Origin of the sequence: Xanthomonas sp. JAI131, from assembly GCF_013410075.1 — a bacterium.
GTDB classification, from domain to species: Bacteria; Pseudomonadota; Gammaproteobacteria; order Xanthomonadales; family Xanthomonadaceae; genus Xanthomonas_A; species Xanthomonas_A bonasiae.
In genome coordinates this window covers 74,444-535,816 of the sequence record NZ_JACCCN010000004.1, presented here as the reverse complement: position 1 = coordinate 535,816, position 461,373 = coordinate 74,444, and the positions used below count along the sequence as shown (strand labels likewise).

General features: G+C 68.8%; 365 protein-coding genes, 3 pseudogenes and 2 riboswitches (2 of these 370 only partly in view). Of the genes and pseudogenes, 234 read left to right on the top strand and 134 right to left on the bottom strand.

Annotation, left to right across the window (positions count from 1 at the left end; genetic code table 11):
* Nucleotides 1-1,313, top strand: partial view of a sigma-54-dependent Fis family transcriptional regulator gene (locus HDC36_RS18750; protein ID WP_179570298.1) — the 3' portion only. The gene continues 628 nt to the left of window position 1, outside the view; only the last 1,313 of its 1,941 coding nucleotides appear in the window; the start codon falls outside the window, past its left edge; the stop codon is at nucleotides 1,311-1,313.
* A 270-nt stretch (nucleotides 1,314-1,583) separates the two neighbouring features.
* Here the strand turns inward: HDC36_RS18750 and HDC36_RS18745 are convergent, their stop codons facing one another.
* From HDC36_RS18745 to HDC36_RS18730, 4 genes are all read right to left on the bottom strand, one after another.
* Nucleotides 1,584-1,973 (bottom strand): hypothetical protein, encoded by a 390-nt coding sequence (locus HDC36_RS18745; RefSeq protein WP_225210138.1) that lies wholly within the window; start codon nucleotides 1,971-1,973, stop codon nucleotides 1,584-1,586.
* 338 nt (nucleotides 1,974-2,311) lie between these two features.
* Nucleotides 2,312-2,836, bottom strand: coding sequence for a hypothetical protein (locus HDC36_RS18740; protein ID WP_179570294.1), 525 nt, complete (start codon nucleotides 2,834-2,836; stop codon nucleotides 2,312-2,314).
* A 277-nt stretch (nucleotides 2,837-3,113) separates the two neighbouring features.
* Nucleotides 3,114-3,437, bottom strand: a complete 324-nt coding sequence (locus tag HDC36_RS18735) for a hypothetical protein (RefSeq protein ID WP_179570292.1) — start codon at nucleotides 3,435-3,437, stop codon at nucleotides 3,114-3,116.
* A 172-nt stretch (nucleotides 3,438-3,609) separates the two neighbouring features.
* A complete protein-coding gene (locus tag HDC36_RS18730) occupies nucleotides 3,610-5,736 on the bottom strand; it encodes a TonB-dependent receptor (RefSeq protein WP_179570290.1) in 2,127 nt (708 codons plus the stop codon).
* A 336-nt stretch (nucleotides 5,737-6,072) separates the two neighbouring features.
* Here HDC36_RS18730 and HDC36_RS18725 point away from each other — a divergent pair, with 336 nt between their 5' ends.
* Nucleotides 6,073-7,275, top strand: a complete 1,203-nt coding sequence (locus tag HDC36_RS18725) for an amino acid aminotransferase (RefSeq protein ID WP_179570288.1) — start codon at nucleotides 6,073-6,075, stop codon at nucleotides 7,273-7,275.
* 129 nt (nucleotides 7,276-7,404) lie between these two features.
* Here the strand turns inward: HDC36_RS18725 and HDC36_RS18720 are convergent, their stop codons facing one another.
* Nucleotides 7,405-8,640, bottom strand: coding sequence for a DUF4010 domain-containing protein (locus HDC36_RS18720; protein WP_179570286.1), 1,236 nt, complete (start codon nucleotides 8,638-8,640; stop codon nucleotides 7,405-7,407).
* A gap of 97 nt (nucleotides 8,641-8,737) precedes the next feature.
* Between HDC36_RS18720 and HDC36_RS18715 the strand changes: the two genes are divergently transcribed.
* From HDC36_RS18715 to HDC36_RS18695, 5 genes are all read left to right on the top strand, one after another.
* A complete protein-coding gene (locus HDC36_RS18715) occupies nucleotides 8,738-9,754 on the top strand; it encodes a class 1 fructose-bisphosphatase (RefSeq protein ID WP_179570283.1) in 1,017 nt (338 codons plus the stop codon).
* 185 nt (nucleotides 9,755-9,939) lie between these two features.
* On the top strand, nucleotides 9,940-10,263 hold the full coding sequence (locus tag HDC36_RS18710; protein ID WP_179570281.1) for a hypothetical protein: 324 nt from the start codon (nucleotides 9,940-9,942) through the stop codon (nucleotides 10,261-10,263).
* Nucleotides 10,264-10,622: 359 nt separating this feature from the next.
* A complete protein-coding gene (locus HDC36_RS18705) occupies nucleotides 10,623-11,255 on the top strand; it encodes a LysE family translocator (RefSeq protein WP_179570279.1) in 633 nt (210 codons plus the stop codon).
* A 142-nt stretch (nucleotides 11,256-11,397) separates the two neighbouring features.
* Nucleotides 11,398-11,838, top strand: coding sequence for a DUF2267 domain-containing protein (locus HDC36_RS18700; RefSeq protein WP_179570277.1), 441 nt, complete (start codon nucleotides 11,398-11,400; stop codon nucleotides 11,836-11,838).
* 70 nt (nucleotides 11,839-11,908) lie between these two features.
* Nucleotides 11,909-12,175, top strand: a complete 267-nt coding sequence (locus tag HDC36_RS18695) for a hypothetical protein (RefSeq protein ID WP_179570275.1) — start codon at nucleotides 11,909-11,911, stop codon at nucleotides 12,173-12,175.
* Nucleotides 12,176-12,330: 155 nt separating this feature from the next.
* Here the strand turns inward: HDC36_RS18695 and HDC36_RS18690 are convergent, their stop codons facing one another.
* Complete coding sequence (locus HDC36_RS18690; RefSeq protein ID WP_255432809.1) at nucleotides 12,331-12,885, bottom strand: nucleoside 2-deoxyribosyltransferase; 555 nt, start codon at nucleotides 12,883-12,885, stop codon at nucleotides 12,331-12,333.
* 71 nt (nucleotides 12,886-12,956) lie between these two features.
* Between HDC36_RS18690 and HDC36_RS18685 the strand changes: the two genes are divergently transcribed.
* Entirely contained in the window at nucleotides 12,957-13,664 is a 708-nt protein-coding gene (locus tag HDC36_RS18685; protein WP_179570273.1) for a 2OG-Fe(II) oxygenase, read from the top strand.
* A 216-nt stretch (nucleotides 13,665-13,880) separates the two neighbouring features.
* Here the strand turns inward: HDC36_RS18685 and HDC36_RS18680 are convergent, their stop codons facing one another.
* Nucleotides 13,881-14,966 carry a PA0069 family radical SAM protein gene (locus HDC36_RS18680; protein ID WP_179570271.1) on the bottom strand — a complete coding sequence of 362 codons (1,086 nt, stop codon included), beginning with the start codon at nucleotides 14,964-14,966 and terminating at the stop codon, nucleotides 13,881-13,883.
* Nucleotides 14,967-15,074: 108 nt separating this feature from the next.
* Here HDC36_RS18680 and cls (HDC36_RS18675) point away from each other — a divergent pair, with 108 nt between their 5' ends.
* The 3 genes from cls (HDC36_RS18675) to HDC36_RS18665 all read left to right on the top strand — a co-directional run bounded on the left by cls (HDC36_RS18675) (nucleotide 15,075) and on the right by HDC36_RS18665 (nucleotide 17,792).
* A complete protein-coding gene (gene cls, locus HDC36_RS18675; RefSeq protein WP_179570269.1) occupies nucleotides 15,075-16,547 on the top strand; it encodes a cardiolipin synthase in 1,473 nt (490 codons plus the stop codon).
* A 209-nt stretch (nucleotides 16,548-16,756) separates the two neighbouring features.
* Complete coding sequence (locus HDC36_RS18670; protein ID WP_179570267.1) at nucleotides 16,757-17,026, top strand: hypothetical protein; 270 nt, start codon at nucleotides 16,757-16,759, stop codon at nucleotides 17,024-17,026.
* A 13-nt stretch (nucleotides 17,027-17,039) separates the two neighbouring features.
* On the top strand, nucleotides 17,040-17,792 hold the full coding sequence (locus tag HDC36_RS18665) for a pyridoxine 5'-phosphate synthase (protein ID WP_179570265.1): 753 nt from the start codon (nucleotides 17,040-17,042) through the stop codon (nucleotides 17,790-17,792).
* 488 nt (nucleotides 17,793-18,280) lie between these two features.
* On the opposite strand, the gene HDC36_RS18660 is transcribed toward HDC36_RS18665, so the two are convergent.
* From HDC36_RS18660 to dnaA, 12 genes are all read right to left on the bottom strand, one after another.
* Nucleotides 18,281-18,688, bottom strand: a complete 408-nt coding sequence (locus HDC36_RS18660; RefSeq protein ID WP_179570263.1) for a biopolymer transporter ExbD — start codon at nucleotides 18,686-18,688, stop codon at nucleotides 18,281-18,283.
* 420 nt (nucleotides 18,689-19,108) lie between these two features.
* On the bottom strand, nucleotides 19,109-19,522 hold the full coding sequence (locus HDC36_RS18655) for a biopolymer transporter ExbD (protein WP_039004766.1): 414 nt from the start codon (nucleotides 19,520-19,522) through the stop codon (nucleotides 19,109-19,111).
* 3 nt (nucleotides 19,523-19,525) lie between these two features.
* Entirely contained in the window at nucleotides 19,526-19,951 is a 426-nt protein-coding gene (locus HDC36_RS18650; protein ID WP_179570261.1) for a biopolymer transporter ExbD, read from the bottom strand.
* Nucleotides 19,952-19,993: 42 nt separating this feature from the next.
* Nucleotides 19,994-20,758 carry a TonB-system energizer ExbB gene (gene exbB / locus HDC36_RS18645; RefSeq protein WP_179570259.1) on the bottom strand — a complete coding sequence of 255 codons (765 nt, stop codon included), beginning with the start codon at nucleotides 20,756-20,758 and terminating at the stop codon, nucleotides 19,994-19,996.
* A gap of 93 nt (nucleotides 20,759-20,851) precedes the next feature.
* Nucleotides 20,852-21,526 carry an energy transducer TonB gene (locus tag HDC36_RS18640; protein WP_179570257.1) on the bottom strand — a complete coding sequence of 225 codons (675 nt, stop codon included), beginning with the start codon at nucleotides 21,524-21,526 and terminating at the stop codon, nucleotides 20,852-20,854.
* Between the two features lie 151 nt (nucleotides 21,527-21,677).
* Nucleotides 21,678-22,871, bottom strand: coding sequence for a tetratricopeptide repeat protein (locus tag HDC36_RS18635; RefSeq protein WP_179570255.1), 1,194 nt, complete (start codon nucleotides 22,869-22,871; stop codon nucleotides 21,678-21,680).
* A gap of 157 nt (nucleotides 22,872-23,028) precedes the next feature.
* Nucleotides 23,029-23,835, bottom strand: a complete 807-nt coding sequence (locus tag HDC36_RS18630) for a M48 family metallopeptidase (RefSeq protein ID WP_179570253.1) — start codon at nucleotides 23,833-23,835, stop codon at nucleotides 23,029-23,031.
* A gap of 67 nt (nucleotides 23,836-23,902) precedes the next feature.
* Nucleotides 23,903-24,754 carry a CPBP family intramembrane glutamic endopeptidase gene (locus tag HDC36_RS18625; protein WP_179570251.1) on the bottom strand — a complete coding sequence of 284 codons (852 nt, stop codon included), beginning with the start codon at nucleotides 24,752-24,754 and terminating at the stop codon, nucleotides 23,903-23,905.
* Between the two features lie 79 nt (nucleotides 24,755-24,833).
* A complete protein-coding gene (gene gyrB / locus HDC36_RS18620; RefSeq protein WP_179570249.1) occupies nucleotides 24,834-27,296 on the bottom strand; it encodes a DNA topoisomerase (ATP-hydrolyzing) subunit B in 2,463 nt (820 codons plus the stop codon).
* A 113-nt stretch (nucleotides 27,297-27,409) separates the two neighbouring features.
* Nucleotides 27,410-28,510, bottom strand: a complete 1,101-nt coding sequence (gene recF / locus HDC36_RS18615; protein WP_179570247.1) for a DNA replication/repair protein RecF — start codon at nucleotides 28,508-28,510, stop codon at nucleotides 27,410-27,412.
* Nucleotides 28,511-28,871: 361 nt separating this feature from the next.
* A complete protein-coding gene (gene dnaN / locus HDC36_RS18610) occupies nucleotides 28,872-29,972 on the bottom strand; it encodes a DNA polymerase III subunit beta (protein ID WP_179570245.1) in 1,101 nt (366 codons plus the stop codon).
* Between the two features lie 325 nt (nucleotides 29,973-30,297).
* Nucleotides 30,298-31,638: a chromosomal replication initiator protein DnaA gene (gene dnaA / locus HDC36_RS18605; RefSeq protein WP_179570243.1), complete on the bottom strand. Its 1,341-nt coding sequence runs from the start codon at nucleotides 31,636-31,638 to the stop codon at nucleotides 30,298-30,300.
* A gap of 258 nt (nucleotides 31,639-31,896) precedes the next feature.
* On the opposite strand from dnaA, the gene rpmH reads away from it, so the two are divergent.
* The 5 genes from rpmH (at nucleotide 31,897) to mnmE (ending at nucleotide 38,480) form a co-directional block, all read left to right on the top strand.
* Nucleotides 31,897-32,037, top strand: coding sequence for a 50S ribosomal protein L34 (gene rpmH / locus HDC36_RS18600; protein ID WP_003469983.1), 141 nt, complete (start codon nucleotides 31,897-31,899; stop codon nucleotides 32,035-32,037).
* A gap of 38 nt (nucleotides 32,038-32,075) precedes the next feature.
* Nucleotides 32,076-32,513 (top strand): ribonuclease P protein component, encoded by a 438-nt coding sequence (gene rnpA / locus HDC36_RS18595; RefSeq protein WP_179570241.1) that lies wholly within the window; start codon nucleotides 32,076-32,078, stop codon nucleotides 32,511-32,513.
* An 18-nt stretch (nucleotides 32,514-32,531) separates the two neighbouring features.
* The gene (gene yidC / locus HDC36_RS18590) at nucleotides 32,532-34,271 is read left to right on the top strand and encodes a membrane protein insertase YidC (protein WP_179570239.1); all 1,740 of its coding nucleotides are present in this window, start codon (nucleotides 32,532-32,534) and stop codon (nucleotides 34,269-34,271) included.
* 94 nt (nucleotides 34,272-34,365) lie between these two features.
* The gene (locus tag HDC36_RS18585) at nucleotides 34,366-37,110 is read left to right on the top strand and encodes a polysaccharide deacetylase family protein (RefSeq protein ID WP_179570237.1); all 2,745 of its coding nucleotides are present in this window, start codon (nucleotides 34,366-34,368) and stop codon (nucleotides 37,108-37,110) included.
* A 29-nt stretch (nucleotides 37,111-37,139) separates the two neighbouring features.
* Nucleotides 37,140-38,480 (top strand): tRNA uridine-5-carboxymethylaminomethyl(34) synthesis GTPase MnmE, encoded by a 1,341-nt coding sequence (gene mnmE, locus HDC36_RS18580; protein ID WP_179570235.1) that lies wholly within the window; start codon nucleotides 37,140-37,142, stop codon nucleotides 38,478-38,480.
* A gap of 26 nt (nucleotides 38,481-38,506) precedes the next feature.
* On the opposite strand, the gene HDC36_RS18575 is transcribed toward mnmE, so the two are convergent.
* Nucleotides 38,507-39,415 carry an SDR family oxidoreductase gene (locus HDC36_RS18575; protein WP_179570233.1) on the bottom strand — a complete coding sequence of 303 codons (909 nt, stop codon included), beginning with the start codon at nucleotides 39,413-39,415 and terminating at the stop codon, nucleotides 38,507-38,509.
* A gap of 171 nt (nucleotides 39,416-39,586) precedes the next feature.
* On the opposite strand from HDC36_RS18575, the gene HDC36_RS18570 reads away from it, so the two are divergent.
* From HDC36_RS18570 to HDC36_RS18535, 8 genes are all read left to right on the top strand, one after another.
* Nucleotides 39,587-40,042 (top strand): helix-turn-helix domain-containing protein, encoded by a 456-nt coding sequence (locus HDC36_RS18570; protein ID WP_179570231.1) that lies wholly within the window; start codon nucleotides 39,587-39,589, stop codon nucleotides 40,040-40,042.
* Between the two features lie 223 nt (nucleotides 40,043-40,265).
* Nucleotides 40,266-41,123 (top strand): glyoxalase, encoded by an 858-nt coding sequence (locus HDC36_RS18565; RefSeq protein ID WP_206230226.1) that lies wholly within the window; start codon nucleotides 40,266-40,268, stop codon nucleotides 41,121-41,123.
* A gap of 26 nt (nucleotides 41,124-41,149) precedes the next feature.
* Complete coding sequence (locus HDC36_RS18560) at nucleotides 41,150-42,556, top strand: alginate export family protein (protein ID WP_179570227.1); 1,407 nt, start codon at nucleotides 41,150-41,152, stop codon at nucleotides 42,554-42,556.
* 115 nt (nucleotides 42,557-42,671) lie between these two features.
* On the top strand, nucleotides 42,672-43,325 hold the full coding sequence (locus HDC36_RS18555) for an isochorismatase family protein (RefSeq protein WP_179570225.1): 654 nt from the start codon (nucleotides 42,672-42,674) through the stop codon (nucleotides 43,323-43,325).
* A gap of 13 nt (nucleotides 43,326-43,338) precedes the next feature.
* Nucleotides 43,339-43,620, top strand: coding sequence for a DUF1427 family protein (locus tag HDC36_RS18550; protein ID WP_179570223.1), 282 nt, complete (start codon nucleotides 43,339-43,341; stop codon nucleotides 43,618-43,620).
* Nucleotides 43,613-45,505 carry an amidohydrolase gene (locus tag HDC36_RS18545; protein WP_179570221.1) on the top strand — a complete coding sequence of 631 codons (1,893 nt, stop codon included), beginning with the start codon at nucleotides 43,613-43,615 and terminating at the stop codon, nucleotides 45,503-45,505. The genes HDC36_RS18550 and HDC36_RS18545 overlap by 8 nt, the downstream gene beginning before the upstream one ends.
* 93 nt (nucleotides 45,506-45,598) lie before the next feature.
* A complete protein-coding gene (locus HDC36_RS18540) occupies nucleotides 45,599-46,018 on the top strand; it encodes a DoxX family protein (protein ID WP_179570219.1) in 420 nt (139 codons plus the stop codon).
* Entirely contained in the window at nucleotides 46,011-47,645 is a 1,635-nt protein-coding gene (locus tag HDC36_RS18535; RefSeq protein WP_179570217.1) for an MFS transporter, read from the top strand. The genes HDC36_RS18540 and HDC36_RS18535 overlap by 8 nt, the downstream gene beginning before the upstream one ends.
* Nucleotides 47,646-48,030: 385 nt before the next feature.
* Here HDC36_RS18535 and HDC36_RS18530 read toward each other — a convergent pair whose 3' ends face one another.
* Entirely contained in the window at nucleotides 48,031-48,873 is an 843-nt protein-coding gene (locus HDC36_RS18530) for an ATP-binding cassette domain-containing protein (protein WP_179570215.1), read from the bottom strand.
* A 141-nt stretch (nucleotides 48,874-49,014) separates the two neighbouring features.
* Here HDC36_RS18530 and HDC36_RS18525 point away from each other — a divergent pair, with 141 nt between their 5' ends.
* On the top strand, nucleotides 49,015-50,211 hold the full coding sequence (locus tag HDC36_RS18525; protein WP_179570213.1) for a fatty acid desaturase: 1,197 nt from the start codon (nucleotides 49,015-49,017) through the stop codon (nucleotides 50,209-50,211).
* A gap of 56 nt (nucleotides 50,212-50,267) precedes the next feature.
* Nucleotides 50,268-50,603, top strand: a complete 336-nt coding sequence (locus tag HDC36_RS18520) for an EF-hand domain-containing protein (RefSeq protein WP_179570211.1) — start codon at nucleotides 50,268-50,270, stop codon at nucleotides 50,601-50,603.
* A 304-nt stretch (nucleotides 50,604-50,907) separates the two neighbouring features.
* Here HDC36_RS18520 and HDC36_RS18515 read toward each other — a convergent pair whose 3' ends face one another.
* Nucleotides 50,908-51,426 carry a hypothetical protein gene (locus HDC36_RS18515; protein WP_179570209.1) on the bottom strand — a complete coding sequence of 173 codons (519 nt, stop codon included), beginning with the start codon at nucleotides 51,424-51,426 and terminating at the stop codon, nucleotides 50,908-50,910.
* A complete protein-coding gene (locus HDC36_RS18510; protein ID WP_179570206.1) occupies nucleotides 51,410-55,969 on the bottom strand; it encodes an RHS repeat-associated core domain-containing protein in 4,560 nt (1,519 codons plus the stop codon). The genes HDC36_RS18515 and HDC36_RS18510 overlap by 17 nt, the downstream gene beginning before the upstream one ends.
* Nucleotides 55,970-56,447: 478 nt before the next feature.
* Here HDC36_RS18510 and mutM point away from each other — a divergent pair, with 478 nt between their 5' ends.
* The 6 genes from mutM to HDC36_RS18480 all read left to right on the top strand — a co-directional run bounded on the left by mutM (nucleotide 56,448) and on the right by HDC36_RS18480 (nucleotide 64,681).
* Nucleotides 56,448-57,260 carry a bifunctional DNA-formamidopyrimidine glycosylase/DNA-(apurinic or apyrimidinic site) lyase gene (gene mutM, locus HDC36_RS18505; protein ID WP_179570205.1) on the top strand — a complete coding sequence of 271 codons (813 nt, stop codon included), beginning with the start codon at nucleotides 56,448-56,450 and terminating at the stop codon, nucleotides 57,258-57,260.
* Between the two features lie 69 nt (nucleotides 57,261-57,329).
* Entirely contained in the window at nucleotides 57,330-57,896 is a 567-nt protein-coding gene (locus HDC36_RS18500; protein ID WP_179570204.1) for an ECF-type sigma factor, read from the top strand.
* Nucleotides 57,897-57,914: 18 nt separating this feature from the next.
* On the top strand, nucleotides 57,915-60,761 hold the full coding sequence (locus tag HDC36_RS18495) for a serine/threonine-protein kinase (protein ID WP_179570203.1): 2,847 nt from the start codon (nucleotides 57,915-57,917) through the stop codon (nucleotides 60,759-60,761).
* Nucleotides 60,762-60,904: 143 nt separating this feature from the next.
* Complete coding sequence (locus tag HDC36_RS18490) at nucleotides 60,905-61,252, top strand: low molecular weight protein tyrosine phosphatase family protein (protein WP_338123898.1); 348 nt, start codon at nucleotides 60,905-60,907, stop codon at nucleotides 61,250-61,252.
* 540 nt (nucleotides 61,253-61,792) lie between these two features.
* Nucleotides 61,793-62,755 carry a DUF4380 domain-containing protein gene (locus HDC36_RS18485; protein WP_179570558.1) on the top strand — a complete coding sequence of 321 codons (963 nt, stop codon included), beginning with the start codon at nucleotides 61,793-61,795 and terminating at the stop codon, nucleotides 62,753-62,755.
* A gap of 321 nt (nucleotides 62,756-63,076) precedes the next feature.
* A complete protein-coding gene (locus HDC36_RS18480) occupies nucleotides 63,077-64,681 on the top strand; it encodes a glucan biosynthesis protein D (protein ID WP_179570201.1) in 1,605 nt (534 codons plus the stop codon).
* A gap of 292 nt (nucleotides 64,682-64,973) precedes the next feature.
* Here HDC36_RS18480 and HDC36_RS18475 read toward each other — a convergent pair whose 3' ends face one another.
* Both HDC36_RS18475 and HDC36_RS18470 read right to left on the bottom strand, forming a co-directional pair.
* A complete protein-coding gene (locus HDC36_RS18475; RefSeq protein WP_179570200.1) occupies nucleotides 64,974-65,729 on the bottom strand; it encodes a sel1 repeat family protein in 756 nt (251 codons plus the stop codon).
* A gap of 310 nt (nucleotides 65,730-66,039) precedes the next feature.
* A complete protein-coding gene (locus tag HDC36_RS18470) occupies nucleotides 66,040-66,660 on the bottom strand; it encodes a thymidine kinase (protein ID WP_179570199.1) in 621 nt (206 codons plus the stop codon).
* A 135-nt stretch (nucleotides 66,661-66,795) separates the two neighbouring features.
* Between HDC36_RS18470 and rep the strand changes: the two genes are divergently transcribed.
* Complete coding sequence (gene rep / locus HDC36_RS18465) at nucleotides 66,796-68,772, top strand: DNA helicase Rep (protein ID WP_179570198.1); 1,977 nt, start codon at nucleotides 66,796-66,798, stop codon at nucleotides 68,770-68,772.
* A 554-nt stretch (nucleotides 68,773-69,326) separates the two neighbouring features.
* Here rep and glyS read toward each other — a convergent pair.
* Together glyS and glyQ are read right to left on the bottom strand one after the other, a co-directional pair.
* Nucleotides 69,327-71,558 (bottom strand): glycine--tRNA ligase subunit beta, encoded by a 2,232-nt coding sequence (gene glyS, locus HDC36_RS18460; protein WP_179570197.1) that lies wholly within the window; start codon nucleotides 71,556-71,558, stop codon nucleotides 69,327-69,329.
* Between the two features lie 159 nt (nucleotides 71,559-71,717).
* Entirely contained in the window at nucleotides 71,718-72,626 is a 909-nt protein-coding gene (gene glyQ, locus HDC36_RS18455; RefSeq protein WP_003469925.1) for a glycine--tRNA ligase subunit alpha, read from the bottom strand.
* 75 nt (nucleotides 72,627-72,701) lie between these two features.
* Between glyQ and HDC36_RS18450 the strand changes: the two genes are divergently transcribed.
* The 4 genes from HDC36_RS18450 to HDC36_RS18435 all read left to right on the top strand — a co-directional run bounded on the left by HDC36_RS18450 (nucleotide 72,702) and on the right by HDC36_RS18435 (nucleotide 76,548).
* Nucleotides 72,702-74,522, top strand: coding sequence for a GspE/PulE family protein (locus HDC36_RS18450; RefSeq protein WP_179570196.1), 1,821 nt, complete (start codon nucleotides 72,702-72,704; stop codon nucleotides 74,520-74,522).
* Nucleotides 74,523-74,550: 28 nt separating this feature from the next.
* Nucleotides 74,551-74,751, top strand: a complete 201-nt coding sequence (locus tag HDC36_RS18445) for a hypothetical protein (protein ID WP_179570195.1) — start codon at nucleotides 74,551-74,553, stop codon at nucleotides 74,749-74,751.
* Nucleotides 74,752-74,851: 100 nt separating this feature from the next.
* Nucleotides 74,852-75,601 (top strand): glutamine amidotransferase, encoded by a 750-nt coding sequence (locus HDC36_RS18440; protein WP_179570194.1) that lies wholly within the window; start codon nucleotides 74,852-74,854, stop codon nucleotides 75,599-75,601.
* 47 nt (nucleotides 75,602-75,648) lie between these two features.
* Entirely contained in the window at nucleotides 75,649-76,548 is a 900-nt protein-coding gene (locus HDC36_RS18435) for a BPSS1780 family membrane protein (protein ID WP_179570193.1), read from the top strand.
* Nucleotides 76,549-76,785: 237 nt separating this feature from the next.
* Here the strand turns inward: HDC36_RS18435 and tatC are convergent, their stop codons facing one another.
* From tatC to HDC36_RS18415, 4 genes are all read right to left on the bottom strand, one after another.
* On the bottom strand, nucleotides 76,786-77,529 hold the full coding sequence (gene tatC, locus HDC36_RS18430) for a twin-arginine translocase subunit TatC (protein ID WP_179570192.1): 744 nt from the start codon (nucleotides 77,527-77,529) through the stop codon (nucleotides 76,786-76,788).
* Complete coding sequence (tatB, locus tag HDC36_RS18425; protein ID WP_179570191.1) at nucleotides 77,526-78,068, bottom strand: Sec-independent protein translocase protein TatB; 543 nt, start codon at nucleotides 78,066-78,068, stop codon at nucleotides 77,526-77,528. The genes tatC and tatB overlap by 4 nt, the downstream gene beginning before the upstream one ends.
* A 16-nt stretch (nucleotides 78,069-78,084) precedes the next feature.
* Nucleotides 78,085-78,312: a Sec-independent protein translocase subunit TatA gene (gene tatA, locus HDC36_RS18420; RefSeq protein ID WP_179570189.1), complete on the bottom strand. Its 228-nt coding sequence runs from the start codon at nucleotides 78,310-78,312 to the stop codon at nucleotides 78,085-78,087.
* 87 nt (nucleotides 78,313-78,399) lie between these two features.
* The gene (locus HDC36_RS18415) at nucleotides 78,400-79,305 is read right to left on the bottom strand and encodes a YSC84-related protein (RefSeq protein ID WP_179570187.1); all 906 of its coding nucleotides are present in this window, start codon (nucleotides 79,303-79,305) and stop codon (nucleotides 78,400-78,402) included.
* A gap of 164 nt (nucleotides 79,306-79,469) precedes the next feature.
* Between HDC36_RS18415 and hemH the strand changes: the two genes are divergently transcribed.
* From hemH to HDC36_RS18400, 3 genes are all read left to right on the top strand, one after another.
* Complete coding sequence (gene hemH, locus HDC36_RS18410; protein WP_179570185.1) at nucleotides 79,470-80,429, top strand: ferrochelatase; 960 nt, start codon at nucleotides 79,470-79,472, stop codon at nucleotides 80,427-80,429.
* Complete coding sequence (locus HDC36_RS18405) at nucleotides 80,426-81,268, top strand: alpha/beta hydrolase (protein ID WP_179570183.1); 843 nt, start codon at nucleotides 80,426-80,428, stop codon at nucleotides 81,266-81,268. The genes hemH and HDC36_RS18405 overlap by 4 nt, the downstream gene beginning before the upstream one ends.
* A 321-nt stretch (nucleotides 81,269-81,589) precedes the next feature.
* Nucleotides 81,590-83,770 (top strand): methyl-accepting chemotaxis protein, encoded by a 2,181-nt coding sequence (locus HDC36_RS18400; RefSeq protein ID WP_179570181.1) that lies wholly within the window; start codon nucleotides 81,590-81,592, stop codon nucleotides 83,768-83,770.
* 770 nt (nucleotides 83,771-84,540) lie between these two features.
* Here HDC36_RS18400 and HDC36_RS18395 read toward each other — a convergent pair.
* From HDC36_RS18395 to ttcA, 3 genes are all read right to left on the bottom strand, one after another.
* On the bottom strand, nucleotides 84,541-85,320 hold the full coding sequence (locus tag HDC36_RS18395) for a SprT family zinc-dependent metalloprotease (RefSeq protein ID WP_179570179.1): 780 nt from the start codon (nucleotides 85,318-85,320) through the stop codon (nucleotides 84,541-84,543).
* A 665-nt stretch (nucleotides 85,321-85,985) separates the two neighbouring features.
* Nucleotides 85,986-86,894, bottom strand: a complete 909-nt coding sequence (locus tag HDC36_RS18390) for a recombination-associated protein RdgC (protein WP_179570177.1) — start codon at nucleotides 86,892-86,894, stop codon at nucleotides 85,986-85,988.
* 132 nt (nucleotides 86,895-87,026) lie between these two features.
* The gene (gene ttcA, locus HDC36_RS18385) at nucleotides 87,027-87,902 is read right to left on the bottom strand and encodes a tRNA 2-thiocytidine(32) synthetase TtcA (protein ID WP_179570175.1); all 876 of its coding nucleotides are present in this window, start codon (nucleotides 87,900-87,902) and stop codon (nucleotides 87,027-87,029) included.
* A gap of 521 nt (nucleotides 87,903-88,423) precedes the next feature.
* Here ttcA and xylA point away from each other — a divergent pair.
* Entirely contained in the window at nucleotides 88,424-89,764 is a 1,341-nt protein-coding gene (gene xylA / locus HDC36_RS18380) for a xylose isomerase (RefSeq protein WP_179570173.1), read from the top strand.
* 26 nt (nucleotides 89,765-89,790) lie between these two features.
* On the opposite strand, the gene HDC36_RS18375 is transcribed toward xylA, so the two are convergent.
* The gene (locus HDC36_RS18375) at nucleotides 89,791-90,867 is read right to left on the bottom strand and encodes a LacI family DNA-binding transcriptional regulator (protein ID WP_179570171.1); all 1,077 of its coding nucleotides are present in this window, start codon (nucleotides 90,865-90,867) and stop codon (nucleotides 89,791-89,793) included.
* 182 nt (nucleotides 90,868-91,049) lie between these two features.
* On the opposite strand from HDC36_RS18375, the gene HDC36_RS18370 reads away from it, so the two are divergent.
* The 6 genes from HDC36_RS18370 to HDC36_RS18345 all read left to right on the top strand — a co-directional run bounded on the left by HDC36_RS18370 (nucleotide 91,050) and on the right by HDC36_RS18345 (nucleotide 102,823).
* Entirely contained in the window at nucleotides 91,050-93,251 is a 2,202-nt protein-coding gene (locus tag HDC36_RS18370) for an alpha-glucuronidase family glycosyl hydrolase (protein ID WP_255432807.1), read from the top strand.
* Nucleotides 93,248-95,239, top strand: coding sequence for a sialate O-acetylesterase (locus HDC36_RS18365; protein WP_179570169.1), 1,992 nt, complete (start codon nucleotides 93,248-93,250; stop codon nucleotides 95,237-95,239). Before HDC36_RS18370 ends, HDC36_RS18365 begins: the two co-directional genes overlap by 4 nt.
* Nucleotides 95,240-95,249: 10 nt before the next feature.
* Nucleotides 95,250-96,509, top strand: a complete 1,260-nt coding sequence (gene manD, locus HDC36_RS18360) for a D-mannonate dehydratase ManD (RefSeq protein ID WP_179570167.1) — start codon at nucleotides 95,250-95,252, stop codon at nucleotides 96,507-96,509.
* Between the two features lie 29 nt (nucleotides 96,510-96,538).
* The gene (locus HDC36_RS18355) at nucleotides 96,539-98,215 is read left to right on the top strand and encodes a glycoside hydrolase family 43 protein (protein WP_179570556.1); all 1,677 of its coding nucleotides are present in this window, start codon (nucleotides 96,539-96,541) and stop codon (nucleotides 98,213-98,215) included.
* Between the two features lie 3 nt (nucleotides 98,216-98,218).
* Nucleotides 98,219-100,963, top strand: a complete 2,745-nt coding sequence (locus HDC36_RS18350) for a glycoside hydrolase family 3 protein (protein WP_255432806.1) — start codon at nucleotides 98,219-98,221, stop codon at nucleotides 100,961-100,963.
* Nucleotides 100,964-101,353: 390 nt separating this feature from the next.
* Entirely contained in the window at nucleotides 101,354-102,823 is a 1,470-nt protein-coding gene (locus HDC36_RS18345) for a mannitol dehydrogenase family protein (RefSeq protein WP_179570165.1), read from the top strand.
* A gap of 78 nt (nucleotides 102,824-102,901) precedes the next feature.
* On the opposite strand, the gene HDC36_RS18340 is transcribed toward HDC36_RS18345, so the two are convergent.
* Entirely contained in the window at nucleotides 102,902-103,306 is a 405-nt protein-coding gene (locus HDC36_RS18340; RefSeq protein WP_179570163.1) for a hypothetical protein, read from the bottom strand.
* 105 nt (nucleotides 103,307-103,411) lie between these two features.
* Between HDC36_RS18340 and HDC36_RS18335 the strand changes: the two genes are divergently transcribed.
* The 4 genes from HDC36_RS18335 (at nucleotide 103,412) to HDC36_RS18320 (ending at nucleotide 105,432) form a co-directional block, all read left to right on the top strand.
* Nucleotides 103,412-103,810 carry a hypothetical protein gene (locus tag HDC36_RS18335; RefSeq protein ID WP_179570161.1) on the top strand — a complete coding sequence of 133 codons (399 nt, stop codon included), beginning with the start codon at nucleotides 103,412-103,414 and terminating at the stop codon, nucleotides 103,808-103,810.
* Between the two features lie 70 nt (nucleotides 103,811-103,880).
* Nucleotides 103,881-104,243: a hypothetical protein gene (locus HDC36_RS18330; RefSeq protein WP_179570159.1), complete on the top strand. Its 363-nt coding sequence runs from the start codon at nucleotides 103,881-103,883 to the stop codon at nucleotides 104,241-104,243.
* Nucleotides 104,244-104,803: 560 nt separating this feature from the next.
* Nucleotides 104,804-105,127 carry a hypothetical protein gene (locus HDC36_RS18325; protein WP_179570157.1) on the top strand — a complete coding sequence of 108 codons (324 nt, stop codon included), beginning with the start codon at nucleotides 104,804-104,806 and terminating at the stop codon, nucleotides 105,125-105,127.
* Between the two features lie 56 nt (nucleotides 105,128-105,183).
* Nucleotides 105,184-105,432 (top strand): hypothetical protein, encoded by a 249-nt coding sequence (locus tag HDC36_RS18320; RefSeq protein ID WP_179570155.1) that lies wholly within the window; start codon nucleotides 105,184-105,186, stop codon nucleotides 105,430-105,432.
* A 270-nt stretch (nucleotides 105,433-105,702) separates the two neighbouring features.
* Here the strand turns inward: HDC36_RS18320 and HDC36_RS18315 are convergent, their stop codons facing one another.
* Entirely contained in the window at nucleotides 105,703-106,101 is a 399-nt protein-coding gene (locus tag HDC36_RS18315; protein WP_179570153.1) for a RidA family protein, read from the bottom strand.
* Between the two features lie 139 nt (nucleotides 106,102-106,240).
* On the opposite strand from HDC36_RS18315, the gene HDC36_RS18310 reads away from it, so the two are divergent.
* Nucleotides 106,241-107,170: a LysR family transcriptional regulator gene (locus tag HDC36_RS18310; protein ID WP_179570151.1), complete on the top strand. Its 930-nt coding sequence runs from the start codon at nucleotides 106,241-106,243 to the stop codon at nucleotides 107,168-107,170.
* Between the two features lie 113 nt (nucleotides 107,171-107,283).
* Here the strand turns inward: HDC36_RS18310 and HDC36_RS18305 are convergent, their stop codons facing one another.
* The 6 genes from HDC36_RS18305 to HDC36_RS18280 all read right to left on the bottom strand — a co-directional run bounded on the left by HDC36_RS18305 (nucleotide 107,284) and on the right by HDC36_RS18280 (nucleotide 111,137).
* The gene (locus tag HDC36_RS18305) at nucleotides 107,284-107,769 is read right to left on the bottom strand and encodes a metal-dependent hydrolase (RefSeq protein WP_343204362.1); all 486 of its coding nucleotides are present in this window, start codon (nucleotides 107,767-107,769) and stop codon (nucleotides 107,284-107,286) included.
* Between the two features lie 246 nt (nucleotides 107,770-108,015).
* Nucleotides 108,016-108,393: a hypothetical protein gene (locus HDC36_RS18300; RefSeq protein ID WP_179570147.1), complete on the bottom strand. Its 378-nt coding sequence runs from the start codon at nucleotides 108,391-108,393 to the stop codon at nucleotides 108,016-108,018.
* Between the two features lie 69 nt (nucleotides 108,394-108,462).
* On the bottom strand, nucleotides 108,463-109,020 hold the full coding sequence (locus tag HDC36_RS18295; RefSeq protein WP_179570145.1) for a hypothetical protein: 558 nt from the start codon (nucleotides 109,018-109,020) through the stop codon (nucleotides 108,463-108,465).
* Between the two features lie 76 nt (nucleotides 109,021-109,096).
* Nucleotides 109,097-109,459, bottom strand: coding sequence for a DUF2513 domain-containing protein (locus HDC36_RS18290; protein ID WP_179570143.1), 363 nt, complete (start codon nucleotides 109,457-109,459; stop codon nucleotides 109,097-109,099).
* Nucleotides 109,460-110,124: 665 nt separating this feature from the next.
* Nucleotides 110,125-110,400 (bottom strand): hypothetical protein, encoded by a 276-nt coding sequence (locus HDC36_RS18285; protein WP_179570141.1) that lies wholly within the window; start codon nucleotides 110,398-110,400, stop codon nucleotides 110,125-110,127.
* A 65-nt stretch (nucleotides 110,401-110,465) separates the two neighbouring features.
* On the bottom strand, nucleotides 110,466-111,137 hold the full coding sequence (locus HDC36_RS18280; RefSeq protein ID WP_179570139.1) for a hypothetical protein: 672 nt from the start codon (nucleotides 111,135-111,137) through the stop codon (nucleotides 110,466-110,468).
* A 692-nt stretch (nucleotides 111,138-111,829) separates the two neighbouring features.
* On the opposite strand from HDC36_RS18280, the gene HDC36_RS23575 reads away from it, so the two are divergent.
* A complete protein-coding gene (locus HDC36_RS23575) occupies nucleotides 111,830-112,267 on the top strand; it encodes a SymE family type I addiction module toxin (protein WP_255432805.1) in 438 nt (145 codons plus the stop codon).
* Nucleotides 112,268-112,477: 210 nt separating this feature from the next.
* The gene (locus HDC36_RS18270) at nucleotides 112,478-113,041 is read left to right on the top strand and encodes a hypothetical protein (RefSeq protein WP_179570137.1); all 564 of its coding nucleotides are present in this window, start codon (nucleotides 112,478-112,480) and stop codon (nucleotides 113,039-113,041) included.
* A 185-nt stretch (nucleotides 113,042-113,226) separates the two neighbouring features.
* Here HDC36_RS18270 and HDC36_RS18265 read toward each other — a convergent pair whose 3' ends face one another.
* The gene (locus tag HDC36_RS18265) at nucleotides 113,227-114,123 is read right to left on the bottom strand and encodes a LysR family transcriptional regulator (RefSeq protein ID WP_179570135.1); all 897 of its coding nucleotides are present in this window, start codon (nucleotides 114,121-114,123) and stop codon (nucleotides 113,227-113,229) included.
* Nucleotides 114,124-114,235: 112 nt separating this feature from the next.
* On the opposite strand from HDC36_RS18265, the gene HDC36_RS18260 reads away from it, so the two are divergent.
* A complete protein-coding gene (locus tag HDC36_RS18260) occupies nucleotides 114,236-115,105 on the top strand; it encodes an aldo/keto reductase family oxidoreductase (protein ID WP_179570133.1) in 870 nt (289 codons plus the stop codon).
* Between the two features lie 7 nt (nucleotides 115,106-115,112).
* Here the strand turns inward: HDC36_RS18260 and HDC36_RS18255 are convergent, their stop codons facing one another.
* Nucleotides 115,113-115,721 (bottom strand): hypothetical protein, encoded by a 609-nt coding sequence (locus HDC36_RS18255; RefSeq protein ID WP_179570131.1) that lies wholly within the window; start codon nucleotides 115,719-115,721, stop codon nucleotides 115,113-115,115.
* A gap of 146 nt (nucleotides 115,722-115,867) precedes the next feature.
* Complete coding sequence (locus HDC36_RS18250; RefSeq protein ID WP_179570129.1) at nucleotides 115,868-116,905, bottom strand: SMP-30/gluconolactonase/LRE family protein; 1,038 nt, start codon at nucleotides 116,903-116,905, stop codon at nucleotides 115,868-115,870.
* A 204-nt stretch (nucleotides 116,906-117,109) separates the two neighbouring features.
* On the opposite strand from HDC36_RS18250, the gene HDC36_RS18245 reads away from it, so the two are divergent.
* From HDC36_RS18245 to HDC36_RS18235, 3 genes are all read left to right on the top strand, one after another.
* Nucleotides 117,110-117,739: a hypothetical protein gene (locus HDC36_RS18245; RefSeq protein WP_179570127.1), complete on the top strand. Its 630-nt coding sequence runs from the start codon at nucleotides 117,110-117,112 to the stop codon at nucleotides 117,737-117,739.
* An 11-nt stretch (nucleotides 117,740-117,750) separates the two neighbouring features.
* Entirely contained in the window at nucleotides 117,751-119,094 is a 1,344-nt protein-coding gene (locus tag HDC36_RS18240) for an XVIPCD domain-containing protein (RefSeq protein ID WP_179570125.1), read from the top strand.
* A 280-nt stretch (nucleotides 119,095-119,374) separates the two neighbouring features.
* Nucleotides 119,375-120,544 carry a serine hydrolase domain-containing protein gene (locus tag HDC36_RS18235; protein WP_179570123.1) on the top strand — a complete coding sequence of 390 codons (1,170 nt, stop codon included), beginning with the start codon at nucleotides 119,375-119,377 and terminating at the stop codon, nucleotides 120,542-120,544.
* 48 nt (nucleotides 120,545-120,592) lie between these two features.
* Here the strand turns inward: HDC36_RS18235 and HDC36_RS18230 are convergent, their stop codons facing one another.
* The 5 genes from HDC36_RS18230 to HDC36_RS18210 all read right to left on the bottom strand — a co-directional run bounded on the left by HDC36_RS18230 (nucleotide 120,593) and on the right by HDC36_RS18210 (nucleotide 128,562).
* The gene (locus tag HDC36_RS18230; RefSeq protein ID WP_179570121.1) at nucleotides 120,593-121,792 is read right to left on the bottom strand and encodes an endo-1,4-beta-xylanase; all 1,200 of its coding nucleotides are present in this window, start codon (nucleotides 121,790-121,792) and stop codon (nucleotides 120,593-120,595) included.
* A 95-nt stretch (nucleotides 121,793-121,887) separates the two neighbouring features.
* Nucleotides 121,888-124,578: a beta-galactosidase GalB gene (gene galB / locus HDC36_RS18225; RefSeq protein WP_179570119.1), complete on the bottom strand. Its 2,691-nt coding sequence runs from the start codon at nucleotides 124,576-124,578 to the stop codon at nucleotides 121,888-121,890.
* A gap of 113 nt (nucleotides 124,579-124,691) precedes the next feature.
* Entirely contained in the window at nucleotides 124,692-126,110 is a 1,419-nt protein-coding gene (uxaC, locus tag HDC36_RS18220) for a glucuronate isomerase (RefSeq protein WP_179570553.1), read from the bottom strand.
* Between the two features lie 58 nt (nucleotides 126,111-126,168).
* Nucleotides 126,169-127,152 (bottom strand): endo-1,4-beta-xylanase, encoded by a 984-nt coding sequence (locus tag HDC36_RS18215; protein ID WP_206258697.1) that lies wholly within the window; start codon nucleotides 127,150-127,152, stop codon nucleotides 126,169-126,171.
* A gap of 99 nt (nucleotides 127,153-127,251) precedes the next feature.
* The gene (locus HDC36_RS18210) at nucleotides 127,252-128,562 is read right to left on the bottom strand and encodes an MFS transporter (RefSeq protein WP_179570552.1); all 1,311 of its coding nucleotides are present in this window, start codon (nucleotides 128,560-128,562) and stop codon (nucleotides 127,252-127,254) included.
* A 492-nt stretch (nucleotides 128,563-129,054) separates the two neighbouring features.
* Here HDC36_RS18210 and HDC36_RS18205 point away from each other — a divergent pair, with 492 nt between their 5' ends.
* The 3 genes from HDC36_RS18205 (at nucleotide 129,055) to HDC36_RS18195 (ending at nucleotide 134,703) form a co-directional block, all read left to right on the top strand.
* On the top strand, nucleotides 129,055-131,994 hold the full coding sequence (locus HDC36_RS18205) for a TonB-dependent receptor (protein ID WP_179570115.1): 2,940 nt from the start codon (nucleotides 129,055-129,057) through the stop codon (nucleotides 131,992-131,994).
* 177 nt (nucleotides 131,995-132,171) lie between these two features.
* Complete coding sequence (locus tag HDC36_RS18200) at nucleotides 132,172-133,656, top strand: MFS transporter (protein WP_179570113.1); 1,485 nt, start codon at nucleotides 132,172-132,174, stop codon at nucleotides 133,654-133,656.
* A 30-nt stretch (nucleotides 133,657-133,686) separates the two neighbouring features.
* On the top strand, nucleotides 133,687-134,703 hold the full coding sequence (locus HDC36_RS18195) for a glycoside hydrolase family 43 protein (RefSeq protein WP_179570111.1): 1,017 nt from the start codon (nucleotides 133,687-133,689) through the stop codon (nucleotides 134,701-134,703).
* A gap of 81 nt (nucleotides 134,704-134,784) precedes the next feature.
* Here the strand turns inward: HDC36_RS18195 and HDC36_RS18190 are convergent, their stop codons facing one another.
* Nucleotides 134,785-135,357 (bottom strand): hypothetical protein, encoded by a 573-nt coding sequence (locus tag HDC36_RS18190; RefSeq protein WP_179570109.1) that lies wholly within the window; start codon nucleotides 135,355-135,357, stop codon nucleotides 134,785-134,787.
* A 164-nt stretch (nucleotides 135,358-135,521) separates the two neighbouring features.
* Between HDC36_RS18190 and HDC36_RS18185 the strand changes: the two genes are divergently transcribed.
* Together HDC36_RS18185 and HDC36_RS18180 are read left to right on the top strand one after the other, a co-directional pair.
* Entirely contained in the window at nucleotides 135,522-135,725 is a 204-nt protein-coding gene (locus HDC36_RS18185; protein WP_179570107.1) for a DUF465 domain-containing protein, read from the top strand.
* Nucleotides 135,722-136,300 (top strand): DUF488 domain-containing protein, encoded by a 579-nt coding sequence (locus HDC36_RS18180; protein ID WP_179570105.1) that lies wholly within the window; start codon nucleotides 135,722-135,724, stop codon nucleotides 136,298-136,300. The genes HDC36_RS18185 and HDC36_RS18180 overlap by 4 nt, the downstream gene beginning before the upstream one ends.
* A 295-nt stretch (nucleotides 136,301-136,595) precedes the next feature.
* Here HDC36_RS18180 and plsB read toward each other — a convergent pair whose 3' ends face one another.
* Nucleotides 136,596-139,265, bottom strand: a complete 2,670-nt coding sequence (gene plsB, locus HDC36_RS18175; protein WP_179570103.1) for a glycerol-3-phosphate 1-O-acyltransferase PlsB — start codon at nucleotides 139,263-139,265, stop codon at nucleotides 136,596-136,598.
* Nucleotides 139,265-140,209: a hypothetical protein gene (locus tag HDC36_RS18170; protein WP_179570095.1), complete on the bottom strand. Its 945-nt coding sequence runs from the start codon at nucleotides 140,207-140,209 to the stop codon at nucleotides 139,265-139,267. The genes plsB and HDC36_RS18170 overlap by 1 nt, the downstream gene beginning before the upstream one ends.
* Nucleotides 140,210-140,598: 389 nt before the next feature.
* On the opposite strand from HDC36_RS18170, the gene HDC36_RS18165 reads away from it, so the two are divergent.
* The 4 genes from HDC36_RS18165 (at nucleotide 140,599) to HDC36_RS18150 (ending at nucleotide 149,476) form a co-directional block, all read left to right on the top strand.
* Nucleotides 140,599-143,664 (top strand): discoidin domain-containing protein, encoded by a 3,066-nt coding sequence (locus tag HDC36_RS18165; protein WP_179570093.1) that lies wholly within the window; start codon nucleotides 140,599-140,601, stop codon nucleotides 143,662-143,664.
* Complete coding sequence (locus HDC36_RS18160) at nucleotides 143,661-144,719, top strand: LacI family DNA-binding transcriptional regulator (protein ID WP_179570091.1); 1,059 nt, start codon at nucleotides 143,661-143,663, stop codon at nucleotides 144,717-144,719. The genes HDC36_RS18165 and HDC36_RS18160 overlap by 4 nt, the downstream gene beginning before the upstream one ends.
* A 91-nt stretch (nucleotides 144,720-144,810) precedes the next feature.
* On the top strand, nucleotides 144,811-147,840 hold the full coding sequence (locus HDC36_RS18155; protein ID WP_179570089.1) for a TonB-dependent receptor: 3,030 nt from the start codon (nucleotides 144,811-144,813) through the stop codon (nucleotides 147,838-147,840).
* Between the two features lie 118 nt (nucleotides 147,841-147,958).
* The gene (locus HDC36_RS18150; RefSeq protein WP_179570087.1) at nucleotides 147,959-149,476 is read left to right on the top strand and encodes a tryptophan halogenase family protein; all 1,518 of its coding nucleotides are present in this window, start codon (nucleotides 147,959-147,961) and stop codon (nucleotides 149,474-149,476) included.
* A gap of 204 nt (nucleotides 149,477-149,680) precedes the next feature.
* On the opposite strand, the gene pyrF is transcribed toward HDC36_RS18150, so the two are convergent.
* Nucleotides 149,681-150,415, bottom strand: coding sequence for an orotidine-5'-phosphate decarboxylase (gene pyrF, locus HDC36_RS18145; protein ID WP_179570085.1), 735 nt, complete (start codon nucleotides 150,413-150,415; stop codon nucleotides 149,681-149,683).
* The gene (locus HDC36_RS18140; protein ID WP_179570083.1) at nucleotides 150,412-151,305 is read right to left on the bottom strand and encodes a 5'-nucleotidase, lipoprotein e(P4) family; all 894 of its coding nucleotides are present in this window, start codon (nucleotides 151,303-151,305) and stop codon (nucleotides 150,412-150,414) included. Before HDC36_RS18140 ends, pyrF begins: the two co-directional genes overlap by 4 nt.
* Nucleotides 151,306-151,648: 343 nt before the next feature.
* Here HDC36_RS18140 and HDC36_RS18135 point away from each other — a divergent pair, with 343 nt between their 5' ends.
* The 4 genes from HDC36_RS18135 to HDC36_RS18115 all read left to right on the top strand — a co-directional run bounded on the left by HDC36_RS18135 (nucleotide 151,649) and on the right by HDC36_RS18115 (nucleotide 168,906).
* Nucleotides 151,649-153,379, top strand: a complete 1,731-nt coding sequence (locus tag HDC36_RS18135) for a ShlB/FhaC/HecB family hemolysin secretion/activation protein (RefSeq protein WP_255432803.1) — start codon at nucleotides 151,649-151,651, stop codon at nucleotides 153,377-153,379.
* 73 nt (nucleotides 153,380-153,452) lie between these two features.
* The gene (locus tag HDC36_RS18130) at nucleotides 153,453-167,660 is read left to right on the top strand and encodes a hemagglutinin repeat-containing protein (RefSeq protein ID WP_255432802.1); all 14,208 of its coding nucleotides are present in this window, start codon (nucleotides 153,453-153,455) and stop codon (nucleotides 167,658-167,660) included.
* A complete protein-coding gene (locus tag HDC36_RS18125; protein ID WP_179570081.1) occupies nucleotides 167,647-168,249 on the top strand; it encodes a hypothetical protein in 603 nt (200 codons plus the stop codon). The genes HDC36_RS18130 and HDC36_RS18125 overlap by 14 nt, the downstream gene beginning before the upstream one ends.
* 282 nt (nucleotides 168,250-168,531) lie before the next feature.
* Nucleotides 168,532-168,906 (top strand): barstar family protein, encoded by a 375-nt coding sequence (locus HDC36_RS18115; protein ID WP_179570079.1) that lies wholly within the window; start codon nucleotides 168,532-168,534, stop codon nucleotides 168,904-168,906.
* Nucleotides 168,907-169,876: 970 nt separating this feature from the next.
* Here the strand turns inward: HDC36_RS18115 and HDC36_RS18110 are convergent.
* Nucleotides 169,877-170,965 carry an alginate lyase family protein gene (locus HDC36_RS18110; protein WP_255432801.1) on the bottom strand — a complete coding sequence of 363 codons (1,089 nt, stop codon included), beginning with the start codon at nucleotides 170,963-170,965 and terminating at the stop codon, nucleotides 169,877-169,879.
* Nucleotides 170,966-171,394: 429 nt separating this feature from the next.
* On the opposite strand from HDC36_RS18110, the gene HDC36_RS18105 reads away from it, so the two are divergent.
* The 4 genes from HDC36_RS18105 (at nucleotide 171,395) to HDC36_RS18090 (ending at nucleotide 173,509) form a co-directional block, all read left to right on the top strand.
* Nucleotides 171,395-171,997, top strand: coding sequence for a hypothetical protein (locus HDC36_RS18105; protein WP_179570077.1), 603 nt, complete (start codon nucleotides 171,395-171,397; stop codon nucleotides 171,995-171,997).
* A gap of 10 nt (nucleotides 171,998-172,007) precedes the next feature.
* On the top strand, nucleotides 172,008-172,313 hold the full coding sequence (locus HDC36_RS18100; RefSeq protein WP_179570075.1) for a hypothetical protein: 306 nt from the start codon (nucleotides 172,008-172,010) through the stop codon (nucleotides 172,311-172,313).
* Nucleotides 172,314-172,387: 74 nt separating this feature from the next.
* Nucleotides 172,388-172,702: a hypothetical protein gene (locus HDC36_RS18095; RefSeq protein WP_179570073.1), complete on the top strand. Its 315-nt coding sequence runs from the start codon at nucleotides 172,388-172,390 to the stop codon at nucleotides 172,700-172,702.
* A gap of 156 nt (nucleotides 172,703-172,858) precedes the next feature.
* Nucleotides 172,859-173,509 carry a DUF480 domain-containing protein gene (locus tag HDC36_RS18090; protein WP_179570071.1) on the top strand — a complete coding sequence of 217 codons (651 nt, stop codon included), beginning with the start codon at nucleotides 172,859-172,861 and terminating at the stop codon, nucleotides 173,507-173,509.
* Nucleotides 173,510-173,715: 206 nt separating this feature from the next.
* Here HDC36_RS18090 and HDC36_RS18085 read toward each other — a convergent pair whose 3' ends face one another.
* Together HDC36_RS18085 and HDC36_RS18080 are read right to left on the bottom strand one after the other, a co-directional pair.
* Nucleotides 173,716-174,258: a DinB family protein gene (locus tag HDC36_RS18085; RefSeq protein ID WP_179570069.1), complete on the bottom strand. Its 543-nt coding sequence runs from the start codon at nucleotides 174,256-174,258 to the stop codon at nucleotides 173,716-173,718.
* Between the two features lie 18 nt (nucleotides 174,259-174,276).
* Nucleotides 174,277-174,804: a GNAT family N-acetyltransferase gene (locus HDC36_RS18080; protein WP_179570067.1), complete on the bottom strand. Its 528-nt coding sequence runs from the start codon at nucleotides 174,802-174,804 to the stop codon at nucleotides 174,277-174,279.
* Nucleotides 174,805-175,223: 419 nt separating this feature from the next.
* On the opposite strand from HDC36_RS18080, the gene HDC36_RS18075 reads away from it, so the two are divergent.
* The 5 genes from HDC36_RS18075 (at nucleotide 175,224) to HDC36_RS18055 (ending at nucleotide 184,576) form a co-directional block, all read left to right on the top strand.
* Nucleotides 175,224-177,005: an autotransporter assembly complex family protein gene (locus HDC36_RS18075; RefSeq protein ID WP_179570065.1), complete on the top strand. Its 1,782-nt coding sequence runs from the start codon at nucleotides 175,224-175,226 to the stop codon at nucleotides 177,003-177,005.
* Entirely contained in the window at nucleotides 177,002-180,841 is a 3,840-nt protein-coding gene (locus HDC36_RS18070; protein WP_179570063.1) for a translocation/assembly module TamB domain-containing protein, read from the top strand. Before HDC36_RS18075 ends, HDC36_RS18070 begins: the two co-directional genes overlap by 4 nt.
* A gap of 353 nt (nucleotides 180,842-181,194) precedes the next feature.
* Entirely contained in the window at nucleotides 181,195-181,356 is a 162-nt protein-coding gene (locus HDC36_RS18065) for a hypothetical protein (protein WP_179570061.1), read from the top strand.
* Between the two features lie 218 nt (nucleotides 181,357-181,574).
* Nucleotides 181,575-183,722: a S46 family peptidase gene (locus HDC36_RS18060; RefSeq protein WP_179570059.1), complete on the top strand. Its 2,148-nt coding sequence runs from the start codon at nucleotides 181,575-181,577 to the stop codon at nucleotides 183,720-183,722.
* Between the two features lie 236 nt (nucleotides 183,723-183,958).
* Complete coding sequence (locus HDC36_RS18055; protein WP_179570058.1) at nucleotides 183,959-184,576, top strand: DNA-3-methyladenine glycosylase; 618 nt, start codon at nucleotides 183,959-183,961, stop codon at nucleotides 184,574-184,576.
* A gap of 536 nt (nucleotides 184,577-185,112) precedes the next feature.
* Here the strand turns inward: HDC36_RS18055 and HDC36_RS18050 are convergent.
* On the bottom strand, nucleotides 185,113-185,676 hold the full coding sequence (locus HDC36_RS18050; protein ID WP_179570056.1) for a gluconokinase: 564 nt from the start codon (nucleotides 185,674-185,676) through the stop codon (nucleotides 185,113-185,115).
* Nucleotides 185,677-185,826: 150 nt separating this feature from the next.
* Between HDC36_RS18050 and HDC36_RS18045 the strand changes: the two genes are divergently transcribed.
* Nucleotides 185,827-187,206, top strand: coding sequence for an MFS transporter (locus HDC36_RS18045; RefSeq protein WP_179570054.1), 1,380 nt, complete (start codon nucleotides 185,827-185,829; stop codon nucleotides 187,204-187,206).
* Nucleotides 187,203-189,602, top strand: coding sequence for an NdvB protein (locus tag HDC36_RS18040; RefSeq protein ID WP_179570052.1), 2,400 nt, complete (start codon nucleotides 187,203-187,205; stop codon nucleotides 189,600-189,602). Before HDC36_RS18045 ends, HDC36_RS18040 begins: the two co-directional genes overlap by 4 nt.
* 120 nt (nucleotides 189,603-189,722) lie before the next feature.
* Here the strand turns inward: HDC36_RS18040 and HDC36_RS18035 are convergent, their stop codons facing one another.
* Complete coding sequence (locus HDC36_RS18035) at nucleotides 189,723-192,149, bottom strand: AAA family ATPase (RefSeq protein WP_179570049.1); 2,427 nt, start codon at nucleotides 192,147-192,149, stop codon at nucleotides 189,723-189,725.
* 192 nt (nucleotides 192,150-192,341) lie between these two features.
* Nucleotides 192,342-194,246 carry a diguanylate cyclase gene (locus tag HDC36_RS18030; protein WP_179570047.1) on the bottom strand — a complete coding sequence of 635 codons (1,905 nt, stop codon included), beginning with the start codon at nucleotides 194,244-194,246 and terminating at the stop codon, nucleotides 192,342-192,344.
* A 163-nt stretch (nucleotides 194,247-194,409) separates the two neighbouring features.
* Between HDC36_RS18030 and HDC36_RS18025 the strand changes: the two genes are divergently transcribed.
* The 6 genes from HDC36_RS18025 to HDC36_RS18000 all read left to right on the top strand — a co-directional run bounded on the left by HDC36_RS18025 (nucleotide 194,410) and on the right by HDC36_RS18000 (nucleotide 206,423).
* On the top strand, nucleotides 194,410-195,813 hold the full coding sequence (locus HDC36_RS18025) for an ATP-binding protein (protein ID WP_179570042.1): 1,404 nt from the start codon (nucleotides 194,410-194,412) through the stop codon (nucleotides 195,811-195,813).
* A gap of 45 nt (nucleotides 195,814-195,858) precedes the next feature.
* Nucleotides 195,859-199,299: a PAS domain-containing hybrid sensor histidine kinase/response regulator gene (locus HDC36_RS18020; RefSeq protein ID WP_179570039.1), complete on the top strand. Its 3,441-nt coding sequence runs from the start codon at nucleotides 195,859-195,861 to the stop codon at nucleotides 199,297-199,299.
* Nucleotides 199,300-199,485: 186 nt separating this feature from the next.
* On the top strand, nucleotides 199,486-201,342 hold the full coding sequence (locus tag HDC36_RS18015; protein ID WP_179570037.1) for a sulfotransferase family protein: 1,857 nt from the start codon (nucleotides 199,486-199,488) through the stop codon (nucleotides 201,340-201,342).
* Between the two features lie 285 nt (nucleotides 201,343-201,627).
* Nucleotides 201,628-204,384, top strand: a complete 2,757-nt coding sequence (locus HDC36_RS18010; protein ID WP_255432800.1) for a TonB-dependent receptor — start codon at nucleotides 201,628-201,630, stop codon at nucleotides 204,382-204,384.
* A 97-nt stretch (nucleotides 204,385-204,481) separates the two neighbouring features.
* A complete protein-coding gene (locus HDC36_RS18005; RefSeq protein WP_179570035.1) occupies nucleotides 204,482-205,786 on the top strand; it encodes an aspartyl/asparaginyl beta-hydroxylase domain-containing protein in 1,305 nt (434 codons plus the stop codon).
* Between the two features lie 43 nt (nucleotides 205,787-205,829).
* Complete coding sequence (locus tag HDC36_RS18000) at nucleotides 205,830-206,423, top strand: 2OG-Fe(II) oxygenase (RefSeq protein WP_179570033.1); 594 nt, start codon at nucleotides 205,830-205,832, stop codon at nucleotides 206,421-206,423.
* A gap of 25 nt (nucleotides 206,424-206,448) precedes the next feature.
* Here HDC36_RS18000 and HDC36_RS17995 read toward each other — a convergent pair whose 3' ends face one another.
* From HDC36_RS17995 to acs, 3 genes are all read right to left on the bottom strand, one after another.
* Nucleotides 206,449-207,024: a manganese efflux pump MntP family protein gene (locus tag HDC36_RS17995; protein ID WP_179570031.1), complete on the bottom strand. Its 576-nt coding sequence runs from the start codon at nucleotides 207,022-207,024 to the stop codon at nucleotides 206,449-206,451.
* A 618-nt stretch (nucleotides 207,025-207,642) separates the two neighbouring features.
* A complete protein-coding gene (locus HDC36_RS17990; protein WP_179570029.1) occupies nucleotides 207,643-208,308 on the bottom strand; it encodes a response regulator transcription factor in 666 nt (221 codons plus the stop codon).
* Nucleotides 208,309-208,447: 139 nt separating this feature from the next.
* The gene (gene acs / locus HDC36_RS17985; RefSeq protein ID WP_179570027.1) at nucleotides 208,448-210,391 is read right to left on the bottom strand and encodes an acetate--CoA ligase; all 1,944 of its coding nucleotides are present in this window, start codon (nucleotides 210,389-210,391) and stop codon (nucleotides 208,448-208,450) included.
* A 216-nt stretch (nucleotides 210,392-210,607) separates the two neighbouring features.
* Between acs and HDC36_RS17980 the strand changes: the two genes are divergently transcribed.
* From HDC36_RS17980 to HDC36_RS17940, 9 genes are all read left to right on the top strand, one after another.
* Complete coding sequence (locus HDC36_RS17980; RefSeq protein ID WP_179570025.1) at nucleotides 210,608-212,014, top strand: DcaP family trimeric outer membrane transporter; 1,407 nt, start codon at nucleotides 210,608-210,610, stop codon at nucleotides 212,012-212,014.
* A 132-nt stretch (nucleotides 212,015-212,146) separates the two neighbouring features.
* A complete protein-coding gene (locus HDC36_RS17975) occupies nucleotides 212,147-213,805 on the top strand; it encodes an MFS transporter (RefSeq protein WP_179570023.1) in 1,659 nt (552 codons plus the stop codon).
* Between the two features lie 148 nt (nucleotides 213,806-213,953).
* On the top strand, nucleotides 213,954-214,634 hold the full coding sequence (gene yjjG / locus HDC36_RS17970) for a pyrimidine 5'-nucleotidase (protein ID WP_179570021.1): 681 nt from the start codon (nucleotides 213,954-213,956) through the stop codon (nucleotides 214,632-214,634).
* A gap of 343 nt (nucleotides 214,635-214,977) precedes the next feature.
* A complete protein-coding gene (locus HDC36_RS17965) occupies nucleotides 214,978-216,414 on the top strand; it encodes a coniferyl aldehyde dehydrogenase (protein WP_179570019.1) in 1,437 nt (478 codons plus the stop codon).
* A gap of 444 nt (nucleotides 216,415-216,858) precedes the next feature.
* On the top strand, nucleotides 216,859-217,872 hold the full coding sequence (locus HDC36_RS17960) for a glycerophosphodiester phosphodiesterase family protein (RefSeq protein ID WP_179570547.1): 1,014 nt from the start codon (nucleotides 216,859-216,861) through the stop codon (nucleotides 217,870-217,872).
* A 92-nt stretch (nucleotides 217,873-217,964) separates the two neighbouring features.
* Nucleotides 217,965-218,849 carry a peptidylprolyl isomerase gene (locus tag HDC36_RS17955; protein WP_179570017.1) on the top strand — a complete coding sequence of 295 codons (885 nt, stop codon included), beginning with the start codon at nucleotides 217,965-217,967 and terminating at the stop codon, nucleotides 218,847-218,849.
* A 168-nt stretch (nucleotides 218,850-219,017) separates the two neighbouring features.
* Nucleotides 219,018-219,728 (top strand): hypothetical protein, encoded by a 711-nt coding sequence (locus tag HDC36_RS17950; protein WP_179570015.1) that lies wholly within the window; start codon nucleotides 219,018-219,020, stop codon nucleotides 219,726-219,728.
* 88 nt (nucleotides 219,729-219,816) lie between these two features.
* The gene (gene xth, locus HDC36_RS17945; RefSeq protein ID WP_179570013.1) at nucleotides 219,817-220,596 is read left to right on the top strand and encodes an exodeoxyribonuclease III; all 780 of its coding nucleotides are present in this window, start codon (nucleotides 219,817-219,819) and stop codon (nucleotides 220,594-220,596) included.
* Complete coding sequence (locus HDC36_RS17940) at nucleotides 220,593-221,024, top strand: GFA family protein (protein WP_179570011.1); 432 nt, start codon at nucleotides 220,593-220,595, stop codon at nucleotides 221,022-221,024. Before xth ends, HDC36_RS17940 begins: the two co-directional genes overlap by 4 nt.
* A gap of 66 nt (nucleotides 221,025-221,090) precedes the next feature.
* Here the strand turns inward: HDC36_RS17940 and HDC36_RS17935 are convergent, their stop codons facing one another.
* Nucleotides 221,091-221,342, bottom strand: coding sequence for a GlsB/YeaQ/YmgE family stress response membrane protein (locus tag HDC36_RS17935; RefSeq protein WP_003466992.1), 252 nt, complete (start codon nucleotides 221,340-221,342; stop codon nucleotides 221,091-221,093).
* Nucleotides 221,343-221,471: 129 nt separating this feature from the next.
* Here HDC36_RS17935 and HDC36_RS17930 point away from each other — a divergent pair, with 129 nt between their 5' ends.
* Nucleotides 221,472-222,095, top strand: a complete 624-nt coding sequence (locus HDC36_RS17930) for a 4'-phosphopantetheinyl transferase superfamily protein (RefSeq protein ID WP_179570009.1) — start codon at nucleotides 221,472-221,474, stop codon at nucleotides 222,093-222,095.
* Nucleotides 222,096-222,220: 125 nt separating this feature from the next.
* Here the strand turns inward: HDC36_RS17930 and HDC36_RS17925 are convergent, their stop codons facing one another.
* Entirely contained in the window at nucleotides 222,221-223,831 is a 1,611-nt protein-coding gene (locus HDC36_RS17925; protein ID WP_179570007.1) for an alkaline phosphatase D family protein, read from the bottom strand.
* A 99-nt stretch (nucleotides 223,832-223,930) separates the two neighbouring features.
* On the opposite strand from HDC36_RS17925, the gene rsmG reads away from it, so the two are divergent.
* The 16 genes from rsmG (at nucleotide 223,931) to rpmG (ending at nucleotide 240,464) form a co-directional block, all read left to right on the top strand.
* A complete protein-coding gene (gene rsmG / locus HDC36_RS17920) occupies nucleotides 223,931-224,572 on the top strand; it encodes a 16S rRNA (guanine(527)-N(7))-methyltransferase RsmG (RefSeq protein WP_179570005.1) in 642 nt (213 codons plus the stop codon).
* Nucleotides 224,573-224,669: 97 nt separating this feature from the next.
* Nucleotides 224,670-225,467, top strand: coding sequence for an AAA family ATPase (locus tag HDC36_RS17915; protein WP_179570003.1), 798 nt, complete (start codon nucleotides 224,670-224,672; stop codon nucleotides 225,465-225,467).
* Nucleotides 225,467-226,390 carry a ParB/RepB/Spo0J family partition protein gene (locus tag HDC36_RS17910; protein WP_179570001.1) on the top strand — a complete coding sequence of 308 codons (924 nt, stop codon included), beginning with the start codon at nucleotides 225,467-225,469 and terminating at the stop codon, nucleotides 226,388-226,390. The genes HDC36_RS17915 and HDC36_RS17910 overlap by 1 nt, the downstream gene beginning before the upstream one ends.
* Before the next feature lie 39 nt (nucleotides 226,391-226,429).
* On the top strand, nucleotides 226,430-227,164 hold the full coding sequence (locus HDC36_RS17905; protein ID WP_179569999.1) for a suppressor of fused domain protein: 735 nt from the start codon (nucleotides 226,430-226,432) through the stop codon (nucleotides 227,162-227,164).
* A complete protein-coding gene (locus HDC36_RS17900) occupies nucleotides 227,161-228,126 on the top strand; it encodes an NAD-dependent epimerase/dehydratase family protein (RefSeq protein WP_179569997.1) in 966 nt (321 codons plus the stop codon). The genes HDC36_RS17905 and HDC36_RS17900 overlap by 4 nt, the downstream gene beginning before the upstream one ends.
* Nucleotides 228,127-228,234: 108 nt before the next feature.
* Entirely contained in the window at nucleotides 228,235-228,957 is a 723-nt protein-coding gene (locus HDC36_RS17895) for a glycosyltransferase family 2 protein (RefSeq protein WP_179569995.1), read from the top strand.
* Between the two features lies 1 nt (nucleotide 228,958).
* A complete protein-coding gene (locus HDC36_RS17890) occupies nucleotides 228,959-229,300 on the top strand; it encodes a lipid-A-disaccharide synthase N-terminal domain-containing protein (RefSeq protein ID WP_064542378.1) in 342 nt (113 codons plus the stop codon).
* Between the two features lie 198 nt (nucleotides 229,301-229,498).
* The gene (locus tag HDC36_RS17885) at nucleotides 229,499-230,026 is read left to right on the top strand and encodes a transposase (protein WP_255432799.1); all 528 of its coding nucleotides are present in this window, start codon (nucleotides 229,499-229,501) and stop codon (nucleotides 230,024-230,026) included.
* Between the two features lie 267 nt (nucleotides 230,027-230,293).
* The gene (locus tag HDC36_RS17880; RefSeq protein WP_179569993.1) at nucleotides 230,294-232,123 is read left to right on the top strand and encodes a DUF885 family protein; all 1,830 of its coding nucleotides are present in this window, start codon (nucleotides 230,294-230,296) and stop codon (nucleotides 232,121-232,123) included.
* A gap of 342 nt (nucleotides 232,124-232,465) precedes the next feature.
* Complete coding sequence (locus tag HDC36_RS17875) at nucleotides 232,466-232,840, top strand: hypothetical protein (protein ID WP_179569991.1); 375 nt, start codon at nucleotides 232,466-232,468, stop codon at nucleotides 232,838-232,840.
* Between the two features lie 55 nt (nucleotides 232,841-232,895).
* Nucleotides 232,896-234,167 carry a TolC family protein gene (locus tag HDC36_RS17870; RefSeq protein ID WP_179569989.1) on the top strand — a complete coding sequence of 424 codons (1,272 nt, stop codon included), beginning with the start codon at nucleotides 232,896-232,898 and terminating at the stop codon, nucleotides 234,165-234,167.
* Nucleotides 234,168-234,568: 401 nt separating this feature from the next.
* On the top strand, nucleotides 234,569-235,840 hold the full coding sequence (locus tag HDC36_RS17865) for an efflux RND transporter periplasmic adaptor subunit (RefSeq protein WP_255432798.1): 1,272 nt from the start codon (nucleotides 234,569-234,571) through the stop codon (nucleotides 235,838-235,840).
* Between the two features lie 155 nt (nucleotides 235,841-235,995).
* Nucleotides 235,996-239,208, top strand: coding sequence for a CusA/CzcA family heavy metal efflux RND transporter (locus HDC36_RS17860; protein WP_179569985.1), 3,213 nt, complete (start codon nucleotides 235,996-235,998; stop codon nucleotides 239,206-239,208).
* A 3-nt stretch (nucleotides 239,209-239,211) separates the two neighbouring features.
* Nucleotides 239,212-239,877 (top strand): cation transporter, encoded by a 666-nt coding sequence (locus tag HDC36_RS17855; protein ID WP_179569983.1) that lies wholly within the window; start codon nucleotides 239,212-239,214, stop codon nucleotides 239,875-239,877.
* 172 nt (nucleotides 239,878-240,049) lie between these two features.
* The gene (gene rpmB / locus HDC36_RS17850; RefSeq protein WP_003467012.1) at nucleotides 240,050-240,286 is read left to right on the top strand and encodes a 50S ribosomal protein L28; all 237 of its coding nucleotides are present in this window, start codon (nucleotides 240,050-240,052) and stop codon (nucleotides 240,284-240,286) included.
* Nucleotides 240,287-240,296: 10 nt separating this feature from the next.
* Nucleotides 240,297-240,464: a 50S ribosomal protein L33 gene (gene rpmG / locus HDC36_RS17845; RefSeq protein ID WP_170867542.1), complete on the top strand. Its 168-nt coding sequence runs from the start codon at nucleotides 240,297-240,299 to the stop codon at nucleotides 240,462-240,464.
* A 230-nt stretch (nucleotides 240,465-240,694) separates the two neighbouring features.
* Here rpmG and HDC36_RS17840 read toward each other — a convergent pair whose 3' ends face one another.
* The 6 genes from HDC36_RS17840 to HDC36_RS17815 all read right to left on the bottom strand — a co-directional run bounded on the left by HDC36_RS17840 (nucleotide 240,695) and on the right by HDC36_RS17815 (nucleotide 247,178).
* Nucleotides 240,695-241,582 carry an amidohydrolase family protein gene (locus tag HDC36_RS17840; RefSeq protein WP_179569981.1) on the bottom strand — a complete coding sequence of 296 codons (888 nt, stop codon included), beginning with the start codon at nucleotides 241,580-241,582 and terminating at the stop codon, nucleotides 240,695-240,697.
* An 11-nt stretch (nucleotides 241,583-241,593) separates the two neighbouring features.
* Complete coding sequence (locus HDC36_RS17835; RefSeq protein WP_179569979.1) at nucleotides 241,594-242,616, bottom strand: amidohydrolase family protein; 1,023 nt, start codon at nucleotides 242,614-242,616, stop codon at nucleotides 241,594-241,596.
* Nucleotides 242,617-242,644: 28 nt separating this feature from the next.
* Entirely contained in the window at nucleotides 242,645-243,946 is a 1,302-nt protein-coding gene (locus HDC36_RS17830; protein ID WP_179569977.1) for a carbohydrate porin, read from the bottom strand.
* 93 nt (nucleotides 243,947-244,039) lie between these two features.
* Nucleotides 244,040-245,356: a C4-dicarboxylate transporter DctA gene (gene dctA, locus HDC36_RS17825; RefSeq protein ID WP_179569975.1), complete on the bottom strand. Its 1,317-nt coding sequence runs from the start codon at nucleotides 245,354-245,356 to the stop codon at nucleotides 244,040-244,042.
* Between the two features lie 42 nt (nucleotides 245,357-245,398).
* Nucleotides 245,399-246,433, bottom strand: coding sequence for a 4-oxalomesaconate tautomerase (locus tag HDC36_RS17820; protein ID WP_179570546.1), 1,035 nt, complete (start codon nucleotides 246,431-246,433; stop codon nucleotides 245,399-245,401).
* Nucleotides 246,434-246,503: 70 nt separating this feature from the next.
* Nucleotides 246,504-247,178: a 4-carboxy-4-hydroxy-2-oxoadipate aldolase/oxaloacetate decarboxylase gene (locus tag HDC36_RS17815; RefSeq protein ID WP_179569973.1), complete on the bottom strand. Its 675-nt coding sequence runs from the start codon at nucleotides 247,176-247,178 to the stop codon at nucleotides 246,504-246,506.
* A gap of 101 nt (nucleotides 247,179-247,279) precedes the next feature.
* Here HDC36_RS17815 and HDC36_RS17810 point away from each other — a divergent pair, with 101 nt between their 5' ends.
* From HDC36_RS17810 to HDC36_RS17785, 6 genes are all read left to right on the top strand, one after another.
* Nucleotides 247,280-248,539, top strand: coding sequence for a LysR substrate-binding domain-containing protein (locus HDC36_RS17810; protein ID WP_179569971.1), 1,260 nt, complete (start codon nucleotides 247,280-247,282; stop codon nucleotides 248,537-248,539).
* A gap of 63 nt (nucleotides 248,540-248,602) precedes the next feature.
* Complete coding sequence (gene cls, locus HDC36_RS17805; RefSeq protein ID WP_179569969.1) at nucleotides 248,603-250,021, top strand: cardiolipin synthase; 1,419 nt, start codon at nucleotides 248,603-248,605, stop codon at nucleotides 250,019-250,021.
* A 115-nt stretch (nucleotides 250,022-250,136) separates the two neighbouring features.
* Nucleotides 250,137-251,567 carry an FAD/NAD(P)-binding protein gene (locus tag HDC36_RS17800; RefSeq protein ID WP_179569967.1) on the top strand — a complete coding sequence of 477 codons (1,431 nt, stop codon included), beginning with the start codon at nucleotides 250,137-250,139 and terminating at the stop codon, nucleotides 251,565-251,567.
* A gap of 105 nt (nucleotides 251,568-251,672) precedes the next feature.
* Nucleotides 251,673-253,664, top strand: a complete 1,992-nt coding sequence (locus HDC36_RS17795; protein WP_179569965.1) for a PEP/pyruvate-binding domain-containing protein — start codon at nucleotides 251,673-251,675, stop codon at nucleotides 253,662-253,664.
* 101 nt (nucleotides 253,665-253,765) lie between these two features.
* Nucleotides 253,766-255,967 (top strand): DNA helicase II, encoded by a 2,202-nt coding sequence (gene uvrD / locus HDC36_RS17790; protein WP_179569963.1) that lies wholly within the window; start codon nucleotides 253,766-253,768, stop codon nucleotides 255,965-255,967.
* A gap of 395 nt (nucleotides 255,968-256,362) precedes the next feature.
* The gene (locus HDC36_RS17785; protein ID WP_179569961.1) at nucleotides 256,363-257,748 is read left to right on the top strand and encodes a serine hydrolase domain-containing protein; all 1,386 of its coding nucleotides are present in this window, start codon (nucleotides 256,363-256,365) and stop codon (nucleotides 257,746-257,748) included.
* On the opposite strand, the gene HDC36_RS23670 is transcribed toward HDC36_RS17785, so the two are convergent.
* The 7 genes from HDC36_RS23670 to HDC36_RS17750 all read right to left on the bottom strand — a co-directional run bounded on the left by HDC36_RS23670 (nucleotide 257,726) and on the right by HDC36_RS17750 (nucleotide 263,921).
* Nucleotides 257,726-258,430, bottom strand: coding sequence for a LytTR family DNA-binding domain-containing protein (locus tag HDC36_RS23670; RefSeq protein ID WP_179569959.1), 705 nt, complete (start codon nucleotides 258,428-258,430; stop codon nucleotides 257,726-257,728). The genes HDC36_RS17785 and HDC36_RS23670 overlap by 23 nt on opposite strands.
* Complete coding sequence (locus tag HDC36_RS17775) at nucleotides 258,427-259,467, bottom strand: histidine kinase (protein WP_179569957.1); 1,041 nt, start codon at nucleotides 259,465-259,467, stop codon at nucleotides 258,427-258,429. Before HDC36_RS17775 ends, HDC36_RS23670 begins: the two co-directional genes overlap by 4 nt.
* Before the next feature lie 158 nt (nucleotides 259,468-259,625).
* The gene (locus HDC36_RS17770) at nucleotides 259,626-260,012 is read right to left on the bottom strand and encodes a VOC family protein (RefSeq protein WP_179569955.1); all 387 of its coding nucleotides are present in this window, start codon (nucleotides 260,010-260,012) and stop codon (nucleotides 259,626-259,628) included.
* A gap of 109 nt (nucleotides 260,013-260,121) precedes the next feature.
* Nucleotides 260,122-260,619: a hypothetical protein gene (locus HDC36_RS17765; protein ID WP_241094105.1), complete on the bottom strand. Its 498-nt coding sequence runs from the start codon at nucleotides 260,617-260,619 to the stop codon at nucleotides 260,122-260,124.
* Between the two features lie 189 nt (nucleotides 260,620-260,808).
* Nucleotides 260,809-261,243 (bottom strand): hypothetical protein, encoded by a 435-nt coding sequence (locus HDC36_RS17760; RefSeq protein ID WP_179569953.1) that lies wholly within the window; start codon nucleotides 261,241-261,243, stop codon nucleotides 260,809-260,811.
* A gap of 373 nt (nucleotides 261,244-261,616) precedes the next feature.
* On the bottom strand, nucleotides 261,617-263,554 hold the full coding sequence (locus HDC36_RS17755) for a M61 family metallopeptidase (RefSeq protein ID WP_179569951.1): 1,938 nt from the start codon (nucleotides 263,552-263,554) through the stop codon (nucleotides 261,617-261,619).
* 142 nt (nucleotides 263,555-263,696) lie between these two features.
* A complete protein-coding gene (locus HDC36_RS17750) occupies nucleotides 263,697-263,921 on the bottom strand; it encodes a hypothetical protein (RefSeq protein ID WP_179570544.1) in 225 nt (74 codons plus the stop codon).
* Nucleotides 263,922-264,189: 268 nt separating this feature from the next.
* Here HDC36_RS17750 and HDC36_RS17745 point away from each other — a divergent pair, with 268 nt between their 5' ends.
* Nucleotides 264,190-264,756 (top strand): maltose acetyltransferase domain-containing protein, encoded by a 567-nt coding sequence (locus HDC36_RS17745; protein WP_179569949.1) that lies wholly within the window; start codon nucleotides 264,190-264,192, stop codon nucleotides 264,754-264,756.
* 79 nt (nucleotides 264,757-264,835) lie between these two features.
* The gene (locus HDC36_RS17740; protein WP_179569947.1) at nucleotides 264,836-265,282 is read left to right on the top strand and encodes a universal stress protein; all 447 of its coding nucleotides are present in this window, start codon (nucleotides 264,836-264,838) and stop codon (nucleotides 265,280-265,282) included.
* 183 nt (nucleotides 265,283-265,465) lie between these two features.
* Here HDC36_RS17740 and HDC36_RS17735 read toward each other — a convergent pair.
* Nucleotides 265,466-265,927 (bottom strand): annotated as a pseudogene (locus HDC36_RS17735) (AraC family transcriptional regulator); the annotation flags it as partial.
* Between the two features lie 421 nt (nucleotides 265,928-266,348).
* On the opposite strand from HDC36_RS17735, the gene tssB reads away from it, so the two are divergent.
* From tssB to tssA, 31 genes are all read left to right on the top strand, one after another.
* Complete coding sequence (gene tssB, locus HDC36_RS17730) at nucleotides 266,349-266,855, top strand: type VI secretion system contractile sheath small subunit (RefSeq protein WP_179569943.1); 507 nt, start codon at nucleotides 266,349-266,351, stop codon at nucleotides 266,853-266,855.
* Nucleotides 266,856-266,858: 3 nt separating this feature from the next.
* Nucleotides 266,859-268,352: a type VI secretion system contractile sheath large subunit gene (gene tssC / locus HDC36_RS17725; RefSeq protein ID WP_179569935.1), complete on the top strand. Its 1,494-nt coding sequence runs from the start codon at nucleotides 266,859-266,861 to the stop codon at nucleotides 268,350-268,352.
* A 92-nt stretch (nucleotides 268,353-268,444) separates the two neighbouring features.
* The gene (locus HDC36_RS17720) at nucleotides 268,445-268,948 is read left to right on the top strand and encodes a type VI secretion system tube protein Hcp (protein ID WP_179569926.1); all 504 of its coding nucleotides are present in this window, start codon (nucleotides 268,445-268,447) and stop codon (nucleotides 268,946-268,948) included.
* A gap of 80 nt (nucleotides 268,949-269,028) precedes the next feature.
* Complete coding sequence (locus HDC36_RS17715) at nucleotides 269,029-269,820, top strand: type VI secretion system accessory protein TagJ (RefSeq protein ID WP_179569924.1); 792 nt, start codon at nucleotides 269,029-269,031, stop codon at nucleotides 269,818-269,820.
* A 13-nt stretch (nucleotides 269,821-269,833) separates the two neighbouring features.
* Nucleotides 269,834-270,337: a type VI secretion system baseplate subunit TssE gene (gene tssE, locus HDC36_RS17710; RefSeq protein WP_145703999.1), complete on the top strand. Its 504-nt coding sequence runs from the start codon at nucleotides 269,834-269,836 to the stop codon at nucleotides 270,335-270,337.
* Nucleotides 270,337-272,232 (top strand): type VI secretion system baseplate subunit TssF, encoded by a 1,896-nt coding sequence (gene tssF / locus HDC36_RS23560; RefSeq protein ID WP_255432797.1) that lies wholly within the window; start codon nucleotides 270,337-270,339, stop codon nucleotides 272,230-272,232. Before tssE ends, tssF begins: the two co-directional genes overlap by 1 nt.
* Complete coding sequence (gene tssG / locus HDC36_RS23555; RefSeq protein WP_255432824.1) at nucleotides 272,196-273,239, top strand: type VI secretion system baseplate subunit TssG; 1,044 nt, start codon at nucleotides 272,196-272,198, stop codon at nucleotides 273,237-273,239. The genes tssF and tssG overlap by 37 nt, the downstream gene beginning before the upstream one ends.
* Nucleotides 273,240-273,291: 52 nt before the next feature.
* On the top strand, nucleotides 273,292-276,045 hold the full coding sequence (gene tssH, locus HDC36_RS17700) for a type VI secretion system ATPase TssH (RefSeq protein WP_179569922.1): 2,754 nt from the start codon (nucleotides 273,292-273,294) through the stop codon (nucleotides 276,043-276,045).
* Nucleotides 276,046-276,112: 67 nt separating this feature from the next.
* Nucleotides 276,113-277,231: a hypothetical protein gene (locus HDC36_RS17695; RefSeq protein ID WP_179569920.1), complete on the top strand. Its 1,119-nt coding sequence runs from the start codon at nucleotides 276,113-276,115 to the stop codon at nucleotides 277,229-277,231.
* A 291-nt stretch (nucleotides 277,232-277,522) separates the two neighbouring features.
* Complete coding sequence (locus HDC36_RS17690; RefSeq protein WP_179569918.1) at nucleotides 277,523-278,326, top strand: hypothetical protein; 804 nt, start codon at nucleotides 277,523-277,525, stop codon at nucleotides 278,324-278,326.
* Between the two features lie 84 nt (nucleotides 278,327-278,410).
* Nucleotides 278,411-279,304: a hypothetical protein gene (locus tag HDC36_RS17685; RefSeq protein WP_179569916.1), complete on the top strand. Its 894-nt coding sequence runs from the start codon at nucleotides 278,411-278,413 to the stop codon at nucleotides 279,302-279,304.
* A gap of 168 nt (nucleotides 279,305-279,472) precedes the next feature.
* Entirely contained in the window at nucleotides 279,473-280,453 is a 981-nt protein-coding gene (locus tag HDC36_RS17680; protein WP_179569914.1) for a hypothetical protein, read from the top strand.
* Nucleotides 280,454-281,108: 655 nt separating this feature from the next.
* Entirely contained in the window at nucleotides 281,109-281,666 is a 558-nt protein-coding gene (locus HDC36_RS17675; protein ID WP_179569912.1) for a hypothetical protein, read from the top strand.
* A 126-nt stretch (nucleotides 281,667-281,792) separates the two neighbouring features.
* A complete protein-coding gene (locus HDC36_RS17670) occupies nucleotides 281,793-282,473 on the top strand; it encodes a hypothetical protein (RefSeq protein ID WP_179569910.1) in 681 nt (226 codons plus the stop codon).
* Nucleotides 282,474-282,562: 89 nt separating this feature from the next.
* Complete coding sequence (locus HDC36_RS17665; RefSeq protein WP_179569908.1) at nucleotides 282,563-283,021, top strand: hypothetical protein; 459 nt, start codon at nucleotides 282,563-282,565, stop codon at nucleotides 283,019-283,021.
* Nucleotides 283,022-283,304: 283 nt separating this feature from the next.
* Complete coding sequence (locus tag HDC36_RS17660) at nucleotides 283,305-285,800, top strand: serine/threonine-protein kinase (protein ID WP_179569906.1); 2,496 nt, start codon at nucleotides 283,305-283,307, stop codon at nucleotides 285,798-285,800.
* A gap of 61 nt (nucleotides 285,801-285,861) precedes the next feature.
* Entirely contained in the window at nucleotides 285,862-286,149 is a 288-nt protein-coding gene (locus tag HDC36_RS17655) for a PAAR domain-containing protein (RefSeq protein ID WP_179569904.1), read from the top strand.
* A gap of 73 nt (nucleotides 286,150-286,222) precedes the next feature.
* The gene (locus HDC36_RS17650; RefSeq protein ID WP_255432823.1) at nucleotides 286,223-287,533 is read left to right on the top strand and encodes a tetratricopeptide repeat protein; all 1,311 of its coding nucleotides are present in this window, start codon (nucleotides 286,223-286,225) and stop codon (nucleotides 287,531-287,533) included.
* Between the two features lie 314 nt (nucleotides 287,534-287,847).
* The gene (gene tssI / locus HDC36_RS17645; protein WP_255432796.1) at nucleotides 287,848-289,839 is read left to right on the top strand and encodes a type VI secretion system tip protein TssI/VgrG; all 1,992 of its coding nucleotides are present in this window, start codon (nucleotides 287,848-287,850) and stop codon (nucleotides 289,837-289,839) included.
* Nucleotides 289,840-289,849: 10 nt separating this feature from the next.
* Nucleotides 289,850-290,386, top strand: a complete 537-nt coding sequence (locus tag HDC36_RS17640; protein ID WP_179569900.1) for a hypothetical protein — start codon at nucleotides 289,850-289,852, stop codon at nucleotides 290,384-290,386.
* A gap of 103 nt (nucleotides 290,387-290,489) precedes the next feature.
* Nucleotides 290,490-291,842, top strand: a complete 1,353-nt coding sequence (gene tagH, locus HDC36_RS17635) for a type VI secretion system-associated FHA domain protein TagH (RefSeq protein ID WP_343204358.1) — start codon at nucleotides 290,490-290,492, stop codon at nucleotides 291,840-291,842.
* Between the two features lie 501 nt (nucleotides 291,843-292,343).
* Complete coding sequence (tssK, locus tag HDC36_RS17630) at nucleotides 292,344-293,678, top strand: type VI secretion system baseplate subunit TssK (RefSeq protein ID WP_179569898.1); 1,335 nt, start codon at nucleotides 292,344-292,346, stop codon at nucleotides 293,676-293,678.
* 4 nt (nucleotides 293,679-293,682) lie between these two features.
* Nucleotides 293,683-294,975 (top strand): type IVB secretion system protein IcmH/DotU, encoded by a 1,293-nt coding sequence (gene icmH, locus HDC36_RS17625; protein ID WP_318241383.1) that lies wholly within the window; start codon nucleotides 293,683-293,685, stop codon nucleotides 294,973-294,975.
* A gap of 23 nt (nucleotides 294,976-294,998) precedes the next feature.
* Nucleotides 294,999-298,517, top strand: coding sequence for a type VI secretion system membrane subunit TssM (gene tssM / locus HDC36_RS17620; RefSeq protein WP_179569890.1), 3,519 nt, complete (start codon nucleotides 294,999-295,001; stop codon nucleotides 298,515-298,517).
* A gap of 14 nt (nucleotides 298,518-298,531) precedes the next feature.
* A complete protein-coding gene (gene tagF, locus HDC36_RS17615) occupies nucleotides 298,532-299,101 on the top strand; it encodes a type VI secretion system-associated protein TagF (RefSeq protein ID WP_255432795.1) in 570 nt (189 codons plus the stop codon).
* Entirely contained in the window at nucleotides 299,101-299,829 is a 729-nt protein-coding gene (locus tag HDC36_RS17610; protein ID WP_179569886.1) for a PP2C family serine/threonine-protein phosphatase, read from the top strand. The genes tagF and HDC36_RS17610 overlap by 1 nt, the downstream gene beginning before the upstream one ends.
* Nucleotides 299,830-299,834: 5 nt before the next feature.
* Nucleotides 299,835-303,473: a protein kinase gene (locus HDC36_RS17605; RefSeq protein WP_179569883.1), complete on the top strand. Its 3,639-nt coding sequence runs from the start codon at nucleotides 299,835-299,837 to the stop codon at nucleotides 303,471-303,473.
* Complete coding sequence (locus tag HDC36_RS17600) at nucleotides 303,470-303,937, top strand: hypothetical protein (RefSeq protein ID WP_179569881.1); 468 nt, start codon at nucleotides 303,470-303,472, stop codon at nucleotides 303,935-303,937. Before HDC36_RS17605 ends, HDC36_RS17600 begins: the two co-directional genes overlap by 4 nt.
* The gene (locus HDC36_RS17595; protein WP_179570539.1) at nucleotides 303,934-305,631 is read left to right on the top strand and encodes a ShlB/FhaC/HecB family hemolysin secretion/activation protein; all 1,698 of its coding nucleotides are present in this window, start codon (nucleotides 303,934-303,936) and stop codon (nucleotides 305,629-305,631) included. Before HDC36_RS17600 ends, HDC36_RS17595 begins: the two co-directional genes overlap by 4 nt.
* A gap of 11 nt (nucleotides 305,632-305,642) precedes the next feature.
* Entirely contained in the window at nucleotides 305,643-312,866 is a 7,224-nt protein-coding gene (locus tag HDC36_RS17590) for a filamentous hemagglutinin N-terminal domain-containing protein (RefSeq protein ID WP_255432794.1), read from the top strand.
* Between the two features lie 80 nt (nucleotides 312,867-312,946).
* Entirely contained in the window at nucleotides 312,947-313,996 is a 1,050-nt protein-coding gene (tssA, locus tag HDC36_RS17585) for a type VI secretion system protein TssA (protein WP_179569877.1), read from the top strand.
* Between the two features lie 478 nt (nucleotides 313,997-314,474).
* On the opposite strand, the gene HDC36_RS17580 is transcribed toward tssA, so the two are convergent.
* The gene (locus HDC36_RS17580; protein ID WP_145703958.1) at nucleotides 314,475-314,762 is read right to left on the bottom strand and encodes a DUF2782 domain-containing protein; all 288 of its coding nucleotides are present in this window, start codon (nucleotides 314,760-314,762) and stop codon (nucleotides 314,475-314,477) included.
* A 477-nt stretch (nucleotides 314,763-315,239) separates the two neighbouring features.
* On the opposite strand from HDC36_RS17580, the gene polA reads away from it, so the two are divergent.
* Together polA and HDC36_RS17570 are read left to right on the top strand one after the other, a co-directional pair.
* A complete protein-coding gene (gene polA, locus HDC36_RS17575) occupies nucleotides 315,240-318,008 on the top strand; it encodes a DNA polymerase I (RefSeq protein WP_179569870.1) in 2,769 nt (922 codons plus the stop codon).
* A gap of 724 nt (nucleotides 318,009-318,732) precedes the next feature.
* Nucleotides 318,733-319,212: a YetF domain-containing protein gene (locus tag HDC36_RS17570; protein ID WP_179569868.1), complete on the top strand. Its 480-nt coding sequence runs from the start codon at nucleotides 318,733-318,735 to the stop codon at nucleotides 319,210-319,212.
* A 127-nt stretch (nucleotides 319,213-319,339) separates the two neighbouring features.
* On the opposite strand, the gene HDC36_RS17565 is transcribed toward HDC36_RS17570, so the two are convergent.
* From HDC36_RS17565 to HDC36_RS17545, 5 genes are all read right to left on the bottom strand, one after another.
* On the bottom strand, nucleotides 319,340-319,618 hold the full coding sequence (locus HDC36_RS17565) for a DUF2164 domain-containing protein (protein ID WP_179569866.1): 279 nt from the start codon (nucleotides 319,616-319,618) through the stop codon (nucleotides 319,340-319,342).
* Nucleotides 319,615-320,514: an oxygen-dependent coproporphyrinogen oxidase gene (gene hemF / locus HDC36_RS17560; RefSeq protein ID WP_179569864.1), complete on the bottom strand. Its 900-nt coding sequence runs from the start codon at nucleotides 320,512-320,514 to the stop codon at nucleotides 319,615-319,617. Before hemF ends, HDC36_RS17565 begins: the two co-directional genes overlap by 4 nt.
* Before the next feature lie 350 nt (nucleotides 320,515-320,864).
* Complete coding sequence (locus HDC36_RS17555; protein ID WP_179569862.1) at nucleotides 320,865-321,872, bottom strand: hypothetical protein; 1,008 nt, start codon at nucleotides 321,870-321,872, stop codon at nucleotides 320,865-320,867.
* Nucleotides 321,873-321,912: 40 nt separating this feature from the next.
* A complete protein-coding gene (locus tag HDC36_RS17550) occupies nucleotides 321,913-322,476 on the bottom strand; it encodes a hypothetical protein (protein WP_179569860.1) in 564 nt (187 codons plus the stop codon).
* A 225-nt stretch (nucleotides 322,477-322,701) separates the two neighbouring features.
* Nucleotides 322,702-325,083 (bottom strand): S9 family peptidase, encoded by a 2,382-nt coding sequence (locus HDC36_RS17545; protein ID WP_179569859.1) that lies wholly within the window; start codon nucleotides 325,081-325,083, stop codon nucleotides 322,702-322,704.
* A gap of 233 nt (nucleotides 325,084-325,316) precedes the next feature.
* Here HDC36_RS17545 and HDC36_RS17540 point away from each other — a divergent pair, with 233 nt between their 5' ends.
* The 3 genes from HDC36_RS17540 to HDC36_RS17530 all read left to right on the top strand — a co-directional run bounded on the left by HDC36_RS17540 (nucleotide 325,317) and on the right by HDC36_RS17530 (nucleotide 329,240).
* Nucleotides 325,317-326,717, top strand: coding sequence for a cytochrome ubiquinol oxidase subunit I (locus tag HDC36_RS17540; RefSeq protein ID WP_179569857.1), 1,401 nt, complete (start codon nucleotides 325,317-325,319; stop codon nucleotides 326,715-326,717).
* Nucleotides 326,717-327,733 carry a cytochrome d ubiquinol oxidase subunit II gene (gene cydB, locus HDC36_RS17535; protein WP_179569855.1) on the top strand — a complete coding sequence of 339 codons (1,017 nt, stop codon included), beginning with the start codon at nucleotides 326,717-326,719 and terminating at the stop codon, nucleotides 327,731-327,733. Before HDC36_RS17540 ends, cydB begins: the two co-directional genes overlap by 1 nt.
* A 145-nt stretch (nucleotides 327,734-327,878) precedes the next feature.
* Nucleotides 327,879-329,240, top strand: coding sequence for an AMP-binding protein (locus HDC36_RS17530; protein ID WP_179569853.1), 1,362 nt, complete (start codon nucleotides 327,879-327,881; stop codon nucleotides 329,238-329,240).
* Nucleotides 329,241-329,437: 197 nt separating this feature from the next.
* Here HDC36_RS17530 and HDC36_RS17525 read toward each other — a convergent pair whose 3' ends face one another.
* The 3 genes from HDC36_RS17525 to HDC36_RS17515 form a co-directional block, all read right to left on the bottom strand.
* Nucleotides 329,438-329,971, bottom strand: a complete 534-nt coding sequence (locus HDC36_RS17525; protein WP_179569851.1) for an AAA family ATPase — start codon at nucleotides 329,969-329,971, stop codon at nucleotides 329,438-329,440.
* 199 nt (nucleotides 329,972-330,170) lie between these two features.
* A complete protein-coding gene (locus HDC36_RS17520; protein ID WP_179569849.1) occupies nucleotides 330,171-331,181 on the bottom strand; it encodes a pteridine-dependent deoxygenase in 1,011 nt (336 codons plus the stop codon).
* Nucleotides 331,178-332,545, bottom strand: a complete 1,368-nt coding sequence (locus tag HDC36_RS17515; protein WP_179569847.1) for an NAD(P)/FAD-dependent oxidoreductase — start codon at nucleotides 332,543-332,545, stop codon at nucleotides 331,178-331,180. The genes HDC36_RS17520 and HDC36_RS17515 overlap by 4 nt, the downstream gene beginning before the upstream one ends.
* A gap of 129 nt (nucleotides 332,546-332,674) precedes the next feature.
* Between HDC36_RS17515 and xanC the strand changes: the two genes are divergently transcribed.
* The 12 genes from xanC (at nucleotide 332,675) to HDC36_RS17455 (ending at nucleotide 341,878) form a co-directional block, all read left to right on the top strand.
* A complete protein-coding gene (gene xanC / locus HDC36_RS17510; RefSeq protein ID WP_003470209.1) occupies nucleotides 332,675-332,944 on the top strand; it encodes a xanthomonadin biosynthesis acyl carrier protein XanC in 270 nt (89 codons plus the stop codon).
* Nucleotides 332,919-333,650 carry a ketosynthase gene (locus HDC36_RS17505; protein ID WP_179569845.1) on the top strand — a complete coding sequence of 244 codons (732 nt, stop codon included), beginning with the start codon at nucleotides 332,919-332,921 and terminating at the stop codon, nucleotides 333,648-333,650. Before xanC ends, HDC36_RS17505 begins: the two co-directional genes overlap by 26 nt.
* Nucleotides 333,651-333,704: 54 nt before the next feature.
* Nucleotides 333,705-334,454: a lysophospholipid acyltransferase family protein gene (locus HDC36_RS17500; protein WP_179570538.1), complete on the top strand. Its 750-nt coding sequence runs from the start codon at nucleotides 333,705-333,707 to the stop codon at nucleotides 334,452-334,454.
* Nucleotides 334,455-334,466: 12 nt separating this feature from the next.
* Nucleotides 334,467-334,754, top strand: a complete 288-nt coding sequence (locus HDC36_RS17495) for a hypothetical protein (protein ID WP_179569844.1) — start codon at nucleotides 334,467-334,469, stop codon at nucleotides 334,752-334,754.
* The gene (locus HDC36_RS17490) at nucleotides 334,751-335,725 is read left to right on the top strand and encodes an acyltransferase (RefSeq protein ID WP_179569842.1); all 975 of its coding nucleotides are present in this window, start codon (nucleotides 334,751-334,753) and stop codon (nucleotides 335,723-335,725) included. Before HDC36_RS17495 ends, HDC36_RS17490 begins: the two co-directional genes overlap by 4 nt.
* Nucleotides 335,649-336,296 (top strand): LolA-related protein, encoded by a 648-nt coding sequence (locus HDC36_RS17485; RefSeq protein WP_304951835.1) that lies wholly within the window; start codon nucleotides 335,649-335,651, stop codon nucleotides 336,294-336,296. Before HDC36_RS17490 ends, HDC36_RS17485 begins: the two co-directional genes overlap by 77 nt.
* Nucleotides 336,297-336,378: 82 nt before the next feature.
* Nucleotides 336,379-338,733, top strand: a complete 2,355-nt coding sequence (locus tag HDC36_RS17480) for an MMPL family transporter (protein WP_179569838.1) — start codon at nucleotides 336,379-336,381, stop codon at nucleotides 338,731-338,733.
* Nucleotides 338,734-338,743: 10 nt separating this feature from the next.
* Entirely contained in the window at nucleotides 338,744-339,187 is a 444-nt protein-coding gene (locus HDC36_RS17475; RefSeq protein ID WP_179569836.1) for a phosphotransferase, read from the top strand.
* A 38-nt stretch (nucleotides 339,188-339,225) separates the two neighbouring features.
* Nucleotides 339,226-339,795, top strand: a complete 570-nt coding sequence (locus tag HDC36_RS17470; RefSeq protein ID WP_179569834.1) for a hypothetical protein — start codon at nucleotides 339,226-339,228, stop codon at nucleotides 339,793-339,795.
* A 141-nt stretch (nucleotides 339,796-339,936) separates the two neighbouring features.
* On the top strand, nucleotides 339,937-340,674 hold the full coding sequence (gene fabG, locus HDC36_RS17465; RefSeq protein WP_179569832.1) for a 3-oxoacyl-ACP reductase FabG: 738 nt from the start codon (nucleotides 339,937-339,939) through the stop codon (nucleotides 340,672-340,674).
* 115 nt (nucleotides 340,675-340,789) lie between these two features.
* The gene (locus HDC36_RS17460; RefSeq protein ID WP_179569830.1) at nucleotides 340,790-340,945 is read left to right on the top strand and encodes a hypothetical protein; all 156 of its coding nucleotides are present in this window, start codon (nucleotides 340,790-340,792) and stop codon (nucleotides 340,943-340,945) included.
* Between the two features lie 15 nt (nucleotides 340,946-340,960).
* Entirely contained in the window at nucleotides 340,961-341,878 is a 918-nt protein-coding gene (locus HDC36_RS17455) for a hypothetical protein (protein ID WP_179569828.1), read from the top strand.
* 64 nt (nucleotides 341,879-341,942) lie between these two features.
* Here the strand turns inward: HDC36_RS17455 and HDC36_RS17450 are convergent, their stop codons facing one another.
* From HDC36_RS17450 to HDC36_RS17430, 5 genes are read right to left on the bottom strand one after another with little or no spacing between them, the layout of a single operon-like run.
* A complete protein-coding gene (locus tag HDC36_RS17450; protein ID WP_179569826.1) occupies nucleotides 341,943-342,266 on the bottom strand; it encodes a hypothetical protein in 324 nt (107 codons plus the stop codon).
* 55 nt (nucleotides 342,267-342,321) lie between these two features.
* Nucleotides 342,322-343,947, bottom strand: a complete 1,626-nt coding sequence (locus tag HDC36_RS17445) for an NAD(P)/FAD-dependent oxidoreductase (protein WP_179569824.1) — start codon at nucleotides 343,945-343,947, stop codon at nucleotides 342,322-342,324.
* The gene (locus HDC36_RS17440) at nucleotides 343,944-344,765 is read right to left on the bottom strand and encodes a glycosyltransferase family 2 protein (RefSeq protein WP_179569822.1); all 822 of its coding nucleotides are present in this window, start codon (nucleotides 344,763-344,765) and stop codon (nucleotides 343,944-343,946) included. The genes HDC36_RS17445 and HDC36_RS17440 overlap by 4 nt, the downstream gene beginning before the upstream one ends.
* Nucleotides 344,762-345,544 (bottom strand): beta-ketoacyl synthase chain length factor, encoded by a 783-nt coding sequence (locus tag HDC36_RS17435; protein WP_179569820.1) that lies wholly within the window; start codon nucleotides 345,542-345,544, stop codon nucleotides 344,762-344,764. The genes HDC36_RS17440 and HDC36_RS17435 overlap by 4 nt, the downstream gene beginning before the upstream one ends.
* Nucleotides 345,545-345,552: 8 nt before the next feature.
* Complete coding sequence (locus tag HDC36_RS17430) at nucleotides 345,553-346,752, bottom strand: beta-ketoacyl-[acyl-carrier-protein] synthase family protein (RefSeq protein ID WP_179569818.1); 1,200 nt, start codon at nucleotides 346,750-346,752, stop codon at nucleotides 345,553-345,555.
* A 221-nt stretch (nucleotides 346,753-346,973) separates the two neighbouring features.
* Here HDC36_RS17430 and HDC36_RS17425 point away from each other — a divergent pair, with 221 nt between their 5' ends.
* Both HDC36_RS17425 and HDC36_RS17420 read left to right on the top strand, forming a co-directional pair.
* Nucleotides 346,974-347,234, top strand: coding sequence for a YcgL domain-containing protein (locus tag HDC36_RS17425; RefSeq protein WP_179569816.1), 261 nt, complete (start codon nucleotides 346,974-346,976; stop codon nucleotides 347,232-347,234).
* Nucleotides 347,227-350,541 (top strand): ankyrin repeat domain-containing protein, encoded by a 3,315-nt coding sequence (locus HDC36_RS17420; RefSeq protein WP_179569814.1) that lies wholly within the window; start codon nucleotides 347,227-347,229, stop codon nucleotides 350,539-350,541. Before HDC36_RS17425 ends, HDC36_RS17420 begins: the two co-directional genes overlap by 8 nt.
* Here the strand turns inward: HDC36_RS17420 and HDC36_RS17415 are convergent.
* A complete protein-coding gene (locus HDC36_RS17415; protein ID WP_179569812.1) occupies nucleotides 350,538-351,449 on the bottom strand; it encodes a LysR family transcriptional regulator in 912 nt (303 codons plus the stop codon). The two genes, HDC36_RS17420 and HDC36_RS17415, sit on opposite strands and share 4 nt — an antisense overlap.
* Before the next feature lie 102 nt (nucleotides 351,450-351,551).
* Here HDC36_RS17415 and HDC36_RS17410 point away from each other — a divergent pair, with 102 nt between their 5' ends.
* The 3 genes and pseudogenes from HDC36_RS17410 to HDC36_RS17400 form a co-directional block, all read left to right on the top strand.
* Entirely contained in the window at nucleotides 351,552-351,878 is a 327-nt protein-coding gene (locus HDC36_RS17410; RefSeq protein ID WP_179569810.1) for a nuclear transport factor 2 family protein, read from the top strand.
* Nucleotides 351,875-352,657: an SDR family oxidoreductase gene (locus HDC36_RS17405; RefSeq protein WP_179569808.1), complete on the top strand. Its 783-nt coding sequence runs from the start codon at nucleotides 351,875-351,877 to the stop codon at nucleotides 352,655-352,657. Before HDC36_RS17410 ends, HDC36_RS17405 begins: the two co-directional genes overlap by 4 nt.
* Before the next feature lie 391 nt (nucleotides 352,658-353,048).
* Nucleotides 353,049-353,342, top strand: a pseudogene (locus HDC36_RS17400) (transposase); the annotation flags it as partial.
* Nucleotides 353,343-353,344: 2 nt separating this feature from the next.
* Here the strand turns inward: HDC36_RS17400 and HDC36_RS17395 are convergent.
* The 3 genes and pseudogenes from HDC36_RS17395 to HDC36_RS17385 all read right to left on the bottom strand — a co-directional run.
* Nucleotides 353,345-353,434, bottom strand: a pseudogene (locus HDC36_RS17395) (transposase); the annotation flags it as partial.
* 201 nt (nucleotides 353,435-353,635) lie between these two features.
* The gene (locus HDC36_RS17390; protein ID WP_179569806.1) at nucleotides 353,636-355,528 is read right to left on the bottom strand and encodes a S8 family peptidase; all 1,893 of its coding nucleotides are present in this window, start codon (nucleotides 355,526-355,528) and stop codon (nucleotides 353,636-353,638) included.
* Between the two features lie 61 nt (nucleotides 355,529-355,589).
* Entirely contained in the window at nucleotides 355,590-357,908 is a 2,319-nt protein-coding gene (locus tag HDC36_RS17385) for a YadA-like family protein (RefSeq protein ID WP_255432793.1), read from the bottom strand.
* Nucleotides 357,909-358,139: 231 nt separating this feature from the next.
* Between HDC36_RS17385 and HDC36_RS17380 the strand changes: the two genes are divergently transcribed.
* Nucleotides 358,140-359,540, top strand: a complete 1,401-nt coding sequence (locus tag HDC36_RS17380) for an ATP-binding protein (protein ID WP_179569802.1) — start codon at nucleotides 358,140-358,142, stop codon at nucleotides 359,538-359,540.
* Here the strand turns inward: HDC36_RS17380 and HDC36_RS17375 are convergent.
* A complete protein-coding gene (locus tag HDC36_RS17375; RefSeq protein ID WP_179569800.1) occupies nucleotides 359,516-360,223 on the bottom strand; it encodes a response regulator transcription factor in 708 nt (235 codons plus the stop codon). The two genes, HDC36_RS17380 and HDC36_RS17375, sit on opposite strands and share 25 nt — an antisense overlap.
* 175 nt (nucleotides 360,224-360,398) lie before the next feature.
* Between HDC36_RS17375 and HDC36_RS17370 the strand changes: the two genes are divergently transcribed.
* Nucleotides 360,399-362,189: a glycoside hydrolase family 15 protein gene (locus HDC36_RS17370; protein WP_179569798.1), complete on the top strand. Its 1,791-nt coding sequence runs from the start codon at nucleotides 360,399-360,401 to the stop codon at nucleotides 362,187-362,189.
* Nucleotides 362,186-364,039, top strand: a complete 1,854-nt coding sequence (gene zwf, locus HDC36_RS17365; RefSeq protein WP_179569796.1) for a glucose-6-phosphate dehydrogenase — start codon at nucleotides 362,186-362,188, stop codon at nucleotides 364,037-364,039. The genes HDC36_RS17370 and zwf overlap by 4 nt, the downstream gene beginning before the upstream one ends.
* A gap of 633 nt (nucleotides 364,040-364,672) precedes the next feature.
* Here zwf and HDC36_RS17360 read toward each other — a convergent pair.
* On the bottom strand, nucleotides 364,673-366,502 hold the full coding sequence (locus HDC36_RS17360) for a monovalent cation:proton antiporter-2 (CPA2) family protein (protein ID WP_179569794.1): 1,830 nt from the start codon (nucleotides 366,500-366,502) through the stop codon (nucleotides 364,673-364,675).
* Between the two features lie 517 nt (nucleotides 366,503-367,019).
* Here HDC36_RS17360 and HDC36_RS17355 point away from each other — a divergent pair.
* The 4 genes from HDC36_RS17355 (at nucleotide 367,020) to HDC36_RS17340 (ending at nucleotide 374,315) form a co-directional block, all read left to right on the top strand.
* Entirely contained in the window at nucleotides 367,020-369,716 is a 2,697-nt protein-coding gene (locus HDC36_RS17355) for a bifunctional acetate--CoA ligase family protein/GNAT family N-acetyltransferase (protein WP_179569792.1), read from the top strand.
* A gap of 161 nt (nucleotides 369,717-369,877) precedes the next feature.
* A complete protein-coding gene (locus tag HDC36_RS17350) occupies nucleotides 369,878-370,336 on the top strand; it encodes a DUF4279 domain-containing protein (protein ID WP_255432792.1) in 459 nt (152 codons plus the stop codon).
* A 64-nt stretch (nucleotides 370,337-370,400) separates the two neighbouring features.
* Nucleotides 370,401-370,742, top strand: coding sequence for a hypothetical protein (locus HDC36_RS17345; protein WP_179569790.1), 342 nt, complete (start codon nucleotides 370,401-370,403; stop codon nucleotides 370,740-370,742).
* 639 nt (nucleotides 370,743-371,381) lie between these two features.
* Nucleotides 371,382-374,315, top strand: a complete 2,934-nt coding sequence (locus HDC36_RS17340; protein WP_179569788.1) for a glycosyl hydrolase 115 family protein — start codon at nucleotides 371,382-371,384, stop codon at nucleotides 374,313-374,315.
* A gap of 120 nt (nucleotides 374,316-374,435) precedes the next feature.
* Here the strand turns inward: HDC36_RS17340 and HDC36_RS17335 are convergent, their stop codons facing one another.
* The gene (locus tag HDC36_RS17335) at nucleotides 374,436-375,779 is read right to left on the bottom strand and encodes a hypothetical protein (protein WP_179569786.1); all 1,344 of its coding nucleotides are present in this window, start codon (nucleotides 375,777-375,779) and stop codon (nucleotides 374,436-374,438) included.
* Nucleotides 375,780-375,958: 179 nt separating this feature from the next.
* Here HDC36_RS17335 and HDC36_RS17330 point away from each other — a divergent pair, with 179 nt between their 5' ends.
* From HDC36_RS17330 to HDC36_RS17315, 4 genes are all read left to right on the top strand, one after another.
* Nucleotides 375,959-376,117 carry a hypothetical protein gene (locus HDC36_RS17330; protein WP_179569784.1) on the top strand — a complete coding sequence of 53 codons (159 nt, stop codon included), beginning with the start codon at nucleotides 375,959-375,961 and terminating at the stop codon, nucleotides 376,115-376,117.
* A 570-nt stretch (nucleotides 376,118-376,687) separates the two neighbouring features.
* The gene (gene chrA, locus HDC36_RS17325; RefSeq protein WP_179569782.1) at nucleotides 376,688-377,917 is read left to right on the top strand and encodes a chromate efflux transporter; all 1,230 of its coding nucleotides are present in this window, start codon (nucleotides 376,688-376,690) and stop codon (nucleotides 377,915-377,917) included.
* A 41-nt stretch (nucleotides 377,918-377,958) separates the two neighbouring features.
* A complete protein-coding gene (locus HDC36_RS17320) occupies nucleotides 377,959-378,567 on the top strand; it encodes an excalibur calcium-binding domain-containing protein (RefSeq protein WP_343204357.1) in 609 nt (202 codons plus the stop codon).
* Between the two features lie 124 nt (nucleotides 378,568-378,691).
* Nucleotides 378,692-379,108: a hypothetical protein gene (locus HDC36_RS17315; protein WP_179569780.1), complete on the top strand. Its 417-nt coding sequence runs from the start codon at nucleotides 378,692-378,694 to the stop codon at nucleotides 379,106-379,108.
* 174 nt (nucleotides 379,109-379,282) lie between these two features.
* Here HDC36_RS17315 and HDC36_RS17310 read toward each other — a convergent pair whose 3' ends face one another.
* The 4 genes from HDC36_RS17310 to HDC36_RS17295 all read right to left on the bottom strand — a co-directional run bounded on the left by HDC36_RS17310 (nucleotide 379,283) and on the right by HDC36_RS17295 (nucleotide 385,930).
* Nucleotides 379,283-380,050 carry a DUF6065 family protein gene (locus HDC36_RS17310; protein ID WP_179569778.1) on the bottom strand — a complete coding sequence of 256 codons (768 nt, stop codon included), beginning with the start codon at nucleotides 380,048-380,050 and terminating at the stop codon, nucleotides 379,283-379,285.
* A 200-nt stretch (nucleotides 380,051-380,250) separates the two neighbouring features.
* Complete coding sequence (locus tag HDC36_RS17305) at nucleotides 380,251-382,260, bottom strand: acetyl/propionyl/methylcrotonyl-CoA carboxylase subunit alpha (RefSeq protein ID WP_179569776.1); 2,010 nt, start codon at nucleotides 382,258-382,260, stop codon at nucleotides 380,251-380,253.
* A 764-nt stretch (nucleotides 382,261-383,024) separates the two neighbouring features.
* Complete coding sequence (locus HDC36_RS17300; RefSeq protein WP_179569774.1) at nucleotides 383,025-384,635, bottom strand: carboxyl transferase domain-containing protein; 1,611 nt, start codon at nucleotides 384,633-384,635, stop codon at nucleotides 383,025-383,027.
* Between the two features lie 131 nt (nucleotides 384,636-384,766).
* Nucleotides 384,767-385,930, bottom strand: coding sequence for an isovaleryl-CoA dehydrogenase (locus tag HDC36_RS17295; protein ID WP_179569772.1), 1,164 nt, complete (start codon nucleotides 385,928-385,930; stop codon nucleotides 384,767-384,769).
* Between the two features lie 136 nt (nucleotides 385,931-386,066).
* On the opposite strand from HDC36_RS17295, the gene HDC36_RS17290 reads away from it, so the two are divergent.
* The 3 genes from HDC36_RS17290 to HDC36_RS17280 all read left to right on the top strand — a co-directional run bounded on the left by HDC36_RS17290 (nucleotide 386,067) and on the right by HDC36_RS17280 (nucleotide 389,321).
* Nucleotides 386,067-386,681, top strand: a complete 615-nt coding sequence (locus tag HDC36_RS17290) for a TetR/AcrR family transcriptional regulator (RefSeq protein ID WP_179569770.1) — start codon at nucleotides 386,067-386,069, stop codon at nucleotides 386,679-386,681.
* 298 nt (nucleotides 386,682-386,979) lie between these two features.
* Nucleotides 386,980-387,498 (top strand): c-type cytochrome, encoded by a 519-nt coding sequence (locus HDC36_RS17285; RefSeq protein ID WP_179569768.1) that lies wholly within the window; start codon nucleotides 386,980-386,982, stop codon nucleotides 387,496-387,498.
* Nucleotides 387,499-387,593: 95 nt separating this feature from the next.
* Nucleotides 387,594-389,321 carry an ExeM/NucH family extracellular endonuclease gene (locus tag HDC36_RS17280; RefSeq protein ID WP_179569766.1) on the top strand — a complete coding sequence of 576 codons (1,728 nt, stop codon included), beginning with the start codon at nucleotides 387,594-387,596 and terminating at the stop codon, nucleotides 389,319-389,321.
* Between the two features lie 213 nt (nucleotides 389,322-389,534).
* Here HDC36_RS17280 and HDC36_RS17275 read toward each other — a convergent pair whose 3' ends face one another.
* Nucleotides 389,535-389,909 carry a MerC domain-containing protein gene (locus tag HDC36_RS17275; RefSeq protein WP_179569764.1) on the bottom strand — a complete coding sequence of 125 codons (375 nt, stop codon included), beginning with the start codon at nucleotides 389,907-389,909 and terminating at the stop codon, nucleotides 389,535-389,537.
* A 63-nt stretch (nucleotides 389,910-389,972) separates the two neighbouring features.
* Here HDC36_RS17275 and HDC36_RS17270 point away from each other — a divergent pair, with 63 nt between their 5' ends.
* Complete coding sequence (locus HDC36_RS17270) at nucleotides 389,973-391,298, top strand: GTP-binding protein (protein WP_179569762.1); 1,326 nt, start codon at nucleotides 389,973-389,975, stop codon at nucleotides 391,296-391,298.
* A 187-nt stretch (nucleotides 391,299-391,485) separates the two neighbouring features.
* On the opposite strand, the gene HDC36_RS17265 is transcribed toward HDC36_RS17270, so the two are convergent.
* Nucleotides 391,486-392,349 (bottom strand): EamA/RhaT family transporter, encoded by an 864-nt coding sequence (locus HDC36_RS17265; protein ID WP_179569760.1) that lies wholly within the window; start codon nucleotides 392,347-392,349, stop codon nucleotides 391,486-391,488.
* Nucleotides 392,350-392,432: 83 nt separating this feature from the next.
* Between HDC36_RS17265 and HDC36_RS17260 the strand changes: the two genes are divergently transcribed.
* The 4 genes from HDC36_RS17260 (at nucleotide 392,433) to HDC36_RS17245 (ending at nucleotide 395,616) form a co-directional block, all read left to right on the top strand.
* Nucleotides 392,433-393,098, top strand: coding sequence for an alpha/beta family hydrolase (locus tag HDC36_RS17260; RefSeq protein ID WP_179569758.1), 666 nt, complete (start codon nucleotides 392,433-392,435; stop codon nucleotides 393,096-393,098).
* 61 nt (nucleotides 393,099-393,159) lie between these two features.
* Nucleotides 393,160-394,257, top strand: coding sequence for a cell division protein ZapE (gene zapE / locus HDC36_RS17255; RefSeq protein WP_179569756.1), 1,098 nt, complete (start codon nucleotides 393,160-393,162; stop codon nucleotides 394,255-394,257).
* Nucleotides 394,258-394,605: 348 nt separating this feature from the next.
* A complete protein-coding gene (locus HDC36_RS17250) occupies nucleotides 394,606-395,073 on the top strand; it encodes a MarR family transcriptional regulator (RefSeq protein ID WP_179569754.1) in 468 nt (155 codons plus the stop codon).
* A 111-nt stretch (nucleotides 395,074-395,184) separates the two neighbouring features.
* On the top strand, nucleotides 395,185-395,616 hold the full coding sequence (locus tag HDC36_RS17245; protein WP_145703847.1) for an organic hydroperoxide resistance protein: 432 nt from the start codon (nucleotides 395,185-395,187) through the stop codon (nucleotides 395,614-395,616).
* Between the two features lie 717 nt (nucleotides 395,617-396,333).
* Here HDC36_RS17245 and HDC36_RS17240 read toward each other — a convergent pair.
* Nucleotides 396,334-396,645, bottom strand: a complete 312-nt coding sequence (locus tag HDC36_RS17240; protein WP_179569488.1) for a hypothetical protein — start codon at nucleotides 396,643-396,645, stop codon at nucleotides 396,334-396,336.
* A gap of 180 nt (nucleotides 396,646-396,825) precedes the next feature.
* Here HDC36_RS17240 and HDC36_RS17235 point away from each other — a divergent pair, with 180 nt between their 5' ends.
* Nucleotides 396,826-397,596, top strand: coding sequence for an NAD-dependent deacylase (locus HDC36_RS17235; protein ID WP_179569752.1), 771 nt, complete (start codon nucleotides 396,826-396,828; stop codon nucleotides 397,594-397,596).
* A 33-nt stretch (nucleotides 397,597-397,629) separates the two neighbouring features.
* Here HDC36_RS17235 and HDC36_RS17230 read toward each other — a convergent pair whose 3' ends face one another.
* The 3 genes from HDC36_RS17230 to ompR all read right to left on the bottom strand — a co-directional run bounded on the left by HDC36_RS17230 (nucleotide 397,630) and on the right by ompR (nucleotide 400,686).
* Nucleotides 397,630-398,538, bottom strand: coding sequence for an alpha/beta hydrolase (locus HDC36_RS17230; protein ID WP_179569750.1), 909 nt, complete (start codon nucleotides 398,536-398,538; stop codon nucleotides 397,630-397,632).
* A gap of 154 nt (nucleotides 398,539-398,692) precedes the next feature.
* Nucleotides 398,693-399,967: an ATP-binding protein gene (locus HDC36_RS17225; RefSeq protein ID WP_179569748.1), complete on the bottom strand. Its 1,275-nt coding sequence runs from the start codon at nucleotides 399,965-399,967 to the stop codon at nucleotides 398,693-398,695.
* A complete protein-coding gene (ompR, locus tag HDC36_RS17220; RefSeq protein WP_179569746.1) occupies nucleotides 399,964-400,686 on the bottom strand; it encodes a two-component system response regulator OmpR in 723 nt (240 codons plus the stop codon). The genes HDC36_RS17225 and ompR overlap by 4 nt, the downstream gene beginning before the upstream one ends.
* 192 nt (nucleotides 400,687-400,878) lie before the next feature.
* Between ompR and HDC36_RS17215 the strand changes: the two genes are divergently transcribed.
* The 8 genes from HDC36_RS17215 to HDC36_RS17180 all read left to right on the top strand — a co-directional run bounded on the left by HDC36_RS17215 (nucleotide 400,879) and on the right by HDC36_RS17180 (nucleotide 408,808).
* Nucleotides 400,879-401,406 carry a hypothetical protein gene (locus HDC36_RS17215; RefSeq protein WP_179569738.1) on the top strand — a complete coding sequence of 176 codons (528 nt, stop codon included), beginning with the start codon at nucleotides 400,879-400,881 and terminating at the stop codon, nucleotides 401,404-401,406.
* Nucleotides 401,407-401,522: 116 nt separating this feature from the next.
* Nucleotides 401,523-401,819 (top strand): EF-hand domain-containing protein, encoded by a 297-nt coding sequence (locus HDC36_RS17210; protein ID WP_179569736.1) that lies wholly within the window; start codon nucleotides 401,523-401,525, stop codon nucleotides 401,817-401,819.
* 7 nt (nucleotides 401,820-401,826) lie between these two features.
* Nucleotides 401,827-402,684 (top strand): sterol desaturase family protein, encoded by an 858-nt coding sequence (locus HDC36_RS17205; RefSeq protein WP_179569734.1) that lies wholly within the window; start codon nucleotides 401,827-401,829, stop codon nucleotides 402,682-402,684.
* A gap of 200 nt (nucleotides 402,685-402,884) precedes the next feature.
* Nucleotides 402,885-403,107, top strand: a riboswitch (cobalamin riboswitch).
* Nucleotides 403,108-403,286: 179 nt separating this feature from the next.
* Nucleotides 403,287-405,704: a ribonucleoside-diphosphate reductase subunit alpha gene (locus HDC36_RS17200; RefSeq protein ID WP_179569732.1), complete on the top strand. Its 2,418-nt coding sequence runs from the start codon at nucleotides 403,287-403,289 to the stop codon at nucleotides 405,702-405,704.
* Between the two features lie 126 nt (nucleotides 405,705-405,830).
* Nucleotides 405,831-406,871, top strand: a complete 1,041-nt coding sequence (locus HDC36_RS17195) for a ribonucleotide-diphosphate reductase subunit beta (RefSeq protein WP_179569730.1) — start codon at nucleotides 405,831-405,833, stop codon at nucleotides 406,869-406,871.
* A gap of 94 nt (nucleotides 406,872-406,965) precedes the next feature.
* Nucleotides 406,966-407,529: a flavodoxin gene (locus HDC36_RS17190; RefSeq protein ID WP_179569728.1), complete on the top strand. Its 564-nt coding sequence runs from the start codon at nucleotides 406,966-406,968 to the stop codon at nucleotides 407,527-407,529.
* Between the two features lie 90 nt (nucleotides 407,530-407,619).
* Nucleotides 407,620-407,952, top strand: coding sequence for a thioredoxin family protein (locus tag HDC36_RS17185; protein WP_003469256.1), 333 nt, complete (start codon nucleotides 407,620-407,622; stop codon nucleotides 407,950-407,952).
* 187 nt (nucleotides 407,953-408,139) lie between these two features.
* Nucleotides 408,140-408,808, top strand: coding sequence for a hypothetical protein (locus HDC36_RS17180; protein WP_179569726.1), 669 nt, complete (start codon nucleotides 408,140-408,142; stop codon nucleotides 408,806-408,808).
* A 114-nt stretch (nucleotides 408,809-408,922) separates the two neighbouring features.
* Here HDC36_RS17180 and HDC36_RS17175 read toward each other — a convergent pair whose 3' ends face one another.
* Nucleotides 408,923-409,828 (bottom strand): LysR family transcriptional regulator, encoded by a 906-nt coding sequence (locus tag HDC36_RS17175; protein WP_179569724.1) that lies wholly within the window; start codon nucleotides 409,826-409,828, stop codon nucleotides 408,923-408,925.
* 97 nt (nucleotides 409,829-409,925) lie between these two features.
* Here HDC36_RS17175 and HDC36_RS17170 point away from each other — a divergent pair, with 97 nt between their 5' ends.
* A complete protein-coding gene (locus HDC36_RS17170; protein WP_179569722.1) occupies nucleotides 409,926-411,179 on the top strand; it encodes an MFS transporter in 1,254 nt (417 codons plus the stop codon).
* 113 nt (nucleotides 411,180-411,292) lie between these two features.
* Here the strand turns inward: HDC36_RS17170 and HDC36_RS17165 are convergent, their stop codons facing one another.
* Nucleotides 411,293-413,251: a S8 family peptidase gene (locus HDC36_RS17165; protein WP_179569720.1), complete on the bottom strand. Its 1,959-nt coding sequence runs from the start codon at nucleotides 413,249-413,251 to the stop codon at nucleotides 411,293-411,295.
* Between the two features lie 113 nt (nucleotides 413,252-413,364).
* Nucleotides 413,365-415,701 (bottom strand): YadA-like family protein, encoded by a 2,337-nt coding sequence (locus HDC36_RS17160; RefSeq protein ID WP_179569718.1) that lies wholly within the window; start codon nucleotides 415,699-415,701, stop codon nucleotides 413,365-413,367.
* Between the two features lie 146 nt (nucleotides 415,702-415,847).
* Between HDC36_RS17160 and HDC36_RS17155 the strand changes: the two genes are divergently transcribed.
* Nucleotides 415,848-417,227, top strand: coding sequence for an ATP-binding protein (locus tag HDC36_RS17155; protein ID WP_179569716.1), 1,380 nt, complete (start codon nucleotides 415,848-415,850; stop codon nucleotides 417,225-417,227).
* On the opposite strand, the gene HDC36_RS17150 is transcribed toward HDC36_RS17155, so the two are convergent.
* Nucleotides 417,208-417,957: a response regulator transcription factor gene (locus HDC36_RS17150; RefSeq protein ID WP_179569714.1), complete on the bottom strand. Its 750-nt coding sequence runs from the start codon at nucleotides 417,955-417,957 to the stop codon at nucleotides 417,208-417,210. The genes HDC36_RS17155 and HDC36_RS17150 overlap by 20 nt on opposite strands.
* A gap of 358 nt (nucleotides 417,958-418,315) precedes the next feature.
* Here HDC36_RS17150 and HDC36_RS17145 point away from each other — a divergent pair, with 358 nt between their 5' ends.
* The 5 genes from HDC36_RS17145 (at nucleotide 418,316) to purU (ending at nucleotide 423,435) form a co-directional block, all read left to right on the top strand.
* Nucleotides 418,316-419,152: an NAD-dependent protein deacetylase gene (locus HDC36_RS17145; RefSeq protein ID WP_179570535.1), complete on the top strand. Its 837-nt coding sequence runs from the start codon at nucleotides 418,316-418,318 to the stop codon at nucleotides 419,150-419,152.
* Between the two features lie 363 nt (nucleotides 419,153-419,515).
* Nucleotides 419,516-420,613 (top strand): NADH:flavin oxidoreductase/NADH oxidase, encoded by a 1,098-nt coding sequence (locus tag HDC36_RS17140; RefSeq protein WP_179569712.1) that lies wholly within the window; start codon nucleotides 419,516-419,518, stop codon nucleotides 420,611-420,613.
* A 61-nt stretch (nucleotides 420,614-420,674) separates the two neighbouring features.
* A complete protein-coding gene (locus HDC36_RS17135; RefSeq protein ID WP_179569710.1) occupies nucleotides 420,675-421,550 on the top strand; it encodes an NAD(P)-dependent oxidoreductase in 876 nt (291 codons plus the stop codon).
* A 171-nt stretch (nucleotides 421,551-421,721) separates the two neighbouring features.
* A complete protein-coding gene (locus HDC36_RS17130; protein ID WP_179570534.1) occupies nucleotides 421,722-422,132 on the top strand; it encodes an XVIPCD domain-containing protein in 411 nt (136 codons plus the stop codon).
* Nucleotides 422,133-422,583: 451 nt separating this feature from the next.
* Entirely contained in the window at nucleotides 422,584-423,435 is an 852-nt protein-coding gene (purU, locus tag HDC36_RS17125) for a formyltetrahydrofolate deformylase (protein ID WP_179569708.1), read from the top strand.
* 109 nt (nucleotides 423,436-423,544) lie between these two features.
* On the opposite strand, the gene HDC36_RS17120 is transcribed toward purU, so the two are convergent.
* Together HDC36_RS17120 and baeS are read right to left on the bottom strand one after the other, a co-directional pair.
* Nucleotides 423,545-424,228, bottom strand: a complete 684-nt coding sequence (locus HDC36_RS17120) for a response regulator (protein WP_179569706.1) — start codon at nucleotides 424,226-424,228, stop codon at nucleotides 423,545-423,547.
* On the bottom strand, nucleotides 424,225-425,604 hold the full coding sequence (gene baeS / locus HDC36_RS17115) for a sensor histidine kinase efflux regulator BaeS (protein ID WP_179569704.1): 1,380 nt from the start codon (nucleotides 425,602-425,604) through the stop codon (nucleotides 424,225-424,227). Before baeS ends, HDC36_RS17120 begins: the two co-directional genes overlap by 4 nt.
* 160 nt (nucleotides 425,605-425,764) lie before the next feature.
* Here baeS and HDC36_RS17110 point away from each other — a divergent pair, with 160 nt between their 5' ends.
* Genes HDC36_RS17110 through HDC36_RS17100 form a run of 3 tightly spaced genes read left to right on the top strand, consistent with a single transcriptional unit; the run spans nucleotide 425,765 to nucleotide 431,580 of the window.
* Nucleotides 425,765-426,976 (top strand): efflux RND transporter periplasmic adaptor subunit, encoded by a 1,212-nt coding sequence (locus HDC36_RS17110; RefSeq protein WP_179569702.1) that lies wholly within the window; start codon nucleotides 425,765-425,767, stop codon nucleotides 426,974-426,976.
* A 9-nt stretch (nucleotides 426,977-426,985) separates the two neighbouring features.
* Nucleotides 426,986-430,132: an efflux RND transporter permease subunit gene (locus HDC36_RS17105; RefSeq protein ID WP_179569700.1), complete on the top strand. Its 3,147-nt coding sequence runs from the start codon at nucleotides 426,986-426,988 to the stop codon at nucleotides 430,130-430,132.
* A gap of 5 nt (nucleotides 430,133-430,137) precedes the next feature.
* Nucleotides 430,138-431,580 carry an efflux transporter outer membrane subunit gene (locus HDC36_RS17100; protein WP_343204361.1) on the top strand — a complete coding sequence of 481 codons (1,443 nt, stop codon included), beginning with the start codon at nucleotides 430,138-430,140 and terminating at the stop codon, nucleotides 431,578-431,580.
* Between the two features lie 176 nt (nucleotides 431,581-431,756).
* Here HDC36_RS17100 and HDC36_RS17095 read toward each other — a convergent pair whose 3' ends face one another.
* Entirely contained in the window at nucleotides 431,757-433,721 is a 1,965-nt protein-coding gene (locus HDC36_RS17095) for a choice-of-anchor X domain-containing protein (protein ID WP_179569698.1), read from the bottom strand.
* Between HDC36_RS17095 and HDC36_RS17090 the strand changes: the two genes are divergently transcribed.
* On the top strand, nucleotides 433,669-435,132 hold the full coding sequence (locus HDC36_RS17090) for a PDZ domain-containing protein (protein WP_179569696.1): 1,464 nt from the start codon (nucleotides 433,669-433,671) through the stop codon (nucleotides 435,130-435,132). The two genes, HDC36_RS17095 and HDC36_RS17090, sit on opposite strands and share 53 nt — an antisense overlap.
* Nucleotides 435,133-435,369: 237 nt before the next feature.
* On the opposite strand, the gene metE is transcribed toward HDC36_RS17090, so the two are convergent.
* Nucleotides 435,370-437,661, bottom strand: coding sequence for a 5-methyltetrahydropteroyltriglutamate--homocysteine S-methyltransferase (gene metE / locus HDC36_RS17085; RefSeq protein WP_179569694.1), 2,292 nt, complete (start codon nucleotides 437,659-437,661; stop codon nucleotides 435,370-435,372).
* Between the two features lie 212 nt (nucleotides 437,662-437,873).
* Nucleotides 437,874-438,127, bottom strand: a riboswitch (cobalamin riboswitch).
* Between the two features lie 391 nt (nucleotides 438,128-438,518).
* Here metE and HDC36_RS17080 point away from each other — a divergent pair.
* From HDC36_RS17080 to HDC36_RS17070, 3 genes are all read left to right on the top strand, one after another.
* Nucleotides 438,519-439,373, top strand: a complete 855-nt coding sequence (locus HDC36_RS17080) for a TIGR04255 family protein (protein WP_179569692.1) — start codon at nucleotides 438,519-438,521, stop codon at nucleotides 439,371-439,373.
* Nucleotides 439,374-439,526: 153 nt separating this feature from the next.
* On the top strand, nucleotides 439,527-440,039 hold the full coding sequence (locus HDC36_RS17075; protein WP_179569690.1) for a hypothetical protein: 513 nt from the start codon (nucleotides 439,527-439,529) through the stop codon (nucleotides 440,037-440,039).
* A gap of 295 nt (nucleotides 440,040-440,334) precedes the next feature.
* Nucleotides 440,335-440,985 (top strand): hypothetical protein, encoded by a 651-nt coding sequence (locus HDC36_RS17070; RefSeq protein WP_179569688.1) that lies wholly within the window; start codon nucleotides 440,335-440,337, stop codon nucleotides 440,983-440,985.
* A gap of 4 nt (nucleotides 440,986-440,989) precedes the next feature.
* Here the strand turns inward: HDC36_RS17070 and HDC36_RS17065 are convergent, their stop codons facing one another.
* The 14 genes from HDC36_RS17065 to HDC36_RS17000 all read right to left on the bottom strand — a co-directional run bounded on the left by HDC36_RS17065 (nucleotide 440,990) and on the right by HDC36_RS17000 (nucleotide 449,663).
* Nucleotides 440,990-441,211 (bottom strand): hypothetical protein, encoded by a 222-nt coding sequence (locus HDC36_RS17065; protein ID WP_179569686.1) that lies wholly within the window; start codon nucleotides 441,209-441,211, stop codon nucleotides 440,990-440,992.
* Entirely contained in the window at nucleotides 441,201-441,767 is a 567-nt protein-coding gene (locus HDC36_RS17060) for a hypothetical protein (protein WP_179569684.1), read from the bottom strand. Before HDC36_RS17060 ends, HDC36_RS17065 begins: the two co-directional genes overlap by 11 nt.
* Nucleotides 441,764-442,165, bottom strand: a complete 402-nt coding sequence (locus tag HDC36_RS17055) for a hypothetical protein (RefSeq protein WP_179569682.1) — start codon at nucleotides 442,163-442,165, stop codon at nucleotides 441,764-441,766. Before HDC36_RS17055 ends, HDC36_RS17060 begins: the two co-directional genes overlap by 4 nt.
* The gene (locus HDC36_RS17050; protein ID WP_179569680.1) at nucleotides 442,162-444,018 is read right to left on the bottom strand and encodes a toprim domain-containing protein; all 1,857 of its coding nucleotides are present in this window, start codon (nucleotides 444,016-444,018) and stop codon (nucleotides 442,162-442,164) included. Before HDC36_RS17050 ends, HDC36_RS17055 begins: the two co-directional genes overlap by 4 nt.
* Entirely contained in the window at nucleotides 444,018-444,818 is an 801-nt protein-coding gene (locus tag HDC36_RS17045) for a hypothetical protein (RefSeq protein WP_179569678.1), read from the bottom strand. Before HDC36_RS17045 ends, HDC36_RS17050 begins: the two co-directional genes overlap by 1 nt.
* The gene (locus HDC36_RS17040; RefSeq protein ID WP_179569676.1) at nucleotides 444,815-445,297 is read right to left on the bottom strand and encodes a hypothetical protein; all 483 of its coding nucleotides are present in this window, start codon (nucleotides 445,295-445,297) and stop codon (nucleotides 444,815-444,817) included. Before HDC36_RS17040 ends, HDC36_RS17045 begins: the two co-directional genes overlap by 4 nt.
* Entirely contained in the window at nucleotides 445,294-445,515 is a 222-nt protein-coding gene (locus tag HDC36_RS17035; protein WP_179569674.1) for a helix-turn-helix domain-containing protein, read from the bottom strand. Before HDC36_RS17035 ends, HDC36_RS17040 begins: the two co-directional genes overlap by 4 nt.
* Nucleotides 445,516-446,075: 560 nt before the next feature.
* Nucleotides 446,076-446,678: a hypothetical protein gene (locus tag HDC36_RS17030; RefSeq protein ID WP_218848566.1), complete on the bottom strand. Its 603-nt coding sequence runs from the start codon at nucleotides 446,676-446,678 to the stop codon at nucleotides 446,076-446,078.
* A 161-nt stretch (nucleotides 446,679-446,839) separates the two neighbouring features.
* Nucleotides 446,840-447,139 (bottom strand): hypothetical protein, encoded by a 300-nt coding sequence (locus HDC36_RS17025; protein ID WP_179569670.1) that lies wholly within the window; start codon nucleotides 447,137-447,139, stop codon nucleotides 446,840-446,842.
* Nucleotides 447,139-447,855 (bottom strand): hypothetical protein, encoded by a 717-nt coding sequence (locus tag HDC36_RS17020; protein WP_179569668.1) that lies wholly within the window; start codon nucleotides 447,853-447,855, stop codon nucleotides 447,139-447,141. The genes HDC36_RS17025 and HDC36_RS17020 overlap by 1 nt, the downstream gene beginning before the upstream one ends.
* Nucleotides 447,852-448,130, bottom strand: a complete 279-nt coding sequence (locus tag HDC36_RS17015) for a hypothetical protein (RefSeq protein WP_179569666.1) — start codon at nucleotides 448,128-448,130, stop codon at nucleotides 447,852-447,854. Before HDC36_RS17015 ends, HDC36_RS17020 begins: the two co-directional genes overlap by 4 nt.
* The gene (locus HDC36_RS17010; RefSeq protein ID WP_179569664.1) at nucleotides 448,120-448,386 is read right to left on the bottom strand and encodes a hypothetical protein; all 267 of its coding nucleotides are present in this window, start codon (nucleotides 448,384-448,386) and stop codon (nucleotides 448,120-448,122) included. The genes HDC36_RS17015 and HDC36_RS17010 overlap by 11 nt, the downstream gene beginning before the upstream one ends.
* 288 nt (nucleotides 448,387-448,674) lie before the next feature.
* Nucleotides 448,675-449,496, bottom strand: a complete 822-nt coding sequence (locus tag HDC36_RS17005) for an ORF6N domain-containing protein (protein ID WP_179569662.1) — start codon at nucleotides 449,494-449,496, stop codon at nucleotides 448,675-448,677.
* Complete coding sequence (locus tag HDC36_RS17000) at nucleotides 449,493-449,663, bottom strand: Arc domain-containing protein (RefSeq protein ID WP_179569660.1); 171 nt, start codon at nucleotides 449,661-449,663, stop codon at nucleotides 449,493-449,495. The genes HDC36_RS17005 and HDC36_RS17000 overlap by 4 nt, the downstream gene beginning before the upstream one ends.
* Nucleotides 449,664-449,760: 97 nt before the next feature.
* Here HDC36_RS17000 and HDC36_RS16995 point away from each other — a divergent pair, with 97 nt between their 5' ends.
* From HDC36_RS16995 to HDC36_RS16915, 17 genes are all read left to right on the top strand, one after another.
* The gene (locus HDC36_RS16995) at nucleotides 449,761-450,303 is read left to right on the top strand and encodes an Arc family DNA-binding protein (RefSeq protein WP_179569658.1); all 543 of its coding nucleotides are present in this window, start codon (nucleotides 449,761-449,763) and stop codon (nucleotides 450,301-450,303) included.
* Nucleotides 450,304-450,413: 110 nt separating this feature from the next.
* Entirely contained in the window at nucleotides 450,414-450,779 is a 366-nt protein-coding gene (locus HDC36_RS16990) for a hypothetical protein (protein ID WP_179569656.1), read from the top strand.
* 135 nt (nucleotides 450,780-450,914) lie between these two features.
* Nucleotides 450,915-451,091: a hypothetical protein gene (locus tag HDC36_RS16985; RefSeq protein ID WP_179569654.1), complete on the top strand. Its 177-nt coding sequence runs from the start codon at nucleotides 450,915-450,917 to the stop codon at nucleotides 451,089-451,091.
* Between the two features lie 127 nt (nucleotides 451,092-451,218).
* Nucleotides 451,219-451,932 carry a hypothetical protein gene (locus tag HDC36_RS16980; protein ID WP_179569652.1) on the top strand — a complete coding sequence of 238 codons (714 nt, stop codon included), beginning with the start codon at nucleotides 451,219-451,221 and terminating at the stop codon, nucleotides 451,930-451,932.
* Between the two features lie 110 nt (nucleotides 451,933-452,042).
* A complete protein-coding gene (locus HDC36_RS16975) occupies nucleotides 452,043-452,555 on the top strand; it encodes a hypothetical protein (protein WP_179569650.1) in 513 nt (170 codons plus the stop codon).
* Nucleotides 452,555-452,863, top strand: coding sequence for a hypothetical protein (locus HDC36_RS16970; RefSeq protein WP_179569648.1), 309 nt, complete (start codon nucleotides 452,555-452,557; stop codon nucleotides 452,861-452,863). The genes HDC36_RS16975 and HDC36_RS16970 overlap by 1 nt, the downstream gene beginning before the upstream one ends.
* The gene (locus tag HDC36_RS16965; RefSeq protein ID WP_179569646.1) at nucleotides 452,860-453,129 is read left to right on the top strand and encodes a hypothetical protein; all 270 of its coding nucleotides are present in this window, start codon (nucleotides 452,860-452,862) and stop codon (nucleotides 453,127-453,129) included. Before HDC36_RS16970 ends, HDC36_RS16965 begins: the two co-directional genes overlap by 4 nt.
* A complete protein-coding gene (locus HDC36_RS16960) occupies nucleotides 453,126-453,623 on the top strand; it encodes a hypothetical protein (protein ID WP_179569644.1) in 498 nt (165 codons plus the stop codon). The genes HDC36_RS16965 and HDC36_RS16960 overlap by 4 nt, the downstream gene beginning before the upstream one ends.
* A complete protein-coding gene (locus tag HDC36_RS16955; protein ID WP_179569642.1) occupies nucleotides 453,623-454,153 on the top strand; it encodes a glycosyltransferase in 531 nt (176 codons plus the stop codon). The genes HDC36_RS16960 and HDC36_RS16955 overlap by 1 nt, the downstream gene beginning before the upstream one ends.
* A complete protein-coding gene (locus tag HDC36_RS16950; RefSeq protein WP_179569640.1) occupies nucleotides 454,146-454,895 on the top strand; it encodes a hypothetical protein in 750 nt (249 codons plus the stop codon). Before HDC36_RS16955 ends, HDC36_RS16950 begins: the two co-directional genes overlap by 8 nt.
* Nucleotides 454,895-455,281, top strand: coding sequence for a hypothetical protein (locus HDC36_RS16945; RefSeq protein WP_179569638.1), 387 nt, complete (start codon nucleotides 454,895-454,897; stop codon nucleotides 455,279-455,281). Before HDC36_RS16950 ends, HDC36_RS16945 begins: the two co-directional genes overlap by 1 nt.
* A complete protein-coding gene (locus HDC36_RS16940; RefSeq protein WP_179569636.1) occupies nucleotides 455,278-456,570 on the top strand; it encodes a PBSX family phage terminase large subunit in 1,293 nt (430 codons plus the stop codon). Before HDC36_RS16945 ends, HDC36_RS16940 begins: the two co-directional genes overlap by 4 nt.
* The gene (locus tag HDC36_RS16935) at nucleotides 456,555-458,426 is read left to right on the top strand and encodes a hypothetical protein (RefSeq protein WP_179569634.1); all 1,872 of its coding nucleotides are present in this window, start codon (nucleotides 456,555-456,557) and stop codon (nucleotides 458,424-458,426) included. Before HDC36_RS16940 ends, HDC36_RS16935 begins: the two co-directional genes overlap by 16 nt.
* A 65-nt stretch (nucleotides 458,427-458,491) precedes the next feature.
* Nucleotides 458,492-459,226: a hypothetical protein gene (locus tag HDC36_RS16930; protein WP_179569632.1), complete on the top strand. Its 735-nt coding sequence runs from the start codon at nucleotides 458,492-458,494 to the stop codon at nucleotides 459,224-459,226.
* Between the two features lie 9 nt (nucleotides 459,227-459,235).
* Entirely contained in the window at nucleotides 459,236-460,321 is a 1,086-nt protein-coding gene (locus tag HDC36_RS16925; protein WP_179569630.1) for a DUF4043 family protein, read from the top strand.
* Nucleotides 460,322-460,382: 61 nt separating this feature from the next.
* Nucleotides 460,383-460,736, top strand: coding sequence for a hypothetical protein (locus HDC36_RS16920; protein ID WP_179569628.1), 354 nt, complete (start codon nucleotides 460,383-460,385; stop codon nucleotides 460,734-460,736).
* Nucleotides 460,736-461,373, top strand: the beginning of a protein-coding gene (locus tag HDC36_RS16915) for a packaged DNA stabilization protein (protein ID WP_179569626.1). 1,003 nt of this gene lie beyond the right edge of the window; 638 of the gene's 1,641 nt are visible here — the first part of the coding sequence; its start codon is at nucleotides 460,736-460,738; its stop codon lies beyond the right edge, outside the window. The genes HDC36_RS16920 and HDC36_RS16915 overlap by 1 nt, the downstream gene beginning before the upstream one ends.

Genomic DNA, 461,373 nt, shown 5'->3' with positions numbered 1-461,373 from the left:
GCATCGCCGATTGCGAACTGCTGCGCGTGCACCACGATGCGGCGCTGCTCGGCACGGCGCGCGAAGGCCTGCTCGCGTTCCGCAACGGCAAGCTGGTCGCGGCCAACCAGGCCGGCTTGCGCCTGTTCGGGCTGGAGCGGCACGACCTGGGCCGCGCGCCCTACGCGACCTTGTTCGAAGAGCCGCTGTCGCGGCTGCGCCAGCAGGGCAGCGTGTTCGACCTGCAGGGCCGCGCCCTGCACGGGCGCGTCGACAGCATCGGCGACGCGCGGCCGCGGCGGCGTTCGCAGCAGCCGCCGATCACCGTGTCCGCGGCCACGCGCGCGCAGCACGGCGCCGATGCGCCGCTGTTCGATGCCGCGCAGGAACTGGCGCTGGAACGCGCGCGGCGCGTGCTCGATGCGCAGTTGCCGGTGCTGGTGCAGGGCGAGACCGGCACCGGCAAGGAAGTGTTCGCGCGCGAACTGCATCGGCGCAGCGCGCGCGCCGGCAAGCCGTTCGTCGCAGTCAATTGCGCGGCGCTGCCGGAAGGCCTGATCGAAGCCGAACTGTTCGGCTACGAGGACGGCGCCTTCACCGGCGCGCGCAAGCACGGCAGTCCCGGCCTGCTGCGCCAGGCCGACGGCGGCGTGCTGTTCCTGGACGAGATCGGCGACATGCCGCCGGCGCTGCAGCCGCGCCTGCTGCGCGTGCTGCAGGAACGCGAACTGCTGCCGCTGGGCGGCGGCAAGCCGGTGAAGCTGGATTTCGCGCTGATCTGCGCTACCCACCGCGACCTGGACGAGGCGATGGCCGAGCGGCGTTTCCGCCCCGACCTGTACTACCGCATCGCCCATCACAGCGTGCAGATTCCAGCGCTGAGCGTGCATCCGGATCGGCGCGGCTTGGTGCAGGAACTGTGGGCGCGGGTGGGGCAGGGCCGGCGCCTGACCGATGCAGCACTGGCCACGCTGAGCGCCTATCCGTGGCCCGGCAACCTGCGCCAGCTGGTGGCCTGCCTGCGGACCTTGGTGGCACTGAGCGACGCCGGTGCCGTGGTGGACGTCGACGCGTTGCCGGCCTACCTGCCCGGCGCGGCGCGCGGCATGCGCGCGGCCGGCGGCGATGCGGTGCCAGGGCAGGGCGGATCGCCCGGCGACTCGCACGCGGTACGCGCGGACGCGCCACTTCCCCGGACCGACCTGGACAGCCTGGCCCTGGCGGCGATGCGCCAGGCCCTGGATGCGTGCGGCGGCAACGTCGCCCGCGCCGCGCGCCAGCTCGGCGTCAGCCGCAGCACGCTGTACCGCCGGCTCGGACTCGGCGCGGGTTGAGCGATCGCGTGTGCAGGCACTGCCGTTGTCCCTGCATCGCTGCGGCACTGGCGCATTCCGATGCGTAGAAATGCCCCGTGTAGAAGCGACTTCCGTGGCGACGGGGATTCCCGGTAGAGCCTGTCGCGACTGACGTCGCTCCTACATGAAGATCTCCTGCGCGTCGCATGCGCCACGCCGTGCCAGCGACGTGCCGACGTCCGCGCTTGCCGGACGCAACGCGGCATCGGCAGCGCGTCGCCTGAGAGGGCGACGCGCTGCCGGCTGCGCTCAGTCGTAGGCGTTGTTGAGGCACGGCGAGCTCTTCGGCGTGATCACGCTGAAGCTGTCGTCGTACAAGGCGATGACGCAGGTGTTCGGCGCATCTTCGGTCTCGTAATTGCATTGCTTGCTGCTGCGGCTGCGCGAGACGTTGCCCATCTGGAACGACAGGCTCCAGTAGTCGTTGGAACCGGTCTGCGCTTCCAGTTTCACCGGCGGGGCCGACTCGCCCGGCGCCAGCGACACGGCAACCGATGTGTTGACGAAATTTCCGCAGGTGTGTTTGACGCTGACGTTGGTGATGGTCTGCCCGGTGCCGTTGTTGACGACGAACGTGCCCTGATAGAGCGTCGCGCTGACGCCCTCGGCCAGGACGGCCTTGTCGGCTTTCTCTGCCATGTGCTCTCTCCGGCGATGCATCGATTGAGGTGCGGATGGGTCCTTCGAAACGCGGCTTTAAACTAATCCCGCCAGCGCCGCAGCCGCCAGCGAACCAGCCGTGGCCGGTAGACACCTCAACCGTGTTTTGTAGACGGAACGAGGGGGATTTTCTGATTTTCGTCACGGCACTTCGCCTATCGCGCCTGCGTCGTGTCTCCCGGCTCGCGCATCGGATCGTGGCACCTGTCTGACGCGATTCGCTGGCGGCGGCCACGGCATTCCGATTCGATCGCGGCGCTCGCGCACGATGGCCATCGCTCCGCATCGGATGCACGGGCGCAATGCACCCTCGTGCATCAACGCGGCCGCGCAGGCGGGAGCGACGGCGACGCGGCGGCCGGCGAGGGCAGCATTGGCGCGTTCGCTGCCGGTGTCCCGTTCCCGTTGTCGCGCTGGATCTGCTGCCGGGTGGCCTCGGCCTGGGTCTTGATCGACGGCGACGCGGCGGGGTTGGCCGCCACGAACGTGGCCAGCTGCAGTGCCAGGCCCGGATCCATCAGCCGCAGCAGGCCCAGCGCATTGCCCTGCCGCTCGGGATCGCCCGAGGTGATGTCGGCATAGAACAGTTCGACGTACTTGCTCTGCAGCGTGCGTGCGAATTCGTTCTGCTTGTCCTGCACGCCGAGCCTGGCCAGCGCCAGCTGGCCAGCGGAGATCTTGTCGGCGGCCGTGTTGCCGTAGAACGCCAGCACCGCGATCGCCAGCGGCGCCAGCGTCTTCTCCATGACCCAGAAAATGCGCTCGGCCACGGTCTTGTCCGCCTCCAGCTTCTGCTTGAGGTGCGCGATGTCGGCCAGCAAGCGATCGAGTTTTTCTTCCACGGCAACGTCTCGCGAGGTCGGCGCCTGCACGGACCATCCATGCGGCGGCACCTGTCGCGCGGCATGCGGAGTGGCACGCGAGCTGACGCATGCCTCGGTGCGCAGGTCGGACCGCCGTTCGATCGGTGCTCCCACCTAAGCGTCGCTAGCGGCCGTTTGTGAAAAGCGCATATGTCATGCGCTGCGTGCGGCATGGCTTGCGCTTACGCGCAGACGCACCACGGCTGCACTTCGCGCCACCGACGTCCGCGAGGAGCCGCGTCGTGCGAACGCGGCCTCACGGAACGATGCGCACGCTTTTCACGAACAGCAGCCGGTCGTCCGGACCCGGGCCGGCGATCCGGTCGCCGTTGGCTTCGGTCGCGTAGTCCAGCGCGACCCGCTTGCCCTTGAATGCCTTGTTGAGCGCGAACACGTCGCTCTCCGGCTCGGCGACGAACCAGTCGCCGCAGCGGGTCGCGCAATACGCTTCGACTTCCCGGCCATCGGCCGCGCGCACGACGATGGTCATGTCGTCGACACCGCCTCCGCCGACCAGTGTGCCGGTGACGGAAGCGGCCAGCGCGGTGGCCGGTGCGAGGACGGCGAACGCCAGCAGCAATGCAGCTTTCATCAGCGTCTCCAAAGCGTGGCGGGGGTGGCCGTGAGGGCAGGGGACAGGTACGCGCCGAACGTTTGCGACGTTCGGTTGCATGGGCTTCGCCCGTCCCTGCCGGGCACCTTCCGAAACAGGATCATGGTGCCGAAGGGAGGGCGTTACTTCGAAAGCCGCCTCAATGCGCGAAATCCCAATGCAGCCCGACCGTGTAGCCGCGATCCGGTCCCGGCTCGTAGTAGCGGCCATTGCTGTCGTTGACGATGACCGAGCCGATGTAGGCGTGGTCGAGCACGTTGTCGATGCGCGCGAAGGTGCGCAGCGCGCCATGCGCGGTGCTCCAGCGGCGCGAGGCCTCCAGGTTCAGCAGCGCGTAGCCGGGGGCGGTCTCGGTGGCCAGGTCGTTGGCCACGGTGTCGCCGGCGGCCACGGCTTCGACCGCGAACTGCCAGGCGCGCGGCTGCCACTGCCAGCGCGCGAAGAACTGCTGGCGCGGCACCCCGGGCAGGCGCGAACCGGCCGCGACCCGCGCGGTGGGCGTGGCGCAGCCGCTGCTGGCGCAGGTCAGGTAGGCCTGGCGCACGGTCGCCTGCAGCCAGGTGTAGGACAGCTGCAGCTGCGCGGTGTCGCCCAGCGGCAGCAGGTAGCTGGCCTCGGCGCCCTGGCGGCGGGTGCGGCCGATGTTGCGGTAGGTGCTGCGGCCGTTGGTGTTGCTGGCCACCGCCAGTTCGTCGTCGGTATTGGCGCGGAACAGCGCCGCTTCCCAGGCCGCGCCGGCCTGGTCGCGCCATTTCGCGCCCAGTTCCAGGTTCTCGCTCCTGGCCGCGGACAGGTCCAGCGCCAGGCCGGCGCCGCCGTCGTTGCGATAGCCCAGCTCGTTGAAGGTCGGCGTCTCGAAGCCGCGGCCGGCCGAGGCGTAGAAGCGCAGGTCGTCAGTGGCGCGGAACACCACCCCGGCCACCGGCGTGGTCGCCGAATAATCGGTGCTGCCGCTGTCGTCCGGATTGCGGCCAACGATGTAGGCGTCGTCGGACCGGAACCGCACCTGGCTGTGGCGCAGCCCGGCCAGCAGCGACCAGCGCTCGCTGAACTGCCACCAGGCCTGGGCGAACTGGTCCACGTTCTGCACCTGGTCCTCCTGGTCGCGGCGCAGCCGGCCCTTCACCCCCAGCGTGCTGCCGACGAAATTCTCGTAGCCGGTGCGGTGCTGCTTCTGGCGGTCGGCATTGGCGCCGACGGTGAGCTGGAACGGTCGCCCGCCGAGTTCGCCCTGCCAGGCCCAGCGCGCGTCCACGCCGCCGTAGTCGCCGTCCAGGTCGATCAGCCCGCCGGCATGCAGCGGATTGGCCTGCACCGCCACCGGCACCGCCAGGTACTGCTGCACGTCGCGGCGCCCGGCGTAGCCCATCAGCCGCCAGGTCTGCTGGTCCACCTGCTGGGTGAAGATCGCCCCGGCCTGCGCCTGGCGGGTGGACTTGCGCGTATCGAACTGGGTCGCCACGGCGGTGGCCTGCTGCGGATCGGCATGGAACTGGGCGCGGGTCAGGCCCAGCGGATCCTGCGCCCACGGCGCGTCCAGGTAGTTCAGCACCAGGTCCAGGCGCCGGCCGGGGGCCAGGTCGAAGCCGAACTTGGCGTTGACCGATTCGCGCCGCGCCTGGCTGTGGTCGCGGTAGCCGTCGGTGCGGAAGTGGGTGGCGGCCACGTTGTAGTGCACGTCGCCTTGCTGGCCCTGCAGCTGCGCGCCGGCGCTATACGTGCCGTTGCTGCCGACGGTACTGCGCAGCCGCCACGGGTCGTCGGGCGCGCCGTCGGCGCTCCACAGTTGCACCACACCACCGGAGGAGTTGCCGTACAGCGCCGAGAACGGGCCGCGCAGCACTTCGATGCGCTCGGCGCCCAGCATGTTGAAGTGCGACAGCTGGCCCTGGCCGTCCGGCATCGTCGCCGGGATGCCGTCCAGCAGCAGGCGCACGCCGCGCACACCGAACGCCGAACGCGCGCCGAAGCCGCGGATCGACAGCTGCGTGTCCTGCGCATAGTTCTGGCGGTCGCGGGCCAGCAGCCCGGGCACGCCGGCCAAGGCCTCGGCGACCTGCACGCCGGTACGGTTGCTGTCGCCGACGGTGATCGCGGTCAGCGAGGCCGGCAGGTCGAAATCGTCCACCCCGCTGACCCGTGCGGCCTGCACCTGCACGACCGGCAGGGTGGCGGGATCGGCATCGGCCGCGGCGGCGCAGACGACGGGCGACAGCCCCGCGGCGCAGAGGCCGCAGAGCAGGGCAAGGGGATGGCGATTGGGCATGCGTGCATCATCGCCCAAGCGCCGCCCGGCCGCACGCCGCCCAGGGCGTGTCATCGATTCCCAAGTAGGCCGCGTTGGGTCTGTCAGGCCCAACCCGCAGGGCCGCGCGTGTGCGTCCTTGGCGCTACGTCATTGCCCGGGTGGAACCATCCTCCACGCCTTTTAGTGCTTGCCTCGTGCACGCACACGAGTGGCGCGATCTGCTTGGGGATTGAGGACGCGCCCTAGCGCAAAGCCCCGCCACGCAAGGACCTGCGTTTGCTAGGATGGGGCGTTTGACCGCGCCGGCTCCGGTCCCTCCCGGCCCCCACCTTTCGCCACCAAACGAGTACCGCCGTGTCCTTCTTTGCAAACGTGGAACAGGTCCCAGGCGACCCGATCCTGGGCCTGACCGAGGCCTACAACGCCGATTCCCGCCCGACCAAGGTCAACCTGGGCGTGGGCATCTATTACGACGAGAGCGGCCGCATTCCGCTGCTGCGCGCCGTCCAGCAGATCGAACGGCAGCTGGCGCAGGACGCCAAGCCGCGCGGCTACCTGCCGATCGACGGCCTGCCCGCGTACGACCTGGCCACGCAGAAGCTGCTGTTCGGCGCCGAGTCGCCGCTGCTGGCCGCCGGCCGCGTCGCCACCTCGCAGACCATCGGCGGCAGCGGCGCGCTGCGCGTGGGCGCGGACCTGCTGAAAAAGCTGCTGTCCACCTCGACCATCGCCATCAGCAACCCCAGCTGGGAGAACCACCGCGCGGTGTTCTCGGCCGCCGGCTTCGACGTGGTCGACTACACCTATTTCGATGCGGCCACGCACGGCCTGAACTTCGACGGCATGCTCGCCGATCTGAACAAGCTCGCGCCGGGCACCGTGGTGCTGCTGCACGCCTGCTGCCACAACCCGACCGGCGCCGACCTGACCCAGGAGCAGTGGCGCACGGTCGCCGCGCTGCTGAAGGAACGCAACCTGTTCCCGTTCGTCGACATCGCCTACCAGGGCTTCGACAAGGGCATCGACGAAGACGCCTACGCGGTGCGCCTGCTGGCCGAAGCCGGCGTGGACAGCTACGTGGTCGCCAGCTCGTACTCCAAGTCGTTCTCGCTGTACGGCGAGCGCGTCGGCGCGCTGTCGGTGGTCTCGGCCACCGCGGCCGAGAGCAAGGCGGTGCAGTCGCAGGTCAAGCGCATCATCCGCACCATCTACTCCAGCCCGTCCACGCACGGCGCCGCGCTGGTGGCCGGCGTGCTCACCAGCCCCGAACTGCGCGCGATGTGGGAGCAGGAGCTGACCGAAATGCGCGAGCGCATCCACGCGCTGCGTGCCGGCATGGTGCAGAAGCTGGCCGCCCTCGGCGCGCCGGAGTTCGGCTTCATCCAGCAGCAGGCCGGCATGTTCTCGTACTCGGGCCTGAGCAAGGCGCAGGTGGACCGGCTGCGCGAAGAGTTCGGCATCTATGCCGTCGGCACCGGCCGCATCTGCGTGGCCGCGCTGAGCCAGGCCAACCTGGACTACGTGACCCAGGCCGTGGCCACCGTGCACAAGGGCTGATCCGCACGGCGGCGCTGCACTCGCCAGGACCTGCATCTGCCGGTCCTGGCGTTCCGCGGCGTTTCACCGCCAGGCGTCGCGGAGAGTGGATAGTTGAAGCGGCAGCATGGGCATCTGTCGCGCGCACCGTCAGCGCAGCAGCAGCGGGCCCGCTGCTGCCAGCAGCGCCGCTAGCAGACCGGCGGTCACGCGCAGGCCATACGCCTGCCCACCGCTGACCCACGCAATCACCGATTTGGTTCCCAGGCTGGCCGCCAGCAGCCCCAGCAGCCACGGCCGCGCACTGTCCGCGGCGATCTCGCCGGTTCCGGCCAACGTGGCCATCGTGGCCACCGCCGCGTGCAGTTCGGCGCACGCCGAGACGACCGAAGCGGCGATCGCGCCAGCGGGCCCGATCCAGCCTGCCAGCAGCGCCGATCCCCAGGTCAACCCCGCCAGCACCGCTGCAAAACCCAACGCCTGGCCGAAGCGGAACATGCGCCCCTGTGCGGTCGCCAGTGGCGGTTCGTTGCCGTCGCCGGCGCGCAACCCCAGCACCCCACCGACCAGCAGCGTGGCCCCGGCCGCGGCCAGTTCCGGCCACAACAGCTGCAGCAGCGACGGCGAGATCGTCAGCAGGATCGGCACACACAGGCTCAGCGAGGCCAGGTTGGCGAACAACGCCGCCGCCACACCCGGCCGCAGCAGCGTCGGATCCGCGCGCACCTTGCGGCCGAAATCCAGCACCGCCGCGGTGGACGACACGAAGCCTGCCAACAGGCCGGCGATCGCCAGCCCCCAGCGATTGCCGACCACGCGTAGCGCGACGTGGCCGAGCGCACCGACCACCATCACCAACACCACCAGCCGCCACACCTTGGCCGGATTGATCGCACCCAGCGGGCCGTAGCCGCGATCGGGCAGCAGCGGCAGCACCACCAGCGCGGCGGCGAGCAACAGCAAGCCATCGGCCACCTCGCGTTGGCTGAGCACCGTGCGACTGAAGCGGTGCAACGGCGCCTTGGCGTACAGCAACAGCGCCACCACGATTCCCAGGGCCGTGGCCACCGCCGGCATCCGCGTCGCCAGGCCACCGAGCAGCCCGGTCAGCAGCAGCGTCACCTCGCCGGTGAGACCCGCATCGCGCGCGCGCGTGTTGCGATACGCCAGCGCGGAGAACACGCCGATGGTCGCGATCACCACCACGAAGCTCGCCTCGCCCAGGCCAAGCGCCACCGCCCCCGCCACCGCGGCCAGCGCATGCGTGCGCAATCCCGCGACACGGTGCGCGGCACCGCCGCGCTCGCGCACCAGCCCGATCAGCAAACCCAGTCCGAGCGCCGCTGCCAGCGTGCGCACCAGTGCAGGTTCCAACTCCAGCGCCATGATCGCTCCCCGTTGCGCCCAGCATAGCCGCGCTTGGCAGTGTGGGCCGCAATCCCGACAATGGCGGTCAATCCCCCACGAAAGGCTGCCTGCGCCCATGTCGCGAACCTCGCTGACCCGCTTCCTGATCGAAGAACAGCATGCCGGCCGCATCGGCCCGGAACTGCGCCAGCTCATCACCATCGTGACCCGCGCCTGCAAGCGCATCTCCATCGCAGTCAGCAAGGGCGCCCTGGGCGGCGTGCTCGGCGACGCCGGCACCGGCAACGTGCAGGGCGAGGCGCAGAAGAAACTGGACGTGCTCAGCAACGACATCCTGCTCGAAGCCAACGCCTGGGGCGGCCACCTGGCCGCCTGCGCGTCGGAGGAGATGGACCACAGCCAGCCGGTGCCCGACAAATATCCCAGCGGCGACTTCCTGCTGCTGTTCGATCCGCTGGACGGCAGCTCCAACATCGACGTCAACGTCTCCGTCGGCACCATCTTCTCGGTGCTGCGCGCGCCGCCCGGCACCGACAAGCCCGGCGACGAACACTTCCTGCAACCGGGCACCGCCCAGGTCGCCGCCGGCTACTGCATCTACGGCCCCAGCACGATGCTGGTGCTGACCCTGGGCCACGGCACCCATGCCTTCACCCTGGAACGCGAGGAAGGCAGCTTCCTGCTGACCCAGGCCGACATGCGCATCCCCGAGGACACCGCCGAGTTCGCGATCAACATGTCCAACCAGCGCCACTGGGAAGCGCCGATGCAGCATTACGTGGCCGATCTGCTCGCCGGCAGCGAAGGCGCGCGCGGCAAGAACTTCAACATGCGCTGGATCGCCAGCATGGTGGCCGACGTGCACCGCATCCTGACCCGCGGCGGCATCTTCATCTACCCGTGGGACAAGAAGGACCCGGGCAAGGCCGGCAAGCTGCGCCTGATGTACGAAGCCAACCCGATGGGCCTGCTGGTCGAACAGGCCGGCGGCGCCGCCAGCACCGGCCGCGAGCGCATCCTCGGCCTGCAACCGGAGCAGCTGCACCAGCGCGTGCCGGTGTTCCTGGGTTCGAAGAACGAAGTGGCCGAGGCGGTGCGGTACCATACGGAATACGACGACAAGCGGGGCTAGGTCGTCATTTACCAGTCATGCGGCGCAGGCGGCTTCTGCCTGTGTCGCATGTGGGTAGTTGTCTTCGGGGGAAGACACCACATGGCGGATGCATGTGCACGAATCGGGTGCCTCGGGATTTCTTCTGGCTTTAGATGCCAGAAATTCAGTCGGTACATTATTTTTTGATCGAACAGGGGGATTGAATGAAGTTTGCACTTGGCCTGCTATTACTTCTTGTCTCCGGCTTTGCTTTTGCGGACACCACTCAGCGAGGAAAGATATCGCGCGTGGTCGTCGAAGGCAGTTACGCATCGGTGTGGATCGAGGACCAGCCAACGAACAACGAATGCGCATCCGATGGCAGATGGGTCATAGATTTTTCAAGCGACCAGCTGGCCAAAGAAAAATATTCGGCGATCCTCTCGGCGGCGAGTTCCAGGACAACCGTGGTGCTTCAGTACACCTCGACCCAGGGATGCGGCGCTTTCGGAGCGAAGAGAATCTATTACGTCGATCTGTTGTATTAGCCATATCCTGATTTTCATAAATCGGCGATAGAATTTCCGATTCTTCATGCGTGCGTGGTTCCTCATGCGCCATGCGCTGTTGCAGTGCATAGCAGCAAGCTCATACCAGGGGCTCATCGCGGCATGGCTTGACTCGATCATTCGACGGCAACAGCGATGTCTGTGATCCTCACTGCCTGCACGCCGTTCGACCGCCGCCGGTTCCCGCTTCGCCGTCGCCGTGCGCAGGCCTGACAGCGGCATTCGCCGCCTGGAAGTCGTGCGGCACTCCGTGAGTGGCGGGCGACGGCGCTCCCTGCATGGCGTACGTTCCGCGCCGTTGCTACGATGCGATATCACTTCCCGCGAGCCGCTGCGCCATGAGCCTGCATGTCTGGTGGATGTTCTTGCTGACGGTGTTCGTGTTGTCGGGCACGCCGGGGCCGAACATGCTGCACGTGATGACGCGCAGCGTGCGTTTCGGCGTACGCCGCAGCCTGCTGGCGATGGCCGGCTGCCTGCTGGCGGTAGTGCTGGTGCTGCTGGCGTCGGCGGCGGGCCTGGGCGCGGTGCTGGACGCGTCGCCGCGCGTGTTCGAGGTGCTGCGCTACGCCGGCGTCGGCTATCTGCTGTGGCTGGGAATCGCCGCCTGGCGTAGCGGAGAGGCGCCGTTGGACCCGCAAGGCGCACCGCCCCTGACTGCGTCGCTGTCGCCGCTGCAGTTGTTCCGTGGCGGGCTGGCGATCGGATTGAGCAATCCCAAACTGCTGTTGTTCGCCGCCGCGTTCCTGCCGCAGTTCGTCGACAAGACCCAGCCGCAGTGGCCGCAATTCGCGATCCTGGTGGCGACCTTCGCCGCGTGCGAGCTGTTCTGGTACGCGGTCTACGGCATCGGCGGGCACGGCATCCGCCGCTACCTGTCCCGGCCCGGCCTGCGTCGGCTGTTCGACCGCGTCGTCGGCACCATCTTCATCGGGTTCGGCGTCGTGCTGTTGCGCTTCCGGCCGCAGTAGCGGCAGGGCCGCGGCGGCGGACAGGGATGCCGTAGCCCGCCGTCGATTGCCGTCCGCGCGATGATTGCGCTGCGGAGCATCCCTTCACTCCGGCCAGGCCGCTTCGGCGCACGGTTTGGCCACAGCATCAGGCGATCCACGCATGACATGGCCCTTCGCATACCAAAACGCATCGCTGGAGTTCGAACGCTTCATGGTCGATGCGCGTGACGCTTCGGATCTGGCGACGACCAACATGGCCTGGAACATGGTGGTCGGCGTGCTGCACACCTTCCGGCGTCGCCTCACTGTCCAGGAAGGCCTCCGTTTTGCCGACATCCTGCCGCCAGTGCTGCGTGCGCTGTTCGTCGAAGGCTGGGACAGCGAAGCGCCGATCCTGGCGTTCGGCCCGGATGAGGACTTGTTGGCGGAAGTCCGCTCGGTTCGCGCCGCGCACAATTTCGCCCCGCCCAACGCGGTGCAGGCGGTCGCCCAGGCATTGCGCAGGAACGTCGACAACGCCGAGCTGGACCGGGTATTGGCGACGCTGCCTGCCGGCGCCGCCGCGTTCTGGTCCGTCGCGCCGTCCGTTCACGTCGCCTGAGCCTGCCCAAGAAGGTACCTTTCAAGTTGAAACGCCCCATCTTGGGAGGGCGGCAGGGAACAGGATTGCGATGAACCAGACGGTCTTCCTCATGTTCTTCTTCGCCACAGCGCCGGTCGCGCTGATGCCGAGCGTCATTTCCTGGCTCACCCGGCACCGTTCGCGCCGGCCGATCGTGATCGCCAACGTGGCGCTGTGGGTGCTCATCTTCTTTGCGGCGAGGAGCTTCACCCTCGGCACGTCGAGCAAGTTCCAGTTGCCGACGCTGCTGGCCCTGATCGCGTGGCTGGTGTTGCTCGGCTATTCGATTCGTGGCAGTTCTTCGAAAGGAAGCTGAGCTCCCAGGAGATCAACGTTCCTTCGTAGCGGTACCGGTAGTGGTTGCGCCTGGTCCAACCGGTCGAGTCTACGGTCACGATTTCTATGGTTGTTGGTTGACACGAACGGCGCGCGCGACCGGTCCTCATGCCGCTTCGCTCAGCGCGCCTGTACCTATCCCTCCACGCCCAGATCCTCCCGCAACCGCGCCAACGCGCGCCGCGCGTCGCCGACCACCAGCGGCGCCGGGACCGCCAGCATCAGGTTGAGCGGCAGGCCGAATTCCTCGAAGTGCCAGCCGTGGGTGTCGACGCGGCCGTCGGCGCCGATCGCGCCGGGATGGCGGGCGCGGATGCGCTGGGCGAAGCTGCCGTCGTCGGGGATGTAGCCGTACACCGGCTTGCCCAGGGCGACGGCGTAGCCGACCTCGAAGCAGGTGCCGCTGTCCGGCTCCGGGCCGCGGAAGAAGTCCAGGTTGGCCAGTACCGCATCGGCCTGCGCGATCAGGCCGATGTTGGCCTCATAGATCCAGCGCGCCTGCGCGGCGGGGTCGGCGATGTGCGCCGGCACCGCCTGGTCCAGCGGGAACAGGCCATCGAATCCGAATTCGCGGCACAGCGCCTTCAAGGCCTCGCCGCGGGCGGCGGCATCGGGGCGGAACACGTCGGGGCCGGCGAGGTACAGCGTGCGGATCATCGGCGAGGGCAGGGTGGGCAGTGGGGCGCTCATTGTCGGCGCGCACATGGAGGGATGCCAACGACACAGCTGCGATGCCGCGGGATCGCTGGTAAGGTCGCGCGATGTCCGATGCCACTCCCGATTTCATCGAGGTCTTCGATGGCGCCATGTCCCGCGAGGACTGCGCCGCGATCATGCGCCGCCTGCGCGGCAGTACGCAGTTGCAGCCGGGCGAGGTCGGCAGCGGCGTATTCCCCGAGCTCAAGCATAGCCGCGACCTGCGCATCAGCGGCCTGGAGCCGTGGCGAGACGTGGAACAGCGGCTGCAGCAGGCGGTATTCGCCGGCCTGCTCGGCTATCTGCGCAAGTACCCGCAGGCGCTGATCTCGCCGCTGATGCTGCAGGTGCCCGGCGCCGACGGCCAGCCGCACCGGCTCGGCGCCGACGATTTCGCGCTGCTCGACGACGCGGCGCTGTCCAACCTGGCCCGCACCTGCCTGCGTCCGGGCGCGATCAACCTGCAGTGGTACGCCGCGGGCGAAGGCGGCTATCCGTACTGGCATTGCGAGCTGTACCCGCGCGATCCCGGCGCTGAGACCCTGCACCGGCATCTGCTGTGGACGCTGTACCTCAACGACGACTTTCAGGACGGCGAAACCGAGTTCCTGTTCCAGCAGCGCAAGATCGCGCCGCGCGCCGGCAGCCTGCTGATCGCGCCGACCGCGTTCACCCACACCCACCGTGGCAACCGCCCGCAGGGCGGCGACAAGTTCATCGCCACCAGCTGGATCCTGTTCCAGTCGGCGCAGGCGCTTTACGGCCGGGAGTAGGGAGTCGGGATTGGGGATTCGCAACAGCGGGATGCGGCGGCTGTTGGCCTGCCGGCTTTTGTTTGGCCACTGACGGGCGCACGTTCTCTTCGCCAGCCGGATCTATCCCGGTCACCGCGGCCGCCTTCCGGCGAAGCTAGGGACGAAGCAGCGGCTACCGCAGCACGCCTTTGCGCACTCTTACGAATCCCCAATCCCGACTCCCGAATCCCCGCCTCAAAACAGCACGCCCTGCGGCGAGGGCGCACGCGGCGGCAGCGGCCTGACGAAGCGGCTGCAGTCCAGCGCCGGGCGCGTGCGTTCCGCGTAGCCCAGCCGCTTGTGCGCCAGCGCGAAGCGCCGCGCCAGCAGGTCGGCATAGACGCCTTCGCCGCGCATGCGCTTGCCGAAGGTGGCGTCGTAGTCCTTGCCGCCGCGCAGCTGCTGCACCGTGCTCATCACGTGCGCGGCGCGGTCGGGATGGTGCGCCTGCAACCAGTCGCGGAACAGCGGCGCGACCTCGTGCGGCAGCCGCAGCAGCACGTAGCCAGCCGAGTCGGCGCCGGCGGCATGGGCTGCCTCCAGCACCGCTTCCAGCTCGTGGTCGTTGATCCACGGGATCACCGGCGCCACCATCACCCCCACCGGCACCCCGGCCTCGTGCAGGGTGCGCATCGCGCGCAGCCGCGCGTGCGGCGCCGAGGCGCGCGGCTCCAGCCGCGCCGACAGGCGCGGGTCCAGCGAGGTCACCGAGAAGTGCACGCTGACCAGGTTCTCGCGCGCCAACGGCACCAGCAGGTCCAGGTCGCGCTCGACCAGCGCGTTCTTGGTGATCAGCGAGAACGGATGGCGGGTTTCCCACAGCACCTCGATCAGGCGCCGGGTCAGCTGCAGCTTGCGCTCGATCGGCTGGTAGGCGTCGGTGTTGATGCCCAGCGCGATCGGGCTGGGCACGTAGCCGGGCTTGGCCAGTTCGCGGCGCAGCAATTCCGGCGCATTGGTCTTGGCGAACAGGCGGGTCTCGAAGTCCAGCCCCGGCGACAGGTTCAGGTAGGCGTGGCTGGGACGCGCGAAGCAGTAGCTGCAGCCGTGTTCGCAGCCGCGATACGGGTTGACCGACTGCGAAAAACCCACGTCCGGCGACTGGTTGCGGCTGATGATGCTGCGCGCGGTCTCCTCGCGCACCTCGGTGCGCAGCCGCGGCGCAGCGAATTCCTCGCTGTCGTCGGGATGCCAGCCGTCGTCCTCGGCCTGGCTGATGGTGCGTTCGAAGCGGCCGGGCAGGTGGCTGCCGGCGCCGCGTCCCTTGATGGCCGTGCTCATCGGCACAGGCTACGCCGCCACGGTCTCAGCCACTGCGACGGCACGCGGGCAACGCTGAATCTTTCAGCGCCACGCGCAGGAGCCGCGCCGGCCCCGTAGAATCCGCCGATGTTCGTATTCGCGACCCTGCAGAACACCTGGGACTGGCTGACCGGCATTCCCCATTTCGGCGCCTACCTCACCGCCGCCTATCTGCTGTACATCCTGTGGCTGAGCGGCTGGATCGTGCTGCAGAAGCGCGAGCCGGCGGCGACGCTGAGCTGGGTGCTGTCGCTGGCGGCGCTGCCGTACCTGGGCTTCGTCATCTACTACCTGCTCGGGCCGCAGAAGGTGAAGCGGCAGCGCCTGCGCCGCGGCCGCTCGCGCTCGGGCATGGAGCACTACAGCAGCGTCTGCCCGCCCGACGCCGATTGTACCGAGCTGGCCAAGATCGCCCAGGCCACCACCGGCCTGGCGCCGAGTTCGGCGACCACCGCGCAATGGCTGGTCGACGGCGCCGCCACCTACGACGCGATCGTGCGCGACATCGCCGCCGCGCAGCACCACGTGCACCTGGAGTACTACATCTTCAATCCCGACCGCAGCGGCACGCGCATCCGCGACGCGCTGGTCGAGCGCGCCCGCGCCGGGGTCAAGGTGCGCCTGCTGCTGGATGCGGTGGGTTCCTCGCAGGTGCGCAAGCGCTTCCTGCAGCCGCTGCTGGACGCCGGCGGCGAGGCGGCCTGGTTCCATCCCACCCAGCTGCTGCGCCCGTTCAAGTTCAAGCGGCCGTGGGTCAACCTGCGCACCCACCGCAAGATCGTGGTGATCGACGGGCGCATCGGCTTCACCGGCGGCATCAACGTCACCGACGAGGAGAACGAGGCGCTGCGCCCCGACGCCTACCGCGACCTGCACGTGCGCTGCGAGGGCCACGTGGTGCGCAGCCTGCAGCTGGTGTTCGTCGAGGACTGGCTGTACGCCACCCGCCAGGGCCGCGACGCCTTCGACATGGCGAAGATCTGGCCGCACGACATGCCCGGCCGCGACGACGGCGCGATCCAGGCGCAGGTGCTGGTGTCCGGTCCGGATTCGTCGTGGGAGAGCATCCACCGCATGCAGGTGGCGGCGATCTACGAGGCGCAGCGCAGGGTGTGGCTGGTGACGCCGTATTTCGTGCCGGGCGAGGCCGCGCGCATGGCGCTGACCTCGGCCGCGCTGGGCGGGCTCGACGTGCGCCTGCTGGTGCCCAAGCGCAGCGATTCGCGGCTGGTGACGCTGGCGGCGCGCTCGTATTTCGACGAATTGCTGCAGGCCGGGGTCAAGATCTACGAGTACGGCCCGCGCATGCTGCACAGCAAGGCGCTGATCGTCGACGAGGAACTGTGCATCGTCGGCAGCGCCAATTTCGACAACCGTAGTTTCCGCCTCAATTTCGAAGTCTCGGCGATGTTCCGCGACCGGCAGATGACCCAGGAGCTGGCCACGCTGATCGGCCGCGAGATCGCCGATGCGGTGCAGGTGCGCGACGACCGCAAGCGTTCGCTGTGGCGCTACCGGTTGCCCGAGGCGATGGCGCGGCTGACCTCGCCGCTGCTGTAGGCGCGTCGTCGACCCCCGGACAGGTCGCGCCTTGCTTGCGCGTGCCAGGGAGCGGGGACGTCCACGCCCGGACGAAGCGGCCGCGGACGTATGCGAGCGAGACCCTGCGGGCTCGGCTCGAATGGCGGCATGCCGCCGGTTCCGACGGTTCGCCGTGGAACCGGTCGCCCGGGCGGCGCTACACTGCGCCCATCCTTGGGGAGATCGTCATGTACTGGCTTTTTCTGCTGCTCGCGCTCGCTGCCTTCGTCCTGGCGTTCTCCACGCCGCACATGTCGTTGCTGGTGCTGGCCTTGTTGGCGGCGCTGGGATTCCTGCTGGCCTGGGCGCGCGGCTGGTACGTGGCCAAGATCGGCGACGCCAGCCAACGCGATGCGGCGCCGATGATCGATCCGGCCGAGCTGCGCCGGCTGCGCGAACAGGCCGAGGCCCGCCGCGCGGCGGCCGCCGCGGCCAGCGACGACGCGATCTCCTCGTAGGCGCTGCCCGCCGATGACCCGACTCAGCGTCAACGTCAACAAGATCGCGGTGCTGCGCAATTCGCGCGGCGGCGAACTGCCGAGCGTGCTCGAGGCGGCGCGCGCCTGCCTGGACGCCGGCGCGCACGGCATCACCGTGCACCCGCGCCCGGACCGGCGCCACATCCACGCCGAGGACGTGCTGGCGCTGGCCGAGCTGACCCGCGCGCGCGGCGTGGAATTCAACATCGAAGGCAATCCGTTCGCGCCACCGCGGCCGGGCTATCCGGGGCTGATTCCGCTGTGCGCGCAGGTGCGTCCGGCGCAGGCCACCCTGGTGCCGGACGGCGACGGCCAACTGACCTCCGACCATGGCTTCGACTTCGCTCGCGACAGCGAACGGCTGCGCCCGCTGATCGCCGAGCTGAAGGCCCTGGGCTGCCGTGTCAGCCTGTTCGTGGATGCCGACAACCCGGACCTGGCACGCGCCGCCGAACTCGGCGCCGACCGCGTCGAGCTGTACACCGGGCCGTATGCGGAAGCGTTCGACCGCGGCGACGCCGCAGCGCCGGCCGCCTTCGCCGCGGCCGCACGCCGTGCCCAGGCCGCCGGTCTCGGCGTCAATGCCGGCCACGATCTGGCCCAAGCCAACCTTGGCGCGTTCCTGGCCGCGGTGCCGCAGGTGCTGGAGGTGTCGATCGGGCACGCGCTGATCGGCGAGGCGCTGTACGCCGGACTCGATGCCACGGTGAAGGCGTATCTCGAGATCCTGGCTGCTGCGCGGTAGCCCATCTGCGTTTCGAGCAGAGACGGGAGCTTGTGCGGGAGTCTCTGGGGGAGAGCAGGCCATCGGCAACGGCCGAGCCTGCCGACCTGAGGCCGTCGGAACCAATGGCCTGGGCCGCCCCGTTGCGAATCGCTATGCCAATTGCGACCTGTGGGAGCGACTTCAGTCGCGACGGGCCTTATCGATAGAGCTCGTCGCGATTGAAGTCGCTCCCACGATGGGCATTGTCAGCCGGCGCTAGTGCCGCACTGGACGGTAAAAGCGGAGCGCGCGCATTCGGGAGCCAATCCATTTCATATGGATCGGGCGTGCGCTGCACCGTGGCGATCGGAAGCTCGCTCTTCTCGAGAAGTTATATCGGCCCAACCGACGCCACAGCAAAACCGACACTGGCACTTTTGTTTTCGCTCCATCGCCAAACAAAAGAACGCCACCGTTGCCGGTGGCGTTTGCAATCCGTCACGGCGGAGTTGTTGCGCTAGAACGTATCACTGCACGAAGCCGATGCGGTCCACCTGCGCGTTCTTGGCCGCGGCCAGCACCTTGGCCATCACCTCGTATTCGGCATCGGGGTTGGCCTCGATGCGCAGCTCCGGGGTGTTGCCGGCGGCCTGCGCCATCGCCTCCTGCAGCCGCGGCTGCAGCTCGGCCAGGGGCAGGGGACTGGCGTTCCAGAACAGCTGGCCGCTGGCGTCCAGGCGCAACTGGATCGGCGGCGGCGGCTCGAGCGGCCGCTGCGGCGTGTCGACCCGCTGCGGCAGGTTCATGGTGATCGGCCGCGTCACCAGCGGCACGGTCACGATGAAGATGATCAACAGCACCAACATGACATCGACCAGCGGCGTGACATTGATTTCCGACAACGGTCCCCGGTTCCCTGCGGTACTGAAAGCCATGGCCTGCCTCCTGTCCTGTGGTTGTGGTGTCGCGTCTCCAGCCTACACCTGGGACCGGGCGTCGCGCGAGGGGCCAGGCGCAGGACGCTGGGGATGCCGTGGGGCGTGATTGGCGGTGCGGCACCGCGGCGCATCGCGCAGCCGTCTGCCAACGCGGTTTTCCGCTTATGGGCCAGGAGGAGGAAAGCATCGGCTTTCGGCGCAAACGGTCGTCGGTTGCCGACAGGCGTTGCATCGAGAGTGCAGCCGGTCGGGACTGAAGTCGCCTCCCACAATGGGTCCGACGGCGCGTTGCCGAACCTGCGAGCAGTCGTATGCCGGCGTCGATCTCCTGCCGGTTTGCACGACGCCGCCCAAAAAAAACGCCACCGTTGCCGGTGGCGTTGCAGTCGCGTCATGACTGAGGTGTTGCGGTAGAGCTTATTGCTGCACGAAGCCGATCTTTTTCATGTCCGAATTCTTGGCGGCGGCCAGCACCTTGGCCATCACTTCGTATTCGGAATCCGGATTGGCATCGATGCGCAGTTCCGGCTGGTTGGTCGGATCGCGCTGTACTTCGTTTTCCATCATCTGCGGAAGCGCCGTCACAGCCACCGGGCTGTTGTTCCAGAAGAGCTGGTTCGACGCATCGATACGCAGATCGATCGGCGGCGGCGGATCGCGCAACTGCGGCGGCGGGTTGATCACTCGCTGCGGCAGGTCCACGTCGATCGGGTAGGTCATGATCGGCGCGGTCACGATGAAGATGATCAACAGCACCAGCATCACGTCGACCAGCGGCGTGACGTTGATGTCGGCCATGGGACCACGGCCGCTTCCTGAGCTGAACGCCATGGCTCAGTTCCCCTTCTCTTTGGTCGCAACGAAGCCGACGTCCAGCATGCCCTGACCCTGCGCGATCTTGGTGATCTCGTTGATCGTACGCATCTTGGTCGTGCGGTCGCCACGCAGGTTGAGCGGCGGCTGCGGGGTCTGCTGGGCAGCGGTGGAGAAGCGCGATTCCAGGGCTTCCTTGGAAATCGGCTCGTCGTTCCAGTACAGCGACCCGTCTTCCTTGACCGCCAGCGTGATCGGATTTGGGCGTTTTTCCGCTTCGTCCGGGTTCTGCTTGAGGTTGGCTTCGGGCAACTCCACCTTGACCTTGTGGGACATCAGCGGTGCCGTGATGATGAAGATGATCAGCAGCACCAGCATCACGTCCACGAGGGGCGTGACGTTGATGTCGGCCATGGGGCCGCCGCTGTTACCACTACTGAAAGCCATAACGGGCTCCGTTAATCGTTGCGTGGACTACTCGACCGCGGATCAGCGAACGCGCGAACCAGTGGCGAAGAAGTCATGCAGGTCGTGGGCGAACGTATCGAACTTGGCGATCGTCGAGCTGTTGACCTTGCTGAAGAAGTTGAACGCGAACACGGCCGGGATCGCGACGAACAGACCGATCGCGGTCATGATCAGCGCTTCACCAACCGGGCCGGCAACGGCGTCGATCGAGGCGGAGCCGGTGGCACCGATCTTGATCAGCGCGCCGTAGATGCCCCACACCGTACCCAGCAGACCGACGAACGGCGCGGTCGCACCGACGGTGGCCAGCAGGGTCATGCCCGACTGCAGCTTGGTGCTTTCGCGGGTCACGGCCTGACGCAGGGCGCGGTCGACGAACTCCGAACGGCTCAGGGTCTCGCCCAGGCCGGTACCGGCACCGGCTTCGGCGCGCTGGTGGTGCGCAGCGGCCTGAGCGGCGTCGAGCGCGATCTTCGAGAACGGCTCGCTGGCCGGCTGCTCTTCCATCGCACGGATGGCGTCCTGCGCGTTCGGGGTGTCCCAGAACAGGCTGGTGACGCGATCGGCCTGGCCCTTCAGACGGGTGGCGCGGAAGATGTTGATGACGGTCCAGTACCAGGACGACGCCGACATGATGATAAGGGTGATGAGCACCACCCAGGAGACGGCGAAGTCACCCGGCTTGGAGGTCATCTCGGTGATCAGGTGCTCGAAGCCCATCTGCGACAGGGCGTTCGATGCGTTGTTGCCCCCCGCAGCAGCGGCGATGAAAATTTCCTGCAGCATGACGCTTACCTTTGTTGTGTGTGGTGATGAGGGTGGTGCAAAGAGTAGACAGGGCCTGCAGACCGGCGGGTGCGCCGGCCTGCTGCCTTTGTATCAGTTCAGCGCGAAGTTGACCGGTACGCGGACGCGGCCGGCGGTCTTCTGTCCATTGACGACAGCGGAATTGAACCGCCACTTGCGCGCTGCTTCCATGGCGGCGCGGTCCAGATCGCGATTGCGGCTGGATTTCTCGACGGAAACGTTGGTGACGTTACCGTTTGCATCGACATCGATGATCAGGATCACCTCGCCTTCCGCGCCCGACCGGAATGCGGACGGCGGGTACTTCGGCGGGTTCATGTTCTTCGACGAAATATCGACGCTGGCGCCGATGTCGGTCGCGGCAGCAGGCGGCGACGGCGGCGACGGCGGCGTGGCGATGTCGCTCGGGCGCGGCTCCGGCACATCGATCACCGGGGCTTCCGGCGGCGGCGGCAACGGGGTCGGCTTCGGCGGGGCCAGGTTCTTGACCGGCGGCGGCGGGGTCTCCGGCGGCTTCGGCGGCGGCGGCGGCGGGGGTGGCGGCGGCGGCGGGGCGTCGACCAGGGTGACGACGATGTTGCGTTCCTTCTCCGCTGCCGCCTTCGGCGCAACGGCTGGAATCAGCAACAACATCAGCGCTGCCAGATGCAGTGCGATTACGAAGGCAATACCGATGATGCGCGGCCAGCTGAGGCCGGAAGCTTCATCTCTGTCGTAATGCCGATTGATGACCAATTGTTCCGTCATGCGCCAATGACTCGATTTAGGGGGGCCGGGATTCGCGACGAATCTGAATCCCAGTTCAGGCGGCTTGACACCGCAGGAACCTCCAAGCTTATACCAATCCCTGCGACCTGCACTACTTTAAGCACTGGTTTTCGGGGGCTTTTTTTGCTTTTTACTTCAGATTGATGATCTTCTTGGCGTCTTCCGGCTTCTTGACGCCCTTGGCGAGCGCCTGCTGCGCGGCCTGCTTGGCTTCCGGGATGCGGCCTTCCTGGTGCAGCACCTTGGCCAGGTTCAGATAGGTTTCGCCGTCCTTGGACAACGGCGCGGCCTTCTGCCAGTTCTCGATCGCCTGCGGCACCTGGTCGGTGTAGTAGTACGACTGCGCCAGCGCCAGATAGGTCTGGTAGTCAGGCTTGAGGATGCCCTTCTGCAGGCCTTCGTTGATGACCGAGATGACGTCCTTTTCCTTCTTGTCGGTGTTGGCGTAGATCGAGTACAGCTGCTTGTACTCCTTCTCGTCGGTCAACTGCCCTGCGGCACGCAGCTTGTCCATCACCGCGGCGGCCTTGTCCATCTGGTCGGCCTGCATGTACATGCTGGCCAGGTTGAGCTGGGCCTTCTTGTCGTTCGGCGTCTTCGCCGCCAGCGCTTCGGCGGCCTTGACCGCTTCACCGGTCTGCCCGGCGGCGGCGTAGGACGCCATCAGCAGCTGGTTCCAGCTGTCCTTGGGCTGGGGCGAGGCGGCGATGGCCTGCTGCAGCACCGGGATCGCCTCCTGGTAGCGCTCGGTCTGGTACAGCGCCTGGCCCTTGAGGATCAGGTCTTCCGGGCGGGTCGACTTGGATTCGGCCAGGAACTTGTCCAGCGAGGCCAGGCCGGCGGCGGTCTCGTCGTCCTGCAGCTGCAGCTGCGCCAGCATCAGCATCGACTGGAAGTGGCCGTTGTTGTCCAGGCCGTTGAACTGGATCGCCTGCTGCAGGTACTGCTTGGCGGCCTTGCTGTCGTCCAGGTTGTAGGCGGCCTGCGCGGCCAGCTGCGCGGCGATCGACTTGTCGTATTCGTTGGCCGCGCTATTGGCCAGGATCTCGTCGGCCTGGGTGCGCACGCCGGCGTAGTCCTCGCCCTTGTTATAGGTGTCGATCAGCTTCTGCAGCTTGCTGCCGAGCTTGGCCGACGGCTTGCCGGTCGGCTCCTGGCGGGTGGCGTTGGGGAACATCACCGCGGCCTTTTCGTTCTTGGACTTGCGCGAGGAGCGCTGCTCGGAACGATCGGACTGCGCGACAGCGTCGGTCACCACCGCGCCGCCGAGGGCAGCAGTGATCACCAGGGACAACAGCGCTTGCTTGCGAATACTGAATTTCATGGATCACCTCGGTGGAACCGCCCTGAGCGGCACGGAAGACGGAGCGGCCATCCAGGGCCGAGCCAGCAAAACTAACAGAAACCTGTACGTGGTGAAAACGTTTTTAGGACGCATTGCCATGCACGGCGCGCGCCCACGCGCGGCGGCGCCGATGCGCTCAACCGCACTTCGGCGTCCGTCCGGCACTGCGCGCCTGCGCATACACGGGCTCAAGCGTAGCGACATCGCGTTGCAGTTCGCCGATGCGGGCACTGGGATCGGGGTGGGTGGACAACCATTGCGGCGGGCGCTGGCCGCCGGCGGCCATCATGTTCTTCCATAGATCCACCGCCTGCGCCGGGTCGAACCCGGCCTGCGCCATCAGCCGCTGGCCGACCACGTCGGCCTCGCTTTCCTGGGTGCGCGAACCCGGCAGCAGGAACGCGGCCTGCGCGGTCATGCCGCCGACCTGGCCCACCGTGTCGGCCGCGGCGCTGCCGTAGCGCGCGCCGGCCAGCGCGCCGAGCAGGCTGAGACCGGTCTGGGTGCCCATCTGGCGGGTGATGCGTTCTTCGTGGTGACGCGAGATCACGTGGCCGATCTCGTGGCCGAGCACCGCCGCCAGCTGATCCTGATTCTTGGCCACGGTAAAGATGCCGCTGTTGACGCCGACCTTGCCGCCGGGCAGCGCGAACGCGTTGGGTTCCTTGTCGTCGAACAGGGCGGTTTCCCATGCGGTGCCGCGCCACTGCGGCGGCAACTGCGCGACCAGGGCGTTGACCACGCAGCGCACGTAGGCATTGCGCTTCGGATCGGAGTCGATCGGCTCCTTGGCCTTGGTCTCGGCAAAGGCCTTCAGGCCGAGCTGATCGAGTTCCTGCTGCGATACGCCACCCACGACCTGGGTACGCCCGGTCGGCGAAGTGGTAGTCGCGCACGCTGCCAGCAGCACCGCGATCGATGCCCCCAGTACAACCTTCTTCATACGGGTCCCCCTATGACACGCATCGCAGTGTGGTGGCACACGTCTTAACTTTTCGTCAAACAAATCTTCAAGTTGTGCCAAACCAGTACAACGCCGCGACAGCGACGGCATTGTTCAGCCCGTGCGCGGCGATCGGCGCCCACAAGGTGCCGGTGCGCTTGTACAGCCATGCGAACGCGGCGCCCATGCTGCCGTAGACCAGCCACAGCTGCAGGGTTTCGGCCACGCCATTACCGGTGGTGCCGGGCAATTCGTGCACCAGCGCGAATGCGGCGCCGCTGAGCACCATGCCCAACCGCGGCCGGCCGGCATCCCACAGGCGCCCGAACAGCACGCGGCGGAACAGCAGTTCCTCGTAGGCCGGGGCGATGAGCACCGCGAACACGACCAGGAACAGCGGCATCTGCGTCATCGCTTCGCGCATCAGCGGCAGGTTGGTCGGCACCGGCTTGATCCCCAGCTGCGCGCCGAGGTTGGACAGCACGCTGCTGCCCACGAACACCGCCACCGCGACCAGCAGCACCCAACCCCAGGTCGCCGGCACGCGCGCGGCCTGCCAGGAGGCGCGGCGTTCGGCCGCGCTGGCCGGGCGGCGCAGGAAGTACAGCAGCAAGGCCGCGGACAGGGTGCTGACCAGGGCGATCAGCAGCTGCGCCAGCGCCCCAGGCTGGCCGAGCTGGGAGGCCACGGCCGAGGCCAGCCGATCGGCGGCAATGCCCTGCGCCCGCAGTTCCATGGTGACCTGGAAGCCGCGCACCACGCCCCAGACCAGGCCGGACAGCACGCTGACGGCCAACAGCACGACCGCGGCAAGCAGCACGTCGAGGACGAAACCGAGCACCGGCTTGCCCCAGCCGGACGGCGGCGCGGCCTGGGTGAGCGGGGGCGTGGCGGGCGTAGGCGACGGCAGCGAGGTCATCGCGATCCTGGGCGAGAGCAGGCTAGGGGAGCGGAACGATGCCGGCCCCCGGCACGAGCCGGGGGGCGGCGATGCCGCGTCAGATGTCGAGGTTGGCGACCTTCAGCGCGTTTTCCTCGATGAAATCGCGGCGCGGCTCGACCACGTCGCCCATCAAGGTGCTGAAGATCTGGTCGGCGGCCACCGCGTCCTCGATGCGTACCTGCAGCAGGCGACGCGTATCCGGGTTCACCGTGGTTTCCCACAGCTGCTCGGCGTTCATTTCGCCCAGGCCCTTGAAGCGCTGGATCTGCCGGCCCTTCTTGGCCTCGTCGAACAACCAGGCATGCGCCTGGGCGAAGCTGCTGATCGACTGGGTCTTGTTGCCGCGCACGATCTGCGCGCCTTCGCGGACCAGCCCGTTCAACGCCAGCGCGACCTCGCGCAGCGGACGCAGTTCGCCGCCTTCGAAAGCCGCCATGGGCACCCAACTGATCAGTTCTTCGCCCATGTGGCGACGAACAACAGTCAACGTCGCCGATTTCTGCTCATTTGCCGATTCGAAGCGCAGCTCGTAGCGGGCGGTGCCCAGGCTGCCGCGGTTGAGCACGGCCTGCAGGGCCTCCAGGCTCGGGTGGCGGTCGCCCTCGGCTTCCAGCTGCGCCACGTCCAGCGGCGGCAGGTCGATCAGCGCGGTCAACAGCGCCGGATCGTAACGGTGCGCATTGCGCGCCACCGCCTCGTTGGCGCTGGCAAACAGCAGCAGCAGCTTCTCCAGCGCCGCACCGGTGATCGGCGGCTCGTTGCTGGCGGGAATCAGCGCGGCCCCCTCGACCGCGCTGTTGGCCAGGTAGGCGTTGAGCGCGTTGTCGTCCTTCAGGTATAGCTCCTGCTTGCCCTGTTTGAGCCGGTACAGCGGCGGCAGGCCGATGTAGATGTAGCCGCGCTCGATCAGCTCCGGCATCTGCCGGTAGAAGAACGTCAGCAGCAGGGTGCGGATGTGCGCGCCGTCGACGTCGGCGTCGGTCATGATGATGATGCGGTGGTAGCGCAGCTTGTCCGGGTTGTACTCGTCGCGGCCGATGCCGGTGCCCAGCGCGGTGATCAGCGTGCCGACCTGGTCGGAGGCCAGCATGCGGTCGAAGCGCGCGCGTTCCACGTTGAGGATCTTGCCGCGCAGCGGCAGCACCGCCTGGTTCTTGCGGTTGCGGCCCTGCTTGGCCGAGCCGCCTGCCGAGTCGCCCTCGACGATGAACAGCTCCGACAGCGCCGGATCCTTCTCCTGGCAGTCGGCCAGCTTGCCTGGCAGGCCGGCGATGTCCAGCGCGCCCTTGCGGCGGGTCAGGTCGCGCGCCTTGCGCGCGGCCTCGCGGGCGCGTGCGGCATCGACGATCTTGCCGGCGATGGCCTTGGCCTCGTTGGGGTTTTCCTGCAGGAATTCCTCCAGGCGCGCGCCGAACGCGGTCTCCACCGCAGGCCGCACGTCGGAACTGACCAGCTTTTCCTTGGTCTGGCTGGAGAAGCTCGGATCCGGCACCTTCACCGACAGCACAGCGATCATGCCTTCGCGCATGTCGTCGCCGGTCAGGTTGATCTTGGCCTGCTTGGCGATGCCGTTCTGCTCGATGTAGGTATTGAGCACGCGCGTCAGCGCGCCGCGGAAGCCGGCCAGGTGGGTGCCGCCGTCCTTCTGCGGGATATTGTTGGTGAAGCAGTACATCGTCTCCTGGTAGGAGTCGGTCCACTGCAGCGCCACTTCCACGGTGATGCCGTTGTGCTCGCCGCTGACCGAGATCACGTGCGGGTGCAGCGGGGTCTTCAGCTGCGCCAGGTGCTCGACGAAGCTGCGGATGCCGCCTTCGTAGTGGAAGTCGTCGCGGCGGCCTTCGCCGCGCTCGTCGGCGAGCACGATCTTGACCCCGGAATTGAGGAAGGACAGCTCGCGCAGGCGACGCGCCAGGATGTCGTAGTGGTATTCCACGTTGTTGTGGAACGCCAGGACCGATGGCCAGAAACGAACGGTCGTCCCGCGCTTGCCGGTCTCGCCCAGCTTCTTGAGCGGGGCGACGGCCGCGCCGTTGCTGAATTCCTGCTGGTAATGGGCGCCGCCCTGGAACACGTCCAGCAGCAGCTTCTCCGACAGCGCGTTGACCACGCTGACGCCGACGCCGTGCAGACCGCCGGAGACCTTGTAGCTGTTGTCGTCGAACTTGCCGCCGGCGTGCAGCACGGTCATCACGACCTCGGCCGCCGACACCTCGCGGCCGAGCTTCTTGCTCATCTGCTCGTGCTTGCCGACCGGGATACCGCGCCCGTTGTCCGACACCGATACCGAACCGTCGGCGTGGATCGTCACCGAGACGTGGTCGGCGTGTCCGGCCAGGGCCTCGTCGATGGAGTTGTCGACGACCTCGAACACCATGTGATGCAGGCCGGTGCCGTCATGGACGTCGCCGATGTACATCCCAGGCCGCTTGCGAACCGCCTCGAGGCCTTCCAGGGCGGTGATGCTGTTCGCGTCGTAGTTGCCGGTGCTTGGTGGGGTGTTCTGTTCGTCGGTCATTGCGCGTGCCGTAGGCTCCACAAGGCGGCGAAGACAGGCCGGGGCCGGTTCGCGCCGCTCGATAAGGGAATGACAGGAATTATAGCAGCCACGGGCACCCAGCCCCCGCGAGCCTAAGGCTGGACCAGCAGGCGCCCATGTTCCACGTGGAACCGCGCGATCGGCAACGCCATGTCGGCCAGGGCCTGCGGGGTTTCGGTCGCGGTGACGAACACCTGCGCCGGCCCGGCCTGCAGCCGCTGCAGCACGCGCCGCTGGTGGTGCTGGTCCAGTTCCGAGGCCAGGTCGTCCAGGGCGATCACCGGCCACTCGCCGCGTTGCTCGGCATAGTCCTCGGCCTGGGCCAGCAGGCAGGCCAGGGCGGTGAGCTTGGCCTGGCCGCGCGACAACGCGTCCCGACCGGGGATGGCCGCGAACTCCAGGCTCCAGTCGGCACGGTGCGGCCCGACCGAGGTATAGCCGTACTGGCGGTCGCGCTCGCGGTTGAGCAACAGCGCATCGGCCAGCGGCACCTCGTGGCGGCGCCAGCCCGGCGCGAACTGCAGGTGATGGATGCCCAGCGCTGGCGCCAACTCCGGGCCCAGCGCCAACAGGCGCTGCAGCAGGCGTTCCAGGTAGTGCTCGCGGCAGGAGGTGAGCGGTTCGCCAGCCTCGGCCAGCTCGTGGTCCCAGGCATCCAGGGCCGCGCCGCCGCCGCCGCTTTTCAGCAGGGCATTGCGCTGCTTGAGCGCCCGCGCATAGCGACGCCACAGCGCCAGGAAGTCAGGTTCCACGTGGAACAAGCCCCAATCGACGAAACGCCGGCGCGGTTCGCCGCCGCCGCTGACCAGCACATGGCTCCCCGGTTCGAAGGTGACCACCGCCAACGCCGCGCAGAGCGTGCCGAGGTAGGCGACGTCTTCACCATCGAGCCGGCCACGCCAGTCCTGCCCGCTATGGCGCAGCCCGGCGCGACGGCGGCGCGGTTGCTGCGGCTCCGGGCCGCGTTCCTGCCATTCGACGAACACGTCCAGTGCGTCCTGGCCCTGGCTGACCAGGCCATCGCGCACCCGCCCGCGGAAGCTGCGGCCGTAAGCCATCAGGTGCATGGCCTCGAGGATGGTGGTCTTGCCGGCGCCGTTGTCGCCGGTGATCAGGTTCAAGCCCGGCGCAGGCGCCAGTTCCAGCGCGGCGAAGCGGCGCAGGTGATGAAGATCGAGGCGGGAGACGTGCATACGCGGAATCGGGGCGAGGCGCTCGCACCGGGCGCACGCGGGTCGGCTCATCAGGGGAGGGCGGCAGCATACCCAAAGCTGTCGCGAACGTCCTGTCGCGGGCGGCGCCTGGCGATCGGGGGTTTGGGTCGATGCGGTCGGCGAGCCTGGGCAATGGCTGGTCCTGCGAGGCCATTCGCGCCCCAAGGCGTGTTCCTGGAGACATCAATCGGCAGCGGTAGGGCCCCGTCGAGACTGAAGTCGCTCCGACAGGGAGCAGGTCAGGGCGTAAAGAACGCCGGCTCACCCGGGCAAAATAAAACCCGGCGCGAGGCCGGGTTTCTTGTTGTGTTCCACGTGGAACACGAGTTCTCTGCGCAGGTCAGAGGCGCAGCGGCATCACCACGTGGCGCGAGCGGGCGCTGCTAGCCTCGCGGACCAGGGCCGAGGAGTTGGCGTCGCGCAGCTGGATCACGATGAACTCCTCGCGCAGCGCCGACAGCGCGTCGAGCAGGTAGTTCACGTTGAAGCCGATCGCCAGGTCGCTGACCTTGGTGTCGGCCTCGATCTCTTCCTGCGCTTCTTCCTGCTCGGGGTTGTGCGCGCTGATCTTCAGCTGGCCCGGCGAGACTTCCACGCGCACGCCGCGGTACTTCTCGTTGGACAGGATCGCCGCACGCTGCAGCGCGGCGCGCAGCGCCTCGCGATCCAGCTTGACCTCGCGGTCGGCGCCGATCGGGATCACCGCTTCGTAATCCGGGAAACGGCCGTCGATCAGCTTCGAGGTGAAAGTGACATCGTCGCGCTTGACCCGCACGTGGCTGCGGCCCACTTCCAGCTCGACCTCGCGATCGCCGCCTTCCAGCAGGCGTTGCAGCTCGGTCACGCCCTTGCGTGGCACGATGATCTGGCGCTTGGCGCCGCCGGCGTTCTCCAGTTCGGTCTCGCACAGCGCCAGGCGATGGCCATCGGTGGCCACGCAGCGCAGAGTCTGGTCGCGCAGGTCGAACAGCAGGCCGTTGAGGTAGTAGCGCACGTCCTGCTGCGCCATCGCGAACGCGGTGCGCTCGATCAGTTCCTTCAGCGCCGCTTCCGGGACCAGCACCCGCTCGGTGGCTTCCACTTCGTCGACCGAGGGGAAATCGTTGGCCGGCAGCGTGGCCAGGGTGAAGCGGCTACGCCCGGCCTGCACGGTGATCTTGTCGCCGGTCTGCGAGACGGTGATCTTGCTGCCGTCGGGCAGCGCCCGAATGATCTCGAACAGCTTGCGTGCCGGAATCGTGGTTTCGCCGTCCTGGGCGTCGTCGACCGCGATACGCGACACCATTTCCACTTCCAGGTCGGTACCGGTCAGCGACAGTTGCCCGTCGTGCACCTGCACCAGGAAGTTGGCCAGAACCGGCAAGGTCTGGCGGCGTTCGACCACATTGACGACTTGCGCCAATGGCTTGAGGAAGGCTTCGCGCTGCAGTGTGAAACGCATGTGGTTCCGTGCCCCTATGCTTTAAAAAGATATGGAATAAATCAAAAGCTTGGTGGTGATGGTAGAGCGATTTTCGGTGCAAAGGTAGCTTAACTATCTGGAATGCAAGGGTTTTTCGCCCTCTCAATCCCGGGTATTACTGCCCCTGAAGGGGTGGGGAAACCTGTGGATAGTTTTGCCGGCGCCGCCGCGCTGCACTTTATCCACAGTTTCTACCGGATTTGTCGCGAAGTCATGCACCGATTTATCCGTCGCTTCCGACCATGCCGCACCGGCGCGTTCGCAAGGGTGCGGATCCGCGCCTCTCCAGCGCAGTGCCGGCCCGCTACTCGCTCAGCTTGCGGATCAGCTTGTCCCAGTCCTCGCGCAGCTTGCCGTCGGTCTCCATCAGGTGCTTGATCTGCCGGCAGGCGTGCAGCACGGTGGTGTGGTCGCGGCCGGCGAACGCATCGCCGATCTCCGGCAGGCTGTGTTCGGTCAGTTCCTTGGTCAACGCCATCGCCACCTGCCGCGGCCGCGCCAGCGAGCGGGTGCGGCGCTTGGACAGCAGGTCCTTGATCTGCAGGCCGTAGTAGTCGGCCACGGTCTTCTGGATGTTGGGGATGCCGATCGCCTGCTGCTGCGCGCGCAGCAGATCGCGCAGCGTCTCCTGGGCGAACTCGGTGGTGATCGCGCGGCCGGTGAAGTTGGCGCGGGCGGCCAGCGTGTTGAGCGCGCCTTCCAGGTCGCGCACGTTGGAGCGCATCTTCTTGGCGATCAGGAACGCCACGTCGTCGGGGATCTCGGCGCCGCGTTCGCGCGCCTTGGCCAGCACGATCGCCGCGCGGGTCTCGAAGTCGGGCGGATCGATCGCCACCGACAGGCCCCAGGCCAGGCGCGACTTCAGCCGCGGCTCCAGGCCTTCGACCTCGCGCGGGTAGCGGTCGCAGGTCAGGATGATTTGCTGGCGGCCGTCGAACAGTGCGTTGAAGGTGTGGAAGAACTCTTCCTGGGTGCGGTCCTTGCCGGCGAAGAACTGGATGTCGTCGATCAGCAGCGCGTCCACCTGCTGGAACTGGCGCTTGAACTGGTCCATGGTCTTGTCCTGCAGCGCGCGGATCATCGCGCTGAAGAACTGTTCCGAGCGCAGGTACATGACCCGCGCGTTGGGGTTCTGCTCGCGCATCGCGTTGCCGGCGGCGAACATCAGGTGGGTCTTGCCCAGGCCGGTGCTGCCGTACAGCAGCAGCGGGTTGTGCGCGCGGTCGCCGGGCTTCTGCGCCGCCTGCGTGGCCGCGGCCAGGCCGAGCTGGTTGCTGCGGCCTTCGACGAAGTTGGCGAAGGTGTAGTGCGAGTCGAGGTTGCCGGCGAACGGTTCCAGCAACGGCGCCGGCGGCGTGCGCGCGGCGGCCGCATCGCTGGCGACCGGGGCCACCGGCTCCGGCGCGCGCGGACGCGAGCCGACCTGCAACGCCACTTCGCCGCTGCCGGCGAAATAGGTCATCAGTTCGCGGATCCGCGCCAGGTAGCGCTCGCGCACCTGTTCGACGATGAAGGCGTTCGGGGCGTACAGGACCATGCTGTTGTCATGGCGCTGTTCGGCTTGCAGCGGTTTCAACCAGGTGTGAACGTCCTCGGCTGGAAATTCAGCTTCCAGACGTTCCAGGCAACGGGGCCAAGCATCCATCAGATGTAATTCATTGAGAGACCAGGCGTGAGGCGCGAACGATCGCGGCGCACTCGGCCGGTGAGAAGAGGAAAGCGGATGGGTCAGACTACCATCGGCACGCAGGGTCTGGAATGGTTTTCCCGTATCTATTCACAGATCCATCCACAGGCAGCACGCGGGCCCCGCTCTGGCGCCGGATAGACAGCAGTTGACCGCACCCCGGTTGGTTCTATAGAATTTCCGGTTCTTTCCGCCTCATTCAGACAGAGCGCCCCGATGGCCACCAAGCGCACATTCCAGCCCAGCAACCTCAAGCGCAAGCGCGACCATGGCTTCCGTGCCCGTATGGCGACCGCCGACGGCCGCAAGATCCTGGCCCGTCGCCGCGCCAAGGGCCGCAAGCGCCTTAGCGCTTGATTGCTTCGCCGCCCCAGGCGGCGCCTGCAATCCGGACCGTGAAACATCCCGACCCGCGTAGGCGATTTCCTCGCTCTGCGCGGGTTCGCACGTCTGCGGAATACCGCGTCGTGTTCGATGCCGCGCGCCGCTGCTCCGAACCGCTGATGAGCCTGCACTGGCGCAGCGCCGATCACCCGGCGCGGCTGGGCCTTGCCGTGTCGCGCAAGGTCGACAAGCGCGCCGTGGTCCGCAATCGCATCAAACGCGTCCTGCGCGACGCCACGCGGCATCTGCTGCCGTGGCTGGCGCCGGGCGACTATGTGGTGGTGGCGCGCAGCGCCGCCGCCCAGGCCAGCGGCGAACAGCTGCGTCAGGCCTATCTGCGCCTGCTGCGTCGCGCTGGCGCATTGCCGGCCCCGGCTGCGGACGGCACAATGCCGCCGCCCCTCTCTCCTTCTTCCCCCACTTCCAAGTCAGAACCCGTTTCTGGCTGAGCCGAGCTTGCCTGTCCGATGAACCAGACCCGCCTTTTCCTGATCTTTGCCTGGCTGATGGTCGCGGCCCTGTTGTGGATGGAGTGGAACAAGGAGCACGCCGCGCCTGCGGCCGATGCGACCGCCATTGCGGCCGCGACCACGGTACCGCCCGCGCAGGACGCCGATGCCGGCGCCAGCGGCGCCCCGGCCGTGCCGCGCGCCACCCAATCCGGCGCCCCTGCCGTGCCCGGTGCCAGCAGCGCGACTGCCGCGCCGGTCGCCGCCGGCGCCGCGCCGCGCGTCACCATCACCACCGACGTGCTGCACCTGACCCTGGACGGCCGCAGCGTGTTCGATGCGGACCTGCTGCTGTTCCCGCAGACCAAGCAGCCCGGCAGCCCGCCGGTGGCGCTGCTGACCGAGGACCCGGTGCATCCGTACACCGCTACCAGCGGCTGGGTCGGTGAGAACAACGCGCCGTCGCCGGGTCCGGGCGGCTTCCGCCCCGAGCAGCCGGGCAAGGACTACGTGCTGGCCAAGGGCCAGGACGCGTTGCAGGTGCCGTTCGTGTGGAACGGCCCGGACGGCATCAGCATCCGCCGCGTCTACACCGTGCAGCGCGGCCACTACGCGGTGCAGATCAAGGACGAGATCATCAACCAGGGCAGCAAGCCCTGGCAGGGTTACGTGTTCCGCAAGCTGAGCCGGGTGCCGACCATCGTCAGCCGCGGCATGACCAACCCGGATTCCTTCAGCTTCAACGGCGCCACCTGGTTCAGCGCGCAGGACGGCTACCAGCGCCGCGCGTTCAAGGATTTCCTGGAAGACGGCCCGGTCAACCAGACCATCAAGGGCGGCTGGATCGCGCTGCTGCAGCACCACTTCTTCACCGGCTGGATCCCGCAGGCCGACCAGGAGGCGGTGTACGTGCTGTCCAACGACGGCCCGCGCCACGTGATCGAGGCGCGCGGCCCGGCCTTCACCGTCGCCCCCGGCGCGCGCGCCAGCAGCGAGGCGCGGCTGTGGGTCGGCCCGAAGCTGGTCAACCAGATCGCCAAGGAAAACGTGCGCGGCCTGGACCGCGTGGTCGACTACAGCCGGTTCTCGCTGATGGCGATCCTGGGCCAGGGCCTGTTCTGGGTGCTCAGCCACCTGCACACCCTGCTCGGCAACTGGGGCTGGTCGATCGTCGGCCTGGTGATCCTGCTCAAGCTGGTGCTGTATCCGCTGTCGGCCGCGCAGTACAAGAGCATGGCCAAGATGCGCAAGTTCCAGCCGCGCATCCAGCAGCTCAAGGAGCGCTACGGCGACGACAAGCAGAAGTTCCAGACGGCGATGATGGAGCTGTACAAGAAGGAGAAGATCAATCCGATGGGCGGCTGCCTGCCGGTGCTGGTGCAGATGCCGATCTTCTTCGCGCTGTACTGGGTGCTGGTGGAATCGGTGGAGCTGCGCCAGGCGCCGTGGTTCGCCTGGATCCAGGACCTGACCGCACGCGATCCGTACTTCATCCTGCCGGTGATCAACGTGGCGGTGATGTGGCTGACGCAGAAGCTGACGCCGTCGCCGGGCATGGACCCGATGCAGGCGCGGATGATGCAGTTCATGCCGCTGGTGTTCGGCGTGATGATGGCCTTCGTGCCGTCGGGCCTGGTGCTGTACTGGGTCACCAACGGTTCGCTGGGCCTGCTGCAGCAATGGTGGATGACCAAGCGCCACGGCGAGCCGGCCACCGCCGGTGCCGGCGCCAAACCACCGGCCAAGACGAAGAAGTAAATCCGACAACGCCCGCCGCCAGGCGGGCGTTGCGTATGCGGCCGCGGCACTGCGCGGTCGCGTGTCCTGCCACCGTCCTTGCGAGCCCCGGGCCATGCTCGACCGCCGTTCCGTCTCCCTGCTGTCCACCGCGCTGTGCCTGCTCGCGCTTGCGCTGTCGGGCTGCCAGCGCAGCACGTCGTCCACGACCACCGCCGCGGGCGCCGCGCCGTCCGCGCACGCGGCGGACACCGACGCCACGCCGTTGCCGGGTTCGCCCGCCCTGCAGGCGCAGGCCGCGGCGATCCGCACGCAGCTGCAGGAACAGCTGGCGGCGCAGCGCAAGATCATCGTGCTGCTGGCCGACGAGGCCAAGCAGTCGCCGGCCGAGCGGCAGACCTCCAGCGGCGTCGGCCAGCAGCTGTTCCACGAAGGCCTGGAGCGGCGCGACGCGTTGGCCAGGCAATTCGATGCGTTGCTGGCGCAGCCGGACGCGCAGCGTTTCGCCGCGGTCGGCGCGCTGCTGGACTACGTCGAATCGGCGCCGGACCTGTACGACGCCGACCGCCTGGCGTTCCGCGAGATCCTGGCCGACTGGCAGGCGCGCATCGGCAAGGATTCCTCGCTGCCGGCGATCAAGCTGCACCAGCGCATCGGCGAGGATCTGGAAGCGCTGGACGAGATCGAGCGCAGCTACAACCGCGAGATCACCGCGATCTTCAGCCGCTTCGACCGCACCCGCGCGATCGTGCAGAAGCGCGAGAAGTGGGAGGACTACGTCGCGCACCTGGGCACGCTGTACACGCGCGAGCGGATCCTGCGCGATTACGGGGTGATCACCCCGTATCCGATGTCGATGCAGGACAGCGACCGCGAAGTGTTCGGCCGCGACCTGCCGCCGAAGACGGTGGTGCTGAGCTTCGACGACGGCCCGCACCGCGAGTACACCGACGAGATCGTCGCCATCCTCAAGCGCTACGACGTGCCGGCCACGTTCTTCGAGGTCGGCCGCAACCTGGGCAAGCTCGATGCCGACGGCAAGGTCGAACTGGCGCCGCTGGCCAGCGTCAGCCGCGAGCTGATGGAGCAGGGCTATACGGTCGGCAACCACAGCCTGACCCACGCGCAGCTGTCCAAGGAAACCGGCGCCGCGCTGCGCAGCCAGATCCTGGACACCGACCGCATGCTGCGCGCGGTCGATGCCAAGCGCGCGCCGCTGTTCCGCTTCCCGTACGGCGCGCGCAACGCCGAAGGCATGCAGATCCTCGGCGAAGCCGGGCTGAAGTCGGTGATGTGGAACGTGGACTCGCTGGACTGGGCCGATCCGGTGCCCGAATCGATCGTGCAGCGCGTGCTCGAGCAGGTCGGCCGCGAGCAGCGCGGCATCCTGCTGTTCCACGACATCCACGCGCGCACGGTCAAGGCGCTGCCGCAGATCCTGGACCGGCTCAGCGCCGACGGCTACCAGTTCGCCGCCTGGAACGGGCGCGACTTCAGCGTGGCGCGCGCGGCGGCCAACGCCGCGGCGCCGGCGGTGACCAGCGGCTACGACAAGTCGTGGGCGATCGTGATCGGCATCGACGACTACGCGCACTGGCCCAAGCTGCAGTACGCGGCCAACGACGCGCAGGCGATCGCGCAGACGCTGACCGGCAGCTTCGGCTTCCCGTCGTCGCAGGTGATCGTGCTGAAGAACCAGGAGGCCACCCGCAACAACATCCTGGCTGCGTTCCACGACCGCCTGGCGCACGGCGGGGTGGGCAAGAACGACCGCGTGTTCGTGTTCTTCGCCGGGCATGGCGCCACCCGCAAGCTCGCCTCCGGGCGAGACCTGGGCTACATCGTGCCGGCCGACTCGGACCCGGCGCAGTTCGCCACCGACGCGATCCCGATGACCGAGATCCAGGACATCGCCGAGAGCCTGGAAGCCAAGCACGTGCTGTTCGTGATGGACGCCTGCTACAGCGGCCTGGGCCTGACCCGCGGCGGCGGCGGCACCGGCGCCTACCTGCGCGAGAACGCGCGGCGCGTGGCGCGGCAGATGCTCACCGCCGGCGGCGCCGACCAGCAGGTCGCCGACAGCGGCCCCAACGGCCATTCGGTGTTTACCTGGGTATTGCTGCAGGCGCTGTCGGGCAAGGGCGATCTCAACGGCGACGGCCTGATCACCGGCACCGAACTGGCCGCGTACGTCGCGCCGGCGGTGTCGAGCATCTCGCCGCAGACGCCGGCGTTCGGCAGCCTGCCCGGCTCGCAGGGCGGCGAGTTCGTGCTGCAGGTGCCGGACGGCGACGAGTTCCTGACCGCCAACACCCAGCAGCTATCCTCGGCGGCGATCGCGATGAACGACCGGGTCGCGGCGGCGGTGCCGGCGGTGGCCACGCCCGCCACGGCGACGGCTGCATCGGCCACGGCGCCGGCGGCCAAGCCGACCGTGGTCAAGGACCTGCAGGGCGGCGAGCGGCCGCTGGCGGTGCCGGCCGCCGCCGGGCCGCTGTCCGATCGCCAGCAGGCGCAGCGCGCCAACGACCGCGGCCTGCAGCTGTACAAGGAAAAGCGCTACGACGAGGCCGAGGCGCAGTTCACCGAAGCGCTGAAGCTGCGACCGGACTTCGCGCTGGCGGCCAACAATCTCGGCTTCATCTACTACCGCCAGGGCAAGTACGCGCAGGCCGCGCGCTGGCTGGAGAACACGCTGAAGATCGATCCGTCGCGCGCGGTGGCCTACATCAATCTCGGCGATGCGTACCGGCAGATGGGCGACGCGGCCAAGGCCAAACACGCGTTCCAGACCTATCTGGAACTGCAGCCGAGCGGCGCCTCGGCGGCCTACGCGCGCACCCAGCTGCAGACGTTGTAGCCTGCAGCGCCGCCGGAACGTTCTTCGCCATGCCGCACGCCGCCGACACCATCGCCGCCATCGCCACCGCCCCGGGTGCGGGCGGGGTCGGCGTGGTGCGCGTGTCCGGGCGCCTGGCCGCGGCGATCGGCGCCGGTCTCGGCCTGGGCACCTTGCCCGCACGCACCGCGCGCTATGCGCGCTTTCGCGATGCGCAGGGAGAGACGCTCGACGACGGCATCGCGCTGTGGTTCCCGGCGCCGCGCAGCTTCACCGGCGAGGACGTGCTGGAACTGCAGGCGCACGGCAGCCCGGTGCTGTTGCGGCAACTGGTGGCGCGCTGCTGCGAACTCGGCGCGCGGCCGGCGCGGCCGGGCGAGTTCAGCGAGCGCGCCTTCCTCAACCGCAAGCTGGACCTGGCCCAGGCCGAGGCGATCGCCGACCTGATCGCCGCCGGCGACCTGCGCGCGGCGCGCGCGGCGCGCAGGTCGCTCGACGGCGTGTTCTCGCGCCGTGTCGAAGCCCTGGCAGAGCATCTGGTCCGGCTGCGCATCCACACCGAGGCGGCGATCGATTTCGCCGACGAATCGCTGGACACGCTGGGCGGCGAACAGGTCCGCGCCGGCCTGGAACAGGCACGTGCGGACCTCGCGCAACTGCTGCTGGACGCCGAGCGCGGCCGGCGTCTGCGCGACGGCCTGCACGCGGTGCTGGTGGGGCCGCCGAACGCCGGCAAGAGTTCGCTGCTCAACGCGCTGGCCGGCAGCGAGCGCGCGATCGTCACCGACATCGCCGGCACCACCCGCGACACCTTGCGCGAGACGGTGCGCCTGGATGGCGTGGAACTGACCCTGGTGGACACCGCCGGCCTGCGCGACGGCGGCGATGCGATCGAGCGCGAAGGCATGCGCCGCGCGCGGCTGGAGCTGCAGCGCGCCGACCTGGCGCTGATCGTGCTCGATGCGCGCGACGCGGACGCCGGCCGCGCCGCCATCGCCGAAGCCATCGCCGACGTGCCGCAACGGCTGTGGATCCACAACAAGAGCGACCTGCTCGAGGCGATACCCCAGGCGACAGCCGACAGCGTGTACGTTTCCGCCGCCACGGGCAGCGGCCTGGCGCAACTGCATGCACACCTGCGTGCGATCGCCGGGCATGCCGCCGGCGACGGCAGCGACGGCGAATTCTCCGCGCGTGCGCGCCACGTGGAGGCGCTGCAGCGCGCCGCGGAACACGCCGCCGCGGCCGCCGCCGAACTGGGCTACGAGCGGCTGGAACTGGCCGCCGAGGAACTGCGCCTGGCGCACGCCGCGCTCGGCGAGATCGTCGGCCATCTCAGTGCCGACGATTTGCTGGGACGGATCTTCTCCAGCTTCTGCATCGGCAAGTAGGGCACGCTCCCCCTTGCCCGCGGCGCTCAGGGCGCCAGTGCGGCGAGCTGCGCGCGGTTGGCCTGCAGCCACTGTTCGAACGGCTGCGGCGCCTGCCCGGTCAGCGCCTGGTAGTCGCCGGTGACGGTGGCCACGCGGCCGGCGGCGGTGTTGCTGTCGAACGAGGCCAGCACGCGCGCCAGCGGCTCCGGCAGCCCGGCGCCGACCATGCCCTGGACCAGGCCTTCGACCGGGACCGGCACGACCTGGATCGGCCTGCCGAGCGTCTGCGCGACCAACGCGGCGATCTCGGCGGTGCTGTAGGCGCGCGCGCCGCTGAGGGTCAGCGTGCGCCTGGCCTCGCCGCCGCCGGCCAGCGCGACCGCGGCAGCGCTCGCCAGGTCGTCGCGGGCGATATGCGCGATGCGGCCGTCGCCGGCGGCGCTGTACCAATGGCCCGAGGCCAGCACCGACGGCAGGCTCATGAACAGGTTCTCGAAGTACCAGTGGTTGCGCAGCACGGTCCAGCCGGGCAGGGCGCTGGCGGCGATCGCATCCTCGGTGCCGGCGTGGTCCTGCGCGATCAGCAGCGGCGAATCGTGCGGCTCCACGCAGGAGGTGTAGACCAGATGGCGCACGCCGGCGCGTGCGGCCGCGGCGATCGCCGCCTGGTGTTGGGCGAGGCGATGGCCGGGGCGGTCGATCGCGTCGGTGCTGATCAGCAGCAGGCGCGCCACGCCGTGAAACGCAGCGTCCAGCGAGGAGGGGGCATCGAAGTCGCCCTGGCGCACCTCGATGCCGCGCTCCGCCCAGGCGCTCAGGATCTCGGGGCGGCGGGTCACCGCCACGATCCGCGTCGGCGGCAGCTGCAGCGTGTCGAGCAGATGGGCCAGCACGCGCTGGCCGAACTGGCCGCCGGCGCCGGTGACGAGCAGGGAGTCGGAATGAACGGACATGCGTGGATTTCCTTGTGGATGCGGTGGCGAGGCGCCAGCAACGGCGGCGCGGATGTGGAGCGGAGGGCGGGAAGCCGTGGTCTACAAAAGGAACCTGGTGCATAGTAAAGATCGCCGCCGGGCTGTAAATACGGCAGTTTTTGCGCCCCTGATTACTTTGAGGTAACCACCATGCAGGTCACCGCCACGCGCGCCGACGTGCCCGCCGAGCCGCCGCTGAGCCAGAAGTTGCGCGACTATTGGGGTATCGAGCAGTGCCCGGTGCGCGACGTGCTGGCGCAGATCGGCGACAAGTGGAGCACCCTGTTCCTGTTGCTGCTGGCCGAGCGCCCGCACCGCTTCGGCGAATTGCGCCGCGCGGTGCCCGACATTTCCCAGCGCATGCTGACCCAGACCCTGCGCGACCTGCAGCGCGAAGGCCTGGTCGCGCGCGCGGTGCTGCCGCTGGTGCCGCCGGGCGTGGAATACCGGCTGACCACGCTGGGGCAGTCGCTGGCCGCGCCGCTGGCGCAACTGGTGCAGTGGGCCGAGGCCAACCACGCCGCGGTGCGCGCGGCGCGTGCCGCGTTCGAAAGCGCACTGCCGGATGCCACGGCCACGGCCAGCGACAGCCGCCGCCGCGCGTAGCCGGCGCCGCGCCGCGGCGCGCACGGCGGCGCAAGACCGCGCCAATTTCCAATACCTCCGCCGCGCGCTCGCGCAGCATGCCGTTGCCGGCGCATCGCGTGCCGGTTGCCAGCGCCGTTGCCGCGGTGCCGGCCTTCGTGCAGCCGAGGAAGTCCGTATGCGTTCGAAAATCGCCGCCGCCCTGCTGTCGTCGAGCCTGCTGTCGCTCGGCGCGTTCGCCGCGATGGCCGCGCACTCGCCGTCGGCGGCCGTGCGCTCCGCCGCCACGCCGCCGGTCGCGGTCGCCCCGCAGTACGACACCACCCACGTCTACGTCGCGCCGGCCGATGTGGACCGCTTCGTCGCCAGCTTCCTGGCCACCTTCGGCGGCACCAGCACGCGTCAGGTGGTGGCGACGGTGACGCCGACGCCGAGCAGCACCACCTCGCAGCTGCTGCAGACCCCGGTCGGCACGGTCTCGCTGTTCGGCTTCACCACGCCGGTCCCGCATCCGTTCGGGGCCGAGCGCAACGGCTTGCTGGTGCGCGACCTGGACCAGGCGGTGGCCGCGGCGCGCGCCGCCGGTGCCGACGTGCTGGTCGCGCCGTTCCCCGACCCGATCGGCCGCGATGCGGTGGTGCAATGGCCGGGTGGGGTCAACACACAGCTGTACTGGCATACCACCGCGCCGTCGTACGCGGCGTTCCGCACGCTGCCGGAGAACCGCGTGTATCTGTCGCCGGACCGCGCCGACGCCTTCGTGCGCAGCTTCCTCGCCTTCTCCCACGGCAAGCTCGTGGACGATGCGCGGCAGGCGCCGGGACAGGAGATCGGCCGCCCCGGCGAACACTACCGGCGCATCCGCCTGCTCTCGGATTTCGGCAAGACCACGGTGGCGGTCAGCGACGGCCACCTGCCGTATCCGTACGGCCGCGACACCACCGGTTACGAAGTCGAGGACCTGCAGCAGACCCTGGACAAGGCCAAGGCGGCCGGCGTGCGGGTGCTGGTGGCGCCGTTCGCCGCGCAGGACCGGCGCAGCGCGGTGGTGGAATTCCCGGGCGGCTACGTCGCCGAGATCCATAGCCCGCTGGCGCATTGAGCGGGGACGTGCACGGCGCCCGGCGCATGCGGCACGGTGCGTTGCTGGCGCTGGCCGGCACGATCGCGATCGCGGCGCCGGTGCGCGCCGAGGAACAAGCGCCGCAGCCGGACGCGCCGGCGACGCGGCCGCGGCCGAGTACCAACCGCTGGCAGGAAGACTGGTCGGCGCTGGCCGATCCGGCCCTGCGGCAAACGCCGCTGGACCGCTTGAAGTACCTGCCGTTGGCTGCCGACGACACGCAACGCTACCTGTCGCTGGGCGCCAACCTGCGCGAGCGTTTCGAGTCGAACGATGCGCCCGGCCTGGGTACCGGCGACGCGGCCGACGCCTACCTGCTGCAGCGGCTGCAGCTGCACGCCGATCTGCGCCTGGGCAGCGACTGGCAGGCGTTCGCGCAACTCGAGGACGTACGCGCCTATGCCAAGCGCGTGCATTCCGGCGCGGACCAGAACCGGCTCGACCTGCGCCTGGCCTTCGTCGCCTACCAGCATGCCTTCGCCGCCGGCACCTTCAAGGCGCGCGTGGGGCGGCAGGACTTCGCCTTCGACCTGCAACGCTTCGTGTCTTCGCGCGATGGCCCCAACGTGCGCCAGTCGTTCGATGCGGTGTGGGCCGACTGGGAAACCGCGCGCTGGCGCGTGCTCGGGTTCGTCAGCCAGCCGGTGCAGTACGCCGATGCGCGCGCCTTCGACGACAGCTCCAGCCGCCGCGTGCGCTTCGGCACGCTGCGCGCCGAGCGCAAGGTGCTCGGCGACAACGAACTGTCCGTCTACTACGCGCTGTACTCGCGCGATCAGGCGCACTACCTGGATGGCAGCGGCCGCGAGCGCCGCCATGTGCTCGACCTGCGTTTCGCCGGCGCCGCCAGCGGCGCGGACTGGGACCTGGAAACGATGGCGCAGCGCGGCAGCGTCGGCCAGCAAGCGATCCGTGCCTGGGCGGTCGGCGCGCGTGCCGGCTACACGTGGCAGCGGCCCGCCACGCAGCCACGCCTGGGTCTGCAACTGGATGCCGCCTCCGGCGACGCGCACGCCGGCGACGGCCGCGTGGGCACGTTCAATCCGCTGTTCCCGAACGGCTACTACTTCGCGCTCGCCGGCTACACCGGCTACAGCAATCTGCTGCACGTCAAGCCGTCGCTGCAGTGGCAGGCCGCGCCGGCGCTGACCGCGACCCTGGGCGTGGGCCTGCTGTGGCGGCAGAGCACCGCCGATGCCGTGTACCTGCAGCCCACTGTGCCGGTGGCCGGCAGCGCCGGCCATGGCGGACGCTGGACCGGCCGCTACACCCAGCTGCGGCTGCAGCGCGCGTTGTCGCCGCAACTCACCGCAGCGCTGGAAGCGGTGCGCTATGACGTGGGCCGCGCGCTGCGCCAGGCCGGCGCGCGCGACAGCGACTATGTCGGCGTGGAACTGCGCTGGGCCTGGTAGGCGTTCGCTGGACGCCGCCGCCCCGCACTTGGCGCACAACGCGACACGAATCTCCAAGACGCCGCCGCCATCGCGCGCCAGCATCGCGCTTTCCCCCGCATACCAGGATGTCGCCATGCCGCTCGCCGCTCTGCCCGTTCCGGGCGCCACGTTGCTCACGCCGGGCGACCATACCCTGATCATGATCGACTTCCAGTCGCAGATGGCCTTCGCCACGCACTCGATCGATGCAGGCGCACTGCGCACCAACGCCGCCTTGGTGGCCAATGCCGCGGCCAGCTTCGGTGTGCCGACGATCCTGACCACCGTGGCGGAAAAGAGCTTCTCCGGGCCGATGTTCGACGAAGTGGTCGCGCCGTTCCCGGGCCAGGCGCTGCTCGACCGCACGTCGATGAACACCTGGGAAGACGCGGCGGTGATCCAGCGGGTCAACGAGATCGGCAAGCCGCGGATCGTGCTGGCGGGGTTGTGGACCAGCGTGTGTATCGTCGGCCCGGCGCTGTCGGCGCTGGATCAGGGCCTCGAGGTCTACGTGATCGCCGATGCCTGCGGCGACGTCTCGGCCGAGGCGCACAACCGCGCCATCGAGCGCATCGTGCAGGCCGGCGGCCGGCCGATGACCGCGCTGCAATACCTGCTGGAACTGCAGCGCGACTGGGCGCGTACCGACACCTACGCCACCACCACCGAGGTGGCGCGCAAGTATGGCGGCGCCTACGGCCTGGGCATCGTCTATGCCCGGACCATGTTCGGTGCCCACGAAGGCTGAGCGGAGCGCGCCGATGAAGACCTATCTGGTATCGCTGGGCCTGGGCCTGCTGGTCGGCGTGATCTACGCGCTGTTCAAGGTGCGTTCGCCGGCGCCGCCGGTGATCGCGCTGGTCGGCCTGCTCGGCATCCTGCTGGGCGAGCAGTTGCCGCCGCTGGTGCAGCGGCTGCTGCGCAGCGACGCCCACCCGACCTCGTGGTTCCACCACCAGGTCAAGCCGCACGTGTTCGGCGAACTGCCGCAGCGCACGCAAGCGCCGGCGCAACCGGAACGGGGAGAGCACGACAATGGCTGAGCCGCATGCGACCGATGCCGCGCCGGACCTGATCCTGTACCGCGGCCGCTTCACCACCCTGGACCGCGCGCGTCCCAGTGCCACGGCGGTGGCGATCCAGGACGGCCGCTTCCTGCAGGTCGGCAGCGACGAGGAGATCCTGCAGTTGGCCGGCACGCACACCCGGCGCATCGACCTGCAGGGCCGCTGCGTGCTGCCGGGCCTGATCGACAACCACCTGCACCTGATCCGCGGCGGCCTCAACTACAACCTGGAACTGCGCTGGGACGGCGTGCGCAGCCTCGCCGACGCGATGGACATGCTGCGCCGGCAGGTGGCGATCACCCCGGCGCCGCAGTGGGTGCGCGTGGTCGGCGGCTTCAGCGAGCACCAGTTCGCCGAGAAGCGCTTGCCGACCATCGCCGAACTCAATGCGGTGGCGCCGGACACGCCGGTGTTCCTGCTGCACCTGTACGACCGCGCGCTGCTCAACGGTGCCGCGCTGCGCGCGGTGGGCTACGGCAAGGACACGCCGGCGCCGCCGGGCGGGGAGATCGTGCGCGACGCCGAGGGCAACCCGAGCGGACTGCTGCTGGCCAAGCCGAACGCATCGATCCTGTACGCGACGCTGGCCAAGGGCCCGAAGCTGCCCTACGACTACCAGGTCAATTCGACCCGGCAATTCATGCGCGAACTGAACCGGCTCGGCGTCACCGGCGCGATCGATGCCGGCGGCGGTTTCCAGAACTACCCGGACGACTACAAGGTGATCCAGGAACTGGCCGACGCCGGCCAGCTCACCATCCGCCTGGCCTACAACCTGTTCACCCAGAAGCCGCAGCAGGAGAAGGAAGACTTCCTCCACTGGACCGCCAGCTCGCGCTACCAGCAGGGCGACGACTACTTCCGCCACAACGGCGCCGGCGAGATGCTGGTGTTCTCCGCCGCCGACTTCGAGGACTTCCGCCAGCCGCGGCCGGACATGCCGCCGCAGATGGAGACCGAGCTGGAAGACGTGGTGCGGATCCTGGCGCAGAACCGCTGGCCGTGGCGCCTGCATGCGACCTACGACGAGACCATCAGCCGCGCGCTGGACGTGTTCGAACGCGTGGACCGCGAGATCCCGCTGCAGGGCCTGCACTGGTTCTTCGACCACGCCGAAACCATTTCCGAAAAATCCATCGACCGCATCGCCGCGCTCGGCGGCGGCATCGCCGTGCAGCACCGCATGGCCTACCAGGGCGAGTATTTCGTCGAGCGCTACGGCATCGGCGCGGCGCAGGCCACGCCGCCGGTCAAGCGCATGCTGGAGAAGGGGGTCAAGGTCTCGGCCGGCACCGACGCCACCCGCGTGGCCTCCTACAACCCGTGGGTGTCGCTGGCGTGGCTGGTGACCGGGCGCACCGTCGGCGGCCTGCGCCTGTATCCGCAGCGCAATTGCGTGGACCGCGAGACCGCGTTGCGGATGTGGACCGAACACGTCACCTGGTTCAGCAACGAGGAAGGCAAGAAGGGCCGCATCCAGGCCGGCCAGTTCGCCGATCTGGTGGTGCCGGACCGCGACTTCTTCGGCTGCGCGGAAAGCGACATCGCCGACACCACCGCGCTACTGACCATGGTCGGCGGCAAGGTGGTGTGGGTCAGCGGCGCGTTCGCCGAACACGACGAAGCGCCGCCGCCGCCGGCGCTGCCGGACTGGTCGCCGGCGCGCAGCTTCCGCGGCTACGGCGCCTGGGGCGAGGCGCCGCCGGCGGCACTGTCGCAACGGATCGCGGCCAGTTGCGGCTGCGCCCACGACTGCACGATCCATGGGCACGAGCACGCCACCGCGTGGAGCAGCCAGTTGCCGATCGCCGACCTGAAGAGCTTCTGGGGCGCGCTGGGCTGCGCGTGCTGGGCGGTATGAGCCGGATGCGCACGACGCGCGCGATCTGCACGCAGGCCGGCGGCGGTGCGCTTGGCGTGCCGCGCGCCGCCAGCATCGCGCGGAGCGTGCGCCATGCGTGAGGCGACCCGCTCGGTCGGCACGCGCTTCACCCCGGCATGGCTGCGCTGGCTGGCGCTGCTCGGCCTGTGCGCGGCCTATCTGCAGGGCGGGCTGGTCAAGGCCTTCGCCTTCGACGGCGCGGTCGCGGAAATGGTGCACTTCGGCATGGCGCCGGCCGCGCCGCTGGCGGCGGCGGTGATCGTGCTGGAACTGGGCGCGTCGCTGCTGATCCTGAGCGGCGCGTATCGTTGGCTGGGCGCCCTGGCGCTGGCCGGCTTCACCCTGGTGGCCGCGTGCGTGGCCAACCGCTATTGGGAGATGAGCGGCATGCAACGCTTTGCGGCGATGAACGCGTTCTACGAACACCTGGGCCTGGTCGGCGGCTTCGTGCTGGTGGCCTGGCACGACCTGCGCGAGCGCGCGCATGGCTGAGTCCACCGCACCCGCGCCGGCGACCGGCAGCTTCGCCCCGCTGCGGCATCGCGTGTTCGCGGTGCTGTGGGCGGCCACCGTGCTCGGCAACGTCGGCAGTTTCATGCGCGACGTCGCCAGTTCCTGGCTGGTCACCGACCTGTCCGACAATCCCGCCGCGGTGGCGCTGATGCAGACCGCGGCGACGCTGCCGGTGTTCCTGCTGGCGATCCCGGCCGGCGTGTTGTCGGACATCCTCGACCGGCGCCGCTTCCTGATCTGCGTGCAGCTGCTGCTGGCCAGCGTCAGCGCCAGCCTGCTGCTGCTGTCCAAGACCGGCGCGCTCACGGTCGAATACCTGGTCGCGCTGACCTTCGTCGGCGGCATCGGCAGCGCGCTGATGGGGCCGACCTGGCAGGCGATCGTGCCGGAGCTGGTGCCGCGCGCCGACCTGAAGAACGCGGTGGCGCTGAACTCGCTGGGCATCAACATCGCGCGCGCGCTGGGCCCGGCCGGCGGCGGCCTGCTGCTGGCCAGCCTGGGCGCGGCCGCCGCCTACGCCAGCGACGTGCTCAGCTACGTGTTCGTGGTCGCCGCGCTGCTGTGGTGGCCGCGCGCCAAGGTCGCCGACAGCGGCCTGTCCGAGCAGTTCTTCGGCGCCTTTCGTGCCGGCCTGCGCTATGCCCGCGCCAGCCGCGAGCTGCACGTGGTGCTGCTGCGTGCGGCGGTGTTCTTCGTGTTCGCCAGTTCGGTGTGGGCGCTGCTGCCGCTGGTGGCGCGGCGCATGCTCGGCGGCAGCGCCGGGTTCTACGGCGTGCTGCTCGGTGCGGTCGGGGTCGGCGCGATCCTCGGCGCGATCGTGCTGCCGCAGTTGCGCAAGCGCCTGGACGCCGATGGCCTGGTGCTGCTGGCCGCGGTGCTGACCGCCGCGGTGATGGCGGCGCTGGCGGCCACGCCGTCGCAGACGGTCGCCGTGCTGTTGTTGCTGGTGCTCGGCGTCGGCTGGATCGTGGCGCTGACCACGCTCAACGGCGTGGCGCAGGCGGTGCTGCCGAACTGGGTGCGCGGCCGCGGCCTGGCGGTGTACCTGACCGTGTTCAACGGTGCGATGGCCGGCGGCAGCCTGGGCTGGGGGTTGATCGCCGCGCAGCTCGGCATCGCCGCCACGCTGCTGCTCGGCGCCGGCGCGCTGCTGCTGGTCGCGCTGGTGTTCCATCGCCTGCGCCTGCCCAAGGGCGAGGCCGACTTGCAGCCATCCAACCACTGGCCCGAGCCCTTGCTCAACGCACCGGTGGCGCACGACCGCGGCCCGGTGATGGTGCAGATCGAATACCGCGTGCGTGCTTCCGGCCGGCCGCCGTTCCTGCACGCCTTGCGCGAACTGTCGCAGGAGCGGCGCCGCGACGGTGCCTACGCCTGGGGCATCACCGAGCACAGCAACGAGCCGGAGCGGGTGATGGAATGGTTCCTGGTCGAATCCTGGGCCGAGCATCTGCGCCAGCACCAGCGCGTCTCGCATGCCGACGCCGACCTGCAGGACGCCGCGCTGCGCTACCACATCGGCCCGGAGCCGCCGGTGGTGCACCATTTCCTGGCGCTGGATCTGCACCAGGCGCAGCCGCCGGCTGCCGATGGGCGTGGCGGCTAGCGTGTTTTCAGCGCGGGGTTCCACGCTTGGCGAAGTGGAAGGAGCAGACGTGGTGGGGGGAGGAAGGGCTTCAGTTGCGATGGCGTGTCGGTACCGCCCGTCGCGACTGAAGTCGCTCCCACAGGTGTTGCCCGCGATACGACCGGATGCGCAGACAAACAGACCCGCTGCTCCAGCATGCCCGTGCGTTAGCCGATGCAGCAACGCCATAACGCCATAGCGCCACCATAGGAGCGACTTCAGTCGCGACGAACGAAGTCATCGGCACGGCTGTCGAGTGGACGCATCGGCGCCGATGTCGCGGCGGCATATCCGGCTCTCACATCGCTGGCCATGAAAGACCAGCGTCGACGGCAGTTCGCAGACCAGAAGCCCGCACCGCCGCCTATTCCACCTCGGCCACGCTCGCGCTATAGGTCGCACCATCGCGGCGCACCCGCACCGCGCCGCCGAACACCGCCGACAACGGCGCATCGGCCAATAGTTCCTCGCGCGTGCCGTCGGCATACACATGGCCGCCGCGCAGCAGGATCACCCGCTCGATCTCCGGCACGATCTCCTCGATGTGGTGGGTCACCAGCACCAGGGTGATGCCCTGGCGGGCGAGGTCGCGCATCGTCGCCAGCAGGTGCTGGCGCGCGATCAGGTCCAGCCCGGTGCTGGGTTCGTCCAGCAGCAGCGCCTGCGGCCGGTTGACCAGCGCCCGCGCGATCAGCACGCGCCGGGTCTCGCCGGACGACAGTTCCGCATACGGCCGCTGCAGCAGCGGCAACGCATGCGCCAGCTGCAGCGCCTCGCGCGCGCGGTCGCGCATGGTCTGGGTCACCTCGCGATGCGGCGGCACCACGTAGCTGGCGAAGAAGCCCGACAGCACCGCGCTCTCCACGTCCAGCCCGGGCATGTCGGCGAGATTGACGCTGAGGTCGCCGGTGACGATGCCCAGCTGGCTGCGCAGCCGGTCCACCTGCCAGCGGCTCTGTCCCAATACCCGCACCGGCGCGGCTTCGCCGGCGCGCGCCAGCGGATACAGCTCGCGCGTGATCAGCTTGATGAACGAGGACTTGCCGCAGCCGTTCGGGCCGAGCAGCGCGGTGTGCTGGCCGAGCTCGATGCGCAGGCTCAGCTCGTGCAGCACGCGCACCTGGCCGCGCACCACGCTGGCGCGGTCAAGTTCGATCAGCGGCGCGGCGGCCGGCATGGGAGTTGCATCGGGGAGGGGGACGGACATGGAAGTGAAACCGTTCTGTGATCAAGAGCGCGCAGCGGCTGAATACCGTACGCAGGCGATGGGTGAAGTTTGCCGCCACTGGCCCCATCATGTCTCCTATACCAACCTGGCGCACGCCTTCACCGGCCTGGAGTTCTGGCAATGTCCGACGCGATCCTCGATTTCCTCAGCACCGGCCTGCTCGACGTCGGCTGGTGGGGCATGCTGGCGGTGCTGCTGGTGTTCACCCAGCTGACCATCTTCGCGGTGACCCTGTACCTGCACCGCAGCCAGGCGCACCGCGGCGTCGATTTCCATCCGCTGCTGTCGCACTTCTTCCGCTTCTGGACCTGGTTCACCACCTCGATGATCACCAAGGAGTGGGTGGCGATCCATCGCAAGCACCACGCCAAGGTGGAAACCGACGAGGATCCGCACAGCCCGCAGACCAAGGGCATCGGCCGCGTGTTCTGGCGCGGCGTGGAGCTGTACCGCGAAGCGCGCGCCATGCGCGGCGACATCGAGCAGTACGGCAAGGGCGCCCCGGACGACTGGATCGAGCGCCGCCTGTACACCGCGCACGCGAACTGGGGGCCCATCGCCCTGTTCGCCTTCAACTTCCTGCTGTTCGGCCTGCCCGGCATCGCCCTGTGGGCGTTGCAGATGGCCTGGATCCCGTTCTGGGCGGCCGGCGTGGTCAACGGCCTCGGCCACTGGTGGGGCTACCGCAACTTCGAATCGGCCGACACCTCGACCAACCTGACCCCGTGGGCGCTGTGGATCGGCGGCGAAGAACTGCACAACAACCACCACGCGTTCCCGAGTTCGGCGCGCTTCTCGATGCGGCGCTGGGAACTGGACATCGGCTGGGTCGCGATCCGCGCGCTGGCCGCATTGCGCCTGGCCAGGATCCTGCGCGTGGCGCCGACCCTGGACGTGCGCCCGAACATCGCCGTGCCCGATGCCGACACCCTGCGCGCGCTGCTTTCGCACCGTTTCCAGGCGATGACCGACTACCAGCGCAACGTCTTCACCCCGGCGCTGAAGGAAGAGGCCGCGCAGGCCGGCGCCAAGCTGCGCCAACTGCTGCCGCGGCGCCTGCGCAAGGGTTTGGTCGACGACGGCCGCTGGCTCAAGCCGGACGCGCGCGAACAGCTGCAGCACTGGGTCGCGCAGCGCCCGCGCATGCGCACCCTGGTCGAGCACCGCGCACGCCTGGCCGCCCTGCTGGAAGCGCGCAGCCACGACGCCAGCGAACGCCTGAAGCAACTGCAGGCCTGGTGCCACGACGCCGAGGCCAGCGGCATCGCCGCGCTGCAGGCGTATGCGGCGCGGTTGAAGGGCTACGCGTTGGCATGAGCCGCGGTTTCCCGCAGCCGTTTCGCGAACGCCGCCTCGTGCGGCGTTCGTCGTTCATGGCAGCGCTCGTTCTGTTGACGGCGCTGAGCTGCGCGATCGCCGCCGCCAGCGCGCAAGCCGTCGATAGCACAGGAAGCTACCTGCAGCGCATGGACCGCGACGGCGACGGCCGCGTCAGCCTGGACGAATACCTGGCCTGGATGAGCTACGCCTTCGACGCCCGCGACCTCGACCACGACGGCGTGCTCAGCCCCGCCGAACTGCCCGGCGGCCGCGGCAAGCCGATCACTCGCGCGCAGCACCAGGCCATCTTGACAGCGCGCTTTCGCAAACAGGACGGCAATGGCGATGGGTATCTCAGCGCCAGGGAGCTGGCGGCGCCGCCGAGGTGAGGCGTCACGTCGGTTCCCAAGTCTGCTTTCTTCCATCTATGCAGCCTGCTCTTGTCCGTAAAAAATGGGCCCCGAAAAGCTTATTAATCTGACCGTATTCGGGGCGCAACGCTTCGCTTAAAAAAATATGCTGCGCACCACGCACGTTCTTGCTTTAATCAAGCCTTGTTATCACAGGAGAGCGCTCTGCTGAGATGTGTTAAGGATGGTTTCTCATCGAATTTTGAACATGTTGTATGAATGTAATCTGCAACTCTATATTGCTTTGGCCATAGATCGGCATGGGTTTCTTAAGTGGAATAGTTTATAGATCAACAGAGCCGGCAATCTTGCGTGGTGCCTTGCAGTCCTCGGGCCATCCGAGCGGGCTTACTAGCCTAAATTGGAGGTTGTAATTAAGGGTGGTATTTTGTGCTGATTTGCTAATATTTACGGAGCCATCTTCAAGAATGCCGACGCAACCAGACTTTCCTGTTAAATCGAATAAGCCTTTCGAATAAAAAGCTTTGAATTTGGTAGGGCCCACCTCATGCACAGCACTAGCCGGCTGAATAAAGATAGATGTCATCTCTCTTTCAGTGGCATCGCTATGCATGGATGCGGTTCTGGTTGTGCTTGAGATAAGCACTTGAACGCCATTTCCAATGGCGCCTTGATGGCATCCAATCTGCGACGAGGCGATTTCACTGGCGATTGTTGAAGTCGGGCGACAGCTAACCACATTTGGCACCACATCATTCTTAACATTCAGCGATGTGCTATTGCATCCTGCTAAGAATGCCAAAGCCATCAGGCAAATAATTTTTTTATTCCGGGCAGTCATCGCTTTTTCCTTCAATGCTTTGCTTGACAGCTTCTGTCCGTCTAGCTGCTTCCTCATAAATCTTGGGATGGTTGCGCGCGCTATAAAAAACTCCCTTGGTAAGATGGAGACCTTCATGGACGATAGTATCGTACAAATCAACGCGCTGAGCTGCAGTAAGGACAGCCAAATAGCGGTCATCTATCGTGATTGTCCTTGCCGCATAGTTTGTATGGCCCACCTTGTCACCACTTAGGTCCTTTACTTTTAGCGCTGTGGGGAATTTCAAGTCCGTTTCCCTTTCTTTCGCCAGTGCGAATAGGTAATCAATATCCTCTTGCGTCAAGCCAAACAAATCAAAAAAAGCCATTGGTTTGCCAGAAACATAAGCATATGTACTTTTCCCCCCAGCTAGCCCAATCGGATCACTCTGCCCATACCGTCCGGTCGCGGGTTCGTAGTCCCGGAAATAGTTCTGATTGAGTCCAGTCGCCGTATCGTAACGCTGCCCGGGGAAGCGCATGTCGAATACGAACGTAGCGCCGTCGCCGTCCGGATCTTGGTCCGGCGGTGTGCTACCGAAAGCCTCACCCTTCAAGTCCCACTTCCAGATCGCCAAGTCGCGCACCGGGTCGATCACCGCGCGCGGGGTACCCAGGTGGTCCGGCTGCACGTAGTGCAGGCTGTTGTTGGCCAGCACGCCCGCCGGCAAGTCGTCCAGCCAGATCGCCTGCTGCAGCGGGGCACCGTTGTTGTTGTAATCGCCCAGCCAATGGCCGTTTTCGTCGTATAGCGTGTAGGTATTGGTATTGCCGACTCGGCGCACCTGCTCGCCCCGGCCGTTATAAGCGTAGTTCATCACAACCGTTCCAGCGCGCTTGGCCTGTCCGATCCTGCCATTGGCTCCGTAAACGAATTCCAGTGCCGTGCCTCCGATCGAGGTCATGTTGCCCATCGCATCATAGGTGCGCGCCGTTCCTGCCACTGCGCTCAGGCGATGACTGGTGCTCGGGTAGGTGTACGTCTGCGTGCTGGTATTGACCTTGGCGCTGAGCCGGTTGCCGGTGGCGTCGTAGCTGTAGCCGTCGATCACCGTGCCAGTCGGGCCGTCCTTGAATGCAGTCAATCGGCCTAGGGCGTCGTAGTCCAGGCTGACAACAGGGGCCGTGTTGCCGGCCGCGGTCAGCGCGCTGAGATTGCCGACCGGGTCAAACGCGAAGCCGGTGCTCAGGCCGTCGCTGCGCGTGTCGCTGACCGCCAGCGGACGGTAATCCTGGTCCAGCACGCGCTGCATCGGGCGGCCGTTGCCGTAGGACCAACTCGCCACCGGACCGAACGGGTAGTAGGTCGCGTTGCCCAGCAGCATCTGGCGTGTGCCGCCGGCTGGGGTCACGCCAACTTCCGTGATCTGGCCCTGGGCGTTGCGCACATAGTCCACCCCCGTGCCGTCGGGATAGGTCAGCCGGCTCAGCTGGCCCGCCTTGGTGTAGGCGTAGCGCAGTACAAACACCTTGCCGTTGGTGGTCTGCACCTTGCGCACCAGATCGCCGAAGCGGTCGTAGCAGTAATCGGTGCTGCCGCTGCCGTCCTGCATTCGCGCCAGGCGGCCGACCGCGTAGGTCTCGCCGCTAGCGCATGTGGTCTGGCTGACGTCGTAGGTATAGGTAACGTTGAGACTGCTAGTCGGATAGGCGACTTGGATCAGCCGGTTCAGGGAGTCGTAGCTGTAAGTGGTGGTGACGTTACGAGCGTCGGTCTGGCTGGCCCGGTTGCCGGCGCTGTCATAGGTATATGTGGTGATGCCAGCATCCGGGCTGGTCAACGTGATCAGGTCGCCCAGGCCGTTATAGGCATAGATGGTATCTAGACCCTTGGGGTCGGTGACCTTGGTCAGATTGTCGAGCGCGTCGTAGGAGAACTTGGTTTCCGCCGCGATGCCACCCACGTCCTGTAGCGTGCGCGCCAGGCGGTTGAGCGGATCGTACTCGTTCTGGGTGACATGGCCGAGCGCGTCGGTCACCGTCTCGGTGTTGCCGTTGGCGTCATAGCCGAAATCGGTCGGGTCGCCGCTGGCAGTGGCCTGCGTGGCCAGCTGGCCGAGCTGGTTGTAGACCCGCGACAGCGTGCGCTTGAGCGCGCCCGCCGCGTCCTTGGTATCTTCCTTGGCCCGGTTGCCGGCGTTGTCCAGTATGTAGTGGACGGTGTTGCCGGCGTTGTCGGCAATGTCGGTCAGGCGGTGCGCCGCGTCGTAGGTGAAGGCAGTGAACGCGCCGTCTGGCTGAGTCACCTGCTTGACCAGCCCGGTCGGCCAGTAGTCGATGCTGGTGATGCGGTCGTCGCTCTCGCTGGTGTCGTCGGCGCCGCGGACTTTGCTGGCGGTCAGCCAACCACGCGGGTGGTAGGCAAAGTCGGTGACAACGCCATTGGCGTCTTTCACCGCCAACACGCGCCCAGCGCCGTCGTAGGCCAGGTACTCGGTAACCTGCCCGATGGCGTTGCTGGCCTTCCACAGGTCGCCTTTTCGATAATGGCAGATTCCAGCAGGGCTCGCGCAACCAGCCTCGTCGCTTGGGTAATAAGCGTATTGCATAGTATCGGCGACGTCGGTGCGCGGGCCATCAACCAATTTAACAAGCCCGAGGATGGGACAAGTACTGCCAGGGGCTGCAACATCTGCAGCTTCGCAGTAGCTAATCGAGGTAATACGGGTTTGATTGGTATCTATATCCGATGTAGCCACGGCCTGCGGCTGCAGCCTTGCGTTCCTCGAATACTCGGTAAGTACACGATCGGACTGGATGCGCAAGACACGATTCGAATCAGTGGCTGTGTGAGTAATGAAGGTACTCTGTTCTGGAAGCCCGAACGCCTTCTGCACTGTGTGTGCGGTAACTCTTATGCCAGACTCAATCGTGTCGGCATAAGTATGCTTGGTCACTACGCCAGCGCGATCGGTCTCACTATTTACGCGGCGGCGAAAATCGGCGGAAGCATCAAAATAGGAATAACTTTCGGTACCGGCGCTGTTCGTAATCGACGATATTCTTGGCGTCCCTTGGCTAGGGTCTGTCATAGCATAGGTGTACTGCTCGCCAAGTGCATTGGTTGCGATCGTACCAGTTGACGTATAAACAAAGTTGCTCGCATCAGCCCCATCGGTGTGGGTGCTGGATATGGTTCGCCCTGCATCGTCGTATGCAAATGTGCTGAATCGTTGTCCATCTTCAGCAGTGATTCCAGTCAGATGCCGTGGAAAGCGGCTATCTTCATAGTGATATACACGCTGACCTTGATCTGCATACGTAACGGTGCTGAGGCGCCCGTTATCGTACGTATACGAGGCTAGGATAACTCCTCCGGAATTGATCGCTGTAATTCTGGCGTCACTGGATGTATCCGTGTAAAAAAATTCAATAGCGCGTCCTTGTTCAGACGTGATCGACTGCAGTCTTCCATGCTGATCATACCCATAGAAAAGCCGGCTAGCATCTTCGTTTTCAAGCGAAATGAGGCGGCCGGAACCATCAAATATATAAATGCCATCTTGGCGATACAGCTTCCAATTGCTTCCGTCCGCGGCGATACGTTGGCCGCTTCCATTGGCTGCTAAATATTCGCCGCCTGCCGCCATGAAAAGCGTCACATAGCCACTTCCTTCAATGACTCCGGAGAAAGAAGGCGCTAGGGCGAGGTGGATTTGGTGGGAGTCCGACCATCCAAGGCCCCAGCGCCCGGACGTCGCCGCCACACCGGACTGATAATGTCGCTCCAGGCGTATCCAACCGAGATCGATGTCCTTTTCCCTCTCGTATTTGTCGCCCGTTTTGACATCGCAGGGATTACCAAAGAGTCCCGATGGGCCACTAGTGCCAGGGCATTCTCTACGCGGGGCAGCTATGGTTGCCGTGAATTCTTCGTTTACGCATGCGCCCTGGTCGTCATCCCAGTTCATATAAGGGTTCGGACAACTAGAAATGCGCATGAGCTGAGCTTCGCCCGATTCTACGCTGCAAGTTCCTTCATCGTCGTTGAAGTCTGGATAGGTGTAGACGTAGTTCGCGACATCGAGGCCTTTAAACTCAGGTGAGTAAGGTGCCCACTCGTCAGTGCGTACGAATGTTGCCGATGCACATGGTGGGCTGCCACCTTGGTTGAGCGTGCCAATAGAACCGGCAATCAGCTCGTCTTCCGTTGCGTAACTCTGACCATTAACGCCGAAATACTGTAGCGTGCGTTCCTTTCGTCCCATCCAATAAACAATCGAAACCTGGCCATCGGCAGTGGGCGTGGTCGCTTTGATCTCGGTTACATATTGATATGCGTCGGGTGCGTTTGGAGGCCCGGGAATGGTTCGAATTGCTGCTTCAGCCTGCTCCTGGGTCGCGTAGGTACCAATCAATGCGCCGTCACTCTTACGCACGCTAAAATTTTTATTTGACTCTTGTCCAAACGCCGAAAAAGGCAGGCAGATAAACAGTACCAAGCCGGCAACCGCGCTCGGCCAAGTGAATTCCAAAGTGGAGAGCCACGCCAAAGGACGCCGCTTCTTCTTTTCGTACACCATGTTACTTCCCTGTAGATTGGACCGATTTGACCAATAGCTAGAATGAGATATTGGATATCTGCAAAGCGCACGCGAACTCGCGGGCGCGCCGTGGCGCAATCAAGTGCCGGCTTCTAGGGAAATTTTTTAGCACCGTAAGTGCTCGCTATAAGTGCGTATGCATATCCCTTTGTGCCAGCTCTTGCAGCTATCCAACCCAGATCCTTAGGAACACGCTACAGGAGATCAACGGTGGATAGAATTGCTCGCCTTCCCTTTTGTGATCAAATTCTCCTTGCCCAAGGAGGGCACCACTCATCCAAAGGGTGTGCGTAAGTTCCCCCCTAGGTACCTCTTCTACAGGCGACCTTAGCGACGTGACGGATGACAATCTGCTAGTTCACACCACCGATATCGCCTGCTTCCAGCGCTGGATCTGATCCCTCGATACACGTCGCCGGCTAAACTCGTCAATCGATTATTTCGCAGTCCAGCCCCCATGCCCGAACTCCCCGAAGTAGAAACCACCCGGCGCGGCCTGGAGCCGCATCTGCTGGGGCGGCGCATCCACGGCGTGATCCTGCGCCGGCCGGACCTGCGCTGGCCGATCCCGCCGGAAGTGGCGCAGCAGCTGCCGGGGCAGCGCATCGACGGCATCCGCCGCCGCGCCAAATACCTGCTGATGGACACCGACGCCGGCAGCGCGCTGCTGCACCTGGGCATGTCCGGCAGCCTGCGGGTGCTGCCCGGGGACACGCCGCCGCGGGCGCACGACCATGTCGACATCAGCCTGGAAGACGGGCGCGTGCTGCGTTTCAACGATCCGCGCCGCTTCGGCTGCCTGCTGTGGCAGGCGCCGGGCCAGACCCACCCGCTGCTCGAGGAGCTGGGGCCGGAGCCGCTGTCGGACGAATTCGACGGGGATTACCTGTTCCGGCGCAGCCGTGGCCGCAGCGCGCCGGTAAAGACGTTCTTGATGGACCAACGCATCGTGGTCGGGGTCGGGAACATCTATGCCGCCGAAAGCCTGTTCCAGGCAGGAATCAGTCCGCTGCGCGAGGCCGGGGAGGTCTCGCGGGCACGCTATGCGCGCCTGGCCGAGGCGGCCAAGGCGATCCTCGGCTATGCCATCGCCCGCGGTGGCACCACCTTGCGCGACTTCATCAGCCCGGACGGCGCGCCCGGCTATTTCGAGCAGGAACTGGCTGTCTACGGCCGCGAGGGCGAGGCCTGCAAGCGCTGCGGGCGGCCGCTGCGCCACGCCAGCATCGGCCAGCGCGCCAGCGTCTGGTGCGGGAGCTGCCAGCGCTGACGGGCGGCCGCCGCTGGCCGCCGGCGCGCGCTATAGTCCGCGCGACTCCCGGCCGGAGGAGAGACCGCCGTGGTAGAGACTGCACCCGAGATCACCGTGTGGCTGGACGCCGCGCGCGGCGGCGACCGCGAGGCGCTGGACCGCGTGCTCAGCACGCTCTACCAGGAATTGCACAGCATGGCCCGGCGCCAGCTGGCCGGGCAGCAGGCGCAGACCCTGGACGCGACCTCGCTGGTCCACGAGTCCTACCTGAAGCTGCTCGGCGCGCACGGCATGGCCCGTTTCGACGGCCGCGCGCACTTCTTCGCCTACGCCGCCTCGGCGATGCGCAGCGTGGTGGTGGATTACGCGCGCAACCGCCTGACCCGCAAGCGCGGCGGCGATCTCAAGCGCGTCGCCGAGATTCCCGAGGACAGCGGCGGGGTGCGCCTGGACGAGGATCTGCTGGCGCTGGACGTGGCGCTGGACCGGCTGCAGGCGATCGACGAGCGCCTGGCCAAGGTGGTGGAGCTGCGCTATTTCGCCGGGCTGTCCGAACAGGAGATCGCCGAGCTGATGCAGCGCTCCGAACGCAGCATCCGCCGCGACTGGCAGAAGGCGCGCATCTTCCTGCTGGCGGCGATGCAGGATCACTAGGACCGACCGGAGCACCGCATGGACGCGCTGCAGTGGCAACGCCTGTCGCCGTTGCTCGACGAACTGCTGGAGCTGACCCCGGAGGCGCGCGCGGCGCGTCTGGCGCAGCTGCACGCGCAGGATCCGGCCAGTGCCGATGAACTGGTGCGCATGCTGGCGCTGGACGCGGCCGGCTCGGACCTGCTCAGCGAGCCGCTGCTGGCCAGCGCCATGGAGTGCCTGTGCGCCGGCAGCCGGATCGGGCCGTATGCGCTGGAACGGCTGCTCGGCGAAGGCGGCATGGGCCAGGTCTGGCTGGCGCAGCGCGCCGACGGGCTGTACCAGCGCCAGGTCGCGCTGAAGCTGCTGCGTCCCGGCTATGCCGATGCCGCGCTGCGCCAGCGCTTCACCCGCGAACGCGAGATCCTGGCGCGGCTGGAGCATCCGCACCTGGCGCGCTTGCTCGACGCCGGCATCGCCAGCGACGGGCGCCCGTACCTGGCGCTGGCCTATGTCGAAGGCGAGCCGCTCACCGACTATTGCCAGCGCCTGCACCTGCCGGTGAGCGCGCGGCTGCGGCTGTTCCTGCAGGTGTGCGAGGTGGTCAGCCATGCGCACGCCAACCTGATCGTGCATCGCGACCTGAAGCCGTCCAATATCCTGGTCAACGCCGCAGGCGACGTGCGGCTGCTCGACTTCGGCATCGCCAAGCTGCTCGACACCGAGGCCGACCCTGCGGCCGACGCGCATCCGCGCACCGAGGCGCGCGCGTTCACCCTGCACTACGCCGCGCCGGAGCAGGTGCGCGGCGAACCGATCACCACGCTGACCGATGTGTATTCGCTGGGCGTGGTGCTGTACGAACTGCTCACCGACCAGAAGCCCTATCACCTGCGCCGCAGCAGCGATGCCGAATGGGAGCGCGCGATCCTGGCGGTGGAGGCACCGCGACCGTCGGCGGCGGTGGTGCGCGCGGCGCAGCAGGGACAGCGCGATCCGGCCGAGGCGCGGCGCCTGGCGCGGCGGCTGAGCGGCGATCTGGACAACATCCTGCTCAAGGCGCTGCAGAAGCCGCTGCCGCAGCGCTATTCCTCGGCCGAGGCGCTGGCCCAGGATCTGCGCCGCCATCTGCAGGGACGGACGGTGCAGGCGCGCCCGCAGGGCGTGGCCTACCGCCTGCAGAAATACCTGCAGCGGCACCGTTGGAGCGTGGTACTCGGCAGCCTGACCGCCGCCGCGCTGCTGGGCGCCGCAGGCGTGGCGCTGTGGCAGGTGCGCGAGGCGCATCGCGAAACCGTGCGCGCGCAGGCGATGCAGGACTTCGTGATCGGCCTGTTCGATCGCGCCGGCAACGCGCAGCGCGGCGACGGCTTCGACCTGCGCGGGCTGCTTGCCAGCGGCGAACAGCGCGGCGAACGCGAACTGCTGCGGCAGCCGCTGGCGCGTGCGGAACTGCAGGGGGTGATCGCGCGCCTGCGCATCGGCCTGGGCGACTATCGCGAAGCCTTGCTGCTACTGGAACGGCAGCGCGCGCTGCTGGCCACGCAGGACGACGTGCCGCTGGCGCTGCGCCTGGAAGCGGCGGCGCAGCATGGGCGCGCGCTGCGCCTGCTGAGCCGTTCGCAGGAGTGCGTGGCGATGCTGCAGCCGCTGGCGGCGCAGGCGCAGGAAGCGCAGGCGCAGCTGCCGCTGCAGGCCGCCGGCTTCTTCTCGCAACTGGGGCGCTGCCGGCGCGTGCTCGGCGAACGCGCATCGGCGCGGGCCTGGTTCGAGCGCGCGCTGGCGCTGCACCGCGACGTGCTCAAGGACCCGGCCGGCATCGTCGAGAGCATGACCGACGTCGCCTCGATGGACAGCGACATCGGCCACACCGACGCGGCGATCGCCGGCTACCTGCAGGCGCTGGCCTTGCTCGACCGCCAGGCCGGCCCGCGGCATCCGCTCAGCGTCAACCTGCTGCGCAGCCTGGGCGTGGCCTACCGCGATCGCGGCGATGTCGACCAGGCCGAGCAGGCGGTGAGCGCGGCGCTGGCGTTGTCGCGCAGCTTGAACGGCGACCGCCATCCGGTCAGCCTCGGGCTGCGGCGCTTGCGGGCGGCGGTGATGATCGACCAGGGCCGTCTCGATATCGCCGAGCGCGAACTGCGCGCCGCGCATGCGCTGACCGTGGAGCGGTTGGGACCGACGCACCGCGACACCGGCATGAGCTGGAGTTCGCTGGCGATGCTGGAACTGGAGCGCGGCCAGGACGCGCAGGCGATCGCCGACATGGCGCGCTCGGTCGCGATCATGCGCGCGCCCGACAGCCAGGCGCTGCTGCCGTACATGCTGCTCAACCAGGGCCTGGCGCTGTCGGCCGCGGGCCGCTACCGCGACGCGCTGGCGCCGCTGTACGAAGCGCGCGCGCGCTGGATCGCGCAGCTCGGCCAGAACAACCCGGCGGTCGGCGACAGCGAGCGGTTGATCGCCGAGGCGCGCGCCGCGCTGGGCGAACCGCGGCAGGCCGATGCGCTGCTGGCGCAGGCGCTGCGCCGTACCGAGAGCGGCTACGGCCCGACCCATCCGCGCACGCGCGCGGTGCGCGTGGCCTGGGCGCGCAACCTGGGCCGGCTCGGCCGCGACGCGCAGGCGCTGCACGAACTGGAGGCGCAGGCGCGGCAGGGCGGAGACGGCATCGAAAGCCGCAAGCTGCGCTGGCGCGCCCGCGCCTATGCCGCCGAGCTGCATTGCCAACGCCGCGGCGGTGCGGGCAACGGGCGTGGCGAACTGCAGGCGCTGCAGCGCGAACTGGCGCAGGCGCAGCCGCAGGGCGGCACGCTGGTGCACGAGGTGGAGGGGCTGAGTGCGGCTTGCGGCGCTCCCGCGGTGCTGACCGCCGCGCGTTGAGTCTCGACCACGAAACGGCGCTCGCAGCGCGGCCGCGGACCTGCGCCCTTGGCGGCGACAGCGGCCTGCCTGCCGGGATCGGCGTCTGCGAACGGCCGGCGATCGCCGCTACCATGGGCCACCGCCCTTCGACCCGCCGCGCCGTGCCCGTCCGCCATGTCCTGTTCCTGTGCGCCCGCAACCGGCTGCGCAGCCCGACCGCCGAGCAGCTGTTCGCCGACTGGCCCGGCATCGAGACCGCATCGGCCGGGATCAATGCCGATGCCGAGACCGCGGTGACGCCGGAGCTGCTGGCCTGGGCCGACCTGATCTTCGTGATGGAACGGCGCCACCGCAGCAAGCTGTCGGCCGGGTTCCAACGGCACCTGAGCGGCAAGCGCATCGTCTGCCTGGACATTCCCGACGACTACGCGTTCATGGATCCGGTGCTGGTGCGGCGGCTGCAGCAAACGGTGACGCCGCATCTGCCGCGGCGTCATCCGGCGCTCTGAGTGACACGCGGCGTGGGCGCGCGCCGCAGCCCGTCGCCTGACGCGCCGAGCGCGGCAGCGAGTTTCTCACTTGCCGCGCGGGCGCATGGCACCGCTTGCTACGGCTGTGCCGGTGACCCCTGCGGTTCCTCCGCCACCGCGTCGTCGAAGAAGCGGCGGAGCTGTGGCGTCCGCTCGAGGACTTCGCCAGCCGCGACCGAAATCGCCACGACCGTCGCCTTCGCTGGTGCCACAGGTGCAGGTGTTCGAATCGGCCCGTGGCCGAAGCCGTGCGCCCTTCTGCGACAGCCGCGGCCGTGGGATTGCGCCGAGCGGCAACAGCCGCGGCGCGCAGGCGCAACCGATCGGCTGTCGCCGCGGCCGCAGAGTCGCCACAATCGGGCTCCCTTCCTCGATCACAGGTTCGCCATGCGCACCAATACGCAGAATGGACGGTGGCGCCCGCGCGCGGCGCTGCTCGCGCTTCTCGGCGCCTGGCCGTTGCTCGCCGCCGCGGCCCCGGCAACCGCGCCTGGCACCGATGCGACGGCGCCGTGGATCATGGACAACGGCGTGGTCCGGCTCACGGTCACGCCGACCCTGGGCGGGCGCGTGCTGGGCTTCCAGCGCAGCGGCGGGCCCAACCTGATCAAGGTCGGCGACGCGGTGCAGCGCCAGCCGCTGCCGACGGTCAGCGCAGCGGCCAACGATATCCCCTATTTCGGCCACGACGTCTGGGTCGGGCCGCAGAGCGCGTGGTGGCAGCACCAGGACGCCAATCCGGCGCGGCGCGCGGCGCATGCGAACTGGCCGCCGGACCCGTACCTGAGCTTCGCCACCACCACCGTCGTCGCGCGCGCGCCGCAGCGCCTGCAGCTGCGCGGCGTGGACAGCCCGGTCAGCGGCGTGCGGCTGCACAAGACCTTCGCGCTGTCGCCGCAGCGCGCCGACAGCGTGCTGCTGCAGGTGCAGGCGCAGAACGTGCGCAAGACCGCGGTGGCCTGGGACCTGTGGTTCAACACCCGGGTGAGCGCGGCCACGCGGGTGCTGGTGCCGGTCGCGGCCGCTGCCGATATCCGCGTGCAGCCCAGCGATGGCGCCGGCTACGCGCCGCCGCAGTACGTGGTGCAGGACGGCCTGATGACGCTGGCGGCCGCGCCGCCGGGCAGCGCCGGACAGCGTGGCAAGCTGCTGCTGCAGCCGTCGGCCGGCTGGATCGCCGCCTTCTCCGGCGGCCAGGCCTGGGTGATCCGCTTCGCCCGCCAGCCGCTCGCGCGCATCCATCCCGAGCAGGGCCAGGTCGAGTTCTACCTGGATGCGTCGGCTTCCGATCCGGGCGGCGGCCTGCTGGAAATGGAAGTGCACGCGCCGTACCGGACCCTGGCCCCGGGCCAGAACATGCAGGCCGAGGAGCAATGGACGTTGCTGGACTACGCCGGCGGCGACGACCCGGCGCAGCAGCGCAGTTTCCTGTGCCGGCACGCCGCAGCGCTGGCGTTGAAGGGGGCGTGCGCGACGCCCTAGGGCGCGTCCTCAATCCCCAAGCGGATCGCGCCGCTCTTGTGCGTGGAGGCAAGCAAGGGCGAGACGGCGTGGCGGCGTTCCGCCCGGGCGATGACCTAGCGCCGAAAGCGCACAAACGCGGCCCCGCGGGTTGGAGCCAGGCCGCCAGTCGGCGCCGCGCGGCTTGACCTGACCGCCCGTCAGGCGCTGCGCCATGCAGCACCGGCTGACGGCCCGACAGACCCAGCGCGCCCTACCCGGGAACCGATGACGCGCCGCCCCAGCTCTCGCGTTTAACGCCGCTTGTCTATGATGGAGGCCCTTTCCGCTTCGATCCGGCCCATGCAACGACGCGATTTCCTCAAGAACGCCGCCGCCGCCTTCGCCGCCATGGGCTTGCCCGCAATGCCGATGCTCGGCCAGGCCGCCCCCGCGGTCGGCCTGCGCCGGCTGGGCAAGCCGCAGCCCTTCGATTACGCCTGGCTCAAGGGCCATGCCCGGGCCATGGCCCAGGCGCCCTACCAGAGCCACAAGCGGGTGCTGCCGGGACCGCTGGAATCGCTGAACTGGGACCAGTACCAGTCGATCCGCTACCGCCAGGACCACGCGTTGTGGGCGGTGGACAACGCTTCGAAATTCCAGGCCAAGTTCTTCCACCTGGGCCTGTACTTCAAGTCGCCGGTGCACATGTTCGACCTGGTCGACGGGCAGGCGCAGGAGCTGGCCTACGACGGCGCCGCGTTCGACTACGGCAAGAGCGGTCTGCAGGGCAAGCACCTGCCCAAGGAGCTGGGATTCGCCGGCTTCCGCCTCAACACCAAGCAGGACACCGACCGCGACTTCGCCGCATTCCTCGGCGCCAGCTATTTCCGCGCGGTGGGCAAGGAAGGCCAGTACGGCCAGTCCGCGCGCGGACTGGCGATCGATACCGGCACCGGCGGGCCGGAGGAATTCCCGGACTTCATCGCCTACTGGCTGGAGCAGCCCAAGGCCGGTTCGGACACGGTGGTGGTGTACGCGCTGCTGGATTCGCCGAGCGTGGCCGGCGCCTACCGCTTCGCGATCACCAACGGCGACGTGCTGCTGATGGACATCGACAGCGCGCTGTATCCGCGCAAGACCATCGAGCGGCTGGGCCTGGGGCCGTGCACCAGCATGTACCAGGTTGGCGAGAACGACCGCCGCATGGACTGGGACTGGCGCCCGGAGATCCACGACACCGACGGCCTGGCGATGTGGACCGGCGGCGGCGAATGGATCTGGCGGCCGCTGTGCAATCCGCCGCAGCTGCGCTTCAACATGTTCGTCGACGAGAACCCGCGCGGCTTCGGTCTGCTGCAGCGCGACCGCAACTTCGACCACTACCACGACGACGGCGTGTACTACGAGAAGCGCCCGTGCCTGTGGGTGGAACCGAAGCAGGGCTGGGGCAAGGGGTCGGTGCAGCTGGTGGAGATTCCCACCGTCGACGAGACCTTCGACAACATCGTCGCGTTCTGGAATCCGCAGGACAAGCCGCAGCCCGGGCAGGAGCTGCTGTTCGGCTACCGGCTGTACTGGGGCGCGCAGCCGCCGGCGTCCTCGCCGCTGGCGCAGTGCGTGGCCACGCGCACCGGCCTGGGCGGCGTGGTCGGGCAGAAGCGCAGCCATTTCTCCTGGCGCTTCGCGGTGGACTTCGTCGGCGGCGAGCTGGCCAGGCTCGGCAAGGACAAGGACGCCAAGGTCGAGGCGGTGCTGCAGCTGAGCCGCGGCAGCACCGAGATCGTCTCGGCGCGGCCGCTGCACGAACTCTCCGGCTACCGCGCGATGTTCGACGTGGTGCCGCCGGACGAGGGCACGCAGCAGATCGACATCCGCCTGTTCCTGCGCGCCGGCGACACGCCGCTGACCGAGACCTGGCTGTACCAGTGGACCCCGCCGCCGGCGGCCGAGCGCAAGCTGTATTGAGTTGCAGCCGAGCGCTGCCGCGTCACGCGCGGCAGCGCCTCGCCGTGTGCGGTGCCCGACTTCGTTTGTCGCGGCTGAAGCCGCTCCTACAAAAGCGTGCAGTCGCCGTGCTGGGTGCACGGCAGGAGGAGTTTCAACCCCGACGCTTTTTGCAGTGCGATGAAGGTGTCGGCTTCGCTCGTCGCGGCTGAAGTCGCTTCTACAGTGGCGTGCGTATAGCAGCTGGGTGCACTGTGGGAGGGACTTCAGTCCCGACGCGCGACGTGTCCGGCTTCGCGCGGCTGCCGCAGACTCAAGGCTTGGCCGGTTCCTGCGGTTTCGGCGCGGTTTCCTGGGTGATGTCCTCGACATCGCCGATATCCACGCGGCCCGGCGTGCGGCCGTCCCAGACCCGGTCCTGCAGCTTCCAGTACGCCGCCGGTTCCCAGAATTCCTTGGCGTAGAACACTTCCGGATCGACGCTGCCGCCGCGCGGACCGTTGATCTGCAGGGCGGAGGCACCGGAGTGGCCGAGCATGCTGCCGGTACTGCGCCCGGCTTCGCGGCGCAGCACCGCTTCCTGGCGCGGCTTGGCGACCGTATCGCCATACGTGGCCAGCATCTTCTTGTCCTGCTTGATCGCGCGCTGCCGCTCTTCGGGCGTCAGCTGGTTCCAGTACTCCATCTTGCGCGTGGTGAAGGCGTCGTAGCCGCGCTCGGAGGCCAGCGCCATCCACAGGAAGCCCATCGCGCGATCCTGCGCGCCGCCCTGGCCTTCCCAGTACATCTCGCCCAGGCGCGCCTGCGACGGCTTGTCGGCATAGCGCGCGGCGAGCTGGTAGTTCTTCCTGGCCTCGGCGAACTCGCCCTTCTTGTCGGCGCGGATACCGGCGCGGCGATAGAACAGGTCCAGGTGCGCCTCGAGGAAGCCGTCGGTCATCACCTGCGCCGGAATGTCGTCGAACGTACGCGCGTTGTCGGCGGCGCCAGCCGGGCCGGACAGCGCGAGCGCAACCGCAATGGCCAGCGCGGTGCAGCCGCCGACGGCATATCCCTTGAACCGATGCATAGAACTCTTCCCGTGAGTGCGATCGCCGACGATTCTAAATGGGCGTTGCAGCCGCGATCCATAGACTGATGGCCTATGCAGCCGAGGGCCGTGGCGCAGTTTTCAACCGACGTTCATGGTCGGTGTCGCGCCGACTGCAGCCGAACAGGGGCGGCGGATGGACGCACCAAGGCAGTGCAGAGCGCTTGCGCGGCGTCCGCCTGCGCATGCGGCTGAACTGCCAAACGCGGCGTCGCCTTCGGCTTACACAGTCTGGCTTACACGGTCTTTCGTCTGGCGCCGTAGCCGTCAGCCCGGCGCGGCGGATGGACTACCGTTGCAACGCGATCTGCAACGGATCGATACGGCCCTCGCCGCGCATGATCTTCTTGAACTCGGCGCGGCTCACCGACACGTAGCGTTCGTTGCCGCCGATCTCCACCTGCGGGCCGTCCTGCACGGCGTGGCCGTCGGCGTCCACGCGCACGGTCATCGTCGCCTTGCTGCCGGTGTGGCAGATGGTCTTGATCTCCTGCAGCTCGTCGGCCCAGGCCAGCAGGTACTGGCTGCCCTCGAACAGTTCGCCGCGGAAATCGGTGCGCAGGCCGTAGCACAGCACCGGGATGCGCAGCCGGTCGACCACCTCGCTGAGCTGCCAGACCTGCGCGCGGCTGAGGAACTGCGCCTCGTCCACCAGCACGCAATGCAGCGCGCCGTCGCGGGCGATGTCGTCCTGCAGCAGCGCCAGCAGGTCGGTGTCCGGCACGAAGGTGCTGCCGTCTGCGCGCAGGCCGATGCGCGAGGCCACCACGCCGCTGCCGTCGCGGTGGTCCAGGCGCGGGGTCAGGATCGCGGTGCGCATGCCGCGCTCGCGATAATTGTGCGCCGACTGCAGCAGCGTCGTGGTCTTGCCGGCGTTCATCGCCGAATAGTAGAAGTACAGTTTCGCCATGGCCCGATTCTAGCGCGGCGGACAACTCCGTCGCAGGCCGGATGCGCCCGGGAAAACCCGTTCAGCGCCCGCGCAGCGGCGCGGTCCTCGCCGCCGGCCGGCGCCCGCTACAATGCGCGGCCCAGGGAAGTCTTCATGCACGGTCTCAATCCCCCCCAACGCGCCGCGGTGCTGCATTGCGAAGGCCCGTTGCTGGTGCTGGCCGGCGCCGGCAGCGGCAAGACCCGCGTGATCGTGGAAAAGATCGCGCACCTGATCGCCACCGGCCGCTACCCGGCCAAGCGCATCGCCGCGATCACCTTCACCAACAAGTCGGCCAAGGAAATGCGCGAGCGCGTGGCCAAGCGCATCCGCGGCGATGCCGCCGACGGCCTGACCATCTGCACCTTCCACGCGCTGGGGCTGAAATTCCTGCAGATCGAGCACGCCGCGGTGGGTCTGAAGCGGGGCTTCTCGATCTTCGACGCCGACGATGCCGCGGCGCAGATCAAGGACCTGATGCACGGCGCCAAGCCCGATGCGATCGACGACGCCAAGAACCTGATCTCGCGCGCCAAGAACGCCGGGCTGTCGCCGGAGCAGGCGATGGCCGCGGCGCGCAGCAACCGCGAGCAGGAAGCGGCCAGCCTGTACGAGCGCTACCAGGCACGGTTGAGCACGTTCAATGCGGTGGACTTCGACGACCTGATCCGCCTGCCGGTGCAGGTGCTGGAGGAGAACGAGGACATCGTCATGGCCTGGCGCGAGCGCATCGGCTACCTGCTGGTGGACGAGAGCCAGGACACCAACGACGCGCAATACCGGCTGCTGAAGATGCTGGCCGGCCCGCGCGGCAACTTCACCTGCGTGGGCGACGACGACCAGAGCATCTACGCCTGGCGCGGCGCCAATCCGGAAAACCTGATGCAGATGGGGCGCGACTATCCGGCGCTGCAGATCGTCAAGCTGGAACAGAACTACCGCTGCTCCAACCGCGTGCTGCGCGCGGCCAATGCGCTGATCGCGCACAACCCGCACGAGCACCTGAAGACCCTGTGGAGCGACCAGGCCGACGGCGAGCGCATCCGCGTATGGGAATGCCGCGACAGCGAGCACGAGGCGGAGAAGGTCGCCGCCGAGATCGCCTACCTGGGCACCGCCAAGCAGGTGCCGTGGAGCGATTTCTGCATCCTGTTCCGCGGCAACTTCCAGTCGCGGCCGCTGGAAAAGGCCTTGCAGATCGCCGGCGTGCCGTACCACATCACCGGCGGCACCGCGTTCCTGGAACGTCAGGAAGTGAAGGACGTGCTGTCGTGGCTGCGGCTGCTGGTCAATCCGGACGACGATGCCGCGTTCCTGCGCGCGGTGCAGGCGCCCAAGCGCGAGGTCGGCGCGACCTCGCTGGCCAAGCTGGCCGAACTGGCATCGGCGAAGAACCTGCCGATGTCGCGCGCGGCCGAGTCGATGGGCGCGCTGCAGCAGTTGCCGCCGCGCGCGGCCAACGGCCTGAGCGATTTCGTCGACGTCCTGCACGAGTTGCGCACCGCCTCGCTGACCCTGTCCTCGGCCGACGTGGTGCGCCAGCTCGCCGAGCAGTCGGGACTGATCCGCGAACTGCGCAGCCAGTGCAAGGACGAAACCACGTTCCAGCGCCGCCGCAGCAACCTGGAAGAACTCGCCAAGTGGTTCGAGGGCGGCCCGCGTGGGGCCACCGTCGGCGACCTGGCCGCGCAGCTGGCGCTGCTGTCGCGCAACGACAAGGACGATGGCGGCAACCAGGTGCGGATGATGACGATGCACGCGTCCAAGGGCCTGGAGTTCCGCTACGTGTTCATCGTCGGCTGCGAGGACGGCGTGCTGCCGCACGAGGTCAGCCTGGAGGAGGGCAACCTGCAGGAAGAGCGGCGCCTGCTGTACGTGGGCATCACCCGCGCCAAGGAGCAGCTGTGGATGAGCTACAGCAAGCTGACCCGCAAGTTCGGCGAACACATCCGGCTCAAGCCCAGCCGCTTCTTCGACGAGATTCCGGCCGAGGAGATGCAGCGCGACGGCGCCGACCCGGTGGCCGACGCCGAGCGCAAGAAGGAGCGCGCCAATGCCGGGCTGGCGGCGATCCAGGCGTTGTTCGATTGAAGGCCGGGATTCGGGAGTGGGGAGTGGGGATTCGTAACGGCGGTTGTGCGCAGCACTGTACGTGGCAGGCCTGCGCGAAGTGATCTCCCTTCTCCCCTCGGGAGAAGGTGCCCCGAAGGGGCGGATGAGGGTACGGGCGCAGCCCCGCGCGCCCAAACCCAACGAGACGCTGCGCGCCGTACCCTCACCCCAACCCCTCTCCCGAGGGGAGAGGGGCTCGACGCGGTGCTCGTACATGGCCAGCCGGGTGCACTGTAGGAGGGGCTTCAGCCCCGACGCTTTTTTCTCAGCATTGCGGAATTGCAGCTTCGCGCATCGCGACTGAAGTCGCTCCCACAAGAAGCGGTGTCACCAGAGCCGCGGCACTCTCAAGCAGCGTCGATCGGCAGGCGCTCGGACGGAGCCGGTCGGGTGCACTGTGGGAGGGACTTCAGTCCCGACGCGGCTTCACTTGGTTGTGGCGCTGCCAGCTTCGCGCGTCGCGGCTGAAGCCGCTCCCACAAAAAGAAGAGGCTGCTTTCGCAGCCCCTACCTGCAGCAGTCCGCTGCCCTGCTTACGACGACAGGTGCTCGATCGCGGCGACGCTGCCGAGGCGGTCGCCCAGGCGCTTGAGCAGGGCCAGGCGGTTGCCGCGGATCGCCGGGTCCTCGACGTTGACCATGACCCCGTCGAAGAACGCGTCCACCTGCGGCCGCAGCCGCGCCAGGAAGTTCAGCACGGTGACGTAATCGTGCTGGCGCAGGGCGCCGTCGGTTTCCACGATCGCCGCTTCCACCGCCTCGGCCAGTGCGCTTTCGGCCGGCTCGCGCAGCAGGGTCGGGTCGATCTGCGCAGGAATCGCGCCCTCGGCCTTGCGCAGGATGTTGCGGATGCGCTTGTTGGCCGCGGCCAGCGCCTCGGCCTCCGGCAGCGTGGCGAAGATGCCGATCGCTTCGATGCGGCGGTCGAAGTCGTAGAGCGATCCGTGCGTGGCGGTCGCGGCTGAAGCCGCTCCTACAGGAGCCGCGCTTCCTTCAACCCCGCCCGAGAACAAGGCCGCCACCGCGTTGAAATGCGTTGCCGGCACGCCTTTGTCGGCGTAGTAGCCGCGGAGGCGCTCGAGGATGAAGTCGAAAAGAGCATCAAGTTCGCTGCTCGAGAATTCTGAACTTCCTTCCTGAGATAACTCGAGTTTTACGCCCTTTTTTGCGGCTACAAGGGCCGCTTGAGTTTTCTGCTCCGCTAGCGTAGCCGCAATGTCCTTGTTTACTTCGGCATAAGCGATGAAAAGAAGATGCCTTAGATCCACATCAAACCCACTCTCGATCACCGTCCGTGCCAAGCCCAGCGCATTGCGCCGCAGCGCGAACGGATCCTTGTTGCCGGTCGGCTTCAATCCCGCGGCGAAGCCGCCGGCCACGGTGTCCAGGCGTTCGGCGATGGCCAGCACCTTGCCCAGCGGCGACAGCGCGATGTCGTCGCCGGCGAAGCGCGGCTGGTAGGCCTCGTCGATCGCCAGCGCGATCTCGCCCGACTCGCCGGCGGCCTTGGCGTAGTGGCGCCCGGCGATGCCCTGCAGTTCGGGGAACTCGTTGACCATGCGCGACTGCAGGTCGTTCTTGCTCAACTCGGCGGCGCGGCGCGCCTGCACGGCGTCCACGCCGACCAGCGGCGCGATCGCTTCGGCCAGCGCGGCCACGCGCTGCACCTTGTCGGCGATGCTGCCGAGCTTGGCCTGGTAGGTCACGCTGGCCAGGCCCGCGCCCATCGCCTCGAGACCCTGCTTGAGGTCCTCGTCGAAGAAGAACTTGGCGTCGGCGAAGCGCGGGCGGATCACCCGCTCGTAGCCCTTGGCCACTTCGGCCACGTCGCGCGAGACGATGTTGGCGATGCCGATGAAGTGTTCGGTCAGCTTGCCGCCGGCGTCGAGCACCGGGAAGAACTTCTGGTTGCTCTCCATCGTCTCGATCAGCGCTTCCTGCGGTACCGCCAGGAATGCCGGTTCGAAATGGCACAGCACCGCCGACGGCCATTCGACCAGGTTCACCACCTGCTCCAGGTTGTCGTCGGAAATGCGCGCGCTGCCGCCGGCCTGGCGCGCGGCCTGCTCGACCTCGGCGACGATGCGCGCGCGGCGCGCATCCGGGTCCACCAGCACCTGCGCCGCTTCCAGCGCGGCCACGTAGTCGCCCGGCTGGGCCAGCGTGACCGGCGCGTCGTGCAGGAAGCGGTGGCCGCGGCTGACCCGGTCGGCCTGCACGCCGAACAACTGCACCGGCACCACGTCGTTGCCGAACAGCAGCACCAGCCAGTGCACCGGCCGCGCGAAGCCGTAGTCGTGGTCGCCCCAGCGCATCGGCTTGGGGATCGGCATCGCCGCGATCGCCTCGCGCAGGATCTCCGGCAGCAGCGCGGCGGTCTGCGCGCCGGGGGTCACCGCACGGTGCACGAAGCGCTCGCCCTTGGCGTCGCTGGTGCGCTCCAGCGCGGTCCAGTCGATGCCGGCCTTGGCGGCGAAACCGGCCAGCGCCTTGGTTGGCTGGCCGTCGGCGTCCAGCGCGATGTTGAGATAGGGGCCGAGCACTTCCGAGCGCTGCTCCGGCTGTTCGGCGGCCACGCCCGGCAGCAGCACCGCCAGCCGCCGCGGGGTGGACAGCGGCTTGGCGTCGCCGCGTTCGACCGCGATGCCGCGCTTCTCCAGCCCGGCGATCACGCCGTCGAACAGGGCCTGCGCCAGGCCCGGCAGCGCCTTGACCGGCAGTTCCTCGGTACCCAGTTCGATCAGCAGGGGATGTAGTGCGCTCATGTGTCAGACCTTGCTAGCGGTTCCCTTCTCCCTGCGGGAGAAGGTGCCCCGAAGGGGCGGATGAGGGTACGGCGGAGCCTGTGGAAGTTCAGGTCTGCAGGGCTTCGCCCCGGACCCTCACCCCAACCCCTCTCCCGGTGGGAGAGGGGCTCTATGGCCTCAGCGCTTCACGCCGGGGAAGCCCAGCTTCTCGCGTTGCGCGTGGTAGGCCTTGGCCACCGCCTGCGCCAGCGCGCGCACGCGCAGGATGTAGCGCTGGCGTTCGGTCACCGAGATCGCGCGGCGCGCGTCGAGCAGGTTGAAGGCGTGGCTGGCCTTGGTCACCTGCTCGTAGGCCGGCAGCGGCAGGCCGAGCTCGACCAGGCGCTGCGCCTCGCGCTCGCAGGCGTCGAAGCGGTGGAACAGCTCGGCCACGTCGGCATGCTCGAAGTTGTACGCGCTCTGCTCCACCTCGTTCTGGTGGTAGACGTCGCCGTAGGTCACCGGCGCGCCGTCCGGGCCGTAGGTCCACACCAGGTCGTAGACGTTGTCGCAGTTCTGCAGGTACATGCACAGCCGTTCCAGGCCGTAGGTGATCTCGCCCAGCACCGGCTTGCATTCCAGGCCGCCGGCCTGCTGGAAGTAGGTGAACTGGGTGACCTCCATGCCGTTGAGCCACACCTCCCAGCCCAGGCCCCAGGCGCCGAGCGTCGGCGATTCCCAGTTGTCCTCGACGAAGCGCAGGTCGTGCACCAGCGGGTCGATGCCCAGCGCCTGCAGCGAATCCAGATACAGCTGCTGGATGTTGTCCGGGTTCGGCTTCATCGCCACCTGGTACTGGTAGTAGCGCTGCAGGCGGTTCGGGTTCTCGCCGTAGCGGCCGTCGGTGGGACGGCGGCACGGCTGCACGTAGGCCGCGTTCCACGGCTCCGGCCCGAGCGCGCGCAGGAACGTGGCCGGGTGGAAGGTGCCGGCGCCCACTTCCAGGTCCAGCGGTTGGATCAGCACGCAGCCGTGCTGCGCCCAGAACTGGTTGAGGGTCTGGATCAGACCCTGGAACGTGATCGGAACGGACCGGGAGACGGGCATGCAGCAAAGGCCGGCAAAGGGGGTGCGCTAGTATAGCGACCGACTTGCGGGGACTTCCGCGCACCGGACCTGACCATGGATTCGCGACCTGCCGCGCAGCCGCCCGCCGTGCCTGTACCCGCCACCGTGTCGCTGCCGCCCGGGCGCCTGAATTTCGAACGCGTGGCCGCCGCGCTGCTCGCCGACGGCCTGGTCGCGCCGGCCGAGCGCGGCCGCATGCAGTTCTCGGTGCAGTCCGCGCGCACCGTCAGCGACGTGCACCCGCTGGTGCTGCTGTCCAACCTGAAACTGGCCGCCACCCGTCCGCCGGGCAGCGAGCTGGGCCTGGAACGGCTGACCGAATGGCTGGCGCAGCGCTGCGGCCTGCGCTACCTGCGCATCGACCCGACCCGGGTCGACGTGGCCGCGGTCACCGCCGTGGTCTCGCACGCCTACGCGCGCCGCCACCGCATCCTGCCGCTGGCGCTGGACGCCGAGCGCCTGCTGGTGGCGACCAGCGAGCCGCTGGCGCTGGACTGGCTGGGCGACGTGCAGCACCTGGCGCGGCGCCGGATCGAGATCGCGGTGGTCAACCCGCTGGACCTGCACCGCTACACGATGGAATTCTTCGGCGTGACCCGCTCGGTGCGCGGCGCCAAGGACGGGCGCAACGAGCAGAGCAGCGGCCTGCCCAGCTTCGAGCAGCTGGTGGAACTGGGCCGCGGCGGCGACGTGAACGCCGACGACCACCACATCGTGCACATCGTCGACTGGCTGCTGCAGTACGCCTACGAGCAGCGCGCCAGCGACATCCACCTGGAGCCGCGGCGCGAGGCCGGGCGCATGCGCTTCCGCATCGACGGCGTGCTGCACAAGGTGCTGGAAGTGCCGCCGGCGGTGATGACCGCCATCGTCAGCCGGATCAAGGTGCTCGGACGCATGGACCTGGCCGAGCGCCGGCGCCCGCAGGACGGGCGCATCAAGACCCGCTCGCCGGGCGGGCGCGAGACCGAGATGCGCCTGTCGACCATGCCCACCGCGTTCGGCGAGAAGTGCGTGATGCGCATCTTCGACCCGGACGCGGCGTTCAAGAGCGTGGACCAGCTCGGCTTCAGCGCGCAGGAAGCGGCCGGCTGGGCGGCGCTGGTCGAACGCCCGCACGGCATCGTGCTGGTCACCGGCCCGACCGGCTCGGGCAAGACCACCACGCTGTACTCCACGCTCAAGCGCCTGGCCACGCCGGACGTGAACGTGTGCAGCGTCGAGGACCCGATCGAGATGATCGCGCCGGAGTTCAACCAGATGCAGGTGCAGACCAACATCGACCTGGACTTCGCCAGCGGCGTGCGCACCCTGCTGCGGCAGGACCCGGACATCATCATGATCGGCGAGATCCGCGACCTGGAGACCGCGCAGATGGCGGTGCAGGCCTCGCTGACCGGGCACCTGGTGCTGTCCACCCTGCATACCAACGACGCGCCCTCGGCGATCACCCGCCTGCTCGACCTGGGCGTGCCGCACTACCTGGTCGCTTCCACCCTCAACGGCGTGCTGGCGCAGCGCCTGGTGCGCACGCTGTGCACGCACTGCAAGCGCCCGCACACGCTCAGCGACATCGAATGGGACGCGCTGCGCGAGCCGGGCGAAGCGCTGCCGGAAGAGCTGCAGGTCCACGCCCCGGTCGGCTGCCTGGAATGCCGCCGCACCGGCTACCTGGGCCGGGTCGGCCTGTACGAACTGCTGCCGGTGACCCCTCGCCTGCGCGCGCTGATCCGCGCCGACATGGACCTGGCCGGCTTCAGCCGCGCCGCGCAGGCCGAGGGCGTGCGCAGCCTGCGTCGTGCCGGCCTGGAAAAAGTCGCCGCCGGCCTGACCACCATCGAGGAAGTGCTGTCGGTGCTGCCGCCGCGCGAGTGAGGCGGCCACGGGCGATTTCACCGCGCGGGTGCACGCCGCCCGGGGCGAAGCGCCGATCGCCGATGCGCGCGATGGCGTGCGGCAACTCCGCGAGGCGGCTGTGGCGAAGATCGCGACCATCGCCGCACGCGAAATGCTGGCGGTCATCCCCGCCGCGTTCACCGGCGCGGACGCAGCGCTGATGCCAAAACCGACGTGCGGCGGCGGCAAACGACTGTCGTGCAGCTGAATTGCGACGCGCGACAGCCCCGCAGTGCGCCGCAGACTTGGAAAAAGCCGCGAAGGTCTGTCTACAATCGGGTCGACCCCCTCCGAGTTGCCGCCCGCCGATGACGCCTGCGCCCTTCCTGATCCTCGAAACCGGCGAGCCGGTGGCGACGATGCGGCGCTATGGGCGCTTCCCGCACTGGATCCGCGTCGCCGCCGGGCTGGCCGAGCGCGACACGGTGGTCGCCAATGTCGCCGGCGGCGCCGCATTGCCCGCGCGCACGGGCTTCGCCGGCATCATCGTCACCGGCTCGGCCGCCTTCGTCACCGACCGCGCCGACTGGAGCGAGCGCTCGGCCGACTGGCTGCGCGAGGCCGCCCACGCCGGCACGCCGCTGCTGGGCATCTGCTACGGCCACCAGCTGCTGGCGCACGCGCTGGGCGGGGAGGTGGCCTACAACCCGGCGGGGCGCGAATCGGGCACCGTGCACATCGACCTGCATCCGCCGGCGTTCGACGATCCATTGTTCGCCGGCCTGCCCGAACGCTTCCCGGCGCACGCCACGCACCTGCAGACGGTGCTGCGCGCGCCGGCCGGCGCCACCGTGCTGGCGCGCTCGGCGCAGGACCAGTGCCATGCCTTCCGCTGGGGCGAGGCGGCCTGGGGCGTGCAGTTCCACCCGGAATTCGCCACCCACCACATGCGCGGCTACGTGCACGCCCGCGCCGAGTGTCTACGCAGCGCCGGCCGCTGCGCCCGTACCATCGCCCGCGAGGTCAGCGCCGCGCCGCTGGCGCGCAAGCTGCTGCGGCGCTTCGTTCAGCACGCGCGCGGCCAGCAAACCGCCGGCGGCCAGGCAAAACCGCGATAATCTGTACAGGCGCCGCGCTGTACGGCGTCCCCCACTTCGGATTGGCAATGATCGAGATTCGCAAGCTGCCGGCCTCGGCCGGCGCGGAATGGCTGTTGAGCGGAATTGCGCTGCTGCGCCGGGCGCCGCTGGCGCTGGGGCTGCTGGGCGTGATCTGGGGCCTGGCGGCGCTGTTGGCGCTGCTGATGGGCGCGCTGAATCCGACCCTGGGCATGCTGGCGCAACTGCTGCTGGGCCTGGCCGGACCGCTGCTGTTCGGCGGGCTGGTGTGGGCGGTGCGCGAAGTGGACCAGGGCCGTGTCGCGCAGCCGGCGCATCTGCTGCAGGGCCTGCACGACGGCCGTGCGCCGCGCCTGCTGGTGGCGCTGCTGCCGCAGGTGCTGGTCGGCCTGGCGCTGGGTGCGCTGGCCCTGGTGGTGGTCGGCCAGAGCGGCTGGGAGCAGCTGGGCACGGTGATGAACCAGCTCAACGAACTCGGCCAGTCCAGCGCCCAGCCGGATCCGGCGCAGGTCGAGCAACTGGTGGCCACGCTGCCGGCGATGCGCATCCTGCTGTGGCTGCTGATGGTGTTCGTCGGCTTCGTGGCGGTGACGCTGACCCTGTTCGTGCTCGCCCCGCAGGTGATGTTCGACGGCCGCGGCGGCCTGGCGGCGATGCGCAACAGCCTGCGCGCCTGCCTGCACAACCTGCCGGCGATGCTGGTGTTCTTCGTCCTCGCCTTCATCGCGATGTTCGCGCTGTATTTCGCCCTGGTGCTGGTGATCCTGCTGGTGCAGGCGCTGGCCGGGCCGACCATCGCCGCCCTGGTCGCGCAGTTGCTGCTGATGGCACTGGCGATGCCGGCGCTGGCCGGCGCGGTCTACGCGGCCTGGAAGCAGATGTTCGTGCACAGCGGCGACGCCGCGCCCGCGGTGCCGCCGCCGCCTTCGAATGTGTTTGCGGCTTGATTGAAGGCCGGGATTGGGGAGTCGGGATTGGGGATTCGTAAAAGCGGGAGCTGACGGTTTTCCGGTCGTCCGCTTTTGCAGAGCTCTGGCCTTGCCAGGTCGTCGCATCTGTAGGCGCGGCTTCAGCCCTGACGCTTTCGGCTTCGTGGATTGCCGCGATTGACGAAGCCTGAGGTTCCTGGAGCCGCGCTACGTGGCGAAGGCGCGGCCGCCCCGGCCTTTGCGAATCCCCAATCCCTAATCCCGAATCTCTGCTTCAGACGGCTTCTTGGTTACCGCACTAGCCGCAATGATGCCGATCTCGTACAGCAGGCACATCGGGATCGCCAGCATCAGCTGCGAGACCACGTCCGGCGGGGTCAGCACCGCGGCCAGCACGAAGATGCCGACCACCGCGTAGCCGCGGCCTTCGCGCAGCTGCTGCGGGGTGACCCAGCCGAGCAGGGCCAGGATCACCAGCGCCACCGGCAGCTCGAAGCTGGCGCCGAAGGCGAAGAAGATCGCCAGCACGAAATCCAGGTAGGCGCCGGCGTCCGGGGTGAGCTGGATGATGTCCGGCTTGAACGTGGTCAGGAAGTGGAACACCGCCGGCAGCACCAGGAAATAGGCGAAGGCGCAGCCCACGTAGAACAGCAGCACGGCCGAGGCCAGCAGCGGCAATGCCAGGCGCTTCTCGCGCTGGTACAGGCCCGGGGCGACGAACGCCCAGGCCTGGTACAGCAGCCACGGCACGGCGATGAACACGCCCACGAAGAAGGTCAGCTTGAGCGGGGCGAACACCGCGCCGGCCGGGTGGGTGGCGATCACGCTCTGCCCGATCGGCAGCTGCGCCAGCATCGGCGCGGCCAGCCAGGTGTAGATCGGCTTGGAGAAGGGCAGCAGCGCCAGCACCACCACGCCCAGGCCGATCAGCGCGCGCACCAGGCGCGCGCGCAATTCGACCAGATGCTCGATCAGGCTGCTTTCGGCTTCCGGATTCATCGCGGCGCCTCAGGGTCGCCGTTGGGCGGTGCGGCGCCAGGCGCCGGCGGTGTGGGGGCAGGGTCGTGCGCGGCGGGCGCCGGCGCCTCGCTTGGCGCGTGCGCATGCGCGGTCGGCGCGGCTGGCGTGGTAGCCGGCACCGCGTGGTCGGCGGCGGGAGCGCCGGACGGCGGCAGTGGTTCCGGCGCTGGCGTCGTCGTCGGTGCGCTGGCCCCAGGCGCGCCCTCGGCCAGCGGTTCCGGCCCGGTCGGGTCGATCTCGCGGCGCAGCGCGTCGGTCTCGCGCTGCAGCTGCTGCCCGCTGTCGCGCAACTGCGATTCGGCCTGGCGCAGCGAGGCCTGCACGTCCTGCAGGCTGCGCTTGAGTTCCTCGGCTTCCAGTTCGCGCTCCAGTTCCTGCTTCACCGAGTCCCACTGCGCGCGCGCGCGGCGCACCCACAGGCCGGCGAAGCGCGCGGCCTTGGGCAGGCGTTCCGGGCCGAGCACCACGAGGGCCACCACTGCGATCAGCAGCAGTTCGCTGAATCCGATATCGAACACGCCGACAGCGTCCTATTCAGCGCGCGTCGCGGTCGCGCTCGGCCTGGGTCTCGCGGGACTGCTCGCTGCTGCGCGACTCGTCGCCGAGCTGGCCGGCGGGCTTGTCCTCGTCGCGCATGCCTTTCTTGAATTCCTTGACCGCACTGCCCAGATCCTTGGCGCCGCTGGTCAGCCGCTTGGTGCCGAACACCAGCAGCACGATCACCAGCACGACAAGCCAGTGCCAGATGCTAAAACCGCCCATGATCCGCTCGCAGAGAAGTCGTAAGGAATAAGGAGGATAACGCACCGCGCCGCGGTGCGTTCAGTGCGGCATGCCGTGCCGCGGATTCTAGCGGTTGCCGTCCAGCGACTCGGTGCGGATCTCGCCCTCGGACACTGGCTGGAAGCCCTGCTGCGGCGGCGTCTGCGGTGGCGCCTGCAGCGGCGCGGTGCTGGCGCCGTCGGCGGGTTCGGCCACCGGCGGCGGTGCGGCCTGTGCGGAAGGTTGCGGCCGCGGCGGCGGCGGGCCCATGGCGGCGCGTCCGGCGCTGTCCGTGCCGCGGTTCTGCCGCGCGGCGTAGGTGGCTTCCTCGAGCTTGTCGCGGAAGGCGACCACGTCGTTGGACGGCAGGCCGGTGGTGCGGCCTTCGAAGATCATGCGCGGGGTGGTGTTGCTGCCGTACACGTTGAGGTCGGCGGCATCGTCGATCTGCAGCGCCGCGCCGTCCAGCGCCACGCCGGCGAACAGGCCGCGCGCGCGCGACCACGACCAGATCTCGGCCTTGAGCTGGCCGTCGGTGGCGGCGGAGGCGTTGCGCCCGACCGGGCCGGCGGCGACGCCGGCATCGGCGCCGAGGGTGAACTTGCCGTTGACGATGTTGTCCAGGCTGCGGTCGTTGCGGAACACCAGCACCACGTCGGAGGACTGCACGCCGACCTGGAAGCCGATGCTGCCGCCGGTGAGCTTGACGAACACCGGATTGGACCAGGTGCCGTCGGGGCGCTTGACCGACATCAGGCCGTGGCCGCGGCGGCCGCCGATGACCAGGCCGGCCTTGAGCGTGTCCGGGATCACCACGATCGCGCGCCCCTCGTCGAGCAGCTTGTCGGGGATGGATTGCTCCGGGATCTCCTGGATGTCGGTCAGCACGCGCAGCGCGTTGCGGGCGCGCTCGTCTTCTTCCGGGCCGGCCACGGCGTGGCCGACGAACAGCGTGGTACTCAACAACAGGGCGAGGCGCGGCAGGCGGGGCATGGCGGGCTTCCGAAATAGGTCCGCAGCAAGATACTGCAAGTCCTTGAACTTAGTCACAGCGCAATGAATCGGCAATGAGTGCCACCGCAATACGCGGGCGTGTCGATCGTTGCGATAGACACGATCGCGACACGCGCGGCAGGCGGCTCTGCCACAATGTATGCATGAGCGACGCACCCGAAACCGCCGTGCTGGTGGTGAATCTAGGCACGCCCGAGGCGCCGACCGCGCCTGCGGTCGCCCGTTACCTGGCCGAGTTCCTCGGCGACAAACGCGTTGTGGCCATCCCCAAGCTGTTCTGGTGGCCGCTGCTGAACTGGGTGATCCTGCCGCGGCGCTCGCCGCGTTCGGCGGAGAAATACGCGCTGGTGTGGCTGCCGGAAGGCTCGCCGCTGGCGGTCTACACCCGGCGCCTGACCGAGGGCATGCAGCGCGAACTGCCCGGGCACCGCGTGGCCTGGGCGATGCGCTATGGCACCCCGGCGCTGGCGCCGGCACTGGACGCGCTGCGCGACGGCGGCGTGCGCCGGATCGTGGTGCTGCCGCTGTATCCGCAGTATTCGACCACCACCACCGCCTCGATCGAGGACGTGGTGCAGGCCTGGCAGGCGCGCAATCCGCAGCTGCCGGTGACCCTGATCGAGGACTATCCGACCGACCCGGCCTGGGTCGAGGCGGTGGCCGACAGCGTGCGCGCGCACTGGGCGCAGCACGGCCGCGGCGAGACCCTGTTCTTCTCCTTCCATGGCCTGCCGCAGCGCGTGGCCAACAATGGCGACCCGTATCCGCAGCTTTGCGAGGCCAGCGCGCAGGCGATCGCCGCGGCACTGGGCCTGGGCGCCGGCGAATGGCAGCTCGGCTACCAGTCGCGCTTCGGTGCCGAGCGCTGGCTGCAGCCGTATGCGGAGCCGAGCCTGTGGCAGCTGGCCGAGCAGGGGACCAAGCGGGTCGACGTGATCTGCCCGGGCTTCGCCACCGACTGCCTGGAAACGCTGGAGGAAGTGGCGATGGGCTTCGTCGAGACCTGCGCCGCGCGCGGCATGCAGGTGCGCTACATCCCCTGCCTCAACGACGCCCCGGCGCACGCGCGCGCGTTGGCGCAGCTGGCTGCCCGCGCCGCATGACGCTGCGCACGTTCGCCTGCCCGTCGCGGGTGGGCACGCTGGCCGGGCTGCGCAGCGGCGATCCGCACGGACCGAAGGTGCTGGCGCTGCACGGCTGGCTGGACAACGCCGCCAGCTTCGTGCCGCTGAGCGTGCAGCTGCCGCAGCTGGACCTGGTGATGCTGGACCTGCCCGGCCACGGCCACAGCGACGCCCTGCCGGCCGGCGCCGACTACCTGCTGACCAGCGCGCTGCATCCACTGCTGGACGCAGCCGACGCGCTGGGCTGGGAGCGCTTTGCGGTGATCGGGCATTCGATGGGCGCGGCGATCGCCAGCACCCTGGCCGCGGCGGCGCCGCAGCGGGTCGAGAAATTGGTCGCGATCGAGATGCTCGGCGGCCTGGCCGAGACCGTGGAGGGCACGCTGGAGCGGCTGCGCGACAGCGTTGCCGCGACCCGCCGCGCCAACAGCGCGCCGCTGCGCGTGTTCCCCGACCTAGCCGCACCGGTACGCGCGCGGATGCAGGCCAACCAGCTCAGCGAGCCGGCGGCGCGGCTGCTGGTCGAGCGCGGGGTCGAGGCGGTGGAGGGCGGCTACGTGTGGCGCAGCGACCGGCGCCTGACCCTGCCCACCGCGGTGCGGCTGAGCGAGGCGCAGGTGCAGGCGCTGCTGGCCGGCATCGACTGCCCGGCACGGGTGATCTACGCCGACCCGGCGCAACCGTATTTCCCCGAGCCGCTGCGCAGCGAGCGCGCGGCGCTGCTTCGCCATGGCCGCGTGCACCTGCTGCCGGGCACCCACCATCTGCACATGGAGCAGCCGGCCGCGGTGGCGGCGCTGTTGCGCGACTTCTTCTGAGTTGCTGGCCGGCGCCGTTCGCCGCCCTGCCACCGCTGCATCGCGCGACAGCCGCAGCGGGACGCTGCGCCGCTGGCCCGAGCCGATGCCGTCGCACGTCCAGCACACGCGTGTGGACGCCGACGCGTGCGCGGAGGTCGCGTGCGCCCGCTCAAGTTTCCGGCATCGCCGCCGATACACGCCTTGGGACGCGCGGCACGCCGCGGTTGCGATCCACCCGGCGTCACAGTTCGCCATGTTGTCGTAGGCCGGTCGCGTTTCGGTAAAGCTTGATGGCCAGGGTACGCGTGGGCAATTGCGCCCGAACCTCTCCCCGCCCCGATGATCCGTCTCCTCCGTCGTTATCCAGTCGGTCCTCGACTGACCTTCGCCTTCGCGGCCTTGCTGCTGCTCTGCGGCGCACTGATCGTCGCCAGCCTGGCCTCGATGGCCATGGCGCGCCACCAACTCGACGACATCAGCCTGGACAAGATGGAGAAGATCCGCCTGTCCGATGCCATGGTCACCGCCCAGGCGCGGCTGGAAATCGGCCTGCTCAACGATGTGATCCTGACCAACCCCGACGAGAAGCGGGAGATCGTGCGCGCGATCGGCCAGGCCGCGCGCGATTACGCGCAGGTGCGCCGCAAGCTGTTCGCGATGCGCCTGGATCCGGCCGACCGCACCGGCGCGCAGCGCCGTGCCGCGATCGACCAGGCCTATGTCCAGGTGCAGCCGTTCCAGACCCAGGTGCTGGCGCTGGCCGCCGACAACCAGAACCTGGACGCGCAGACCCTGCACCTGTACACGCTGCAGCCGCTGCTGGCGAACTGGCAGCAGGCGATCCAGCGCAATGCCGCGCACCTGCGCACGCTCAGCGACCAGGCCTATGTCGATGCGGTGGCGACGATGGCCCGCGCGCGCTGGATGCTGCTGATCGGCGGCGGCCTGCTGCTGGCGGTGGCCACCTGGCTGGGCTGGTGCATCACCCAGAGCCTGGTGCGGCCGCTGCGCGAAGGGACGCGGATCGCCGCGGCGATCGCCGCCGGCCGTCTCGACGCACCGTTGCCGGTGCACGGCAACGACGAGGCCGCCGAGCTGCTGCGCAGCATGCAGACCATGCAGGCGCAGCTGCGCGCGGTGCTCGCCGAGCAACGGCAGATGGCGCAGCGCCACGCCGCCGGCGCGGTCGCGCACCGCAGCGACGCGGCGGGGTTCCCGGGCGAATACGGGCAACTGCTGCACGACGCCAATGCGCTGGTCGATCTGCACGTGGGCACGGTGCAGTCCACCGTTGCATTGATGCAGCGTTACGCCATCGGCGACCTCAGCGAGGACATGCCGCGCCTGCCCGGCGAGCAGGCGGCGATCTCCGACACCATGGACGCGATCAAGGCCAACCTCGGCGCGCTCAACCGCGACATCTGGCACCTGGCGGCGGCCGCGGCGGCCGGCGATTTCAGCGCGCGCGGCGACGTCGGCCGCCACCAGCACGATTTCCGCACCATGCTGGAAAGCCTGAACCAGCTGATGGCTACCGTGGACGGCAACCTCGGCGCGCTGTCGACGCTGCTGCGCGCGATCGCCTGCGGCGACCTGGGCGTGCGCATGCACGGCGAATTCCATGGCGTGTTCGCGCGCATGCGCGACGACGCCAACGCCACCGCCGACCAGCTGGCGGGGATCGTGGCCGGCATCCAGCAGGCGGCGGCGGCGATCGACAGCGAGGCCGGCGCCATCGCCGGCGGGCACCAGGACCTGTCGCGCCGCAGCGCCGAGCAGGCCGGCGCGCTGGAGCGCACCGCGGCATCGGCGGCGCAACTGACCGAGACGGTCAAACAGAACGCCGCGCACGCCGACCAGGCCAACCAGCTGGCGACCGCCGCGGCGTCGGTCGCGCGCCAGGGCGGCGCGGCGATCGACGAAGCGGTGGCGGCGATGCAGGGCGTGCAGTGCTCGTCGCGCAAGATCGGCGAGATCATCGCGGTGATCGACAGCATCGCGTTCCAGACCAACATCCTGGCCCTGAACGCGGCGGTGGAGGCGGCGCGCGCCGGCGAGCAGGGCCGCGGCTTCGCCGTCGTCGCCAGCGAAGTGCGCGCGCTCGCGCAGCGCTCGGCCGGGGCGGCGAAGGAGATCAAGACGCTGATCGAGGCCTCCCTGTCCCGGGTCGCGGTGGCGTCGGCGCAGGTCCACGGCGCGGGCCAGACCATGGGCCGGGTGCTGGCCTCGGTGGGCGAGGTCAACGACGTCGTGGCCGGGATCGCGGTGGCCTCGCAGGCGCAGTCGGCGGGCATCGAACAGGTCGGCCAGGCGATGGCGCAGATGGACCGCACCACGCAGCAGAACCTGGCGCTGGTGGAACAGGCCACCGCGGCCTCGCATGCGCTGGAACAGCAGGCCGGCACGCTGGCCGCGGCGGTGGCGGTGTTCCGGCTGCAGGCGCGCGCCGAGGCGCCGCGACAGCGGCCCGCCATGGCCGCTCCGGCACCGGCCGAGCTCGACCTGGCCGTCGGCGCCTAGCCGGGCACCGCGTGGTCGCGCGGTGGCGTCGTGCACGGGGGCTTTCCGCCTGCGCGGCGCTGCCGGAGCGCCCAGGACGGCCAGCGCGCGGGGATGGCCGCTGGCGGCTGAATGCGTCGCCTACACGGTGTTCGTGAAGCTTGTGTGTAGAAAAAATTTCGCTTAAGTTCCCGCCACGCCTGCCGACAAAACAGGCATAGACGCGATACGTCTTGCGTACGCGGCCCGATCCCGGCGTCCTGACATGCCGGCGTAGTGCCGCTCGGACCGTATCGTTCGCTGGTGCCGGAGGTCGCGCCAGGTGTGAGGTAGGCGGGGAGAGGGGGCCTGCCGGGCGCTGCGCATGGAGTTCTTCTTCCGCAGCGCTGAGGCGAAACCCGCCGTCCTTCCGTTTTCTCCGAATCTGTCCATCGCCACGGCGCTGCGCGCCTCGAGGCGAACGATCCGTTCCCGAACGCCGCCGGATTCACCCGGCCTGTCGCGACTGCCTGCCTCGCCACCGTGGCGCATTGTGCCGGCAGGGCGGTGCTGCGCCGCACCGGTTCACTGCGCCGCGGCCAACCGCGTGGTCGGCGACGCGAGGGCGATCCCTGTGCCGGGTGCAGTCGCTGGTGTCCGGCGACGATTTCGTTGTGCATCGCGACCTGTAAGACCGTTTCTGCGAGCGGCTGTCCCCGTGCCAGGCGCTGGGTCAGCGTCCGGGCTGAAACAGCCCCATGCTTCTGCGTTTCCTTGCCTCGTGCGCGCGCAACGACGGCGCGCGAGACGCCCTAGCTCAACAGCCGCCGCAGTTGCGCCTTCAGGCGCCGCCCATGCGCGTGGAAATAGTCGCGCTCGGCACGCCAGGCCGGGAACCGCGCTTCCACTTCGCGCCAGAACGCGGGCGAGTGGTTGGCCTGGATCAGGTGGCACAGCTCGTGGACCAGCACGTACTCGAACGCCGAGGGCTGTCCCAGCACCAGCGCCAGATCCAGCGCCATCGAGCCGTCCGGCGCCAGCGAGCCCCATTGCGAGGACATCACCTTCAGCCGCACCCGCGCCGGCGCGCGCGGCAGCGAGGGCAGGTACTTGGGCAACCAGCGGCCGACATCGGCGCGCGCCTGCGCTTCGTAGAACTCGCGCAGCGCGCGCGCGATCGCCGCATCGCCGGCGCGCGCCGGCAACTGCAGCTGTGCGCCCTCGGCATCGACCTGCAGCCGCGCGTAGCGGCCCTCGCTCCAGCGCAGCGGCAGGCGTTCGCCGCGCAGCGGCAACCAGCCTGGCACGCCGCGCTGCAGGCCGGGTTCGTTGTCGTCTTCCTGATAGCGCGCCAGCTGCTCGCCGAGCCAGTGCCGGTGTTCGAGCAGGAAGCGCTCGCCGGACACCAGGCTGGCGCGCAGCGGCAGGGTCAGGCGCGCGCCGCGTTCGTCGACGCTGAGCTTGATCCGCCGCGCACGCGGGTCGCGCACGCGCAGCACCTCGATCTCGCGCTCGTCCAACCGCAGGCGGACGAGGTCGCGTTCGACGGCCGTTGCGGGCGGCGCGATCAGGCGACGGAGGAAATCGGGCATGCGCACAGCATACCGCTCATGCGCGCGCGCACGGTGACAGCGTGCACCGATCGCGCTGCATGCTTCAGCTGAATTTTCGTCACCGTCGCCGCCGGAGCGTTCGGCAGTGGAGCCGAGCAGCGTACGCCGCGGCCCCTGTAGGAGCGGCTTCAGCCGCGACGAACGAAGCCGGCAAGTTGTCCGGCTTCGGTAGCTGCCGGTTGGGGCTGAAGCCCCTCCTACAGTGCACCCAGCGAGCTTGCAGAGGCCTCTTGCGGGAGCGACTTCAGCCGCGACGAGCGGCGCCGGGAAGTTGTCCGGCTTCGGCAGCTGCTGGTCGGGGCTGAAGCCCCTCCTACAGTGCACCCAGCGAGCGTGCCGAGGCCCCATGTGGGAGCGACTTCAGTCGCGACGAGCGAAGTCGGGAAGTTGTCCGGCTTCGGTAGCTGCCGGTCGGGGCTGAAGCCCCTCCTACAGGGCACCCGGCCGGCAGGTGCGCGGCTTGTGTAGGAGCGGCTTCAGCCGCGACGAGCGGAGTGGCGGAGTCGGCCGACTTCCTAGTCCGTCGGGGGCTGAAGCGCATGCCTGCAGTGCAGATGACCGGCTTGGCGATCCACCCTTGTGGGAGCGACTTCCGTCGCGACGAGCGGAACCGGCAAGCCGAGCGGCGCGCTGCCGGCCTCGCCTCAGGTCTCCGCCTTGCTCAGCTTCAGCGCCTCTTCCAGCAGCAGGAACAGGCGCCGCACCTCGGCGCTCATCAGCGCGAAGCGGGCGTCCAGTTCGGCGCGCACGCCGTCCTGGTCGGCGTTCTCCAGCTGGTCCAGGGCGCCGTCGAGGAACTTCAGCTTGCGGATCACCAGGTCGTCGCCGAGCACGAAGGAGACGTGGTCGTCCAGGATCAGCGCCAGCTTGGTGACCTGCTTGCCGGCTTCCAGGTGCTTGTCGATCTCGTCGCAGCGCAGTTCCTGGTGCTGGCACTTGACCACCGCGCCGCCTTCGATCGGATCCTTCATCTCGCACTCCTCGCCCAGGCTCAGGCCTTCGGGCAGGGGCTCGCCGGCGATCCAGCCGGTCAGGATCGAGCGCGGCGCCACTTCCGCGTTCAGCGGCAACGCCGGGAAGCTGCCCAGCGCGCCGCGGATCTCGGACATCACGTTCTCGCCGGTCTTGCGGCTGGAGGTGTCCACCGCGACATAGCCGTGCTGCAGGTCGAGCATCGCGTCGGTGCGCGAGGACTTGACGAAGGCGCGCGGCAGCAATTCGTGGATCAGGTCGTCCTTGAGCCGCTTGCGCGCCTTGCCGCCGGGCCGGCGGCCTTCCTTCTCCTCGATCTCGGCGACCTTGCGCTCGAGCAGGTCGTTGACCACCGAGCCGGGCAGGATCTTGTCCTCGCCGCCGACGGTCAGCCACAGGAACTCGGCGATGCGGTGCGACAGCACTTCGTGCTCGTCGCGGCCGAACGGGGAGATGAAGCCGCGCGAGCTCATTTCCAGCGGGCCGACCGGCTTGAGCTGCACCTCCGGCAGGAGCTTGTCGATCTCGGAGAAGTCGAGGGTGGTGGGGAAGCGGAACAGGGTCAGGTTGCGAAAGAACATCGAGCATCCAGCAGAAGGAAACGGAACGGCCCGGCGCCGTGCGCAGGGTGGGCGGCGGGCATTGTCGCATCGCTCCCGCCCGGATACCGCAACGCGCGGTTCAGCGGCGCGCGCGCACCGCCGGCGGCGGCCTCATGCGTCGTCGTCGTCGAGCGGCCAGCCCATGGCTGGCGGGGCATCGGCAGCGCCGAGCGTGCGGAAATCGAACAGCGCCGGGTCGGCCAGCTGCGACGGCTGCACGTTGCCCATGGCGCGCGCGATCTGCTCGACGCGGCCGGGATGCTCGCGGTCCCACTGCTGCAGCATCAGCCCGACCTGGCGCCGCTGCAGGGTCTCCTGGCTGCCGCACAGCGTGCACGGGATCAGCGGGAAGCCGCGCGCCTGTGCGTACTCGGCGATGTCGGCCTCGCGCACGTAGGCCAGCGGCCGGATCACCACGTGGCGGCCGTCGTCGCTGCGCAGCTTCGGCGCCATCGCCGCGAGCCTGGCGTGGAAGAACAGGTTCATGAAGAAGGTAGCGACGAGGTCGTCGCGGTGGTGGCCCAGCGCGATCTTGCTGATCCCGTTTTCGGCGGCATACCGGTACAGCGCGCCGCGGCGCAGCCGCGAGCACAGCGAACACAGGGTCTTGCCCTCGGGCACCACGCGGCTGACCACCGAGTAGGTGTCCTGCTCGATCACGTGCCAGGCCACGCCGAGCGTGCGCAGGTAGTCGGGCAACACCTCGGCGGGGAAGCCGGGCTGCTTCTGGTCCAGGTTCACCGCGACCAGCTCGAACGGCACCGGCGCCTTGCGCTGCAGCTGCAACAGGATGTCCAGCAGGGTGTAGCTGTCCTTGCCGCCGGACAGGCACACCATCACCTTGTCGCCGGCTTCGATCATGCCGAAATCGGCGATCGCCTGGCCCACCTGCCGGCACAGGCGCTTGCCCAGCGCCGAGGGCGTGCGCCGGTCGCGCGGGGCGGGATCGGCGAGGTGGTGCGGCAGCGGCAGCGGCGTAGGGGTCATCGGCGCGCATTGTAGTCGGCGCGACCCAAAGCGCGTTGCGCGCGACGGATGCGCTCCCCGCGCGCGATCGCCACGCGGCCACACTGCTGCCGGCGTGTCGCACTGTGCTGGCGCGCACGCCGCGCGCGCGGATGGCGCAGCGCAGCAAGCGTTTCGCCGATGGGCTGGGTAAAGTCCGCCTGTCCCCCGGCTTGCGAACCGCATCTAATGGCCCCGTCGGCTTCCCTCCGCAGCGAAGCTTTTTTTAGCGCGGTTTCTGGTAGCGCTACCATAACCTCGCGTATGGCGCGGCGCGCCAGGCGCGCAGGCGACCGGATGCGGCGCCTGCATGCCGCCCGGGACCGCGCCTGCAGCATTCGCGCGACAGGTGCACGGGCCGGCCTTGGCGATCGCGCCGTGCGCACGTCCGGGCCGGCGCTGCTCGATCCATGCGCGCCCGGGTCCATCCCGCTGCCCGCCGCCGCCGCCGCGGCCGAACCCACGTCTGCTTGTTCCTCCCACTCGACAGGATTCCACTTCCCATGAGCAACTCCGTCTACATCGGCGCCAAGGAATACTTCCCGGGCATCGGCCGCATCGCGTTCGAAGGCAAGGCCTCGGACAACCCGCTCGCCTTCAAGGTCTACGACGCGAACAAGCGCATCGGCGACAAGACCATGGCCGAGCACCTGCGCTTCGCGGTGGCGTACTGGCACAGCTTCTGCGGCAACGGCGCCGATCCGTTCGGCCCGGGCACGCGCGCCTATCCGTGGGACGCCGGCAGCGACGCGCTGGGCCGTGCCGAGGCCAAGGCCGATGCCGCGTTCGAGTTCTTCACCAAGCTCGGCGTGCCGTACTACTGCTTCCACGATATCGACCTGGCGCCGGACGCGGACGAGGTCGGTCAGTACGAGAAGAACCTCAAGCACATGGTCGGCATCGCCAAGCAGCGCCAGGCCGACACCGGCATCAAGCTGCTGTGGGGCACCGCCAACCTGTTCTCGCATCCGCGCTACATGAACGGTGCCTCGACCAATCCGGACTTCGACGTGGTCGCGCGCGCGGCGGTGCAGGTCAAGGCGGCGCTGGAGGCCACGGTCGAGCTGGGCGGGGAGAACTACGTGTTCTGGGGCGGCCGCGAAGGCTATGCCAGCCTGCACAACACGCAGATGAAGCGCGAGCAGGACAACATGGCGCGCTTTCTGACCATCGCCCGCGACTACGGCCGCAGCATCGGCTTCACCGGCAATTTCCTGATCGAGCCCAAGCCGATGGAGCCGATGAAGCACCAGTACGACTTCGACAGCGCCACGGTGATCGGCTTCCTGCGCCAGCACGGCCTGGACAAAGACTTCAAGCTCAACATCGAGGCCAACCACGCCACGCTGTCGGGCCACAGCTTCGAGCATGACCTGCAGGTGGCCAGCGACGCCGGCCTGCTCGGCAGCATCGACGCCAACCGCGGCAATCCGCAGAACGGCTGGGACACCGACCAGTTCCCGACCGACCTGTACGACACGGTCGGGGCGATGCTGGTGGTGCTGCGGCAGGGCGGGCTGGCGCCGGGCGGGCTGAACTTCGACGCCAAGGTGCGGCGCGAGTCGTCCGATCCGCAGGATCTGTTCCTGGCGCACATCGGCGGCATGGACGCGTTCGCGCGCGGGCTGGAAGTGGCGCATGCGCTGTTGACCTCCTCGCCGCTGGAGCAGTGGCGCGCCGAGCGCTACAGCAGCTTCGACAGCGGCGCCGGCGCGGCGTTCGCGGCTGGCAGCAGCACGCTGGCGGACCTGGCGGCGCACGCGGCCAAGGCCGGCGCACCCAAGCAGGTCAGCGGCCGCCAGGAAGCCTACGAGAACCTGATCAACCAGTACCTGATCCGCTGATGCGGACCCTGCCGCCCGCCGCCGCGTCAGCGCCGTTCGGCGCGCGCGGCGGCCGGTGCGGCCACCGAATCGCGCTTGACCAGCTGATGAGCGAGCACATGATCGATCTTCGTCCGGGCCGTGCGTTCCTTGCTGCGGATGCTGCGCAACAGGATGTCGATCGCCGCATCGGCCATCGCCGCGATCGGCTGGCGGATGGTGGTCAGTTCCGGCCACACGGTGGTCGCGGCGGAGGTGTCGTCGAAGCCGACCACCGACAGGTCGCGCGGCACGTCCAGGCCGCGCCGGTGCGCGACCGAGATCGCCGCGGCGGCCATGTCGTCGTTGCTGGCGATGATGGCGCTGGGCCGATGGCGGCGCGACAGCAGTTTCTCGGCGGCGTCCAGGCCGGAGCGGTAGGTGTAGTCGCCCGGCTGCAGCAGGTGCCGGTCCAGGCGCAGCCCGGCTTCGGCCAACGCCGCCTGGAACCCTTCGAAGCGGCGCGCGCTGGCCGACAGGTTGGAGCGGCCGGCGATGTAGCCGATGCGGGTGTGGCCCTGCGCGATCAGGTAGGCGGTAATGTCCTTGCTGGCGTTGAATTCGTCGATGCGCACGCAGGCGACCTGGTCGCTGAAGCGGTCGGAGGCGATCGCCACCACCGGCACCTTGGCGCGCACCAGCTCGCGGATCGCCGCATCCGATTCGCACAGCGGCGGCGGCAGGATCACCCCGGCGACACCGCTCTTGGCCAGCTTGCGCGCGGCCTTGCGTTCGGCTTCCGGGCCGAGGTCGTCCCAGTAGTCCATCACCACCTGGATCGAGGTGCGCGAGGCCGCGCGCAGCACCCCGACCAGCAGCTCGCCGAGGTAGGCGCCGCTGGGATTGCTGTAGATCAGCGCGACCCGCGTGCTCTGCGCGGCGGCCAGCGCACTGGCCGCCAGGTTCGGCGTGTAGCCGAGCGTGTCGACCGCGCGCATGACCTGCTCGCGGGTACTGTCGCGCACGTTGCCCTGGCCGTTGATCACCCGCGACACGGTCATCGGCGAGACCTTGGCCAGTGCGGCCACCTCGTCGATGGTCACGGCGAGGCTCTTGCGGCGAACCGATTTCCTGACCTTCTCCAAGATGCGCCTCTTCGTTGGCTTGCGGGCGTGGCTCGCGACCGGGGACATGCTGCGCAAGCCGCGTGTGCGGCGGCGCCGCGACACGGTGTGGATCCCGACACGAGTGACGCCTGCATGGTACCGGGAAGCCGGGTGGGCGGCGACCGCAGGCGTGCGCCGGCGCCGTGCCGGCGGGGGCGCGCATGAGCGGCCACGCGCGGCTGCGCGCGCTGCAGCGTCGGCGTCCGTTGCGCGGCGGCTGGCTGCGCAGTGCCTGCCTGTGGCTGGCGTTTTTATTGCCGATCGCCGTGGCGCAGGCCGAGGACGGCTACGATCTATGGTTGCGCTACCAGCCGCTGGCCGAGGCGCAGGCCGCGCCATGGCGCGCGGTCGCCACGCAGCTGGTGGCGGATGCCGACACGCCGATGCAGCGGGCCGCGCGCGACGAACTGCGCCGCGGCCTGGGCGGCCTGCTCGGCGCCGAGCCGCCGCTGGCGGCCAGCGCGGACCGTGCCGGCGCGATCGTGCTCGGCACCCAGGCGACGCCGGCGGTCGCGCGGCTGCGGCTGGACACGCGCGGCCTGGGCGAAGAGGGCTACCTGATCCGCAGCGTGGTGGTCGAGGGGCGCCCGGTCACCGCGATCGTCGGCGGTGGCGAGCGCGGCGCGCTGTATGCGGCGTTCCGCTTCCTGCGCCTGCTGCAGACCGGCCAGGCGCCGGCGCCGCTGGCGCTGCGCGATGCGCCACGGGTGAAGCTGCGCGTGCTCGATCACTGGGACAACCTGGACGGGGTGGTCGAACGCGGCTATGCCGGCGCCTCGCTCTGGGACTGGCAGAAACTGCCCGGCTACGTGGACCCGCGCTACACCGACTACGCGCGCGCCAACGCCTCGATCGGCATCAACGGCGCGGTGCTGAACAACGTCAACGCCAAGGCGGTGAGCCTGACCCCGGCATACCTGGACAAGACCGCGGCGCTGGCCGCGGCGCTGCGCCCGTACGGCATCCGCGTGTACCTGAGCGCGCGCTTCAGCGCGCCGATCGAGATCGGCGGACTGCGCACTGCCGATCCGCTGGATCCGGCGGTGCAAGGCTGGTGGCGGGCCAAGGCGGACGAGATCTACGCGCGCATTCCCGATTTCGGCGGCTTCCTGGTCAAGGCCAATTCCGAAGGCCAACCCGGCCCGCAAGACTACGGGCGCAGCCATGCCGACGGCGCAAACATGCTCGCCGACGCGCTGGCGCCGCACGGCGGGGTGGTGATGTGGCGCGCCTTCGTCTATTCGCACGAGCAGCCGGACGACCGCGCCAAGCAGGCCTACAGCGAGTTCGTGCCGCTGGATGGGAAATTCCGCGACAACGTGGTGGTGCAGGTCAAGAACGGCGCCATCGACTTCCAGCCGCGCGAGCCGTTCCACCCGCTGTTCGGGGCGATGCCGAAGACGCCGCTGATGCTGGAGTTCCAGATCACCAAGGAGTACCTGGGTTTCGCCACCCACCTGGTCTACCTGGGTACGCTGTACCAGGAAACCCTGCAATCCGACACGCGGCGCGGCAAGCGCGCGACGGTGGCGCGGGTGGTGGAGGGCGCCGTGGATGGGCACGTGCTCAGCGGCATCGCCGGGGTCGCCAACATCGGCGCGGACCGCAACTGGTGCGGCTCGATCTTCGACCAGGCCAACTGGTACGCGTTCGGGCGGCTGGCCTGGGATCCGCAGGGCGATGCGCAGGCCATCGCCGAGGACTGGGTGCGGATGACCTTCGGCAACGATCCGGCGCTGGTCGCACCGGTGGTCGGCATGATGATGGCCTCGCACCAGGCGGCGGTCGACTACATGACCCCGCTCGGCCTGCATCACCTGATGGGCCGCGGCCACCACTACGGCCCGGCGCCGTGGGATGCGGGCAGCGCGCGGCCGGACTGGGACCCGGTGTACTACCACCGCGCCGACCGCAACGGCATCGGCTTCGACCGCAGCGCGACCGGCAGCAACGCGGTGGCGCAGTACGCGCCGCGGCTGGCACGCCGCTTCGGCGACGTGCGCACGGTGCCGGAGGACTACCTGCTGTGGTTCCACCACGTGTCGTGGGACCACCGCATGGCCTCGGGCCAGCCGCTGTGGAACGCGCTGCTCGGCCGCTACGACCACGGCGTGGCCGAGGTGGCACGGATGCGTGCGACCTGGGCCGGGCTGGCGCCGTACGTGGATGCGCAACGTTATCGCCAGGTCGCCGATTTCCTGGCGATCCAGCAGCACGAGGCGCAGTGGTGGCGCGATGCCAGCATCGCCTACTGGCAACAGGTGTCGGGCCGTGCGTTGCCGCCAGGCATCGCGCCGCCGCCGCATCCGCTGGCGTATTACCAATCGCTGTCGTTTCCGTACGCACCGGGAAATCCGAAATGACGCCGCACCGTTCCGCTGTCCACATCGCCCGCCGCCTGCTGCTGGCGGCGCTGTGCGTACCCGCGTTCGCGCATGCCGACGACGCGCCGCTGTTGAATGCCCTGTTCCAGGACCACGCGGTGCTGCAGCGCGATGCGCCGATCCGCGTCTGGGGGCAGGCCGCGGCCGGCGAGACGGTGACCGTGCAGTTGGCGCAGCAGCGCGTGCAGGCGCGCGCCGACCGCCAGGGCCGCTGGCAGGCGCAGCTGGCGGCGTTGCCGGCCGGCGGGCCGTACGTCTTGCAGGCCAGCACCGCGCACGGCCGCGTGCAGCGCGCCGACGACGTGCTGCTGGGCGACGTGTGGCTGTGCTCGGGCCAGTCGAACATGGAGCTGCCGGTGCAGCGCACGCTGGATACGCGCAGCGAGATCGCCGATGCGCAGCAGCCGGCGATCCGCATGTTCAAGGTGCCGGCGCAGTCCAGCCCAACCCCGCAGGCGCAGTTCGGCGGCGCGACCGCGTGGCAGCCGACCACGCCGGAGACGGTGGGCGCGTTCTCCGCGGCCTGCTATTACTTCGCCCGCGAACTGCGCAAGACCGCGGACGTGCCGATGGGGCTGATCAACGCCTCCTGGGGCGGTTCGCAGATGCAGGCGTGGATCGGCGATGCGGCCCTGCGCAAGGTGGACGGCAACGCGCCGGCGCTGGACGTGCTGGCGCGCTACTCCATCGATTCGCAGCAGGCGGCGCCGCGCTGGGGCACGTTGTGGGAAACGTGGTGGCGCGCGCACGGCAGCGGCGCGCCGTGGCAGCCGGACGATGCAGGCGGCGACTGGCGCGACGCGCCTGCGGCGCTGGGCGCCTGGGACGACTGGGGCGTACCGCAGCTGGTCAATTTCAACGGCATGGTCTGGTACCGCAGCACGGTCACGCTGAGCGCCGAGCAAGCGAAACAGCAGGCGACGCTGGCGTTGGGGCCGGTGGACGAACTCGACCAGACCTGGGTCAACGGCCGGGCGGTGGGCAGCAGCTACGGCGCCGACCAGCCGCGCAGCTACCGCTTGCCGCGCGGCGTGCTGCATGCGGGCAAGAACACCGTGGTGGTCAACGTGTATAACAGCTACCGCCGCGGCGGCCTGCTCGGCGACGCGCAGGCGCAGCAGCTGCAACTGGGCGACGGCAGCCGGGTGGCGCTGGCCGGATGGCAGTACCGCATCGTGCCGCCGCAGCTGGGCACGCCGCCGCGCGCGCCGTGGTCCTCGGCCGCGGGCCTGACCACGCTGTACAACGGCATGATCGCGCCGCTGGGCCGGGTCGGCCTGCGCGGCGTGCTGTGGTACCAGGGCGAATCCAATACCGGCGATGCGGCCGGCTATCCGGCATTGCTCGACGCCTGGCAGCGCGATTGGCGGCAGCGCTTCGGCGCGCAATTGCCGCTGCTGCTGGTGCAGCTGGCCAATTACGGCGCGCCGCCCACCCAGCCGGGCGACAGCGGCTGGGCGCAGCTGCGTGAGGCGCAACGGCGCTTCGTCGCCGCCGATCCGCATGCCGGCCTGGCGGTGGCGATCGACATCGGCGACCGCTACGACATCCATCCGGCCAACAAGCAGGAACTCGGCCGGCGCCTGGCGCGCGCGGCCCGGCACGTGGTCTATGGCGAGGCGTTGGCGCCGTCCGGGCCGGTGCCGCATGCGCTGCGTCGCGATGGCGCGGCATTGGTCGTCGATTTCGACGACGTCGATGGCGCATTGCAGGCCTACAGCGCGGACGCACCGATCGGGTTCGAACTGTGCGGCGCGTCATCCGCCAGCTGCCGCTACGCGCAGGTCGAACTGCAAGGCCGCAGCGTGCGCCTGCCGGTGCCCGCCGGCACCGCGCCTACCCGCGTGCGCTACTGCTGGGCCGACAGCCCGGTGTGCACCCTGTTCGATCGCGCCGGGCTGCCGGCCGGTCCGTTCGAGCTTTCCCTCCCGTCCGCGACCCGTGCGGCCGCGGCTTCTTCCCCGTGAGCGATCCGCGATGACCCAGACTTCCGATAGCGCTTCTTCCGCCCAAGGCTCGGCCCGCGATCGCGAGATCGTCGAGGCGCGGGTCATCGTCACCTGCCCGGGGCGCAATTTCGTCACCCTCAAGATCGTCACCCGTTCCGGCGTGTACGGCCTGGGCGATGCCACCCTCAACGGCCGCGAACTGGCGGTGGCGTCCTACCTGCAGGATCACGTGGTGCCGAACCTGATCGGCCGCGACGCCGGCCGCATCGAGGACATCTGGCAGTTCTTCTACCGCGGCGCCTATTGGCGGCGCGGGCCGGTGACGATGACCGCGATTGCCGCGGTGGACGTGGCGCTGTGGGACATCCTCGGCAAGATGGCCGGCATGCCGCTGTACCAGCTGCTGGGCGGGCGCTCGCGCGAAGGCGCGCTGGTCTACGGCCACGCCAACGGCCGCGACATCGCCGAGACCAGCGAGGAGGTCGCCCGTTTCCGCGAACTCGGCTTCATCGCCATCCGCGCGCAATGCGGCGTGCCCGGGATCAAGAAGACCTACGGCATCTCCAGCGGCGGCAAGCCCTACGAACCGGCCGAGAGCGAGTTGCCGACCGAGACCGTGTGGTCCACGCCGCGCTATCTCAGCGTGGTGCCGAAGCTGTTCGAACAGCTGCGCGCCGACCATGGCGACGAGATCGAACTGCTGCACGACGCGCACCACCGCCTGACCCCGATCGAGGCGGCGCGGCTGGCGCGCGACCTGGAGCCATACCGATTGTTCTGGCTGGAAGACGCCACGCCTGCGGAAAACCAGCGCGCGTTCGAGACCATCCGCCAGCATTCGGTGACGCCGCTGGCGGTGGGCGAGGTGTTCAATTCGATCTGGGACTGCAAGCACCTGATTGAGCAGCAGCTGATCGACTACATCCGCACCACCATCGTGCACGCCGGCGGCATCACCCACGTGCGCCGGCTGGCCGACTTCGCCGCGCTGCACCAGGTGCGCACCGGTTTCCACGGCGCCACCGACCTGTCGCCGGTGTGCATGGGCGCGGCGCTGCACTTCGACACCTGGGTGCCGAACTTCGGCATCCAGGAATATATGTTCCATTCCGACGAGGCCAATGCGGTGTTCCCGCACGACTACACCTTCCACGCCGGCCGCCTGCATTGCGGCGAAACGCCCGGGCATGGCGTGGACATCGACGAAACCCTGGCTGCACGTTATCCGTACGCGCCCAAGCAGCTGCCGGTGGCGCGGCTGGAAGACGGCGCAATGTGGGACTGGTGAGGCGCATGCGCTGGGGACGCGCACTGGTTGTGGCGCTGCTGTGTGTCGTGGCGATGCAGGCTGCGTCGGCGCAGCGCGGGCGGGCCGCCGACATCGCCGAATTCGATTGGTTCGAGTACCGCGGTGACGACGCGGTGTTCGCCACGCCGCTGCCCCCCGGCCATTACCGCAATCCGGTGCTGGCCGGCTTCTATCCCGATCCCAGCGTCGTCCGCGCCGGCGATCGCTACTACCTGGTCAATTCCACCTTCGCCTATTTCCCGGCGCTCCCGGTGTTCGAGAGCCGCGATCTGGTGCACTGGCGGCAGGTCGGCAACGTCGTCGAGCGCGCCGGGCAACTGGACTACGACGGGCTGCGCGTGTCGCGCGGCATGTTCGCCGCCAGCATCGCGCACCATGACGGCCGCTTCTACGTGGTCGGCACCGCGGTGGACAGCGGCGGCAACTTCATCGCCACGGCGGACGACCCGGCCGGGCCTTGGTCGCCGCTGCACTGGTTGCCGGACATCGACGGTATCGACCCGTCGCTGTTCTTCGACGACGACGGCATCGCCTACCTGCTCAACAACGGCCCGCCCGACGGCGCGCCGCTGTACGAAGGCCACCGCGCGATCTGGATGCAGCGCTTCGACCTGGCGCGGATGCAGCCGGTCGGCCCGCGCAAGGTGCTGGTCAACGGCGGCACCGATCTGGCCAGCAAGCCGATCTGGATCGAGGGCCCGCACCTGTACAAGCGCGACGGCTGGTACGTGCTGTCCTGCGCCGAAGGCGGCACCGGCCCGCAGCACTCGCAGGTGGCGCTGCGCAGCCGCACGCCGTGGGGGCCGTACGTGCCGGCGCCGCACAATCCGATCCTGACCCAGCGCGACCTGCCCGCCGAACGCGCCGACCCGATCAGCAACGCCGGCCATGCCGACCTGGTCGAAGGCCCCGACGGGAAGTGGTGGGCGCTGTTCCTGGCCAGCCGCCCGTACGCGGGCGAGCGCTACAACACCGGCCGCGAGACCTTCCTGCTGCCGGTGACCTGGCACGACGGCTGGCCGTCGATCCTGCCTGCCGGGCAGCCGATTCCCTATGTCGCGCCGGGGCCTGCAGGGATGCGCGCCGACGCCGATACAGCACCGCTGACCGGCAACTTCACCTGGCGCGATGGCTTCGATGCACCGCAGCGCGATCCCCGCTGGCTGCTGTTGCGCACGCCCAAGCGCGAATGGCTCGACCCGCGCGCGCGCCCGGGCTGGCTGACGCTGCAACCCGATGCGCAAGGCCTGGACGGCAGCGGCAATCCCGCGTTCCTGGGCTACCGGCAGCAGCACACGCGCTTCGACGCCAGCACCGCCGTGCAGATACCGGCGCAGCCGGGCCTGGTCGCCGGCCTGGCCGCGTTCCAGAATGCCGATGCCTGGTACGTGCTCGGCGTGCGCCGCCGCGGCGGGCGCGCCGAAGTGTTCCTCGACAAGCGCGACGGCAAGCGCACCACCACCGTCGCGCGCAGGACGGTCGATGCCAAGGGCGCACTGCGCCTGAAGATCGCCGGCGACGGCGGCCGCTATGCCTTCGCCTTCGCCGCCGATGGCCAGGACTGGCAGTGGCTGCGCCGCGACGACGATGCGGCGATGCTCAGCACGGCCGTGGCCGGCGGTTTCACCGGCACCACCCTCGGGCCGTACGCCCGCCGCGAACCGGATCGATCCAGCAAGGAGTAGGCAATGCACACCGAGACTGCGCCGTACCAAGGACGTGGCCGCCGCGTCGCGACGCTGGCGTTGCTGTTGGCCATCGCGCCGTGCGCGGCATCCGCCGCCGAAGCGCCGCCGCCGTACCTGGACACCCAGCGCAGCTTCGAGCAGCGCGCCGCCGACCTGGTGTCGCGGATGACCCTGGAGGAAAAAGCCGCGCAGATGCAGAACGCCGCGCCGGCGATCCCGCGCCTGGGCGTGCCGGCCTACGACTGGTGGAACGAGGCGCTGCACGGCGTGGCCCGCGCCGGCGGCGCCACCGTGTTCCCGCAGGCGATCGGCATGGCGGCCACGTTCGATGTGCCGCTGATGCACGACGTCTCCACCGCGATCAGCGACGAGGCGCGCGCCAAGCACCACGAGGCCCTGCGCCACGATCAGCACGCGCGCTACCAGGGGCTCACGTTCTGGTCGCCGAACATCAACATCTTCCGCGACCCGCGCTGGGGCCGCGGCCAGGAGACCTACGGCGAGGATCCGTTCCTCACCGCGCGCATGGGCGTGACCTTCGTGCAGGGTTTGCAGGGCGAGGGCGCGGATGTGCCGAAGAACGCGCGGGGCGAGGCCTACCGCAAGCTCGACGCCACCGCCAAGCACTTCGCCGTGCACAGCGGCCCGGAGGCCGACCGCCACCACTTCGACGCGCACCCGTCGCAGCGCGATCTCTACGAGACCTACCTGCCGGCGTTCGAAGCGCTGGTCAAGGAAGGGAAGGTGGATTCGGTGATGGGCGCCTACAACCGCGTGTTCGGCGAATCGGCCAGCGCCAGCAAGTTCCTGCTGCGCGACGTGCTGCGCGACAGCTGGGGCTTCGACGGCTACGTGGTGTCCGACTGCTGGGCGATCGTGGACATCTGGAAGAACCACAAGATCGTCGCCACCCGCGAGGAAGCCGCCGCGCTGGCGGTGAAGCACGGCACCGAGCTGGAATGCGGCGAGGAGTACTCGACGCTGCCGGCCGCCGTGCGCAAGGGCCTGATCAGCGAAGCCGAAGTCGACAAGGCACTGCAGAAGCTGATGTATTCGCGTATGCGCCTGGGCATGTTCGATCCGCCGGAAAAACTGGCTTGGGCGCAGATTCCCATCTCGGCCAACCAGTCGCCCGAACACGACGCGTTGGCGCGGCGCACCGCGCGCGAATCGCTGGTGCTGCTGAAGAACGACGGCGTGCTGCCGCTGTCGCGCGCGAAGATCAAGCGCATCGCCGTGATCGGCCCCACCGCCGACGACACCATGGCGCTGCTCGGCAACTACTACGGCACCCCGGCCGCGCCGGTCACCGTGCTGCAGGGCATCCGCGAGGCCGCGCCCGATGCCGAAGTGCTGTACGCACGCGGCGCCGACCTGGTCGAAGGCCGCGACGATCCCGCCGCCACCCCGCTGATCGAGCCGCAGTACCTGCGTCCGTCGGCCGATTCGCCCGAGCGCGGCCTGCGCGGCGAATACTTCCGCAACCGCGACCTGTCCGGCCCCCCGGCGCTGGTGCGCACCGATGCGCAGATCGGGTTCAAATGGGACCGCGGCTCGCCCACCGACAACCTGCTCGCGCGCGGCGAAGCCGGCCCGGACCAGGCCATCCCGGCCGACAACTTCAGCATCCGCTGGAGCGGCAAGCTGGTGCCGCCGGCCACCGGCACCTACCACCTGGAAACCGCGGCCGACGACGGCGTGCGCCTGTATCTGGACGGCAAGCGCCTGATCGACCGCTGGAGCGCCAGCGACCGCCTGCACGCCGACGGCGTCGACGTGCGCCTGGAAGCCGGACGCAGCTACGACCTGCGCCTGGAGTACTACGAAGGCGAGCGCGATGCTGGCATCCGCCTGGCCTGGCGCCAGCCCGGCGCCAAGCCGCCGCTGCAGGACGCGCTGGACGCGGCGCGCCGCGCCGACGTGGTGGTGTTCGTCGGCGGCCTGACCGGCGACGTGGAAGGCGAGGAGATGAAGGTCAACTATCCCGGCTTCGCCGGCGGCGACCGCACCGACCTGCGCTTGCCCAAGCCGCAGCGCGACCTGCTCGAAGCGCTGCAGGGCACCGGCAAACCGGTGGTGGCGGTGCTGACCACCGGCTCGGCGCTGGCCATCGACTGGGCGCAGCAGCACGTGCCGGCGATTCTGCTGGCCTGGTACCCCGGCCAGCGCGGCGGCAGCGCCGTGGCCGACGTGCTGTTCGGCGACGCCAACCCCGGCGGCCGCCTGCCGGTGACGTTCTACAAGGAAAGCGAAAAGCTGCCCGCGTTCGACGACTACGCCATGCGCGGCCGCACCTACCGCTATTTCGCCGGCACCGCGCTGTACCCGTTCGGGCACGGCCTGTCGTACACCCAGTTCGCCTATTCCGACCTGCGCCTGGACCGCAGCAAGCTCGCGGCCGACGGCAACCTGCACGCCACGCTCAAGGTGAAGAACACCGGCCAGCGCGCCGGCGACGAAGTGGTGCAGCTGTACCTGCACCCGCTGTCGCCGAAGCGCGACCGCGCGACCAAGGAACTGCGCGGCTTCCAGCGCATCGCCCTGCAACCCGGCGAAACCCGCGAAGTAAGTTTCGCCATCTCCCCGCAGACCGACCTGCGCATCTACGACGAAGCGCGCAAGGCCTACGTGGTGGACCCGGGCGACTACGAACTGCAGGTCGGCGCCTCCAGCAGCGACGTGCGCGTGCGCCAGCGCTTCAGCGTGCAGCCGTCACCCGGAGCGGAGGCAAAGCCGCGCAAGTGACCGCGATCGGTGGTGCGAGCAGCCAACGCGCGCACCACCGAAAGAGCGGGCGCGGACGACCGAGATCAGCCCCACGCACGTCACCGACCCGGCACCGCCCCCCGCGATCACCCGCCGGCCCCCACGATCCCCTGTAAGAGCGGCTTCAGCCGCGACCGCCTCACCGACCAACCACCAGCCCGCCTCAACTCCCCTGTAGGAGCGGCTTCAGCCGCGACCGCCTTACCGACCAACCACCAGCTCGCCTCAGCTCCACTGTAGGAGCGGCTTCAGCCGCGACCGCCTGACCGACCAACCACCAGCGCGCCTCAGCTCCACTGTGGGAGGGACTTCAGTCCCGACAGCCTTACCGACCAAGCCTCAGACCAAACTCCTCCCCATGGAAATCCCGTGACCGAACCACGCCTCACCGCCGCCAAGCTCCCCAACCTGCCGCCGGCCATCGCGCGCCCAACCTACGCTTTGGACCGCGTCCGCATCGGCATCGTCCACCTCGGCGCCGGCGCCTTCCACCGCGCCCACCAGGCGGTCTACCTCGACGACCTGCTCGCCGACGAACCGGACTGGGCGATCAGCGCCGTCTCCCTGCACAGCCCGCAGGTCCGCGACGCACTGCGCCCGCAGGACGGCCTCTACACCCTCGCCCTGCTCGACGCCCCCCCCGAGCTGCGCATCATCGGCGCCATCCGCGAAGTGCTCTGCGCGCAGGACGAACAACCCGCCGTCCTCGCCCGCCTGGCCGACCCCGCGGTGCGCCTGGTCACCCTCACCGTCACCGAGAAAGGCTACTGCCTGGCCGGCGAACAGCTCGACTTCGCCCATCCGGACATCGTCCACGACCTCGCCGCCCCGCACGCCCCGCGCAGCGCCATCGGCCACCTCGTCGCCGGCCTGCGCGCACGCCTGCGCCTGGGTCTGGCGCCATACACCGTGCTCAGCTGCGACAACCTGCCCGACAACGGCGGCAAGCTGCGCCGCGCCGTCCTGCAGTTCGCGCACACCATCGACCCAGCGCTGGCTGCCTGGATCGAAACCGAAGCCGCGTTCCCGCGCTCGATGGTCGACAGCATCACCCCGGCCAGCGACGACGCCCTGCGCGAGCGCGTTGCCGCGCAACTCGGTTGCCACGACGCCTGGCCGATCCAGCGCGAGCGCTACAGCCAATGGGTGATCGAAGATCGCTTCTGCAACGGCCGCCCCGCCTTTGAGCGCGCCGGCGTCACCCTGAGCGACGACATCGCCGGCTACGACCGCGCCAAGCTGCGCCTGCTCAACGGCCCGCACTCCGCGCTGGCCTACCTAGGCTCCCTGCTCGGCCTGGACACCGTCGCCGACGCCATGCGCCACCCGCAGCTGGCCGCCTTCGTCGAAACCCTGATGCGCGAAGACATCGCGCCGACGCTACAGCCGATGCCCGGCTTCGACCCGCAGCGCTACACCGGCGCCATCCTCGCCCGCTTCCGCAACCCCGCCATCGCCCACCGGCTGGCGCAGATCGCCTGGGACGGTTCGCAGAAACTCCCAGTGCGCCTGCTCGGCACCATCGCCGACGCTCTGGCCGCCGGCCGCCGCATCGACCGCCTGTGCCTGCCGATCGCGGCGTGGATGCAGTTTGTGAGGCGGCAGGCGCGCGATGGTGTGGCGTTGGTGGACCCGATGAGCGAGGTGCTGACCGGGATCGGGCGCGGTGCGACTGGTGATGCAGGAGGCGATGTGGAGGCGTTCCTCAAACTGGATACAGTGTTCGCTCCGCTATCGCAGGATGCGCGTTTCGTCGAGACGTTGCGAACGGCTTTTGCAATGCTGAGCGGCGATGACAGCGGGTCGAGTAGTGTGAAAAGAGCCCTTGAGTCGGCATAGATCCGCAGCAGTCATTCGACGACAAAAACGAATGACCTCAAGGATGTCATGCGCGAGATGGTCGACCTCCCGCCAAGTTCATTCGGAACTGATAGTGACGCCATAGACTTCATAAAAGGGGGCTGCTGGAGGTTCCGGATACTGGCGGCCCACCATCTGCTTGGCGAAGCATCGCAGCGCGGGAACGTTCGGATTGACTAGATACTCGGTCACCTTGCCTTGGCGGTCGACGGTTGCGACGGCCTTGAAGCTGCCGATGCCGGCAGCTCTCGCCTCGGGCGCGCAGGCCTGATACACCTGAGCCCAGAATTGGTTGTGCACCAAAAGCATCTCCCTTTCCCACAGCATGCCGCGGAAGGTCGACGTTTGCCGATCGCTTTCATCCTTCAATCCGTCCCAACGATCGGTGGATGAAAGCGGCGAGCAGTCGGCGCTACTCATGAAAACAGCGAGTACGAATGAAATCGCCAGCAGCGGCCGCATAGCTTTCCTTGGGGTGTACCTGATCTTGAGGTTTGAGCGTATCAGTGTAAGGCTGCAGCCACGCATCCAGCCATCCGAAGAGCAGCGCAAGCCCGCCTCACACGCATGGAACGAAATCAGATCGACCCCGCCTGGCCCAACGCACTGCGCTGGTTCCTTGCGCAGGCCCTGACCAGCTTCACCCCTTGGCATTTCATCACCGAAGCGTCCGAGCTGGCGTTCGCGTCGCGCGCATTCGCTCGCGAGGATGTGAGCGGTGGCGCCGTCTTCACCTTCGCCAGGCGCCAGGACCGCGACGACTTCGCGGGGTTGCTGGTGGTCGATGGACGCATCAGCGACACCGTCGTCTGCTTTCATCCCGTGTTCGCCGACAGTTCCCAGCCATCGCCGCGCACCTGGAACATCGTCGTCGCCAGCTTCGAGGACGTCTTCGCGTTCGTGGCGGGACAGGTGATCCCGGACATGAAGGAATGGGCGCTTGCGGAGGATGCCGCGGAGTTGTGAGCAAGACCCGGCGCTTCTCGGTGTTACCGTAGCTCCAGCCGCCAGCAGGCTTCCAGCGCAGGAGACCCCGATGTTCAAGAACCTCATTCCGAAGATCTTCTACGACCGCCTGCAGGACGGACTCGACTTCTTCGTCGACGGCCTGGGCTTTGCCGTCCAGTACCAGGACGGCACGATGGCGGTCGTCGCACGCGACGGCGCCAAGGCCTATCTGGTCGAGAACCCCGAGTGGGCGGCGAAGGACCGTCCGGAGCTCAGCATCGACACCGACGATGTCGATGCGATCTTCGCGGAAATGTCCGCACGCGTGCCGCATCTGCTCCACCCGAATTGCAACACCGTCGCGCTCCGGCCCTGGGGCTCGCGCGAGTTCGCGATGCTGGACAAGAGCACCGTGTGCGTGAATTTCCGTGAGTGGCCTCCAGAGGAGTGAGCCAGGGCGAGCGGCATCACCCGGATCGTGTCCGCACGCGGTGCGTGCATCACTGCAGTTCGGCGTCCAATTTTCGAGTCCGCCCGCTACCGTAGCTCGGGCAGCGTCGCGATCACCTTGATCTCGAACTGGAGTCCGTACAGTCAGGTGGCGCCGACGGCGGTGACCGTCGGGTATGGGGCGCTGCCCCTATCGGTGAAGGATCGCCAGCCGTGGCTCGCCAATCACCGATGCAGGGTGGGAGCTGTTCTCTTCCCAGGCTTCTGGCGTTCGCGGATACTCGCCGCAACGCCGCTTCCAGGCGCTTACATGACAGCTGGATACCAAGAGAACGACATGGCGTCTCAGAGAGATACGCCCTTCTGCTCGCAAGCTTGCAAGGCGGCTGAACGCAACCGCTCTTTCCGCAGCTGTACGCTGTGCGGCGCAACCTGGAACGGTCAAGGCGGCGCTGCAAGCAAAAACTACTGCAACAGTGCCTGGAAGATTTGCGTTGACTGCGCGACGCTTCAGCAGCGCTGTGTCGTCTGCGCCGAGAGGACGCCGAGGGTGGCACCGAGATGACGTTACGATCCTGCTCCATCGCCATGTTGGTGCTGTCGGTGCTCGCGCCGGCCGCGTACGTCGCCTATTTTTCCTGGCGCTTCAGCCAGTGGGCCGAGACGCAGGACGGTGGCGTGTGCGGCATGCCCCTGCTCGGGGCCTGGGGGCTCGGGTTGTTGGCCATGTGCTTTCTTTCCTTGGTTGCCCTGGGTCTCGGGGTCGGGTCGTTTGTGCGTCTGCCTGCGCCTCGGCCGCGTCGCCGCCTCGCGGAGCTGCTGCTCTTGGCCTTGCCACTTCTCGTGGCTTCATCCGTCGTTGCCGTGGTCGTACTATGGAACTGACGTATTCGGGCGGAAGGTTTCGCAACCGCCCACGCCCCATGTGAGGCCCTGGCAGCATGTTCATGTACGCGGTTTTGGCATTCGCGGTGGTTGGCGGTATCGCTGGCGGTGCAGCGGTGCTGGTCGTGGCGTTCCTGCTTCCTCGCAAGTCGTGCCCGAAGTGCAAGACGCTCCTGCCGAGGTTCCGCAAGCCAAGCAATGCGCGCGAAGCGATGCTGGGGGGATGGCACTGCCCGGCGTGCGGCGCAAGAGTCGCGCGGGATGGCTCGCTCTTGTCCAGTGGTCCCGATGACGGGCTCGCCTGATACTTCAGGCCACATCGCTTCGCCGCATGGCTTAAAGCCTTGGCTGTCGTCGCGTGCAACAGCGAAACCTCAGAAACCTCAGGGTCAAGTTGGCTTCTTAAGTGAATCTGACCCTGTTACTTGGGATGAGACCTTACATCAACCGTTCTTCCATGGCATAGGCCAAGCGGTGCGATGGTGAAGAAGGCGACCACAGGGATCGCAACAGCTGCATCGGAGGGAGTGCGCGACAAAAATGGATCTTCCTCGTGCGCCCAATACGATGCGTCGCTACAGTGACTCGGGCAATGTCGCGATCACCTTGATCTCGAACTGGAACCCATACAGCCAGGTGACGCCCACGGCGGTCACGGTCGGATACGGCGCCTCGCCCCAATACGTGGGCAGCACCTTCCAGACGGTGTCGAACGTGGTGTCGGGGTCGACCAGAAAGAAGGTGACATCGACCACGTCGTCGAATGTACAACCTGCCGCGGCGAGGATGGCGTTAAGGTTGTCGAACGCGCGCCGCACCTGCGCTTCCAGGTTCGGCTCGGGCGAGCCGTCCTCGCGGCTGCCGACCTGCCCGGACACGAACAACAAACCGTTGGCCCGTACCGCCGGCGAATAGCGATTGCGCTCGTACAGGGCCTGTCGCCCCGGCGGAAAAACAACGTCGCGTGTGGCCATCTGTGTTCTCTTCCTCGGCCCGCGCGGGCCAGTCATGACAAGGGCAAGACGGTACGCGCAGGATGCCGGCGGATAAACCGACGCATCGCTGCAGCACTGTTTGTAGAATCCAAACAATCCCAATGCCCCTGGAGCACGGATGGACCGGTTCGAGGCGATGCTGGCCTTCGCGCGGGTGGTCGAAACCGGCAGCTTCACCAAAGCGGCGGAGACCTTGCGCGTCGGCAAGGCCAGCGTTACCCAGGCGGTGCAGCAGCTGGAAGCGCGTCTGCGCGTGAAGTTGCTCAATCGCACCACGCGTAAGGTCAACGTGACGCCGGACGGCGCGGCGTTCTACGAGCGCGTGATCCAGCTGCTGGCGGATCTGGACGATGCCGAAACCAGCCTGTCCGGCGCCGCCGCCGCGCCACGCGGCCGGTTGCGGGTGGACGTGCCCAGCCCGCTGGCGCGCTTGATCCTGGTGCCGGCGCTACCGGCGTTCCACGCGCGCTATCCGGAGATCCAACTCGATCTGGGGGTCAGCGATCGCCGCGTGGATCTGATCGGCGAGAACGTGGACTGCGTGGTGCGCGGCGGCGTCCCCAACGACCAATCGCTGAGCGCCCGGCGCATCGGCGAGCTGCAGGCCGGCGTGTTCGCCGCCCCGGCCTATCTGGAGCGCGCCGGCATGCCGGCGCACCCGCGCGAGCTGGAGGACACGCACCATCGCATCGTCGGCTTCACCGGTTCCAGTCGCGGCAGGAAGATCGTGGCCTATGCCATGCAGCGCGACGGCGAGCGGCTGAACGTGCAAGGCCGCCATGTACTGGCGGTGGACGACGGCAATGCCTATCTCGCCGCGGGATTGGCGGGCATGGGCGTGCTGTGGTTGCCGGACTACATGTCCAGGCCGCATGTGGCCAGCGGCGAGCTGGTGCAGGTGTTCGCCGACTGGCGGCTGGAGCCGATGCCGCTGTACGTCGCGTTTCCGCCCAACCGACACGTCAGCGCCAAGTTGCGCGTCTTCATCGAATGGATCGCGGCGCTGATGGCGGTGCATGCGCCTGTGCTGCATCCATCGAAAGAGTGAGGAAGTTGCGGTCAAAAAGCTGGAGAAGGCAAGAAGAAGGAGTGTGCGCCTGAGGTTGGATATTTCCTCTGGCCACATTTTGTGACCTTCCTGCGGCCCGACGTTTGCATGCCTCAGGTCCGCCGCTTGAACACCGCCTTCAGCCCGAGCCACGCAAGGCCAATGACGCCAGCGAGCAGGCAAACGATATGAAGCTGATCGATGTCAACGACGCGAAACAACGGGTTGCCTGACACCAGTGGCCACAGAGGCATGATGTCCGAATGCATGATGCCGTCAAGCACGATATGGGAGTAAGTCCCGACGAACGCGCCCGACACTGCGGCAGTCCATGTGAGTGGCGGGTGGGGAATCCTGAGAAGTTTCAACACAGCTGAGCTGACGGGTTTGCCAGTGGCCGCCGCTAGACTGCCGATGACCATGGCGCCGAACAGTGTGTGTGTAACGCCGTGGAGGATCGGCTTGTTTTGCAGGATTCCAATCAGAGGCTCGATGTCCATGAGGACTTGCGAGCCGCCAAACACCATAAAGCTGAAATGGCGACCTCCTGCGGCCTTGAAAGCCAGCCCTGGACCGAGATGTATGGGTGTGAAGGGCATTTCGGTCACGGACCTAAGATGTGAGGTAAAACCATATGCCGAGCTCATGATCTCGGAAGGACTGTCTCATGATCCCAGCCTGTGGTGAAGTCGCCTGCCTGCCGCTGTCGTGCGATAAGAACTGGGGTCAGAGTGCACTTCTACGCGCAAGACCTGGACAAAATTACGCTCTGACCCAAATTTTTCGCACTTGGGCGCTGCCCTGATGTGGGCTCGGATTGAATGAATTGTTAGGGTGGAGCAGGCCTACATTGCAATTGAAATGGACACATCCTCAACCACGTCTTTGTCGTCGAATGAGAAGCCAATCGAGCAGTAGCCACCGCCCCGCCAGTTGCTTGAGATCGGGCGAGTAAGGCTGTACCAGTGTCGCGATGTCCGCGGATTGACCCAGTCGGGCTTTCCAAGCCTGCGATAGAGCTCTTGGCGGTCAAGGCCGATGTAGCCATGCAAAATACCGTCAGAAGGGCAGGCGACGGGTGTTGGCGAGGGGTCCCCAACGGGCATGGCGCGGAATGCAGCAAGTTGGCGGCCTAATGTATCCAATCCAGAAGTCGTATGGTTTTGTTCATGCGCAGCAGGCACAGATACCAGAAAAGCGAGTAAGACGGTCGCGAATTTCATGACCTGCACCTAAAACCTGAATTAAGTCGCGCCGCGAAGCGGCATCGGCTTGAATGGACTGTTGGGAAATCAGACCTCATGTCTATATATGGCTGCTTTTTCCTCAACGCTTGAGGTGAAGGGCATTAGGTACGTATCGGAAAATCTGGTTTGCAAAAACAAATGTTCAAGTATTTGCGCCCTTCCAGAGGCCGAGGAGTACATTTCCATTTCCGTCGGCGTGCAAACATACTGCGCAACTGTGGCCGGATATGGGTACGTTACGGCCAGCTGCGCCATATGAGATGGTGAGCATTTGACTAAAGTGTTTCGTGCTTGGATTTCGTTCGTTTGCTCAGGCGAAAGACAGTAGATCATCTTTGATACCGGGTGCATCGCATGCAAAGTTGAGCTTGGGTCGGCGTACGCACCGTAGCCTCCCAAGTCGTAGCCAGCCTCAAGAACTCCACCAACCTCGTCTATAGCAACTGAGTCGCGAGCTAGGTCGTTCTCGCCCTCTTGATTAGCGGCAATTCGAGCCGCAGTGCTCTTGCCGTGTCCCAGAATTACGCAAATCTTGGTGTTGATACGGAATATATCCGCATAGTAGATCCGATCGATCCGTGGGCTTTTAATGAAGCTCAGCATGAACCCCCCTAAGTACGTAGCGCCTGAATTAAGCCGCGCCGCGAAGCGGCGTCCGCTTGAATGAATTGTTAGCTGCCTAACCGAGGCCAAGACTCTGCTTAACCAGCTGTGTTAGTACAGATTGCCAGACTTGGAAAGAGCCGCCGCCAGCCTTGTGCATAAGATCCTTGGCTTGCGACCAAGCTTTTGGTGAGCGAGCCGAAGCCAAGAACTCGTGACCTATCCATGTGACAGTTTTGATTGAAGCATACGGGCTCTTGCGCGAGATATTGGTGCGATCTATCGACTCAACCAGCCCGGCTTGACCCAAAAGGTAAACGTGGTACCCAATTTGCTCATCGGTGTATCCGTCAATTGCTAGCTCGGTCCGACCGAAGCCATGCGGCTTTGATTCCGCAGCTAACAGAATTTGGCGTACGAGGTCCATGTCACGTTGCATGTCGCTCTCCAAGGCATAACACCTGAACTAAGCCGACCCGCGAAGCGGGTTCGGCCTGAATGAATTGTTAGCCCTCAACCGGTGCATGCGTATTTGCCGCCCAAAATGACAGTGCGAAGAGCAAGTTTGGAAAGTGGGAGAGGCGCCAGGTTGAAAGTGAGATGTGATGAAACCCCAACTGTTGATGGGTGTGCTCCGCGCGGCGCTCTAGTGTGCTCTCACTGTTAGTGTCAGATAGCCAAGCATCTACAGCCAACGTATTGTAGCCAGCGAATTGTCCACCGTTCAAGACTACTAGTTCATCGCGAGCGGATGCGACTGACGGCCAGCGATCATGCGGAGCTTTAATTGAGATGCTGCTGTGAAGTAGTTGCTTAACGCCGCTGTGGGATCTGAGTGGTACGTCCTTCCATCGCTGATGATGTGACTTGGCAACTCTGGAGTGCCGGGTTCCGTCTTGATGATATGAGGAATGCACGTCCACCACCCCAGTGAAGTGGCCAATGTAGATGCCGCTCCGACTCTCCGATAACCATAGAAGGTGAAAGCACTCTTCGCCTTGTTTCAGTCCGACTATTACTCGCATTGAGGCCTAACGCCTGAATTAAGCCGACCCGCGAAGCGGGTTCGGCTTGAATGAATTGCTAGGCCGCATTGTTGCCATGTCACTTGCGAGCCCGCAGGTAGAACAGGAAAACGACAAGTGCCAGCCCAACTGCTACCCAGATCATGCCGAAAGTCAGGTTGTACAAGGGTTGGCCGAGAAATGTTAGGAAAGCTTGGTCCAAGCCGCAGTTGCGACGACATGGGCCGATGCCTGCTGGATGTAGGAAAAGCATGATCGAGCCGTAGCCGACCGCGACCAGGCCCACGAGCCAACCGAACGTAATTACGAACAGCGATGGTCGTTTTCTCGTTGAGCTCGAAGATTTCTTGCTCATGCTGCCTAACGCCTGAATTAAGCCGACTGGCGAAGCCAGTTCGGCTTGAATGAATTGTTAGCCCTCTACTCGTGCTTTTTGATCAAAAGCGTATCGGGGTCAAGAAGCAAAAATTGAGACGTCTCGTATGGCAGCAACGGCCTGCCCAGTAGGCTGACCAATTTTGATGACGCATCAGGCCAATGAATCGCGTGAGGGACAACATTTGAGTGCCGGTAGACTTTTGCAAGTTGCGGCGAGCCGCCAATGGCATGAAACGCATTGGACCGAAGCATATCTCTTAAGACCTCAAACGGCTCCATATCAAAGGCGCCAGAAGCTAGGTTGCCTTTTGTACGAAGCTTTGCGATCAAATCTTTCTTGAAGTCCTCAAAGTAGTCTCCAATGAATGCGAGATACTTATTTCCGTTGGTGCCAGACCATCCCTGTACACGACGATGGGTGAAGCGCTGTATGCGCTGGTCGTAATGAATAACCCAAGTTATGAACCTGTTGCGCTTCCATGACCAGCCCGCGAGCAAGAACTGTACAGCAGGCGCATCTTTAGCCGGAATGTTCTTATGGAATGCGAGCATGTGGTTGAACACGCGGATGAGATGCCCTTTTAAGTCCTCTATGTCCAGTGCTCGGCTCAGCGCTTTGGGGTGTTGCTTGACAGCGGAGAGTGCCTGGACGATAAACGGATAGGCGTAGAGTGTCCATCCTGCGAAAGCAAGAACGCAGTCGTTGCGTGGCATTGGGATTACCTTCGGACCACAGTCCCACTCCCCGTATCCGGAAAGGCGGCTGTCAGTGCAAACGACAAGCTCGTGAACCTCTCCTACTCGACGCGTCCAAGCAAGAGCAATTGTCATAGAGGGCTAACTACTATTCGGCGACAGTTTGGATTGTAATCGAGGCGTCTATTCCTGACTTCCTTCGACTAATCTGGCGTGCCGAACTCATCACGCCAATAGATTCCCCTTCGATAGGTGTGTAATCCTTGTGCCTAATCATGGCGTCCTTCGCTATGGCTTATCGATGTGACGGTATCAGCACAATTCGACGGTCGCAAGCACTCTAGTCATCGGGCCGGTAGACGTTTGATTCGTTGTCGCCAGGCTTCCTTTTGCCAACAAGTTGCTTGAAATCGTGGATGGAAATCCATTGACAGGATTCAATGCCAAGTCGCATGATCGAAATGCTGCGGCACATTCCGCAGCCGGGATTGACAGCCTGAAACCACAAGGCGCACCAGCGCCCATTGCTCGATGTCGGCGCTTTTCTTTTGCCCGGCTTTCGGGATGGGTCGCGTGCTCGTCCTTTGGCGGGCGGTGTGCGGAGGCCGAAAGGTCTGCCGGTTCCTTGTGGCCGGTCTGTCAACCGCGCACCGTCCGCCACCTCGGTTGACAGCGAGTCGGTGGATTCCTCAGCACACAAGGAGTCCGATATGCACCGTTTCAACAGAACCACCTTCACTCCCCCCAAGGCTACGTCCGCGTCGCGTACACCCAGGCATCGCGCTCGATCAGCCGACACGCAGGCCGCTGAGCACCCCGCGACCGCCGATGCCTCCCCATTCGGCACACAGGCCGCGGCGCGCTTGCGCTTCCGCGTGCCCGAGCGATGCACGATGAGTTACCAGCACTATGACGTGCGCCGCGCCGAGGATGTCGTTGGCTGTGCGGTGCCCAAGCTGCGCCTGTCCGGGCGCTGGTTGGAGCAGTACGGTTTTGCGGTGGGCGATGCGTTGCGGGTGACGGTGGGGCGCGGGGTGTTGTTGATCAGCCGCGTGCAGGCTGCGGTTGCGCCATCGGCGCCGAATGCGGGGAAGAAGAAGGCGCGGGTAACCCGCGCCGCTTCGCGTGCGCTGCGATCCAAGGTCTGACGTCATTGGTGTGCGCACTTTCGTATGGCGTGCGCCGCCGTGGCCACGCCAGCGTCGCGTGAGGCGGCGACTGGCGTGGTGTCAGTGGTCGGCTTTTGCTTCGATAGCGCTGGCCTCGATCCTTAGATTCACTCGGCGTTTCCAAGATCGAAACGTCGCCCTGTTACCGTGCGCGCCAGGCGAGTGCCTGGCACTTAACAGGGAGCGAGCGTGAACGAGACCGATGCGTATGTCCTCGATTCGATCCGGAAGTGGGTCTGGTCCGGCTACTACTCTAAGTCCGAGATCCGCGAGGAGATGCTCGACGACATTCTGGAAGACGAGTGCGATGAACCGATGTTGCGTGCCGCGGTCGGCAGCCAGTGGCAGGCCAAGCAGCAGGCGGAGCAGGGTTGGCCGTCGCTGACCGATTGCGATCGCCTGGATGCGGTGTTCGAGCAGTTGCACGATGCGGGCATCTGCGCGCTGGCCAATGCCGGCTACACGATGTCCGATGGCCACACCGAGGTGACCGAGGCGGTGGCGGAGGCGCCGGAGGGCGAGTACCGCGGCTATTGTTTCTACCACGGGCAGGATGTGGAGTGCGCGGTGGACGGCGGCGGGTTGTTTATCGCGTTCGGGGATTTGCAGGGTGGGGCGGATGCGGATCTTGCGGTTGGGCAGCAGGTCGCTGCGGCGTTGGTGGATGCGGGGTTTGTGTTGGCGTGGGATGGGACGTCGACGATGCGGATCGCTGTGCCTGGGTTTGTTTGGTTGCGGCGGTTTCGGGAGTAGTTGGGAGTTTTCTTGCAAGTGGTGGGGCGATGCAGATGGCGTGCCTCCGGCAGGCGCGCTGGGCGTTGTCGGTGAGGCGGGTCGCGGCTGAAGCCGCTCCTACAGGGAGCAGGGAGCGGGGAGCAGCGGTTAGCGATGTATTCCGAATGCCGGAGCGGCGTCGTGGCGTCTCCCCTGCACCGCACTCACGGCGTCCGAATGAAATCCACGAACGCTCGCAGCGGCGCGGGCAGGTGGCGACGCCCGGGGTAGTACAGGAACGGGCCGCTGAAACTCTGCCACCACGGTTCCAGCACCGGCTGCAGCGCGCCGCTGTCCAGGTGCGGGCGCAGCCAGTCTTCGAACAGGTGGATCACGCCCAGGCCGCCGACGGCAGCGTCGATGGCCAGGTCCACCGCGGCGCCCAGGCGCACCAGCAACGGGCCGGTCGGTTCGACCAGCACGACTTCGCCGTCGCGTTCGAATTCCCAGGCCGGGATGGCGCCGCTGGCGAACTGGCCGCGCAGGCAGGCGTGCGCGAGCAGGTCGCGCGGGTGTTGCGGGTGCCCGTGCACGGCGAGGTAGCCGGGCGAGGCGGCGGTGGCGAAGCGCTGCATGCGTGGGCCGATCGGCACGGCGATCATGTCCTGCTCCAGCCGCTCGTCGTAGCGGATGCCGGCGTCGCAGCCGGCCGCCAGCATGTCGACGAAGCTGTCTTCCACGATCACCTCCAGCCTGATCTCCGGATAGGCCTTCAGGAACGGGGTGACGATCGCCGGCAGCACCAGGCGCGCGGCGGCGCCCGGCACGTTGAGGCGCAGGGTGCCGCTGGGGCGGTCGCGGAAGCCGTTGACCACGTCCAGCGCCGCTTCCACTTCGCCGAGGGCAGGGATCAGGCGTTCGGCCAGGCGCGCGCCGGCCTCGGTCGGCAGCACGCTGCGGGTGGTGCGATTGAACAGGCGCACGCCGAGGCGGGTTTCCAGGCGCCGCACGGCCTCGCTCAGGCTGGAGGCGGAGCTGCCGCTGAGCCGCGCGCCTTCGCGGAAGCCGCCGCCGCGCAGTACCGCCAGGAAGGCGTAGAGGTCTTGCAGGTCCGTGGTCATTGTTCGAGATCCCGCACAGCCCGTGCCGATTCGACCGGATTATCGCGCATCGGCGCGCGGCCTACAGTGCAGCCCTCATCCGGGCTTCGGCCCACCCCTTCTGGAGGCAGTCATGAGCAAGCTTTCGACAGCTGGCACCTTTTCCCTCGGCGACCGCCGCGTGACCCGCATCGGCTACGGCGCGATGCAGCTGGCCGGGCCGGGCGTGTTCGGGCCGCCCAAGGACCGCGCCGCGGCGCTGGCGGTGTTGCGCGAGGCGGTGGCCTCCGGCGTGGACCACATCGACACCAGCGACTTCTACGGGCCGCACATCACCAACCAGCTGATCCGCGAGGCGCTGCATCCGTATCCGCAGCAGCTGACCATCGTCACCAAGGTCGGTGCCGTGCGTGGCGACGACGCCTCCTGGCTGCCGGCGCAAAGTCCCGCCGAGCTGACCGAGGCGGTGCACGACAATCTGCGCAACCTTGGCGTGGAGGTGCTGGACGTGGTCAACCTGCGGGTGATGCTGGATGCGTACAAGCCCAGCGAGGGTTCGATCGAAGCGCAGTTCAGCGCGCTCGCCGAGCTGCAGCAGCGCGAGCTGATCCGGCATCTGGGCATCAGCAACGCCACGGCCGCGCAGGTGCAGGAAGCGCGGGGCATCGCCAAGGTGGTGTGCGTGCAGAACCACTACAACCTGGCGCACCGCGCCGACGATGCGCTGATCGATGCGCTGGGCCGCGACGGCATCGCTTACGTGCCGTTCTTCCCGCTCGGCGGTTTCTCTCCGTTGCAGTCCGACGCGCTGTCGTCCATTGCGCAGGAACTCGGCGCGACGCCGATGCAGGTGGCGCTTGCCTGGCTGCTGGCGCGTGCGCCGAACATCCTGCTGATCCCGGGAACCTCGTCGGTTGCGCATCTGCGGGAGAACCTGGCGGCGGCTGAGTTGTCGTTGTCGGACGATGTGTTGGCTGCGTTGGATCGGATCGGGCAAGAGTAGCGAGTGGTCAGTCGCTTTCCATGCGCCGGCGTTCTTGTTCTCCCAGCCATAACGAGAACTGGGATGAAACAGCGCAGAACTCGGGCAATGGAACGGTCTTGTGGTGAACGACGTCGGAGCCCGGCAGCTGCAAGAGCACATGCAACGTCCCACCCGGAGGGGCGAGCAGAAAGCCTTTGACGTTGTTCAATGCTTCGGAGACGTTGGTTAGGAAATCCATGCAATGGTAGGCATCTTGCTGCTCTGGGTGGCCAACACGGTAAAGCGCGTCGTCCAGGAGCTTGAACCAGACATCAGGCGTCTTGCCCGCAAGCGATGGATGCCAGAGCGCATTGCTGCTTGCGCACTTGTCCATCAAGTGCCCGCTCAATGTTCCCAAGACGCAACAAGGCTCCGAGAACAGGCCAACTTCAAGCCTGTCGAAAAAGAGCCGGAATCTTCCTGTGACATTAGCCCCGAGAAAGGAGGGGAAGTCAGGGCCAGGTTCGACAATGGCTTCGAGCGCGAAGGTGTCGGGATTGCCGAAGAGCATGTGCCTAAGCCCTAAGTCTGGTCGAGTCGTGCAGCGGCGCTGGGTCGAATGCTCCATTGCATCGCGATAATGCCATTCGCTCAAACGCGCCTTCGGCGATCGATGAATATCCGGCCGAATCAGCGTTCTGGAGCCAGGCGATGGTAGGAATCTTTTCGTGCCTTGAATCTCTTTCGTCTGGCTTTTTGGCACGCAACTCGTCAGCGTCGAACAGATGCATCCGCGCCGCCCTACGGCGCAAACTCCAGCCCCGTCGCCTTCACCCGCACCCGCGCCAGGATCTTGTGCGAGGTCATGTACAGGGTGCGGCCGTCGTCGCCGAAGGCGCAGTTGGCGACGGGGCCGCCGGTTTCGATGCGGCCCAGGCGGCGGCCGTCGGGTGCGAACACCAGCACGCCGCCGGGGCCGGTGGCGAACAAGCGGCCGTCGCTGGCCACGGCGATGCCATCCGGCAGGCCGGGGTTGGCGTCGCCGACGATGTCGGACGCGTCGGCGAAGAGGCGCTTGCCGATGACTTCGCCGCGCGCGTCGAGCGTGTACGCGGTCCAGATCGGCCGCGCCGGGTCCGAATTGGCCACGTACAGGGTGCGTTCGTCCGGCGACAGGGCGATGCCGTTGGGCAGGCTCAGGCTGTCGTCGAGCAGGTGCACGCTGCCGTCGGTGTCCAGGCGATAGACGCCGTTGAAGCGCAGTTCCTTGACCGGGGAGTTGTCCCCGTCCTTCAGGCCGTAAGGCGGGTCGGTGAAGAACACCACGCCGTCGCTGCGCTGGATCAGGTCGTTGGGGCTGTTGAGGCGGTGGCCGTCGTAGGCGCTGGCCAGGATCGTCTTGCGTCGCGTGGCTGGATCGAGCCGGGCCACGGCGCGCGTACCCGAATCGGCGAGCAGCACGCTGCCGGACGGCTCGGCGTGCATGCCGTTGGCGCCGGCCTCGCGCAAGACGTCCAGCGTCGGGCCGGCGTAGCCGGAGGGCTTGAGGAACACCGACAGGCCGTCGCGCTCGGACCAGCGGTACATGGTGTTCTGCGGCACGTCGTTGAACAGCAGGTAGCCACCGTCGCGGACCCAGGCCGGGCCTTCCGACCAGGTGAAGCCTTCGGCGATGCGTTCGATGCGCGCGTCCGCCGCTACCGTGTCGCTGAACGCGGGGTCGAACGCGGTGACATGGCCGATCACGGGGAAGCGCGGCGCGGGCGGCTGGCTCTTCGCACAGCAGGCGAGCAACGCCAGCACGGAGGCGGCGAGCAGGACGCGGGTCGGCAATCGCATCGGAGGATTCCTGGGTGGTGTGGGGCGATGATGCCATCTGCCGGGCGCGTGCTCTTCACCTCCGCGCGCCCGCACGGCTGCGTATGCTCGCGGCCACGGTGGCGCGCCCGTGCGGGCTGCAGCGTGCCGACGCGATGGCTACAATCGCCGGCAACATGCCTGGCCGCGGACACGCGCGACAGGCGTTCAAAGGAGAGGCGCACCATGGACTCTGTTTCCCCCGGCGACATCCGCCCACCGCCGCGCGCTGGGCGCCGGCTCGTGCAGCGCGGCGCGACGCTGCTGGCGGCGGCGCTGCTGGCCGCCTGCGCCGGTGCGCAACCCCCACCTTCATCGATTCCCACTACAAAGGAGCGGGCCATGTCGGAGATGACGCCAGAGCAACTGGCACAAGGCGTAGTGCGGCTGATCCTGGCGATCGGCGGCAAGCAGGACCTGACCCCGGCGCAGGTCGCCACGCATGCGGGCCTGCAGGTGGAGGCCGGCGACACCGCGCATGCGTTCAGCGCGTCGGGCCCGGTCGCCGGCGGCGGGCGCTATGCGCTGGAGTCGGTCGCCGATGCCGATGGGCAGCCGCCGTCGCGGCTGGACTTCACGTTCGCACCGGCATCCGCTGCGCCGGCGCGCTGCACGCAGCCGCTCGGTGCGTACAAGCAGGCGTTGACCGAGGCCGGCTTCGCCGCGCAGTGGATCGCGCCGCCGCGCCTGGGCAGCCCGGGACGCTGGCATTTCGAGCGCGGCGCCGTGGTGGTGTACGCGTTCGTCGGCAACGCTGTCGGCGCGGATGATGCGCAGGCCTGCGTGTCGAAGCTGCAGATCCTGGCCACCGCATAAGGAGATGGGTGATGGCGACCGACGATGACCTGAAGAAGATGGTGGACACGTTCGAGACGGCGCACGCCAAGGAAGGCCAGGCGCTGCGCAAGATGCTGGACAACACGCCCGAGCTGAAGGCGCGGGTGGAGCAGGCGATCGAGCAGAAGCAGCTGTCCGGGTTCGGGCCGCATCCGCGCGACGGCGGCGGCGCGTACCGGCCGGGCACCGGCGAGATCCTGCTGCCGATGGACGTGCTGCGTACCGCCAAGATGGATGCGCCGCGCGACGATTCGGCCAATACCGCGCGGATCATCCTCGGCCACGAGATCGGCCATGCGATCAACAAGGCGGCGATCGACAAGTCCGATGCCGCGTTCAAGGACAAGATCGACGAGATCGCCAGGTCGCCTTCGCCGCACGACTACACCGCGGCACTGAAGGCGCACGGCGCGGAGGAGCGCACGCGCGAGTCCAAGGACGAGATCGCCGGGATCAACACGCTGGCCGACTACGTCAAGCACAGCAATCCCAAGGCGACGCTGAAGGACCTGTACAACGCCAGCACGGAGATGGCCAACTATATCGACAAGGATGGCGAGGGCGCCAAGGCGACCTACAAGGCCAAGGACGGGCTGACCTTCGGCAACGACCTGAAGATCGACGCGAACGCGCCGAAGAACGTCGAGGCGATGGGCAAGCTGTTCTACGACGCGCGCGGCTATCCGCAGAACTACGGTGCGCGCGACCTGGGCCTGGTCGCCGAAGCCGAGGACGCCGCGCAGTTGCGCGATCCCAAGCGTGCGCCGCCGGAAGTGCGCGCCGACCTGAAAGCGTTGGGCATCGACCAAGCCAAGGTGCCGGCGGCGTGGATCCCGAACGGTTTCCGCGATACCGGCGCGACGCCGCCGGCGCCGCGTGCCGGCGCACCTGCGGCCGAGCCGACCGGCGCGGACCGCGCGCTGCACGACAAGGTGCGCAGCGGTGTGGCCCAGGCCGAGCAGGCGCTGGGCAAGGGCTGGGACGATAACAGCGAACGCATGACCGCCAGCCTGACCCTGCTGGCCAGGCAGAGCGGTTTCAGCGAGCGCGACCAGCTGTCGGTGGGCTTCAACCGGCCCACCGGCGCGCACCAGGGCGGCGAGCTGGCGTTCGTGTACCGCGACGGCGCCACGGCGTCGCCCGATCCCTACGCCAACCGCGCGCACATGACGACCAGCGAGGCGATCGCGCGGCCGGCGCAGGAGACCTACCAGCAGCTGCAGGAGCAGACCGCGCAGCAGGCGCAGACCCAGCGCACGGTGCAGGCGCAGGAGCAGGCCACGCAGGCGCAGACCCAGGCCCAGGCCACGTCGCCGCCGGTCCTGACGCGCTGAGCCGCAGCCGTATTGCACGTCGGAGCCGCGCCATCTCTCGCCGCGCGGCGCCAGGCAGGGGCCGCCGCCGTGGCGCGGCCCCTCCGTTCGCCTCATCCGCGACGACAACGGCACCGTGTCGCCGGACGGTCGCTTTCCCTCGCGGTCATGGCCAGAAGGCGTCGGCCGCCTGCACCGCGGGTTGTACGCATAGCCCGCTAGTCATCCTGACTTAATGGCGCTGCCGCGCGACGCCTGCCGCCCTATCGTGCAGCCATGACGAACTAGGGAGGAAGAGGTCATGCGTCTGCGCCGATATGCTGCCGCCCTGCTGGCCGTGTGGCCCTTGCTTGCGTTGGCAACAGAGCCACATCCGACACGGTTGCCCAACGCCAGCGCGCTGGATGCGCAAGTGGCGCGTGCGCTGGCCGCCACGCATGCCAACGGCCTCGCGCTGGCGGTGATCGACCAGGGGCGGGTCGTGCACGTGCGCGCCTATGGCAAGCGCAACGCCGCTGGCGATCCCTTGCAGCCCGACACGGTGATGTATGGCGCATCGCTGACCAAGATGGCGTTCGCCTACATGGTGATGCAACTGGCCGAGCAGGGCGTGCTGGACCTGGATCGCCCGATCGCCGACTATCTGGACAAACCGCTCCCCGACTATCCGGCCGACCCGAAATACGGACCCTGGGCGGACCTCGCCGGCGATCCCCGCTGGCGCATGTTGACCGCGCGCATGCTGCTGACCCACAGCGCCGGCTTCGCCAACTTCGCGTTCGTGGAGCCCGACGGCAAGCTGCGCATCCACTTCGCTCCCGGCAGCCGCTACGCCTATTCCGGCGAAGGCCTGATCCTGCTGCAGTTCGTGCTCGAACGCGGCCTGGGTCTGGACGTGGGTCAGGAAATGCAGCGCCGCGTGTTCGACCGCTTCGGCATGCAGCGCACCAGCATGACCTGGCGGCCGGACTTCGCCGCCAACCTGGCCGATGGATGGACCGCGGACGGCAGCGTGGAGCCGCACGATGAACGCGGCACGGTGCGCGCGGCAGGCTCGATGGACACGACGATCGCCGACATGGCCAAGTTCGCGGCAGGCTATCTCGCGGGCAAGGGGCTTTCGCCGCGGGGCGCGTCGATGCTGACCGCGCCGCAGCTGGCGATCACCACCGCGTCGCAGTTCCCGACGCTGCAGGACGAACTCCCGCCCGAGCGCCGGCGCGCCGACCTCGCCGCGGGCCTGGGCGTAGTGGCGTTCCGCGGAGCGCAAGGCGCCGCGTTCCTGAAAGGCGGGCACAACGACAGCACCGGCAATCTGCTGGTCTGCGCCAGGCGCTACCAGCGCTGCGTGGTCATCCTGTCGAACGACGTGCGCGCCGAGCGCGCGTTCCCGGCCCTGATCGACTTCGCCATGGGCAAGACCGGTGCGCCGTGGACGTGGGAGTACGGCGACATGCAGTTCGTCCGTTGAACGGCGTCCGTCGATCGCCGATCGCAGCCGCGCGCTGTTGGGCGCGCGCTACTGCGCCTGCGCCGGCACTGCCAGCACCGCGTCGAACGCAGGCTTGGGCTTGCGTTCGCGGTCGAACAGCAGCGGATAGTTGCGGCGCCCCGGCACCGGGTAGTCGTTCTTCCACGACATGCCGTCGTCCACGCCCCACACGCTGACCCGCGCCAGCTTGTCGCGCTTGCGCCAGAACAGCTGGAACAATTCGGCGTAGCGATCGCGCAGCTGCGCCTGGACGTCCGCCGGCAGGCCGTCGCGGTACGGATCGAGGTAGCGCTTGAACTCGGGCAGCTGGAACTGCTTGTGCGCCATCCCGGTGCCGATCACCTGGCCTTCCTTGGTCAGCGGCAGCACGTCCACATCCAGTTCGGTGATCATCACCTTGACCCCGAGCGCGGCGTAGGCGTCGATCGCTGCCTCGATGTCATGCAGGCTGGGGTAGTCCAGGCCCCAGTGGCCCTGCATGCCGACGCCGTCGATGCGGATGCCGGCGCGCTGCAGCATCTTCACCATGCGCACGATGCCGTCGCGCTTCTCGGGGCGCCAGGCGTTGAAGTCGTTGTAGTACAGCTGCGCATCGGGCGCGTACTGCGCGGCGAAGCGGAACGCCTGCCGCACCAGTTCGTCGCCGTCGCCGACGCGCTCCACCCACTTGGTGTTGCGGTAGCTGCCGTCCTCGTCGATCACCTCGTTGACCACGTCCCAGGCCTGCACCTTGCCGACGTAGCGCCCGGCCACCGCCTGGATGTGCGCGCGCATGCGTTCGATCTGCGCGTCGCGGCCGTTGGGTCTGCCCTGCGCGTCGACGAAGAACCAGTCCGGGGTCTGGTTGTGCCAGACCAGGGTGTGGCCGACCACGAACATGCCGTGGCGGCGGCCGTAGTCGACGAAGGCATCGGCGGCAGCGAAGTCGAAGACGCCTGGGCGCGGATTGACCACTTCGGCCTTCATCGCGTTCTCGGCGGTGATCGCGTTGAACTGCCGCGGCACCAGCGCGGCGGAGGCGGCGTCCTTGCCGGAGACGATGTCGGCGTTGACCGCAGTGCCGATCAGGAACGCGCCGGCATAGGCGTCCTTGAGGCCGCGGCCGTCCGCCGCTGCGTTCGGCGTGCGCGACGCGGCGGCAGGTCGGTCGGCGGCGCCCGCCGTCGCCGTGCCGAGCAGGCAGGCCAACAGCAGGGTCGCGACGCGTGTCTTGCGCAATGCGGGCATGGTGGCGGTCCTTGTTCGAGCGTGGGGGGCACGCGGAGGTGTGGTGCGCGTGCAGCGACGTGCAGGCGGCGCCTGCGTATCGACGGGCGCATCGTTCATGGCTGCACCCGCAGTTGCGTGTGCGCGGCCTGCAGCGTGTCCGCTTCGACGTGCAGGGTGATGGTGCCGCTCTCACTCGGCAGGGCGCGCACGATCGCCAGCGCCAGGCCGTTGAACGCATTGCGTGCGGGCGCGGCGAACGACTCCAGGTCGGTGGGATCGCCGTTGTCGGTGGCGACGAGTTCGCCCGGGCCCTCGACGCGGAAGCGCAGCCGGTCGCCGGCCGTGGGCGCGGGATTCCCGTCGCGGTCGAGCAGGCGCACGGTCACGAAGGCCAGGTCGCGGCCGTCGTTGCGGAGCGTGGTGCGGTCGGGCGTGGCCTGCAGCCTCGCGGCCGGGCCGGCGGTGCGCACGCGCTCGCTGGCCCAGGGCTTGCCGTCCTTGTAGGCCTGCACGCGCAGTTCGCCCGGCGCGTAGACCACCTCGTCCCAGCGCAGCCGGTACTGCAGCGGCGCCTTCTTCTTGCGCCCCTGCGAGACGCCGTTGACGAACAGTTCGGCCTCGTCGCCGGAGGTGAACACGTGCACCGGCGTGACCTGGCCCTCGCGGCCCGGCCAGGTCCAGTGCGGCAGCAGGTGCGCGATCGGCAGCTCGGGGCGCCAGCGGGCCTGGTACAGCCAGTAGCGGTCCTTGGGAAAGCCGGCCAGGTCGAAGATGCCGGAGTAGGAACTGCGCGAGGAGTAGTAGGGGGTCGGTTCGCCGAGGTAGTCGAAGCCGGTCCAGACGAATTCGCCGGCGACGAACGGGTGCGTGTCGAGCGAAGCGAACACCTTGTCGGCGCTGGCGCCGAAATCCACCGCGTGCAGTTCGTAGGCGCTGACCTGGTGGGCCACTGAATCGCCACCGCGGCCGTCGCGTACCGGCGCGCTGCTCTCCGCGGTGACCGGGAACAGGTACACGCCACGGCTGCTCAGCGCCGAGGCGGTCTCGCTGCTGAAGATCGGCTTGTGCGGGAAGCGCGCATGGAACAGCGGATATTGCGGCGGCTTGCGGATGCGCTCGGTGCCCGCGAACTCCGGCGTGTCGCGAATGCCTTCGCCCTGGTAGTTGAGGCCGATCACGTCCAGCGCCGCGGGCAGCGGCATGTCCGCCGCGGCGTAGTTCATCGCCGCGGTGGCCAGGCGGGTGGGATCTTCTTCGTGCACGATGGCCTGCAGGCGCTGCGCGATCGCCGCGCCGGCCTCGCCGGTGTATTGCTCGCCGACTTCGTTGCCCACGCTCCACAGGATCACCGACGGATGATTGCGGTCGCGGCGCAGCAGCGCGCGCAGGTCCGGTTCGTGCCAATCGCGAAACACCAGGTGGAAATCCAGCGGGGTCTTCTTCATTTCCCAGCTGTCGAACAGTTCGTCGACCACCAGCAGGCCCATGCGGTCGGTCAGCTCCAGCAGTTCCGGTGCCGGCGGGTTGTGGCTCATGCGGATCGCATTGGCGCCCATCCCCTGCAGCAGTTGCAGCTGGCGCTCGGCGGCGCGCAGGTTGAACGCGGCGCCGAGCGCGCCGAGGTCGTGGTGATTGTTGACGCCACGGATCGGCACGTGTTCGCCGTTGACCAGCAGGCCGCGGTCCGGATCCCAGCGCAGCGTGCGCACGCCGAACGGGGTTTCGTAGCGATCGACCACGCGGCCGTCCTGCGTCACCTCGGTGATCGCGACGTAGCGGTGCGGTCGCTGCGTCGGTGGCGGGCCCCACAACTGCGGCTTGACGATGCGTGCACTGCCGTCGAGCGTGGTGCTGGCGCGCGCGGCGATGCGGGTACTGGCCGCGGCGATCCGCGCCACCGCCGCGCCTTGCCGGCGGCCCTCGGCATCCAGCTCATAGATCGCGGTACTGGCCTGCACCTGCGCCGCCGCGTCGCCGCTGTTGTCCAGCGTCACCGCCACGCGCACCGTCGCCGCCTGCGCCGATACCTGCGGCGTGCTGACCTGCGTGCCCCACTGGCCGACATGCACCGGCGCGGTCTTGCTCAGCCACACGCTGCGGTACAGGCCGCCGCCGGGATACCAGCGCGCCGATTCGGGCGGGTTGTCCAGGCGGATCGCCAGTTGGTTGCTGCCGCCGGGCACCAGGTACGGGGTCAGGTCCACGCGCCAGGAGCTGTAGCCGTACGGCCAGCCACCGACCAGGCGGCCGTTGAGCCAGACCGTGGCGTAGGACATCGCGCCATCGATGTCGAGGAACACCGCGCGGCCGCGGTCGCTGGCGGGAATGTCCAGGCGCTTGCGGTACCAGCCCACGCCCCAGCTCGGCAGCCGGCCCATGCCGCCGTACGGCCCGTCCTTGAGGAACGGCCCGGCGATCGCCCAGTCGTGCGGCAGGTCCACGCGCGTCCACGCGCTGTCGTCGAAGTTGGCGCGCACGAAGGCCACGTCGCTGCCCGGGTCGCCGGGCGGGCGCGGGTGGCGCTGCGCCGGGTCGGCGATGAAGGCGTTGCCGGTGGGCAGGATCCACGGCTTGAGCACTGGCCGCGTGCGCGGCACGACACGCTCGGCGGCGTCGGGGCGGGCATCGGCGACCTTGCCGTCGGCGCTGCGCGCGATGTCCGGGCGCACGTCGTAGTCCAGCGTGTCGCCGACGCCGGGCGCGTCGCCGCGATGGAAACGCCAATCGGCATCGAGCGACAGCCGCTCGCGCGGGGGCGGCGACTGCGGCGCCGGCGCCGCGTCGACGCGGCCGGCGGCAAGCATGGCCAGTACCAGCAACGGTGCGAGCGCGCGTTGCGGCGCGCGCCTGGGCGTCGCCACGACGGTGTGCGCACGTTCGCGCGCCGACGCGGCGCCGACGCAGGCGGCACCCGCTGTCACAGCCTGTAGGCCCGCTTCGGCAACCGATACGCCAGGTCCAGCGCGACCTCGGCCGCTTCGTCCTCGTCGAGGCGATGCTCGGCCACAAGGTTGGCCAGGAATGCGCAATCGACGCGGCGGGCGACATCGTGCCGCGCCGGGATCGACAGGAACGCGCGGGTGTCGTCGTTGAAGCCGACCGTGTTGTAGAAACCGGCGCTGGCCAGGGTCTGCTCGCGAAAGCGCCACATGCCTTCTGGCGCATCGTGGAACCACCACGCCGGGCCGAGCAGCAGCGCCGGATAGTGCCCGGCCAGCGGCGCCAGTTCGCGCGCGTAGGTGCTCTCGTCCAGGGTGAACAGGATCAGGGTGAAGCCCGGCGTATTGCCGAAGCGGTCCAGCAGCGGCTTGAGCGCATGCACGTAGTCGGTGCGCAGCGGCAGGTCGGCGCCCTTGTCGCGGCCGTAGCGCGCGAACAGGCTGCGGTTGTGGTTGCGGAAGCAGCCCGGATGCAGCTGCATCACCAGGCCGTCGTCCACGCTCATCGCCGCCATCTCGGTCAGCATCTGCGCGCGGAACAGTTCCGCGTCCGCGGCGCTGGCACCGCCGCCGCGCACCCGCGCGAACAGCCGCGCGGCCTCGGCCGCGGGCAGGTCGGCGGTGGCCGCGCTGGGGTGGCCATGGTCGGTGGAGGTGGCGCCCATCTGTGCGAAGAACGCGCGGCGCTGGCGGTGCGCGCGCAGGTAGCCGTCCCAGGCGTACACGTCCTCGCCGGTCAGCTCGCCGAAACGGTGCAACGCATCGGGGAACTGCTCGTGTTCCGGATCGATCACCGCGTCGGGGCGGTAGGCGGTGATCACCCGCCCACCCCAGCCGCTGGCGCGGATCGTGGCGTGGTGCTGCAGCGGATCCAGCGGCGACTCGGTGGTGGCGATCACCTCGATGCCGAAGCGGTCGAACAGCGCGCGCGGCCGGAACGCCGCGGTCTGCAACGCCTCGCCGATGCGGTCGTAGTACAGGTCGGCGCTGGCCGCGTCCAGGCGCACGCGCAGGCCGAACACCTCGTGGAAGACATGGTTCAACCATAGCGCCGAGGGCGTGCCGCGCAGCAGCTGGAAGCGCTCGGCGAACACGCGCCAGGCCGCGCGCGGATCCACCGCGGCGCGGCTGCCGTCGGCGCGCGGGATGCCCAGCGCGTCCAGGTCCACGCCCTGGCTGTAGAGCATGCGGAACACGTAGTGGTCGGGCACCAGCAGCAGTTCGGTGGCGTTGGCGAACGGCGCATCCTCGGCGAACCAGGCCGGATCGGTGTGCCCGTGCGGGCTGACGATCGGCAGCGCGGCGACCTGCGCGTACAGGCGGCGCGCGATCGCGCGCATGCCCGGCTCCGGCGGCAGCAGACGGTCGGGATGCAGGGACAGGGCGGGGGAGGACAGGGTCATGGTCGGCAGGCGGGTCGTGGAGGGATGATGGTCGGAAGCAGCGCGCTTGGCGCTACGGCTTGCTCGCCACGTAGCCGCGCAGCCACGCCAGCGCCGGGCGCTCGCTGCCGTCGTCGCGGATCAGGTACGCGCCTTCCTTGTCGCGCCACAGGCCGCGGCGGAAGCCCCACAGGGTCACGCCGCGCACGCTCGGGTGCTCCCAGAACAGCGGGAACACGCGCTGGTAGTCGGCCAGTTGCTGCGCATCGGTGGGCCCGTCCAGGTCGAGTTCAGTGACGTAGATCGGCAGGCCGGTCGCCGCCAGCGTGTCGAGGTTGGCGCGGTGGACCGAGATCGGCACGTCCGCCCGCGTCTCGAAGGCATGTTGCTGCAGGCCGATCGCATCGATCAGGCGCTCGCGCTGCAACAGCTGGATGACCTGCAGATACTGGCGCGTGGCGTCGGCACTGTTGGTGATGCCGTAGTCGTTGATCATCAGCTTGGCATGGGGGAAATGGCGCCGCGCCAGACGGAACGACTGCAGCACCCAGTCCCAGCCGGTGCTGCCGGCGCCGCCCAGCGCCTGCAGGTAGTTGCCGCTGTCGTCTTTCCTGTCGTCGGGCTGATTGTGGCCCGGCAGGGTTTCGTTGGCCACCTCCAGCAGGTCGATGTCCGGATAGCGCTGCGCCACCGCGGCGAACCACTGCTCGATCGCGGCGCGCTGCTCCGTCGGCGGCAGCGTCCGCATCCACAGCGGCTGTTGGCTGCCCCAGATCAGCACGTGCATCTGGAACGGCATGTTGTTGCGCTTGGCCAGGTTGTAGGCGTCATCGAGCGCGCTCCAGTCCATGCGTCCGCGCACCGCTTCCACGCTGCCCCATTTGCCGGCGTTCTCGGGCGTGACCTTGTTCCAGTACCGGGTGAAGTCCTGCGCCTGCGATGGGCTGTAGGCACTGCCCAGGAAGCGCTGCTTGCCGGCGGCCAGCGGCGCGGCGCCGGCCGCGGCGGAAACGGCCAGCAACAGCGACAACAAAAGCGAAGCGATCGTTTTCATCATGGCGTCTCGATGGGTGGGGAGCAGGGGTGGAACGCTGTCGGGATGGACGCGGGCACGCCCGCACGTCCGCGCCTCCCGGCATGCACCAGGCAAGCCCGGTCAGGCATGGTCTTGCAACTGCGCCGGCTGCAGGCGCGGCGCCAGCCACTGCACCAGCGCCAGCGCCAGCAGGTAGGCCGAGCCGGCCATCAGGAACACCGGCACGTAACTGCCGGTGGCCTCGAGCAGGAAGCCGATGAAGGTGGCGATCAGCATGCCGCCGACCGCGCCGGCGAAGCCGCCGATGCCGACCACGGTGGCCACCGCGTGGCGCGGGAACATGTCCGAGGGCAGGGTGAACAGGTTCGCCGACCAGCCCTGGTGCGCGGCGGTGGCCAGGCCGATCAGCCCCACCGCCAGCCACAGGTTGTCGGCGCGCGCGGCGAACACGATCGGCACCACCGCCAGCGCGCAGATCAGCATCGCGGTCTTGCGCGCGCGGTTGACGCTCCAGCCGCGGGCGATGAAGCGCCCGGCGATCCAGCCGCCGGTGATGCTGCCGACGTCGGCGAGCACGAAGATCACGATCAGCGGCGCGCCGAGCTGCAGCAGGCTCAGCCCGTACTCGGCATGCAGGAACTTGGGCAGCCAGAACAGGAAGAACCACCAGATCGGATCAGTGACGAACTTCGCCACCACGAACGCCCAGGCCTGGCGGTGGCGCAGCACCTGCGCCCAGCTCAGCCGTTGCACGGGTTCGGGCGGATCGCTGCGGATATGCGCCAGTTCCGCCGCGCTCAGGCGCGGCTGCTGCTCCGGCGCGCGATAGTTCAGCCACCACACCGCCAGCCAGGTGGCGCTGAGCGCGCCGGTGAACAGGAACGCCGACTGCCAGCCCCAGGTGCTGGCGATCACCGGCACCAGCAGGGGGGCGACGATGGCGCCGATGTTGGAGCCGGAATTGAAGATGCCGGTGGCCAGCGCGCGCTCGCGCCGTGGAAACCATTCGGCCACGGTCTTGATCGCCGCCGGAAAGTTGCCCGATTCGCCCAGGCCCAGGAAGAAGCGCGCGATCGCGAAGCCGACGACGCTGGTGGCCAGCGCATGGCTCATCGCCGCCAGGCTCCAGATGCCGATCGCCAGCGCGTAGCCGGCGCGCGTGCCGAAGCGGTCGATCACCGCGCCGCTGCACAGCAGGCCCAGCGCGTAGGCGGCCTGGAACGCGGTGACGATGTAGCCGTATTCGATCTCGTTCCAGCCGATCTGCACCTGCAGGAACGGCGCCAGCACGCCGAGCACCTGGCGGTCGATGTAGTTGATGGTGGTGGCGGCGAGCAGCAGCGCGCAGATGCGCCAGCGCATGCGCCCCAGACGCGAGCCGGTGGCGGTGTCGGCGGTGTCGGTCGCATCGGCGCCGGGCGAGGGAATCATGTCCGCGGCACCGGCATGGCGACCTGGATGCGCGCAGTGCGTCGCGAAGGTCGGCAGCAACATGCGGCGCCGCTTCTGTGCAGCTGTCGGATATTGCGATGCAGCACGCAATCTGCGCTGTTCCCAGTTCGGTGCATACGCTTCGATCCCCACAGGGCGCGGCGGTCGCCGCCGTTTGGTAGCGCTATCATTAGCACGCCGCCGCAGGCGATCCATCGTGCACAGCAGCACGAGACGCGATGCGGACATCGAGATGCTACGCGCATCCGCCGTACCCATGCGCACGTTTTCCGGAATGTATCGGTGCGTAGCGGGCTTATGTTGCCCTGCAGCGTGACAGCCGTCTTGGTAGCGCTAACATCCGCGGCCACGGCCCAGCCACGGGCCTTGAAGTCGCTGCACGTTTTTCCGTCGCTCGGGCAATTCGTCGGCTGGTCGCTCCGCGTCACCTTCACGGAGCCGCAGGTCGCCTGTTTTTTGGGGAGGATCACGGTGAAGAACAGTTACGCGCGCACCACGTTGTCTCATGCACTGGCCACCGCATTGCTCGGCATGGCCGCCGGCAGCGCCTGGGCGCAGACCGCGCCACCCACGCAGGCGCCTGCGGCGCAGGCGGCGCCATCGCCCGCACCGGCCGGCGACGATGCGGTGAAGCAACTGGATACGGTCACCGTCTCCGGTTACCGCCGCAGCATCCAGTTCTCCACCGACGCCAAGCGCGATTCGGTGACCTTCAGCGATACCGTGTTCGCCGAGGACATCGGCAAGTTCCCGGACATGAACATCGCCGAGTCGCTCAACCGCATTCCCGGCGTGCAGCTCTCGCGCGACGTCAATGGCGAAGGCCTGAACATCGCCATCCGCGGCCTGGGCACCAGCTTCACCAAGACCACGCTCAACGGCGCCAGCATCGCCACCGCCTCGATCGGCCTCAATGCGCAGAACCAGAACCGCGAAGTGGATCTGAATCTGTTCCCGACCGAGTTCTTCACCCAGCTGACGGTGAGCAAGACGCCGACCGCGAGCATGCTCGAAGGCGGCGTGTCCGGCGTGGTCGACATGCGCAGCGCGCGGCCGTTCGATCGGCCCGGCACGCATCTGACCTACCAGCTGCAAGGCGACTGGAACAGCACCAGCGAAAAGACCACGCCGCGCGGCGCGCTGATGGGCAGCTGGACCAACGCGGCCGGTACCTTCGGCGCGCTGTTCGGCGTGGCCTCGGTGCGCAGCAAGCTCGGCGTGGAAGGCTTCGAGAGCGTGGGCTGGACCAATCCGGGCCTGACCTACGCGCAGTGCGGGCTGACCCCGCCGGCCGGCACGCCATCGACCAACCAGCCGGCCGCGTGCAACGCCAACGGCGGCGGCAACTGGCGCATTCCCGATACCGTGCCGGTCACCGCCGGCGCCGGCCTCACCCCCGGGCAGAGCATCGACGCCGCCTGGCTGCTGGCGCACAACCCCGGCCTGAGCATCGAGCAGATCAGCGACGCGCTGATCCCGCGCCTGGGTCGCCGCGTGCAGATGCAGGGCGACCGCAGCCGCGACGCGTCGGTGATGTCGCTGGAATGGCGGCCCAGCGACACCGCGCATTTCTACCTGGACACGCTGTTCTCCAAGGCCAAGCGCGACACCGAACGCACCAGCATGAACCTGATCGGGCGCAACGGGAACATGATTCCGTTGGACATGCAGGTGGACGGCAACGGCGTCGTCACCGATGCCACCTTCACCAATGCCCAGTACTTCCTGGAAGCGCGCCCGTACCATGAGAACGTCAAGTTCTGGAGCGTCAATCCGGGCGCCGAACTGCTGTTCGGCGCGAACCAGGACATCAAGCTCAACGTGCAGGCCAACGCCACGCGCAGCTGGATGTACCGGCAGTCGCCGAGCATCCTGGTGACCTCGCCGTTCACCACGGTGGATTACAGCAATACCGGTGGCGACCAGCCCTCGATCGACAGCCCGCTGGACCTCAACGATCCGAACCTGGGCTGGAGCTGGACCGGCGGCCGGCTCAACATCAGCAACGAGAAGCGCGAGACCGAGACCCGCGGCGCGCGCGCCGACCTGCAGTTCGGCGAAGACAAGCGCAACGTCAAGGTCGGCGTCGCCTACGATCAGGCCGAGCGCCATATCCGCGGCTTCGACAACAGCGCCGCGTGGGAGACCCTGGTCTGCCGCGGCGCCGCCGCCACCTGCACCGGCGGCGCCGGCTCGCTGATCCCGCAGTCGGCGCTGGCCTCCTACCTCAAGCCCGGCCAGGGCGGCTTCATCACCGTGGACTTCGACCGCTTCCTGCGCGACAGCGGCTACTACGGCCTGAGCGACAGTGCGCCGGAGACCAACGCGGCCAACACCGGCGCCTCCACCGGCGGCATCCTGGAGAAGAACTGGGGCTTCTACGTCGAGGCCAACGGCGAGACCGACGTGTGGAACCGGTCGATGCGCTTCAACGCCGGCGTGCGCTACGTGACCACCGACCAGACCATCAGCGGCCCGGTCACCATCGGCGGGGTGCGCCGCTACCAGGTGCTGAACTCGGACTACAACGAACTGCTGCCTTCGTTCAACGTGGCCTGGGACGTGGCCGACAGCGTGGTGCTGCGCCTGTCGGGCTCGCGCACGCTGACCCGGCCCGATCCCAGCGCGATGCTGCCCAACACCAACTTCAGCGATCCCTCCGCGCAGACCGCCACCCAGGGCAATTCCAACCTGGCGCCGTACCGGTCCACCAACGTGGACATCGGCGGCGAGTGGTACACCGGCGGCGAAGGCTTCGTCGGCCTGACCCTGTTCGACAAGCGCATCGACGGCTTCACCGTCAACGGCGTGCGCCGCATTCCGTTCCAGGACCTGGGCGTGGCCTACAGCGACCTGACCGCGACCCAGCAGGCCGCGATCGACCAGCGCGGCGGGCCGAACGCGGCCACCGTGGACGTGCAGACCCAGGTCAACGCCGACGGCACGCTCAACATCCGCGGCCTGGAAGCGATCTGGGTGCAGCCGCTGGACCGCCTGCTCGACGGCCTGGGCTTCAGCCTCAACTACACCCACGTCAAGCAGGAGTCCGAGGGCGACGGCATCCAGGCGGTGGCGGTGGGCGTGGCGCCGAACCTGTGGAACGGCACGGTGTACTGGGAGAAGAACAACGCCTCGGTGCGCCTGTCCTACGCCTGGAACGACGACATGATCATCTCCGGCGCCAACCAGAACGGCATTCCCGATGCGCGGCTGATGGCCGATGCGCGCGGGCAGCTGGACCTGTCGGCCAGCTACACGCTGGCGTGGGTCCGCTCGGCGCCGCAGATCACCCTCAACGTCACCAACCTCACCAACGAACCGCTGCGCACCACCTTCCAGTATCCGAACGCCACCTACGACCTGTACCAGCCCGGACGCACCATCATGCTCGGCATCCGCGGCTCGTTCTGAGCCTGGCGCCGGGCGCGGTGCCCCGCTGCGGCGAGGCATCGCGCGCGCGGCCGGCAACAGGCCTGCCGCCTGGCGCGCTGCAACCGCTGCACCTGCTTCCGCCTTCGCCGTACCCTCGTCCTCCGGCCCCTCTCCCGGCGGAGAGGGCAGCAAGCTCCTCCCGCGACTCCCAGGCCCATGACCAGCACGCACCGCCTCCCGCTCAGCGAAAAGATCGGCTACAGCCTGGGCGACCTGGCCGCCAACCTGATCTTCCAGACCCTGATCACGTTCCTGGCGTTCTTCTACACCGACATCTACCGCATCCCCGCCGGCACCGCGGCCACGCTGATCTCGGTGGTCGGCCTGTTCGGCGCCCTGGTGTTCACGCCGCTGGTGGGCGTGCTCGCCGACCGCACGCGCACGCGCTGGGGCAAGTTCCGGCCGTGGATCCTGTGGACCGCGCTGCCGTTCGGCGCGATCTCGCTGCTCGCCTTCAGCACCCCGGCGCTGAGCGAGCAGGGCAAGGTGATCTACGCGTTCACCACCTACACCCTGCTGGTGCTGATCTACGTCGCCAACAACCTGCCGTATTCGGCGCTCAGCGGCGTGCTCACCGGCAGCATGGAGCAGCGCAACAGCCTGTCGGCGTACCGCTTCTTCGCGGTCACCATCGCCCAGTTCGTGATCCAGGTGCTGCTGCTGCCGCTGGTGCTGATCCTGGGCAATGGCGACAAGGCGCAGGGCTTCCAGCGCACCATGGCGCTGTTCGCGGTGGTCGGCACGCTGTGCTTCCTGATCACCTTCCTCACCACCCGCGAGCGGGTGCTGCCGATCGCCGCGGAACCGTCCAGCGTGCGCAAGGACCTGGGCGACCTGGTCCGCAACAAGCCATGGCTGGTGATGCTGGCCCTGACCATCCTGGTGTTCGTCAACCTGGCGATGAAGGGCGGCATGTACGTGTACTACTTCAAGTACTACCTGGATGCGGCGGCGTTGACCCGCTTCCTCGACCAGGCCGGGTTCAACGGCTTCATCGCCGGCATCAACGGCTTGCTCGCCAGCGCCGGGCTGACCGCGCTGCACTGGCCGCAGGATGCGCCGACCTCCGCCTTCAGCGTGTTCAGCGCCGGCGGCATCCTGGCGATGATCGTCGGCATCGGCTGCTCCAAGCGCCTGGCCGACCGCTACGGCAAGCGCAACGTGTTCGGTGCGGCGCTGCTGGTGTCCACGCTGTTCCTGCTGGCGTTCGCGGTCTATCCGCCGCAGGCGATCGGCCTGGTGTTCGGCTCCTACGTGCTGCACGGATTCTTCTACGGCATCACCATCCCGCTGCTGTGGGCGATGATCGCCGACGTGGCCGACTACTCGGAGTGGAAGAACCACCGCCGCGCCACCGCGATCATCTTCTCGGCGATGCTGTGCGGGCTGAAGGTCGGCCTGAGCGTCGGCGGGGCGCTGGTCGCCGGCCTGCTCGCCTTCTACGGCTACGACGCCGCACTGCCGCAGCAGAGCGCCGCGGTGACCGGCGGCATCCGCCTGGCGGTCAGCGTGTACTGCGCGATCCCGTTCCTGCTCGGCGTGGCGCTGCTGTTCCTGTACGAGATCGACAAGGCGCTGGAGTCGCGCATCGAACGCGACCTGGACACGCGCCGCCTGCAGGCCGCCGCGCTCGGCAACTGACGCTTCCTCCCCTCACGCTCTAGGTACGCAATGTCCGCCGACACCGATGCCGCAGACCTGCAGAGGCTGGCCAGCAAGGCCATCTCGCAGCCCCTGGTCACCCACATGTACACCGCCGACCCGTCGGCGCACGTGTTCGAGGGCGCGTTGTACATCTATCCCTCGCACGACATCGACGCCGGCATCGCCTTCAACGACGACGGCGGCCATTTCGACATGGAGGACTACCACGTGTTCCGCATGGACAGCGCCGACGGTCCCGTGGTGGACTGCGGCGTGGCGCTGCACGTGAAGGACGTGCCGTGGGCGGAGCGGCAGATGTGGGCGCCGGATGCGGCGTGCAAGGACGGACGCTACTACCTGTACTTCCCGGCCAAGCGCGCCGACGGCATCTTCCAGATCGGCGTGGCCATCGGTGCGCGCCCGGAAGGGCCGTTCACCGCCGAGCCGCAGGCCATCGACGGCAGCTACTCGATCGATCCGGCCGCGTTCGCCGACGACGACGGCGAGCACTACCTGTATTTCGGCGGGATCTGGGGCGGGCAGCTGCAGAAGTACCGCGACAACGTCTATGCGCAGGCGCACGAGGAACCGGCCGATGCCGAGCCGGCGCTGGGGCCGCGCGTGGCGCGGCTGCGCGCGGACATGACCCAGTTCGCCGAGCCGCCGCGCGAGGTCAGCATCGTCGACGAGCACGGCCAGCCGCTGCTGGCCGGCGACCATGCGCGCCGCTTCTTCGAGGCGCCGTGGCTGCACAAGTACGGCGGCCGCTACTACCTGTCGTACTCGACCGGCGACACGCACCTGCTGTGCTACGCGATCGGCGATTCGCCCTACGGCCCGTTCACCTACCAGGGGCCGCTGCTGAGCCCGGTGATCGGCTGGACCACGCACCACTCCATCTGCGAGTTCCAGGGCACCTGGTATCTGTTCTATCACGACGCCATGCTGTCCGGCGGCGTCACCCACCTGCGTTCGATCAAGCTCACCGAGTTGCAGCACGACGCGCAGGGGCGCATCGCACTGGTCCATCCGTACGGGGAGTGAGGACGGCGCGGGGCCGGTTCGCCGACCCGCGCCGCACGCGCAGCGCCGACCGCCGCTGCACGTGCGCAGGCGCTGCGCGGCCTACGGCATCCAGACCAGGTTCTGGGTCTGCGGATCGGCAGTGACCTTCTCGATCTTGCCGGCATCGTCGAAGGACACCTGGAACTCGCCGAAGCTGGTCAGCCAGTAGCGCCACAGCTTGGCGTCCAGGTTCGGATTCTCGCTGCTGATCGGGTAGCCCAGCGCCATCAGCGTCTGTTCGCGGGTCATGCCCTTGGTGACCCGGCTGCTGCCGATCGCCTCGCGGATCTTCGGCGGATACGCCGCCAGCTTGAGCTTGGGATCCTGCGCGATCACGTAGCGCTGGGCGAAGGCCTCGTTGCCGAGGTCGCGGCTGTAGTCGTTGCCGATCGACTGCTTCTGGCCGTCGATCAGCACGTTGACCCGATAGCGGCCGTAGCCGGTGACCTTGACCGGGGTGCCGGCGGGGATCACCCGCTTGCCGTTCTCGGCGTAGTTGCTGTCGCTGATCCAGCTGCCGTCGCTGCGCATGTTGCAGCACAGGAAGCCGTCGTACTTGGTGTCCGCCGCCGCGGCCAGGCCGGGGAGGGCGGTGGCCAGGACCAGGGCGAGCAGGGACTGGGTGGGGCGCATGGAAGACTCCTTTCTGGGCGGCGCGGCGGCCGCGGTTGGCGGTGCCGCAACGCGGCGCCGTGCCGGTTCCCGGCGCGTGCATTGTGCCGGCAAGCGCGGCCGCGGAAAACGCCGGCGGCGCGCACGGTGACGGCGGGTGCGCTGGCTGTGTATGCTCGGACGCAATGGACGACATGACGCCCGCCGAGATCTCCTTGCGCATCGACGCCCTGCGGCGCGAGCACCGTGCGCTCGACGAACAGATCCAGCGCACCCCGGCCAACCTCGACGACGAACTGCAGGCCAAGCGGCTGAAGAAGCGCAAGCTGCAGCTCAAGGATTGCATCATGCGCCTGGAAAACCTGCTGATCCCCGACGAACCGGCGTGAGCGCGGCGACGTTCTTCAGCATCGGCCACTCCACGCGTGGCCTGGACGCGTTCCTGGAGATCCTGCACGGCGCGCAGATCGCGCACCTGGCCGACGTGCGCGCGTTTCCGTCTTCGCGGCGCTTCCCGCAGTTCGACGGCAGCACGCTGGCGCGCAGCCTGGCCGCGGCCGGCATCGGCTATACGCACTTTCGTGCGCTCGGCGGGCGCCGCGACAGGCAACCCGGCATCGACCCGCAACGCAACGGCCACTGGCGCAGCGCCGGTTTCCACAACTATGCCGACTACGCGCTGGGCGCCGACTTCGGCGAGGCGTTCGCCCAGTTGCGCGCGCTCGGCAACCGCGGCGCCTGCGCGGTGATGTGCGCCGAAGCCGACTGGCGCCAATGCCACCGCCAGATCGTCTGCGACCATCTGCTGCACCACGGCCACCCGGTGATCCACCTGCTCGACGCCAGGCGCCGCGAGCCGGCGACGCTCAACCCCGCCGCGCGCAGCGATGCGAATGGGCAACTGGTCTATCCGGCGAACATCGCGCCTGCCGGGCCGGTCACTGGCGATCTGTTCGGCGGCTGAGCGATTCGATCCGTACGATGTCACCCGTAGGAGCGGCTTCAGCCGCGACAAGGCCTCGCCGGGAGGCGTCTGTCGCGGCTGAAGCCGCTCCTACAGGGCTGTCGCTAGCGGCGAGAAAAACAGCATGCGGTGGCCGCCTCAATCCTGCGGCACCACCGGCTCTTCCGGCTTCGCCGCTTCCGGGCTGACCCGCTCGATGGTGTGGCGCAGTTCGCGGCGCGCCAGACAGACGCATCGGCGCCGTGATGACGAACGCGTCGCCACGCGCCTGGTTCTCACCGCCGTACCGGTGCTCTCACTCCGAAACCGGAGTCTCTTCCGGCTTGGCCGCTTCCGGGCTGACCCGCTCGATCGTGTGGCGCAGTTCGCGACCAAGAATGAACTTGGCGTCCTTGGCCCATGCGTCCAGGCGCTCGTCGAACATCAGCTTGCTGTTCTCGTCCGGCCACACCAGTTTCAGTTCGCGCAGCTTCTGGATGAAGCCGCGGAACAGGGTCTTGTCGAAGAACTCCGGCGCGGCCGGGGCGTACAGCAGGCTCAGGCGTTGCGCGGCCTGCTGGCACAGGCTTTCCAGTTCGCCGGCGCCGAGCTTGCCGGGGCCGTTCTTGACCAGCACCGAAATGGCGATGTAGTAGCGCTCGAACGCCTGCTGCAGCGAATGCCCGATCGCGCGCAGGCGGAACACTTCGTCGGTCTGTCCGGTGTTGCGCGCCAGCACGCCGCCGTCGTCGTCGTTGACCTGCAGCAGCAAGCCTTCGCGCACGAACACCTCGATGGTGCGCTCGATGCGTTCGGCGAACTGGTCCTCGCTCCACGGCAGGAACAGTTCGGCCTGCAGGAACGGGTACACGGTGCGGCCCAGCCGCAGCAGGCCGGAGCGGCTCATGCGGCGGTTGTTCTGGAAGCAGCACGCCACCCACGAGGAGGCGGTGAACAGGTGCAGCACGTTGTTGCGGAAGTAGCTCAGCAGCACCGCGTTGTCGCCGTTGACGCTGAGCACGTCGCCGAGCGGATGCGGCGTGCGGGTCAGCACGTTGATCTCCTCGGCGTGGGCGATGATGCGCTCGGGCGAATGCGGGGTGACGGTGACCCGGTCCGAGTACGGCAGTTCGGCCAGCAGCTTCTTGCACAGTTCGATCTGCGCGATCAGGTCGGCTTCGCCCATCGCGTGCTTGGGCGTGGACAGCAGCGCCAACGCCAGCAGGTTGACCGGATTGACGTCGGCGGCGGCGTTGATGTGCACCTGGATCTGCTCGGCCAGCGCATCGACGGTGCCGTTCAACCAGCTCGGTTTCTCGTCCTCGCCCAGCGGCTGGCCGTCCCAGTCCGGCGCGCGCTGCGCCAGCACCTGGCTCAGCGCGATCGGCTCGCCGAAGTTCACCACCACCTGGCCGTAGTTCTGCTTGAGCACCTTGGGGATGCTCCACAGCAGGCCCCAGATCGATTCCTTCTCCTTGGGCCGGCCGCTGAGTTCGTCGAGATAGCTGTTGCCTTCCATCAGCTTCTCGTAGCCGACGTAGATCGGCTGGAACAGCACCGGCTTGCGCGGCTGGCGCAGGAACGCGCGCAGGGTCATCGCGATCATGCCGCCCTTGGGCTGCAGCAGCCGGCCGGTGCGCGAGCGCCCGCCTTCGACGAAGTATTCGATCGAGTAGCCGCCGGCCACCAGCTGCGCCACGTATTCGCTGAGCACCGCCGAGTACAGCGCGTTGCCGCGGATCGAGCGGCGGATGAAGAACGCGCCGCCCTTGCGCAGCAGGGTGCCGACCACCGGCAGGTTGAGGTTGATGCCGGCCACGATGTGCGGCGGCACGATGCCGCGTTCGTACAGCAGGTAGGACAGCAGCAGGTAGTCCATGTGGCTGCGGTGGCTGGGCACGTAGATCACTTCGTGCCCGGGCGCGGCTTCTTTCAGCTTGTCCAGGTGGTGCACCAGCACGCCGGCGTAGATGCGGTTCCACACGTGGGTGAGCAGGAAGCTGGCCGAGCGCACCACCGGGCTGGAATAGTCGGCGGCGATCTCCCAGGCGTAGGCGTGGGCCTTGCGCCAGGCGTCCATCGGCTTGCTGTTGTCGCGCTTGGCCTGCGCGGCGATCGCCTCACGCACCGGCTCGGCGGCCAGCACCTGGTCCACCAGCAGCCGGCGGGTCGACAGGTCCGGCCCGATCACCGCCTCGCGGATGCGCCGGAAGTGGGTACGCAGCACGCGCTGCAGCTTGCGCACGGTGCGTTCCGGCGGCAGCCCTTCCTCGATCGTCAGCCGCATCGACACCGGCGGGGCGAAGCGCACGATGGTGCTGCGGCCGTTGAGCAGCACGCCGAGCAGGCGGCGGAAGCTGCCGACCAGCGCCCAGTTTTCCGAGAACAGCACCGCGAACCAGCCGCTCTGCTTGTCCGGGGCGCGGCCGACGAAGATCGACACCGGCACCAGGTGGATGTCCAGGTCCGGGCGCTCGCGGTGCGCCTGCAGCAGTTTGGCCAGCGAATCGGAATGGGTCTTGGCGCCGCGCTGCTCGGGGATCAGCGCGTTGTTGCTGCTGCGCCGCGACAGCGCCAGGTAGGCGCGCTTGCGCCCCAGCGGGTCGCCGGGCAGCGGCACCAGCGGCGACGGCAGGCCGGCCTCGCGGCAGGCCTTGTCCAGGATCAGCGCGTTGGACAGGCCGTAGTCCTCCAGCACGTAGACCACCGGGCGGCCGTCGTCGTACTGGCCGGGTTCGGCCGGTTCGATGTTCAGGCCCAGCCACGGATCGGCCACGCGCCCGAGCAGGCGCGCCCACAGCGGCCGCTTGGCGGCGCGCGCGGCGAGCACCGGGCTCGGCAGCGCTGCAGTGCCGGTAGCCGGCGGCACGCTGCCGGCGGCATCGCCGCTGGCCGGAGAGGCGGGCGCGTGCGCCGGGTCCGAGGCGCGCGCAGCCGCAGCGTCGTCGGGAAAGGGGAGGGGATTTTGTTCTGGCATCGGCGTCATTATCGCTTAGCCGGCGCTGCGGGGTCGGCGGGCGGGGCCGTGGGCGCCTCGGCCGGGGCCGTATGCGGTGCCGCGGCGGTGGCCAGCAACGCGTCCACCTCGTGCAGGGTATCGCGCAGATACCAACGGCCCTGGCGGCGCACCAGGACCGCGGTGGTGTCGATCTGCGCGCCGCCCAGCGGGTACTGGATGCGCACCACCGCCTGATCGCCCTGCTGGCTGACCAGCCCGGTGCGCAATTCGCGCGCGCTGGCGTCCAGGTCCAGGCCGTAGCCGGCCAGCACCGTCTTCAGCTCGCCCAGGAACGGCCCGAGCCGCTGCAGGCTCTGCTCCATGCCCAGGCCGTGCAGGTCGGCGTCGCTGCGCAGGCCGGTGCGGCGCGCGGCGGCGCTGAGCTGCGCGATCGCCGCCTGCGCGCGCTTGCGCTCGGCCAGCGGCGCGTGCTCGGCCCAGCCGCTCAGCGCCTGGACCAGCTGCACGTAGTGGCCACGCTGTTCCGGGGTGTAGTCGCCCTGGTTGCGCAGGTATTGCACGCCGAACAGGCCCAGCGAGTGCGCGGCCTGGCGCAGGCTCGCGCTCTGCCCGCCGAACTGCGCGTCGAAGGCGCGCTGCAGCTGGCGCTCGGCATCCGGCGCGGACAGCGTGTCGAGCACCTCGGGCAGGCGTTCGGCCAGCGGCAACTGGGTCAGCGGCCAGCGGCTGCGGTCCTCGCTCCAGGCCTGCTGCAGCCGTTGATAGTGCGCGGGCGGCACCGCGGCGCGGGCATAGCCGGCCAGGTCGTTGCGCTGCAGCGTTTGCGCCAGTTCGCGCACGGCCGCGGCCGGTTCGGCGCTGGCGCCGGGCAGCTCGGCGGGGCTGCGCTTGCACCCGGACAGGGCCAGTGCGGCCAGCAGCAGCGCGGGAACGACATGCAAGGGTGTGAGCCGGGTCGGACGTGGCGGCATATGGTGCTAGCTCGTTCCCCAAAACGTTCCGCATCTTGCTGGGCGCGCGCGATTCGGGCAAGCCGTGCGCCGCTGGCAGTGCGGTCGTGGCGATTGTCGGGGGCTGGATACCGATGTCGTGCCGGGACAATTCTTGGCCCGATCGGACTGGTCGAGACAACGATGTCGGCGCGATGTCGGTGTATCGCACAGTGTGCCGCCACATTGCGCAATGTTGCGGCGCATCATGTAACCGCTTGCAGTTGCTGTTACCGTCCGCCCACCTTGCCTCGAGGTGGTACTGGACGGGGGTCCCAGTGCGATACATGTCCGAAATCTTCCGAGCACTGTGTCACGCTGGTAGCGGCCGTGGCGGATTGGCCCTGGCCGGCGTCCTGTGTGGCCTGGCCATGACCCTGTCCGCGTACGCGCAGGACGGCCGTTTGCCGCCGCGCGAGGTATGGCGCGCCTCCAGTTCTTCCAGCCAGGTCAAGGCGCAGGCGATCGGCTACCTGATCGACGGCGATGCCACGACCCGCACCGGCGGCGCGTTCAGTCCCGGCCATTGGTTCCAGGTCGACCTGGGCCGCGAGGCGCGGCTTGGCGGTGTGCGCCTGCAATGGGACAGCGCCAATCCGGAAGGTTTCCTGCTGCAGGCCTCGCGCGACGGCCAGCGCTGGGACACGGTCTACACCATGGCCGATTCGATGGGCGGCACCGAGACGCTGTTCTTCGCGCCGCTTAGCGCGCGCTACCTGCGCCTGGCCAGTCCCGAACGCACCGCCGACTGGGGCATCTCGATCTTCGAGATGGAGCCGCTGGGCGCAGCGGACAGCGCACGGCTGCGCGGCGTGCCGGCCGGCGCGGCGGCGGCACTGTGGCAGGGCGGTGCGGCGCTGGCCATGCCCGGCAAGGGCGCGCAGCCGCGGCAGCTGGAGATCGCGTTCCCGCGCGCCTTCGCCAGCGCCGGCCTGCTCGTCGAATTCGCCGGCGCGCATGGCGCGGCGCGGCTGCAGGCGCAGGACGCCGCGGGCCGCTGGCGCACGCTGGCCGAGGATCCGCAGGCCGGGCAGAGCGACAGCGCCTATCTGGCCGGTACCGCGCCGGTCGAGGCGCGCGCGCTGCGGCTGAGCGTGGATGCCGCGCCGGGCGCGGCCGCACCGGCGCTGCGCCGCCTGCGCCTGCTCGGGCCGAAGGCGGTGATGACGCCGATGAAGCGCTACCAGGTTGCCGCGCAGCGCGGCCAGGGCGCGCTGTTCCCGGCCTCGCTGCACATGCAGCAGACCTACTGGACCGCGGTCGGCATCCACGCCGGCCGGCAGAAATCGATCTTCGACGAATACGGCAACCTGGAAGCGTGGAAGGGTGCGCCGCTGGTGCAGCCGCTGTGGCGCGACGCCTCCGGCACGGCCGCCGGCGCCGACGGCCACGCGCTGACGCATGCGCTGCGCGATGGCTGGAAGCCGATGCCGTCGGTGAGCTGGTCGCCGCAGCCGGGGCTGGAACTGCGCAGCGAGACCTTCACCATCGAACACGGCGGGCAACCGGTGACGTTGCTGCGCCACCGCCTGCGCAATACCGGCAGCAGCCCGGTCAGCGGCACGCTGTCGCTGCTGGTGCGGCCGATGCAGATGAACCCGCCGTGGCAGAACGGCGGCCTGTCGCCGATCCACGACATCGCCGTCGAGGACGCCGCGGTGCGCGTCAACGGCCGCCTGCTGCTGGAATCGCTGAGCGCGCCCAGCGGCGCCGGCGCCGAGGCGTTCGGCCCGCACGGGGAAACCGAGATCACCCGCCACGTCGCCGCCGACACGTTGCCCGCGCAGCGCGATGCGCACGACGCCGACGGCCTTGCCGCAGCGATGCTGAACTACGCGGTGACGCTGGCGCCGGGCGCGCAGCAGGACGTGGTGCTGGCGTTCCCGCTCGGCACCGCCAGCGCCGACGCGCAGGGCCGTCTGCCGCCGGCACCGGCGCTGGATCGCGCCGCGCTGCTCGGCGCCGAGGCGCGCGACCCGGGCCGCGGCTTCGATGCGCTGGCCGAGCGCGTGTCCGCCGATTGGCAACGCCGGTTGGGCAACGTCGGCCTGAGCCTGCCCGACGCCAGCCTGGTCGACATGCTGCGCGCGCAGGCCGCGTACATGCTGATCAACCAGACCGGCCCGGCGATGCAGCCCGGCCCGCGCAACTACAACCGCTCCTTCATCCGCGACGGCATGGCCACTTCGGCGATCCTGCTGCGCATGGGCCAGGCCAAGGTCGCGCGCGACTACCTGCAGTGGTACAGCGACCACGCGGTGCACCCGAACGGGCTGGTGTCGCCGATCCTCAACGACGACGGCAGCGTCAACGACGGTTTCGGCTCGGACCTGGAGTACGACAGCCAGGGCGAATACATCACCCTGGTCGCCGACGTGGCGCGCCTGGACGGCGGCCCGGACAGCGTGCGCGCCTACCTGCCGAAGGTGAAGCTGGCGATGCAGTTCATGCAGGAACTGCGCGAGCGCACCCTGGTGCCCGGCTACATGGGCGAGCAGCCGGCGCCGGAGCGCTTCCGCGGCATCCTGGCGCCGTCGATCAGCCACGAAGGCTATTCCAGCCCCACCCACAGCTACTGGGACGACTACTGGGCGCTGAAGGGCTGGCACGACGGCGCGTGGCTGGCCGAGTCGCTGTGCGACAAGGCGACCGCGGCCTGGGCGCGCGAACAGTACGCCGCGCTGCGCACCTCGCTGGCCGCCTCGATCCGCGCCACGATGGCCTGGAAGGGCGCCGACTTCATCCCCGCCGCGGCCGACCTGGGCGACGGCGATCCGAGCAGCGTGTCGATCGCGCTGGATCCCACCGGCCAGCAGGACCTGCTGCCGGAACAGGCGCTGCGCACCACCTTCGCGCGCTATATCGACGACGTGCGCAAGCGCAAGCAGCCCAATGCGCTGTGGGCGTATTCGCCGTACGAGATGCGCAACGTGCTGACCTATGTGCACCTGGACCAGCCGCAGGTCGCCGACGAACTGCTGCAGGACATGCTGCGCGACCGCCGTCCGTTTGAATGGCAGGTGCTGGCCGAAGTGGTGCATTCGCGGCCGCGTTTCCCGCGCTATCTCGGCGACATGCCGCACACCTGGATCGGCGCCGAGTACGCGCGCACCGTGTTCGGCATGCTGATGCACGAGGGCGACGACGCGCTGGTGCTGCTGCCGGGCACGCCGCCGGCCTGGGTCGAGGGCGAGGGCCTGGCGGTGCAGCGCCTGCCGACCGCCTATGGCCAGCTGAGCATGCGCGCGCGCCAGCGCGACGACGTACTGCGGATCGATCTCGGCAGCGGCCTGCGCGCGGGCACCGCGGTGCGCGTGGCCTGGCCCTCGCGCACGCGGCCGGCGCAGGTGCGCGTGGACGGGCGGCGCATCGACGCCTACGACGCCGCCGGGGTGGTGTTGAGCAAGCCGTTCCGGACCCTGGAGGCACGCTGGTGAATCCGCGCATCGCACACGCGCCGGAACAGCGCGCCAGCATCACCATCAAGGACGTGGCGCGCCTGGCCAACGTCTCGGTGGCGACGGTGTCGCGCACCATGAACGGCCACCAGCACGTGGCCGAGCCGGTGCGCGCGCGCGTGCTGGAAGCCGCGCGCACCCTGCACTACGTGCCGCACCATGCCGCGCGCAGCCTCAGCAGCCGCCGCACCCACACCATCGGCGTGGTGCTGCCCGACCTGCATGGCGAATTCTTCTCCGAGCTGATCCGCGGCATCGACACGGTCGCGCGCGAGCGCGGCCTGCACCTGCTGGTGTCCAGCTATCATGGCGAGCCGGAAGAGCAGCGGCTGGCGGTGCGGCGCATGCCCGGGCGCGTGGACGGGCTGCTGATCATGTCGCCCTATCTGAGCACCGACGCCGACGAAGCCGCCGACATGCTGCCCGGCACGCTGCCGGCGGTGCTGATGAACTGCGCCGAGCGCATCGCCGACGCGCAGGTGCTCAACGTGGACAACTACGGCGGCGCACGGGCGATGACCCGCCACCTGCTCGACAGCGGCCATCGCCGCATCGCCTTCATCGCCGGGCCGGACGACAACTTCGATGCGCGCGAACGCCTGCGCGGCTACCGCGACGAACTGCACGAGCGCTGCCCGGACGTGGCACCGCGGGTGTTGCCGGGCGATTTCGACGAAGCCTCCGGCTATCGCGCGGGGCAGGCGCTGCTGCAGGGTGAGCGTCCGGACGTGGTGTTCGCGGCCAACGACATGATGGCGCTCGGCTGCCTGTTCGCCTTCACCCACGCCGGCCTGCGCGTGCCCGAGGACATCGCCTTGGCCGGGTTCGACGACGTGCCGATGGCGCGCTACGTGCACCCGGCGCTGACCACGATGCGGGTGGACATCGCCGGCTTCGGCGCGCGCGCGATGCAGCTGCTGCTCGCCGCGCTGGAGCCGCAGACCGCAGGCGCGGATGCGCCGCTTTCCTCCGATATCGTTCCCCAATTGATCGTCCGTGCGTCCAGTGCCCAGCGAGGACCCGCCATGGACTGACACCGCCCGTCGCGCTCCACCCTTACCGTTTGCATCCAACTAGAAGAAACAACGAATGAACCCGTTTACTGCCCTGGGAGGGGTTTCTGTCATGAAGAGAAAGCGTTCCGCTTCCAATATGCCCGCACGCAGCCTGCTGTGCTGCGCCCTGGCGACCAGCCTGTTCGCGACGATGCCGGCGATGGCGCAGACCAGCACCGCGATCCTGCGCGGCCAGGCCCAGGCCGGCGCCGAAGTGGTCGTCACCAATACCGCCACCGGTTCGGTGCGACGTACGCCGGCGGGGCCCAACGGCACCTACACCGTGATTGGCCTGCCACCGGGCAGCTATACGGTCGAGGCCAACGGCGTCAAGCGCAGCGTGACGCTGCAGGTCGCCTCCTCGTCCACGGTCGATCTCGACGCCGGCACGGCCGCAGCGCCGAGCGGCGACGCCACCACGCTGGGGACGGTCAACGTCACCGCGCCGCCGTCGATGAAGGACGTCAAGACCTCCGAGGTCGGCAACGTTGTCTCGTTGCGCCAGATCCAGCAGCTGCCGCAGGCCACGCGCAACTTCCTCGAGTTCGCCGACACCGTGCCGGGCATGGTGTTCCAGGTCGATGGCAGCGGCAACACCAAGTTGCGCGGCGGCGCGTCCAATGCCAGCTCCGGCAACCTGTACATCGACGGCGTCGGCCAGAAGAGCTACGTCAAGGGCGGCGGCATCGCCGGCCAGAGCGATACCCAGGGCAATCCATTCCCGCAGCTGGCGATCGGCGAATACAAGGTCATCACCTCCAACTACAAGGCCGAGTACGGCCAGATCAGCGGCGCGGCGATCACCGCGGCGACCAAGTCGGGCACCAACGAATTCCACGGCGAGGCGTTCTTCCGCTACACCGACCAGGACATGCGCGACAAGCGTCCGGACGAGAAGGACACCGAGAAGACCGATTCGCAGATCAAGGAATACGGCTTCGCGCTCGGCGGCCCGATCATCCAGGACCGCATGCATTTCTTCGTCGCCTATGAGGGCAAGGAGAACGCATCGCCGAAGACCGTCCTGGCCAGCCCGGAAGCCAGCCCGTACGTCGGCTACCTGCCGTCCAACCTGTCCAGCCAGTACGGCCCGGCCAACCTGCCGTTCACCGAAGACCTGTACTTCGGCAAGATCGATTTCGAACCGACCGATCGCGACCGCATCGAGCTGAGCGGCCAGTATCGCGACGAGACCCAGGTCGCCAACATCGGTGGGCAGAGTGCGGCCGACCACGGCACCAACAAGATCAACAAGGACAAGCGTGCCAACCTGCGCTGGCAGCACAGCGCCGACAACTGGTTCAACGAGTTCATCGTCGGCACCGAAAACTCGGAGAACAACCCGACGCCGATGAGCATCGGCAACGGCATTCTCTACAACTACCTGTCCCCGCGCGCCGGCTCCAACGACGTGGACGAGTACAGCTTCCTGCAGACCGGTTCGGCCGGTGGCGCCAACGTGCAGCGCAAGAGTCAGAAGGGCTGGTTCCTGCAGAACGACCTGACCTTCACCAGCTTCCAGTGGCATGGCGAGCACACCATCAAGATGGGCGTGAGCTACAAGGACATCAAGCTGACCTCGCAGGACGCGGCCGCGCTGAATCCGCAGTTCAGCTACTCGGTGGACGCCAATGGCGTCGCTTCCACGCCGTACCGCGTGGACTTCGTCGCGCCGTACACCACGCCGGGCCAGAAGGCCACGGTGGAGTCGCCGTCCAAGCAGTACGGCATCTACATCCAGGACGACTGGGCCGCGACCGACAAGCTGATGATCAACATCGGCGTGCGCTGGGACTACGAGAAGAGCCCGGCCTACACCGACTTCGTCACCTCGCAGGACTTCGTCAACGCGCTGTACGCCGACGATCCGGAGAACCCGGGCCATCCGTGGGCCGACCGCCTGCTGCCGAGCGGCATCAACGTGGCCGACTACATCAGCACCGGCAACAACCGCAAGAACTTCAAGGACGCCTGGGCGCCGCGCCTGGGCTTCTCCTACGACTTCTTCGGCGACGAGAGCGCCGTGCTGCACGGCGGTGCCGGCCGTTCCTACGACCGCAACCTGTTCGAGCAGCTGGCGCTGGAAACCAGCAAGGCCGCGCTGTCGCCGGTCGCGGTGTATTTCCAGAACCCGGCCACCGGCCAGTGCTATCGCTCCGACCGCGTCTGCACCGCGTGGGATCCGCGCTACCTCAACGGCGTGGATCAGCTGACCTCGATCCCCGGCGTCAGCGGCAGCGCCGAGCTGTTCATGTTCAACAACAAGCTCAAGACGCCGTATAGCGACCAGTACAGCATCGGTATCAGCAACCAGGTCGGCGACTGGCTGACCGACGTGACCTTCCAGCGCATCCTCAGCTACGACGGCTTCGCCATGTCGCTGATCAACCGCTATCCGGACGGTTCCTATTTCCAGAACGGCAGCGCGCCGTGGGGCGAGCCGGTGCCCGGCTACCAGAACACCATCATCGGCAGCAACGGCCTGGAGCAGCGCAGCAGCCAGGTGCTGTTGTCGGCGGAGAAGCCGTACACCAAGGAGTCGGGCTGGGGCTTGAACCTGTCCTACACCCACACCAGCGCGCGCCAGAACCGCAACATCGACGAGCCGTACGCGTTCGACAAGGCGACCATCCACGACTATCCGTTCGTGAAGTCCGACGCCGTGGCCGCGCACCGCTTCGTCGCCTCCGGTTCGATCGACGGTCCGTGGGGCGTCACCTTCGGCGCCAAGCTGGTGCTGGCCACGCCCGAGCCGATCAACACCATCGCCTGCTACGGCAAGGTCGATGCCGATGGCGGTACCTGCCAGCAGGTCGGCGTGGTGCCGCCGGCCAGCGGCAAGTTCCTGCTCGGCGGCAAGATCTGGGGCTACCGCACGGTGGATTTCCAGGCCACCAAGGAGTTCGCCGTGTACAACGACTACAAGCTGTCGGCGCGCATCAATCTGCTCAACGCCTTCAACTTCAAGAACTACACCTCGTACGTGTACAACGGCTTCGGCTCCAACGGCCAGTTCGATCCGGACATCACCATCAACAAGACGGGCGATATCAACTATTTCCCGCGCACGGTGAGCTTCGAGATCGGCGCCAAGTTCTGATCCACCGCCATCGCCCACGCGCGTGCCCGACCGGCGCGCGTGGGGTTTTCCGGACGGGGCCGCTTGGCCCCGTTCGCGTATCGGATACTCCCCTCTTTCCGCACAGGACCGCGCACGCATGATCGCCGCCCCTCTCCGCAACCTGGTCATCGTCGGCGGCGGTACCGCCGGCTGGATGGCCGCCGCCGCGCTGGCGCGCGTGCTGGGCCCGGACTACCGCATCACCCTGATCGAATCGGAACAGATCGGCATCGTCGGCGTCGGCGAGGCCACCGTGCCGCACATCAAGGCCTTCAACAATCTGCTCGGCATCAACGAAGCCGAGTTCGTGCGCCAGACCCAGGGCAGCTTCAAGCTCGGCATCGAGTTCGTCGACTGGCACCGGCCGGGCACCTCCTACATCCACGGCTTCGGCACCGAGATCGGGCATCCGCTCGGGCTGCTGCCGTTCCAGCAGTACTGGTTCAAGCAGGCGCTGGCCGGCAAGGCCAAGCCGCTGGGCGCCTACACGCTCAACACCGTGGCCGCCAAGCGCGGCAAGTTCATGACTTCGGCCAGCGACGCGCCGCCCAATTCGCCGCTGGCCAACATCGCCTACGCCTACCATTTCGACGCCTCGCTGTACGCGGCGTTCTTGCGCCGCTTCTCCGAGCAGCGCGGGGTGACCCGGCGCGAAGGCATCGTCGAGGAGGTGCAACTGCATCCGGAATCGGGCGATGTGCTTTCGGTGCGGCTGGCCTCGGGCGACACGATCGTCGGCGACCTGTTCATCGACTGCTCCGGTTTCCGCGGCCTGCTGATCGAGCAGGCGCTGCATACCGGCTATCACGATTTCACCCACTGGCTGCCGTGCGATCGCGCGCTGGCGGTGCCCTGCGCCAAGGTCGGCCCGCCGACGCCGTACACCCGCGCCACCGCGCGCGCGGCCGGCTGGCAGTGGCGCATCCCGCTGCAGCACCGCACCGGCAACGGCTACGTGTATTCCAGCGCGCACATCAGCGACGACGAAGCCGCAGCCACGCTGCTGGCCAACCTGGATGGCGCGGCGCTGGCCGATCCGCGCCCGCTGCGCTTCGTCACCGGGCGCCGCAAGCAGGTGTGGAACCGCAACGTGGTCGCGCTGGGCCTGGCCAGCGGCTTCATGGAACCGCTGGAATCCACCAGCATCCACCTGATCCAGTCGGGCATCTCCAAGCTGCTGGAGCTGTTCCCGCGCGAGGGCATCAGCCCGGTGCTGGTGCAGCGCTACAACGACCGCATCGCCTTCGAGTTCGACCGCATCCGCGATTTCCTGGTGCTGCACTACACCGCCACCGAGCGCGACGACAGCGACTTCTGGCGGCAGTGCCGCAGCATGGCGATCACCCCGGAGCTGCAGGCGACGCTGGACCTGTTCGCCGACAGCGGCCGCTTCTACCGCAACGGCGAGGAGATGTTCGCCGAGATCAGTTGGGTGCAGGTGATGGTCGGGCAGGGCATCCTGCCGCGCGCCTACCACCCGCTGGTGGATCAGGTACCGGCCGCGGACATCGAACGCTTCGTCGCCAGCATCGAGCAGACCATCGGCCATTGCGTGGACGCGATGCCGCCGCACCAGGCCTTCATCGACCGCTACTGCGCCGCCGCGCCACGCTGAGCGGGCTGCCCGGATCGCGGGCCGGGCATAAAAAAAAGAGGCCTCGCGCACCAAGGCGCGGGCCTCTTCAAAATCCGACCGAAGCCGGAGAACGGTTTGTGGCGCATCTCCGGCAACGCCGGACGCTGCGCATGCTACCGGCAGTGCGCAGCTAATGCAATGGTTTAAGTTTTATTGGCTAAGTCGTTGATATTTATTGATCGATCAACGCGCTGCCGCATGCGCCAGGGTCGCGGCGATCTCGTGCTGGATCGCTTCGGCCGCGGCGCGCGGATCGGCGGCCTGGCGGATCGGGCGGCCGACCACGATCGCATCGGCGCCATCGGCGAAGGCCTGGGCCACACCGACGGTGCGCTGCTGGTCGTCGCCGACCGGGCCGCCGGGGCGGATGCCCGGACACACGATCGAGAAGCCGGCACCGGTGGCACGGCGGATCGGCGCCGCTTCCTGGCCGGAGGCGATCACCCCGTCGATGCCGGCGGCCTGCGCGGCCAGGGCGCGTTCCACCACGACGTCCTGCGGTTCGCGGTCGATGCCCATCGACGCCAGGTCGGCGCGGCCCATCGAGGTCAGCACGGTCACCGCCAGCAGGCGCATGTCGCCGCCGTTGGCGGCGGCCGCGGCCTGCATCATCGCCGGGTGCCAGCCGTGGATCGTGCAGTAGTCCACCGGCCACTGCGACAGGCGCCGGATCACCCCGCCGACGGTGGCCGGGATGTCGAAGAACTTCAGGTCCACGAACACGCGCTTGCCGCGCGCGGCCAGGGTCTCCAGCACGTCGAAGTATTCGCCGGAGGCCAGCAGCTCCATGCCGATCTTGTAGAACGCCACCGCGTCGTCGAGCCGCTCGATCCACTCGATCGCCTCGGCGCGGCCGGGCACGTCCAGGGCGAAGATCAGCCGTTCGCGCGCCTCCAGCGCCAGCGGCGCGCGGCTCACTGCGCCAGCTCCAGCGCGTCGCGCTTGGCCTGGTGGCGCGCGGCGCGGGGCTGCGCGAAGTCGTTGTTGAACAGCGCCGGTTCCCAGGAGCCGTAGCTGGGGTTGGGCAGCATCCACCAGCGCTCGCCGAACCAGTCGTGGTACTGCTGCAGCAGCTGCGCGCGGCCGTCCGGGGTGTTGGCCACGACCTGCACGAAATCGCCGAGCTGGTCGCCGAACTGCATCAGCACGCGGTACTGCTGGCCGACCAGCTTGCGCCGGCAGTTCTTCTCCGAGCCGTTCTGCTCGCAGTCCTTGACCACCGTGCCCAGGCCCAGCAGCACGCTGTTGTCGGCCACCGGCAGGCCGGCGCTGCGCAGGTTGGCCAGGGTCGCGTCGGTCAGGTGCACCGCGCGGTTGGACACGTACAGCACGGTGATGCCCTTGGCGGTGGCGGCCTTGGCGAAATCGACCACGCCGGGGATCGGCTTGGCCTTCTTCTCGGCCACCCACTGGTCCCAGCTGACCTCGTCGTATTCCTTGCCGTTGCGGATCAGCCGCGCCTGGTACGGGGAGTTGTCCAGCACCGTCTCGTCCACGTCCATCACCACCGCCGGCTTCAGCCCGGCCGCGGCGTTGCCGCGCTCCTCCGGCACCAGCGCGTCCCAGTTCGGCTCCTGCAGCGCCGCATCCAGGCGGTCGGCGGCGGCGCGGTAGGTCTGCTCGGCCACGGCCCGGTATTCGGCCGAGCGCTGCATCCACAGCACCGCGTTGAGGTTGTCGTCGCCGGCCACGGCGGTGTCGGCGGTCTTGGCGGCCGGCGTCGCGGCATCGGTGGCCGGCGCCTGCGGCTTGCAGGCGGACAGGGCGAGCACGGCGCAGGCCAGTGCGGTGCGGGCGATCGGGGTCATCGGGCGCGGAAACCTAGGCGGGGAATCGACCGATTTTAGCGGGTTGCGGCCGTTGCCGTGGCGGGACGGACACGCCCACCCGGCGTCCGGGCCAAGGCGCCAACGCCTCGTCACCCGTGTACACAACCGTAGACAAATGTAGCCGAGGTGGACGACGTTCCAAATCGAACGGGGTCTGCGTCACGCAACGCCGCAGACGTTAGGGGATCCCCCGACAGCGTGTCGGGGAGACCCGGATTCTCCAGTCGTGTGGTGTGCACCACAGTTCGCCCCGCATGCACGCGAGGTGCAGCGCCAGTCGGAAGGATGCGATCGACGCCCTGCGCAGGCAGGGAAACGCCGGATGCGTAACAGGGGAACTACCGTGGTGTCGTTGAGAAAGGGAACCGTCCTTGCCGCGTTGGCGGTATGCGCCTGCGCAGGCCGCGCGTTGCCGGCACAGGCCCAGGACCTGCCGACCACGCTGGACCGCCAGGAACAGCTGCGCCAGGCCGAAGAGGTGCAGCGCAAGCAGGAACAGGACCGGCAGGCGCCGTTCGCCGGCCCGCGCGAGCCCGTGGCGCCGGCCGACATGCGCAGCATCGCGCTGCCCACCGAAACCCTGTGCTTCCCGATCCAGCGCATCCAGTTGGGCGGCGCCGGCGCCGATGGCGCGCGCTTCGCCTGGCTGTGGCTGTCCCTGCGCCAGTACCAGGGGCGCTGCATCGGCCGCGAGGGCATCGATCTGATCCGCCGCCGCGCGCTCGACCAGCTGGTCGCACGCGGTCTGGTCACCACCCGCATCGGCGTGCCCGAGCAGGACCTGTCCAGCGGCCGCCTGCGCTTCGAGCTGATGCCCGGCCGCTTGCGCCAGGTCCGCGTTGAGTCTGCCGATGGCCGTGCGTTCTGGCGCAGCGCCTTGCCGCTGCGGCCGGGCGACCTGGTCGATCTGCGCGCGATCGAGCAGGCCGTGGAGCAGTTCAAACGGGTGCCCTCGCAGGACGCCAAGATCGACATCGCCCCGGGCGAGCAGCCTGGCGAATCGGACCTGGTGATCACCCTGCAGCACAGCCGGCGCTGGCGCAGCGTGCTCAACGCCGACGACTCCGGCGTGCGCGCCACCGGCCATGCGCAGGGCGGGATCGACTTCGCGCTGGACGCGCCGCTGGGCATCAACGACCTGCTGTCGATCGGCTACAACCACGACCTGGTGGATCACGGCGCCGAGCGCGGCACGCGCGGCAACAGCCTCAGCTACAGCGTGCCGTGGGGCTGGTGGACGTTCGCGCTGTCGCTGTCGTCCTACCGCTACCACCAGCGCGTGGACGGCTACCTGCAGAGCTTCCAGTCCAGCGGCGAATCCAACAGTGCCCAGCTCGACCTGCAGCGCGTCGTCCATCGCAACGGCAGCAGCAAGACCACCGCCGGCGTGGTCGTGGCCAAGCGCGAGGCGCGCAGCTACCTGGACGGCATCGAGATCGGCATCCAGCGCCGCCACACCACCAGCGCCGAGGCCTACCTCAGCCATCGCCGTTACCTGGGACCGATGCAGCTGGACCTGCGCCTGGCGCACCGCCGCGGCACGCCCTGGTTCGACGGGCAATGGACCGGCTACGACCCGGCGGTGGGTTTCCCCAGCTTCCGCTACGGCGTCACCACGCTGGACGTGAGCACCGGGCTGCCGTTCAAGCTCGGCAGCATCGCCGCCAGTTGGGACAGCAGCCTGCATGCGCAGACTTCCTCGCACCTGTTGCTCGGCTCGGAGTTCGTCAGCATCGGCGGGCGCTACAGCGTGCGCGGCTTCGATGGCGAACGCACCCTCGGTGCGGAACGCGGCGCGTACTGGCGCAACACGCTCAACCTGCCGGTGCAGCGCCTGGGCATCGTCCCGTACCTGGGCGTGGATGCCGGCCGCATCGGTGGCCCCAGCGCCAGCGGGCAGGACGGACGCAGCCTGGTCGGCGCCTTCGTCGGCGTGCGCGGCGCGCGCGGCGGACTCACCTGGGACGGCTTCGCCGGCTGGGATCTGCACGCGCCACGCGATTTCGATACCGCGCAGCCGGCCTACGGCGTGCGTGTGACCTATCAGTTCTGACCCTGGGCCGCCGCCTGGCGGACCGGGTTTTTGTTTTTTTGAGCGCCCATGGCGCGACGAGAGAGAAATGGCGATGGACAAGGATTCCGCTGGGATGCGCACCACGATGGCCGACCGCTTCAAGCGCGGCGTGGCGATGCTGCTGTGCTGCACCGTCACCTGGACCTCGTTGCCGCTCTACGCGCAGGTCGTGCCGGTCGCCAATCCAGGCGGGCAACAGCCGGGCCAGCAGGCGGCGGCCAACGGCGTGCCGGTGGTCGACATCGTCGCCCCGAACGCGCGCGGCGTCTCGCACAACCGCTATTCGCGCTTCGACGTCGGCAGCAACGGCCTGATCCTCAACAACAGCGCCAACATCTCCAAGACCGAACTCGGCGGCTACATCGCCGGCAACGACAACCTGAAGAACAGCGGCGCGGCCACGCTGATCCTCAACGAAGTCACCAGCACCGCCAGCCGCCTGCAGGGCTATACCGAAATCGCCGGGGCCAGGGCGCAACTGGTGATCGCCAACCCGAACGGCATCAGCTGCGACGGCTGCGGCTTCCTCAACGCCTCGCGGGTCACCCTGGCCACCGGCACGCCGCAACTCGGCAGCGACGGTGCGTTGAACGGTTTCGCCATCACCGGCGGCGTGCTCAGCATCGGCAGCAACGGCCTGGACGCGTCCAACGTCGACCGCCTGGATCTGCTGTCGCGGCAGCTCAGCGTGGACGGCTCGGTGTGGGCCAAGGACCTGCTCGCCAGCACCGGCACGCAGCGCATCGGCTACGACGGCATGCTGCTGGAGCTGCTGCCGGGCAGCGATGGCGCGTCGCCGTCGATCGGCATCGACGTGGCCTATCTCGGGGGCATGTACGCCGACCGCATCCGCCTGATCGCCACCGAAGCCGGCGTCGGCGTGGTCAGCCGCGGCACCCTGGCCGCGCAGAGCGGCAGCCTGCAGATCGACAGCGCCGGCCAGCTCAGCCTGAGCGGCACCACGGTCGCCCGCGACGACGTGGACCTGCGCGCCGCGGGCGCGTTGACCCAGCAGGGCACGCTCGGTTCGCAGCAGGCCGGCGTGCGCCTGCGCGCCGCGCAATTGAGCCTGAGCGGCGACACCGTCGCCAGCGGCCTGCTCGACGCGCGCGCCAGCGGCAGTTTCGACCACAGCGGGCGCAGCAGCGCCGGCGCGATCAGCCTGTTCGGCTCCGAACTCGATGCCGGCGGTACGCTGTACAGCAGCGGCGGGTTGAGCCTGGACGCGAGCGGCACCCTGCGCAACAGCGGCGTGGCCTACGCCGGCGCTGCGCTGGCGTTGCAGGCCGGCGGCAGCTGGCTGCAGAGCGCCGGGACGTTGCAGAGCGGTGGCGCGATGAGCGTGCAAGCGGCGCGGATCGATGCCGCGGGAACGCTCGATGCGGGCACTGGCCTGGACTTGCGCAGCGACGGCGACACGCGCCTATCCGGGTTGGTCCAGTCCTGGCAGGACGCCGCGCTGCAGGCCGGCGGCCGCCTCGACAACGCCGGCCAGCTCAGCGCCGGCGGCCGCGTGGACATCGCTGCGGCGGCGATCGGCAACCGCGCCAACGGCGTGCTGTCCGCCAGCGGCGACGTTGCCCTGACGACCGCCGGTACGCTGGACAATGCCGGCACCGTATACGCCGGGCGCGACCTGCGGATCGACGCGGCGGCCTTCGCGAATGACGGCAGCAGCTATGCCGGCCGCAATGCGGACATCGCCAGCAGCGGCGCCACCCGCAGCCGCGGCAGCCTGGTCGCTGGCGATGCGCTAAGCGTGAACGCGGCGCAGTTCGCCAGCAGCGGCGAACTCGGCAGCCAGCGCGGCACCACCAGCCTGTACAGCCGCGGCGATCTCGCGCTCGACGGCGCCGTGGCGGCGAAGGGTGCGCTGACGGCGCAGGCCGCGGGCGACCTGCACCAGTCCGGCACGCTCAGCGCGTCCAGCGCGCAGCTGCAGGCCGGCGGCGACGCGCTGCTGGACGGCACGCTGAAGACCGATGGCGCACTGCAGCTGAGCGCCGACGGGCAACTGCGCAGTTCCGCCACGATCGCCGCGGGCGGCGACGCCGATCTGCATGCGCAAGGCACGCTGCTGCAGGCCGGGCAGATCCAGTCCGGTGGCGCGCTGCGCCTGCAAGGCGCGGACATCGACCAGTCCGGCGTGCTCGACGCGGGCACCACGCTGTCCCTGCGCAGCGCCAACGCGATGCGCCTGGCCGGCACGCTGCAGGCACGCGGCGACGTCGCGCTGGACAGCGCCGCAACGTTGCAGAACCAGGCGCAGGTGATCGCCGGGGGCGACCTGGCGGTGGCCGCCGGCAGCCTGGACAACGCCAGCGGTGCGGCCTTGTCGGCGAGCGGCGATGCCGCCATCGCCAGTGTCGCCGCACTGCGCAACGATGGCAGCCTGCATGCCGATGGCGCCCTGCGCCTGAGCGCCGGCAGCTTCGCCCAGGCCGAAACCGGCAAGGCCTATGGCGGCACGAGCCTCGACCTCGCCGCGACCGATGCGGTGGACAACCGTGGCGACCTGGTCGGCGGCGGCGACGTGCGCATCGCCGCCGGCAGCATCGCCAGCAGCGGCCAGCTCGGCAGCCAGCGCGGCGAACTCGCGCTCGACAGCCGCGGCGATCTGAACCTGGATGGCGTCGTGGTAGCGGCCGGTGCGCTGCGCGCCGCCGCGCTCGGCGACGTGCAACAGCGTGGCAGCGTGCAGGCGCAATCGGCACAGTTGCAGGCCGGCCGCGATCTCACCCTGGCCGGCACGCTGCGCAGCGCGACGACGCTGCAGCTGCAGGCGCAGCGCGCGTTGAACGTGGGCGGCCAGGCGGTCGCAGGCGGCGATCTGGGCATGCGCGGCGCCAGCGTCGCGCTCGGCCAGGACGCCGTGGTGCAGACCGCCACGGCGCTGCAGGTGGACGCGGGCACGATCGACAGCCGCGGCGCGCTGGATGCCGGCACGGATCTGAGCCTGCGCAGCAGCGGCGCCCTCTCTCTGTCGGGCATCGCCCAGGGCGGGCGCGATGTCGCGCTGCGGGCGGATCAGGCGTTGGACAACCAGGCCCGCGTCTTCGCCGGCCGCGATCTGACCCTGAGCGCGGCCAGTGCGACCAATCGGGCGCAGGGCGAACTCTCGGCGCAGGCGGCGCTCGATGCCCACGTGCAAGGCGCACTCGACAACGCCGGCACGCTGCAGGCCGGACAGGTGCTGACCCTGAGCGCAGGCAGCCTGCAGCAGAGCGGCCGTGCCTACGCCGGCGACACGCTGACCGTGCAGGTCGATGGCGAGCTCGACAACCGCGGCGACCTGATCGCCAAGCGCGATGTGCGCGTGGCCGCCGGCAGCGTCGCCAGCAGCGGCCAGCTCGGCAGCCAGGATGGACAGCTGCTGGTCGATAGCCGTGGCGACGTACAGCTCGACGGCAGCCAGATCGCGGCGACCACGCTGCGCGTGCAGGCGGTCGGCGATCTGCAACAGCGCGGCACCACCAAGGCGCAGTCGCTGCAGTTGAGCGCCGGGCGCGATCTGAGCGTCGCCGGTTCGCTGCAAAGTGCCGCGGACATGCAATTGCAGGCGCAGCGCGCGCTGAGTCTGGATGGCCAGGCCGTGGCTGGCGGCGCTGCGTACTTGAGCGCGGCGAGCATCGCCACCGGCGGCAACGCCGTGTTGCAGAGCGCCGCGGCGATCACGCTCGACGGCGCGACGATCGACAGCCGCGGCGCACTCGATGCCGGCACCGATCTGCGCCTGCGCAGCCAGGGCCAGCTGACCCTGGCCGGCATCGCCCAAGGCGGCGGCGATGTCGTGCTGGACGCCGGCGCTGCGCTGGACAACAGCGCCCAGGTCGTCGCCGGTCGCGATCTGCACCTGAGCGCTGCCAGTGCGGTCAACCGCGCCACCGGCACGTTGGCGGCGGCGGACACGCTCGACCTGCGCGTCTCCGGCCTGCTCGACAACGCCGGCCGCCTGCGCGGCCAGAATTCCCTTCTGCTGCAGGCCGGCAGCTTCCAGCACAGCGGTGAGCTGTACGCGGGCCAGGCGCTGGATCTGCACAGCGCCGGCGCGCTGGACAACCGCGGCACGCTGATCGCCGGCGGCGACCTGCGCATCGACGCCGGCAGCCTCAGCAACAGCGGCCAGCTCGGCAGCGAGACCGGCCAGGTGACGCTGAGCAGCCAGGGCGACATGCAACTGGGCGGCAGCGTGATCGCCGCGCAGGCGCTGAGCGCCAGCGCGCTCGGCGATCTGCAGGTGGATGGCGCGCTCAAGGCGCAGTCGGCCACGCTCGCCGCCGGCCGCGACCTGGGCATCGCCGGTGGCGCGCAGACCGCCGCCGCGCTGGAGCTGCAGGCGCAGCGCGCGCTGCGCGTCGATGGCCAGGCATTGGCCGGCGGCGACCTGCGCCTGAGCGGCGCCAGCATCGCCACCGGTACGGCCGCCGTGCTGCAAGGCGCGGCGGCCGTGACCCTGCAAGGCGGCGCCATCGACAGCCGCGGCACGCTCGATGCCGGCACCGACCTGACCTTGCGCAGCGACGGCGCGCTGGCGATCGCCGGCGTGGCGCAGGCCAAGCGCGACATCGCGCTCGATGCCGGTGCAGCGCTGAGCACTACCGGCCAGATCGTGGCCGGCCGCGACCTGAGCGTCGCCGCGCACAGCATCGACAACGCCGCCAGCGGCACGCTGGCCGCGCAGGGCGCGCTGCAACTCGCCACGCCTGGTACGGTCAGCAACGCCGGCAGCCTGCAGGCCGGGCAGGCCATGACCCTCGACGTCGGCACGCTGCAACACAGCGGCCAGGCCTACGCGGGCGATCGCCTGACGTTGCGCGCCAACGGCGCGGTGGACAACCAGGGCGAACTGATCGCCAAGCGCGATCTGCAGGTAGACGCCGCCAGCATCGCCAGCAGCGGCCAGCTCGGCAGCGAGACCGGCCAGGTCGCGCTGACCAGCCAGGGCGATTTGCGGCTGGGTGGAGTCGTCGCTGCGGCGACGCAACTGAAGGCGCAAGCGCAAGGCGATCTGCTGCAATCGGGCACGCTCAGCGCGCAGGCGCTGGACCTGCACACAGAGCGCGATATCGCCATCACCGGCCAGGTCACGGCCATGCAGTCGCTGCAGATCCAGGCGCAGCGCGACCTGCGCGTGGACGGGCAAGCCAACGCCGGCCAGGCCGCGTCGCTGAGCGCGGGCGCCGCATTGAGCACCGGCAGCCAAGCCGTACTGCACAGTGCCGGCGCGCTCGCACTGACCGGCGCGCGCATCGACAGCCAGGGCACGCTGGATGCCGGCACCACGCTGGCGCTGACCAGCAGCGACGATCTCGCGCTCGCCGGCATCGCCCAGTCGGCGACGACGCTGAACGTGAATGCCGGCGGCGCGTTGAGCAACGCCGCGCAGGTCGTGGCCGGCAGCGATCTGATATTGAGCGCGGCCAGCGTCGACAACGCCGCCAATAGCCTGCTCGCCGCGCAGGGCGATGCGACGCTGACCGTGAGCGGCGCGCTGGACAACGCCGGTGCGCTGCGCGCGCGCCAGCGCCTGCAACTGGATGTCGGCTCGCTGCAGCAGACCGGGCAGAGCTACGGCCTGCAGCGCCTGGGCCTGACCGCCAGCGGCGCCGTCGACAACCGCGGCGACCTGATCGCCGGCAGCGCGCTGCGCGTGGAAGCGGCCAGCGTCGCCAGCAGCGGCCAGCTCGGTAGCGAAAGCGGCGACGTGGCGCTGGTCAGCCATGGCGATCTCGCGCTGGGCGGCACGCTGGCCGCGGCCGGTGCGTTCAGCGCCCAAGCCGGCGGCGCGCTGTCGCAGACCGGCGCGCTCAGCGCCGCGACCACCCTGCAACTGCAGTCGCACGGCGACCTGACCGTGGCCGGCACGCTCTCGGCCAATCAGCTCACCCTGACCAGCGATGACGCACTGCTCCAGCGCGGCACCGTCAACGGCAGCGACGTCGCCTTGCAGGCGCAGCGCATCGACAACGCCGGGCAGACCCTGTCCAGCGGCAACCTGAGCCTGCGCGGCGGCGACATCGCCATCGGCGGCGTCGCCGCGGCCGGCGTGCGCAGCGACGGCAGTCTCGGTAGCAGCGGCGCGCTGGACCTGCATGCCGACCGCACCCTGAGCGCCAGCGGCAAGCTGATCGCCGCCGGCAACCTCACCGCGCAGGCGACCCAACTCAACCTGGCCGGCAGCACCACCCGCGTCGGCGGCGATGCCAGCCTGACCGCGAGCAACGGCCTCGACCATCGCGGCGCCGATCTGCTCGCCGGCGGCCTGCTGACCGTGCGCGCCGGCGGCAGTCTCGACAACGGCACGCTCAACGGCGTCGGCGGACAGCTGCAGGCCGCGCGCCTGGACCTGGGCGCAGCGTCGTTGCGCAACACCGGCGGCACCCTGGTGCAGAGCGGCAGCGGGCAGACCCGCATCGCCATCACCGGCGTGTTCGACAACGGCAGCGGCAAGCTGGCCACGAACGGCCAGGATCTCAACCTCAGCGTCGCGTCGCTGAACAACGTGCAGGGACGCATCGAACACGCCGGCACCGGCACCGCCACACTGAGCATCGGCGGCGCCGTCGCCAATGCCGGCGGCCGCATCCTGACCCAGGGCCAGCTGCAACTCGGCGCCAACGCCGGCATCGACAACCAGAACGGCGCGATCGCCGCCGCCGGCGACGCCACGTTGACCGCGGCCAGCCTGAGCAATGTCGGCGGCAGCGTGTCGGCACGCAGCTTGAACACCCAGCTCGGCGGCGCGCTCGACAACCGCAGCGGCGTGCTGCAGGCCTCCGGCGGCACCCTGACCGTACGCGCCGACAGCCTCGACAACCGCAGCGGCACGCTGCAGGCGATCGCCAGTGGCGGTACGGGCGGCGATCTGCGCGCCGACATCGCGCACACCTTGAACAACGATGGCGGTCTGCTCGGCGCCAGCAACGACGCCACCATCGGCGCCGAGAACCTCAGCAACAGCGCCGGCACCGTCCAGGCCGGACGCGACCTGGCGCTGACCGCGCGCGGCCAACTCGACAACCACCAGGGCGGCCGCATCGGTGGCGGCCGCGATCTCAACGTCGCGGTCACCGGCGCACTGCTCAACAGCGGCGGCCAACTCGACAGCGGCAATGCGATGACCCTGTCCGGCGGCCGCATCGACAACAGCCAAGGCAGCATCGCCAACAACGGCGGCGGCCTGACCCAGCTCACCACCGGCGGCGAACTGCGCAATGCCGGCGGCAGCCTGGGCGGACGCGGCAGCGTCGTGCTCAACGCCGCCAGCGTGGTCAACAGCGACGGCCAGCTGGTGGCCGGCGGCGATCTCGTCGCCAACACCAACGCACTCGACAACCAGCGCGGCAACGTCTACGCCGGCAACAGCTTCCTGTTGCAGCGCTCCGGCGCCACGCTCGACAACCGCAGCGGCACCATCAAGGCCGAGCAGGCGGTGCGCCTGAACCTGCAGAGCCTGAGCAACAGCGGCGGTCGCATCGGCGCGGGCAGCAGCGTCGGGGGCGCTGGCGACGTGGTCATCGATACCGTCGGCTTCGACGGCAGCGGCAACATCCTCGCGCAGAACCTGCTCGACCTGACCATGCGCAGCGACTACACCCACCGCGCCGGCGCCGACATCACCAGCAATGGCGACTTCCGCCTCAGCGTCGGCGGCAACATGGTCAACGCCTCCGCGCTGAAAGCCGGGCGCAGCCTGAGCGTGACCGCCAACAACATCAGCAACGGCGCCGGCGCGACGATGCAGGCGGGCAACACCCAGTTGACTACCGGCGGGACCATCGACAACGCCGGCGACATTTCCGCCAGCAACAACCTGCAGCTCACGGCCGGCAGCGTCACCAACACCGGCAGCCTGGTCGGCGGCAACGTTCTGGTGGACACCGGCACCCTGGTCAACGGCGCCGACCTGGGCGGCGCCACCGACAACGCGGCCTACGGCTCGGCCTTGATCGGCGCGACCAACGGCATGACCCTGCTGGTCCGCGACCAACTGCTCAACCGCGACGCGAAGATCTTCAGCCTGGGCAACATCGCCATCGGCGCCGCGCGCGACGGCGGTGGCACGCTCACTGCGCGTACCGGCGTGGTCAACAACCTGTCCGGCAGCATCGAGGCCGATGGCAGCATCCTGATTGCGGCCAATCAACTCAATAATCAGCGGCGCGTGCTTAGCACCAAGACCGGACCGCTATCGGATGCCGAGAAGGCCGCGGCGAATGCGTCGATGCCGAGCGAACTCATCGAGGCGCGAAGCATCAAGATGCCGGCCAATACCTCGGCTCGTTTTCCCTATAAAGGCAAGCAGCCAGGAATATATCGGCAGTATTCCGTCGAAGAACGGGAGAGCTTGCTGGCGGCAAGCGCCGAAGGCCGCATCGTCGCGGGGGGCAACATTGCGCTGTCCGGGAGCGTCACCAACAACGCTTCCACCATCGCCGCCGCCGGTGCGCTGCTGGTCAATCAACGTGGTGTGGGCGGAATGGCCGACAGCATGATTGCTGGCAACGAGTCGGTGCTCAATCAGGCGCTTGCGCTGAAGCAGGTAGTCAAACAATCCGATGTCGAGCACGTTGTCAGGGGCGTGGTCGACGATTGCGCACAGACGTCCAACGGCAAGCGCATGGTGTGTTACTACGAGGAAGAGGACAATCCGATCTCCTCGACTACCGTAGATTCCAGCTACATCGCCCTCGCCGCCAACATGACCGGTGGGCAAGGCGTGTCGATCAACGGCGCCACCATCAGCAACGGCGCCGTCGGTAGCGATGGGCGCAGCATCGGCGGCGCCGCGTTCAACGCCACGCAAGGCACGGCACTGAACCGCCGCAGCGCGCAGAGCGCCAGCGGCGTCGGCAATAAGGCCGTGCAGGCGCAGGCCGGCACGGCCGCAGGCGGTGCAACGGTCAGCAACCGCATCGTCAGCGCCAGCATCGGCCCGATCCGCATCGCCGACGGCGAGGGCTCGCTGGTGAAAAGTGTCGAGACCTCCGCGGCCGATGTTCAGGCGCAAGGCGTACAGGCGGCGCTCGCCGGCAGCGGCAATGCCACCCGCAGCCAGATCCAGGCCGGCGGCGCACAGGCCGTGCTGGCCGGCGCCAACGTCGCCGGCCAGCGCCAGCAGATCGACCCAGGCACCGGCACCGTGCCGCAGGTGGTCGGCGGCGTCGGCGCCCCGCTCGGCAACATCACCTTGCCCATCGGCGGGCTGTACCGCCTGGTCGGCGCCAACGGCGCCAGCGTCAACGCACTGGGCCGCGCCGCCAACGGCCTGGCCGGCGTCAACGCCAACCGCAACGCCGGCCCCGGCCGTCGCTACCTGATCGAGACCGATCCGCGCTTCGTCAATTACGACAACTTCATCAGCAGCGACTACCTGCTCGACAAGCTCGGCGTGGATCCGGAGTGGACCCAGACCCGCCTGGGCGACGGCTTCTACGAACAGCGCCTGGTGCTGGACCAGATCACTCAGCTCACCGGCCGCCGCTACCTGGGCAACTACGACGACGGCGTGGCGCAGTACCGCGCGCTGCTGGACGGCGCCGTGGCCGAGGCCGGCGCGCTGCACCTGGATGTCGGCGTCGCGCTGACTGCCGAACAGGTCGCCGCGCTGACCCACGACATCGTGTGGATGGTCGAACAGGAGTACCAGGGCCAGAAGGTGCTGGTGCCGGTGGTGTACCTGTCGTCCAGCACCGCGCTGACCCTGCGCAGCGACGGCGCTTTGATCGCCAGCGACAACGGCAACGTCTCGCTCAACGCCACTGCTGGCCTGAGCAACAGCGGCACGATCAGCGGCGTCAACGTCAGCGTCACCGCCGGCAACCTACTCAACCAGGGCCGCATCGCCGGCACCGGCACGGTGGCATTGCAGGCGAAGCAGGACCTGCTCAACCTCGGTGGCCAGATCGCCGGGCGTGACGTGCTGCTGAGCGCCGGTAACGATTTGCTCAGCACCACCCGTGATGCGGTGGCCGGGGGCGACCTCCGCTCCGGCATCAGCGCCGACAACAACTTGCTGATGAACGCCGGCCACGACCTGACCCTCACCGGCACCGCCGTGCGGGCCGGCGGCAGCGCCGCGCTGCAGGCGGGCAACGACCTGGTGCTGCAGCCCACCGCGTTGCGCAACGAGAGCGGGCTCACCCGCGGCGGGGACGCCACCAGCCTGACGGTGGGTCGGGACCTGTCGCTGCTCGCCGGCAACGACCTGCAATTGCACGGCGTAGCCATCACCGCCGGCGGCGATGCCGCACTGCAGGCCGGCCACGATCTGTCGCTGACGCCGGTCACCGATGCCAGCGGCAAGGCCACGGTGCGCACCAGCATCGTCACCGACGGCAGCCTGCAACTGGCGGCCGGCAACGACATCACCATCCGCCAGGCGGAAGTGAAGGCCGGTGGCGACCTGATTGCTGCGGCCGGACACGACTTGAACGTGACCTCGGTGCTGGGCGAGAGCACCACGACCACCGACCACACCCGCCAGGGCAAGACCAAGGTCACCACGACCACTACCACCCAGGACCTCGATCAGCAGGCACTGACCGCCGGTGGCAACCTGATCCTCAGCGCCGGCAACGACGTCAACCTGGTCGCGGCCAAGCTCGACGCAGGCAAGGGCCTGGCGGTGGTCGCCGGCAACGACATCAACAGCACCACGCTGACCACGGTGGACAGCAGCGACACGCTGGAGACGCGCAAGCGCTTCAAGCAGACCACCAGCACCACCGACGAGACCGTCCATGGCACCGAGTTCACCGCCGGCAGCGACATCGCCCTGCAGGCCGGCCACGACGTGAACCTCACCGCGGCCAAGGTCTACACCGATGCCGGTGCAGTGAGCGTGGCCGCCGGCAACGACGTCAACCTGCTCGCCGCGCAGGAGCAGCACGACGCCGAACAGAACATGCAGAAGAAGAAAAAGGGCTTCCTGTCCAGCAAGACCACCACCACACATGACGAGTGGCACGACAGCACCGCGGTCGTCACCACGCTGAGCGGCGACAGCGTGCAGATCGCCGCCGGCCACGACCTGTTGTCGCAAGGCGCGCAGGTCGCTGGCACCGGCGACGTGGTGCTGGCCGCAGGCAACAACCTGACCCTGGAGACCGCGCAGAACGAGCACAGCGAGGAGCATGACAAGCAGGTCAAGAAGACCGGCCTGTACAGCGGAGGCGGCTTCAGTGTGACACTGGGCGCCAGCAAGAAGACCGACACGCTCGACGCCACCGAAATCACCAACAGCGGCAGCCTGGTCGGCAGTACCGACGGTTCGGTGACGATGACTGCCGGCAACGCGGTCTCGATCACCGGCAGCGACGTGCTGAGCAAGACCGGCACGGCCATCGTCGGCAAGGAAGTGACCATCGCCGCGGCCGAGAACCGCGTGGATACGGTGCAGACGTCGAAGCAGCAAAGTGCCGGTCTCACGCTGGGTTTGACGGGAGGCATTGTCGATGCGGCGCAGGCGGTATACAGCACCGCCAAGCGCGGCACGGAGGTCGAAGACGACCGCCTGAAGGCGCTGTATGCCGCCAAGACAGGCTATGCGATCCAGGACAGCATGGGCGCCATAGCCCGCGCCCAGGCAGGCGCTAATGCGCTGGCCAACGGAGAGGGCTTGAAAAGTGCGTCAGGTGACTCGGGTGTCAGCCTGAGCATCGGCATCGGCGCCAGCAGTGCGTCGAGCAAGACCATCACGCACGAAGAGACGACCGGAGGTAGCCGCATCCTCAGCGACGGCAACGTCACCATCGCCGCCACCGGTGGTGACCTCAACGTGATCGGTAGCAAGATCGGCGGCGAGAACGTGGCGCTGGCAGCGGCCAACAACCTCAACCTGCTGAGCAATCAGGAAACCAACACCAGCAAGTCGGAGAACAAAAACGGCGGCGGCGAGATCGGCGTGAGCGTCGGCACCACCACGGGCGTTTACCTCTCGGCCTACGCGGGCAAAGGCAGCGCCAAGGGCAACAGCGACCTGCACACCGAAAGCGTCGTCACCGCCAACGACACGCTGACCCTGGTCAGCGGCAACGACACCACGATCAAGGGCGCGCAGGCGGTCGGCGACAAGGTCCTGGCCAACATCGGCGGCGATCTGCTGATCCAGAGCGAACAGGACACCAACGACTACCAGAGCAAGCAACAGCAGGCGGGCATCAAGCTGGTCTACGGCTACAGCACCGGCGGCAACGTCAGCGGCTCGTATAGCCAGCAGAAGGTCAACAGCAGCTACACCAGCGTCGCCGAACAGAGCGGCATCCAGGCTGGGAACGGTGGGTTCGATGTCACAGTGGGCGGCAACAGTCACCTGATTGGTGGGGCGATTGCCAGTACGGCCGATGCGAGCCTGAACTATCTCTCGACCGGCAGCCTGACGGTCGAAGAGCTGAAGAACGAGGCCGAATACAAGGCAAGTAGTGTGGGCGTCAGCACCGATATGGCATCCAGTGCCAAAAGCGCTGCTTTAGGAGCCGCGGCCAATGCATTGGGTAACAAGGGCGATAGCTCGGGGAGCACTACCAAAAGCGATATAGCCGAAGGGACGGTCGTTATCCGCAACGGCGACGAGTCCGCCCTTAACGGACTGGAGCGAGGCGCGACCGAACTTCAGCAGAGCGGACTGAAGGCTATCTATGACGAAAAGAAAGTGGCCGACCAACTGGAAATGGCCCAGGTTGCAGGAGAAGTGGGGTTCAGGACCGCGGGCGCCATCGGTGAGTTGCTGACCAAGAAGTATCACGATGCCGAACTCACGGCGACCGCCGCCACGGCAACCTTGGCCACTCTGGAAAAAGAGGGAGCTAGTGAGGAAGAGAAGGCACCTTACCGTGCATTGGTGTCCGGCTCTCAAGCCACGATGGCCGAATATCAAGAGCAATACGACATTTGGAAAGATGGAGGGACCGGGAAGACTCTACTTCATGCTTTGACCGGCGCCATTGTAAGTGGCTTGAGCGGCGGTAACGCTCTAGATGGCGCGCTCGGTGCAGGCGCCGCCGAGCTTGCAAGGCCGCTAACGCAAGGCGAGTCGAAGCTCGTCCGCGATCTGGTCAGCATTGCCATCGGTGGCGCTTTGGGTGGCTCAGAAGGCGCGTCCAATGCACTGGCAGGAGAAAACTACAATCGCGATCTCCATCAGGCAGAGATTGATCGAATCAAGGAGTTGGCTGGGGACGACCCGGAAAAGCAGCTGCGTTTGACCATAGCTGGCTGTGCATTGGTCAAGTGTTCGGAGGGCTATACGCCGGGAACGAGTGAATACAATCTCTACTCGGCTTTGGAAATTGAGGGTGGCAAGGCTGAATATGCATCGGAGAGAAGCCTCTTAAACAATCAAGCGCTGACAAAACTCGCCACTGATGAGCGTGGTATATCTTCGTCGTATCAAGTGCCCATGTTTACTTATTCGGGCCTAGATGGGATACAGGATGCGGTCAGCAGTTGGAATACTCGCAATGGCAATGCTATCCAAAGACTAGGTGGAGCGGGCCAGGCAGCTGGCGGTGCTGCGGCAGTTGCCCTTGGTACGTTCGGCTGTCCAGAAAGTATGGGAGCCGGATGTCTGCTAGCAATCTGGGGCGCTGACCAGCTACAGGCGGGAAATCGTACGCTGGAGTCTGGTCAACAGCAGGCGACGGTTGGCGGGTACTTGATCAGCAAGACAGGGATTTCGCCCGAATATTCGGAAGCGCTCTATTCCTTGATTGGTTTTGTGCCTGCAGGAGGGGCCTCTGCTGTGGGCAGAGCATCAAGTGGCTTGACCATCAAAAATGTAGATGTCGTCAATGCAGTTATTGACCCCGTTGACGACCTGAGTCGCCTAAAACCAACAACAACCTATTTTAGGGTTGAAGGGGGAGGTGTAGGTTCCGCTACAAGTCAAAACAGGATCACCGTTAATGCTGACAGGACAATTAGCATAAATCCTGGATGTTCAGGACAGCTTTGCGTGAGTGTTGGCAATGCCGACCACGCCGTCTACTATCTGACCAACAAGCGTCCGGATGGCTCTGTAGTTGTTTTTGAAGTTGATGCTAGTCTTCACAATGAAATTATGAGCAGGGCTGTACCACAACAACCTGTCCCCGGCGCATTTAGGGATCCATCTGCTCCAAAAGTAGTAGACCCAACGACACCCGGTACTTCGTTGGAGCTTCCAAAAATGTGGGAGTCTTTACTTGAGAAGCATTCAAGTGGGGCCCGTGTCTATTCTCAGTCTGAATTTTTGAAGGAATTTGGAAATGGTTCTAAATAAATTCATGCGCGATGCGCTGTGGAATGGGGAATTAAGCGTCTGCTTTTTCATTCTGGGTGGTGGCAATTTTTGGGTTATAGACGACAAAGTCAATTTTTCTTTGGACGCAGAAAAAAATTATAAAGCATATCTTGATAGGGGATATATAGATAAATATCAATACGAGGCGGCATGCAGGGAATTTCGGGGCGGAGTTCTGAGGTTAAATTCAGATAATTTTAAGCAGTATTTAGCCAGTAGCTCGGCAAAAATTTTTTCAAGAAGCGAGCTTGAGGAGTTTTTTTTCGATTCTGACGATTCTCGCGATGAACTGCTTGATGAGCTTGAAATGCACTACATGTCAGGCGCTGAAATCTCCAGTGATTGCATTAGAGATGTAAATTTACTTTCGTCTATGCTCCCTAGCTTTTATGTAAATTTTGATAGAAGAATCTATATGCATATGGATGGCACTAGATCGCATGAAGAGCTTGCATATAGTGATTGGATCGCCAAAAATGGAGATTTCTCCTTCTTGATTCCGGATTTGCAAAGATATTGGTTGCGAAGGTCCAGGGACTATTGGAAGGTAAAATTTCTTTCGTCTTAGGCGGTTCTTTCGTCTTAGGTGGTCTGATTTTCCACGTGATTTAAGTCTCAAGTACGCGGCGCGTCAATTAAGTGCCCGCAAACAAATAACGCTGTCGCCGCATTGAATCGCGATGGAGATTTGCCGGCGAAGCCACTTGGTTATTACACGGAATATGTGCATCCAACTCCTGGCGTATCAGGTCCCGGGCCTCAGCGAATAGTTGTAGGGAAGGGCGGAGAAATGTATTACACGCCAGATCATTACAAGACGTTTATTCCAATCAACAACTGAGGTCTCAAAATGTCGCCATTTAAATTTTCAGATATCGCGCCGTCTTATGATGCGGCAGAAGTCTTCTATGTGCGCATTGACCCGGAGATATGTTTATCTGAAGAGTTGTTAAAATCACTGTACTACAGCCTTTGGTTTCCGGGGTACTTTGGTTTTAACTGGAATGCTCTTTATGATTGTTTAACAGATCTTGGGTGGATTCCCTGTCACAAGATCGTTCTTGTACACGATGCGTTGCCAAATTTGCCTGAAAAAGATTTGAAGGTTTATCTAGACGTGTTGCGTGATTCAGTTTCTGGTTGGAGTGGAAATGTAGAGCATGAGTTAGAAGTTTTCTTTCGTTCGATGGAAAAGACGAAAGTGGAAAATATTTTAAATGGATAATTTATATATGAATCGCAAAATTTTGGATCTGCGCCTATAGATAATCTAAGAATCAATTTGTTTTATTATTTGATCTCGGTCATTTATTTAGCAGCAAGATCGCTTTACTAACTGCCATTGCATCGGCGAGAGCTGCAACGCCTGCCGGTAATGGGCATCAACATCGATGCCAGCCAAGCTAACGCGGCACTGGATCTGATCGACATATTGACTGCCAACGACACGCACTCGGCCTCGTCGCAGGATCAGCGAAACCAGCGACGGCGTAGCGCTGGCTCCGGTCGAACTCAAAGACGCGCAGGAATGTAGCGAAGAATAGGCCGCTTTGCTGCCGGGTGTGCCAATCGGCATGTGCGAACGCCGGCATTGGTTTCCGGGAAACCGGGCTCGGGAAGCCAGGATCAGAGTGCACTTTCCCGATCCAAGCTCAGGCGCTTAGCCGATGGGACGGTTCGTTTGGATAAACGACGCTGGGGCCACCGTAGAGCGAAGGATGGCACATGCCACGCCACCCCGACTGGATCTCCCCAGTATCGCCCAGCATATCTTGCAGCGGGGCAATGACACGGCAGCCACGCTTCTTTACCGACATCGACCGGACACGCTACCAGCAGGATCTGCACGAATTTTCGCTTAAGCTACGGAAAAATGGGGTCAGAGTGCACTTTCGGAAAATCCGGGGAGGGGCAGGGAAAATCGGGGATCAGAGTGTCCCTCTCCCTCACATTCGTTGGGACATATGGCGCCAAAGTGCGCTGATTAACAGCCCCTTCCTTGCGGCTATTGATCGCCGGCTCGGCCGTCGTGTCGGCCCCCTGCGCGGGCGTAGACAGCCGAAGGTCAAACTGACCGCAGGAAAAATAAACTCTGATCCCTGTTTTCGGGCCGTGATCTGACCCTCACCGGCGTCACGGCGCAGACAGGCAATAGCGTGCCAATGCTTCGATGGCATCGCGGTCGACCAGCCTCTCTAATTGTCGCTCGACAGCGGCCGCGTCGGCAGCAAGCTCAAAGCCAGGCGCAGGTCCGCCGTGCTGCTACCGAGCTGGGTGGCCAGACGGGCGCTGTCGGGAGCGTAGGCGGCCGTCAACGACAGCAACGGCAATGCATCGCGCGGAGCGTAGGCACTGCCGACCACATGGCCCGCTTCGCCGTTGCGCGAGCGGGCCTTGTCGAAGGCGACGTCGCTGCCGACGAATTCGGCATGGGTCTTGTCGCCGCGGAGGTAGGGCAGCAGCCATTGCACGCTGCGCGCGAGCGAGGCGCCGTTGCGCGCCTGCCAGTGATACAGGTCGTCGCCACGCTCGGAGAACGCCAAGGCGAGCGTCACCAGGGGGCGCAGGTCATAGACATGGTAGGACAGCGCATCGCGCTCGATGAAGTCGATGCTCTGACCGTCCGGTCGCAGGTTGTCGCCGATCTGTTGCTTGAAGCCATCCCTGGCGTAGGCGATCAATGCGTCGTCGTCCAGCGCGATGCCGATCAGGCCGACGGTCTTCAGGCGATGGCTATGCCAGTTGTTGGTGGCGGTCTTGCGCTTGGGATCGCGCGACGCGATCTCGGCGCGCGCAATGCGCCGCATCCAGTCGTCGACGTCATCGCGGGTGCCGGTCGGCAGCGATTTCCTGACGATGCGATAGGCAAAGATCGCCGGCTCCAGGCCCGTCTCGTCGATGGGTTGGCCGGTAGGCTGGTTCACTGCGGCCCATCGTCCTAGATAGTCGCCGGCTTTCGTCGCATAGCGTTCCTCGCCGGTCAGGGCATAGGCCACGGCCAGTGCCTGGATCTTGCGCATGTCGCCCAAGCTGGCTTCGGTGCTTGCCTTGACGGGGTCGCCTTTCAGCCGGCCGGCGGTGCTCAGCACGGCGATAGGGTGCGCGGTATCGTGCAGCGCGGCGTTGGCCAGGCGCAGTTGTGCGGCAGCCGCGTCGTTGCCGGTGCCGAGTTGGCGCCATTGCTGCTCGGTCGGCCAAAGGCGCTGTATCGCAGCGGCCGGCGCGCATGGCGACAGGACTAGGACGGCGATGGCGAGGCTAGCTCGCAACCCGGCGAAAGACATAGAAGGCACTCCGTGCGACGGCGGCGACTCGCGATTTTGGCGAATCTATGCCCCGCGGCATGAACCGGACATGGCTTCAGGCGCGAGCGTGCGAATGCGGCGCGCGTTGACCACGTCCGTGTGTGGATGCACCGGGCCGAAGCCGAACATCACCATCGACAGCGGTTGAACATGGCGCGCGAAGATGCGGACGACAGGGGATCGCTAGCCTGCGTTGTCAGGACTATCCCGACAGTACGTCGGAGATGCTCGGATGGTGGATCTGCCTGCAGCACTAGACAATGCAGCAGCGCCGAATCGCAGTCAGGGGATTTCGTTTCGTCGCCGATCGCTCGCTTCGCAGCACGGCACACCGCATTCCAGCGATGCGGTCTTCCGGTTCCGCCTGCACAAACATCCCCTGCTGAATTCCCAAGGAAGGATCGATCCATGGTCGGTAGAAAACTCTCGTGGCTGTGCCTGGCGTCGCTTGCCGCAACGACCGCTTCTTGCGCCATCGTCAAGAACGCCCCGCAACTCTTCCTCTACGACGAGCCTACCGACGGCGAGCGCACGCGCCTGCGTCTGCTGGGCGCGACCGACAACGCCGTGATCTATCCGGGCACCACCTGCAATCGCGGCCATGTACCCGGCTTCGGACGGGTTGCGTTCTCTCCGTTGACTGCGCATCGGAACCTGCAGATGCCGCGCTTGAGCGATACACCGAAGCGCTCGCTTGAACTCTATGTTCGTTCCGAGCAGCCGGTCGTGCTGTCATTCGACGCCGGCGCGTCGGCGCCTGCCGCACCGTGTCCGCCTGCGCCGCCCGGCTATCGGATGGTCTGCAATCGCCCGATCGGCCATGGTCCCACCTGTATCGCCGCAGGGACGTTCGTGCCGCAAGCCGGGCAGGACTACGAAGCCGTCCTGAACACCGCGTCCGGCGGGTGCAGTCTGGATATCTATGCGCTCGTCAAAGACGCCGATGGTCGGATCGATCGGCGTTCGGTGCCCAGTCGCTCGCCTACATGTCCCGCCGAACAGCAACAATAAGGAACGTTCCGTGTCATTGAAAATATGGATGTATGGGGTCGCTGTCGCCGCCGTGGTGCCTGCGTTGGTCGGTTGCGCCAGTACCGGCAAGAAGGTCGCCTTCGTCGAGCCGGTGCAGACGCCGTTGACCGTGCTTGCCAGTACCGACTCGAAAACGCGTGGCTTGCGTGTCGTAAGGCGCTCGCACACCGCCAAGATGACAAGCGTGAAGGTCATGCAGGGCGTGTTCGGCGCCATGAGTGGACAGGTAGTGACGGGATTCAAGAAGGAGGATCTGCTCGGCACCCCAACGAGGCCATCGTCGATCCTGCGCTGAGTACGCTGCCGACTGCGCTGGAAAAGAGCCTGCATGCGTACGCGGCCGCGCATCCGCAGGATCTGCCGCCAGCGATGTTCAAGGTGAAGGCCGAGGACTGGTTGCTCGTTTACAAGTCGCTGGGAGATGCGGACACGCCCTACGAACTGCGCTTTGCGGTCAGCATGCAGGCGCGGCCTGCGGATGTGGGCGGCGTACGTCAGGCGTCGGTGACGCAGCGTTGCAATCCGGGCGTCATCGAGTTGCCGATCGCCGACTGGGAGGCCGACGACTACGCCAAGGTCAAGCGGCGGGCCGATGAGCTCTCCGAACAATGCGCCGCCGAGTTCGCGCAGAGCTTTCCCGAACTGTTCCACACAGCCGAGAGCGTGGCGGTAACGCAGCAGTAGCCCTGCTGTCGCCGCATCGACGTTGCCGGCGCCGCACTTGTCGGCAGGGCCGCCATTGCCGGGATGGCGGCTGACGCAGACCGGCTCCGTGCGTTGCAGGCGAACCGATCGCGGTTCGGCGCTATGCTGCACGCCATTGCCTGGATGCCGAGCACGATGACCGACACTTCCGCACCCCCCGTTCTCTCCGCCGTCGAAGCTCGTGCGCTAGGCTGCCTGATCGAAAAAGAGGCCACCACACCGGATGCGTATCCGCTCACGGTCAATGCGACGGTGGTGGCCGCCAACCAGAAGACCTCGCGCGAGCCGGTGCTGTCGCTGAGTCCGGGCGATGTGCAGCATGCGCTGCGCCAGTTGGAAGGGCACGGGTTGGCGCGGCAGCAGTTCTCTTCGCGCGCGGTGCGCTACGAGCACCGGTTGGCAGCGGCATTGGATCTGACCCAGCAGCAGGTGATCCTGATCGGGCTGCTGTTGCTGCGCGGCCCGCAGACGGCGAACGAGCTGCTGGCGCGGTCCGAGCGCATGGCGCGGTTCGCCGATGCCGAGGACGTGCGGCACCAGTTGGAGCGCCTGGCGCAGCGCCAGTTGGTGGTGCAGTTGCCGCGCGCCAGCGGCCAGCGCGAGGACCGCTACATGCATCTGCTCGGCGGGCCGATCGATGCGGAGGCGTTGGCGGCATCGTTCAAGGTGCGCCCGGCCGCGTCCGGCAACGACGAGCTGGAAGCGCGGGTGCAGGCGCTGGAAGCCGAGGTGGCAGAGCTGCGCGAGATCGTCGCCGCATTGGAGGCGCAGGGCGATACGGCATAGCGCCGTTGTTCAGCAGGAGGCTGTCGCGGCCGTGCGCTGGCGCGCGTCGCTAGAGAGTCTTCGGCATCATGGCCGTGTCAGCGACTCGCCGAAGGCGATGCCGCGAGTGGTTTCTTCCAGCCGCGCGGCGACGTTGGGCGCTCGGGTCTTGCTGTCTCCACTACGGCTGGCGCGTACGGTTATCGCAGCCGGCGGCTGCGTCGATCTCATTCGATCTCCATCTGCGGAATCAACATCAGCAGATCGGTCACCCCCACCTCCGCGCCGGCCTGGCTGAGCAGGGTGGTGGCCTGGCCGCGGTGGTGGGTCTGGTGATTGAAGAAATGCAGCAGGACATCGCCGAAGCGCCGACGATGGGTGTCGCCGCGGGTGTTGCGGTACTGCAGCGTGATGTCCAGGTCCGCGGCGCTCACCTGCGCCATCCAGGTGGCGATGGTGGCGTCCAGCGCCTGGCGTTTGGTCAATAGCGCAGCCAGGGTCGTGGCCTGCACTGCGTCGAGCGCGGCGGGAGTCGGAGCGGCGGCGATCGCGCTCAACGCCGGGTACTGGGCCGGATGCTGGGCGAAGCGCTGCAGCCAGATCGTATCGGCCACCACCAGGTGGTTGAGCGTGCCCAGCAGCGAGCCGAAGAAGGCACCGCGCGGTTGCGCGACCGCTTGTTCCGGCAGGGTCACCGCGGCCGCATACAGGCGCTCGTTCATCCATTGGTTGTAGCGCGCCAGCAATTGCAGCGATTCCAGAGCGTCCACGGCTCAGGCTCCCGGTCGTTAGTTCGAGGCAGACAGGTCGCGTGCGTACAGCTCGACCTCGTGCGCATCCGCGGCGATCCGCATGCGGCCCTGCGCAGCGAAGCCCAGCGCTTCCAGCAGCCGTGTCGAGCGCGCGTTGTCCGGCGCCACGATCGCGCACAGACGCGGCAGCGCCAGGGTGTCTTGCGCGTACGCCAGGACAGCGCGCGCGGCTTCGCAGGCATAGCCGTGGCCTGCGTAAGGCTGCAACAGGGCGTAGCCCAGGTCCGGACAGGGCAGGGTGGGGCGCAGTACCAGGCCGGCCACGCCGAGCCAGGCGCCGTCGTCGCGGCGTTCCACGGCATACAGGCCGAAGCCGTTCTGGGCGTAGCTGAGCACTGCGCCGTCGGCGAGGTAGCGGCGCGCCTGGGTCTCGTCGCGCACGCCGCGGTCGCCGATGTGGGCCAGGAAGCCAGGGTCGTTGAGCAACGCCAGCATCGCGGCGGCGTCGCGGTCCGGCTCCAGCAAGCGCAGGCGCAGGCGCGCGGTTTCGATCACGGTGGACACTGCACGTCCTTGCGGGGATGACGATCGCGCAAGCGTGGCGCGGCCTGTGCGGATTGGCAAGCTGCAGGGGGTGGGCGCGGACATTCGGCGCTTGTACGGCTTGGCCGCGCGAAGGAACACGTCGTCTGCTGCCCGCTGGGCGCCCCTATGGCGCGCCGGCAGCGCCGCCGATGCGCAGGTAGCAGCGAGCGCGGCCTCTCACCGCCGCGCAGGATGGCATCCGGCAGCGCGCGCGGCGCATTCAGGCGCGCGTCCCGGATCATGCCGCAACGACACGGGATGCCGCCGCCGACGCGGTCGCCGATGCCGCACAGGACCACGGCAACGACCTCCCACCAAGCGCTTACGCGACCTTGCCGACAGATGCAAGCCAACGTCTAGTTAACAGCTTCACACGGTGTGTCGGTATTCTGGCGCCCATGCGATCCATCCCCCGCCTCGCCCTGCTCTTGTCCTTGCTGTCGCTGGCCGGCTTCGTCCAGGCGCGCGGCACGATTGAAAAAGTCCAGATACAAGGCCTGGACAAGGGCGACGACGCGGCGATGATCGAGAACATCGAAGTCTCGCTGTCGCTGTACCAGGCCATCGGCAAGGTCCAGGGCGAATCGCGCCTGGAGTACCTGCTGAGCCAGGCCGAGCGGCAGACCCGGCAGGCGCTGGAGCCGTTCGGCTACTACACCCCGACCATCACCGTCGAGGCGCCGCGCAACGACGACAAGCTGACCGTCACCCTGCACGTGGACAAGGGCGAGCCGGTGCGGGTACGCAACTTCCATGTGGGCATCACCGGGCCGGCCGAGGACGACCGCTACCTGGGCGAGGACCTGCAGAAGTTCCATCCCAAGGCCGACGAGGTCTTCGACCACACCACCTATGAGACCAGCAAGGTCACCATCACCCGGCGCCTGGCCGAGCGCGGCTACTTCGATGCCGACTTCACCCAGCGCCGGGTCGAGGTGACCCGCGCCGACCATGCCGCCGACATCGACCTGAGCTGGGACAGCGGACGCCGCTACAACATGGGCGCGATCCGCTTCCACCAGGACTATTTCAACCAGGACCTGTTCGATCCACTGGTGTACTGGGACAAAGGCAGCTACTACCACGAGGGCAAGCTCGACCGGCTGCGCGAGTCGCTGGTCAAGCTGGACTATTTCAGCACCGTCGACATCCAGCCCAAGCCCGAAGAGGCCGACGCCGACGGCAACGTGCCGGTCGACGTGAACCTGACCCGCGCCAAGCGCAGCATCTACACCAGCGGCATCAGCTACGGCAGCGAGAGCGGCGCCGGCGTGCGCCTGGGCGTGGACCGCCGCTACGTCAACGCGCGCGGGCACAAGCTCAGCACCCAGCTGGACTACGCGCAGAAGCGCAAGAGCCTGATCACCAGTTACCGGGTGCCGGCGTTCCGCTGGCTCGACGGCTGGTACACCGCCTCGATGCGCGCCTACGACGAGCAGACCGACTACATCGACCTGCGCAACCTCAAGCTCACCGGCAGCCGCAGCGGCGAGATCAACGAGCACTGGACCGCGATCGCCTCGCTCAATGCGCTGCGCGAGCGCTGGCGCTACGCCACCGACGAGGTGTTCGACAACGCGCTGTACCAGTATTCCACGCTGGTCTATCCGCAGATCGAAGCCGACTACGTGGGCGTGGACGACAAGGTATTCCCGCGCAAGGGCTTCAGCGGCAACCTCAGCCTGCGTGCCGGCGCCGAAGGGCTGGGCTCGGACGCCAGCTTCACCCAGGCGCACATGCGCCTGAGCTGGTTCCAGGGATTGGGCGAGAACAGCCGCCTGCTCCTGCGTGGCGAAGCCGGCAGTACCTGGACCAACGCGCTGGTGGCGATGCCGCCGAGCCTGCGCTTCTTCGCCGGTGGCGACAACAGCATTCGTGGCTACGCGTTCCGCGAAGTCGGCCCGCGCACCCCCAAGCCAGACCGCTTCGCGCTCGGCGCCAAGCACGTGCTCACCGGCAGCGCCGAGTACGAGCACTACTTCAAGGGCGGCCCATGGGGCGGCGCGGTGTTCGTCGACAGCGGCAGCGCCTTCGACGATACCCCGGACTGGCACACCGGCGTCGGTTTCGGCGTGCGCTGGCGTTCGCCGGTGGGACCGGTGCGGGTGGACATCGCGCACGGCTTGAACGATCCGGACTCGCAGTTCCAGCTCTACCTCAACATCGGAGCCAACCTGTGAGCGCGACCGGCCCCGCCACGCCCGCGCCGCCGCCGCCGCGGCGCCCGCGCTTCTACCGGCGCAAGCGCTTCTGGTGGGGTTCGGGACTGACCATCGCCGGGCTGGGTTTGCTGGCCTTGCTGGCGGTGTACTGGCTGCTGCAGACGGTGGCCGGGCGCGACGTGCTGCTGGCGCAGGTGGTGGCGCGGCTGCCGGCCGGATCCTCGCTGACCTGGGAGCGCGCCGAGGGCCCGCTGGCCGGCCCGCTGATCCTGTACAACCTGGATTTCCGCTACGACCAGATCCACTTCACCGCCGAGCGCGCCTATCTGGATCCGGACATCCGCCCGCTGCTCGGGCGCAAGCTGCAACTCGACACGCTGCAACTGAAGAACGCCACGCTCAACCTGGCCAAGAGCGACGAACCATTCGCACTGCCGAGCTGGCCGCAGTCGCTGCCGCAGATCGAAGTGCCGCTGGCGCTGCAGGCCGATCGCATCCTGATCAACGGACTGCGCATCACCCAGGCGCAGCAGCCGATGATCGATATCCACACGCTGCATGGCGGCATCGAAGTGGCCAACGGCGAATTTCGCGCGAAGCGCTTGGTCGTGACCAGTGACCGCGGCGACTTCCGCGTCGATGGCGATTACGTGCCGGCGCAGGACTACAAGGCCAATCTCACCGCGAGTGCGGTATTGCCAGCTGCGCGCGGACGCACGCCGGCGCGGCTGGGCCTGATCGCGCGCGGCAACCTGGACAAGATGGAAGTGGCGATCGCCGGCAATGCGCCGGCGCCGCTGCGCGCCACGCTGGTGTTCACCGGCCGCACCGATCCCACCTGGCAGTTCGCGGCGAGCAGCAAGGCGCTGGACCCGTCGCTGTTCGTGCCGCCCGGCGCCGCCGCGGCCCCCGCCAGCGAGCCGATCGCGTTCGACCTGAGTGCGTCGGGCAAGGGCGGCGACGCCAAGTTGCAGGGTCAGCTCGCCTACGGCGCGCAGAAGCTGACGCTGGACCCGTCCAACGTGCGCCTGGACAACCAGGTGCTCACCGTCGCGCCGCTGCAACTGCGCGCCTTCGACGGCCAGGCGCGGCTGCGCGGCACCGCCGACTTCCGCGATCCGGACAACGCCACGTTCCGCTTCTCGGTCAACGCCAGCGGCCTGAATTTCGCCACTGCGCCGGATCCGTCCACACCGGACGCGCCGGCCGTGCCGATCAAGCTGGTCGACGCCAATCTCGGCCTGGCCGGCACGCTGAAACAGTGGGCCACCTACGGCGAAGCCACCGTATCGCGCGGCAAGGACAGCGCCGAACTGCACCTCGATGTGCGCGGCGACGACCAGCGCGCGCAGCTCAAGCAGGTGCAGGCGAAGATGCCCAGCGGCACGCTCGACCTCGGCGGCGAAGTGGCTTGGGTACCGGAATTGAGTTGGGATGTGAACGCCAAGCTGGCCGGCTTCGATCCCGGCTATTTCGCGCCGGGCTGGGACGGCAACCTGTCCGGCCAGTTCGCCTTCAAGGGCAAACAGTTGCCGGCGCATGCCGACGGCAGCGCCGCCGGCTACCAGGCCAGCCTCGACGTGCCGCGCTTGAACGGCAAGCTGCGCAGCCGCCCGCTCGACGCCAACGGCAAGTTCGCTCTGCAGGGCGAACAGGGCGAAGGCAAGCTGCAACTGGCGCTGGGCGACAGCCGCGTGCAGGCGCAGGGCAAGGTCGGCGACCAGCTCGACATCGATGCGCAACTGCAGCCGCTGCAGTTGGCCGATTTGCTGCCCGGCGCCACCGGCAGCCTGCGCGGCAGCGTGCAGGTCAAGGGCCGCCGCGATGCGCCCGACCTCACCGCCGACCTCACCGGCAACGGCCTGAAGTGGGACAGCTACGGCGCCGACAGCGTCAGCCTGCGCGGGCGCCTGCCGTGGCGCGGCAGTGGCGGCGAACTGGCGCTGCGCGGCAGCGCGATCAGCGCCGGCGTGGTGCTCGAGACAGTGCGCGTGGATGCGCGCGGCGCGGTGGAAAACCTGCAGCTCGATGCCGACACCCACAACGACATGGGCGCGCTCGCCTTCGCCGGGCAATTGCGCCGCGACGGCGCGCGCTGGCAGGGCGGCCTGAACACGCTGCGCGTGGCGCCGGCGAAGGGCGAGCCATGGCAACTGCGGCAACCGGCCACGTTCGCCATCGCCGGCAGCGCCTTCACCCTGTCCGACACCTGCCTCGGCGCGAACGGTGGCGGCGCGCTGTGCTTGGCCGCCAACTGGCCCAAGCAGGGCCTGACCGTGCGCGGCGACGCGCTGCCGCTATCGCTGGTGCAGCCGTGGCTGCCGCCCAACAACGGCCGCAAGATGTACCTGCGCGGCGAACTCACCCTCGACGGCAGCTTCAAGCCGGCAGGCAACGCCTGGCAGGGATCGCTGCGCCTGGCCTCGCCGGAAGGCGGCCTGCGCCTGGGCGACAACGCGCGCGGCGAACTGGTGCGCTACGACCAGTTCAGTTTCGTCACCGACTTCACCGCCCAGCACATCCACTCCAAGCTCGGCGTCGGCTTCAAGGGCGACGGCTTCATCGACGCCACCGTGGACACCGGCTGGGATGCGTACGCGCCGCTCACCGGCGAGATCTACATGAACATGTCGCGGCTGTACTGGATGGAGCTGTTTTCGCCCGATCTGGTGCGGCCCAAGGGCCTGGTCGAAGGCCACGTCAGCCTGCGCGGCACGCGCTCGCAGCCGTCGATGGGCGGCAACGCCACGCTCAGCGACTTCACCGGCGAACTGCCGGCGCTGGGCCTGACCCTGAGCGAAGGCAAGGGCCGCTTCGACGCGCAGCCGGACGGCTCGGCGCGCATCGTCGCCTCGGTCAAATCCGGCGAAGGCACGCTCAACGTCGACGGCGGCCTGTCGTGGTACGGCGACACCACGCCGCTGCAGTTGAATATCCGCGGCACCAACGTGCTGGTGTCCAATACCGCCGAACTGCGCGCGGTGGCCAACCCCGACCTGCAGTTCGGCATCGCCAACAAGACCATGAAATTGAACGGCCAGGTCACCGTGCCGTCGGCGGACATCGACCTTGAGCGGCTGGACCGCGGCACCTCGGTGTCCGAAGACGTGGTGGTGCTGGACCCCGCCGACCCGGAAGAAGCGCCGAGCTCGCCGCTGGAGATGGACCTGCGCGTGGTGCTCGGCGACCAGGTCAAGATGGCCGGTTTCGGCCTGAAGGGCGCACTGACCGGCGCCATGCAGGTGCGCTCGCGCCAGGGCCGCGAGATGACCGCCACCGGCGGCCTGGACGTCAGCGGCCAGTACAAGGCCTATGGCCAGGACCTGACCATCACCCGCGGCCAGCTGACCTGGAGCAATAACATCGTCTCCGACCCGCGCATCAACATGCGCGCGCAACGCAAGGTCGGCGACGTCACCGCCGGCATCGACGTCACCGGCCGCGCCACCGCCCCGCGCGCCGACGTGTGGTCGGACCCGTCGATGTCGCAATCCGAAGCAATGTCGTACCTGGTGCTGGGCCGCAGCCTAAGCAACGCCAGCAGCGACGAAGCCGACCAGGTCACCGCCGCCGCCAGTGCGCTGTCGGCAGGCAGCGGCATCCTCGCCTCGCAACTCGGCGCCAAACTCGGCTTCGACGACGCCGGCGTCAGCCAGTCGCGCACCCTCGGCGGCTCGGTGGTCGGCTTCGGCAAATATCTCTCGCCGAAACTTTACGTCAGCTACGGCGTGTCGTTGATCGGTAGCGGTTCGGTCTTGACCCTGAAATATCTGCTCGGCCGTGGTTTCGACGCGGAGGTGGAATCGAGCACGGTGGAGAACCGTGGGTCGCTTAATTGGCGGAAGGAGAAGTAGGGTTTCTTCCTGGTGCTTGCGCCTCAGATGTCGGTGTGTTGAAGGTGATTAGTGTGCTGTCGGGGTTTGCCCAGTAGAGTTATAAGGACGAGTTGATCGGTAGCACTGAGCCGGAGTTCGGGAAGTTGGAGCCGGCTCGCTGTGCAAGCCACTTAGAGCTCAGTGATATGATCGAAACACGTTTTGCAACCAGAACATTCCAGCTGTAGGACTATCGCGTTAGCCATGGGCTGCTGCTTGTTCGAAGCCCGCAAAGCACGGATGAACCCAGGAATGTCGATGTAATTTGCACAGGTGTTGAATATCTTGCCTTACCGCGATTCATGCGCGGGCTGGAGCTTGCGGAGCCTACGTTGGATGAGCTTCAACATTTGGCGGACATGCTCGGCAGAGAGGTTGCTGGATCGTCAGTTGCAATTTTTGTTTCTTCCGGGCGCCGGTTCCCGGTTGTTGCAGCTGGCTTTAAGGTTGAAGAGAACAAAAAACAGATATTCGACAACGGTCTTGAGGCGTGAAGTGATTTTGACTTCGTCGTCCGTGTGTCCGGTTGCGCGACTGCCGTACCTCTAGAGTGCATATCGCCCTCTTGGTTCGGTTGATGGGTGAGCTTGCTCGCGCTGATCCAAGAGCGGTCCCATCTACGGGTTTCATATGCGGCTACGAGTACGGGGTCGGTTGCCGCGAACGCAACGCCCGGCTAAGGTCACGGTCACTGCATCTCCATGACATCCGCATGTCCAAACCCAACGCACTTGCCGCCTCGCTCACCCTAGGCCTCGCCCTCACCGCCACCGCCCATGCCGACGAAGGTATGTGGATGCCATCCCAATTGCCTGAGCTGGCCAAGCCATTGCGCGAAGCTGGCTTTCGTGGGGATCCGCGCGATCTGGCGGCGGTGACGCAGCCGCCGTTGAGTGCGGTGGTGAAGGTCGGGGGCGGGACCGGGGCGTTCGTGTCCGGCGATGGGCTGTTACTCACCAATCACCACGTGGCCTATGGGGTGATCCAGTACAACACCTCGGCCAAGGAGAATCTGATCGAGCAAGGCTTCATCGCCAAGGATCGCGGCGACGAGCGGGCGGCCAATCCGGATTTCCGGGTGTTGGTGACGGTGGGCTTCGACAAGGTCACCGACCAGGTGCTGGGCCCGGCCAAGGGCAAGACCGGGCGTGCCTATTTCGATGCGGTGGATGCAGCGAGCAAGCGCATCGTGGCCGATTGCGAGCGCGAGGGCGGGGTGCGCTGCAGTGTCGCCAACATGTATTACGGCACGGACTTCTACCGAATCCGCCAGCTGGAGTTGCGCGACGTGCGTCTGGTGTATGCGCCGCCGCGGGCGATCGGCAATTACGGCGACGAGATCGACAATTTCATGTGGCCGCGGCACAGCGGCGATTTCACCTTGCTGCGCGCCTATGTCGGCAAGGACGGCAAGCCGGCCGACTATAGCGCCGACAACGTGCCGTACCAGCCGCCGGCGCATCTGCAGATCGCCACGCAGGGGCCGAAGGCCGGGGACTTCGCGATGTTGGCCGGCTATCCGGGCATCACGTATCGGCATCGCACGGCGGCGGAGTTCGACGAGCAGGTGAACGGGGCGTTGCCGCAGCGGGTGGCGGTGTTCGACCAGATGATCGGAGTCATCGAAGCGGCGGGCAAGGTAGATGCGGAGGCACGCACGCGCTATGCGGCGCAGCTGCAGTCGCTGAAGAACAATCGCAAGCGTGCGGCAGGCGAGCTGGAAGGGATGCAGCGCAGCGATGCGGTGCGGCTGCGCGGCGAGGACGAGCGCGGGATGCTCGCCGCCACGCAGGGCGACGATGCGCGCGACATCGCGGCCTTGCAGGCGCTGCTGACCGACGCGTCGGCACTGCGCGAGCGCGATTTGCTGCTGACCTTGATCGGTGCCCAGACCCAGTTGTTGCGCTCGGCGTTGGCGCTGGAGCGGTTGCGGTTGGAATCGGCGAAGCCCGACAATCAGCGCGAAACCGGCTACCAGCAGCGCGACCAAGCGCTGATCGAGGGCACGCTGAAGCAGGTACAGCGGCGCTACTCGCCTGCGGTGGAGAAGGCGCTGCTGAGTGCGCTGCTGACGCGCTACCAGCAGTTGCCCGATGCGCGGCGCGTGGCCGAATTCGACGCGGCGTTCGGGCGCACGCCGGCGCAGTTGCAGCAGGCCCTGGACAAGCTCTATGCCGGGACCAAGCTGGGCGAGGAAGCCGAGCGCTTGTCGCGCTTCGCTGCCGCGCGCGAGGGCAAGCCGGTGGCTGCCGATCCGCTGACGGCGTTGGCCGCGGCGCTGGTGCCGGCGCAACTGCGCCTGGAGAACGAGCGCAAGACGCGCGAGGGCGAGCAGTTGCGCCTGCGTCCGGCCTACATGCGTGCGCTGTTCGCCTGGCGCAAGCAGCAGGAACGGGCGGTATATCCGGATGCCAACAGCACGCTACGCATCAGCTATGGCCGGGTCGAGCCGCTGACGCCGCGCGATGCGGTGAGCTTCGCGCCGGTGACCACGGTGGCCGGCATCGTCGAGAAGAACACGGGGCAGGTGCCGTTCGATGCGCCCAAGCCGCTGCTCGCGGCGATCGCCAAGGGCGATTTCGGCAGCACCGCGGATGCGCAGCTGAAGACGCAGCCGGTGAATTTCCTGACCAACCTGGACACGACCGGCGGCAATTCGGGTTCGCCGGTGCTCAACGCGCGCGGCGAGCTGATCGGGTTGAACTTCGACAGCAACTGGGAGGCGGTCAGCGCCAGCTGGTGGTACGACCCGCGCTACAAGCGGGCGATCCACGTGGACATGCGCTACCTGCGCTGGTTGCTGGCCAAGGTCTATCCGGCGCCGCAGTTGCTGCAGGAGTTGCGGTTGCCTGCGGAATGAGTAAGGCCGTGCCCGGCAAGTGCCGGGCTTGGTGCTCCACAGTGATGCCGGCGGCCGGAGTGCGGCGCGCGGCATTTGGATGGAGCAACGTGCATCCGGGTGCGGCGCCATGCGCGGTGGTCCGTCGCCGGCCAGGCGGTGCCGTGGTGCGCGCGCTACGATCCGCGTGTTTCGGCGCGCATGCTGATCTGCACGCGCCGCAACGTTCTTCACGGGCGTCCCGGTAGGTTGTGGCGATGTTGCCGACACCGCTGCCGCGCACGTTCTACGCCCGCGACTCGCGCCTGGTGGCGCCGCAGCTGTTGAACAAGCTGCTGATCGCCGACGACGGCCGCTGCGGTCGCATCGTCGAGGTCGAGGCGTACTGCGGCGCCGAGGATCCGGCGGCGCATTCGTTCCGCGGCATGACCCCGCGCACGCAGGTGATGTTCGGGCCGCCCGGCCATCTCTACGTCTACTTCATCTACGGCATGCATTGGGCGCTCAACGCGGTCTGCGGTGGCGCGCCCGGGCATGCGGTGCTGATCCGTGCGCTGGCGCCGGTCGCAGGAATCGAGGCGATGCAGTTGGCGCGCGGCGCGGGACGTATCGCCGATCTCACCCGCGGACCCGGCCGGCTGGCAAAGGCGCTTGGTGCTTCGGGTGCGGACAACGGGCTGGATCTGACCCAGGCCAGCTCGCGCCTGTGGCTGGGCGAGGATGGCACGCCTCCACCTGCGGATCCGGTCGCCACGCCGCGTATCGGCATCAGCAAGGCCACGGAGGCGTTGTGGCGTTGGTATGTGCCTGGCGATCCGAACGTGTCGGGGCCTGCGCTGCCGGGAGCGAAGCGCAGGGGCACGCGCGCGAGCTGACGGGGCGCGTTGGGTCCACGCATGCCGGCGCATGGCGCGGCGGGGCAGGCGGGAACCGGCAAGGCGTCGGGACTGAAGTCCCTCCCACAGTGCACCCATCGAGTTGGCCGCAAGCGCCCTTGAAGGAGCGGCTTCAGTCGCGACGAGCGAAGCGGTGGAGTTGCCGCGACCGGAAGGCGTCGGGACTGAGGTCCCTCCCACAGTGCCCCCATCGAGTTGGCGGCGAGTGCCCTTGTAGGAGCGGCTTCAGCCGCGACGAGCGAGGCGGCGGGGTTGCCGCGACCGGAGGGTGTCGGGGCTGAATTCCCTCCCACAGTGCACCCATCGAATTGGCCGCAAGCGCCTTTGTAGGAGCGGCTTCAGCCGCGACGAGCGAAGCGGTGGGGTTGCCGCGACTGGACGGTGTCGGGACTGAAGTCCCTCCTACAGTGCACCTCGCCCCTCAGCGAATTGGATGCAGTTCCCTATGCGAGCAGTTGGAGCAGCAACCAACCAAGCGACTCGATCGCGACCGCCAAGATGAGACGAGAGACGCGTTACACCACGCCGACGTTCGCACCGCCAGGCCCGCCATCCAGCTGCGCAATCGCATCCGCCACCACCGCGTCGAACGGCGCGTCCACATCCACCGAGACCACGTCCGTCTCCTCAAGCGGCAGCTCCAGCGTATCGATCTGACTCTGCAACAGGTCCGGCGGCATGAAGTGACCGCTGCGCCGTGCCAGGCGTTCGGCGATCACATGCGCGGCGGCATGCAGGAACACGAAGCGCATCGGCACGCCGCTGTCGCGCAGCTGCTGCCGGTGTGCGCTGCGCAGCCCGGAGAAGGCCAGCACCACGCTGTGGCCGGCATCGATCGATTGGCGCAGGCGCAGCGCCAGCGCCGCCACCCACGGCACGCGCTGCGCATCGGTGAGCGGTACGCCGCGCGCCATCTGCGCCTTGGCCTCGGCGCTGTGGAAATCGTCCGCGTCCAGGAACGCGAGGCCGTAGTGCGCGGCCAGCGCCTGCGCGACGCTGGTCTTGCCGCTGCCGGAAATGCCCATCACGACGATGGCTTCGCTGCGTTGCGGCACGGAATTCTGGGATGTCGCGTCCATCACGAGCGGTTATACCTTGCACGGGGTTTGGCATGATGCGCGCGTCGGCGTTGGCGATGCGCGCAGCGTGGTGTAGCGTCGGCACGCCACGATCAGCGGAACGTGCCTGGCGCCGTTCCATCATCGCATGACCACCCGACAGGATCGCCGATGCCCACACCGCCGCAACGCGCCGATGCCCCGCTGCGCTGGACCGAGAAGGTCGGCTACGGCATGGGCGACATGGGTTTCAATTTCTACTGGGCCAACATCTCCGCGTTCCTGCTGATCTTCTACACCGACACCATGGGCCTGCCGGCGGCGGCCGTAGGCACGATGATCCTGCTGACCAAGGTGGTCGATGCGGTCACTGATCCGCTGATGGGGGCGATCGCCGACCGCACCCGCTCGCGTTGGGGCAAGTTCCGGCCGTATCTGCTGTTCGCGGCGCTGCCGATGGCCGCCAGCGGCGTGCTGGCCTACACCACGCCGGATCTGGGCCAGGGCGGGCGGCTGGTCTGGGCCTACGTCACCTTCGGCTTGATGATGCTGATGTACACGGTGATCAGCATTCCGTATTCGGCGCTGTCGGGGGTGATCACCGCCGACAGCCAGCAGCGCACCACGCTGATCAGCTTCCGCTTCATCGCCGCCTTCGCCGGCACCACGCTGGTCAACTACGCCACGCTGGACATGGTGCGCTGGTTCGGCAATGGCGACGATGCGCAGGGCTGGCAACGCACCATGTTGGTCTACGGCATCGCCGCGGCGGCGCTGTTCGCGATCGTGTTCGCCACCACGCGCGAGCGGGTGCAGCCGCTGCCGCAGCCGCGCGCGCCGGTGCTGCAGGACATCGCCGACCTGCTGCGCAATCCGCCATGGCGGGTGCTGTTCGCGCTGGCGCTGATCATCATGATCACCATCGTCATGCGCGCCGGCGCCGGCGTGTACTACTTCAAGTACTACGTCGGCCGCCCCGACCTGACCGGCTGGTTCCTCGGCAGCTATTCGGTGGCGCTGGCGGTGGGCGCGGCGGCCACGCCGCTGCTGACCCGGTTGTGCGACAAGCGCCGGCTGATGATGTGGCTGATGGCGGTGGTCGGCGTGCTCAGCTGCGCGATGTTCTTCATTCCGCGCGAGGCGATCTGGGCGCTGTTCGCGATCAACCTGCTGATCGGCCTGGCGCTGGGGCCGAAATCGCCGTTGGCGTTCTCGATGTATGCCGACACCGCCGACTACACCGAATGGAAGACCGGGCGCCGCGCCACCGCGATGACGTTCTCGGCGGCGACGTTCTCGCAGAAGCTCGGCGGCGCGCTGGCCTCGGCCTGCATCGCGTGGATGCTGGCGGGCATGGGCTATGTGGCCAACCAGGCGCAGAGCGATGCGTCGCAGCTGGGTATCGTGCTGCTGCTGACGGTGATCCCCGGTGCGGTGGCGTTCCTGGCGGCGTGGACGATGCGGTTCTACCCGCTCGACGATGCGGCGCTGCTGCGTATCCAGCAGGAACTGGCCGCGCGCAAGCGCGCCGCGGAGGAAACGAGCGCATGAGCGTTGGCAATGACGCATTTCGCGAGGTAACCGATCTGCTGGCGCCCAGCGCCGACGGCGAACGCTACGAGTTGCACAGCGCGACGGCGCTGCCCAATGCCGGCGGCTTCCTGTGGAACCGGCGGATGATGATCCAGGCGACCTGCCGCGGCTACGCCACCGCGCAGTTCATGCAGCCGGAGCCGGCCAAGTACGCGCATGCGCCGAACCTGGAGGCCAGGACCTTCATGCAGCCGGAGCAGCCGTACTACGCGCATCATCCGGGGCGTTTCTTCTATCTCAAGGACGAGGACAGCGGTGCGGTCTATTCGGTGCCGTACGAGCCGGTGCGGGCGACGCCGCAGGCGTTCCGTTTCTCGGTCGGCAAGCGCGACATCGCCTGGTGCGTGCGTTACGCCGAGATCGAGGTGGAGGTGCGCCTGCAGTTGCCGGTCGATGACACGGTCGAACTGTGGCAGTGCCAGGTGCGCAATCTGGACGGGCGCGCGCGGCGGATCGCGCTGTATGCGTATTTCCCGGTCGGCTACATGTCGTGGATGCACCAGAGCGGCGAGTACCGCGCCGACCTGGGCGGCATCGTCTGCCGCAGCGTCACGCCATACCAGAAGGTCGAGGACTACTTCCGCAATCGCGACTTCAAGGACTGCACCTTTCTGCTGCACGAGCTGGCGCCGGATGCGTGGGATGCGCGGCAATCGGCATTCGAGGGCGAGGGCGGCCTGCACGCGCCGAGCGCGGTGCTGCAGCCGCGGCTGGGCGGCAGCGATGCGCGCTACGAAACGCCCACCGCAGCCTTGCAGTACTGCCTGACGCTGCAGCCGCAGCAGGAACAGACGTTGCGTTTCCTGTTCGGCCCGGCACGCGACGATGCGGAGATCGCTGCGCTGCGGCAGCGCTATCTGTCCGCTGCCGGCTTCGCCGAAGCGGCGGCCGCGTACGGCGATTATTTGAACGAGGCGGCCGGTTGCCTGCACATCGCCACGCCCGATCTGTGCCTGGACAACCTGGTCAACCACTGGCTGCCGCGGCAGGTGTTCTATCACGGCGACGTCAACCGCCTGACCACCGATCCGCAGACCCGCAACTTCCTGCAGGACCACATGGGCATGAGCTTCCTGCGCCCGCAGACCGCACGTGCGGCGCTGCTGCACGCGCTGTCGCAGCAGGAAGCCAGCGGCGCGATGCCGGACGGCATCCTGCTGATCGAGGGCGCAGAGCTGAAGTACATCAACCAGGTGCCGCATACCGACCATTGCGTGTGGCTGCCGGTGTTCCTGTCGGCGTACCTGGACGAGACCGGCGATGCGGCGCTGCTCGACGAGGTCGTGGTCGGTGCCGACGGGCACGGCGCCAGCGTCGCCGAACGGCTGGACGCGGCGATGCGCTGGCTGCTCGGCGCGCGCGACGCGCGCGGGCTGAGCTACATCGCGCAAGGCGATTGGTGCGACCCGATGAACATGGTCGGCTATCGCGGCCGCGGCGTATCCGGTTGGCTGTCGGTGGCCACCGCCTACGCGCTGCAGCTGTGGGCGACGCTCTGCGAACGCCATGGCCGCCAGGCGCTGGCGGCGGCGTTTCGCTCCGGCGCGGACGAGGTCAATGCCGCGGTCAACCGCGAACTGTGGGACGGCGACTGGTATGCGCGCGGCATCACCGATGACGGCGTGCGTTTCGGCATCAAGGACGATACGGAGGGCCGCATCTATCTCAATCCGCAGAGCTGGGCGCTGCTCGCGGGTACGGCGGATGCGGAGCAGCGCAAGCGTTTGCTGCAGGCGGTCGATGCGCAGCTGGACACGCCGTACGGGCCGACCATGCTGGCGCCGCCGTATACCGCGATGCGCGAGGACGTTGGCCGGCTCACGCAGAAGCATCCGGGTTCGGCGGAGAACGGTTCGGTCTACAACCACGCCGCCGCGTTCTACCTGCATGCGCTGTACGCGATCGGCGACGCCGACCGTGCCTGGCGCGTGCTGCGCGCGATGATCCCGGGACCGGACATGGCCGACTACCTGCAGCGCGGGCAGTTGCCGGTGTTCGTGCCGAACTATTACCGCGGCGCCTGGCGCGAGCTGCCGCGTACCGCCGGCCGTTCCAGCCAGTTGTTCAATACCGGCACCGCGGCGTGGCTGTACCGTTGCCTGATCGAGGGCCTGTTCGGGCTGAAAGGCGAGGGCGAGGCGCTGTGCGTGCGCCCGCAGTTGCCGTCGCACTGGAGGCAGGCGACGGTGCAGCGTCGGTTTCGCGGGGCGGTGTTGGAGGTGCGCATGCAGCGCGCTGCGGGGTGTGTTGCGCCGCAGGTCAGTGTGGATGGGCGGGTGCTGGACGTTGCGCGGATCGAGGGCATCGAGAGCGGCCGCCGTTATCGGGTCGAGGTGATGTTGCCGGAGAGGTGAGGGCGGCTCGGGCGATCGGGCTGCGGATGGTGTCTAGTCGCGGCTGAAGCCGCTCCTACACTGGGCCCAGTGGCATGCCTGCTCCTGTAGGAGCGGCTTCAGCCGCGACAGGACGGCGCGCTATGCCCGTGCCTCATCCGCGGTGTCGATCAGGTCCTGCCATTGCAGCCGGGTGCTTGCCGCATCGTCGCTTTCCAGCAGGGCGCGGCGCGCGGCGCGGCGCATGGCGCGGCTGATCCAGGTCTGCAGATCGCGGCCGGAGCGGCCTTCGCTGCGCTCGGCCAGCCAGGTGGCCGCCTCTGTTGCGTCGAATGCCAGCGGCTTGCCGTGCAACAGGCGCGCGACGATTGCGCTGCGTGCGGCGCGGTCGGGCAGGCCGATCTCGATCTGCCGGTCCAGCCGCGACAGCAGCGCCGGGTCGATCGCCGCGGCATGGTTGCTGGCGGCCAGCAGGAACACCTGCCCGGCCTGGCTGGCGACGCCGTCCAGTTCCTGCAGCAGCTGGCCGACGATCTCGCGGGTCAGCGCATCGTCGCCGTCGGCGCCGCGCGCCGGGGCGACGATGTCGATCTCGTCGACGAACACGATGCACGGCGCCTGCGCGCGGGCGCGCTCGAACGCGGCCTGCACGCGCTGGCCCGACTGGCCCAGGTAGGCGGCCTTGAGGTCGGCGCCGGTCAGGGCGATGAAGGCCAACCCCGACTGGCTGGCCAGGATCCGCGCGAGCTGGGTCTTGCCGGTGCCGGGCGGGCCGTACATCAGGATCCCGCGCGGCACCGGCACGCCCAGCGTGGCCAGCGTCTCGGCATTGCGCAGTTCCTTGCCCAGGCCGACGAATTCTTCGATCACCGTTGCCGGCAGCACGATGTCGTTCCAGTCCAGCGGCGTCACTCGGGTGGAGCCCTTGCCGCGCAGCAAGCGCAATTGCGCCAGCAGCGCGTCGCCGTCCAGTTCGCCGTCCATGCACTCGGCGGCGACCCGCGCCACCAGCGTGTGCAGGTCGCGGCCGGACAGTCCGCTGCTGTCGGCGACCACGCGCGGGTCCAGCGCCAGCGCGAAGCCGGCGCGTTGCAGTTCGCCGCCGAGGATGCGCGCGCGCGCATCGGCATCCGGCAGGCCGATGCCGATGCTGGCGGTGAAGCGCGACATCACCGCGTCGTCGAGCAGTCCGGGACGGTTGGTCGCGCCGATCACCAGCACCTGGCCGCGCGCCTCGTGGAAGCCGTCCCATTCGGCGAGGAAGGTCTGCACCAGTTCGGCGCCGAAGCTGTCGCTGTCCACGCCGCCGCGGCGCGCGAACACGCTTTCGCATTCGTCGATGAACAGGATCGCCGGCGCCTTGGCGCGGCAGCGCTGCCAGATCGCCTGCACCTTGGGGCCGGTGTGGCCGACGTGCGCGGCCTTCAGGTCGGCCACGCCCAGCGCTTCGAAATGGCAGCCGGCATGGCGCGCCAGCTTGCGCGCGATCAGGGTCTTGCCGGTGCCCGGCGGTCCGTGCAGCAGCATGCCCTTCGGCGCCGGCGTGCGCCCGGACACGAACAGGTCCACCAGCTTCAGGATCTGGTCCAGGGTGTTGTCGGGCAGCGCCACGTCGGCCCAGTGGCGGTGGATGGCGTCCATGCTCTGCAGCCGCTGTTGCAGCATGCGCTGCTGGCTGCGCGCTTCCATCCACGCGTCCACGTGCCGGTGCAGCTCGGCGATGGGCTGCGATTCGGCCGCCGCGTTCGTCGCCACGGCCAGCGCCAGGGCATGCAGCTGCGCCTGCGCCTCGGCATCCAGCTCGGCGGCGATCGGGATCAGCGCCGCGGCGTGGGACGCGTCCGGCAACACCAGCAGCGCCTGCACCTGCGGCTCCGGTTCGGCACCGTCGTGCAGCGCCAGCATGCGCGCGCCGAACAGGTCGCCGTGCGCCGCGGCGATCTGCCAGCGGCCCTGCAGTTCGCGCTGCGGCCATGGCGCGCGGGTGACGCGGTACGGAAAGGCGGCGTCGTGGCGGCTGTCGCTGGCGAACTGCAGCAGCGCCAGCGGCCGTTGCGCGAAACCGTTCAACCGCGCGCGTTCGTCGTGGCTGACATGGCGCGCCAGCAGTTGCGCGCCGCCGATCACCAGCAGCGCATACGCCAGCAGCGACGGCAGCACGCGCTGCAGCAGCTGCAGGGTGTCGCGCTGCATGCCCAGATGGCGCCACCACTCCAGATAGCCGCGCGCGTCGCCGAGCCAGTGCGCGCTCATCCATGGCAGCGCCAGCAGCAGGAAGGCGAGCAGCGCCAGCCGCCAGCGCCAGTCCGGCAGCAGCGGGCGCAACAGCAGTGCCGGCCACCACGCGCGGCGGCGTTCGCGGCGCAGCACCGCGCTCGCGGCCTGCGCGGCCTGCGCGACGAAATCGCGGCGGATCGTGGCCACGGCCTGTTCCACCGCCGGCAGATGCCGCTCCACCTCGGCTTCGGCAGCGGCCTGCCGCGCCTGCGCCTGCTGCAACTGGGTCTGCAGCCGCAGCCGTTGCTGCTGCAGATAGCTCGCCCGCGACTCGACTGGGACGGACGACATCAGCGTGGGCGGGTGTGGGTGTTCACCGCACGGATCTTAGCGTGTCGCACCCGCGGCACTGCGCCGCCGTGGAGCGTGCATGGGCACGGCCGCCGCTGCACTGCGGCACATGGCCCCTCTCCCACCGGGAGAGGGGTTGGGGTGAGGGGACGGCCGCCGCGGCCCACGGCGGCGCCGGGCGTGCGCACGCGCTCACGTGCGCTGCACGTCCGGCGCGGCGAACGCGCGCGTCCACAGCAGCGGATCGCTGCCGTCGAGCAGCACCCAGCCTTGCGCGCGCGCGCGCACCGGATCCGCCAGCACCTGTTGCGGCGTGACCGCCACGTCGCCCGGCGTGCCCCACAGTCCGGCCCAGGCGTTGCCGCCGGCGTGGCCGGCCGCCTGGACCGCGCATTCGGCCAGCGCCACGGTGTCCTGCAGGCGCGCGTCGGGCCGGCGGAACAGCGGGAACGGCGCTGCGCCGACCGACACCGTCAACGGCAGCAGTTCGCCCTGGCCGGCTTCCACGCGCAGGCGTTCGACCGCACCGCGCAGGTGCGCGGCCAGCGCGAACGCGGCCGCCGCGGAGGTGTCCGCGCGCACCACCAGGAATTCCTCGCTGCCCCAGCGTGCGATCAGGTCGCCGGCATCGCAGCTCTCGCGCAGGCAGCCGGCCAGCGCCAACAGCGCGCGGTCGCCGGCGGCATGGCCGTAGCGCGCGTTCAACTCCTTGAATCCATCCACGTCGACCAGCAGGAGCGCACAGCGGCCGTCGGCCTCGCGCTTGTCCCGGCTCGGCGCGGCGAACAGCGCCTGCATCCGGCGTTCGGCTTCCGGCCTGTTCAGCAGCCCGGTCAGCGGATCGAGCAGGCTGCGTTCGGCCTCGCGGCGCTGGCGGCGGCGGTACAGGATCGCCAGGGCGACGCCGAGCGCCAGCACCAGCGCCAGGCCGATCGCGATGCGGCCGGCGTTGTCGGCGCGTGCCGCGCCCGTGTCGGCGATCGGCGGCAGCTTGCGCGCTGCATCGGCCTGCAGCTTGGCCAGCGAGACCAGGGTTTCGGCGCGGGCCTTGTCGCGGTCCATCGCGCGCGCCTGCTGCGCGTAGTGCGCCGCGGCGTCGGCATTGCCCAGCGCGGCATGGATTTCGCTGATCAGGTCCAGTCCGTTGCGGATCTCCGCGACGAAGCGGCTGCGCTCGGACAGCGTCTGCGCTTGTTCGGCGTAGACCAGCGCGTCCTTGGCCCGACCCTGGTCCAGGCGCAGCCGCGCCAGGCGTTGCAACGTCACTGCGGCGCCTTGCGGATCGCCGTCGGCCTGCTGCCAGTACAGCGCTTTCTGCAACATCGGCTCGGCACGCTCGGCATGGCCGCCGGCGCGTTGGATCTCGCCGCGGTGGCTGGCGATACGGTGCAGGAACAGGTCCTGGTTGGTCAGCTTGACGGCCACCCCGGTAGCGCGATCGAAGGCGGCGTCGGCCTCGTCGTAACGCTTGAGCATCAGCAGCGCGTAGCCGTAGTTGTAGTACAGCATCATGTCGGCCTGCGCCGGCGGCCGTTGCAGCTGTTCGGCCAGGGCGATGGCCTGGCGGAAGTAGTGCAGCGCGCCTTCCGAGTCGTCCAGCGCGTCGCCGCGCATCAGCGCGATGCCGGCCAGCGCGCCGATCTGCGCGACGGTGTCGCCGCTGCGCTGCGCATCGGCCTGAATCTGCTCCAGCAGTTTCAGCGCACGCGTCAACTGGCCACCCTGCTGCAGCAGCGCCGCCGCCTGCAGGCGGCCGCCGTTACGGACGAGCGGCGGCAACCCGGGTGTCTGCAGCAATGCCAGCAAGCGCTCGGTCGTCGCCGCCGCCTGCGTGCTGTCGCCCAGCATCTGCTGCGCGGTGGCCAGGCAGCCGGTCGCCCGCACCTGCACCGGTACCGGCAGGCCGGGCATGGTCAGCAGGTCGCTGGCGATATCCCGCGAGGCGCTCGGCTGCTGCGCAATGCTGGTTTGGCAGCGCCGCAGCTGCGGTTCGTACGGATCGGCGCCGGGAACGGTCTGTGCCAGCACCGGACTTGCCAGCAGGCCTGCGGCCACGAACACAGCCCGGCCCAGGCCGGTGAACAAGGGAAACGTCATCGATTTGTAATCCAGGCGCGTCGAGCGGCGGAATCGGCCCGTGCAGCATGCGCGGCAACCTGCAGGTCCAGGGCCGCGTCGCATCCAGCGGGAAGACGGAGGTGGCTAATATAGCCGCAGTCCGCGTCCGCCTGCCGGCGGCGCTCCCGCCATTGGCCCGCGCATGCCCGACCTGCCTACGCCCCAGCGTTCCGCCGACCCGCCCGCCGCTGGCCCGCTGGCGTGCGCGTTGCGTTGGTGGCGCGCGATCCCGCTGGCCGACCGCGTCGACCGGCGCAACGCGGCGATGCTGCAGCTGGTACTGGTGTTCGTGGGCCTGTATCAGCTGATCGCGATGCTGATGGCATGGTGGCGGGCCGGCGCAGCCATCGACTCGGTCGCGTTGTGGTTGGCGGGATTCAATGCGCTGGCGATGTGGGTGTGCTTCGCGCTGTTGCGGCGTGGCGCGTTCCTGTGGGCGGCGCGGCTGTTCGTGGTGGTGAGCCTGGCGCTGCTGACCGTGGGCTATGCGCGTTGGGGGCTGGAAGCGCAACTGCGCGGCCAGCTCGGGCAGCTGCTGCCGGTACTGATCGGCGGGCTGTTGCTGAGCCGGCGCGCGCTCTGGGGCGCGGTGGCGTGGCTGGCATTGGTGGTCGCGCTGGGCGCATGGCGCGATGCGGCGCGCATGTTCTTCCTGCCGTCGCTGTGGCCGCGGGTCCTGGAAGTGGCGGTGGGCAGCCTGGTCGGCTTCGTGGTGGTCGCACTGGTGCTGGACCAGTCGGTGGCGGCCCTGCGCGACAGCCTGGCGCTGGCGCGCAAGCGCGGCAACGACCTGGCCCGCTCGCGCGACCGGCTGCAACTGGAGATGCAGGAAAAGGAGCGTTCGCGCGACCAGCTGGTGCACGCGCAGAAGATGGAGAGCGTCGGCCGCCTGGCCAGCGGCGTCGCGCACGATTTCAATCATCTGCTCAGCCTGATCATGGGCTATGCCGCGCGCGCGCGGCGCAGCGACGATCCGCAGCAGCTCAAGGCCGCGCTGCAGGGGGCCGATGCGGCGGCGCGGCGCGCGGCGGCGGTGACCCGCAAGCTGCTGGATTTCAGCCGCCAGGAAGCGACGCGGCTGGAGGTGTTCGAACCGGCCGAGACGATCGCCGGCATGCGCCCGATGTTCGACCAGTTGTTCGGCCTGGGCGTGCAGGTGCGCCTGCACCTGCACGAGGCGCCGTGCCCGGTACGCTTCGACCGCGCGCAGCTGGAACTGATCCTGCTCAATCTCGCCGCCAACGCGCAGCAGGCGATGCCCGAGGGCGGGCAGTTCGAGCTGACCCTGGCGCCGCGGCCCGATGCCACGCTGGAGATCGCGGTGCGCGACAGCGGCCACGGCATGAGCGAGGACGTGCGCGCGCGCTGCCTGGAGCCGTTCTTCACCACCAAGCCCAGCGGGCAGGGCACCGGCCTGGGGCTGGCGGTCAGCGCCAACCTGATCGCCGCGGCCGGCGGCGCATTGCTGGTGGAGAGCGCGCCCGGGCAGGGCAGCGTGTTCCGCCTGCGGTTGCCGCTGCACGCCGGCGCGACGGCGGTCTCGTGAGCGGCGGCGAGCTAGACTGCGGCGAACGCACCGGGGACGTCGCCCTTGGTTTCTAGCTGGATCCTGCTGCTGGTGTCGGTCGGCTACGCGGCGCTGCTGTTCGCGGTGGCGTGGTGGGGCGATCGGCGGCCGCTGTACCCGGAGCGGCCGTGGCTGCGCCCGGCGGTGTACAGCCTGGCGCTGGCGGTGTACTGCTCGTCGTGGACGTTCTACGGCGCGGTCGGCAGCGCGGTGCGCAACGGCGCCGGCTACTTGCCGATCTACCTGGGTCCGCTGCTGATGCTGCTGTTCGGCTGGCGCATCGTCGAACGGTTGGCGCTGATCGCGCGCAGCGAGAACACGGTGTCCATCGCCGACTTCATCTCCTCGCGCTACGGCCGTTCGCGGCGCCTGGCGGCGCTGGTGGCGGTGATCGCGCTGATCGGCGTGGTGCCGTACCTGGCGTTGCAGTACAAGGCGGTGGCGATGAGCCTGCAGGTGCTCAGCGGGCAGTCCAGCGCCGGGGCGCCGTTCTACGCCGATCCGGCGTTGTACGTGGCGCTGCTGATGGCGCTGTTCGCGACCTTGTTCGGCACCCGCCAGGTGGACGCCACCGAACACCATCACGGCATGATGCTGGCGATCGCGCTGGAGTCGGTGGTCAAGCTGCTGGCGATGGTCGCGGTGGGCGTGTTCGCCTACGTGTGGTTGAGCGGCCGCGACGGGCAGGTGCTGCAGTCGGCGCGCACGCTGTTCCAGAACACGCCGCCGGTCGGCTTCATCTCGCAGACCCTGCTCAGCTTCCTGGCCATCGTCTGCCTGCCGCGGCAGTTCCACGTGGCGGTGGTGGAATGCAGCGACATCGGCGACATCCGCAAGGCGCGCTGGCTGTTCGGGCTGTACCTGGTGGTGATCTCGGCGATGGTGGTGCCGATCGCGTCGGCCGGCATCGCCCTGTTCGGCCATTCCGGCGAGGTGGCGCGCGACAGCATCGTGCTGGCGCTGCCGTTGGCCGAGGGCCGCACCGCGCTGGCGCTGGTCGCCTACGTGGGCGGGTTCTCCGCCGCCACCGGCATGGTCATCGTCTCCAGCATCGCGCTGGCGACGATGATCAGCAACGACCTGGTGATGCCGGTGCTATTGCGCCGGCGCGGGCACCAGGCGGCCGGCGCCGACGTCGCCTCGCGGGTGTTGTGGATCCGCCGCCTGGCGATCCTGCTGCTGGCGCTGATCGCCTACGGCTACTACCGCAGCAGCAGCAACGACAGTTCGCTGGCCTCGTACGGGCTGATGGCCTTCGCCGCGGTGGCGCAGTTCGCGCCGGGCGTGATCGGCGGGCTGTACTGGCGCGGCGCCAGCCGCAAGGGCGTGGAGACCGGCATGGTGCTGGGCTTCGGCACCTGGATCTACACCTTGCTGCTGCCGGCGCTGACCCAGGCCGGCTGGCTGGCGCCGGGATGGCTGCACGACGGGCCGTTCGGCATCTCCTGGCTGCGCCCGCAGCAGCTGTTCGGCATGAGCGGCTGGGATCCGCTGGCGCACGGCACGTTCTGGTCGCTGCTGCTCAACGTCGGCACGATGATGCTGGTGTCGGCGCGCTGGCGCCCGGGCCTGGACGAGCGGCTGCGCGCGGCGCCGTTCCTGGAGCCGTATTCGCAGCGGCCGGCGGTGGCCGGCGACTGGCTCGGGCAGGTGCAGGTGGTCGATCTGCAGGCGCTGGCCGAACGCATGGTCGGCGAGCGTCATGCCCGCCGCGCCTTCGCCGAACAGGCGCAACTGCTCGGCCGCGAGCCGCAGCCCAATGCGGTGGCCGACCGCGTCTGGGTGCAGTTCACCGAACGCCTGCTCGCCGCCTCGATCGGCGCGGCCTCGGCGCGGCTGGTGTTGACCAGCCTGCTGCGCGGCTCGGGCATGGACCTGGGCGAAGTGGTGGCGGTGCTCGACGAGGCCGGACAGGAGCTGCGCTTCAACCGCGAGATCCTGTCCACCACGCTGGAGAACATCAGCGCCGGGGTCAGCGTGGTCGATCCGGCGATGCGCCTGACCGCGTGGAACCGGCGCTACCAGCAGATGTTCGGCTACCCCGACGGCATGCTCTACGTCGGCCGCCCGGTCGCCGACCTGATCCGCTACAACGCCGAGCGCGGCGAACTGGGCGAGGGCCGCATCGAGGACCAGATCAGCCGCCGCATCGCGCATCTGCGCGCCGGCACCTCGCACGTGTTCGAGCGCACCCGCAGCGACGGCAAGGTGATCGAGATGCGCGGTCAGCCGCTGCCCGGCGGCGGCTACGTGACCAGCTACAACGACATCACCGACTACAAACGTGCCGAGCAGGCGCTGCTGGAAGCCAACGAGACGCTGGAGCAGCGCGTGGCCGACCGCTCGCGCGAGGCCGAACTGGCGCAGCAGTCCAAGACCCGCTTCCTGGCCGCGATCAGCCACGACGTGCTGCAGCCGCTCAACGCGGCGCGGCTGTTCGCCTCCGCCTTGCGCGAAGCGCACCAGAACGAGGAGCAGCGGCATCTGGCCGAGCGCGTGGACGCCTCGCTGCGTGCGGCCGAGGAACTGCTCGACGGCCTGCTCGACGTGTCGCGGCTGGACGCCGGCGGCATGCGCCCGACGATCGAGGACTTCGACGCCAGCGTGCTGCTGCGCGAACTGGCCGCGCAGTACACCCCGGTCGCCGCCAGCCGCGGCCTGCGCATGCATGTCTACGCGCGGCCGATCTGGGTGCGCAGCGACCGCCGCCTGCTGCGCCGCGTGCTGCAGAACTTCCTCGCCAATGCGCTGCGCTATACCCGCCAGGGCCGCATCGTGCTGGGCATGCGCGGCCGCGGCGCGGCGCTGGAGCTGCAGGTGTGGGACACCGGTCCGGGCATTCCCAAGCACCACATGCAGCAGATCTTCGAAGAGTTCCAGCGCTACCAGCAGCCGTTCGACTGGGGCGAGCAGGGGCTGGGCCTGGGCCTGTCGATCTGCCAGCGCATCTCGCGCCTGCTCGGCCACGACCTGGATGCGCGCAGCGCGGTCGGCCACGGCAGCATGTTCTCGATCGCCGTGCCGCGGGTGGCGCCGGTGCCGCAGAAGCAGCAGCGGCAGCAGCGCAGCGTCGCCAGCAGCGACTCGCTGGTCGGGCTGCGCGTGCTGTGCGTGGACAACGATCAGGAAATCCTCGACGGCATGCGCGCGCTGCTCGGCCGCTGGCAGGTGGAGGTGATCTGCGCCAGCACCGTGGACGAGGCGCTGCTGCTGGCGGCGCGCGCGCCCAACGTGATGCTGGTGGACTACCACCTGCACGACCGCCTGGACGGGCTGGACACGTTGGACGCGCTGCGCGAGGCGATGGTCGGTCCGGTCGCCGGCGCGCTGCTCACCGCCGACGGCCGCGACGAACTGAAACTGCAGGCCCGCGAACGCGGCTACCGGCTGCTGACCAAGCCGGTCAAGCCGGCCTCGCTGCGCGCCTTCCTCACCGCGTATCACGATCCGATCAAGAGCGATTAGCGCCGGTCGGCGCGATCGCGACAGTGCGCATTGCGCGGTCCGGCGTCGAGCATGTCGTGCGGCGAAGTTGCGTATCCGCAGTGTGTGCGTCGTTTGCCTGCGTCCGGCACGGCCTGCGTTGCGACCCGCGATCCGGCCCGGCTATGGTGGCAGCCCTTTCCGCCCGCCCGTCTGGACCGTCAGCGCATGAGCCCACCGCAAGTCACCGCGATCCCGTCGCTGCCCCAATTGCTGGCGGCACTGGAGGCGGGACAGGCGCAGGCGCTGGAGCAGGGCGCGCGCCGCTACCTGCAGCACGCGCCTGGCGACGCCTTGGCCAGCAGCCTGCTGGCGATGAGCCTGCAGATGCAGGGCGATGCGGCGCAGGCGGCAGTGCTGTATCGCGAACTGACCGAACGGCAGCCGCAGGACGTGGCGCACTGGAACAACCTGGGCACCGCCTTGCGCGAGGCGCGCCGTTTCGCCGAGGCGCGGCAGGCGTATGCGCAGGCGCTCACGCTGACGCCGGGCGATGCGATGCTGCACCACAATCTGGGCTTGCTGGCGATGGACGAAGGCGACTATGGCGTCGCCCGCGAGCATCTGCTGGATGCGCATGGGTTGGCACCGGACTCGGCGCAACTGCGTGTCCACGCGGCGATGGCCTGTCACGAGTGCGGCGACTTTCAGCGCGTGGAGGCGCTGCTCGCGGACTGGGCGCAATGGCCTGCGCTGGACCCGGAGACCACGCTGGAACTGGCCTGGCTGCTGTCGCAGGCCGGCCACACCGACGCGGCCTGCGAGATGCTGCGCGCCTGCGCCGCCGGACCGATGCCGCAACCGGAGCGCGCCTGGTCGCGCCTGGTGCTGGTGCTCGAGCGGGTCAACCAACTCGACGAGGCGCGGCGGGCGGCCGCACACCTGCCGCCGCCGGAGCGGATCGAGGACGTGGACGCGCGCCACGATGCGATCAATGCGCTGGCGGTGCTGGCGATGCGCGACGGGCAGTGGGACGCCGCGTACCGGCTGCTGCGCGGCCTGCTGTCCGCCGACGCGGCCACCGACACGCGCAAGCAGAGCAACCTGTTGTTCGCGATGGCCCGCGTCTGCGACCGCCTGGGGCGCCACGACGAAATGCTGGCGGCGTGCGCGCAGGGGCATGCCGGGCAGGTCGAGGGCGTCGCCTCGCTGGTGCCCGAGCTGCTTGCGGCGGGCGCGGCGCCGCTGCCGGTCGCGCGACGCCGCTGGGATCCGGTGCGCTACGCCGCCGCGCTGCCGGTGGCGGCGCCGCCGCGCGATGCCTCGCCGATCTTCGTGGTCGGGTTCCCGCGCTCCGGCACCACCTTGCTGGAACAGATGCTCGATGCGCATCCGCAGCTGTGCGCGATGGACGAACGGCCGTTCCTGCAAGGGCTGGCCGAGCGCAGCGAGCGCCGCGGCCTGGCCTGGCCCGATGGCCTCGGGGAGCTCGACGAGGCCGCCTGCGCGGCCCTGCGCGCCGACTACTGGCGGTCCGTACGCGGCGTGGTGCAGCTGCAGCCCGGACAACGCCTGGTCGACAAGAATCCGCTGAACCTGCTGCGCCTGCCGCTGATCCAGCGGCTGTTCCCCAACGCGCACGTGATCCTGGCGCTGCGCCATCCCTGCGACGTGCTGTTGAGCTGCTACATGCAGGCGTTCCGCTCCCCGGCCTTCGCGGTGCTGTGTTCCAGCGCGCAACGCCTGGCGCAGGGCTACGCCGATGCGATGGCGTTCTGGCTCTACCACGTCGAGCTGCTGCAACCGCGCGCGCTGGAGCTGCGTTACGAAGACCTGGTCGCCGATCCGCAGGCGCAGGTCGCGCGCTTGGGCAGCTTCCTGGAACTCGAACAACCGGAGCGGTTGCTGGAATTCCAGCGCCATGCGCGCGCCAAGGGTTTCATCAGCACGCCCAGCTATGCGCAGGTGGTCGAAGGCATCAATCGCAAGGGCCTGGACCGCTGGCGCCCATATCACGAATTCTTCGAGCCGGTGCTGCCGCTGCTGCAGCCCTACCTGCAGCGCTGGGACTATCGCGTCGACTGATTCGGGCAGCCGCTTCGGCCCGCGCCGGCGCCCATGGCGCCTTCCCCGTCCGCGCCTGTGGACGCACATGTTTTCGAACGGTGTAGCGATTATGCCAACCGCTGGCGCAATGCGGCACATCAAAACAACACTTTTCTTATAAAAAACTAACAAGTGCTTGACGGTTCCGATCGGTCCGCAAGTCCGAAGCATCCAACGAAGACGTCGCGCCCAGCGCGATTCGAACCGGTTCACGTCCGCGTGCACCGCTGGCGTTCTGTTGCCCATCACATGAGGTTTTCCCCAATGTCCGCACCAAAGAACAGACTCGCCCAGGCCATCTGCCTGGGATTGGCGACGCTTCCCGCCGCTTCGCTCTACGCACAGAGCGCCGACACCGCGGCGACGTCCGCCAGCGGCGCGGTCGACCTGGACCGCGTCACCGTGACCGGCTCGCTGGTGCGGCGCGTGGACGTGGAAACGGCCAGCCCGGTCACCGTGGTCGATCGCCAGCAGATCCAGCAGAGCGGCAAGCAGACCCTCGGCGACCTGATGCAGTCGCTGCCCGGCATCGCCGGCGATGCGACCAACCCGCAGGTCAACAACGGCGGCGGCGACGGCGCCTCGACCGTGTCGCTGCGCGGCCTCGGCGACCAGCGCACGCTGATCCTGATCGACGGCCACCGCATCCTCAACAACGACATCAACTCGATCCCGACCAGCATGATCGACCATGTCGAAGTGCTGAAGGTCGGCGCCTCGGCGCTGTACGGTTCCGACGCCATCGGCGGCGTGGTCAACTTCATCCTGCGCAAGAACTTCGAAGGCGGCGAATTCGTCGCCAACTACGGCCAGGCCAGCCGCGGCGACGGCGCGCGCCAGGGCGGCACCTTCACCTTCGGCAAGACCTGGGATCGCGGCAACATCGTGGTCGGCATCGACTACAACAAGCAGAAAGAGATCTCCTCGGCCAATCGCGCGTTCTCCAAGGACGCGATGTACCTGTCCAGCGGCAGCGTCTACAAGGGCGGTTCCAGCCGTACCCCGAGCGGCTACTACAAGCTGCCGGCGAGCACGCTGACCGCCAACGGCTGCAGCGCCGGCGGCGCGATGACCAGCAACGGCAGCGGCGGCTACAAGTGCTATTCCTCCTCCTCCGACGCCTACAACTACCAGTCGCAGAATCTGCTGATGACCCCGCAGCAGCGCGTCAACAGCTTCGTGCTCGGCAGCTTCAACATCACCGACAAGCTGCAGGCCTACGTCAACGCCTACCACAACCACACGATGTCGCACTATGCGATCGCGCCGCTGCCGTTCGACGCGCAGAGCGACGGCATCACCATCGCCGTCGATAACCCCTACAACCCGTTCGGCGTCGAGTTCGGTCCCAACGGCTACGAGTACCGCTCGCGCTTCACCTCGCTGGGCCAGCGCGAAGGCTTCTACGACACCACCACCGACCAGGACGTGCTCGGGCTGAAGGGCAGCATCGGCGACACCAGCTGGGTGTGGGACGCCAACTTCAACTACGGCCACTACCAGCAGCGCAACTGGAGCCATGGCTACGTCGACTACGCGGCGTTGCAGGATGCGATCACCGCTGGCGAGATCAACATCTTCGACCAGACCGATCCCAACACCGTGGCCTGGATGAACAGTCACGAGTCGATCCCGCGCTACCAGACCACGAGCATCACCCGCCAGTGGGAAGCCAGCGCCAACGGCAGCGTGTGGGAATTGCCGGCAGGCAGCGCGCAGCTGGCGGTCGGTGCGCTGTACCGCAAGGAAAGCCTGGGCTACACCGTCTCCAGCAACGCGCTGATCAACAGCGACAACACCTGCGACATCTCGTCCGAGGCCTGCTCCTCGCCGCTGAGCGGCTCCTTCAGCGTGAAGGAAGCCTATGCGCAGCTGTTCATCCCGGTTTTGGCGCAGTCCTCGCCGATTGGCGCGCTGAATGTCACCCTGAGCGACCGCTTCTCCGACTACAGCAGCGTCAGCTCGACCAACAACAGTGCCTCGTTCCAGTTGGAATGGCGCCCGATCCACGACCTGATGGTGCGCGGCACCGTGGCGCAGGTGTTCCGTGCGCCGACCATCTACGATCTGTACCAGGGTCCGACCGCGAATTCGCCGACCTTCACCGATCCGTGCATCGGCTACAGCGGCAGCGGCCACGAGAACGCCTGCGAAGGCGTGGAGGCCGGCTGGACCGGTTCGGGCCTGTCGCAGACCAATGCGATCGTGTCCGGCTCGACCTACGCCAACTACAATCTGAAGCCGGAGAAGGGCACCTCCTACGATTACGGCATCGTCTACAGCCCCGAGTCCGTGCCGGGCCTGTCGTTCAATGCCGACTGGTGGAAGGTCAAGCTCGACGACCTGATCCAGTCGATCTCCGCGCAGACCGTCGCCAACATCTGCTACAACGACAACAGCAGCCCGTACTGCAGCTATATCCACCGCTATGCGGCAGGCACGGTCAGCGCCGGCAACATCGATTACATCGAGACCCCGGTGGTCAACATCGGCAAGCTGGACACGCAGGGCATCGACTTCGGCGCCAACTACGCCCTGCCGGAAACCGCGTTCGGCAAGTTCACCCTGGCCCTGGACAGCACCTACCTGCAGCGCTACGACATCGACACCGGCGACTCGGTGGTGCACATGGCCGGCAAGTACAACTCGTCCTACGGCAACTACGCACGCTGGCGCGCACGTGGCCAGATCGGCTGGAAGCTGGGCAACTGGGACGCCACCTGGACCACGCGCTGGATCGGCAAGATCCAGGTCGGCAGCACCGACCTGTCGGAAAACATGTCCGCCGATGCGGCAGACAAGGGCGTGGTGCTGAACTACGGCAGCTACATGTACCACGCGCTGCAGCTGGGCTACGACATGAGCGACGCCAACATCCGCTTCGACCTGGGCGTGGACAACCTGTTCAACAAGCAGCCGCCGGTGCTGTACCAGAACAACGTGTTGAACGCGAACACCGATGTGAGCACCTACGACACGGTCGGCCGCTACTACTGGATGCGCGCCACCTATCGGTTCTGAGGGATGTCGGCCAGCGTCGCCTGCGCTTGCAGGCAGGCCGGCTCGTGACACGCGGCGCGCCCAACCGGGCGCGCCGTTTTTCGTTGAGGGGGTATCGATGACAGCGAGACGGGACGATCCATCGGCGCGGCTGCAGGCGCTGTGGCGTGGCTTCGAACAGGGGCGACTCGCGCAGGTACAGGCGGCGGCCATGGCCTGGCAGGCGCAGGGCGACGCACCGCCAGCGCTGGACCTGCTGTTGGCCGCGCTGGCGCAGGAGGCGGGACTGTGGACCCATGCCACCGATCTGTACCGGGGCGTGGTGCAACGAGGGGGTGCGCTCGAAGCGCCGGCGCGGATGGGCTGGGCCGCGATGCTGTCGGCGCAAGGCGATGCGGCGGGCGCCGAAGGCGTTCTGCAAGACTTGCTGCGCCACCAGCCGGACCATTACATCGCCCATCTGCGGCTGGGCGAACTGCGCGCGGCACGCGGTGACGCATACGCGGCCGTCGGCAGCTACTACGCGGCCGTCGTGCATGCCCAGCGCCAAGGCCGCTGGCTGAGCGACGACAGCACCGCGCCGGCGTTGCGCGACCGCGTGCGCAGCGCGATGGCGGCAGTGGATGCCGGCCGTCGCGATCTGTTCCTCGGCTTGCTGCAACCGTTGCGCCGCAATTACGGCGCCGACGCGCTGGATCGGGTCGAGCGCGGCTTGCTGGCCTATCTGGGCCTGCTGCCAGCGCAGTACGCCGATCCCTTGCAACGGCCGACCTTCTTCCACGTGCCCGACGTACCGGCCGCCGCGTATCCGCCGCTGCACTTGTTCCCGTGGTTGCAGGAGTTGGAACACAGCACCGCGGCGATCCGCGCCGAGATGCTGGCCACGCGCGAGCAGGCCGACGCGTATGCGCCGTTTCTCGGTACGCCGACCGACCAGCTACCGCCAGGACTACTCGCCGGCGAGCGCGGCAGTCCCGCGTGGGATGCGTATTTCTTCTACCGCCACGGGCAGCGCGACGACGCGCATGCGCAGCAGTGCGCGCAGACCACGGCCGCGCTGGAGCGCACGCCGTTGGTGCGCATCCGCGCGCACGCGCCGGAGATCTGTTTCTCGGTATTGGCGCCGGGCACCCACATCCTGCCGCATCGCGGCGTCACCAACACCCGCCTGACCGTGCATCTGCCGCTGCTGGTGCACGGCGATTGCGCGCTGCGCGCCGGCGGTCACCTGCATGTGTGGCAGGAAGGGCGGGCGATGGTGTTCGACGATACCTTCGAACACGAGGCCTGGAACCGCAGCGACCGCCCACGCGTGATCCTGCTGATGGACACCTGGAACCCGCACCTGCAGCCGGTCGAACGCGAGGCGGTGACACGCCTGGTCGAAGGCATCGGCGATTTCAACGCGCAGGTGGCGCAGTGAACCGCAACCGACAGCGCAACGCGAGACAAAGGAAACGACACGCATGAAGCACGCCGATCTTCGCCACTATGTCCGCGTCTACGACGCAGCGCTGGATGCGGGCTTCTGCAGCCAGCTGGTCGCGCAGTTCGAACACGCGTCGGCGCAGCACCGCCACAACGGTGCCGGTGCGCGTGCCGGCCTGGACGACAGCGCCTGGACCGAACTCAACGTGACCCGCGCGGCCGATCCGGCCTTCCAGGGGTTCTTCATCGAACAGGTGCGCGCGGCGCTGGCGCGCTACAACGCCGATCTGGGCCTGTCCGCAGCGGTGCCGTGGCGCCCGCGCCTGGCCGACCTGCGGATCAAGCGCTATCGCGCCAGCGCCGGCGAGCGCTTCCAGCCGCATTTCGATGCCTGCGACGAGGAGACCGGCCGCTACCTGGTGCTGCTGTGGTATCTCAACGATGTCGCCGAGGGCGGGCAGACCCGCTTCGTCGACCTGGACCTGGAGGTCGCGCCGCGCGCCGGGCGCCTGCTGATGTTCCCGCCGTACTGGATGTACATGCACGCCGCCCTGCCGCCGCGCAGCGACGACAAGTACATTCTCTCCACCTACCTGGAATTCACCGCCAAGCCGGCGCCGCCACAGGGCTGAGCCGGCAGCGGCGGGCGTGCGCGGATCAGCCCGCGCCGTGCAGGTGTTCGAACAGGATGGTGCTGCCGATCGCGATCAGCAGCGCGCCGCCGACGATCTCCGCGCGCTTGCCGGCCAGGGTGCCGAGCACGCGGCCGAGCATGATGCCCAGGGTCACCATGGTCAGCGTGCACAGGCCGATGACCACCGCGACCTCGGCGATGTTGACGTCGAGGAAGGCCAGGCCGACGCCCACCGCCATCGCGTCGATGCTGGTGGCCAGGCCGGTCGCGGCCAGGTTCCAGAAGCCGTGGCGCTTGGGCGCTTCTGCGGCAACCTCGGGCGCCTCGGGCTTGAGTCCGGCGACGATCATGTGCACGCCGAGCGCGCCGAGCAGGCCGAACGCGATCCAGTGGTCGAACGACACCACGTACTTGGAAGCGGCCTGGCCGAGCGTCCAGCCCAGCACGGGGGTCAGCGCCTCGATGCAGCCGAAGATCAGGCCGGCGCGCAGTGCGTCGCGCCACAATGGTTTGCGCATGGCCGCGCCCTTGCCGACCGCCGCGGCGAAGGCGTCGGTGGACATGGCGATGCCGAGCAACAGAATCGAAAGAAACGACATGTGGGGGACCACGCCGGGGCAGAAGACGAACGACGAGCGCGCGCGCCCGGCTTTCGCCACGCAAGCTCGCCGCTGGTCTCGCCAACCGAGATGGTTGCCCGCACCACGGCGCAACGGCCGAGTGTGTTGATGCGGGCGCTGTCCGGATACGCGGGACAGCAGGCTACTCCCCAAGGGACGCGCAGTCTAACAGCGGCGAATGCCGACGAATACGCTTCGAACGCACGCGAACCTGCAGCTTTTTTTCTTAGCAACAGCTATATGCTCGGACGTCGAGGGCACGGCGGCGTCGGTGCACCGAAGCCGATTCGGGAAGCCGATCCGGTGCGCGGCAGCCATCGCTGGGTGTGCAGGCGATGGCCTGCGATACGCGAACAGCGGTCGCGGCTGAAGCCGCTCCTGCAGGGCTACGCCGAGGTCCGATGCCATCCACTGTAGGAGCGGCTTCAGCCGCGACCGAAAACCTCCAGGGCCGCTACAGCCCGTGGAGTGCGTTGCGAGTGCCGCGATATGGAAACCCCGCCTGCAAGTGCAGCCGCACCGGCCTCGCGCGCAGCGACCAGGCCACGCCATGCCGCGGTGAACCTTGGCGCACGCATCCGCCAGAACCCAGCGCGCTCAGTCCTCTTCCAGCGGCAGCACGATGGCATCGCTGTCGATGGCCAGCTTGCCGGCCATCAGCACCGCCTGGGTGCGGTTGGTGACGCCGAGCTTGCGCAGGATCGCGGTGACGTGTGCCTTGATGGTGGCTTCGGACACACCCAGGTCGTAGGCGATCTGCTTGTTGAGGCGGCCGGCGCCGAGCATCTGCAGCACGCGGAACTGCTGCGGGGTCAGTTCGCGCAGGCGCTGGCCGACCTCGCGCTCGGCGCGGTCGGTGGGCGGCAGGTTGTGCGCTTCCGGCGGTGCCCAGCGCTCGCCGTCCAGCACCGTGCTCAGGGCCAGGCCGATGGTGTCCGAATCGGCCGACTTGGGAATGAAGCCGAACGCGCCGTGGTCCAGCGCGCGGCGCATCACCGTCGGTTCCTCGCGCGCGGACACCACCACCACCGGCAACTGCGGATGCAGCGCGCGCATGTGCACCAGCGCGCTGAACCCCTGCGCGCCGGGCATGTTGAGATCCATCAGCAACAGGTCGGCATCGGCGTGATGGTCGGCCAGCGCGTACAACGCCTCGACGCTGTCGGCCTCGTACAGCTGCACCCCCGGCATCACCCGCTGCACCGCCCCGCGCAGCGCCTCGCGGAACAGGGGGTGGTCGTCGGCGATCAGCAGGGTGGGCATGGGGCGGGGATTCGGGATTGGGGATTGGGGATTCGCAACGGCAACAGCGCGGTGTGGCTGCGTCAGTGAGATTGGACGTGGGCAGGGGATCGCTTTGGCGAATCCCCAATCCCTACTCCCGAATCCCGGCTGGCGCGCATCAGCGCGTCAGTCGTTCGTTAACAAGCGAATCGACCACCGACGGATCGGCCAGGGTCGAGGTATCGCCGAGCTGGTCGGGCGCGTTCTCGGCGATCTTGCGCAGGATGCGGCGCATGATCTTGCCCGAGCGGGTCTTGGGCAGGCCCGGCGCCCATTGCAGATGGTCGGGCGCGGCGATCGGGCCGATCTCCTTGCGGACCCAGGCCACCAGTTCCTTGTGCAGGGCCTCGCTCGGCTGCTCGTCGGCCACCAGGGTCACGTAGGCGTAGATGCCCTGGCCCTTGATGTCGTGCGGGAAGCCGACCACCGCGGCCTCGGCCACCTTCGGATGCGAGACCAGCGCGCTCTCCACCTCGGCGGTGCCGATGCGGTGGCCGGAGACGTTGATGACGTCGTCCACGCGGCCGGTGATCCAGTAGTAGCCGTCTTCATCGCGGCGGCAACCGTCGCCGGTGAAGTAGCTGCCCGGGTAGGTGCGGAAATAGGTGTCGATGAAGCGCTGGTGGTCGCCGTAGACGGTGCGCATCTGCCCCGGCCACGAGTCGCGCAACACCAGGTTGCCTTCGGTGGCGCCTTCCAGGAGTTCGCCGTCGGCGTTGACCAGGGCCGGCTGCACGCCGAAGAACGGCAGCGTCGCCGAGCCGGGCTTGAGGTCGATCGCGCCGGCCAGCGGGGTGATCAGGATGCCGCCGGTCTCGGTCTGCCACCAGGTGTCCACGATCGGGCAGCGGCCGTCGCCGACCACATCGTAGTACCAGCGCCAGGCCTCGGGATTGATCGGCTCGCCGACGCTGCCGAGCAGGCGCAGCGACGCGCGCGAGGTGCGCTTGACCGGCGCCTCGCCCTCGCGCATCAGCGCGCGGATCGCGGTCGGCGCGGTGTAGAAGATCGTGACCTTGTGCTTGTCGATGACCTCCCAGAAGCGCGACACGTTCGGGTAGTTGGGCACGCCTTCGAACATCAGCGCGGTGGCGCCGTTGGCCAGCGGCCCGTAGACGATGTAGCTGTGGCCGGTGACCCAGCCGACGTCGGCGGTGCACCAGTAGATGTCGTCCTCGCGCAGGTCGAACACGGTCTCGTGGGTGTAGGCCGCGTACAGCAGGTAGCCGGCGGTGGTATGCAGCACGCCCTTGGGCTTGCCGGTGGAGCCGGAGGTGTAGAGGATGAACAGCGGATCCTCGGCGTTCATGCGCTCGGGTTCGCACTCGGCCGGCTGGCTGTCGACCACGTCGTGGAACCAGCGGTCGCGCGGGGCCTGCATGTCCACCGCGCCGCCGGTGTGGCGCACCACCAGCACGGTTTCCACGGTGGTGGTGCCGGGCAGTTTCAGCGCCGCATCGACGTTGGCCTTGAGCGGGATCTTCTTGCCGCCGCGCAGGCCCTCGTCGGCGGTGATGATCAGCTTGCTGCCGCAGTCGATCACCCGGTCGGCGATCGAGTTGGGCGCGAAGCCGCCGAACACCACCGAGTGGATCGCGCCGATGCGCGCGCAGGCCAGCATCGCCACCGCCGCATCGGGAATCATCGGCAGGTAGATGGTGACGCGGTCGCCCTTCTTGACCCCGAGCGCGCGCAGCGCATTGCCCAGGCGGCAGACGCGTTCGTACAGCTCGCGGTAGCTGACGGTGTAGGACGGCGCGTCCGCGCTGTCCGGCTCGAACAGCAGCGCGGTCTTGTCGCCGCGCGTGGCCAGCTGCCGGTCCAGGCAGTTGACGCTGGCATTGAGCTCGCCGTCGTCGAACCAGCGGATATGGAAATCGTCCAGGGCGAAGTTCACGTCCTTGATCCGGGTCGGCTTCTTGAACCAGTCCAGGCGCTCGGCGGCCTGGCCCCAGAACGCCTCCGGCTGTTCCACCGATTGCCGGTACAGGGTCTGGTACTGGGTCTTGTCGACCCGTGCCCGGGCGGCGAACTGCGGATCGACGGGGTAGATATCAGCCATGGTGCCCTCTGCAATGAACGGGGCGCCGCATGCGGCGGCGCGTCATGGCGCAGTTTGCCGCATTCACCGTTAAGCGCGCACGCGCCGGGCTTTAGACGATGGTCGTAAACCCAGCCGCCGTTCGACTAATGGCCAATAGGCGCGACCGGCCGCGGCGCGCACTGTGCACCCAGCCGTGCCTGCGCGCGGCGGACATCCATTATTCGGGAGGGAGTAATGAGCAACCGCATCGCATCCTTGGCACGGCGCCCGTTGGCCGCCGCGCTGTTCGTCGCGCTGATCGCCCCGGGCGCGGCCTTCGCCCAGAGCGGCAAGACCCCGTCGGCGCGCGAACAGGCGCTGGAAGCCCGCGTGGCTGAACTGGAGCGCCAGGTCCAGCTGCTGCTGTCCTCGCAGCAACAGCAGCAGGGCCAGATCGCGCAGGCGCAGAGCGAGGTCGCCGCCGTGAAGTCGAGCCAGGTCGCGCCACCGGCGGTGCCGGCCGGCAAGGCGCCGATCCAGGTGACCACGATCACCCCCGGCGCCGCACCCGGCACCACGTTCAAGGTCGGCGGCTTCATCAAGGCCGATTTCCTGGCCACCCGCACCGGCGACGGCCAGCTCGCCGACGATGCCACCGGCCGCGCGCTGTACCTGCCCGGGCAGACGCCGGTCGGTGGCGGCAAGTCCGGTACCGACTACAACGCGCACGCCAAGTTCTCGCGGATCAACTTCGGCGTGGACAGCGTCACCGACGCCGGCAACAAGGCCGGCGCGCTGGTGGAGCTGGATTTCTTCGGCAATTCGCTGGGTACCCAGACCGCCACCAACACCTACGGCGCCACCCTGCGCCACGCCTACATGTACTGGAACCACTGGCTGGCCGGCCAGACCTGGTCGAACTTCATGGACCCGGCGGCGCTGCCGGAAGCGGCCGACTTCATCGGTCCCACCGACGGCGTGATCTTCGTGCGCCAGGCGCAGGTGCGCTACACCAACGGTGGCTTCAGCGTCGCCTTGGAGAACCCGGAAACCACCATCTACAACCGCAGCGCGACCGGCGTGATCACCAGCGCCAGCTCCGACCGCGGCGCGCTGCCGGACCTGACCGTGCGCTACGGCTGGAAGGGCGACTGGGGCAGCTTCGGCATCGGCGGCCTGCTCGGCCAGCAGAAGGTGGACAACCGCGCCACCGGCGCCGACGCCAGCAAGGTCTCCGGCGGCCTGACCCTGGGCGGCAAGTGGGTGGCGGGAGACAGCGACAGCCTGTTCTACCAGCTCAGCGGCGGCGAAGGCATCGGCCGCTACGTCGGCCTGGGCATCGCCCAGAACGCGGTCTACGACGCGGCCGACCGCGACCTGGACACGGTCGGCGTGGTCGCCGGCTACATCGGCTGGCGCCACGCGTTCTCGCCGAAGTTGCGCACCAACCTGATCTACGCGCGCAGCGACTACGACAACGACACCGCGCTGACCGGGCTGGGCGTGACCAAGAGCGTGCAGAGCATCCGCGGCAACATCTTCTACACGCCGATGCCCAAGGTCGATGTCGGCGCCGAGCTGATGTACGGCAAGCGCGAGATCGAAAGCGGCGCCAAGGGCGACATCACCCGCCTGCAGTTCACCACCAAGTACAGCTTCTGAGGCTGCGGCGGCGCGGCGCCCGGGAGGGCGCGCCGCGCTGCCGCGGACTCGCCAAGCACCCGCGACGGACCGCGCCACCCGACCATCCTGACCGCCACCGCCACACCACCCGCTTCGGAGGGGAAGCTTCCTATGTCCAGCACCGCCATCAACCCGTCGGGTCAGCCCCTGACCAAGGGCCACAAGAAGGTCATCTTCGCCTCCAGCCTTGGCACCGTCTTCGAGTGGTACGACTTCTACCTGTACGGCTCGCTCGCCGCGATCATCGCCAAGCAGTTCTTCAGCGGGGTCAACGAGACCACCGGCATGATCTTCGCGCTGCTGGCCTTCGCCGCCGGCTTCTTCGTGCGCCCGTTCGGCGCCGCGTTCTTCGGCAGCCTGGGCGACCGCATCGGCCGCAAGTACACGTTCCTGGTCACCATCCTGATCATGGGCATCTCCACCTTCCTGGTCGGCGTGCTGCCCAACTACGCCAGCATCGGCGTGGCCGCGCCGGTGATCCTGATCGTGCTGCGCCTGGCCCAGGGCCTGGCGATGGGCGGCGAATACGGCGGCGCGGCGACCTACGTCGCCGAGCACGCGCCGCCGGGCAAGCGCGGCCTGTACACCAGCTTCATCCAGACCACCGCCACGCTGGGCCTGTTCCTGTCGCTGCTGGTGATCCTGGTGTGCCGCCTGACCCTGGGCACCGAGGCGTTCGAGGCCTGGGGCTGGCGCATCCCGTTCCTGGGTTCGATTATCCTGCTCGGCGTGTCGGTGTGGATCCGCCTGCAGCTGAGCGAATCGCCGCTGTTCCAGCAGATGAAGGCCGAGGGCAAGGGTTCCAAGCAACCGTTCCGCGACAGCCTCAAGGACGGCAACTTCAAGCTGATGCTGATCGTGCTGCTCGGCGCCACCGCCGGCCAGGCCGTGGTCTGGTACGGCGGCCAGTTCTACGCGCTGTTCTTCCTGCAGAGCACGCTCAAGGTCGACCCGACCGTGTCCTACCTGCTGATCGCCGCGGCGCTGGCGCTGGCCACCCCGTTCTTCCTGTTCTTCGGCTGGCTGTCGGACAAGATCGGGCGCAAGAAGATCATCATGCTCGGCTGCCTGCTGGCGGCGGTGACCTACATGCCGCTGTTCAAGGGCATCACCCACTTCGCCAACCCGGCGGTGGAGGAGGCGCGCAGCAAGTCGCCGGCGCAGGTGCTGGCCGATCCGGCCACCTGCAGCTTCCAGTTCGATCCGGTCGGCGTGCGCAAGTTCACCAGCTCCTGCGACGTGGCCACCGCCGCGTTGACCAAGGCCGGCGTGCCGTACGAAGTGCAGCCGGCCGCGCCGGGTTCGCTGGCGCAGGTGCGCATCGGCGGTAGCCAGGTCGCGTCCTACGAGGCGGCCGGCCTGAGCAAGGCTGACGCCAAGCCCAAGGCCGATGCCTTCGGCAAGGAGCTCAAGGGCGCGCTGACCGCGGCCGGCTATCCGGAGAAGGCCGATACCGCGCGCATCAACATCCCGATGACGATCCTGCTGCTGTGGGTGCTGGTGCTGTACGTGACCATGGTCTACGGCCCGATCGCCGCGTTCCTGGTCGAGCTGTTCCCGACCCGCATCCGCTACACCTCGATGTCGCTGCCGTACCACATCGGCAACGGCTGGTTCGGCGGCTTCCTGCCGGCGATCTCCTTCGCCCTGGTGGCCGGTACCGGCAACATCTACTACGGCCTGTGGTATCCCATCGGCATCGCGTTGATGACGCTGGTGCTGGGTACGCTGTTCCTGCGCGAAACCCGCAACGTGGACATCACCAAGTAAGCGGACTCGCCCTTGCGCCGGATGCGTCCGGCACTGCGACGCCGGCCCTGTGCCGGCGTCGTCGTTTGCGCGGCATGTCAGCGGCGCTGGAACCGACGGCGGCGGCAGGCGATTACCATGCGCGCTGGACACACACGCAGATCGCCGCATGCGCTACCGCTGGATCCTGTTCGACGCCGACGACACCCTGTTCCGCTTCGATGCCTACGCCGGCCTGCAGCGCATGTTCGCCGGCTACGGCGTGGCCTTCGCCGAGCAGGACTACGCCGACTACACCGCGCTCAACCGGCCGTTGTGGGTGGAGTACCAGAACGGCGCGATCACCGCGCTGCAGCTGCAGCAGCGCCGCTTCGCGGGCTGGGCGCAGCGCCTGCAGACCGCGCCGGAGACCTTGAACGATGCGTTCCTGGCGGCGATGGCCGAACTGTGTGCGCCGCTGGACGGCGCGGTGGCGCTGCTCGACGCGCTGCGCGGGCGCGCGCGGCTGGGGCTGGTCACCAACGGCTTCACCGCGCTGCAGCAGGCGCGGCTGCTGCGCACCGGCCTGCACGACCGGTTCGAGGTCGTCGCCATTTCCGAGCAGATCGGCGTGGCCAAGCCGCACCCGGGCATCTTCGCGCACGCGCTGGCGCAGTTGGGCGATCCGCCGCGCGCGCAGGTGCTGATGGTCGGCGACAACCCGCACGCCGACATCGCCGGCGGCCTGGCCGCGGGACTGCACACCTGCTGGATCAACGCGCACGGCCTGCCGGCGCCCGAGGGCATCGTGCCGCATTACGAAGTGGAGACGCTGGCGCAGTTGCAGGATTTGCTGCTCGGGGCGGCGTGACCGCCCGTGTTGCGCCGCGCGCCGCGGCCGAAGCGCCTTAGTGCTTTCTGTAGGAGCGGCTTCAGCCGCGACCCACAGGCTCGGTGCACGTCATGCTTGCCGGGGGAGGGAGCCAAGCTCTTGCAGGATGCCAGCGACACGCATCCGGACACAGAACGCCGCCGGGGCTGAAGCCCCTCCGACAGGCACAGGACACCGACCGCCCCCTTGTGGGAGCGACTTCAGTCGCGACGCGGCAAATTTTCCGGCATCTCCAAGCGCTCCCGCAGCGCCGCAACGATGGCCAGCCGACGCCATGCCCTGTCCCGCATCGTGCCATACGCCGGCATCGTATAGTGCGCGCATGTCCATTTCCGACCCCACTTCGAGCGCCAACGACACGCCGCTTGCCGATCTCCCGGTCACCCTGCAGCGGCTGCGCGCGGCCTGGCAGGCGGCCAAGCCCGACCGGGCGCAACGCCGCGACGACCTGCTGCGGCTGCGCGCGGCACTGAAGCGGCGCCTGCCGGAGATGGCCGATGCCATCGCCGCCGATTTCGGCCATCGCTCGCGCCACGAATCGCTGCTCGCCGATGGCATGACCGTGCTCGGCGAAATCGATCACCTGCTGCGCCACCTCAAGCGCTGGATGCGGCCGCAGCGCGTCGGCGCCGGGTGGCGGCTGTGGCCGGCGCGCGCCGAAGTGCGGCCGGTGCCGGTCGGCGTGGTCGGGGTGATCGCGCCATGGAACTACCCGGTCAACCTGGCGCTGATTCCGCTGGCTACCGCGATCGCCGCCGGCAACCACGTCTACCTGAAGCCGTCCGAGCACACCCCGCGCACCGCGCAGTTCCTGCAGTCGCTGCTGGCCGACGTGTTCCCGCCGCAACGGGTGGCGGTGGCGCTGGGCGCGGCCGAGGTGGCCGGCGCCTTCGCCGCGCTGCCGCTGGACCACCTGGTGTTCACCGGCTCCACCGCGGTCGGGCGCAAGGTGATGGCCGCCGCCGCGCCGAACCTGACCCCGCTGACCCTGGAACTGGGCGGCAAGTCGCCGGCCATTGTCTGCGCCGACTACCCGCTTGAGCAGGCCGCCTCGCGCCTGGCCACCGGCAAATGGTTCAACGCCGGGCAGACCTGCATCGCGCCGGACTACGTGCTGATCGACGCCGGTCGCAGTGCGGCACTGGTGCAGGCGCTGCGCGCGCAGGTGCTGGCGCGCTACGGCGACTTCGCCGCGGCCGACGACTACACCCGCATCGTCAACGAGGGCCAGTACCGGCGCCTGCGCGGCTACCTGGACGACGCGCGCGCGCGCGGCCTGAAGGTCGTCGAACTGGCCAGCATCGAACCCGAGCGCGCCGAGCGCGAGCGCCTGATCGTGCCGACCGTGGTGCTGCAGCCCGGCGACGATGCGCTGCTGATGCAGGAGGAGATCTTCGGCCCGATCCTGCCGCTGCGCAGCTACCGCACGCTGGACGAGGCGATCGCGCTGGTCAACGGCCGCGACCGGCCGCTGGCGTTGTATCCCTTCAGCCACGACCGTGCGCAGGTGGAGGCGATCCTGCACGCCACCGTCGCCGGCGGCGTCACCGTCAACGACAGCCTGCTGCACTTTGCCGCCAACGCCTTGCCGTTCGGCGGCATCGGCCCCAGCGGCATGGGCGCCTACCACGGCCGCGCCGGCTTCGACGCCTTCAGCAAGGCGCTGCCGATCCTGTGGCAGTCGCGCCGGGCAGCCAGCGACTGGCTGAAGCCGCCGTACGCCCGAATCGCGCGGCTGGTCGATCTGCTGCTGCGCTGATCGCGCAGGCCGAGACGCGCCTGCGGCGGCCACGGCCGCTTCGAACCCTGGACGCACACCGCGACGCGCGCGCCGTGGCGCAGGCGCGTGCGCGAGGCCGCCCGCCGTAGACAACGGCGGCGGCAAGCGCCAAGCGCAGCGGGCTGCCGTGGCGTCGTCGTGCGCCGGCAATAATTAATTCATAGTTAGTAATTAGATTTTGCCCCCGACGCCACCGCCGATCACGGTCGGCTTCGGCCTCTGCGCGGCCCGTCGCCGCGTTCGGAGCGCGCAGCAAGCGAGCCCGCCGCAGCGTCGACCTGCAGGCGCTCGTCCACCCTTGGCGCCACTTCTTTCCAACTGGGACAGAGACTGATGAACACCAACCTCGTGCAACATCCGCTGGCGCGCGCCTGCCGCGTACTGGCGGCGCTGGCCACCCTGGCCGCCGCGCCGCAACTGGCGCTGGCGTCCTGCAGCGACAGCGTCGAAACCAAGATGAGCCACATCATGTTCAAGGACGGCGGCGGCAACAGCGTCGTGCTGGCGCACCGCGGCCTGTGGGGCAAGTATTCGGGCATCGGCGACATGCCGGAGAATTCGCGCGGCGCGCTGCAGACCGCCAACGACCAATGCATGGACGGCGTCGAACTGGACATCAAGATGACCAGCGACGGCGTGCCGGTGGTCCTGCACGACTACAACCTGGGCCGCACCACGAACGTGTGGACCGCGTTCCGCGGCGGCACCGAGTACAACCCGGCCAACAACACCGGCACCAACCCGGCGGTGAGCACGGTGCCGTGGTCCACGGTGAGCAAGCTGTTCCTGCTCACGCCCGACCGCCGCACCACCACCGGCTACCACGTGCCGCGCGTGGACGAGCTGTTCGCCTACTACAAGCAGCACAATCTGAAGACGCCGATGGTGTTCGACATCAAGGACGCCGCCTCGGTGCGCGCGGTGAACCGCGCCGCCAACGCCGCATTCTCGGTCGCCGAAGGCAACTACGTCGCCGCCAAGGTCAACGCGACGCTGTATCCGACCCGCGCCGCGTACCGCGCTGACGGCAACGGCATGATCGGCATCCCGGTGTTCACCACCAACATGCTGACCAAGATCGACGTCGCCAATTCGATCCTGGCCTGGATCACCGAGCGCAAGTCGATGGAGGTCAACGTCAAGCAGCTCGGCGGCCTGCTGCAGAAGGATGCAGACGCCGTGCGCGAGTCCGGGGTCCGGGTCGGCGTGTTCCAGGCGATCCCCGACGGTCCCGGCGGCGGGCAGTTCTACAACAATACCGGCGCCTGCTGCTATCGCCTGTCGGACCTGTATTTCTCCTACTCCGGCGGCCGCGATACCGCAGACAACCGTGGCGACCTCAACTACATCGTCAACCAGCAAGCCTTCGACCTGATCACCACCGACGATCCGAAGACCGCGATGGCCTACCTGCGCGCACGCGGCAAGCACGACTGAGCCGTTGTGTTCGACCGGCCGGCCCGGACGGGCCGGCCGTTTCCGACGACGGCGCGCCCGCGCCGTCCGCTACGCCATTCCAGGAACCGACCATGTCCCTTTCCCTCGCCAAGCGCGGCGCCGCCGTCGCCTGCCTGCTTGCGGCCTGTCATCTTGCTGCCGCGTCCGCCGCCGCTGCCGCCGCTGCCGATCGCCCCGGCGCCGATCCGGTGGTGCTGCGTGTCGGTGCCTCGCGCTTCACCGCCAGCGAATACCGTGCGCTGGCCGGCAACGGCGCGCCGACCACTGCCGGCATCGACGATCCGCAGGCCGTGCGCCGGTTCGCCGACCGCGTGATCCTGCTCGAGCAGGCCAGGCAGCACCATCTCGAACGCGATCCGGTGGTAGCCGCGCGCCTGCGCCAGGCCGCCGACGCGATCCTGGCCGAATCGGCGATGGCCGCGCTGGCCAGCAGCGCACGCATCGACGCGGCGCAGCTGCAGCAACAGTTCGATGCCCATCCCGGCGACTACGACGAATACCAGCTGAGCCACATCTTCGTGGCCTTGCATCCGCAATCCGACGCGCGCCGCGGTCACGACCTGTCCGAGGCGCAGGCGCTGCAGCGGGCCGACGCGCTCAGGCGGCAACTCGACGCCGGCACCGACTTCGCCGCGCTGGCGGCGCGCGAGTCCGACGACGGCAGTACCGCGATGGACGGCGGCCGGCTTTCATCGACGTTCGGCCGCTACCTGGCCGACCCGTTCGTCGCCCCGGTGCAGCGGCTGGCGGTGAACCAGGTATCGGCGCCGGTGCGTGGCCCCGACGGCTATCACCTGATCCGGCTGGACGCCAAGACCGAGGCGCGCTTCGATGCGGTGCGCGGGCAGATCGAGGTGCAGCTGCGTGAACAGGCGGCGGCGCAGGCGCTGCAGCAATTGCGCCAGGCCCATCCGCTGAGCTTCGACCGTGCGGCGTATGCCGCCACGGCCCACTGAGCCGGCATGGACACGCGCGCACGCACGCCTCCGTCGACAGCTGGGTTGCGTGGTCGCCCGCTGGTTGCCGCAGCGGCGTTGTCGTGCGCGGCACTAGCGATCGCGCTGCTGCGGCCGCAGGCGCCGGCCGCAAGCACCGGCGCCGCGCGGTCGCACACGGAAGCTGCGATGACGCGAGCGCTGCCGGAGGCGCCGCGGGCCGCCGTCGCGGCAACGGCCACGCCGCCTTCGGCCTGGGCCGCGGGCGTGGACGCGCAGCGCATGTACGCCATCGCCATGCAGTACGACGCGTGCCGGCAACGCGCGCAGGCGCCGCCGCCCAGCGCCGTGTTGCCGCCCGGGATCGACGAGATGGACCGCGCGGCGGCCGCGGCGCAACGCGACGCCGAACGTCAGCGCCGCGACGCCTGCGCCGGCATCGGCCGTGCGCAGTACGCGCAGATCGACACGATCCTGCGCAGCGCCGCCGCGCAGGGCGACGCGGATGCGCAGCGCAGCTTGCTGGCGCGGCGCATCCGCAGCCTGCTCGACCGCGCTGGCGCCGGCCAGCGGCCCGGCGAACGGATTGCGCTGTCGGCGGCCGACGTGCGCGAGGCCGAGGCCGTCGTCGCCGAGCTGGAAACGCTGGCGCTGCGCGGCGACCGGCCCTCGATCGAGGAACTGGCGCAGGTGTTGGAGTCGCCGATCCCGGCCATCGCCGATCCGGCCTATGCGGCGGCTTGGCGGCTGGCGGCGCGGCAGGCGCCGGGACAGCCGTTCCCGCCGTCGGAACGGCTGCTGGGCGGCGAGGAACTGCTCGACGCGCTGGACCCGGCGCAGCGGCAGCAGGCGCTGGCCCTGGCCCCGGACCTGTACGCGCAGTGCTGCGCGCGCCGCTGAGCGGACGCCGCCGCGGCCGCGCCGGATTGGCCGTCGCGGCGGGCAGCGGTCAGAATACCGGCCGGCTGCCCCGACATGGATTCTCCCCTTGAAGATCGCCTCCTGGAACGTCAACTCGCTCAACGTGCGCCTGCCGCACCTGCAACAGTGGTTGGAGGCGTTCGCGCCGGACGTGGTCGGCATCCAGGAAACCAAGCTGGAAGACCACAAGTTCCCGGACGCGGCGCTGGCCGCGGCCGGCTACCGCAGCGTGTTCGCCGGGCAGAAGACCTACAACGGCGTGGCGATCCTGTCGCGCGCGCCGGCCAGCGACGTGCAGATCGGCGTGCCCGGCCTGGACGACGAGCAGAAGCGGGTCATCGCCGCCACCGTCGGCGACCTGCGCATCGTCAACCTGTACGTGGTCAACGGCCAGGACGTGGGCACCGACAAGTACGCCTACAAGCTGCGCTGGCTCGAGGCGGTGCACGACTGGCTCGCCGCCGAACTGCAGCGCCACCCGCGCATGGTGGTGCTGGGCGATTTCAACATCGCCCCGGACGCACGCGACGTGCACGATCCGCTGGTGTGGAGCGACAACCACATCCTCACCTCCACCGCCGAGCGCGGCGCGCTGCACAAGCTGCAGGCGCTGGGCCTGCACGACGGCTTCCGTCTGCACCACGACGACGGCGGCATCTTCAGCTGGTGGGACTACCGCCAGGCCGGCTTCCGCCGCGACCTCGGCCTGCGCATCGACCTGACCCTGGTCTCCGACGCGCTGAAGGCGCAGACGCGCGCGGCCGGCATCGACCGCGAACCGCGGACCTGGGACCGCCCCAGCGACCACGCGCCGGCCTGGATCGAACTGGGGGAGGGCGGCGCGTGAACGAACGTCATCCGCGCCGCTGGATCGACAAGGTCGGCGACACCGCGATCGCGCCGCTGCACCGGCTCAGCTGCCACTGCGGCGCGGTGCAGATCGACCTGGAACTGCCGCACGGCATCGTCGATCCGCGCCGCTGCAACTGTTCGCTGTGCCGCCGCCGCGGCGCGATCGTCGCCTCGGTGCCGCTGGCCGCACTGCACGTGCGCGAGGGGGCCGACGCGTTGCGCCTGTACCGCTTCAACACCCATACCGCGCAACACTATTTCTGCGGCGTGTGCGGGATCTACACGCATCACCAGCGCCGCTCCGATCCCAGCGAATACGGCTACAACGTCGGCTGCCTGGACGGCGTGGATCCGTATGCGCTGGCCATCGCGGTGCCGGTCAGCGACGGCGTGCATCATCCCGCCGACCGCGTCGTCCGGTGAGCGGTGCCGCAAAAGCAAACGCCCGGCGGACCGGGCGTTTGCACACACCTGCGGGGGCGTTTGCGCTTAGCGCGCGCGGCCGCGGGTGAACAGGTTGACGATGGCCAGCAGGATCACCGCGCCGATCAACGAGTACAGGAACGTCCACAGCGTGATCGCCTGGTTGATGCCGCCGCCGAACAACCAGCCGGCGATCAACGCGCCGACGATGCCGACGACGATATTCAGGATGATGCCCTGCTGTGCGTCACGGCGCATGATGATGCTGGCCAGCCAGCCCACGATGCCGCCGACGATCAACCAGATGATGATGCCCATGGGTAAGACTCCTCGGTTCTGCCCGCACCGGGAGCGGTGTGGCGTGCGCCATTTAAGGAGCGCTGCCGTGAAGCGCCCGTGTACCCAGGCATGGCTGGCGCAGCGGCCATTGTGCTTTGTGGACGCTGCGTGAGCGGGCCTGCCGAAGCGCCGTTGCGCCCGGATCCCCCCGATTGGCGGTTCGGCCCGGTGGCGCTGTGGCTGCGCACGCATCCGCCGCGCACGCCCGGCGAGGCGCAGGCGCGGCGGCTGCTGTCCGTGGAGCTGGCCACGCCGGAGGCGCAACTGCCGCTGCGCCGCGACGAACGTGGCCGGCCATGGCTGCATGCGCCGTTGGCGCATGTCGGCACCGGCTGGAGCCACAGTGGCGACTATCTGCTGGTGGCGATCGGCGCGCATACGCGGCTGGGCGTGGACATCGAACACCAGCGCGCGCGGCCGCGGTTGCTGGAGTTGGCGCAGCGTTTCTTCCATCCCGACGAGGTCGCGGCGTTGCAGGCGCTGGCCGAGCCGGCGCGCGAGGCATGGTTCTTCCGCCTGTGGTGCGCCAAGGAAGCGTTGCTGAAGGCGCACGGGCACGGGCTGTCGTTCGGGCTGCACCGGCTGCGCTTCGCCGAAGACGGCGCAGGCGTGCTGCAACTGGCCTGGTGCGACCCGGCGCTGGGCGAGGCCGCGCGCTGGCGGGTGCACGAGTGGGTGCCGGTGCCGGGCTATCGCGCCGCGCTGGCCTGGTATCCGCTCGCGTCGGCGTAGGCGCCGCCCGGTCCCTGCAGGAGCGGCTTCAGCCACGACAGGCGGCACGGGTGCAGGGAGTGCCTGTCGCGGCTGAAGCCGCTCCTACAAGGAAGCGGCAGCGAGGCGGGTGCGTCCGCCGTGGTTCATGCCTCCACTGCGCCGGCGCGGCCGTCCTCGACCACGAAGCGCTTCAGCGTGGACACCGTGGCCAGGCGGTCGCTGCGCTCGGAAATGGCCTGCAGCCGGGTCTCCATCCGCGCCTGGCTCAGCGACACCGACACGTAGCCGCGCTGGCGGCCCTCGAAATAGCGCACGTGCGGGTTGTTCGGCAGCATCTGCACGATCGCCTCCGACGGCGGGCCGTTGGAGGTCACCGAGGTGCCGACGAATTCGGTGGCCAGGGTCTGCGATTGCGGATCGGCGGCATCGGCCTTCAGGTCGGTGACCCAGTAGGAATGGATGTCGCCGCCCCAGAACACCGGGTTGCGCAGCTTGCTGTCGGCGATCGCGCGCAGCATGCGCTCGCGTGTGGCCGGATAGCCGTCCCAGCCGTCGGTCCAGTGGCCGAGGTGGCCGTCCTTGGGGTCGCGCTGCACGAGCGGCGCGACCAGCAGATCCTGCGCGATCACGTTCCAGCGCGCGCTCGAGCGGGCGAAGCCGGCGTGCAGCCAGCGTTCCTGCGCTGCGCCGAGCATGCTGCGCGACGGGTCGTCGATGTCGGTGCAGTCGGCCGCTGAGACATGCCCGCCGCGCCAGCCGTTGGGCAGGATGCACGGCTGCTCGTTGCGGTACTGGCGGCCGTCGAGCACGAAGAAGCGCGCCAGCGCGCCATAGTCCAGCGCGCGGTACAGGCGCATGTTCGCGCCGCGCGGGCGGTGTTGCGCGCGCAGCGGGAAGTGCTCGTACATCGCCTGGTAGGCGGCGGCGCGGCGGCGCAGGAACTGCGCGGTCGGGATCTTCGGATCCTGCGACCAGCGGTTGGCGTAGTCGTTCTGCACCTCGTGGTCGTCCCAGGTCGCCACGCAGGCGGCCGCGGCGTGCAACGCCTGCAGGTCCGGGTCGGTGCGGTACAGCGCATAGCGGTTGCGGTAGCCGGCCAGGTCCAGGCAGTCGCCGCTGCCGTGCGGGCGCACGACCTGCGCGGCGGCCTCGCCCTTGATGCTGTACTCGTAGATGTAATCGCCGAGGAAGAACACCAGGTCCGGCTGCTCGGCGGCCAGGTGCCGGTACGCGCTGAAATAGCCCTGTTCCCAGTGCGAGCAGGAGACGAAGCCGAAGCGCGCCTCGGCCAGGCTGCCCGGCGCCGGGGCGGTGCGTGCGCAGCCCAGCGGACTCTGCGCGCCCAGCGCTTCGAACCGGTACCAGTACGGCCGGCCCGGCTGCAGTCCGCTCACTTCCACGTGCACCGAGTGGCCCCAGCGCGGATGCGCCGTCGCCACGCCGCGCTGCACCACCTGCGCCATGCCCGGGTCGGTGGCCACGCTCCAGCGCACCGGCACCGCCTCGCGCAGGCCGCCCAGGCCGTCGGCCGCCAGCGGCTGCGGCGCGAGCCGGGTCCACAGCACCATGCCGTCGGCCAGCGGATCGCCGGCGGCCACGCCCAGGGTGAACGGATCGTCGAACCCGCGCGCCCGCGCGAACGGGCTCAGCAGCGGCGTGGCGGCGAGCAGGCCGAGCCCGGCCAGGACCCGGCGCCGGCCATGATCGGGTGGGGCACCGGTGTTGGCCGATGGGGTTTTCTGGAGATCCGACATGCCGCTGCACCACGACTGCAATGAACCGCTGCGCAGCATAGGCCGCGAGGATGTCGGCTACATGGCGGTGACGGTGGCGGCACCTGCGATAATCGGGCGATGAACGACGCCTCCCTTCCCGACTCCGTCCGCGCCGCGCTCGACCAGGGCCTGCGCGCGCAAGGCCTGGACGCCGCCGCGCTGGCGCCGCCGCTGCTGGCCTACCTGGCGCTGCTGGCGCGCTGGAACCGCACCTACAACCTCACCGCGGTCCGCGATCCGCACGAGATGGTGACCCGCCACCTGCTCGATTCGCTGGCGATGCAGCCGTTCGTGGAAGCAGGCACGCTGGCCGACCTGGGCACCGGCCCGGGGCTGCCCGGCATCCCGCTGGCGATCGCGCGGCCGCAGCTGCGGGTGACCCTGGTCGAGAGCAACGGCAAGAAGGCGCGGTTCCTGCGCGAGGCGGTGCGCCAGCTGCGCCTGGACAACGCGCGCGTGGCCGAGTCGCGTGCCGAGGCCGTGGACGAACCCGGCGCCTACGACTTCCTGACCGCGCGCGCGCTGGACACGCTGGCCGGCATCGTCGCCGTCGGCGGCCACCTGCTGCGCCCGGGCGGGCGGCTGCTGGCGATGAAGGGCGTGCGCCCGGACGAGGAGATCGCCACGCTGCCGCCGGGCTGGGTGGCGCAGGCGGTGCACCCGCTGCAGGTGCCGGGGCTGGGCGCGGACCGCCACCTGGTGGTGGTCGAGCGCGGCTGAGCCGCCGGGCGGGGCCGGCGCGCCGACGCCGATTTCCGCCCCGGGGGGGTGTGCCCGCATAATGCCCGGTCCCACCCATCGCCGACGAGGCTCCCGCATGGCCCGCATCATCGCCATCGCCAACCAGAAAGGCGGCGTCGGCAAGACCACCACGGCGGTCAACCTGGCGGCGGCGCTCGCGCGCCAGCCGCAGCGCGTGCTGCTGGTGGACCTGGATTCGCAGGGCAACGCGACGATGGGCAGCGGCATCGACAAGCGCGAGCTGGCCGCGTCCACCTGCGACGTGCTGCTGGGCGAAAGCAGCGCCGCGCAGATCCGGGTGACCGCGCCGGAAGGCTTCGACCTGCTGCCCGGCAACATCGACCTGACCGCCGCCGAGATCCAGCTGATGGACCAGCCGGCGCGCGAGCAGCGGCTGAAGACCGCGCTGGCGCCGCTGCGCGAGGAGTACGACTTCATCCTGATCGACTGCCCGCCGGCGCTGTCGCTGCTGACCCTGAACGCGCTGACCGCCGCCGACTCGATCATCGTGCCGATGCAGTGCGAGTACTACGCGCTGGAAGGGCTGACCGCGCTGCTGGAGACCATCGAAGCGCTGCGCGCCAACCTCAATCCGACGCTGGAGATCGAAGGCGTGCTGCGCACCATGTTCGACGTGCGCAACAACCTGGCCAACGCGGTGTCGGCGGAGCTGACCAACCATTTCGGCGACAAGGTGTTCCGCACCATCGTGCCGCGCAACGTGCGCCTGGCCGAGGCGCCCAGCCATGGCCAGAGCATCGTCGGCTACGACCGCACTTCGCGCGGCGGCGTGGCCTACCTGGGCCTGGCCGGCGAGATCGTGCGCCGTCGCAACGAACGCAACAGGCCCGCCCCGGCCATGGAGACCTACTGATGACCGCCAAGCCCCCCGCCCTCGGAGCGAAGAAGCGCGGCCTGGGCCGTGGTCTGGAAGCGCTGCTGGGACCGAAGGGCGGCGCGGCCGCGCCGGCGCCCAACGACGCCGTGCAGCCCGGCGAGAGCCTGCGCCAGTTGCCGGTCGGGCAGCTGCAGCCGGGCAAGTACCAGCCGCGCCAGGAAATGGACGAGGGCAAGCTGCAGGAGCTGGCCGAGTCGATCAAGGCGCAGGGCGTGATCCAGCCGATCGTCGCGCGCGAACTGGCGCCGGGCAAGTTCGAGATCGTCGCCGGCGAACGCCGCTGGCGCGCCTCGCAGCTGGCCGGGCTGAGCGAAGTGCCGGTGGTGGTGCGCGAACTCGACGACCGCACCGTCATCGCCATGGCGCTGATCGAGAACATCCAGCGCGAGGACCTCAACCCGCTGGAGGAAGCGCAGGCGCTGCAGCGGCTGATCGACGAATTCGCGCTGACCCACGCCGAGGCGGCCGAAGCGGTGGGCCGCTCGCGCGCCTCGGTGTCCAACCTGCTGCGCCTGCTGGAGCTGCCGCCGGCGATCCGCGCGCTGCTCGAGGCCGGGCGCCTGGAAATGGGCCATGCGCGCGCGCTGCTGACGCTGTCGCCGGACCTGGCCAGCCGCCTGGCCTCCGATGCCGCCGACCAGGGCTGGTCGGTGCGCGAGGTCGAGCACCGCGCGCAACAGTTCGCCGCCGGCAAGGTGCCCAGCAACCGCAAGGCCAAGCCCGGCCGCGTCGCCCCGCAGGCCGACATCGCCTCGCTGGAGACCGAGCTGTCCGAATCGCTGGGCACCAAGGTCGCCATCGCCCATGGCCGCGGCGGCAAGGGCAAGCTGGTGATCCACTACACCGACCTGGACACGCTCGACGGCGTGCTGGAGCGGCTGCGCGGCAAGGTCGGCTGAGCGCCGCTGCGCTCAGCCTGGCGCCCGAGTGAGCGACGCATGAGTTCCGAGTCCTCCGCCGACATCGTCAGCCTCAGCGGCACCCCGATCCTGCGCCACGGCGAGGCCAGCGCCTGGCAGCCGGCGCAGGGCGAGATGTGCCTGGAACAGATCAGCGAGCACATCGAGGCGCACCTGGGTCCAGTGGCGACGGTCTTCCACGAGATCGTGTCCGATACCGTGCACATCGACGTGCACCTGGTCGCCCCGAGCGCGGACTTCCCGTTCGCGCGCCTGGTCACCTCGGGCATGAGCGATCTGCCGATGACCCTGCCCGAGGGCGTGGCGGCGCCGCGGTACCTGGAACTGGTGATGACCCTGCCGGGCGACTGGCGGCTGCAGCAGGACGCGTTTGACGACGAACGCTGGTACTGGCCGATCCGCCTGCTCAAGGGCCTTGCGCGGCTGCCGCACAAGCACGCCACCTGGCTGGGCTGGGGGCATACCGTGCCCAATGGCGATCCGGCCGAGCCGTATGCGGCGAACACCGCGCTCGACGGCGCGATCGTGCTGCCGTCCGTCACTGTGCCTGACGGCTTCGAGGAACTGGCCGTGGACGCCGACAAGACCATCCACTTCCTGGCGGTGGTGCCGCTGTATCCCGAGGAGATGGCGCTGAAGCTGCGCGAGGGCAGCGACGCGCTGCTGGACAGGTTCGCCGCGCACGAGATCAGCGACATCGTCGATCCGCAGCGTCGCAACGTGGTGCGCAAGCGGCGCTGGTGGCAGCGATGACGGTCCTGGTCACCGGCGCGGCCGGCTTCGTCGGCGCCTACACCTGCCGTGCGCTGGCCGCGCGCGGCGAGACGGTGGTGGGGCTGGACAACTACAACGACTACTACGACCCGCAGCTCAAGCGCGACCGCGTCGCCGCGCTGTGCCCGCAGGCCGATATCCGCCGGCTCGACCTCACCGACCGCGACGGCCTGACCGCGCTGTTCGACGAAATCCGTCCCGCGCGCGTGGTGCACCTGGCCGCGCAGGCGGGGGTGCGCTATTCGCTGCAGAACCCGTACGCCTACGTCGACAGCAACCTGGTCGGCTTCGTCAACGTGCTGGAACTGTGCCGGCACCGCGGCGTGCAGCACCTGGCCTACGCGTCGAGCAGTTCGGTGTACGGCGATTCGGCGACGCCGCCGTTTTCCGAAGACCAGCGCATCGACCAGCCGCGCTCGCTGTACGCCGCGACCAAGGCCGCCAACGAGCTGATGGCCTACACCTATGCGCAGCTGTACGGCCTGCGCGCCACCGGCCTGCGCTTCTTCACCGTGTACGGGCCGTGGGGCCGGCCGGACATGGCGCCGCTGCTGTTCAGCCGCGCGGTGCTGGCCGGGCGCCCGATCGAGGTGTTCAACCACGGGCGCATGCGCCGCGACTTCACCTTCGTCGCCGACATCGTCGCCGGCGTGCTCGGCGCGCTCGACCACCCGTCCACGGACGCGGTGCCGCACCGCGTGTTCAACCTGGGTAACCACACCCCGGTCGAGCTGGAGCGCTTCATCGGCGTGATCGAGGCCGCCGCCGGCCGCGCCGCCGAGAAGGTGTACAAGCCGATGCAGCCCGGCGACATGGTCGAGACGATGGCCGATACTGCGCGCGCCCACGCCGCGTTCGGCTTCGATCCGAGCACCCCGATCGAGGTCGGGCTGCCGCAGGTGGTGCAGTGGTGCCGCGAGTATTTCGGTGCCGCGGCCTGACGCTTCAGCCCCGGGTCACCGGCCCGGGGCACAATGCGCGGTCTTTTTGCGGCGTTGCCGTCGTTCCCCGCGTTCCCCCATTGCGTTGCCGTCGAGCCTAGTCGAGCCATGAACCAGCCTTCCCTTTCCGTCGTCGTCCCGGTGTTCAACGAGCGCGACAACGTGCCGCCGCTGGTGGCCGAGATCGTCGCCGCGCTGCGCGGCGTGACCGACTTCGAGATCGTCTATGTCGACGACCATTCGCGCGACGACACCCTGGCCGTGCTGGACGGGCTGAAGGCGAGCGTGCCGGAGCTGCGGGTGCTGCACCACGTCACCCAGAGCGGGCAGAGCACCGCGGTGCGCAACGGGGTCAAGGCCGCGCGCGGCGCGTGGATCGCCACCCTCGACGGCGATGGCCAGAACGACCCGGCCGACATCCCCAAGCTGCTCGCCGCGCGCGCCGCCGCCGCCGCGCAGGTCAAGCTGTTCGCCGGCTGGCGCGTGTCGCGGCAGGACTCGGGCAGCAAGCGCTGGGCCTCCAAGTGGGCCAACGCGATCCGCGCGCGCATGCTGCGCGACGACACCCCCGACACCGGCTGCGGCATCAAGCTGTTCGAGCGCGAGGCGTTCCTGGACCTGCCGTACTTCGACCACATGCATCGCTACCTGCCGGCGCTGATGCAGCGCGCCGGCTGGCAGACCCTGAGCGTGCCGGTGAACCATCGCCACCGCACCTCGGGCGTGTCCAAGTACAACAACCTCAACCGCGCGCTGGTCGGCATCCGCGACCTGCGCGGCGTGGCCTGGCTGATCGCGCGCAGCCGCCGCACCGTGGTGCAGGAGCGCTGAGATGGAAGCGCATTTCCTCAACGAACCGATCCAGGCGCTGTACTGGACCGGGCTGCACGTCACCGGCTGGAAGCTGATCGGCTACGTCGGCGCGCTGATGTTCGGCGGCCGCTGGCTGGTGCAGTTCGTCGCCTCCAAGCGCGCCGGCAAGCCGGTGATCCCGCGCCTGTTCTGGTACATGAGCGTGGTCGGCAGCCTGATGACGCTGAGCTACTTCCTGTTCTCGGCCAAGCAGGACTCGGTCGGCGTGCTGCAGAACCTGTTCCCCGCCTTCACCGCGTTCTACAGCCTGTACCTGGACATCAAGCACCGCGGCTGGCACCGGGATCGCGCGTCGCATTGAGGCAACGGCGGTTGCTATCGAGGGCAGTCAGAAGCCGAGGCGAGGCTGAAGTGCCCGGCATGGCGCCTCTTGTGGGAGGGACTTCAGTCCCGACGCCTTGCAGGCTCCGCCATCGCGCTCTGTGCATTTTCCGATAGCGCCTCGGGTCGATCCCCGATGGCGCCGCCATGTCCCAGCGACGACGCTGGCGGCATGCACATGCAACCTCCCCGCGGCTCTCGCGCGTTGCGCGCAGGGCGCTGCACCGAATCGGGCCGCATCTATCTGGTGACGGCGGTAACCTGCGAACGCCAACGCCTGTTCGAGGACTGGCGCTGCGCCTGGGCCGCCGCGGCCTGCCTTGCCAATGCCGCGACATGGGACGATGCGCAGTTGCTGTGCTGGGTGTTGATGCCCGATCACTGGCATGGACTGCTTCAACTCGAAGGCAACCGTCCATTGTCGAGCGTCATGCAGAACGCCAAGGGCAGGGCGGCCAGGGCGGTGAATCTGGCACGGGGCCGAGGCGGGTCGGTGTGGATGCCAGGCTTTCACGACCATGCGCTGCGCCACGAGCGAGACGTCTTGCCGAGTGCGCGCTATATCGTCGCCAACCCGTTACGTGCGGGCCTGGTGGACAGGCTTGGCAGGTATCCGTATTGGGATGCGGTCTGGCTGGATATGGCGAAGGGCAGGAGTGCTCGTTCCGACACTGTAATCCGGATGGTGCACAGAAGAAGTGGGTGAATTTGGGGAGGGTCGTGCTCCGCTCGTCGCGACTGAAGTCGCTCCCACAATGGCTCGCCGGGAGCGGGAAGGCGCTGTGGGACCAGCTTCAGCGCCAATGCCGGCGGCAGCTGTCGGCCAGGGCTGTTCGGCCCGGTCGGTTCGGCAGAGCGCAGCGCGTCGTCGTTGTCAGTCTCCGATCAGTGCAGTGCCAGGACTTCCGGCCCACCCCCTGTTGCACGCAGGATGCGATCATCGGGATCTCGTTCCCACTGCCTGCCGCCGCCCATGCCGATCGCCAAGACCCCGCTGGCCGCTTCCCTGTTGCTCGCGCTCGCATTCGCCACGCCGGCGCTGGCCGCAGCGCCGGCCGTCCCGCCGGCGGCGGCCACCGCCTCCGCTGCCGATGCCCGCTTCCAGGCCATCTACGAGAAGGAGTGGACGTGGCGGCAGGCGCAGGTCGGGCAGGCCGACGAGGACAGCGACAGCAGCGGCGACAACCAGCAGCTGCCCGACGTCGGCGCGGCGGCGCAGGCGGCGCGGCTGAAGGTGTGGGACGACGTGCTGCGCCAGCTGGATGCGATCGATCCGGCGCAGCTGTCGGCCGACAACCAGGTCAACCTGGCGGTGTACCGCCCGCAGATCGAGAACCTCGCCGCCGCGGTGCGCCTGCGCGCCTACGAGATGCCGTTCAATTCCGACAGCTCGTTCTGGTCCGACCTGGGCTTCATGGCGCGGCGCACGCTGCGCACCCCGGCCGAGTACCGCGCCTACATCGCGCGGCTCGACGACGTGCCGCGCTACTTCGCACAGCAGACCGACAACATGCGCGCCGGCCTCAAGCGCGGCTTCAGCGTGCCGCGCGCGGTGCTGGAAGGGCGCGACGGGTCGATCGCCAACGTCGCCGAGCTCAAGGATCCGACCGCGGCCGCGCTGTACGCGCCGTTCAAGCAGCTGCCGGCGCAGATCCCGGCCGCCGAGCAGCAGGCGCTGCGCGCGCAGGCGCAGGCGGCGATCCGCGACAAGGTGATCCCGGCGTACGCGCAGCTGCTGCGCTTCTATCGCGAAGAGTACGTGCCGCAGGCGCGCACCACGCTGGCCGCCGAAGCGCTGCCCGATGGCAAGGTCTACTACCAGCAGCAGATCCGCGAATACACCACGCTGGAGATGCGCCCGGAGCAGATCCACCAGCTGGGCCTGCAGGAGGTGGCGCGGATCCAGAAGGAGATGGACGCGATCATCCGGCAGGTCGGCTTCAAGGCGCCGGCCGGGCAGCAGACCTTCCCGGCGTTCCTGCAGTTCCTGCGCACCGATCCGCAGTTCTACGTCAAGACGCCGCAGGAACTGCTCGATCGCGCGGCGTGGATCGCCAAGCGCGTGGATGGCGAAGTCGGCAAGTTCATCGGCACGCTGCCGCGCGGGCGTTTCACCATCGTGCCGGTGCCGCCGGAGATCGCGCCGTTCTGGACCGCCGGCCGTGGCGGCGTCGGCACCTATTGGCTCAACACCTACAACCTGCCGTCGCGCCCGCTGTACAACCTGCCGGCGCTGACCCTGCACGAGTCCTCGCCGGGCCACTCGCTGCAGGGCGCGCTGGCCGAAGAGCAGGGCGCGCAGCCGGCGTTCCGCCGCGAGAACTACATCTCCGCCTACGGCGAAGGCTGGGCGCTGTACACCGAAAAGCTGGGCAAGGAGATGGGCATCTACGAAACCCCATACGAGGACTTCGGCCGGCTCAGCTACGAAATGTGGCGCGCCTGCCGGCTGGTGATCGACACCGGCGTGCACCACAAGGGCTGGACCCGCGAGCAGGCGCTGGCCTACCTGCGCGAGCACACCGCGCTCAGCGAGCACGAGGTCACCACCGAGGTCGACCGCTACATCTCCTGGCCGGGGCAGGCGCTGAGCTACAAGCTCGGCGAGATCGCCATCCTCAAGCTGCGCGCCGAGGCCGAGCAGGCGCTGGGCGCGGACTTCGACATCAAGGCCTTCCACGACGCGGTGCTGAAACAGGGCTCGGTGCCGCTGCCGGTCTTGCAGCAGCAGGTGCGCGCGTTCATCGCCGAGAGCAAGCAGCAGGCCGCCACCCGCAAGTCCGCCGCGGCCAAGCCCGAATAACCGCTGTGGCGAAACCGCGCGCATGCCCTCCCTTCTCCCACTGGGAGAAGGTGGCGCGCAGCGCCGGATGAGGGTACGACCGCTCGCGTAGCATGAGGGCACAGCGGCCAACCTCGGATGAGGGGACGCCGCCCTCGCGGCATGAAAGCGCAGCGGCGGCGCCGGCGAATGGCACGATCGCCTCATGGCATGGAAGCGCAGCGGTCAGCCCCAGCCGGCCAATGCGCGACCGACGCAGGCTCGCGATCGTCGGCACCGGAGGAGGCCACCGCCGCCGCGCGCTCCTCCCCCCGTCTCCCGCCTGCGATTGTGTAACCCCACCCGCATCGCTAGGCTGGCGCCATGTCCATCCGCCGTGCCCGCCTGCTCCACCCCTTGCTGCGCCTGATGGCGCTGGCGATGCTGGCGCTGGGCGTGTTGGTGGCGCCGGTGGCCTGCGCGCTGGGCGATGTGCATGCCTTGGCGCACGACCAGGCGCACGTGGACGAAGAAGCGCCGCACCGCGGTGATGGCGATGGCGCCGGAGAACGCGATGGCGCCGGCCTGCTGCACGCGCTGATGCACAGCGGCTATTGCCACGGGCAGAGCCCGGCACTGCTGTCGTCGCTGATCTGGCAGGGCCTGCCGTTGGCCGCGCAGCCGCGCCCGGTCGCGGGACATCAGGACTACCGCTCGCACCTGCTGGACACCCCGCTGCGGCCTCCGATCGCGGCTTGATGCACCGCCGGCGCCCGCCGGCCCGTCCATCGATCCCCGAATCCGGAGAAGTCCCATGTGGTTGCGACTGGTGGCTGTTGCCGCCTTCGCGGTCGCGCCCTGCGCGTGGGCGCAGGCCGTGCCGCCCGATGCTGTGCTCACCCTGGACGACGCCTTCGCCCGCGTCGCCCGGTCCCATCCCGACCTGCGCCTGGCCGACGGCCAGCGCCGCGTGCTCGCCGCCGAGGCCGAGCGCGAGGCGCTGCGTCCGCCGCTGCGGCTGGGCGCCGAACTGGAGAATGCCTTCGGCAGCGGCCCCGCACGCGGCCTGGACCAGGCCGAACTGACCGTCAGCCTGGCCGGCGTGCTCGAACGCGGCGGCAAGCTCGACGCGCGTCGCACGCTGGCGCAGGCGCGCATCGACGCGCTGGCGCCGCAGCGCGAACTGGCGCGGCTGGACCTGCTCGCCGAGGTCGCGCGCCGCTACCTGGCGATCGCCGCTGCCGCGCAGCGCCAGGCCATCGCCGCCGCCGACCTGGCGCAGCGCCAGCGCACGGTGGCCGCGGCGCGGCAGCGGCTGCAGGCCGGCGCCTCGCCCGAATCGGTGCTGCTGACCGCGCAGGCGCTGCAGGCGCGTGCGGAACTGGACCGCGACCGCGCGCAGCAGGAGCACGCCGCCGCGCGCCGCCACCTGGCGGTGCTGTGGGGCGAACGCGATCCCGGCTTCGCGCAGGTGACCGGCGATCCCCTGGCGTTGCCGGCAGTGCCGGACTTCGACCTGCTGGCCGCGCTGCTCGATGCCACCCCGGAGCTGGCACGCTTCGCCGGCGAGGCGCGCGTGCGCGAGGCGCGGCTACGGCTGGCGCGCAGCCAGGCGCGGCCGGACCTGGACTGGCAGTTCGGCGTGCGCCGGCTGCAGGACGGCGACGCCACTGCGCTGGTGGCCGGGATCTCGCTGCCGTTGGGCAGCGCGGCGCGCGCGCAGCCGGAGATCCGCGCCGCCGAGGCCGAGCGCGACCTGCTCGGCGTGGAGCGCGAAACCCAGGCGCTGGCGCTGTACTCCACGCTCGCCGACGCGCACGGCCGCTACCGCGCCGCGCAACTGGAAGTGGCGCGCATGCACGACGACGTGCTGCCGAAACTGGCGCGCGCCGAGGCCGCCGCCGAGCGCGCCTATCGCGGCGGTGCGATCAGCTATCTGGAATGGGCGCAGCTGCAGGCGCAGCACGGCGATGCGCGGCGGCAGCAGCTCGCCGCCGCGATCGAGGCGCAGACCGCGCTGATCGAGATCCAGCGCCTGACCGGGCAGCCATTCGTGCTCGCGTCCGCGGCGCAGGTGGCGCGATGAGCCGCTCGTTGCCGTTGCGCATTCGCCGCGCGCTGGCGTCTGCCGGCGCCGTCCCGACGAATGGAGCGCCATTGCCGTGGTCCGTGCGGCAGGTCGTGCGCAGCGTCGCGCGTGCCTGGTGCCACCGATTGCTGACCGGCGCGACCATCTCCGAGGCAGTCGTACGACGCCGCACGCTGTGCCAGCACCGCGCGCGACATGCAGCGCTGGCGCTGTGCATAGCGCCGGCCGACGCCAGCCGCTCTGCGGACACGGCGATCGCCAGCGCCGCTCGCGAGGATCCGCCGCCTGCCATGCCGTCGCGCGCGCCGCGCCATGCGGCGCCGGCGAATGCCATCGCATCCCACCCCCTTCTCCCGATGCCTGGCGCCCGCCGCCGGCATCTTTCAGGACTTCCTACGATGAAACTCAAATCCGCTGCGCTGATCGCGCCGCTGTTGCTTGGACTGCTGCTCGGCGGTTGCGCCGGCGCGGGCGACGACGCCAGCCACGACGAAGCCGACGCGCATGGCGACGGCGGCGAAGCCCATGCCGAGGAAGCACGCAAGGGCGCGCATGGCGGCCGCCTGCTCGAACAGGACGGCGCCGCGGTCGAACTGGCGATCACCGAGGACGGCACGCCGCCGACCTATCAGGCCTGGCTGTACCGCGACGGCAAGCCGTTGCCGCCGGCCGCCGGCAGCGTCGAGGTGCAACTCAAGCGTCTGGGTGGCGTCGCCGAGACGCACCGCCTGCGCGCGCGCGACGACGGCAGCCTGCTGGCCGACAGCGTGGTGCGCGAGCCGCATTCGTTCGACGTCGAGGTGCGCGCCACGGTGCAGGGCAAGGCGCTGCGCTGGACCTATCCCAGCTACGAAGGCCGCACCGAGATCGCGGCGAAGATCGCCGCCGATGCGGGCATCCGCGTGGCCCCGGTCGGCCCCGGCAGCATCGCCGACGAGCACGAGGTGCAAGGCCTGCTGACCCCGGCCGAAGGCGCCCAGGCGCAGGCCACCGCGCGCTTCCCCGGCCCGGTGCGCAGCCTGCGCGCCAATGTCGGCGACCGCGTGCGCGCCGGGCAGGCGCTGGCCACGGTGGAAAGCAACCTGAGCCTGACCACCTACACGATCAGCGCGCCGATCGCCGGCACCGTGCTGGCGCGCAACGCCAGCGTCGGCAGCAGCGCCGCCGAGGGCCAGGCGCTGTTCGAGATCGCCGACCTGTCCACGCTGTGGGTGGACCTGCACATCTTCGGCGCCGATGCCGGCCACATCGCCGCCGGTGCGCCGGTGACGGTGACCCGGATCAGCGACGGCACGGTCGCGCAGACCACGCTGGAACGCGTGTTGCCGGGGACCGCCACGGCCAGCCAGAGCACGGTGGCGCGCGCGGTGCTGCGCAACGAGGACGGTTTGTGGCGGCCGGGTTCGGCGGTGAAGGCGCGGGTCACGGTGGCGCAGCAACCGGCCGACCTGGTGGTGCCGGTGACCGCCTTGCAGACCTTCCGCGACTGGGACGTGGTGTTCGTGCGCGTGGGCGAGACCTACGAAGTGCGGCCGCTGCAACTCGGCGCGCGCGATGCGCGCCAGGTGCAGGTGCTGTCTGGGTTGAAGGCCGGCGACCAGGTGGTGGTGGAGCAGAGCTACCTGGTCAAGGCGGACATCGAGAAGTCGGGGGCGTCGCATGATCATTGACCTGCGCACCGCGCCCTGGCCCCCCTGTAGGAGCGGCTTCAGCCGCGACAGACACCCGACCGTAGACGCGATGCCGGCAGAGCGGTCGCGGCTGAAGCCGCTCCTACAAAAGAGCGGCGCGCCATGCGACTGCCCCGCACACGGAGGCCGCCGCCATGCTCGCTAACCTGATCCGCTTCGCCATCGCGCAGCGCTGGCTGATGCTGGCGCTGACCGGGGTGCTGATCGCGATCGGCGCATGGAGTTTCTCGCGCCTGCCGATCGACGCCACGCCCGACATCACCAACGTGCAGGTGCAGGTCAACACCGCCGCGCCCGGCTATTCGCCGCTGGAGGCCGAGCAGCGCGTCACCTTCCCGCTGGAGACGGTGCTGGCCGGCCTGCCGGGGCTGGAATCCACCCGCTCGCTGTCGCGCTACGGGCTGTCGCAGGTCACCGTGGTGTTCGCCGACGGCACCGACCTGTACTTCGCGCGGCAGCAGGTGGCCGAGCGCCTGCAGCAGGTGAAGGCGCAGCTGCCGCCGGAGCTGGAGCCGCAACTGGGGCCGATCGCCACCGGCCTGGGCGAGATCTTCATGTACACGGTCGAGGCCAAGCCGAACGCGCGCAAGCCCGACGGCAGCGCCTGGACCGCCACCGACCTGCGCACGCTGCAGGACTGGGTGGTGCGGCCGCAGCTGCGCAACGTGCCGGGCGTGACCGAGGTCAACACCATCGGCGGCTATGCGCGGCAGATCCACATCACCCCGGATCCGGCGCGGCTGGTCGCGCTCGGTTTCACCCTGGACGATGTGGCGCGCGCGGTCGAGGCCAACAACCGCAACGTCGGCGCCGGCTACATCGAACGCAATGGCCAGCAGTTCCTGGTGCGGGTGCCGGGGCAGGTGAGCGGCATCGCCGAGATCGGCGCGATCGTGCTGGACCGGCGCGAAGGCGTGCCGATCCGGGTGCGCGACGTGGCCCAGGTCGGCGAAGGGCCGGAGCTGCGTACCGGCGCCGCCACCCAGGACGGCAGCGAGGTGGTGCTGGGCACGGTGTTCATGCTGGTCGGCGCCAACAGCCGCGCGGTGGCGCAGGCCTCGGCGGCCCGGCTCGAACAGGCCAATCGCAGCCTGCCGCCGGGCGTGCAGGCGGTGCCGGTGTACGACCGCACCGCGCTGGTCGACCGCACCATCGCCACCGTGGCCAGGAACCTGGTCGAAGGCGCGCTGCTGGTGATCGCGGTGCTGTTCCTGCTGCTGGGCAATTTCCGCGCCGCACTGATCACCGCGGCGGTGATCCCGCTGGCGATGCTGTTCACCCTCACCGGCATGGTCCGCGGCGGCGTGTCCGGCAACCTGATGAGCCTGGGCGCGCTGGATTTCGGGCTGATCGTCGATGGCGCGGTGATCATCGTGGAGAACTGCCTGAGCCGCTTCGGCCAGGCGCAGCAGCGCCTGGGCCGCGTGCTCAGCGCCGCCGAGCGCTTCGAGCTGACCGCGCAGGCCACCGCCGAGGTGATCCGTCCCAGCCTGTTCGGCGTGGGCATCATCGCCGCGGTGTACCTGCCGGTGTTCGCGCTGACCGGCATCGAAGGCAAGATGTTCCACCCGATGGCGATCACCGTGGTGCTGGCGCTGACCGGGGCGATGCTGCTGTCGCTGACGTTCGTGCCGGCGGCGATCGCGCTGACCCTGGGCGGCAAGGTCGCCGAGCACGAGAACCGCGCGATGCGCTGGGCGCGGCAGGCGTATGCGCCGCTGCTGGACGGCGCGCTGCGCCACGCGCGCTGGATCGGCGCCGGTGCGCTGGCGCTGGTGCTGCTGTGCGGCGTGCTGGCCACGCGGCTGGGCACCGAGTTCATCCCCAACCTCGACGAAGGCGATATCGCCCTGCATGCGCTGCGCATTCCCGGCACCAGCCTGGAACAGGCGATCGCCATGCAGTCCACGCTGGAGCGGCGGATCAAGCAGTTCCCGGAAGTGGCGCACGTGTTCGGCAAGCTCGGCACCGCCGAGGTCGCCACCGACCCGATGCCGCCGTCGGTGGCCGACACCTTCCTGATCATGAAGCCGCGCGCGCAATGGCCCGATCCGCGCAAGCCCAAGGCGCAGTTGCTGGCCGAGATCGAGGCGGCGGTGCAGCAGTTGCCCGGCAACAACTACGAGTTCACCCAGCCGATCCAGATGCGCATGAACGAGCTGATTTCCGGCGTGCGCGCGGACGTGGCGATCAAGCTCTACGGCGACGACCTGGACACGCTGGTGGAGGTCGGCCGGCGCATCGAGGAGGTGGCCAGGACCGTGCCCGGCGCGGCCGATGTCAAGCTCGAGCAGGCCACCGGCCTGCCGATGCTGACCGTGGTCCCGGACCGCATCGCGCTGGCCGGCTATGGACTCAATCCCGGCGTGGTGCAGGACACGGTGGCGGCCGCGGTGGGCGGGCAGGACGCCGGGCAGCTGTTCGAGGGCGACCGCCGTTTCGCCATCGTGGTGCGCCTGCCCGAAGCGTTGCGCCAGGATCCGGCGGCACTGGCCGACCTGCCGATCCCGCTGCGCGGCGACGGCGAGCGCGGCGACGCCGACGAGTCTAGTCGCGCGCCCGGCTGGCGCAGCGGCACGCCGATCACCGTGCCGCTGCGCGAGGTGGCCAAGGTGGACACCGTGCTGGGGCCGAACCAGATCAACCGCGAGGACGGCAAGCGCCGCATCGTGGTCACCGCCAACGTGCGCGACCGCGACCTCGGCGGTTTCGTCGCCGAACTGCAGCGCCGCGTGCAGGCCGACGTGGAACTGCCCAGCGGCTACTGGATCGGCTACGGCGGCACCTTCGAGCAGCTGATCTCGGCCGGGCAGCGCCTGGCCTGGGTGGTGCCGGCCACGCTGCTGCTGATCTTCGCGCTGCTGTACTGGTCGTTCGGCTCGCTGCGCGACGCGGCGATCGTGTTCAGCGGCGTACCGCTGGCGCTGACCGGCGGCGTGGTCGCGCTGGCGCTGCGCGGCATCCCGCTGTCGATCTCCGCCGGGGTCGGCTTCATCGCGCTGTCCGGGGTGGCGGTGTTGAACGGGCTGGTGATGATCGCCTTCGTGCGCAAGCTGCGCGAGGACGGCCTGCCGCTGGCGCAGGCGCTGCGCGACGGCGCGCTGGCGCGGTTGCGGCCTGTGCTGATGACCGCGCTGGTGGCGGCGCTGGGCTTCGTGCCGATGGCGTTCAACGTCGGCGCCGGCGCGGAGGTGCAGCGGCCGCTGGCCACGGTGGTGATCGGCGGCATCGTCTCGTCCACGCTGCTGACCCTGCTGGTGCTGCCGGTGCTGTACCGCTGGCTGCACCGGCGCGACAATGCCGCAGCGGCGTCCGCCCCGGCGGATGCTCCGACCTTGGCGAGGTGAGCGATGGCCGACAGCTGCTGCGGGTGCGGCAAGACCCTGGATGTGGCGGCGATGCAGGCGCGCCAGCGGCGGGTGCTGTGGTGGGTGCTGGCGATCAACGCCGGCACCTTCGCGATGATGCTGGGCAGCGCCTGGCACAGCGGCTCGGCCTCGCTGCTGTCCGGCAGCCTGGACAACCTCGGCGATGCGCTGACCTATGCGCTGAGCCTGGCCGTGGTCGGCGCCAGCCTGGCGGCGAAGGCGCGGGTGGCGCTGCTCAAGGCCGCGCTGATCCTGGCCGCGGCGCTGGCGGTGGCCGCCGGCATCGGCTGGAAGCTGCTGCACCCGCAGCTGCCGCTGTTCGAGAGCATGGGCGTGGCCGCGGCGCTGAACCTGGCGGCGAACCTGCTGTGTCTGCGCCTGCTGTGGCCGTACCGCCGTGGCGACATCAACCTGGCCTCGGCCTGGACGTGCTCGCTCAACGACGTTTACGAGGGCGGCGCGGTCATCCTGGCCAGCATTGCGGTGTGGGCGTTCGGCGCCGGCTGGCCGGACCTGCTGATCGCCGCGGCGCTGCTGCTGCTGTTCCTGCGCTCGGCCTGGCAGGTGGCGCGGCGCGCCTGGGCAGAACTGCGCCAGGCCCGCGCGGCGGCGGTAAGTGCTTGCGACACAAGGGAAAGGCATGCATAATGCGCGGCTCGCTGTGCCCGACTGCTGTCGGGCCGGCGGCCGGACACGCGATTTCCGGCCGGCCTCTCCCAGCGTAACTGCTTGATTTCCCACGTCGCGTGGTGGCCGCAAGGCTGCCGGGGCCGCCGTCTCCCAGGCTATGGGCGACTCAAACTATTTATCGAGGTGCGTAATGTCCCGCGTATGCCAAGTGTCCGGCAAGCGTGTGCAGACGGGTAACAACGTCTCCCACGCCAACAACAGAACCCGTCGTCGCTTCCTGCCCAACCTGCACGAGCGCCGCTTCTGGGTCGCCAGCGAGAACCGCTGGATCAAGCTCCGTGTTTCCGCGCATGCGTTGCGCACCATCGACAAGAACGGGATCGATGCCGTTCTGAAAGAGCTGCGCGCGCGCGGCGAAAAGGTCTGAGGAGTAAACAATCATGGCAGGCAAGCGTGACAAGATCCGTATGATTTCCTCGGCCGCCACCGGCCACTTCTACACCACGGACAAGAACAAGAAGAACACCCCGGGGAAGATGGAAATGATGAAGTACGACCCGGTCGTGCGTAAGCACGTGCTGTACAAGGAAGGCAAGATCAAGTGATCGACTGATCGCTGGATCGCCTTTCGAGGTCGACACGGAACCCGCCGCAAGGCGGGTTTCGTCTTTGTGGCGCGCGGCCTCGCTGCGATCGACTCAGGCAGCTTCGCCCGCTGCGGTCGGGCCAGCCCATCCGCTGCGGCGTGGCGATCGGACCCGGCGACGCCGGGCATGACGCCGAGGCAGCGAATGGCCGCTCGGCTTCCGCCAATCCCGAATCCCCAATCCCGGCCTCACCAATACAAGCGCATCGGATTGTCCACCAGCAGCTTGCGCTGCAGTTCGGCGGTCGCTGCGATGCGCGGGATGAAGTCGACCAGCATGCCGTCGTCGGGCATGTGCTGTTTCATGTTCGGGTGCGGCCAGTCGGTGCCCCACAGCACGCGCTCGGGGAAGCGCTCGACCAGGTGCTTCGCGAACGGCACCACGTCGTCGTAGCCGGGCGGTCCGAGGCGCGACAGCCGTTCCGGACAGCTGACCTTGCTCCAGATGTTGTCGTGCTCGGCCAACAGGCGCACAAAGCGCTGGAATTCCGGCCCGTCCACCGGCTTGCTCACATCCGGCCGGCCCATGTGGTCGACCACCACCGTGGTCGGCAGCGAGGTGAAGAAATCCCAGCGCTCCTCCAGGTCGGCCGCCTCGAAATACACCACCACCTGCCAGCCGAGCGCGGCGATGCGGTCGATGATGCGGCGGTAGTAGGCATCGGGCTTGGGATCGACCAGGCGGCGTACGAAATTGAAGCGCACCCCGCGCACGCCGGCATCGTGCAGTTCCTGCAGCTCCGCGTCGCCGACGCTGTCGCGCACTGTGGCGATGCCGCGCGCACGCGCGCCGGCGGCGCGCAGCGCATCGACCAGGGCGCGGTTGTCGGCGCCGTGGCAGGTGGCCTGTACGATCACATTGCGTTCGAAGCCGAGGAAATCGCGCAGCGCGAACAGCCGCTCCTTGCCGGCGTCGCACGGCGTGTACTTGCGCTCGGGCGCATACGGGAACACCTCGCCCGGGCCGAACACGTGGCAGTGCGCGTCCACCGCGCCCGCCGGCGGCACGAAGCACGGCTTGCTCGGGGCCGGATCGAAATCCAGCCAATCGGCATCCTTGCGGAACGTGCGCGTCATAAGCGTTCCCATCACAGGCCCCTCGCCGTCAGCTGCGCATCCAGGCGCGGATACACGCGCCGCGCGTTGCCTTCGAACACCTTGCGCTTGTCGGCATCGCAGATCGCCAAGGCATCGATGTAGCGCTTGGTGTCGTCGAAGTAGTGGCCGGTGTGCGGATCGATGCCGCGCACCGCGCCCACCATCTCCGAGCCGAACAGGATATTGCCGATGTCGATCACCTCGAACAGCAGGTCGATGCCGGGCTGATGATAGACGCAGGTGTCGAAGAACACGTTCTTCATCACGTGCTCGGCCAACGGCGGCTTGCCGAGCATGTCGGCCAGGCCGCGGAAGCGGCCCCAGTGGTAGGGCACCGCGCCGCCGCCGTGTGGAATGACGAAGCGCAGCTCGGGGAAGTCGCGGAACAGGTCGCCTTGCAGGAACTGCATGAACGCGGTGGTGTCGGCGTTGAGGTAGTGCGCGCCTGTGGCGTGGAAGTTGGCGTTGCAGCTGCCGGACACGTGCACCATCGCCGGTACGTCGAGTTCGACCATCTTCTCGAAGAACGGATACCAGGCCTTGTCGGTCAGCGGCAGGCCGGTCCAGTGGCCGCCGGACGGATCCGGGTTGAGGTTGCAGCCGACGAAGCCGAGCTCGTTCACGCAGCGCTCCAGCTCGGCGATCGAATGCGCGATCGGCACGTTCGGCGACTGCGGCAACTGGCACACGCCGATGAAACTGTCCGGGTACAGCTGCACCACGCGCGCGATCAGGTCGTTGCAGCGTCGGGTCCAGACCTGGCTCACCGCCTCGTCGCCGATGTGGTGGGCCATGCTGCTGGCGCGCGGCGAGAAGATGGTCATGTCGGCACCGCGTTCGCGCAGCAGCCGCAGCTGGTGTTGCTCGACGCTGTCGCGGATCGCGTCGTCGGAGATGCGCGGATAGTCCGGCGCCGGTTGCGTGGGGTCGTCGAAATGCGCGACCTGCGCCTTGCGAAAGGCGTCGTGCGCGGCCGGCGCGGTGGTGTAGTGGCCGTGGCAGTCGATGATCATGGCAAGCCTCGGTGGGGGAGGGAAGGAATCACCAGCCGAACAGCTGGGCGAAATGCACGTCCACACGCAGTCCCAGGATCAGCGCATCGGGGATGTCGGTGATGCGGGTGGGGGCGTAGATCGGATCGGGATTGATCACGTACTGGAGGTTGGGCATCAGCACGATGCCGGGCCGCAGCGCGTAGCCGTAGCTGATCTCGCCCAGGATCTCGTCGTTGTGCGGCGTGCCGCTGCCGCCGTGGCGGATGCGGCGGTCGCGCAGGTAGGCCATCTGCTCGGGGTCGAAGTGAGTGTCGGAGACGAACATCGCGAAGGTGTCCTGGTCGCGGCCGGCGAAGGTACCGGCCTTCACCAGCCCGGCGGCGGCGAAGTACTGCACCGCGGCGACGTTGCCGGTGTTGACGAAGTAGCGCCCGAACAGCGCCAGGTTGCGCTTGCCCGCGCCGCGCCATACGGTCTGGTCGGCCATCGCATAGGCGCCGGTGCGGGCGCCGTCCAGGCTGGCGAAGGCCTTGCCGGTGAGCCCAGCGGAATTGCCGTTGACGTCGAAGTACGGACTCTTGCCGCCGTCGCTGTTGCGATAGGCGCCGATGCGTACGGTGAGCGGCAGGCGTGCGTTGGCGAAGCTGGTTTGGTAGCCGATCTCGCCGGCGCTGAGGGTGCCGCTGCCTTCGCCCAGGGAGAAGTCCAGGCCGTTCTTGCCGGCGGCATTGAGCGCGTTGTCGTAGTCGAACACGCCGGCCTGCGCGTACCAGCGCGCATCGAAGTCGTAACGCAGCATCGCCGCCCACGACGCGTTGGGATAGGCGGTAATGCCGATGTCGGTGATGGGGCCGAATGGAGTCAGGCAGATCGCGTTGCTCATGAACGCGCAGTTGAGCGGCGAGTTGTTGAAGTAGCTGTTCAGCGGCGCGCGGCCAAGGGTGACGCTTAGGCCGTTGTCGAAGCGGTGCTTGACGGTGAGCCGGGTCAGGCGCCCGCCGGCGACCGGGCGCCAGGTCTGCTGCAGGCTGATCGAACTGCCGATTTCCTCGCGCGCCAGGTTGTCACCGGCGAACCATGCGGCCTGCAAGTCGACCTCGGTATTGCGCACGCCGAACAGCGTGTCCAGGTCGAACCTGGACTGGGCCATGAACCAGTACGAGGCGGCGGTGCCTTGGTCGGCGCCGCCGACGGGATTGCCGGCCACATTGCCGACGAAGTCGACGGTCAGGTCGACGCCGTCGGGCGCCTTGCCGGCCTTGGCGGTGGGCGTGGATGGCGGCGCGGCCTGCGCCAGCGCCGGTGCGACGGCGCCGCCGGCGAGTCCGCAGAGCAGCAGGGCCAGCATGGAAGGTGTGATGCGAGACACAGCGCCTCCTGTCCGGCCTCGCGGCCGGAATGGCGTAAGCGGGTGGCGCCCCAGCGCAGCCGGGGCAGGCGATCAGGATTGCGTGACGGCGACAGGGTGACGGCGGCGCAGCGCGCGGTTGCCGACGTACTCGGCGAGCACGGCGTGGTCGAGCTTGTCTTCCCACTTGGCGATCACGATGGTGGCCACCGAGTTGCCGACCAGGTTCACGAAGGTCAGGCCCTCGGCCAGGATGCGGTGGATGCCCAGGATAAGCGCGATGCTCGCCACCGGGATGGTGCCGGTGGTGGACAGCGTCGCCGCCAGCACCACGAACGCCGCTCCGGCCACGCCGGCTGCGCCCTTTGAGGTGAGCAGCAGTACCGCGATCAGGCCCAGCTCGTGCCAGACGGTCAGTGGCGTATTGGTGGCCTGCGCCAGGAACACCGCCACCGTAGTCAGGTACAGGCAGGTGCCGTCGAGGTTGAACGAATAGCCGGCGGGGATCACGAAGCCGACCACGCCCTCCTCGCAGCCGAGCTTCTTCATCTTCTCGATCAGCCGCGGCAGCACCGTCTCGGTGGAGGTGGTGGCGGCGACGATGACGATCTCGTCGCGGATGTACATCAGCAACCGCCACAGGCTGACGCCGCACCACCAGCACACCGTGCCGAGCACGAGCACGGTGAACAGTGCGCAGACCATGAAGAACTCGATGATCAGTTCGCCCAACGCCATCAGCGAATCGGCGCCGAACTGGCCGACGGTGAAGGCGATCGCGCCAAACGCGCCGATCGGGGCGAAGTACATGACGTAACCGATGACCCGGAACAGCGTCTGCGATGTGGCTTCGATCACCCGCATCACCGGCTCGCCGCGCTCGCCGATCGCCGCCAGGCCGACCCCGAACAGCACCGACACGAACAGCACCTGCAACACGTGGGCTTCGGTGAAGGCGCTGACCAGCGTGGTGGGGATGATGTTCATCAGGTAGGCGCTGATCGACTGGTCGTGCGCGGTATTGACGTAGTTCTTGATGCTGTTGCCGTCCAGGCTGGCCGGGTCGATGTTCATGCCGGTGCCGGGCTGCCACAGGTCGACTGCGACCAGGCCGACGATCAGCGCCAGGATGGTGATCGCCTCGAAATAGATCAGCGATTTCAGCGCCAGCCGGCCCACGCTGCGCATGTCGCGCATGCCGGCGATGCCGTGCACCACGGTGACGAAGATGATCGGCCCGATCATCATCCGGATCAGCTTGATGAAGGCATCGCCGAAGGGTTTCATCGCGGTACCCGTCGCTGGCGCCAGCCAGCCCAGAAGCACGCCGATCAGGGTGCCGATCAGCACCTGAAACCAGAGTTGTCCGAAGATTCCGAAGCGGCGCGGCCGCTTCTCCACAACTGTCATAACTACCCTCCCAGGCAATTGATGGTGAACGCCGGTGCCGGTTCAGTCGAACAGGTATCCGTCGAAGAGCTTGCGGGCGGTACGCAGGACTGCGGCCCGGACCACCGCACCGTGTGCATCGAGATCGATCACACAGCCGGTGGCGCCGCTGGGGTGTTCGACCTGGAGGTGCTGGCTGCGCCCACCGGGCAGCTGCGCCAGCGCGTGCGCCGGAGATTGCGGCAGCAGGCAGGCGGTGGCGACGCTGACCGCGCCGAGCACGCCGATCGAGGCGTGGCAGCGGTGCGGGATGAACGAGCGGACGCAGATCGTGCCGCCGTCGCGCGGCGCGGCGACCATCATCATCTTCGGCACGGTCTGGTCGGCGACCTCGCCCAGGCGCATGCGCGGCCCGGCCTGCAGGCGGATCGCCTCCAGCCGTGCCTTCAGCGCGGCGTCGGCGTCGAGCGTGTCGCGGTCCTCGTAGCCGCCGATGCCCACGTCGCTGGCGCGCAGCACCACGCACGGCATGCCGTTGTCGATCAGCGTCACCGCGATGCCGTCGATCTCGTCCACCGCGTTGCCGCTGGGCAGCAGCGCGCCGCAGGACGAGCCGGAGATGTCGGCGAACGCCAGCGGGATCGGCGCGGCGGTTCCGGGCACGCCGTCGATGCGCGCATCGCCGTCGTAGCGGACGTAGCCGTCCGGCGTCTGCACCGTGGCGGTGGCGAGCTTGCCGGTGTTGCGCATGAAGATGCGTACTTCGGTCCGCTCGCCGCTGGCGGCGACCAGGCCGCGCTCGAGCGCGAACGGGCCGACCGCGGCCAGCATGTTGCCGCAGTTCTGCGCATCGCTGACCAAGGCCTGGTCGACATGGACCTGCAGAAACAGGTAGTCGACATCGGCATCGTCGCGGCTGGAGCGCGACACCACCGCGACCTTGGAGGTCAGCGGATCGGCGCCGCCCATGCCGTCGATCTGGCGCACATCCGGCGAGCCGTAGGTGCGCAGCAGGAAGGCATCGCGCGCGGCGCGGTCTGCCGGCAGCGCATCGGCCAGAAAGAACCCGCCCTTGGAGGTGCCGCCGCGCATCCACATCGCGCGCACGCCGTGCCTGGGCCGGCTGCGGACGTCCGCGGCGGCCGCCGGCGTCGCTGCGCGAACCGGATCATCCGACATAGGTCAGGCCCTTGGCGGCCAGGCGCTCGCGCATGGCATAGATGTCCAGGCCGAGCTCGCCGTTGGCCAGGCGCTCGCGCTTGGCCTGCTCGCGCACCTCTCGTGCCTGCGCCTCTGCCAGCACGCGCGCGGTATCGGCGCGCGGTACCACGCAGACCCCGTCGTCGTCGGCCACCAGCACGTCGCCTGGCTGGATCAGCGCGCCGGCGCATACCAGTGGCAGGTTGACCGAGCCCAGCGTCTCCTTGACCGTGCCCTGCGCGCAGATCGCGCGGCTCCAGACCGGGAAGCGCATCGTGGTGAGATCGCGCACGTCGCGCACCCCGGCATCGATGATCAGGCCGCGGCAGCCGCGCGCCTGCGCAGAGGTGGCGAGCAGGTCGCCGAAGTAGCCGTCGCAGCAGTCGCTGGTCGGTGCCACCACCAGCACGTCGCCATCGCGCAGCTGTTCGATCGCCACGTGCATCATCCAGTTGTCGCCCGGCGGCACTGACACGGTGACCGCGCTGCCGGCGATGCGTGCGCCGGCGTAGATGGGACGCAGCCGGTGGTGCAGCAGGCCGCTGCGACCCTGCGCCTCGTGCACGGTGGCGACGCCCGCCTGGGCCAGGCCATGGAGCAGTGCCGGGGCGGTGCGCTCGATCTGGGTGACGACCTTGGACATCCATCCATCCTTCGTTAGGGATGACGAAGTCTGTGTGCGGAAGCTCGAACAGCTCAAGATCGTTTTGCGATATAGCCATTGGCTTTAGTTATAGTTGGGATGTGGAGGCGAAATCCGAACTCAACCTGCGGCACCTGCACGCGCTGGCTGTGGTGCGCCACGTCGGCGGCATCAGCGCGGCCGCGCCGCTGGTCAATCTCTCGCAGCCAGCATTGACCCAGGCCATTGCGCGGCTGGAGGGCCAGTTCGGCCTGGCTCTGTTCGATCGCCAGCCCGGCGGCATGGCGGCCACCGAGGCCGCGCAGTTGCTGGTGCCGCGGATCGAGCGCGCGTTGGGCTACATCGCCCGCGGCGTTCAATTGGCCAGACGTTCGCAACGCTTGCCGGCGATCGCGGCGGTGGAGCGGCGGGTGAGCCTGGGCCAGTTGCGCGCGCTGGCCGCGGTCGATACCGCCGGTAGCTATTCGCTGGCGGCGGAGCGCTCGGGCGTGTCGCAGCCGGCGATCTACCGTGCGGTGCACGAGCTATCCGAGTCGATCGAAGTGCCGTTGACGGTGCGCCGCGGCAGGACCGTGCAGCCGACCCCGGCGGCCACGCGCATGCTGCGGCTGGTGCGGCTGGCGCTGTCGGAACTGGGCGCCGGCCTGGAGGACTTGGCCGGGCTGCGTTCCAAGGATGCTGGCCGTGTGACCCTCGGCGCGATGCCGCTGGCGCGGGCGATCCTGTTGCCGCAGGTGCTGGCGCGATTCTCGCGCGCGCACCCTGGCGCCACCGTCAACGTCGTCGAGGGCCCGTACGCGGAGTTGCTCGGTCATCTGCGCGAAGGTGGGTTGGATCTGCTGATCGGCGCGCTGCGCGACCGGCTGCCGGTGCGCGACGTGGTGCAGGAAGGCCTGTTCGACGACGACCCGGTCATCGTCGGCCGCGCCGGACATCCGCTGGCCGGGCGCGATTTCGGCTTCGCCCGGCTGCTGGAGTTTCCGTGGGTGGTGGCTGCCACCGGCGCGCCGGTGCGTGCGCGCTGGGAGCGCATGTTCCGCGAGCAGGCGCTGGAACCGCCGCGCTTGCGCATCGAGTGCGGCTCGGTGCTGATCATCCGCGGCCTGTTGCTGGAGGACGACTGGCTGACGCTGATGTCGCGCGACCAGTTCCTGTTCGAGCGCCGCGCCGGCTTGCTGTGCGAGATCGGCACGGCGGGCCCGAGCGTGCGCCGCCGGATCGGCATGACCACGCGCGCCGACTGGTATCCGACGCGGTTGCAGTCCGCGTTCGTGGCCACCTTCCGCGCAGTGTGCGCCGAACGCGAGGCATCGCCGGCGCTGGCCGCCTGGCCGTTCCGACATCCGGCCCCGTCGCGCTGAGAATGCTTGCGTTTGCCGCCGCAGCCCGCAGAATCGGGCGACTTGGCGTGCGAAAGGGTCGCGATGCTGCCGTTCTGGTTGGAAGGCACCTGGCTGCTGGCGCTGGACTGGCTGATCCGGCTGGTGGCGTTGCTGTGGATTCCGGCGCGCACCACGCCCGGCGCGGCGCGCAGCTGGCTGCTGCTGGTCGGGTTCGTGCCGGTGCTTGGCCTGCCGCTGTACCTGCTGCTGGGCCACCCGTGGCTGTCGCGCGAGCGCATCCAGCGCCAGGCGCAGGCCTCGCAGGTGATCCGCGAGCAGCAGGTGCCGTTGACCGCGCTGCGCTGGACCCCGCCCGCCGACACCGCGATCGCCGAAGTGGTGCCGCTGATCGAGCGCCAGGGCGACTTCATGCCGACCCATGGCAACACCGTGGAATTGCTCGATCGCTATGCGGACTCGCTGCAGGCGCTGATCGACGACATCGACGCGGCGGTGGAGCGCGTGCACCTGCTGTACTACCTGATGTTCGACGATGCGGTCGGCGACGCGGTCGTGGCGGCGCTGTTGCGCGCCGCCGCGCGCGGCGTGCGCTGCCGCCTGCTGCTCGATGCGCGCGGCGGCAAGCGCGGGCTGCGCCGCTACCGCAAGCGCCTGCGCGCGGCCGGCGTCGAGGTGCAGGCGCTGCTGCCGGGCGGCCTGCGCTGGCGCCGCAGCGGGCGCATGGACCTGCGCAACCACCGCAAGATCGCGGTCATCGACAACCGCGTCGGCTACACCGGTTCGCAGAACCTGGCCGCGGCCGAATTCGTGCGCGGCCATCCCAACCGCGAACTGGTGGTGCGCCTGCAGGGGCCGGTGGTCGGGCACCTGGAGGCGGTGTTCGCCAGCGACTGGTTCATCGAGACCGGGCAGCGCCTGCGCGTGGCCGAAGGCACCGCGGTGCACGGCGCCGACACCGCCACGCAACTGCTGCCCAGCGGCCCGGCGTATCCGTTCGAGAACGCGCGCGATGCGGTCAACGCGCTGATCCACCTGGCGCGGCGGCGGATCGTGATGGTCACGCCGTACTTCGTGCCCGACGAGGCCACGCTCAGCGCGCTGCGCATCGCCGCGCTGTCCGGGGTGGACGTGCAGCTGATCCTGTCGGAGAGCAGCAACCAGCGGCTCACCGCCTGGGCGCAGGAGGCCTATTACGACGAACTGCTGCGCAGCGGGGTCAAGATCGCGCTGTACCGGCCGTGCTTCCTGCATGCCAAGCACCTGAGCGTGGACGAGGGCATCGCCCTGGTCGGCTCGATCAACCTGGACATCCGCTCCTTCGCGCTGAACGCCGAGATCGGCGTGCTGTGCTACTGCGCCGAGGTGGTGCAGCGGCTGCGCGCGGTGGAGGCCGATTATCTGGCGGATGCGCGCGCGCTGTCGCTGGAGGACTGGCGCAAGCGGCCCACCTGGCGGCGCAGCCGCGAAGGCATCGCCCGCCTGGCCGATGCGTTGATGTGAGTGCGCACGTACATGACAGCATGATGTCGCCGCCATGCGCGATGTTCGCGCCGACATGAGCGATGGTTCTTAGCCGCGGGCGGAGCCGGCGGGGGCATCCCTTACAATCGCCGGCATGAGCGACCTCTTGCCCACCGCATCCGATGGCGACTGCGACTGCGATATCGCCATCGTCGGCGGCGGCGCGGCCGGCACGCTGGTGGCGCTGCACCTGCTGCGGCAGGCCACGCCGGCGCTGCGGCTGCAACTGATCGAACCGCAGGCGGCGCTGGCGCAGGGCGTGGCCTATGCGACGCCGTGCGCGGAGCACCTGCTGAACGTGCCGGCCGGGCGCATGAGCGCCTTCGCCGAGCTGCCCGACGACTTCCTCGACTGGCTGCAGCAGCAGGCGCTGTATCCGGCACTGCAACGCGACGCGCTGGCGCAGGCCTACGTGCAGCGCCGTCATTACGCCGACTACCTGCGTGCGCGGCTGGCGCAGGCGCAGGCCGCAAGCCTGGCGCACTTGCAGTGGCGGCAGCAGCGGGTGGTGGCATTGGACCGGGACGCGCGCGGCCAGGCGTTGCACCTGCAGGATGGGGCGACGCTGCGCGCGCAGGCGACGGTGCTGGCGCTGGGCAACAGCCTGCGCCCGTTGCCGGCGCGCGGCGCGGCCAGCCTGCCCGCGCATGTGCGCGTGGACGCCTGGAACTACGAACAGCTGCGCGCGATCCCGCGCGAGTCCACGGTGTGCATCGTCGGCGCCGGCCTGAGCATGGCCGACAGCGTGCTGACCCTGCTCGCCAATGCGCACCGCGGCCCGGTGCACGTGATCTCGCGGCACGCGGTATTGCCGCTGCCGCATGCCGAGCATGCCGGCCACGCCACGGCCGACTTCGACCCGCAGCCGTTGCTGGCGCTGCCGTTGCGCCAGCGCCTGCGCGCGCTGCGCCGGCATGCGGCCGCGGCGCAGGCGCGCGGCCTGCCCTGGCAGGGCGTGATGGAGCGGCTGCGGCCGCTGGGCCAGGCGCTGTGGCAGTCGCTGTCGGCCAGCGACCAGCGGCGCTTCCTGCGCCATGCCGTGCGCTACTGGGACGCGCACCGGCACCGCATCGCCGCGCCGGTGTTCGCGCAGCTGCAGGCGATGCGCCGGATCGGCCAGCTGCGCGTGCACCGCGCGCGGTTGGACACGGTGTTCCCGGTCGGCGCCTGCGTGCAGGTCAACGCGGTCGGTCCCGACGGGCTGGCGCTGCAACTGGACGCGCACTACCTGGTCAACGCCACCGGCGTGGAGCTGCGCGCGCAGACCATGCGCAATCCGCTGCTGCACCAACTGCTGGGCTGCGGCCATGCCGCGCCCGGCCCGCACGGCATCGGCGTCGCCACCGCGCCCGACGGCGCGCTGCTCGACGCCGACGGCCATGCCGATCCGCGCCTGCGCGTGCTTGGCAGCCTGCGCATCGGCAGCCTGTGGGAAAGCCTGGCGATCCCGGAGTTGCGCGTGCAGGCGCAGCAGCAGGCGCAGGCGTTGCTGGGCGAAGTGCGGCCGGCGAGCGCCGGCGCATAGCCGATGCGCACGGCGCCGATGCCGCGCGTCCGATAGCGCCCTCACCGCGTCCAAAGCCGCCTGGACTGGCTTAAGATCCGCACTCTCGATTCCCGCACCGGCATCATGGACCGATCCCGTACGCCTCTTGCCCGGCGCCAGCGCCTGTTCGCCTGGGCCGCCGCGCTCACGCTGCTGGCGTGGTGTACCGCGCCCGCGACGGCGCAGACCGCGCGCAAACCGTCGCCCTACGAATACCGCCAGGGCAGCGATGCGAACCCGCTGCAGCCGACGCAGGGGCCGGATTATCTGCCGCGCATCGATACCCGCGCGCAGTTCATGCAGCTCGCCCGTGTCTACAACGCCGGGACCACGCTGGAGATGCCGCACCTGATCTTCGTGATCGACCGGCAGAATGCCGCGCGCATCTACTACATCAATACGCCGCGTCATGCGTTGCACGAGCAGTTCGTGCAACGCCAGCGGCTGGTGCCTGCCATGGACAAGGCGACGCGCAACGCGCAGTACCGCGACCCGCAGCGGCGGTTCCTGTTCGGCACCATCAGCTGGCAGCGGGACCTGCCGGGCTATACCTACGAGTTCTGGGAGGGCGACACGCTCACCGCGGCCTTGCTGCGGCAGACCGACGAGGTGGTGCGCGCCTCGTTCCGCGAGCCGATCCGCTTCAAGACCAACTCCACCCAGCACGAGCAACTGGCCAGTTCCATGGGGCTGCCCTACGTCAGCCAGGAGGCGTTGCTGCGCGAGCAGCGGTTCCTGCCGTTGAACACGGGCCGCGCCGAGGGGCGGCTGCGCATCGTGCGCTCCGAGGAACAGCTGCGCACGCTGTCGCCGCGCGACATCCCGGTCCTGGACGAGGTGCCCATCGCCTTGGCGCCGGTCGCAGGGTTGGTGACGCAGCGTCCGTCCACCCTGCTGTCCCACGTGAACCTGCTGGCCAAGGGCTGGGGCATTCCCAATGTCTATGTGCGCGATGCGCAGAACGCCCTGCGCCAGTACGACGGCCGCTGGGTGGCGCTGGACGTCACCCACAACGACTACCGGGTGACGCCACTGACGCGCCCGCCAAGGACGCCATCGGCCGCCGCCGCCCGCCCGGCGGCGCGCAACCTGCCGCGCCCCGACCTGACGGTGGTCGCGCTCAAGCCCCTGGCGGCCCTGCGAGCGCGCGACAGCGGCCACTGCGGCGTCAAGGCCGCCAACCTCGGCACGCTGAAGGCGGCGCTGCCGCCGGCCGCGCGCGTGCCGGACGGCTTCTGCATCCCGTTCTCGCACTACCAGGCGGCGATGCAGCGGCTGCAGATTCCGCAGCGCCTGCAGGACCTGCAGCGTCGCCCGGGGTTCGCTACCGACGCGAACGTCCGTCGCGAGGCGCTGGCCACGCTGCGTGCCGAGATCGCCGACGCGGCGCCCGACCCCGCCTTCGTTCGCGCGCTCGACGAGCGATGGCGGGATCAACTGCACGGCGATGCGGTGTTCGTGCGCAGTTCGTCCAACTCCGAGGATCTGCCGGGCTTCAGCGGTGCCGGCCTGTACACCACCGTGCCCAATGTGACCCGCGCCGATGCCTTGGCCAAGGCCGTGCAGACGGTGTGGGCGTCGGTCTACAACTTCGAGGCCTACGAGGCGCGCACGGCCGCGGGGCTGCGCCAGGATGCGGTGGCCATGGCGGTGCTGGTGCAGCGTGCCGCGCCCTCGGACAGTTCGGGGGTGATGATCACCCGCGATCCGTTCGATGCCGCCCGCCGCCACATCACTTACATCTCGGCCAAGCGCGGACTCGGCATCCGCGTGGTCGAAGGCAAGCGCCAGGCCGAACAGGTGATGTATTCGACCTGGTCCAAGGCGGTGCAGGTGCTGAGCCGGTCGGCGGAAGACACCCAGCTGGTGGCCGACGCGGGCGGCGGCGTCCGCGAAGTGCCCATCACCGGTTCGCGCCAGGTGCTGACCGATGCGCTGATCGCGCGGCTGGCCAGGGTCAGCGCATCCACCAAGCAGGCGCTGGGCGGCGCGGACCAGGACATCGAATGGGCCGTGGTCGGCGACGAGGTGCTGATCCTGCAGTCGCGGCCGTATGTGGACAGAAGCGCGCGGTAGCGGACTGTAGCCGGGTCGGCGTGACACGCCGTCGCGGCCTTTTTCGCGATCGGGCTGCCCGGTCGCAGCCGGTGCGCCGCCGCAACCGGTAAAATACCCGGGTGGATGTCTCCCATTTGCTCGATGATCTGAACCCCGCCCAGCGCGAGGCCGTCTCCGCCCCGTCCGGCCATTACCTGGTCCTGGCCGGCGCCGGGTCCGGCAAGACGCGCGTGCTCACCCACCGCATCGCCTGGCTCAACGAAGTCCACGGCGTGCCGGTGCACGGCATCTTTGCGGTCACCTTCACCAACAAGGCGGCCGGCGAGATGCGCCACCGCACCGACCTGCAGCTGCGCAACGGCAGCCGCGGCATGTGGATCGGCACCTTCCACGGCCTGGCGCACCGCCTGTTGCGCCTGCACTGGACCGACGCCAAGCTGCCGGAAAGCTTCCAGGTGCTGGATTCGGACGACCAGCTGCGGCTGGTCAAGCGCGTCGTGCAGCAGCTGGAACTGGACGAGGGCAAGTTCCCGCCCAAGCAGATCGTGTGGTGGATCAACCAGCAGAAGGACGAGGGCCGGCGCGCGCAGCACATCCAGCCCGAGCCGCGCGACGAGTGGACCACCACCTTGCGCAGCGCCTACGCGCTGTACCAGGAGCGTTGCGATCGCGCCGGCCTGGTCGATTTCGCCGAGCTGCTGCTGCGCGCGCACGAACTGCTGCGCGACAACCCGGCCTTGCTGGCGCATTACCGCAGCCGCTTCAGCGAGATCCTGGTCGACGAGTTCCAGGACACCAACGCGATCCAGTACGCGTTCGTGCGCGTGCTCGCCGGCGAGACCGGGCGCGTGTTCGTGGTCGGCGACGACGACCAGGCGATCTACGGCTGGCGCGGCGCCAAGGTCGAGAACGTGCAGCGCTTCCTGAAGGATTTCCCGAACGCGCAGACCATCCGCCTGGAGCAGAACTACCGTTCCAGCGCCAACATCCTCAACGCCGCCAACGCGGTGATCGCGCACAACCCGGATCGCATCGGCAAGCAGCTGTGGACCGATTCGGGCGACGGCGACCCGATCGATTTGTACGCGGCCTACAACGAGATCGACGAGGCGCGCTACGTGGTCGAGCGCGTGCGCCAGTGGGTGCGCGACGGCGGCAGCTACAGCGAGGCGGCGGTGCTCTACCGCAGTAACGCGCAGTCGCGCGCGTTCGAAGAATCGCTGATCGCCGAACAGGTGCCGTACCGCGTCTACGGCGGCATGCGCTTCTTCGAGCGCGCCGAAATCAAGGACACCCTGGCCTACCTGCGCATGGTCGCCAATCGTGCCGACGACGCGGCGTTCGAGCGCGCGGTGAACACGCCCACGCGCGGCATCGGCGACCGCACCCTGGACGAAGTGCGGCGCCTGGCGCGCGCGCAATCGCTGTCGCTATGGGCCGCCGCGCAACAGGCCGCGCAGCAGGGCGGCGACCTGGCGGCGCGGGCGCGCAATGCGCTGGCGCAGTTCCTGGGCCTGATCGAGCAGCTGTCCGCCGAGGTGGCCGGCCTGCCGCTGCCCGAGCAGATCGACCAGGTGCTGGCGCGCTCGGCGCTGCGCGAGCACTGGAGCAAGGAAAGCCGCGGCGGGCTGGATTCGGAATCGCGCACCGACAACCTCGACGAACTGGTCTCGGTCGCCTCGCGCTTCGTGCGCGCCGACAACGAGGAGGACGCCGACGAAGGCCGCCAGGCGATGACCGAACTGGTCGCGTTCCTGGCCTACGCCTCGCTGGAGGCCGGCGAAGGCCAGGCCCAGGCCGGCGAAGAGGGCGTGCAGCTGATGACGCTGCATTCGGCCAAGGGCCTGGAGTTCCCGCTGGTGTTCCTGGTCGGCATGGAGGATGGCCTGTTCCCCAGCGCGCGTTCGCTGGAGGAGAGCGGGCGCCTGGAGGAAGAGCGGCGCCTGGCCTACGTCGGCATCACCCGCGCGCGCCACAAGCTGGTGCTCAGCTACGCCGAATCGCGGCGCATCCACGGCCAGGACAACTACAACGTGCCCTCGCGCTTCCTGCGCGAGATCCCGCGCGAGCTGCTGCACGAAGTGCGGCCGAAGGTGCAGGTGTCGCGCAACGCCTCGCTGGGCGCGCCGCGCAACCTCGGCCACAGCGCCATCGAGGCGCCGGCGATCAAGCTCGGCGCCAACGTGCAGCACCCCAAGTTCGGCGGCGGCGTGGTCATCGACTACGAAGGCAACGGCGCGCACGCGCGCGTGCAGGTGCAGTTCGACGAGGTCGGCGCGAAGTGGCTGGTGATGGCGTACGCGAATCTGACGGTGATCTAGGCCATCGACGCGATCGGGATAGGCCACGATGCCGTGTCCCGATCGCATTAACAGGTCCCAGGCCGCCGCATCCATTCCCGAGCGGCTTGCTCGGGAATCGACCACACGCCCTGGTCCCGCTCTTCGCTGTCGAGCCGCTTGGAGCGGCGCCTGGCTAGTGGCCTTGAGGGTACGCAGGCACTGCGCGGCAGCGGCATTCCCCCGCTGGCGCATGCGCAGGTCCCGCCGACAGCCGGCGCTGCACTGGCCGCGGTCGGCGCGCAGATCCCGTGCCCGCCGCTCCACTCATCCGTGCCGACGACCGCTCACGCGGCGTGCCGCCCGTCCGTCATAGGTCGCTGGAGTGCGGCGCCCGCGCGCGCCAGCCTTGCCCCACATCACCAAGGGGAAGGCGCATGACACATCGTTTGACGTGGTTGCTGGCAGCGGTCCTGGCCATGGCCGGCACCGCGCATGCCGCGACGGGGGCGGTCGCGGCCCCAGCGGAGGCGGGCCTGGCCCAGGCGGCCACGGACTTCTTCAAGGATGCCGGGCCGGGTGGCGTGGTGCTGGTGACCCGCGGCGATCGGGTGCTGCTGCGCCAGGCCTATGGCATGTCCGATATGGAGAACGGCGTGCCGATGCAGCCGGAATCGGCGCTGCGCCTGGCATCGGTCACCAAGCAGTTCACGGCGGTGGCGGTGCTGCAGCTGGTCCAGGCCGGCAAACTGGACCTGGAGGCGACGCTGCTGTCGCTGGATCCGGCATTGCACGGCCCGTTGGCGAACGTGACGGTCCGCCAGCTGCTGACGCATACCTCGGGCATCAAGAACGTCAGCAGCATCCCGGCCTCGCGCGCCGCGCGCCGCGAGGACACCGATGCCATGCGCCTGATCGGGTACTTCCAGGACCTGCCGCTGGAGTTCGCGCCGGGCACGCGGTTCCGCTACAGCAATTCCAACTACATCGTACTGACCCATCTGATCGAACGCCTCGCCGGCCAGCCCTACGCGGCCTATATGCAGCAGGCGATCTTCCAGCCGCTGGGCATGACCCACACGCGTTACGACGATCACCTGGCGCTGATCCCGCACCGCGCCCATGGCTACCGCCGTGCCGGGCAGGCGCTGCAGAACGCGGACTTCATCGGCATGTCGCAGCCGCAGGGCGCCGGCGGCCTGATCAGCAGCGTGGACGATCTGGCGATCTGGCACCGCGCGCTGCGCGACGCCACGCTGCTGCCGGCCGCGGCGCTCGCCCAGGCCATGGCCAAGACCAGGCTCGCCGACGGCACCCTGTCGCCCTATGGGTTCGGCTGGATCATCGGCCAGGCGAACGGATTGCCCGACGTGGAGCACGGCGGCTTCATCAACGGCTTCAACAGCTACGTGGTGCGCATCGGCGAGCCGGACGTGTTCGTGGCGGTGCTCACCAATGCCGAGTTCCTGGATCCCACCACGCTGGCCGTGCGCCTGGCGGCGATGGCAGCCGGGCGGGCGTATCCGGGCACGGACCCGGCGCATGCGCTGCCGCCGGGCCGCACCGGGCAGTACCGGTTCGCCGACGGCGTCCGCGTGCTTGCGCAAGTGGATGGCCGCCTGCAACTGCAGCGCGACGGCGAGGATCCGCTGCCGCTGCAGGCGCATGCGGACGGCCGCTACTATCTGGACGGGGGACTGGATGCGTTGAGCTTCGGCCAGGATCGCGATGGCCGGCCCACGATGACCTTGCACGACCGGCTGCTGGGCGACAGCAGCGGCGTGCGCGAGGCGGATGCGGCTACAGGCTCAACAGTTCCCTGAAGCGCGCGCTCTGCCGCCGCGACACCTCCACCTCCAGCCCGCCGCGCAGCGTGAGCAGCAGGCCGCCGTTGCTCCAGGGCGCCACCTGCTCCACGTAGTCGAGATTGACGATGTACTTGCGGCTGGCGCGGAAGAACTTCTCCGGCGCCAGCTGCGCCTCGATCGCGCCGAGCGGGCGATACAGCAGCGGCGCATGCTGCTGGAAGTGGACGCGGCTGTAGTTCCCCACCGCCTCGATGACGCGTACGTCGCGCGGCTTGACCAGGAAGCAGTGCTCGCCGTCCTTGATGAAGATGGCGCTGTCCATCGAACGCCGCGCCGGGCTCGCCGGCATCGACTCGGACAGCTTCTGGATCGCCTGCGCGAGCCGCTGCGGTTCGATCGGCTTGAGCAGGTAGTCCACGGTGTTGAACGCGAAGGCCTTCAGCGCATAGGCATCGAAGGCGGTGGTGAAGACGATGCGCGGCACCTGCGCCAGGCGTTCGAGCACGTCGAAGGCATTGCCACCGGGCAGGTCGATATCCAGGAACACCACATCGGGCGCGACCGCTTCGATCAGCGCGACCGCCGCCTCCACGTCGGCCGCGTGGCCGACCACGCTCACCTGCGGATAGGCCTTGAGTTGATGCTGCAACTCGAAACGGGCCAGTTCCGAATCCTCCACGATCACCGCTTCGATCACGCCGCCGCTCCTATCCACACGCTGGCCACCACGCACTGCTCTTCCTGGACCAGGCGCAAGCCGGCGCCGGGCCCGAACGACAGCAGCAGGCGCTGGCGCAGGTTGTTCAAGCCGGTGCCTTGCCCGTCGTCGCTGCGCAGCCGGCCGGTATTGCGCACCTCCAGGTGCAGGCCGCCGCGCTGCATGGCCACGCAGACCTGCAGTTCGCCGCCGCTGCTGCTCGGCCCCAGGCCATGCTTGATCGCATTCTCCACCAGCAGCTGCAGGCAGAAGCGCGGGACGCGCATCGCCAGCGCTTGCGGGTCCACCCGTTCCTGGTAGCGCAGCCGCGCGCCCAGCTGCAGGCCGACCAGGCCCAGGTAGTCGCGCACCACCTCAAGCTCTTCGCGCACCGACACCAGCGCGTCGTCGCCGCCGGAGAACTGGTAGCGCAGCGTGGCGGCAAAGCGCGTCAGTTGCTCGCGCGCGGCTTCCGGGTCCTTGAGAATCAACGCGCGGATGTTGTTGAGCGTATTGAAGGTGAAATGCGGGCTGAGCTGGCCCAGCAGGCGCTGCAATTGCGCGTCCTTCAACGCCAGTTGCAGATCGCGTTGGGTGCGGGCCGCCTGCTGCAGCCGGGTCTGCCGGCTGATGGCCAGGTACAGCAGGCTCCAGGCGATATAGGCCACGGCCAGCAGCGGCGCGCGCGATATCGCCGGCTGCGCTTCCCGCAGCGCCGCCAGGGCCGGGGCCAGGCCTGCGCCCAGGGACAGCGCGGCGTGGAACAGCAGGTCGATCGCCACGGCCGCCAGCACGCTTGCGGCAAACAGGATGCCCAGCCAACGCACGTCGCCATAGCCATCGGCCTGCAACCGCCGGTAGATCCAGCGCAGCACCAGGCTTCCCGCCAGCCCGGCCGCACTCAATGCGCACATCGCCACGAACTGCAGCCCGTCGGCGACCGCGGCTTCGCTGGGGCGGGCGGCGTAGGCGATCGACAGGAACAGCGACCAGCCGAACGCTTGCAGCAGCCAGAACTTGGGCGTCACGGAGGGCATGTCCGGCAATCGGGCCGCCACTTTAGCGCCGTTGCAGGCCGCCGGGTCGCCCTTGTTCGCAGTGCGGCGCGGTTACACCCCGGCGGCGCCTGGCCTCGGCTTCGCCTGCAATCGTGGCCACGGGGAATGGCGGGCGCCCGCCAAGGCCGCCTGGCGGCTCACTGCCCCGCAGGCGGTTGCCAGAGTTCCACCTTGTTGCCTTCCGGATCGATGACCCAGGCGAACTTCCCGTATTCGGACTCGTCCACCCGGTCGAGCACGTTGCAGCCTTCCTCGCGCAATGCCGCGACTAGCGCGTGCAGGTCGTCCACCCGGTAATTGATCATGAAAGGCGCCGTGCTGGGCGCGAACTGATCGCCCTGCGCCGCGCCGATCGACCAGATGGTGCTGCCGGCGACCGGCGTGCCGGCAGCGTCGGTCCAGGGAAACGCCGTGCCGCCCCACGCCTGCACATCGATGCCCAGATGCCGCTTGTACCAGGCCTGCAACGCCGCCGCGTCGTTGGCCTTGAAGAAGATGCCGCCAATGCCGGTGACTCGCTTCATTGCAACCTCCGGGAACGGGTGGGTGCCGAAGGCGCATGGCCTGCGCCTTCGAGCAGAGTGGACGAACTTGCGCCGCGACGCGATGCCGGCTCGTCGAATGCCGCCGGACTCAGCGGCGTGGTGGCGACGGGACGCGGGTGAAATAGTTGGTGCGCATCGTCGGGCTGCCGTCGGGCGCGAACGCGGCGACGGTTTCGGTCATCGAACGGCCATCCGCGGCGACGGTGTAGATGCGGGTCGAGGCCACGCTTCTGTCCTTGGCCAGCATCATCACCAGCACGTTGGGCGCAGGCCGCTGCAGGGCGAAGGTGTCCGCTTCGAAATTGTTCTTCACCGGCGTGGCCCGGCCATCGAGGGCGGCGACGCCTTCGGCATGCATCTTCCCGCCGCCTTGTTCGACGATGTCGACCTTGGCGGCCCACTTGCCGCCGCCGGCTTCGCCGAACGTCAGGGTGACGCTCTGCGGCCGTTCCTGCGGCGGCTTCGGCAACCGCGACACGTCCACGGCCCAGCTGCCGAGCAAGGGCGAGGACTTCGGCGAATCGGCATGCGCGGACGCGCCCGGTATCAAGACCGCCGCCAACACGACGGCACACAGCATCTTCATGCGACCTCCCAGGAATGTTCCGGCTGCAATGGACAACACGCCAACGGCGACTCGGCGGCAGCACGCTGCGTCCAACGGAACGGGCGTACTCCCTGCGCGTTCATGGAGTCGTCCTGTGGAGGCGTGCGCTGCGACGCTAGCATTGCCGCCCGTCTTCCAACAAGCACGGCCGGGGTCAGGCGAGGGCGTTCATTCCCAGAAGCTGTACTTGCGGGCCAGCGCCAGTTGCTCGCCGCCGGCGAAATGCCCGGCCAGTTCCTTGAACCCCACCGTGCCGACGAAGGTGGAGGAGGGGCAGCCCGGCGTCGCGTGCGTCGGCAGCGCGATGCGCACCTGATCGGCGGTCATCGTCACCTGGCCGATCGCCGGCGGCCCGGCCTTGCCGTCGGCGCACTGCACGATCGCGTAGTAGTCCTGGCCCGCGCCGGCGTCGCGATCGGCCTTGACGATGAAGATCTCGTAGCCGTACAGCAGGCCGTCCTTGTCCAGTTCCAGGGTGGAGAACATGCCGGTCTGGCGCGGCTGGCAGCCGCTCAACGCCAGCGCCGCCAGCGCCAGCAGGACGCCGCGGCGGACGAGCTTCATGCGCGGCGAGGCCAGGTCGAACGAAGTGCGGAAGTCCATGTGCTCACCAGATCCGGAGGGGCGCGCGCTGAACTCGGCAGGGCATCGAAGTGCGGCGGTCGCCAGGCGGCAATGGCGCAGAAACCACCATAGTCCGAGGCGTCTCCGTGCTCCCCAGCACGCTTATTGTGAGAATTCTGCCACAGTTTTTCGCGGGAAAGGCAGCCGCGCTCGCGCTGCGACCAGCGCCGCGCCGCCTTGGCCGGCGACGATCCGGCCACCCCGGCTGGCGGTGGACCGGGAGGCGGCATGGACCGCGTCCGCGCCGGGGTGCCCGATGCGCGGCGCTTCCCAATGGCGGCGCCAGGCCCGTTTGCCTTCGCGTGGCCTGCCCGCGCAGTGGCGACCGGTACGGACCCGGCCGCCCGTCGCGTCAGCGTCGCGCGGCGATGACCTGGCTCAAGCTGTCCGGCGTGCCGTCCACCCGCACCAGGTGCGGGTACTGCAGGCCGTCGTGGTAGTTCACCTCCACGCTGCGCACGCCGCCCTGGAACTTCAGCGTCAGCACGATCGGCGCGGTGCCGCCCTTGGCGTCGGCGATGGCCTGCTTGAGTACCTCGCGCGTGTAGTCCTGGCCATTGACCGCCAGCACCGTGGCGCCGGTGCTGACGCCGGCCTTGAACGCGGGGCCGTCCCACACCACGTCGTTGATGCTGGCATCGTCGTTCATCACCAGGCCCAGCGACCAGGCGAAGTTGTAGCGGTGGCGCGCCGACTGGTGGCGGCTGTCGTACTGCTTCTCGAACGCGCTCGGCTGGTCGGTATAGACCAGTTTCCAGCCGCTGGCCTGCAGCCCTTCCAGCAGCGGCGGGTTCACCGCATCCACGCGCGGGGCGAGGTAGCCGGCCCAGTCGAACGCGGCCACGCCATTGAGCGCGGCCACCACGTCGTCGAAAGTGTAGGTCCTGACCGCGTGGCTGCCGTCGTCCACGCCGAAGAAGGCCTTGGCGAAATCGTCCAGCGATTTGCGGCCGTGGCTGAGCGCGCGCAGCTTGGCATCCACCGCCAGCCACAGCATCTGCCCGCCGCTGTAGTAGTCCTCGCTCATCTGCCAGCTGCGGTAGGGCAGCGGCGCGCGATGCGCGGCGGTGGGATCGTTGGTGGTGTCTTCCAGCGAACGCCATTGGAAGCCCTCGCGGTTGCGGTCGTAGTTGGCCGCGGTCATCGCCAGCGCATCGCGGAACTGTTCCGGCGTCCACATCCCGGCGCGCGCGGTGAGCACATAGCCCCAATACTGGGTCTGCCCTTCGTAGACCCACAGCAGCGAGTCGCCCATCGGCACGTTGAAGGTGGGCGTCCACAGATCGGCCGGACGGCGGAACTTGCCGTTCCAGGAGTGGGTGTACTCGTGCGCCAGCAGATCGCGGTCGGGCGCGTTGTCGGCCCAGGCGCTGAAGTAGTCCGCCTCCAGCCCGTTCTCGCTGGACTGGTGGTGCTCCAGGCCGTTGCCGCCCAGCACGTCGGACAGCGAGAACAGGAAGTCGTAGTGGTCGTAGTGATGCGAGCCGAACAGCTTCAGCGCCTGCACGGCCAGGTTGCGGTGCGCCTGCAACTGCGCGGGCGTGATCTCCAGCGATGCCGGCGTATCGGCAATGACATCCAGATGCACCGGCGCGCTGCCCGGCGGGGTCAGGTCCACGCGCTTGAAATAGCGGCCGGCGTAGATCGGCGAATCGACCAGGGTTTCGAAATCGACCGGCTTGAACGTGGTGGTGGCGCCGGACTGCGTGGCGGTCTCCAGCGCCGTGCCGAACTGCCAGCCTGCCGGCAGGGTCACGCTGGGCACCACGGTGATGCCACGGCTGTAGTGGCCGGCTGGATACAACGCCAGCTTGTTCCATTCCAGCTGCAGCATCCTGTCGGTCATCTCGAAGCCGTCGTCGCGCGGCGACAGGTACTGGAAGCTGGCCTCGATCGCGGATACGCCCTGCGGCACGTCCACGTGGAAGGTGTAGACATCGAAGGTATCGCGCCGCCACGCCAGCGGCGCGTCGTTGGCGGTGAGCGTCAGCCCGGCCAGCATCGCTACCGGCCCGCTCGGCGAATGGTCGCCGGGGATCCACTGCGGATACTGCAGCGTCAGCCGCCCGGCCGCGACCGGAATGGTCTCGCGCACCCGGTAGATGCCCTGACGCACGTCGCCGGCATCCACCTGCAGCGCGATGCTGCCCGGATACGGCGTGTCCTGCGGCGGCGGCACATCCGGCGTGCGTACGGTCTGCGCGCCCGCCGCACCAGCCAGCGCCAGGGAAAGGCCCAGGGCCAGCGCCAGGCATGCGCGGCGGGGGACGGGAAGGATAGCGGCGGGCATGGCGGGGCTCCGGGATCTGGATTGGGGTGAGTCAAGCGCGGGACATTAGCACCGGTGGGGACGGCCCTGTGCGGCAGATGGATCGGCCCGGGGGCGGCGGCGCGCGATCGTGGCCTGTGCCTAGCGCGGTCGCTTCGCCACGCTACATCTCCCAGCTGAAGGTGGACGCGATGCGTTTGCCTTCGATCGACAGTGTCGACGTATTGGCATGCACCACCAGCGTGAAGGGAGGCACGCGCTGGTCGCGACCGCTGTAGACGAGCCGCAGCTGTTTGCGCTTGGTGTCGAAGGTCCTCACCTGGAAACTCTCGCGCAATACGACACCCTTGGTGTCGCCCGGTTCGTAGAAATGGATACTGGCGATCACCGGACGATCGGTGTGGCCGATCTCGAACGTCATGCTGTAGCCGCCGCCTTCGAACGCAAGCGTCGACGTGGCATGGACCGGCGTGCCGAACAACATCGCGAGGAGGGTGGCCAGGCAGAAAAGGCGAAGTTTCATGCGATCACCCAATGACGATCAGGTCGCCGGCCGGCTGCAGTGCAGAAAGTATTGCCCATGCGGCGAGGGCATCACAACGCAGGTGTCGCGGTCGATGCGATCATGCGCCCTCCACACCGCCTGGGAGGGCAGGATGCTTAGCGAGAAAGACAAGATGCTGGCCGGCGAACCGTACCGGCCCGGCGATGCGCAGTTGCAGGCCGACCAGGCCGCGGCCAAGGCGTGGATGGTGCGCTACAACGCGGCGCTGGCCGAACCGCCGGCGACGCGGCGTGCGTTGCTGGCCGAGCGGTTGGGCGCGGTCGGGCGCGGGGCGGTGGTGCGGCCGCCGTTCCATTGCGACTACGGCTACAACGTCTTCCTCGGCGAGGACGTGTTCCTCAACTTCAATTGCGTGATCCTGGACGTGTGCAAGGTCAGCATCGGCACCGGCACGCAGATCGGGCCGGCGGTGCAGCTGTATGCGGCCGACCATCCGCGCGATGCGGCGCAGCGTGCGGCCGGGCTGGAATTCGGCCGTCCGCTGACGATCGGCCGCAACGTGTGGATCGGCGGCGGGGCGATCGTGCTGCCCGGGGTGACGATCGGCGACGATGCGGTGATCGGTGCGGGCAGCGTGGTCACCCGCGACGTGCCTGCCGGCGCGCGCGTGGCCGGCAATCCGGCACGCGTGCTGGCGGCGCGATCGCCCGGAAATTGATCCGGGTCAAGGCGCGGCGTCCACGCCGGGTGTCCAATGGAACCCATGCCGCTACGAGCGGCGTTACCGGAGCACGCAGATGTACCAGCGCATTCTGATTGCGATCGATGGTTCCGAGTTGTCCGCCAAGGGGCTGCAGCAGGGCCTGGCGCTGGCCGCCAGGCTCGGTGCGGAAGTGGATGTGGTCACCGTATCCGAGCCCTGGGCGATGGGCATGTACGACGCGATGGGCTGGAGCGTGGGCTACGAGGCCACGCCCGAATACCGGCAGGACCGGGAAGAAGGCGCGCAGAAGATCCTGGCGCCGGCGTTGGCCGCCGCCGAGGCCACCGGCGTGATCGCGCACGGCTGCCATGTGCTCGATCGCTATCCGGCCGAGGGCATCATCGATATCGCCACTTCGCACCGCTGCGATCTGATCGTGATGACCTCGCACGGCCGCCGCGGCATGAGCCGGGTGCTGCTCGGCAGCCAGACCGCCGAGGTGCTGGCGCGCAGCCAGGTGCCGGTGCTGGTGATTCGCTGAGGCGGGACACGCGCCGGCGGCGGCGCGTCCTGTAGGAGCGGCTTCAGCCGCGACAGAATCGTTCCCCGGCGCGAACCTGTCGCGGCTGAAGCCGCTCCTACAGGGAACGCGGCGCGGCCGCGGCTATTGCGCCGTCGCCGGCTCCGTCGGCGCGTACACCGGCGCATCGTCCACCATCGAGGTGCGGCACAGTTCGCGGATGATCCGCCACATCGGGATGTAGGGGCCGCGACGCTCCTCCCTGGGCTGGCACGGCGCCGCGCGGCACGCCTTGCGCCATTGCGCCGGCGACATGCCGAAGCGGGCCTGGAACGCGCGCTGGAACTGCCGTTCCGAGGCGAAGCCCATTTCGTACAACAACCAGGTCAGGCTGCACTGCGGGTGCAGCTGCAGGTAGCGGTGCGCGGTGCGCAGGCGCTGCTCGCGGATGTAGCTGGCCACGCCGCCGCGCGCCTGGAACAGCCGGTACAAGGTGGCGCGCGACAGCGGGAACGCGGCCAGCAGCATCTCGCCGCCCAACTCCGGTTCGCCGATGTTCTCCTCGATGTAGGCCAGCAGGTCGATCAACAGCGGTTCGCCGGCGTCGGCGAGGTGCGCGCGCGTTGGCATGCGCGCCGGTACGGTGATGCGACGGATCGTGGTCATCTGCGGCGGTCGCGGCCCACCCCGGGGCCTGTCATCGGTACAACCGGAAGAAGCGGGGCAAAGCCATCACCGTCGTCACACTTTGTGCACAGGCGTAGACGCGGCCTTCGCTGAGACGAAATGTCGGGTGGTCCGCCGGGGCCGTTCCTAGACTCGCCGCATCGCTGAAAAGCGCCGTGCAGCGGGATGCGCCGAGGGGATCGGCGCCACGCATGGCATGCGATGCCCGGTGTGCGGCGATCTACCCGCGCACCGACGGCGCAAGGGGAACGTGGAGGCGGAACGGCGGCGAGCGCGCGATGGGGGAGCGCCGCCGGCGTTTCGCGTCGGCGTCCCGGGGATCAACCGGCGGCAGGTGCGCGGCCGGCCTGCACGGCGTTGCCGGCGGGCCGGGTCGAAAGGCTCAATCGGAGACGAGGCAATGGCAAACAGTCAGAAGTTCATCGCGCGCAATCGGGCGCCACGGGTACAGATCGAGTACGACGTGGAAGTCTACGGCGCGCAAAAGAAGGTGCAGATCCCGTTCGTGATGGGAGTGATGTCGGACCTGTCCGGCGCCAATGCCGGCGAGCTGCCGTCGCTGGAGGAACGCAAGGCGCTGGAGATCGACGTGGACAACTTCGACAGCCGCCTGCAGTCGATGCGCCCGCGCGCCACGTTCAAGGTGCCCAATACGCTGACCGGCGAAGGCGAGCTGGCGGTGGACATCACCTTCGAGAACATGGACGACTTCTCGCCGGCGGCGATCGCGCGCAAGGTCGAGCCGCTGGCCAAGCTGCTGGAGGCGCGCACCCAGCTCGCCAACCTGGACACCTACATGGATGGCAAGGCCGGTGCCGAGAACCTGATCGCGCAGGCGCTGCGCGACCCGGCGCTGCTGCAGTCGCTGGTCTCGGCGGCCAAGCCCGCCGATCCGAAGGAGGGCTGAGCCATGGCGAGCGAACAACTGGCCGAAGCCGGCAGCGGTACCCAGGTTCTGGAAGCGGGCGATTTCGCCGCGCTGCTGAACCGCGAGTTCAAGCCCAAGAGCGAGCGCGCCAAGGAAGAAGTGGAGTCCGCGGTGCGCACGCTGGCCGAGCAGGTGCTCAGCCGCAGCGACGTGGTCAGCGAGGACGTGTCGCAGACGATCAAGGCCTACATCGCCGAGATCGACCGCAAGCTCAGCGAGCAGCTCAACCACATCCTGCACCACGCCGACATGCAGCAGCTGGAAGGCGCCTGGCGCGGCCTGCACTACCTGGTCAACAACACCGAGAGCGACCAGCAGCTGAAGATCCGCGTGCTCAACATCTCCAAGAAGGAGTTGGGCAAGGTGCTCAAGCGCTACAAGGGCACCGCCTGGGACCAGAGCCCGATCTTCAAGAAGGTCTACGAGCAGGAATACGGCCAGCTCGGCGGCGAGCCGTACGGCTGCCTGGTCGGCGACTACTACTTCGACAACAGTCCGCCGGACGTGGAACTGCTCAACGGCATCGCCCAGGTCGCCGCCGCCGCGCACGCGCCGTTCATCTCCGCGGCCGCGCCCAAGCTGATGGGCATGGACAACTGGAACGAGCTGTCCAACCCGCGCGACCTGGCCAAGATCTTCTCCACGCCCGATTACGCCGCATGGCGTTCGCTGCGCGAGTCGGAGGATTCCAAGTACATCGGCCTGGCGATGCCGCGCACGCTGTCGCGGCTGCCGTACGGCGCATCGACCAATCCGGTGGAAGAGTTCGATTTCGAGGAAGAGACCACCGGCGCCGATTCGGCCAAGTACACCTGGCAGAACGCGGCCTATGCGATGGCGGTGAACATCAACCGTTCGTTCAAGCAGTACGGCTGGTGCTCGCGGATCCGCGGCATCGAATCCGGCGGCGCGGTCGAGGGTTTGCCCACGCACACCTTCCCCACCGACGACGGCGGCGTGGACATGAAGTGCCCGACCGAGGTGGCGATCACCGACCGCCGCTCGGCCGAACTGGACAAGATGGGGCTGATGCCGCTGGTGCATCGCAAGAACTCGGACATGGCCGCCTTCATCAGTGCGCAGTCGCTGAACAAGCCCGACGAGTACGACGATCCGGATGCCACCGCCAACGCCGCACTCGGCGCGCGCCTGCCGTACATGTTCGCCTGCTGCCGCTTCGCGCATTACCTGAAGTGCATCGTGCGCGACAAGATCGGCTCGTTCAGCGATCGCGAGCAGATGCAGGCGTGGCTGACCCGCTGGATCACCCAGTACATCGACGGCGATCCGTCCAACTCCAGCGAAGACACCAAGGCGCGCAAGCCGCTGGCCGCGGCCGAGGTGGTGGTGGAGGAAGTGGAGGGCGCGCCCGGCTACTACACCTCCAAGTTCTTCCTGAAACCGCATTACCAGCTGGAAGGGCTGACCGTGTCGCTGCGACTGGTGTCGCGGCTGCCGTCGGCGGCCAAGGCCTGACCCGGCGCCACCGTGCCACGGCCCCGGCGCGCAGGCGATGCGCGCCGCGCGCCGACCCATCGTTGTCCGTTTTTCACTAGAGGAGCAGTTCCATGGCGTTCGACATGCATATCAAGTTCGGCAGCGGCAAGGTCAAGATCGAAGGCGCGTCCAACCACAAGAAGCACAAGGGCGAGGTGCCGATCCTGGCCTGGTCGTGGGGCGCGAGCAATTCCGGCGACCTGCACACCGGTGGCGGTTCGGCCAGCGGCGGCAAGGCGCACATCCAGGACATCTCCATCACCAAGTACGTCGACGGCTGCTCCAACGCGTTGCTGGACGCGGTGTGCACCGGCGCGCGCGTGGAGAATGCGTGGCTGTACGTGACCAACGCCACCGGCGAGCAGACCGACTTCCTGACCCTGGAACTGAGCGAAGGCGTGCTGGTCACCTCGCTGTCCACCGGCGGCTCGGGCGGCGAGGATCGCCTGACCGAGAACCTGACCCTGCACTTCGGCAAGTTCAAGTACAGCTTCCAGCCGCAGGACGACAAGGGCACGGCGCAGGGCGGGGCGAAGGAATTCACCTACGACATCCAGGGCGTGGCCAAGGCCTGATCGCGACGGCGGCGATCGCCGCCTCGTACCCGGCGCCGTCGTTGCGACGGCGCCGCACATTCCCTTCGTGCGGACAGGCCATGGACACCACTCCCGAACTGCTGCTGCGTCACGGGCGTCCGGACGAAGCGCTGAAACTGCTGACCCAACGCGTGCGCCAGCATCCGGCCGATGCGCGCCAGCGCGTGTTCCTGTTTCAACTGCTGGCGGTGCTCGGCCAATGGGACCGCGCCCGCGCCCAGCTCGACGCCTGTCGCGAACTCGATGCCGACAATGCGGCGCTCGCCGCCACCTATGCGATCACCGTGCAGGCCGAGCGCCAGCGCGCGGCGGTGTTCGCCGGGCAGGCCTTGCCGACCGTGCTCGGCGCGCCCGAGCCGTGGCTGGCGCTGCTGCTGCAGGCGCTGCGGCTGTCGGCCGAAGGCGCCACCGCGCAGGCCGCGGAGTTGCGCGCGCAGGCATTCGAGCAGGCCCCGACCAGCGCGGGCGAGCTCGACGATACGCGTTTCGCGTGGATCGCCGATGCCGATCCGCGCTTCGGCCCGTGCCTGGAACTGGTGGTCAACGGCGGCTACGCCTGGGTGCCGTTCGCGCAGATCCAGGCGTTGCGCTTCGAGGCGCCGGCCGACCTGCGCGACATGCTGTGGGCGCCGGTGGCGGTGACCTGGCGCAACGGCGGCGAAGCGTTCGGCTTCGTGCCGGTGCGCTACCCCGGCACCGAACGCAGCGACGACGGCCAGCTGCTGCTGGCGCGGCGCACCGACTGGAGCGGCCGCGACGGCGACGTCGGCCTGGGCCAGCGCGTGTGGGCCACCGATGCCGGCGAACACGCGCTGCTCGACGTGCGCCAGATCCTGTTCGACCCGGCCTGAGCGCAGCGCTGCGATGGCCGAACTCACCACCCAGGAACGCCTGCAGCCCTCGCTGCTGGACCGGCTCAGCGACGACGAGCCGCTGCGCCAGGAGGAGAGCCGCGACAAGCGGGTCATCTCCGCCGCGCGCCTGCGCGAGTGCGTGATGCGCGACCTGTCGTGGCTGCTGAACTGCGTCAACCTGGCCACCGACCAGCCGCTGGACGCGTATCCGGAAGTGCGCCGTTCGGTGCTCAATTTCGGCATCCCCGATCTGGCCGGCGTGGCCATGTCCGGCATCGACGCGGCGGCGCTGCAGCTGCGCCTGCGCGAGGCGATCCTGGCGTTCGAGCCGCGGCTGATCGCCGACACCCTGCGCGTCACCGTGCAGGCCGACGCGCGGCGCATGGACCGGCGCTCGCTGGTGTTCTTCATCGAATCGGAGATGTGGGCGCAGCCGCTGCCACTGAACCTGTACCTGAAGACCGAGCTGGACCTGGAGACCGGGCGCCTGGACGTCAGCGAGGGCTACGCCTGATGGATCCGCGCCTGCTCGGCTACTACAACCGCGAACTGCAGCACGTGCGCGAGATGGGCGGCGAATTCGCGCGCGAGTTCCCGAAGATCGCCGGACGCCTGGGCCTGGAAGGCTTCGAGTGCGCCGACCCGTACGTGGAGCGCCTGCTGGAAGGCTTCGCGTTCATGGCCGCGCGCGTGCAGCTCAAGCTCGATGCGCAGTATCCGGTGTTCACCCAGCACCTGTTGCAGATGGTGTACCCGCACTACCTGACGCCGATGCCGTCGATGGCGGTGGTGCAGCTGCAGCCGGAGCTGAAGGAAAGCGTGTTGGCCGCCGGCCATACCGTGCCGCGCCACACCGCGCTGCGCAGCCTGGTCGCCGGCGGCGAGCGCACCGCCTGCGAATACCGCACCGCGCATGCGCTGACGCTGTGGCCGCTGGCGCTGCGCGAGGCCAAGTACCTGGACACGCCGGCGGCGATCGCCGCGGCCGGAATCGGCCTGCCGCCGGCGCAGGCCGCGGCCAAGCCGGTGCGCGCCGCATTGCGCCTGCGTTTCGAAACGCTGGCCGGGGTGCAGGCGAACATGCTGGCGCTGGACGCGCTGCCGCTGTTCCTGGCCGGCACCGACGACCTGCCCACGCGCCTGTACGAACAACTGCTCGGCCACGCCGCCGGCTTCGTGGTCCGCGGCCAGGACGCGGCCGGCGCGAGCGTGGAACTGCAGCGCGGCCGCAGCGACCTGCGCGCGCGCGGCTTCGCCGACGACGAGGCGCTGGTGCCGTACGACGGCCGCGCGTTCAGCGGCTACCGCCTGCTGCAGGAATACTTCGCCTGCCCGCAGCGCTTCCTGTTCGCCGAACTGGGCGGATTGCGCGCGGCGCTGCGGCGGCTGCACGGCACCGGTTTCGAGATCGTGGTGCTGCTGGAGCGCAGCGTGCCCAGCCTGGCGCAGGCGGTGAGCGCGGACAACTTCCGCCTGTTCTGCACGCCCGCGATCAACCTGTTCCCGCGCCGCGCCGACCGCCTGCACCTGGCGCCGGGCAAGACCGAATACCACGTGCTCGCCGACCGCACCCGGCCGATGGATTTCGAGATCCACAGCCTGAGCGACGTCGAAGGCTTCGGCGACCGCCAGGAACCGGAGCAGCGCTTCCTGCCGTTCTACGGCGGCGACGCACATACATGGCACGCGCGCCACGGCGCGTTCTACACCATGCGCCGCGAGCCGCGCCTGCTGTCGGCACGCCAGCGCCGCCAGGGCGCTCGCTCCAGCTACGTCGGCAGCGAGGTCTACGTGAGTCTGGTCGATGCCGACGACGGCGCCTACGCCACCTCCCTGCGCCAGCTCGGCCTGCAGCTGCTGTGCAGCAACCGCGACCTGCCGTTGCACATGCCGGTGGGCAAGGGCGCCACCGATTTCACCATGGACGCCGGCGCGCCGGTGCACAGCGTGCGCTGCGTGGCCGGACCGACCAAGCCGCGCCCGGCGCTGAGCGACGGCGCCACCGCGTGGCGCCTGCTCAGCCACCTGCAACTGAACTACCTGTCGCTGTTCGAGGACGGCCAGGACGGCGCCGCCGCGCTGCGCGAGATGCTGACGCTCTACTGCGATCCGTTCGACGCCGCAGCGTTGCGCCAGATCGAAGGCATCAAGCAGGTGCGCGCGCAGCCAATCGTGCGCCGCATCCCGGCGCCGGGCCCGATCACCTTCGGTCGCGGCCTGGAGATCACCCTGACCTGCGAGGACAGCGCCTTCGAAGGCAGCGGCGCGTTCCTGCTCGGCGCGGTGCTGCAGCACTTCTTCGCCCGTTACGTGTCGGTCAATTCCTTCACCGAGACCGTGCTGCGCACCAGCGAGCGCAACGAGATCGCACGCTGGCCGGCGCAGCTCGGCAAACGGGCGCTGCTGTGAGCGCCGCCGATCTGGCCGCCCTGGAGCGGGCGCTGCGCGAGCGGCCGCAGGACTTCGAGTTCTTCGCCGCGCTGCGCGCGCTGGAACGCGCGCATCCGCAGCGCCCGCGACTGGGCCGCTCCACGCGCCCGTCCGACGACCCGGTGCGGCTGCGGCATACGCCGTCGCTGGCGTTCGCGCCGCGCTCGATCGACCGCTATGTGGCCGCCGCCGGCACCCAGCCGGGCAAGCTGTACGGGCTGTTCCTGGGCCTGTTCGGCCCGAACGCGCCGCTGCCGCTGCACCTCACCGAGTACGCGATCGAGCGCCAGGCGCAGGCCAGGGACCCGACCCTGGCCGCCTTCGCCGACCTGTTCCACCACCGCATGCTGAGCCTGTTCTACCGCGCCTGGGCCGATGCGCAGCCGACCGTGCAGGCCGACCGCCCGCACGAGGACCGTTTCCGCGGCTACCTGGACGCGCTCAGCGGCATCGCCTCGCCGCACCTGCGTGACCGCGATGCGCTGCCGGACGACGCGCGGCGCCATTTCGCCGGGCGCCTGCTGCCGGTGGCGCGCAACGCCGAAGGCCTGCGCGGCCTGCTGGAGCAACTGTTCGCGGTGCCGGTGCAGGTGCTGGAATTCGCCGCCGAATGGATGCGCCTGCCCGACGATGCGCGGTTGCGGCTGGGGGCCTCGCCCGAGGTCGCCACGCTCGGCCACAGCACCGTGCTCGGCGCGCATGCGCGCGGCGCGCAGCAGCGTTTCCGGCTGCGCCTGGGGCCGCTGTCGCGCAGCGCGTTCCAGCGCTTCCTGCCCGGTGGCGAGGCCTTGCGCCAGCTGGCCGCGGCGGTGCGCAGCTACGTCGGCGACGAAAAGGGCTGGGATCTGCAGCTGCTGCTGCAGTCTGACGAAGTGCCGGCGACCACGCTGGCGCGCGGCGGGCGCCTGGGCCTGGACACCTGGCTCGGCCAGCGCAGCTGGGACATCGCCGACGCCGACGACGTGGTGCTGCGGCCGTCCGGCTGAGTGCCGCGTTCCACTTTCTCTTCTTTCCGCATTCGCACAAGGAATCACCGTCATGGCCGAGATCAGTCGCAGCGCCTTGTTCGGCAAGCTCAACAAGCTCGCCTACCGCGGCATCGAAAGCGCCACCGTGTTCTGCAAGTTGCGCGGCAACCCGTACGTGGAGCTGGTGCATTGGTTGCACCAGATCCTGCAGCTGCCCGACTCTGACCTGCACCGCATCGTCAAGCGCTTCGAGCTCAATCCGTCGACCCTGGCGCGCGACGTGACCGAGGCGCTGGACCGGCTGCCGCGCGGTGCCGGCGGCGTCACCGACCTGTCCGGCAACGTCGAGGAAGCGGTCGAGCGCGGCTGGGTGTACGCCTCGCTGAGCTTCGGCGAAGCGCAGGTGCGCACCGGCTACCTGGTCGTCGGCGTGCTCAGCGTGCGCACGCTGCGCAATGCGCTGCTCGGCATCTCCAAGGAATTCGAGAAGATCAAGCCGGAAGCGCTGAGCGAGCGCTTCGCCGAGATCGTCGCCGGCTCGCCGGAAGACGGACTGCTGCCCAGCGACGGCTTCCAGTTGGGCCAAGCCGGCGCGCCGGGCGAGGCCAGCGGCGCGATCGCGCCGGCGGCGCTGGGCAAGCAGGAAGCGCTGAAGAAATTCACCACCGACCTGACCGCGCAGGCGCGCGACGGCAAGCTCGACCCGATCATCGGCCGCGACGACGAGATCCGCCAGGTGGTGGACATCCTGATGCGCCGCCGCCAGAACAATCCGATCCTGGTCGGCGAGGCCGGCGTCGGCAAGACCGCGGTGGTCGAGGGCCTGGCCCAGCGCATCGCCCGCGGCGACGTGCCGCCGGCGCTGAAGGAGGTCGAGCTGCGCGCGCTCGATGTGGGCCTGCTGCAGGCCGGTGCCAGCATGAAGGGCGAGTTCGAACAGCGCCTGCGTGCGGTGATCGACGAAGTGCAGGCCAGCGCCAAGCCGATCATCCTGTTCGTCGACGAGACCCACACCCTGGTCGGCGCCGGCGGCGCGGCCGGCACCGGCGATGCGGCCAACCTGCTCAAGCCGGCGCTGGCGCGCGGCACCCTGCGCACGGTCGGCGCCACCACCTGGGCCGAGTACAAGAAGTACATCGAGAAGGACCCGGCGCTGACCCGCCGCTTCCAGGCGGTGCAGGTGGACGAGCCGGACGAGGTCAAGGCGGTGCTGATGATGCGCGGCGTGGCCAGCACCATGGAGCAGCACCACAAGGTGCAGATCCTCGACGAGGCGCTGGAGGCGGCGGTCAAGCTCAGCCACCGCTACATCCCGGCGCGGCAGCTGCCGGACAAGTCGGTGAGCCTGCTCGACACTGCTTGCGCGCGCGTGGCGGTGAGCCTGCACGCCACCCCGGCCGATGTCGACGACAGCCGCCGTCGCATCGAATCGCTGCAGACCGAACGCGGCATCATCGAACGCGAACGCGCGATCGGCATCGTCGTCGACGAACGCGACGTCGCCTGCCGCGCGCTGCTGGACACCGAACAGGCGCGCCTGGCCGCGCTGGAACAGCGTTGGGGCGAGGAGAAGGCGCTGGTCGACGAACTGCTGGCGCTGCGCGCGCAACTGCGCGCCGGCATCGCCCCGATCGAAGGCACCGGCAGCCCGCTGGAGGCGGCGGCGCAATCGCTGGCGCAGCAGGCGCCGGCGCAGCAGATGCAGGAGATCCCCGCGCAGGCGCCGTCGGGCAACGAACGCGACGCGCTGCTGGCGCGGCTGCGCCAGGTGCAGGCGGAACTGAGCGCCGTGCAGGGCGAAAGCCCGCTGATCCTGCCGACCGTGGACTACCAGGCGGTGGCTGCGGTGGTCGCCGACTGGACCGGCATCCCGGTCGGGCGCATGGCGCGCAACGAGATCGACACCGTGCTGCGCCTGCCGCAACTGTTGGCCAAACGCGTGATCGGCCAGGACCACGGCATGGAGATGATCGCCAAGCGCATCCAGACCACCCGCGCCGGCCTGGACAACCCGCACAAGCCGATCGGCGTGTTCATGCTCGCCGGCACCTCCGGCGTCGGCAAGACCGAGACCGCGCTGGCCCTGGCCGAGGCGCTGTACGGCGGCGAGCAGAACCTGATCACCATCAACATGAGCGAGTACCAGGAGGCGCACACGGTGTCCTCGCTCAAGGGCGCGCCTCCCGGCTACGTCGGCTACGGCGAAGGCGGCGTGCTGACCGAGGCGGTGCGGCGCAAGCCGTATTCGGTGGTGCTGCTGGACGAAGTGGAGAAGGCGCACCCGGACGTGCACGAACTGTTCTTCCAGGTGTTCGACAAGGGCGTGATGGAGGACGGCGAAGGCCGCCGCATCGATTTCCGCAACACCTTGATCATCCTCACCACCAACGCCGGCACCGAGCTGATCGCCAGCCTGTGCAAGGACCCGGAGCTGATGCCGGATCCGGAGGGCATGGCCAAGGCCCTGCGCGAGCCGTTGCTGAAGATCTTCCCGCCGGCGCTTTTGGGCCGCCTGGTCACCATCCCGTACTACCCGCTGAGCGACGCGATGCTGGGGCAGATCGTCAAGCTGCAGTTGAACCGGATCAAGCAGCGCGTGGAAGCCCGCTACAAGATCCCGTTCGACTTCGACGAGGACGTGGTGAAGCTGGTGGTCGGCCGTTGCACCGAGAGCGAATCGGGCGGGCGGATGATCGATGCGATTTTGACCAATTCGATGTTGCCGGAGATTTCGCGGGAGTTCTTGAACCGGATGATCGCGGGACAGCCGATCGAGCGCGTGCGCGTGGGGGTGCTGGGCGCGGAGTTCGACTACGCGTTCTGACCGGCCTTCGCGCCGGTGAGCCTGGAATGCTGAACTCTGGTCTGCCTGAACAAATACGGATAACCGCATGAACGAGGCCAACGCAAGGGCGCTGCTGAAAAAGTACGGCATTGCGGAAGCGGCGTGGAAACAGTTCGCCGCGTACAACGATGCCACCGCCGAATTTCTGATAGGCCAGCATGCCAGATTCGCATTCGTGGATACGTTGCAGAATCTCCGCAAGCTCGTCGTCTTTGTCGATCCGGGCCACGCGGTTGGCTTTCCCCAGGGCCTGCTGCTGATCAACCTGAACAGCGTCGCCGGGAAAAGCAGCGTCGATATACTTCCGGCGAATGGGCTGTTGCGGAACCCGATGCTGGCCGCCCAGCTCGCCGATATCATGGTGTACTGGAAAGCGTCCGAGCGGTTGCTGTTGTGCAACTTCGTCCAGGCACGCACGCGCGCGGCGCCTGGGCAGCGTCCAGCGGACATCCTCGTACAAGTGTTGCCCCTGGCCAATGTCATCGGACTGCTGCGCTTCGATATCCTGCACGTACTCGATCGCGTGACCAAGGCCGGCGACCGCTGCACGATCAATGTGCGTGAGGACAACATCGGCACCCTGATTCGCGTGGACAAAGCGTTTCCATCCCGTCAGTTCAGCGGTTTCACGCGGTGGGGGCCCGGTGACGCGGACGACAACAGTGCGGCGACGAATCTGAGCAACCATTTCAAGAAGCATGTCTGCAATTCCAGCGGCCAGTACGCCGTAGAGGCGAAATGGTGGTGGCGTGCGCTGGAGATCAAAGTCAGGCCGTCGGATCTCGAGAATCCTCCCGCTTCGCCGGCAGAGGCTGCCTTCTTCGCCGGTGGCAACCTGGATCCGTCGCGCCTGGATGGCTTCATCGACCAAGTCGTTCGGCCGCGTCCCGCGCTGATCGACAAGCTCTATGGGCAATATGGCACGGCATACCGGGACTACGCCATCAAGCTCAGCAAGGAGTTGAGCGGCGTGGTCGTCGAGGCCAGTGCGGAGAAGGTCATGATCAGCGGCTATGCCGGTCATCTCACCATCTTTGGCCGCTATGACGACTACAACGATCCGGCGAGCGAACTGGGAATTTCAAGCTGCTACTTCGTCGAGCAGAAGAATCGGAACGCGAAGATCACGATGGACAAGCCCAACAAGCTTTGGAATCTGAAGTAGCGAGGCATGGAGCGATGGGCTTGCGCGCTGCGATTGCCGATCGTTGGAAGGCGACGATTCCCGGGTTCTGGGCCGTTGCGGAGCGTCGCGGTTCGGGGCGCCGCGCGCGTCGCCGGCGGTTCCTGGGGCAACGCGATTCGCCCGTGCGCCGCAGTCGCAAAGATGCTGGCGACGTTGTGACGGGGACATCTTCCTTGGAATCGGCACGTTGTCGGTTCCTACATGCACAGCGATTCGGTATCGGCCGCTGAGGGCCGTACTTTCCTCTTGATAGAACGAAGGAAGCCACACGTGAAGGTCCGGAACTGGTGGGTCAAGAAGAAACTGCTGACGTGCGGGCTGGATCCGGCAGCGGAGCTTTCGGTGGCGTCCGAGCTGTTTCCCGACGAGTACGCGCCGGTGGTGTTCATGACCGGCGACGGGCATCGCAATCCGCCTTTCGAGTGGACCAACCGCGGTGTCTGGACCGGGTTCTTCGACGGGATCATGGCGGACAACAAGCTGTGTTGCCACGTGGAGGTGTACGCGGATGCGGTCGCCGCCGATTCCGTGCCGAGGCATCTGCGGCCGGTGTTCATGAACAGGAAGGTCTTCGGGTGGGAGCCGGAGTGCTTCAAGGCCGTCGAAGGAATTCTGATCTCCGTCAATGCGCTTCTGCCCTTCGCGATGGACAGCAAGGAAGTCATGGCCATGTCCGACATCGAGGCGTTGGTGGGTCACATCGATGCGTTTCGGAACAGCCCGGACGCGGGCAGGCACCTGGTCGACGAGCAAACCATGGCGCGCCAGTTCCTGTCGCTGAAGGCCAGCAGGCAAGTGCAGCTCGCTAACGGAAAGCGCGTAGTGGCTACGGCCGGGATGCTCGGGTTCGACAAACTGCTACTGCAATGCAATCGGATTTCGATGCAGCTGCGTACCGTCATGAATGACGTGATGGGACGCAATATCCAGGCGGTGATCGACCGCCATCCGGACCACATGCATCTGATCACCTGCGGCGATGCGCATGTGACCACCAACCCGCTGTACGGCTACATCGAGCCGCCGATCGGGACCTTCGGCATCGCCGACGAGGATCACGGGCGCGGGCTCTGAGGCCGGTCGTACCGGCGACTCGACCATCGCCGCGAGGCAGGGCGCCGGTTCGCCGGCGATTGCGCTTTTCTGGAGAAGAATCGAATGGGCAAACCGCAGCGCAGCAAGGCGAAAGTCGACTATGCCGCCATTGTCGGCAGGTACGACCGCTATTCCTTCGTTTCGCCGAAGAAGCCGAAACGGCAGAAGGTCATCCGCATCAATGCCGCCAACGGGCGCGCGAATGCGGCGCCACCGCTGACCTCGTGGCCGCCGCAAGGCATGCATCGGGATGTGGTCTATTACGGCGACCTGGGCGTTGGTTCGGGTTGGGGGGTCAGAGCGAGCAACGAGGTGTTCCTCCCGTTCGCCTTGCTGGACATTCATCGCCGCACGATCTGGCAGGGCCTGGAGCAGGAGGTCGCCGGCCTGGCCGCCGACGCGCAAGCATGCCAGCATTTCGACGCCATCGCGCAGGACATGCGCGTGCTGCTGGCGAACACGCGCATCACCGAATGCGTGGGCGAAGCGGCTGCGGCGATCTGCGTTCTCGATCTCCATCCTGGCGGCAACATGATCTGGGGCTACCACTTGCATGCCGGCACCGGCATCGACCAGATCTGGGAGTATCCGAAAGGCGGTGGCGTTTCGGATTTCCTGATCGTGGAGGCCAAGGGGCCGGGGGCGGGATTGAATTTTTCGCTCTTCGTTCCGCCCGGCTACAGCCAGATGGAGGAGGGCTGGATCGCCAATCACCTCTGCAGCATGGACCGCAACGGGCATCCGGCCGGACAGCGGATCGTGAACGCGATGGGCTTGCGGTTCATCAACGCGCATCCCAACTACATGGGCGCGAGCAAGAGCTATTACGGCGTGGGGCCGACGAGCAAACACAAGCAGTCGAGGTCGCGCGTGTTCGGGATGGTGGTGACGGCGCAATGGCGCGCCGATGGGCGCCTGGGCTATGTGCAGTCAGGACTCACCCGGCATTTCGTCTGACGCGGACCGACGGGTGCGGACAGGGACCTGGACGAGACGACAGCCATCGTCGCGTCCCATGGCCAGGATGCCGGATCGATTGAAATGGGCCGACGAGCATCGGCATCCCCCAACGGCGATCGTCGATCGCAACGAAAACGAAAGAAGAGGGCGCTGTACATGTTTGGAATGAAGGACTGGAAAGACCGGTGGGACGACACGATCGCCTATCTCAACACGAATTTCCCCGCCGACCGGCTGGGCGATCATATCGATCAGCTCGTTCCCGAGAACAAGAAGAAGGGGATCGCCGGACAGCTGTCGCTCGGCCGGCGCGACGACGGCAAGGACGATCCGCAGTACGCCGGCAACACCAGCCAGCGCAAGGCCTTGCGCGGCCTGTTGCTGTGCCAGCGCGTCTACTACTCGGAGCTGTGGGCCAAGCAATCCGAGGCGGGTCCTGGATTGCACGTCATTCCATTGCCCGGCCTGCTGCAGGCCAATTGGAAGGTCGACAGCCTGGCGCACTGGAGCATCAAGAGCGAAGTGCAGATCCTGTCCGGCATCGGTATGTTCGTGACAGTGCCGGGCGCCACCCGCGACGACCTCAAGAACGCCGCCTTCGCAGGAGCGCCGAACGGCACCAGCCTGCCCGGCAACCTGACGCTTGCGCGGACCGACCTGGCCACGGTCGGGCAAGGCGTCATCTGCTACGTCGGCGTGCAAGGCTGGCTGGTGAAGAGCGGCCTGGTCTCGATGCGCTGGTTCATGCAGAACTCGGCGCCGAACAAGCAGGCCGGCTGCGACCTGCTGTTCGGTGCGGGCAGGGAGGTCTGGCGCGGCAAGATCGGCCCGGGGGACATGGCGCGCCTGGGCCGGATCGCGGCGGACATCGGCCCGGGTTACGTCGTGCACATCTGGAGTCCGGACAACTACAACTGGAACGGGCACTGGGTGGTGACCAATGGCGACGGCACGATCTGCGGCGTCAACAACGGCGAGTTCCTCGCAGGCGAGGCCGAGCGCGGACAGGCGGTGCAGAAGAACTACACCCGCACCAGCACGCTGATGGAACAGTTCCTGTCCTATGGCGGCGAAGGCGCGCATGCGGGCAGGAAGACGGCGGTAATGGCGGTGATCGATCCGCTGCAACTGCCCAATCGCATCTAGGAATACGCATGCCCGCCGATATGCATGGCGGCGGGCATGCGGTTTTGCCGGCGGCGGCACCGGCAAGCCTGAGACGAAGCGTCGGGTCGCCAGCGCCCGGCAGGCGTACGGTCCGAGCTGCGCCATCCATGGAAACGTCTGTGGAAACCGGATGCGCGGCGGATCCGGCAAGACGCCTTCGGCGGCAAGGAGCAATCGCGCCCCTGGCATTGCCCGTCCATGACCAGCGCTTCGCCGGCCGGCCGGCTGCGCAGCGCGCGAGCAGGCGGCTGGCGGCCGATCGACCGGCGGCAAACGGAACCGGTCTCCAAGTCAGGGATGCCATGAACGCCACGAGTCCTCTTTCGCACGAATCCGATGGCGACTGCCGGCCCGGCTCCGGCCGGCGTGGAGATCGTCTGTTCCCGTGTGCGTCGGGGGCGCGCCGGAAGCGACGCCGCCGCGATCGCGCTTCACCACGGCACTTCATCCAGGCGTGCCGCCGTGCCCGTGCGGCACGCCGGCGACGCCGCAGTCAATCGCTGTTGGGGCAATGAATGCAATCCGGGGGGAATCGCTCATTCAGAGCGGGACCCTCCGATCGGTGTTTCTGCCATGCGCGGGGACCAGTCCGGTTCCGTGGCCCGAATCCTTTCCTGGTGTGGAGGTTTGAGCGATGAGTGGTGGCTACAACAGCGCGTTCCTCACCGCCATGCGCGGCAATGCGACGCAGATCGCCTATCTGCGCAACAACGTCTTCGCCAGCCAGCCGCACATCGTTGCGGGGGTAGGCCAGCAATTGGTCAACCTCATGGCCGGCAATAGCGGGATCGAGGTCCACACCGCTGGCAACCACAGAAGTTTCTTCTCGCACGCGTTCATGGCGCACTGGCTGCCGAACAACCCCAAAGCCGCGCCGGCCATCACGCTCGGCACGGTCGGGGCGGACATCTTCTTCACGCCCGCGCTCACCGGGTGCGTACTGGAGATCAATGGCAGCACGGTGACACACCACGATGCCGGTTCCACGACGCGCGATACCGCGGCACAGCTAGCGGCCGGCGGCGGAATCGGCCACCGCTGCTGGCACAACGACGCCATCGCTCCAGGCTTCTACGCATCGGTGGTGATCGGGGTGCGGCGCAATGGGGTGTGGGAGTTCTATCAGCAAAGCTACAACCCTGGCAGCGGCATGACCACGCCGCTGCCGGCCAATCAGGTGACCCAGATCTGACCGTGGCCAGCGCGCCGGTCGGCGCTGGCGGCGAATCCGGCCATGCGCTGCAGGTGGTCGCGCGCAGCGCTCGGTGGGCCATGCCCATCGCGCGGCAGACGACGGCTTCCCGCCCTGTCGGGAGGTGTGTTTTTCCAGGAGGTGAATATGCCGAAGACACAATGGAACCAGGTCGCCACCGCCGCCGAGAACCGGCGCGGGGCAGCGCAGCAGGATGCGTGGAACACAGCGCCGCGCTCGCTGGGCGGCGCCATGTGCAACATCACCAAGATCGCCAGCAACGTCCACATCAAGAACATCGTCGGCACGTACGGATCGCAGCAGACCTTCGCGATCGGCTTCGTCCGCTCCACCAGCGGTTTCGACCTGGTGGTGTCGTTGAAGGGCGTCACCGACGACGTCATCGGCTGGGTGAAAGGCATGAAAGCCATGCTGTTGCCACAGGCGGACATCCACGATGTCGGCACGGTGCAGACCGGGTTGCATGCCGAAATGGCGATCGTGCGCTTCTGCGTGCACGACCTGGGTATCGCCAAGGCCGAGCTGGGCGGGGCGCTGCAGGTGGTGTGCGTCGGCAAGAAGGTCTGCCGGGACTGCGCCGGCTGGATGAACCAGCATGGCATCGGCCACTGTGCGGTGGTGAACGGCGACAACGGGGGAGAGGTCAAGTTCGCGGCGGGCAAGGTCTCGACCATGGGCGGCGGCATCTGGAAGAACCCGCTCACCTTGGGCACCTACTCCGGCGGCAACGATCTCAATCACTACTCGAAGGACGGCAAGACCATCAACCGGCCGCTGGGCTGGTGAGCCAGGCCCGTGCGGGCAATGGGCGCCGGGTAATGCCCGGATCCGCGTTCGCGAACGACGGTTCGCCATCAAAACCAAGGAGTCACGAGATGCCAGTCCTGATCAAGGTTCCCTACGACATCAACAGCGCCAACGGCGTGGTCCAGGCCTGCCTGAGGAAGAAGCGCGAAGTCGTCCAGTCGAAGGACGACGGAGGCATCACCGGTATCGGCGCGGGCTCGTGCTGTTCCTTCGTGTCGTACATGACGAACGGAGGAGACGTCGACAACGTGTTCGGCAACAGCCGCATCCGCATCCCGTTCAAGGTCAATGGGATCGAGATCGCGAACGCGTGCGCGCATGGCGAACTCACCGCCCTGTGGAACGCGATCGCCGACGAGCCTTCCATTCCCACGATACTGGCGATGTACATCGAGATGTCGCCTTGCACGAAATGCCAGAGCGCGCTGGACAACCTGCTGCAGCCCGGGCAGGAAATCTACTACTCCTTCGACCATCCGGGCGAGGTCAAGGCTTGGCAGACCGCGGCCAAGCATCTGTGTGCATGACCCCGGCGGCCAGGGAGCGAGGATCGCGGCAGGGCGGCTTGCGGGACGCGGTTTGAGCTAGGCGTCGCGTCGCCGGGGATCCCGCGGGGAATGTGAGTCCTGTCACCGTTTATGCGCGATACTTGGCGGACTCTCCCCGCTTCCGCCGGCTGGCCATGCCCGACGCCCCAATCAGTCCGCTTTCGCCAGCCGGCCGGGGTCGCCTGGCGATGCGCGTGCCGCGCCGTGCGGGACATGGCGCAGGCACGGCCTCGCTCGGCCCCATGCAGCGGATCGCGCGCCCATGCCGCTGAACCCCGCCACCTGGCAGCGCCTGCAGGCGCTGTTCCATCAGGCCTGCGCGCTGCCGGAATCGCAGCGTGCGGCCTTCGCGCAGGCGCAGGCCGGCGACGACCCGGCATTGCTGCACGAGTTGCTCGGCCTGCTCGAGGCCGACCTGCGCGCCACCGAGTTGCCGCGCCCGGGCCTGCTCGGCACCTTGCTCGGCGGCGACGGCAACGCCGCCGAGCTGCCGCCCGGGACCCGTTTCGGCCCGTGGGCGATCGACCGGCTGATCGGCCGCGGCGGCATGGGCCAGGTCTATCTGGGGCATCGCGCCGATGGCGCCTACGCGCGCGAGGTGGCGATCAAGCTGATCGCCGCGACGGGGCTGGATGCGCAGCAGCGGGCGGTGTTCGAGTTCGAATGCCGCCTGCTGGCGCAGATGCAGCATCCGGCGATCGCGCAGATCCACGATGCCGGCACCGATGCGCAGGGGCGGCCGTATCTGGTGATGGAGTACATCCGCGGCGAGCCGCTGACCCGCTGGTGCGCGCAGCACGGGTTGTCGCTGCGCGCGCGGGTGGAGCTGCTGGTGCGGGTCGGCGAGGGCGTGCAGCACGCGCACCAGAAGGGCGTGATCCATCGCGATCTCAAGCCGAACAACGTGCTGGTCGGCGAGGTCGACGGGCGCCCGGCGCCGAGCATCATCGACTTCGGCATCGCGGTGGAAACCGCGCAGCCCTCGCGCAATCCGGCCGGCGCCAGCGGCACGCCCGGCTACATGAGTCCGGAGCAGGCGCAGGGCGACGATGGCGGGGTGGATGCGCGCAGCGATGTGTATTCGCTGGGCGCGCTGCTCTACGAGCTGATCTGCGGGGTACGCCCGGAGCTGTTCGAGGCGGGCGTGCCGGAAGCGCCCTCGCGCTGGATCCAGGCGCAGCCGCTGCCGCAGCAGCGCGAGCTGGCGCAACAACGCGGGGTGTCGCTGGCGCAGTTGCTGCGCGGACTGCACGACGGCCTGGACGCGATCGTGCTGCAGGCGATGGCGCCGGATCGTGCGGCGCGTTACGCGTCGGTGTCCTCGTTGCTCGACGACCTGCGTCGCTGGCTCGGCGACTATCCGCCGCGCGCGCTGCCCCGCTCTTTGCGCCGCGACGCGCGCAAGTTCGTACAGCGCAACCGCGGTGCGGTGTTGGCCTCGCTGCTGGTGTTGACCGCGTTGTTCGGCGGGCTGGCCAGCACGCTGTGGTCGTTGCGCAATGCGCAGCGCGAGGCGCAGCGGGCGCAGGTGACGGCGGACTTCCTTGGCTCGCTGCTGTCCAGCGTTGATCCGTCGGTCGCCCAGGACAAGGACAAGACCCTGCTGTTGCAGGTGATGGACCAGGCCTCGCAGCGCGCCACGCGCGAACTGGCAAGCCAGCCGCAGGCCCTGGTGGAGGTGGAACTGACCATCGGCACCAGTCTGATCGCGCTGGGCGAGTACAAGCGCGCGGTGACCCAGCTCGAGGCGGCGCGGCGCCATGCACAGGCGCACTCGGGCGCCTACAGCGAAGACGAGCTGCAGATCATGCGGCTGCTCGGCGAGGCGCTGGTGAACGTGGGCGCGCCGAAGCGCGCGGAAGCCATCCTGCGCGAGGGCATCGCGCAGGTGCGCCTGCGCCTTGGCGCCGACGCGTCGCTGGGTTACGACATGCAGTCGCGGCTGAGTTGGGCGCTGCGCGCGCAGGGCGAGGCCAAGGCGGCGTTGCGCGAGAGCCGGCAGGCCTACACGGGCATCCTGCGGGTATTGCCGGCCGACGACCAGAGCGTGCTGAGCGCGGGCGATCGCTACGCCGCCACGCTGGCCGACGGCGGCGACTACGACCAGGCGATCGCCCTGATCCGTGACCTGATCGCGCGCCGTAGCGCGCGCCTGGGTGCGGACCATCCCCTGACCCTGTCGATGCGCAACAGCCTGGCGGTCTATCTGCTGATGAAGCGCGACTACCCCGCCGCCGAGCGCGAACTGAGGGCCTTGCAGCCGATCATGATCCGCCTGTACGGGGAGAACGGCTGGGATACCCAGATGATCTACAACAACCTGGCCGGGGCGCTGCGCCAGCAGGGCAAGGTCGCCGAATCCGGACCCTACTACCGCAAGGCGCTGGACAGTGCGCGCGCGCGCTACCCCGAGGACCATCCCACCACCATCATGGCGCGCACCAACCATGCGTTCTGGTTGCTCGACGACGGCCAGGCGCAGGCCGCCGCCGCCGAGCAGCGGGCGGCCCTGGCCGATGCCGAGCGTGTCCTCGGCGACAAGCACGAGGTGACCGCGGAAATCCTGCGCGGCCTAGCCGAGGCGGAGATCGCCCTGGGGCAGCGCGCACAGGCGCGCGCGCATGCCGAACGCACGCGCGACATCCTGGTCGGGCTGTACGGCGATGCGCCCGGGCCGCTGGCGCAGGTGCGCGAGACGCTGGCCAAGCTGGACGCGCCGGATGCGCCGCGCTCGGCAGTGGTGGCTGAGACGAAATGACGGGTCGCGCGCCGCCGCGCGCGCCAAGCTGGACGCCTGGCCACTGCGCTATCGGCTCCGCATGCAACCTGCCGCCCGCCTCACCGATCTGCACGTCTGCCCGATGGTCACCGGCGTGGTGCCGCACGTGGGTGGGCCGATCACGGCGCCCGGTGCGCCGGCGGTGCTGATCGGCGGGCTGCCGGCGGCGCGGATCGGCGACATGGCGGTGTGCGTGGGGCCGCCGGACAGCATCGTGTCCGGCGCACCGACCGTGCTGATCGCGGGCATGCCTGCGGCGCGGCTGGGCGACAGCACCGCGCACGGCGGGGCGATCGTGCTGGGGTGTTTCACCGTCTTGATCGGATAAGGGGAGCGGGGCGATGCAGCAGGCGGGGGCCGCGCTGGCGCGGCATGGGGAAGCGGAAGCGGTGGCGGTCGGCATGGGGATGCCGGCCGCGCCGATGCTGGCGCAGACGATCGCCCTGCACCAGGCGGGGAACCTGGACGCGGCCGAGCGCGGCTATCGCGACCTGCTTGCGCAGCAGTCCGCGCACGCCGACGCGCTGCACTTCCTCGGCGTGCTGTGCCACCAGCGCGGGCGCAGCGACGAAGCGCTGCAACTGATCGAGCGTGCACTGACGTTGATCCCCACCTATCCGGATGCGCACAACAACCTCGGCAACGTGCACAAGGAATGCGCGCGCCTGGCCGAGGCCGAAGCCTGCTACCGCCGCGCGCTGGCCTGCGCGCCGTCGCACCACAACGCGCTGAGCAACCTGGCGGTGGTGCTGGAAGCGCAGGCGCGGCTGGACGAGGCCTTCCTGGCCTATGCGCAGTTGCTGCAGCAAGTGCCCGGGTTCGCCCATGGCCACTACCTGCTCGGCCTCTTTCTGCGCAACCACGCGCAGCAGCATGAGCACCTGGAACAATCGGCCGAGTGCTTCCGCACCGCGTGGCAGCTGGACCCGACCAACCTGCGCGCGTTGGAGGCGCTCGGCACCGCCTGGTATCTGCTCGGCCGCCATGACGAAGCGGTGGCGGTGTATCGCGACTGGCTGGCGCGCGATCCGCACAATGCGGTGGCGCGGCACATGCTGGCCGCCTGTGGCGGCAGCGCCGCGCCGCCGCGCGCCGACGATGCCTACGTGCGCGAAGTGTTCGACGGCTTCGCCGAGAGCTTCGACGAGCAACTGCTGAACAATCTCGAGTACCGCGCGCCACAGCTGCTGGCCACGGAACTGGCGCAGGTGCTGCATGCGCCGAGCGCCGCGCTGGACGTGCTCGATGCCGGCTGCGGCACCGGCCTGTGTGCGCCGCTGCTGCGGCCGCATGCGCGGCGGCTGGCCGGCGTGGACCTGTCCGGCGGCATGATCGACAAGGCGCGTCAGCGCGGCGGCTACGACGCGCTGGTGGTCGGCGAACTGACCGCGTATCTGCAGGCGCAGCCGCAGGCGTGGGACGTGGTGGTCTCGGCCGACACGCTGGTGTACTTCGGCGACCTGCGCGAGGTCTGCGCGGCCGCGCACGCGGCACTGCGCCGCGACGGCTGGCTGGCCTTCACCGTGGAAGCGCTGGACGCCGCGGACGATCGGGTGCAGCTCGGCGCGAGCGGGCGCTACCGGCACAGCCGCGCGCACGTGCAGGCCGCGCTGGCGCAGGCCGGTTTCGCCCGGGTGCAACTGCGCGCCGACCAGCTGCGCAAGGAAGGCGGCGCGCCGGTGCAGGGCTGGGTGGTGCTGGCACGCCGCTAGCGCGATGTGGCGCCGGTACGGGGCACACTTTCGCTGGTTGGCGCGACCGGATTCGTACAGCGGGCGGATGCCGCGCACCACTCGGCGGCGTCGCCAGGCATCGCGGTAGACAGCGCGATGCGCTCCCGCCGACGGCTGCAGCGCTGAGACGAAATGTCGGCTTTCGCGGCGGACGCCGTGTGAGTATCGCCTTGCCGGCAGCGCACGGGGCGGCGTTCGGGCCAGTGCAGGCGTTGCGCGCCCCACCGCGAACACCGCTCGCGAGCGCCGGCCAACGTCCGCATTGCGCGGCGCTCGACTTCCCGGACACCACGATGCCCACGCCGATGATGACGCTGCACTCCGACCTTGGCGATGCGCTGCTGTTCTGGCGCATGCAGGCGACGGAAGCGTTGGGCGAGCTGTTCGAGTACCGCCTGACCGCGCTCAGCACGCAGCCGCGGCCGGACCTGCGTGCGCTGCTCGGCACCTCGATGGCGGTACAGCTGAGGGCAGGCGAAGGCGATGTGCGCTGGTACCACGGCATCGTCGCGCACGTCGCGCAGACCGGCTTCCATGTCGTCGACAGGCTCAGCTACGCGGTGCTGGAGGTGACCCTGGTGCCCAAGCCGTGGCTGCTGACCCAGCGCCGCGACTGCCGCATCTTCACCGCGCAGAGCGTGCCGGAGATCGTGCGCGCCGTGCTCGACGGCATCGGCTACGGCGATGTGACCCTGAGCCTGAGCGGCACCTATCCCAAGCGCGACTATTGCGTGCAGTACCGCGAGGACGATTTCAATTTCATCAGCCGCCTGCTCGAGCAGGAAGGCATCTATTACTTCTTCACCCACAGCCAGACCACGCACACGCTGGTGCTGGCCGATGCGCTGGGCGCGCACGCCAGCAGCAGCGGTTTCGAGGCCCTGCCGTACGTGCCGCCAGGGCAGCATGCCAACGGGATGGGCGCCACCATCAGCCAATGGCAGCTGGCGCGCCGCGTGCACACCAGCGCGCAGCAGCTCACCGACTACGATCCGTTGCGCCCGCGTGCGTCGCTGGCGGTGGACGAGGACATCGGCCACGGCGGCGATCTGCATCCGGTCAGCGGCTTGACCGCCTTCGACTACCCCGGCGCGCATGTGCTGGTCGCCGATGGCAAGCGCTACGCGCAGGTGCGTGCGGAAGCGCACAACGTGCAGCGTTCGCGCTATCGCGGCGACAGCGACGCGGTGGGGTTGCGGGTGGGCGCGCTGTTCTCGCTGAAGGCGTTCCCGCGCCCGGAATGGAACCAGGAATACCTGGTGATCGGCGCGCAGACCGCGCTGGAAACGCCAGGCTACGCCTCCGGCGAAGGCAGCGGCGCGGCGCCGTTCGCGTGCCGCTTCGAGGCGATCGAGAGCAAGCTGCCGTTCCGCAACGCGGCGCGGGCGCGGCAGCCGCTGATCGCCGGCCTGCAGACCGCGGTGGTGACCGGCAGCGACACCGACGAGGACATCGTGGTCGACCAGTACGGGCGCATCCAGGTCACCTTCCACTGGAACACGTCGGCACGCGACGGCAGCAAGCCGTCGTGCCCGGTGCGGGTGGCCTCGTCGTGGGCCGGCAAGGGCTGGGGCGCGATGAGCCTGCCGCGGGTCGGGCAGGAAGTGGTGGTCAGCTTCCTGGAAGGCGACCCGGACCGCCCGCTGGTGATCGGCAGCGTCTACAACGCCGATCACATGCCGCCGTTCGCGCTGCCGGACAACAAGACCCAGAGCGGGGTGCGCAGCCGCAGCGCCGGCGGCGGCGCCGCCGACTTCAACGAGATCCGCTTCGAGGACAAGCTCGGCAGCGAGGAACTGTTCGTGCATGCGCAGAAGGACCTGCGCGAGGAAGTGGAGCACGACCACTTCGCCACCGTCGACAACGACCAGACCAGCACCGTCAAGCACGACCGCAAGCACAAGGTCGACAACGACGAGACGCTGGACGTCGGCAACAACGCCACGCACGCGATCGGACAGAAGTTCAAGCTCAGTGCGGGCAGCGAGATCGAACTGGTCACCGGCGCGTCGAGCATCGTGATGAAGAGCAGCGGCGAAATCGAGATCAAGGGCGTGACCATCACCGTCACCGGCAACAACGCGGTGAACGTGGAAGGCAAGGTGCAGGTGGCGATCAAGGGCGGGGCGACCGTGGACATGGGCGCCGGCGCCAGCGTCAAGGTGCACTCGGACGCGATGCTGGCGCTGGAGGGCGGGGCGATGGGCACGCTGAAGGCGCCGATGCTCAGCCTCAAGGCCGACGCGCTGCACCAGATCGGCGGCGCGCTGATCATGATCGGTTGAGGGCACGGCGATGAATGCGATCGAGAAGGCCTGCGTGGACATGGAGCTGTCGGCGCCGGCGCGCGCGCAGCTGGACACCGCGCAGCCGGCGCAGGCCGCGGTGCGCGTGCTGCTCGACGGCGGCCAGCCGCAGGATGCGCTGAAGCTGCTGGCGCGGTTGCTGCCCAAGCGCTACGTGGTCGCCTGGCTGTGCCAGTGCGCGCGCGGCGAAGCCTTGTCGCCGGAAGACCGCGCCGGCGCGGCGCTGGCGGAGAAATGGGTACGCGAGCCGAACGAAGCCAATCGCCGCGCCGCGTCTGCCTTCGCCCAGGCCGGCGGCTATGCCTCGCTGGGCGCGTGGCTGGCGGCGGCGGTGGCCTGGTCAGGCGGCAGCCTGGCGCCGCCGACCCAGGACACGCCGGTACCGCCGGCCGAGCACCTGACCGCGCGCGCGGCGGTGGCGGCGATCAACCTGCTCGCCGCGCAGCAACCGGCGCAGTTCGAGGCGCGCCGCCATGGCTATGCGCTGCACGCGCTGGAATTGCTGGCCGGCGGAGCGGCGGCATGAGCGCGGTCATGCCGCGCCGCCGCGCGCACGCGGCAATGCCGCGCCGATCCGTACCAGCGTGTCCGCGGCCGCGCCGCGCCACCCGATCCGAAGGAAGCGCCACGTGTCCCTACCATCCAAACTGACTCTCACCGTCGCCGGCCAGGCCGCCGCCCAGTTCGGCGCGCGCGCGCAGATGGCGTTCGCGCAGCGCGGCGGCAGCATCGGCCGCGCCGACGACAGCGACTGGGTGCTGGCGGCACCCGGCGTGTCGCGCACGCATGCAGTGGTGCGCTATCTCAACGGCATGTATTTCATCGAGGACCGCAGCACCAACGGCATGCTGCTCAACGGCGCCGCGCTGCAACGCGGCGACCCGGCCGCGCTCGGCGACGGCGACCGCCTGCAGATGGACAGCTTCGAGATCCAGGTGCAGCTGAAGGCCGAAGCGCCCGCCGCCCCGCCGCCGCCCGCCGTAGTAGTGCCGGACGACGCGTCGGACCTGACCCAGGTGGTGCCGGCGCCGCTGCCGCCGCACCCAGCCAGCAGTGCACCCGGCGCCGCCGGCGCGTTCGATTTCGACTTCGGCCTGCCGGGATTCGGCAGCGCTGCCGCGCCCGCGGGCGGCGCCTACGACGATGCGCTGCTCGGCGATCTCGGCGTGCCGGGCGCGGCCGGCGAACTGGACCCGCTGCGCCTGCTCGATCCGCTGCCGGCACCGCCGGTGCCGCCGCAGCCGACGCACAGCTGGAACCACAGCGATGCGGGCCACGACCATTTCCGCGTTCCCGCGCCGCCCACAGCGGCCGCGTCGCGCGGCTTCGAATTGCCGGAAAACTGGGATCTGACCATCGGCGATTTCGCGCCGGCGCCGCCGCCGCTGGCGAGCGCCGCGACCATGCCTGCCGCACCTCCACCGTTCGCGGCGCAGGCCGCGCCATCCGCGCAGATGCCGGACGACGTGGCGCGGATCTTCGAGATCGTCGTCGATGGGGTGATGGAGGTGCTGCGCGCGCGCGCCGAGATCAAGAACACCTTCCGCCTGCCGGTGACGGTGATCCAGCGTTCGGAGAACAACCCGCTGAAGTTCGCCGCCACGCCCGAGGACGCGCTGCAGAAGCTGCTGGCGCCGCCGAGTCCGGCGTTCCTGTCCGGCGTGGCCGCGTTCGACGATGCGTTCGACGACATCCGCTGCCATCAGATGGCGATGCTGGCCGGCATGCGCGCCGCGTTCGAATCGATGCTGTTCCACTTCAGCCCCGACCGGCTGGAGCAGGAGGTGGACGCCAGCGGCAAACGCCTGGCGTTCGCCGGCAAGGGCCGCTACTGGGAACGCTACCGCGACAACTTCCAGGCCCTGGCCAAGGACCCGGACGAATGCTTCCGGCGCCTGTTCGGCGACGAGTTCGCCCGCGCCTACGAGGCGCAACTGGCGCGGCTGAAGTCGGCGCGGCGCGCGGGGAAGTCTCCCCTGTAGGAGCGGCTTCAGCCGCGACAGGGAGTGTCCGCAGCACGTGTCGCGGCTGAAGCCGCTCCTGCAAAAAGCCGCCGTGGCGGCAGCTACAGGAACGTACGCACGGCGCATGCCGCCGGCGCCGTGGTGCAGGTGGCCTGCAGGGCGTCGGCCGTGGCATCGGCGATATGCGGCAGCGGCAACGCACCGCGTCGGCGCCGCGGTGCATGTCGGCGCACGACACCAGGACATCGGCGGCGCCGGTCTGCAATGCGCGCGCTGCGGTCGGCATCGTTGCGTAAACGATCTTCTCGAGCGCAGCGCAGCGCCGCGGCGTCCCCACCGCCCTGAGACGAATTGTCGGGTAGCCGGCATCCGCGCTGGCCACACTGCATCCCGCCAGCCTGGACTGCGCGCGCCGCGCGCCGCGTCCGGGCCGTCGGCAAGGGGATCGCACATTGGGGTCGGCTGCTGCGTCCAACGCCGCGGCCGCATCGCCATCGACAGCAGCGGACACGGCGGATCATGCACAACAACAAGGTCGTCTGGAGCGAGGGGCTGTTTCTGCGCCCCCAGCATCTGCAGCAGCAGGAGCGCTACCTGGAGCGCTACGTGGAGCTGCGCGCCGGCGGCCTGCATCCCCATGCCTGGGGCTTCTCCGAACTGGAACTGGAAACCGATCTGCTGGCGATCGGCAAGCTCGGCATCCGCCGCGCGCGCGGGGTGTTTCCCGACGGCACCCCGTTCGCGATGCCGGGCGACGATCCGCTGCCGCCGGCGCTGGACGTGGAGCCGAACTGGCGCGACCAGACCGTGTACCTGACCCTGCCGCTGCGCGCGGCGGCGCAGGCCGACGTGGGCCGCGCCGAGGCGCCGCCGGACCAACTGTTCCGCTACCGGGTGCGCGAGACCGAAGTCGACGACGCCTCCGGCAGCATGCAGGGCGCGGTGCTGATGGAAGTGGGCGGGATGAGCACGCGCCTGCTGCCGCAGTCGCAGCCGCTGGACGGGCTGACCCGGATGCCGCTGGCGCGCATCGTCGAATCGCGTGCCGATCGCCAGGTGACGCTGGACGAGGCGTTCGTGCCGACCGCGCTGGCCTGCCAGGCCGCGCCGCGGCTGGCCACGTTCCTGGTCGAGTTGCTCGGCCTGCTGCACCAGCGCGGCGAAGCGCTGGCCGCGCGGGTGTCGGTCGGCGACCGCGGCGGCGCGGCGGAAATCGCCGATTTCCTGCTGCTGCAGGTGGTCAACCGGTGGCAGCCGCTGGTCGCGCACTGGACGTCGGCGCCGCTGCTGCATCCGCAGGATCTGTATGCGGCGCTGATCGCGCTGGCCGGCGAACTGAGCACCTTCACCACGCCGGGCAAGCGCCCGCCGGCATGGCCGGCGTATCGCCACGACGCGCTGCAGCCGAGCTTCGAGCCGGTGATCGCCAGCCTGCGCGGCAGCCTCAGCGCGGTGCTCGAACAGACCGCGCTGCCGATCCCGGTGCAGGCGCGCAAGTTCGGCGTGTGGGTGGCGATGGTGCCGGATGCGGCCTTGTTCGACAGCGCCGCGTTCGTGCTCGCGGCCAAGGCCGACGTGCCCGCCGAAGAGTTGCGCCGGCAATTGCCGCTGCAGGCCAAGATCGGCCCGGTGGAGAAGATCCGCGACCTGGTCAATCTGCAGCTGCCCGGTATCGCGGCGATGCCGATGCCGGTGGCGCCGCGGCAGATTCCGTACCACGCCGGTTACCTGTATTTCGAATTCGACAAGCAGTCGCCGCTGTGGCGCACGTTGAAGGGCTCCGGCGGCATCGCGTTCCACTTCGGCAGCGAGTTCGCCGGGCTGGACCTGCAGCTGTGGGCGATCCGGAGCTGAGCGCATGAATGCACGACCGCCTGTCGATCCGTTGAGCGATGCCACCGTCATGCGCCCGCAGCGCGGCGCCGCGCCGTTCGCCACGCCAACGGGCGCGGCGGCGGCCGCTGCCGGCGATGCCGACATCAGCGAATTCCTCGGCCGCAGCGTCAATCCGCTGGTGCAGGCGGCCAGTCCGCTGTTGCTGCTGGCGGTGCAACTGCGCCACAGCGTGGCGTTGCCGGACGTGGCCCGCCTGCGCGAGCAGGTGACCGCGCAGGTGCGGCGCTTCGAGCAGCGCGCGCGCGACGGTGGCGCGGCGCCGGAAGCGGTGACCGCGGCGCGCTACGTGCTGTGCGCGATGCTCGACGAGGCGGTGCTCAATGCGCCGTGGGGCGAGCACAGCGGCTGGTCGCAGAAGACCTTGCTGGTGGTGTTCCATGGCGAGTCCTACGGCGGCGCCAAGTTCTTCCAGATCCTCGAACGCCTGTGCGCGGACGTGCCGCGCCACGTCGACCTGATCGAGCTGATGTACCTGTGCCTGGCGCTGGGCTTCTGCGGCCGCTACCAGATCGAGGCCGGCGGCCGCGCCAGGTTGGCGGAGATCCAGGACGACCTGTACCGGCGCATCCGTGCCCAGCGCGGCGCCGCGGCGGACACGCTGGCGCCGCATTGGCAGGGCGTGGACGACCGTCGCCGGCGCCTGGCGCGCTACCTGCCGCTGTGGGTGGCCGCGTTGGGCATGGCCTGCATCGTGCTGCTGGCGTTCGCGTGGTTCAACGCGCGGCTCAATGCGCTGTCGGCGCCGATCAGCGCCGCCGCCGCGCAGATCGGCCTGCAGCGCGGCACGCCGCCGGACGCGCTGCGGCCGCCGCCGCCGCGGGTCACGCTCAAGCAGCTGCTGGCGCCGCAGGAGCGCGCCGGCCTGCTCGTCGTCGAAGAACAGGCCAACGGCCAGGCGCGGGTGCGGCTCAACGCCAACGCGATGTTCGCCTCCGGCGGGGTCGAGGTCGATCCGGACCAGCTGCCGCTGCTGGGCAAGATCGCCGCGGCGCTGGAACAACTGCCGGGGCGGGTGATCGTGGTCGGGCATACCGACGACCAGCCGCTGCGTTCGCTGCGCTTCAAGGACAACTACGCGCTGTCGGCGGCGCGTGCCGAGGCGGTGGCGCAGTTGCTGGGGCAACGCCTGTCGGTGCCGGGGCGGATCGAATCGGCCGGCGCCGGCGATTCGCAGCCGGTGGCCGTGCCGCCGGACCTGGCGGCCAACCGGACGCGCAACCGCCGCGTCGAAATCCTGTTCCAACCGGGGGAGTGAGCGCCGTGGGCAAGCTGCTGGGAATGCTGCGATCCGGCTGGGTCGTGACCATGGTCGGGCTGCTGCTGGCGGCGCTGCTGATCTGGCTGATCGGCCCCTACATCGGCATCGCCGGACACCAGCCGCTGGCCGGCGCGGTGCCGCGGCTGCTGCTGATCCTGCTGCTGGTCGGCGCGTGGGCCGGCTGGCTGCAGTGGCAGCAACTGCGCGCGCGCCGGCACAGCCGCCAGCTGGCCACCGAGATGGCCACGCCGTCGGCGCTGGACGCGCTCGGCGACGACCGCCAGGCGCGCGGCGCCGACGAACGCGAGCAATTGCAGGCGCGCTTCCACGAGGCGGTGCAGGTCCTGCGCAAGCGCCGCGGCGGCGGCGACCTGTACACGCTGCCGTGGTACGTGGTGATCGGCCCGCCGGGCTCGGGCAAGAGCACCTTGTTGCAGCATTCCGGGCTGCATTTCCCGCTCGCCGCGCGTTTCGGCCAGCAGGCGCTGCGCGGCATCGGCGGCACCCGCAACTGCGATTGGTGGTTCACCGACGAAGCGGTGTTCCTGGATACCGCCGGCCGCTACACCACGCAGGATTCCGACCGCCAGGTCGATGCCGGCGCGTGGATCGATTTCCTGCGCCTGCTGCGCCGCTACCGCCGCCGCCGTCCGCTCAACGGCGTGCTGGTGACGATGAGCATGTCCGACCTGCTGCTGCTCGACGATGCCGAGCGCGACCTGCACGTGCAGGCGATCCGGCGCCGCCTGGACGAACTCAGCGAGCAGCTGAAGATGAGCGTGCCGGTGTACCTGGTGTTCACCAAGTGCGACCTGATCGGCGGCTTCGGCGAGTTCTTCGACGATCTCAATCCCGAGCAGCGCGCGCAGGTGTGGGGCGTGTCGTTCCCGCTGCCGCGCAGCCTCGACGGCAGTGCCGCGCGCGGCTTCGCCGACGAATACGCGCTGCTGCAGGAGCGGCTCAACGCGCGCCTGTTCGAACGCATGCACGTGGAGCGCGACCGCGCCCGGCGCGCGGCGATCCTGTCGTTCCCGCAGCAGTTCGCCGCGCTCGGCGAAGCGGCGCGGCAGTTCGTCGAAGGCGTGTTCGCCGGCACCGCCTACGGCACGCCGCCGCTGCTGCGCGGCGTGTACCTGACCTCGGGCACCCAGGAAGGCACCCCGATCGACCGCATGATGGGCGCGGTGGCGCGCACCTTCGGCCTAGCCGAGGCCAGCGTGCAGGCGCCGGGCGCGCAGCGCCGCACCTTCTTCGTCGAACGCCTGCTCAGCCAGGTGCTGCTGCGCGAATCCGGCCTGGCCGGGCGCGCGCCGGCGCTGGAGCGGCGCCGCGCCTGGCTGCAGGTCGCCGGCTACGCCGGTATCGCGCTGCTCGGCGCGCTGCTGCTGGGCGGCCTTGCCGGCAGCTATCTGGGCAATCGCGCCTATCTGCAACAGGTGCGCACGGCGCTGGATGCGCGCCCGCACAGCCCGGATCCGGACAGCGCGGCGACCACGCCGCAGTACTTCGCGCTGGCGCTGCAGCAATTGGAAGGTACCCGCGCGCTGGCGCAGGTCGCGCAGCAGTACCGCGACGGCGCGCCGTGGTCGATGCGGATGGGCCTGTACCAGGGCGATGCGGTCGGCGAGGAACTGCACGATGCCTACCTGCGCCAGCTCAACGGCACCCTGGTGCCGGGCGTGGCGCTGCGCCTGCGCCAGGGCATGGCCGAGAACGCGGGCGCGCCGCAGGCGCTGTACTACTACCTCAAGGGCTACCTGATGCTGGGCCAGCCGCAGCATCTGGACGCGCCGCAGCTGACCGCGCTGAGCGCGATCGAATGGCGCAAGCTGTTTCCCGCCGACACGGTGCTGCAGCAAGCCCTGGCCGGGCATTTCCAGGCGCTGCTCGACGAACCCGGACGGCTGCGCGCGTTGTCGCTGGATCCGGCGCTGCTGGAGCAGGCGCGCAACACGCTGCGTTCGGCCGACCTGGCCACGCTGGTGTACGGCAACCTCAAGCTGTCGCAACCGCAGGCCGGCGCCGAGCCGCTGCAGCTGGACAAGGCGCTGGGCCTGCTCGGCAACGTGTTTCAGCGCAGCAGCGGCACCGCACTGTCCGAACCGTTGCCGGCGCTGTACACGCAACCGGTGTTCGCCGCGCTGGCCGGGCAGGGCATCGGCGAGGCGGTCGAACAGTTCGTGCGCGACGACTGGGTGTTCGGCCCGCGCCGCATCGACGCGCTGGGCAAGGCGCGGCTGGCGCAGCAGGTGCGCGTGCTCTACGAACAGGACTACATCCGCTACTGGGACGGACTGCTGGCCGACCTGCAGCTGCAGCCGGCCGCCGACCTGCAGCAGGCCAGCGCGATCGCGGCCAAGCTGGCCGGGCCCAGTTCGCCGCTGCGGCTGCTGCTCGGCGTGGTCCGCGACAACACCCAGCAATTGCTGCGCGCGCCGCCGCCCAAGCCGGGGCAGGACGCGGCGAGCAAGGCCGCGGGCAAGGCCGGCGCGAAACTGGCGGCCAAGCTGCCCGGCGGCAACGCGGCCATGGCCGCGGCGCTGGCCGCCAGCGGCGACGCCGGCGATGCCGGTGCCGCGCCGCCCGGCGAGGCCATCGCCAGCCATTTCGCCGCGCTCAACGCGCTCGCCAGCGGTGCGCCCGGCGCCACGCCGCTGGACCACCTGCTCGGCGTGCTCGACCAGCTCAGCAAGACCCTGCTGACCATGACCGATCCGGCCACCGCCACGCCGCAGCCCAATGCGCAATTGCTGCTGGCGCGGCAGGAAGCGGCGCAACTGCCGCCGCCGCTGTCGGGCTGGCTGCAGGCCTTGACCGGCAGCAGCGCCGCGCTGATGACGCGTGGTGCGCAGACCGCGCTGGACGCGCAGGTGCAGCAGGCGGTCGGCGTGGTCTGCGCCGAATTCGTCAAGGGCCGCTATCCGTTCGATCCGGCCAGCGCGCAGGAGATCCCGCTGCAGAACTTCGGCGAGCTGTTCGGCGTCGGCGGGCGCTTCGATGCGCTGTACCGCGACGCGCTGCAGAAGCTGCTCGACACCAGCGGCCGCGACTGGCGCTGGAAGAGCGGCCCGGATGCGCTGGCCGGCGCGCCGGGCTTGCCGGCGCAGCTGCAGCTGGCCGAGCGCATCAAGCAGAAATACTTCCGCGGCGCGGCGCAGCCGGAGGTCGGCTTCACCGTGCTGGCGCCGATCCTGGATGCCGGCGTGGCGCGGCTGACCGTGGACATCGAAGGCCAGCGCTTCGACTACACCGCCGGCGGCGTGGACAGCATGCCGATGAAATGGCCCGGGCCCACCCCCGGCCACGTCAGCATCGCCGCCTTCGGCGCCGACGGCGCGGCGCTGGGCCGGCTCGACTACCAGGGCGACTGGGCGCTGTTCCGCGCCCTGCAGGCCGGCGACCTGCAGAACCCGTCCGACCTGCGCTTCGTCGCCCATTTCGATGTCGGGGGACATGCGGTGCAACTGCCGCTGCGCGCCGGCAACCTGCGCCATCCCTTCCTCGACGCCGACGTGCGTCGTTTCGCGTGTGGGGGTTGAGGATGCCGCAGGCCATGCAGCCCGGATTCTTCGGCAAGCTGCCGAGCGCCGGCGACTTCGTGCAGCGGCGGTTGCCGCCGGCGTTCGTCGAACCGTGGGACCGGCATTTTTCGCAGCTGATCGCCGGCGCGCGCGACCAGCTCGGCACGCAGTGGGCGCCGGCCTACCGCGGCAGCGGCCTGCATGCGTTCGTGCTCGGCAGCGGCCTGTGCGGCGCGGGAGCCTGGGCCGGCGTGCTGGGGCCGGGCGAGGACCGGGTCGGCCGCTGCTTCCCGCTGGCGATCGCGCTGCCGCTGGCGCAGGCCGCGCCGGACCGCAGTTGGTATGCGCGTGCGGCCACGCTGCTCGGCCAGGCGCTGGCCGATCGCACGCTGGGCGTGGAGGCGTTCGACGCGCAGCTGCTGGCGCTGGCGCCGGATCCGGACGCCACCGCCATTCCCAATGCGCCGCGCGCGTTGGCCGGGCAGGCGTTGTGGTGGAGCGGCGACGGCGTGGTGCAGCACAGCGTCGGCCTGTTGTCCGCGCACGACTACCTGGGCTGGCTGGCGCCGGCCGCGCTCGCGCTGCCGGAGGCCACGCGCTGATGGCCGCGCTGCACTACCGCTCCGCCGGGCATACCGAAGTCGGCAAGGTGCGTCGCCACAACGAGGACGCGCTGCTGCTGCGCGACGACGCCGGGCTCTGGGTGGTCGCCGACGGCCTCGGCGGGCATGCCGCCGGCGACTACGCCAGCGGCTTGATCGTCGAGCGCCTGGCGACGCTGCCGCGCGCGGCCGACGTATGCGATTTCATCGAAGCGATCGAAGACGCGCTGGCGCAGATCAACACCGAGTTGCTGCGCTGCGCCGAGCAGCGCCAGGTCGACATGATCGCCTCCACCGTGGTGCTGCTGGTGCACGATCCGGATTTCATGCTGTACGGCTGGGTCGGCGACAGCCGCGGCTACGGCCGCCTCGAGGGGCCGCTGCGCCAGCTCACCCGCGACCACGTGCACGGGGTCAAGGACGACGCCACCCAGTTCGCGCAGGCCGGCGCCAGCGCCGAGCCGGCCGCCAACGCCGGCGTGCTGACCCGCGCGGTCGGCGCGCAGGAACCGCTGTTCGTGGACTGGGTGCTGGCGCCCAGCGCGTCCGGCGCGCAGTTCCTGCTGTGCAGCGACGGCATCAACAAGGAAATCCCCGACCCGGAGCTGGATGCCGAGTGCCGCCTGCATGGCGAGCCGCAGGCGCTGCTGACGCGGTTGTTCGAATTGGCGATGGGCCGGGCGGCGCGCGACAACGTCACCGCCGTCGTCGTCCGCCTGCAGGAGTGAAGGACGTGCATGAAGATACCGCTACCGTCGTCGAGCTGGTCGCCGCGATGCGCACCGGCGAGCTGGACCTGAAGGCCGTGCTCGACGCATTGGCCAAACGCAGCGCCGTGCCCGAAGCCGATTACCGGGCCGGGGTGGAAACGCTGTGGCAGCTGCGCCAGCAGCACCTGCTCGACGATGTCACCGTGACCACGCTGGTGACCCGCCTCGACGCCTTGCGCGCGGACGGCGGCAGCGCGCCCGTGGCCGCGCCGATCGACGACGACGCCACCGTGGTGATGCCGCGCCGTGCCGCGCCGCTGCCATCGGCCGTCGAGGACGATGCCACCCGCGTGCAACCGGCGATGCCGCTGCCGCAGGCCGGCGCCGACAGCACCGGCGCCACCGGCACCGGTGGTGCGACCGGCACTGCGGGCACCGCCAGCCTGTCCAGCTGGCAGCGCCTGGCCGATGCCGCCGGCGGCGACTACGCCACGGTCGGCACGCTGCTGAAGGGCCGCTTCTACCTGGAGCGCGAACTCGGCCGCGGCGGCATGGGCGTGGTCTATCTGGCGCGCGACGAACGCAAGGTCGAGGCCCGCGACCGCGACCCGTGGCTGGCGGTGAAGGTGCTCAGCGACGAGTTCCGCCGCCATCCCGATTCGTTGATCGCGCTGCAGCGCGAGGCGCGGCGCTCGCAGAAGCTGGCCCACGACAACATCGTGCGCGTCTACGACTTCGACAAGGACCGCACCCTGGTCTTCATGACCATGGAGTACATCGACGGCTGCGACCTGAAGACGCTGATCCGCGAACAGGCCTACAACGGCATGCCGCTGGCGCGCGCGCGGCCGCTGATCGAAGGCATGGCCCGGGCCCTGGCGCGGGCGCATGCCGCCGGCGTGGTGCATTCGGATTTCAAGCCGGGCAACGTGATGGTCACCCGCGACGGCGTGGCCAAGGTGTTCGACTTCGGCATCGCCCGCGCCGGCAAGCACGCCGCCGACGTGGCCGGCGAGCAGACCGTGTTCGACGCGGCCACGCTCGGCGCGCTGACCCCCGCCTACGCCAGCCTGGAGATGATCCGCGGCCAGGAACCCACGCCGGCCGACGACATCTACGCGCTGGGCTGCGTGTGCTTCGAACTGCTCACCGGCAAGCATCCGTTCGACAAGCTCAGCGCCGAAGTGGCCTTGCGCGACAAGCGCGTGCCGCCGCCGGTGCCGGGCCTGACCAGGCGCCAGTACCAGACCCTGTGCGCAGCGGTGGCGTTTCCCGCCGCGCAGCGCCTGAGCAAGGTGGAGGCGCTGCTGGACGGCCTGCGCGAGGTGCCGCTGCGCGAGCGCGCGCTGCCGCTGCTCGGCTACGGCACCGCGGCGCTGGTGCTGGTCGGGGCCGGCGGCTGGGGCGCCTCGCGCTATCTGCACCAGCGCCATCTGGAGCAGGTCACCGCGCGCTTCGGCGCGGCCGATCCGCAGCGCTACGTCGACGAGACCCAGGCGATGCAGGCGCTGGCCAGCCTCGACGACGACGACCGCCGGCGCCTGCTGGTGGACCGCGGCGACCTGATCCAGGATTTCCTGCTGCGCCGGCTGGATGCGCTGTGGAACCCGGCCAGCGGGCGCTACGACTATCGCGGCGCGCTGCAGGTGTTCGCGTTACGCGACCGGCTGCGGCTGTATTCGCCGGCGCTGGACGCGCGCCGCGAGAGCATGGAGCGCGAGAAGAACGAACGCCTCAACGCGCTGGATACCGCGCTCAACGCGCAGATCGCCGCCGGCGCCATCTTCCGCGACCGCGCCGACAACGCACTGGCCACGCTGGACCAGGTGCGGCGCATCGATCCGAACAGCGCCCTGCTGCGCCACCCGGAACTGGAGTTGCGCCTGGACGCGGCGATCCAGCAGTCGGCCGACACCCAGCAGTGGGCGCAGGCGCGCACCCGCCTGCAACAGGCGCGTGCGGCGCTGCCCGATTCGCTGCGTCTGCAGTTGCGCGGCGCGCAGCTGGAACTGGCGCAGCACCATGCCAGCCAGCCCGCGGCAGCGGCGTTGCACGATCCGGCGCAGGCGCGCAAGGCGCTGGCTACGCTGCTGGCCGAACCTTCCGCCGACCCGGACTGGCAGGACAACGTGGAAGCGGCGCTGGCGGTGCTGCCGGCGGCCGAGCGCGATGCGCAGGACGCGGCGCTGGCGGCGGCGATCGCCGCGGCGGTCGCGCCGCAGAGCGATCCGCTGCAGTTGCCGGGCGCGCAGGCCCTGGTCGATTTCGGCCTGACCCAGGCGCCGCAGGCGCCGCAGCTGCTGGCCCAGCGCGCGCGCCTGCAGACCCTGCAGCAACAGTTGCAGACCATGCTGGCGCGCGAGAGCGCCGAGGCCGAAGTGACCTCGCGGATCGAATCGATGCGCCGCGCCGCGGCCGCCAACGATCTGGACAAGGCGCGCCAGGCGCTGGCGCGCATCGGCGCGCTGCAGCCGCAACATCCGTTCCTGCAGAAGGAAGCGCCGCAGCTGCTGGCCGGGGTCTATCTCGGCAACGCCGCCGGCGCGTTCCGCCAGGGCCGTTATCGGCAGGCCGCCGAGGTGCTCGGCCAGGGCGTCGCCGCACTCGGCGACCGCGCCGAACTGCGCGCCGCGCAGGCCCGCTACGACGTCGTCGCGGCGGTGATGGACGCTGCGACGCCGTCCCTGCCCGCTGCCGAACGGCAGCGCCTGGGCCAGCGCCTGGAGGCGCTGTACCGCAGCGATGCGCAGGCGATGGCGCAGTTGGAAGCCGACCTGAAGGCGCGCGGGCAGCTACCCGAAGGCACGCTCGGCGCGCGCCTGCAGCGCCAGGCCGGCAGCGATGCGCCGGGTTCCGATGCAGTGGTGCCGACGGCGGCCGCGGCGACCGAGCCCGTCGCTAAGGACGCCACGCGCAAGCCGGCGACCGGCAAGCCCGCCGCCAAGCCGGCGACCGCGCCTGCGGCCAGCGCACGCGCGCCCGCCGCCGGCGCGGCGAGCGACGAGGACCCGTTGCCGCCGGTGCCGACCGGCCCCGATCCTTGCGCCGCCGCCGCACCCGGACGCGGCAGGGCCTGCTTCGATGCGCTCGGCGCGCAGCGCGGGCCGATGCTGGTGGTGGTGCCCGGCCTGGCCGGCGGCAAGCCCTACGCGCTGTCGCGCGCGGAAGTGGCGGTGGCCGATTTCAACCTGTTCTGCCAGGCCACCGGCAAGTGCACCGCGCAACCGGCCGGGGACCTGGAACTGGCGCGTGCGCCGGTGCGCAACATCAGCCTGACCCAGGCCCGTGCCTACCTGCGCTGGCTGACCATCGCCAGCGGCGGCTGGCGCTATCGCCTGCCCACCGATGCCGAATGGCAGCACGCCGCGCAGGCCGGCAGCGACTGGCGGCAAGCGGAAGACAGCAATTGCGTGCCGCCCACCGCCAGCGCCAGCGACGGCAGCCGCGCACCGTTGCCGCCGCGCGGCCGCGAACCCAATCCGTGGGGGCTGGTCAATGTCACCGGCAACGTCTGGGAGTGGGTGTCCAGCGGCGCCGGAGTGCAGGCGCGCGGCGGCAGTTTCGCCAGCTATTGGGCCGATTGCACGGTGCAGGCGCGGCGCGCCGACAACGGCTCGGCGCAGCCGGACGTGGGCCTGCGCGTGCTGCGGGAGCTGCCATGAACGAGGCCCAGCAACTGGCCAACGCGCACTTGCAGGCCCTGGCCGAGGCCTACCAGCACGGCCGCATCGGCCGCGACGAATACCGCGCGCGCCGGCGCAACGTGCTGGCCTCCGTGCGCGGCGCCGGGCAGGGGGTGACCCATCGCAATGCGCTGCGGCCGACCGTCGTCGTCGCCGCGCCGGACGCCACGCGCGCCGCGCACGAGCCGCTGCGGGCGCTGTTCGCCGACGCGCCGGCGCGCCGCCGCCGGCGCTGGCTCGTCGTGTTTATTTTCGTGACGCTGCTCGCATTTCTGCTGCTATTCTTCGCTGGTGCCGTGCCCGCATTCGCAGGGCAGGCGCAAGCGGCGGCCGCTCCCGATCCGCGCGCGCATCGCCTCGTCGATGCCGCAAGGCCCGGGACGCAGTGGGGCGAGGCCGGCGCACGACAGGGAATCGTTCCAGGGGAAATCGCATGCGTATGACGTGTCTGGCCGCGGCCGTGTCCGCGTGGCTCGCTGCCGTTCCGGCGTGGGCGCAGTTGCCGCCTGCCGCCGCCGACACCGGCATGGCGGCCAGCGGCGCCAGCGCCACGCTGCCGCCGCTGAAGGATCGCGAGGACAACGCGGTGACCTTGCAGGTCCGCGGCTTCCGCGTGCGCGACGTCGGCGAACACGCCAAGGCCGGCATCACCCCGGCCAGCGTGCAGGCGCTGGCCGATGCGCAATTCCAGGCACTGGCGCAGGGCCAGCCTGTGGTGGCGCTGCGTTTCGAACAACTGCAGGCGGTGGCCGACGCGATCACCCGCGCCTACCGCCTGTCCGGCTTCATCGTCAGCACCGCCTACCTGCCGGCGCAGACTCCGGGGCCGGAACAGATCGTCGAGATCCGCGTGCTCGAAGGCCGTGTCGGCCAGGTCGAGGTCAAGGGCGCATCGCGCTACCGCGCCAGCACCCTGGCCGCGCCGCTGCAGGCATTGCAGGGGCGGGCACTGCGCAAGCAGGACGTGGACAGCGCGTTGCTGTACGTGCGCGACCTGCCGGGCGTGTCGGTGTCCTCGGTGCTGCAGCCGGGCCAGCACGAAGGCGAGACCGACGTGCTGCTGGTCGCCAGCGAAGCGCCGCGCCCGTATGCGATCAGCCTGGGCGGCAACAACTACGGCACCGAGTTGACCGGCCGCTACCGCGCCCAGCTCGGCCTGGCCTGGAACAGCCCGCTCGGCCTGGGCGATGTGCTTTCCGCCAACTACGCCTATTCGCTGGACCCGCGGCAGAGCCGGATCGGCGCGCTGTCCTATGCGCTGCCGGTGCCGGCGGTGCCCGGGTTCGGCGCGGTGATCGGCGCCAGCCGCAGCGAACTGGAAGTGCGCAACGGCGTGTTCGCCACGCTCGGCCTGCAGGGTCCGACCTCGGTGGTCTACCTCGGCAGCGACTGGAAGTTCGTCAATCGCGAGAACCTGCAATGGCAGGCCTCGGCGCGCTACCTGCGCGAGCAGTCGCGGCTCAGCGCCGCCGGCATCCAGCTGTCCGACCAGAAGTTCGACGTGGTCGAACTGAGCAGCGCGCTGCGCCGCACCGACCTGCGCTGGCGCGGCATCGACCTGCTGCAGCTGAGCCTGCGCCAGTCGCTGAAGGACCGCTCGGCGACGCCGGACCTGGTCAGCCCGGAACACGACAGCCACTTCAGCATCGCGCGGCTGAGCTATACGCGCATGCAGTACCTCAGCCGTACCCAGCGCCTGTACCTCAAGCTCAACGGCCAGTACAGCGACGACGCACTGACCCCGATGGAGCAGTTCGCGGTCGGCGGGCCGGACAGCGTGCGCGCCTACCCGGTGTCCGACGCGCTCGGCGATCGCGGCTACTACGCCGCGCTGGAGTATCACGTCGATGCGCCCGGCTTCGCCGACGCCGCCTCGCCGTTCAACGGCCGGCCGTGGCGCGAGGTGCTGGAGCTGGACGTGTTCGCCGACCACGCGCAGGTCTATCCGGCCGGCGGCAACCGCGCGACCACCGCCGCGGTGACCACGTTCGATGGCGTCGGTGCCGGCGTCACCGTGCGCGTGCCGCAATGGAAGAGCTTCGAGCTGCGGCTCAGCGCCGCAAAGCCGACGGGCGGGCGCGATGCGTCCGACGGACGCGACGTCCGTTTCTATTCGCGTTTCGGTTTCACCTTTTGAGGAATCCGCTCATGTCCGCCATCGCCCAGACTTCGATCGCCCCCCATGCCGTACGCCGCTGCGCGTTGCGCCATTCGCCGCTCGCGCTGGCCCTGGCGGTCGCGCTCGGCGCGGCGCCGGGCATGGCGGCGGCGCAGGTGGCGAGCACCCAGCTGCCGACCGGCGGCAGCATCGCCGGCGGCACCGGCACCATCAATGCGGCCAGCGGCGCGACCCTGACCATCGACCAGACCTCCAGCCGGATGGCGTTGAACTGGTCCACCTTCGACATCGGCTCGGCGGCGACGGTGACGTTCAACCAGCCGTCCACCAGCGCCGCGGTGCTGAACCTGGTGCAGGGCGGCAATCCCACGCAGATCTTCGGGAATCTCAACTCCAACGGCCAGGTGTTCCTGATCAACCCCAACGGGATCATCTTCGGCAGCACCGCGCAGTTCAACGTCGGCGGGCTGGTGGCCAGCACCCTTGGCATCAGCGCCTCCGATTTCATGAGCGGCAACGACACGCTCGACGCCGGCGGCAACACGGTCGCGCTGATGTCCAACAGCGGCACCATCAACGCCGCCGCCGGCGCGGTCGACCTGATCGGCGGCAAGGTGGTCAACAGCGGCACCATCACCGCCAGCGCCGGCAACATCAATCTGGTCGGCGCCGACAAGGTCACCCTCACCTTCGAAAGCGGCGGCTTCGGCGTCGTCGTCGACAAGGCCTTGCAGCTGCAGCTGGACATCCTGGCGGTGGACAACAGCGGTACCCTCAGCGCGCCCGGCGGCATCATCACGCTGCAGGCGCGCGCCGCGCAGGGCTTGTTCGACCAGTTGATCAACAACAGCGGCACCATCACCGCCGCCGCCCTCAGCAGCGGCAGCGACGGCAGCGTGTCGCTGGTCGCCAACGGCGCCGGCCAGACCGGCATCGGCGGCAGCGGCAGCATCGACGTGGGCAGCGGCGCGATCAGCATCAGCACCGAGCGCAGCGTGCAGCAGAGCGGCACCTACACCGCCGGCACCCTGAGCGGCAGCATCGGCGGCAACGCCAGCTTCAGCGGCAGCAACCGCATTGCCGCACTCGGCACGCTGGACGTGAGCGGCAACCTGAGCCTGTCCAATGCCATCGACCTGACGCAGTCCGGTGCGTTGACGGTGGGCGGCAGCAGCAGCTTCTCGCTGGGCAGCCATGCGCTGACGCTGGACAACGCCGGCAACGACTTCGGGCAGGCGGTCGGCCTGAGCAGCGGCACCACCACGATCGTCGACAGCGGCGCGCTGACCCTGGGCACGCTGGCCACCGGCAATCTCACGGCGACCAGCAGCGGCGCTCTCAATCTCGGCAGCGGCACGGTGAGCGGCACGCTGGCTGCCACCAGCAACGGCGGCGCAATCACACAGTCCGCGAGCAATGCGCTGACCGTCACCGGCACCAGCAATCTCAACGCCGGTACCGGTTCGATCACTCTGCAGCGCGCCGCTAACGATTTCGGCGGCGCGGTGTCGCTGACCGGCAGCGGGATCGCCCTGGCCGACACCAATAACCTGACCATCGCCGCGTTGACCCTGGGCAGCAACAGCGCGCTGTCGCTGTCCGCGGCCGGTACGCTGACCTTGCCGGGCAGCGCGATCGCCACCGGCAGCGCCAACCTGAGCCTGCACAGCGGCAACGTCCTGGCCACCGCCGCGGCGCTGTCAGGCAGCAACGTGAGCCTGAGCGGCGACGCCGGCATCGCCCTGGCGCACGACGTCACCGCGACCGGCACGCTGGCGCTGAGCGCCGTCAACAGCGCGATCGTGCAGAGCGCCGGCGCAGTGACGGTGACCGGCACCAGCAGCGTCAACGCCGGCAGCGGCACGATCGCCTTGAGTGGCGCCGGCAACCACTTCGGCCAGGCGGTCAGCCTGACCGGCGGCACCACCGCGATCACCGACAGCGGCGCGCTCACCCTCGGCACGCTGGCGACCGGCAACCTGACCGCGACCGGCACCGGCGCGCTCAACCTGGGCCGCGGCACGGTGACCGGCGCGTTGTCGGCGACCAGCAACGGCGGTGCGATCACCCAGTCCACCAGCAACCCGCTCACCGTCACCGGCACCAGCACCCTCAATGCCGGCACCGGCGCCATTACCCTGACCACCAGCGGCAACGATTTCGGCCAGGCGGTCAGCCTGACCGGCGGCATCACCCAGATCACCGACAGCAACGCGCTGACCCTGGGCACGCTGGCCACCGGCAACCTCACCGCGACCAGCAGCGGCGCCTTGAACCTGGGCGGCGGCAGCGTGACCGGCACGCTGGATGCGACCAGCAACGGCGGGGCGATCGGTCAAAGCAACGCGCTGACCGTCACCGGCCTGGCCGAGATCGACGCCGGCACCGGCGCGATCGCGCTGGGGAACGCCGGCAACGATTTTCAGGCGGCGGTGACGCTGACCGGCGGCACCACGGCGATCACCGACGGCGGCGCATTGACCCTCGGCACCCTGACCACCGGCAATCTCACCGCGACCAGCACAGGCGCACTGAACCTGGGCCACGGCACGGTGACTGGCATCTTGGCTGCGATCAGCAACGGCGGCGCGATCACCCAGTCCGCGAGCAATCCGCTGACCGTCACCGGCACCAGCACCCTCAATGCCGGTAGCGGCGCGATCACACTGGACGACGTCGCCAACGACTTCGGCGGCGCCGTGTCGCTGACCGGCAGCGGCATCCGCCTGGCCGACGGCAACGACCTCACCGTGTCCGCGCTGACCCTGGGCAACAACAGCGCGCTGTCCCTGTCTGCGACCGGCACGCTGACGTTGCCGAGCAGCGCGATCGCCACCGGCAGTGCCAACCTGAGCCTGCACAGCGGCAACGCGCTGGCCACGGCCGCAGCGCTGTCCGGCAGCAACGTCAGCCTGAGCGGCGACGACGGCATCACCCTGGCGCACGACGTCACCGCCACCGGCACGCTGACGCTGACCACCGTCGACAGCGCGATCGCCCAGAGCGCCGGCGCAATCACCGCCTCCGCCACCAGCAGCGTCAATGCGGGCAGCGGCGCGATCACGTTGACCGGCGCTGGCAACCACTTCGGGCAGGCGGTCAGCCTGACCGGCGGCGCCACGGCGATCACCGACAGCGGTGCACTGACCCTGGGAACGTTGGCCACCGGCAACCTCGCTGCGACCAGCAACGGCGCTTTGAACCTGGGTAGCGGTACGGTGACAGGCACCTTGGCCGCGACCAGCAATGGCGGCGCGATCGTTCAGTCCACCAGCAACCCATTGACGGTCACCGGCACCAGCAATCTCAATGCCGGTAGCGGCGCGATCACCCTGACCACCAGCGGCAACGACTTCGGCCAGACGATCAGCCTCACCGGCGGCACCACCCAGATCACCGACAGCAATGCGCTGACCCTGGGCACGCTGGCGACCGGCGATCTCACCGTCACCAGCAGCGGCGCCTTGAATCTGGGCAGCGGCAGCGTGACCGGCACCCTGGCCGCGACCAGCAACGGCAATGCGATCACCCAATCCACCACCAACGCACTCGGCGTCACGGGCACCAGCAATCTCAACGCCGGCGCCGGATCGATCACCCTGACCACCAACGGCAACGACTTCGGCCAGGCGATCAGCCTCACCGGTGGCATCACCCAGATCACCGACAGCAACACGCTGACGCTCGGCACGCTGGCCACCGGCAACCTCACCGCGACCAGCAGCGGCGCACTGGACCTGGGCAGCGGCACGGTCAACGGCGCGCTGACTGCGATCAGCAACGGCGGCGCGATCACCCAGTCCACCACCAACGCACTCGGCGTCACCGGCACCAGCAACGTCAATGCCGGCAGCGGCGCCATCACCCTGACCACCAGCGGCAACGATTTCGGCCAGGCGGTCAACCTCACCGGCGGCACCACCGCGATCGCCGACAGCAACGCGCTGACGCTCGGCACGCTGACCACCGGCAACCTCACCGCGACCAGCACCGGTGCCTTGAACCTGGGCAGCGGCACGGTGACCGGCACCCTCGCCGCGACCAGCAATGGCGGTGCGATCACCCAGTCCACCACCAATGCACTGGTCGTCACCGGTGCCGGCACCCTCAACGCCGGCGCCGGATCGATCACCCTGACCACCAGCGGCAACGACTTCGGCCAGGCGGTCAGCTTGACCGGCGGCAGCGTCGCGATCGCCGACAGCAACGCGCTGACGCTCGGCACGTTGACCACCGGCAACCTCGTCGCGACCAGCAACGGCGCGCTGAGCCTTGGCAGCGGCATGGTCAACGGCGCATTGACCGCGACCAGCAACGGTGGCGCGATCACCCAGTCCACCACCAACGCACTGGTCGTCACCGGCAGTAGCAACCTCGACGCCGGTAACGGATCGATCACGCTGGCCACTGCCGGCAACGACTTCGGCCAGGCGGTCAGCTTGACCGGCGGCAGCAGCGCGATCACCGACAGCAACGCACTGACCCTGGGCACGCTGACCACCGGCAACCTCACCGCGACCAGCAGCGGTGCGCTGAATCTGGGCAGCGGCACGATCAACGGCGCGCTGACCGCGACCAGCAACGGCGGCGCCATCACCCAATCCGCCAGCAGCCCGCTCACGGTCGCCGGCACCAGCACGCTCGATGCCGGCAGCGGGTCGATCGTGCTCGCCAACGCCGGCAACGACTTCGTCGGCGCGGTCGATCTCAGCGGCAGCGGCATCCAGCTCGCCGACCGCAACGACCTGAGCATCGCCGCCGTCCACAACGGCAACAACGCCGCGCTGTCGCTGCTCGCCGACGGTTCGCTCGACCTGCCGGGCGGCGCGATCGACACCGGCAGCGGCGATCTGAGCCTGATCGCCCGCCACGGCACCCTGCATCTGGGCGGCGCGCTGAGCGGCCACAACCTGACCCTCGGCGGTGGCAGCGGCCTGAGCCTGGCCGACGACGTCGCCGCGACCGGCACCCTGCAGCTGAGCACGGACAACGCGGCCATCGTGCAGTCGGGTGGTGCGCTGACCGTCGGCGGCAGCAGCACCCTGTCCACCGGCAGCGGCAGCATCGCCCTGACCGGTGCCGGCAACCATTTCGCCGGCAGCGTCGACATCGCCGGCGGCGCGGTGCAACTGCATGACAGCGGCGCGCTGACGTTGGGCACGCTGTCGGTCGACAGCCTGGCGGTGAGCAGCGGTGGCGCGCTGAACCTCGGCAGCGGCACGGTACGCGGCGCCCTGCAGGCCGACAGCGGCAACGCCGCGATCGGCCAGAGCGGCGCGCTCGACATCGGCGGCGCCACTCGCCTGATGGCCGGCAGCGGCGCGATCACGCTGGACCAGGCCAACCGCTTCGCCGGCACGCTGGCATTCGACGGTGGCGCCGTCCGCATCGACGCGCTCGACGCGCTGACCCTGGGTGCCTCCAACGCCACCGCGTTGCAGCTCGCCACCACCGGTGCGCTGAGCCAGAACGGCGCATTGATCGTGATCGGCGATACCGCGATCGCCACCGGCAGCGGTGCCATCGCGCTCGACAACGCCGGCAACGACTTCCAGGGCCTGCTAGCGCTCAGCGGCGGTGCCGCGCGCATCCGCGACGTCAACGCGTTGTCCCTGGGGACGCTGTCGCTGGGCGCGCTGGACGTCGGCAGCCAAGGCGCACTGAACCTGGGCGAAGGCAGCATCGCCGGCGACCTGGTCGCCGCCAGCGGCGGCGGCGCGGTGAGCCAGCGCGGCGCGCTGCAGGTGGGCGGCAGCACCACGATCGACAGCGGCGGCGGCGCGATCGCGTTGGACACGGCCGGCAACGACTTCCAGGGCGAAGTGAACCTCGCCGGCGGCGCCGTCACCCTGCGCGACCGCAACGCACTGGCGCTGGGCAGCGTGGCGGTCGCCGCGCTGAACGTGACCAGCGGCGGCGCCTTGTCGCTGGGCCAGGGCCGCATCGGCGGCGATCTGGTCGCACGCAGCGATGCTGGCGGCGGCACCACCTCCAGCATCGTCACCGCCAGCGTCGCCACGCCGGCGGCGAGCGGCGGCGGCATCGGCCAGCGCGGCGCGCTGACCGTCGCCGGCGCCACGACCCTGGATGCCGGCAGCGGCGCGATCGCGCTGACCGATGCCGGCAACGATTTCCAGGGCACGGTGCAGGCCAGCGGCGGCGACATCGCCATCGCCGATCGCAACGATTTGACGGTGGCGGCGCAGGCCAGCGGCAGCCTGGCGCTGAGCGCGGCCGGCGCGCTGCGCACGGCCGGCGCGTTGCGCGGCAGCAGCATCGGCTTGAGCGCCGGTGGCGACCTGGGCCTGGGCCACGACGTGAGCAGCGGCGGCAGCCTGCAATTGCACAGCGGCGGCGCGATCGCGCAGACCGCCGGCACGCTCAGTGCCGCGTCGCTGAGCGGCAGTTCCGGCGGCGCCACCAGCCTGACCGGCGCCAACGCCATCGCCGCGCTCGGCGCCTTCGACGCGACGCAGCTGAGCCTGCGCACGCTGGGCGACCTGAGCGTGACCGGTCCGGTCGCGGTCGCCGGTGCGCTGCGCCTGGATGCGGGCGGCGATCTGGCGATCGGCAGCGCGCTCAGCGGCCAGAGCGTCTGGCTGCAGGCCGGCGGCGACCTGAGCGAAACCGGCAGCGGCCGCATCAGCGCCGACACGCTGAGCGGCAGCGTCGGCGGCAGCACCCGGCTGGGCGCCGCCGGTGCGGCGATCGACAACCGCATCGGCACCCTGGGCGATTTTTCCTCGCCCGGCGGCTTCAGCCTGACCAATGGCCAGAGCCTGACCCTGTCCGCGCTCAACGGCAGCGCCTACACCGTCGATGCCGGCACCTCGGCGCTGTACCTGGCGGTGCTCGGCGACCTGCTGCAGGCCGACACCACCTGGCTGTACGACGGCGCCGGCACCTTCTCGGCCAGCGGCCGCATCGGCACCGCCGCCAATCCGATCTACGTGCTGGGCGTGCGCAACCAGACCGTGGCGGCGATCGGCCTGCCGCCGGCGTACTTCTACGCGCTCGCCGCCGACGGCAGCCTGCTCGGCGTGGTTGGCGAGTCGGGCATCAACGTACCGACCTCGGCGTTCGCCAGCCGCGCGCAGAGTTCCAGCAACCGCACCATCGCCTACGTGGACCTGAGCGCGGCCAACGCCAACTACCGCGCGTTCGGCCTGGTCAAGCCGGGCCTGCGCCTGCCGGCCGACCAGCAGCCGGCCTGCGACGCCGACGATCCGGATGCGCAATGCACGCAGGAATGAGCGCACCGCGCCGCCGTCCCGTTTCCCTGCCGGCGTGCGCCCTCGCCACGCCGGCCGCATCCGCCCCGGAGTGATTGCGCATGAGCACCGAACAGACCCTCGAGACGCTGCTGGCGCCGATCGCCGACGACGCGGCGTCCGGCCCGGACCTGGAATACGACCCGGACTTCCTGGCGCTGGACCGCGCCGCGGCGAACAAGGCCGAACGCGCGGTCGGCGACAGCGTGATCGCCGCCGAGGAGCCTGACTGGGACAAGGTGCAGACGCTGGCGCTGGCGCTGTTCCGCCGCAGCCACGACCTGCGCGTGGCGATCCACCTGAGCGCGGCCTGGCTGCGCCTGCGCGGCCTGCCCGGCTGGGCCGACGGCCTGGCTCTGGTGCATGCGCTGCTGGCGCAGCGCTGGGACAGCGTGCATCCGCAACTGGATGCCGAGGACGACGACGACCCGACCGCGCGGGTCAACGCGGTGGTCGCGCTGGGCGATCCGCTGGGCCTGCTCGGCGCGCTGCGCAGCACGGCCTTCGTGCAATCGCCGCGGCTGGGCCGCTTCAGCCTGCGCGACCTGCGCGTGGCCAACGGCAGCGTGAAGCCGGCCAATGCCGGCGACAGCGTGCCGTCGCTGACCGAGATCGAGGCCTGCTGCCTGGACTGCCCGCTGGAAGCGCTGGGCGAGACCGTGGCCGCGGTGCAGCGTGCGCAGCAGCTGGCGCGCGAGGTGGACGCGCTGTTCGCCGAACGCATCGGCAGCGCCGCGCCGGACCTCAAGCCGCTGCTCGGCGACCTGCGCGACCTGGAGCGCTTCCTGCTGCCGCAATGGACCGCGCGCAACGGCGGCGCAGCCGAGGGCGACGCGGCGGGCGAGGAGCCGGCCGACGGCCAGGGCGGCACTGCCGCGCCCGCCGGAGCCGGCGGCAATGCCCGCATCGCCAGTCCCGACGACGTGATGCGCCGGCTCGACGAGATCTGCGCCTACTACGCCAGCCACGAACCCTCCAGCCCGGTGCCGCTGCTGCTGCGCCGCGCGCAGCGCCTGGTCGGGCGCAACTTCCTGGACCTGCTCAAGGAACTGGCCCCGGCCGGGGTCAGCGAACTGCAGCACGTGGCCGGCGTCCGCGACGAGGACGCCTGAGCCGGCGCGTGCCGCCGGCTGCGGTGCCGGCGTTCCCCCGGTGCAGGCAGCTTCGGCCCGGCACCGCCGAAGTCGGGGGCGTTTCAGGCGCCGTGCGTCGCGACTTAAGTCGCTCCCACAAGGGGCTTGCGGCGTGCCGGCCGGTGCACTGTGGGGGACTTCAGCCCCGCCTGCTGCCGAAGCCGGATAGCTGGACGACTTCGCTCGTCGCGGTTGAAGCCGCGCCTACGGGAAACGGCCGACGTGTCGGGTGCACTGCGGGAGGGGTTTCAGCCCCGACATGGCGCCGAACCCGCTGTGGTTGCCGACTCCGTGCGTCGCGACCGAAGTCGCTCCCGCAAAGGCCAGCGGCGCGCTGGCTGGGCGCGCTGTGGGAGCGACTTCAGTCGCGACGCGCGGAGCATCCGAAAGCGCGCCAGGTTTCCGTTCGTGGCAGCGGTGCGCGGCCGGCGCTGGATCGAGCATTCCCGATCCGGCGTCACCAGCTATACAGCTTCCAGTACACCGGCGACACATTGTCCTTGCTGCCGTCCATGTGCCCGTCGCCGTTCTGGTCGTAGAGGTAGTAGGCCGGGGCGTTGGCCGGGGTCACCTTGACCGCGCGCAGCTGGCCGGAGACCCGGTATTCGTCCACGCTGTCGCCGTTGTCCATCGTGCGATGGGTCACGTCCGCGCCGCGGACGTCCACCGGCGGGCCGTCGGGGCCGATCCCGGTCGAGGCGCAGCCCGCCAGCAGCAACAGTGGAACCAGCATCAGGGCTTTCATTGCAGCATTCTCCACAGCGAAGTCGTCGCACGGATTATGCGCCGAGAGGCCGCATTCGGCGCGTAACGGCTGGATGCGCGCAGCGCTTCACCCAACCCCTCTCTTGATGGGCTGGCGGCTGTTCCTTCTCCCACCGGGACCATGGCCCCCTTTTCGGGGGAAGGTGCCCCGCAGGGGCGGATGAGGGTACGGGCGCAGCCTCGCGCACCCAATCGCAGCGAGTCGCTTCGCGCCGGACCCTCACCCCAACCCCTCTCCCGGCGGGAGAGGGGCTAAGCGGCGGTTCCTTCTCCCGTCGGGACCATGGCCCCCTTTTCGGGGGAAGGTGGCCCGCAGGGGCGGATGAGGGTACGGGCGCAGCCTCGCGCACCCAACCCCAGCGAGTCGCTTCGCACCGCACCCTCACCCCAACCCCTTCCCGGCGGGAGAGGGCTCCGGATCCCCGGTCCCCAGCCAGGTGCAGCGTAGAATTGCCCGATGAGCCGATTAGTCCTGATCGACGGGTCCAGTTACCTGTATCGCGCGTTCCACGCGCTTCCCCCGCTGACCAACCCCGCCGGCGAGCCCACCGGCGCGCTGTTCGGCGTGGTCAACATGCTGCGCGCCACGCTGAAGGAGCGCCCCGAGTACGTCGCCTTCGTGGTCGATGCGCCGGGCAAGACCTTCCGCGACGACCTGTACGCGCAGTACAAGGCCAACCGCCCGCCGATGCCCGACGAGCTGCGCGCGCAGGTCGAGCCGATGTGCCAGATCGTGCATGCGCTGGGCATCACCATCCTGCGCGAGGGCGGGGTCGAGGCCGACGACGTGATCGGCACCCTGGCCCTGCAGGGCGCCGGCGACGGCCTGGACGTGACCATCTCCACCGGCGACAAGGACTTCGCCCAACTGGTGCGCCCCGGCGTGCAGCTGGTCAACACCATGAGCGGCAGCCGCATGGACTCCGACGCGGCGGTGATGGAGAAGTTCGGCGTGTGGCCGAGCCAGATCGTCGACCTGCTGGCGCTGATGGGCGACGCCATCGACAACGTGCCGGGCGTGGACAAGTGCGGCCCCAAGACCGCGGCCAAGTGGCTGGCCGAATACGGCTCGCTGGACGGGGTGATGGCCAATGCCGACGCGATCAAGGGCAAGATCGGCGAGAACCTGCGCGCGGCGCTGGCGCGGCTGCCGCTGAACCGCGAACTGGTCACCATCAAGACCGACGTGGCCCTGCCCGGCGGGCCGCGCACGCTGGCCCTGCGCGAGCAGGACCCGGACCTGCTGCGCGGCCTGTACCAGCGCTACGGCTTCACCCAGGCGCTGCGCGACCTGGACGGCGGCGTGGCCGCCCCGGCCGGCGCCGCCGAGGTGACCCCCAGCCTGCGCGGTACCGCCGCCGGCTACGCCCGCGCCGCCGCGCCGATCGACGACACCCTGGACCCGGCGCTGGCCGCCAAGGGCGAGTACGCCGCGATCATGACCCCGGAGCAGTTCGAACACCTGCTGCAGCGCCTGCGCGCGGCCGCCGGCTTCGCCTTCGATACCGAGACCGACGCGCTGGACGCGATGCGCGCCAACCTGGTCGGGCTCAGCTTCGCGATCGAGCCGGGCCGCGCCGACTACCTGCCGCTGGGCCACGACTACCCCGGCGCGCCGGTGCAGCTGGACCGGACCCTGGCGCTGGCGGCGCTGAAGCCGCTGCTGGAGGACCCGGCCAGGCCCAAGGTCGGCCAGCACGGCAAGTACGACCTGCACGTGCTGCGCCGCCACGGCGTGGACGTGCGCGGCTACGCCGACGACACCATGCTGGAGAGCTTCGTGCTCAATTCCACCGCCAGCCGCCACGACATGGATTCGCTGGCGCGGCGCTACCTGGGCTACGACACGGTCAAGTACGAGGACGTGGCCGGCAAGGGCGCCAAGCAGATCGCGTTCTCGCAGGTGGCCATCGACGACGCCACCGGCTACGCCGCCGAGGACGCCGACATCACCCTGCGCCTGCACCGCGCGCTGTCGGCGCAACTGGACGCCGAGCCGGCGCTGGCCAAGGTCTACCGCAAGATCGAGATGCCGCTGGTGCCGGTGCTGGCACGGATCGAGGCCAACGGCGTCAGTGTGGACATGGCCGAACTGCGCAGGCAGAGCCAGGACCTGAGCCAGCGCATGCTCGCCGCGCAGCAGAAGGCCACCGCGCTGGCCGGGCGCACCTTCAACCTGGATTCGCCCAAGCAGTTGCAGGCGGTGCTGTTCGACGAACTGAAACTGCCGGCGCTGATGAAGACCCCCAAGGGCCAGCCCAGCACCAACGAAGAGGCGCTGGAGGCGATCGCCGACCAGCACGAACTGCCGCGGGTGATCCTGGAATACCGCGGCCTGGCCAAGCTGCGCAGCACCTACACCGACAAGCTGCCGGAGATGATCAATCCCGACACCGGCCGCGTGCACACCAGCTACCACCAGGCCGGCGCCGCCACCGGGCGGCTGTCCTCGGCCGATCCGAACCTGCAGAACATCCCGATCCGCACCGACGACGGCCGCCGCATCCGCCGCGCCTTCGTCGCCCCGCCAGGGCGCAAGCTGATCGCCTGCGACTACTCGCAGATCGAGCTGCGGATCATGGCCCACCTGTCCGAGGACCCGGGCCTGCTGCGCGCCTTCGGCGCCGGCGTGGACGTGCACCGCGCCACTGCCGCCGAGGTGTTCGGGCGCAAGCTGGAGGACGTCACCAACAACGAGCGCCGCGCCGCCAAGGCGATCAACTTCGGCCTGATGTACGGCATGAGCGCGTTCGGCCTGGCCCGCAACCTGGGCATCGGCCGCGGCGAGGCGCAGGACTATGTGGCGCTGTACTTCAGCCGCTACCCGGCGGTGCGCGACTTCATGGAGCGCATGCGCGAGCAGGCGCGCACCCAGGGCTACGTGGAGACCCTGTTCGGCCGCCGCCTGTACCTGAACGACATCAACGCCAAGCAGCAGGGCCTGCGCGCCGGCGCCGAGCGCGCGGCGATCAACGCGCCGATGCAGGGCACCGCGGCGGACATCATCAAGCGCGCCATGGTCACCGTGGACGCCTGGCTGGAGCCGCACCGCGAGCGCGCGCTGATGATCCTGCAGGTACACGACGAACTGGTGTTCGAGGCCGATGCCGACTTCGTCGACACGCTGCTGCCCGAAGTGACCCGGCTGATGGCCGGCGCCGCCGCGCTGAAGGTGCCGCTGGTGGTGGACAGCGGCGTCGGCGACAACTGGGACGAGGCGCATTAGTCGGGGGCAGGGAATCGGGAGTCGAGAATCGGGAACGGGAAGTCCGGGCCGGCCAGTGGCCGGGGCTTGGCGTGGTGAACAGGGATGGGGGCGCGTTGCCGTGGGCGGCCCGATTCGCGGGCGCAGGAGTGGTGGCCGGGCCGCGCTCGTGATGTTGCGGCACGCCTGAACGCCTTTATTCGAAACTGCGCGGCGTGGCGATGGGCCGGCCGGGGAGCGTCGCAGCGCAACTGTCTACGCGCTGCTCCCGGCGTTGCTCGCGTAGCGAAGCAGACGGTTTCGCAGCGGTTTTGGAGCATCCATGCGCCAGACCGGCGAACAGCGCACGGTTTCGGGATCCACTCCGCATCACAAACGATCGTTCGCCGCGTTCTTGCGCACGGATCCACCCTATAAAAAGCAGTTGTTTCTGGAACCCTGCGTTGCGTTGGATTTCGTGAATGAATCGGTCCTTAATTCGATGAATTTTTAACTAAAATCTTCACGAACTAGCAAGGTGCAAAATGTTTTTATATCCCTCGACAGGCGCAATACCTGTCGCGGATCTCCTCCCATCCCCTGGAGCAGATCTAGGAACGGCGACTCCTCCCCAAGTCTCCGTTCCCTGGCCCCGCCGACCTCCCCCTGGTCCGCGGGGCTTTTTTATTGCCTGCGAAAAAATCCAGTTCAGCGCCATCGCCGCCGGCACACGCCGGGGCGCAACCACCAACCTGCGAGCCGCGCGATGCCCGATCTTTTTCATCTGTCGATGCCGTGGTGGGAATTCATTTTCCGCGCGGTGGTGGTGTATGTGGCGGTGCTGACCATGGTGCGGGTGTCGGGCAAGCGCGCGATGGGGCAATTGACACCGTTCGACATGCTGCTGATCGTGCTGCTCGGCAATGCGGTGCAGAACGCCCTGCTGGGCCAGGACACCTCGCTCGGCGGCGGCCTGTTGCTGGCGGCGACGCTGATCGCGTTGAACTTCGGGGTCGGCCTGATCACCTCGCGCAGCGATCGCGCCGAGCGCCTGATCGAAGGCGAGCCGGTGGTGCTGGCGCGCGACGGTCATGTGTTCCGCCAGGTGCTGCGCCGCGAACTGGTCAGCAACGCCGACTTCGAGGCGGCGATGCGCCAGCAGGGCTGCCCGGGCCTGGACAACGTGCGCCTGGCGCTGCTGGAGACCAATGGCCACATCACCATCCTGACCGCCAAGGACAGTTGAGCGGGGCTTCCGGCAGCGCCGGGGCGCCTGCCCGCTGTCCCTGTAGGAGCGGCTTCAGCCGCGACCGGGCTTCACCGGTAACGCCCGGTCGCGGCTGAAGCCGCTCCTACAGGAAGCGGCGCCCCACCTAGCGGCGTGGCTCGGTCGGTTGCTCCAGCTGGTAGAGCGCGTCGTCCAGCGCGTCCAGCTGGGCGGCGAGCTGCGTGCGCGCATCCTGCAGGCCGCGATTGTAGAAATGCGCGCCGATGCGCTCGGCGACGAAATCGAGCAGGAATTCGGCCTCGAAGCCGCCGATCTGCTGCTGCAGCTCCTCGCGCAGGTAGCGCTGCAGCTGCTCGGCGATGCGCGCCTTCTCCTCGCGCCCCAGCACGCTCGACGGCAGCGGCGCGCGGCGCGGTGCGCTCATGCCAGCCAGTCGCGCGGCACCAGGTAGTCGGCCAGGCGCGCCTCGGCGCTGTCCGGCTCGGGCTGGAACCCGTATTCCCAGCGCACCCGCGGCGGCAGGCTCATCAGGATGCTCTCGCTGCGGCCGCCGCTCTGCAGGCCGAACAGGGTGCCGCGGTCGTAGACCAGGTTGAACTCGACGTAGCGCCCGCGCCGGTACAGCTGGAACTCGCGCTCGCGCTCGCCCCACGGCAGCGCGCGGCGGCGCTCGACGATCGGCAGGTAGGCGTCCAGGAACCCGTCGCCGACCGCGCGCTGGTAGGCGAAGTCGCGCTCGAAGTCGGCGTGCAGGTCGTCGAAGAACAGCCCGCCCACGCCGCGGGTCTCGTTGCGGTGCTTGAGGAAGAAGTATTCGTCGCACCAGCGCTTGTGCGCGGCATAGCGGTCTTCGCCGAACGGCGCGCACAGCGCCTGCGCGGTGCGGTGCCAGTGGCGCACGTCTTCGTCGAACGGGTAATAAGGGGTCAGGTCGAAGCCGCCGCCGAACCACCAGGCCACGGTTTCGCCGTCGCGCTCGGCGCGGAAGAAGCGCACGTTGGCGTGGGTGGTGGGCAGGTAGGGGCTGTGCGGGTGGAACACCAGCGACACGCCGGTGGCGCGCCACGAAGCGCCGGCCAGTTCCGGACGGTTGGCGCTGGCCGAGGGCGGCAGGCGCGTGCCGGACACGTCGGAGAAGCCGATCCCGGCCTGCTCGAACAGCGCGCCGTCGCGCAGGATGCGGGTGCGCCCGCCACCGCCCTCCGCACGCTGCCACAGGTCCTCGGCGAAGCGGGCGCGGCCGTCGGCGGCCTCGATGGCGGCGCAGATGCGGTCCTGCAGGCCGGTCAGGTAGTCGCGTACTCGGTCGAACTCGGTCATGGTGGCGGTAGGCAGTCGGGCGGGGGAGGGGCAGCCACCTGTAGCTGGGCGACAGGCAGCGGCGTGCCGCACATTATTGCGTGCCGATCGCCGGGGGCTGTTAACGCGATCGGATGACCGCATTGCCGTGCGCTGCGTTCGAGCGTCGGGGCGTGCGCCGCGGCTGGCTGGGCGCCCGGGGGCCTTTCCGGGCCGCCTGTGTCGTGTGCCTGGGGGTGTCATCCATTTCAGAGCAGGTCGCAGCCCCAGCCCGCAGGACTACGCCCGCGCGTGCGCGCTGCCGTGTCGGCGCCGACGTGGACACGCATGCGCGGCGGCGGCGCGGGTCGCCCGGGGAGGGAGGACACGCCCTAGGGCGCCGTGGCCCCGCAGTGGTCGGCCTCGTCGCCGAAGAACACCACGAAGCGGTGCGCGCGATCCAGGCCGAGCAGCCGCTTCGCGCCGAGCGGACGCAGCCGCCATGGCTGTCCATCCTGCTGGCGCAGCGCGACCTGCCCGTCCTCCAGACGCGCTTCCATCACGTTGCCGTTGCCGTCGCGCACGCTGCCATCGGCGCCGAACTGCAGGCTGATTGCGTCGCCGATGGGGGCGATGAAACGGCCGCATGGCAGCCGTGTGGCCGGCGGCGACTGCAGCAGCGCCGCGTCCACGTCTTCCAGTGCCGTGGTGCGGCCGCAGGCCACCGGATCGGACAGGGCGCAGGCCTGTTCAAGCAGTGCCTTGGCGCGCAGGAACTGGCCGTCGTCCCACTGCCGTTCCGCCGCCGCAGTGCAGATCTGCGGGGAGGCGCTGCGCTGGCACACGGCTTCGGGCTGCACGGCAGCCCCGGCCTGGTCGGGGGCGGTGGTCGCCGTCGCTGCGGGATCGAGCAGCGCACGGCAGGCGAACGGCAACTGCGGCCCGCACAGCGCCGCGGCTTGCGCTTGGTCGCCTGACGCCAGCCGCTGCGCGCAGGCCGGCAGGTCCGCGCGGCATTGCGCGATCGCCGCTGTCGCCGCCGGGACGGAGGCGGCGCAGGGCGCGCTGCTGCCGCGCCGATAGACGGTGCCGTCCGCCGCACGGACTTGCGCGGCGTCGGCCGAGAGCGTGTAGCGCTCGCTGCGGCCGCTGGCCAGATCGAACAGCTGCAAGGCGTTGCCCTCGCGCTGCAGATGGAAGCGCCGCGGCGTGTCCTGCTCGGGTTCCAGCCGCGCGCTGTCTGCGCTTTCCAGGTACAGCGCGTTCTGCGCGCCGTCCACGTACAGGCCGCAGACGGGGGCGGCGGGCGCGGCGGCGGCGCAGGCGGCGATCCCGAACCAGGCCAGCGCGAGCAGGGTGGCGCCGGCCAGGAAGCGGCGGCTGGGGCAATGCGATGTCATCGGAAATCCTTTTCGAAGCCGGCGATGCCGGCGGGTGGGATCAGCTGCGGAATTCGGCGCGGATCGCCGGCCGGTACAACTGGTAGACGATCCAGCCATGCAGCGCGGCGAAGACCAGGGAGGTCACCGCGGCGGTGGCCATGCTGATCATGCGTCCGGACTGCAGCTGAGCGAGCAACTGCGCGCCGTCAGCGCTGTGCAGCAGCGCCTTGGGCAGCATCTGGTGCATCGCGCCGAAGAAGTGCCACATCAGCGGCAGGCTGGCGAAGTTGGCCAGTCCGGTGACGACCAGGAAGGCGACGAAGCTCAGCCGTGCCCATTCGCGCCGTTGCTGCAGCCCCCACGCGGAGGCGCTGAACAGCAGCGCCAGCAATGCCGACAGCAGCGACAGCGCGAGCATGTGGTCCAGGCACCATTGCCACAGCGCCGGCGGCGTGATGCCGACGCGCGCGAACAGCCCTTGCAGCGCGCCATCGGGCAGCAGCGCCAGCACCGCCACCTGGCACAGCGCGTACAGCAGCCAGACCACGCCGACCACCAGCGAGATCTTCGCCATCGTGTCGATCATCGGGTTGCGTGCGGAGGGCAGGGGCGGGGGTGGCATCGGCGGTCCTTCGATGGGGTGGCGGCACGAGGGGGCCGCGAAGCGTCCGGCAAGGATAGGGCGGGTGGCTGCCGGCGCAAGCGAGCTGTGCCCCCTCGCCCGCCGGTCAGCGGCAAGCCGGCGCTTCGCTCGTCGCGACTGAAGTCGCTCCCACAACAGCCCCTGCGTTCCGCAGGCAGTCCTGTAGGAGCGGCTTCAGCCGCGACCGCTTGCCGAAAGGCAGACCTATTTCACCTGCTGCTCGAACAGCTTCAGCACCCGCTTGTACTCGTCCAGCCACGAATCGGCGCGGGTGAAGCCGTGCTTTTCCAGCGGGTACGGGGCGATCTCCCAGTTGTCCTTGTGCAGCTCGATCAGCTTCTGGCTCATGCTCACCGAATCGCGGAAGAACACGTTGTCGTCGACCATGCCGTGGGCGATCAGCAGGTGGTCGCGCAGGCCGGCGGCGTATTCGATCGGCGAGGAGGCGCGGTAGGCCTCCGGGTCCAGCTCCGGGGTGTTGAGGATGTTGGCGGTGTACTCGTGGTTGTACTGGGTCCAGTCGCCGACCGGGCGCAGCGCGGCGCCGGCCTTGAACGTGCCGGGGCTGCGGAACAGCGCCATGTAGGTCATGAAGCCGCCATAGGAACCGCCATAGATGCCGGCGCGGTCGCGATCGCCCTGCTTGTCGGCGACCAGCCAGTCCAGGCCGTCCAGGTAGTCCTCCAGCTCCGGATGGCCCATGTTGCGGTAGATCGCGGTGCGCCAGTCGCGGCCGTAGCCGGCGCTGGCGCGGTAGTCCAGGTCGAGCACCACGTAGCCCTTCTGCACCAGCAGGTTGTGGAACATCTGCTCGCGGAAGTACGGGGTGTAGCGCGCCGACACGTTCTGCAGGTAGCCGGCGCCGTGCACGAACATCACGATCGGGTAGCGCTTGCCGGGCTCGGGATGCTGCGGGCCGTAGTACTTGCCCCAGACCACGCCGGCGCCGTGCTTGGACGGCACCTGCACGTATTGCGGCTGGATCCAGTCGCGCGCCTTGAACGCGGCGCTGCGGGTGTCGGTGAGGGTGCGCGCGTTGCCGCCGGCCACCGGCACGACCGCCAGCTGCGGTGGCAGGTAGCTGCCCGAGTAGCGCACCAGCAGCTGCTGGCCGTCCGGCGACAGCGCGAAGTCTTCCACGCCGTCGAGCGCGGTCAGTTCGCTGACGCGGTCGTCGCGCAGGTCGAGCTTGCACACCTCGTAGTCGCCCGGCCACTTGCGGTTGCACAGGAACAGGAAGCCCTGGCCGTCGGCAGTGGCGATCGGCGCGGAGACTTCCCATTTGCCCGAGGTGCGTTGCCGCGGCTTGTCGTTGCCGCGCTGGGTGTACAGGTGCGCATAGCCGGATTGCTCGGACAGCAGCCACAGCGTCTGGTTGTCCGCCAGCCAGCCGAAGTCGTTGAAGCTCCAGCCGATCCAGGCCGCGTCGGTGAGACGGTGGCGGTTGAGCAGGGTGGCCTTGTCCAGGTCGACGCTGGCGATCCAGCGGTCCTTGTTGTCCACTGCGCGCAGCATCACCGCGACATTGCGGCCGTCGTCGCTCCAGTGGATCGCCGGACCGGCGCCATCGCCGTCGGTCTCCACGCGGATCGCGCGCGGGCCCTTCAGCGGCTCCTGCTTGGCCGCCTTGCGCAGCGCCGCCAGCGGATCGGCGTCGATGCCGGGCAGGGCGGCGACGTCGAGCTTGCGCGCGCTGCCGGCGCTCACGTCGACCAGCCACAGCGTCTGCGCCAGCGGCGGGTTGCGGCCGACGCGGGTGCGGGTTTCCTGGAATTCCTCGTAGCCCGATTCGGTCACGTACTTGGGCATCTTGCCGTCGCGGCCTTCGTCGCCGCCCTTGGCGTGGGTCACCACCAGCAGGTGGCGGCCGTCCGGCGACAGCGCGCTGTCGTCGATGGCCACGTCTTCGCCCAGGTACACCGGCGCCGGCGCGCGGCTGCCGTCGGCGCGGCGCCAGGCCTGTTCCTGCTGCCGCGCCAGCTCGCGCTGCGCGCGATCGCGGGCCAGGGTCTCCAGGGTGCGCAGCTGCTGCTCGCGCAGCGCATCGGGCTTGGGCGCGGCGTCGGGATCGCGCTCGGCCTTGAGCACCGCCGCCTGCAGCGTGCCGCCGCCGGCGCTCCAGCGGTACCAGTCGTTGCCGACCCGCCACAGCGCGCCGCCGTCGGTGGTGAACTGCGGGCGCGCCGCGGCGTCGTTGCTGCGGGTCAGCTGGGTCAGCGCGCCGCTGCGCAAGTCGCGCAGGAACACGTCGCCGTTGCGCACGAACAGCATGCGCTGGCGACGCGCGTCGTAGACCGGATCGGCCGCATCCAGGGTGCTGCGCTGGCTGTCCTCGACGCGCTGCGCAGCGGCGCCATCGACGCCCTGGCGGTAGGTGTCGCGCACCGGGCTGCCGGCGCGCTTGAGCTGGTACTGCACCTGGCGCCCGTCCCAGGCCCACCAGGCGGCCTCGACCGGCGGCCCGATCCAGTCCGGATCGGCCATCGCCTGCTCGATCGTCAACGGAGCGGCGGTTTCCTGCGCGGCGGCCAGCGGCGCCAGGCAGGACAGGGACAGCAACACAACGCACAGGGTTACGCGACGCATCTGGATTCCGGACGAACGGGCAAGCGGGGAGGGTAGCAGCCGCGATGGCGCGGCGACTGCGCCGTTGGTCATGGGGCGGCCGGGATTGGGGATTCGGCATTGGGGATTCGCAGAGGCCTTTCGCTTTTGCCAATCCCCAATCCCCAATCCCGGCCCTGCGACAAGACGTCACACGCAATTTCGCCCGGCTGGGCCAACAATGGCGGCCAGTTACGGTTTCACGAGCGACGTCCATGGACGCAGTGCTGCTCTCGCGTATCCAGTTCGGATTCGTCATCAGTTTCCACGTGTTGTTCCCGGCCTTCACCATCGGCCTGTCGAGCTGGCTGGCGTTCCTGGAGTGGCGCTGGCTGCGCACCCGCGACACGCTGTGGCGCGACCTGTATTTCTTCTGGCTGAAGATCTTCGCGGTGTCGTTCGGCATGGGCGTGGTCAGCGGCATCGTGATGAGCTTCCAGTTCGGCACCAACTGGTCGGTGCTCAGCGAGCGCGCCGGCAACATCCTCGGCCCGCTGCTCAGCTACGAAGTGCTGACCGCGTTCTTCCTGGAGGCCTCGTTCCTCGGGGTGATGCTGTTCGGCTGGCGCAAGGTGCCGGAGAAGCTGCACTTCCTGTCCACCTGCCTGGTCGCGCTGGGCACGCTGATCTCCACCTTCTGGATCCTGTCGGCCAACAGCTGGCTGCACACGCCGGCCGGCTACGCCATCGTCGATGGCGTGTTCCAGCCTGCCAGCTGGCGCGAGGTGATCTTCAATCCGTCGTTCCCGTACCGGCTGGCGCACATGGTGCTGGCCGCGTTCATCACCACCTGCTTCGTGATCGGCGGGGTCAGCGGCTGGTACCTGCGCCGTGGCGTGCACGTGCAGGTGGCGGGACGGATGCTGAAGCTGGCGGTGGCGTTCGCTGCGATCGCGGTGCCGCTGCAGATCGCCGCCGGCGACGCGCATGGCCTGAACACGCTCGAGCACCAGCCGATCAAGGTGGCGGCGATGGAGGCGCACTGGCATGGCGAGGCGCCCGGCGCCGGCGTGCCGCTGGTGCTGTTCGCGGTGCCCAACGAACAGGCCGAGCGCAACGACTACGAGGTCAAGATCCCGCGCGTGGGCAGCCTGATCCTGACCCATACCCTGGACGGCGAGATCGCGCCGCTGACCTCGGTGCCCGCCGACGAACGGCCGCCGGTGAAGCCGGTGTTCTACGCGTTCCGGATCATGGTCGGCCTGGGCATGGCGATGCTGCTGCTGGCCTTCGTGTCGCTGTGGTTCTGGTGGCGCGGCACGCTGCTGCGGCGGCGCTGGCTGCACGTGGCCTGGAACGCGATGCTGCCGGCCGGGTTCGTGGCCTTGCTGGCCGGCTGGTTCGTCACCGAGATCGGGCGCCAGCCGTACGTGATCTACGGGCTGTTGCGCACCCGCGATGCGGTCAGCGCGATCAGCCCGGCGATGGTGTGGGTGTCGCTGGGCGTGTACGTGGCCGCCTACGCCTTCGTGTTCGGCTTCGGCGGCTGGTACATCCTGAAGATGCTGCGCAAGGGGCCGATGCCGCACGAGCCCGAGCCGCAGCTGCACGATGGCGACAGGACGCCGGCGCGGCCGATCTCGGCGGCCGGCGACGATCTCGAGGAGACGCGCTGATGGACATGGCCACCGTGCTGCCGGTGATCTGGTTCGGGGTGATCGGGTTCGGCGTGCTGATGTACGTGCTGCTGGACGGCTTCGTGCTCGGCCTGGGCATCCTCGCCCCGTTCGCCGAGGACGAGGATCAGCTCGACCTGATGATGAACACCGCCGCGCCGATCTGGGACGGCAACGAGACCTGGCTGGTGCTCGGCGGCGCCGGCCTGCTGGCGGCGTTCCCCAAGGCCTATGCGCTGATCCTGTCGGCGCTGTACCTGCCGGTGCTGCTGATGCTGATCGCGCTGGTGTTCCGCGGCGTGGCGTTCGAGTTCCGCTTCAAGGCGCATCGCTCCAAGTACCTGTGGGGCTGGGCGTTCGCGCTGGGCTCGCTGTGCGCGGCGTTCTGGCAGGGCGTGATCCTCGGCGCGCTGGTCGAGGGCATGCCGCTGCAGGGCGGCAAGTACCTCGGCGGCGTGCTGGGCTGGTTCAGCCCGTTCTCGATGCTGACCGGCGCGGCGGTGGTGTTCGGCTATGCGCTGCTCGGCGGCAGCTGGCTGATCCTGAAGACCGAAGGGCCGATGCAGCGCATCGCGCGTTCGCTGACCCGGCCGCTGGTGCTGGTGGTGGTGGTGTTCATGGGCCTGGTCAGCGCCTGGCTGCCGTTCCTGGACTCGCGGATCATGGCGCGCTGGTTCCACGGCGGCAATTTCTGGTGGCTGTCGCCGGTGCCGCTGCTGGTGCTGGTCAACGCGTTCGCGCTGTGGCGCGCGGCGATGGCGCAGGGCCGCGACGCGCGCCCGTTCGTGCTGACCCTGTGCTTCTTCGTGCTCGGTTTCTTCGGGCTGGTGCTGGGCATCTGGCCGAACATCGTGCCGCCGGGGCTGACCATCTGGGAAGCGGCGTCGCCGCCGTCCTCGCAGGGCTTCGTGCTGGCCGGGCTGGTGGTGCTGCTGCCGGTGATCCTGGGCTATACCGCATGGTCGTACCGGGTGTTCCGCGGCAAGATCACGGCCGACAGCGGCTACCACCACTGAGTTCTTCGGTGGAATCGCGGCGCGCGTGCGGCGTGCCGCCATCGCGTGGGCAGTGCGCCCGGCTTGCCAGCGACGGCGGTGGCCGCCAAGCTACCGATTCGCGCTGCCCGTTGCGGGCCTGTCGCCCGCCGAGCCTTCGCCACGCATGCCTGTCGCTTCGTCCGCCGTTTCCCCGCCGCTCCTGCATCCGCTTGCCGTCGGCGACCTGCACCGTCCGCTGGCCTACGCCGGCGGCCAGCACATCGATCTGGCCACGTTCCTCGGCCATGTGCGCGGCCTGGCGGCGGTGCTGCCGCCGGGCCGGCATGCGCTGAACCTGTGCGAGGACCGCTACCGGTTCATGGTCGCGTTCTGCGCGGTGGCGCTGCGCGGGCAGACCTCGCTGCTGCCGTCCTCGCGCGCGCCGGCAGTAGTCGCCGAGGTGCAGCGCAGCCATGCCGACAGCTATTGCCTGGGCGACCTGGCGCTGGCCGAGTCGCCGCCGCGCTACTGGCAGCTGCCCGATCCGTTGCCGAGCCTGGACGGCGACATGCCGCAACTGGCGGCCGATGCGCTGGTCGCGATCGGCTTCACGTCCGGCAGCACCGGTACGCCGAAACCCAACCCCAAGACCTGGGGCAACTTCCTGACCAGCACCCGCCAGGATCTGCTGGCGCTGGTCGGATTGTGGGAGGCGGACGCGGTACCGCAGGTGGTGGCGACGGTGCCGCCGCAGCACATGTACGGCATGGAGCTGTCGATCCTGCTGCCGCTGGTGACGCCGCTGGCGGTGCATGCCGGGCGGCCGTTCTTCCCCGAGGACGTGGCGCGCGCGCTGGCGCAGGTGCCGGCGCCGCGGCTGCTGGTGACCACGCCGGTGCACCTGCGTGCGCTGGTCGAATCCGGCGTCGCCCTGCCGCCGCTGGCCGGCATCGTCTCGGCCACCGCGCCGCTGGCGCAGGAACTGGCCGCGGCCGCCGAGGCGCGCTTCGGCGGGCAGGTGCGCGAGATGTTCGGCTCCACCGAAACCTGCGTGTTCGCCAGCCGCCGCACCGCCTGCGAGGCGCAGTGGACGCCGCTGCCCGGCGTGCGCGTGGCGCCGCAACCGGACGGCACCCTGGTGCACGCGCCGCACCTGCCGCAGCCGGTGCTGCTGGCCGACCTGATGGACGTGGACGCCGACGGCCGCTTCCAGGTGCGCGGCCGCCAGGCCGACCTGCTGGAGATCGCCGGCAAGCGCGCCTCGCTGGCCGACCTGACCCGGCGCCTGCTGGCCGTGCCGGGCGTGGTCGACGGCGCGATGCTGCAACTGGAGCCGGAACCCGGTCAGCGCGTCGGCCGCATCGCGGCCGTGGTGGTCGCGCCGAGCCTGGACGAAGCCGCGATCCTGGCCGCATTGCGCCGCGAGCTGGACCCGGTGTTCCTGCCGCGCCGCCTGCGCAAGCTCGACGCCCTGCCGCGCAACGAGACCGGCAAGTTGCCGCGCGATCGGTTGCTGGCGTTGTTGGCGGGCGAGCGCGAGGGGTGAGGGTCGATTGGCTCCGGATGCCGTAGCGCTTCCGGTGACAGCCGCATCTGCGCAGCATGGCGCTGCATCGGCCGGGAAATCCGTTGCGGGTCCTGATCGGCTAAGCGGATACGGTGCGCATCCCGCACGCCCTGGCGGTCGTCGCTGCCTTTGGCACTCGGCCTGGCCTCAACGCCGAATGGACCAGTCGCCGCTCTTCAGGATAAAGCGCTCAATACCTTTGCCACGAGGCGCTCCAGGTCCACCGGCACGCGCGTATTCACCGCCACCACCGTCCCTAGTCCAACCGGTCCGGCGTACTCCGCAAGCATGTCCGGCGGCAGTTCTTTCAACGGATGCGCGGCGTGATGTGCGCTGGCCGCGGCGCGATCCCGAAAACGCCGGGCGGTTTCGTCGGGGCCGCAGTCGCAGTGAACCTCGACGATGACTGCGTCCAGGCTGGCCAGTTTGTCGCGTTCGTATGCGCTGCGGGGCCGGAAGTTGGCTTCCAGCACCGCGTGCGGCGCGTGGCGTGCCAGCGACCAGAGCAGTTCCATCGCCGCGCCGCCAAGCCGGCGCGATGCCGCGAGATCGCCGCCGCTGTCGCCGAGGCTGTCGGTCAGCGTTTCCTTGATGACATCCTTGCAGAACAGCGGAAAGCCGAGCCGTTTGGCGAGCGGCATCGCCAAGGTGGTTTTTCCTGCGCCAGGGGCGCCGGACACGATCACGATCTTGCGGCGAATGTCGGACATGGCATGCCAGTGCGAGGATCTGGGGCGGACGCCGCCGAGCAGCTGGCGACGTTACTTGGGATTGAGGCGCGCGCATCTGCAGGTGGCGAACCGCAGTGGCAGTGGCGACCGAACGTCCTGCATTGCTCGACGCCTGGTCGAACGAACCGCACCAGCCGTCGCGGCGATGGCGAGCTGGCGCGCTGAGCCGCGCGCACGCTCACCCATGCACGCCATCGATCTCCACCGCCAGTTCGTTGCGGCAGATCACCGCGTGCAGCAGCAGGCGCGGCACGCGGTCGCCGAAGCGGGCATCGAGCGCGGCCGCGACCAGCGGCAGGTCGGCGGCTTCGCGGACGTAGACCTTGAGCCGGGTGCCGTCGCCGAACTGCGCCGGCAGGTCGGGGCTGTGGGTGCGCGCGGCGGCCAGCAGCGCGTCGAAGTTGGCGAAGGTTTCCTCCAGTTGCGCCAGCAGCTGGCCGGTGTGCATCGATGCATGGCCGACCACGCTGGCGGTGCCGGACAGCAGCAGCGGCATGTCGCTGCCGGCCGGCGGCAGCATCGCGCGGGCGAAGCTCGGCGATTGCGGCCCGTACTGGCGCGGGTAGCGGTAGGCGCTGACCTGACGCGGGTTCTCCAGCGGCGTGCCGGCCTGCGCGGCGGCCAGCCAGTAGATCTGGATCACCCGCGCGTCGTCGCAACGGCCGACCGCGGTGGCCGCCGGCAGCTGGCTGGCGTCGAAGTCGCCCAGGCCGCGCGCGCGGCCGACGCAGAACTGGCGGTAGCGCTCGCGGTCGCCGCTGCCCAGGGTGATCGCGTCGAGGTAGTTCCAGATCCGCAGCAGGCGTGGCGTGGCGCTGCCGGCGACGAAGGCGGTGATCTGCGCATAGGCCAGGGTCGAGGCCTCTTCGATCTCCAGCGCCTGCTCGTCGATCTCGATCACGCCGAACTGCAGGCGCCCGTCGCTGGCCCAGGCGATGTCGCCGTCGCGGCCGCTGCTGACCGGCGCGTCGGTGCGCCAGACCTCGAGCATGCGCGGGCCGTGCGGCTGCAGCGGCACGCGCAGGTAGCGCGGATCGGCGTGGTGCGGGGCGTCGTTGCCGAAGCCGAACACCGCCAGCACCCGGTCGTCGCGCAGCAGCTCGCCCGGATCGGTCTCGGCGACATAGTCCACCTGCAGCTGCGGATGCCGCTGCTCGTGGTGCGGGAACTGCGGGTGCGGCCGGCTCATGATCTGTCTCCGTGCAAGGTGTCGCCCTGGAAGTGTTCGCGTGCCTGGCGCCGCCGCTGGCGCCAGGAGTGCCAGGCGCGCGGCAACATCGCGGCCGCGGACATGGCGTAGATCGCGCGGAACACGCGCAGCCGGCGCAGCACCGCGCGGTTGTCGAACACGTCGCCGGCCAGCATCGCCACCACCGCCTGTTCCACCTGCAGCACGTTGCGCGGCTGCGCGAACAGCTCGCGCATGGTCGGCGACGTGAAGCGGTAGATGAACCATTTGAACTCGCTCAGGCCGCGCCGCAGGTGCTTCTCCAGGCCGCGCTGCAGCCGCGCCTCGCGCGCCGGATCGCGCAGCGCCGCATCGACCATGGCCGCGCCGCGCTCGGCGCTGTGCATGGCCAGGTACACGCCGGAGGAGAACATCGGATCGACGAAGGCATAGGCGTCGCCGAGCATCAGCCAGCGCGGCCCGCTCATGCGCGTGCACTCGTAGGCGTAGTTGCCGGTGGCGTGCACCGGCGCCACACGCTGCGCGCCGGCCATGCGTTCGACCACGTCGGGGTTCAGCGCCAGGGTGCGCATCAGGAACGCCTCGCTGTCGCCCTGGCGGGTCTTCATGTATTCCGGGTAGCACACCGCGCCGACGCTCATCACGTCGTCGGGCAGCGGGATCAGCCACATCCAGCCATGCGGGTGGCGGTAGATGCTGATGTTGCCGGCGTCCTCGCCGGGGCGCCGCGCCACCCCGCGGAAATGGCTGAACAATGCCGCCGACTGGTGCCGGGCGTTGGCGCGCTTGAGCTTGAGCTTGTTGCCGAGGAAGGTGTCGCGGCCGCTGGCGTCGATCAGGTAGCGCGGGCGGAAGGTGTGCACGCCGTCGGCGCTGCGCGCCTGTACCAGCGGTTGCTCCCCGTCCAGCTGCACCGTCTCGACCTTGGTCTCCTCGCGCAGGTCGGCGCCGGCGGCGCGGGCGTGAGCGAACAGGACCCGGTCGAAGTCGGCGCGCGGCACCTGGAACGCGTAGTCGGACTGCGCATCCAGCGCCTTGGCGAAGCGGAAGGTGTTGTAGCCGCCGCTGTCGTTGGGGAAATCGGCGCCGAGCTTGAGCACGCCGATCGCACGCACCTGCTCGAGCACGCCCAGCCGCTGCAGGATCGGGATGTTCATCGGCAGCAGCGATTCGCCGATGTGGAAGCGCGGATGGCGGTCCTTTTCCAGCAGGGTCACCTGCCAGCCCTGCTGCGCCAGCAGGGTCGCCGCGGCGCATCCGGCGGGGCCGCCGCCGATCACCAGCACGTCGGGCGTTTCCGCCGCGGGCGCCTGTGGGGCGGCGGGGGACGGCGCGGACGCGCCGACAGGGGCGGTGGAATTCATCCTGAAAAACCTGCGGTGGACATGTAAGACGAATGCCATGATAGCTTGCCTGCCAGGGTCGGACAGTTGCGTCGCTGCGCGCGATGCACCATCTTGTCGCACCTGTCCTCACCGCCTGGAAGCCCCTGGATGTCTTCGCAAACCGCCGCCGAACGTGAACTGGCCGAGCTGCTGGTCGAGAGCCTGAACCTGGAAGACGTGCAGCCCGGCGACATCGATCCGGAGGCGCCGCTGTTCAATACCGGGCTGGGACTGGACTCGATCGACGCGCTGGAACTGGCGCTGGCGATCAGCAAGCGCTACGGCTTCCAGCTGCGCTCGGACAACGACGAGAACCGCCGCATCTTCGCCTCGCTGCGCGCACTGTCGGCGCATGTCGAAGCCAACAAGACCAGCTGACCCGGCCGCCGCCGCGCCGTGGGCGCTGGCGCTGGGGGTGCTGCTGGCGCTGGCGTATTCGCCGCTGGCGCACTGGGCCAACGCCGCGCACCGTCCCGATCTGGCCGTGCTGGCGGGCGCGGCGCTGGTGCTGATGGTGCTGGTGGAGCCGATGGCGCGGCTGCGGCCGTGGGCCTGGGCGCTGGCGCTGCTGGCGCTGGCCGCGCTGGTGCCGTTGTGGCGCTCGCCGCACGCGCTGCTGCTGCTGGCCGCGCCGCCGGTGCTGTTCACCGCCTGGGTGGCCTGGTTCTTCGGGCGCAGCCTGCAGCGCGGGCGCACCCCGCTGATCTCGCGCATCGTCGAGGCGCTGTACCGCCAGGCCGGATTGCCGCTTGCGCCCGAGCAGCTGCGCTACACGCGCCGGCTGACCCTGGCCTGGACCCTGCTGCTGGCCGCCATGACCTTGCTGAACCTGTTGCTGGCGCTGTGCGCCGTGCCGAGCGGGGTGTTGGCGCAGCTGGGGCTGGCCTCGCCGGTGCCGATCAGCGATGCGCGCGCCTCGCTGATCGCCAACCTGCTGGGCTACGGCGTGATCGGCGGCTTCTTCGTCGGCGAGTACTTCCTGCGCGGGCGCTGGTTTCCGCAGCGTCCCTACCGTAATCTGCCTGACTTCCTGCACCAGCTGGCGCGGCTGGGGCCGGTTTTTTGGCGCGATCTATTGCGCTGACGCGCGCATCGGGGGATGCAGAGGCTTGTGCAGATCATCAAGGACAAACTGAAGATGCCGCAGGCAGGGATGCCGTCGCGCATGGCCTGGGCCGTGTGGAATACCTTGCAACTGCTGTTCACGCTGGCGTTCACCGGGTTGGGCATCGTCGTGGCGCTGGGCCTGTTGCTGCTGGCCGGGCCGCGGCTGCCGCTGCGCATGGGCGCGCGGGTATGGGCGCCGGTGCTGTTCTTCGGCGCCGGCGTGCGCTTCGAAGTGGAAGGCCAGGAGCGGGTGGACTGGTCGCGCAACCACCTGTTCGTCAGCAACCACCAGTCGATCATCGACATCTGCGCGCTGTTCGCGGCGTTGCCGGTGCCGCTGCGCTTCCTGCTCAAGGACGAAATGCTGCAGGTGCCGTTCGTGAGCTGGTATGCGCGCGCCACCGGCATGCTGTTCCTGGACCGCGACAGCCGCCGCGCCGGCGCCATGGTCCGGCGTCAGGCCGCGGCCTTGCTGCGCCAGGGTCAGGACCTGTGCCTGTTCCCCGAAGGCACCCGCAGCCGCAGCGGCGAACTGGCCGAATTCAAGGCCGGGCTGCTGCAGGCCGCTATCGATGCTGGCGTGGACGTGGTGCCGGTGGCGTTGGACGGAGCGGGCAAGGTGCTGCCGTCGACCAGCCTGTTCCGGGTGCGGCCCGGGGTGATCCGGGTGCGGATCGGCACGCCGATCAACGTGAACGGCGCCGATGGCCCGCTGGACCGGCAACAGCTGACCCAGCGCGCACACCAGGCCGTCCGTGCCATGCTCGAACCCAGGATCTGAGTCGCCAGCCTTATGGATTTCGTCGTACCGCATGATCACCCCAGCCTGCCAGGGCATTTCCCGGGCCACCCGGTCGTGCCCGGCGTCGTCGTGCTGGACCACGTGCTGCAGGCCGTGGAGGCCGCGCACGGTGCGTGCGGGCCGCTGCGCCTGCCGCAGGTGAAGTTCCTGCAGCCGCTGCTGCCCGGGCAGCCGGCGCGGGTGGAACTGGACGGCGTCGCGCCGCGCTGGCGTTTCCGCGTGCGCCGCGGCGAGGACCTGCTGGTCAGCGGCGACCTGGTCGTCGAGGCGGCCCCGTGAGCGCCAGCTGGAAACACCGCCCCGAGGGCGGCGGCCGCTTCGCGCTGTGGCTGATCCGCAGCATCGCCCGCTACGGCGGCCGCGCGCTCGGGCGCCTGCTGCTGTATCCGATCACCCTGTATTTCCTGCTGGTGCGCGGCCCGGAACGGCGCGACTCGCGCGACTACCTGGGCCGCGTGTTCGCTCGCCCGGCCACGCTGCTGGACGTGGCCCGGCACATCCACACCTTCGCCTCGACCATCCTGGACCGGGTGTTCATGCTGTGCGGGCAGATGCACCGCTTCCGGGTCGACATCCAGGGCCTGGAGCAACTGCATGCGCAGATGGACCGCGGCCGCGGCGTGCTGATCTTCGGCTCGCACCTGGGCAGCTTCGACGCGCTGCGGGTGCTGGCCACCGAGCGCCCGGACGTACAGGTCAAGGTAGTGCTGGACAAGGCCCACAACCCGGCGATGACCGAACTGCTGGGCGCGCTGAACCCGCAGCTGGCGGCCAACATCATCGATGCCGGCATGGACAGCACCTCGATCGTCATGGCGATCAAGCAGGCCACCGACGAAGGTGCGCTGGTCGCGCTGCTGGTCGATCGGCCGCGCCCGGAAGACCCGGCGCTGCCGGCCGCGTTCATCGGCCAGGGCGCGATGTTCCCGACCTCGCCGTGGCTGATCGCCGCGGCGCTGAAGGTGCCGGTGGTGCTGGCGTTCGGCCTGTACCGCGGCGGCAACCGCTACCAGCTGGTGTTCGAGACCTTCAGCGAAGGCCTGGACCTGCCGCGCCGGCAGCGTGCGCCGGCATTGGCCGCGCTCATCCGCGATTACGCCGCCAGGCTGGAACATTACACGCGCTCCGCGCCGTACAACTGGTTCAACTTCTACGATTTCTGGAACAACCGCCATGCCGATGCGCCGCCTCTTGCCGTGGATGCTGATACTGCTGTGCAGCGCCGCACCGCTGTGCGCCGCGTCGCCTGAGCCGCTCGACCCCGGCTGGATCCTGCAGAAGCTGGCGCGGCCGGTCCCGGTCAGCACCGATTTCGTCGAACTGCGCGGCTCGGCGCTGCTGAAGGCGCCGTTGCGCGTGCAGGGCCAGTACCGGCGCCCGGACACCGACACGCTGGTGCGCGAGGTCACCGCGCCGTACCGCGAGACCACCACCCTGCGCGGCGGCGAAGCGACGCTGGAGCGGGCCGGCAAGGCGCCGCGGCGTTTCTCGCTGGCGCGGGTGCCGGAACTGGCCGGCCTGCAGAACGGCTTCGGCGCGCTGCTGTCCGGCGACCGTGCGCAGTTGCAGCAGCACTACACGCTGAGCAGCAGCGGCACCCGCGAACGCTGGCAACTGCAGCTGCAGCCCAAGGACCCGGCACTGGCCGCGCAGGTGCGCAGCCTGCGCCTGTACGGCCGCGGCGCCGAGCTGCGCTGCATCGAGACCACCCCGGCCAAGGGCGACGTGCAGCGCACATTGCTGGCCGGCGCCGCGCGCGACGCGGCCAGCCTGGCCGAGACCGAGGCGCTGACCGCGCTGTGCCACGGCGACGCGCGCTGATGTCCGCTTGCGATCGCTGCGGGCGGGCCGTGCTGCGCGTGGCCCCGGGTAAGAATGTGCTGGCGCTTGCGTGGTCGCAGCGATGAAACGTGGATTGAGCTCGAAGGCGCGCATCTCGCTGGCGCTGCTGTGGCTGGCGCTGTTGACCATTGCCGGCGTATGGCTGGGCAACGTGCTGCAGGTATCGGGCGATCTGCGCAAATTCATGCCCGAAGCCCAGACCCCCGCGCAAAGATTGCTGCTCGACGAACTCGGCGAAGGCCCGGGCTCGCGGCTGCTGCTGATGTCGCTGTCCGGCGCCGATGCGCCGACGCTGGCGCGGCAATCGCAGGCGCTGCGCGCGCAGCTGGCCGCGCAGCGCGACACCTTCGAGTTGGTCGCCAATGGCGCCGATGCCGGCCTGGACGCGATTCCCGAGCGGCTGCTGGCCTACCGCTACCTGCTCAGCGACAGCTTCGACGCCCAGCCGCTGGATGCGGCGACGCTGGCCGACGCGCTGCAGTCGCGGCTGCAGGACCTGGGCTCGCCGGCCGCGGCGATGGTCGAGCCGCTGCTGCCGCGCGATCCGACCCTGGAAGTGCTGCACCTGGCCGAGAGCCTGCAGCCGGCTGGCGGCCCGCAGCAGCGCGACGGGGTCTGGTTCGACCGCGCCGGCAAGGACGCGCTGCTGGTCGCGCAGACCCGCGCCGCCGGGTTCGATCCGACCGGGCAGCAGCAGGCGGTGGACGCGATCCATGCCGCCTTCGCCAAGGCCAGCGCCGGCAGCGCCAGCCGCCTGACCCTGACCGGCCCCGGCGCGTTCTCGGTGGAGATCGGCGGGCGCACCCAGAACGAGGCGCAGTGGATCGGCATGCTGGATACGCTGGGCCTGATCGTGCTGCTGCTGGTCGCCTACCGCAGTTGGAAGATCCCGGTGCTCGGCGTGCTGCCGCTGGCCAGCGCCGGCCTGGCCGGGCTGGGTGCGGTGGCGCTGCTGTTCGACGGCGTGCACGGCATCACCGTGGCGTTCGGCTTCACCCTGATCGGCGTGGTCCAGGACTATCCGATCCACCTGTTCAGCCATCAGCGCCCGGGCCTGGATCCGCGCGCCAATGCGCGCCACCTGTGGCCGACGCTGGCCACCGGCGTGGTCTCCACCTGCATCGCCTACGTCACCTTCCTGTTCTCCGGGGTGGACGGCCTGCGCCAGCTGGCGGTGTTCACCATCGCCGGGTTGCTGGTGGCGGCGCTGACCACGCGCCTGTTGTTGCCGGCGCTGATCGACCCCTCGCCGCGCGACCACGCCGATTCGCCGGCGCTGGCGCGGCTGTGGCACGGCATCGCGCGGCTGCCGCGGCCGCGCTGGTCGCTGCTGCCGCTGGCGCTGGTCGCCGCGGCGGTGATCGCGTTCGCGCCGGGTCCGTTCTGGCAGAACGACCTGTCCAAGCTGACCCCGGTGCCGGCCGACGGCCTGGCCCGCGACGCGCATCTGCGCAAGGAACTGGGCGCGCCGGACGTGCGCTACGTGCTGGCGCTGCCGGCCGCCTCCGCCGACGCCGCGCTGGCCGCCTCCGAGCGACTGCGTCCGCGCCTGGATGCGCTGGTCGCGCGCGGCGAGCTGGCCGGCTACGACATGGCCGCGCGCTACCTGCCCAGCGCGGCGACCCAGCAGCGGCGCCAGGCGGCGTTGCCGGATGCGGCGCAGGCGCGCGCGCTGACCGCCGCCGCGGTGGCCGCCACGCCGTTCCGTGCCGACGCCTTCGCGCCGTTCCTGGCCGATCTGGAGCGCGCCCGCAGCGCGCCGCCGCTGACCGCGCGCGACCTGCATGGCACGCCGCTGGCAACCACGGTCGATGGCTTGTTGCTGGACCGCGCCGACCACGCCACCGCGCTGGTATCGCTGACCGGCCTGCGCGACCCGGCACTGCTGGCCGATGCGGTAAAGGGCAGTGGCGCGCAGCTGATGGACCTGAAGGAGGCCTCCGAATCGCTGGTCGCCGCCTACCGCGGCCGCGTGCTCGGCGCGCTCGGCATCGCCGCGCTGCTGCTGGCGCTGACCGTGGCGATCGCGCTGCGCACGCCGCGCCGGATCGTGCGCGTGCTGCTGCCGATGGCGCTGACCACGCTGCTGATCCTGGCGATCCTGCGCGGCTGCGGCGTCGAACTGAACCTGTTCCACCTGATCGCGCTGATCCTGGCCGCCGGCCTGGGCCTGGACTACGCGCTGTTCTTCGACCACGCCGGCGACGACCGCGCCGACCAGTTGCGCACGCTGCACGCGCTGATCGTGTGCAGCCTGATGACGCTGCTGGTGTTCGCGCTGCTGGCCGCCTCCAGCATCCCGGTGCTGCGCGCGATCGGCAGCACGGTGGCGCTGGGCGTGCTGTTCAACTTCGTGCTGGCGCTGCTGATCTCGCGCGAGACCGCCAGCGACGCGCCCGCAGCCACCGCGCATTAGGAGACGCTGCATGACCGAACTTCCGCACGGACGCGACGCGATCGCGGCGCTGGTGCCGCACCAGGGCCTGATGTGCCTGTGGGAAGAAGTGGTGGCCTGGGACGCGCAGCGCATCGTGCTGCGCAGCCAGGCGCACCGCGCCGCCGCGCATCCGCTGCGCAGCGGCGGCCGCCTGCGCGCGCTGCACCTGTGCGAATACGGCGCGCAGGCGATGGCGGTGCACGGCGGCCTGCTCGGCCGCGCCAGCGGCAAGCCGGTGCGCCCGGGCATGCTGGTCGCGCTGCGCGGCGTGCAACTGCACGTGGCCGATCTGCATGAGCTGCCGGAGGCGATCGAGTGCGAGGCCGAAGTGCTGCTGCAGGCCGAGGACAGCCAGCAATACGGCTTCCGCATCGTGCATGGCGCGCAACTGCTGGCCGAAGGGCGCGCCACGGTGATGCTGGGCGCGGCGTAGCGGCGCCCGGTACCGATCATGCATGCGGAAGCCCCCCGATGAAGGCGCTGAGAGCACCGAAACCGGGCGATCTTTTCTATATCCCCGCCGTCGATGCCGCCGATGTGCCCGGCTTCGTGATCGCGCGCTACATCGAGCTCATACCGCCTGCGCTCGGTCATCTGGTCGAGGTGTTCGCCGATTTCTATACGCAGATCCCGGCATCCATCGCCCAGGTGGACAGGTCGCGCCGCCTGTTCCGGCCGATCTTCTGCAGCCTGCGGTTTTCGGCGATTCCGCGCTGGAAGATCCTCTTCAGCGATCCCGGCTATGCAAAAGCCGACTCCCGTTACGATGCGATCCAGTTCGCCTTCGAGACGGACCTCTGGATCGGAGGGACCAGCCATCCGGCGACGGCGGAGCGGCTTGCCGGCATCGAACCGTCCATCTGCTGGCGGATGGACCATCTGATGATCCGCGTCATTGCGCACTTGCGCGGGGCCATCGCCGAGAACGCATGCATGGAGCACTGCGCCGTGCCGGAAGACCTGCGTGTGGATAGCGAGGTCGCGCTCGAACGGGTAAGGAAGGCCGCGCACCACATGCAGACGCTGCTCGGCAGCAAATAATCGATCGCCCGATCCTGGCGCCTCAAGATGCATCCGCCGCACCGTGCAGGCGCGCCCGGCGGGTGCCGGCCACTGACCCTGCACATCGCCGTGTTCTACGATGAAGGGTCCCGCAGCCAACGCAACACGGAGAATGTGCGCATGACCGATCCTTCGACGAAACGCCGCGCCCTGGTCACCGGCGGCAGTGGCGACCTTGGCGGTGCGATCTGCCGGCGCCTGGCCACGGACGGGCTGCATGTGATCGTGCACGCCAACGGCAACGTGGCGCGCGCCGCTGCCATGGTGCAGGACATCGCCGCGGCCGGCGGCAGCGCCGAGGCGGTGGCGTTCGACGTGGCCGATGCCGATGCCAGCGCCGCGGCGCTGGCGGTGCTGCTGGAGGCCGGTCCGATCCAGGTGGTGGTCAACAACGCCGGCATCCACGACGACGCGCCGATGGCCGGGATGAGCGCGGCGCAATGGCACCGGGTCATCGACGTGTCGCTGCACGGTTTCTTCAATGTGACCCAGCCGCTGCTGCTGCCGATGGCGCGCACGCGCTGGGGGCGCATCGTCAGCGTGTCGTCGGTGGCGGCGGTGCTTGGCAATCGCGGGCAGACCAACTACGCCGCGGCCAAGGCCGCGCTGCACGGCGCCAGCAAGTCGCTGGCGCGGGAGATGGCCAGCCGCGGGATCAGCGTCAACGTGGTCGCGCCCGGGGTGATCGAAGGCGCGATGGCCGGCGACGCGTTCGCGCCGGAGGCGATCAAGCAACTGGTGCCGGCCGGCCGCCCCGGCAAGGCGGATGAGGTGGCCGCGCTGGTGGGCTTCCTGTGCTCGGACGCGGCCGGCTACATCAACGGGCAGGTGATCGGCATCAATGGCGGCATGGGCTGAGGCCCGCGGCGCGGCACTTGGAATGCGAGCGGGCCGGGCCTATAGTCGGGGCATGTCCGCTGTTCCTGCCATCAAGAAGCGCCCTAGCCGGGTCCCGGGCGGGACGGTTGCGACCGTGTCCGAACTCAAGAACCGCACCTATGCCGTGTTCACCGGGTCGGGCGTGCGCGTGGACCTGCAGGCGTTCTTCAACAGCGAGTCCGGGCGCCAGGCGGTGAGCAAGCTGGCGCGGACGGTCAGGGGCCACGTCGAGGCGAAGCGCTCCAAATAGCCGCAGGGGCAAGGAATGCCTTTCAACCAATTGCTGTTGCCGCTGATCGGCGGCTACCTGTTCGTCAACTTCACCTTCATCACCTCCTACTGGGCATCGCGCCAGGGCAAGGAGCAACTGCTGTTGGCCTCGGCGTTGGTCGGCATCGTCGCGCTGGCGGTCGCGCGGGTGCTGGCGGTGCTGTTGATGGCCACCGCCTGGGGTCAGGAGGCCTGGCGGCTGCTGCATCTGGTCGCGCCGTATCCGGGCATCGGCACCGCCTTGCTCGCCTTCCTCGTCTGCCTGGCGCTGCGGGTGTGGATCAACTGGTTCTGGCCGCGCGACGAAGCGGCGCTGTGGCTGTATGGCACCGGCACCTACAACAGCCTGGAGCGGTTGTTCTTCCTCAGTGTGCTGCGTGTGGAGCAGGTCCGGACCCGCGGCTTCGTCGCCGAACTGGCGATCCGCATGCTGTGGCATCCACCGCTGCGTTTGGGCCGCTGGCTGTCGCGCCTGCTGCCGCCGCGCTCGGCTTCGGAACAGGCTGCGCTGGATGCGCAGGTGCATCCGGCCGATCGCCTGGACGCACTGGAGACTAGCGACGGCCTGCTCGCGCCGGTGCCGGTGCTACTGTCGCTGAAGGACCGCAAGGTCTATGCCGGCTGGCTGGAATGGATCCCGCCGCTGCGCGCGGACGCCTCGCCGTACCTGCGCTTGGTCCCGGTGTGGAGCGGCTACCGCGATGCGCAGACATTGCGCGTGGTGGTGACAGAAAACTACTCCGAGGACATCTTCTCCGGTTCCGAACTGCCGGCGGCGAAGGTGATCTCCACCGGCGACATCGCCAACGCCAGCCTGTTCGATCCGAATGTGTTCGATCGCTTCGGCGGTGAGGCAGCGCCGCCGGAACCGGACGACGGGCAAGCGGACGACGGAGCGCAGGCATCCCCGTGAATCCAGGCGGCGCTGCATGGCGCAGCGTCCGTGGAAGGTGCGGGACGGGCTTGGCGCGCGTGCGTCAGCCCGGCGGCGCGTCGATCTCGATCACCGCATCCTGGGTCCGCGCTCCGCTGACCGCGCGGCAATGCACCGCCACGTCCTCGCCGCCGGCACGCAGATGCCCTTCGACGAACAGCATGTTGCTGCGGTCATGGTAAGACCCGGACCACTGGAAGGTGCTGACACCCTGAAGCATGTAGCGATAGCGCGCTTCAGCTTCGCACCATGGCATCAGGTCGCTGGCCTGGTGGAGGATCCGGTCGCTGCGGTCCAGCTGCTGGGTCTGCGCGGAAGCGTGCGCCGCCAGCGTCCCCAGGATCAGGATGCAGATGTTTGCCTTCATGCGTGACTCCCGCGGAACCGCTTCAAGAACGTGCTGCAGCGTGCGTCGCCGGCGCTCACGCGGCGCGCGCGTACCAGGTGTCGGCCAGCGAGCTCTCGCCTTCCAGCATGTCGGCGAGCAGCGCGTCCAGGCCGTGGTCGTCGATCTGCGGATGCTGCGCACGCGCCTGGCTCAGCACTTCGCGCGCCAGCCAGCCCATCCGCGCGACGTTGCCGCGCAGGCGCGCCAGGAACGCCGCGTCGTCCAGCTCCTCGCGCAGTGCCGCGTTGAGCTGGTGGAACCAGCCGATCAGGTACTGGTCGAGCAGCCGGCCATCGGCGTCCGGCCGACCTTGCGCGTCGTTGTGCCGGCCCCAGTCGCGCAACAGCGCCTGCATGCCCAGGTTGAGCGCGCGCGCGCGGGTGAACTCCGGCCGCAGCCGGCCCAGCATGGGCAGATCGGCGATGCGTTCGGAGAAGTACAGCGGCGCCAGCAGCGCCCAGTAGTAGGTGTAGTCCCAGATCACCTTGACCGGCATCACCTGCGCGTCGCCGAACAGCGGGTACTGGTCCTGGTACAGGGTCAGGGTGTTCTCGTAGAACGAGAAATACAGCTGCTGGTACAACTCGGCGTAGGGCGCGATGTTGCGGTCGGCGCGATCGAGTTCGATCAGTTCGCAGATGTAGGTGTTGGAGATGGCGATGAAGTCGCTGCCCGGCGAATAGAACGGATCCAGGAACACGCCGGCTTCGCCGGTCAGCGCCCAGCGCTGCGCCGAGAACACCTGCTTGCAGCCGTAGGAGAACTTGCGCAGGAACAGGAAGTCCTGCAGCGCGTGCTGGCTCTGATCGAGCGTGCGCGCGACCTGCGGCTGGTGCGTGCGCAGCCAGGCCATCGCTTTTTCGTGCGTGTTCATCGTCTCCAGCGGGTGCATCTGCGCATCGCAGACGATGCCCAGCGAATGCGCGCCGGACGACAGCGGGATCAGCCAGAACCAGTAGCCCGGGCCGCACATGTGGTTGGTCGAGCGCCAGCGGTCCGGCGGCGTGCAGCGCTGCAGCCAGGCGCTGTCCTGCGACCAGGCATTGGGATCCACCAGCCCGTCCACCCGCCACCACACCGCGTTGGCGTTGTGCGCGTTGTCCTGGGTCAGGCCGAGCTTGCGCTTGAGCAGGCCGGCGCGGCCGCTGGCATCCACCACCCAGCGCGCGCGCAGCGTCGCCGCGGCGCCGTCGCGCTCGTAGCGCACCTGGTGGTCGGCGTCGTCGTCGGCCAGGTCGATGCCGCGCACCGTGCAGCCGTCGATGAACTCGATGCCCAGCGCGCGTGCGCGTTCGCCGAGGAAATTCTCGAAGCGGCCGCGGTCGATCTGCCACGACGGCGTCGGCAGCAGCTGGCTCACGCCCAGCTCGGTGCAGCGGTCGATGTCCTCGCGCCCGTCGGAGAAGAAGAAGCGGAAGCCGAACTTGCGGATCTGTTCACTCTCCAGATGCTCGTGCAGGCCGAGCACGTTGGCGAAGTAGTGCGCGCCGATCTCCACCGAGGATTCGCCGACCTTGAACGCGGCCTCGCGCACCGGATGCGCGCGCCGTTCCAGCACGCTGATGCGCAGCTGCGGATCGCGCTGGCGCAACTGCAGGGCCAGGGTCAGCCCGGCCAGGCCGCCGCCGGTGATGACCACATCCGCATGCTGCTGGTTCATGGCGTTTCTTCCTTGTCGAAAGGGGTGGGCACCGCGGGAAATTCGCCAGCGGCGTCGTCGATCAGCACCGGATTGGCGCGCACGCGACGGTATTCGCGCACGACATGGCCGTATTGCCACACCTGCACGACCACGTGCGAGGTGATCTTCCACAGATCGCGCACCAGGCGGAAATGGCTCTTGCGGAACTGCCCGGGGGTCTGGTCGGCGTAGCGCGTCTCGATCGGCACCGCGACCACGCGCGCGCCGGCCTGGCGCGCGGCGGAGATCAGCAGTTGCGCCTCGAACACGAAGCCCTCGCCGGGCACGTTGGGCAGGGTGTACACCGCCTGCGGATACAGGCGCTGCCCGCTCTGGCTGTCGACCAGGCGGAAGCCGCAGCCCCAGGCGATGCCCCAGTCGCCGAAGTCGTTGCCGATGCGGCGGATGGTCGGCTGGCTGGCGCGCTTGCGCAGGCGCGCGCCGACGATCACGCAGCCGGGATGGCGATTGGCCGCGGCCAGCAGGCGCGGGAAATCGGCGGCGCTGTGCTGGCCGTCGCCGTCCATGGTCATCACCGCGCGCGCGCCCTGGCGCTGCGCTTCGGCGAAGCCGCTGCGCAGCGCGGCGCCCTTGCCGCGCCGCTGCGGATGGCGGATCAGGGTCACAGGCAGGTCGGCGATGCAATCGCTGGTGCCGTCGTCGGAGCCGTCGTCGACCACGATCACCCGCGGGCAGTGCGCCAGCGCGTCGCCGACCACTTCGCGGATGCGCAGCGCTTCGTTCAGCGCCGGAATCAGGATCGCGGCATCGGCGGCGATCAGCGCGATCCGGCTCACGCCTGCAGCTCCACGTGCAGGCAGCGGCCGCCGCCTGCATCCAGCGTGCAACTGGCGGCGCCGGCGGCCAGTGCGTCGAACAGCACCAGCATCGGCGCCATCGCGTTGCCCGCGGCATGCCGCGCCAGTGCGCCGTCGCCGTCGCTGGCGCTGGCGTCGCCATCGGCCAGGTGCACGCGCAGGCGCGGCTTGCCGGGCAGCGCCGCGGCGCCGAGCACCAGCGCACCGCCGAGCAGGCCATCGCTGTGCGAGACGCGGCCGAGCGGACCGGTCGAGCGGCTGTCGTAACCGGCCAGCAGCACCGCCGCCTCGCCGGCGGCCAGCTGCGACAGCGCTTCCAGCAGGCCCTGCGCGAAGCTGGCGCTGTGCGCGCTGATCGCGGTCGCCGCGGCGGTGGCGCCGGCGCCGATGGTCCAGTAGCCGGCGGCGGCGTTGTGCACCGAGTTGTGGAACTTGGTCGGCGAGATCGCCAGCGGATCGCTGGCCAGCGTGGTGCACATGTAGTCGGTGATCGCCAGGTCGCCGTGGGTGGAGGTGAACACCGACGGCAGCGCGGCCGGATCGCGGCCGGCGTCCTGGCACGCGGCCAGCGCCACTTCCAGCGACACCGCCACCGTGTCCGGCGCGCGGCGCCGCTCGTTGGGCGCCAGCAGTTGCGAGGCCGGTCGCGCCGGCGTCTCCATGATGCCGCCGCTGCCGGCGGCGAACGCGCGCGCGGCCGCCCAGCTGGGCAGGCCCGCGGTCCAGAAACCGATGCCTTCGAGGGTCGCGGTCAACATCGGCGTGCTCATGCGCGGCCGAACAGCAGCGAGCAGTTGTTGCCGCCGAAGCCGAAGGAATTGTTCATCGCGTAACGGACCTGTGCGTGGGCATTGGCGAAGCGGATCTGCGGGCCGCACTCGGGATCGGGCTGTTCGCTGTTGAGGGTGCCGGGGAGCAGGCCGTCGCGCAGCGCGAGCAGCGCGAACACCGACTCGACGATGCCCGCCGCGCCCAGCGTATGCCCGGTCCAGGCCTTGGTCGAACTGGCATGCAGGGTGGCCGGGAACAGCGCGGCGACCGCGGCGGCCTCGACGCTGTCGTTGGCCGGGGTGGCGGTGCCGTGCAGGTTCAGGTAGCCGATCTCGGCAGCGTCCACGCCCGCGCGCTGCAGCGCGCCGCCCATCGCCAGGCGCGCGCCCAGGCCCTGCGGGTGCGGCGCGGACATATGGTGCGCGTCGCTGGATTCGCCATAGCCGCACAGCAGCGCCAGCGCCGGCGGCGCGGCGGCGGCATCGGTGCGCTCCAGCAGCGCGTAGCCGCCGGCTTCGCCCAGCGACAGCCCGATCCGGCGCACGTCGAACGGCCGGCACAGCTCCGGCGACACCAATTGCAGCGCATTGAAGCCGAACAGCACGCTGCCGCACAGCGTGTCCACCCCGCCGACCAGGGCCGCATCCACCACCCCGGCGGCGATCAGCCGCGCCGCCTGCGCGAACACCTTGGCGCTGGACGAACAGGCGGTGGCCACGGTGATGCACGGGCCGCGCAGGCCGGTGGCGGCGCGCACGAAATCGCCCAGCGAATGCGGCGTGTGCACGATCGGCCGCTCCAGGTCGGCGGGAAAGCGCGCGCCCTCGGTGTCGTGGTCTAGCCGGGTATAGGCCTCTTCGCTGGCGCCGATGCTGGAAGTGGAGGTGCCCATCACCACCGCCACGCGCTCGGCGCCATGGCGCTGCGCGGCGGCGGCGACCGCCTCGCGCAGGCCGTCCTGCTGCAGCGCCAGCCAGGCCAGGCGGTTGTTGCGGCATTCCCATGTGGCCAGCGCCGGCGGCAGCGGCAAGGTCTCCAGCGCGTCCACGCGGCCGATCCAGCAGGGCAGCGGCTGCGCGCCGAAATCGTTGCGGCGCAGGCCGCTGCGGCTTTCGCGCAAGGCCGTGGCCTGGGCCTGCAATCCGCTGCCGAGCGCGGTGGTCGCGGTGTACGCACGAATTGCGACGGGTGCCATGCGGGGCGACGGGGACGCTTCGGTCACGCGATATTCCGTAAAGAATGGATCAGGGGAGTATATCGACGCGGTCCGCGAAGCCGTGAAGCGCGCGCGCCCACGCTGAACGTGAACGGGCACGGCGCATGCGTTTATAAATGCAGCGCGGCGCGCGCGCTTTCGCCGCTGGCGCATTTCCTCCACAATCGCTTGCCTTTCCACGCCAGGCGCACGCCACGGGCATGCAAGCCTACGTCTACAAAAGCCAACGCAAGCCGGACACCTATCTCTACCTCGCCAAGCGCGACGACTTCGGCTGTCTGCCGCCGCCGCTGCTGGCGTCGCTGCAGCCGCTGGTGTTCGTGCTGGACGTGGCGTTGACCGCCGAGCGCACCCTGGCCCGGACCGACCCCGCGGCGGTACGCGCGAACCTGGCCGGCTGCGGCTTCCATCTGCAATTGCCGCCGCTGCCCGACGGCCGGACCGATCGACACGATGACTGAATCCCCCTTCCGCGCGCGCGCTCCCTGGATCGCCGCCGCGCTGGGCGCGCTGCTGGCGCTGGTCGCCGGGTTCGGCCCGCTGGCCGCGGCGCTGGGCGCGTGGCTGGCGCAGCCGGCGTTCGCGCTGGCGCTGTCCTGGTCCCGCGGCAGCCGGCCGCGGCCGGCCAGCGTGCCGGCGCTGGGCCGCGAACTGCTGCCGCTGCTGGCGCTGTGGGCCGGCGGGTTGGGCCTGGTCGCGCTGCTGGTGGCCTGGCCGCTGGCGGCGCTGCGCGACAGCGGCAGCCTGGCCGCCGCCCTGGCCCTGAGCGTGGCCGCCAGCGCGGCGCTGCTCGGGCTGTGGCGCACCTGGCCGCTGTGGCACGGCAGCGAGTGCGAGGGCGGCGCGCTGGGCGCGCGCTGGCATGCGTTGGCGCAGCAGGACGTGCAGGCCTGGCGCGGCCTGGCGGTGGCGGCGCTGGTGCTGCTGCTGGCCGGGGTCGGCGTGCTGCTGGCCTGGCCCGGATTGCTGGCCGCCGCGGCGCGCTGGCCGCTGGCGCTGGCCTATGCGCTGCTGTCGCCGCTGCTGCACGCCCTGCTGCAGCGCGTGGCGCCGCCGCAGGCGCTGCCCGTGCGGGCGACCTCGGCGGACCTGTTCGCCGAACTGAGCGCCAAGGCCGCGCCGCGCGAGGACGAAGCGGCGCCGGCGGCGGACGAACTGCATGCGGCGCTGTACGACGCCGCGCGCGGCGGCCGCGTGGACCGCGCGCTGCAGCTGCTGCAATCCGGCGCCGACCCGCACGCGCTGCCGGCGCCGGACTGGCGCGACCAGCGCAGCCTGCCGGTGCTGGCCGCGGTGTTGCCGGACCTGCGCCTGCTGCGCGAGCTGATCGTGCGCGGGGTGGACGTCAACCAGCCGCACCTGGGCATGACCCCGCTGCTCGCGGCGACCCGCGACAGCTGGCACGGCCGCCCCGAGGCGGTGATGACCCTGCTCGCCAACGGCGCCGATCCGCGCGCCAGCGACAGCGACGGCAACACGCCGCTGCACCACGCCGCGCGCAGTTCCGATCCGGGCGTGGCGGCCCTGCTACGCGATGCCGCGGCCGAGCTGGACGCGCTGAACCGCGACGGCCTGACCCCGCTGGCGGTGGCCTGCCACGTCGGCAACTGGCGCATGGGCAAGTTCCTGCTCGAGCGCGGCGCCAAGCCCGAGCCGGCCGACGGCAGCCCGGTGCTGCTGGCCGCGGCCGGCACCGAGGAAGACGATCCGGCCGGCGTGCAGATGCTGCTCAAGCACAAGGCGCGGGTCGATGCGCGCGACCGCCAGCGCCGCAGCGCCCTGCACGAGGCGGCGCAGGCCGGGCATGTGGAAATCGTCGATGCGTTGCTCGGCGCCGGCGCCAACCTGGAAGCGCGCGACGCGCTGGGCCGCACGCCGTGGCTGGAAGCGGCGCGGCATGGCCGCGTCGCGGTGCTCGAACACCTGCTGCCGCACAAGCCGGACCTGGTCGCGGTCGATGGCGACGGCCGCAACGCGGTGCTGCTGGCCTGCACTGCCGACCAGGTCTCGCCGGGCCTGATCCGGCGCCTGCTGGAACTGGGCATCGCGGCCGCGCAGCCGGACCAGAGCGGCCGCCGCGCGGTCGATCTGGCCGCCGAGGCCGGGCGCTGGGCGATCGTGTCCGCGCTGGACCCGGACTACCCGCTGCCGGCCGCGGTCAGCGACGGCCAGGGCGAGGTCGGCAGCGCCAGCCTGCCCGACCGGCCGCCGCTGGAACTGCTGCGCGAAGGCCTGCAACTGGGCCAGCGCGACGGCCTGGCGGCGCTGGCGCGGCTGTGCGCGGCCGAGGAACTGGGCGCGCTGCTGCACGATCCGCACCTGGCGCTGAACCCGCAGGCGGTGGAGTGGCTGCTGGCGCATGGCGCCGCGCCGGAAGTGCTCGACGCCTGCGGCGACACGCCGATGTTCGCGCTGCTCTCGCGCGGCGTGGAAGCGGTGCCCAGTCTGCAGGCGATGCTGCGCCAGGGCGTGTCGCCGGCCGGGCGCGGCGGCCTGACCCGGCTGCTGGCCGCCTGCGCCCAGCACGACCATGCCTCGCGCGCGCTGGAGCAGTTCGCGCTGGAATTGCTCGAACGCGGCGCCGACCCGTTCGCGCCGTCGCCGGCCGGCGATCCGCCGCTGTCGCTGGCGGTGCGCCTGGGCTGGCTGCGCCTGCAGCTGCAATTGCTGGAACGCGGCGCCGACCGCGAGGCGCGCGACAGCCACGGCATGACCGCGCTGCACCTGGCTGCGGCGCTGGGCCGCGAGGCCTCGCTGAAGCTGCTGATCCAGCAGGGCGCCTCGCCGGAGGCGCGCGCCGCCGACGGCCAGACCCCGCTGGGCGTGGCCCTGGCCAGCGGCCGCCGCGACCTGGCCGACTGGCTGGACTGGCGGATCTGGCCGTTGCCGCGGCGCCCGCTGCGCGAGGCCGACCTGCCGGCCGCGGCGATGGTCGGCGACGCCGACGCGATCCGCCGCCTGATCGACCTGGGCCTGCCGGTGGACGCGATCGACGCGCAGGGCTGCACCGCGTTGCTGCGCGCCGCCGGTGGCGGCCATGCCGCGGCGGTGGACCTGTTGCTGGCGCGCGGCGCCAACCTGCAGCACGCCGCCGGCAGCGGCGCCACGCCGTTGTCGGCGGCGGTGAGCATGCGCCAGACCGAGATCGTCGCCGCGCTGCTGGCCGCCGGCGCGCAGATCGAACACCGCCTGCCCGGCGGCGTCACCGTGCTGATGCTGGCCTGCGCGCTGGGCCTGCCGGACATCGCCGCGCGCCTGCTGGCCGCCGGTGCCGACGTGCACGCCGGCGACGCGCAACAGCTGGCGCCGCTGCACTGCGCCGCGCTGTACGGCTTCACCGCGCGCGACAAGTCGCGCCTGCTGGCGTTGCTGGACACCTTGCTGCTGGCCGGCGCCGAAGCCGACCGCAGCGCCGCCGGCGGGGTGACCCCGCTGTTGCTGCTGCTCGGCGCGCGCGCCGAACCCGGCACCGCCTGCGAAGAGCCGGTAGTGCTGGCCGGGGTGGAGCGCCTGCTCGACGAAGAGGTGAGCCTGGACGTGCAGGACCCGCGCGGCTTCGGCCCGCTGCACCTGGCCGCGTTGCACGGCCTGCCGCTGCTGGTGCAGCGCCTGCTGCGCGCCGGCGCCGACCCGGACCTGCGCGACACCTTGAACCGCCCGCCGCGCGAGATCGCGGTGATGCGCGGCTTCGTCGACGTCGCCGGCCAGTTCCAGCCGGCGCTGCCGGGGGTGTCGTCGATGGCCCGGTTCCTGCGCGAGAGCCGCTAGGGCCGATCGAACGGCGTTCGATCCAGCAGACAGTCGATGAACGCACCGAGCAGGGCGGGGCGATGTTGCCTGCTCGGATAGTAGAGGAACAGCCCCGGGCGCGAAATCGACCAGTCCGGCAGGACCTGGACCAGCTTTCCCTGGGCCAAGAATTCGCCCACGCCGTCCCGCTCGAAGTGATAGGCGATGCCGAGCCCGTTCAGCGCGGCAGCGATGCCGATGTCGGCATGGTTGGTGACGACCGGGCCGTCCACCGCCACTTCGAGTCGTTGCCCGCGCTTCTCGAACTCCCAGCGATAGTGCCTGCCGTCCATCTGCAGCCGCCAGTTGATGCATGCATGGTCATGCAGCTCGGCAGGCGACTTGGGGGTTCCTCGACGTGCGAGGTAGTCCGGGGAGGCCACGGCCACCATGTTCAGGTCCGGCGTGAGGCGGACGGCAACCATGTCCTTCTCGAGCCGCCCACCCACGCGGATGCCCGCGTCGAAGCGGCCAGCGACGATATCGGCAAGCGCGTCGTCGACCACGATGTCGAGCACCACGTCGGGGTGCGCTCGATGGAAGCGTGAAAGCCGGGGCGCAATGATGGTTCTCGCTGCGATCCCCAGCGTATTGATGCGCAGCGTGCCGCTCATCTGTCCTGTCGCTTCGCTGGCCTCGGCTACGGCGGCAGCCATCTCCCGAAACAGCGGAGCGATGCGCCTGTACAGCAGTTCGCCACTGGCCGACGGCGCGACGCTTCGCGTCGTGCGATTCAGCAGGCGAGCGCCGATGCGGCCTTCGAGCTGACGGATGGTCTGGCTGAGCGCCGAAGGCGACAGACCCAGATGCTCCGCAGCCCGGGCGAAGCTCTGGCGCTCCACGATGGCCACGAAGGCCTTCAGCTCGGCAAAGTCGGATCCGCGCATTATGTATTTTTCCCTACACAACCTATCCGAATTCTAGGATATTCACTAACTTCACACTGGCACGCATCCTGGGGCCTTCACCGACCTCATGGAGCCAACAACATGCACGCCGTGACCCTTCCCGAGCCGATCGCCGCCTATTTCGCGGCCGAACAACACCCTGAAGCCTTGGCGCAGTGCTTCACGGCGCAAGCCGTCATGAAGGACGACGGTCATACCTACACGGGCGTCGACGCGATCAAGGCCTTCATGGCCGAGGCAACGGCCAAGTACAGCGCGACCAGCGTGCCGTTCGCCATCGAGAAAGAGGACGGCGTCCAACTCGTCCGCGCCAACTGTACCGGCAACTTCCCTGGCAGCCCGATCGTGCTGTCCTACCGCTTTCGCCTCGAACGCGGCCTGATCGCCTCGCTGGAGATCACCGCATGAGCTTCGACCTGCAATTGAACGGCCTGCGGGCCGTGGTCACCGGTGGCACGCTGGGTCTTGGCGCTGCAGTCGTGAAAACCCTTGTAGAGGCGGGCGCTCGGGTGGTGACCTCCGCGCGCACTGTGCCAGCGCAACCGGTGGAGGGGGTCACCTACGTGGCTGCCGATCTGTCGACGGCGGAGGGCACGAGTCACCTCGCTGGGACCGTCCTGAAGGAGTGGGGCGGCGCCGACATCCTGATCAACGTGCTCGGCGGTTCGAACACTCCCGGCGGCGGTTTCGCGGCGATCAGCGACGAGCACTGGTACGCCGAACTCAACTTGAACTTGATGCCCGCCGTGCGCCTGGATCGTGCCCTGCTGCCGACGATGCTGGCGCAAGGTGCCGGCGTCATCATCCACGTCAGTTCGATCCAGCGCGTGCTGCCTCTGCCCGAGTCCACGACGGCCTATGCCGCGGCCAAGGGCGCCCTCACCACCTACAGCAAGGCGCTGGCACGAGAGGTGACGCCTAAAGGCGTTCGCGTGCTGAGCGTTGCGCCGGGCTGGATCGAGACCGAGGCGTCCGTCGTGTTTGCGCAGCGCATGGCCGACCAAGCCGGAACGGACTACGAGGGCGGCAAGAAGATCGTCATGGATTGGCTGGGAGGAATTCCTGTGGGCCGGCCCGCCGCACCGCACGAGGTCGCCGATTTGATCGCGTTCCTGGCCTCCCCGCGATCCGCTTCGATCGCAGGGGCGGAGTATCGGATCGACGGCGGCACCGTTCCTACCCTGTAGCCGACAGCCGCAACCGGCCGAATGACGGCGAACCCCTCGCCAGGCGCTTCGCACGATGGTCGCGGAGTGATGCACGTCCTTCGCGGACGATCGTCGGCCATCGACATGCGGCAACGCGTGGATCTGAAAAAGCGCATTGCGGCGCCATCGATGGCTGGCGCCGGCCAGCGGGAAAATCCAGGAGACCTGCACTTGCCAAACCCGGCCGTCGCCGATCCGCCGTCGGCGCCCGGGCCTGCATCGTGAAGGGATGTGCGGGGCGCCGACGAGCCGCCTCCGCGCAACGATGCGAAGCCCTGCCTCTCGGCACTCCACTTCACTTCGCGCACGGCCCTTGGCGGCCACGCCAGCCTGTGGCGTTTGCTCCACTGCAGCCTTCCTGGAGCGTGTGATGAACTTGCATCCACTCCGGCCATCGCGGTTGGATGCAGAGCAACGTCCGTATCCGACCGACATTTCCGACGAAGAGTGGACGATCGCGGCACCCTGTCTGAGTTCCACGAGCGAGCATGCTCCGCAGCACAAGTACGCGCTGCGGTCGATGTTCAATGCGTTGCTGGATGGCGCATGCCGGAGCGCCCTGGCGGCTGATGCGCAACGACTTCCCGCCACGGGAAGCGGTCTACCAGCAGACCCGGCGCTGGCTGTGGCCGGTTGCTTCGGAGCCATGGTCGACGCTCTGCGCTGCCGCCGGCATAGGTCCTTGATCGCCACGCCGGCTTCGGCCTCGCGCAGGACGCCGATGATCTGCTCTTCGGAAAAACGTTTGTTCTTGATCTCCCTTGGGTAGGGGATCGGACGCCAGCTGCAGGTGCTACTCGAACCTGGAGGATGTCGCCGCGCCTGTGCATTTCGGTGCGGCGTCAGAGCGAAAAAAGCCCGCCTGACGGCGGGCAGATCACTTCCTGTGAAACCGGGCGGGAGGAACGCCCTCCCGCGCCTGCCGGCGCGGCGGCGAACGGCGCCGCCGCGTGGCGCCTACTGCCGCGCCACCAGGGTCAGGCCGCTGTAGCTGCCGGACAGGCGCAGGTAGTACGTACCTGCGCTGGACGGGGTGACGCGGATCGTCTGGGTGGTGCCGGTCCGCACCGAGCGTGCGTCGTAGCTGCTGCTGGTCGGCACCTTGCCGGCCGCGGCGTAGAGCGCGACGTTGCCGGTGCCGCCGAAGGTCATGAAGCTCACCGCCTTGCCCGCCTCGGCCTGGAAGCTGTACAGCGCGTCGCCGCCCTGGCTGCCGAGACCGCGCATCTCGACCTTGTTGGTCAGGGTCTTGGTCGGCGGCACGCAGCTGCTGTCCGACGGCTGGCAGGGCGGCGTGGTCGCCATCTGCAGCAGCATGTCCACGTCCAGGATGCCGGCGCCGATCGGTGTGGTGGTCGGGATCGCGACCGGGAACGGGCGCGCGCTGGCGCGCAGCAGGTCGCGCATGCCGGTCCAGGTGAACGGAGTGCTCACCACGCTCTGCACCATCGCCACCGCCGCGGCCACGTGCGGCGAGGCCATCGAGGTGCCGGCCATGCCGCCGATCTGCCAATCGCCGGTCGGGCTTTGCGTGCCGGCATTGACCACCTGGAAGATGTAGCCGTTCGGGTTGCCGTCGACGCTGCCGCCGCCGCCCGGCGCGGCGACATCCACGCGCGTGCCGTAGTTGGAATAGCTGGCGCGGCCGCCATTGACGCGCGTGGCGCCGACGCTGATCACGCCGTTGCAGGAGGACATGGTGTAGGTGCCGGCGTCGGCGTTGGAGTTGCCTGCGGCCACGACGATGATGCTGCCGGCGGCGTTGATCTTGTCGATCGCGTCCTGGTACAGCTGCGGGCAGGTGTCGGGACCGCCGCTGCCGAGGCTCATGTTGAGCACCTCGGCCGGATTCGGATTGGCCGGCAGGCCGTCCACCGGCAAGCCGGCCGCCCACAGCATGCCGTCGGCGATGTCGCTGCCGAAGCCGCCGCACGAGCCGAGCACGCGCACCGGCAGGATCTTGGCGTCGTGGGCCAGGCCGGCGGTGGCCAGGCCGTTGTTGGTGACCTGGGCGATGGTGCCGGAGACATGGCTGCCGTGCCAGGAGCTGCCCTGCTGCTGGTTGCCGGGCGAACCCAGCGCGGCGCAGTAGTCGGCCTCCACCCAGTCGCCCAGGTCGTAGCCGCCGGGCACGCGGCCATCGCTGTCGCGGCGCGAGACGCGATGGTCGGTGATCATGTCGTAGCCGGGCAGCACGTTCGCGGCCAGGTCTGGGTTGTCCTTGACCACGCCGGTGTCGATCACCGCCACCACCACGCCCTGGCCGGTGGAGCGGGTCCAGGCCTGCTCGGCATTCACCCCGCCGACCGGATCGTGGAAGTTCCACTGCAGCTGGGCGTAGGCCGGATCGTTGGGAGCCGCCGCCGCCGTGGCCGTGGCCGACGCGGCCTTGGGCAGCGCCACGCGCTGCTCGTCCAGCCGTTGGTAGAGGCGGTCGACCTGGACCGACAGCACCGCCGGATCGGCCTGCAGTTCTTTCACGAACGCGGCGCTTTCGCTGGCGTTGAGGCGGCGCGAGGTCTGCACCACGTGCCAGCCCGGCACCGCCATCTCGCGCAGCACCTTGGCGCTGACCGCGCCCTGCGCCGGGGCGCCGGCGCTGGCGGCCTTGGCCCGTTGCAGGCCGGTGCGGCTGACCGCGGTCGACAGCGTGCCGTCGAGCAGGCGCCGCGCCGTCGTGCCGGCATCGCGGGTCTTGACGATGAAACGCTGGCCCACCTGCGGCGGTTGTGCGGACTGCGTGGCCGGTTCGGTCAGTCCGCCCTTGCCGATGGCGGGCGCGGCGGCCTGGGCGCCGCTGGCGGCGAGGGCGAGGGCGAGGGCCGCGCTGAGTTGGCTCTTGGAGATCATCTGAAGGTCCTGTGGCAACGAGAGGAAAGAGAGGACGGCGCGTGGCCGGGACGCATGGACCTCACAGGTCCACGCCCACGCCGATGCCGGCGGAGGATTCGCCGCCGCTGAACGAGCCGCCCAGGCTGAACGAGGCGCGTGCGCCGAGCTTCTTGGCGTAACCGATCGACAGCGCCTGCTCGCCGCCCTGGAAGCCGGCGCCGAGCGACACGCGCCCGCGCGGGCTCTGCGTGCCGGCGGCGTTGATCGCCATGTTGAGCATCGCCGCGCTCATCGCGCCCAGCCGGTCCATGCGCCGGTCCATGCCGTCCAGGCGGTGCTCGGTGTCGGTCCGCAGCTGGTTGAAACTGTCGTCGAGCGCGGTGACGCGGGTGTTGGTGTAGGCATTGGCGCTGCTCAGCGTGGCGCTGTCGCCGGACCGCATCTGCGCCACGTTGGCCGCATCGGTGCCGGCGCTGCCGGCGGCGACGTTGGCGATCTGGCGCTCGTTGCCGCTGCTGCCGACCGAGACCGTATTGGCGCGGTCGGCGAGCGAACCCTGGCCCAGCGCGACGGAATTGGCGGCGGTGGCCGAGGCGCCCTGGCCGAGCGCGGTGGCGGACGCGGCGGAGGCGCTGGCGCTCTCGCCGACCGCCACCGCATTGGTCGCGACCGCGGCGACGCGGGCATTGGCGCCGACCGCGGTGCTGCCGTCGGCATTGACCTTGGCGTTGGCGCCGATCGCGGTGTCGTTGGGGCCGTAGGCCAGCGATGCGGCGCCCAGCGCCAGACCGTTGTCGCCATTGGCGGTGGCGCCGGAGCCCACCGCGACCGCGTTGGTGCCGGTGCCGGTGCTCGGGGGCGCCGCGTCGCCGCCGCCGATGCTGACCCCTTGGCCGCCGCCGGAATTGGCGATGGCGTTGATGCGTGTGTCGAAGCCGGTCAGCGCCGTGTCGAACGCGCCCAGTGCCGAGCCGAGGTCGCTATAGCGCGTGCCCTGGACCAGATAGCTGCCGCCGATCAGATTGCCGTTGGCATCCACCGTGCTGCCGGCACCGAACGCACTGGCCACGCCGCGCAGCTGCGCCAGGTTGACCGCATCGGTATCGGCGGTGCCGGCGGCCAGGTTGGTGAGCTGGCGCTCGGCGCCGGCGTGGCCGATGGACACGGTGTTGTCGCGCTCGGCGACCGAGCCGGCGCCCAGCGCCACGCTGCTGTTGGTGATGATCTGCACATCGTCGACGAAGGTGGAGTTGCCCACCCGCGCGCCGGCGCCGATCGCGACCGCCTGGTCGCCGTAGGCGTCCGCGCCGGTGCCCACCGCGATGCTGTCGTGGAAGATGATCGGGGTATCGCCCCAAAAATTGCCGTTCCACACCATCGCCTGGCCGATCGCGATGCTGCGGGTGCCGCCGGCCCAGGCGCCGCTGCCGACGGCGGTGGCGCCCTGCTGCAGCGCCAGCGCGGCCTGCCCGAGCGCGGTGGTGTCGTCCATCGCGGCCAAGGCGCTTCCGCCCAGCGCCAGGCTGCTCTGGCCCAGCGCCCTGGAAGCGACGCCGATCGCCACGGCGAATTCGCCGGACGCCTCGCTGCGTCCGCCCACGGCCACCGCGCCGTACTGGTTGGCGATCGACTGCGTGCCGATCGCCACGGTGCGTTCGGAACTGGCCTCGGCCAGCGCGCCGACCGCGGTGGAGCTGTAGGCGGTGGCCAGCGCACCGCCGCCAACGGCGGTGGACAGCGGGCCGGTGGCCTGGGTGGCCTGCAGGTAGACCCCGTCCAGGCCGAAGCCGGGATACAACTCGTTGCCCAGATCGACGATGCCGCCGATGGCGACGCTGGAGCGGTCGCTGGCGATCGCGCCGGCGCCGGTGGCCACGTTGTACTCGCCGCCGGCCTGCGCGCCGGCGCCCAGCGCGGTCGCGGCCAGGCCGGAGGCGGAGGTCTGCTGCCAGATCACCTGGCCGTTCTGCTTGTACGAGTAGTCCAGGTCGAGCACGCCGCCGATCGCGGTGGTGGAGACCTCGGTGGCCAGGCTGTTGTGCCCCACCGCCAGCGCATGATTGGCGTAGCTGACCGCGCCGGCGCCGAGCGCGACGGTGCCGGTGCCGACCGCGGAGGCGGCTTCGCCCGCCGCCAGCGCCTCTTCGCCGTCGGCATAGGCGCCGGCGTTGCTGCTGTCGCTGCCGGTGGCCTGCAGATAGAAACTGGCGTCGGCGCTCGCGTCCGCCGGTGCCGCGTTGGTGTCGGTGGCCGTCGCATCGGTCGCGGCCTGTGCCAGCGCCGGCGGCGCCAGGCACAGCGCGCACGCCAGGGCCAGCACGTTGCGGGTGCGAATGGTGGAAGCGCCGAGCGCGGCGCTGAGGGTCGGACGAGGGGCGGCGGTGCCGTGGATGGACATGCATGCGTTCATGGCGATCTCTGGTGTGCGTGGCGACAGGGCAGGACGCGACGTCAACGGCGCGCGGGCGCCGCTTCGGTCCGAGTGGTCTTGGGAAGCGCGCCGTGATTCCCCCTGTGCGCGCTCCGTACAGCGAACTTATGCGCGGCGTCATTTGCTTGTCACCCGCAAGTTCTCGCACGATCATCACCGGGTTCTCACCGAGTCGAGTGGGATGGGGAGCGCATTCGGATGGTGAGGGCGTTGTTGAACTGGTTCGACCGGGTGCCGGTCGTGGACGAGGTGGACCGGCGCAACGTGCGCGTGATCCAGCTGTTGCTGCTGTTCCTGGCGATCACCATTCCGGCCACGTTCGCGGTCGCGCTGCCCCTCGCCTGGCCGCAGCTGCGTGGACGCGGGGTGCCGCCCGGCCTGGTGGTGTCGCTGTCGATGAGTCTGCTGATCGCGGTGTGCGCCGCGATCGGCTTCGTGCGCGTGCGCCGCGGCGCGCTGCGCGGGGGCGTCGGCTTGCTGTTGGCCGCGATGTTGGCGTCGCTGCTGGTCAATGCCGCGGTCAACGGCCTGCAGCGTCAGTTGCCGGATCAGTTGGCGCAGATGCTGGTGCTGATCCTGGCCGGGCTGGTGCTCGGGCGCCGCGCGCTGTGGATCACCTTCGGCGCACTGCTGCTGATGCTGGGCCTGGGCGTGGGCCACGATGCGCTGCTGGAGTTCGCCGACGAGCCGGGGCGCGCGTTCTACAACCTGCCGTCGGTGCTGTTCAGCTACCTGCTGGTGACGCTGCTGCTGGATCGCACCACCGAAGCGCTACGCGAGAGCCTGCGCGAATCCAATGCGCGCGGCCATCGCCTGCAGCAGGAAATGCTGGCGCGCGAACGCGCGCAGGCGCAGCTGATCCATGCGCAGAAGCGCGAGATCGTCGAGCGCATGGCCGGCGGCCTGGCGCACGATTTCAACAACGTGCTGGCGGTGATCGTCGGCTTCTCCGCCACGCGCCACGACGACGACGCCGGCAGCGACGGCGAGCGCATCGCGCTGCTGGAAGACAGCCTGGCGTCGGTGGAGGAATCGGCGCGGCGCGGCATGGCGGTCATCCGCCGGCTGCTGCGTTTCAGCCGCCGCGATGGCGAACAGGCCGAGGACTTCGACGCCGCGGCCGCCATCGATGCGTTGCAGCCGATGCTGCGGCAGCTGCTGGAAGCGCGCATCGTGCTGCGCTGCGCCTTGCCGGCGACGCCGGCGCCGATCCACCTGGATCGCAGCCAGTTCGAATTGATGCTGCTCAACCTGGCCAGCAACAGCCGCGACGCCATCGCCGACCGCGGCCATCTCGACATCGCCGTGCGCAGCGAAGCGGCGTGGACGATCATCGAGGTCGTCGACGACGGCCAGGGCATGCCGGCGGACGTGGTGGCGCGCGTGTTCGAGCCGTTCTACAGCACCAAGCCCGCCGACAGCGGCACCGGGCTCGGCCTGGCGGTGGTGCACGACCTGGTGGCGCGCGCCGGCGGCCGCATCCAGGTGCACAGCGAACTGGGCGTGGGCACCCGCTTCCGCATCGCCTTGCCGCAGGCGCCCGCGACGGCCGGCACGGCGCGCGTGGCCGCCGCTCAGCCGGACGGATCGAAGATGTAGCCCTTGCCGTGCACCGCGGCCAACGGCAGGGCGGCGCCGCAGCGGCGCTGCGCCTTGCTGCGCAGGCGGTGCACCATCGAGTCGAGGCGGTGCGCGTCGAAGTCGTACACGCGATCGGTCAGCGCCGCGATCAGCGCCTCGCGGGCGACGAGCAGGCCGGGCTGCTCGAGCAGGCGCCGGCACAGGCGGCGTTCGCTCGCGGTCAGCGCCGCTGCCGCGCCGGACGGGGCCAGCAGGCACCAGCCGTCCTCGCTGAGCTGCCAGCGGCCACGCGCCGGTTCCATCGGGGCGCCGCCCAGGCGCCGGGTCAGGCTGTGCAAGGTCGCCGCCAGCAGGTCGATCTCCACCGGCTTGGCCAGATAGGCATCCGCGCCGCCGGTGAGTCCGCGCACGCGGTCTTCGGTCTGGCCCAGGCTGGTCAGCATGACGATGCCGATGGCCGGATACTGCTGGCGCAGTTCGCGCGCCACGGTGAAGCCGTCGGTGTCGGGCAGGCCGACGTCGAGCACCACGATGTCGGCGGGGGCGGTCAGCAGCCGCGCCTGCAGCTCGGCGCCGCTGCCGCAGCCATGGGTGTCGAAGCCGAAACGGCGCAGGCCCGGGATCAGGATGCGCTCGCGCAGCATCGGATCGTCCTCCAGGACCAGAACGCGCAGGGCGGCGGCAGCGATAGTGGCATTCATGCGCTGGCGCAGTGTAGCGGCAGCCGGCCGATTGCGTCTGCCCATGGAGCGCGCCGTCGATCTCCGAGCAGACCCACTGGGGGATTAACGGCGCGCTGTGGCCGGCCGGCGGCCCTTACGCAAAGCAAACGCCGGCGCTGGCAGACTCGCGCTTTCCTGGCGAACGGCGGACATGATGGCAGCACGAATCGAGGACTACGCCATGCTCGGCAACTGCCGCAGCGCGGCGTTGGTGGACAGGCACGGCTCGATCGACTGGCTGTGTCTGCCGCGCTTCGATTCCGACGCGCTGTTCGCCGCGTTGTTGGGCACCCCGGAGCACGGCCGCTGGTCGATCGCGCCGGTCGGCGACTTCACCAGTACCCGCCGCTACCGCGACGGCAGCCTGGTACTGGAAACCGAGTTCGAGACCGACCAGGGCGCCGTGGCGGTGCTGGACTTCATGGTCGCCAGCCACGACGACGACGTGCACAACCACGTGGTGCGCATCGTGCGCGGGCTGCGCGGCCGCGTGCCGCTGCGCATGCAGCTGCAACTGCGCTTCAACTACGGCCGCACCATTCCCTGGGTGTCGCAGATCGACGGCGGCCTGCAGGCGATCGCCGGGCCGGACCAGATCGCGCTGCGCAGCCCGCAGCCGATGCATGGCCACGGCTTCGCCACCGAGACGGATTTCGCGCTGGAGCCCGGCGACAGCACCTGGTTCGTGCTCAGCCATGGCGCCTCGCACCTGGAACTGCCGCCGCCGCTGGCGCCGGAACAGGCGCTGGCGCAGACCGAGGCGTTCTGGCATGGCTGGTCGCACCGCTGCGTGCAGGCCGGCCCGTGGACCGAGGCGGTGCGGCGTTCGCTGGTGGTGCTGAAGGGGCTGAGCTACCTGCCCACCGGCGCGATCGTCGCCTCGCCCACCACCTCGCTGCCGGAACGGCTCGGCGGCGAGCGCAACTGGGACTACCGCTTCTGCTGGCTGCGCGATGCGGTGTTCACCCTGACCGCGCTGCACGCCGCCGGCTATTCCGACGAAGCGGCCGCGTTCCACGGCTGGCTGCAGCGCACCGTGGCCGGCTCGCCCGACCAGTTGCAGGCGCTGTACGGCATCGGCGGCGAACGGCGCATGTCCGAATGGGAAGTGGACTGGCTACCCGGCTACGAAGGCGCGCTGCCGGTCCGCGTGGGCAATGCCGCCGCCGGCCAGTTCCAGCTGGACGTGTACGGCGAGGTGATCGCCGCGTTCCATCGCGGCCACCACGAAGGCATGGCTACCGCGGCGCATGGCCGTTCGCTGGCGCGGCAGCTGCTGGAAGTGCTGGAGCAGCGCTGGCGCGAGCCGGACGAAGGCATCTGGGAGATCCGCGACCAGCGCCGCCATTTCGTGCATTCCAAGGTGATGGCGTGGCTGGCGTTCGACTGCGGCGCGCGCGACGGGGTCACCGACGCCGACGCCGCGCAACGTGCGCACTGGCGCGCGCTGGCCGACGAAGTGCATGCGCAGGTGCTGGAGCAGGGCGTGCACCCGGACGGCTATTTCGTGCAGAGCTACGGCAGCGATCGGCTGGACGCGGCGACCCTGCTGATTCCGCTGGTCGGGTTCCTGCCGGCCGACGATCCGCGCGTCGCCGCCACCGCCGATGCGATCGCGCAGCGGTTGAGCATCGATGGCCTGGTCGAGCGCTATCGCGCCGACGACGACAGCGGCGACGGCCTACCGGCCGGCGAGGGCACCTTCATCGCCTGCAGCTTCTGGCTGGTGGAGAACTACGCGCTGCTGGGCCGCACCGAACAGGCGCGCACGCTGTTCGAACGCCTGCTCGGCCTGTGCAACGACGTCGGCCTGCTGGCCGAAGAATACGATCCGCGCAGCGCCCGCATGCTCGGCAATTTTCCGCAGGGTTACTCGCACGTGGCCCTGGTCCACGCCGCGTTGCGCCTGCATGGCTTACTCGGCAAACAGGACACCCCTCCATGAGCGAAGCGACGCAAACCACTCCTCCCTGCCTGATCGTGGTGTTCGGCGCGCGCGGCGACCTGACCCGGCGCCTGGTGCTGCCGGCGCTGTACAACCTGCGCCGCAGCGGCGCATTGCCCGAACAGTTCGCGGTGATCGGCGTGGACCACGGCGACATCAGCGAAACCACCTGGCGGCGCCTGCTCGGCACCGCGCTGCATGGGCTGATGGCCGACCGCGACGCCGAGTTCAAGGCCGACGGCCTGGACGAGGACGTGTGGAACTGGCTGCGCACGCGCCTGCACTACCTGCGCGGCGATTTCGCCGATGCGGCGACCTATCGCGCGCTGGGCGAGGTGATCGCCAAGTACGACGCGCAATACCAGACCGGCGGCAACGTGCTGTTCTACCTGGCCACCGCGGCGCGCTTCTTCGCTCCGGCGATCGAGCAGCTGGGCGCGGCCGGGCTGGTCAAGCAGACCGCCGGCAGCGGCTGGCGCCGGGTGATCGTGGAGAAACCGTTCGGCCACGACCTGCGCAGCGCCAAGGAGCTCAACGCCATCGTCGGCCGCGTGCTCGACGAGGACCAGGTGTTCCGCATCGACCATTTCCTGGGCAAGGAGACGGTGCAGAACATCCTCGCCTTCCGTTTCGCCAACGGCCTGTTCGAGCCGGTGTGGAACCGCGACCGCATCGACCACGTGCAGATCACCGCCGCCGAGACCATCGGCGTGGAAGGGCGCGGCGGCTTCTACGATCCCACCGGCTGCCTGCGCGACATGGTGCCCAATCACCTGTTCCAGCTGCTGGCGATGATCGCGATGGAGCCGCCGGCGGCGTTCACCCCGGCCTCGATGCTGCGCCGGCGCGCCGAGGTGATCGAGGCGGTGCGGCCGCTGGCCCCGGCCGACGTGGTGCGCGGCCAGTACGCGGCCGGCGCGATCGGGCGCAACGCGGTGCCCGGCTACCGCGAGGAAGACACGGTGCCGTCCGATTCCAACACCGAGACCTACGTGGCGATGAAGCTGCAGGTGGACACCTGGCGCTGGGCCGGCGTGCCGTTCTACCTGCGCACCGGCAAGCGACTGCGCGAACGCACCACCGAGATCGCGATCCGCTTCAAGCCGGCGCCGCTGGCGCCGCTGCGCAGCGCCGAGATCGGCGGCTATGGTCCCGACTGGCTGGTGCTGCACATCCAGCCCGACGAGGGCATCTCGCTGCAGTTCGACGTCAAGCGTCCGGGCGCACGGGTCAGCCTGGCGCCGGTGCGCATGGATTTCCGCTACCGCGACTGGTTCCCGAAGGAATACACGGTCGGCTACGAACGCCTGCTGCAGGACTGCATGAACGGCGAGGCCGGCCTGTTCCAGGACGCGACGATGGTCGAGGCGGCCTGGCGCATCGTGCAGCCGATCCTCGATGCCTGGCAGGCCTCGGCCGACGAAGTGGCACAATACCCGGCCGGCAGCGCCGGCCCGGCCGCGGCCGATGCGTTGCTCGCGCTCAACGGCGGCCACAGCTGGCGCACCCTGACCGCCGGCCGCCGGCCGCCGCCGCGGCGCCCGGCGGAAGGCGGCGCCGACGCCAGGCCCGCAGCGCCGCCGAAGCGTGCTTCGGCTTCTGCCAAGCCTGCCGTTTCGAAAGCCAAGGCGGCCGGCGCCGGCAAGCCCAGCAGGGCTGCGGCGGCGAGGACTGCTTCGGCCAAGAAAGCGGTCGCCTCGCCGAAGGCGACGGAGGGCAGGAAGACAGCGGACGGCAACAAGACGGCCGCGTCAAAGAAGGCAGTCAAAGCCTCTGCCGGAAAAGCGAGCAAGCGCGTGGCGAAGAAGTCGCCCGCAGCTGCGGCCAAGCGACCGGCGGCGAAGCGCTGACCCGCAATGCGCGTAGCCCGTGTGGGAGCGACGTCAGGTGGCCTTGTGCCACCGTCGAGACGAGGCCTGGCTGCAGTCGGGACTGAAGTCCCTCCCACAGTGCACCCGGCGCACCAGCCGCGAGTGCTGCAGCAGCGCGTCCGCTGCAGTTCTGTAGGAGCGGCTTCAGCCGCGACGAACGAAGCGGCGCAACTGGCAGGTTCGGCATTCTGTCGGGGCTGAAGCCCCTCCTACAAGGGCAGCCATCACTCGCGAATCCCTGTAGGAGCGGCTTCAGCCGCGACAAACGAAGCTGCGGAATCGTCAGGTTTCAGATCCTGTCGGAACCGATGGCCCAAGACCGTCACGATTCCCTCCCACCACAGCACCCGGCATGCCAGCCGCAATGCCTGTGGGAGCGACTTCAGTCGCGACGAACGCAGCGGTGAGCCCACCGGCTTCGCATCCTGTCGGGGCGAAAGCCCGCCTGCAAGCGCTCCAGCAATAGCTCGCGAAACCTGCAGGAGCGGCGTCAGCCGCGACGAACGAAGCAAGGATCCAACCGGCATCCGGCAGCGCCACGACCGACATCCCTGCCGCCAGTCCTCCCGCCGCACACGCTACGCAAGCGCCGCACCATCAACACCAACACCGTTATGCCTGCGGCTTCGCCGCCGCCGCATCGTCCGCCGCGTCCCCGGGCGCGTCGCTCACATCCGCCTCGAACAGCTGCATCAGGTCCGCGCGCGCATCGCGCGAGGTCTGCACCACCGCCGCCTCGTCGTCGTACACCAGGTGCTGCGCGCGCAACAGCTGCTCGTCGTGCTGGCGGAAGCGGGCGATGCGGTCGCGCGCGGTCTCCGGGCTCAGGCCCAGGTTCACCAGCACCTTCTCGCTCAGCTCCAGGCTGGAGGCGAACACCTCGCGGAACGGTTCGGCGCCCAGATCCATCAGCCGCCAGGCGTGCTGGCGGTTGCGCGCGCGCGACAGCACCTGCGCCTTCGGATACAGGCGGCGGATCAGCCGCGTGGTCTTGATGTTGGTCTCCGGGTCGTCCATCGCCACCACGAAGATGCCGATGCTGTCGCTGCCGGCCGCGCGCAACAGGTCCGGGCGGCTGGGGTCGCCGTAATAGATCTTGTTGCCGAAGCGGCGCAGGTCTTCCACCGTGTCCGGGTTGTGCTCCAGCGCCACGAACGGGATGCGCTGCGCGGTCAGCAGGCGCGCCACGACCTGGCCGAAACGGCCCATGCCGGCGATCAGCACCTGCGCGCGCTGCTCGTCCACGGTGTCGTAGTGGGCGGCCGGCGGCGGCGTGCGCCTGGCCTTGGCCGCCTCGCCGCCGTCGAGCAGGCGCTGGATGCCGATCAGCAGCAGCGGCGTCAGCGCCATCGACACGCCGACCACCGCGACCAGGCGGTCGTGGTTGGCGTCGTCGAGCAACTGCACGCGCTGCGCTTCGGTGAACACCACGAACGCGAATTCGCCGCCCAGCCACAACAGGCTGCCCAGCAACAGCGCGCTGCGCAGCGGCAGCCGCGCCACCCGGCCGATGCCGACCAGCAGGCTGAACTTGACCAGCAGCAGCGTGGCCACGCCGCCGGCGATCAGCCACGGCTCGGCGACGATGCGGTCCAGGTCGATGCCCATGCCCACGGCGATGAAGAACACGCCCAGCAACAGGCCCTGGAACGGCTCGATCTGCGCCTCCAGCTCGTGCCGGAATTCCGAGTCGGCCAGCAGCACCCCGGCCAGGAACGCGCCCAGGCTCGGGCTCAGCCCGGCCTTCTGCAGGAACCACGCATTGCCCAGCACCACCAGCAGCGCGCTGGCGGTGAACACCTCGGGCATGTGCGTGCGCGCCACGACGCGGAACAGGTGGCGCAGCGCGAAGCGGCCGCACAGCACCACCACCGTCAGCGCGCCCAGCGCCTGCGCCACCTCGGTCCAGGTGAGGGTGTCGTTCTTGGCGCCGCCGAGCAGCGGGATCGCGGCCAGCAGCGGGATCGCGATCAGGTCCTGGAACAGCAGAATGGCGAAGCCGAGCCGGCCATAGTCGCTGTTGAGCGCCTTGCGCTCGGCCAGCAGCTGCAGGCCCACCGCGGTGGACGACAGCGCCAGCGCCAGGCCCACCACCAACGCGCTCTTCCAGTTCAGGTCCAGGCACAGCAGCAGCACGCCCAGCGGCAGCGCGGTCAGCACCACCTGCGCGGTACCGGCGCCGAACACCGCGCGCCGCATCAGCTTCAGCCGCGCCGGCGACAGTTCCAGGCCGATCAGGAACAGCAGCATCACCACGCCGATCTCGGCGGCGTTGAGGATGCGCTCGGTGTCCTGCACGAAGCCCAGGCCGTCCGGACCCAGCACCACGCCGGCGGCGAGATAGGCCAGCACCGCGCCCAGGCCCAGGCGCTTGAACACCGGCACCGCGATCACCGCGGCCAGCAGCAAGACCAGCGCCAGTTCCAGGCCGCCGCTATGCATGAGTCGTCTCCATCGCGCCATTATGCGGCCGCCACGCGACCGTCCGCTTACCCGGATTGGGGGAAGACGCAGGCGGCGCTGACCTTTGGCATCGCCGGGACGCCGGGTGGGGTCGGGGAGCCGCGGCTTGGCGGCTTCGGGCCATCGGCGCCGGCAGGGCGCGAAGCCGGCAAGCGTCCCGCTTCGTTCGTCGCGACTGAAGTCGCTCCCACAGACCTGCGGCCAGCGTCCAGGTGCACTGTAGGAGGGGCTTCAGCCCCGACAGGAATCGGTGCCGGAATGCTCAACGCTGCATTCGTCGTGGTCGAAACCGCTTCTGCAGGGAACTCGCGATCGGCCGTGGTGCACTGTGGGAGGGACTTCAGTCCCGACGCGTGGACGCCGGAACCCACCGTCATTCCCGCATCGACCAAAGCCGCGACGCTGCAGGCCGCGGATCGTCCGCATCTTCCGATCATCCCCGCGCCAGCATCACCCGTGTACCGTTGTCGCACCGCTTGCCCGCCCCGCGCCCGCCATGAGCACCTACCACCTGCAGTCCGTGTTCCGCCCCGCTTCGGTCGCCATCGTCGGCGGCAGTCCGCGCGAGCGCTCGGCCGGGCGCGCGGTGGTGCGCAACCTGCGCGCCGCCGGCTTTCCCGGGCAGATCGGCTGGGTCAGCCCGCGCTACCGCGAGATCGACGGCGTGCCCACCGTGCGCCGGCTCACCGATCTGGCGTGGGTGCCGGACCTGGTGGTCATCACCGCGCCGGCGCGGATCGTGCCGCGCATCGTCGCGATCGCCGCGCGGCGCGGCGTCGCCGCGGCGATCATCCTCACCGCCGGCCTGGGCGAAGGTCCGGGCTCGGCCGCGGCGCGGGTCGAGGCGGCGGCGCGCGCCAAGGGCCTGCGCATCCTGGGTCCGCACTGCCTGGGCGTGATCGCCCCGCACGCCAAGCTCAACGCCAGCATCGCCGCGCATTGCCCGCAGCCCGGCGACCTGGCGCTGATCTCCGAATCCAGCGCCATCGCCGCCGCCCTGGTGGAGTGGGGCGTGGCGCGCTCGGTCGGCTTCTCCGCGGTGGTGTCGCTGGGCGATGCGCTGGACGTGGACTTCGGCGACCTGCTCGACTACTTCGCCACCGATTACCGCACCCGCGCCATCCTGCTGTACGTCGAACACATCCACGACGCACGCAAGTTCATGTCCGCCGCGCGCGCCGCGGCGCGCGCCAAACCCGTGGTGGTGGTGAAATCCGGGCGCCTGCTGCGCATCGACCCCAATGCCGACACCCATGTGCAGGCGCTGGCCAGTTCCGACGCGGTCTACGGTGCGGCCTTCGCCCGCGCCGGCCTGCTGCGCGTGCGCGCGCTGGACGAACTGTTCGCCGCGGCCGAGACCCTGGGCCGGCTCAGCACCTTCCCCGGCCGCCGCCTGGCGATCCTCAGCAACGGCGGCGGGGTCGGCCGCCTGGCGGTGGACAAGTTGGCCGACCTCGGCGGCACCCTGGCCGCGCTGTCGCCGCAGACCCTGCAACGCCTGGAGCAGGCGCTGCCGCAGGAGTGGTCGCACGCCAACCCGGTGGACATCGTGGTCGACGCCGACGGCGAGCGCTATGCCGCCGCCGCCGAAGCGCTGCTGGCCGATCCGGAGAACGACGCGGTGCTGGTGGTCAACGTGCCGACCGCGTTCACCTCCTCGGCCGACGCGGCGCAGGCGCTGACCCGCACCCTCGGCCTGCGCCCGCGCCACCACCGCGACAAGCCGGTGTTCGCGGTGTGGCTGGGCAACGACGAAAGCGCCACCGCCGCGCTCAACGCCGCGCACATCCCCACCTACGCCACCGAGGCCGACGCGGTGCGCGGCTTCATGCACCTGGTGCGCTACCGCGAAGCGCAGGCGGCGCTGATGGAGACCCCGCCCAGCCTGCCCGAGGATTTCGTGTTCGATGCGGCCACCGCGCGCGGCATCGTCGACGCCGCGCTGGCCGCCGGCCAGACCTGGCTGGATCCGCTGGCCACCACCCGCCTGCTCGCCGCCTACGGCATTCCCACCGCGCCGGTGGTGCACGCCGCCAGCGCCGCCGACGCCGCGCTGGCGGCGGCGCCGATGCTGGCGCAGGGCCTGGCGGTCGCGGTGAAGATCCATTCGGCCGACATCCCGCACAAGTCCGACGTGGACGGCGTGCGCCTGAACCTGGTCAGCGCGCAGGCGGTGCAGGACGCCGCCGAAGGCATCCTCGCCCGCGCGCGCGCCGCGCGTCCGGACGCGCGCATCGACGGCGTGCTGGTGCAGCCCACGCTGCTGCGGCCGAAGGCGCGCGAACTGATCGCCGGCATCGCCGACGACCCCACCTTCGGCCCGGTGATCGTGTTCGGTCGCGGCGGCACCGCGGTGGAAGTGATCGACGACAAGGCGCTGGCGCTGCCGCCGCTGGACCTGCGCCTGGCCCACGAACTGATCGGTCGCACCCGCGTCAGCCGCATCCTCAAGGCCTACCGCGACGTCCCCGCGGCCGACGAGCGTGCGGTGGCGATGGTGCTGGTCAAGCTGGCGCAACTGGCGGCCGACCTGCCGGAAATCCGCGAGCTGGACATCAATCCGTTGCTGGCCGACCGCGACGGCGTGATCGCGGTCGACGCACGCGTGGCGGTGGCGCCGTCGCGGCGCCTGCACAAGGGCCGCGGCCATCCGCGTTTCGCGATCTTCCCGTATCCGAAGGAATGGGAGCGGCGCATCGTGCTCAACGACGGCGCCGCCGCGTTCGTGCGCCCGGTGCGCCCGGAAGACGATGCGCTGTTCCGCAGCTTCTTCGCCCGCGTCACCGACGAGGACCTGCGCCTGCGCTTCTTCCAGGCGGTGAAGCACTTCAGCCACGAATTCATCGCCCGCCTGACCCAGCTCGACTACGCCCGTTCGATCGCCCTGGTGGCGATCGAACCCAAGACCGGCGACATGCTCGGCGCGGTGCGCCTGCACGCCGACGCCGACTACGACCGCGGCGAATACGGCATCCTGATCCGCTCCGACCTCAAGGGCCACGGCATCGGCTGGCAACTGATGCGGATCATGATCGAATACGCCGGCTGGCTCGGCCTCAACGTCGTCGAAGGCCAGGTCCTGCGCGAGAACCGCACCATGCTGGCGATGTGCGAACACCTGGGTTTCAAGGCCACGCCGGACCCGGAAGATGCGACGCTGATGGATGTGGTGTTGCCGGTGGGGAAGGGGTGAGGGGGAGTGCCTGCATCGCTGGCAGAAGGAGTCCGATGCCGCGTCGATCGGCGCCATGGCTGCGTGTTAGGGGCAGGGGGGGCGCCCAGGACATCCGCAAAGCATCGCGGACGTCGCCTGCCCCGGCGTTTGAAGCTGGGCCACGATGCGCGATACTGGCAATGCCGCCGCTGCAATGCGGCCCAGGGGTCGCTCGCAGGCAGATGGGAATCGCTGACTCTTCGGTCGTTTCGTTCCGGATCTTCGGAGATGACCTCGTGCCCGCCGAGGTGACCGCACTCCTGCAGTGCGAGCCGACCCGTGCATTCGCAAAAGGCGATGTGCGTATCGGCAAGAAGACCGGAAACCGGTATGTGGAAAAGACCGGGCGTTGGAGCGTGTCTGCTGCCGATCGGCACCCCGAAGACATCTCTGCCCAAATTGCCGAAATCCTCGGCAAGTTGAGCGCCGATCCGACGGTCTGGGATCTGCTCGCATCACGGTTCACGCTCGATATCTTCTGCGGCGTCTTCATGGGGTCGTCGAATGATGGGCTCGAATTCAGTCCGAGCGTGCTCGGGGAGCTCTCCAAACGTGGCATCTCGCTGTGCTTGGACATCTATGACAAGTCCGAAGACTGATATGGCTTGCATGAGCGCCTGCACGCCAGCGCCGCCTAGTGGCGCAACGCGATAGTGGATTGCGATGGAGACCGCAGAAAAATTCTTTCCCCACTATTTGATTGCTCATGCGTGCTTCGAATGCCGCAAGAGTTTCAAGATCGCTCCGCGGCCGGGCTATTCTGCGGTGTGCCCGAATTGCGCCGGCGAGATCCATGAGATGGGACGCTCGTTCAAGGCGCCACGCGCCAAGGACACAGAGCAGTGGGCGAAGGTCCAGGCGCTCTACGAGGCTGGCTTCCGCTTCTCCAGCTACCGCAGCACGTCTGGACCAGCGCTGCCCGACAGGCTCGCGCAAGTGCCGGCATTCCTCAGAGACAATCCGGCACATCCATTGCGTGTGGCAGCGCCGCGCAACGCGCGTTAGGCGCCCTGATGCGCCGTAAAGTGCCGCAAGACATCGCAAACGAACTCTGCCAGATGATGGCTGGTTGGCGCATGGAAAAGACGGTCATGCATAGCGCCGGTCACAGTCCGACGCTGTGGATAGCGGGTGAGTTGAACGCATGGTTGGAGCACAGGCTGAGCGCCGAGACGATCGACCGTAACCAACTGATGCACGCCAAGCTCGAACTCCGGTATGAGACGAGCCGCATAAGAACGGATCGAAGAAGCTCGTCTCGTTCGACTTCGCGTGTCGTTCGTCGCCCCCAACCGACGAAGTGGAGTACGGCGGAAGCGTCGTCGAACGCCACGCCTGCCATCAGCGCGTTGCGTCTGCTCCATCTTCCAGGCGAGCGATTGACGGCGCCGCTTAGCGGGTATCCATCCAGCGCAGCTGCATGCTGCTGCGCAGCAACTCGGGTGCGATTTTCCCTGCCATGCCACGGTTGAAGGGCGTGCACTGCATTTGTGTTGCGAACTGAACGATTCCCTGCCTATCGTCCTGCCTGGTGCGGGTCGCTGCAGGGGAGCGCGCCAGTACCGCTCCAACGAGACCCGAAGACGGCATTGCCGCTGGATGTCGCTGGTTCTTTCACTCCATTCGCCACTCGAATCGCATCCCATGACCGAATCGAATTCCTCCTTCCTCCTCTCGCGCCGCGACTTCTTGGTCGGCGCGGGGAGCGCGGCGATCTTCGCCTCGCCGCTGCGCGCCATGGTCATTTTTGATAGCGCTAACAATGCGTTCCGGCTCGCGGGCGACGGGGGCGTCGCGCCGATCCAGGTGGACGCGCAAGATTTCCCTGGCGTGGCCAGGGCGGCGCGCGATCTCGCCGAGGACATCGGCCGCGTGTTCGGAATGCCGGCCGCGCTCGTGAACGAAAAGAGCCGGCTCGATCGCCCGGCCGTACTGATCGGCACGCTCGGCAAAAGTGCGGTCGTCGATGCGCTAGTCGCCGACGGCAAGCTCGATGTCGCGCCCATCCTCGGGCAGTGGGAGTCCTACACGCTGCAGACCGTGGCCGATCCGATGCCTGGCGTGGCCGAAGCGCTGGTGATCGCCGGCAGCGACAAGCGCGGCACCATCTACGGCATCTATGCGCTGTCCGAACAGATCGGCGTGTCGCCCTGGTACTGGTGGGCGGACGTGCCGGTTCGGCGCCGGCCGGCGATCTCGATCCGGCGCGGCACGCATTTCGAAGGGCCGCCGGCGGTGAAGTACCGCGGCGTGTTCCTCAACGACGAGCAGCCGTGTCTGGGCAAGTGGACCACCGAGAAGTTCGGCGGGATGAATTCCAAGTTCTACGCACGCCTGTTCGAGGTGCTGCTGCGCTTGCGCGCGAACTATCTTTGGCCGGCGATGTGGGACAACGCGTTCGCGCAGGACGATGCGGACAACGCCCGGCTCGCCGACGAATACGGCATCGTCATGGGCACCTCGCACCACGAGCCGATGATGCGCGCGCACAAGGAGTGGACCGACCACCGCACCCAGTACGGCAACGGCGAATGGAACTACGCCACCAACAAGGAGGCGCTGCAGACCTTCTTCCGCGAAGGCATCGCACGCAACCGCTCGCACGAGGTGCTGGTGACGGTGGGCATGCGCGGCGACGGCGATGTGGCCATGGCCAGCGCCGGCGATCTGCAGGCCGATCTGCGCCTGCTCGAAACCATCATCGCCGATCAGCGCAAGATTCTCGCCGCGGAACTAGGTGCCGATGCGAGCCAGGTCCCGCAGCTGTGGGCGCTGTTCACCGAGGTGCAGAAATTCTACGACGCCGGCCTGAAGGTGCCGGACGACGTGACCTTGCTGTTTACCGACGACAACGTCGGCAATCTGCGGCGGCTGCCGAAACCCGACGAGCGCCAGCGCGCCGGCGGCTCCGGCATCTACTACCACATGGACATGAACGGCGGGCCGTTCTCGTACAAGTGGCTCAACAGCAATCCGCTGCCGAAGATCTGGGAGCAGATGACCCTGGCGCACCGCTATGGCGCCAACCGGATCTGGATCGCCAACGTCGGCGATTTCAAGCCGTTGGAGATCCCGATCGAGTTCTTCCTGCGGATGGCCTGGAATCCGGACGCGATCACCAAGGACGATGTCGCCGGCTGGACGCAGCGCTGGGCGAGCAGGGAATTCGGCGCCGAGCACGCCGTGCAGATCGCGGACATCGTCGCCAAATACGCCAAGTACAACGCCTGGCGCAAGCCGGAACTGGTGAAGCCGGAGACCTTCAGCCTGCTGCACTACCGCGAGGCCGAGCGCGTGCTGGACGCCTGGGCCACGCTGGTGGCGCAGGCCAAAAGGATCCAGTCGCGGTTGCCGGCGGATGCGCACGACGCGTATTACCAGTTGGTGCTGCATCCGGTGAAGGCCTGCGCGACGGCGACGGAATTGAACATCGCCGCGGCGCGCAATGCGTTCTACGCGCAACAGGGCCGGACGAGCGCGAACGCCGAGGCCGACTACGTGCGGGAGTTGTTCCAGCGCGACCGCGAACTGACCGAGTACTACAACACGCGCCTGGCGGGCGGCAAGTGGAACCACCTGATGGACCAGGTGCATCTGGGCTACTTCGACTGGTATTCGCCCCCGGCGAACATCATGCCTGCCGTGACGACGCTGCGGATCGAAGACACCGCCGATTATGCGGTGGCAGTCGAAGGCGCGGTGCCGGGCTGGCCGGGCTACTGGCTCGACCCGGAGCTGCCGACGTTCGACAGCCTGTGCCGGCAGCGGCACTACGTCGACGTGTTTCCGCGCGGCGCGCGCCCGATCGCGTTCGAGGTGGCCGCGGCCGAGCCGTGGATCGTGATCGCCGAGGGCAAGCCGTTCGGCGTAGGACGCCACGATCGGCGCTTCTGGGTCGAGATCGATTGGGACAAGGCCGGCGTCGGCGAGCAGGCCGGGACCATCGTCGTGACCGGCGCGCAAAAGACGCAGACGATTCACGTCAAGGCGATCAAGGCCTCCGCGGCGCAGCGGCGCGAAGCGCGCGGCGCATTCGGCGGTTTGCGAGGGCCGATCGCGATCGCCGCCGACGCGTTCGAACGCAACGTCGATGTCGGCGGCGTGCGCTGGGAGCGCATCCCCGACTACGGCCGCGCACGCGCCGCCATGTCGGTCTTTCCCGTCACCGCGGCCTCGTTCTCCGACCCGCGCACTGCGCCGCGCCTGGAGTATCCGGTCTATCTGGCCAAGGCCGGCCGTTACGACATCGATCTGATCACCAACCCGACGCTCAACGTGAACACGGCGCACCAGCTGAGCGTGGCCGTGGCCTTCGACGATCAGCCACCGCAGGTCATCAGCGTGTTCACGCCGGAGCAGCGCGTGTCGCAGAATTTTCTGGGCGAGGCGTTCTACGAGAATGCCAGGAACAATGCGCGCACCCTGACCGCCTCGCAGTCCGTGTCCACTGCGGGGCGGCATGTGCTGAAGATCATGATGGTCGATCCGACCATGGTCGTGCAGAAGATCGTGATCCGCAACGCGCCGTTGCCGAACTCCTACTTCGGCCCGCCGGAGGTCCCGGCGCATCCAGGTTGAGCCGCTGACCTTTGCGCGCCTGGACCATCGGGCCAGCGCAGTGCGGCTCGGCTTTCCGATCGCCGCACGTCGGGCAGGGCGACACGCCCTGCCCGACGTGCGGACGGATCGCGTCGGGACTTATTCCAGCTCCTGGTTGTCGACGCCGCGCTCGACCGGATAGACCGTCGCTGGCGGGGTGGTGGAGCGCATCAGTTTCAGCGGCAGCGCGCTCTGCTGGCAGAGGTTGCCGCCGCTGACGAACACGCCGTCCTGGGTGCACTTCCAGTCGTAGAAGTTGGCGATGCCGCCGGCCAGCTGCAGGCTGAAGTCGGTGCTCTGGGCCGCCGCGTCGAACGGCGTGCCGGCCGCGTTGTTCTGGAACCAGCGCATCCATTCCTTGGAACCGACCGGCGGGATCTTGCTGGCCGCCTGGAAGGTCGGGTTCATCGGCGAGAGTTGCGGCGACTCGGCGGTCATGTGGCAGCTCAGGCAGGAACTGATGGGATTGTCGACCGGGCCGTTGAGGCGGCCGTTCCAGCCCAGGTGGGTCGCCGGCAGTTCGGGCCGGGCGTTGATCGCCGACTGCAGGATGCCGGGATTGATCCGGGTCTGGGTCGGCTGCTTGTTGGTGTAGTCGTTGCCGGTATTCTGCGGGTCGTTGCCCCACATCACCCCGACCGGGACCAGGTTCTGCCAGCCAGGCTTGCCGCTGACCGCGCCGTTGTACTGGAACGTGCCGAAGATCCAGCCGGTGCCGGGAATGCGCCGGTCGCGCACGGCGAAGTCCATCTGGATCAGGGCCACTTGCTTGAGCGTTCTGTCCGCCGAACTGAAACTGTTGGTGACGTACGCCGTCCACAGCACCGGGTTCTGCAGGAACGGCACCTGACTCCTGTCCACGTCGGCGAACAGCGCCTTGCACACCACGGTGCCGTCGCGGAAGCTGTTCGGCTTGGAGGTGAAACTGGGATCGGGATTCTGCGGATCCTTCCACACCTGGCCGAAGGTATAGGCGCCGATGTCGTTGTAGATGCCCACCGCGAAGGTCTGCCCGGTGGTGAGCTGGGTCGGCGCCAGCTGCTTCACCTGGATCTGCGCTTCCTTGGTGAGGCCGTGCACGCCTTCGCGGCCGAGCGGCCCGTAGTGCTGCCACGGTGCGTGGTACCAACGCCGGACCTTGTTGTTCTGCACGTACCAGTCGCTTTCCACGTTGCCTTCCAGGCAATAGGTCTTCACCGCGTCCACGTAGCCGCGCCAGGTCTCGAAGTTGTTGCTCAGCGGCTTGGGCAACTTCTGGAAGAACGCCGGCGGCGGCCCGCTGGGCGCTTGCTGCGGAAAGTCCTGGCTGAGCTGGAACAGCGGGCCCTTGTAGGTCTGTGGCGGCGCGTAGCCGAAGTCGGGAAACTTGCCGGCGGTCGCGGTGCCGCTGGCGAGCGCCAGCGCGGCTGCAGCGGCGATGATGCGCAGATGAGGCAGGTGCATGGTGTACTCCCTGTTGTGTGCGTCGGTCCCACGCGGACGTGGCCTGCGTGCTGGGTGTGTCCGGACTCTCCCCGGCCCCGGACCGGCCACACGACCATGCCGACGGCACGGTCGAGAATGCAGAGGCCCGTTGCGCGAGGACGGACCTTGCGCCGGGCGCGCCGGCCCGGGGTGCGGGCATGCACGCCCGCAACCGCGGCGACGGCTGTGTCGAAACAGAGTGGTTCGGGCAGCCGCACACCGGCGCGGCACGTGCGCGCCTGGCCGCGGCGGTGGACAGCGCCCTGCGACGCTGCGCTTACGGGATCGAAGAAGAAATATCCATGTCGCTCTCCTGACCGGCGGGTGAAGGCAACTGCTGTGTGATCGTCCCAGGTGCGTCGAGCGCAGGGGGAACGCGCCAGCGTGGCAGGCAGCATCGGGGGACGAATGCTGCGGGGCGGGCGGTGACGCTGCCGCGCGGGTGCCAGGTGACACGTCAGATGCTGCGTGCGCGGCTATCGCGCGATCCGCAGCGTTGCTCGACGCGTTCGACTCTAGCCGATCGCCCCGGCACAAGTAGTAGACAGTTGTGCTGCCGCGCAGGCGCTGGGATGCGTACCGCAACCCGGGTCGGGAGTGCGCTCGGGCATGGCTGCACGCCGGGAAGTCGTTCGTCGGCCTCGCCAGCGCGGCTCGGTCTCGTTGGTACTAGCCGTTGCACCGGGAAGAAACGGCAGAACGGTTTGCCGGCATCGAAGCGCACGCATCCGGGGCGGCGAACTGCCAGTTCAGTGTGGATGCGAACGCGCTTTGGCAGTGCCCAGCCAGCTGGCATGCATCGGTCGCGGTCCCAGCCAGCGGCGGTCGCACTACCCTGGCAGAATCGGCCTGCGCCATCGTCGGCGCTGCGCGGAGGGGGACGCCGCATGTCTGCTGCCGAGCAGCCGCCAATATGCGTGCCGGGACTCAGCAGGGAAGTGCTGGGGGTGTTCCTGCGCCTGGGGCTGACCAGTTTCGGCGGCCCGCTCGCGCACCTGGGCTATTTTCGCGAGGAATTCGTGCGCCGTCGCGGCTGGCTGGACGAATCGGGCTTCGCGCAGTTGCTGTCGCTGTGCCAGGTGCTGCCCGGCCCGACCAGCAGCCAGCTCGGCGTCGCGATCGGCTGGCAGCGCGCGGGCTGGCGCGGGGCGTTGGCGGCGTTCGTGGGCTTCACCCTGCCGTCGGCGCTGCTGATGTTCGCGGTGGCGCTGTCTGCGCCGCGATGGCTGCTGCATCCGCTCGGCGCGGACGTGCTGCACGGGCTCAAGCTGGTCGCGGTGGTGGTGGTCGCGCATGGCGTGTACGCGATGGCGCGCACGCTGACGCCGGACCTGCTGCGGATGCTGCTGGCGGTGGCGGCCGCGGCCCTGGTGCTTGCGCTCGACCGCGCCTGGGGCCAGCCGCTGGTGATCGGACTGGGGGCGCTGGCCGGGATCGCCTGGTGCCGGCCGCCGTCGATGCCGATGGCGGCGGCCGCGACGCGGCGCTGGCGCCGCGATGTGGGGGTGTGCTGTGCGCTGGCGTTCGGCGGCTTGCTGCTGGCGGCGCTGTGGGTCTCTTCACGCCATGCCGCGATGCCGACGCCGGCGCCGCTCGCCGCGGCGTTCTACCGCGCCGGGGCGCTGGTGTTCGGCGGCGGCCACGTGGTGCTGCCGTTGCTGCAGCGCGAACTGGTTGCCAGCGGGTGGATGTCCGCGGACACCTTCCTCGCCGGCTACGGCGCGGCACAGGCGATGCCGGGTCCGATGTTCGCGCTGGCCGCCTATCTGGGGGCCAGCGCCGGGAGCGGCATCGTCCCGGGGGCAGCGGCGATGCTGGCGCTGGCGGCGTTGTTCGCGCCGGGCCTGCTGGCCCTGGGCGCGGCGTTGCCGCTGTGGCAGGCGCTGGCCGGGCGTGGATCGGTGGCGCGGGCACTGGCCGGAATCAACGCCGTGGTCGTCGGTGTGCTGGCCGCGGCGCTGTACGACCCGCTATGGCGCGACGGCATCCGCAGCCCGCCGGATCTGCTGGTGGTGGCACTGGGGCTGGTGTTGATGGCACGCCTGCAGCGCCCGGCGCTGTGGGTCGTGGCATGGTGTGCGGCGGCGACGCTCGGCCTCGGCGCGTTGGGGCGCTAGGCGCCGTTGGCGATGGCCGCAACCGGGCATCGCCCACGTTATTGTCGGCGGTAGACAGGAATACGGGTTCGCTTCGAGGTGGTCCCATGCGCACGCACGGAACGTTGATCAAGTGGGACGATGAGCGGGGGTTTGGCTTCGTGCGCTCGGCGCATGGCGATGCCGAGATATTCGTGCACATCGCGGCGTTCCCGCGCGACGGCGTGCGTCCGCGGCTTGGCGAGCTGATTTCGTTCGACCTGGAACAGGACGCGGAAGGACGGCCGCGCGCGGTGCGGGTGATGCGCCCCGGACGCGCGCCGACCACGCCGGCGCGCCGCGCCGCGGCTGACGCCCATTCCGCCAGCGCGTTCGGCCGCGTGCTGGCCGTGCTGCTGGTGATCGGCATTGGCGCCTATGCGTACTCGCTGCTCGCACCGCGCTTCGCTGCCACGCCGGCACCGGGCACAGGCGTGGCACCAGCCACACCCGCTGCGCCCGGCGTTCCCGCCGCCGCGTCATCCGGGCAGCGCTTCCAGTGCGATGGACGCACCCACTGCGCGCAGATGACCTCGTGCGAGGAGGCGACCTATTTCCTGCGCAATTGTCCCGGCGTGCAGATGGACGGCAACCACGACGGCGTGCCATGCGAGCGGCAGTGGTGTCGCTAGCGTGAAACGGATGCGGCCTGTGCTGAGGCGCGCGTCTGCGGACAGCAGCGTTGACGCATACGCTTGCGCGCCCACACACTCGCCGCGGCCACTGCGGCGCCCGCGCCACGACTAGGAAGATGGAATGAGTTACGACCTGGCGGTATTCGACATGGATGCGGCACCGCGAGAGCGCGAGCAGTTCCTGGCCTGGTACGACACCCAGACCGAATGGAGCGAGGAGCACGGCTACGACGATCCGGCAGTGAGTTCGGCGCCGCTGCGCGCATGGTACCTGGACATGGTCGCTGCGTTTCCGCCGATGAACGGCCCGCTGGCCGCGGACGACGTCGACAAGGAACCTGGACGTGCCACCGACTACAGCGTCGGCCGTTCGCTCATCTATGCGGCATTCGCCTGGTCGCAGGCGCAGGACGCGTACGCCACCGTGTTCGGCCTGGCCGCCAAGCATGGCGTGGGCTTCTTCGATGCCAGTTCCGAGTTGGGCGAAGTCTGGTGGCCGGATGGCCAGGGCGCGCTCATGCTTGCCCATGCGGAGTAGCCGCTTCGTTGCGACCGTTCAACACCCGTTGCAGGGTGCGTTCTTCCCGCTGGACACTTCTGGCCGGCGTTGCGCCCTTCTTTTTTTGCCGGTCCAGGCTGCGCATCCAGGCGCGGCCTCTGCACGGATCGCCGCGTCGCTGGAGGTTTCCGGAGAGCCGCTTGGTGCGCGGCGTCATTCCGGTGCTGGCTGGACCGGCTGTGGATCCTCGTGCTGCGCACGGGTGAACGGCGCCAGCCGCAACTTGACCCGATGCTCGACGCCCGCCGAGCACTGCCCCGGCGCCGGTCCGCGGAAATAGCTGCGCTGCCAGCCTGCGCGTTTGGCCTCTGGATCGTCTTGCTCCAGGTCGTGCAGGAACTGGCCGCGGCTGCGCATCCAGGCCTGATAGTCGCGCTCCAGTTCCGGGGTCTGCGACAGCGGTTGCCAGCGCGGCTCGGTCTCGGCCAGCACGCGCCGCTGCACCGGGAAGAAGTGGCAGAACGGTTCGCCGGCGTCGAAGCGCACGCGTCCGGGGCGGGTGAACTGCCAGTTCATGGTGAAGGTGTAGGGACTCCAGTCGGTCTCGATCAGCCCGGTCAGCCCGGCGATGCCGTCCTTGGGCCGGTTGACCGGCGCGGTCACGTACAGGTCCATGCCCGGCTCGGTGCGGAACAGGCAGGGCACGTGGAAGGTGAGCACGCCGTAGCCGAAATGGCTGACCGCCGGTGCGTGGCTGCCGGCGTCGGCGTGGAGGCGGATGGCGTCGAGCGCGTTGCCGCCGTTCCATTCGGCCTCGAACCCGCTCTGGCACAGCAGTTCCCAGCCGTGCGCGTTGGCGATGTCCAGCGGCAGGCAGCGGTAGGCGTAGCGCTGGTCGGTGCGGTCCATCCACGGCCGCTCGCGCGGCGCCGGGCGCACGTCGAGGGTGTGGCCGTCGAGAACGTGGGCGGTGAGCTTCATGGCGGCGGACTTGGCTGGGGACGTGCGCCGAGTGTGACGCGTCGGCGCCGGCATGGCGACCGTGCGCGGCTGCCGAGGTGTGCTCGCTGCGGCCGGTCGCGCACGATCGCAACCGAGCGCGATCGTGCGCGCTCGATGGTGCGCCGCAATTGGTGGCGAATTTTGCGAGGCGCGCGCGATGCCCGGCGCGCGGGCCGTGCTCAGTCCGCCTCGAACTCCAGCAGCGCCACGCCGTCGCCGACCAGCTCGCCTTCGCGCACGCGATAGCCGTGCACCACGCCATCGGCGGGGGCCTGCAGGGTGTGCTCCATCTTCATCGCCTCCAGCACCAGCAGCGGCGTGCCGCGGGCCACGCGGGTGCCGGGCGCGACCAGCAGCGCGACGACGCGGCCGGGCATCGGCGCGGTCAGCCCGCCGGCATCGGCGATCGGCTGGTCGGCCTCGGCGACCGGGTCGTGCAGGTCGAACAGGTGCGCCTGGCCAGCGACGAACAGATGCAGGCGGCTACCGGCGAACACCGCGTCGGCGCGCACGCGCTGCCCATCGAGCTGCGCCTGCAGGCGTTGCTCCTGCAGGCTGCCGGCAGCGAGGAGCACGGTATCGGTGGCGCTGTCGTGGATGCGCCAACCGGCGTCGGTCGCCGCCGCGCGCAGCGTGCGGCGCGTCTCGCCCTGCTGCAGGATCAGGTTGCGCGGCGCGGGTTCGCCCAGGCGCCAGCCGTCGCGCAGGTCCCAGGGCGAATGCGGGTCGCCCGGCTGCGCGGCGTCGGCGCGCGCGTGCAGCAGCCAGGCCAGCGCGGCCAGGGTCCAGGTCGGCTCGGCGGTGGCCGGCGCGGTGTCGAACAGCGCCGCATGCTCGCGCTCGATCAGTGCGGTATCCAGATCGGCCTGTGCGAACGCCGTGGTGCCGATCAAGCGCTGCAGGAACGCGGCATTGGTGGCTACGCCGACCACCTGGCACGCCGCCAGCGCCGCCTGCATGCGCCGCAGCGCGCGTTCGCGGGTCTCGTCCCAGACGATCAGCTTGGCGATCATCGGGTCGTAGTGCGGGCCGATGACGTCGCCCTGTTCGACGCCGGCATCGACGCGGGTATGTGCGTCGGCCGCCGGCAGGCGCAGATGCTGCAGCGTGCCGGTCGAGGGCAGGAAGCCGCGCGCCGGATCCTCGGCATACAGCCGCGCCTCCAGCGCATGGCCGCGGATCGCCAGTTCGTGCTGGCGCTTGGGCAGCGGCTGGCTGGCGGCCACGCGCAGCTGCCACTCCACCAGGTCGGTGCCGGTGATGCACTCGGTGACCGGATGTTCCACCTGCAGCCGCGTGTTCATTTCCATGAAGTAGAACGCGCCGTCGGGCGCGACGATGAACTCCACCGTGCCGGCGCCGACATAGCCGACCGCGCGCGCGGCCTCCACCGCCGCCTGGCCCATCGCGGCGCGGCGTTCGGCGCGCATGCCCGGTGCTGGCGCTTCCTCCAGCACCTTCTGGTGGCGGCGCTGCACCGAGCAATCGCGTTCGAACAGGTAGACCAGTTCGCCATGCGTGTCGCCGAACACCTGGATCTCGATATGCCGTGGGCGCAGCACGTATTTCTCCACCAGGACATGCGCGTTGCCGAACGCGGCCTGGGCTTCGCGCTGGCAGGCGGCCAGGGCGGCAACGAACTCCTCGCTGCGGTCGACCCGGCGCATGCCCTTGCCGCCGCCGCCGGCGCTGGCCTTGATCAGCACCGGATAGCCGATGGCGTCGGCCTGTTCGCGCAGGAACTCCGGCTCCTGGCGTTCGCCGTGGTAGCCCGGGGTCAGCGGCACGCCGGCGGCGTGCATCAGCGCCTTGGCCGCGCTCTTGTCGCCCATGGCGCGGATCGCCGCCGGCGGCGGCCCGATGAACACGATGCCGCGTGCGGCGCAGGCCTCGGCGAAGTCGGCGTTCTCCGAGAGGAAGCCGTAGCCGGGGTGGATCGCCTGGGCGCCGCTGGCCAGGGCGGCGTCGAGGATGCGTTCGCCGCGCAGGTAGCTGTCGCGCGCGGGCGCGGCGCCGATGTGGATCGCTTCGTCGGCCAGGCGCACGTGGCGGGCGTCGCGGTCGGCATCGGAGTAGACGGCGACGCTGGCGATACCGAGTGTGCGGCAGGTGGCGATCACGCGGCAGGCGATCTCGCCGCGGTTGGCGATCAGGATCTTGTCGAACATCGGCAGGTCGGGCGTGGCCATGGTCAGTTGCCTGGAAAAGGGGTGTCGTGTCTTGCAGTTGCAGTTGCAGTTGCAGTTGCTGTGGCGGTTGCTGTGGCGGTTGCTTTGGCTGTTGCCGTTGCCATTGCTTTTGACTTACCGGGTTCCCTTCCGAAGCGGCGGCCATGCCGGGGAAAAACCCCGAAGGGGCGGCGCACATGGATGTGCGCCGTTCGCGGCAGGGGCAGGATGCCCCTTCCGCGAATCCCCGGTATGGACGCGGACCCGGAGCGCGCAGCGCGGAGGGCGCGAGGCAGGGCGCGCTTTCTTTTGGTTACTTTTCTTTGCGCGAGCAAAGAAAAGTGACTCGCCGCAAGGCGAAAGCTTTTTGCCTTTGCGGTTGCCGTTATCTTGGCTCTGGCATTGGTGTTTTGAAGCTTTGAAGCAAGAGCAAGAGCTTCCGCTGGCGCGGGTCACTTTTCTTTGCTTGTGCAAAGAAAAGTAACCAAAAGAAAGCACACCCCGCAGCGCGCCCTCCGCGCTGCGCGCTCCGGGTCCGCAGCCCCGACGGGCATTTTTCGATGGCACATCCATGTGCCAACGAAAAACGTCGCGCATCCTGCGCGCCGCCCTTCGGGTATTCGCCCGCCGGGGCTGCCGCGCTGAGGGGACCCCGTAGATCAAAAGCAAAGCAAAGGCGACAGCAACAGCAACAGCAGAGGCAACAGCAGCAGCGGAGCTGTCGGCCATGGTCGGTGGGACGACCGCCGACCGCGATGCGTGCAAAGCAGGGTGGTCGCGCCCGCTCACATCCGGAACACCCCGAACCGGGTCGGTTCCGCCGGCGCATTCAACGCCGCCGACAGTCCCAGCCCCAGCACCCGCCGCGTCTGCGCCGGATCGATGATGCCGTCGTCCCACAGCCGCGCACTCGCGTAGTACGGATGGCCCTGGCGTTCGAACTGCTCGCGGATCGGCGTCTTGAACGCCGTCTCGTCCTCCACCGACCAGGCGCCGCCCTTGGCCTCGATGCCGTCGCGGCGCACCGTCGCCAGCACGCTCGCCGCCTGTTCCCCGCCCATCACCCCGATCCGCGCGTTCGGCCACATCCACAGGAAATTCGGCGAATACGCGCGGCCGCACATGCCGTAGTTGCCGGCGCCGAACGAACCGCCGATCACCACCGTGAACTTGGGCACCTTCGCGCAGGCCACCGCCATCACCAGCTTCGCCCCGTCCTTGGCGATGCCGCCGTGTTCGTACTTGCGCCCGACCATGAAGCCGGTGATGTTCTGCAGGAACACCAGCGGGATGCCGCGCTGCGCGCACAGTTCGATGAAGTGCGCGCCCTTCAGCGCCGACTCGGAGAACAGGATGCCGTTGTTGGCGACGATGCCGACCGGATAGCCGTGCAGGTGCGCGAAGCCGGTGACCAGGGTGGTGCCGTAGCGCGCCTTGAATTCGTCCAGGCGCGAACCGTCGACCACGCGCGCGATCACCTCGCGCACGTCGAACGGTTTGCGCGGGTCGGCCGGGATCACCCCGTACAGTTCCTCGGCCGGATACAGCGGCGGCTCCGGCGCGCGCAACGCCAGCGCCGGCTCGGGCTTGCGCCAGTTGAGCTGGGCCACGATCGCGCGCACCCGCGCCAGCGCCTGCAGGTCGTTGTCGGCGAAATGGTCGGCCACCCCGGAGATGCGCGTGTGCACGTCGGCGCCGCCCAGCTCCTCGGCGCTGACCTCCTCGCCGGTGGCCGCCTTCACCAGCGGCGGGCCGCCGAGGAAGATGGTGCCCTGCTCGCGCACGATCACCGTCTCGTCGCTCATCGCCGGCACGTAGGCGCCGCCGGCGGTGCACGAGCCCATCACGCAGGCGATCTGGGCGATGCCCTGCGCCGACAGGTTGGCCTGGTTGTAGAAGATCCGGCCGAAATGGTCGCGGTCGGGGAACACCTCGTCCTGCAGCGGCAGGAACGCGCCGCCGGAATCGACCAGGTAGATGCACGGCAGCCGGTTCTGCTGCGCGATCTCCTGCGCGCGCAGATGCTTCTTCACCGTCATCGGGTAGTAGGTGCCGCCCTTGACCGTGGCGTCGTTGGCGACGATCACGCATTCCACCCCGGACACGCGGCCGATGCCGGCGACCACGCCGGCGCACGGGACCTCGTCGGCGTACAGGCCCAACGCGGCGAGCGGGGCGATTTCCAGGAACGCGCTGCCCGGGTCGAGCAACGCGTCGATGCGCTCGCGCGCCAGCAGCTTGCCGCGCGCCTGGTGCTTGGCGCGCGCCGCGTCGCTGCCGCCCTGGGCGATGCGCGCCTGGGTCTGCTGCAGGTCGTCGACCACCGCGCGCAGCGCCGCGACGTTGGCGGCGAAGGCGTCGCTGCCGGGTTGCAACTGGGTCTGGATCACGCTCATGGCAGGGCCATCGAAAAAGAGGAAAAGGAAGTCCGTGTAGGAGCGGCTTCAGCCGCGACGCTTTGCCGGGAACGTGTCGCGGCTGATGGCCCGAGGCCACGTAGAGCCGCTCCTACACGAAGCGCATCGCATCACTTGGTCCGCTCGAACAGTTCGCGGCCGATCAGCATGCGGCGGATTTCCGAGGTGCCGGCGCCGATCTCGTACAGCTTGGCGTCGCGCCACAGGCGCCCGGTCGGGTAGTCGTTGATGTAGCCGTTGCCGCCGAGCACCTGGATCGCCTGGCCGGTCAGCCAGGTCGCCTTCTCGGCCGCGTACAGGATGGCGCCGGCGGCGTCCTGGCGGGTGGTGCGGCCGGCGTCGCAGGCGCGCGCCACTGCATATACGTAGGCGCGGCAGGCATTGAGGCCCACGTACATGTCGGCCAGCTTGCCCTGCATCAGCTGGAAGCTGCCGATCGCCTCGCCGAACTGGCGGCGCTCGTGCACGTACGGCATCACCACGTCCATCGCTGCGGCCATCAGCCCCAGCGGGCCGCCGGACAGCACCAGCCGCTCGTAGTCCAGGCCCGACATCAGCACGCGCACGCCGCCGCCGACGCTGCCCAGCACGTTCTCCACCGGCACCTCGCAGTCCTGGAACACCAGTTCGCAGGTGTTGGAGCCGCGCATGCCGAGCTTGTCCAGTTTCTGCGCGGTGCTGAAGCCGGGCATGCCCTTCTCGACCAGGAACGCGGTGATGCCGCGCGCGCCGCCGGCCGGGTCGGTCTTGGCGTAGACCACCAGCACGTCGGCATCGGGGCCGTTGGTGATCCACATCTTGTTGCCGTTGAGCACGTAGCGGTCGCCGCGCAGCTCGGCGCGCAGCTTCATCGAGACCACGTCCGAACCGGCGCCCGGTTCGCTCATCGCCAGCGCGCCGACGTGTTCGCCGCTGCACAGCCGGGGCAGGTAGCGTGCCTTCTGCGTTTCGCTGCCGTTCTTGCGCAGCTGGTTCACGCACAGGTTCGAATGCGCGCCGTAGGACAGGCCGATCGCGCCGGAGGCGCGCGAGATCTCCTCCATCGCCACCACGTGCGCCAGGTAGCCCATCGCGCTGCCGCCGTACTCTTCCTCCACGGTCAACCCGAGCAGGCCTTGCTCGCCGAGCTTGCGCCACAGCGGCGCCGGGAACGCGTTGTCGCGGTCGGCCTGCTCGGCCAGCGGCGCGATCTCGCGCGCGGCGAAGGCGGCCACCGTGTCGCGCAGCAGGTCGATGTCCTCGCCCAGTTCGAAATTCAACGACGGCATCAGCATGGCGGGCGGCTCCGGAAGCAGGCGTGCGGCGAATGGGGCGCCTAGAATCCAGGCGGCGCCGGGGAATGGACGCCAGCGTAGCCGGGAACGGCGAAGAAGTGAACAATAATTCATTAATTGAACCTAGAATCACCCCATGGCCTACAAACGCTCCGCGCTGATGGAAGAACGCCTCGCCGGCAACCGCCAGCGGATCCTGCTGGCGGCGCGGCGGCTGGTCGCCGCCGGCGGCTTCCGCGGCGCGCCGGTGACCGCGGTGGCGGCCGAGGCCGGGGTGTCCACCGGGCTGATCTACCGCCACTTCCCGTCCAAGGCCGAGCTGTTCGTGGAAGTGCTGACCGCGGCGGTGGACCACGAACTGGCGATCCTGCACGGCATCGCCGCCGAACCGGCGTCGGCGACGCAGCGCCTGCGCGCGGCGATCGCCTCGTTCGTGCGCCGCGCGCTGGCCGGGCCGGGGCTGGCCTACGCCTTCATCGCCGAGCCGGTCGAGCCGGAGGTGGATGCCGAGCGCATCCGCTGCCGGCGCCTGTTCGGCGACCTGTTCAAGGGCATCCTCGCCGAGGGCGTGGCCGCGGGCGAATTCCCGGCGCAGGACCTGGACGCGGCCGCGGCCTGCCTGGTCGGCGCCTACACCGAAGCCCTGGTCGGGCCGACCGCGCCCAGCCGCGACGGCCCGCGCGACAGCGAGCGTCTGGTCGAGGCGGTGTGCGGGTTCTGTCTGCGCGCGGTCGGCAGCGCGCAGGCGTAATAGGCGCGTCCTACGGGCCACGCCGTTTCCGACATCTGCGCAGTGCGGTTCCGGCGGCGAACCGACAGCGCGAGAGGGTAGGGGGTGGCGCAGTGCTCCGGTCGCCATGTCGTGCGACCGACGATGCGCCAGGACAGCCTTCATGCCGAAGCCGTGCCCCGGCGCGCGGCAAAACTGCTGCGATGCAGCACGCATCGTCTGCGATTCGCTGCGTCGCCGGACTGCCGTGCGCGGCAAACGCTGGCTATACTCGGCCGCGTAGCGGTGGTCCGGTCACCACGTGCCAAAGGGGTGTGATGTGCGGAATTACGACCTCGAATTTCTCAAGCGGTTCTCGATGGTGATCGGCCTGTTGGTCGTCATCACCCTCGGGCTGATCGCGTTCGCGGCCTATTTGCAGCGGGCGATCCCGCCGGAGGTGTCGCCGGTGGCGCTCAAGCGCACCGAGGAACGCATCGCCCCGGCGGGCGCGGTGTATGCCGGCAGCACCGGCGCTGCGGCGCAGGCGGCCGCGCAGGCGGCGGCGCTGGCCAAGGCGTCGGCGCAGGTCGCCTACGGCGGCACCACCGACGGCAAGGTGATCTTCGACAACCTGTGCACCGCCTGCCACACCACCGGCGTCGGCAAGGCGCCAACCCTGGACCATTCGCACTGGGATGCGCGCATCGCGCAGGGCAAGGACACGCTGTACAAGCACGCGATCGAGGGCTACACCGGCCCCGATGGCGGGATCATGCCGCCCAAGGGTGGCAACCCGGCGCTCAGCGAAGCGCAGATCCACGCCACGGTCGATTGGATGCTGTCCAACCTGAAGTAACCTGCGCTTCCTGCGGGTTTTTCCAGCGCCGCCTCCGGGCGGCGCGTTCGTATTCGATGCCGGCCCCATGCCGGCGAGCTAAGGAGAGTGATCGCATGCGCCTGTTGCCCCCGCTGTTGTCGTTGCTGCTGGTTGCCGGCGCACCCGCCGCGCATGCGTTGACGCCGCCGCAGATGGTGCCGATCGGGCAGCTGCGGCCGGCCGACAGCGCGCAGGGCGTGGTGTTCGAAGGCGTGGTCACCGCGCGCGTGCAGGCCGGCGGCGACGGCTATCTGGTGCAGGACGCCGGCGATGGCGATCCGCTCACCGCCGACGCGCTGCTGGTGCAAGGCGATGCCGACGCCTCACTGGTGCCGGGCGACCGGGTGCGGGTCTGGGGCGAACTGGCGCCGCGGCGCGCGGCCAGCCTGGCGTCCGCCGGCACGCCGTTCGCCGGGCGCAGCGTACGCGCCGCCGGGCACACCGTGTTGGCGCGCGCGCAGCCGCTGCCGCTGCAGGTGCTCGACGCCGTACCGGCCGACTGGTCGGCGCTGGCCGGCATGCGCGTGCGCATCGATGCGCCGCTGACCGTGGTCGATACCGATGCGCTGGCCAAGGCCGGCGAACTCGGCGTCGCTTTCGGCGGACGCCTGTGGCAACCCTCCGAAATCGCCGCGCCGGGCAGCGCCGAGCTGGCCGCGACGAACGCCGACAATGCGCGGCGCCTGCTGCTGCTGGACGAAGCCGGCACGCATGCGCCCGACAGCCTGCCCGCTTATCTGGGCAGCGGCGAAGCCACCGCGGCGCCGCGCGCCGGCACCACGCTGCAGGGCGTGGAAGGCATCGTCGGCGGCGTGGTCGAGGGTGCGGCGCGGCTGTATCCGACTGCGCCGTTGCAGTTGGCCCCGCCGCCGGCACCGGCGCCGCCGCAGGTCGCCGGCACGCTGCGCGTGGCCGCGTTCAACCTGGAGAACTTCTTCAACGGCGATGGCCGCGGCGGCGGTTTCCCGACCCTGCGCGGGGCGCGCAACGCGGCCGAATTCCAGGCGCAGCTGGCCAAGCTGGTCGCCACCATCCGTCCGCTGCAGGCCGACGTCGCCGCGCTGATGGAGCTGGAAAACGACGGCTACGGGCCGACCTCGGCGATCGCCACGTTGGTCGCCGCGCTCAATGCCGGCGATGGCGGCGACTGGCGCTTCGTCGATGCCGGGCGCGGCCCGGGCGACAACCCGATCCGGGTCGGCCTGATCTACCGCGCCTCGCGGGTCAGCCCGGTCGGCAAGCCGGCGGTGCTGGAAGGCGGCCCGTTCGCCGCGCACAGCCGGGTGCCGCTGGCGCAGGCGTTCCGGCGCGGCACCGGGCAGCCGTTCGTGGTCGTCGCCAACCACTTCAAGTCCAAGGGCTGCGGCGACGCGGCCGGCGACGATGCCGACCGCGGCGACGGCCAGGGCTGCTGGAACGCCACCCGCACCGACTCGGCGCGGCGCCTGGATGCCTGGCTGCGCAGCGACCCGACCGGCAGCGGCAGCACCGTCAGCGTGCTGCTCGGCGACTTCAACGCCTATGCGATGGAAGACCCGCTGCGCCTGCTGCGCGACGCCGGCTGGCGCGACGCGCTGGCGCAGGCGCACGTCGAACAGCCCTACAGCTTCATCTACAGGGGCCTGAGCGGCCGCCTGGACCACGCCCTGCTGAGTCCGGCGCTGGCACCGCTGCTGCGCGGCGCCGCCGAATGGCATATCAATGCCGACTCGCCCGACGCCGACGGCTATCGCGAGCGCAACCTGCCGGGTCCGTGGCGCAGCTCCGATCACGATCCGCTGCTGCTGGGCTTTGAGCTTTGAGAGCCGGGATTGGGGATTCGGGATTGGGGATTGGTTGAAGCGCGGGGTCGCGGTCGGTCGGTTTTGAGGTCTGCGTTTCGGAAAAGAGCGTGGAATGACCAGCTGTTCGGCAGTTGAACAGTCGGGATTGGAATTGGGATTGGGATGGGGCGGGCCGCAGGCCGCGAATCCCGCTTTTGCCAATCCCGAATCCCGAATCTCCAATCCCTGCTACTAACAGTGCCTGCTGCGCCGCCAGTTCCACACGTGCGCGCTCGCCAGCAGCAGGCTGCCGGCCACGGTGACCGGGGTTTCGGCCTGCGCGCTGGGGAACCCGATCGCGCCGGCCAGCAGGCCGCACAGGCCCAGCACGGCCATCGTCCACAGCGGCCATGGCAGCGGACGCTGCCGCTGTGCGCGCCATAGCGCCAGTCCGGCCAGCGGCAGCGCGATCGCCACGAACAGCCCATGCACCCATTCGGCCTGCGCCCACACGCCGAACAGCGGCAGGGCCGCGGCCAGCAGCGGCAGCGCCAGGCAGTGCAGCAGGCACAGCCCGGACAGGAGCACGGCTGAGGCATCGAAGAACGGCTGGGGCAGGGATTTCATGGGCGGCGATTCCGGCATTGAAGTGTTATATAGTAACATTTCTCCCGCCACGTCCAAGCCGCCATGCCAACGTCCGCCGTGCTCGACCGCCGCCTCCCCGTCACCGTCCTGTCCGGCTTTCTCGGCGCCGGCAAGACCACCTTGCTCAACCGCGTGCTGCGCAACCGCGACGGCCGCCGCGTGGCGGTGATCGTCAACGACATGAGCGAGATCAACATCGATGCGGCGCTGATCCGCGACGGCGGCGCCGCGCTCAGCCGCACCGAAGAGACCCTGGTCGAGTTCAGCAACGGCTGCATCTGCTGCACGCTGCGCGAGGACCTGCGCCAGGAGGTGCAGCGCCTGGCCGACAGCGGGCGCTACGACTACCTGCTGATCGAATCCACCGGTATCTCCGAGCCGATGCCGGTCGCCGCCACGTTCGCGGTGCGCGACGAACACGGCCGCAGCCTGGCCGACGTGGCGCGGCTGGACACCATGCTCACCGTGGTCGACGGAGTGAGCTTCCTGCGCGATTTCGGCTCGGCCGAACGGCTGGCCGAGCGCGGCCTGCAGGCCGGCGCCGACGACGATCGCGGCCTGGTCAACCTGCTGGTGGAGCAGATCGAATTCGCCGACGTGATCGTGATCGGCAAATGCGACCTGGCCACCGCGGACACGGTGGCGCGTACCCGCGCGGTGCTGCGCGCGCTCAATCGCGACGCGCGCATCGTCGAAGCCAGCCACGGCGACGTGCCATTGGACCTGGTGCTGGACACCGGCCGTTTCGACTTCGTGCGCGCGCAGCTGGCGCCGGGCTGGATGCAGGCGCTGCGCGGCGACCACGTGCCGGAGACCGAGCAGTTCGGCATCGGCAGCTTCGTCTACCGCGCACAGCGTCCGTTCCATCCCTTGCGTTTCGCGCGGCTCGCGCAGCGCGGCCTGCGTGACGTGGTCCGCAGCAAGGGCTTCTTCTGGCTGGCCAGCCGCATGGACTGGGTCGGCGAGCTATCCATTGCCGGCGCGGCCACCCAGACCCAGGCCGCCGGCTTCTGGTACGCCGCGCGCGAACGCGTCGAACAGGGCTTGCTGGATGCGCCGCTGCCATTGCCGCCGCAGCCGTTGCCCTACACCGAGCTGGGCTGGCAGCGGCAGCACAGCGCGTGCTGGAGCGCGCCGCCGCCGCGTGCCGAGGAAGTGGGCGATGCGCGCGAATACGCGGCGCTGCGCGCGCTGTGGCACCCGCTGTGGGGCGACCGCCGCCAGGAGCTGGCGGTGATCGGCGTCGATCTGGACGAGGCGCGGGTGCGCGCCGAACTCAACGCCTGCCTGCTCGACGACGCGGAACTGCGGCGCGGGCCGCTGGCCTGGCAGGCGCTGGCCGATCCGTTCCCGCTGTGGCGGCGCTGAGGCTGCAGGGAAGGCCCGTGTTTCTGGTGCGCTGGCCTGTTCATTGGCCACAAGCCATCTGCACAGGGAGGCCTCCGCGCTTCGTTCGTCGCGGCTGAAGCCGCTCCTACACGGATCCGGGTGCTTGAAGGGCGCACTGTAGGAGCGGCTTCAGCCGCGACAGAAGCCCACGCCGCCCACGGCCCCACTAACCGCGCGCACCCACCGCGATCAGCACGATCGCCAGCAACGCCAGCCCCAGTCCCGCCCGGTTCCAGGCACTGGTCTTCTCGCCGAAGGCCAGCACACCGAGCAGCGCGCCCAGCACGATCACGCCCAGGTTCATCGCCGCGAACACCACCGCCGGGCTGTCCGGCAGCGCCTGGTGCGCGCGCACGTAGAAGGCGATGTTGCCGAAGTTGAGCGCGCCCAGCAGCAGCCCGGCGCCGAGGTTGCGCCAGGCCAGCGGCGCGCTGCCGCGCAGGTGCCGCCACAGCTGCACCCCCAGCAGCAGCACGAAGGCGATCGCGAAGGCGACCAGCAGCGAGGCGGCGAACGGCGTGCCGGCCTGGGCGATGCGCTTGAGCGACACGTCGATCAGGGCGAAGCCGGCCCACACCAGCAGCAGCCACGGCGCGGCGCGCGCGGCGCCGGCCGGTGCCGCTGCGGGCCGGTGCACGATGCCGGCGATGGCCAGCAGGCCCAGCGCCAGCCCGGCCAGCTTGTAGCCGTTGGCGCGCTCGCCGAACAGCGCGAACGCGGCCGCCAGCGACAGCAGCAGCGACAGCCGCTGCGCCGCGTCGGTGCGCACGATGCCGGCCAGCGCCACCGCGCGGCCCAGCACCAGGAACAGCGCTGGCAATAGCACCGACAGGCCGAGCAGCGCCGCCCATGGCGCCTGCGCGCTGCGCAGGGTGGCCAGCGGCGGTTGCAGCACCGCCGCGCACAGCAGCGCCGCCGCCAGATAGTTCCAGGTCACGGCCTGGGCCAGGTCGATACGCCGCCGCGGCGCCAGCTTCAGCAGCGCCGAGACCAGCACACTGCACATCACACTCAGAAGAACGAACGCCACGCACAGGGATCCGGTCGGGGGAGAGAACGCTGCGTGCGCATGGCCGGCATGTGGCCTGCACCCAGCACCGGTATTATGAGCGCATGACCTCTCCCGCTTTCCCTACCGAATCCGGCGCCTTGACGCTGGACGGCCCCGCCGGCCCGCTCGAGGCCGCGGTCGATCTGCCCGATGCCGCGGTGGCCGCCGTGCCGGTCACCGCGATCGTCTGCCACCCGCTGTCCACCGAGGGCGGCACCATGCACAACAAGGTGGTGACGATGGTCGCGCGCGCGCTGCGCGAACTCGGCGTGCACGTGGTGCGTTTCAACTTCCGCAGTGTCGGCGCCTCCGCCGGCAGTTTCGACCACGGCGACGGCGAGCAGCAGGACCTGGCGGCGGTGGCCGCCTGGGTGCGCGCGCAGCGCCCGCACGATGCGCTGTGGCTGGCCGGCTTCAGCTTCGGCGCCTACGTGACGCTGCGCGCCAGCGCCGCGCTGCAGCCGCAGGCGCTGGTGTCGATCGCGCCGCCGGCCGGGCGCTGGGATTTCGCCGGTATGGAACCGCCGCCGCAGTGGCTGGTGATCCAGGGCGACGCCGACGAGATCGTCGATCCGCAGGCCGTGTACGACTGGCTGGAGACGCTGGAGCAGCAGCCCGAACTGGTGCGCATGCCCGACACCAGCCATTTCTTCCACCGCAAGCTGATCGACCTGCGCGGCGCCTTGCAGCACGGGGTCAAGGCATGGCTGCCGGCGCAACAGGCGTGAGCGCGGTGCGTCGACAGGCGGCCGCATGGCCGCAGGCAGGGCGCTGCGCGGGCGCGCGCCGATGAGCGCCGCAGACACGCCTTCGCAACGCTACGCCGCCGGCGTGGCGCGCGGCGACTGGCGCGACGATCCGGCGCAGCACACCGCGCTGGCCGAGCTGGACCGCATCCACGCCGCGATCGTGGACAGCGACCAGGATGGCTGGCTGGATCGCCTGGCCGCGTTCTGGAAAAAGCCCGAGCCGGTGCGCGGCCTGTATTTCTGGGGCGGCGTGGGCCGCGGCAAGACCTTCCTGGTCGATCTGTTCTACGACGGCCTGCCGATCGAGCAGAAGTACCGCACCCACTTCCACCGTTTCATGCGCGGCGTGCACGAGCGCCTGCGCGAGCATGCCGGGCAGAGCGATCCGCTGGCCAAGATCGCGCAGGAATGGCGCACGCAATTGCGCGTGCTGGTGCTGGACGAATTCTTCGTCACCGACATCGGCGATGCGATGCTGCTGGCGCGGTTGCTGGAGCGCCTGTTCGCCGAGGGCGTGACCCTGGTCACCACTTCCAACACCGCGCCGCAGAACCTGTACCTCAACGGCCTGCAGCGCGAGAGCTTCCTGCCGGCGATCGCGCTGCTGCAGAAGTACTGCGTGGAGCTGTACGCCGAGGGCACCGAGGACTACCGCATGCGCGCGCTGACCCGCTCGCCGGTGTACCGCGCGCCGCTGGACGCGCAGTCCGACGCGTGGCTGGACGGGCGCTGGGGCGAGCTCAGCGGCAACGAAGCCGCGCGCAGCGGCAACATCGTCATCGAGGCGCGCAAGATCCCGGTGCGCGGCCGCGGCAAGAGCATCGCCTGGTTCGATTTCGCCGCGCTGTGCGAAGGCCCGCGCGGGCCGGCCGACTACATCGAGATCGCGCGCGAGTTCAACACCGTGCTGCTCGGCGGCATCCCGCACTTCGACCGCATGAACGAAGACGCGGCGCGGCGGTTCGTCAACCTGATCGACGAACTGTACGACCGCCAGGTCAACCTGGTCTGCACCGCGCAGGATCCGCCGCCGCAGCTGTACAGCGGCGAGCGCCTGGCCGGCGCGTTCGAGCGCACCGCCTCGCGCCTGATCGAGATGCAGAGCGCCGAGTACCTGGCCACCGCGCACCGCGCCTGAGGGGGCGAGGCGATGGCCTCGGCGAGAGAGCGGCATGCCGTTTTCTCGCCAGGCCTTCTCCTGGAAACCCACGTACGTTGACGCGGGTCCTCGGCCGCGAAACTGTGGCGCACACGGAACGCTTGCCGCTTGCGTTCGTCGCGGCTGAAGCCGCTCCTACAGTGCACCCGGTGAGTCTGCCGCGGCTTCTGTAGGAGCGGCTTCAGCCGCGACGAACGAAGCAATGCGGCCGGCAGACGTCGCATTCCTGCCTGGGCCGACAGCCGCAACGAACCAAACGGCGCATGTCCGACCTGTCCGATTGAAAAAGTGCTTGCAATTAAATAGCGCGCTATGTAAATTGCGCCCATGCCGAAGAAGCGCACCCCTGCCGAGATCCCCAGCCGCGACGCGGCCCTGCAGTTGGATCAGCAACTGTGCTTCGCGCTGTACTCGGCCAACCTGGCGATGCACAAGCTCTATCGCGGTCTGCTGAAGGCGCTGGACCTGACCTATCCGCAGTACCTGGTGATGCTGGTGCTGTGGGAAGAAGACGCACGCACGGTCGGGGCGATCGGCGAGCGGCTGTTCCTGGATTCGGCCACGCTGACGCCGCTGTTGAAGCGCCTGCAGGCCGGCGGCCTGGTCACGCGCGAACGCTCGGCCGACGACGAACGCCAGGTCGTGGTGCGCCTGACCGCGGCCGGCCGCGCCTTGCGCAACAAGGCCGGCACGGTGCCCGAGCAGGTGTTCTGCGCGGCGGCGTGCTCGCTGCAGGACCTGCGCCAGCTCAAGCAGCAACTGGAAACCTTGCGCGGCAACCTGGGCGGCGGCTGATGCCGTTGCCACGGAGCCGACACAGGTCCATGACGTTCCGTTAATTAAATAGTGTGCTATTAAATAGCTGTCAATCAACCGGCGCGACGCGCCTCACCAGGAGCAACCACCATGGCCTCACCCGAAAAGATCCTCTACACCGCCCACGCCACCGCGACCGGCGGCCGCGAAGGCCGCGCCGTGTCTTCCGACAAGGCGCTGGACGTGAAGCTGTCCACCCCGCGCGAGCTGGGCGGCGCCGGCGGCGACGGCACCAATCCGGAGCAGCTGTTCGCGGCCGGCTATTCGGCCTGCTTCATCGGCGCGATGAAGGCGGTGGCGGCGCAGGACAAGCAGAAGCTGCCGGGCGAGGTCAGCATCGAAGGCAGCGTCGGCATCGGCCAGATCCCGGGCGGCTTCGGCATCGCGGTGGAACTGCGCATCGCGGTGCCGGGCATGCCGCGCGAGGAGCTGCAGGCGCTGGTCGACAAGGCGCACCAGGTCTGCCCGTACTCCAACGCGACCCGCGGCAACATCGACGTGAATCTGGTCGTCCTCGACTGATCGATGCGGCTGGTCCGAAGACCCCGTCGCGCGACTGCGCGGCGGGGTTTTTTGCTGTCTGCCATACGGCAGTGGTCCGAGCCACCGTGCCGTACGCGACGCGACGGCATCGAGAGCAAGGCCGGCAGTTGGTCGGCCGAGAACGAAACGGCTTTCAAGACGCCGATCCGCGAACAATTCGAACAGCAGGGCCATCCGTGCCACACGAGCGCGCGGCTGTGTGGTGACAGTAGCGAGATGCGGTGCAGACGCGGTGGGATGCTGGGACTGGGGCTGCCGGCGGCGTTGAACGAGCCGGAAACTGATCCGATTCGGAGTACTCCGTAACTGAGCGAGCGCGATAGCTCCGCATTGCATGCGCTGCGGTCACTGGCCGTTCCATCGATCGTGTCTACCAGCTCGGCTGTTGTTTCTGCTTCCGCTTCTGCTGTTGCTGTCGCTTTTGCTTTGCTTTTGATCTACCGGGTCCCCTCAGCGCGGCAGCCCCGGCGGGCGAATACCCGAAGGGCGGCGCGCAGGATGCGCGACGTTTTTCGTTGGCACATGGATGTGCCATCGAAAAATGCCCGTCGGGGCTGCGGACCCGGAGCGCGCAGCGCGGAGGGCGCGCTGCGGGGTGTGCTTTCTTTTGGTTACTTTTCTTTGCACAAGCAAAGAAAAGTGACCCGCGCCAGCGGAAGCTCTTGCTCTTGCTTCAAAGCTTCAAGCTCTAAAGCTTCAAAATCTCAATGCCAGAACCAAGGCAAAGGCTTTCGCCTTGCGGCGAGTCACTTTTCTTTGCTCGCGCAAAGAAAAGTAACCAAAAGAAAGCGCGCCCTGCCTAGCGCCCTCAGCGCTGCGCGCTCCGGGTCCGCGTCCATACCGGGGATTCGCGGAAGGGGCATCCTGCCCCTGCCGCGAACGGCGCACATCCTTGTGCGCCGCCCCTTCGGGGTTTTTCCCCGCCATGGCCGCCGCTTCGGAAGGGAACCGGTAGGTCAAAAGCCACAGCAACAGCCACAGCCACAGCCACAGCAACGCCTCACGCAATTACGATGACGACACGACCGCACCGACGGCAGTCGGTCGCATGTCATGGCGACAGCGATCGCATCGCCTTCGTCTCGAAACTTGTGTCGTATCCACAGCCGCGGCGGCATTGCTGTGCTGCAGATTGAGGTGGAACTGGGTCAATGTAATAGTGCGAAGACCATCACCTTTGTGTGCGCCATGCTCAGCTCCGCCTACAACGCCGATACCGTTGCCGCCTTCATCCAGGGCGCGCGCCGCCTGCTGGTCCTCACCGGTGCGGGCATGTCCGCCGAAAGCGGCGTGCCGACCTTCCGTGGCCAGGACGACAGCCTGTGGGCGCGCTTCGATCCGCAGCAGCTGGCCACCGAGGAAGCGTGGCGGGCGGACCCGGCGCTGGTCTGGGGCTGGTATCGCTGGCGCATGGCGATCGTCGCCCAGGCGCAGCCGCATGCCGGACACCACGCGCTGGTGCGCCTGGCCGGACTGAAGAGCACCACCCTGGCGACCCAGAATGTGGACGACCTGCACCAGCGCGCCGGCAGCGAGGTCGCCGCGCATGTGCATGGGCGGCTGTCGGCGTTGCGCTGCGGCGACTGCGGCCAGGCCTGGCACGGCCTGCTGCCGCCGATCGACGTGCAGGCCCCGACACAGCGTCTGACCCCGCCGGTGTGCGCGGCCTGCGGCGGCGCGGTGCGCCCGGGCGTGGTGTGGTTCGGCGAGGCGCTGCCGGCCGCCGACTGGGCGCGCGCCGAGAGCGCCGCCGATGCGGCTGACCTGGTGCTGGTGATCGGCAGCTCCGGCCTGGTCTATCCGGCGGCCGGGCTGCCGCTGCGCGCCAAGGAGCGCGGCGCCTACGTGGTCGAGATCAACCCCGAGCCCAGCGCGCTGTCCGCACGCGCCGACCTGCACTGGCGCGACAGCGCGGCAGTGGCCTTGCCGCTGTTGTTGCAGCGCTGGCGGGCGGGCTGAAGCCAGGCGCAGGCGATCCGCGCCCGCAAGCGCTCAGCGCAACGTACGCAGGAACGCGTCCACCGCGTCGGTATAGGCCGAGGGCAGGCCCAGGTCGTGGTTGATCTCGGCGTGGCTGCGGTCCTGCGGTAGCACCTCGACGCGGATCCGCCGCGCCGCCGCCTTGTCGGCCAGGTGCCGGGCCTGCGCGCAGGCATCGGCGCGGCGGCTGGAGCACACCGCCAGCAGCGGCGGCGCGGCGGTGCCCATCTGGTGATACGGCGAGGCGGCGATCCAGTCGCTGCGCTGGCTGCCGAAGGCGCGGTCGTACAGCGGCAGGTGCCGCGCCTGCATCACCTGCTCCACGTCCATCGCGGCGCTGTCCAGCGCCACGGTGGCCAGCGGCGCGTGCGCGCCGGCCTGCGCCAGCAGCGTCGGCGACAGGTCCAGCAGCGCCACCAGGTGCGCGCCGGCCGAGTGCCCCATCAACACCATCCGTGCTCCATCGGCGCCCCAGCCGGCGGCCAGCGCCTGCACCTTGGCCACCGCGAGGGCGACATCGCCGGCCTGCTGCAGCGGCGTGGCCTGCGGCAGCAGGCGGTAGTTCACCGACACCAGCGCGTAGCCCTGCGGCAGCCAGTGCGCGACCTTGTTGGCGGCGACCCCGGGATTGTCCTTGTCGCCGTTGGCCCAGCCGCCGCCGTGCACCATCACGATCAGCGGCGCGTTGCGCGCATTGGCGGGCAGGTAGACATCGAAGCGTTGCGCCGGATCGGCGCCGTAGGCGACATCGCGCAGCACGCGCGCTCCCTCGGGCAGCGGCGCGCGCGGCGCGGCGGCCGACTGCGCCAGCCGCGCGCGCAGCCGTTCGCGCAGGCCGCCATCCTGCGCTTGCAGCGTTGCCGCGGATAGCGCGGTCAGCAGCAGCGAGACGCCGAGCAGGGTGCGGGCGAGCGAAGTCATTGGCGGAGTCCTTGGAGGGCGGCGGCGGGGAAGGGAAGGGGGAGGGGGCGTGGCAGCGATCCGTTTCCGGCGCGAACGCGATGCCGTGCGTCCGCGGGCGCAGCGGCTGCCGCGGTGCGCATGGCTGTCTGCGCCGTCGCCGCGGTGCCGGCGCTCATGCCTCGCGCACCCGCAGCGTGGCGCGCAATCCGTGCGGCGCGGCGTTGTCCAGGCGCAGTTCGCCATGGTGCTGGCGGGCGACGCGCTCGACGATCGCCAGGCCCAATCCGCTGCCGCCGTGGCCGCCATGCACGAACGGCTGCTGCGCGTTTGCGGCCAGCGCCGGATCCAGCCCCGGGCCGTGATCGCGCACTTCGATCCGCCAGCCGTCGCCGTCGCGCGCCAGGCGCAACTGGAACGGTGCGGCACCGTGGCGCTCGGCATTGCCGATCAGGTTGCCGAGCGCGCGCTGCAGCGCCATCGGCTTGGCGTACAGCGGCGCCTGCGCCGGCAGGTCGACGTCCCAGGCCGCCTGCGCCGCGCCCAGCGCATGCCGGCACAGTTCGACCAGGTCCAGCGGCGCGCTGGCCTCGTCGCGGCCGTCGCGGGCATAGGCGATGAACTGCGCCAGGATCGCATCGATCTCGCCGATGTCGCGTTCCATCCCCTCGCGCAGTTCCGGCTCCACCTGCGGCAGCAGCGCCAGCGCGTACTGCAGGCGGGTCAGCGGCGTGCGCACGTCGTGCGAGATGCCGGCCAGCATCAGCGTGCGTTCGGCCGCGGCGGTGCGCACGTCGGCGCTGGCGTCGGTCAGCGCCCGTGCCAGGTCGTTCACTTCGCGCGGGCCGCCGCTGACCACCGGCACGGCGCCGTCGCCGCGCACCAGATGCGGCGCCGCCTGCGCCAGCTGCCGCAGCGGCAGCACCAGGCGCCGCGCGAAATAGGCCGCCGCCAGCCACACCAGCAGCGCGCAGGCGGCCAGCAACGCCACCGAGAAGCGGCGTACGCCGTGGCCGCGGCGCTCGCCGGCGAACGACACCCACAGCGGATCGGGGGTGGCGAGCTTCAGCCACACCGCGCCGTCGCCGTCGCCGCGGCGCAGCTCGCGGCCTGGGCCGAGCTGGTCCGCCGCGCGCCGTTGCAGTTCGTCGGCCAGCGGCCCGCTGCGCGCATCCACCACCGGCGGCGGCGCATGCCGGACCTGCAGCCCGGCCTCGCGCAGCGCCGGCTCCAGCGCCGCCGCCGACGGCGAGCGCTGCAGCGCCTCGGCGACGTTGGCGAAGCCGTCCATCGCCCGCAGCAGTTGCTGCGCGGCCGGGCGCAGCGCCAGTTCGCGGCCAAGCAGCAGCGCCAGCAGGCCGGCCCCGGCCAGTACCAGCGCGATCACCAGCGCCAGCTGCCCGAACAGGCTGCGCGGCCAGCCATCGCCGACGTGGCGGGTGCGGCTCATGGCGCAGTCTCCGGCGGCACGTACACGTAGCCGATGCCCCACACGGTCTGGATCAGCCGCGGCGTGCGTGCGTCGTCCTCGAGCAGCTTGCGCAGCCGCGCCACGGTGACGTCGATGCTGCGCGCGAAGGCGTCGTGCTCGCGGCCGTGCGCCAGGCTCATCAGGCGGTCGCGGCTGAGCGGCTGCTGCGGATGCCGCAGCAGCACCGACAGCACCGCGAACTCGGCGGTGGTCAGCTTCAGCGGCTGCCCGTCGCAGCTCAGTTCGCGCCGGCCCAGGTGCAGGCGGAAGCGGCCGAAGCCGATCTCGCCGCCGTCCGGTTGCGGCGCGCCGGCGCCGGCCGGGCGCGTGCGGCGCAGCACCGCGCGGATCCGCGCCAGCAGCTCGCGCGGGTTCACCGGCTTGGGCAGGTAGTCGTCGGCGCCGATCTCCAGGCCGACGATGCGGTCGACCTCGTCGCCCTTGGCGGTGAGCATCACGATCGGCGTGGTGTCGCCCTGGCCGCGCAGGCGCCGGCAGATCTCCAGGCCGCTCTCGCCGGGCAGCATCAGGTCCAGCACCACCAGGTCGTAATGGCCGCGCGCAAGCGCCTGCTGCAGCTGGGCGCCGTCGGCCACCGCCTTCACCGAGAAGTCCTGGCTTTCCAGATAGCGGCGCAGCAGTTCGCGCAGGCGTTCGTCGTCGTCGACCAGGAGCAGGCGGGCAGGGGCGTCGTTCATGGACGCCACTATCGGCTGCGCCACGGTCGCCCGGCAACGCCCGCCGTGCGGACTTTGTAAGCGGATGTTTCCGCCGCCGCCCGCAGAAACATCCGCTGGTCACACCGCAACACCTTGCGCCCGCAGGCGGCCTACCGTGGCTCCACCGCAGCCACCCGCTGCCTATCCGGAGAGGACACGATGAAAACCTCGATGCACAGTTCGATCTTGCTGCTCACCCTGGCCGTGGGCGGTCTGACCGCCCTGGCGGCGACCGACGCGCAGGCGCGCGAACGCACCCGCACCCGCACCGCCAGCCATGTGGACGGTGCCCGCAGTGCCGCGGTGAATGCCAGCGTCAGCGGCGCCAACGGCAGCCGGGCGCGGGCGCGCCAGTGGCAGGCCGATGGCCAGGGCAACGCGTCGGGCACTAGCGGTGGCACCGCCAGCGGCGTCAACGGCGGTTCGGCCACGCGCCAGGGCGCCTTCTACCGCAACGCCGACGGCAGCGCCGGCCGCCAGGGCAGCGCCAGCGTCAGCGGCGCCAACGGCGGCAGCGCCAGCAGCAGCGGCAGCGTCGCCAAGAGCGCCGACGGCAGCGTCACCGGCAGCCGCCAGACCAGCGCCACCGCCGCCAACGGCGCCAGCTACCAGGGCTCGACCACGGCCGCCGGCGGCAGCGTCAGCCACACCGGCACCTGCACCAATGCTGCCGGCGAGGTCGTGGCCTGCCGCCCGTGACCACGAGCCGCGGGCGCGGCGACCGCACGCCCGCGGCGCCCATCGTCTCCCGTTGCGGCGCAGCCTGCGCCGCAACGCCTTTGTTTCCCCTCTATTTCCGTTTCCCGAGGATCGCCATGAAGCTTGTCATTGCCTGTGGAGCGCTGTGCAGCCTGCTGTTGGCCGGCACCGCCGCCGCCCAGACCACGCCAACCGCGCCGACCGCCGCACACAAACAACAGCTGCAGCAGCGGCTGAAGGCGGCCGACGCCAACGGCGACGGTCTGATCAGCCGCAGCGAGGCCGATGCGTCGCTGCCGCGCATCGCCAAGCGCTTCGATGCGCTCGACGGCAACCGCGACGGCCAGTTGTCGCCGGACGAGCTGCGCGCGGCCATGCAGGCCATGCAACAGGCCAAGCAGCGCGAACCCTGAGCCGGCGATGCGCCCCTGGTTGCCACTGCTGGTGTTGTCGTTGCTGGCCACGGTCGCCGCGCTGGAGGCCTGGGTCTGGCGCAGGCGCGGTCGTCGCTACGACTGGAAGGCCTACTGGGCCTCGCTCGGCGATGCGCTCGGCCGCGCCGCGCTGGGCCTGCTGCTGCAGGGCGGTGTGGTCGGCGCGCTGCTGTACGCGGTCTGGCCGCTGCGGGTGGCGACGGTCGCGATGGACCGGCCCTGGCACTGGCTGGCGTTGTTCGTGGGCCAGGAGTTTTGCTACTACTGGATGCACCGCGCCGATCATCGGGTGCGCTGGTTCTGGCTCAACCACGCGGTGCATCACTCTCCCCAGCAGTACACCCTGGCCAATGCCTACCGGCTGGGCTGGACCGGCAAGCTCACCGGCGCGGCAGTGTGCTTCGCGCCGTTGGTGTGGCTGGGCTTCCCGGTGCCTTACGTGCTCGGCGCGCTGGCGGCGAACCTGTTCTACCAGTTCTGGCTGCATACCGAGCTGATCGGACGCCTGCCGCGGCCGCTCGAATGGGTGTTCAACACGCCGGCGCACCACCGCGTGCACCACGCCAGCAATCCCGAATACCTGGACTGCAACTACGGCGGGGTGCTGATCGTGTTCGACCGGCTGTTCGGCAGCGTCCGCGCCCAGCGGCCCGGGGTGCCGCCACGCTATGGGCTGACGACGCCGCTGCGCAGCCACAACCCGGTGACGATCGCCTTCCATGCCTGGCCGCCGCTGCTGCGCGACCTGCGCCGCGCCCGCGGCTGGCGGCAGCGCCTGCGGGTGCTGTTCGGCCCGCCCGGGGCAGCGGTGACCGACGCGCCGACCGACGCCCCGCGCAGTTAGCGCAGATCGGCGTGGCCGGCCGCGCCCGGCCAGCCGCCGACGGGGTCGCCGAGGCCCTTGCGGCATGGGCGCTACGGCCGTTTCCAGGCCCGCTCCGGCGCCCCGCTGCAGGGATGTGCGGCCTCGCCACAGCAAATGGTTGCCCCGCTTGGGTTTTCGGTTTTGTGACTACATTTAGCGTTGACGACGCCCGGGGACCCCACTATCTTGTGGTGGTCGGTTCCAGCAGCCACCAGGCTGCGGGATCAAAAGGGAAGCCGGTGCGGCGCGCGAGCGCTCAGGCCGGCGCTGCCCCGCAGCGGTAATTGGGAACGAACCCGTCACCCGCACTGAGGCGCCCTGCCTTGGGAAGCGACGGGCTAGGAACCGGCCATCGGCCGTCGCCCATAAGCCCGAAGACCTGCCGACAGCCGCGCGATGCACACAGCGCGGCGCCGACCGTTGAATCTCCGGGGGGAGATGGTCGGTGAAGCGTTGACCGCCCGCAGGCTCGCGCCTGCGCCGTCGCGGTCTCTGCGACACCGCGTCTCCACCCTGCTGATCCGGTCGGACCGTTGCCTGCGAGGGTCAGGCAGCCGGGTGCACCACGCTTGGAGACCTTCATGAGCCAGACCCACAGCCTGCCGGCCGCAGCCCCCCTCGACACCGCCGATGTCGACCCCACGCCTGCCGCCGCCGCTGCCGCGCAGCCCGATGCGGCCGCCAGCGAGCCGAGCAACGACCAGCGCGCCGTGACCTGGATCGTCAAGGACGGCGGCAACCGCCGCATGGCCTTCGACCGCTCGCGCCTGCAGCGCACCCTGGACCGGATCCATGCCGAGTTCCCGCAGCTGGACGTGGCCGACTACGAGCGCAAGGCGTTCGCCTTCGTCGAGAAGAAGGAAAGCCTGTCGGCCGACGAGATGGTCGACTACCTGATCCGCGAGGCCGAGTCGCGCGTGGACATCGCCACGCCGGAGTGGGAGTACTTCGCCGCGCGCCTGTACCTGCACCGCCTGTACAAGCGCGCCAGCAAGAACCGTTTCTACGATGCCGGCGAGAAGTACGGCTCCTACGTCGGCCTGCAGGAAAGCCTGGCCGACCGCGGCGTGTACTCGATCGACATCCTCAAGAACTACTCCAAGGACGAGCTGGCCGAAGCCGGCCGGATGATCGACCCGGAGCGCGACAAGCTGTTCGCCTACAACGGCCTGTACCTGCTGGCCACGCGCTACCTGGCCACCGACAACTCGCGCAAGGTCTACGAACTGCCGCAGGAGCGCTGGCTGACCATCGCGCTGTACCTGATGCAGGACGAGAAGCCGCGCGAGCGGCGCATGCAGCTGGTCGGCGAGGCCTACTGGGCGCTGTCCAACCTGTACATGACCGTGGCCACGCCGACCCTGGCCAACGCCGGCAAGATCGGCGGGCAGCTGTCGAGCTGCTTCATCGACACCGTCGACGACAGCCTGCAGGGCATCTACGACTCCAACACCGACGTGGCGCGCGTGTCCAAGCACGGCGGCGGCGTCGGCGCCTACCTGGGCTACGTGCGTTCGTCCGGCTCGGCGATCCGCGGGGTCAAGAACTCCAGCGGCGGCGTGGTGCCGTGGATCAAGCAGCTCAACAACACCGCCGTGTCGGTGGACCAGCTCGGCCAGCGCAAGGGCGCCATCGCCGTGTACCTGGACATCTGGCACCGCGACATCGAGGCGTTCCTGGACCTGCGCCTGAACAACGGCGACCAGCGCCTGCGCGCGCACGACGTGTTCACCGCGGTGTGCGTGCCGGACATCTTCATGGAAGCGGTGGAGCGCCGCGGCGAGTGGTACCTGTTCGACCCGCACGAGGTGAAGGAGGTCAAGGGCTGGTACCTGCAGGACTTCTTCGACGAGAAGCGCGGCGAAGGCAGCTTCCGCGCCCGCTACGAGGAAGTGGTGGCCGACGAGCGCATCGGCCGCAAGGTGGTCAAGGCCATCGACATGCTCAAGCGGATCATGGTCAGCCAGCTGGAGACCGGCAACCCGTTCATGTTCTATCGCGACGAAGTCAATCGCATGAACCCGAACAAGCACCAGGGCATGGTCTATTCCAGCAACCTGTGCACCGAGATCCTGCAGAACATGAGCCCGACGCGGGTCATCCAGGAGATGATCAGCGGCGACCAGATCGTGACCACCAAGCAGGCCGGCGACTTCGTCGTGTGCAACCTGTCCTCGGTGAACCTGGGCCGCGCGGTCACCGCGCAGCCGGACCTGCTGTCGCCGGACGTGCTGGAGCGGCTGATCAGGGTGCAGGTGCGCATGCTCGACAACGTGATCGACCTCAACGACCTGCCGGTGCCGCAGGCCACGATCACCAACCAGAAGTACCGCGCGATCGGCCTGGGCACCTTCGGCTGGCACCATCTGCTGGCGCAGAAGGGCATCGAGTGGAACTCCAGGCAGGCCGAGGACTACTGCGATGAGCTGTACGAACGCATCAACTACCTGACCATCCAGGCGAGCCTGGCGCTGGCCAAGGAGAAGGGCGCGTACAAGGTGTTCAAGGGCAGCGACTGGCAGAACGGCGAGTACTTCAGCAAGCGCGGCTACGACAGCGCCGAGTGGCAGGAACTGGCCGCGCAGGTCAGCATCAACGGCGTGCGCAACGCCTGGATGATCGCGGTGGCGCCGAACATGAGCACCGCGCAGATCGCCGGCTCCACCGCCTCGATCGACCCGATCTACAGCGCGTTCTACTACGAAGAGAAGAAGGACTTCCGCCGTCCGGTGGTGGCGCCGGGCCTGACCGTGGACACCTATCCGTACTACGAGAAGGGCGCCTACCGGGTCGACCAGTTCGCCAGCGTGCGCCAGAACGCGCGCCGCCAGCGCCATGTCGACCAGTCGATCAGCTTCAACTTCTACGTGCCCAGCACCATTCGCGCCAGCACCCTGCTCGACCTGCACATGACCGCGTGGAAGGAAGGCCTGAAGACCACCTACTACGTGCGCTCCAACGACATCGACATCAGCGAATGCGAGTGGTGCTCGAGCTGATCGCCACCCCGTAGCGGCGCCTGCGCGCGCATGGCTTCCCACTGGGAACGCCATGCGCGTGGTGCGCCGCTCCCGCATCGCCGCGCCGCCTGCCGGCGCGCTTCACCCCACTACCGAATCCGACCCATGGCCATCGCGCTCGACCGCATCAAAATCCTCGAACCGATGCATCCCAACCGTTCCACCGGGATCATCAACGGCACCACCAGCGGCATCCTCAACTGGAACGACATCCCGTACCCGTCGTTCTATCGCGCGTACAAGGAGCTGTCGACCAACTTCTGGATCCCCGACGAGGTGGACATGAAGGGCGACGCCAAGCAGTACGGCGAACTGTCGGCGCGCGAGAAGAACGCCTACGACTCGATCATCGGCCTGCTGGCCACGCTGGATTCGCCGCAGACGCGCTTCATCTACAACGTCGCCGAATACATCACCGACCCGGCCGCGCACGCCAACGCGGCGATCATCGGCCAGCAGGAGGTGATCCACAACGAGAGCTATTCCTACGTACTGGCCTCCATCGCCGGGCTGGCCGACCAGAACCGCGTGTTCGAGATCGCGCGGACGCACCCGACCATCATCGCGCGCAACCAGCCGATCATGCAGGCCTACGACGACTTCATGCGCGAGAAGACCGCAGAGACCCTGCTGCGTTCGCTGATCCAGTCCTCGATCCTGGAAGGCATCAACTTCTATTCCGGCTTCGCGTATTTCTACAACCTGGTGCGGCAGAACCGCATGACCGGCACCGGCAAGATCATCAGCTTCATCAACCGCGACGAGCTGGCGCATACCAAGTTCATCAGCGAGCTGATCCGCGCGATCATCGGCGAGAACGCCGAGCTGCAGACCAACGAGCTGACCGACTACGTGCACCAGGCGTTCGAGCACGCGATCCGGCTGGAGACCGAGTGGTCCGCCGAAGTGCTGGACGGCATCGAGGGCATCGACGTGGACGAGATGATCCAGTACGTGAAGTACCGCGCCAACAAGATGTCCGGCATGCTCGGCATCGAGAAGCTGTACACCGACGCCAGCGACAACGTGATGCCGTGGATCAAGGCCTACGCGGACAACTTCACCGAGACCAAGACCGACTTCTTCGAGATGCGCAACGCCAGCTACAAGAAGACCAACTCGGACAACGGCTTCGACGATCTGTGAGGGGCCGGGATTGGGGATTCGTGATTGGGGATTGGCAACAGCAAATCCCCGTGCTCTGACGAATCCCGAATCCCCAATCCCCAATCCCCGCCTCATGAACATCCTGCTCGCCTACGCTTCGCTCAGCGGCAACACCCGCGACGTCGCCCGTCGCGTGCATGCGCAGTGCGAGGCCGCGGGGCACCAGGTGACCTGGATCCATACCGACCTGCAGACCCTGCACGGCGCGCTCGGCGACGCCGCGCGCGCGGCGGACTTCGACCTGCACCTGCTCGGCAGCTGGAGCGACAACGCCGGGCGTACTCCGGCGGAGATGAAGCGCTACATCGCCGAACTGGTCGAGGCGGCCGGCAAGGATGTGGAGGTCGCCGCGTTCGGCACCGGCGAGACGCAGTGGGGACTGGAGTACTACTGCGGCGCGGTCAAGCGCATCGCGCGTTTCTTCGGCAGCGCCTACCCGTTGCTGGAGATCGAGCAGATGCCGCACGGCGACCGCGACAACGCCGCGATCGACGCCTGGTGCGCGCAGGTGCTGGCGCTGCGCGCCGCGCGTGCGCTGCCGGCCGGCGCCGCGCCCGTGGCGACCGCCGCCGAACCCGCGTTCGGCAGCGCGGCCGGGTTCGCCTCGACGGCGTTGCCGCTGCACGGCAGCGGTTGACGCCGCATTGGTCCATTCGTTTTGCTGGCATCGCCGGCGTCGGGACATCCCGCGCCAGGCATCCTCCGACATCAGACAAGGTTCCGCACCATGTTCACCACCATCACCGTCGCCACCGCCGAACAGTTCGCCGACGCCATCGCCGCGCATCCGCGCGTGCTGGCCGATTTCAACAAGGACAACTGCCCCGGCTGCCGCATGCTCGACAAGTCGCTGGAGCGCTTCGCCGAGAGCGACAGCGCGCAGGGCGTGACCTTGCTCAAGGTGAAGATGGAGGACGTGGGCGAGGACTTTTTCCGCGCCCAGGGCCTGCGCCAGACGCCGACGCTGATGCTGTTCCGCCAGGGCGAGGAAGTGGCGCGGGTGCCGGGCTTCGTGCCGCCGGCGAAGATCGACGAAGCGGTGCGCGCGCATCTGGGCTGAGCGCCAGCGGCAAGGCTCTCCTGTAGGAGCGGCTTCAGCCGCGACAGGTTCTACCCGGAGGTCCTGTCGCGGCTGAAGTCGCTCCTACAGGAGCAGGTCCGCGCAAACATCCCACGCGCTACGCGCCGTACTTGACCTCAACTGCGCTTGAGGTCGTCCAATGCAGGCTCCCGCACAAGGAGCCACCATGCGTATCACCCAACTGAGCCTGCCCGCCAGCGATCCTGCGGCAAGTACCGCTTTCTATCGCGACGTCCTGCAACTCCCCGCCGCGGCCACCCAGGTGCGCATCGGCTGGAGCCTGCTCGATCTGGTGGCCGCCAACGCCGATGTCGGCAGCGTGCATCTTGCGTTCAACATCCCCTCGACTCGCTTCGACGCCGCCTGCGGCTGGCTGTCCCAGCGCGTGCCGTTGCTGCGCGATCCGCTGGGCGAATCGCGCTTCGCGCTCGACGCGGCGTGGCAATCGCAGTCGGTGTATTTCGCCGGACCCGACGGCGCGGTGCTGGAGTTGATCGCGCGCAAGCCGCTGCCGGCGCACGCCGTCGCCGACGGCGCGTTCTCCGCGGCCGAGCTGCTGTGCATCAGCGAGATCGGGTTGCCCAGCGCGCAGGTGCCCGCGGTTGCCGCCGCGGCGCAGGAGCGGATGGGGCTGCCGCCGTTCATGCCGGTATCCGATGTATTCGCGCCGCTCGGCGATCACGAAGGCCTGTTGATCGTGGTCGATGCGCAGCGGCGCTGGTTCCCCGAGCAACGCCAGCTGCCGTTCGCGCAGGGCGTGCGGGTGGTCGTCGAAGGCGTGCACTGCGGCCAGGTGTTGCGCGACGCGGCGGGATGGGACGTGGTGTCGCGTTGAGCCCGTCGGCCCACGCTGCACCTGTAGGAGCGGCTTCAGCCGCGACAGGCGTTACCGAGAAGGCCTGTCGCGGCTGAAGCCGCTCCTACATGTGGGACCCAGGAAGGTGCGGTGCTACCCGCGCTTCCCCGCCGCATGCGCCTGCGCCAGTTGCCACAGATGGCGCACCACCGGCAGCGCCTGTGCGGTGGCCGGCAGCGCCGCCAGCGCCAGCCGCGCCATCGGCACGCGGCCTTCGATGTCCAGGTAGCGCACGCCGGGCAACTGCACCTGGGTGGTCGAGGCCGGCACCACCGAGACGCCCAGTTCGGCGGCGACCAGGTTCACGATCGACGACATCTGCGGCGCTTCCTGCTTGATCTGCAATTCGAAGCCGGACTGGCGGCAGGCCTCGAGGATCTCGTCGTACAGGCTGGTGCCGAAGCTGCGCGGGAACAGGATGAACGGTTCGCCGGCCAGCGCCGACAGCGGCGCGCGCCGGTGCCTGGCCAGGCGGTGCGCGGCCGGCACCGCGATCTTCATCGGCTCGTCGGGAAACTTCAGCAACTGCAGCTCGGGCGGCGTGACCACGCTGTAGCGGATGAAGGCCGCATCCAGGCGCCCCTGCACCAGCGCGGCAAGCAGGCCGGCGGTGTTGGTTTCCTCCAGCGCCAGCGCCACCGCCGGCCAGGCGCGGCGAAAGTTGCGCACCAGCGTCGGCACAATCGGGTTGAACGCGGCCGAGGCGGTGAAGCCCAGCCGCAGCACGCCGCTCTCGCCGCGCGCGGCACGGCGGGCGGCGTCGCCGGCGCGTTCCAGGTCGGCGAGCACGCGCCTGGCCTCGACCCGGAACGCGCGCCCGGCCTCGGTGAGGTCCGCGCCGCGCGGGGTGCGCACGAACAGCGGCGTGCCCAGTTCCTGTTCCAGCGCGCGGATCTGCTGGCTCAGCGGCGGCTGCTGGATGCCCAGCTGCGCCGCGGCGCGGGTGAAATGCCCGGCCTCGGCGACGGCCAGGAAATAGCGCAGATGGCGCAGTTCCATGTCATATCCAGAAGATATGGAGAATGCCTGGATCATATATTGGACACCGGATCGACGCAGGCAAATACTGGCCGCCCTTGTTCGTTGCCGCGCCGTCGTGACCACTTCCAGCCAATGCCCGCCGCTACAGGCCGTGGCGGACGCGCCGCTGTTGCGCATCCGCCTGGCGCTGTTCCTGGCCGGTTTCGCCACCTTCTCGCTGCTGTACAGCGTGCAGCCGTTGCTGCCGGCATTCGCGCGCGAATTCGGGGTCGACGCGGCGACCAGTTCGCTGCCGCTGTCGCTGGCCACCGGCGGCCTGGCGATCGCGATCTTCTGCGCCGGCGCGGTGTCGGAGAACCTTGGCCGGCGCGGGCTGATGTTCGTGTCGATCGCGTTGGCGGCGCTGCTCAACCTGCTCGCCGCGTGCCTGCCGCATTGGGGCGCGCTGGTCGTGGTGCGCGCGCTGTCCGGCGTCGCCCTGGGCGGCGTGCCGGCGGTGGCGATGGTGTATCTGGCCGAGGAAGTGCCGGCGGCCAAGCTCGGCGCGGCCACCGGTCTGTACGTGGCCGGCAACGCGTTCGGCGGCATGGTCGGGCGCATCGGCATGAGCGTGCTCACCGATCATTTCGACTGGCGTACCGCACTGGCGGCGGTCTCCGCGATCGACCTGCTGGCCGCGGTCGGCTTCGTGCTGCTGCTGCCGCCCTCGCGGCATTTCGTGCGCCGCCGCGGCATCAACCTGGGTTTCCATCTGCAGGCCTGGGGCGGGCATCTGCGCGACCGCTACCTGCCGTGGCTGTTCGCGATCCCGTTCCTGGCGATGGGCGTGTTCGTCAGCGTCTACAACTACGCCGGTTTCCGTCTGGGCGGGCCGGAATTCGGGCTCAGCCAGAGCCAGCTCGGGATGATCTTCAGCGCTTACGTGTTCGGCATCGTGTCCTCGTCGGTGGCCGGTGCCGCGTCGGACCGCTTCGGCCGCGGCCCGGTGGTGCTGGCCGGCATCGCGGTGGCGGCGCTGGGCGTGGCGCTGACCATCGCGCACGTGCTGGCGGTGGTCATCGCCGGCATCGTGCTGCTGACCATCGGCTTCTTCATCGCGCACTCGGCCGCCAGCGCCTGGGTCGGCCGCCTCGGCGGGCGCAACAAGGGCCATGCCGCGTCGCTGTACCTGCTCGCCTACTACAGCGGCGCCAGCCTGATCGGGTCGCTCAGCGGCGCGGCCTGGCAACACGGCGGCTGGAACGCGCTGGCCGCTTGCTGCCTGCTGTTGCTGGGCATCGCCCTGGTGGCCGCGCAGGTATTGCGCCGCGGCGCCGACGACAGCCGTCCGTACGGCCGCTTCGGCCCGCATCCGCCGCGCGGCGAATAGCGGATGGGGAATGGGGAGTGGGGAATAGGGAATCGGTAGAACAGAGCAAAGGCGATTGCCCGTGTTTTCCGACTCCCGATTCCCATTTCCCCACTCCCGGCATCATCGGCGCGTCATTGCACCGAGTAGGTCACCGACAGGCTCACGTTGGCATAGCCGCCGCTGCCGCCGACCGGGCGGATGAAATAGCTGCCGGACACCGGTAGCGCCATCTGCACGTTCTGCGTGGTGCCGCTGCGCACCGAACTGTAGTCGGCATCGCTGCCGTCGGCGCTGGGCGCGCGGATGGCGCGCACGTAGAGCTTGAGCTGACCGCTGCCACCCAGCGTTCGGATCTGCAGGTTGCGCGCGTTGAGCGGCAGGTCCAGCCGATACAGCGTGCCCTGGCCTGCGGCCGCGGACAGCTTGCCCAGCGTGCCCGGCCCGATGCCGACTGCGGTGGCTTCGTCGCCGCCGCCGCTGGCGCCGGCGGCGCGCGCCACCGCTTTGCCGGCGTTGAGGATGCCGGCACCGATGCGCAGGGTCGGCTTGACCGGGAACACGTTGGAGGTCTGGGTCAGGATGTCGCGCAGCTGCGAGATCGAGGGCATCGGCCGGCCTGCGCCGATCGCCGCGCTGATCGCCAGCGCGGCCACGCCGGCCACGTGCGGCGAGGCCATCGACGTGCCGGCGTAGCCGGCGTAGACCGGCTGGTCGGGGCCATGTGCGCCGCTGTTGAGGGTCGACCAGACCAGGCCGGTGCGCACCGAGCCGCTGCCGCTGGACGCATCGTTGGCATACACGCCGCCGCCGGGCGCGGACAGGGTGATGGTGTTGCCGTAGTTGGAATACGAGGCGCGGCCGCCGGTGATGCCGGTGGCGGCCACGTTGATCACCCCCGGGCAACTGGCCGGCGTGAACGCCGCCGCGTCGGCGTTGCTGTTGCCGGCGGCCACCACCACCAGGGTGCCGCGTGCGATCGCGCCGGCGATGGCCTGGGCGGTGACCGCGTCCTCCGTGCAGCTGCCGTAGCCGCCCAGGCTCATGTTGATCACCTCGGCCGGGTTCGGGTTGTCCGGCACGCCGTCGACGTGGCCGCCAGAGGCCCAGACGATGGCGTCGGCGATGTCGGCGGTACTGCCGCCGCAGTGGCCCAGCGCGCGGATCGGCAGGATCCTGGCGTCCGGGGCGATGCCGGCCATGCCCAGGCCATTGTTGGTCCGCATCGCGATGGTGCCGGCGACGTGGGTACCGTGCCAGGAACTGTCGGTCTGCTCGTCCGGCTGCGCGCAGCCGCCGTTGGCGGTCAGATACTTGTCGTCGGTGGTCCAGTCGCCGGTGTCCCAACCGCCGGGCACGCGTCCGTTGCTGGCGCGGCCGGACATCAGTGCGTCGCTGATGAAGTCGTAGCCGGCGCTGGCCAGCGAGGTATCCAGGTCCGGATGCGCGGTGATGCCGGTGTCGATCACCGCGACCACCACACCCTGGCCGGTGCCGTACTGCCAGGCCGGCAGCAGGTCGATACCGCCGCGGTTGGCGTAGCCGGTGGTCTCCGGCGCCAGCGTCTCCAGGTGGCCGTCGGGCGTGCGCAGGTGCCACTGCACCACGTAGCCTGGATCGTTGGGCGCGGCGACTGCGCTGGCGCTGGCCTGGACGGTGCTGCGCACCGGCTTGAGGATCAGGTTCGGTTCGACGTGCGCCACCGCCGGATCGGCGCGCAGACTGGTCATCAGCGTCTCCAGCTGCGATTGGCTCAGTGCGCGGTTGGGGCGCACCAGATCGGCGCCGATGGCGAGCCGGCGCACCCGGCTCAGCGCCGGCGCACTCTGCCGATAGGTGCTGGACCAGGTCGACGTGGTGCTCGGCGCGGCCATGATCTGCCTGAGCCTGCTCGCGGCGGCGCTGGCGTCGCGGCGCTCGCTGCTGCCGTCGCGGTAGGTCACGATCAGGCCGTCGTAGACCTTGGACTGGCCGGGCGTGGCGCTCTGCAGGACGGAGAAGCGCGGCGCGGTCTGCGCGTGGGCGGTGGAGGCGAGCGCCAGGCTCAGCGACAGGGCCAGCAGGCTGCGGGGAAGCGACGGGACGGTGGTCATGTGTGTCTCTCTACGAGGAGGGTGATGAGGAGCGCCGGCCGCGCAGTGCGGCAGGCCGGCGGAAAACGGTGCGTGGGGGGGGCGGCCGGCGCGCCCGGCGCGCCGCCGCGGCATCACCAACTGAAGCCGGCGCCGGCGGAAACGCTCTTGTCGTTGCCGGAGAACGCGCCGCCGAGCGAGACGCTGGCGCGGTTGCCGATCGCGCGCTGGTAGCCCACCGCCAGCGCGCTCTCGCCGCCTTGCGAGCCGACACCGACACCCACGCGGTTGGCGCCGGCCAGCCCCGAGGTGTTGACCGCCATGCCGGCATAGGCGGCACTCATCGCGCCCATGCGGTCGATGCGCCGGTCCACGTCGTGGAAGCGGCGATCGGTGTCGCTGCGCAGCGTGGTCAGGTTGTCGTCCCAGCCCGACAGGCGGCTGTCGGTGTAGGCGTTGGCGCTGCTCAGCGTGGCGCTGTCGCCGGCCTGCATCTGGCTGACGTTCACCGCATCGGTGGCGGCAGTGCCGGCGGCCACGTTGGTCACCTGGCGCGCGTTGCCGGCGCTGCCCACCGACACGGTGTTGGCGCGGGTCGCGCTGGAGTTGCGGCCCAGCGCCACCGCGTTGTCGGCCGAGACCGACGCGCCCTGGCCAAGTGCGGTGCCGGATGCGGCGGTGACCGCGGCGCTCTCGCCGACCGCCACGGCATTGGTGGCGCTGACGCTGATGCTGGCATTGGCGCCGACCGCGGTGCTGCCGTCGGCGTTGACCCGCGCGTTGCCGCCCAGCGCGGTGTCGTTGGGACCGTAGGCCAGGGCATTGGCGCCCATCGCGGTGCCGTTGTGGCCGTTCGCAGTGGCCTCGGCGCCGACCGCCACGGCATTGGTGCCGGCGCCGACGCTGGGGCCGCCGCTGGCGCCGTTGCCCACCGCCACGGCGCCGCCGCCGCCCTGGGCCAGCGTGCCGACGCGGGTGTCCAGCGACGACAGCGCGCCGTCCAGCGCCGACAGTGCCGAGCCGACGCTGCCGTAAGTGCGGCCCTGGATCAGATAGGCGCTGCCGCTCAGGCTGCCGTCGCTGCCGACCACGCTGCCGGCGCCGAGCGCGGTGGCGATGCTGCGCAGCTGCAGCACGTTGACTGCATCGGTGTCGGCGGTACCGGCGGCGACATAGGTCAGCTGGCGCAGGGCGCCGTCCGTGCCGAAGGCCACTGCGTTGTCGCGGTCGGCCACCGAGCCGGCGCCGATCGCCACGCTGTTGGCACCGGTGGCGGCGCTGTTGTAGCCCAGCGCCACGCTGCCTGCGCTCAGCGCGGTGGCGCCGCTGCCGAGCGCGGTGGCGCCGGCGGCGTTGGCGCTGGCGATGGAGCCGAAGGCGCTGGCGTCCTCGCCGTCGGCGAAGGATTGCGCGCCCACCGCCAGCGCATTGCTGCTGGTGGCCAGCGCCGATGCGCCCAGGGCCATGCTGTAGGCCGCGTCGGCATGGCTGTCGAAGCCCAGCGCCGTGCCGTAGTCGGACAGCGCCCAGGCGCCGGCGCCGACGGTGACCGCGCCCAGGCCGTTGGATTGCGCCGGAACGCCGCTGTTGCTCGCCCCGATCGCCACGCTCTGCTGGCCGGCGGCCGAGGCGCTGTCGCCGATCGCGATGCCGCCGTCGCCGCTGGCGGTGGCGGTGTAGCCCATCGCCACCCCGAAGAAGCCGGAGGCGACGCTGTAGCCACCGTGTGCGATCGCGCCGGTGCCGCTGGCGGAGGCGGCGTAGCCGAACGCGCTGGCCTGCTCGCCGGTGGCCAGGGCCGAGCTGCCGAAGGCGCTGGCGTATAGCCCGCTGGCGGCGGCGGCCGAACCGGCCGCGGTCGCGCCGGCGGCGCTGGCGCTGGCGTTCCAGCCGACCGCGCTGGCGGTGGTGGCGGAGGCGGTGGCGGCGGTGCCGATGGCGAGCGCGCCGAACCCGGTGCTCTGCGCGCCGGCCGAGTCGCCGTAGGTGCTGCCGAAGAAGCTGCCGCCGATCGCGATCGCCGAGGTGCCGCTGGCCACCGCGCCGTCGCCCATCGCGATGGCGGCGGCGTCGGAGGCCACGGTGTGGTGGCCGATGGCGATGGCGAAGGCGCCGGATGCGTCGGCGCGTGGGCCCATCGCCACGGCACGCAGGCCGGCGGCGGCGGCGAAGTCGCTGCCGTCGTTCAGGCCTTCGGCCATGAAGTAGCCCGTGGTGTTCTGGCTGCCGGGCTGCACCGGCGCGGAGGGATCCGCGTCGTCGGCGGGCTGCGCGTCGCCGCTGCTTGCGGCTGTCGTGGTCGTGGCTGGCTGGGCGGCAGGCGCGACGGCCGTGGGCGCAGCGGCCGCGCCGGCGGCCAATGGCACCGCCGCCAGCAGCAACGCGACCGTCAGCAGGCTGTAAGGAGCGTGCGACAGAGTGGACGAAGGGCATGTGCGGCGCGAGCGAACGAGCGTGTGCTTAACGGGCATGAGCGGTTCCAGGGCAGCGCTGGGACGACGGTCCCGGCAATGGGTTTAGCCCCGATTAAGGCGGTAAGCCCTGGCCGCCTTCAATGCCGGTAAATTCACGTCAACCTCACGGTAGACTCACCGACATGGGAGTCTGGGTGGGACGCATGCCACAAAATCTGCTGGTCCGGCTGTGGCGTCGGCATTGGACATGGCTGCGGCGCGTCCCCATCGCCGATCCGGTCGACCGCCGCAACGCGCCTGCGTTGCAGGTGCTGTTCCTGTTCCTCGGCTGCGAGATCCCGCTCAACAAGCTCTACCACCTGCTGACCGCTCCGCAGATCCAGATGACCGCCGGCCAGCTGGCGGTGGACGTGGGCACCGACGCGGCGATGTCCGTGGCGGCCTGGGCCGGGGTGTGGATGATCCGCCGCGGCCTGCTGCAACAGGCCGCCGCGGCGTTCATCGCGGTGGTGCTGTGTTCGGCGGTGGCGGCCAATCTGGCCTTCGGCTACCAGGTGCAGGCCTTCGATCCCTACCCGATGATGATGTTGACCTTGGCCGCCCTGGTGATCGGGCGGCGCGCGCTGTGGGTGGTGTACCTGTGCATCACGCTGATCTTCTGGGCGGGCATGGAGAGCCCGTGGGGGCGCGATCCGCGCGGCACGCGCAGCCCGTTCCAGAACCTGCCGTCGCTGGCGCTGAGCTACCTGATGATCACCCTGGTGCTGGATCGCACCGTGGCCGCGTTGCGCGAGAGCCTGTGGCGCGCGCGGCGCAGCGCCGCGCGGCTGCGGGTGGAGATGCGCGAGCGCGCGCAGGCGCAACAGCGGCTGTTGCATCTGCAGAAGATCGAACTGGTCGGGCAACTGGCCAGCGGCGTGTCGCACGACTTCAACAACGTCCTCAGCGCGATCCTCGGCTATGCCGAGCAGCGCCACTGCGTGCACGAACTGGATTTCGATCCGCCGCGCGATGCGCTGGCGCTGGCCGACGCACTGGACGGCGTGGCGCTGGCCGCGCAGCGCGGCGTGTCGATCAGCCGCAAACTGCTGAGCTTCAGCCGGCGCGAAGTGAGCGTGCCCGAGCGCTTCGACGCCGGCGAGGCGCTACGTGGCATTCAGCCGATGCTGCGGCAACTGTTCGGGCCGACCGTGCGCTTGCATCTGGACGTGGCGCCGGAACCGCTGCCGCTGTTCCTGGACCGCAGCCGGCTCGACCTGACCTTGCTCAATTTCGCCGCCAATGCGCGCGATGCCATGCCCGGCGGCGGCAGTTTCTCGATCTGCCTGCGCCGCGAGGGCGCCTGCGCCCGCATCGAGATCGCCGATACCGGTGTGGGCATGAGCGCGGACGTGCAGCGGCAGGCGTTCGAGCCGTTCTTCACCACCAAACCGGCCGGTCAAGGCACCGGGTTGGGACTGGCGGTCGCCTTCGAAATGGCGCAGGAGGCGCAAGGCAGCCTGGAGGTGCGCAGCGCGCCGGGCGCGGGCACCTGCTTCGTGCTGCGCCTGCCGCTGGCGGCGCTCAGCGTTCCTGCGGCATGAGCAGGTAACCCTCGCCACGCACCGCCTTCAGCGGCAGCGCGACGCCGGTGCGCTCCTGCACCTTGAGCCGCAGTCGGTGCAGCAGCGCGTCCAGGCGATGCGGGTCGACTTCCAGGCCGAGGTTGCCGCCGAGCATGCCGATCAACGCGTCGCGGGTGACCAGCCGTCCGCGCGCGCTCCACAGGCTCTGCACCACCTTGCGCTCGGAGCCGGTCAACGGCACCGCCTGGCCATCGGGCGAGAATAGGCACCAGCCGTCGTCCTGCAGCTGCCATTCCTCCGCTGCGCTGGGGGCCGAGGACAGCGGACGCGCCATGCGCCGCGCCACGCTGAACAGCGTGGCGGCCAGGATCTCGATCTGCACCGGTTTGATCAGATAGGAGTCCGCGCCCTGGGTCAGGCCGCGCACCAGATCCGGCTGCTCGCCGCGCCCGCTCAGGATGACGATGCCCAGCCCCGGGCGCTGCGCCTGCAGTTGCTGGGTCAGGGTGAAGCCGTCGCTGTCCGGCAGGCCGATATCGAGCACGATCAGATCGAAGCGCTGGTCGTCCAGCGCCGCCCACAGCGCCTGCGCGGTGCGCAGCGGCGTGACCTCGAAACCGTGCCGCTGCAACCCGGGCACCAGGACCCGGTCGCGCAGCACGTCGTCGTCCTCCAGCAGCGCCACCCGCAGCGAGGCGGTGGCGGTGGCGGCGATCGGCTGGCCTATCGGATCGGAAAATCTGCTCACGACGCGGAATCGGGATGGGCGGCATTGCTGCCGGAGGCATCGTGCGGCAGCGCGGCTGCGCGCAGCCGATGCATCTTGCCGGTGCCCGACAGTAGCCAGTTTCTGCAGGGCTTTCAATGCGCGGCATGCTGCGGCTGCGCGCGGATTCGGCGCCGTGCGCGCCGCGTGCGCGGTCTTCACGCGGCAGATGCCGCAATGCGAAGCCGGCACGCCGGCCTGCGGGCGCTTGCGTTGCCGCGCGGCGGACCCAAGATGGAATCCATCGCGTCGCTGGCGCAGCGATCGTCCACGCCGCACCGACGCAGCCGCCCAAGGACCCCGAACGATGCACCAGACATTGCCGGATCACGCCCTGCCCATGCCGGCACCGGCCGCCACGGACGCAGCGCTGCAAGCGTTCGTCGCGCGCCACCGGCGCCTGTTCGTGCTGACCGGCGCCGGTTGCAGCACCGATTCGGGCATTCCCGACTACCGCGACGCCGCCGGCGACTGGAAGCGCGCGCAGCCGGTCACCTATCAGGCATTCATGGGCGAGCTGGCCACGCGGCAGCGCTACTGGGCGCGCAGTCTGGTCGGCTGGCCGCGCTTCGGCCATGCCCGGCCCAACGCCACGCATGCGGCGCTGGCGCAGCTGGAAGCGCGTGGCCAGGTCGAACTGCTGCTGACCCAGAACGTGGACCGCCTGCACCAGGCCGCCGGCAGCGACGCGGTGATCGACCTGCACGGACGCCTGGACGTGGTGCGCTGCATGGACTGCGAACGGCGCCTGCCGCGCGAGGACTTCCAGCACCAGTTGCTGCAGCACAACCCGCACTGGGCGACGCTGCAGGCCGGGCAGGCGCCCGACGGCGACGCCGACCTGGAAGGCGTGGACTTCGCCGCCTTCGCGGTGCCGGCCTGCACCCAGTGCGGCGGCGTGCAGAAGCCGGACGTGGTGTTCTTCGGCGAGAACGTGCCGCGCGAGCGCGTGGCCGCCGCCTTCGCGCACCTGCAGCAGGCCGACGCGATGCTGGTGCTGGGGTCGTCGCTGATGGTGTATTCCGGCTTCCGCTTCGTGCAGGCCGCGGCCAAGGCCGGACTGCCGATCGCCGCGGTCAACCTGGGCCGCACCCGCGGCGACGACCTGCTGAGCCTGAAACTGGCGCAACCCTGCGCGCAGGCGCTGCAGTTCCTGCTGCCGCGCGCGGCCGCCTAGGGCGTGTCATCAATCTCCGAGCAGCTCGCGCCACGCCCGCGCATGCGTGTTCACGTCAGTGCTGGCACGGCAGCGTGTACGCGCAACAGTGGCCCTACGGGTTGGGCCTGTCAGGCCGCCAGCCGGCACCGCGCGGCTTGACCTGACCGCCAGTCAGGCGCTGCGCCACGCAGCACCGGCTGGCGACCTGACAGACCCAACGCGACCTACTCGGCAATCGATGACACGCCCTGGCGGCTCCGGCGCGGCGCGTTCCGAATCCGCGCACGAACTGATCCACCGGCAGTGGTTGATCGGCAGCGCCGGCAGGAGTGCAATGGCAGCTTGCCCGCAGTGCAGCGGGCGCCCCCACGGAACGCCACCTTGAGCCATCTCTTCTCGCCCCTCGCCCTGGGGCCGCTGTCGTTGTCCAATCGCATCGTCATCGCGCCGATGTGCCAGTACTCCGCCGAGCATGGCCAGGCCAGCGACTGGCACACCATCCACCTCGGCCAGCTGGCGCAGTCCGGCGCCGGCCTGCTGATCCTGGAAGCCACCGCGGTGGAGCCGCGCGGGCGCATCAGCTATGCCGACCTGGGCCTGTGGGACGATGCCACCGAAGCGGCATTGCGCGGCGTGCTGGCCTCGGTGCGGCGCTGGTCGCCGATGCCGCTGGGGATCCAGCTCGCGCACGCGGGGCGCAAGGCATCCACCAACAAGCCGTGGGACGGCGGCGGCGCGATCGCGCCGGATCAGCCGAACGGCTGGCAGACCGTGGCGCCGTCGGCGCTGGCCTTCGCCGAACACGGCACGCCGCCGCAGGCGCTGGACCTGGCCGGCATCGACGCCATCGTCGCGGCGTTCGTCGCCTCGGCGCAGCGCGCCGAACGGTTGGGTTTCGAACTGATCGAGCTGCATGCCGCGCACGGCTATCTGCTGCACCAGTTCCTGTCGCCGCTGAGCAACCAGCGCGAAGACGCCTACGGCGGCAGCCTGGAGAACCGCATGCGCCTGCTGCTGCGCGTGCATGCGGCGGTGCGCGCGGCGGTGTCGGCGTCGGTCGCGGTGGGCGTGCGCATCTCCGCCACCGATTGGGTCGAGGGCGGCTGGGACGTGGCGCAGAGCGTCGCGTTGGCGCAGGCGCTGCAGGCGCAGGGCTGCGATTACCTGCACGTGTCCAGCGGCGGCCTCGACCGCCGCCAGCAGATTCCGCTGGCGGCCGGCTACCAGGTGCCGCAGGCCGAGGCGATCCATCGCGCAGTGCGCATGCCGGTGATCGCGGTCGGCCTGATCACCGAGCCGCAGCACGCCGAGGCGATCCTGGCCGAGGGCCAGGCCGACGCGATCGCGCTGGCCCGCGGCATCCTCTACGACCCGCGCTGGCCGTGGCACGCCGCCGCCGCGCTGGGCGCCAAGCTGAAGCCGTCGCCGCAATACCTGCGTTGCGAGCCGCGTTCGGCGCGCGGCCTGTTCGACGCGTGACCCGCGCGCGCTGCGCCGCGCAGGTCGCGGCATCCATCACGAGTTGTGCAAGGAGTTGGCGATGAGCATCGGATTTCTCGGCCTGGGCACGATGGGCCAGCCCATCGCGCACAACCTGCTGCGCGCCGGGCACGCGGTGACCGTGTGGAACCGCAGCGCGGCCGCGGCGCAGCCGCTGCTCGAGGCCGGCGCGCAGCTGGCCGCGCAGCCGGCCGACGCGGTGCGCGGTCCGGTACTGTTCTCGATGCTGGCCGACGATGCGGCGGTGCGTGAGACCCTGCTCGAGCGCGGCGCGCTCGACGCGCTGCCGGCCGGCAGCGTGCACGTCAACATGGCCACGATCTCGGTGGCGCTGGCGCGTGAGCTGAGCGCCTTGCACGCCGAACGCGGCGTGGCCTACCTGGCGATCCCGGTGCTGGGCCGCAGCGACGTGGCCGCCGCCGGCCAGCTCAACCTGCTCGCCGCCGGCGATGCCGACGCGCTGGCGCGGGTGCAGCCGCTGCTCGACGTGATCGGGCGCAAGACTTGGTATTTCGGCGCGGCGCCGGAGCAGGCCAATGCGGTCAAGCTGGCCGCCAACCTGTGCCTGGCCAGCGCCATCGGCACCATGGCCGAAGCCTCGGCGCTGGTGCGCGGGCATGGCGTGGACGCGGCCGATTTCCTGGGCATGCTGGTCAACACCCTGTTCGCGGCACCGGCGTACCAGAACTACGGCGGCATGATCGCCGAGCAGCGCTACAGCCCGGCCGGCTTCAAGACCACGCTGGGGCTGAAGGACGTGCGCCTGGCCTTGAACGCCGGCGAGACCCGGCACGTGCCGATGCCGCTGGCGGCGGTGCTGCGCGACCAGTTCATCGATGCGATCGCGCACGGCGACGGCGAGCTGGACTGGTCGGCGCTGGCCAAGGTCGCCGCACGCCGCGCCGGTCAGGCCTGAGCGTTCGCTGCCGCGGCGCGGCGGCAGCCATCTTCAGGTCGCCTTGTCGCGGTTTGGTGCAGACTGCGTCGCCGCGCTTGAGCTGGCCGCGTGCTTGCCGCTAAGGTGCGGCGGCCTGCAAGCGCATCATAGGAGGATGCCATGAGCCCGAATTCGTCCGACCCCGGCGCCATGACGCCCATCCAGCCGCCGCGCGCCGTCGCACGCGAGGCCACGCTCGGCCCCGAGCACCCGGAGCATCCCGACCACCTGCTGTACGCACAGATCCGCGAAGGCGTGCATGCGCTGGACGCCGCCTGCGGCCGCGCGCCCGACGCGATCAGCGAGCGCATGGTGGCGCGGCTGCTGCCGCTGGCCAAGGAGTACGGCTTCGACCAGGTCGATCACGTGGTGCTGAGCCGCGAACTGGGCGAAGTGGAGCAGGGCGAGAACGTGTTCCTGGTGCGCGGTGACCTGGACGACCCGGCGCATCTGCGTGCGCACATCACCACCCACGAGGCGGTCGGCATGTCGGTGGAAGACTCGCTGGCGCGGCTGGAGAAGGTCAACCGGCGCCTGGCGCTGCGCCTGCGCCCGGAGTGAGCGCGGCCTGGCGCGCAGGCGAGGCTGTGTGCCGCCAGCATGCGGATGCCGCACCTTGCAGGAGCGGCTTCAGCCGCGACGAGTGAAGCGGTGCGCTTTCCTGTGCATTGGAGCGTCGGGACTGAAGTCCCTCCCACAGTGCACTCGGTTGGCCCGCCGCAAGTCCCCTTTGGGGCGGTTTCAGCCGCGACCGGCGAAGCGATGCACTTTCCTTGGCGGCAAAGCGTCGGGACTGAAGTCCCTCCCACAGTACACCCGGCTGGCCTGCCGCAACTCCCTGTAGGAGCGGCTTCAGCCGCGACAGGATCTATCGGTAAAGCCCGTCGCGGCTGAAGCCGCTCCTACAGACGGCAAGACGTCCGGCAATGCCGCTGCGGCATCCCACAGCCAATGTCCTGGCAACATTCGCAGCCCACCATCCCGAGTCCCGAATTCTCCTATCATTGCGCGGATGCGCCCCGACTACATCCTGACCCTGTCCTGCCCGGACCGTACCGGCATCGTCTACCGCGTCAGTGGCCTGCTGTTCGAGCACGGCTGCAATATCCTCGACGCACAGCAGTTCGGCGACGAGGAGAGCGGTCGCTTCTTCCTGCGCGTGCATTTCGACGTGCCCGCCGACGGCATCGTCGCTGCGGTGAAAGTGCAGCTGGCGCCGCTCGCCGCCGACTACGCGATGGACTGGCAACTGCACGATGCGCGGCGCCGCGCGCGCCTGCTGGTGCTGGTCAGCAAGCAGGGCCACTGCCTCAACGATCTGCTGTTTCGCGCGCACAGCCGGCAGCTGCGCGTGGACATCGCCGCGGTGGCGTCCAATCACAGTGATTTCGCCGCGCTGGCGCGCTCCTACGACGTGCCGTTCCACCACCTGCCGGTCGGCGCCGACAACCGCGCCGAACAGGAAGCGCAGCTGCTGGCGCTGGTGGAGCGCGAGCGCATCGACCTGGTGGTGCTGGCGCGCTACATGCAGATCCTGTCGCCGACGCTGTGCGCCGCGCTGGCCGGGCGCGCGATCAACATCCACCACAGCTTCCTGCCCAGCTTCAAGGGCGCGCAGCCGTACCACCAGGCGCACGCGCGCGGGGTCAAGATCATCGGCGCCACCGCGCACTACGTCACCGGCGATCTCGACGAAGGCCCGATCATCGAACAGGACGTGGCCCGCGTGGACCATGCGATGACCCCGCGCGACCTGGTGCGCCTGGGCAGCGACACCGAGTCGCAGGTGCTGGCCCGCGCGGTGCGCCGCCACGTCGAGCATCGCATTCTGCTCAACGGGCATCGGACGGTGGTGTTTCGGTGAGGCCGGGATTGGGGATTGGTGATTCGGGATTGGGAAAAGCGGCTTGACGGATTGCCGTTTCAGCGGTGGCGCTGCCGGCTCTTGCGAATCCCCAATCCCGAATCCCGAATCACGGCTCAAACCGATACCCCGCCCCATACACCGAGCGCACCCACTCTTCGCCGCCGACGTCGGCGAGCTTGCGGCGCAGGTTCTTGACGTGGCTGTCCACGGTGCGGTCGGTGACGATGCGGTGGTCGGCATACAGCCGGTCCATCAGCTGTTCGCGCGAATACACCCGGCCCGGGGCGGTGGCCAGGGTGCGCAGCAGGCGGAACTCCACCTGGGTCAGGTCCAGGTCGCGGCCATGCACGCTGGCGCGGCAGGCGTCTTCGTCGATGCGCAGGCCCGGCGCTGCGGCGTCGTTGGGATCGTGGCGATGGCGGCGCAGCACCGCCTGCACCCGCGCCACCACCTCGCGCGGACTGAACGGCTTGCAGATGTAGTCGTCGGCGCCGATCTCCAGGCCGAGCAGGCGGTCGATCTCCTCCACGCGCGCGGTGACCATGATCACCGGCACCGCGCTTTCCTTGCGCAGGTCGCGGCAGATTTCCAGGCCGTCGCGGTTGGGCAGCATCAGGTCCAGCAGCACCAGGTCCGGCTTCTGCGCGCGGAACGCGCCCAGCGCCTGCGCGCCATCGGCGATCCAGTCGTGCGAATAGCCGGCCGCATGCAGGTATTCGCGCATCACCGCGGCCAGGCGCGGTTCGTCTTCGACGATCAGGATGTGGCCGATCGGATCCAGGCCGTTCATGCCGGCAGCGCCGGCAGGCGCAGGACCACGCGCAGGCCGCCGAGCGCGGAGGCCTCGGCGTTGATCGAGCCGCCGTGCGCTTCGGCGATGTTGCGGCAGATCGCCAGGCCCAGGCCGCTGCCGCCGCTGGCGCGGTTGCGCGAGGCCTCGGTGCGGTAGAAGCGTTCGAACAGGCGCTCGCGCTTGTCCGCGTCCACGCCCGGCGCGCTGTCCTCGACCACCAGTTCCAGCACCGTGTCGCGACGCACGCAGCTGACCTGCACCGTGCCGCCGGCATCGGTGTAGCGCAGCGTGTTCTCCAGCAGGTTGCCGAGCAGTTGCTGCAGCCGGCGCTCGTCGCCGTCCACCTGCAGCGGGCCGGCGTCGATCTGCACCTGCAGCTGCAACGGCGCGGCGGCGAAGCGCGCCTGCACGCCGGCCAGCACCGTGGCCAGAATCAGCCCCAGATCGACCGGCGCGCGCCGGTAGGCGAGCGCGCCGACGTCGGTCAGCGAGACGTCGTACAGGTCTTCGATCAGCTTGCCGAGCTGGCCGACCTGCTGGTGGAGCGAGCCCAGCGAGGCCGGGGTCATCGGCCGGATGCCGTCCTGCAGCGCTTCCAGTTCGGCGCGCAGCACCGCCAGCGGCGTGCGCAGTTCGTGCGAGATGTCGGCCATGAACTCGCGGCGTGCGCGTTCGTTGTGTTCCAGCGCCTGCGCAAGCAGGTTGAAGTCGCGCGCCAGCTGGCCGAATTCGTCGCGCGCGCCGGTGTCGATGCGGGTGGCGTAATCGCCGGCAGCCAGGCGATGGGTGGCGCCGGTGAGGCCGCGCATGCGCCGCAGCAAGGCGCGCGACAGCAGCCAGCCGAGCAGCGCGGCGACCAGCAGCGAGGCGCTGCCGATCGTCCACCACGCGCGTTGCTGCGCCTGGTAGAAGCGCGCGTCCTCGGCCGCCAGCACCTTCTGGAACGGCAGCATCGCCATCCAGCCGACGGTGCGGCCGTCGACCACGATCGGACGCAGGATGTCGTCGCGGCCGACATCGGGATTGCCGATCACCGAGCGGTAGTTCTGGTCGAGCACGGCGAAGCGGAAGACCGCGCCGGTCTGGTCGGACACCGGCGGCGGCAGGCGCGGCAGGCCGGGGCCGTGCTCCGGACGCATCAGCACGAACCAGGCATCGGGATTGTCGCGCACGAAGTCCCAGTTGCCATGCCGCGCGTACTCGGCCCTGACCCGCGGCAAGGTCTCCAGCATGCGCTCCACGCCCTGTTCGTTGAGGTAATCCAGGAACTGGCGCTTGAGGAAGACCTGCACGGCCATGCCGTTGACCAGCAGCACCGCCACGCACGCGGCGAGGATGGCGAGGAACAGCTTGGCGGTGATGCCCAGTTTCATCGGAGAGGCAATGCGGGACGCGGCGGCGGGGGGTGTTGCGTATTAGCCGCGTCGCCGCAGGGGAAATCAAGCGAATCCGCGCCGCTGCCGGCAATCTCCAAATTTGCTGCACATTCGCGCCGTAGCGTGGCCACATTCGGATAAACCGTGAGTTCGCCGCATGCTGCCCGTCGTCCCCCGTCGCTTCCCCGTCTCGTCCTCGCGCTGGTTGCTGGCCGCGGCCATCGCCGCGGCCGTGGCCGCGTGTTCCTCCAAGCAGCCGCCGCAGATGCCGCAGGCGCAGGTCGGCGTGCAGACGGTGAAGGCGCAGCGGCTGGCGCTGGACCAGACCCTGTCCGGCCGCACCGTGGCCTACATGACCTCGGACGTGCGCCCGCAGGTCGGCGGCATCCTGCGCAAGCGCCTGTTCACCGAGGGCCAGGACGTCAAGGCCGGGCAGGTGCTGTACGAGATCGATCCGGCCAGCTACCAGGCGGCGTACGACACCGCCAAGGGCGACCTGGCCCAGGCCGAGGCGGCGGTGCTGTCGGCCAGGCCGAAGGCGCAGCGCTACCAGACCCTGGTCGCGCTGGACGCGGTCAGCAAGCAGGACGGCGACGACGCCGTGGCCACGCTGCGCTCGAACGAGGCGGCGGTGGTCGCGGCCAAGGCCTCGCTGCAGACCGCGCGGATCAATCTCGACTACACCCGCATTACCGCGCCGATCGACGGCCGCATCGGCACCTCCAGCTACACGCCGGGCGCGCTGGTCAGCGCCGGCCAGAGCGACGTGCTGGCCACCATCAACCAGCTCGATCCGATGTACGTGGACGTGACCCAGTCCAGCGCGCAACTGCTGCAGCTGCGCCGCCAACTCGACGCCGGCCAGCTCAAGGCGGTGGACGGCAAGGCCGAAGTGAAGCTGCAGCTGGAGGACGGCAGCACCTACGCGCGCAGCGGCACGCTGGAAGTGGTGGATGCCGCGGTCGATACCGCCACCGGCACGGTCAAGCTGCGTGCGGTGGTGCCCAATCCCGATCGTCTGTTGCTGCCGGGCATGTACGTCAAGGCGGTGCTGTCGATGGCGGTGGACGAGCAGGCCATCCTGGTGGCGCAGCAGGCGATCAGCCGCAACAGCAAGGGCGAGGCGGTGGCGCTGGTGGTCGGCAGCGACAACAAGGTCGCGCAGCGGGTGCTCACCACTGGCGATGCGATCGGCGACAAGTGGGTGGTGCGCGACGGGCTGAAGGCGGGCGACAAGGTCATCGTGCAGGGCCTGCAGAAGGTCGCGGTCGGCGACCAGGTCAAGGCGGTGGAAGTGACCTCGGCCGCCGCGACCGCCACGCCCCCCGCGGCCACCCAAGGCGCCGCGGCGGCGCCGAAGGCCGACTGAGGAACCGCCATGGCCCGTTTCTTCATCGACCGTCCCATCTTCGCCTGGGTCATCGCGATCGTCATCACCCTGGCCGGCGCGATCTCGATCCTGTCGCTGCCGCTGGAGCAGTATCCGGACATCGCTCCGCCTTCGATCACCGTCAGCGCCACCTACACCGGCGCCTCCGCCGAGACCGTGCAGAACTCGGTGACGCAGATCCTCGAGCAGCAGATGACCGGCCTGGACAACCTGCTGTACATGTCCTCCAGCAGCAGCTCCGCCGGCAGCGCCTCGATCACCCTGACCTTCGATTCCGGCACCGATCCGGACACCGCGCAGGTGCAGGTGCAGAACAAGGTCTCGCAAGGCGAGTCGATGCTGCCCGAGGCGGTGCAGAGCAATGGCGTGACCGTCACCAAGTCCGCCGGCAGCAGCATGTTCATGGTGCTGGCCTTCACCTCCGAAGACGGCAGCATGGACAGCACCGACATCGGCGACTACATGGTGTCCACGCTGCAGGACCCGATCAGCCGGCTCAACGGCATCGGCGGGGTCAACGTGTTCGGCTCCGAATATTCGATGCGGGTGTGGCTGGATCCGGAAAAGCTGCGCACCTATGCGCTGATGCCCTCGGACGTGAGCAATGCGATCTCGGCGCAGAACGCCGACGTCTCCTCCGGCGCGCTCGGCGCGCTGCCGGCGGCGCAGGGCCAGCAGCTCAACGCCACGGTCACCTCGCGCAGCAAGCTCAAGACCCCGGCGCAGTTCGAGGCGATCGTGCTGAAGTCGCAGGCCGGTGGCGCCACCGTGTACCTGCGCGACGTGGCGCGGGTCGAGCTGGGCTCCAAGTCGTACTCGTCCAGTTCCAAGTACAACGGCAAGGCCGCCTCCGGCATGGGCCTGCAGCTGGCCACCGGCGCCAACGCGCTGGACGCGGCCAAGGCGGTGGAGGCCAAGCTGGAGCAGCTCAAGCCGTATTTCCCGGCCGGGCTCAAGTACGAGGTCGCCTACGACACCACGCCGTTCGTGCGCATCTCCATTGAGGAAGTGGTCAAGACCCTGCTCGAGGCGATCGTGCTGGTGGTGCTGGTGATGTACCTGTTCCTGCAGAACTGGCGCGCCACGCTGGTGCCGGTGATCGCGGTGCCGGTGGTGCTGCTGGGCACGTTCGGCGTGCTGGCCTTGCTCGGCTATTCGATCAACACCCTGACCATGTTCGCGATGGTGCTGGCGATCGGCCTGCTGGTGGACGATGCGATCGTGGTGGTGGAGAACGTCGAGCGCTTGATGAGCGAGGAGGGCATGTCGCCGCGGCAGGCGACCTACACCTCGATGGGCCAGATCACCGGCGCGCTGATCGGCATCGCCCTGGTGCTGACCGCGGTGTTCCTGCCGATGGCGTTCTTCGGCGGCGCCACCGGCGAGATCTACCGCCAGTTCTCGGTGACCATCGCCGCGGCGATGCTGTTGTCGCTGCTGGTGGCGCTGACCCTGAGTCCGGCGCTGTGCGCCAGCTTGCTCAAGCCGATCAAGCAGGGCGGCCACGTGTCGCGCAAGGGCCTGCTCGGGCGCTTCTTCAACTGGTTCAACGACCGCTTCGACCGCGGCGCCGATGGCTACGGTCGCGGCGTGGGCAAGCTGATCGGCCACCGCAAGCTCGGCGGGCTGGTCTATCTGGTGCTGCTCGCGGTGATGGCGCTGCTGTTCTGGCGCCTGCCCAGCTCGTTCCTGCCCGAAGAAGACCAGGGCATGCTGATGGTGATGTTCACCACGCCGGCCGGCGCCACCCAGCAGCGCACCCAGCAGTCGATCGATCAGGCCACCGGCTTCATCCTCAAGCAGCCGGAAGTGGCGGGGGTGATGACCATCTCCGGCTTCAGCTTCGCCGGCAGCAGCCAGAACTCGGGCATGGGCTTCATCAAGCTCAAGGATTGGGCCGAGCGCGATGCCTCCGCGCAGGAGATCGCCAACCGCATCACCGGCGCGATGATGGGCGCGCTGCCCGACGCGCAGGTGTTCGCGTTGTCGCCGCCGGCGATCAACGGCCTGGGCACCAGTTCCGGCTTCACCCTGGAACTGCAGGACGTGGCCGGCAAGGGCCACGACGCACTGGTCGCCGCACGCCAGCAATTGCTGCAGCTGGCCAACGCCGACAAGGGCATGACCGCGGTGCGCTTCAACGGCCTGGAAGACGCGCCGACCTACCGCGTGCAGATCGACGACGCCAAGGCCGGCGCGCTCGGCCTGGACGCGTCGGACATCAACACCACGCTGGCCACGGTGATGGGCGGCAGCTACGTCAACGATTTCCTCAACAACAACCGGGTCAAGCGCGTCTACGTGCAGGGCGAGGCGAGCGCGCGCATGCTGCCCAGCGACATCGGCCGTTGGTACGTGCGCAACAGCAGCGAGGCGATGGTGCCGTTCTCGGCCTTCTCCAGCAGCGCGTGGGCGTATGCGCCGCAGGTGCTGAACCGCTTCAACGGGGTCGAGTCGATGGAGATCACCGGCAGCGCCGCCAGCGGCATCAGTTCCGGCGACGCGATGAACGGCATCGCCGGGCTGGTCGGCAAGGTGGGCAAGGATGTCGGCTACGCCTGGTCGGGCATGTCCTACCAGGAGCAGGCCTCCGGCGCGCAGACCTGGATGCTGTACGCGGTGTCGCTGGTGTTCGTGTTCCTGTGCCTGGCGGCGCTGTACGAGAGCTGGTCGATCCCGATCTCGGTGATGCTGGCGGTGCCGGTGGGCATCGTCGGCGCGCTGCTGGCGACGTGGCTGCGCGGGTTGTCCAACGACATCTACTTCCAGGTCGGCCTGCTGGCGACGATGGGCCTGGCGGCCAAGAACGGCATCCTGATCGTCGAGTTCGCCAAGGAACTGGAAGAGAAGGGCCAGCCGCTGATCGAAGCCACGCTGCATGCCGCGCGCATGCGTCTGCGGCCGATCCTGATGACCTCGCTGGCGTTCATGCTCGGCGTGCTGCCGATGGTGATCAGCAGCGGCGCCGGTTCGGGCGGGCGCCATTCGCTGGGCACCGGCGTGCTCGGCGGCACCCTGATCTCGACCATGCTCGGCATCTTCTTCGTACCGCTGTTCTACGTGATCGTGCGCAGTCTGTTCCCCGGCAAGCGGGCCGAACCGGAACCGCTGCGCAGCGAGGAGGCAACGCCGTGATCCGAGTGTCCCTGATCCGTACCGCGCTGGCCCTGGCCTGCGCCGGTGTCCTCGCCGGCTGCGCCAGCATGGCGCCGAGCTACGCCCGCCCCGACGCGCCGGTGCCGGCCACCTTCGCCGATGGCGGCACCGGCACCAACGACGCTGCCGACGTGGCCACGTTGGACTGGCGCCAGGTGTTCCTGGACCCGCGCCTGCAGCAGGTGATCGCGCAGGCGCTGGACAACAACCGCGACCTGCGCGTGGCCGTGCTCAACATCGACAAGGCGCGTGCGCAGTACCGCATCCAGCGGGCCGATCTTTTCCCGTCCGTGGATCTCAGCGGCAGCCAGAGCGCCTCGCGCAGCAGCGCATCCACCAGCAGCAGCGGACGCTCCGAAGTGGGGCGTACGTACTCGGCCGACGTCGGCATCAGCAGCTGGGAACTGGACCTGTTCGGGCGCATCCGCAGCCTCAAGAACGAGGCGCTGGAAACCTACCTGGCCACCGCGCAGACCCAGCGCAGCACGCGCATGAGCCTGGTCGCCGAGGTCGCCGCCGACTGGCTGACCGTGGCCGCCGACCAGCAGCGGCTGGCGCTGGCGCAGCAGACCCTGGATAGCCAGCGGCAGACCCTGAAGCTCACCGAGGCGCGGCATCAGGAAGGCATCGCCTCCGGGCTGGACCTGGCGCAGGTGCAGACCAGCGTGGAGAGCGCGCGTGCCGACGTGGCCACCTACACCACGCAGCTGGCCACCTCGCGCAATGCGCTGGACCTGGTGGTCGGCGCGCCGGTGACGGCGGACACGTTGCCGCAGGCGACCGCACTGGAACGCGGCGTGGCGCTGGCGCCGCTGCCGTCGCCGCTGCCGTCGCGCGTGCTGCTGCAGCGCCCGGATGTGTTGTACGCCGAGCACACGCTGAAATCGGCCAACGCCGACATCGGCGCGGCGCGTGCGGCGTTCTTCCCGACCATCTCGCTGACCGCCTCCACCGGGCGCAGCAGCACCGCGCTGTCCAGCCTGTTCGACGCCGGCAACCGCACCTGGTCGTTCGTGCCCAGCATCAGCGTACCGATCTTCCGTGCCGGCGCGCTCAAGGCCGAACTGGACGAATCCAAGATCACCCGCGACGTCAATGTCGCCGAGTACGAGCAGGCCATCCAGACCGCTTTCAGCGAAGTGGCCGATGCGCTGGCCACGCGTGCGCAACTGGACGAACGCATGGACGCGCAGCGCGCCCTGGTGGATGTCACCCAGCGCAGCTACACCCTGGCCGACGCGCGCTATCGCAACGGCGTGGACAGCTACCTGGACGCCCTGGATTCGCAGCGCTCGCTGTACTCCGCGCAGCAGGACCTGATCACCCTGCGCCTGACCGAGGCCAGCAACCGCGTGACCCTGTACAAGGTGCTCGGCGGCGGCGCCGACGCGCAGAGCGGCATGCCTGTGGCGGAGGCAGGGCGTTAGCGCCTCCCCGATGCCTGTAGGAGCGGCTTCAGCCGCGACGGGCGTTACCGGTAGTGCCTGTCGCGGCTGAAGCCGCTCCTACAAAAGCGGCATTCGGATCGAAACTGCACCGAGCCTGCAGGCCCGGTGCAGCCGCTTTTGCCAATCCCCAATCCCGAATCCCCAATCCCGGCCCCTCAACGCGCCGCGTTGGCGTTCATCGTCGCGTTGCGGCTGGCGTCCAGGTATTGCGCCGGATCGCGCATGCCGGTGGTGTGGCACTGGCCGGTGGTGTGGCCGCGGTTGACCCCGCCCGGCAGCTGCGCGTTGACCTGCTCGACCACGCCGTCTTCCGGGTCGTCCAGTACCAGGTCCGACGCGGCGTTGCAGTAGTCGTTGGTGTACCAGTTGGTCTTGGCGAAGGAGGTGGTGTAGTAGTTGACCAGCGCCCGCGCCGAGGTCGGGATGCCGGCCAGCCAGGCCTTGGCGCCGTCGTAGGTCAGGTCGCTGTTGCTGCCGCAGCCCACGCCGAACCACGACCCCACCGTGGCCAGGATGCCGGACAGGTTGGTGCCCTGGTACGGCGTGCCCACCGACTGCATGACGCGCCCGCCGCTGGCATTGTCCAGCCCGCTCCAGTAGTAGCTGTACAGGTGCAGCGCGGCCATGCCGCCCTGGCTGTGCGCCACCGTGCCGAACGAATTCCACTGGCTGCCGAACTGCCCCAGCAATTGCGCGAACTGGTCGTTGCTGCGGTTCTGGTTGGCGTCCAGGAAGGTCGAGGCGTTGCTGAACTGCGCCGCCGGCCACACCCCGCCGGAGCAATAGCCATGCACCAGCACCAGGCGCTTGCCGGTCGCCTGCGCTTGCGCATCGGTCGCCGCGCGCTGCAGCGCCGCCGGGCGCTCGCCCATGCGCATGCTGGCGTCGATCGCGCCGCCGCGCGCCACGCTGCTGCGGCGCAGCGCCGGCAGGGTCAGTGCCAGTGTGTCGCGGGTGGCGAGCGGCACGAAATGGTCCGGGTCCTCGATACGCAGGTTGCGCAGCGTGAACGGCGCGCGCGCGCCGGCACGCACGATCCAGCGTTCGTCCACGCTCAGCGGCAGGCGCCCGTTCTGCGGCGCGAGCATGCCGCCGAGCCAGGCCACCGGCACCGCGCTGCCGTCGCGGCCGGTGCCCCACAGTTCGCCGAGCACGCGGTAATGCGCCGGCGCCTGGCCGCTGGCGCTGACCGGGATCGGCAGCGCCAGGCGGGTGCCGTCCTGTGCGCTGGCGCTCACCGCGTCGGTGGCGATGCGCAAGCTGGTGTCGAGCACCGGCAGCACGTGTTCGGATGTGCGCACGAAGGCCTGGCCGGCCGCGTCCTCGCCGTGCACCACCACCTGTGCGAGATAGCTGCCTGGCGCCTTTGCCGGGAAATCGCCGGCATAGACGCCGTCGCCGGCGGCGCCGTCGCCATGGCGGCCGTCGTCGGCCATCGGCCACTGTGTCACCGTGCCGTCGGGCGCGGTCACGCGCAGCTGCGCATCGCGGATGTGTCCGGCAGTGGCGCCGAGCGTGGTGGCGCCGTGGCTGTCGCTGCCGCCGAGCATCGCGGTCAGGCCGATGCGTTGCCCGCTGTGCAGCTGCCGGCGGTCGCTGGGATAGGACGCCAGCTGGGTGCGCGCATCGCCTTCCATCAACAGGTAGCCGCGTTGCGCGGCGCTGCCGTCGGCGCGCAGGGTCAGCGTCCAGCTGCCATTGGCGGCGCTGTCCACGCGGTACTCGCGCCCCGGCAGCGCGGTGTCGCCGCTGCCCAGGCGGGTGGCGACCGCGTTCGGCACGATGGCGGCGGCGCTGGCGCGTGCGTTCGCCGCGCCGGGCGCATGCAGCTGCGGTTGCCAGTCGTACGCGCCGGACAGCAGCACGAAGCGCAGCTTGCCGTTTTCCACCGGCAGCGTCGCCTGCCATTGCGCCGCCTCGCCGCTGCGTGCGGAGGAGAATTCCACCGGCAGCAACGCGCTCTTGGACAGGATCGCGGCCTCGGCCGGTGCCGGCGCACGCATCTGCGCGAATTCCTCGGGAGGACCGGCCAATTGTTTGGGAACCAGCTCGGCCGCATGCGCGAGCATGGGCGACAGCAGCAGCGTGGACAGCAGGGACAACGTCGGTAGCGTCGACATGGCGGCTCTCTCCTTGAACAGTGCGAAGCCGGACAGTGCGCCGATCGCGATTGCGATCGCACGCCTGCGCAGCGGATGCAGCGCCCCCTCGCCGCGACGTGATTGCGTTATACCCCGCCACGATGACAGTTCCACGATGCGCTGCAGCACCGCCGCGCGCGTTGCGTTGTGGTGCAGACGCGGCGGATGGTCTAGTGTCTGCGCTGGGGCGGCACCACGGTGCCGGCGGGGATGCTGGAACAGCCAGGGGGATGTCCGGATGCTGCGCAATGCACTGCATTTGTCTATTTTTTGCGCCGCGCTGGCGCCCGTCGTGGGCCTGGCGCAAGCGCCTGCGCCGATCCGCAGCGCGTTCGCCTTCTGCAGCGTGACCGACACCGGCGGGGTGCCGGCCAAGGTCTGGGCCTCGCCGGTCGTCGAAGTGTCCTATCAAGACGACGCCACCGGCTGGCTGCGACGCAGCAACGAGCTGGCCAGCGATTTCCTGCAGCATGTGGGCAGCCTGGGCGGGGCCGGAACCAAGGACTGCATGCTCGGTCCCGGGCGCGAGGAAGCGCTGGCGCAGCGCGAGCAGCAGCGCGCCATATGGAGCAAACGCCTGTTCCTGATGAAGGTGGGCAGCTGGCGCGACGTGGACTGGACGCCGCCGCCGTGGGATGCCACGGCCAAGGCGCCTGCGCAGACGATGCGCTATTTCTACTGCTACGCGACCCAGGTCGACATTCCCGATCGCAGCGACCTGGCGCGCACGGTCGCCAGCCAGGTCTTCGTCATGCCCACCGGCGCCGATCCGATGGCGGTCTACACGCAGAGTGCGGCGTACGCCGAGGAATTCAAGCAGACCGTGCGCGCGCACGGCCTGCCGGACGAAGGCACCACCTGCACCGCGTACGACACCCAGGGCGAAGCAGGCAAGGCCAGTCGCGACTACCGCAGGCTGTTCGGCGGGTTCAACACCAAGTTCACCGAAGTGGCGTGGATGCCGAGCGGGCGGGCGCCCGCCGCGGTTGCTGCTTCGCCGACCTCGCCGTCCGCAACGCAGATCGTGGCCGCTGCGGCGGCGGCACCCAGAGCGCTGGGAGTGGGCATCGCGCCGGTCACCGCGGAAGTGGCGCAGGCCACCGGACTGCCTGTCGCGCGCGGGGCATGGATCGTGAAGGTGCTCGATGGCAGCGTCGCCATGCAGGCCGGGATCAAACCGATGGACGTGTTGCTGGAGATCGACGGCCGGCCTGTCGGCGCCCCTCAGGACGTGCGGCCCCTGGTGGCTGGGCTACGCGCAGGTATTCCGGTGCCGGCGCAGATATGGCGCGATCGCCGCATGCAGCAACTGAGTCTGCTGTTTGCAGACGGCACTGCCGCTGCGGTGCCCGCGCAAGTGCCCGCCGCCGCTGCGGCAACGACGGAGTGAGTCGCGCTCGACTGTAGCGTTGCGGGGGGGGGGGCTTTGCCATCTGCGGCGTGTTCGTCGCATCAGCCCGCGATGCGCAGCGCGGTGCGGCAGGGCAGGCCTGCTCCCCAGGACCGGCGCATCAACCAGGCGCTGCGCGGCGATGCCGGCGAACCGGCATGCCGGGCATGCCGGGCACTCCTGCCGCTGCGATGCCGGCGTGCAGCACGCCGGGCATCGTCGGCTCCGGTCGCTTGCCTACGCCGCCTGCGCCTGCTGCGCGCGCAGCTGCCGCGCCGCTGCCACCATCGCTTCCAGCGCGCTGCGCGTCTCCGGCCAGCCGCGGGTCTTCAATCCGCAATCGGGATTGACCCACAGCTGCTGCGGATCCAGCACCGCCCGCGCCTTGTCCAGCAGTTGCACCATCTCCTGCGTGTTGGGCACGCGTGGCGAGTGGATGTCGTACACGCCCGGGCCGATCGCGTTCGGATAGCGGAAGCGCACGAACGCGTCGAGCAGCTCCATCCGCGAGCGCGAGGTCTCGATCGAGATCACGTCCGCATCCATCGCCGCCACCGCCTCGATGATGTCGTTGAACTCCGAGTAGCACATGTGGGTATGGATCTGGGTGGCGTCGCGCACCCCGGCCGCGGCGATGCGGAAGCACTGCACCGCCCAGTCCAGGTACGCCTGCCAGTCGGCGCGGCGTAGCGGCAGGCCTTCGCGGATCGCCGGCTCGTCGATCTGGATCACGCCGATGCCGGCCGCCTCCAGGTCGCGGACCTCGTCGCGCAGCGCCAGTGCGATCTGCCGGCAGGTCTGCGCGCGTTCCTGGTCGTCGCGCACGAACGACCACTGCAGCACCGTCACCGGTCCGGTCAGCATGCCCTTCATCGGCCTGTCGGTCAGCGACTGCGCGTACTGGGTCCAGCGCAGCGTCATCGGCGCCGGCCGCTGCACGTCGCCATAGATGATCGGCGGCTTTACGCAGCGCGAGCCGTAGCTCTGCACCCAGCCATGCTTGGTGAAGGCGAAACCGTCGAGCTGCTCGCCGAAGTATTCGACCATGTCGTTGCGCTCGAACTCGCCGTGCACCAGCACGTCCAGCCCGATCTGCTCCTGTGCGCGCACGCAGCGCTCGGTCTCGGCGGCCAGGAACGCGTCGTACTCGGCATCGCCGAGCTTGCCGGCCTTGTGCTGCGCGCGCGCCTGCCGCACCTGCGCGGTCTGCGGGAACGAGCCGATGGTGGTGGTCGGGTAGGCCGGCAACCGCAGCGCCGCCTGTTGCGCGTCGCGCCGCTGTGGATACGGCGATTGCCGGCGGCCGGCGTCCTCGCCCAGCGCCGCCACCCGGCGCGTGACCTCAGGCCGATGCACGCGCGCGGACGCGCGCCGCGCCTCCAGCGCTTCGCGCGCCGCGACCAGCTCGGCCTGCGCGTGCGGCAGCTCGTGCAGCGCGTCGGCCAGCGTGCGCAGTTCCTGCAGCTTCTGCCTGGCGAAGGCCAGCCAGGCGTACAGCTCGCGGTCCAGCGCTTTTTCCTGTTCCAGATCCACCGGCACGTGCAGCAGCGAGCACGACGGCGCCAGCCACAGGCGTTCGAGGCCCACATGCCCGGCCGCGTAGCGCGCCAGGGTCAATGCATTGTCCAGCGGCGTGCGCCACACGTTGCGGCCGTTGACCAGCCCGGCCGACAGCACCCGGTCGGCCGGCAACGCCTGCAGCACCGCGTCCAGCTGCGCCACGCCGCGCACCAGGTCCACGTGCAGGCCGTCCACCGGCAGCGCCGCGGCCAGCTCCAGGTTGTCGCCCAGCTCGCCGAAATACGTGGTCAGCAGCAGCTTCGGCCGCGGCGCCTGGGCCAGGAACGCATAGGCGCGGCGATAGGCGTCGCGCGCGGCCTCGTCCAGGTCCAGCACCAATGCCGGCTCGTCGATCTGCACCCAGTTGGCGCCGGCCGCGTCGAGCTGTTGCAGCAGGTCGGCGTAGACCGGCAGCAGGCTGTCCAGCAGCGCCCAGCGGTCGCTGCCGTCCACGGTCTTGGACAGCAGCAGGAAGGTCACCGGCCCGATCAGCACCGGCCGCGTGGTGATGCCCAGCGCCTTGGCTTCCAGGAACTCGGCCAGCGGCTTGTCGCCGCGCAGGCGGAAGTGCTGGCGTCGTGCCAGTTCCGGCACCAGGTAGTGGTAGTTGGTGTCGAACCACTTGGTCATTTCCAGCGCGTGCAGGTCCAGGCCGTCCTCCTGCGAGCCGCGCGCCATCGCGAAGTAGCCGGCCAGCGGATCGGCATCGGCCAGCGCGCGGTAGCGCTGCGGGATCGCATCGAACAGGAACGCGGTGTCGAGCATCGCGTCGTACAGGCTGAAGTCGTTGCTGGGCGGCAGATCCACCCCGGCTTCGACCTGCAGCCGCCAATGCCGCTGGCGCAGCTGCCGCGCCGTGTCTTGCAGGCTTGCCGCATCCGTTTCGCGGCGCCAGTAGCTTTCCAGCGCACGCTTGAGCTCGCGCCGCGCACCGATGCGCGGGAAGCCCAGGTTGGTCACGATCGTCATTTGCGTTTCCTCATTGCGTTCATGGGCATTGAGGAACGAAGGAACCGCGCGCCGTCCGCCCGTTCGCACGGGACGCCCGCCACGCCAGCGACCTTCGCCCCCGCGGGCGAACCGGCGCCACGCGGGCAGGCGGAAGAGCGCGGCGCGGCGCAGGGCCACGGCACGGCTTCCGGCCGCCTCCCCGCGGAGGCGCCAGGTCGAATCGGAGGACGCACAGGTCCTCCGGCCGGGGCCGGTATTCGGGCTGATGGACGAGCGCACTGTGCCGGCTGCGCACCTACTGTCCGTCGCTTCCCAGGCCGGCATGCGCCGGCCCAGTGCCATTGACGGAGGTCGTTTCCATTCACCGCTGCGGGGCAGCTCCGGAATGGGCAGGCGCTTGCGGCGCCGGCCTTCACCGGATTCCCGTTTAAATCCATCCCTTCATCCGAATGAAGCGATGGATACCTTCGGCGAGCGCACGATAGGCCGGATGCGGCGGTTGGTCAAGCGCCAAGTGAATTTGCGGGCGGGCATCGGCAGCGTTCATGGCGAACGTGTAAGCTATTGATCCCAAAGCCAATGCTCTGACGCTTCCGCCGCAGGCGGGAGCGCAGCACCGCCGCGCCCGATGACGCTTTCGCTTCCTGCTCCCGCCCTGTCCGCGGCCTACGCCGCCTCCCTGCGCCTGTCCGTCGCGCCGATGATGGACTGGACCGACAGATAGCTGTACCAGTGGATTCAAGGCCGATGGTACATTTTTGGCTCAGTCTAGCGCGTAAGATCTACCTTCTGAACTATGAACTGCATCCAGATACGCAATCTGTCAGGATGTGTATACTTAGCCTTGTCCAGTGTGTAGTTAGGGTATGTGGCCGATGGAAAAGACCCGCCAGCTGGCGAACGCACCCCTGATTTTCGCGATTGCGATGGTGCGGTTCGAAACGCTTGAAGCACTCCCGAGTTGGATATCCTCGATCCAGAACGAAGTGAGAAAGACTCTGCCGGTGTTTCGCCGGATGAGGCAAGTGACAAGCGCGAACGGCTTCGAAATCCAACTGGATCCAAGCGATTTTGATGCAGCTCACCCTCAAAGCTGTTGGCTCTTTTCGTCGTCCGACCACAAGACGACTGCAACTTTGTTTAAGGGTGGCGTTGGGCTGCACACCACTGACTACACCATCTTTACGGACTTTGCTAAGAGCTATCGTGCCGTGTTAGACGCATTGATGAATGCGGCTGAGCTTGTGAATGTAAACCTCGTAGGCATGAGATACGTTGATCACTTGCAGCCGCAACATGAGATGGATGTAAGCGATTTCATCGTAAAGGGAATGATGCCGCAGCCGGACGCAACAGATCTCGTTGTCCAAGGTTCAACGTCGTCTGTTTCGTTCAAGACTAAGGACGGAAGCCCTAACGCGACGCTCAATGTTCGAATCACTGTTGGCGCGGGGAACTCAGCCATTCCTGTTGACCTTCTACCTGCCTATGCTGTCAGTGCCGCACCAGGCAGTGAGGGGAATTTTTCTTTTCCGCTCCTTGAAGCGGGTGCAGGAGTGCTTGATATCGATGCGATTGACGCCGAGCTGGGCGGCCAGCAATTATCTAGCTCAGAAATCGTTGATGTGGTCGATAGGTTGCATACGGTCGCGAACAAGTACTTCACTGCGATCACTACGGGCGACGCAAAGCGTGCATGGAGTACGGCGCCAGACAAGGCGTACGATTAGGAGCAAACTATGAATACCACTTCAGTAGCGATGCATAGTGGGCGAGGCACGACTATAAGAGGGCCGGGCTCGTTAAATCCGCCTCTACTTGCTGCGGGTTTGACCACTGCGCTGTACTTTACATGCGTGGGAGGAGTTCATACGACCAATGTTGTGGACGCCTACACCCAACCTAGAGGCAAGCCTCATGTCCACCTAGTTGTGGGCGGGGGAGGCCTCAAAGTTACTGATCAAGCTGGAGCTGAGAAGTTCGGCGATCTTCCATGGAAAACCGATCTTGACTGGATTAGGGAGAGGTCTGAGGTTACAGTCTCCCGGTTGGCTGAACTATTTGGCGTGACGCGAAAGGCATTCTATGGATGGGTTGAAGGGGCAAACCCGAGAAAGGGCGGTAGCCAAGTTCGCATTGCGGCGCTCCGAGCTGTGCTTGCTACGCTGCCCTCCGACCTCCATCGCACGGCTTTCTTTGGCTTGGTTGATGTCAATTTTACGGGTGACGCGTCGTTTCGGGAGGTTTTTCAAGGTCCAGTGGACGATGCCAGTTATCAGGATCGTCTAAATGCGAAACTGGCTGAAATCAATCCTGAGATTGAATCGACGGTCAAGAGGCTCCACAGAGCTTCTCCGTCCAGCCGTGCCTTCGAAAGCGAATATCCCTCCGCCTGATCCGGCGGAGGCTGTTGAATGTATCCGGCGGGCGGGTTGGTGGCAGGGTAGCGTCATAGAGGCGTCCGAAGTCTCGAAACTTGTTGGCGAAGTTTCGGGAGCTACACATTGGGTAATCGCTAGCCAAACATGTAATCTTTACAACCCGGATATCGCCGCGGTGCCAATGGTTGAGCTTATAGCCGCGTCGCGTATTGAGGAAAGTGGGTTCAGGCCCGAACGTGCACTTGGCGATAAACCGAGGCAGCTTCACAGTAGGGCAGTTGATCGAGATGGCGCGCACCTTGTTCTGTCCATGGAAATCCATAATCGTGCATGGTTGCGTCGCCAAGAGCTTGCTCGGCTTGGCCCGCCTATCGCTGCGCTTGAGGACCTACCAGGTGACTTCGCTGGACGGTATAAGGAGATTTTTTCAAATTGGTTGGCCCGAAGTTATACGAGGATCGAGCTGCCTGATGACTTCAATCATGCACTTAAAATTAGCGGCCTGAAAGACAAGGTCCTTTATAGACTAAAAGATCACTCAAGCTCACTTCACGGCATATTTTTGCGCATTTCTCCTGCGGTTGAGGCTAAGGGGGAGTGCGAGGACGAGGACAATGAGGCTATTCCACTGACGCCCTCAGAAGTGGCGCATGCAACTGGTCCCTATGCCCTATCGATCACTGCGGTAGTTTACGAGGATTGCTCTCAAGAAACCTACAAGTCTATAAAGAGACTGTTGGATAGTATCGACACAGAAAAGCTCCCGATCGATAAGCTTCCTGAGAGCCAGCGTGGCAATCGTACAAAATGCTCCATAGCCGATGTAGCGGCTTCGCAAGGGCTGCACATAGAGGGGCACGAGATTGCACGAGTTAAGAGTTGGACCGTGCATGATCTAATGAGTACGTTACGCTTTACGGACCAAGACTACTTGTCATCCGCGACAGAAACTGGCGACTAGTGCTCTAAGGCGCTTTTCCTTCTCTCTGGACATCCCACCACGTAGCCACGTCCCGCGTGTCGTACACGTCGCCGGTTCTCGCCGGCAACAGGCGCGCGCTGTGCTTGTTCGCCATGGTCTTCATGGCGCTGCCCGGGAAGAACGCATCGCGCAGCTGCTCGATCGTCATGGTGGCGCCGTACTTGCCGAACAGAAGCCAGAAGGTCGAGAACTCGTCAGCGGCCATGAATCGCTTCCTTCTGTGACATGGCGCCGCGCTTAGTGGAATCCGCTATGTCGCGCCGCAACCAGCCCTTCGCTTCTGCCAACCGCTCTCGATAGACGCCGAGCCTTAGATCCAGATGGTTCGCCTTATCCCGCTGGCCTCCCAGCAGCGTACAGAACTGAGTGCGCAGCACGGTGGCCAGTTCTTGCGATTCCCGGCGGAGGCGTACTACCGCCTGCTCGATGCGCAGTGCATCTGCAGGGATGCTGGCGTCAGGCGCCAGGATCTTGGCCGTACCAGTGCGCGTCTCGGTCGCGCGAACCGCTTCTACGGCCCACGACGGCGCCACTCGCACTGCGCCGCGCGCGTCCACCAGGCCGGCGGCAGCACCAATCATGCGTCGGCGCGCGATACCGCCGCGGTCCATCGAAGCAGTCTGCCTGATCGTAGCCGGGCGGCCCAGGCCTGCTAGTGCGGACACGCCGTACATGCCTGCGCCTTCCTCCAGCTCCTGCCGACGTGGCCCAAAGGCCCAACCCCACAGGCGCAGCAGGTTGTCGAATTCTTCTCGGGTCATGCTTCGGTTTCCGGCTTTGGCGCCGCGGCGCGAAGATGCGGCCAAGCCGCGACGACAGCGTTACGCATGGCGCAACCTTGTAAGTGATTGAACTCACGCGACGCTGGATCCCGCCCGTGGATCGACCGGAACCACTCAATCCGAGCTGCCTCCACGGCTCGGTCCAACACTTCACCCTCGGGCAGCCGTGGCACCTGTCGCATCGCCGCGTCCAGGCCCTTGCGCTCGACTTGGTAGGCTGTCTGTCGTGCCATGGAAGCAGCCTGCAGCAGCGCCTCGACGGTGGTTGACCGCTCAGCGCCGCGCTGCAGGACGCGCCGGTAAGCAGCCGCCTCCGCTTCCAGCTGACGTGCGAAGGCATACAACGCAGCGGCGCCCTCGTTCTCGACCCCGTTCATGCGGCCACCTTGTCGGATGGAAACGCATCCTCGAAATCGTCACCCGCAGCCCCGACGACAGCGACCGGAAATGATGCCTGCTTGTCTCGCGGCAGCAGCGTGCGCGGCTTGTGTTCGGGGCCCGCCAGGTAGTGTGTTGTGCCCGGGTCGTACCACAGGCCAAACCGGCCTTCCTTGCCGTTGAATCGCTGCTTATGACAGATCAGCAGGGCGTCGTGCTGGCCTTCCCACTTCGAATCGAGAGGCGCTCCGGTTGCGTTGGCGATTGCAATTGCCTGCTCCTTGGGCTTGTTACGCCAGATCTCCAAAACGGTGTCCACCATGTCGGTGATGCCACCCGAGCCTTTGACGCCCATCTTGCCGACCGGCTTAGATTCGTCGTCGCCCTTACGCATATGGACCACGATTGCGACGTGCGTCTGCTCGTCCCGGGCAAAGTCGCTCAGCGCCTCAACGAATTGTTTCTGCCCCGAGTAATCATCGTCGGCGAATCCACATTTCGTCAGGTTATCCAACAGGAACAACTCGATGCCATAGCGCCGGCGGGCGTACCGGAAGACCTCAAGGATGCGTTTCGACTTAGCCGCGCCTTGCACGTCGAACGCCATCACGTGCCCAGCCAGCACCCGCGTAACGTGTCGAGCGTAGGCTTCGGACGGATTAGCAGTCCCCGCCACTTGGCGGTTCATCCGCATCATCCAAAGGCCGCGGCGAAATTCCATGCTCGCCACACAGCAGCGCACGCCGCACGCCGCCAGTGAGCCCGTCACGAACGAAGTCACCGCGGATTTGCCATGCCCGTTGATGCCACCCCACAACGAGGTCTCGCCCGGACGCAGCCGGATTTCGTCGTGGGTCTTCTTCCAGGGCAACACCATTCCACAATCTTGGCGGTGGTACTCGGCCCAGATCTCATCTTCAAACTCGCCGATGTCGCGAAGCTCCACGGGGTCCATCGTGCGAGCGCTGCGTAGCGCGGTGTACATCGCCTCTTGATGGATGCCTGCCATCAAGCACGCGTTCGCGTCCTTGTGCGGCAACCGGACCACGTGCACGCGCTCGCGGCCAAGGCGCTCCACCAAATCGATCACCGCCTCGCGCCCCGGGCCGTCGTCGTCCATGCTCAGGTTGATGCGGTCGTAGACCGCCAGCCTGTCGAACTCCGTTTCCACCCAAGTGTGCTTGCCGCCTTTTCCCGCACCCATTGGCACGGACAGCGCCGGAACGCCGTAGGTGTGCCAAGCGAGGGCATCGAGCTCTCCCTCAGCGAGGACAATCTCGCGCGCGTTCGTATCAATCGCCTGCCAACCGAACAGGCATGGCTCGCAATCGGCCTCCTGGCGAAACTCTTTTGGCAGCTTCCGATACTTGACTGCGATCAGCTGGCCGTCGCGCAGGTACGGGAACACGATCCAGCCATCCCGGCTGACAACCTTGTAGGCGTCCAGCGTGGCGGGCGCGATCCTGCGCTCGTCAGTGAGCCAGTTGCGCAGCGGGTCCGGCAGCGGCCGCATACCATCCTTGCTCGGCCGGCTATAGCGCTTCGGCAGCGGCTGCAGCTGCTTGTGCTCGCGGATGCCCAGATAGTCCATGGCCTGCTCGCACGCTTCACGCAGCGATAAGCCCCGCGCTGCAGCCCACAGACCGATCAAATCGCCGGACTCGCCGGTTGCGAAGTCGGACCACACCCCGGCCTTGTCGCCGCGCAGCACCACGCCCAGGCTGTCGCCAGGCTGGCCGTCTACGGATCCGGCCTTCCACTCGCTCCCCGATCGCTTGCCCTGCGGCAGGAGCATGCGCACCACTGCCTCGGCCTGCGTGCCCAGGAGCCGCGATAGCTCGGTTGCACGCATCAGCGCACCCCCTGCATGAAGTCAGGCAGGCCAGCAGAGCCGCCATCGCCCCCGTCGCGCCACTGGTCCTCCCAGCGCCGCCCGTTGAGGTAGGTTGCCGGCAGCGGGATGTAACGCTTACGCTCCTTCGACCACTGCGGATCCTCAGCAGTTCGCGTCTTCAATTCCGCGACGATCCGGTCAGCCATCGCCTCGCAGTTGTTCTTGCGCCAAGCCTTCGCCGCATCAGGCCTGGCCTCGTGCCGTGGGTAGACCTGGTAGAACTCCGCGAACTTGGCTGTCTCCAGCTCAGCAACCTTGCGAGTCGGCTTGGCTGCCTTGCCCGCTTCGCTGCGATGCAGATGCAGATGCAGATCCCTATCCTCGCCCCCGCTAGGGGGTAGGGGGTTATTTGCTTCTTTCAGTTCTTGCTTAAAATCATTACTTACTAGTGTCGGATTTGCCGTATACGGCTGACCCGCATGCGGCTGATCCGGAAGCGGTTCCTTGCTTGCGACTTCGCTAACGGCATAGCTGACCCCATCGAGTTGGCCGCCACCACGGCGCTGTTGCTGACGAACGAGATAGCCCGCCTTCTCCAACTCTCCCAACAGTGCATAGACTCCATCGCGGCCGGTACGCACACGAGCGCCTTCAGTCTGGCGGCGCAGACTTTCGACACTGATTTCCCAATGGTCGGGCTTGCCCAACAGGTAAACAAGCAGGCCACGCGCAGCCCAGGAAAGCCGCGCGTCCTCACTGATTGCCTTGGATAGGACGTAGTAGTTCGACTCGGGCCGTGGCGCGCGAACGATGCTCACAGAGCCTCCAGACGCAGCGCACGGAAAAGACCGCTAACAACCCGGGCCGGGAGCAGGTGCCGACAGCGGGCGCCGATCAGCAGCGCCTTGATGTGCCGGCGCAGGATCGGAGTGGGCCGGATGGTGGGATCCCAAGCCGGAGGCGGTGTTTCCGTATTGCCCGTGAAGGCCTCGCGCATCAGGGTCGCGAACCATTCCAGATGGCGCGGGGTCACCCAGGACTTAGCCGCCAGCAGGGCGATCCACTCCAGCGCATCGTCACGACTATGGCAGTAGAAGTCGAAGGCAAACCCAGGCCTCTCCCTGTCGATCAGCACCACGCCCACACGGCCATCTGCCAGGTGTTCGTCGATTCGCGCTAAGGGCAGCACCGCATCCCGCTGCAGGCTCGCTTGCGCGCGGGACATCTGATGCTCAGGCTCGCCCTCCTGCTCGCCATACCGGTGGCCAGCAACCGGCATGGGCGTGCGACCGCTCATGCGGCAGATTCCAGTTGGGAGGCGATGAGCGATTCAAGCTCACTCGCCGGAATCATGGTACGCCGCCCGAGTTTGACGGTACGGAGACGCTTGAGCTTGATCTGCTCATAGAGCCAGGTGCGCCCCATACCACCCAGCGCGGCACAGGCGCCGTTGATGGAATAAAGCCTCGGAGCGTTCGCCTGATCCGGCGAAGGGGTCAATGAACTGTTTTGCATGAACTTCGGCCTCAAAAAGAGACCGGCGCACTTGCACGGACGCTAGCGGACAGCTAGTGTGCCTTTGCCGGTACGCCGGCCCATTGCTTCCCAATGGAACCCAGGCCCCCGCCGCGCCAACGGTGGGGGCCTTTTTTTGGCCCCCGTCGGGGTATCCCAGTTCCGCTTAGTGTGTACGAGCACGATAGTGTTCGTTGCACCGATTTGAATCTAACATCAAGGATTTGCCTCCTCAACGCTAAATGCTCGAAGGCGTAGGACTTGATCTAAAGCACCAGATTGTTGAGATGGAAGGAATTCGCAAGTGACTGCTAGTGGCCGTCAACATACACCGCCACCAAGAGCGCAGCTAGGGACAAGTCTGTGGATAACCCGTTGAGATTTGGTGCTGCCTGCCCGTCAGAACAGGTGCTTAGCAAAAAAGTACCCCGTGATCTTTTTTCCGCCCTCCTCCTGTCTGACAAACCTCCGCTCTCCTTTCGGGTTCCGACGAATTCGTGCGGACAGTATCAATCAGAAGTTCGTGGCCCTAGTAATTTTGCTAGCTCAATGACACTCGACTAGCTGGATGAAGCCTCCTTTCTCCAGCGGGAAATAGCATTTCTTATGCTCCCCTCACTTTCGATAACTGGGTGCCGGGAAATTGCCTCGCGCGCAAATTGAGCATCTTTTCTGAATGGAGAGCCTCCGTTCTTCATCTCCATCCATTCGGTCTTTATCTTGCGCATAGCCACCACCTTGGGGTCACCATCTGCCCTCGCGGCCGCTGCCAAGATCGCGAGCTTTTTTCGAGCTACTTGATCCTGGCCCTGGGCCTCTTGCCCAAAAAAAAGTACAGCTTTGAGTAATACGTGCGCTGTAAATGCGAGCAGGGCGTGATCTTCCTTCTCTGACTTACTCTCGGCAACGTCGAGAAAGCGATCTACCCACGTGTCCCTCGCATGTCGTACTGCGAAGTTGAGCGACTTCGCGAAGTCAGCGCTCTCCACATCGCTTCTCAACGCATCCACTGAGTAGTAGAGATCAATTAGCTCTTGTCGTCTACCTTCTGGAATAGCCTTGGGGTCAGGTGATTGCAAGCCTCCTTTCCTCAACGAAACCACCTTGGATTTCTGCCGCACGGCGGCGGGATCTTCATACTTCACAAGCTTCTTCTCCAACATCATCGCACCCTGCCTTCCTAACAATCCTTCGAATTACTCTACCCTGACTTCAACATATGCTTAGGAGCTGTGGAAAAGTGCCAAGCAGAAGCCGGACCACGAATCACACGTAGCCATCGGGATGACCTACGCAGCGTCTTATGCGAGCGCAGTTCGTTGATTCAGCACATCGGAACCACCACGCTCGCGGCCATGCGCTTATGCAGCTCGGCCTTGAGCGCGACGTTCATCTTGAGCATCAATCTATCGTCGGGCGCGAACTCCGCAGCGTAGACGCGTTTCGCAACCTGTTCGAGGGTCTGTTTGCCGTCGCTTAGTGCACAGTCCAATAGCATCGCGGCCAGACGCATCGTTTGTTGGCTGATGGGGTCGTCAGTTTTGGCCTGTTTCCTGGGCCGAACAACACGTTTTCTGAGCGGGCGCACGATGCGTCCGGAAGGGAACTCGATCACGGCAGCCATCACTGCGGACCTCCGTGCTGCGCACGCGATGGCAATGCACTGACCGCAACCCGCGCCTTCTGTAGATTGGACGCGACCGCGCAGGCAACGGCAGTCGCGGTTTCTACGTCGGGCTTGGACGTGCCACCGCCCTTGCAAATGTCCGCAATGAGAGCGTTCACCCTGCGACGCGCGAGGCGCCGACTGATCGCCTTCCCGGCTTGCGTTGCCGGGTTCATTTCGTAGCGAATCAGCGACTCCATTGACTCTCGACGCGCGGTGCGTCGCTGCTTCGCTTGCTCCTTATCGGCCTTCTTCTGCTTAGCGGCGGCGCATCGCCGATACGCGGCCCGTTCGCGTTCCTCACGCTTCACATTGGCGCGCAGGACGGAAGCCGGCCACGCCAGCGGGAGCATGGCGTTGCTGTCGTCCATGGCCGATGCGTACCAATGCACCCCGCGGCGGCAGTGGTACACGGGTTCATCGAACAGATAGGGTGCACCGGCTTCGGTGGGCTCATCGTCAGTCGGCTTCCAGCCAAGTTCCCGCCCGCGGATGAGGAGGCTGACGGCCGTTACCGTTTCCACCACTACTTCGCCAGCCTCATCGTGGTAGCACAGGCGGAAGGTGTCGCCCTGATGCTGGGCCAGCCATTCCACACTGACGATGAAATGTTCGATCAGCATGCGCGGCGTGGCACCGGCGGCGATGAGTTGGTTGATCGGGTCGGCGATCATCCTTCCGCTCCTGCTGCTTTGCGCAGCGCTTCGGCCATTCCCAACAAAAAGTGGAGGAAATCGGCCGTGTCATAGGGGATGGAAACGTGGAGGGCATCGTCGGATGCCTGAGCGGCAGTCATGCTTTCCCACAGAAATTCCCGCACGTGTTCGTTGATCTGGCTGGCCCTAAACAGCGCGGTGTCGGTATTGATGCCGGCGTTGACTTGGAGCAGGTGCCCATCGTCCACCGGAATGCGGCAGAACGGCGAAGCGACGGTGATTTCAGGCTTCACGGCGCGCCTCCTTGATCGGCTGCGCGTCGCTCAGCCCCTGATCGCCAATCGCGGCCACGATCGCCAAGGCGCTATTCCCGGCCCTGAACACGGTGTGCCCCAGCACCTCCGCATTTTGTTCCTGTATGCGCTCGGCGGCGCCGGTCGCGAGTGCATCGCCTATGGCGGTGATGAGTCGCAGGTGGTCGTATAGGTCATCAATCTGCGCGATGGTGATGCCCTTGGCTAACTTCTGAGGTACGCTATTACTCGCCATGTGTATCTCCTGAGTCTTCGTCGATGATGGGTTGCTTGGTAGACGGCTCGAGCGCGCTAACGCTCGGGCCGTCATTGTTTTACGCTTTGAACTTTGCTGCTTCTACCCAGTTTTCGGGGCGAAACGCACACTTCTGACTGTTGTCCACTCAACGGCTGTTGCGTAGGAATTCCCCTACTCATAATTCCGGTTTCCTTGGTTCTTGTACATTGGTAAAACTACGACAATGGGGAGAGGTGTTGCCTTCACCGGATGCACGCAAAGGGACAATGCTCCATTGCCGTAAGTTCATGCTGCGATCTTCCCGGGCATCATCTGCAGCAGCTGCGGAAATGCGCTGGTATAGAAGTGGGATTGCGTCTCGCGCGGGTTGGCTGGCGAAGTGATGTTCTTGCCGTACTGCGCACCGGCATCCGTGAGCGTCCAGAACTGTTTCGTACCGCCGCGGCTGCTGGGCCGGCTGCGCCGCTCTACGATGCCCCGGGCCTCCAAGACCGCATAGGCACGAACCACGCCGATGGGGGAGTTGTGCTGCTTGAGCAGCGTTTGCAGCGCCGCCGTGGGCTCGCTGCTGCCCTCGCCGCGGCCGTCGATCGCGTAGGCCGGCAGCAGGTCGGTATGCCCGACCTTGGCGCCGAGCTTCTGATACATGCCCAGCGTTGAGGACGGCGTCAGGTTGAGCGTACGGGAAGCCGACTCGATCAGGGTGCAGCCGTCGCCGACGTAGCCGGTCAGCTGGCGCGGTACGGAAGTTAGCAGACGTTGCGCGGCAAAGTAGCCGGTGACGATTTGGCGCTGCACCTGCCACGCCAAGTCATCGTTGAACGGCTTCACCAGCATGGTGTAGCCGGTTTCGCTGAGCAGGATCACGCGATCGGGCGTTCCGCCTTGCGGGCGGCTCAAGCCAAGCGAACGAATTTCGTCCGGCTGGTTAACCTCGAAGAAGTCCGCGCCCTCCACGAACCGCTCGCGGTGTTCGTTGAAGTTGCGACGGGCGGTGCCGGCCGGCCGGGCATGGGCCGCATCGACCTGGGCCAAGGTGATGACGCGCTGGCCTTGGTGTTCCAGCACGGATAGTTCGACGTGGTTGACGGTGATGGTGGTGGTCACGGGGTGGGCTCCTGTCGCTGGGCAACCAGCCGCTCCTGGCGCTCGCGGACTGAGCGCACGATCTCGCTACTTTTGCTACTGCGGTTCTTGCTCGCCTGATGGTCAATCCACTGCTTCAGATCGGCCGGCAAACGAAGCTTGATCTGAGGGTCACTTGCCTTTTCCACGTCACACCTCCTTTGCACGGACCAAAGTTGTCCGTGGCAACAGTGGACAATAATGGTCCGTTGCTGTCAAGGACAATTTTGGTCCATCATCCGCGCCATGTCAGAACCCCTTTTCCACCAGTTCAAGCTGCGCCTTCCGGTCAACCTGTTCCAACGGTTGGAGGCCCAGGCTGGCATCACGAATCGCTCAGTTTCCGCTGAGATCATCACTCGGCTAGAAGAGTCATTCGAGAAGCCGAAGGTCACGCTGACCAGCGATCAAGTTAGGGATTTGGCCGGCGAGTTCATGTCCATTTTCAAGATGGAAGTGAGCAAAGCGGAAAAGCTTCAGGCAGATGACCTCGATTCGCTGTTCAAAAAGATGGAGCAGCGCTACTTGGAAGAGGCCGACGTGCTGGCTTCATTGACTGTTGCCGCTGAACAAGAGGCCTATGCGATACGCTCTATCGAAGGGCATTCTGCAAGATATGAAACTGCCCAGCAGAAGCTGCGCAAGCTCCGATGGTTCCAGAACCAAGTGCAGCACCGCGGCCAACTGCTCATTGAGGCTGGGCTTCAACTGTCTGACCTACCTGATAGTGACTCAGACGAATTGGAGATCCGTCCGACGCCGAAGAAGAAGGCTAAGCGCCATGGATGATCGGACAGCCGATAGCTGAAATGGCAGAGGCGCTGCTGCGATCTAGCGCCTGTCTCATCTCCTGCAACCTGCGTCTGTAGGATGCCTCTCCTACTCCGATAGGAAGCACCATGCATATCGCCATTCCCGTGCACTACGGCAGCCCCGATGCGCAGATTCTGGCCGATGAGCTACGCCTACATGGGATCGCTGTGGTGTCCACAACGCGCACCGCTGCAACTCGCCTAGCTGGGGAGCTTGAGGCAGCGCTTGGGATTGACTCTGAGCGCGAGAGCGAAGAGGAGCACCTAATACACCTCTCTTGCGCCGTAGAACCCATGATGGAGTACGGGTGGATGGACTGTTACGTCTACGGCCAGGCCTTCGGCGGCGACATTTCAGACGCCAAGCGACTGATGGGAGGCGCGGTTCGGCAGTGGGGCACGGTGGGAAAGCCTGCTCGCCACTTGGCCGTGCTACGCGGCCAGGCCTCTTGACCCATTCCGAACGCTGATCTATTATCGGCAGTGTCATCAGAAGTCTGTCAGCGGCCCGCCCAAGCGGGCCGTTCGCGTTTGTGGGAAGCGGCAGGGGGACTGTCTATGATGGAGCCTCTTAACAGGAGGTGCGATATGTCGCTCACCACAGCGCAGACAGAGGCGGCTATTGAGGCCGCCAGCCGTATAGTCGTAGCAATGATCGAAACCTCTCCGGCATTCAGGAATACGGGGGATGCTGCGAAGGATTCTGCGGCCGCTGCGAATGCATTCAAACAAGTGTTCGAGCAGATTAAGGCAAGCGCCTCCTAGTAGGTCGCGCTCGCTTCCGCCTGATGTTGGTCAGCAGCCCCCGGCGAAATCCGGGGGTTCTTTTCGCGTACCTATTCAGTAGTCCGTCGAGCCATAATCGCCATACCAGGGTCGGTTGGGGCAGGGCATGGGCATCGGCAAGGATCTTGTACTTTCAGTTGGTGCTGAAAATCTTGAGAAGGCTTCGGAAGGGTTGCTCGAAACAGCTTTGGACAGCGTTTTGGACGAGGGCGTGCTTCGCGACATCCCAGTTATCGGAACCATTGTTGCCGGAGCAAAAGCATTTGGATCCGTCCGAGACTATTTCCTTTGCAGGAAGGTTCAGAAATTCTTGTCTGAGGCTTCTAAGTTGACTTGGGCCGAGCGAGCCAGTGTTGTTGCGGAACTCGCCGGATCGGAGAAGCAGAAGGAACGTCTCGGCGAGATTGTCATGGACTTGCTTGACAAAGCGGACTTGGAGCTCAAGCCAATACTCATTGGTCGCCTGTTCGTCGCAGTGGGACGTGGGCGTGTTCCAGCCGGCGACTACTTGCGCCTTTGCTCGATGATCAATGGCGCTTTTGTTGATGATCTTGTAGGCCTGTCAAAAAGCCACAGTGCTGATTCCTTGTCCGTCGATCGCAGGTTCGCAATGCAGGCAAACGGCTTTCTGATCTTTGGGATCAAAAATCCGCCGAATAGTGAAAGGTCCGGGGCATCCGTCCTAGCGCTTGCGAAAGCGCTGTACGACGAGCCTTTCGAGCTGATATGGCAGTTATCGAAGGATGCCCGCGTGATCTTGGAGCATTGTTTCGATCCCCCTGCGCCGAATCCACTCTTCGAGAGCGTGGCTGAATACTAGCCAAGTCAGGCTGCTGGGTTCCATTCTTTCTCGTCGGTTCGATCCCCGGTAGTCCGCTCCAACAACAAGCCCCGCCATTCGGTGGGGCTTTTCCATTTCCGGAGATCTCGATGAGCCTGCTTTCCCTCCCGATCGCGCCCGAGCTGGCGCTGTCGCACATCATCGTGCCCGCGCTGGCGGAGCTGGGCGACGGCATGGACTCGCCGCCGGCTCGCGTCCAGATCCTGGCCACGGGGCTGCAGGAATCCGGCCTCAAGTACCGCCACCAAGTCGGCGGCCCGGCGCACGGCCTGTTCCAGTTTGAGCGCGGCGGCGGCGTTCGCGGCGTCCTGACCCACTCGGCAAGCCAGCGGCGCGCACGGGCGCTGTGCGAGTTGCACGGCGTCGCGCCGACCGTGGCCGCGGTGTATGACGCCATCGAGCATGACGACGTGCTGGCGGCTGGATTCGCGCGCCTGCTGTTGTGGACGCTGCCGGTTGCGCTGCCGGCGCTCGGTGACGAGCAGGAGGCGTGGGAGCAGTACATCGAGGCATGGCGACCGGCGCCGCGTGACGAAGCCGAGCGCCGCGCCCGTTGGGCCAGGGTGTACCCGCTCGCCATGAAAGCGGTCCGGGGCAGCTAATGCCACGTCGTCGCGAGGCCATCGCTGGGCTTGAAGGGGTCATCCAGCTTACGGAGACGCCCAACGCCCGGCCGACCGCCAAGATGCTTGAGACGATCAACGGCCGGGTGCGCGAAGCCATCGAGCTGTTGCGAGTCCCGGACAGCACGCGCAAGCGGGTGGATTTCATCTTGCTGGCGATCCAGCAAAGCACCGAGATTCGGGTGCACAACCGCAACGGCAATGTGTTGAAGCGGGCGCACATCATCGACCCTGAGCTGTACCACTGGAGCATTTCCCAGCTCCACGAGCTGGCGATTTCCCCATGATGCTCCCCAAGGTCATCCGAGCGCTTGGCTTGGAGCCAGTGCCGGACGTGCACAACTGGCAGCGGTGGTGGTCGGCGAAGCTGGATGCAATGGCAATCGCTGTCGGCTCCATTGCAGTGGCCTACACGCAGTTGCCGCCCGACTGGCAAGCGGCGCTGCCGCATTGCTTGTTGACCGCCCTGGCGATCATCGGCTTAGTCATCAAGTCGGCCAGTTTGGTCATGCGCGGCGTGAAGCAGCCGGACTTGCACGAGGACCAGCCGTGAACCGCTGGCTGACGCTCGCCGCCTTCGTCGCCTGGACGGCCTTGGCGTTCTGGATGGGGCGCGAGTGGCGCGACCGCAGCGCCGACCTGGGCGTGTCCAAGCAGCAGACCGCGGCTGTCACGGAATCCTTGACGGCGGAGAAGGGCGCGCGCGCCGTTGAACACCAGCAGGCGACAGCAACCCAAGGCGTCGCCGACAAGGCCGCCACCCGAAAGGACCAGATCGATGACGACTACAACGCACGCATGTCGGCTGCTGTGGCTGGCCGCGATTCTGAGCTTGGCGAGCTGCGCAAGCAGTGGGCCGGCTGTGAAACCGACCGTTTGTCCAGTGATGCCGCCGCTGCCGCTCAAGCTGCAGAGCAAGACCGATTACGCAAAGCAAGTGCGGCACGAATTGTATGGGCCTGCGAAACCGCCCAGTCCGAGCGAGACGAAACCATCGAGCGGTACAACGTCGCCGCCGGGATGACGAACGCGCAGGGCGGCGGCTGATGTTGGACGTGCACGTTCTCACGCTGCCCGACACGCTGCCGGCCTGGATCGAGCAGCGTCGCGCGTCGATCGCTGCCGCGGTGGCCGCCGCCGGCTTCCCGGTCCACGTGCACGAGCTGCCGGGGGAGCTTGGGCACATAGGCCGCGGCCGGGCGCGAGGGTACGCACTCGGTACGCAACCCTACGTCACCTACGTGGACTGCGATGACTACTTGCTGCCGGTTGCGTTCGCCGCCCTGGCCGATGCATTGGCGGCAGGAAATGACGCGGTGGCGCCTGGCGAGATAACGGAGCAGGGACGTGCGCGCAACTGGTCGCAACGCCGGCACCACTTGATCTGCTACCGCCGTGACATTGCGAACGCATTCGACCATGCGGCGTGGCGCGTTTGCGGCGACCTAGCGCTGGCGAACCAAACCGATATCCATCACGTGGCGGACCACAGCTACGTCCACCGCCTCTACGAAAGCCCGGGCCGCCTATTGCGCCGGGCACACCAAGACGAACTGATGCGCGCCCACCATGGCTAACCTGCTTTCCGATCCGACTAAGTGGGAGAGCTTCCACTCCGGCTTCAATGCGGACGACAACTACTACGAGGGGCCGCCGTCTGCGTATTGGGATGCGGCCACCAGCTCCTACTACTACTACGCCGAAATGTGGAGCCGCGCCAAGGTCGCAATGCGGCTGGTTGGCGTCGTGCAGGAAGGCGACACGGTAGAGGGCGAATTTGAAGAACTGACCCGGAGCCCCGTTAGCGAGGTGCAAACCACGCTCACTGCCTACGGTTTCGACGGGACCACCGTGCTGTGGACCGTGGAGGGCTACTTGGCGCAGCGCATTCCGTTCGCCTATCCCGCTGTGGCGGGAATGGTCCTGGCCACGGCCAACCCGGCATCCGAGGAGTTTCTGTACACCGGCGAGTCGCGCATCTACGTCGCGCAGCCACCGGAGCCGGTTGCACCTGGTCCGGTCTACGTCGTGCCGCACCACCTGCGCGCCTACTCGGGCTACGACACCCCGCTGGCCGTGTGGGTCCGTGACGAGGCTGGCCACGCCGACCTGAGTCAGGACGTGGTGACCGTGGTGGTCAGCACCTACCAGGGTGGCCGGCAGTTGTACCGGTGTGACGCCGCAGCCAGTGCCGCAGGCGAGGTGACGTGGATCCACCCGGCCAGCATCGCCAGGCAGCACCGGCCGGGCGTGTACCGGGTCAAGGTGGTGAGTTCCCTGCGCGGCGTTATCGGCGACGGCCTGCTGGAGGTTGTGTGATGGCTGGGCGTCCGACCGACTACCGACCAGAGTATTGCGACACCGTGATTGAGCTGGGGAAGCTCGGTAAATCAGTGGTCCAGATGGCATGCGCTATCGATGTCGCAAAGTCCACGCTTTACTTGTGGGCCGAAACCATCCCGGAATTCTCGGACGCCTTTACGCGTGCGAGGCAGTGGGCGCAGGACTGGTGGGAAACGCAAGGGCAGTGCGGCCTGACGGCGGACAAGTTCAATGCATCTCTATGGTCGCGATCGATGGCCGCGCGGTTCCCGGAGGACTACCAAGAGCGAAAGGGCGTCGAACTGTCCGGCCCCGGTGGCGGCCCAGTCAATGTGGTGACGACTGTGGAGATTGTCGGCGTCGAGGCGCGCACGACCGAATGAGCAAGCTGCGGTTGGAGATCCCGGCAAAGATGCTGCCGTTCCATACCGTCAAGAAGCGCCACAAGATCGCCCGCGGCGGCCGCGGCTCGGCCAAGAGCTGGTCCATCGCGCGCCTGCTGTCGGTGCGCGGCATCACCCAGCCGACCCGCTGGCTGTGCTGCCGCGAGACGCAGAAGTCCATCAAGGAATCGTCGCACCGCCTGCTGGCCGACCAGATCGCGGCGATGAACCTGGGCTACTACTACGACGTGCAGGAGAAGGTCATCAAGGGCCAGGCCGGCACGTCCGCCGGCGAGTCCGAGTTCGCCTTTGTCGGCCTGAAGGAGCACACGGCGGACAGCATCAAGTCCTACGAGGGCTTCGACGGGGCATGGACGGAAGAGGCGCACTCGGTCAGCGAGCGGTCGGCCACGGTGCTGATCCCGACCATCCGCAAGCCGGGGTCGGAGCTGTGGTGGAGCTACAACCCGGACCAGGATGCGGACTACGTTCACCAGCTGGCGGCGATGGAGGATGACGACACGCTGGTGATCGACATCAACTGGCGGGACAACCCGTGGTTTCCGGTGGAGCTGGAAAAGGAGCGGGTGAAGCTGCTGCGGGTGAACCAGGATCTCTACCGGCACGTCTGGGAGGGTGCCTGCCGGTCGCTCGCCGGCCTGATGTTCAAGCGCGATTGGTTCAAGTTCTACGACGTGCTGCCGTCGCGCCTCAACCTGTACATGGCCAGCGACTACGCGGTGACGCCGGACGACGGCGATTTCACCGAGCACGGCGTGTGGGGGCTGTCCGAACTGGGCGACCTGTACGCGGTGGACTGGTGGTATGGGCAGAAGGATCCGGCCGAGTGGATCGATGCGTGGATCGACCTGGTGAGCCGTTGCCGCCCGCTGGCCGCCTTCGAGGAGAAGGGCGTGATCCTGCGCGCGGTCGACTCGGCCATCACGAAGCGCATGCGCGAGACGCAGACGTTCGCCAACCGCATCGCGCTGGCGTCGGCCGGCAGCAAGGCCGAGCGGGCCCTGGGCTTCGCGGCGCGCGCATCGGCGGGGTCTGTGTATCTGCCGGCGGGCAAGCCGTGGGCGATCCGACTGCTGAACCAGCTGTGCGCCTTCAACGGCGAGGACGGGCGGCAGGACGACGCCGTGGACGTGTGCAGCCTGGTCGGCCGCGGCCTTGACGAAATGGCCAACGCCGCACCGGCCGAGAGCGAAGAGAGCAAGAGGCGCCGCGGTGCGGACTACGCCGCGGACGATGACGACGATGACGATAATTGGAAAACCGCCTGATGTCTGAGCGCAACGACGATCTGCTGGACAAGTGCCTGCGCCAGTTCGAGGAGGCCTACGACAACAGCCGGGAAGAACGGGCGCTGTCCGAGCAGTGCCGGGACTACTACGACGGCAACCAGTACACGGCGGAGGAGCGCGAGACGCTGCGCAAGCGCAAGCAGCCGATCGTCACCTCGAACCGGATCAAGCCCAAGATCGATGCCCTGATCGGCTTCGAGAAGAAGAGCCGCACGGACCCCAAGGCCTTCCCGCGCACGCCGAAGCACGAGCACGAGGCGGAATCGGCCACCGACGCGCTGCGCTTCATCGCCGACCAGAACAAGTTCACCACCATTCGGTCGGACGTGGCGGAGAACCTGTTCATCGAGGGGAGCGGCGCGGCCACGGTGTCGATGAAGCAGCGGCCGGATGGCAGCTTGGACGTGGTGCTGACGCAGATCCCGTGGGATCGCCTCTACCGCGACCCGCACAGCCGCATGCGCGACTTCTCCGACGCCGGCTACCTGGGCGTGGTGCTGTGGATGGACGACGCCGACGCCAAGCTGCGGTTTAAGGGCAAGGATGCCGCCATCGACGCGTCCTACCTGAGCGCCGAGGCGGCTGGCGAGACCTACGACGACCGGCCGAAGGTGACGTGGTGCGACAAGGCGCGCAAGCGCATCCGGGTCATGCAGCACCGATGGCTCGAGGATGGCGTCTGGCATACCGCGATCCTGTGCCGCGGCGGCTTCCTGCGCGATCCACAGCCGTCGCCGTACCTGGACGAGTGGGGGCAGCCCGAGTGCGACGTGATCGCCGTCTCGGCATTCGTGACGCGCGAGAACGTGCGCTACGGCACCGTGCCGCAGATGCTGTCGCCCCAGGACGAGATCAACAAGCGCCGTAGCAAGGCGCTGCACCGCCTCAGCATGCGCCAGGTGATCGCGGAGGACGGTGCCGTGGAGAACGTCAGTGCGGCGCGGCGCGAGCTGGCGCGCCCCGATGGCTACGTCAAGGTGCGGCCGAAAGCAAGGTTCGAGGTCGTGGACTCCACGCAGTCGATGATGGGCGAGCTGCAGCTGCTGCAGGAGGCCAAGGCGGAGATCGACGCCAGCGGCGTGAACCCAGCGATCGAGGGCGACGTCAAGGCGCCGTCGGGGCGCGCGGTGGAGGCGCTGCAGCAGTCCGGCCTGCAGGAGCTGGCCATCCCGTTCGACGCGCTGCGCGAGTGGTCGCTGCGCATGTACCGGGCTTGCTGGAACCGCGTCCGCCAGTATTGGACGGAAGAGAAGTGGGTCCGCGTCACCGACGACGAGAGCAACCTGCGCTGGGTCGGCATCAACAAGCCGGTGACGGTGCAGGACGAGCTGAAGCGGCTGCAGGAGGCCGGGGAGCAGCCCAGCCCGCAGCTGCTGCAGCTGGCGCAGATCGATCCGACCCGCGTGCTCCGCATCGAGAACGCGGTGGCACAGCTGGACGTGGACATCATCGTGGACGAAGGTCCGGACTCGGTGACGATCCAGTCCGAGCAGTTCCAGGCGCTGGTCGAGCTGAAGAGGGCCGACCCGAACTCGATCTCGACCGACATGATTATCGAAGCTTCCAGCCTGCGGAACAAAGATCGCATCCTGGAGAAGATGAAGGAGGGCGGCGTGCCCCCGCAGGTCCAGCAGCAGATGCAGCAGCTGCAGGAACAGCTACAGGCGTTGCAGCAGAAGCTGCAGCAGGCCGACCAGCAACTGGCCGACCGCAGCCTGGACGCGCAGAAGCTGCAAACCGAGCAGTTCAGGGCCGAGACCGACAGGTTCGAGGCCATCACCGACCGCGCCCAGCAGGCCATGCAAATGGCTCCGGTGGGCGTGGTTTTGCAGTAGTGGTCGCGCCCACAAAAGCGCGTTACGCGACGACGGCGCAAGGTCGATAACGGAGAAAACCAGCGATGAGCAATGAACGTGACTTCCTTGACGAAATCACGCAGCCGACGGCTGCCCCGGAATCAGCGACGACCGATGCACCGGCCGCCGCAACCGGGGAACCGGCAGCTGCGACCACGGGCGAGCCTGCAGCGCAGGCACAAGCAGCTGAGGCGCCGCCGGCCGCAGCAACGGACAAGGACGAGCGCGTCCCGCTCGCCGCACTGAAGGCGGAGCGTGAGAAGCGGCAGAACGAGCAGCGGCAACGCGAGGAGTTGGAGCGTCGTCTGCGGGAGGTCGAGGGCGCACGGGAACAGCCGGGGTTCTTCGAGAACCCGGAGGGATACGTGCAGCAGTCGATCAAGGGAGCGCAGCACGAGATCCGGCAGCAGTTCTATGCCGCGATGGACGCTGATGCGCGCGAGCAGTTCCCTGACTACGACGAGGTGCTGGAAGCGCTGAAGGAGCACGCCCAGGGCAACCCGGCGATCGTGCAGCAGGTGTTCAACGCCCCCAACCCCGCCCGCGCGGCCTACAAGCTCGGCAAGCAGTTGCACGAGATGGCGCAGATCCAAGACCCCGAGGCCTACCGCCAGAAGATCGAGGCGGAGGTGCGGGCAAAGGTCGAAGCCGAATTCGCGCAGAAGCAGGCTGATCGTGCTGCCACCCTCGACCGCATCCCGCCTGATCTATCCACGGCCAGGAGCGCCGCCGCAACCACGCGGCCGGGCACTGGCGACGTTTTCGAAAACCTCTTTTAAGGGACCGCAATGACTGACACGACCGCAAGCCCGGCAGTCCGGGCCAAGCAGTGGGACGACGGCTTTTTCCGCGAGTACGTCCGCGCGAACCGCTACAAGCGCTACATGGGGAGCGACGAGAACTCCATCATCCAGGTGAACAACGACCTGGCCAAGAAGAAGGGCGACGCGATCACCTTCAACCTGGTGGGCGCGCTGGACGCCAGCGCCGGCCCGAACACCGGCACCACCGCGCTGGTGGGCAACGAGAAGGCCCTGCCGAACGATGGCTGGCAGGTCAAGATCGGAGTCGTGCGCGATGCGGTGGTGGTGAACATGGAGGAGGAACAGGCCTCTGCGTTCGACATCCGCAACGCCGGCAAGGTGGCGCTGAAGGAGCTGGCGATGCGCTACCTGAAGAACGCCCTGACCGCCGCCCTGGGGGCCATCAACGGCATCGCCTACGCCACCGCCACCGCGGCGCAGCGCAACGCCTGGAACGTGGCCAACTCCGACCGCGTGCTGTACGGCCGCGAGCTGGCGAACTACAACGCCACGCACTCGACCGCGTTGGGCGGCATCACCGCGGCCGAGACGCTGAACAAGGCGACGGTGTCGCTGTTGAAGCGCATCGCCCAGCAGGCGGTCACCGTCAACGGCGAGGGCATCCGGCCCTACCGCTACGGCGAGGACGAGGAGACCTATGTGCTGTTCGTTGGCACCAAGCCGTTCCGTGACCTGAAGCTGGACATGGCCGACGTGCACAAGGACGCCATGGAGCGGGGCAAGGAAAACCCGCTGTTCACCGGCACGAACTCCCTGCTGTGGGATGGCGTGGTGATCCGCGAGATCCCCGAAATCCAGGACGTGGGCGCGGTCGGCGACTCGGGCGCCCTGGTGTCGCCGATCTACATGTGCGGCGCGCAGGCGCTGGGCGTGGCATGGGCACAGACCACGAAGACCACCGTGCGCAAGGAAGACGACTACGGATTCAAGAACGGCGTGGGCTTCATGGAAATGCGCGGCATCGGCAAGATCCAGTGGGGCCAGGACGAAGCGAACGCGATCGACTGGAGCGTGGCGACCGGCTTCGTTGCGGCCGCCCAGGACGCCTAACAGCTAGCGCAGGTGGACTTGAGCGGGGGCTTCGGCCCCCGTTCCTTTTTTGGGACGGCCGATGGCGACCTACAGTCGAGAGAAGTTTGTGCGCGACGTGCTGCTGGAACTGCGCATGGTCGATGCCGCCGAGGCGCCGGAGGCGGAGGACGCCGCGACGGTCGGCGAGAAGACCCAGCAGAAGTTCGAAGAGCTGTACGAAGACGGCCTGTTGCCGTTCGACATTGAGGGCGAGATTCCGGCCCGCTACATGATCCCGCTCGTGTACGTCGTAGCGCGCGAGTGCGCGGGTTCCTACCCGGTGGGCGACCGGGCCATGGAGCTGGAAGGCAAAAGCATCGACGGTTTGGCGCGGCTGTGGAAGCTGCGCGACAAGTTCGAAGCCGGCGAGCCGGCAACGACGGAATATTTCTGATGGCCGCCAGTCCGATCGATCTGCTGGGCGGCTTCTACACCGACGACAGCCGGCCGTGGTCCGTGCAGGACACCGTCAACTGGCTTCCTGAGCAAGCCGAGGCGGCGGGCACGCGCACGCCGTGGAAGCTGGCATCGCCGCCAGGCCTACGCCCGTTCGTGAACCTGGCGAATGGCCCCATCCGCGGCCTCCACGTCGCCGAGGGCGCGCTGTTCGGCGTCTCCGGCAACAAGCTGTATCAGGTGTCGGCGAAGGGCGTGGACACGGCGCGCGGCGTCATCCCGGGCATCGGTCGCGTCAGGATGGCGCACAACCAGATCACCGGCGGCAACCAGCTGTTGGCGGTGAACGGGCAGAGCGGCTACGTCTGGGACACCGTCGCCGGCAACCTGGTGCGCATCACCGACGAAGGCTATCCCGGGGCGCGCTCCGCGGCGTACATGGACAGCTTTCTGCTGCAGGTGGAGCCGTTCGGCCGCTTCTGGTTCCACTCGGAGCTGGCCAACGCGAAGTCCTACAACACGCTGGACCGCTACGAGTCCGAAGCATCGCCGGACAAGATCGTGCATCTGGCGGTGAGCCAGCGCGAAGCGGTGGTGTTCAACGAGACCACCATCGAGTTCTTCTACAACTCGGG

Coding starts and splice junctions, on each gene's coding strand:
- HDC36_RS18395 (WP_179570179.1), bottom strand. CDS start 85,320: ATGCCCGATTTCCTCCGTCGCCTGATCGCGCCGCCCGCAACGGCCGTC.
- HDC36_RS17640 (WP_179569900.1), top strand. CDS start 289,850: ATGAATGCGATCGAGAAGGCCTGCGTGGACATGGAGCTGTCGGCGCCG.
- HDC36_RS18285 (WP_179570141.1), bottom strand. CDS start 110,400: ATGAGCAAGAAATCTTCGAGCTCAACGAGAAAACGACCATCGCTGTTC.
- zwf (WP_179569796.1), top strand. CDS start 362,186: ATGAGCGAAGCGACGCAAACCACTCCTCCCTGCCTGATCGTGGTGTTC.
- tssA (WP_179569877.1), top strand. CDS start 312,947: ATGAGCACCGAACAGACCCTCGAGACGCTGCTGGCGCCGATCGCCGAC.
- HDC36_RS16920 (WP_179569628.1), top strand. CDS start 460,383: ATGGCGACCTACAGTCGAGAGAAGTTTGTGCGCGACGTGCTGCTGGAA.
- HDC36_RS18450 (WP_179570196.1), top strand. CDS start 72,702: ATGGATTCGCGACCTGCCGCGCAGCCGCCCGCCGTGCCTGTACCCGCC.
- HDC36_RS16975 (WP_179569650.1), top strand. CDS start 452,043: ATGAGCCTGCTTTCCCTCCCGATCGCGCCCGAGCTGGCGCTGTCGCAC.
- tssB (WP_179569943.1), top strand. CDS start 266,349: ATGGCAAACAGTCAGAAGTTCATCGCGCGCAATCGGGCGCCACGGGTA.
- HDC36_RS17740 (WP_179569947.1), top strand. CDS start 264,836: ATGTACCAGCGCATTCTGATTGCGATCGATGGTTCCGAGTTGTCCGCC.
- HDC36_RS17445 (WP_179569824.1), bottom strand. CDS start 343,947: ATGAACCAGCAGCATGCGGATGTGGTCATCACCGGCGGCGGCCTGGCC.
- HDC36_RS17430 (WP_179569818.1), bottom strand. CDS start 346,752: ATGGCACCCGTCGCAATTCGTGCGTACACCGCGACCACCGCGCTCGGC.
- HDC36_RS17355 (WP_179569792.1), top strand. CDS start 367,020: ATGAGCACCTACCACCTGCAGTCCGTGTTCCGCCCCGCTTCGGTCGCC.
- xylA (WP_179570173.1), top strand. CDS start 88,424: ATGAGCAACTCCGTCTACATCGGCGCCAAGGAATACTTCCCGGGCATC.
- HDC36_RS18015 (WP_179570037.1), top strand. CDS start 199,486: ATGAGCCCACCGCAAGTCACCGCGATCCCGTCGCTGCCCCAATTGCTG.
- HDC36_RS18565 (WP_206230226.1), top strand. CDS start 40,266: ATGGCCGCGCACTCGCCGTCGGCGGCCGTGCGCTCCGCCGCCACGCCG.
- rsmG (WP_179570005.1), top strand. CDS start 223,931: ATGAACGACGCCTCCCTTCCCGACTCCGTCCGCGCCGCGCTCGACCAG.
- HDC36_RS18695 (WP_179570275.1), top strand. CDS start 11,909: ATGAACCAGACGGTCTTCCTCATGTTCTTCTTCGCCACAGCGCCGGTC.
- HDC36_RS18730 (WP_179570290.1), bottom strand. CDS start 5,736: ATGCCCAATCGCCATCCCCTTGCCCTGCTCTGCGGCCTCTGCGCCGCG.
- HDC36_RS16930 (WP_179569632.1), top strand. CDS start 458,492: ATGAGCAATGAACGTGACTTCCTTGACGAAATCACGCAGCCGACGGCT.
- galB (WP_179570119.1), bottom strand. CDS start 124,578: ATGCTTGCCGCCGGCCGCGTCGACGCGGCGCCGGCGCCGCAGTCGCCG.
- rpmB (WP_003467012.1), top strand. CDS start 240,050: ATGTCCCGCGTATGCCAAGTGTCCGGCAAGCGTGTGCAGACGGGTAAC.
- HDC36_RS17360 (WP_179569794.1), bottom strand. CDS start 366,502: ATGCATAGCGGCGGCCTGGAACTGGCGCTGGTCTTGCTGCTGGCCGCG.
- HDC36_RS18390 (WP_179570177.1), bottom strand. CDS start 86,894: ATGTTCTTTCGCAACCTGACCCTGTTCCGCTTCCCCACCACCCTCGAC.
- cls (WP_179570269.1), top strand. CDS start 15,075: ATGTTCGTATTCGCGACCCTGCAGAACACCTGGGACTGGCTGACCGGC.
- HDC36_RS17065 (WP_179569686.1), bottom strand. CDS start 441,211: ATGGCCGCTGACGAGTTCTCGACCTTCTGGCTTCTGTTCGGCAAGTAC.
- HDC36_RS18700 (WP_179570277.1), top strand. CDS start 11,398: ATGACATGGCCCTTCGCATACCAAAACGCATCGCTGGAGTTCGAACGC.
- HDC36_RS18690 (WP_255432809.1), bottom strand. CDS start 12,885: ATGAGCGCCCCACTGCCCACCCTGCCCTCGCCGATGATCCGCACGCTG.
- HDC36_RS17520 (WP_179569849.1), bottom strand. CDS start 331,181: ATGAGCCGGCCGCACCCGCAGTTCCCGCACCACGAGCAGCGGCATCCG.
- HDC36_RS17590 (WP_255432794.1), top strand. CDS start 305,643: ATGTCCGCCATCGCCCAGACTTCGATCGCCCCCCATGCCGTACGCCGC.
- HDC36_RS17760 (WP_179569953.1), bottom strand. CDS start 261,243: ATGGACTTCCGCACTTCGTTCGACCTGGCCTCGCCGCGCATGAAGCTC.
- HDC36_RS18030 (WP_179570047.1), bottom strand. CDS start 194,246: ATGACGTTTCCCTTGTTCACCGGCCTGGGCCGGGCTGTGTTCGTGGCC.
- HDC36_RS18010 (WP_255432800.1), top strand. CDS start 201,628: ATGTCCGCACCAAAGAACAGACTCGCCCAGGCCATCTGCCTGGGATTG.
- HDC36_RS18745 (WP_225210138.1), bottom strand. CDS start 1,973: ATGGCAGAGAAAGCCGACAAGGCCGTCCTGGCCGAGGGCGTCAGCGCG.
- HDC36_RS17435 (WP_179569820.1), bottom strand. CDS start 345,544: ATGTTGACCGCGACCCTCGAAGGCATCGGTTTCTGGACCGCGGGCCTG.
- HDC36_RS17885 (WP_255432799.1), top strand. CDS start 229,499: ATGCAACCTCCCCGCGGCTCTCGCGCGTTGCGCGCAGGGCGCTGCACC.
- HDC36_RS18095 (WP_179570073.1), top strand. CDS start 172,388: ATGTTCAAGGTGAAGGCCGAGGACTGGTTGCTCGTTTACAAGTCGCTG.
- HDC36_RS17225 (WP_179569748.1), bottom strand. CDS start 399,967: ATGAGCCGCACCCGCCACGTCGGCGATGGCTGGCCGCGCAGCCTGTTC.
- HDC36_RS17055 (WP_179569682.1), bottom strand. CDS start 442,165: ATGAACGGGGTCGAGAACGAGGGCGCCGCTGCGTTGTATGCCTTCGCA.
- HDC36_RS18525 (WP_179570213.1), top strand. CDS start 49,015: ATGTCCGACGCGATCCTCGATTTCCTCAGCACCGGCCTGCTCGACGTC.
- HDC36_RS17890 (WP_064542378.1), top strand. CDS start 228,959: ATGGAAGCGCATTTCCTCAACGAACCGATCCAGGCGCTGTACTGGACC.
- dnaA (WP_179570243.1), bottom strand. CDS start 31,638: ATGGATGCTTGGCCCCGTTGCCTGGAACGTCTGGAAGCTGAATTTCCA.
- HDC36_RS18320 (WP_179570155.1), top strand. CDS start 105,184: ATGTTCATGTACGCGGTTTTGGCATTCGCGGTGGTTGGCGGTATCGCT.
- HDC36_RS18305 (WP_343204362.1), bottom strand. CDS start 107,769: ATGCCCTTCACACCCATACATCTCGGTCCAGGGCTGGCTTTCAAGGCC.
- HDC36_RS16945 (WP_179569638.1), top strand. CDS start 454,895: ATGGCTGGGCGTCCGACCGACTACCGACCAGAGTATTGCGACACCGTG.
- HDC36_RS17800 (WP_179569967.1), top strand. CDS start 250,137: ATGAGCGACCTCTTGCCCACCGCATCCGATGGCGACTGCGACTGCGAT.
- HDC36_RS17375 (WP_179569800.1), bottom strand. CDS start 360,223: ATGAATGCCACTATCGCTGCCGCCGCCCTGCGCGTTCTGGTCCTGGAG.
- HDC36_RS17720 (WP_179569926.1), top strand. CDS start 268,445: ATGGCGTTCGACATGCATATCAAGTTCGGCAGCGGCAAGGTCAAGATC.
- purU (WP_179569708.1), top strand. CDS start 422,584: ATGCGCCCCGACTACATCCTGACCCTGTCCTGCCCGGACCGTACCGGC.
- rpmH (WP_003469983.1), top strand. CDS start 31,897: ATGGCCACCAAGCGCACATTCCAGCCCAGCAACCTCAAGCGCAAGCGC.
- HDC36_RS17010 (WP_179569664.1), bottom strand. CDS start 448,386: ATGGCGAGTAATAGCGTACCTCAGAAGTTAGCCAAGGGCATCACCATC.
- HDC36_RS18520 (WP_179570211.1), top strand. CDS start 50,268: ATGGCAGCGCTCGTTCTGTTGACGGCGCTGAGCTGCGCGATCGCCGCC.
- HDC36_RS18110 (WP_255432801.1), bottom strand. CDS start 170,965: ATGTCTTTCGCCGGGTTGCGAGCTAGCCTCGCCATCGCCGTCCTAGTC.
- HDC36_RS18400 (WP_179570181.1), top strand. CDS start 81,590: ATGATCCGTCTCCTCCGTCGTTATCCAGTCGGTCCTCGACTGACCTTC.
- cydB (WP_179569855.1), top strand. CDS start 326,717: ATGGACATGGCCACCGTGCTGCCGGTGATCTGGTTCGGGGTGATCGGG.
- HDC36_RS17840 (WP_179569981.1), bottom strand. CDS start 241,582: ATGACGCGCACGTTCCGCAAGGATGCCGATTGGCTGGATTTCGATCCG.
- HDC36_RS18165 (WP_179570093.1), top strand. CDS start 140,599: ATGACCCTGTCCGCGTACGCGCAGGACGGCCGTTTGCCGCCGCGCGAG.
- yidC (WP_179570239.1), top strand. CDS start 32,532: ATGAACCAGACCCGCCTTTTCCTGATCTTTGCCTGGCTGATGGTCGCG.
- HDC36_RS18710 (WP_179570281.1), top strand. CDS start 9,940: ATGAAGTTTGCACTTGGCCTGCTATTACTTCTTGTCTCCGGCTTTGCT.
- xanC (WP_003470209.1), top strand. CDS start 332,675: ATGTCTTCGCAAACCGCCGCCGAACGTGAACTGGCCGAGCTGCTGGTC.
- HDC36_RS16990 (WP_179569656.1), top strand. CDS start 450,414: ATGCATATCGCCATTCCCGTGCACTACGGCAGCCCCGATGCGCAGATT.
- HDC36_RS18295 (WP_179570145.1), bottom strand. CDS start 109,020: ATGCTGAGCTTCATTAAAAGCCCACGGATCGATCGGATCTACTATGCG.
- HDC36_RS17595 (WP_179570539.1), top strand. CDS start 303,934: ATGACGTGTCTGGCCGCGGCCGTGTCCGCGTGGCTCGCTGCCGTTCCG.
- HDC36_RS18555 (WP_179570225.1), top strand. CDS start 42,672: ATGCCGCTCGCCGCTCTGCCCGTTCCGGGCGCCACGTTGCTCACGCCG.
- HDC36_RS17900 (WP_179569997.1), top strand. CDS start 227,161: ATGACGGTCCTGGTCACCGGCGCGGCCGGCTTCGTCGGCGCCTACACC.
- HDC36_RS18655 (WP_039004766.1), bottom strand. CDS start 19,522: ATGGCGTTCAGCTCAGGAAGCGGCCGTGGTCCCATGGCCGACATCAAC.
- HDC36_RS17660 (WP_179569906.1), top strand. CDS start 283,305: ATGCCGCTGAACCCCGCCACCTGGCAGCGCCTGCAGGCGCTGTTCCAT.
- HDC36_RS17450 (WP_179569826.1), bottom strand. CDS start 342,266: ATGAAGGCAAACATCTGCATCCTGATCCTGGGGACGCTGGCGGCGCAC.
- HDC36_RS18330 (WP_179570159.1), top strand. CDS start 103,881: ATGTTCAAGAACCTCATTCCGAAGATCTTCTACGACCGCCTGCAGGAC.
- HDC36_RS18670 (WP_179570267.1), top strand. CDS start 16,757: ATGTACTGGCTTTTTCTGCTGCTCGCGCTCGCTGCCTTCGTCCTGGCG.
- HDC36_RS18215 (WP_206258697.1), bottom strand. CDS start 127,152: ATGATGAAAACGATCGCTTCGCTTTTGTTGTCGCTGTTGCTGGCCGTT.
- HDC36_RS18405 (WP_179570183.1), top strand. CDS start 80,426: ATGACGCTGCGCACGTTCGCCTGCCCGTCGCGGGTGGGCACGCTGGCC.
- HDC36_RS17110 (WP_179569702.1), top strand. CDS start 425,765: ATGCTGCCCGTCGTCCCCCGTCGCTTCCCCGTCTCGTCCTCGCGCTGG.
- HDC36_RS17280 (WP_179569766.1), top strand. CDS start 387,594: ATGCGCCTGTTGCCCCCGCTGTTGTCGTTGCTGCTGGTTGCCGGCGCA.
- dnaN (WP_179570245.1), bottom strand. CDS start 29,972: ATGCGTTTCACACTGCAGCGCGAAGCCTTCCTCAAGCCATTGGCGCAA.
- HDC36_RS17210 (WP_179569736.1), top strand. CDS start 401,523: ATGAAGCTTGTCATTGCCTGTGGAGCGCTGTGCAGCCTGCTGTTGGCC.
- HDC36_RS17865 (WP_255432798.1), top strand. CDS start 234,569: ATGAAACTCAAATCCGCTGCGCTGATCGCGCCGCTGTTGCTTGGACTG.
- HDC36_RS16940 (WP_179569636.1), top strand. CDS start 455,278: ATGAGCAAGCTGCGGTTGGAGATCCCGGCAAAGATGCTGCCGTTCCAT.
- HDC36_RS18045 (WP_179570054.1), top strand. CDS start 185,827: ATGCCCACACCGCCGCAACGCGCCGATGCCCCGCTGCGCTGGACCGAG.
- HDC36_RS17410 (WP_179569810.1), top strand. CDS start 351,552: ATGCACGCCGTGACCCTTCCCGAGCCGATCGCCGCCTATTTCGCGGCC.
- HDC36_RS17145 (WP_179570535.1), top strand. CDS start 418,316: ATGCCGGCACCGGCCGCCACGGACGCAGCGCTGCAAGCGTTCGTCGCG.
- HDC36_RS17600 (WP_179569881.1), top strand. CDS start 303,470: ATGAACGAGGCCCAGCAACTGGCCAACGCGCACTTGCAGGCCCTGGCC.
- HDC36_RS17380 (WP_179569802.1), top strand. CDS start 358,140: ATGGTGAGGGCGTTGTTGAACTGGTTCGACCGGGTGCCGGTCGTGGAC.
- tagF (WP_255432795.1), top strand. CDS start 298,532: ATGCAGCCCGGATTCTTCGGCAAGCTGCCGAGCGCCGGCGACTTCGTG.
- HDC36_RS18055 (WP_179570058.1), top strand. CDS start 183,959: ATGTTGCCGACACCGCTGCCGCGCACGTTCTACGCCCGCGACTCGCGC.
- HDC36_RS18370 (WP_255432807.1), top strand. CDS start 91,050: ATGAGCGGCCACGCGCGGCTGCGCGCGCTGCAGCGTCGGCGTCCGTTG.
- HDC36_RS17765 (WP_241094105.1), bottom strand. CDS start 260,619: ATGAAGATGCTGTGTGCCGTCGTGTTGGCGGCGGTCTTGATACCGGGC.
- HDC36_RS18550 (WP_179570223.1), top strand. CDS start 43,339: ATGAAGACCTATCTGGTATCGCTGGGCCTGGGCCTGCTGGTCGGCGTG.
- HDC36_RS18250 (WP_179570129.1), bottom strand. CDS start 116,905: ATGCGATTGCCGACCCGCGTCCTGCTCGCCGCCTCCGTGCTGGCGTTG.
- HDC36_RS18570 (WP_179570231.1), top strand. CDS start 39,587: ATGCAGGTCACCGCCACGCGCGCCGACGTGCCCGCCGAGCCGCCGCTG.
- HDC36_RS17370 (WP_179569798.1), top strand. CDS start 360,399: ATGGCAGCACGAATCGAGGACTACGCCATGCTCGGCAACTGCCGCAGC.
- manD (WP_179570167.1), top strand. CDS start 95,250: ATGACCCAGACTTCCGATAGCGCTTCTTCCGCCCAAGGCTCGGCCCGC.
- HDC36_RS18680 (WP_179570271.1), bottom strand. CDS start 14,966: ATGAGCACGGCCATCAAGGGACGCGGCGCCGGCAGCCACCTGCCCGGC.
- mutM (WP_179570205.1), top strand. CDS start 56,448: ATGCCCGAACTCCCCGAAGTAGAAACCACCCGGCGCGGCCTGGAGCCG.
- tssE (WP_145703999.1), top strand. CDS start 269,834: ATGGCCGAACTCACCACCCAGGAACGCCTGCAGCCCTCGCTGCTGGAC.
- cls (WP_179569969.1), top strand. CDS start 248,603: ATGCTGCCGTTCTGGTTGGAAGGCACCTGGCTGCTGGCGCTGGACTGG.
- HDC36_RS18130 (WP_255432802.1), top strand. CDS start 153,453: ATGGACAAGGATTCCGCTGGGATGCGCACCACGATGGCCGACCGCTTC.
- HDC36_RS17935 (WP_003466992.1), bottom strand. CDS start 221,342: ATGGGCATCATCATCTGGTTGATCGTCGGCGGCATCGTGGGCTGGCTG.
- HDC36_RS17235 (WP_179569752.1), top strand. CDS start 396,826: ATGCTCAGCTCCGCCTACAACGCCGATACCGTTGCCGCCTTCATCCAG.
- HDC36_RS18210 (WP_179570552.1), bottom strand. CDS start 128,562: ATGATTCCCTCGCCCGGCGCCGATGCGACCGACACCGCCGACACCGCC.
- HDC36_RS18235 (WP_179570123.1), top strand. CDS start 119,375: ATGCGTCTGCGCCGATATGCTGCCGCCCTGCTGGCCGTGTGGCCCTTG.
- HDC36_RS18715 (WP_179570283.1), top strand. CDS start 8,738: ATGTCGCGAACCTCGCTGACCCGCTTCCTGATCGAAGAACAGCATGCC.
- HDC36_RS18365 (WP_179570169.1), top strand. CDS start 93,248: ATGACGCCGCACCGTTCCGCTGTCCACATCGCCCGCCGCCTGCTGCTG.
- HDC36_RS18335 (WP_179570161.1), top strand. CDS start 103,412: ATGGAACGAAATCAGATCGACCCCGCCTGGCCCAACGCACTGCGCTGG.
- HDC36_RS18035 (WP_179570049.1), bottom strand. CDS start 192,149: ATGTCGTCCGTCCCAGTCGAGTCGCGGGCGAGCTATCTGCAGCAGCAA.
- HDC36_RS17905 (WP_179569999.1), top strand. CDS start 226,430: ATGAGTTCCGAGTCCTCCGCCGACATCGTCAGCCTCAGCGGCACCCCG.
- HDC36_RS17995 (WP_179570031.1), bottom strand. CDS start 207,024: ATGTCGTTTCTTTCGATTCTGTTGCTCGGCATCGCCATGTCCACCGAC.
- HDC36_RS18650 (WP_179570261.1), bottom strand. CDS start 19,951: ATGGCTTTCAGTAGTGGTAACAGCGGCGGCCCCATGGCCGACATCAAC.
- HDC36_RS17895 (WP_179569995.1), top strand. CDS start 228,235: ATGAACCAGCCTTCCCTTTCCGTCGTCGTCCCGGTGTTCAACGAGCGC.
- HDC36_RS17185 (WP_003469256.1), top strand. CDS start 407,620: ATGTTCACCACCATCACCGTCGCCACCGCCGAACAGTTCGCCGACGCC.
- tatC (WP_179570192.1), bottom strand. CDS start 77,529: ATGAATCCGGAAGCCGAAAGCAGCCTGATCGAGCATCTGGTCGAATTG.
- HDC36_RS17555 (WP_179569862.1), bottom strand. CDS start 321,872: ATGACATCGCATTGCCCCAGCCGCCGCTTCCTGGCCGGCGCCACCCTG.
- HDC36_RS18350 (WP_255432806.1), top strand. CDS start 98,219: ATGCACACCGAGACTGCGCCGTACCAAGGACGTGGCCGCCGCGTCGCG.
- HDC36_RS17815 (WP_179569973.1), bottom strand. CDS start 247,178: ATGTCCAAGGTCGTCACCCAGATCGAGCGCACCGCCCCGGCACTGCTC.
- HDC36_RS18325 (WP_179570157.1), top strand. CDS start 104,804: ATGACGTTACGATCCTGCTCCATCGCCATGTTGGTGCTGTCGGTGCTC.
- tssC (WP_179569935.1), top strand. CDS start 266,859: ATGGCGAGCGAACAACTGGCCGAAGCCGGCAGCGGTACCCAGGTTCTG.
- HDC36_RS17130 (WP_179570534.1), top strand. CDS start 421,722: ATGACGCCCATCCAGCCGCCGCGCGCCGTCGCACGCGAGGCCACGCTC.
- HDC36_RS18155 (WP_179570089.1), top strand. CDS start 144,811: ATGAAGAGAAAGCGTTCCGCTTCCAATATGCCCGCACGCAGCCTGCTG.
- HDC36_RS18480 (WP_179570201.1), top strand. CDS start 63,077: ATGCAACGACGCGATTTCCTCAAGAACGCCGCCGCCGCCTTCGCCGCC.
- HDC36_RS17120 (WP_179569706.1), bottom strand. CDS start 424,228: ATGAACGGCCTGGATCCGATCGGCCACATCCTGATCGTCGAAGACGAA.
- HDC36_RS17105 (WP_179569700.1), top strand. CDS start 426,986: ATGGCCCGTTTCTTCATCGACCGTCCCATCTTCGCCTGGGTCATCGCG.
- HDC36_RS18665 (WP_179570265.1), top strand. CDS start 17,040: ATGACCCGACTCAGCGTCAACGTCAACAAGATCGCGGTGCTGCGCAAT.
- polA (WP_179569870.1), top strand. CDS start 315,240: ATGAGCCGATTAGTCCTGATCGACGGGTCCAGTTACCTGTATCGCGCG.
- HDC36_RS17655 (WP_179569904.1), top strand. CDS start 285,862: ATGCAACCTGCCGCCCGCCTCACCGATCTGCACGTCTGCCCGATGGTC.
- HDC36_RS18310 (WP_179570151.1), top strand. CDS start 106,241: ATGGACCGGTTCGAGGCGATGCTGGCCTTCGCGCGGGTGGTCGAAACC.
- tssF (WP_255432797.1), top strand. CDS start 270,337: ATGGATCCGCGCCTGCTCGGCTACTACAACCGCGAACTGCAGCACGTG.
- HDC36_RS17955 (WP_179570017.1), top strand. CDS start 217,965: ATGTCCCTTTCCCTCGCCAAGCGCGGCGCCGCCGTCGCCTGCCTGCTT.
- HDC36_RS18575 (WP_179570233.1), bottom strand. CDS start 39,415: ATGTCCGTTCATTCCGACTCCCTGCTCGTCACCGGCGCCGGCGGCCAG.
- HDC36_RS17340 (WP_179569788.1), top strand. CDS start 371,382: ATGACCGAATCGAATTCCTCCTTCCTCCTCTCGCGCCGCGACTTCTTG.
- HDC36_RS17480 (WP_179569838.1), top strand. CDS start 336,379: ATGAAACGTGGATTGAGCTCGAAGGCGCGCATCTCGCTGGCGCTGCTG.
- baeS (WP_179569704.1), bottom strand. CDS start 425,604: ATGAAACTGGGCATCACCGCCAAGCTGTTCCTCGCCATCCTCGCCGCG.
- ttcA (WP_179570175.1), bottom strand. CDS start 87,902: ATGACCCCTACGCCGCTGCCGCTGCCGCACCACCTCGCCGATCCCGCC.
- HDC36_RS18000 (WP_179570033.1), top strand. CDS start 205,830: ATGAAGCACGCCGATCTTCGCCACTATGTCCGCGTCTACGACGCAGCG.
- HDC36_RS17165 (WP_179569720.1), bottom strand. CDS start 413,251: ATGACCACCGTCCCGTCGCTTCCCCGCAGCCTGCTGGCCCTGTCGCTG.
- HDC36_RS18060 (WP_179570059.1), top strand. CDS start 181,575: ATGTCCAAACCCAACGCACTTGCCGCCTCGCTCACCCTAGGCCTCGCC.
- chrA (WP_179569782.1), top strand. CDS start 376,688: ATGTCTGCTGCCGAGCAGCCGCCAATATGCGTGCCGGGACTCAGCAGG.
- HDC36_RS17190 (WP_179569728.1), top strand. CDS start 406,966: ATGAACATCCTGCTCGCCTACGCTTCGCTCAGCGGCAACACCCGCGAC.
- HDC36_RS17035 (WP_179569674.1), bottom strand. CDS start 445,515: ATGCAAAACAGTTCATTGACCCCTTCGCCGGATCAGGCGAACGCTCCG.
- HDC36_RS18435 (WP_179570193.1), top strand. CDS start 75,649: ATGATCGAGATTCGCAAGCTGCCGGCCTCGGCCGGCGCGGAATGGCTG.
- HDC36_RS18135 (WP_255432803.1), top strand. CDS start 151,649: ATGCGTAACAGGGGAACTACCGTGGTGTCGTTGAGAAAGGGAACCGTC.
- HDC36_RS17160 (WP_179569718.1), bottom strand. CDS start 415,701: ATGCCCGTTAAGCACACGCTCGTTCGCTCGCGCCGCACATGCCCTTCG.
- HDC36_RS17205 (WP_179569734.1), top strand. CDS start 401,827: ATGCGCCCCTGGTTGCCACTGCTGGTGTTGTCGTTGCTGGCCACGGTC.
- HDC36_RS18140 (WP_179570083.1), bottom strand. CDS start 151,305: ATGACCCCGATCGCCCGCACCGCACTGGCCTGCGCCGTGCTCGCCCTG.
- HDC36_RS17060 (WP_179569684.1), bottom strand. CDS start 441,767: ATGACCCGAGAAGAATTCGACAACCTGCTGCGCCTGTGGGGTTGGGCC.
- HDC36_RS17335 (WP_179569786.1), bottom strand. CDS start 375,779: ATGCACCTGCCTCATCTGCGCATCATCGCCGCTGCAGCCGCGCTGGCG.
- HDC36_RS18640 (WP_179570257.1), bottom strand. CDS start 21,526: ATGACGGAACAATTGGTCATCAATCGGCATTACGACAGAGATGAAGCT.
- HDC36_RS17675 (WP_179569912.1), top strand. CDS start 281,109: ATGAGTGGTGGCTACAACAGCGCGTTCCTCACCGCCATGCGCGGCAAT.
- metE (WP_179569694.1), bottom strand. CDS start 437,661: ATGACGATCGTGACCAACCTGGGCTTCCCGCGCATCGGTGCGCGGCGC.
- HDC36_RS18685 (WP_179570273.1), top strand. CDS start 12,957: ATGTCCGATGCCACTCCCGATTTCATCGAGGTCTTCGATGGCGCCATG.
- HDC36_RS17020 (WP_179569668.1), bottom strand. CDS start 447,855: ATGATCGCCGACCCGATCAACCAACTCATCGCCGCCGGTGCCACGCCG.
- HDC36_RS17070 (WP_179569688.1), top strand. CDS start 440,335: ATGGAAATCCATAATCGTGCATGGTTGCGTCGCCAAGAGCTTGCTCGG.
- HDC36_RS17915 (WP_179570003.1), top strand. CDS start 224,670: ATGGCCCGCATCATCGCCATCGCCAACCAGAAAGGCGGCGTCGGCAAG.
- HDC36_RS17530 (WP_179569853.1), top strand. CDS start 327,879: ATGCCTGTCGCTTCGTCCGCCGTTTCCCCGCCGCTCCTGCATCCGCTT.
- HDC36_RS17425 (WP_179569816.1), top strand. CDS start 346,974: ATGCAAGCCTACGTCTACAAAAGCCAACGCAAGCCGGACACCTATCTC.
- exbB (WP_179570259.1), bottom strand. CDS start 20,758: ATGCTGCAGGAAATTTTCATCGCCGCTGCTGCGGGGGGCAACAACGCA.
- HDC36_RS17495 (WP_179569844.1), top strand. CDS start 334,467: ATGGATTTCGTCGTACCGCATGATCACCCCAGCCTGCCAGGGCATTTC.
- HDC36_RS18660 (WP_179570263.1), bottom strand. CDS start 18,688: ATGGCTTTCAGTACCGCAGGGAACCGGGGACCGTTGTCGGAAATCAAT.
- HDC36_RS17180 (WP_179569726.1), top strand. CDS start 408,140: ATGCGTATCACCCAACTGAGCCTGCCCGCCAGCGATCCTGCGGCAAGT.
- HDC36_RS18475 (WP_179570200.1), bottom strand. CDS start 65,729: ATGCATCGGTTCAAGGGATATGCCGTCGGCGGCTGCACCGCGCTGGCC.
- HDC36_RS18535 (WP_179570217.1), top strand. CDS start 46,011: ATGGCTGAGTCCACCGCACCCGCGCCGGCGACCGGCAGCTTCGCCCCG.
- HDC36_RS17270 (WP_179569762.1), top strand. CDS start 389,973: ATGCCAACGTCCGCCGTGCTCGACCGCCGCCTCCCCGTCACCGTCCTG.
- HDC36_RS17755 (WP_179569951.1), bottom strand. CDS start 263,554: ATGCCCGCCGCTATCCTTCCCGTCCCCCGCCGCGCATGCCTGGCGCTG.
- HDC36_RS17525 (WP_179569851.1), bottom strand. CDS start 329,971: ATGTCCGACATTCGCCGCAAGATCGTGATCGTGTCCGGCGCCCCTGGC.
- HDC36_RS17040 (WP_179569676.1), bottom strand. CDS start 445,297: ATGAGCGGTCGCACGCCCATGCCGGTTGCTGGCCACCGGTATGGCGAG.
- HDC36_RS16980 (WP_179569652.1), top strand. CDS start 451,219: ATGGGCATCGGCAAGGATCTTGTACTTTCAGTTGGTGCTGAAAATCTT.
- HDC36_RS16955 (WP_179569642.1), top strand. CDS start 453,623: ATGTTGGACGTGCACGTTCTCACGCTGCCCGACACGCTGCCGGCCTGG.
- HDC36_RS18240 (WP_179570125.1), top strand. CDS start 117,751: ATGGCGACCGACGATGACCTGAAGAAGATGGTGGACACGTTCGAGACG.
- HDC36_RS17420 (WP_179569814.1), top strand. CDS start 347,227: ATGACTGAATCCCCCTTCCGCGCGCGCGCTCCCTGGATCGCCGCCGCG.
- fabG (WP_179569832.1), top strand. CDS start 339,937: ATGACCGATCCTTCGACGAAACGCCGCGCCCTGGTCACCGGCGGCAGT.
- HDC36_RS18245 (WP_179570127.1), top strand. CDS start 117,110: ATGGACTCTGTTTCCCCCGGCGACATCCGCCCACCGCCGCGCGCTGGG.
- HDC36_RS16970 (WP_179569648.1), top strand. CDS start 452,555: ATGCCACGTCGTCGCGAGGCCATCGCTGGGCTTGAAGGGGTCATCCAG.
- HDC36_RS18510 (WP_179570206.1), bottom strand. CDS start 55,969: ATGGTGTACGAAAAGAAGAAGCGGCGTCCTTTGGCGTGGCTCTCCACT.
- tssM (WP_179569890.1), top strand. CDS start 294,999: ATGCTGCGATCCGGCTGGGTCGTGACCATGGTCGGGCTGCTGCTGGCG.
- HDC36_RS17095 (WP_179569698.1), bottom strand. CDS start 433,721: ATGTCGACGCTACCGACGTTGTCCCTGCTGTCCACGCTGCTGCTGTCG.
- HDC36_RS18625 (WP_179570251.1), bottom strand. CDS start 24,754: ATGACCTCGCTGCCGTCGCCTACGCCCGCCACGCCCCCGCTCACCCAG.
- HDC36_RS17855 (WP_179569983.1), top strand. CDS start 239,212: ATGGCCGACAGCTGCTGCGGGTGCGGCAAGACCCTGGATGTGGCGGCG.
- HDC36_RS18560 (WP_179570227.1), top strand. CDS start 41,150: ATGCGGCACGGTGCGTTGCTGGCGCTGGCCGGCACGATCGCGATCGCG.
- HDC36_RS17685 (WP_179569916.1), top strand. CDS start 278,411: ATGGGCAAACCGCAGCGCAGCAAGGCGAAAGTCGACTATGCCGCCATT.
- HDC36_RS16925 (WP_179569630.1), top strand. CDS start 459,236: ATGACTGACACGACCGCAAGCCCGGCAGTCCGGGCCAAGCAGTGGGAC.
- gyrB (WP_179570249.1), bottom strand. CDS start 27,296: ATGACCGACGAACAGAACACCCCACCAAGCACCGGCAACTACGACGCG.
- HDC36_RS18005 (WP_179570035.1), top strand. CDS start 204,482: ATGACAGCGAGACGGGACGATCCATCGGCGCGGCTGCAGGCGCTGTGG.
- HDC36_RS17080 (WP_179569692.1), top strand. CDS start 438,519: ATGGAAAAGACCCGCCAGCTGGCGAACGCACCCCTGATTTTCGCGATT.
- HDC36_RS23575 (WP_255432805.1), top strand. CDS start 111,830: ATGCACCGTTTCAACAGAACCACCTTCACTCCCCCCAAGGCTACGTCC.
- glyS (WP_179570197.1), bottom strand. CDS start 71,558: ATGAGCGCACTACATCCCCTGCTGATCGAACTGGGTACCGAGGAACTG.
- HDC36_RS16965 (WP_179569646.1), top strand. CDS start 452,860: ATGATGCTCCCCAAGGTCATCCGAGCGCTTGGCTTGGAGCCAGTGCCG.
- HDC36_RS17485 (WP_304951835.1), top strand. CDS start 335,649: ATGCCGATGCGCCGCCTCTTGCCGTGGATGCTGATACTGCTGTGCAGC.
- HDC36_RS18530 (WP_179570215.1), bottom strand. CDS start 48,873: ATGTCCGTCCCCCTCCCCGATGCAACTCCCATGCCGGCCGCCGCGCCG.
- HDC36_RS16950 (WP_179569640.1), top strand. CDS start 454,146: ATGGCTAACCTGCTTTCCGATCCGACTAAGTGGGAGAGCTTCCACTCC.
- HDC36_RS18315 (WP_179570153.1), bottom strand. CDS start 106,101: ATGGCCACACGCGACGTTGTTTTTCCGCCGGGGCGACAGGCCCTGTAC.
- HDC36_RS17795 (WP_179569965.1), top strand. CDS start 251,673: ATGGACCGATCCCGTACGCCTCTTGCCCGGCGCCAGCGCCTGTTCGCC.
- HDC36_RS18280 (WP_179570139.1), bottom strand. CDS start 111,137: ATGCCACGCAACGACTGCGTTCTTGCTTTCGCAGGATGGACACTCTAC.
- HDC36_RS17860 (WP_179569985.1), top strand. CDS start 235,996: ATGCTCGCTAACCTGATCCGCTTCGCCATCGCGCAGCGCTGGCTGATG.
- HDC36_RS18485 (WP_179570558.1), top strand. CDS start 61,793: ATGGACAACGGCGTGGTCCGGCTCACGGTCACGCCGACCCTGGGCGGG.
- HDC36_RS18585 (WP_179570237.1), top strand. CDS start 34,366: ATGCTCGACCGCCGTTCCGTCTCCCTGCTGTCCACCGCGCTGTGCCTG.
- HDC36_RS18515 (WP_179570209.1), bottom strand. CDS start 51,426: ATGACTGCCCGGAATAAAAAAATTATTTGCCTGATGGCTTTGGCATTC.
- HDC36_RS17515 (WP_179569847.1), bottom strand. CDS start 332,545: ATGAATTCCACCGCCCCTGTCGGCGCGTCCGCGCCGTCCCCCGCCGCC.
- HDC36_RS18545 (WP_179570221.1), top strand. CDS start 43,613: ATGGCTGAGCCGCATGCGACCGATGCCGCGCCGGACCTGATCCTGTAC.
- HDC36_RS18300 (WP_179570147.1), bottom strand. CDS start 108,393: ATGAAATTCGCGACCGTCTTACTCGCTTTTCTGGTATCTGTGCCTGCT.
- yjjG (WP_179570021.1), top strand. CDS start 213,954: ATGCGCTACCGCTGGATCCTGTTCGACGCCGACGACACCCTGTTCCGC.
- tatA (WP_179570189.1), bottom strand. CDS start 78,312: ATGGGCGGTTTTAGCATCTGGCACTGGCTTGTCGTGCTGGTGATCGTG.
- HDC36_RS18105 (WP_179570077.1), top strand. CDS start 171,395: ATGGTCGGTAGAAAACTCTCGTGGCTGTGCCTGGCGTCGCTTGCCGCA.
- HDC36_RS17680 (WP_179569914.1), top strand. CDS start 279,473: ATGAAGGACTGGAAAGACCGGTGGGACGACACGATCGCCTATCTCAAC.
- HDC36_RS18150 (WP_179570087.1), top strand. CDS start 147,959: ATGATCGCCGCCCCTCTCCGCAACCTGGTCATCGTCGGCGGCGGTACC.
- HDC36_RS17135 (WP_179569710.1), top strand. CDS start 420,675: ATGAGCATCGGATTTCTCGGCCTGGGCACGATGGGCCAGCCCATCGCG.
- HDC36_RS16985 (WP_179569654.1), top strand. CDS start 450,915: ATGTCGCTCACCACAGCGCAGACAGAGGCGGCTATTGAGGCCGCCAGC.
- HDC36_RS17770 (WP_179569955.1), bottom strand. CDS start 260,012: ATGAAGCGAGTCACCGGCATTGGCGGCATCTTCTTCAAGGCCAACGAC.
- HDC36_RS17315 (WP_179569780.1), top strand. CDS start 378,692: ATGAGTTACGACCTGGCGGTATTCGACATGGATGCGGCACCGCGAGAG.
- HDC36_RS17025 (WP_179569670.1), bottom strand. CDS start 447,139: ATGGCTGCCGTGATCGAGTTCCCTTCCGGACGCATCGTGCGCCCGCTC.
- acs (WP_179570027.1), bottom strand. CDS start 210,391: ATGGCTGATATCTACCCCGTCGATCCGCAGTTCGCCGCCCGGGCACGG.
- HDC36_RS17500 (WP_179570538.1), top strand. CDS start 333,705: ATGCCGCAGGCAGGGATGCCGTCGCGCATGGCCTGGGCCGTGTGGAAT.
- HDC36_RS17275 (WP_179569764.1), bottom strand. CDS start 389,909: ATGAAATCCCTGCCCCAGCCGTTCTTCGATGCCTCAGCCGTGCTCCTG.
- HDC36_RS17980 (WP_179570025.1), top strand. CDS start 210,608: ATGAGCAACCGCATCGCATCCTTGGCACGGCGCCCGTTGGCCGCCGCG.
- HDC36_RS18040 (WP_179570052.1), top strand. CDS start 187,203: ATGAGCGTTGGCAATGACGCATTTCGCGAGGTAACCGATCTGCTGGCG.
- HDC36_RS18185 (WP_179570107.1), top strand. CDS start 135,522: ATGGACGACATGACGCCCGCCGAGATCTCCTTGCGCATCGACGCCCTG.
- hemH (WP_179570185.1), top strand. CDS start 79,470: ATGAGCGACGCACCCGAAACCGCCGTGCTGGTGGTGAATCTAGGCACG.
- HDC36_RS17665 (WP_179569908.1), top strand. CDS start 282,563: ATGCCAGTCCTGATCAAGGTTCCCTACGACATCAACAGCGCCAACGGC.
- HDC36_RS17950 (WP_179570015.1), top strand. CDS start 219,018: ATGACGCGAGCGCTGCCGGAGGCGCCGCGGGCCGCCGTCGCGGCAACG.
- HDC36_RS17310 (WP_179569778.1), bottom strand. CDS start 380,050: ATGAAGCTCACCGCCCACGTTCTCGACGGCCACACCCTCGACGTGCGC.
- HDC36_RS17175 (WP_179569724.1), bottom strand. CDS start 409,828: ATGGAACTGCGCCATCTGCGCTATTTCCTGGCCGTCGCCGAGGCCGGG.
- HDC36_RS17090 (WP_179569696.1), top strand. CDS start 433,669: ATGGGCGACAGCAGCAGCGTGGACAGCAGGGACAACGTCGGTAGCGTC.
- icmH (WP_318241383.1), top strand. CDS start 293,683: ATGAATGCACGACCGCCTGTCGATCCGTTGAGCGATGCCACCGTCATG.
- HDC36_RS18540 (WP_179570219.1), top strand. CDS start 45,599: ATGCGTGAGGCGACCCGCTCGGTCGGCACGCGCTTCACCCCGGCATGG.
- HDC36_RS17875 (WP_179569991.1), top strand. CDS start 232,466: ATGTCCATCCGCCGTGCCCGCCTGCTCCACCCCTTGCTGCGCCTGATG.
- HDC36_RS18705 (WP_179570279.1), top strand. CDS start 10,623: ATGAGCCTGCATGTCTGGTGGATGTTCTTGCTGACGGTGTTCGTGTTG.
- HDC36_RS18115 (WP_179570079.1), top strand. CDS start 168,532: ATGTCGCCATTTAAATTTTCAGATATCGCGCCGTCTTATGATGCGGCA.
- tssK (WP_179569898.1), top strand. CDS start 292,344: ATGCACAACAACAAGGTCGTCTGGAGCGAGGGGCTGTTTCTGCGCCCC.
- HDC36_RS17975 (WP_179570023.1), top strand. CDS start 212,147: ATGTCCAGCACCGCCATCAACCCGTCGGGTCAGCCCCTGACCAAGGGC.
- HDC36_RS18230 (WP_179570121.1), bottom strand. CDS start 121,792: ATGCCCGCATTGCGCAAGACACGCGTCGCGACCCTGCTGTTGGCCTGC.
- HDC36_RS17295 (WP_179569772.1), bottom strand. CDS start 385,930: ATGCTGATGCCGTCGTTGAATTTCGAACTGGGCGAGGACATCGACCTG.
- HDC36_RS17475 (WP_179569836.1), top strand. CDS start 338,744: ATGACCGAACTTCCGCACGGACGCGACGCGATCGCGGCGCTGGTGCCG.
- HDC36_RS17245 (WP_145703847.1), top strand. CDS start 395,185: ATGGCCTCACCCGAAAAGATCCTCTACACCGCCCACGCCACCGCGACC.
- HDC36_RS17200 (WP_179569732.1), top strand. CDS start 403,287: ATGAGCCAGACCCACAGCCTGCCGGCCGCAGCCCCCCTCGACACCGCC.
- HDC36_RS17545 (WP_179569859.1), bottom strand. CDS start 325,083: ATGCGTCGCGTAACCCTGTGCGTTGTGTTGCTGTCCCTGTCCTGCCTG.
- HDC36_RS18125 (WP_179570081.1), top strand. CDS start 167,647: ATGGTTCTAAATAAATTCATGCGCGATGCGCTGTGGAATGGGGAATTA.
- HDC36_RS18025 (WP_179570042.1), top strand. CDS start 194,410: ATGCCCGACCTGCCTACGCCCCAGCGTTCCGCCGACCCGCCCGCCGCT.
- tssH (WP_179569922.1), top strand. CDS start 273,292: ATGGCCGAGATCAGTCGCAGCGCCTTGTTCGGCAAGCTCAACAAGCTC.
- HDC36_RS17650 (WP_255432823.1), top strand. CDS start 286,223: ATGGGGATGCCGGCCGCGCCGATGCTGGCGCAGACGATCGCCCTGCAC.
- recF (WP_179570247.1), bottom strand. CDS start 28,510: ATGCACGTCTCCCGCCTCGATCTTCATCACCTGCGCCGCTTCGCCGCG.
- HDC36_RS17230 (WP_179569750.1), bottom strand. CDS start 398,538: ATGACTTCGCTCGCCCGCACCCTGCTCGGCGTCTCGCTGCTGCTGACC.
- tssI (WP_255432796.1), top strand. CDS start 287,848: ATGCCCACGCCGATGATGACGCTGCACTCCGACCTTGGCGATGCGCTG.
- HDC36_RS17835 (WP_179569979.1), bottom strand. CDS start 242,616: ATGATCATCGACTGCCACGGCCACTACACCACCGCGCCGGCCGCGCAC.
- HDC36_RS17390 (WP_179569806.1), bottom strand. CDS start 355,528: ATGATCTCCAAGAGCCAACTCAGCGCGGCCCTCGCCCTCGCCCTCGCC.
- HDC36_RS17715 (WP_179569924.1), top strand. CDS start 269,029: ATGGACACCACTCCCGAACTGCTGCTGCGTCACGGGCGTCCGGACGAA.
- HDC36_RS18260 (WP_179570133.1), top strand. CDS start 114,236: ATGAGCAAGCTTTCGACAGCTGGCACCTTTTCCCTCGGCGACCGCCGC.
- HDC36_RS18265 (WP_179570135.1), bottom strand. CDS start 114,123: ATGACCACGGACCTGCAAGACCTCTACGCCTTCCTGGCGGTACTGCGC.
- HDC36_RS17965 (WP_179570019.1), top strand. CDS start 214,978: ATGTCCATTTCCGACCCCACTTCGAGCGCCAACGACACGCCGCTTGCC.
- HDC36_RS18170 (WP_179570095.1), bottom strand. CDS start 140,209: ATGCCGCCACGTCCGACCCGGCTCACACCCTTGCATGTCGTTCCCGCG.
- HDC36_RS17695 (WP_179569920.1), top strand. CDS start 276,113: ATGAACGAGGCCAACGCAAGGGCGCTGCTGAAAAAGTACGGCATTGCG.
- HDC36_RS18075 (WP_179570065.1), top strand. CDS start 175,224: ATGCGATCCATCCCCCGCCTCGCCCTGCTCTTGTCCTTGCTGTCGCTG.
- HDC36_RS18340 (WP_179570163.1), bottom strand. CDS start 103,306: ATGCGGCCGCTGCTGGCGATTTCATTCGTACTCGCTGTTTTCATGAGT.
- HDC36_RS17415 (WP_179569812.1), bottom strand. CDS start 351,449: ATGCGCGGATCCGACTTTGCCGAGCTGAAGGCCTTCGTGGCCATCGTG.
- HDC36_RS17880 (WP_179569993.1), top strand. CDS start 230,294: ATGCCGATCGCCAAGACCCCGCTGGCCGCTTCCCTGTTGCTCGCGCTC.
- HDC36_RS17470 (WP_179569834.1), top strand. CDS start 339,226: ATGAAGGCGCTGAGAGCACCGAAACCGGGCGATCTTTTCTATATCCCC.
- HDC36_RS17550 (WP_179569860.1), bottom strand. CDS start 322,476: ATGCCACCCCCGCCCCTGCCCTCCGCACGCAACCCGATGATCGACACG.
- HDC36_RS17925 (WP_179570007.1), bottom strand. CDS start 223,831: ATGTCGGATCTCCAGAAAACCCCATCGGCCAACACCGGTGCCCCACCC.
- HDC36_RS18290 (WP_179570143.1), bottom strand. CDS start 109,459: ATGCAACGTGACATGGACCTCGTACGCCAAATTCTGTTAGCTGCGGAA.
- HDC36_RS17870 (WP_179569989.1), top strand. CDS start 232,896: ATGTGGTTGCGACTGGTGGCTGTTGCCGCCTTCGCGGTCGCGCCCTGC.
- HDC36_RS17540 (WP_179569857.1), top strand. CDS start 325,317: ATGGACGCAGTGCTGCTCTCGCGTATCCAGTTCGGATTCGTCATCAGT.
- HDC36_RS17215 (WP_179569738.1), top strand. CDS start 400,879: ATGCACAGTTCGATCTTGCTGCTCACCCTGGCCGTGGGCGGTCTGACC.
- HDC36_RS18195 (WP_179570111.1), top strand. CDS start 133,687: ATGTCCGCCGACACCGATGCCGCAGACCTGCAGAGGCTGGCCAGCAAG.
- HDC36_RS17345 (WP_179569790.1), top strand. CDS start 370,401: ATGGAGACCGCAGAAAAATTCTTTCCCCACTATTTGATTGCTCATGCG.
- HDC36_RS17505 (WP_179569845.1), top strand. CDS start 332,919: ATGTCGAAGCCAACAAGACCAGCTGACCCGGCCGCCGCCGCGCCGTGG.
- HDC36_RS17030 (WP_218848566.1), bottom strand. CDS start 446,678: ATGTTGGAGAAGAAGCTTGTGAAGTATGAAGATCCCGCCGCCGTGCGG.
- HDC36_RS17305 (WP_179569776.1), bottom strand. CDS start 382,260: ATGGCCACGCCCGACCTGCCGATGTTCGACAAGATCCTGATCGCCAAC.
- HDC36_RS17050 (WP_179569680.1), bottom strand. CDS start 444,018: ATGCGTGCAACCGAGCTATCGCGGCTCCTGGGCACGCAGGCCGAGGCA.
- HDC36_RS17330 (WP_179569784.1), top strand. CDS start 375,959: ATGCACGCCCGCAACCGCGGCGACGGCTGTGTCGAAACAGAGTGGTTC.
- HDC36_RS17290 (WP_179569770.1), top strand. CDS start 386,067: ATGGCCTACAAACGCTCCGCGCTGATGGAAGAACGCCTCGCCGGCAAC.
- rep (WP_179570198.1), top strand. CDS start 66,796: ATGCACGGTCTCAATCCCCCCCAACGCGCCGCGGTGCTGCATTGCGAA.
- HDC36_RS17385 (WP_255432793.1), bottom strand. CDS start 357,908: ATGTCCATCCACGGCACCGCCGCCCCTCGTCCGACCCTCAGCGCCGCG.
- plsB (WP_179570103.1), bottom strand. CDS start 139,265: ATGACGCCGATGCCAGAACAAAATCCCCTCCCCTTTCCCGACGACGCT.
- HDC36_RS17830 (WP_179569977.1), bottom strand. CDS start 243,946: ATGCTGGCCCTGCTGCTCTGCGGACTCGCCGGCGGCGCCGTCGCACCG.
- HDC36_RS17260 (WP_179569758.1), top strand. CDS start 392,433: ATGACCTCTCCCGCTTTCCCTACCGAATCCGGCGCCTTGACGCTGGAC.
- ompR (WP_179569746.1), bottom strand. CDS start 400,686: ATGAACGACGCCCCTGCCCGCCTGCTCCTGGTCGACGACGACGAACGC.
- HDC36_RS17580 (WP_145703958.1), bottom strand. CDS start 314,762: ATGAAAGCCCTGATGCTGGTTCCACTGTTGCTGCTGGCGGGCTGCGCC.
- HDC36_RS17570 (WP_179569868.1), top strand. CDS start 318,733: ATGCCCGATCTTTTTCATCTGTCGATGCCGTGGTGGGAATTCATTTTC.
- HDC36_RS18470 (WP_179570199.1), bottom strand. CDS start 66,660: ATGGCGAAACTGTACTTCTACTATTCGGCGATGAACGCCGGCAAGACC.
- HDC36_RS17745 (WP_179569949.1), top strand. CDS start 264,190: ATGCTTAGCGAGAAAGACAAGATGCTGGCCGGCGAACCGTACCGGCCC.
- HDC36_RS17405 (WP_179569808.1), top strand. CDS start 351,875: ATGAGCTTCGACCTGCAATTGAACGGCCTGCGGGCCGTGGTCACCGGT.
- HDC36_RS18090 (WP_179570071.1), top strand. CDS start 172,859: ATGACCGACACTTCCGCACCCCCCGTTCTCTCCGCCGTCGAAGCTCGT.
- HDC36_RS17610 (WP_179569886.1), top strand. CDS start 299,101: ATGGCCGCGCTGCACTACCGCTCCGCCGGGCATACCGAAGTCGGCAAG.
- HDC36_RS17250 (WP_179569754.1), top strand. CDS start 394,606: ATGCCGAAGAAGCGCACCCCTGCCGAGATCCCCAGCCGCGACGCGGCC.
- HDC36_RS18440 (WP_179570194.1), top strand. CDS start 74,852: ATGACGCCTGCGCCCTTCCTGATCCTCGAAACCGGCGAGCCGGTGGCG.
- HDC36_RS18635 (WP_179570255.1), bottom strand. CDS start 22,871: ATGAAATTCAGTATTCGCAAGCAAGCGCTGTTGTCCCTGGTGATCACT.
- HDC36_RS17775 (WP_179569957.1), bottom strand. CDS start 259,467: ATGCCCTCCGTGACGCCCAAGTTCTGGCTGCTGCAAGCGTTCGGCTGG.
- hemF (WP_179569864.1), bottom strand. CDS start 320,514: ATGACCGAGTTCGACCGAGTACGCGACTACCTGACCGGCCTGCAGGAC.
- HDC36_RS18415 (WP_179570187.1), bottom strand. CDS start 79,305: ATGCCCCGCCTGCCGCGCCTCGCCCTGTTGTTGAGTACCACGCTGTTC.
- HDC36_RS17300 (WP_179569774.1), bottom strand. CDS start 384,635: ATGAGCGTGATCCAGACCCAGTTGCAACCCGGCAGCGACGCCTTCGCC.
- HDC36_RS16995 (WP_179569658.1), top strand. CDS start 449,761: ATGTCAGAACCCCTTTTCCACCAGTTCAAGCTGCGCCTTCCGGTCAAC.
- HDC36_RS17785 (WP_179569961.1), top strand. CDS start 256,363: ATGACACATCGTTTGACGTGGTTGCTGGCAGCGGTCCTGGCCATGGCC.
- HDC36_RS18200 (WP_179570113.1), top strand. CDS start 132,172: ATGACCAGCACGCACCGCCTCCCGCTCAGCGAAAAGATCGGCTACAGC.
- HDC36_RS17820 (WP_179570546.1), bottom strand. CDS start 246,433: ATGTGGATGCGCGGCGGCACCTCCAAGGGCGGGTTCTTTCTGGCCGAT.
- HDC36_RS17990 (WP_179570029.1), bottom strand. CDS start 208,308: ATGCCCACCCTGCTGATCGCCGACGACCACCCCCTGTTCCGCGAGGCG.
- HDC36_RS18050 (WP_179570056.1), bottom strand. CDS start 185,676: ATGGACGCGACATCCCAGAATTCCGTGCCGCAACGCAGCGAAGCCATC.
- HDC36_RS17455 (WP_179569828.1), top strand. CDS start 340,961: ATGCCTTTCAACCAATTGCTGTTGCCGCTGATCGGCGGCTACCTGTTC.
- HDC36_RS17195 (WP_179569730.1), top strand. CDS start 405,831: ATGGCCATCGCGCTCGACCGCATCAAAATCCTCGAACCGATGCATCCC.
- HDC36_RS17565 (WP_179569866.1), bottom strand. CDS start 319,618: ATGAGCGCACCGCGCCGCGCGCCGCTGCCGTCGAGCGTGCTGGGGCGC.
- glyQ (WP_003469925.1), bottom strand. CDS start 72,626: ATGCCCGTCTCCCGGTCCGTTCCGATCACGTTCCAGGGTCTGATCCAG.
- HDC36_RS18720 (WP_179570286.1), bottom strand. CDS start 8,640: ATGGCGCTGGAGTTGGAACCTGCACTGGTGCGCACGCTGGCAGCGGCG.
- zapE (WP_179569756.1), top strand. CDS start 393,160: ATGAGCGCCGCAGACACGCCTTCGCAACGCTACGCCGCCGGCGTGGCG.
- HDC36_RS17910 (WP_179570001.1), top strand. CDS start 225,467: ATGACCGCCAAGCCCCCCGCCCTCGGAGCGAAGAAGCGCGGCCTGGGC.
- HDC36_RS17350 (WP_255432792.1), top strand. CDS start 369,878: ATGCCGCCGCTGCAATGCGGCCCAGGGGTCGCTCGCAGGCAGATGGGA.
- HDC36_RS18630 (WP_179570253.1), bottom strand. CDS start 23,835: ATGAAGAAGGTTGTACTGGGGGCATCGATCGCGGTGCTGCTGGCAGCG.
- dctA (WP_179569975.1), bottom strand. CDS start 245,356: ATGACAGTTGTGGAGAAGCGGCCGCGCCGCTTCGGAATCTTCGGACAA.
- HDC36_RS18495 (WP_179570203.1), top strand. CDS start 57,915: ATGGACGCGCTGCAGTGGCAACGCCTGTCGCCGTTGCTCGACGAACTG.
- HDC36_RS17155 (WP_179569716.1), top strand. CDS start 415,848: ATGCCACAAAATCTGCTGGTCCGGCTGTGGCGTCGGCATTGGACATGG.
- HDC36_RS18190 (WP_179570109.1), bottom strand. CDS start 135,357: ATGCGCCCCACCCAGTCCCTGCTCGCCCTGGTCCTGGCCACCGCCCTC.
- mnmE (WP_179570235.1), top strand. CDS start 37,140: ATGCCGCACGCCGCCGACACCATCGCCGCCATCGCCACCGCCCCGGGT.